The 414,581-nt window shown below is 36.9% G+C and carries 387 protein-coding genes, 1 pseudogene and 2 other annotated features (1 of these 390 cut by a window edge); of the genes and pseudogenes, 312 read left to right on the top strand and 76 right to left on the bottom strand.

Annotation, left to right across the window (positions count from 1 at the left end):
* Positions 1 to 327: 327 nt before the first annotated feature.
* Positions 328 to 1,095 (top strand): HAD hydrolase family protein, encoded by a 768-nt coding sequence (locus ACKVQX_RS03590; RefSeq protein ID WP_068456049.1) that lies wholly within the window; start codon positions 328 to 330, stop codon positions 1,093 to 1,095.
* A gap of 41 nt (positions 1,096 to 1,136) precedes the next feature.
* Here ACKVQX_RS03590 and hemQ read toward each other — a convergent pair whose 3' ends face one another.
* A complete protein-coding gene (gene hemQ, locus ACKVQX_RS03585; RefSeq protein ID WP_068456045.1) occupies positions 1,137 to 1,907 on the bottom strand; it encodes a hydrogen peroxide-dependent heme synthase in 771 nt (256 codons plus the stop codon).
* A 202-nt stretch (positions 1,908 to 2,109) separates the two neighbouring features.
* Here hemQ and ACKVQX_RS03580 point away from each other — a divergent pair, with 202 nt between their 5' ends.
* The 5 genes from ACKVQX_RS03580 to abc-f all read left to right on the top strand — a co-directional run bounded on the left by ACKVQX_RS03580 (position 2,110) and on the right by abc-f (position 7,093).
* A complete protein-coding gene (locus ACKVQX_RS03580) occupies positions 2,110 to 2,949 on the top strand; it encodes a lipoate--protein ligase family protein (RefSeq protein WP_068456042.1) in 840 nt (279 codons plus the stop codon).
* 68 nt (positions 2,950 to 3,017) lie between these two features.
* The gene (locus tag ACKVQX_RS03575) at positions 3,018 to 3,293 is read left to right on the top strand and encodes a DUF1450 domain-containing protein (RefSeq protein WP_068456039.1); all 276 of its coding nucleotides are present in this window, start codon (positions 3,018 to 3,020) and stop codon (positions 3,291 to 3,293) included.
* Positions 3,294 to 3,426: 133 nt separating this feature from the next.
* Complete coding sequence (locus ACKVQX_RS03570; protein WP_368634271.1) at positions 3,427 to 4,716, top strand: HD domain-containing protein; 1,290 nt, start codon at positions 3,427 to 3,429, stop codon at positions 4,714 to 4,716.
* A 14-nt stretch (positions 4,717 to 4,730) separates the two neighbouring features.
* Entirely contained in the window at positions 4,731 to 5,225 is a 495-nt protein-coding gene (locus ACKVQX_RS03565; RefSeq protein ID WP_121178327.1) for a YwgA family protein, read from the top strand.
* 272 nt (positions 5,226 to 5,497) lie between these two features.
* Positions 5,498 to 7,093, top strand: coding sequence for a ribosomal protection-like ABC-F family protein (gene abc-f, locus ACKVQX_RS03560; RefSeq protein WP_368634270.1), 1,596 nt, complete (start codon positions 5,498 to 5,500; stop codon positions 7,091 to 7,093).
* A gap of 51 nt (positions 7,094 to 7,144) precedes the next feature.
* On the opposite strand, the gene ACKVQX_RS03555 is transcribed toward abc-f, so the two are convergent.
* Positions 7,145 to 7,330: a 2-hydroxymuconate tautomerase gene (locus ACKVQX_RS03555; RefSeq protein ID WP_068456025.1), complete on the bottom strand. Its 186-nt coding sequence runs from the start codon at positions 7,328 to 7,330 to the stop codon at positions 7,145 to 7,147.
* A gap of 67 nt (positions 7,331 to 7,397) precedes the next feature.
* Between ACKVQX_RS03555 and ACKVQX_RS03550 the strand changes: the two genes are divergently transcribed.
* On the top strand, positions 7,398 to 7,919 hold the full coding sequence (locus ACKVQX_RS03550) for a YwhD family protein (protein WP_342302716.1): 522 nt from the start codon (positions 7,398 to 7,400) through the stop codon (positions 7,917 to 7,919).
* A 268-nt stretch (positions 7,920 to 8,187) separates the two neighbouring features.
* Entirely contained in the window at positions 8,188 to 8,376 is a 189-nt protein-coding gene (locus tag ACKVQX_RS03545) for a hypothetical protein (RefSeq protein WP_068456022.1), read from the top strand.
* A gap of 42 nt (positions 8,377 to 8,418) precedes the next feature.
* Here ACKVQX_RS03545 and ACKVQX_RS03540 read toward each other — a convergent pair whose 3' ends face one another.
* Entirely contained in the window at positions 8,419 to 9,534 is a 1,116-nt protein-coding gene (locus ACKVQX_RS03540; protein ID WP_342302715.1) for a diguanylate cyclase, read from the bottom strand.
* 190 nt (positions 9,535 to 9,724) lie between these two features.
* Between ACKVQX_RS03540 and ACKVQX_RS03535 the strand changes: the two genes are divergently transcribed.
* The 25 genes from ACKVQX_RS03535 to ACKVQX_RS03415 all read left to right on the top strand — a co-directional run bounded on the left by ACKVQX_RS03535 (position 9,725) and on the right by ACKVQX_RS03415 (position 36,890).
* Positions 9,725 to 10,168, top strand: coding sequence for a DUF1934 domain-containing protein (locus tag ACKVQX_RS03535; protein ID WP_121178315.1), 444 nt, complete (start codon positions 9,725 to 9,727; stop codon positions 10,166 to 10,168).
* Positions 10,165 to 11,832, top strand: coding sequence for an arginine--tRNA ligase (gene argS / locus ACKVQX_RS03530; protein ID WP_068456016.1), 1,668 nt, complete (start codon positions 10,165 to 10,167; stop codon positions 11,830 to 11,832). The genes ACKVQX_RS03535 and argS overlap by 4 nt, the downstream gene beginning before the upstream one ends.
* A gap of 627 nt (positions 11,833 to 12,459) precedes the next feature.
* Positions 12,460 to 13,137, top strand: coding sequence for an adenosylcobinamide amidohydrolase (locus ACKVQX_RS03525; protein ID WP_068456014.1), 678 nt, complete (start codon positions 12,460 to 12,462; stop codon positions 13,135 to 13,137).
* Positions 13,138 to 13,139: 2 nt separating this feature from the next.
* Positions 13,140 to 14,108, top strand: coding sequence for an adenosylcobinamide-phosphate synthase CbiB (cbiB, locus tag ACKVQX_RS03520; RefSeq protein WP_325943520.1), 969 nt, complete (start codon positions 13,140 to 13,142; stop codon positions 14,106 to 14,108).
* Positions 14,086 to 15,171 carry a pyridoxal phosphate-dependent aminotransferase gene (locus ACKVQX_RS03515; RefSeq protein ID WP_409136025.1) on the top strand — a complete coding sequence of 362 codons (1,086 nt, stop codon included), beginning with the start codon at positions 14,086 to 14,088 and terminating at the stop codon, positions 15,169 to 15,171. The genes cbiB and ACKVQX_RS03515 overlap by 23 nt, the downstream gene beginning before the upstream one ends.
* Entirely contained in the window at positions 15,144 to 15,722 is a 579-nt protein-coding gene (locus ACKVQX_RS03510; RefSeq protein WP_285215800.1) for a bifunctional adenosylcobinamide kinase/adenosylcobinamide-phosphate guanylyltransferase, read from the top strand. Before ACKVQX_RS03515 ends, ACKVQX_RS03510 begins: the two co-directional genes overlap by 28 nt.
* Positions 15,723 to 16,487 carry an adenosylcobinamide-GDP ribazoletransferase gene (gene cobS, locus ACKVQX_RS03505; protein ID WP_285215801.1) on the top strand — a complete coding sequence of 255 codons (765 nt, stop codon included), beginning with the start codon at positions 15,723 to 15,725 and terminating at the stop codon, positions 16,485 to 16,487.
* Complete coding sequence (locus tag ACKVQX_RS03500) at positions 16,460 to 17,053, top strand: histidine phosphatase family protein (RefSeq protein WP_285215802.1); 594 nt, start codon at positions 16,460 to 16,462, stop codon at positions 17,051 to 17,053. Before cobS ends, ACKVQX_RS03500 begins: the two co-directional genes overlap by 28 nt.
* Positions 17,005 to 17,406, top strand: a complete 402-nt coding sequence (locus ACKVQX_RS03495) for a bifunctional adenosylcobinamide kinase/adenosylcobinamide-phosphate guanylyltransferase (RefSeq protein WP_285215803.1) — start codon at positions 17,005 to 17,007, stop codon at positions 17,404 to 17,406. The genes ACKVQX_RS03500 and ACKVQX_RS03495 overlap by 49 nt, the downstream gene beginning before the upstream one ends.
* Before the next feature lie 16 nt (positions 17,407 to 17,422).
* Positions 17,423 to 18,034 (top strand): cob(I)yrinic acid a,c-diamide adenosyltransferase, encoded by a 612-nt coding sequence (locus ACKVQX_RS03490; protein WP_325943421.1) that lies wholly within the window; start codon positions 17,423 to 17,425, stop codon positions 18,032 to 18,034.
* Positions 18,021 to 18,512 carry an ECF transporter S component gene (locus tag ACKVQX_RS03485; protein WP_368634268.1) on the top strand — a complete coding sequence of 164 codons (492 nt, stop codon included), beginning with the start codon at positions 18,021 to 18,023 and terminating at the stop codon, positions 18,510 to 18,512. Before ACKVQX_RS03490 ends, ACKVQX_RS03485 begins: the two co-directional genes overlap by 14 nt.
* Positions 18,509 to 19,186 (top strand): hypothetical protein, encoded by a 678-nt coding sequence (locus ACKVQX_RS03480; RefSeq protein WP_087682486.1) that lies wholly within the window; start codon positions 18,509 to 18,511, stop codon positions 19,184 to 19,186. Before ACKVQX_RS03485 ends, ACKVQX_RS03480 begins: the two co-directional genes overlap by 4 nt.
* 234 nt (positions 19,187 to 19,420) lie before the next feature.
* A complete protein-coding gene (locus tag ACKVQX_RS03475; RefSeq protein WP_087682487.1) occupies positions 19,421 to 21,574 on the top strand; it encodes a heterodisulfide reductase-related iron-sulfur binding cluster in 2,154 nt (717 codons plus the stop codon).
* A 160-nt stretch (positions 21,575 to 21,734) separates the two neighbouring features.
* Complete coding sequence (locus ACKVQX_RS03470; RefSeq protein WP_087682488.1) at positions 21,735 to 22,919, top strand: acetyl-CoA C-acetyltransferase; 1,185 nt, start codon at positions 21,735 to 21,737, stop codon at positions 22,917 to 22,919.
* A 14-nt stretch (positions 22,920 to 22,933) separates the two neighbouring features.
* Positions 22,934 to 23,785, top strand: coding sequence for a 3-hydroxybutyryl-CoA dehydrogenase (locus ACKVQX_RS03465; RefSeq protein WP_087682489.1), 852 nt, complete (start codon positions 22,934 to 22,936; stop codon positions 23,783 to 23,785).
* Between the two features lie 88 nt (positions 23,786 to 23,873).
* Positions 23,874 to 25,004 carry an acyl-CoA dehydrogenase family protein gene (locus ACKVQX_RS03460; RefSeq protein ID WP_068455978.1) on the top strand — a complete coding sequence of 377 codons (1,131 nt, stop codon included), beginning with the start codon at positions 23,874 to 23,876 and terminating at the stop codon, positions 25,002 to 25,004.
* Between the two features lie 18 nt (positions 25,005 to 25,022).
* Positions 25,023 to 26,159 carry an acyl-CoA dehydrogenase gene (locus tag ACKVQX_RS03455; protein ID WP_068455975.1) on the top strand — a complete coding sequence of 379 codons (1,137 nt, stop codon included), beginning with the start codon at positions 25,023 to 25,025 and terminating at the stop codon, positions 26,157 to 26,159.
* Between the two features lie 101 nt (positions 26,160 to 26,260).
* Complete coding sequence (gene icmF, locus ACKVQX_RS03450) at positions 26,261 to 29,491, top strand: fused isobutyryl-CoA mutase/GTPase IcmF (RefSeq protein ID WP_409136024.1); 3,231 nt, start codon at positions 26,261 to 26,263, stop codon at positions 29,489 to 29,491.
* Positions 29,492 to 29,615: 124 nt separating this feature from the next.
* Complete coding sequence (locus ACKVQX_RS03445) at positions 29,616 to 29,774, top strand: hypothetical protein (protein ID WP_165442706.1); 159 nt, start codon at positions 29,616 to 29,618, stop codon at positions 29,772 to 29,774.
* A gap of 67 nt (positions 29,775 to 29,841) precedes the next feature.
* A complete protein-coding gene (gene rpoE / locus ACKVQX_RS03440) occupies positions 29,842 to 30,414 on the top strand; it encodes a DNA-directed RNA polymerase subunit delta (protein WP_336663010.1) in 573 nt (190 codons plus the stop codon).
* Between the two features lie 348 nt (positions 30,415 to 30,762).
* Positions 30,763 to 32,355 (top strand): CTP synthase, encoded by a 1,593-nt coding sequence (locus ACKVQX_RS03435; protein WP_325943412.1) that lies wholly within the window; start codon positions 30,763 to 30,765, stop codon positions 32,353 to 32,355.
* A gap of 361 nt (positions 32,356 to 32,716) precedes the next feature.
* A complete protein-coding gene (locus tag ACKVQX_RS03430) occupies positions 32,717 to 34,186 on the top strand; it encodes a hypothetical protein (protein WP_409136023.1) in 1,470 nt (489 codons plus the stop codon).
* Between the two features lie 18 nt (positions 34,187 to 34,204).
* Positions 34,205 to 35,344 carry an ABC transporter permease gene (locus ACKVQX_RS03425; RefSeq protein ID WP_409136022.1) on the top strand — a complete coding sequence of 380 codons (1,140 nt, stop codon included), beginning with the start codon at positions 34,205 to 34,207 and terminating at the stop codon, positions 35,342 to 35,344.
* A complete protein-coding gene (locus ACKVQX_RS03420; RefSeq protein WP_068455956.1) occupies positions 35,341 to 36,225 on the top strand; it encodes an ABC transporter permease in 885 nt (294 codons plus the stop codon). Before ACKVQX_RS03425 ends, ACKVQX_RS03420 begins: the two co-directional genes overlap by 4 nt.
* Complete coding sequence (locus tag ACKVQX_RS03415; protein ID WP_068455953.1) at positions 36,222 to 36,890, top strand: ABC transporter ATP-binding protein; 669 nt, start codon at positions 36,222 to 36,224, stop codon at positions 36,888 to 36,890. The genes ACKVQX_RS03420 and ACKVQX_RS03415 overlap by 4 nt, the downstream gene beginning before the upstream one ends.
* A 50-nt stretch (positions 36,891 to 36,940) precedes the next feature.
* On the opposite strand, the gene ACKVQX_RS03410 is transcribed toward ACKVQX_RS03415, so the two are convergent.
* Complete coding sequence (locus ACKVQX_RS03410; protein ID WP_068455950.1) at positions 36,941 to 37,459, bottom strand: DUF2529 family protein; 519 nt, start codon at positions 37,457 to 37,459, stop codon at positions 36,941 to 36,943.
* 110 nt (positions 37,460 to 37,569) lie between these two features.
* On the opposite strand from ACKVQX_RS03410, the gene ACKVQX_RS03405 reads away from it, so the two are divergent.
* From ACKVQX_RS03405 to fabZ, 36 genes are all read left to right on the top strand, one after another.
* Positions 37,570 to 37,929, top strand: a complete 360-nt coding sequence (locus ACKVQX_RS03405; protein ID WP_068455947.1) for a response regulator — start codon at positions 37,570 to 37,572, stop codon at positions 37,927 to 37,929.
* A 94-nt stretch (positions 37,930 to 38,023) separates the two neighbouring features.
* On the top strand, positions 38,024 to 38,878 hold the full coding sequence (locus ACKVQX_RS03400) for a class II fructose-bisphosphate aldolase (protein ID WP_087682496.1): 855 nt from the start codon (positions 38,024 to 38,026) through the stop codon (positions 38,876 to 38,878).
* 96 nt (positions 38,879 to 38,974) lie between these two features.
* A complete protein-coding gene (gene fsa / locus ACKVQX_RS03395) occupies positions 38,975 to 39,622 on the top strand; it encodes a fructose-6-phosphate aldolase (protein WP_068455941.1) in 648 nt (215 codons plus the stop codon).
* Between the two features lie 16 nt (positions 39,623 to 39,638).
* Positions 39,639 to 40,919, top strand: a complete 1,281-nt coding sequence (locus tag ACKVQX_RS03390) for a UDP-N-acetylglucosamine 1-carboxyvinyltransferase (RefSeq protein WP_068455938.1) — start codon at positions 39,639 to 39,641, stop codon at positions 40,917 to 40,919.
* Between the two features lie 110 nt (positions 40,920 to 41,029).
* Positions 41,030 to 41,998 carry a class II fructose-bisphosphatase gene (glpX, locus tag ACKVQX_RS03385; protein ID WP_068455935.1) on the top strand — a complete coding sequence of 323 codons (969 nt, stop codon included), beginning with the start codon at positions 41,030 to 41,032 and terminating at the stop codon, positions 41,996 to 41,998.
* Positions 41,999 to 42,139: 141 nt separating this feature from the next.
* Positions 42,140 to 43,423 (top strand): transcription termination factor Rho, encoded by a 1,284-nt coding sequence (gene rho / locus ACKVQX_RS03380; protein WP_068455932.1) that lies wholly within the window; start codon positions 42,140 to 42,142, stop codon positions 43,421 to 43,423.
* 205 nt (positions 43,424 to 43,628) lie between these two features.
* Positions 43,629 to 43,829 carry a 50S ribosomal protein L31 gene (gene rpmE, locus ACKVQX_RS03375; protein WP_068455929.1) on the top strand — a complete coding sequence of 67 codons (201 nt, stop codon included), beginning with the start codon at positions 43,629 to 43,631 and terminating at the stop codon, positions 43,827 to 43,829.
* Between the two features lie 616 nt (positions 43,830 to 44,445).
* Positions 44,446 to 45,045, top strand: a complete 600-nt coding sequence (locus tag ACKVQX_RS03370; RefSeq protein ID WP_068455919.1) for a thymidine kinase — start codon at positions 44,446 to 44,448, stop codon at positions 45,043 to 45,045.
* Positions 45,046 to 45,193: 148 nt separating this feature from the next.
* Positions 45,194 to 46,273 (top strand): peptide chain release factor 1, encoded by a 1,080-nt coding sequence (gene prfA, locus ACKVQX_RS03365; RefSeq protein WP_409136021.1) that lies wholly within the window; start codon positions 45,194 to 45,196, stop codon positions 46,271 to 46,273.
* The gene (prmC, locus tag ACKVQX_RS03360; RefSeq protein ID WP_087682497.1) at positions 46,257 to 47,117 is read left to right on the top strand and encodes a peptide chain release factor N(5)-glutamine methyltransferase; all 861 of its coding nucleotides are present in this window, start codon (positions 46,257 to 46,259) and stop codon (positions 47,115 to 47,117) included. The genes prfA and prmC overlap by 17 nt, the downstream gene beginning before the upstream one ends.
* A 228-nt stretch (positions 47,118 to 47,345) precedes the next feature.
* Positions 47,346 to 48,371, top strand: a complete 1,026-nt coding sequence (locus tag ACKVQX_RS03355) for an L-threonylcarbamoyladenylate synthase (protein ID WP_087682498.1) — start codon at positions 47,346 to 47,348, stop codon at positions 48,369 to 48,371.
* A gap of 205 nt (positions 48,372 to 48,576) precedes the next feature.
* Positions 48,577 to 49,014, top strand: a complete 438-nt coding sequence (locus tag ACKVQX_RS03350; protein WP_342302705.1) for a low molecular weight protein arginine phosphatase — start codon at positions 48,577 to 48,579, stop codon at positions 49,012 to 49,014.
* A gap of 3 nt (positions 49,015 to 49,017) precedes the next feature.
* Positions 49,018 to 50,304 (top strand): HAMP domain-containing methyl-accepting chemotaxis protein, encoded by a 1,287-nt coding sequence (locus ACKVQX_RS03345; protein WP_342302704.1) that lies wholly within the window; start codon positions 49,018 to 49,020, stop codon positions 50,302 to 50,304.
* Positions 50,305 to 50,629: 325 nt separating this feature from the next.
* Complete coding sequence (locus ACKVQX_RS03340) at positions 50,630 to 51,799, top strand: YhgE/Pip domain-containing protein (RefSeq protein ID WP_285215818.1); 1,170 nt, start codon at positions 50,630 to 50,632, stop codon at positions 51,797 to 51,799.
* Positions 51,800 to 51,825: 26 nt separating this feature from the next.
* The gene (locus ACKVQX_RS03335) at positions 51,826 to 52,368 is read left to right on the top strand and encodes a PadR family transcriptional regulator (RefSeq protein ID WP_338838557.1); all 543 of its coding nucleotides are present in this window, start codon (positions 51,826 to 51,828) and stop codon (positions 52,366 to 52,368) included.
* Between the two features lie 362 nt (positions 52,369 to 52,730).
* A complete protein-coding gene (gene rpiB, locus ACKVQX_RS03330) occupies positions 52,731 to 53,174 on the top strand; it encodes a ribose 5-phosphate isomerase B (RefSeq protein ID WP_068455885.1) in 444 nt (147 codons plus the stop codon).
* Between the two features lie 25 nt (positions 53,175 to 53,199).
* The gene (locus ACKVQX_RS03325; protein ID WP_087682503.1) at positions 53,200 to 53,745 is read left to right on the top strand and encodes a TIGR01440 family protein; all 546 of its coding nucleotides are present in this window, start codon (positions 53,200 to 53,202) and stop codon (positions 53,743 to 53,745) included.
* A gap of 25 nt (positions 53,746 to 53,770) precedes the next feature.
* Positions 53,771 to 55,009 carry a serine hydroxymethyltransferase gene (gene glyA / locus ACKVQX_RS03320; RefSeq protein WP_068455879.1) on the top strand — a complete coding sequence of 413 codons (1,239 nt, stop codon included), beginning with the start codon at positions 53,771 to 53,773 and terminating at the stop codon, positions 55,007 to 55,009.
* A 978-nt stretch (positions 55,010 to 55,987) separates the two neighbouring features.
* The gene (gene upp, locus ACKVQX_RS03315; RefSeq protein WP_068455876.1) at positions 55,988 to 56,617 is read left to right on the top strand and encodes a uracil phosphoribosyltransferase; all 630 of its coding nucleotides are present in this window, start codon (positions 55,988 to 55,990) and stop codon (positions 56,615 to 56,617) included.
* A 28-nt stretch (positions 56,618 to 56,645) separates the two neighbouring features.
* Complete coding sequence (wecB, locus tag ACKVQX_RS03310; protein ID WP_087682504.1) at positions 56,646 to 57,758, top strand: non-hydrolyzing UDP-N-acetylglucosamine 2-epimerase; 1,113 nt, start codon at positions 56,646 to 56,648, stop codon at positions 57,756 to 57,758.
* 516 nt (positions 57,759 to 58,274) lie between these two features.
* The gene (locus tag ACKVQX_RS03305) at positions 58,275 to 58,643 is read left to right on the top strand and encodes an ATP synthase subunit I (protein ID WP_068455870.1); all 369 of its coding nucleotides are present in this window, start codon (positions 58,275 to 58,277) and stop codon (positions 58,641 to 58,643) included.
* Positions 58,644 to 58,681: 38 nt separating this feature from the next.
* On the top strand, positions 58,682 to 59,395 hold the full coding sequence (gene atpB, locus ACKVQX_RS03300) for a F0F1 ATP synthase subunit A (RefSeq protein ID WP_068455867.1): 714 nt from the start codon (positions 58,682 to 58,684) through the stop codon (positions 59,393 to 59,395).
* Positions 59,396 to 59,480: 85 nt separating this feature from the next.
* Positions 59,481 to 59,699, top strand: coding sequence for a F0F1 ATP synthase subunit C (atpE, locus tag ACKVQX_RS03295; protein WP_068455864.1), 219 nt, complete (start codon positions 59,481 to 59,483; stop codon positions 59,697 to 59,699).
* 170 nt (positions 59,700 to 59,869) lie between these two features.
* Positions 59,870 to 60,391 (top strand): F0F1 ATP synthase subunit B, encoded by a 522-nt coding sequence (gene atpF, locus ACKVQX_RS03290; protein WP_068455861.1) that lies wholly within the window; start codon positions 59,870 to 59,872, stop codon positions 60,389 to 60,391.
* On the top strand, positions 60,388 to 60,924 hold the full coding sequence (locus tag ACKVQX_RS03285; protein ID WP_068455859.1) for a F0F1 ATP synthase subunit delta: 537 nt from the start codon (positions 60,388 to 60,390) through the stop codon (positions 60,922 to 60,924). Before atpF ends, ACKVQX_RS03285 begins: the two co-directional genes overlap by 4 nt.
* A 34-nt stretch (positions 60,925 to 60,958) precedes the next feature.
* On the top strand, positions 60,959 to 62,482 hold the full coding sequence (gene atpA, locus ACKVQX_RS03280) for a F0F1 ATP synthase subunit alpha (protein WP_087682508.1): 1,524 nt from the start codon (positions 60,959 to 60,961) through the stop codon (positions 62,480 to 62,482).
* Positions 62,483 to 62,530: 48 nt separating this feature from the next.
* The gene (atpG, locus tag ACKVQX_RS03275) at positions 62,531 to 63,388 is read left to right on the top strand and encodes an ATP synthase F1 subunit gamma (RefSeq protein ID WP_087682509.1); all 858 of its coding nucleotides are present in this window, start codon (positions 62,531 to 62,533) and stop codon (positions 63,386 to 63,388) included.
* 49 nt (positions 63,389 to 63,437) lie between these two features.
* Positions 63,438 to 64,862 (top strand): F0F1 ATP synthase subunit beta, encoded by a 1,425-nt coding sequence (gene atpD / locus ACKVQX_RS03270; RefSeq protein ID WP_068455847.1) that lies wholly within the window; start codon positions 63,438 to 63,440, stop codon positions 64,860 to 64,862.
* A gap of 24 nt (positions 64,863 to 64,886) precedes the next feature.
* The gene (locus ACKVQX_RS03265) at positions 64,887 to 65,294 is read left to right on the top strand and encodes a F0F1 ATP synthase subunit epsilon (protein ID WP_087682510.1); all 408 of its coding nucleotides are present in this window, start codon (positions 64,887 to 64,889) and stop codon (positions 65,292 to 65,294) included.
* A gap of 312 nt (positions 65,295 to 65,606) precedes the next feature.
* Positions 65,607 to 65,849, top strand: a complete 243-nt coding sequence (locus tag ACKVQX_RS03260; protein ID WP_082701482.1) for a DUF1146 family protein — start codon at positions 65,607 to 65,609, stop codon at positions 65,847 to 65,849.
* Positions 65,850 to 66,244: 395 nt separating this feature from the next.
* Complete coding sequence (gene murA, locus ACKVQX_RS03255) at positions 66,245 to 67,546, top strand: UDP-N-acetylglucosamine 1-carboxyvinyltransferase (RefSeq protein WP_068455841.1); 1,302 nt, start codon at positions 66,245 to 66,247, stop codon at positions 67,544 to 67,546.
* Between the two features lie 183 nt (positions 67,547 to 67,729).
* Complete coding sequence (locus tag ACKVQX_RS03250) at positions 67,730 to 68,722, top strand: rod shape-determining protein (protein ID WP_068455840.1); 993 nt, start codon at positions 67,730 to 67,732, stop codon at positions 68,720 to 68,722.
* Positions 68,723 to 68,773: 51 nt separating this feature from the next.
* The gene (locus ACKVQX_RS03245) at positions 68,774 to 69,613 is read left to right on the top strand and encodes a flagellar hook-basal body protein (protein ID WP_068457562.1); all 840 of its coding nucleotides are present in this window, start codon (positions 68,774 to 68,776) and stop codon (positions 69,611 to 69,613) included.
* A 12-nt stretch (positions 69,614 to 69,625) separates the two neighbouring features.
* Positions 69,626 to 70,456 (top strand): flagellar hook-basal body protein, encoded by an 831-nt coding sequence (locus ACKVQX_RS03240; protein ID WP_068455837.1) that lies wholly within the window; start codon positions 69,626 to 69,628, stop codon positions 70,454 to 70,456.
* A gap of 24 nt (positions 70,457 to 70,480) precedes the next feature.
* The gene (locus ACKVQX_RS03235; protein ID WP_068455834.1) at positions 70,481 to 70,765 is read left to right on the top strand and encodes a DNA-directed RNA polymerase subunit beta; all 285 of its coding nucleotides are present in this window, start codon (positions 70,481 to 70,483) and stop codon (positions 70,763 to 70,765) included.
* 10 nt (positions 70,766 to 70,775) lie between these two features.
* A complete protein-coding gene (gene fabZ / locus ACKVQX_RS03230) occupies positions 70,776 to 71,210 on the top strand; it encodes a 3-hydroxyacyl-ACP dehydratase FabZ (protein WP_068455831.1) in 435 nt (144 codons plus the stop codon).
* A 439-nt stretch (positions 71,211 to 71,649) separates the two neighbouring features.
* Here the strand turns inward: fabZ and ACKVQX_RS03225 are convergent, their stop codons facing one another.
* A complete protein-coding gene (locus tag ACKVQX_RS03225; protein ID WP_325921864.1) occupies positions 71,650 to 72,081 on the bottom strand; it encodes a YwpF family protein in 432 nt (143 codons plus the stop codon).
* A 191-nt stretch (positions 72,082 to 72,272) separates the two neighbouring features.
* Here ACKVQX_RS03225 and ACKVQX_RS03220 point away from each other — a divergent pair, with 191 nt between their 5' ends.
* On the top strand, positions 72,273 to 72,662 hold the full coding sequence (locus ACKVQX_RS03220; RefSeq protein WP_082701481.1) for a single-stranded DNA-binding protein: 390 nt from the start codon (positions 72,273 to 72,275) through the stop codon (positions 72,660 to 72,662).
* Positions 72,663 to 72,775: 113 nt separating this feature from the next.
* On the opposite strand, the gene ACKVQX_RS03215 is transcribed toward ACKVQX_RS03220, so the two are convergent.
* Entirely contained in the window at positions 72,776 to 75,535 is a 2,760-nt protein-coding gene (locus ACKVQX_RS03215; RefSeq protein ID WP_285215822.1) for a DEAD/DEAH box helicase, read from the bottom strand.
* Positions 75,532 to 77,112: a hypothetical protein gene (locus ACKVQX_RS03210; RefSeq protein WP_068455820.1), complete on the bottom strand. Its 1,581-nt coding sequence runs from the start codon at positions 77,110 to 77,112 to the stop codon at positions 75,532 to 75,534. Before ACKVQX_RS03210 ends, ACKVQX_RS03215 begins: the two co-directional genes overlap by 4 nt.
* Before the next feature lie 226 nt (positions 77,113 to 77,338).
* On the opposite strand from ACKVQX_RS03210, the gene ACKVQX_RS03205 reads away from it, so the two are divergent.
* The 11 genes from ACKVQX_RS03205 to ACKVQX_RS03155 all read left to right on the top strand — a co-directional run bounded on the left by ACKVQX_RS03205 (position 77,339) and on the right by ACKVQX_RS03155 (position 89,569).
* Positions 77,339 to 77,794, top strand: coding sequence for a transcriptional regulator (locus ACKVQX_RS03205; protein ID WP_068455817.1), 456 nt, complete (start codon positions 77,339 to 77,341; stop codon positions 77,792 to 77,794).
* Positions 77,795 to 78,294: 500 nt separating this feature from the next.
* Positions 78,295 to 79,137 (top strand): flagellin, encoded by an 843-nt coding sequence (locus ACKVQX_RS03200; protein ID WP_409136030.1) that lies wholly within the window; start codon positions 78,295 to 78,297, stop codon positions 79,135 to 79,137.
* 156 nt (positions 79,138 to 79,293) lie between these two features.
* Positions 79,294 to 80,127 carry a transporter substrate-binding domain-containing protein gene (locus ACKVQX_RS03195; protein ID WP_068455814.1) on the top strand — a complete coding sequence of 278 codons (834 nt, stop codon included), beginning with the start codon at positions 79,294 to 79,296 and terminating at the stop codon, positions 80,125 to 80,127.
* Positions 80,128 to 80,207: 80 nt separating this feature from the next.
* Positions 80,208 to 80,876, top strand: a complete 669-nt coding sequence (locus tag ACKVQX_RS03190; protein ID WP_068455811.1) for an amino acid ABC transporter permease — start codon at positions 80,208 to 80,210, stop codon at positions 80,874 to 80,876.
* Between the two features lie 16 nt (positions 80,877 to 80,892).
* The gene (locus ACKVQX_RS03185) at positions 80,893 to 81,621 is read left to right on the top strand and encodes an amino acid ABC transporter ATP-binding protein (RefSeq protein WP_068455808.1); all 729 of its coding nucleotides are present in this window, start codon (positions 80,893 to 80,895) and stop codon (positions 81,619 to 81,621) included.
* 1,138 nt (positions 81,622 to 82,759) lie between these two features.
* Positions 82,760 to 83,917: an aminotransferase class I/II-fold pyridoxal phosphate-dependent enzyme gene (locus ACKVQX_RS03180; protein ID WP_121178363.1), complete on the top strand. Its 1,158-nt coding sequence runs from the start codon at positions 82,760 to 82,762 to the stop codon at positions 83,915 to 83,917.
* Between the two features lie 65 nt (positions 83,918 to 83,982).
* A complete protein-coding gene (locus ACKVQX_RS03175) occupies positions 83,983 to 84,696 on the top strand; it encodes a 2-C-methyl-D-erythritol 4-phosphate cytidylyltransferase (RefSeq protein WP_068455802.1) in 714 nt (237 codons plus the stop codon).
* A complete protein-coding gene (locus ACKVQX_RS03170; protein ID WP_068455799.1) occupies positions 84,696 to 85,721 on the top strand; it encodes a ribitol-5-phosphate dehydrogenase in 1,026 nt (341 codons plus the stop codon). Before ACKVQX_RS03175 ends, ACKVQX_RS03170 begins: the two co-directional genes overlap by 1 nt.
* 1 nt (position 85,722) lies before the next feature.
* The gene (locus ACKVQX_RS03165; RefSeq protein ID WP_409136020.1) at positions 85,723 to 86,847 is read left to right on the top strand and encodes a CDP-glycerol glycerophosphotransferase family protein; all 1,125 of its coding nucleotides are present in this window, start codon (positions 85,723 to 85,725) and stop codon (positions 86,845 to 86,847) included.
* A 10-nt stretch (positions 86,848 to 86,857) separates the two neighbouring features.
* Positions 86,858 to 88,021: a CDP-glycerol glycerophosphotransferase family protein gene (locus ACKVQX_RS03160; RefSeq protein WP_409136019.1), complete on the top strand. Its 1,164-nt coding sequence runs from the start codon at positions 86,858 to 86,860 to the stop codon at positions 88,019 to 88,021.
* Positions 88,022 to 88,036: 15 nt separating this feature from the next.
* Entirely contained in the window at positions 88,037 to 89,569 is a 1,533-nt protein-coding gene (locus ACKVQX_RS03155; RefSeq protein WP_409136018.1) for a glycosyltransferase, read from the top strand.
* Between the two features lie 1,736 nt (positions 89,570 to 91,305).
* Here the strand turns inward: ACKVQX_RS03155 and tagD are convergent.
* Entirely contained in the window at positions 91,306 to 91,701 is a 396-nt protein-coding gene (gene tagD / locus ACKVQX_RS03150; protein WP_068455786.1) for a glycerol-3-phosphate cytidylyltransferase, read from the bottom strand.
* Between the two features lie 64 nt (positions 91,702 to 91,765).
* Entirely contained in the window at positions 91,766 to 92,917 is a 1,152-nt protein-coding gene (locus tag ACKVQX_RS03145) for a CDP-glycerol glycerophosphotransferase family protein (protein WP_068455784.1), read from the bottom strand.
* Positions 92,918 to 93,127: 210 nt separating this feature from the next.
* Between ACKVQX_RS03145 and ACKVQX_RS03140 the strand changes: the two genes are divergently transcribed.
* The 6 genes from ACKVQX_RS03140 (at position 93,128) to ACKVQX_RS03115 (ending at position 101,338) form a co-directional block, all read left to right on the top strand.
* A complete protein-coding gene (locus ACKVQX_RS03140) occupies positions 93,128 to 94,324 on the top strand; it encodes a CDP-glycerol glycerophosphotransferase family protein (protein ID WP_082701479.1) in 1,197 nt (398 codons plus the stop codon).
* Positions 94,325 to 94,511: 187 nt separating this feature from the next.
* Positions 94,512 to 95,321, top strand: a complete 810-nt coding sequence (locus ACKVQX_RS03135) for an ABC transporter permease (RefSeq protein ID WP_068455780.1) — start codon at positions 94,512 to 94,514, stop codon at positions 95,319 to 95,321.
* A gap of 20 nt (positions 95,322 to 95,341) precedes the next feature.
* Positions 95,342 to 96,133 (top strand): teichoic acids export ABC transporter ATP-binding subunit TagH, encoded by a 792-nt coding sequence (tagH, locus tag ACKVQX_RS03130; RefSeq protein WP_068455778.1) that lies wholly within the window; start codon positions 95,342 to 95,344, stop codon positions 96,131 to 96,133.
* 18 nt (positions 96,134 to 96,151) lie between these two features.
* Positions 96,152 to 97,699: a glycosyltransferase gene (locus ACKVQX_RS03125; protein WP_409136017.1), complete on the top strand. Its 1,548-nt coding sequence runs from the start codon at positions 96,152 to 96,154 to the stop codon at positions 97,697 to 97,699.
* A 1,017-nt stretch (positions 97,700 to 98,716) separates the two neighbouring features.
* Complete coding sequence (locus ACKVQX_RS03120) at positions 98,717 to 99,610, top strand: NERD domain-containing protein (RefSeq protein WP_409136016.1); 894 nt, start codon at positions 98,717 to 98,719, stop codon at positions 99,608 to 99,610.
* 177 nt (positions 99,611 to 99,787) lie between these two features.
* On the top strand, positions 99,788 to 101,338 hold the full coding sequence (locus tag ACKVQX_RS03115; RefSeq protein ID WP_409136015.1) for a glucosaminidase domain-containing protein: 1,551 nt from the start codon (positions 99,788 to 99,790) through the stop codon (positions 101,336 to 101,338).
* A 970-nt stretch (positions 101,339 to 102,308) separates the two neighbouring features.
* On the opposite strand, the gene ACKVQX_RS03110 is transcribed toward ACKVQX_RS03115, so the two are convergent.
* The gene (locus ACKVQX_RS03110; RefSeq protein ID WP_068455764.1) at positions 102,309 to 102,779 is read right to left on the bottom strand and encodes a GNAT family N-acetyltransferase; all 471 of its coding nucleotides are present in this window, start codon (positions 102,777 to 102,779) and stop codon (positions 102,309 to 102,311) included.
* Positions 102,780 to 102,925: 146 nt separating this feature from the next.
* Here ACKVQX_RS03110 and ACKVQX_RS03105 point away from each other — a divergent pair, with 146 nt between their 5' ends.
* From ACKVQX_RS03105 to ACKVQX_RS03090, 4 genes are all read left to right on the top strand, one after another.
* On the top strand, positions 102,926 to 105,472 hold the full coding sequence (locus ACKVQX_RS03105) for a glucosaminidase domain-containing protein (RefSeq protein ID WP_409136014.1): 2,547 nt from the start codon (positions 102,926 to 102,928) through the stop codon (positions 105,470 to 105,472).
* Positions 105,473 to 105,940: 468 nt separating this feature from the next.
* Complete coding sequence (locus ACKVQX_RS03100; protein WP_409136013.1) at positions 105,941 to 108,727, top strand: hypothetical protein; 2,787 nt, start codon at positions 105,941 to 105,943, stop codon at positions 108,725 to 108,727.
* Between the two features lie 566 nt (positions 108,728 to 109,293).
* Positions 109,294 to 109,623 carry a hypothetical protein gene (locus tag ACKVQX_RS03095; protein ID WP_409136012.1) on the top strand — a complete coding sequence of 110 codons (330 nt, stop codon included), beginning with the start codon at positions 109,294 to 109,296 and terminating at the stop codon, positions 109,621 to 109,623.
* The gene (locus tag ACKVQX_RS03090) at positions 109,610 to 109,864 is read left to right on the top strand and encodes a hypothetical protein (RefSeq protein ID WP_409136011.1); all 255 of its coding nucleotides are present in this window, start codon (positions 109,610 to 109,612) and stop codon (positions 109,862 to 109,864) included. Before ACKVQX_RS03095 ends, ACKVQX_RS03090 begins: the two co-directional genes overlap by 14 nt.
* A 486-nt stretch (positions 109,865 to 110,350) precedes the next feature.
* On the opposite strand, the gene ACKVQX_RS03085 is transcribed toward ACKVQX_RS03090, so the two are convergent.
* Positions 110,351 to 111,466, bottom strand: coding sequence for a hypothetical protein (locus tag ACKVQX_RS03085; protein ID WP_409136010.1), 1,116 nt, complete (start codon positions 111,464 to 111,466; stop codon positions 110,351 to 110,353).
* Positions 111,467 to 111,544: 78 nt separating this feature from the next.
* The gene (locus tag ACKVQX_RS03080; RefSeq protein WP_325943382.1) at positions 111,545 to 112,072 is read right to left on the bottom strand and encodes a hypothetical protein; all 528 of its coding nucleotides are present in this window, start codon (positions 112,070 to 112,072) and stop codon (positions 111,545 to 111,547) included.
* Between the two features lie 897 nt (positions 112,073 to 112,969).
* Here ACKVQX_RS03080 and ACKVQX_RS03075 point away from each other — a divergent pair.
* From ACKVQX_RS03075 to ACKVQX_RS03065, 3 genes are all read left to right on the top strand, one after another.
* Entirely contained in the window at positions 112,970 to 113,449 is a 480-nt protein-coding gene (locus ACKVQX_RS03075) for a sigma-70 family RNA polymerase sigma factor (protein WP_409136009.1), read from the top strand.
* Between the two features lie 133 nt (positions 113,450 to 113,582).
* On the top strand, positions 113,583 to 114,911 hold the full coding sequence (locus ACKVQX_RS03070) for a hypothetical protein (RefSeq protein WP_368634540.1): 1,329 nt from the start codon (positions 113,583 to 113,585) through the stop codon (positions 114,909 to 114,911).
* A 913-nt stretch (positions 114,912 to 115,824) separates the two neighbouring features.
* The gene (locus ACKVQX_RS03065) at positions 115,825 to 117,189 is read left to right on the top strand and encodes an Ig-like domain-containing protein (RefSeq protein ID WP_409136008.1); all 1,365 of its coding nucleotides are present in this window, start codon (positions 115,825 to 115,827) and stop codon (positions 117,187 to 117,189) included.
* Between the two features lie 595 nt (positions 117,190 to 117,784).
* Here the strand turns inward: ACKVQX_RS03065 and ACKVQX_RS03060 are convergent.
* Positions 117,785 to 118,384 carry a hypothetical protein gene (locus ACKVQX_RS03060; RefSeq protein WP_409136007.1) on the bottom strand — a complete coding sequence of 200 codons (600 nt, stop codon included), beginning with the start codon at positions 118,382 to 118,384 and terminating at the stop codon, positions 117,785 to 117,787.
* A 128-nt stretch (positions 118,385 to 118,512) separates the two neighbouring features.
* Between ACKVQX_RS03060 and ACKVQX_RS03055 the strand changes: the two genes are divergently transcribed.
* Complete coding sequence (locus ACKVQX_RS03055; RefSeq protein WP_409136006.1) at positions 118,513 to 119,658, top strand: hypothetical protein; 1,146 nt, start codon at positions 118,513 to 118,515, stop codon at positions 119,656 to 119,658.
* 16 nt (positions 119,659 to 119,674) lie between these two features.
* Here ACKVQX_RS03055 and ACKVQX_RS03050 read toward each other — a convergent pair whose 3' ends face one another.
* The gene (locus ACKVQX_RS03050; protein ID WP_141275112.1) at positions 119,675 to 119,866 is read right to left on the bottom strand and encodes a DUF4017 family protein; all 192 of its coding nucleotides are present in this window, start codon (positions 119,864 to 119,866) and stop codon (positions 119,675 to 119,677) included.
* A gap of 279 nt (positions 119,867 to 120,145) precedes the next feature.
* Positions 120,146 to 121,477, bottom strand: a complete 1,332-nt coding sequence (gene guaD, locus ACKVQX_RS03045; RefSeq protein WP_068455711.1) for a guanine deaminase — start codon at positions 121,475 to 121,477, stop codon at positions 120,146 to 120,148.
* A 536-nt stretch (positions 121,478 to 122,013) separates the two neighbouring features.
* On the opposite strand from guaD, the gene ACKVQX_RS03040 reads away from it, so the two are divergent.
* Both ACKVQX_RS03040 and ACKVQX_RS03035 read left to right on the top strand, forming a co-directional pair.
* Positions 122,014 to 123,261 carry an MFS transporter gene (locus ACKVQX_RS03040; RefSeq protein WP_409136005.1) on the top strand — a complete coding sequence of 416 codons (1,248 nt, stop codon included), beginning with the start codon at positions 122,014 to 122,016 and terminating at the stop codon, positions 123,259 to 123,261.
* Positions 123,262 to 123,734: 473 nt separating this feature from the next.
* A complete protein-coding gene (locus ACKVQX_RS03035) occupies positions 123,735 to 124,316 on the top strand; it encodes a DUF1643 domain-containing protein (protein WP_368634545.1) in 582 nt (193 codons plus the stop codon).
* A 9-nt stretch (positions 124,317 to 124,325) separates the two neighbouring features.
* Here ACKVQX_RS03035 and ACKVQX_RS03030 read toward each other — a convergent pair whose 3' ends face one another.
* Positions 124,326 to 124,805: a GreA/GreB family elongation factor gene (locus ACKVQX_RS03030; RefSeq protein ID WP_068455702.1), complete on the bottom strand. Its 480-nt coding sequence runs from the start codon at positions 124,803 to 124,805 to the stop codon at positions 124,326 to 124,328.
* An 86-nt stretch (positions 124,806 to 124,891) separates the two neighbouring features.
* Here ACKVQX_RS03030 and ACKVQX_RS03025 point away from each other — a divergent pair, with 86 nt between their 5' ends.
* Complete coding sequence (locus ACKVQX_RS03025; RefSeq protein WP_409136004.1) at positions 124,892 to 125,920, top strand: helix-turn-helix transcriptional regulator; 1,029 nt, start codon at positions 124,892 to 124,894, stop codon at positions 125,918 to 125,920.
* A gap of 50 nt (positions 125,921 to 125,970) precedes the next feature.
* Positions 125,971 to 126,180 carry a DUF3955 domain-containing protein gene (locus ACKVQX_RS03020; protein WP_409136003.1) on the top strand — a complete coding sequence of 70 codons (210 nt, stop codon included), beginning with the start codon at positions 125,971 to 125,973 and terminating at the stop codon, positions 126,178 to 126,180.
* 630 nt (positions 126,181 to 126,810) lie between these two features.
* Here the strand turns inward: ACKVQX_RS03020 and ACKVQX_RS03015 are convergent.
* Positions 126,811 to 127,743, bottom strand: coding sequence for a LysR substrate-binding domain-containing protein (locus tag ACKVQX_RS03015; protein ID WP_409136002.1), 933 nt, complete (start codon positions 127,741 to 127,743; stop codon positions 126,811 to 126,813).
* Positions 127,744 to 127,872: 129 nt separating this feature from the next.
* Between ACKVQX_RS03015 and ACKVQX_RS03010 the strand changes: the two genes are divergently transcribed.
* From ACKVQX_RS03010 to ACKVQX_RS02985, 6 genes are all read left to right on the top strand, one after another.
* Complete coding sequence (locus ACKVQX_RS03010) at positions 127,873 to 128,130, top strand: YhdT family protein (protein WP_068455689.1); 258 nt, start codon at positions 127,873 to 127,875, stop codon at positions 128,128 to 128,130.
* Positions 128,130 to 129,575 carry a sodium/pantothenate symporter gene (gene panF, locus ACKVQX_RS03005; protein WP_285215860.1) on the top strand — a complete coding sequence of 482 codons (1,446 nt, stop codon included), beginning with the start codon at positions 128,130 to 128,132 and terminating at the stop codon, positions 129,573 to 129,575. Before ACKVQX_RS03010 ends, panF begins: the two co-directional genes overlap by 1 nt.
* A 587-nt stretch (positions 129,576 to 130,162) precedes the next feature.
* On the top strand, positions 130,163 to 130,780 hold the full coding sequence (locus ACKVQX_RS03000) for a LysE family translocator (protein ID WP_087682296.1): 618 nt from the start codon (positions 130,163 to 130,165) through the stop codon (positions 130,778 to 130,780).
* A 119-nt stretch (positions 130,781 to 130,899) separates the two neighbouring features.
* Positions 130,900 to 131,511, top strand: coding sequence for a DUF1643 domain-containing protein (locus ACKVQX_RS02995; RefSeq protein WP_409136001.1), 612 nt, complete (start codon positions 130,900 to 130,902; stop codon positions 131,509 to 131,511).
* A gap of 68 nt (positions 131,512 to 131,579) precedes the next feature.
* Positions 131,580 to 132,011, top strand: a complete 432-nt coding sequence (locus ACKVQX_RS02990) for a universal stress protein (RefSeq protein WP_068457549.1) — start codon at positions 131,580 to 131,582, stop codon at positions 132,009 to 132,011.
* A 128-nt stretch (positions 132,012 to 132,139) separates the two neighbouring features.
* Positions 132,140 to 132,763, top strand: coding sequence for a hypothetical protein (locus tag ACKVQX_RS02985; protein ID WP_368634558.1), 624 nt, complete (start codon positions 132,140 to 132,142; stop codon positions 132,761 to 132,763).
* A gap of 69 nt (positions 132,764 to 132,832) precedes the next feature.
* On the opposite strand, the gene ACKVQX_RS02980 is transcribed toward ACKVQX_RS02985, so the two are convergent.
* Positions 132,833 to 133,162 (bottom strand): hypothetical protein, encoded by a 330-nt coding sequence (locus ACKVQX_RS02980; protein WP_068455671.1) that lies wholly within the window; start codon positions 133,160 to 133,162, stop codon positions 132,833 to 132,835.
* 108 nt (positions 133,163 to 133,270) lie between these two features.
* Here ACKVQX_RS02980 and ACKVQX_RS02975 point away from each other — a divergent pair, with 108 nt between their 5' ends.
* On the top strand, positions 133,271 to 134,656 hold the full coding sequence (locus ACKVQX_RS02975; RefSeq protein ID WP_409136000.1) for a S41 family peptidase: 1,386 nt from the start codon (positions 133,271 to 133,273) through the stop codon (positions 134,654 to 134,656).
* Here ACKVQX_RS02975 and ACKVQX_RS02970 read toward each other — a convergent pair.
* Both ACKVQX_RS02970 and ACKVQX_RS02965 read right to left on the bottom strand, forming a co-directional pair.
* Positions 134,653 to 135,060 carry a PaaI family thioesterase gene (locus ACKVQX_RS02970; RefSeq protein ID WP_409135999.1) on the bottom strand — a complete coding sequence of 136 codons (408 nt, stop codon included), beginning with the start codon at positions 135,058 to 135,060 and terminating at the stop codon, positions 134,653 to 134,655. The two genes, ACKVQX_RS02975 and ACKVQX_RS02970, sit on opposite strands and share 4 nt — an antisense overlap.
* A 78-nt stretch (positions 135,061 to 135,138) precedes the next feature.
* Positions 135,139 to 135,540 (bottom strand): PaaI family thioesterase, encoded by a 402-nt coding sequence (locus ACKVQX_RS02965; protein WP_141274932.1) that lies wholly within the window; start codon positions 135,538 to 135,540, stop codon positions 135,139 to 135,141.
* Between the two features lie 213 nt (positions 135,541 to 135,753).
* Here ACKVQX_RS02965 and ACKVQX_RS02960 point away from each other — a divergent pair, with 213 nt between their 5' ends.
* Positions 135,754 to 136,206, top strand: coding sequence for a hypothetical protein (locus ACKVQX_RS02960; protein ID WP_068455661.1), 453 nt, complete (start codon positions 135,754 to 135,756; stop codon positions 136,204 to 136,206).
* Complete coding sequence (locus ACKVQX_RS02955; protein ID WP_068455658.1) at positions 136,194 to 136,484, top strand: DUF2653 family protein; 291 nt, start codon at positions 136,194 to 136,196, stop codon at positions 136,482 to 136,484. Before ACKVQX_RS02960 ends, ACKVQX_RS02955 begins: the two co-directional genes overlap by 13 nt.
* Before the next feature lie 40 nt (positions 136,485 to 136,524).
* Here the strand turns inward: ACKVQX_RS02955 and ACKVQX_RS02950 are convergent, their stop codons facing one another.
* A complete protein-coding gene (locus ACKVQX_RS02950; protein WP_409135998.1) occupies positions 136,525 to 138,126 on the bottom strand; it encodes a tetratricopeptide repeat protein in 1,602 nt (533 codons plus the stop codon).
* A 719-nt stretch (positions 138,127 to 138,845) separates the two neighbouring features.
* On the opposite strand from ACKVQX_RS02950, the gene ACKVQX_RS02945 reads away from it, so the two are divergent.
* Positions 138,846 to 141,557 (top strand): Ig-like domain-containing protein, encoded by a 2,712-nt coding sequence (locus tag ACKVQX_RS02945; protein ID WP_409135997.1) that lies wholly within the window; start codon positions 138,846 to 138,848, stop codon positions 141,555 to 141,557.
* Between the two features lie 714 nt (positions 141,558 to 142,271).
* On the opposite strand, the gene ACKVQX_RS02940 is transcribed toward ACKVQX_RS02945, so the two are convergent.
* Positions 142,272 to 143,000: a WecB/TagA/CpsF family glycosyltransferase gene (locus ACKVQX_RS02940; RefSeq protein ID WP_409135996.1), complete on the bottom strand. Its 729-nt coding sequence runs from the start codon at positions 142,998 to 143,000 to the stop codon at positions 142,272 to 142,274.
* Positions 143,001 to 143,290: 290 nt separating this feature from the next.
* On the opposite strand from ACKVQX_RS02940, the gene ACKVQX_RS02935 reads away from it, so the two are divergent.
* Positions 143,291 to 144,763 carry a S1C family serine protease gene (locus tag ACKVQX_RS02935; protein ID WP_409135995.1) on the top strand — a complete coding sequence of 491 codons (1,473 nt, stop codon included), beginning with the start codon at positions 143,291 to 143,293 and terminating at the stop codon, positions 144,761 to 144,763.
* Positions 144,764 to 144,980: 217 nt separating this feature from the next.
* On the opposite strand, the gene ACKVQX_RS02930 is transcribed toward ACKVQX_RS02935, so the two are convergent.
* From ACKVQX_RS02930 to brnQ, 4 genes are all read right to left on the bottom strand, one after another.
* Positions 144,981 to 145,673, bottom strand: a complete 693-nt coding sequence (locus ACKVQX_RS02930; protein ID WP_068455643.1) for a C40 family peptidase — start codon at positions 145,671 to 145,673, stop codon at positions 144,981 to 144,983.
* A 352-nt stretch (positions 145,674 to 146,025) separates the two neighbouring features.
* Positions 146,026 to 147,111 carry a LysM peptidoglycan-binding domain-containing protein gene (locus ACKVQX_RS02925; RefSeq protein ID WP_068455640.1) on the bottom strand — a complete coding sequence of 362 codons (1,086 nt, stop codon included), beginning with the start codon at positions 147,109 to 147,111 and terminating at the stop codon, positions 146,026 to 146,028.
* Positions 147,112 to 147,936: 825 nt separating this feature from the next.
* Positions 147,937 to 149,535: an FMN-binding glutamate synthase family protein gene (locus ACKVQX_RS02920; protein WP_409135994.1), complete on the bottom strand. Its 1,599-nt coding sequence runs from the start codon at positions 149,533 to 149,535 to the stop codon at positions 147,937 to 147,939.
* Positions 149,536 to 149,734: 199 nt separating this feature from the next.
* Complete coding sequence (gene brnQ, locus ACKVQX_RS02915) at positions 149,735 to 151,057, bottom strand: branched-chain amino acid transport system II carrier protein (protein WP_087682305.1); 1,323 nt, start codon at positions 151,055 to 151,057, stop codon at positions 149,735 to 149,737.
* A 310-nt stretch (positions 151,058 to 151,367) separates the two neighbouring features.
* Between brnQ and ACKVQX_RS02910 the strand changes: the two genes are divergently transcribed.
* Together ACKVQX_RS02910 and ACKVQX_RS02905 are read left to right on the top strand one after the other, a co-directional pair.
* A complete protein-coding gene (locus ACKVQX_RS02910; RefSeq protein WP_409135993.1) occupies positions 151,368 to 153,044 on the top strand; it encodes a methyl-accepting chemotaxis protein in 1,677 nt (558 codons plus the stop codon).
* Between the two features lie 285 nt (positions 153,045 to 153,329).
* Positions 153,330 to 154,367: a glycosyltransferase family 4 protein gene (locus ACKVQX_RS02905; RefSeq protein WP_409135992.1), complete on the top strand. Its 1,038-nt coding sequence runs from the start codon at positions 153,330 to 153,332 to the stop codon at positions 154,365 to 154,367.
* Positions 154,368 to 154,609: 242 nt separating this feature from the next.
* On the opposite strand, the gene ACKVQX_RS02900 is transcribed toward ACKVQX_RS02905, so the two are convergent.
* A complete protein-coding gene (locus tag ACKVQX_RS02900; RefSeq protein ID WP_082701474.1) occupies positions 154,610 to 155,812 on the bottom strand; it encodes an LCP family protein in 1,203 nt (400 codons plus the stop codon).
* A gap of 133 nt (positions 155,813 to 155,945) precedes the next feature.
* Positions 155,946 to 156,572, bottom strand: coding sequence for a YigZ family protein (locus ACKVQX_RS02895; RefSeq protein ID WP_068455624.1), 627 nt, complete (start codon positions 156,570 to 156,572; stop codon positions 155,946 to 155,948).
* A 191-nt stretch (positions 156,573 to 156,763) separates the two neighbouring features.
* Here ACKVQX_RS02895 and ACKVQX_RS02890 point away from each other — a divergent pair, with 191 nt between their 5' ends.
* The 27 genes from ACKVQX_RS02890 (at position 156,764) to ACKVQX_RS02760 (ending at position 179,612) form a co-directional block, all read left to right on the top strand.
* The gene (locus tag ACKVQX_RS02890; protein ID WP_068455621.1) at positions 156,764 to 157,912 is read left to right on the top strand and encodes a sensor histidine kinase; all 1,149 of its coding nucleotides are present in this window, start codon (positions 156,764 to 156,766) and stop codon (positions 157,910 to 157,912) included.
* A 41-nt stretch (positions 157,913 to 157,953) separates the two neighbouring features.
* Positions 157,954 to 158,628: a response regulator transcription factor gene (locus ACKVQX_RS02885; protein ID WP_068455618.1), complete on the top strand. Its 675-nt coding sequence runs from the start codon at positions 157,954 to 157,956 to the stop codon at positions 158,626 to 158,628.
* 168 nt (positions 158,629 to 158,796) lie between these two features.
* A complete protein-coding gene (locus ACKVQX_RS02880; RefSeq protein ID WP_068455615.1) occupies positions 158,797 to 159,564 on the top strand; it encodes a nuclear transport factor 2 family protein in 768 nt (255 codons plus the stop codon).
* A gap of 101 nt (positions 159,565 to 159,665) precedes the next feature.
* Positions 159,666 to 160,508 (top strand): DegV family protein, encoded by an 843-nt coding sequence (locus ACKVQX_RS02875; RefSeq protein WP_068455612.1) that lies wholly within the window; start codon positions 159,666 to 159,668, stop codon positions 160,506 to 160,508.
* A gap of 203 nt (positions 160,509 to 160,711) precedes the next feature.
* Positions 160,712 to 162,091 carry a DEAD/DEAH box helicase gene (locus ACKVQX_RS02870; RefSeq protein WP_068455606.1) on the top strand — a complete coding sequence of 460 codons (1,380 nt, stop codon included), beginning with the start codon at positions 160,712 to 160,714 and terminating at the stop codon, positions 162,089 to 162,091.
* On the top strand, positions 162,091 to 162,675 hold the full coding sequence (locus ACKVQX_RS02865; protein ID WP_068455604.1) for a ComF family protein: 585 nt from the start codon (positions 162,091 to 162,093) through the stop codon (positions 162,673 to 162,675). The genes ACKVQX_RS02870 and ACKVQX_RS02865 overlap by 1 nt, the downstream gene beginning before the upstream one ends.
* A 68-nt stretch (positions 162,676 to 162,743) precedes the next feature.
* Positions 162,744 to 163,154, top strand: coding sequence for a TIGR03826 family flagellar region protein (locus ACKVQX_RS02860; protein WP_068455601.1), 411 nt, complete (start codon positions 162,744 to 162,746; stop codon positions 163,152 to 163,154).
* 179 nt (positions 163,155 to 163,333) lie between these two features.
* On the top strand, positions 163,334 to 163,597 hold the full coding sequence (gene flgM, locus ACKVQX_RS02855) for a flagellar biosynthesis anti-sigma factor FlgM (protein WP_068455598.1): 264 nt from the start codon (positions 163,334 to 163,336) through the stop codon (positions 163,595 to 163,597).
* Between the two features lie 17 nt (positions 163,598 to 163,614).
* Positions 163,615 to 164,103 carry a flagellar protein FlgN gene (locus ACKVQX_RS02850; protein WP_068455595.1) on the top strand — a complete coding sequence of 163 codons (489 nt, stop codon included), beginning with the start codon at positions 163,615 to 163,617 and terminating at the stop codon, positions 164,101 to 164,103.
* Between the two features lie 158 nt (positions 164,104 to 164,261).
* Entirely contained in the window at positions 164,262 to 165,869 is a 1,608-nt protein-coding gene (gene flgK, locus ACKVQX_RS02845) for a flagellar hook-associated protein FlgK (protein WP_068455592.1), read from the top strand.
* Positions 165,870 to 165,886: 17 nt separating this feature from the next.
* On the top strand, positions 165,887 to 166,777 hold the full coding sequence (flgL, locus tag ACKVQX_RS02840; RefSeq protein WP_068455589.1) for a flagellar hook-associated protein FlgL: 891 nt from the start codon (positions 165,887 to 165,889) through the stop codon (positions 166,775 to 166,777).
* A gap of 61 nt (positions 166,778 to 166,838) precedes the next feature.
* Entirely contained in the window at positions 166,839 to 167,405 is a 567-nt protein-coding gene (locus tag ACKVQX_RS02835) for a DUF6470 family protein (protein ID WP_068455586.1), read from the top strand.
* Positions 167,406 to 167,408: 3 nt separating this feature from the next.
* Positions 167,409 to 167,852, top strand: a complete 444-nt coding sequence (gene fliW / locus ACKVQX_RS02830; protein ID WP_068455583.1) for a flagellar assembly protein FliW — start codon at positions 167,409 to 167,411, stop codon at positions 167,850 to 167,852.
* The gene (csrA, locus tag ACKVQX_RS02825) at positions 167,852 to 168,070 is read left to right on the top strand and encodes a carbon storage regulator CsrA (protein WP_068455580.1); all 219 of its coding nucleotides are present in this window, start codon (positions 167,852 to 167,854) and stop codon (positions 168,068 to 168,070) included. The genes fliW and csrA overlap by 1 nt, the downstream gene beginning before the upstream one ends.
* Positions 168,071 to 168,183: 113 nt before the next feature.
* Positions 168,184 to 169,014, top strand: a complete 831-nt coding sequence (locus tag ACKVQX_RS02820) for a flagellin (RefSeq protein ID WP_068455577.1) — start codon at positions 168,184 to 168,186, stop codon at positions 169,012 to 169,014.
* 169 nt (positions 169,015 to 169,183) lie between these two features.
* Positions 169,184 to 170,830 carry a motility associated factor glycosyltransferase family protein gene (locus ACKVQX_RS02815; RefSeq protein WP_068455574.1) on the top strand — a complete coding sequence of 549 codons (1,647 nt, stop codon included), beginning with the start codon at positions 169,184 to 169,186 and terminating at the stop codon, positions 170,828 to 170,830.
* A gap of 1 nt (position 170,831) precedes the next feature.
* Positions 170,832 to 171,185 (top strand): hypothetical protein, encoded by a 354-nt coding sequence (locus ACKVQX_RS02810; protein WP_068455571.1) that lies wholly within the window; start codon positions 170,832 to 170,834, stop codon positions 171,183 to 171,185.
* Positions 171,182 to 172,153, top strand: a complete 972-nt coding sequence (gene pseB / locus ACKVQX_RS02805) for a UDP-N-acetylglucosamine 4,6-dehydratase (inverting) (RefSeq protein ID WP_068455568.1) — start codon at positions 171,182 to 171,184, stop codon at positions 172,151 to 172,153. The genes ACKVQX_RS02810 and pseB overlap by 4 nt, the downstream gene beginning before the upstream one ends.
* Positions 172,154 to 172,261: 108 nt before the next feature.
* Positions 172,262 to 172,984, top strand: coding sequence for a cytidylyltransferase domain-containing protein (locus ACKVQX_RS02800; protein WP_068455565.1), 723 nt, complete (start codon positions 172,262 to 172,264; stop codon positions 172,982 to 172,984).
* Entirely contained in the window at positions 172,984 to 174,057 is a 1,074-nt protein-coding gene (pseG, locus tag ACKVQX_RS02795; protein ID WP_068455564.1) for a UDP-2,4-diacetamido-2,4,6-trideoxy-beta-L-altropyranose hydrolase, read from the top strand. Before ACKVQX_RS02800 ends, pseG begins: the two co-directional genes overlap by 1 nt.
* Positions 174,044 to 174,577, top strand: coding sequence for a UDP-4-amino-4,6-dideoxy-N-acetyl-beta-L-altrosamine N-acetyltransferase (gene pseH, locus ACKVQX_RS02790; protein WP_068455561.1), 534 nt, complete (start codon positions 174,044 to 174,046; stop codon positions 174,575 to 174,577). Before pseG ends, pseH begins: the two co-directional genes overlap by 14 nt.
* An 11-nt stretch (positions 174,578 to 174,588) precedes the next feature.
* A complete protein-coding gene (pseI, locus tag ACKVQX_RS02785) occupies positions 174,589 to 175,638 on the top strand; it encodes a pseudaminic acid synthase (protein WP_068455558.1) in 1,050 nt (349 codons plus the stop codon).
* 13 nt (positions 175,639 to 175,651) lie between these two features.
* Entirely contained in the window at positions 175,652 to 176,785 is a 1,134-nt protein-coding gene (pseC, locus tag ACKVQX_RS02780; protein WP_068455555.1) for a UDP-4-amino-4,6-dideoxy-N-acetyl-beta-L-altrosamine transaminase, read from the top strand.
* 123 nt (positions 176,786 to 176,908) lie between these two features.
* Positions 176,909 to 177,274: a flagellar protein FlaG gene (locus tag ACKVQX_RS02775; RefSeq protein WP_068455551.1), complete on the top strand. Its 366-nt coding sequence runs from the start codon at positions 176,909 to 176,911 to the stop codon at positions 177,272 to 177,274.
* Between the two features lie 17 nt (positions 177,275 to 177,291).
* Complete coding sequence (gene fliD, locus ACKVQX_RS02770) at positions 177,292 to 178,806, top strand: flagellar filament capping protein FliD (RefSeq protein WP_068455549.1); 1,515 nt, start codon at positions 177,292 to 177,294, stop codon at positions 178,804 to 178,806.
* Positions 178,807 to 178,845: 39 nt separating this feature from the next.
* A complete protein-coding gene (fliS, locus tag ACKVQX_RS02765) occupies positions 178,846 to 179,247 on the top strand; it encodes a flagellar export chaperone FliS (RefSeq protein WP_068455544.1) in 402 nt (133 codons plus the stop codon).
* Positions 179,247 to 179,612 (top strand): flagellar protein, encoded by a 366-nt coding sequence (locus tag ACKVQX_RS02760; protein WP_068455541.1) that lies wholly within the window; start codon positions 179,247 to 179,249, stop codon positions 179,610 to 179,612. The genes fliS and ACKVQX_RS02760 overlap by 1 nt, the downstream gene beginning before the upstream one ends.
* A 103-nt stretch (positions 179,613 to 179,715) precedes the next feature.
* On the opposite strand, the gene fliB is transcribed toward ACKVQX_RS02760, so the two are convergent.
* On the bottom strand, positions 179,716 to 180,900 hold the full coding sequence (gene fliB, locus ACKVQX_RS02755) for a flagellin lysine-N-methylase (protein WP_068455538.1): 1,185 nt from the start codon (positions 180,898 to 180,900) through the stop codon (positions 179,716 to 179,718).
* Between the two features lie 192 nt (positions 180,901 to 181,092).
* Here fliB and ACKVQX_RS02750 point away from each other — a divergent pair, with 192 nt between their 5' ends.
* The 5 genes from ACKVQX_RS02750 (at position 181,093) to prfB (ending at position 191,071) form a co-directional block, all read left to right on the top strand.
* Positions 181,093 to 185,844 carry a hypothetical protein gene (locus tag ACKVQX_RS02750; protein ID WP_068455535.1) on the top strand — a complete coding sequence of 1,584 codons (4,752 nt, stop codon included), beginning with the start codon at positions 181,093 to 181,095 and terminating at the stop codon, positions 185,842 to 185,844.
* Between the two features lie 219 nt (positions 185,845 to 186,063).
* Positions 186,064 to 186,441, top strand: coding sequence for a PilZ domain-containing protein (locus ACKVQX_RS02745; RefSeq protein WP_068455532.1), 378 nt, complete (start codon positions 186,064 to 186,066; stop codon positions 186,439 to 186,441).
* A gap of 100 nt (positions 186,442 to 186,541) precedes the next feature.
* Positions 186,542 to 187,102 (top strand): ribosome hibernation-promoting factor, HPF/YfiA family, encoded by a 561-nt coding sequence (gene hpf / locus ACKVQX_RS02740; RefSeq protein WP_068455529.1) that lies wholly within the window; start codon positions 186,542 to 186,544, stop codon positions 187,100 to 187,102.
* A gap of 273 nt (positions 187,103 to 187,375) precedes the next feature.
* A complete protein-coding gene (secA, locus tag ACKVQX_RS02735; RefSeq protein WP_068455526.1) occupies positions 187,376 to 189,889 on the top strand; it encodes a preprotein translocase subunit SecA in 2,514 nt (837 codons plus the stop codon).
* Positions 189,890 to 189,972: 83 nt separating this feature from the next.
* A protein-coding gene (gene prfB, locus ACKVQX_RS02730; RefSeq protein ID WP_141274250.1) for a peptide chain release factor 2 occupies positions 189,973 to 191,071 on the top strand; the annotation gives its coding sequence in 2 pieces (ribosomal slippage) (positions 189,973 to 190,035 and positions 190,037 to 191,071; 1,098 coding nt in all).
* A 48-nt stretch (positions 191,072 to 191,119) separates the two neighbouring features.
* Here prfB and ACKVQX_RS02725 read toward each other — a convergent pair.
* Complete coding sequence (locus ACKVQX_RS02725; protein ID WP_068455523.1) at positions 191,120 to 191,689, bottom strand: competence protein ComK; 570 nt, start codon at positions 191,687 to 191,689, stop codon at positions 191,120 to 191,122.
* Between the two features lie 229 nt (positions 191,690 to 191,918).
* On the opposite strand from ACKVQX_RS02725, the gene ACKVQX_RS02720 reads away from it, so the two are divergent.
* The 19 genes and pseudogenes from ACKVQX_RS02720 (at position 191,919) to ACKVQX_RS02630 (ending at position 219,488) form a co-directional block, all read left to right on the top strand.
* Positions 191,919 to 192,167 carry an IDEAL domain-containing protein gene (locus tag ACKVQX_RS02720; protein ID WP_068455520.1) on the top strand — a complete coding sequence of 83 codons (249 nt, stop codon included), beginning with the start codon at positions 191,919 to 191,921 and terminating at the stop codon, positions 192,165 to 192,167.
* A 132-nt stretch (positions 192,168 to 192,299) separates the two neighbouring features.
* Positions 192,300 to 194,282, top strand: a complete 1,983-nt coding sequence (gene uvrB, locus ACKVQX_RS02715; RefSeq protein ID WP_068455517.1) for an excinuclease ABC subunit UvrB — start codon at positions 192,300 to 192,302, stop codon at positions 194,280 to 194,282.
* Between the two features lie 7 nt (positions 194,283 to 194,289).
* Entirely contained in the window at positions 194,290 to 197,157 is a 2,868-nt protein-coding gene (gene uvrA, locus ACKVQX_RS02710; RefSeq protein WP_409135991.1) for an excinuclease ABC subunit UvrA, read from the top strand.
* Positions 197,158 to 197,215: 58 nt separating this feature from the next.
* Positions 197,216 to 198,379, top strand: coding sequence for a DUF4097 family beta strand repeat-containing protein (locus ACKVQX_RS02705; protein WP_409135990.1), 1,164 nt, complete (start codon positions 197,216 to 197,218; stop codon positions 198,377 to 198,379).
* Positions 198,380 to 198,864: 485 nt separating this feature from the next.
* A complete protein-coding gene (ftsE, locus tag ACKVQX_RS02700; RefSeq protein ID WP_409135989.1) occupies positions 198,865 to 199,551 on the top strand; it encodes a cell division ATP-binding protein FtsE in 687 nt (228 codons plus the stop codon).
* A complete protein-coding gene (gene ftsX / locus ACKVQX_RS02695; RefSeq protein ID WP_409135988.1) occupies positions 199,541 to 200,425 on the top strand; it encodes a permease-like cell division protein FtsX in 885 nt (294 codons plus the stop codon). Before ftsE ends, ftsX begins: the two co-directional genes overlap by 11 nt.
* 12 nt (positions 200,426 to 200,437) lie before the next feature.
* The gene (locus tag ACKVQX_RS02690; RefSeq protein WP_409135987.1) at positions 200,438 to 201,757 is read left to right on the top strand and encodes a murein hydrolase activator EnvC family protein; all 1,320 of its coding nucleotides are present in this window, start codon (positions 200,438 to 200,440) and stop codon (positions 201,755 to 201,757) included.
* Positions 201,758 to 201,884: 127 nt separating this feature from the next.
* On the top strand, positions 201,885 to 202,514 hold the full coding sequence (locus ACKVQX_RS02685; RefSeq protein ID WP_325922702.1) for a hypothetical protein: 630 nt from the start codon (positions 201,885 to 201,887) through the stop codon (positions 202,512 to 202,514).
* Positions 202,511 to 203,080: a peroxiredoxin family protein gene (locus tag ACKVQX_RS02680; RefSeq protein ID WP_409135986.1), complete on the top strand. Its 570-nt coding sequence runs from the start codon at positions 202,511 to 202,513 to the stop codon at positions 203,078 to 203,080. Before ACKVQX_RS02685 ends, ACKVQX_RS02680 begins: the two co-directional genes overlap by 4 nt.
* Positions 203,081 to 203,286: 206 nt before the next feature.
* A complete protein-coding gene (locus ACKVQX_RS02675) occupies positions 203,287 to 204,456 on the top strand; it encodes a PDZ domain-containing protein (protein WP_368634239.1) in 1,170 nt (389 codons plus the stop codon).
* Between the two features lie 128 nt (positions 204,457 to 204,584).
* Positions 204,585 to 205,211 (top strand): TVP38/TMEM64 family protein, encoded by a 627-nt coding sequence (locus ACKVQX_RS02670; protein WP_068455492.1) that lies wholly within the window; start codon positions 204,585 to 204,587, stop codon positions 205,209 to 205,211.
* 124 nt (positions 205,212 to 205,335) lie between these two features.
* The gene (addB, locus tag ACKVQX_RS02665) at positions 205,336 to 208,851 is read left to right on the top strand and encodes a helicase-exonuclease AddAB subunit AddB (RefSeq protein ID WP_409135985.1); all 3,516 of its coding nucleotides are present in this window, start codon (positions 205,336 to 205,338) and stop codon (positions 208,849 to 208,851) included.
* Positions 208,838 to 210,175, top strand: coding sequence for a UvrD-helicase domain-containing protein (locus ACKVQX_RS02660; protein ID WP_068455486.1), 1,338 nt, complete (start codon positions 208,838 to 208,840; stop codon positions 210,173 to 210,175). Before addB ends, ACKVQX_RS02660 begins: the two co-directional genes overlap by 14 nt.
* Positions 210,176 to 210,763: 588 nt before the next feature.
* On the top strand, positions 210,764 to 212,581 hold the full coding sequence (ltrA, locus tag ACKVQX_RS02655) for a group II intron reverse transcriptase/maturase (RefSeq protein WP_068455483.1): 1,818 nt from the start codon (positions 210,764 to 210,766) through the stop codon (positions 212,579 to 212,581).
* 112 nt (positions 212,582 to 212,693) lie between these two features.
* A pseudogene (addA, locus tag ACKVQX_RS02650) lies at positions 212,694 to 215,039 on the top strand (helicase-exonuclease AddAB subunit AddA); the annotation flags it as partial.
* Between the two features lie 16 nt (positions 215,040 to 215,055).
* Positions 215,056 to 216,216: a DUF418 domain-containing protein gene (locus tag ACKVQX_RS02645; RefSeq protein ID WP_068455478.1), complete on the top strand. Its 1,161-nt coding sequence runs from the start codon at positions 215,056 to 215,058 to the stop codon at positions 216,214 to 216,216.
* Between the two features lie 57 nt (positions 216,217 to 216,273).
* The gene (locus tag ACKVQX_RS02640; RefSeq protein ID WP_068455475.1) at positions 216,274 to 217,176 is read left to right on the top strand and encodes a fumarylacetoacetate hydrolase family protein; all 903 of its coding nucleotides are present in this window, start codon (positions 216,274 to 216,276) and stop codon (positions 217,174 to 217,176) included.
* A 379-nt stretch (positions 217,177 to 217,555) separates the two neighbouring features.
* Positions 217,556 to 217,933, top strand: a complete 378-nt coding sequence (locus tag ACKVQX_RS02635) for a YisL family protein (RefSeq protein ID WP_068455470.1) — start codon at positions 217,556 to 217,558, stop codon at positions 217,931 to 217,933.
* 112 nt (positions 217,934 to 218,045) lie between these two features.
* Positions 218,046 to 219,488 (top strand): alpha-amylase family glycosyl hydrolase, encoded by a 1,443-nt coding sequence (locus ACKVQX_RS02630; protein ID WP_068455467.1) that lies wholly within the window; start codon positions 218,046 to 218,048, stop codon positions 219,486 to 219,488.
* 67 nt (positions 219,489 to 219,555) lie between these two features.
* On the opposite strand, the gene ACKVQX_RS02625 is transcribed toward ACKVQX_RS02630, so the two are convergent.
* The 3 genes from ACKVQX_RS02625 to ACKVQX_RS02615 form a co-directional block, all read right to left on the bottom strand.
* On the bottom strand, positions 219,556 to 220,419 hold the full coding sequence (locus ACKVQX_RS02625) for a DegV family protein (RefSeq protein WP_068455464.1): 864 nt from the start codon (positions 220,417 to 220,419) through the stop codon (positions 219,556 to 219,558).
* 24 nt (positions 220,420 to 220,443) lie between these two features.
* Positions 220,444 to 221,250, bottom strand: a complete 807-nt coding sequence (locus tag ACKVQX_RS02620) for a Cof-type HAD-IIB family hydrolase (protein WP_068455461.1) — start codon at positions 221,248 to 221,250, stop codon at positions 220,444 to 220,446.
* 138 nt (positions 221,251 to 221,388) lie between these two features.
* Positions 221,389 to 221,622 carry a hypothetical protein gene (locus ACKVQX_RS02615; RefSeq protein WP_068455459.1) on the bottom strand — a complete coding sequence of 78 codons (234 nt, stop codon included), beginning with the start codon at positions 221,620 to 221,622 and terminating at the stop codon, positions 221,389 to 221,391.
* A gap of 126 nt (positions 221,623 to 221,748) precedes the next feature.
* Between ACKVQX_RS02615 and ACKVQX_RS02610 the strand changes: the two genes are divergently transcribed.
* From ACKVQX_RS02610 to ACKVQX_RS02600, 3 genes are all read left to right on the top strand, one after another.
* Positions 221,749 to 222,516 (top strand): prolyl oligopeptidase family serine peptidase, encoded by a 768-nt coding sequence (locus tag ACKVQX_RS02610; RefSeq protein ID WP_068455457.1) that lies wholly within the window; start codon positions 221,749 to 221,751, stop codon positions 222,514 to 222,516.
* 60 nt (positions 222,517 to 222,576) lie between these two features.
* Entirely contained in the window at positions 222,577 to 222,885 is a 309-nt protein-coding gene (locus ACKVQX_RS02605) for a metal-sulfur cluster assembly factor (RefSeq protein ID WP_068457542.1), read from the top strand.
* Positions 222,886 to 222,987: 102 nt separating this feature from the next.
* Positions 222,988 to 224,955: an acyltransferase family protein gene (locus tag ACKVQX_RS02600; protein ID WP_335339052.1), complete on the top strand. Its 1,968-nt coding sequence runs from the start codon at positions 222,988 to 222,990 to the stop codon at positions 224,953 to 224,955.
* A 219-nt stretch (positions 224,956 to 225,174) separates the two neighbouring features.
* Here ACKVQX_RS02600 and ACKVQX_RS02595 read toward each other — a convergent pair whose 3' ends face one another.
* Positions 225,175 to 225,804, bottom strand: coding sequence for a hypothetical protein (locus ACKVQX_RS02595; RefSeq protein WP_231726955.1), 630 nt, complete (start codon positions 225,802 to 225,804; stop codon positions 225,175 to 225,177).
* A 65-nt stretch (positions 225,805 to 225,869) separates the two neighbouring features.
* Between ACKVQX_RS02595 and ACKVQX_RS02590 the strand changes: the two genes are divergently transcribed.
* Positions 225,870 to 227,375 (top strand): ABC transporter permease, encoded by a 1,506-nt coding sequence (locus ACKVQX_RS02590; protein WP_068455453.1) that lies wholly within the window; start codon positions 225,870 to 225,872, stop codon positions 227,373 to 227,375.
* Between the two features lie 13 nt (positions 227,376 to 227,388).
* Positions 227,389 to 228,054: an ABC transporter ATP-binding protein gene (locus ACKVQX_RS02585; RefSeq protein ID WP_068455451.1), complete on the top strand. Its 666-nt coding sequence runs from the start codon at positions 227,389 to 227,391 to the stop codon at positions 228,052 to 228,054.
* A gap of 90 nt (positions 228,055 to 228,144) precedes the next feature.
* Here ACKVQX_RS02585 and ACKVQX_RS02580 read toward each other — a convergent pair whose 3' ends face one another.
* On the bottom strand, positions 228,145 to 228,834 hold the full coding sequence (locus tag ACKVQX_RS02580) for a Crp/Fnr family transcriptional regulator (RefSeq protein WP_068455448.1): 690 nt from the start codon (positions 228,832 to 228,834) through the stop codon (positions 228,145 to 228,147).
* A gap of 175 nt (positions 228,835 to 229,009) precedes the next feature.
* Here ACKVQX_RS02580 and ACKVQX_RS02575 point away from each other — a divergent pair, with 175 nt between their 5' ends.
* From ACKVQX_RS02575 to ACKVQX_RS02535, 9 genes are all read left to right on the top strand, one after another.
* Positions 229,010 to 231,130, top strand: coding sequence for an ATP-dependent Clp protease ATP-binding subunit (locus ACKVQX_RS02575; protein ID WP_409136029.1), 2,121 nt, complete (start codon positions 229,010 to 229,012; stop codon positions 231,128 to 231,130).
* A 324-nt stretch (positions 231,131 to 231,454) separates the two neighbouring features.
* Positions 231,455 to 231,865: a hypothetical protein gene (locus tag ACKVQX_RS02570; protein WP_068455446.1), complete on the top strand. Its 411-nt coding sequence runs from the start codon at positions 231,455 to 231,457 to the stop codon at positions 231,863 to 231,865.
* 90 nt (positions 231,866 to 231,955) lie between these two features.
* The gene (locus ACKVQX_RS02565) at positions 231,956 to 232,381 is read left to right on the top strand and encodes a hypothetical protein (RefSeq protein ID WP_068455444.1); all 426 of its coding nucleotides are present in this window, start codon (positions 231,956 to 231,958) and stop codon (positions 232,379 to 232,381) included.
* A 219-nt stretch (positions 232,382 to 232,600) separates the two neighbouring features.
* The gene (locus ACKVQX_RS02560; protein WP_068455442.1) at positions 232,601 to 233,002 is read left to right on the top strand and encodes a hypothetical protein; all 402 of its coding nucleotides are present in this window, start codon (positions 232,601 to 232,603) and stop codon (positions 233,000 to 233,002) included.
* 446 nt (positions 233,003 to 233,448) lie between these two features.
* A complete protein-coding gene (locus ACKVQX_RS02555; RefSeq protein WP_121175834.1) occupies positions 233,449 to 233,718 on the top strand; it encodes a hypothetical protein in 270 nt (89 codons plus the stop codon).
* Between the two features lie 47 nt (positions 233,719 to 233,765).
* Positions 233,766 to 234,230, top strand: a complete 465-nt coding sequence (locus tag ACKVQX_RS02550; RefSeq protein WP_409135984.1) for a hypothetical protein — start codon at positions 233,766 to 233,768, stop codon at positions 234,228 to 234,230.
* Between the two features lie 314 nt (positions 234,231 to 234,544).
* On the top strand, positions 234,545 to 234,970 hold the full coding sequence (locus tag ACKVQX_RS02545; RefSeq protein WP_336663068.1) for a hypothetical protein: 426 nt from the start codon (positions 234,545 to 234,547) through the stop codon (positions 234,968 to 234,970).
* A 257-nt stretch (positions 234,971 to 235,227) separates the two neighbouring features.
* The gene (locus ACKVQX_RS02540; protein ID WP_325942978.1) at positions 235,228 to 235,827 is read left to right on the top strand and encodes a hypothetical protein; all 600 of its coding nucleotides are present in this window, start codon (positions 235,228 to 235,230) and stop codon (positions 235,825 to 235,827) included.
* Positions 235,828 to 236,432: 605 nt separating this feature from the next.
* On the top strand, positions 236,433 to 236,789 hold the full coding sequence (locus ACKVQX_RS02535) for a cyclic-phosphate processing receiver domain-containing protein (protein ID WP_087682352.1): 357 nt from the start codon (positions 236,433 to 236,435) through the stop codon (positions 236,787 to 236,789).
* 41 nt (positions 236,790 to 236,830) lie between these two features.
* Here ACKVQX_RS02535 and ACKVQX_RS02530 read toward each other — a convergent pair whose 3' ends face one another.
* Positions 236,831 to 237,037 (bottom strand): DUF2929 family protein, encoded by a 207-nt coding sequence (locus tag ACKVQX_RS02530; RefSeq protein ID WP_087682353.1) that lies wholly within the window; start codon positions 237,035 to 237,037, stop codon positions 236,831 to 236,833.
* A 190-nt stretch (positions 237,038 to 237,227) separates the two neighbouring features.
* Between ACKVQX_RS02530 and ACKVQX_RS02525 the strand changes: the two genes are divergently transcribed.
* The 4 genes from ACKVQX_RS02525 to ACKVQX_RS02510 all read left to right on the top strand — a co-directional run bounded on the left by ACKVQX_RS02525 (position 237,228) and on the right by ACKVQX_RS02510 (position 240,122).
* Positions 237,228 to 238,166, top strand: a complete 939-nt coding sequence (locus ACKVQX_RS02525; RefSeq protein WP_068455422.1) for a beta-ketoacyl-ACP synthase III — start codon at positions 237,228 to 237,230, stop codon at positions 238,164 to 238,166.
* 33 nt (positions 238,167 to 238,199) lie between these two features.
* Positions 238,200 to 239,441 carry a beta-ketoacyl-ACP synthase II gene (gene fabF / locus ACKVQX_RS02520; RefSeq protein ID WP_068455419.1) on the top strand — a complete coding sequence of 414 codons (1,242 nt, stop codon included), beginning with the start codon at positions 238,200 to 238,202 and terminating at the stop codon, positions 239,439 to 239,441.
* A 106-nt stretch (positions 239,442 to 239,547) separates the two neighbouring features.
* On the top strand, positions 239,548 to 239,751 hold the full coding sequence (locus ACKVQX_RS02515; RefSeq protein WP_068455417.1) for a helix-turn-helix transcriptional regulator: 204 nt from the start codon (positions 239,548 to 239,550) through the stop codon (positions 239,749 to 239,751).
* The gene (locus ACKVQX_RS02510) at positions 239,748 to 240,122 is read left to right on the top strand and encodes a hypothetical protein (RefSeq protein ID WP_068455414.1); all 375 of its coding nucleotides are present in this window, start codon (positions 239,748 to 239,750) and stop codon (positions 240,120 to 240,122) included. The genes ACKVQX_RS02515 and ACKVQX_RS02510 overlap by 4 nt, the downstream gene beginning before the upstream one ends.
* Positions 240,123 to 240,317: 195 nt before the next feature.
* On the opposite strand, the gene trpS is transcribed toward ACKVQX_RS02510, so the two are convergent.
* Positions 240,318 to 241,322 (bottom strand): tryptophan--tRNA ligase, encoded by a 1,005-nt coding sequence (gene trpS, locus ACKVQX_RS02505; protein ID WP_068455411.1) that lies wholly within the window; start codon positions 241,320 to 241,322, stop codon positions 240,318 to 240,320.
* A gap of 44 nt (positions 241,323 to 241,366) precedes the next feature.
* Positions 241,367 to 241,590, bottom strand: a binding site (T-box leader).
* A 347-nt stretch (positions 241,591 to 241,937) separates the two neighbouring features.
* On the opposite strand from trpS, the gene spxA reads away from it, so the two are divergent.
* The 4 genes from spxA (at position 241,938) to pepF (ending at position 246,345) form a co-directional block, all read left to right on the top strand.
* Positions 241,938 to 242,333 (top strand): transcriptional regulator SpxA, encoded by a 396-nt coding sequence (gene spxA, locus ACKVQX_RS02500; protein ID WP_068457536.1) that lies wholly within the window; start codon positions 241,938 to 241,940, stop codon positions 242,331 to 242,333.
* A gap of 262 nt (positions 242,334 to 242,595) precedes the next feature.
* Entirely contained in the window at positions 242,596 to 243,243 is a 648-nt protein-coding gene (locus ACKVQX_RS02495) for an adaptor protein MecA (protein ID WP_068455409.1), read from the top strand.
* Positions 243,244 to 243,403: 160 nt separating this feature from the next.
* Positions 243,404 to 244,480, top strand: a complete 1,077-nt coding sequence (locus tag ACKVQX_RS02490) for a competence protein CoiA (RefSeq protein ID WP_068455406.1) — start codon at positions 243,404 to 243,406, stop codon at positions 244,478 to 244,480.
* Positions 244,481 to 244,530: 50 nt separating this feature from the next.
* Positions 244,531 to 246,345 carry an oligoendopeptidase F gene (gene pepF / locus ACKVQX_RS02485; RefSeq protein ID WP_068455404.1) on the top strand — a complete coding sequence of 605 codons (1,815 nt, stop codon included), beginning with the start codon at positions 244,531 to 244,533 and terminating at the stop codon, positions 246,343 to 246,345.
* A 916-nt stretch (positions 246,346 to 247,261) separates the two neighbouring features.
* Here pepF and ACKVQX_RS02480 read toward each other — a convergent pair.
* The 4 genes from ACKVQX_RS02480 to ACKVQX_RS02465 all read right to left on the bottom strand — a co-directional run bounded on the left by ACKVQX_RS02480 (position 247,262) and on the right by ACKVQX_RS02465 (position 250,270).
* Positions 247,262 to 248,083: a DsbA family protein gene (locus ACKVQX_RS02480; protein ID WP_068455401.1), complete on the bottom strand. Its 822-nt coding sequence runs from the start codon at positions 248,081 to 248,083 to the stop codon at positions 247,262 to 247,264.
* A complete protein-coding gene (locus ACKVQX_RS02475; protein ID WP_068455398.1) occupies positions 248,080 to 248,484 on the bottom strand; it encodes a globin in 405 nt (134 codons plus the stop codon). Before ACKVQX_RS02475 ends, ACKVQX_RS02480 begins: the two co-directional genes overlap by 4 nt.
* A 394-nt stretch (positions 248,485 to 248,878) precedes the next feature.
* Positions 248,879 to 249,673 (bottom strand): lytic transglycosylase domain-containing protein, encoded by a 795-nt coding sequence (locus ACKVQX_RS02470; RefSeq protein ID WP_068455395.1) that lies wholly within the window; start codon positions 249,671 to 249,673, stop codon positions 248,879 to 248,881.
* 6 nt (positions 249,674 to 249,679) lie between these two features.
* Positions 249,680 to 250,270: a CYTH domain-containing protein gene (locus ACKVQX_RS02465; protein ID WP_068455392.1), complete on the bottom strand. Its 591-nt coding sequence runs from the start codon at positions 250,268 to 250,270 to the stop codon at positions 249,680 to 249,682.
* Positions 250,271 to 250,374: 104 nt separating this feature from the next.
* On the opposite strand from ACKVQX_RS02465, the gene ACKVQX_RS02460 reads away from it, so the two are divergent.
* From ACKVQX_RS02460 to ACKVQX_RS02440, 5 genes are read left to right on the top strand one after another with little or no spacing between them, the layout of a single operon-like run.
* Complete coding sequence (locus ACKVQX_RS02460) at positions 250,375 to 250,764, top strand: hypothetical protein (protein WP_068455389.1); 390 nt, start codon at positions 250,375 to 250,377, stop codon at positions 250,762 to 250,764.
* Positions 250,765 to 250,784: 20 nt separating this feature from the next.
* Entirely contained in the window at positions 250,785 to 251,462 is a 678-nt protein-coding gene (locus tag ACKVQX_RS02455) for a GTP pyrophosphokinase family protein (protein ID WP_068455387.1), read from the top strand.
* The gene (locus ACKVQX_RS02450; protein WP_068457533.1) at positions 251,462 to 252,268 is read left to right on the top strand and encodes an NAD kinase; all 807 of its coding nucleotides are present in this window, start codon (positions 251,462 to 251,464) and stop codon (positions 252,266 to 252,268) included. Before ACKVQX_RS02455 ends, ACKVQX_RS02450 begins: the two co-directional genes overlap by 1 nt.
* A 1-nt stretch (position 252,269) precedes the next feature.
* A complete protein-coding gene (locus ACKVQX_RS02445) occupies positions 252,270 to 253,169 on the top strand; it encodes an RluA family pseudouridine synthase (RefSeq protein ID WP_068455385.1) in 900 nt (299 codons plus the stop codon).
* 3 nt (positions 253,170 to 253,172) lie between these two features.
* A complete protein-coding gene (locus ACKVQX_RS02440) occupies positions 253,173 to 253,322 on the top strand; it encodes a hypothetical protein (RefSeq protein WP_156422372.1) in 150 nt (49 codons plus the stop codon).
* Positions 253,323 to 253,361: 39 nt separating this feature from the next.
* Here ACKVQX_RS02440 and ACKVQX_RS02435 read toward each other — a convergent pair whose 3' ends face one another.
* Positions 253,362 to 253,886, bottom strand: a complete 525-nt coding sequence (locus ACKVQX_RS02435; RefSeq protein ID WP_068455383.1) for an NUDIX domain-containing protein — start codon at positions 253,884 to 253,886, stop codon at positions 253,362 to 253,364.
* 117 nt (positions 253,887 to 254,003) lie between these two features.
* Here ACKVQX_RS02435 and ACKVQX_RS02430 point away from each other — a divergent pair, with 117 nt between their 5' ends.
* The 3 genes from ACKVQX_RS02430 to ACKVQX_RS02420 all read left to right on the top strand — a co-directional run bounded on the left by ACKVQX_RS02430 (position 254,004) and on the right by ACKVQX_RS02420 (position 256,788).
* A complete protein-coding gene (locus ACKVQX_RS02430; RefSeq protein ID WP_068455381.1) occupies positions 254,004 to 254,696 on the top strand; it encodes a class I SAM-dependent methyltransferase in 693 nt (230 codons plus the stop codon).
* Between the two features lie 275 nt (positions 254,697 to 254,971).
* Positions 254,972 to 256,348: a magnesium transporter gene (gene mgtE, locus ACKVQX_RS02425; RefSeq protein WP_068455379.1), complete on the top strand. Its 1,377-nt coding sequence runs from the start codon at positions 254,972 to 254,974 to the stop codon at positions 256,346 to 256,348.
* 137 nt (positions 256,349 to 256,485) lie between these two features.
* The gene (locus ACKVQX_RS02420) at positions 256,486 to 256,788 is read left to right on the top strand and encodes a hypothetical protein (protein ID WP_068455376.1); all 303 of its coding nucleotides are present in this window, start codon (positions 256,486 to 256,488) and stop codon (positions 256,786 to 256,788) included.
* Between the two features lie 70 nt (positions 256,789 to 256,858).
* Here the strand turns inward: ACKVQX_RS02420 and ACKVQX_RS02415 are convergent, their stop codons facing one another.
* The 3 genes from ACKVQX_RS02415 to ACKVQX_RS02405 all read right to left on the bottom strand — a co-directional run bounded on the left by ACKVQX_RS02415 (position 256,859) and on the right by ACKVQX_RS02405 (position 258,616).
* Positions 256,859 to 257,308, bottom strand: a complete 450-nt coding sequence (locus ACKVQX_RS02415) for a GNAT family N-acetyltransferase (RefSeq protein WP_068455373.1) — start codon at positions 257,306 to 257,308, stop codon at positions 256,859 to 256,861.
* A 3-nt stretch (positions 257,309 to 257,311) separates the two neighbouring features.
* The gene (locus ACKVQX_RS02410) at positions 257,312 to 257,824 is read right to left on the bottom strand and encodes a 2'-5' RNA ligase family protein (protein WP_068455371.1); all 513 of its coding nucleotides are present in this window, start codon (positions 257,822 to 257,824) and stop codon (positions 257,312 to 257,314) included.
* Positions 257,825 to 257,899: 75 nt separating this feature from the next.
* On the bottom strand, positions 257,900 to 258,616 hold the full coding sequence (locus ACKVQX_RS02405; RefSeq protein ID WP_068455368.1) for an esterase family protein: 717 nt from the start codon (positions 258,614 to 258,616) through the stop codon (positions 257,900 to 257,902).
* Between the two features lie 99 nt (positions 258,617 to 258,715).
* Between ACKVQX_RS02405 and ACKVQX_RS02400 the strand changes: the two genes are divergently transcribed.
* The 6 genes from ACKVQX_RS02400 to ACKVQX_RS02375 all read left to right on the top strand — a co-directional run bounded on the left by ACKVQX_RS02400 (position 258,716) and on the right by ACKVQX_RS02375 (position 263,112).
* The gene (locus ACKVQX_RS02400; protein ID WP_068455365.1) at positions 258,716 to 259,246 is read left to right on the top strand and encodes a phosphatidylglycerophosphatase A; all 531 of its coding nucleotides are present in this window, start codon (positions 258,716 to 258,718) and stop codon (positions 259,244 to 259,246) included.
* A gap of 5 nt (positions 259,247 to 259,251) precedes the next feature.
* A complete protein-coding gene (locus ACKVQX_RS02395; RefSeq protein WP_068455362.1) occupies positions 259,252 to 260,007 on the top strand; it encodes a thermonuclease family protein in 756 nt (251 codons plus the stop codon).
* Positions 260,008 to 260,035: 28 nt separating this feature from the next.
* Positions 260,036 to 260,617: a histidine phosphatase family protein gene (locus ACKVQX_RS02390; protein WP_068455359.1), complete on the top strand. Its 582-nt coding sequence runs from the start codon at positions 260,036 to 260,038 to the stop codon at positions 260,615 to 260,617.
* A gap of 299 nt (positions 260,618 to 260,916) precedes the next feature.
* Positions 260,917 to 261,537, top strand: a complete 621-nt coding sequence (locus ACKVQX_RS02385; RefSeq protein ID WP_141274429.1) for a DUF47 domain-containing protein — start codon at positions 260,917 to 260,919, stop codon at positions 261,535 to 261,537.
* A 15-nt stretch (positions 261,538 to 261,552) separates the two neighbouring features.
* Positions 261,553 to 262,551, top strand: coding sequence for an inorganic phosphate transporter (locus ACKVQX_RS02380; RefSeq protein WP_068455354.1), 999 nt, complete (start codon positions 261,553 to 261,555; stop codon positions 262,549 to 262,551).
* A 129-nt stretch (positions 262,552 to 262,680) separates the two neighbouring features.
* Positions 262,681 to 263,112 carry a hypothetical protein gene (locus ACKVQX_RS02375; RefSeq protein WP_068455351.1) on the top strand — a complete coding sequence of 144 codons (432 nt, stop codon included), beginning with the start codon at positions 262,681 to 262,683 and terminating at the stop codon, positions 263,110 to 263,112.
* A 252-nt stretch (positions 263,113 to 263,364) separates the two neighbouring features.
* On the opposite strand, the gene ACKVQX_RS02370 is transcribed toward ACKVQX_RS02375, so the two are convergent.
* The gene (locus ACKVQX_RS02370) at positions 263,365 to 265,533 is read right to left on the bottom strand and encodes a YhgE/Pip family protein (protein WP_409135983.1); all 2,169 of its coding nucleotides are present in this window, start codon (positions 265,531 to 265,533) and stop codon (positions 263,365 to 263,367) included.
* Between the two features lie 110 nt (positions 265,534 to 265,643).
* Here ACKVQX_RS02370 and ACKVQX_RS02365 point away from each other — a divergent pair, with 110 nt between their 5' ends.
* A complete protein-coding gene (locus tag ACKVQX_RS02365) occupies positions 265,644 to 267,035 on the top strand; it encodes an aldehyde dehydrogenase (protein WP_068455345.1) in 1,392 nt (463 codons plus the stop codon).
* A gap of 319 nt (positions 267,036 to 267,354) precedes the next feature.
* On the opposite strand, the gene ACKVQX_RS02360 is transcribed toward ACKVQX_RS02365, so the two are convergent.
* Complete coding sequence (locus ACKVQX_RS02360; protein WP_082701466.1) at positions 267,355 to 268,947, bottom strand: nitrogen regulation protein NR(II); 1,593 nt, start codon at positions 268,945 to 268,947, stop codon at positions 267,355 to 267,357.
* Between the two features lie 110 nt (positions 268,948 to 269,057).
* Here ACKVQX_RS02360 and ACKVQX_RS02355 point away from each other — a divergent pair, with 110 nt between their 5' ends.
* From ACKVQX_RS02355 to ACKVQX_RS02330, 6 genes are all read left to right on the top strand, one after another.
* The gene (locus ACKVQX_RS02355; RefSeq protein WP_068455342.1) at positions 269,058 to 270,122 is read left to right on the top strand and encodes a M42 family metallopeptidase; all 1,065 of its coding nucleotides are present in this window, start codon (positions 269,058 to 269,060) and stop codon (positions 270,120 to 270,122) included.
* Between the two features lies 1 nt (position 270,123).
* Entirely contained in the window at positions 270,124 to 271,596 is a 1,473-nt protein-coding gene (locus ACKVQX_RS02350; protein WP_068455339.1) for a UDP-N-acetylmuramoyl-L-alanyl-D-glutamate--2,6-diaminopimelate ligase, read from the top strand.
* A 230-nt stretch (positions 271,597 to 271,826) separates the two neighbouring features.
* Complete coding sequence (locus tag ACKVQX_RS02345) at positions 271,827 to 273,401, top strand: peptide chain release factor 3 (RefSeq protein WP_068455336.1); 1,575 nt, start codon at positions 271,827 to 271,829, stop codon at positions 273,399 to 273,401.
* Positions 273,402 to 273,617: 216 nt separating this feature from the next.
* The gene (locus ACKVQX_RS02340; RefSeq protein ID WP_068455333.1) at positions 273,618 to 273,914 is read left to right on the top strand and encodes a helix-turn-helix transcriptional regulator; all 297 of its coding nucleotides are present in this window, start codon (positions 273,618 to 273,620) and stop codon (positions 273,912 to 273,914) included.
* Between the two features lie 13 nt (positions 273,915 to 273,927).
* Positions 273,928 to 275,223 (top strand): arsenic transporter, encoded by a 1,296-nt coding sequence (locus tag ACKVQX_RS02335; RefSeq protein ID WP_325942968.1) that lies wholly within the window; start codon positions 273,928 to 273,930, stop codon positions 275,221 to 275,223.
* A 218-nt stretch (positions 275,224 to 275,441) separates the two neighbouring features.
* On the top strand, positions 275,442 to 277,247 hold the full coding sequence (locus ACKVQX_RS02330; protein WP_409135982.1) for a diguanylate cyclase domain-containing protein: 1,806 nt from the start codon (positions 275,442 to 275,444) through the stop codon (positions 277,245 to 277,247).
* Between the two features lie 61 nt (positions 277,248 to 277,308).
* Here ACKVQX_RS02330 and ACKVQX_RS02325 read toward each other — a convergent pair whose 3' ends face one another.
* The 4 genes from ACKVQX_RS02325 to ACKVQX_RS02310 are packed head-to-tail and all read right to left on the bottom strand — an operon-like array spanning position 277,309 to position 281,112.
* Positions 277,309 to 278,379 (bottom strand): sulfate/molybdate ABC transporter ATP-binding protein, encoded by a 1,071-nt coding sequence (locus tag ACKVQX_RS02325; RefSeq protein ID WP_343174632.1) that lies wholly within the window; start codon positions 278,377 to 278,379, stop codon positions 277,309 to 277,311.
* A complete protein-coding gene (cysW, locus tag ACKVQX_RS02320) occupies positions 278,376 to 279,248 on the bottom strand; it encodes a sulfate ABC transporter permease subunit CysW (RefSeq protein WP_285215928.1) in 873 nt (290 codons plus the stop codon). Before cysW ends, ACKVQX_RS02325 begins: the two co-directional genes overlap by 4 nt.
* A gap of 1 nt (position 279,249) precedes the next feature.
* A complete protein-coding gene (gene cysT / locus ACKVQX_RS02315; protein WP_121175787.1) occupies positions 279,250 to 280,095 on the bottom strand; it encodes a sulfate ABC transporter permease subunit CysT in 846 nt (281 codons plus the stop codon).
* A gap of 15 nt (positions 280,096 to 280,110) precedes the next feature.
* Positions 280,111 to 281,112, bottom strand: a complete 1,002-nt coding sequence (locus tag ACKVQX_RS02310) for a sulfate ABC transporter substrate-binding protein (protein WP_068455317.1) — start codon at positions 281,110 to 281,112, stop codon at positions 280,111 to 280,113.
* 276 nt (positions 281,113 to 281,388) lie between these two features.
* Here ACKVQX_RS02310 and ACKVQX_RS02305 point away from each other — a divergent pair, with 276 nt between their 5' ends.
* The 5 genes from ACKVQX_RS02305 (at position 281,389) to ACKVQX_RS02285 (ending at position 286,363) form a co-directional block, all read left to right on the top strand.
* Positions 281,389 to 282,081, top strand: coding sequence for a phosphoadenylyl-sulfate reductase (locus ACKVQX_RS02305; protein WP_409135981.1), 693 nt, complete (start codon positions 281,389 to 281,391; stop codon positions 282,079 to 282,081).
* A 12-nt stretch (positions 282,082 to 282,093) separates the two neighbouring features.
* Positions 282,094 to 283,212 carry a sulfate adenylyltransferase gene (gene sat, locus ACKVQX_RS02300; protein ID WP_409135980.1) on the top strand — a complete coding sequence of 373 codons (1,119 nt, stop codon included), beginning with the start codon at positions 282,094 to 282,096 and terminating at the stop codon, positions 283,210 to 283,212.
* Positions 283,209 to 283,793 (top strand): adenylyl-sulfate kinase, encoded by a 585-nt coding sequence (cysC, locus tag ACKVQX_RS02295; RefSeq protein ID WP_068455309.1) that lies wholly within the window; start codon positions 283,209 to 283,211, stop codon positions 283,791 to 283,793. Before sat ends, cysC begins: the two co-directional genes overlap by 4 nt.
* Before the next feature lie 239 nt (positions 283,794 to 284,032).
* On the top strand, positions 284,033 to 284,800 hold the full coding sequence (locus ACKVQX_RS02290) for a TerC family protein (protein ID WP_068455306.1): 768 nt from the start codon (positions 284,033 to 284,035) through the stop codon (positions 284,798 to 284,800).
* 210 nt (positions 284,801 to 285,010) lie between these two features.
* Positions 285,011 to 286,363: a TrkH family potassium uptake protein gene (locus tag ACKVQX_RS02285; RefSeq protein WP_068455303.1), complete on the top strand. Its 1,353-nt coding sequence runs from the start codon at positions 285,011 to 285,013 to the stop codon at positions 286,361 to 286,363.
* A 56-nt stretch (positions 286,364 to 286,419) separates the two neighbouring features.
* Here the strand turns inward: ACKVQX_RS02285 and ACKVQX_RS02280 are convergent, their stop codons facing one another.
* Positions 286,420 to 288,177, bottom strand: a complete 1,758-nt coding sequence (locus ACKVQX_RS02280; RefSeq protein WP_068455300.1) for a B12-binding domain-containing radical SAM protein — start codon at positions 288,175 to 288,177, stop codon at positions 286,420 to 286,422.
* A 166-nt stretch (positions 288,178 to 288,343) separates the two neighbouring features.
* Here ACKVQX_RS02280 and ACKVQX_RS02275 point away from each other — a divergent pair, with 166 nt between their 5' ends.
* Positions 288,344 to 288,790 (top strand): MarR family winged helix-turn-helix transcriptional regulator, encoded by a 447-nt coding sequence (locus ACKVQX_RS02275; RefSeq protein ID WP_068455297.1) that lies wholly within the window; start codon positions 288,344 to 288,346, stop codon positions 288,788 to 288,790.
* A gap of 67 nt (positions 288,791 to 288,857) precedes the next feature.
* Here the strand turns inward: ACKVQX_RS02275 and ACKVQX_RS02270 are convergent, their stop codons facing one another.
* The gene (locus ACKVQX_RS02270; RefSeq protein WP_068455294.1) at positions 288,858 to 289,469 is read right to left on the bottom strand and encodes a CPBP family intramembrane glutamic endopeptidase; all 612 of its coding nucleotides are present in this window, start codon (positions 289,467 to 289,469) and stop codon (positions 288,858 to 288,860) included.
* A 70-nt stretch (positions 289,470 to 289,539) separates the two neighbouring features.
* Positions 289,540 to 289,731 (bottom strand): DUF2187 family protein, encoded by a 192-nt coding sequence (locus tag ACKVQX_RS02265; RefSeq protein WP_068455291.1) that lies wholly within the window; start codon positions 289,729 to 289,731, stop codon positions 289,540 to 289,542.
* Positions 289,732 to 289,841: 110 nt separating this feature from the next.
* On the opposite strand from ACKVQX_RS02265, the gene ACKVQX_RS02260 reads away from it, so the two are divergent.
* From ACKVQX_RS02260 to ACKVQX_RS02235, 6 genes are all read left to right on the top strand, one after another.
* Complete coding sequence (locus tag ACKVQX_RS02260) at positions 289,842 to 290,030, top strand: hypothetical protein (protein WP_068455288.1); 189 nt, start codon at positions 289,842 to 289,844, stop codon at positions 290,028 to 290,030.
* A 90-nt stretch (positions 290,031 to 290,120) separates the two neighbouring features.
* Positions 290,121 to 290,318, top strand: a complete 198-nt coding sequence (locus ACKVQX_RS02255; RefSeq protein ID WP_068455285.1) for an aspartyl-phosphate phosphatase Spo0E family protein — start codon at positions 290,121 to 290,123, stop codon at positions 290,316 to 290,318.
* A gap of 170 nt (positions 290,319 to 290,488) precedes the next feature.
* Positions 290,489 to 291,358 (top strand): NAD(P)-dependent oxidoreductase, encoded by an 870-nt coding sequence (locus ACKVQX_RS02250; protein WP_068455282.1) that lies wholly within the window; start codon positions 290,489 to 290,491, stop codon positions 291,356 to 291,358.
* Between the two features lie 19 nt (positions 291,359 to 291,377).
* Positions 291,378 to 291,599, top strand: coding sequence for a hypothetical protein (locus tag ACKVQX_RS02245; protein WP_131004892.1), 222 nt, complete (start codon positions 291,378 to 291,380; stop codon positions 291,597 to 291,599).
* Between the two features lie 133 nt (positions 291,600 to 291,732).
* Positions 291,733 to 293,055, top strand: a complete 1,323-nt coding sequence (locus ACKVQX_RS02240; RefSeq protein WP_068455279.1) for an MFS transporter — start codon at positions 291,733 to 291,735, stop codon at positions 293,053 to 293,055.
* Positions 293,056 to 293,128: 73 nt separating this feature from the next.
* Positions 293,129 to 294,028 carry a chemotaxis protein gene (locus ACKVQX_RS02235; RefSeq protein ID WP_068455276.1) on the top strand — a complete coding sequence of 300 codons (900 nt, stop codon included), beginning with the start codon at positions 293,129 to 293,131 and terminating at the stop codon, positions 294,026 to 294,028.
* Between the two features lie 73 nt (positions 294,029 to 294,101).
* Here the strand turns inward: ACKVQX_RS02235 and ACKVQX_RS02230 are convergent, their stop codons facing one another.
* Positions 294,102 to 294,548 (bottom strand): YkyB family protein, encoded by a 447-nt coding sequence (locus tag ACKVQX_RS02230; protein ID WP_068455273.1) that lies wholly within the window; start codon positions 294,546 to 294,548, stop codon positions 294,102 to 294,104.
* Between the two features lie 150 nt (positions 294,549 to 294,698).
* Between ACKVQX_RS02230 and ACKVQX_RS02225 the strand changes: the two genes are divergently transcribed.
* From ACKVQX_RS02225 to ACKVQX_RS02190, 8 genes are all read left to right on the top strand, one after another.
* Positions 294,699 to 296,234 (top strand): Ppx/GppA phosphatase family protein, encoded by a 1,536-nt coding sequence (locus ACKVQX_RS02225; protein ID WP_068455270.1) that lies wholly within the window; start codon positions 294,699 to 294,701, stop codon positions 296,232 to 296,234.
* A gap of 12 nt (positions 296,235 to 296,246) precedes the next feature.
* Positions 296,247 to 298,352, top strand: a complete 2,106-nt coding sequence (locus ACKVQX_RS02220; RefSeq protein WP_068455267.1) for an RNA degradosome polyphosphate kinase — start codon at positions 296,247 to 296,249, stop codon at positions 298,350 to 298,352.
* A gap of 129 nt (positions 298,353 to 298,481) precedes the next feature.
* Positions 298,482 to 299,252: a 2,4-dienoyl-CoA reductase gene (gene fadH, locus ACKVQX_RS02215; protein WP_068455264.1), complete on the top strand. Its 771-nt coding sequence runs from the start codon at positions 298,482 to 298,484 to the stop codon at positions 299,250 to 299,252.
* Between the two features lie 132 nt (positions 299,253 to 299,384).
* Positions 299,385 to 299,828, top strand: coding sequence for a cyclic-di-AMP-binding protein CbpB (cbpB, locus tag ACKVQX_RS02210; RefSeq protein ID WP_068455261.1), 444 nt, complete (start codon positions 299,385 to 299,387; stop codon positions 299,826 to 299,828).
* 106 nt (positions 299,829 to 299,934) lie between these two features.
* A complete protein-coding gene (locus ACKVQX_RS02205) occupies positions 299,935 to 300,831 on the top strand; it encodes a LysR family transcriptional regulator (RefSeq protein WP_068455258.1) in 897 nt (298 codons plus the stop codon).
* A gap of 60 nt (positions 300,832 to 300,891) precedes the next feature.
* Positions 300,892 to 301,605 (top strand): 2,3,4,5-tetrahydropyridine-2,6-dicarboxylate N-acetyltransferase, encoded by a 714-nt coding sequence (gene dapD, locus ACKVQX_RS02200; RefSeq protein WP_068455255.1) that lies wholly within the window; start codon positions 300,892 to 300,894, stop codon positions 301,603 to 301,605.
* A gap of 12 nt (positions 301,606 to 301,617) precedes the next feature.
* Positions 301,618 to 302,745, top strand: coding sequence for an N-acetyldiaminopimelate deacetylase (locus tag ACKVQX_RS02195; RefSeq protein WP_368634221.1), 1,128 nt, complete (start codon positions 301,618 to 301,620; stop codon positions 302,743 to 302,745).
* Positions 302,746 to 302,815: 70 nt separating this feature from the next.
* Entirely contained in the window at positions 302,816 to 303,334 is a 519-nt protein-coding gene (locus ACKVQX_RS02190; protein ID WP_068455249.1) for a restriction endonuclease, read from the top strand.
* A 64-nt stretch (positions 303,335 to 303,398) separates the two neighbouring features.
* Here the strand turns inward: ACKVQX_RS02190 and ACKVQX_RS02185 are convergent, their stop codons facing one another.
* The 7 genes from ACKVQX_RS02185 to ACKVQX_RS02155 all read right to left on the bottom strand — a co-directional run bounded on the left by ACKVQX_RS02185 (position 303,399) and on the right by ACKVQX_RS02155 (position 310,059).
* The gene (locus ACKVQX_RS02185) at positions 303,399 to 304,619 is read right to left on the bottom strand and encodes an MFS transporter (protein ID WP_068455247.1); all 1,221 of its coding nucleotides are present in this window, start codon (positions 304,617 to 304,619) and stop codon (positions 303,399 to 303,401) included.
* Between the two features lie 186 nt (positions 304,620 to 304,805).
* Entirely contained in the window at positions 304,806 to 305,885 is a 1,080-nt protein-coding gene (locus ACKVQX_RS02180) for a PotD/PotF family extracellular solute-binding protein (protein ID WP_068455244.1), read from the bottom strand.
* Positions 305,885 to 306,676, bottom strand: coding sequence for an ABC transporter permease (locus ACKVQX_RS02175; protein WP_068455242.1), 792 nt, complete (start codon positions 306,674 to 306,676; stop codon positions 305,885 to 305,887). Before ACKVQX_RS02175 ends, ACKVQX_RS02180 begins: the two co-directional genes overlap by 1 nt.
* Positions 306,660 to 307,481, bottom strand: coding sequence for an ABC transporter permease (locus ACKVQX_RS02170; RefSeq protein WP_068455239.1), 822 nt, complete (start codon positions 307,479 to 307,481; stop codon positions 306,660 to 306,662). Before ACKVQX_RS02170 ends, ACKVQX_RS02175 begins: the two co-directional genes overlap by 17 nt.
* Positions 307,471 to 308,577, bottom strand: a complete 1,107-nt coding sequence (locus ACKVQX_RS02165) for an ABC transporter ATP-binding protein (protein ID WP_068455237.1) — start codon at positions 308,575 to 308,577, stop codon at positions 307,471 to 307,473. The genes ACKVQX_RS02170 and ACKVQX_RS02165 overlap by 11 nt, the downstream gene beginning before the upstream one ends.
* A 20-nt stretch (positions 308,578 to 308,597) precedes the next feature.
* Positions 308,598 to 309,140, bottom strand: coding sequence for a helix-turn-helix domain-containing protein (locus tag ACKVQX_RS02160; protein ID WP_068455234.1), 543 nt, complete (start codon positions 309,138 to 309,140; stop codon positions 308,598 to 308,600).
* Positions 309,141 to 309,393: 253 nt separating this feature from the next.
* Positions 309,394 to 310,059, bottom strand: a complete 666-nt coding sequence (locus ACKVQX_RS02155) for a LytTR family DNA-binding domain-containing protein (protein ID WP_068455231.1) — start codon at positions 310,057 to 310,059, stop codon at positions 309,394 to 309,396.
* Positions 310,060 to 310,289: 230 nt separating this feature from the next.
* On the opposite strand from ACKVQX_RS02155, the gene aceA reads away from it, so the two are divergent.
* The 4 genes from aceA to ACKVQX_RS02135 all read left to right on the top strand — a co-directional run bounded on the left by aceA (position 310,290) and on the right by ACKVQX_RS02135 (position 314,931).
* Complete coding sequence (aceA, locus tag ACKVQX_RS02150) at positions 310,290 to 311,570, top strand: isocitrate lyase (protein ID WP_068455230.1); 1,281 nt, start codon at positions 310,290 to 310,292, stop codon at positions 311,568 to 311,570.
* 98 nt (positions 311,571 to 311,668) lie between these two features.
* Positions 311,669 to 313,264, top strand: coding sequence for a malate synthase A (aceB, locus tag ACKVQX_RS02145; RefSeq protein WP_068455229.1), 1,596 nt, complete (start codon positions 311,669 to 311,671; stop codon positions 313,262 to 313,264).
* Positions 313,265 to 313,572: 308 nt separating this feature from the next.
* Positions 313,573 to 314,232, top strand: coding sequence for a TrkA family potassium uptake protein (locus ACKVQX_RS02140; protein ID WP_068455227.1), 660 nt, complete (start codon positions 313,573 to 313,575; stop codon positions 314,230 to 314,232).
* 510 nt (positions 314,233 to 314,742) lie between these two features.
* Positions 314,743 to 314,931: a transposase gene (locus ACKVQX_RS02135; RefSeq protein WP_409136028.1), complete on the top strand. Its 189-nt coding sequence runs from the start codon at positions 314,743 to 314,745 to the stop codon at positions 314,929 to 314,931.
* Positions 314,932 to 315,035: 104 nt separating this feature from the next.
* Here ACKVQX_RS02135 and rnjA read toward each other — a convergent pair whose 3' ends face one another.
* The gene (rnjA, locus tag ACKVQX_RS02130) at positions 315,036 to 316,703 is read right to left on the bottom strand and encodes a ribonuclease J1 (protein WP_068455221.1); all 1,668 of its coding nucleotides are present in this window, start codon (positions 316,701 to 316,703) and stop codon (positions 315,036 to 315,038) included.
* Positions 316,704 to 316,707: 4 nt separating this feature from the next.
* Positions 316,708 to 316,917, bottom strand: coding sequence for a DNA-dependent RNA polymerase subunit epsilon (locus tag ACKVQX_RS02125; protein ID WP_068455218.1), 210 nt, complete (start codon positions 316,915 to 316,917; stop codon positions 316,708 to 316,710).
* A gap of 404 nt (positions 316,918 to 317,321) precedes the next feature.
* On the opposite strand from ACKVQX_RS02125, the gene ACKVQX_RS02120 reads away from it, so the two are divergent.
* Positions 317,322 to 318,107 (top strand): Cof-type HAD-IIB family hydrolase, encoded by a 786-nt coding sequence (locus ACKVQX_RS02120; RefSeq protein ID WP_068455215.1) that lies wholly within the window; start codon positions 317,322 to 317,324, stop codon positions 318,105 to 318,107.
* A 53-nt stretch (positions 318,108 to 318,160) separates the two neighbouring features.
* On the opposite strand, the gene def (ACKVQX_RS02115) is transcribed toward ACKVQX_RS02120, so the two are convergent.
* Positions 318,161 to 318,718: a peptide deformylase gene (gene def, locus ACKVQX_RS02115; protein WP_068455212.1), complete on the bottom strand. Its 558-nt coding sequence runs from the start codon at positions 318,716 to 318,718 to the stop codon at positions 318,161 to 318,163.
* A 353-nt stretch (positions 318,719 to 319,071) separates the two neighbouring features.
* Here def (ACKVQX_RS02115) and pdhA point away from each other — a divergent pair, with 353 nt between their 5' ends.
* From pdhA to ACKVQX_RS02085, 6 genes are all read left to right on the top strand, one after another.
* Entirely contained in the window at positions 319,072 to 320,184 is a 1,113-nt protein-coding gene (gene pdhA / locus ACKVQX_RS02110) for a pyruvate dehydrogenase (acetyl-transferring) E1 component subunit alpha (RefSeq protein WP_068455209.1), read from the top strand.
* Positions 320,185 to 320,187: 3 nt separating this feature from the next.
* Positions 320,188 to 321,165: an alpha-ketoacid dehydrogenase subunit beta gene (locus ACKVQX_RS02105; RefSeq protein ID WP_068455206.1), complete on the top strand. Its 978-nt coding sequence runs from the start codon at positions 320,188 to 320,190 to the stop codon at positions 321,163 to 321,165.
* Positions 321,166 to 321,191: 26 nt separating this feature from the next.
* A complete protein-coding gene (locus tag ACKVQX_RS02100; protein ID WP_325942948.1) occupies positions 321,192 to 322,493 on the top strand; it encodes a dihydrolipoamide acetyltransferase family protein in 1,302 nt (433 codons plus the stop codon).
* A gap of 4 nt (positions 322,494 to 322,497) precedes the next feature.
* A complete protein-coding gene (gene lpdA / locus ACKVQX_RS02095; RefSeq protein WP_068455198.1) occupies positions 322,498 to 323,913 on the top strand; it encodes a dihydrolipoyl dehydrogenase in 1,416 nt (471 codons plus the stop codon).
* A 170-nt stretch (positions 323,914 to 324,083) separates the two neighbouring features.
* The gene (locus ACKVQX_RS02090) at positions 324,084 to 324,866 is read left to right on the top strand and encodes an SDR family NAD(P)-dependent oxidoreductase (RefSeq protein WP_409135979.1); all 783 of its coding nucleotides are present in this window, start codon (positions 324,084 to 324,086) and stop codon (positions 324,864 to 324,866) included.
* Between the two features lie 138 nt (positions 324,867 to 325,004).
* Positions 325,005 to 325,208, top strand: a complete 204-nt coding sequence (locus ACKVQX_RS02085; protein WP_087682403.1) for a hypothetical protein — start codon at positions 325,005 to 325,007, stop codon at positions 325,206 to 325,208.
* A gap of 74 nt (positions 325,209 to 325,282) precedes the next feature.
* Here ACKVQX_RS02085 and ACKVQX_RS02080 read toward each other — a convergent pair whose 3' ends face one another.
* Positions 325,283 to 326,131, bottom strand: a complete 849-nt coding sequence (locus ACKVQX_RS02080) for a TetR/AcrR family transcriptional regulator (protein WP_409135978.1) — start codon at positions 326,129 to 326,131, stop codon at positions 325,283 to 325,285.
* Between the two features lie 148 nt (positions 326,132 to 326,279).
* Between ACKVQX_RS02080 and ACKVQX_RS02075 the strand changes: the two genes are divergently transcribed.
* The 4 genes from ACKVQX_RS02075 to ACKVQX_RS02060 all read left to right on the top strand — a co-directional run bounded on the left by ACKVQX_RS02075 (position 326,280) and on the right by ACKVQX_RS02060 (position 330,962).
* Positions 326,280 to 329,405 carry an efflux RND transporter permease subunit gene (locus ACKVQX_RS02075; protein ID WP_409135977.1) on the top strand — a complete coding sequence of 1,042 codons (3,126 nt, stop codon included), beginning with the start codon at positions 326,280 to 326,282 and terminating at the stop codon, positions 329,403 to 329,405.
* A gap of 127 nt (positions 329,406 to 329,532) precedes the next feature.
* Entirely contained in the window at positions 329,533 to 329,937 is a 405-nt protein-coding gene (locus tag ACKVQX_RS02070; protein WP_231726954.1) for a CidA/LrgA family protein, read from the top strand.
* Positions 329,921 to 330,601 (top strand): LrgB family protein, encoded by a 681-nt coding sequence (locus ACKVQX_RS02065; protein ID WP_121175742.1) that lies wholly within the window; start codon positions 329,921 to 329,923, stop codon positions 330,599 to 330,601. The genes ACKVQX_RS02070 and ACKVQX_RS02065 overlap by 17 nt, the downstream gene beginning before the upstream one ends.
* A gap of 67 nt (positions 330,602 to 330,668) precedes the next feature.
* Positions 330,669 to 330,962, top strand: coding sequence for a UPF0223 family protein (locus ACKVQX_RS02060; RefSeq protein ID WP_068455181.1), 294 nt, complete (start codon positions 330,669 to 330,671; stop codon positions 330,960 to 330,962).
* Between the two features lie 136 nt (positions 330,963 to 331,098).
* Here ACKVQX_RS02060 and ACKVQX_RS02055 read toward each other — a convergent pair whose 3' ends face one another.
* Positions 331,099 to 331,722, bottom strand: a complete 624-nt coding sequence (locus tag ACKVQX_RS02055; protein ID WP_087682406.1) for a YktB family protein — start codon at positions 331,720 to 331,722, stop codon at positions 331,099 to 331,101.
* 143 nt (positions 331,723 to 331,865) lie between these two features.
* On the opposite strand from ACKVQX_RS02055, the gene ACKVQX_RS02050 reads away from it, so the two are divergent.
* Together ACKVQX_RS02050 and ACKVQX_RS02045 are read left to right on the top strand one after the other, a co-directional pair.
* Entirely contained in the window at positions 331,866 to 332,063 is a 198-nt protein-coding gene (locus ACKVQX_RS02050; protein WP_068455177.1) for a hypothetical protein, read from the top strand.
* Positions 332,064 to 332,180: 117 nt separating this feature from the next.
* Complete coding sequence (locus ACKVQX_RS02045; RefSeq protein WP_409135976.1) at positions 332,181 to 332,975, top strand: inositol monophosphatase family protein; 795 nt, start codon at positions 332,181 to 332,183, stop codon at positions 332,973 to 332,975.
* Positions 332,976 to 333,195: 220 nt separating this feature from the next.
* On the opposite strand, the gene ACKVQX_RS02040 is transcribed toward ACKVQX_RS02045, so the two are convergent.
* Positions 333,196 to 333,381 (bottom strand): DUF5325 family protein, encoded by a 186-nt coding sequence (locus ACKVQX_RS02040; protein ID WP_068457524.1) that lies wholly within the window; start codon positions 333,379 to 333,381, stop codon positions 333,196 to 333,198.
* Between the two features lie 187 nt (positions 333,382 to 333,568).
* On the opposite strand from ACKVQX_RS02040, the gene typA reads away from it, so the two are divergent.
* Positions 333,569 to 335,413, top strand: coding sequence for a translational GTPase TypA (gene typA / locus ACKVQX_RS02035; RefSeq protein ID WP_068455171.1), 1,845 nt, complete (start codon positions 333,569 to 333,571; stop codon positions 335,411 to 335,413).
* 109 nt (positions 335,414 to 335,522) lie between these two features.
* Here typA and ACKVQX_RS02030 read toward each other — a convergent pair whose 3' ends face one another.
* Both ACKVQX_RS02030 and ACKVQX_RS02025 read right to left on the bottom strand, forming a co-directional pair.
* Complete coding sequence (locus tag ACKVQX_RS02030) at positions 335,523 to 335,726, bottom strand: YlaI family protein (RefSeq protein WP_087682407.1); 204 nt, start codon at positions 335,724 to 335,726, stop codon at positions 335,523 to 335,525.
* A 12-nt stretch (positions 335,727 to 335,738) separates the two neighbouring features.
* A complete protein-coding gene (locus ACKVQX_RS02025) occupies positions 335,739 to 336,239 on the bottom strand; it encodes a peptidyl-prolyl cis-trans isomerase (protein ID WP_174795783.1) in 501 nt (166 codons plus the stop codon).
* A 180-nt stretch (positions 336,240 to 336,419) separates the two neighbouring features.
* Between ACKVQX_RS02025 and ACKVQX_RS02020 the strand changes: the two genes are divergently transcribed.
* The 8 genes from ACKVQX_RS02020 to ACKVQX_RS01985 all read left to right on the top strand — a co-directional run bounded on the left by ACKVQX_RS02020 (position 336,420) and on the right by ACKVQX_RS01985 (position 345,445).
* Positions 336,420 to 336,701, top strand: coding sequence for a YlaN family protein (locus ACKVQX_RS02020; protein WP_068455160.1), 282 nt, complete (start codon positions 336,420 to 336,422; stop codon positions 336,699 to 336,701).
* A 27-nt stretch (positions 336,702 to 336,728) separates the two neighbouring features.
* On the top strand, positions 336,729 to 337,931 hold the full coding sequence (locus tag ACKVQX_RS02015; RefSeq protein WP_325942941.1) for an FtsW/RodA/SpoVE family cell cycle protein: 1,203 nt from the start codon (positions 336,729 to 336,731) through the stop codon (positions 337,929 to 337,931).
* Positions 337,932 to 337,957: 26 nt separating this feature from the next.
* The gene (gene pyc / locus ACKVQX_RS02010) at positions 337,958 to 341,392 is read left to right on the top strand and encodes a pyruvate carboxylase (protein WP_068455154.1); all 3,435 of its coding nucleotides are present in this window, start codon (positions 337,958 to 337,960) and stop codon (positions 341,390 to 341,392) included.
* Positions 341,393 to 341,541: 149 nt separating this feature from the next.
* Entirely contained in the window at positions 341,542 to 342,390 is an 849-nt protein-coding gene (locus ACKVQX_RS02005) for a cytochrome c oxidase assembly protein (protein ID WP_068455149.1), read from the top strand.
* Positions 342,391 to 342,415: 25 nt separating this feature from the next.
* Positions 342,416 to 342,874 carry a DUF420 domain-containing protein gene (locus ACKVQX_RS02000; protein WP_141272684.1) on the top strand — a complete coding sequence of 153 codons (459 nt, stop codon included), beginning with the start codon at positions 342,416 to 342,418 and terminating at the stop codon, positions 342,872 to 342,874.
* A 218-nt stretch (positions 342,875 to 343,092) separates the two neighbouring features.
* On the top strand, positions 343,093 to 344,148 hold the full coding sequence (locus ACKVQX_RS01995) for a CAP-associated domain-containing protein (RefSeq protein WP_087682442.1): 1,056 nt from the start codon (positions 343,093 to 343,095) through the stop codon (positions 344,146 to 344,148).
* Between the two features lie 51 nt (positions 344,149 to 344,199).
* The gene (locus tag ACKVQX_RS01990) at positions 344,200 to 344,646 is read left to right on the top strand and encodes a YlbF family regulator (RefSeq protein ID WP_409135975.1); all 447 of its coding nucleotides are present in this window, start codon (positions 344,200 to 344,202) and stop codon (positions 344,644 to 344,646) included.
* Between the two features lie 61 nt (positions 344,647 to 344,707).
* The gene (locus tag ACKVQX_RS01985) at positions 344,708 to 345,445 is read left to right on the top strand and encodes an alpha/beta fold hydrolase (RefSeq protein WP_368634211.1); all 738 of its coding nucleotides are present in this window, start codon (positions 344,708 to 344,710) and stop codon (positions 345,443 to 345,445) included.
* On the opposite strand, the gene ACKVQX_RS01980 is transcribed toward ACKVQX_RS01985, so the two are convergent.
* Both ACKVQX_RS01980 and ACKVQX_RS01975 read right to left on the bottom strand, forming a co-directional pair.
* Complete coding sequence (locus ACKVQX_RS01980; protein ID WP_068455136.1) at positions 345,429 to 345,680, bottom strand: hypothetical protein; 252 nt, start codon at positions 345,678 to 345,680, stop codon at positions 345,429 to 345,431. The genes ACKVQX_RS01985 and ACKVQX_RS01980 overlap by 17 nt on opposite strands.
* Positions 345,681 to 345,818: 138 nt before the next feature.
* Positions 345,819 to 346,727, bottom strand: coding sequence for a glycerophosphodiester phosphodiesterase (locus ACKVQX_RS01975; RefSeq protein WP_068455133.1), 909 nt, complete (start codon positions 346,725 to 346,727; stop codon positions 345,819 to 345,821).
* 135 nt (positions 346,728 to 346,862) lie between these two features.
* Here ACKVQX_RS01975 and ACKVQX_RS01970 point away from each other — a divergent pair, with 135 nt between their 5' ends.
* On the top strand, positions 346,863 to 347,135 hold the full coding sequence (locus ACKVQX_RS01970; RefSeq protein WP_068455130.1) for a YlbG family protein: 273 nt from the start codon (positions 346,863 to 346,865) through the stop codon (positions 347,133 to 347,135).
* Positions 347,136 to 347,207: 72 nt separating this feature from the next.
* Here the strand turns inward: ACKVQX_RS01970 and ACKVQX_RS01965 are convergent, their stop codons facing one another.
* Positions 347,208 to 347,597: a methylthioribose kinase gene (locus ACKVQX_RS01965; protein ID WP_068455126.1), complete on the bottom strand. Its 390-nt coding sequence runs from the start codon at positions 347,595 to 347,597 to the stop codon at positions 347,208 to 347,210.
* Positions 347,598 to 347,652: 55 nt separating this feature from the next.
* Between ACKVQX_RS01965 and ACKVQX_RS01960 the strand changes: the two genes are divergently transcribed.
* The 4 genes from ACKVQX_RS01960 to ACKVQX_RS01945 all read left to right on the top strand — a co-directional run bounded on the left by ACKVQX_RS01960 (position 347,653) and on the right by ACKVQX_RS01945 (position 351,445).
* Positions 347,653 to 349,089 carry a hypothetical protein gene (locus ACKVQX_RS01960; protein ID WP_343174666.1) on the top strand — a complete coding sequence of 479 codons (1,437 nt, stop codon included), beginning with the start codon at positions 347,653 to 347,655 and terminating at the stop codon, positions 349,087 to 349,089.
* 64 nt (positions 349,090 to 349,153) lie between these two features.
* Entirely contained in the window at positions 349,154 to 349,729 is a 576-nt protein-coding gene (rsmD, locus tag ACKVQX_RS01955; protein ID WP_285215948.1) for a 16S rRNA (guanine(966)-N(2))-methyltransferase RsmD, read from the top strand.
* The gene (gene coaD, locus ACKVQX_RS01950) at positions 349,722 to 350,204 is read left to right on the top strand and encodes a pantetheine-phosphate adenylyltransferase (RefSeq protein ID WP_068455117.1); all 483 of its coding nucleotides are present in this window, start codon (positions 349,722 to 349,724) and stop codon (positions 350,202 to 350,204) included. Before rsmD ends, coaD begins: the two co-directional genes overlap by 8 nt.
* Before the next feature lie 188 nt (positions 350,205 to 350,392).
* Positions 350,393 to 351,445, top strand: a complete 1,053-nt coding sequence (locus ACKVQX_RS01945) for a SepM family pheromone-processing serine protease (RefSeq protein ID WP_068455114.1) — start codon at positions 350,393 to 350,395, stop codon at positions 351,443 to 351,445.
* 45 nt (positions 351,446 to 351,490) lie between these two features.
* On the opposite strand, the gene ACKVQX_RS01940 is transcribed toward ACKVQX_RS01945, so the two are convergent.
* Positions 351,491 to 352,678, bottom strand: a complete 1,188-nt coding sequence (locus tag ACKVQX_RS01940; RefSeq protein WP_409135974.1) for a nucleotidyltransferase — start codon at positions 352,676 to 352,678, stop codon at positions 351,491 to 351,493.
* A 126-nt stretch (positions 352,679 to 352,804) separates the two neighbouring features.
* On the opposite strand from ACKVQX_RS01940, the gene ACKVQX_RS01935 reads away from it, so the two are divergent.
* The 35 genes from ACKVQX_RS01935 (at position 352,805) to ACKVQX_RS01765 (ending at position 389,538) form a co-directional block, all read left to right on the top strand.
* The gene (locus ACKVQX_RS01935) at positions 352,805 to 353,335 is read left to right on the top strand and encodes a DUF177 domain-containing protein (RefSeq protein WP_068455110.1); all 531 of its coding nucleotides are present in this window, start codon (positions 352,805 to 352,807) and stop codon (positions 353,333 to 353,335) included.
* 26 nt (positions 353,336 to 353,361) lie between these two features.
* Positions 353,362 to 353,535 (top strand): 50S ribosomal protein L32, encoded by a 174-nt coding sequence (rpmF, locus tag ACKVQX_RS01930; protein ID WP_068455109.1) that lies wholly within the window; start codon positions 353,362 to 353,364, stop codon positions 353,533 to 353,535.
* Positions 353,536 to 353,811: 276 nt separating this feature from the next.
* Positions 353,812 to 354,054: an NINE protein gene (locus ACKVQX_RS01925; RefSeq protein WP_409136027.1), complete on the top strand. Its 243-nt coding sequence runs from the start codon at positions 353,812 to 353,814 to the stop codon at positions 354,052 to 354,054.
* Between the two features lie 137 nt (positions 354,055 to 354,191).
* Positions 354,192 to 354,953: an enoyl-CoA hydratase/isomerase family protein gene (locus ACKVQX_RS01920; RefSeq protein WP_409135973.1), complete on the top strand. Its 762-nt coding sequence runs from the start codon at positions 354,192 to 354,194 to the stop codon at positions 354,951 to 354,953.
* A gap of 59 nt (positions 354,954 to 355,012) precedes the next feature.
* Positions 355,013 to 355,408, top strand: coding sequence for a DUF3397 domain-containing protein (locus ACKVQX_RS01915; protein ID WP_285215951.1), 396 nt, complete (start codon positions 355,013 to 355,015; stop codon positions 355,406 to 355,408).
* An 82-nt stretch (positions 355,409 to 355,490) separates the two neighbouring features.
* A complete protein-coding gene (gene bshC / locus ACKVQX_RS01910; RefSeq protein ID WP_068455100.1) occupies positions 355,491 to 357,104 on the top strand; it encodes a bacillithiol biosynthesis cysteine-adding enzyme BshC in 1,614 nt (537 codons plus the stop codon).
* A gap of 426 nt (positions 357,105 to 357,530) precedes the next feature.
* On the top strand, positions 357,531 to 358,469 hold the full coding sequence (gene rsmH, locus ACKVQX_RS01905) for a 16S rRNA (cytosine(1402)-N(4))-methyltransferase RsmH (protein ID WP_068455098.1): 939 nt from the start codon (positions 357,531 to 357,533) through the stop codon (positions 358,467 to 358,469).
* 18 nt (positions 358,470 to 358,487) lie between these two features.
* Positions 358,488 to 358,883: a cell division protein FtsL gene (locus ACKVQX_RS01900; protein ID WP_068455094.1), complete on the top strand. Its 396-nt coding sequence runs from the start codon at positions 358,488 to 358,490 to the stop codon at positions 358,881 to 358,883.
* 38 nt (positions 358,884 to 358,921) lie between these two features.
* Positions 358,922 to 361,066, top strand: coding sequence for a penicillin-binding protein (locus ACKVQX_RS01895; protein WP_121175728.1), 2,145 nt, complete (start codon positions 358,922 to 358,924; stop codon positions 361,064 to 361,066).
* A 149-nt stretch (positions 361,067 to 361,215) separates the two neighbouring features.
* Positions 361,216 to 362,187: a phospho-N-acetylmuramoyl-pentapeptide-transferase gene (mraY, locus tag ACKVQX_RS01890; protein WP_068455084.1), complete on the top strand. Its 972-nt coding sequence runs from the start codon at positions 361,216 to 361,218 to the stop codon at positions 362,185 to 362,187.
* A 1-nt stretch (position 362,188) separates the two neighbouring features.
* On the top strand, positions 362,189 to 363,547 hold the full coding sequence (murD, locus tag ACKVQX_RS01885; protein ID WP_343174673.1) for a UDP-N-acetylmuramoyl-L-alanine--D-glutamate ligase: 1,359 nt from the start codon (positions 362,189 to 362,191) through the stop codon (positions 363,545 to 363,547).
* Positions 363,548 to 363,559: 12 nt separating this feature from the next.
* Positions 363,560 to 364,309, top strand: a complete 750-nt coding sequence (locus ACKVQX_RS01880) for a cell division protein FtsQ/DivIB (protein ID WP_068455081.1) — start codon at positions 363,560 to 363,562, stop codon at positions 364,307 to 364,309.
* Positions 364,310 to 364,622: 313 nt separating this feature from the next.
* A complete protein-coding gene (gene ftsA / locus ACKVQX_RS01875; protein WP_068455077.1) occupies positions 364,623 to 365,912 on the top strand; it encodes a cell division protein FtsA in 1,290 nt (429 codons plus the stop codon).
* Between the two features lie 57 nt (positions 365,913 to 365,969).
* A complete protein-coding gene (gene ftsZ, locus ACKVQX_RS01870) occupies positions 365,970 to 367,118 on the top strand; it encodes a cell division protein FtsZ (protein WP_068455074.1) in 1,149 nt (382 codons plus the stop codon).
* Between the two features lie 169 nt (positions 367,119 to 367,287).
* Positions 367,288 to 367,980, top strand: a complete 693-nt coding sequence (locus tag ACKVQX_RS01865; protein WP_068455073.1) for a YggS family pyridoxal phosphate-dependent enzyme — start codon at positions 367,288 to 367,290, stop codon at positions 367,978 to 367,980.
* Between the two features lie 2 nt (positions 367,981 to 367,982).
* Positions 367,983 to 368,498 (top strand): cell division protein SepF, encoded by a 516-nt coding sequence (locus tag ACKVQX_RS01860; protein WP_325921845.1) that lies wholly within the window; start codon positions 367,983 to 367,985, stop codon positions 368,496 to 368,498.
* A gap of 12 nt (positions 368,499 to 368,510) precedes the next feature.
* Complete coding sequence (locus ACKVQX_RS01855; RefSeq protein WP_068455063.1) at positions 368,511 to 368,771, top strand: YggT family protein; 261 nt, start codon at positions 368,511 to 368,513, stop codon at positions 368,769 to 368,771.
* An 83-nt stretch (positions 368,772 to 368,854) separates the two neighbouring features.
* Entirely contained in the window at positions 368,855 to 369,643 is a 789-nt protein-coding gene (locus ACKVQX_RS01850; RefSeq protein WP_409135972.1) for an RNA-binding protein, read from the top strand.
* A 93-nt stretch (positions 369,644 to 369,736) separates the two neighbouring features.
* On the top strand, positions 369,737 to 370,246 hold the full coding sequence (locus ACKVQX_RS01845; protein ID WP_068455061.1) for a DivIVA domain-containing protein: 510 nt from the start codon (positions 369,737 to 369,739) through the stop codon (positions 370,244 to 370,246).
* Positions 370,247 to 370,298: 52 nt separating this feature from the next.
* Positions 370,299 to 370,527, top strand: a binding site (T-box leader).
* 74 nt (positions 370,528 to 370,601) lie between these two features.
* On the top strand, positions 370,602 to 373,373 hold the full coding sequence (ileS, locus tag ACKVQX_RS01840; RefSeq protein WP_068455060.1) for an isoleucine--tRNA ligase: 2,772 nt from the start codon (positions 370,602 to 370,604) through the stop codon (positions 373,371 to 373,373).
* A 172-nt stretch (positions 373,374 to 373,545) separates the two neighbouring features.
* Entirely contained in the window at positions 373,546 to 374,022 is a 477-nt protein-coding gene (gene lspA / locus ACKVQX_RS01835) for a signal peptidase II (protein WP_068455058.1), read from the top strand.
* Positions 374,022 to 374,942, top strand: coding sequence for an RluA family pseudouridine synthase (locus tag ACKVQX_RS01830; RefSeq protein ID WP_068455057.1), 921 nt, complete (start codon positions 374,022 to 374,024; stop codon positions 374,940 to 374,942). Before lspA ends, ACKVQX_RS01830 begins: the two co-directional genes overlap by 1 nt.
* Before the next feature lie 191 nt (positions 374,943 to 375,133).
* Positions 375,134 to 375,700 carry a bifunctional pyr operon transcriptional regulator/uracil phosphoribosyltransferase PyrR gene (gene pyrR, locus ACKVQX_RS01825; RefSeq protein WP_325921679.1) on the top strand — a complete coding sequence of 189 codons (567 nt, stop codon included), beginning with the start codon at positions 375,134 to 375,136 and terminating at the stop codon, positions 375,698 to 375,700.
* 29 nt (positions 375,701 to 375,729) lie between these two features.
* Complete coding sequence (locus ACKVQX_RS01820; RefSeq protein ID WP_325942932.1) at positions 375,730 to 377,088, top strand: solute carrier family 23 protein; 1,359 nt, start codon at positions 375,730 to 375,732, stop codon at positions 377,086 to 377,088.
* 166 nt (positions 377,089 to 377,254) lie between these two features.
* Positions 377,255 to 378,133, top strand: coding sequence for an aspartate carbamoyltransferase catalytic subunit (locus ACKVQX_RS01815; RefSeq protein WP_141272728.1), 879 nt, complete (start codon positions 377,255 to 377,257; stop codon positions 378,131 to 378,133).
* A gap of 1 nt (position 378,134) precedes the next feature.
* On the top strand, positions 378,135 to 379,412 hold the full coding sequence (locus tag ACKVQX_RS01810; protein ID WP_087682418.1) for a dihydroorotase: 1,278 nt from the start codon (positions 378,135 to 378,137) through the stop codon (positions 379,410 to 379,412).
* Complete coding sequence (locus tag ACKVQX_RS01805; protein WP_343174680.1) at positions 379,409 to 380,512, top strand: carbamoyl phosphate synthase small subunit; 1,104 nt, start codon at positions 379,409 to 379,411, stop codon at positions 380,510 to 380,512. Before ACKVQX_RS01810 ends, ACKVQX_RS01805 begins: the two co-directional genes overlap by 4 nt.
* Positions 380,505 to 383,681: a carbamoyl-phosphate synthase large subunit gene (gene carB / locus ACKVQX_RS01800; RefSeq protein WP_336663113.1), complete on the top strand. Its 3,177-nt coding sequence runs from the start codon at positions 380,505 to 380,507 to the stop codon at positions 383,679 to 383,681. The genes ACKVQX_RS01805 and carB overlap by 8 nt, the downstream gene beginning before the upstream one ends.
* Positions 383,682 to 383,704: 23 nt before the next feature.
* Entirely contained in the window at positions 383,705 to 384,472 is a 768-nt protein-coding gene (locus ACKVQX_RS01795; RefSeq protein ID WP_087682421.1) for a dihydroorotate dehydrogenase electron transfer subunit, read from the top strand.
* A complete protein-coding gene (locus ACKVQX_RS01790) occupies positions 384,469 to 385,383 on the top strand; it encodes a dihydroorotate dehydrogenase (RefSeq protein WP_285215962.1) in 915 nt (304 codons plus the stop codon). The genes ACKVQX_RS01795 and ACKVQX_RS01790 overlap by 4 nt, the downstream gene beginning before the upstream one ends.
* On the top strand, positions 385,383 to 386,093 hold the full coding sequence (pyrF, locus tag ACKVQX_RS01785) for an orotidine-5'-phosphate decarboxylase (protein WP_409135971.1): 711 nt from the start codon (positions 385,383 to 385,385) through the stop codon (positions 386,091 to 386,093). Before ACKVQX_RS01790 ends, pyrF begins: the two co-directional genes overlap by 1 nt.
* A complete protein-coding gene (gene pyrE, locus ACKVQX_RS01780) occupies positions 386,093 to 386,725 on the top strand; it encodes an orotate phosphoribosyltransferase (RefSeq protein WP_087682424.1) in 633 nt (210 codons plus the stop codon). The genes pyrF and pyrE overlap by 1 nt, the downstream gene beginning before the upstream one ends.
* Before the next feature lie 163 nt (positions 386,726 to 386,888).
* Positions 386,889 to 387,176 (top strand): NINE protein, encoded by a 288-nt coding sequence (locus tag ACKVQX_RS01775; protein WP_068455031.1) that lies wholly within the window; start codon positions 386,889 to 386,891, stop codon positions 387,174 to 387,176.
* A gap of 123 nt (positions 387,177 to 387,299) precedes the next feature.
* Positions 387,300 to 388,211 carry a VOC family protein gene (locus ACKVQX_RS01770; RefSeq protein ID WP_068455028.1) on the top strand — a complete coding sequence of 304 codons (912 nt, stop codon included), beginning with the start codon at positions 387,300 to 387,302 and terminating at the stop codon, positions 388,209 to 388,211.
* A 487-nt stretch (positions 388,212 to 388,698) separates the two neighbouring features.
* Positions 388,699 to 389,538 carry an aminoglycoside 6-adenylyltransferase gene (locus ACKVQX_RS01765; RefSeq protein ID WP_368634209.1) on the top strand — a complete coding sequence of 280 codons (840 nt, stop codon included), beginning with the start codon at positions 388,699 to 388,701 and terminating at the stop codon, positions 389,536 to 389,538.
* A 46-nt stretch (positions 389,539 to 389,584) separates the two neighbouring features.
* Here the strand turns inward: ACKVQX_RS01765 and ACKVQX_RS01760 are convergent, their stop codons facing one another.
* Positions 389,585 to 391,282, bottom strand: a complete 1,698-nt coding sequence (locus ACKVQX_RS01760) for an NFACT family protein (protein ID WP_068455022.1) — start codon at positions 391,280 to 391,282, stop codon at positions 389,585 to 389,587.
* Positions 391,283 to 391,470: 188 nt separating this feature from the next.
* Between ACKVQX_RS01760 and ACKVQX_RS01755 the strand changes: the two genes are divergently transcribed.
* The 15 genes from ACKVQX_RS01755 (at position 391,471) to ACKVQX_RS01685 (ending at position 408,245) form a co-directional block, all read left to right on the top strand.
* Positions 391,471 to 393,609, top strand: a complete 2,139-nt coding sequence (locus ACKVQX_RS01755) for a M28 family peptidase (RefSeq protein WP_068455020.1) — start codon at positions 391,471 to 391,473, stop codon at positions 393,607 to 393,609.
* A 176-nt stretch (positions 393,610 to 393,785) separates the two neighbouring features.
* On the top strand, positions 393,786 to 394,649 hold the full coding sequence (locus ACKVQX_RS01750; protein ID WP_325942923.1) for a YicC/YloC family endoribonuclease: 864 nt from the start codon (positions 393,786 to 393,788) through the stop codon (positions 394,647 to 394,649).
* A gap of 50 nt (positions 394,650 to 394,699) precedes the next feature.
* Positions 394,700 to 395,317: a guanylate kinase gene (gene gmk, locus ACKVQX_RS01745; RefSeq protein ID WP_068455018.1), complete on the top strand. Its 618-nt coding sequence runs from the start codon at positions 394,700 to 394,702 to the stop codon at positions 395,315 to 395,317.
* Positions 395,318 to 395,322: 5 nt separating this feature from the next.
* Positions 395,323 to 395,547 carry a DNA-directed RNA polymerase subunit omega gene (rpoZ, locus tag ACKVQX_RS01740; protein WP_068455013.1) on the top strand — a complete coding sequence of 75 codons (225 nt, stop codon included), beginning with the start codon at positions 395,323 to 395,325 and terminating at the stop codon, positions 395,545 to 395,547.
* An 84-nt stretch (positions 395,548 to 395,631) separates the two neighbouring features.
* Positions 395,632 to 396,837 (top strand): bifunctional phosphopantothenoylcysteine decarboxylase/phosphopantothenate--cysteine ligase CoaBC, encoded by a 1,206-nt coding sequence (gene coaBC / locus ACKVQX_RS01735; protein ID WP_409135970.1) that lies wholly within the window; start codon positions 395,632 to 395,634, stop codon positions 396,835 to 396,837.
* On the top strand, positions 396,834 to 399,242 hold the full coding sequence (gene priA / locus ACKVQX_RS01730) for a primosomal protein N' (RefSeq protein WP_409135969.1): 2,409 nt from the start codon (positions 396,834 to 396,836) through the stop codon (positions 399,240 to 399,242). Before coaBC ends, priA begins: the two co-directional genes overlap by 4 nt.
* A 19-nt stretch (positions 399,243 to 399,261) precedes the next feature.
* Positions 399,262 to 399,759 (top strand): peptide deformylase, encoded by a 498-nt coding sequence (def, locus tag ACKVQX_RS01725; protein WP_068455006.1) that lies wholly within the window; start codon positions 399,262 to 399,264, stop codon positions 399,757 to 399,759.
* A gap of 2 nt (positions 399,760 to 399,761) precedes the next feature.
* Positions 399,762 to 400,703, top strand: a complete 942-nt coding sequence (gene fmt / locus ACKVQX_RS01720) for a methionyl-tRNA formyltransferase (protein WP_409135968.1) — start codon at positions 399,762 to 399,764, stop codon at positions 400,701 to 400,703.
* A complete protein-coding gene (gene rsmB / locus ACKVQX_RS01715) occupies positions 400,700 to 402,121 on the top strand; it encodes a 16S rRNA (cytosine(967)-C(5))-methyltransferase RsmB (protein WP_409135967.1) in 1,422 nt (473 codons plus the stop codon). The genes fmt and rsmB overlap by 4 nt, the downstream gene beginning before the upstream one ends.
* Before the next feature lie 57 nt (positions 402,122 to 402,178).
* Positions 402,179 to 403,291, top strand: coding sequence for a 23S rRNA (adenine(2503)-C(2))-methyltransferase RlmN (gene rlmN, locus ACKVQX_RS01710; RefSeq protein ID WP_068455000.1), 1,113 nt, complete (start codon positions 402,179 to 402,181; stop codon positions 403,289 to 403,291).
* A gap of 14 nt (positions 403,292 to 403,305) precedes the next feature.
* A complete protein-coding gene (locus ACKVQX_RS01705) occupies positions 403,306 to 404,076 on the top strand; it encodes a Stp1/IreP family PP2C-type Ser/Thr phosphatase (protein WP_068454997.1) in 771 nt (256 codons plus the stop codon).
* A complete protein-coding gene (pknB, locus tag ACKVQX_RS01700; protein ID WP_409135966.1) occupies positions 404,054 to 406,024 on the top strand; it encodes a Stk1 family PASTA domain-containing Ser/Thr kinase in 1,971 nt (656 codons plus the stop codon). The genes ACKVQX_RS01705 and pknB overlap by 23 nt, the downstream gene beginning before the upstream one ends.
* Before the next feature lie 18 nt (positions 406,025 to 406,042).
* Entirely contained in the window at positions 406,043 to 406,924 is an 882-nt protein-coding gene (gene rsgA, locus ACKVQX_RS01695; protein WP_336663118.1) for a ribosome small subunit-dependent GTPase A, read from the top strand.
* Between the two features lie 2 nt (positions 406,925 to 406,926).
* Positions 406,927 to 407,592 (top strand): ribulose-phosphate 3-epimerase, encoded by a 666-nt coding sequence (gene rpe / locus ACKVQX_RS01690; protein WP_068454988.1) that lies wholly within the window; start codon positions 406,927 to 406,929, stop codon positions 407,590 to 407,592.
* Positions 407,589 to 408,245, top strand: a complete 657-nt coding sequence (locus ACKVQX_RS01685; RefSeq protein ID WP_068454986.1) for a thiamine diphosphokinase — start codon at positions 407,589 to 407,591, stop codon at positions 408,243 to 408,245. Before rpe ends, ACKVQX_RS01685 begins: the two co-directional genes overlap by 4 nt.
* A 55-nt stretch (positions 408,246 to 408,300) precedes the next feature.
* Here the strand turns inward: ACKVQX_RS01685 and rpmB are convergent, their stop codons facing one another.
* On the bottom strand, positions 408,301 to 408,489 hold the full coding sequence (gene rpmB / locus ACKVQX_RS01680) for a 50S ribosomal protein L28 (protein ID WP_068454984.1): 189 nt from the start codon (positions 408,487 to 408,489) through the stop codon (positions 408,301 to 408,303).
* A gap of 363 nt (positions 408,490 to 408,852) precedes the next feature.
* Here rpmB and ACKVQX_RS01675 point away from each other — a divergent pair, with 363 nt between their 5' ends.
* The 5 genes from ACKVQX_RS01675 to recG all read left to right on the top strand — a co-directional run.
* Positions 408,853 to 409,215 carry an Asp23/Gls24 family envelope stress response protein gene (locus ACKVQX_RS01675; RefSeq protein ID WP_068454983.1) on the top strand — a complete coding sequence of 121 codons (363 nt, stop codon included), beginning with the start codon at positions 408,853 to 408,855 and terminating at the stop codon, positions 409,213 to 409,215.
* Between the two features lie 18 nt (positions 409,216 to 409,233).
* Positions 409,234 to 410,868, top strand: coding sequence for a DAK2 domain-containing protein (locus ACKVQX_RS01670; protein WP_409135965.1), 1,635 nt, complete (start codon positions 409,234 to 409,236; stop codon positions 410,866 to 410,868).
* Between the two features lie 255 nt (positions 410,869 to 411,123).
* Entirely contained in the window at positions 411,124 to 411,786 is a 663-nt protein-coding gene (gene sdaAB / locus ACKVQX_RS01665) for an L-serine ammonia-lyase, iron-sulfur-dependent subunit beta (protein WP_068454981.1), read from the top strand.
* A gap of 12 nt (positions 411,787 to 411,798) precedes the next feature.
* Positions 411,799 to 412,695, top strand: coding sequence for an L-serine ammonia-lyase, iron-sulfur-dependent, subunit alpha (sdaAA, locus tag ACKVQX_RS01660; protein WP_087682436.1), 897 nt, complete (start codon positions 411,799 to 411,801; stop codon positions 412,693 to 412,695).
* Positions 412,688 to 414,581: the 5' portion of an ATP-dependent DNA helicase RecG gene (recG, locus tag ACKVQX_RS01655; RefSeq protein WP_409135964.1), read on the top strand. 155 nt of this gene lie beyond the right edge of the window; only the first 1,894 of its 2,049 coding nucleotides appear in the window; it begins with the start codon at positions 412,688 to 412,690; its stop codon lies off the right edge, out of view. The genes sdaAA and recG overlap by 8 nt, the downstream gene beginning before the upstream one ends.

The raw sequence follows: 414,581 nt of genomic DNA, 5'->3' as shown, positions 1-414,581 counted from the left end.
TCCGCGCGCGAAAGGGAATCGCTGCATTTGAAAGGGACAAATGGTCGGTCGAAAGGGAATCGCTGCATTTGAAAGGGACAAATGGTCGGTCGAAAGGGAATCGCTGCGATTGAAAGGGACAAACTCGCGCGCGAAAGGGAATCGCTGCCGTTGAAAGGGACAAATGAGTGGTCGAAAGGAAATCGCTGCGTTTGAAAGGAAATTATAAACTCTAAAATAAATCCACTATTTTACTTGAAAATGACCTTAGATAGAGTGTTAGGAGTGGAAATTTAAGGGTATAATGAACAAAAGAAACTCGTTGAGAGTGAAGAAAGAAGTGATTTTGTGCGATTTGTTTTTGATTTGGAGGGAACCATTTCTTTTCATGATGAAAAAGTGAGTGATTATTTAACGGATATGTTAGCTTTTTTATGTGAAAGAGGGCATGAGCCGATTTTTGTTTCATCTAAATCGATTCGCCATATGCTGACCTTACTCGACAAACAATTTCACAATAGTAAAATGGTGGGTGGCAATGGAGCTGTCATATGCTATCGTGGAAACATTGAGCAAATTGTTGCATTCTCAACATCCATGTTCTCCAAATTAAAAGAGTTAATTCAATTATTTGATGCGACTTATCTGGTTGAGAGTGATTGGGACTATGCATATACAGGTGGCGTATATCATCGCGTTGTGAACGATGTAGACCCTTATAAATTAGCGGAAAATCATCATTTGGAAGATTTATCAACCATATGGAAAATTACGATTCTCAGTGCATCAAATCGAAAAGAGATAATTGAAAAACTGCGCAAATTAAATGTGGCAGTACATTTGATTGATGATGGGGAAATGATTGAAATTACACCCCTTGGATTGAGCAAATGGAATGCACTCCGCACATTAGGAATTCAAAAGCGAAATTACATTGCTTTTGGAAAAGATGAAGAAGATGTGAACGTCTTTGATTTTGCGCAATATACAATTTTAATCGGAAATAATCCTGCTCTTGTAGCTTTTGCAGATGAGCAATTAATTGTAGACGATCGAATTGAAATGAAAATTGTCGAATCGTGCAAGCGATTGAGTGAACGATTTAAATTAACGTAAACAAAAAATCGCGCTGTGGCGCGATTTTTTTATGTTACGAACTAAACTGCTAACATTTTGCGTAATTTATCTGCATCTAAAATATTACCAACGAAGAATGAGCCGAAGTCAGCGTAACGTGCTGATACTTCATCAAAACGCATTTCGTAAATTAATTTTTTGAATTGTAGTACGTCATCCGCAAATAGTGTAACGCCCCATTCATGATCATCGAAACCGATTGAACCTGAGATGATTTGTTTTACTTTTCCAGCATAGCTACGTCCGATTAAACCATGAGAACGCATCATTTCTTGACGTTCATTCATTTCAAGCATGTACCAGTTTGCGCCTTTTTGACGACGTTTATCCATTGGATAGAAACAAACATGATCCATACGAGGTAGCTCAGGGTATAGACGAGCACGTACATGTGGATTTTGGTATGGATCTTCAGCAGGAGCATCGCTATCTGCATTCTTTTTACCAGCTAGGTAATTTGATAATTCCACAACCGATACATATGAATATGTAGGAACTGTAAAATCAGCAATCGCTAATTTATTGAAATCTGTTTCAATTTCATTTAGTTCTTCCATTGTTTCACGTAATGTCATAATCATGAAGTCGGCTTTTTGACCAACAATCGAGTAGAAAGCATGTGCGCCTGTTTTTGCGACATCTGCTTCATTTAATTTTTCTAAATACGCGATGAATTCTTCAACTGCTTCTGTGCGTTCTTTCTCAGAAACTAATTTCCAAGAAGCCCAGTCCATTGAACGGAATTCGTGTAATACGTACCAACCATCAAGCGTTTGTGCTGCTTCAATCATGTTAAAACACTCCTTCTAAGGCTTATTCAAACGTATTATACCATTTTTAAACTGAATATTCGTCCTACTTTACTTGCGTTCACCAATTCGCCACGCAGAAAAATGAAAAACTAGATTTTTGCGAAAACCACTTTTCACTCCTTTTTCGTCGTTTTTCAATCTATGTTAAACTGTAAGAAAAAAAGATGTAGGAGTTACGTATATGAAAGATTATTTAACGCAACCTGTTTGGCGTTTATGGGATCAATCAACAAGTGGCTTAACACAATCACCACTTGAATCATTTGCGGCGGATGATACGCTCTGTCACCTAGTTGGGCAAGGAATGAGTGCTCCGACGATTCGTACATGGGTACATGATGCTTCCGTTGTTCTCGGTATTCAAGATCATCGACTTCCGTTTGTACAAGCTGGAATGGATTTGTTAGAGGAAAAAGGATATAAACCGATTGTGCGAAATTCTGGTGGACTGGCAGTTGTACTTGATCCAGGTGTTCTTAATATTTCGATTGTGCTATCAGAAGAAAACGAAAAAATCGATATTAATACAGCTTACGAAGTGATGGTGTCGCTTATTCGGGCGTTATTCCCACAAGCAGCCGAACGTATCGAAGCATATGAAATTGTCGGTTCATATTGTCCGGGTACATATGATTTGAGTATTGACGGTAAAAAGTTTGCAGGTATTTCACAACGTCGTTTACGTCAAGGAATTGCGGTGCAAATTTATTTATCAATTGAAGGAAGTGGCTCAGAGCGCGCAAAACTTATTCGTTCCTTTTACGAAGTCGCTTTACAACATGAACCAACAAAATTTCAATATCCAGAAGTGAAACCAGAAGTCATGGCTTCCTTATCTGAATTATTAGAGGAAGAATTAACAGTTTCACAAACTGTTCAAAATCTACAGCAACTACTTTATGAAAAGTCGGAACAACTATTAATGGGTGGCTTACAAGCCGAAGAATTAGAACATTATCAATTCTATTTACAGCGCGTATTTGAGCGTAATCAGAAGATGTTGGCAAGAAATGACGGTTGATTCTTTTGTGAAAAGTCGATACACTTAGCGATAGTGAAATTTTGAAATAAGAAGGGACTGTCGGCACTATGGCAAACGAATTTCGAGTTTGTGACGAATGTCAAGCAGTGAATCTCAAGACATTAATTCCGAAGTTGAAAGCAATCGATCCTGATGCAGAAATCGATATCAAATGCCATTCTTATTGTGGTCCTGGTTTACGAAAAACTTTTACCTTTGTTAATAATCGTCCATGCGCTGCACATACGGAAGATGAGTTAATTCCAAAGGTAATCAAAAAGTTAAAATCACAAAAAAGATTACCAGAAGGTTTTGTAGAACCAGAAGACATGAAAGAATCATAAATTGCGTGTTTAATGCACGAAGGATAGAAAAAGGAGAAATCGCGCTTCATGTGATTTCTCCTTTTCTCTCGAAATAGTTGGTGTTCGTTTTCAAATTCGATACAATAAAGGAAAGAAATGTTGGAGGTGTAAAATGGCATACGCAACACAAAAGTTAGCAGAAGAAAAAGTATTTAAAGACCCTGTTCATCGCTACATACATGTGCAAGACCAAGTGATTTGGGATTTAATCGCAACGAAAGAATTTCAACGCTTACGCCGTATTCGACAACTCGGTACGACGTATTTAGTATTCCACGGGGCAGAACATAGTCGCTTTAGCCATTCGCTCGGTGTTTACGAAATCATTCGTCGCATGGTCGATGATGTTTTTGCTAATCGTCCTGAGTGGAATAAACGGGAACGTCTTGTAGCTCTTTGTGCAGGTTTACTACACGATTTAGGCCATGGTCCTTTTTCGCATGCTTTTGAACATGTTTTCGATTTAGATCATGAATATTTTACACGTGCCATCATTTTAGGGAATACAGAAGTTAATGAAGTGCTTCGTCGCGTCTCAAAAGACTTTCCAAAGAAAGTATCTGAAGTGATTGAAAAAACCTATCACAATAAACAAGTGGTAAGTCTTATTTCAAGTCAAATTGATGCTGATCGAATGGATTACTTACAGCGCGATGCGTACTTTACAGGTGTGAGTTACGGTCATTTTGATATGGAACGCATTTTACGTGTCATGCGACCTCAACCCGATCAAATTGTGATCAAATCAACAGGTATGCATGCAATTGAAGACTATATTATGAGTCGTTATCAGATGTATTGGCAAGTGTACTTCCATCCAGTATCACGCAGTGCAGAAGTCATTTTGAGAAAGACATTGGAACGTGCAAAAGAGTTATGTCATGCAGGCTATACATTTAAGCATGACATCGCGCACTTCCATAGCTTTTTTGAAAATGATGTCCAATTAGATGCCTATATTGCGATGGATGAAAGTATTATTTTAGCTTACTTCCAGTTTTGGATGAGTGAAGAAGATGCAATTTTAAGCGACTTAAGTCAACGCTTTTTAAATCGAAAATTATTTAAATTCGTAGAAGTCGATCCATCAAAAGATTGGGAAAAGCTCATTCGCTTGGAAAAGCTATTTGACCAAGCAGGAATTGATCCAAACTATTATTTAGTGATGGACTCGTCATCTGACTTACCTTACGACTTCTATCGTCCGGGTGAAGAAGGAGAACGACTACCGATTTATCTTCAAATGCCAAACAAAGAATTAAGTGAATTATCACGTTCATCGGATATTGTCGATGCAATCTCAGGTAAACGTCGAACAGATCATAAATTATATTATCCAAAAGATTTACTACACGAAGAACATCCATTACATGAACAAATTATTGAAATCATGCACGCTTAGAAAGGAGACTCCTATTGCTACAAGATCACGCGAAAATCGTACAGTTTGTGTCGCTTGCTGGAGAAGTTACGGGGAGAAAGAAGTTACAAAAGATGATTTTTATTGCGAAGAAGATGGATTTCGCATTTCAAGAAAAGTATAACTTCCATATTTATGGACCGTATTCAGAAGAATTAACGGTGCGTATGGAGGAATTATGTAACTTAGGTTTTATGACGGAGAAAAAAGAAGATAAGGGGTCTTATGTGCAGTATTGTTATGCACCGACAGAAAAAGGTCGTGAGTTTGCAACGATTGTAGAAACACAAGATACACGTCTAGCCGAAATCGTTCAGCAAATGAATGGTAAAAGTTCGCGCTTTTTAGAGTTGGTTGCGACACTACTTTATTTTGATGATTTACAACCAGAAGAACAAATTGAAAAGGTGAATGTGGTCAAAGCAAAGTTGCATTTTACAACAGAAGAATTTGAGGCTGCCTTCCAGTTTATTCAACAACTGCAATCATAAATAATTGATTTTAATAAATTGAATATGCTATATTTTAGATAGATTCTTGAACGAAAGGAATGAGGATGGCCGATGAAGTAATCTTATTTTTTACACGCGAAGTGAAAGAAACTTTGTATAAAAAATAGGATTAGTCTGTCCACATTCCATTTATTTTATAAAAATAACCCGTTTTTTCGGTATGTTTTTTAGACTAATCCTTCCAAAAATTTTTGGAGGGATTTTTTAATAGAAGAATATAAAAGGTCCCTCTGTAGTAGGAGGAATTTAGCATGACTGAATTATGTAAATGTCACAATCTTTCATATGAAGAAATTTTGACGGATATGAATGTATCTGTAAAAGTAGGCGCTCGTATAGGAATTACAGGAATTAATGGAGCAGGAAAGTCTACATTGTTAAAGTTATTAGCCAACCAAATTCAGCCAACAACTGGACACATTGAGTGGTTTCGAAAAGCGTCTACTTTTTTGGTAGAGCAAGAAAAGGAAGATTTCAATCGAGAGATTCCAAGAGGGCTAACATCTATATGGCAAGTCCCAGAACGTCCCTACGCATTATTAAGTGGTGGTGAAAAATTAAAAATCCGTTTAGCAGAAGCCTTTGCTGAAAAACCGCAATTATTATTACTAGATGAACCGACAAATCATTTAGATCAAGAAGCACTCCAATTTTTAAAGAAACAATTAAAAAAATATCGAGGAACAGTTATTTTTGTATCACATAACCGTACTTTCCTAAATGAAGTAGCTACAGAAATTTGGCATATTGAAGACAAAAAAGTAACAGCTTATAAGGGGAATTACGAGGCTTATCGTACACAATATGAAGCGAATCGACTACATCAACAAAGAGAATACGAAAAACAGCAACAAGAAATCGTACGCATCGAACAACAGATGTCGAAGATTACATCATGGAGTGAACAGGCACATGCTGATTCGACGAAACACGAATTCGCTAAAGAATTTTACCGAGTAAAAGCGAAAAGAATGGATGCGCAAGTAAAGTCCAAACAAAAAAGATTAGAAAAAGAATTACGTAAACATCAATTAGACCAACCTAAAAAAGAACATCAAGTTCATTTCGAATTTCAAAGTACACATTCAATAGGTAAACATTTAATCGAATTAAAACATGTTTCAAAAGTATTTGGTGAGAAGGTTATTTTAGAAGATGTGAACTTAACGATTAATTACGGAGAACGTATTGCGTTGAGTGGTAAAAATGGTGCTGGAAAAACAACATTTTTACAAATGTTACTTGGAAAAGAGCATTATGAAGGTGAAATCTGGCTTTCACCTGCTGCCAAGATAGGCTATCTCACACAACAAGTATTCGATCTTCCTGAGGAAAGTACACCAAGTGAACTATTTGAGCAAACGACATTTGAACAACGTGGTTTAGTTCAAACATTAATGATTCATCTTGGATTTACAAATGAACAATGGAATGAACCAATTGCGTTGATGAGCATGGGTGAACGAGTGAAATGCAAATTAATGCAACTCGTTTTAGATGAAAACAATGTACTCATCTTGGATGAACCGACGAACCATCTTGATTTAGAATCGCGTGAACAACTGGAAAAAGTACTAGAGGAGTACGATGGAACGTTAATCGTTGTTTCGCATGATTCGTATTTTGTTGAAAAAATAACAACACGCAAGTTAATCATCGAAAATCAACGGATGGTGACACCAACAGTTGTCATAGAAACACCTGTAGAAAAAGAACGTATGCAGCTGGAGACACGACTACAAGAAGTGCTTGGTAAGTTAAGCTTTCTAACACCAAAAGATGCACAATATGAGGTGCTAGATGAAGAATTTAATGAAATAACAAAACGATTGCAACAATTGACGTAAATAAAAAGAGGCTCTAGTAAGAATACTAAAGCCTCTTTTTGACTATTCACACTATTTATCAGATGCGCGTACGCCGCCTGTTGCATAATGTTCTTTCTTCATTTCTTCGATGATGATTGATACGTTCTCTTTTGGTGCGTTTACTGTTTCTGAAACAGCTGTTGTTACTTGTTCTACTAGGTTACGTTTTTGCTCGTCTGTGCGACCTTCAATCATTTTAATTGTTACGATAGGCATAAATCATTCTCCTTCGGTATAATATAGTGTATATTCGTAATGATAACAGAACGGAGGCAGATAGCGAATGGAAAATGAAAAAAAAGAAACGAAAAAAATGGAATTTACGATTATTAAAAATAATCCAACGGACGGCCATAAAGGATTTGGCATTGGTTCGCTTTCATTAGAGAATGTATCACCACTATTTATTGATGTACAAGAGAAGACAGCAGAAGTGGATATCGGTGGTATGCATGCACGAAGCGCAGTAGAGCGTGGCGTGAAATTTACAACGAATCGTGAAGATTCAGAGGGCGGTAAACCATACTGGCTTGTATGGGTAACAATCGATCAAAAACCAGAAGGTGGCTACTATGCAGGTGTAACAGCTTGTGAAATGGTCGTAAACAAAGAAAAACGTCGCGGTTATAAAATTTTAGCCGACCACGTAAATAAAATGGATAAGTCGATGAAACGTCATATTATTGTCGATCATATGGATGAAGAATCAAAACGTGTTTTACATGATTATTTAAAAGGTTTTGATGAAGGTATGTGGAATCGTTCAGAGCCTGCATTACATGAAGCATTATCATTTGAAAACTAATTAAATGAACAATATGTGAATAATCACATATGGCAAAATAACATGGTTGTATATCCATTCGAAAGGAAGTACACTTGATGTAAGGCTTGTTTTTGCAAGCTAAGACATTGAATGAGATTGCAGTGAGCAGGATGAGGCAGATGAACCCAAAACCCAAGCCATTTGCTTCATCATACTTAAGCGATTTCAAATGAATAGGGCTTTCGTGATTATGGAACTAACGGACTCCGTATGAACGAAGCCCTTTTCTTTTATTGAGGAGGATTTTATGGCAGCACCTAAAAAAGGGAAAATTCCGAATCCGATTACAGGAGCCATCTTTTTTATTGTGGTTCTCGTTGTTTTATTTAAAACGCAAGGTGAACTTGAATTATGGCAGGGAATCTTGTTGATCATTGGTTTAACGGTTGTATATGTACTATTAACGATGTTATTTCCGAAAAAAGAACAAAAGTAAAACAACCCGTATGATGAGTTAAACGTCATACGGGTTGTTTCGTTAAAGATTTTGTTTCTTTAGAGTACTTTGTTTTTTATGACAAACTTGGTTCAAGTGCACAACATGCGAGCGGCCGAGTACACTTGCTGCATTCATCGCCTCATCTACTGCATTTGTTAATTCTTTCACTGTTTCACCATTATCGGGGTAAGAAGCTACACCAATAGATACGGACAGTTGAACACTTTCACCATTTGATATCATAAAAGGCTCATCTCGAATCATAAGCATAAGTTCTGTAGCGTAATGAACACCAACAGCAGGAGCAGCATCGTAACACAGAAGTGAAAATTCTTCTCCACTAATACGTGCAGGAAAGGCAAGGTGTGTTTTTGAAAAACTTTTAAGTCGTTCTGCTAGTTCACGTAATAATTCATCCCCTGCTTCATGACCGTAGCGTAAGTTCAGCATTTTAAATTGATCGATATCAATGAGTAATAGTGAAAAAGGTTGTTGAGTTTTAATTGCGCGCTCAAGCATACTATCAAACTTACGATTATTAGGTAAATCTGTTGTGTAATCTGTTTCGGATAATTTTTCAATGACACGAATTCGTTCAAATTGGCGTTTGAATAATTTTAAAACAAAGTAAATTAAATAAAAGCCTGTTACATTCATAATTACAAAAATAATTGAAACGAATAATGGATTTTTATAACCTTCTAAGAAAAACAATAAAATCGCTGTCACAATCGTTTGAATCGCTAAATAAAAATGGCTATTTTTATAATTAATTGGTTTTTTAAATGATAAAAAGAAGAAAATAAAACCAAGTACAATCGTTGTTCCACCAGCCATAAAGCTTGTTGGATTGACTTCAAAAAAGAACATACGAAAGAAGCCAACGAGTATAGAAGATAGCAGAATAGCAGCAGGCCCACCTAATAATCCAGAAATTAAAATACTAATATTACGTGTATCAACAAAAATATTTTTTTCAAAATTAAGAGCTGTTTGCATTAATACTAATGAAATACCTGTTGCGACAACGCCGATAATGAAAGGGCGTAAATCTGAAAAGTCTGGTCGTTTCTCTTGATAATATTCCAAGACAAAATACGAGAAAATGATGAAGGTAAACATTACGGAAAGATTGATAATTATATCTAAAATCATTGTCGTACCCCTATTACATAATAATTAGTATCCATTATAGCATTACTTCGAACCAAAAAATAAAATCGATTTGATAAATATTTGGAAATTCGTATATTCATAATGAAATCAATGATTCATACCTTGAAATCTAGTGAGAAAATAACCTATAATAAAAAGGTTATAGAATAAAAAGCGGAGGTGTGGATGTATGGCACAACCACCAACTGCACCAGTCAAGCTGAAACTGATTACAACGATCACGCATAAAGGTCAAAAACCCGAAAAGATTGAACTGTGGTCAACCGGTACAATCATGCGAAAGCGTGACCAGGTGTATTTACAATACGAAGAAATTCTTGAAGACAAGAAGATGAAAACGACATTACGTTTTGGCGAAAACGATGCCATTATTATGCGCAATGGCGATATAAAGATGCGTTTACCATTTACGTTACACGCATTTCAACGAGGTCACTATGAAGCAGCATTTGGAACAATGCCTATCATGACTTTAACCAAGAAAATGGCATTCGACGAAGCGGAAGATGGCTCAAATAGTGGACGATTTTTTGTGCATTATGAGCTATTGGCAGGCGATGAATCTGTCGGTGATTATGTATTAGAACTTACGTATACGGAGGGAACAGAATGAACGCAGTAGAACAAGCACAACAAGCGGTCAAAGAGGCTTTTTTAAACGCTATTAAAAAAGCAGAATTAGTAGAAGAACCAGAGGCATTAAATATTCACTTAGAAACACCTAAAAATAAAGAAAACGGTGACTACGCAACAAACATTGCGATGCAATTAACAAAAATCGCACGTAAAGCACCACGCGCAATTGCTGAAGCTATCGTAGAAAACTTAGATCAAGCATCAGCAAACATTGAAAAAGTTGAAATCGCAGGTCCTGGTTTCATCAACATCACATTAGCAAAAGACTACTTAACAAAAGTCGTACCAACTGTTTTAGAGCAAGGAGATGCATACGGTCGCTCAAACGCTGGTAATGCACAGAAAGTACAAGTAGAGTTCGTATCAGCAAACCCAACAGGTGACTTACACTTAGGTCACGCACGCGGTGCATCAGTTGGTGACGCATTATGTAACGTATTTGATTTTGCAGGTTATGATGTATCACGTGAATACTACATCAACGATGCAGGTAATCAAATTACAAAATTAGCGTCATCTCTTGAAGCACGTTACCGCCAAGCATTAGGTCTTGAAGCAGAGATGCCTGCAGATGGTTATCACGGTAAAGACATCATTATCATTGCAGAAGAATTATCAAAAGAATTCGGCCCAGAGATTTTAGAAAAATCGCCAGAAGAACGCTATGAATTCTTCCGTACACATGGTTTAAAGCATGAGTTTGGTAAACTACAAAAAGACTTAAAAGATTTCCGCGTTGATTTCGACGTATGGTTCTCTGAAACGTCACTTTATCAAGATGGCAAAGTAGAAGTAGCAATCGATAAATTAAAAGAAAATGGTCACGTATTTGAAGAAGACGGTGCAACTTGGTTCCGTTCAACAACATTCGGTGATGATAAAGACCGCGTTCTTGTAAAATCAGACGGTTCTTACACATATTTAACACCAGATATCGCATACCATGAAGATAAATTACAACGTGGTTTCGATCAGTTAATCAATATTTGGGGCGCTGACCACCACGGTTACATTCCACGTATGAAAGCTGCAATCGAAGCGCTTGGATATGACCGCGATAAATTAGAAGTAGAAGTCATCCAAATGGTCAACTTACTACGTAACGGTGAAAAAGTAAAAATGTCAAAACGTACAGGTAACGCTGTGACATTACGTGAATTAGTAGAAGAAGTAGGCTTAGATGCTGTACGTTACAACTTTGCGATGCGTGCTGGCGATACACACTTAGACTTCGATTTAGATTTAGCAATTAAACAATCGAATGAAAACCCTGTGTACTATGCACAATATGCACACGCACGTATTTGCTCAATCTTACGTCAAGCTGAAGAAAAAGGCTTTAAACCTTCTACAGATGGTTTAGATACTTTATCAACTGAAAAAGATATCGAAGTACTGAAAAAAGTGGGCGATTTCCCACAAGTAGTAGCAGATGCAGCAAAAGCACGCGCGCCACACCGTATTACAAACTACATTCAAGAGTTAGCAGCAACATTCCACAGCTTCTACAATGCTGAAAAGGTATTAGATGCTGACCAACCAGAACGCTCAGCAGCACGTCTTGCATTAATTACAGCTGTTGCACAAACACTGAAAAACGCATTAAAATTAGTAGGCGTAGCAGCACCAGAAAAAATGTAATCTTTGATATGAAGCTAAAAAGAACCGCGATGATGCGGTTCTTTTTTTGTATTTGAAAGGGACAAACTCGCGCGCGAAAGGGAATCGCCGCCATCGAAAGGGACAAATCCACGCGCGAAAGGGAAACGCCGCCATCGGAAGGGACAAAAGCACGCGCGAAAGGGAAACACTGCAATTCAAAGGGACAAATCCGCGCGCGAAAGGGAATCGCCGGCGTTGAAAGGGAAAAAACCGCGCGCGAAAGGGAATCTTGGTATTTGAAAGGGACAAACTCGCGCGCGAAAGGGAAACGCCGCCATCGAAAGGGACAAATCCACGCGCGAAAGGGAATCTTGGCATTTGAAAGGGAAACGCCGCCATCGGAAGGGACAAATCCGCGCGCGAAAGGGAATCATCGCCATCGAAAGGGACAAATCCGCGCGCGAAAGGGAAACGCCGCCATCGAAAGGGACAAATCCGCGCGCGAAAGGGAAACATCATCATTCGAAAATCCGAATATAAAACTTCTTTTTATATAAAAGTGAAAAAGGTCTTTTGTTTTGCACACTTTTTTAGCATATAATTTAAAAGAGATTTAAAATTATTTGATTTTTCAAGCAATATATTGAGAGAGGAACGACTTATTTTATGACCATTTCAAAAGAACAGATTCAGATTCGCCCCTCTTATGTTGTGTTCGAATCGAATCAACCGTTGAAAATTCTCTCATCTGCTTTACATAATGCAGGTTTTGGATGGTATAACACATGTATGAATCGTGCAGTAGATGCTAATTATATGTGTGAAGATGCACATACAGAAATGAAGGAATACATTGAAAAACAGGGGTTTCAACCAGATCAAACAGTAGCGATGATGACAGCAGTAGCAGCTAGATATGCCATCATTCGAGAATTTGAAGCAGATGCTATTCATGTGGTCATTATGGTGACAGCTGGTGTCGGTAATGCAGTAGATGTGTCAAAATCCTATTTAAGAAAACCTTTTTACGAAGTAGGGACGATTAATATTTGGGCGTTCATTGATGCGACATTAACAGAAGAAGCTTTTGTACAAGCGATGATGACTGCTACAGAAGCAAAGGTAAAAGCACTCGCAGATGAAAAAATTACAGACCGTATATCGAACACCATTGCGACAGGTACATCAACAGATAGCATTCTAATTGGGGCAACACAACAAGGAACAACTCAAAACTATGCAGGGACCGTTACGCCAGTTGGTCGTATTTTAGGAAGAGGCGTATATGAAACGGTTGTAGATGCTTTACACGATTACAAGCGTGCAAAGGGGATGATGGAATGATAATCGTTTTACATATAATTTCGTGTACACTAGCATTCTGGTTGGATCGTCTAATTGGCGACCCACCTAAACTTCCCCATCCGATCATCTGGATTGGGAATTGGATTTCCTTTGCGACGAAAAAGTGGAATCATGGTAAACAGCGCATCGCAAAAGGCTTCATGCTAACACTCTCCACACTTTTATTAACCGGAAGTATTGTATTTGCTCTTAGCTATGTAGCGTATCAAATTCATTGGGGTGTCTATCTAATCGTTCAAACCGTATTCATGACAATTGCATTAGCGCAAAAGTCATTAAAACAAGCAGCACTCGATGTTTATACGCCACTTGTTTCAGGTGATTTACAAGAAGCACGTAAAAAGTTATCGTGGATTGTTGGTCGTGATACAGAACATTTAGATGAAGCGAATATTACGCGTGGTGTGATTGAAACGGTATCTGAAAATACGAGTGACGGGATTACAGCCCCGCTGTTTTATGGATTTTTATTTGGAGCGACAGGAATGTGGGTGTATAAAGCGATTAATACACTCGACTCAATGGTAGGCTATCGAAATGAACGATTTGCGCAGTTTGGCTATTGTTCTGCGAAGTTAGATGACATTGTCAATTGGCTACCAAGCCGTATCACAGGATTTCTCATCATCACTTGTACAAATAATGAAACGAGTTATACATATCGCGAGCGACTACAAGCATGGCTACAAGATGCGAAAAAGCACCCAAGTCCGAATAGTGGTTATTTAGAGGCGGCAACTGCATATCAATTTGGTATTCAACTAGGTGGCCTAAACTACTATGAAGGTGTTGCTTCACATCGTGCAGAGATGGGATACTCTACGAAACCATTACAAGCGCAAGATATTCAAAAAACGATTCGACAAATGCAGCAAGCGAGTATCTACTTTTGGCTACTTTATTCGATTTTAGGAGGTGTCATCTACTATGCTACCCAGTCATGGAGCTAATCCACATAAACTATTTCAACAACTTGGGATCCCACAACCTGAACACATGATTGATTTAAGTGAAAATGTGAATGTAGCGGGGATCCCACAATCTATCCGAAATTCATGGACGGAATATGTCCAAGTAATAGAGAAGTATCCTGATCCACAAGGAGAACCTTTTTTAAGTGCGATAGCGAACAAGCATCACATATCAAAAGAATGTGTACTTGTAGGTAATGGTGCAGCTGAGCTATTTACTTTTTTAGCAATGTTTTTAGCGAAACAACGTGTCATTCTTGTTCATCCAACTTTTTCAGAGTATGAAGCAACTTTATCCGTTCATGAAGCACAATTGATTCATGTAGAGGTTGAAAATGTATGTACATGGTCTTTACCAATGGAACAAATTCAACAAGAGATGAAGCAGGCGAAGGCAATCTATCTCTGTACACCGAATAATCCAACAGGTGTATTACCACCACAAGAACAGCTTCAGACGATTATGGAATGGGGAGAACAATTCAACTGCTACGTCATTTTAGACGAAGCATTTATGGATTGGTTAGAACCAGAGCCAACGATGATTCCATGCAGCGAGCAATTTTTGCATACAATCATTGTGCGTTCGATGACGAAAATGTACGGATTAGCAGGTATTCGATTGGGCTATCTGATTGCGCAGCCACAATTGATTCAAAAATTAGCTTCTTATGCAGCACATTGGCATGTGAATAGCTTAGCCGCAACGATTGGAACACAGTGTTTGCAAGAGGAAGAATATCGTAAGCAGACAATCGACACTACAATTGAACAGCGTGAAAATTGGCGTCAATACTTAAGAAATCAAGGTTGTGTCGTTGCTAATAGTCAGACGAACTATCTCTGTTTTCAATTACCAAATCCACAGCACACCAAGCAGTTTTATCGCTACTTTTTAGAAAAGGGCATCGTATTCCGTCATACTGAAAATTATCGCGTACTACAAGGTGAGTGGCTTCGCATGGGTTTGAAAACAGCTGAGGAAATGAAAATCGTAGAACAGGAGATGACGTGGTGGTTTCAACAAACAGCCATTTTATAACAGGTGGCGTTCGAAGTGGTAAAAGTGCATTTGCAGAACAACTTGTTCGACAAACTGCACAACAGACGAATCGCAAGATGTATTATATTGCTTCGGGTGTTGCATTCGATGATGAGATGAAGCAGCGCATTGCATGGCATCAAGCAGACCGAACATCACTAAAGTGGACGACCATTGAACAGCCGACGCATTTTGCGACACTCGTAAATCGAATTCCAAAAGATGCAGTTGTGCTATGGGATTGTGTCACGACATGGCTGACGAATGAGATGTATGTACAGTTGGACGACAAATCTATGCAGTGGCAACATGCAGAGCGTTTTCAACAGCGAGTAGAAGAAGCGAAAGCATGGTGTCGTCATTTGAACGAACAGCACATTCCATTTTTCATTGTATCGAATGAAGTGCTTGATGAGAGTAAATATGAGAGTGAAGAAGTGGAATTTTATCGAAAGCAAATCGGTCTGTTTCATCAATGGCTTGTCTCTTTTTGTGCCGTAGCAATCGAGATGGATTATGGTATTCCTCACTACTGGAAAGGAGGAAAGTAAATGACAGGTTTTTTACTCGCAGTTCAGTTCTTTTCGGTCATTCCCGTCAATAAGGAACTTCCGATGACAAAACGTCATGTGACAATGATGTTTAGTATGCTTCCTTTTGTCGGCGCATGTATGGGTGCAATCATGTACGGTGTCTATCAACTGCTGATGCATTATACGAATTGGTCGTCTCTATTAATCGCGTTTTTAGTCATTTTAACGGGTTTGATTTTAACAGGGGGACTACATTTAGATGGTTTTGTGGATATGAGTGATGCGTATTTTTCATATCGTGACCGAGAAAAACGTCATGCGATTTTAGACGATCCACGTATCGGTGCTTTTGGTGCGATGTCACTCGTGATTTTCTTAGCAGCTAAAGTTTTATTTTTTGCACAACTCGTTGCGACAGATGCCATCTCTATCTATTGGTTTTTATTTATTCCCTTTTTAGCACGCTTAGGAATGGCATACTACCTCGTTCAAACACCGACAAATAAAGAAACAGGACTGGGCGCCTTTTTTAAGTCACATATTTTAATGAAGCCGTTTATTTATACGATTTTTGGTAGTTTATTAGTCGTAGCAATTCTTGTCGGAATATTTACACAGGCATGGTTAATTATCGCTGTGTTTGTCCTTTTTGTATTAGGCATGTCACGTCTCTATCGTAGTTGGACAATCAAACATTTTGGCGGTAGTTCAGGTGACTTATACGGTGCTTTCATCGAAGGAATGGAGTTGATGTTATGGATTCTACTTTTACTCTTACATTAGTGCGCCATGCGAAAACACAGGGGAATGTAGAGAGAAAATATGTGGGATGGACGGATGAAGGGATTATAGAGAGTGAGCTTCCAATCATTGATTCAACTGTACAAATCGTCTACGGTAGTGATTTAAAGCGCTGTGAACAAACAGCCAAGCAGTATTATCCACATGCCACTTTTCATAGAATTCCTGCTTTTCGCGAAACGAATTTCGGTGATTTTGAAATGAAAACGTATGAAGATTTAAAAGAAGATGAAGTATATCGTGCATGGATTGATGATCCGCTTCAAGTCGCACCGCCTAATGGAGAGAGCTTTCAGCAATTTCAACAGCGTGTAGAAATGGGCATCTCTGAAATAACTGAAGCAGAGAAATGTGCGATGGTGTTACATGGTGGCACGATTCGTATTCTCCTTATGAAATATGCGCCGACACCGACCGTATTTTGGGATTGGTCGATTTCACATGATGAAATGTACGAACTCACTTTTACGTCATTTCAAGATTTTAAGGAGGGAAAGCGATGCATATCATTATCGGTGGCGCATATAACGGAAAAAGAAAATATGTAACGGAACAATTAAAAACGCAAACAGTTGAATGGTGTAATGATTTACAACACAGTAATATAGAAAATGAACATGCTGAAATACTTGTTATTACTGACTTAGAGAAGCAAATTGAACCTTTTCTAAATGAACCTGAAAAAGAAGTAGCGGAAACTTTTTTTAACAAAATTGTAAAAAATGGTTTTAAATACAAATCAATCTATGTCATTATAGAAGACATTGGTAGAGGTATCGTTCCAATTGTTTCTGAAAAAAGAAAATTACGCGATGTTTTAGGTAGATTGTATCAACTTTTATTTGCAGAAAGTCAAACAATTACACGGATTTGGTATGGAATTCCACAAAAGATTAAATAGAAAGAAGGATGGCACAATGAATTTATATACACGTACAGGTGATAAAGGTAAAACAAGCTTAATTGGAGGACGCGTTGATAAAGATGATGCGCGCGTAGAAGTTTATGGAACGATTGATGAATTAAATTCATTTATTGGTAAGGCTGTATCAGAATTAGATCCAGCATTATTTGAAGATGTATTACAAGATTTAGAAAATATTCAAAATGAATTATTTGATTGCGGTGGTGATTTAGCAAACGTAATGAAAGAACGTCATTACAAAATGACAGATGAACCAATCGAAGTAATGGAACAGCGAATTGATATTTTAATGGACGAACCTCCATTATTAGAGAAATTCATCTTACCAGGGGGCGCACCAGCAGCAGCGACTTTACACATCGCACGTACGATTACACGACGTGCAGAACGTCAAATGGTGACATTATTAAAACAATCAGAAGAAGGAGATGTACCTCTTGTTGTACAGCGTTATTTAAATCGTTTATCAGATTACTTATTCGCTGTAGCGCGCGTTGTCAATTCACGTCTAAATGTACCAGATGTTGAATACGCAAGAAGTGCGAAAGTATTTAAGGACGGAGGTCGCGCCAAGAAGGGAGGTGACAAACGTGAAAAAGACTAGACTTTTAGTTTTAACTGCAATGTTTGTCGCACTTTCCGTAATTGGTTCTTTTATTAAAATTCCTGTACCGCCGGGGACGCCGGCATTGGATTCAGTTCCAGCGTTCATTAGTATTGCATTTATTCCAGCACCACTTGCAGCAGCAGCGGGAGCACTTGGACATATGGCTACAGCTTTATCTTCAGGTTTCCCGTTAACATTACCATTTCATATCTTCATTGCGCTTGAGATGGCAGTTGTTGTGGGTGTAGCAGCCATTATTTATCGTAAAGGAATGAAGAAGTTAGCATGGGCATGGATTATTTTATCAAATGGTGTACTCTCACCACTCCCATTCTACTTCTTATTATCACCAGCGATGTATTTTGCAGTAGCACCAGGCATTTTAGTCGCGACATTAATTAATGTTGTAGTTGGTTTAATACTCTTGCCACTACTTAAAAAAGCATTCGTTCGAACAGGTGTGGAAGTTTCATGAGAAATGCAAGACAGATTGGGAATTTAGTAATTACAAGTGATAATTCTGGCGCAATCGGCGAAAAAGAATTAGATGTCGTTCATGTGCCAGATGATGTTACGAGTTACTACTCTACACGCGTTACATTACTTGAACAATTAGCGAATCAGGCTATTCCAAAAGAAATCATCTTGTTAAACTTTACGAGTGAAGAAGCATGGGGCAAGTATATTACGGGAATCAATCGCGTTTTTGAAGAAGTGCAAATACCTGTTCCAGCGATTAGTGGAAGTACCGAAACGAACATGCCAACTCTACAGTCTGGATTTGGCATTACGATGCTTGGTGAAAAGCAGCGACCACTTCCCAATCTATCTAAACTCCATTGGTTTACATATGGTCGACCGCTTGTTGGCGAACAGCTATTACAAAACGTTCATCAAATTGCCAATCTACAAATCATTGTAGAAGCATTAAAAAATCAGCATATTACACAAGTGATTCCCCTTGGTTCGAAAGGCTTACAAAAAGAGCTAGAGCAATTGGAGTTAATCGATGTGGTAGATGTAGAAAATGTACCCTACGACTCCACTGCTTCAGCAGGACCTTCAACGATGGTTTTGATTGGCGTAACAGCCGAACAAGTAGCAAATATTTCAAAAATTTTACAACATGACTTACATAGACTGAAATAATATAAGTATAGAAAAGGCATTAGAAGTGAGAATTCTAATGTCTTTTCTTATTTTTATTTTTAAATAAAATCAGCATTTACGAGCATATTTGCGATTAAAAACAGCATAATGCATGAAATTTGTTGACTGAATATCCATTCATAACCTACAATAGAAGTATATATATCGTTTCAAATATATGAAAAAGGTGGTAACAAAGGGGAAATAATAGGTTATCACAGGGGGGGAAGTACAATGAATGGTCTACTCGTTTTAAACTGGGTACTCTTTTTAGTAGTTGTTCTTTATGCAGTGTACCTATTTAGCTATCTTTTAAAAACAAGATACGATTTCATTAAGCTCGGTAAGAAAACAGAATTTGATCAGAACGTAAAAGCTCGATTACATAAAATCTGGGTGATGGTTTTTGGTCAAAAAAAGTTATTGAAGGATAAGAAAAGCGGTATTATGCACGTCATGTTCTTCTATGGCTTCATCTTAGTACAACTTGGCGCAATCGACTTCATTTGGAAGGGATTAAAACCAGGCTCACATTTGCCGCTTGGACCACTCTATCCATATTTCACATTCTTCCAAGAAATTGTAGCGCTTTTAATTTTAGTTGCAGTCGTTTGGGCATTCTATCGTCGTTATGTTGAGAAGCTTGTCCGTTTAAAACGTAACTTCAAATCAGGCTTAGTATTAATCTTCATCGGTGGCCTAATGGTTTCTGTATTAGTGGGTAATGGTATGGGGTTAATTTGGAACGGAGAAGACACAACATGGTCAGAGCCAGTCGCATCTGGAGTCGCTACAATCTTTAGTTTCTTCTCACCTGTTGCAGCAGCAGCCGGTTTCTATGCGATGTGGTGGGTTCACTTACTATTCTTACTCATTTTCTTAGTGTATATTCCACAATCAAAACATGCGCATCTAATTGTTGGTCCAGTCAACGTATATCTCAACCGTCTAGGTCCTGTTGGTAAATTAACACCAATTGACTTCAATATGGATGAGGAATCAGAAGATGAAGAAGAGATGCCTACATTCGGTGTAGGAAAAATTGAAGATTTTACACAACTACAATTAGTTGATTTATATGCTTGTGTAGAATGTGGTCGTTGTACAAATATGTGTCCTGCAAGTGGTACAGGAAAAATGCTGTCACCAATGGACTTAATGTTGAAACTACGTGACCACTTAACGAATAAAGGTGCTGTTCAAACATCTCAAAGACCGTGGGTTCCAAGCTTCCTATTCAACCAGTCAAAAGGAAATCAATTGGCGATGGCAGGTGGAGTAGAAGGAGCAGTAGTAGAAGATATTTATAACCCATCATTAATTGGGGATGTCATCACAGAAGAAGAAATTTGGGCATGTACAACATGTCGTAACTGTGAAGATCAATGCCCTGTAATGAATGAACACGTAGAAAAAATTATCGACCTTCGTCGTTATTTAACGATGACAGAAGGTAAGGTCAACCCAGATGCACAACGCGCGATGTCAAATATCGAACGTCAAGGAAATCCATGGGGACTAAATCGTAAAGAAAAAGAAAACTGGCGCGACCAACGCCCAGAATTACACATTCCAACCGTAAAAGAAGCACAAAAAGCAGGCGAAGAATTCGAATACTTATTATGGGTTGGTTCAATGGGTTCATTCGATAGTCGCTCACAAAAAATTGCACTTTCTTTTGCTCACTTATTAAATGAAGCAAGCATTCCATTTGCGATTCTTGGTAATAAAGAGAAAAACTCAGGTGACACACCGCGTCGTCTAGGAAATGAATTCTTATTCCAAGAATTAGCAGAAGCAAATATTAAAGAATTTGAAAAAGCAGGCGTTACAAAAATCATTACGATTGATCCGCATGCTTATAATATCTTCAAAAATGAATACAGTGATTTCGGTTGGTCAGGTGAAGTGTATCACCATACAGAGCTACTAGCGAAATTAGTGAAAGAGAAGAAAATTGTTCCACAATATGAAGTGAATGAAAAAATCACCTTCCATGATTCATGTTATTTAGGGCGTTACAACGAAGTGTACGATGCACCACGTGACATTTTAAAAGCCATTCCAGGTGTGACATTACTGGAGATGGAACGTAATCGTGAAAACGCGATGTGCTGTGGCGCAGGTGGCGGTCTCATGTGGATGGAAGAACATGTAGGAAATCGCATCAATGTTGCGAGAACAGAACAAGCATTGGCAGTTGGACCTTCGATGATTTCAGCAGGCTGTCCATATTGCTTAACGATGTTATCGGATGGTACGAAAGCGAAAGAAGTGGAAGAATCAGTTGGCACATATGATGTAGCAGAAATTCTTGAGCGTTCTGTTTTCGGTGAACATACACCACCTCCGACAGAAAAAGAGGATGAAATAGAAGAAACTGTGTAAATCGCACAAAAACACTTTCCTTAAAAATACATTTATTATATAATAAGGAAAAACAAACCTATTTTATTCTTAGGTTTTACAAGAGAGTGCGGAAATTCCCACTCTCTTTCTTTTGACAAGAACTTGAAAGCGCATACTTACAAAGAGAGAGGTTATGAACATGAATCAATCAGTTATTGTTAGCGGTGCTCGAACAGCTTTTGGCAAGTTTGGAGGCTCTTTAAGTTCATTATCCGCAAGTGATTTAGGCGGCATTGCGATTAAAGGTGCTTTAGAGGAAATTCACTTAGCTCCTGAAGAAATCGATCAAGTCATTATGGGAAATGTATTACAAGCAGGGCAAGGACAAATTCCATCAAGACAAGCAGCAGCAAAAGCAGGTATTCCTTGGTCGGTAAAAACAGAAACAATTAATAAAGTATGTGCCTCTGGTTTACGCAGTATTACATTGGCAGACCAGCTCATTCGTTTAGGTGATGAGAACATCATCGTAGCAGGTGGTATGGAATCTATGTCGAATGCACCGTACTATGTACCGAATGCACGCTTTGGCTTACGTATGAATAATGCAACATTAGTAGATGGTATGGTTTATGACGGTCTATCTTGCGCATTTGACCCAGCGCATGTTCACATGGGTACTTACGGAAATAAGACAGCGAAGGAATTAAACATCTCAAGAGAAGAACAAGATCGCTTTGCGGCACGCAGTCAAGAACGTGCAGTGGCTTCAATTGAAAATGGTGTATTTGAACAAGAAATTGTCGACGTCGTTGTACCGCAACGAAAAGGTGAAGACCTTGTCATTCGTGTGGACGAAGCGCCGCGTAAAGGAACTACAGTAGAAGTATTAGCGAACTTAAAGCCAGCATTCGGTAAAGACGGAACGGTGACAGCAGGGAATGCACCAGGTATTAATGACGGTGCATGTGCAGTCGTTGTGATGAATGAAGAAGAAGCAAACAAGCGTTGTTTAACACCACTTGCGAAAATTATTGGTCACGCTGAAGTTGGCGTAGAACCAGCAGATTTTCCACAAACACCAGGGTTAGTTATTGAAAAATTACTCGAAAAAACAGGGAAATCCGTAGATGAAATTGATTTATTCGAAATCAATGAAGCTTTTGCAGTTGTAGCTTTAGCGAGTAAGCAAATTGCAGGTTTAGATGAAGAAAAAATTAATGTAAATGGTGGAGCAGTAGCTCTTGGACATCCAATCGGTGCATCAGGTGCTCGAATTGTTCTTACATTAGCACATGAGCTAAAACGTCGTGGCGGTGGCATTGGAATTGCGGCAATTTGTTCAGGTGGCGGTCAAGGCGACGCGATTATGATTGAAGTATAAGGGGGAAGCGAGAGATGGAAATCAACAAAATTATGGTCATTGGTGCAGGGCAAATGGGTGCAGGGATTGCTGAAGTTTGTGCAACAGCAGGGTATGAAGTTCTTCTTTGTGATACATCAGAACAATCGTTACAAGCAGGTATTGCACGCATTACAAAAAACTTAGAAAAGAACGTATTAAAAGAGCGCATTACTATTGAAGAAAAAGATGCAATCTTAGCTCGTTTTTCACTTGAAACAACAATGGAACGCGCAAAGGAAATTGATTTAGCCATTGAAGCTGCAACAGAAAATATGGCGATTAAGCAATTAATTTTCAAAGACTTAGATGCGTTAGCACCAGAACATGCGATTCTCGCAACAAATACGTCGTCATTACCAATTACAGAGCTTGCAGCTGTAACTAAGCGACCAGAGCAAGTTATTGGCATGCACTTTATGAACCCAGTTCCAGTGATGAAGTTAGTTGAAATCATTCGTGGACTTGCTACAAAAGATGAAGTGTATGAAGCGATTGAAACATTAACGCATGCACTAAAAAAGACACCTGTAGAAGTAAATGACTATCCTGGTTTCGTTGCCAATCGTATCTTAATGCCGATGATTAACGAAGCGATTTACACACTGTATGAAGGAGTTGCTAGTGTAGAGGCCATTGATGATGTGATGAAGATGGGGATGAATCACCCAATGGGGCCATTAACACTTGCTGATTTCATCGGTTTAGATACATGTCTTTATATTATGGAAACATTGTATGAAGGGTTTGGAGATAGTAAATACCGTCCATGTCCGCTACTGCGTAAATATGTAGCAGCAGGTTGGTATGGTAAGAAGAGCGGTCGCGGCTTCTATGTGTACGAATAAGAAACCATCATCATCTAGAGATGTTTGGGGAACCAGATTCAAGCCATGAACAGCACGACTTGAAAAATTATGGAGGGAGAGTTCCATTATGGCGATCCAATTAACAGAAGAACAAGCAATGCTACAAAAAATGGTCCGCAATTTTGCACAAACGGAGGTTGCGGCATTCGTACCGAATATGGAAAAAGATGAATTTCCAACAGCCGTTTTAACGAAGATGGGCGAATTAGGACTAATGGGGATGACGACACCTGAAAAATACGGTGGTTCGGATATGGACTTTATCTCTTATATTTTGGCAATTCATGAATTATCTAAAGTAAGTGGAACAGTAGGCGTTATTTTATCAGTGCATACATCGGTTGCAACGAATCCTATTTTAAAATTTGGTACAGAGGCACAGATTGAAAAGTATGTTCCAAAATTAGCGAGTGGTGAATATTTAGGTTCGTTTTGTTTAACAGAGCCAGCAGCAGGTTCAGATGCGGCTTCTATTAAAACTTCTGCAAAAAAAGTAGAAGGTGGCTACGAACTAAACGGTTCAAAAGTATTCATTACAAATGGTGGTTATGCAGATGTCTATATCGTATTTGCAGTAACAGATTCAACTCAAAAGACAAAAGGAATTACAGCCTTTATTGTGGAGCGCACGATGGAAGGACTTGTAATTGGTAAAAATGAGGAGAAGATGGGGCTGCATGGTTCAAGTACGGTACAACTGACATTCGAAAACTTATTTGTTCCAGAAGAAAATATACTAGGTCAACTAGGCGAAGGCTTTACAATCGCGATGGCAAACTTAAATGTTGGACGAATTGGGATTGCAGCACAGGCTTTAGGGATTGCAGAAGCAGCACTTGAAGCGGCGATTGGTTATGCGAAAGAGCGACAACAATTTAATCAGCCGATTATTAAACATCAAGGAATTGCATTCAAATTAGCTGATATGGCGACATCTGTAGAAGCTGCGAAACAACTAGTTTATAGTGCAGCAGCATTATACGAACGTGGTGAAGACTGTAAAAAAGAAGCTTCAATGGCGAAATTATTTGCTTCGAAAATTGCAGTTGAAGTAGCAACTGAAGCTATCCAAGTTTACGGAGGCTATGGTTATTCAAAAGAATATCCTGTGGAACGCTATTTCCGCGACGCCAAAGTAACAGAGATTTATGAAGGTACGAGTGAAATTCAACGTTTAGTTATTTCAAAAGAACTTTAAAATCGGGAGGAAATGAATATGCAATTTAAATTATCAGAAGAACATGAGATGTTAAAGAAAATGGTTCGTGATTTTGCAGAGGAAGTAATCGCACCTTCAGCAGCAGAGCGTGATGAAGAAGCACGATTTGATCGTACGCATTTCGAACAAATGGCTGAACTTGGTTTAACAGGTGTTCCGTGGCCAGAAGAATACGGCGGCGCAGGAATGGATTATTTAGCGTACTGTATCGTTGTAGAAGAATTATCGCGTGTAGATGCTTCAGTGGGTGTCACAATTTCCGCTCATACGTCTTTAGCAGGTTGGCCGCTTTATAAATTCGGTACAGAAGAACAAAAGCAAAAATACTTACGCCCGATGGCAGAAGGTAAGAAGATTGGTGCTTATGGTTTAACAGAACCTGCTTCTGGTTCGGATGCAGGGGGTATGAAAACTGTTGCGAAAGAAGACGGTGACCATTACATCATTAATGGCTCGAAAATTTTCATTACAAATGGTGGTTTAGCTGATATTTATGTTGTATTTGCATTAACGGACCCGAATGACCGTCGTAGTACGACAGCATTCATCGTAGAATCTGACTTTGAAGGATTCTCTGTTGGGAAGAAAGAAGATAAGATGGGGATTCGTTCTTCACCAACAACGGAGATTATTTTTGAAAATTGCCGCGTTCCAAAAGAGAATATCTTAGGTGAAGTTGGTGATGGTTTTAAAATCGCGATGAAGACATTAGATGGTGGTCGTAACGGAATTGCAGCACAGGCAGTTGGTATTGCACAAGGCGCACTAGATGCGGCAGTTGCATATGCAAGTGAGCGTGTTCAATTCGGTAAGCCAATCATTGAAAATCAAGGTGTCGGTTTTACACTAGCAGATATGGCGACAGCAACAGAAGCATCACGTCTTTTAACATATCAAGCAGCGTGGTTAGAAGGAGAAGGTCTACCATATGGTAAAGCATCTGCAATGGCGAAACTCATGGCTGGTGATACGGCGATGAAAGTAACAACAGATGCTGTACAAGTATTTGGTGGTTATGGTTATACGAAAGACTATCCAGTAGAACGCTTCATGCGCGATGCGAAAATCACACAAATTTATGAAGGTACACAAGAAATTCAGCGTATGGTTATTTCACGTATGCTACAAAAATAATGAAGCAAACTGTATGATGTTGGGGCATTTATAGTGGGTGGTAGAAATTGAACAAGCATCAATCTCTACTGCCCTTCTTTTATATAAGGGGAGGTCATAGAATGGGAAAAGTGAAAAGTAAAAGTCCAGTTCGTTTTGTAACGGCATCAAGTTTATTTGATGGACATGATGTGTCCGTTAATATTATGCGTCGTATTTTACAAGCACAGGGTGCAGAGGTTATTCATCTTGGGCATAACCGTTCTGTAGAAGAAGTCGTCAATGCAGCGATTCAAGAAGATGCACATGGTGTAGCAGTATCTTCTTATCAAGGTGGACATGTCGAGTACTTTAAATACATGTACGATTTACTCAAAGAGAAGGGCGCACCACATATTAAAATTTGGGGCGGCGGTGGAGGTGTTATTCTCCCAGCCGAATTAAAAGATTTACATGCATATGGTGTTGCAGGATTATTCTCGCCAGAAGATGGCCGCCGTCTTGGACTAGATGGCATGGTGGCAAAGATGATTAATGATTCTGACAAGCCATTACCAGAAGATGATGTCATCGATTTAATACCAGAAGTTACAACTGAGAATGTACCGACACTTGCGAAGTTAATCACGTATGCAGAAAATGGCGCAAATGAAGCCTTTTTAGAGCAGGCGAGAAAGGCTTCAAAACATACACCTGTTTTAGGGATTACAGGAACAGGTGGTGCAGGGAAAAGTTCATTAACAGATGAATTAATTCGTCGTTTCCTTTCTGAATTCCCAGATAAAAAAATTGCGATTTTGTCAATTGACCCAACGAAGCAAAAAACGGGCGGTGCGCTACTTGGTGACCGTATTCGTATGAATGCGATTTTCGACCAGCGCATCTATATGCGTTCGCTTGCGACACGTGATTCACGTACAGAACTATCGCATGCTATTCGTGATGTACTTGATGTTGTGAAAGTCGCTGGGTTCGATTTAATCATCATTGAAACATCTGGTATTGGACAGGGTGATAATGAAATTACGACGATTTCAGATGTCGCAATGTACGTCATGACAAGTGAGTTTGGTGCGCCAACACAACTTGAAAAGATTGATATGATTGACTATGCCGACTTAATCGTTATTAATAAATTTGAACGTAAAGGTTCAGAAGATGCACTACGTCAAGTGCAAAAGCAGTATCAGCGTAGTCATATGCGTTTTGATGAGCCAATTGATCACATGCCTGTTTACGGTACAATTGCGAGTCAATTTAACGATAAAGGTACAAACGCATTATTTGCGGCACTTATTCGTACATTTAATGAGAAGATGGATTTAGATTGGCAAACAAGCTATGAAGAATTCGTTAAGACACAAAAACAAAATGTCATTATTCCAAATGACCGTCGTTATTATTTACGAGAGATTTCAGATACGGTGCGTAACTACCATAAAACAGCAGCAGAACAAGTAGATATCGCACGTCGACTATTTACATTACATGGCTCAATTGAAGCAGTGAAAGCAAATGGTGGAGATGAGGCGACAATCCAAGTTTTAGAGCAATTAGCTTTCCAAACAGAAGAACAACTAACAGCTGAATCACGTACGATTTTACGAAACTGGGAGCAGTTAAAAACGGATTATTCAGGGGATGAATATGTAACAAAAGTACGTGATAAAGAGATTCGCACAATTCTACGCACAGAAAGTTTATCAGGTACAAAAATTCCGAAAGTAGCCTTACCAAAGTATAAAGACTACGGTGAGATTTTAAACTTTGTCTATCGTGAAAATGTTCCAGGACAGTTCCCATTCACAGCAGGCGTATTCCCGTTCAAACGTGAAGGTGAAGATCCAAAGCGTCAATTTGCTGGAGAAGGAACACCAGAACGTACGAATCGTCGTTTCCACTATGTATCAAAAGATGATGATGCCAAACGTTTATCAACAGCTTTTGACTCCGTAACATTATACGGTGAAGATCCAGCAGAACGTCCTGATATTTATGGTAAGGTTGGGGAATCTGGCGTGAGTATTTGTACATTAGATGATATGAAAAAACTCTATGATGGATTCGATTTATGCGCACCATCTACATCGGTGTCGATGACGATTAACGGACCAGCACCGATTATTTTAGCGATGTTTATGAATGCAGCAATCGACCAACAAGTGCAAAAACGTGAAGAAGAGTTAGGCAGAACACTGACCGTCGAAGAATTTATGGAGACGAAAGAACATACGTTGAATGTTGTGCGTGGGACGGTTCAAGCAGATATTCTAAAAGAAGATCAAGGGCAAAATACATGTATCTTCTCTACGGAATTTGCGCTACGTATGATGGGTGACATTCAGCAGTACTTCATCGACCATAAAGTTCGCAACTACTATTCTGTATCGATTTCTGGCTATCATATTGCAGAAGCGGGCGCAAATCCAATTTCACAATTAGCATTCACGCTGGCAAATGGTTTCACATATGTTGAGTACTATTTAAGTCGAGGTATGCATATTGATGATTTTGCACCGAACCTATCGTTCTTCTTTTCGAATGGTTTAGACCCAGAATATACGGTGATTGGTCGTGTTGCACGTCGTATTTGGGCGACAGCAATGCGTAATAAGTACGGTGCAAATGAGCGTAGTCAAAAGTTGAAATATCATGTTCAAACGTCTGGACGAAGCTTACATGCGCAAGAGATTAACTTTAACGATATTCGTACAACACTACAAGCATTAATGGCGCTACAAGATAACTGTAACTCGCTGCATACAAATGCATATGACGAAGCGATTACAACACCAACAGAAGGTTCTGTACGTCGTGCGATGGCGATTCAGATGATTATTACAAAAGAGTATGGCTTAGCGAAGAATGAAAATCCATTACAAGGTTCATTCATCATTGAAGAATTAACGGATTTAGTCGAACAAGCTGTATTAGAAGAATTCGATCGTATTAACGACCGTGGCGGTGTACTTGGTGCGATGGAAACACAGTATCAACGTGGTAAAATTCAAGAAGAATCCATGTTATATGAACATCTAAAACATTCAGGTGAATTACCGATTATCGGTGTGAATACGTACTTGAACCCAAATGAAGAGTCAGACGAATCGATTGATTCAATGGAAGTAGCACGTGCAACGAAAGAAGAAAAAGAGTTACAATTAAAAAATCTACGCACTTTCCAAGAAAAACATCGTGATGAAGCAGAAGAGCAACTTAAAAAATTAAAGCATGTTGCGAAAACAAATGGCAATATTTTCGAACAGTTAATGGAAACAGTTCGTTATGCGAGTCTAGGGCAGATTACAAATGCATTATATGAAGTGGGCGGACAATACCGTCGTAATATGTAGTAGAATGACACAACACCTCTTGCGTATTTCGATACAAAAGAGGTGCTTTCTTTTGTATAAGGACAAAATCATTATTTTTTTGTATAATGACAGGTAAAGAGTTTTTTTAAGGAGCGTTAAATTGATGAAGAAATTCGTTCCAGGTATCATTTTAATAGGACTATTGATTGCGACTTATTTCATGTATAATAAGCAACTGGGCGCAATTCCAATCTTATTGCTCTCATTTTATTTATTCTATATTGTTTACACGCGCATAAAAGTCAACAAAACAACTAAATGATTGTGGTACAATGTAGTACACTGCGTTTATAATAGTAACATCATACTTTATGTATTTAGGAAAGGACGTGCACGAATTGAACCTTCGTGAATTAACTGAAGAAGAATTATTAGAAGAATCGCTAGTCAACCTAGCTTATGGCTTATTAACTGAACAAAAGCAACCACTTGCTTTCACAGAAATCATTGCAGAACTTGAAAAATTAAATGCACGTACACCAGAACAAATGGATGCGTATTTAAACCAATTCTACACAGACATGAACATCGATGGACGCTTCATGGTATTAGCTGAAAATCGTTGGGGCTTAAGAGAATGGTATGCAATTGATCAAGTAGAAGAAGAGATTGCACCAACTGTTAAAACACATAAGAAAAAAGTAAAAGCGGCATTATTAAATGACGATTTATTATTAGATGATGAAGAAATCGAAATCGACTTAGACTTAGTTGAAGAATTCGACGCATATGATGATGACGATGACGACGAAGATGATGACGATTTAGCAGTTCTAGATGTCATTGATGAAGATAAAGATTTAGATGAAGACGAAGAAGAATTAGAAATCGACATCGAAATTGATTTAGATGAAGATGAAGATGATTTAGAAGAAGACGAGGAAGAAGAAGGTTTTAAATAATCTCGTTTTAAAAAAGTGCGAATTTCTTATAAGGAATTCGTACTTTTTTTCTATATGAATTGATAAAAAAAGCAACTTTCCGACAAAAATAATTATCATCTTTAAAAATTTTTTCTGTCAGCGAAATACGGTACAAAAGGAATGAAAGCCCTTCCTAAAATAGCACTTTTACGTCATAACAACAAAATTCTTGACTTACAACTGCAAAAGTAATACTCTTTTATTTGGGCTCCCTTAAAAAGGAGATTGACCGTGTAAATACGACGCTCCCCCTGCAAAATTGCAGGATGGGGGCGTTTTTTCATTTTACAAAATGATTGGAATCACATTACTAAGGAGGTAGTCAATTTGACTAAATATATTTTCGTAACAGGTGGCGTCGTATCATCTTTGGGTAAAGGGATCACAGCAGCATCACTCGGTCGTTTATTAAAAAATCGAGGTTTAGAAGTAACTACACAAAAATTTGATCCTTACATCAACATCGACCCAGGCACAATGAGTCCGTATCAACATGGTGAGGTATTCGTAACGGATGATGGTGCAGAAACAGATTTAGACTTAGGTCACTATGAACGTTTTATTGATATTAACCTTGGTAAACATTCGACTGTTACGTCAGGTCGTGTCTATGCAACTGTGTTGAAAAAAGAGCGTCGCGGTGATTATGAAGGTGGAACAGTGCAAGTTATTCCACATATCACAAATGAAATTAAAGACCGCATTCAACGTGCAGGGCGCGAAACGAATGCAGATATTGTCATTACAGAGATTGGCGGCACAGTAGGTGATATCGAATCATTACCGTTCCTAGAAGCGATTCGTCAGTTAAAACGTGATTTAGGTAGTGAAAATGTATTGTATTTACACTGTACATTAGTACCGTATATCGCAGCTTCAGGAGAATTAAAAACAAAACCAACACAGCACTCTGTAAAAGAGTTACGTTCATTAGGTATTCAACCAAATATTTTAGTTGTACGTTCAGATCGTTCTGTTCCACAAAGTATGAAAGAAAAAATTGCGCTATTCTGTGATGTACATGCACATGAAGTAGTAGAGTGTGTAGATGCAGAAAGCTTATATGATATTCCACTAGCACTATTAGAACAAAATTTAGATGGCATTGTATTAGACCATTTTGGTATGGAAGCGCCAGCAGCAGATATGATGGAGTGGACAGCTTTAGTTGATCGTGTGAAAAATCTATCTAAAACAACAACAGTGGCATTAGTCGGTAAGTATGTCGAATTACAAGATGCTTATATCTCAGTAGCAGAGGCATTAAAACATGCTGGTTATGCACATGATGCTGACATTAACATTCAGTGGATTAATGCAGAAGATGTGAATGCTGAAAATGTAGCATCTTTATTATCAAAAGTTGATGGTATTCTTGTACCGGGTGGTTTTGGAGATCGCGGCGTAGAAGGTAAGATTGAAGCGATTAAATATGCACGTGAGAACGATGTACCATTCTTAGGTATTTGTTTGGGTATGCAAATGGCAGCTGTTGAATTTGCACGTAATGTTTTAGGATTAGATGATGCGCATTCTGCTGAATTAGATGCAGATACAGCACATCCAATTATTGACTTATTACCAGACCAAGAAGATGTAGAAGATTTAGGCGGTACATTACGTCTTGGTTTATATCCATGTAAATTAAAAGAAGGTTCACGAGCAGAAGCAATCTACGGAGAGTCGTTAGTATATGAACGTCATCGTCACCGCTATGAATTTAACAATGCGTATCGTGAGGCGATGGAAGCAGCAGGTCTTGTATTCTCAGGTTTATCACCAGATGGTCGACTAGTAGAAATTTTAGAATTACCTGAGAAGAAATTCTTTGTGGCAGCACAATTCCACCCAGAATTTATCTCACGTCCACAACGTCCACAACCTTTATTCCGCGACTTTATTGGCGCAACAATGAAATAATAATGAAGAAATAGTTGCTGGAACATCGGTGTATAAACATCATCTTCTATAGGTATCAGAAAAAAACGGAATCGTGCTGTGGCGCGGTTCTGTTTTTTCGTTGCGAACTCTAAAAAGAAACATGAATATTTTGTTCCGAACACTATTTTAGCGGGAGAAATATCTCAGTCAAAAAAATATTAAAATTAAAACATTTGAATTCGAAATAAGGGTATAGAGAAAATAAGATTGTGCATTAGAAGGTATTTTAAGTATATAAATGCTCGTTTAAGTAATAAAATTCTATATTTATGATAAAATCTATTTCTAAAAAAAGGGATATTAGGTATGATGAGTATATTAAAAATGTGAGGTGGAAATTTTGACAAAAAAAGCAATCGCCATCGTCGTTGCGTTAGTCGTACTAGTTGCAGCTGGTGGTTTTGGCGTATATTACTATTTTACAAATACGCCAAAGAATAAATATTTATTAAGTGAAAAGAAAAGTTATGAAGATGTAAGCAATTATCTTTCTGAACGATACAAAGATGAAATGGCGTTATCAAATAAAATGCCAAATGAGTCTTACAAATCGAGTATTACATTAGGTGCTGAATTACCTGAAACACTTACAAGTGGTCTTGGTATTCCGGCAGATTTAATTAAATCATCAAAAATTGAATTAAGTGCAGCACATGATCCGAAAAATAGTGCATCTCAATTGGCAATTAATCCGACAATTGGAGATAGCAAGATGGATGCATTCATTTGGAGTGCAGACGCTAAATATCAATATTTACAAGGTCCAATTCTAAAGAACCCGCTACAATTCAATAATGATCAATTTATTGAAGGACTTGAAAAATTAACAGGGGAAAAAATGAGTACTGAAGATGGTTTAACGAATGATACATTAAACCTAAACAGCATCATGAGTACACCGATTTCACAAGATGAGCTAAATGACTTAGTAAATCGTTATATGAAATTCACAATCGACCAATTAAATGATGACTTATTCAAAAAAGGTAGCGAAGAAGTCGACGTATTCGGTAAAAAGCAAAAGCTTGATACAATTACATTAGACATGAAAAATACAGATGTGAAGAATTTAACAATTGCAGTTGTGGAAGAAGCATCGAATGATAAAGATTTACAAAAGCTATTAAAGCAATCAGATGCAACAATTAATGTGAAAAAAGAGTTAGAGACAGTTTTAAAAAGTTTAAAAGAAACAAAAGCAGCCGATTTCCCAGCGATTAAGTCAACAATTTATGTCGATGGTAAAACAATTTTAAAACGTGATATCGTAATTGGTATTGATGAAGAAAAATTACACATTGTCGCTGATACAAAAGTAGACAAAGAAGTACAATTAAAAGTTGTTGGAACAGACAAAGAACAAACAGGGGCATTCACAATTGAAGGTTCATCAACAGGTTCAAAAGACTTTAAAGATGACTACACAATTAAATTATCAGACCAAGATACACCGATGTTTGAAATTCAACTGACAAATGATGAAAAAGTTGATGGTAAGAAGCGTACGAATGCGATGGCTCTGAACTTTACAGCTCCAGATGAAGATCCATTCAAAATTACGTACAATCAAGAGATGACAACAGATGTGAAGAATAATAGCCAAGACTCAAAAGGAACAGTTGCTTTTGATGTACAAGGTGAAAATATTAAACTATTTGTAGATACAAAAACAAAATTAAAAGAACCACTTAAACTAGACGTTCCAAACGCGAAAAATGTGAACGACATGACGGAAGATGAAGTAATCAAATTACGTGAAGAAGTAACAAACGTATTTGCTTCGTTATTTATGGGTTTAGGCGGATTATAAAATAGGAGGAGTGTGTAAATGTCAATCATGAACTTAATGGGCATTTACCACTCTTTTTTATTGAAAAAGTGGTATGTGCTTCTCTATGTTTTAGCGCTTATTGGACTCATTTTAGCTGCGCTTTTATGGTTCAACGCCCATCAACAAAAGGAGACAATCCTACAACTTGGTATTGTTGACCAAGATCAAACTACCGAAACGAATATGATTTTACAAGCAGTCGGTAAGGGGGAGGAGTTCTCAAATCAATTTAAGCTCAAACCCTTTACGAATGAACAAGCAACAAAAGCTTTAGAAAATCATAAGATTGACGGTTATATTGTTTTAAAAGAAGGAATGACGAAAGCTTTTTATAAGAATGGAGAACTACCAATTCACGTCTATACATATGACGAAACATCTGTTCAAAGTATTGTGATTCAGCAATTGGCAGATTCCGTATATAGTCGCTTGATGTTAGCAGAGAGTGGGATTCTAACTTTCGCAGAATTCCAGAAAAAAGCGACAGATGAAGAATTCGTTTCGATGATGATTCGCTTACTCGTGACGGGATTAGACCGTCAAGGTGCATTTGAAGTGGAAGAAGTGAAGACGTATCAACTATCGACTTATGTACTCGTAAGTGCGTACTTCTTATCAATTCTGATTATCTATTGGACGGTTTCGACATTACTGCATATGAATACATCGCAAGCATTACAACAGCGTCTACGCCTCTACCCATTCGTTCAAGAACGTTTGATTTTATCAAGAGGGTTATTTGCGACAACCGTGACAGTTCTTTTTTCAATCATTATGACAATCTGCATTGTTCCATTTACGGCATTCGAAGCCTATAATAGCTTGTATTTAATAACGACATTACTTAGTTATATTTTATCAATTTTCTTCTTATTTACGCTATGTGAATGGGTTCGCTTTTCGATTGGAAAATGGCTTATCTTACTCTACCTACTCGTGTTCTCAGGTGCAGTTATTCCAACACTTTATACACAGCAGTGGCATATGAAAGAAAATCTATTTGCCCAAGTATTTCAACGCATATTAGATTTACTACATGAAAATTACATTACCGACTTTACATTTGTTTTTTATATACAGATTAGCAGTATTGTTCTCATATGGTGTGTTGTGTTAGTTTGGAGGAAATACCGATGAAAAAACAATGGATTTTATATGGATTAACTTGTATCGCAGTCGTTTGCCTTATTGTCTTATTTGAAAAAAGCCAACAGCAAGTATTTAAAATTCCGATACTCATACAAGACGAAGACAAGTCTAAACAGTCAAAAGAGTGGGTCAAGTCAATTCAACAATCGGATTACATCGCTGTTCAATCCTTATCAAACGCGGAAGAAGCGACTGAAAAAATTCGTTTGAATGAAGCGAGCGTGGCACTCATCATTCCAAAAGGCTTTTCGACAAATTTAGCTTCGCAAAGTACGAAAGGAACAGTTCGCCTTGTGCAAGCAGATGGTTTAGTCGCGTCCATTGCAACAGAATTAATCAGTCAGGCACTCTATAAACAGCAAATTCCATATATGATTAAAGATGAACTGAAGAACAAAGAACCGATTGAGAAAATTGAACAAGCCTATGAAAAGAACGAACCAAAGAATCAACTGCAAAAAGCGACATCTACTACACGAACGACAACAGGAAGCTTATTCAATACATTCTTTATGTGCGGGCTCATTTTCTTGTTGAGTTTACAAGTGATCTTTTTACGAAGTATGCGACAATTTAATGTATTCAATCGACTGAAATTATATCGTTTCGCTTGGTTGAAATTAATTAGTAGATATAGCGTATATTCACTCCTCTTTGTGTACATACTCGGAAGTGTGAGTGTATGGATTCTACAAGTACAATCGCCACTCATCGTAAATCTACTCTGGTTAATACCGAGCCAAATCGTACTCGCATGGCTTTTCTTTTTTGTTAGAACGAACAGTCATATGCTTTGGATGACGACGCTCTGGACGATTGTGTATAGTGTCATTTATATCGGAACACAGTTGATGGGAGGGATTATATGATTGCAATTGAACAGGCTACAAAAGCATTTGGTAAAAAGACATTGTTTCACGACCTTAACTTAATGTTTGAGGAGCAAAAAGTAACCGTTCTGCTCGGAGAAAATGGTGCAGGAAAGTCAACATTACTGCATATTCTTGCGGGACTTGAACACTTGAATACAGGGCGTATTTTATATCAAAATAGTCCGATCACTTCGAAACAAATACATGAAATCATCGGTTTTGTACCACAAGAAATTGCGCTTTGGGACCATCTGACAGTACAGCAAAACATTCAATTTTTCAAAAAGCAAAAAAAAGGCGCCATCTCTGACGAACAAATTAAGCGTTATTGTGAGCAATTACATCTCGTTGATTTACATCAGCCTATTTCAAAACTCTCGGGCGGTACGAAGCGTAAAGCTAATCTTTTAATCGGCTTATTACACCAACCGAAGTTTCTCATTTTAGATGAACCAACTGTAGGGATTGATTTAAAATCACGTTATGAAATTCAAGCACTCATTCGACAATTAAAGTCGACTTGTACAATTGTCATGACGACACATCATTTAGACGAAGTAGAAGCAGTAGCTGATTACATTATCACGATAGGAAAAGATCCTTTTTATAAACAAGTCTTGCAAGAAAAAGGTTTGCCATTCATAGAAGCAAATGAAGTATAGTAAATAAAAAAGGGGCTGGATTTACATCCAAGCCTCTTTCTTCATTTAAATTATTCCCCGTCAACCATTTCATCATAGGCAATTTTTATCGCTTCATAAATGAATGAGGCAGCGAGTGTATGCGGTACGACAATACGCTCACCCAAGTCATTCGGTAGTAAACCTTTTCGAATGCCCATTGAGATATACGTATAGGCATAATCCGCCATTGCACCAGCGTCTTCTGCTTTTTCGGATGTCACGACACCGAAAGGAATGAATTGTTCATACAGTTTTTTTGCAAAAGCAAGTGCTTCAGGGTGATCTGCATGACGTGTAAAGATACATACACGATCTTGCTCGGTAAGTGTAATGGAATCATTCCATGCATGTAAATTCGTAAACTTCTCCTCTGCATGTAGTGCATTCATCTCAATCGCATGTAATTCATCATAACAAACAAAGAATACGCGACCATGTCCAAACGTCGCTTGCGCAAGAAGGCGTGCTGTCTCTTCAATTGCTTCTTCTTCCGAGCCACTAATTCTTTGGAATAAACCATTTAACTGCGTTGTTAACATTTTTAACATTCTTTTTTCACCTCATAAGTTATATTATAATATGGTTGAAATAGAATGTAAAAATAGGACTGAATCATAGATTTTGGGGAATATATAAGTAGAGCTGTTAGGAGAAAAAAATGAAGAAAATATTAATTGTAGATGACCAAGCAGGAATTCGCCTTTTATTAAACGAAGTATTTAAAAAAGCCGGCTATGAAACCTATTTAGCCGCAAACGGTTTGGAAGCGATTCGTTTTTTAGAAAATATCATCATGGATTGTATGTTGTTAGATATGCGTATTCCCGGAGCCAATGGTATTCAAATCTTGAAACATTTGCAAAAGTTAGGTCAAAAGATGCCCATTATTATGATGACAGCTTATGGTGAGCAGGATTTATTAGATCAAGCAAAAGAACTTGGTGCTACACATTACTTTACAAAGCCATTTGATATTAAAGAATTGCAAAATACCGTCAATAATTTGTTGGAAGATTAGGGTGACGAGGTAGAATTAGGGATTTTTTTTTGATAAAATAATAATACAATGTGCTGACTGATATGGCACGCATCCTGAAGGAGGATTTTATATTATGGCTTTAGTATCGATGACAGAAATGTTAAACAAGGCAAAAGAAGAAAAGTATGCAGTAGGACAATTTAACATCAACAACTTAGAGTGGACACAAGCAATTCTTCAAGCAGCAGAAGAAGAAAAATCACCTGTAATTTTAGGCGTATCTGAAGGCGCTGGTAAATACATGGGCGGTTTTGTAGCAGTTGTGCACATGGTTAAAGGGTTAATGGAATCTTACGGTACAACTGTGCCTGTAGCCATTCATTTAGACCACGGCTCAAGCTTCGAAAAATGTAAAGAAGCTGTAGATGCAGGTTTCACGTCTGTAATGATCGATGCATCGCACCACCCATTTGAAGAAAATATTGAAATTACACATAAAGTAGTGGAATATGCACATTCAAAAGGTGTTTCTGTAGAAGCAGAATTAGGCACTGTTGGCGGTGACGAAGATGGCGTAATCGGTGGTATCATGTACGCTGATCCTGAAGAATGCCGTAAGATGGTAGAAGCAACAGACATCGACTGTCTTGCACCAGCACTTGGTTCAGTACACGGACCATACAAAGGTGAGCCAAACTTAGGTTTCAAAGAAATGGAAGAAATCTCGAAATTAACGCATTTACCACTAGTATTACATGGTGGTACTGGAATTCCAACTAAGGATATCCAACGTTCAATTTCATTAGGAACAGCTAAAATTAACGTGAATACAGAAAACCAAATTGCTGCTACAAAAGCAGTACGTGAAATTTTAGAAAACGATAAAGTTGTCTACGATCCACGTAAATTCTTAGGTCCAGCACGCGAAGCAATCAAAACAACAGTGATTGGTAAAATGCGTGAATTTGGTAGTTCACAAAAAGCATAATTCCTATTCAATTTAATATGAAGTATAATGTAGGAGAAGTGTGGATTTTTAAAATTCATGCTTCTCCATTTGTCATATTTTCAGGGGGAAAACATAATGAAATTTTTTATTGATACAGCAAACTTTGATGAGATTAAAGAAGCACATTCATGGGGGATTATTTCAGGTGTAACAACAAACCCATCACTTGTAGCAAAAGAAAAAAACATCTCATTCCACGATCGTTTAAAAGAGATCGCAGAATTAGTTGATGGTTCAGTATCTGGTGAAGTAATCTCACTTGATGCAGAAGGTATGATTAAAGAAGGTCTAGAACTTTCAAAAATTCACCCGAACATCACAGTAAAATTACCGATGACACCAGCTGGTTTAACAGCTTGTTCAACTTTAACAAAAGAAGGCATTAAAACAAATGTAACGCTTATTTTCTCTGCAAACCAAGCTCTATTAGCTGCACGCGCAGGCGCAACATATGTATCACCATTCATTGGACGTTTAGATGATATTGGTCAAGACGGTGTAGAATTAATTCGTGAAATCGCAGAAATCTTTGCCATCCACGAAATTCCTTCTCAAATCATCGCAGCATCAATCCGTCACCCACAACACGTAACACAAGCTGCATTAGCAGGCGCGCATATCGCTACAACACCATATAATGTGTTAGCGCAATTATTTAATCACCCGTTAACAAACAAAGGTATTGAAGGATTCATGAAAGATTGGGCAAATAAAGATCAATAAGCAAGGAGATTTCTAAATGGACGTTTATAAAATTCAAGGTCAAAAACGTCTGCAAGGAACCATTAAAGTGAGCGGCGCTAAAAATAGCGCTGTCGCTTTAATCCCTGCATCGATTTTGGCTAGTTCTCCAGTAACAATTGAAGGATTACCAGAAATTTTAGATGTGTGGACGTTGAAATCTTTACTCGAAGAAATCGGTGGACAAGTCACATTTGAAGATGGCGTGATGTCAATTAATCCTGAGACCATGATTGATATGCCGCTACCAAACGGTAATGTGAAAAAGCTACGCGCTTCATATTACTTGATGGGTGCGATGTTAGGTCGCTTTAAACAAGCAGTCATTGGACTTCCAGGTGGTTGTTACTTAGGACCACGTCCAATTGACCAACATATTAAAGGATTTGAAGCACTTGGCGCAAAAGTGACCAATGAGCATGGCGCTATTTATCTACGTGCAGATGAATTAAAAGGTGCAAAAATTTATCTAGATGTAAGCAGTGTAGGTGCAACAATTAATATTATGTTGGCAGCTGTGCTTGCAAAAGGACAAACAATTATTGAAAATGCTGCAAAAGAACCAGAGATTATTGATGTGGCTACGCTTTTAACGAGCATGGGCGCAAAAATTAAAGGTGCTGGCACGAATGTGATTCGTATTGACGGTGTTGAAAGTTTAAGTGGTACAAAACATACGATTATTCCAGACCGTATTGAGGCAGGTACATATATGATTATGGCCGCAGCAATTGGTGATGGAATTACAATCGATAATGTTATCCCGCTTCACTTAGAACCCATCACAGCAAAATTACGTGAAATGGGCGTAGAGGTACAAGAATATGAAGAAAAAATTCATATTCCAAAAGTAGAGAAGTTAAAATCAGTAGACATTAAAACACTTGTTTACCCAGGCTTCCCAACAGACTTACAACAACCATTCTCCGTTTTACAAACACAAGCACATGGTACATCTGTTGTAACAGATACGGTGTACTCTGCGCGCTTTAAACACATTGCAGAATTGAAGCGTATGGGAGCTACAGGTCAAGTAGAGGGTCGTTCATCTATTATTAAAGGAGCAACACCTTTGACTGCGGCATCTGTAACAGCGACAGATTTACGAGCAGGCGCAGCGCTTGTTATTGCAGGTTTACTGGCTTCAGGTGAAACAGAAATTCACGACATTTATCATATTGAGAGAGGCTATAGTGGCCTCATTGAAAAATTGCGTGGTTTAGGTGCTGTTATTGACAAAGTTACATTAACAAGTGCCGCTGTAACAGAAGAAAAATAGTGAACAATTTGTTGAAAACAGCACTATAATTTTCTCACTGTGCTACAATAGATTTGGTTTAAACCATTCCACTATTAAGAAAAAGTGGCAAACGGGAGGAACAGTAAAAGATGAAACGCAGTTTATCAATGGAAGTAGTACGTGTAACAGAAGCAGCGGCAATCGCATCAGCAAGATGGATGGGCCGAGGATTAAAAATCGAAGCAGATGATGCAGCAACAACAGCGATGCGTCAAGTATTCGACTCAATTCCAATGGACGCAGTAGTAGTAATCGGTGAAGGTGAAATGGACGAAGCGCCAATGCTATACATCGGTGAAAAATTAGGTTCAGATCCAAATGGACCACAAGTAGATATCGCAGTAGACCCACTTGAAGGTACGAATATCGTAGCAGCTGGTAGCGGTAATGCGTTAACAGTACTTGCAATTGCAGATAGAGGAAATCTACTTCATGCACCAGATATGTATATGGACAAAATTGCGGTTGGACCAGAAGCAGCTGGAAAAATCGACATTAATGCATCTGTAACAGATAACTTAAAAGCTGTAGCAGAAGCAAAAGGCAAGCATATCGAGGATGTTGTAGCAACGTTGTTAAAACGTGATCGACACCAAGCAATCGTAGACGAAATCCGTGCAGCGGGAGCTCGTATTAAATTCATTAATGACGGCGACGTAGCAGCAGCTATTAATACAGCATTTGATGAAACAGGTGTAGATATTTTATTCGGTACAGGCGGTGCACCAGAAGGCGTAATCGCAGCAGTAGCTTTAAAATGTCTAGGCGGAGAATTCCAAGGTCGTTTAGTTGCATCGAACGATGAAGAAATCGCTCGTTGTGAAAAAATGGGAATTGAAGTAAACACAGTTTTATACATGGATGATTTAGTAAAAGGTGATGACGCAATCTTTGCAGCGACAGGTGTAACAGATGGCGAATTACTAAAAGGTGTTCAGTTCAAAGGTGGACACTGTACAACAGAATCAGTTGTAATGCGTGCAAAATCTGGTACTGTCCGTTTTGTAGAAGGTCGCCATAGTTTAACGAAAAAACCAAACTTATACATGGAAGACTAAACAAAACTTTCTCATTCTACTTATATAATTGCTCGGCAGCGCAAGCTGTCGAGCCCTTTCTTTCTATACATCTCTTTTAAATTCCCATGCATTGCATATAAAATAAATAAAAAAATAATATAAGAGTGGTGTTGAATAAATATGCCGGCATTAACAATTTCACAACTTGAGGATATGAAACTCAAGGATCTTTATGCGCTCGCAAAAGAGTATAAAGTATCTTATTATAGTAAATTAACGAAAAAAGAATTAATCTTTGCTATTTTAAAATCAAGAGCTGAACAGGAAGGATACTTCTTCATGGAAGGGATTTTAGAAATCGTCTCACAAGAAGGTTTCGGATTCTTACGTCCAATTAACTATTCGCCAAGTTCTGAAGATATTTATATCTCTGCATCTCAAATTCGTCGTTTTAGCTTACGTAATGGAGATAAAGTAACGGGTAAAGTACGTCCACCAAAAGAAAACGAACGTTATTATGGTTTACTACACGTAGAAGCAGTAAATGGTGAGAATCCTGAGACTGCAAAAGAACGTGTTCATTTTCCGGCTTTAACACCACTATATCCAGATCGACAAATCAAACTAGAAACAACACCGACGAAATTATCAACACGAATTATGGATTTAGTTGCACCGGTTGGTTTTGGACAACGTGGGTTGATTGTAGCGCCACCAAAAGCAGGTAAAACGCTATTATTAAAAGAAATAGCGAATGCCATTACAGAAAAGTATCCTGAAGCTGAATTAATTGTTTTATTAATCGATGAACGTCCTGAGGAAGTAACAGATATTGAGCGTTCTGTTCAAGCGGATGTTGTCAGCTCGACATTCGATGAATTACCTGAAAATCATGTAAAGGTAGCAGAATTAGTATTAGAGCGTGCGATGCGCCTTGTGGAACATAAACGTGATGTCATTATTTTAATGGACTCGATTACACGTTTAGCACGTGCTTATAACTTGGTTATTCCACCAAGTGGACGTACACTTTCAGGTGGTATTGACCCAGCTGCCTTCCATCGTCCAAAACGATTCTTCGGTGCTGCACGTAATATCGAAGAGGGCGGAAGTCTAACAATTTTAGCAACTGCTCTAGTTGATACGGGTTCACGCATGGATGAAGTGATTTATGAAGAGTTCAAAGGTACAGGGAACTTAGAATTGCACTTAGATCGAAATTTAGCAGAGCGTCGTATTTTCCCAGCGATTGATATTCGTCGTTCAGGAACACGAAAAGAAGAATTACTCATTCCAAAAGAACAATTGAATAAGTTGTGGGGAATTCGTAAAACATTTGCGGATGCACCTGACTTTACAGAGAAGTTCTTGAAAAAACTACGTACATGTAAAACGAATGAAGAATTTTTTGAAAAGCTTGATTCAAGTATGAAAAAAGCAACGAATGGTAAAGGGCTTATTTAATCTTACATAATAGAGGCTCAAAACATTTTATTTATGTCATATCGAGAAAAATAAATTGCATTCAAATAAGGTCTTTGTTATAATTTGATTCATGATGCAATCATTACGTGTTGCATATGCGACAGATGATTCTGGGTCGTGTAAGGCAACAGTTTGATATTAACTACTCTGTTCCAGATGGTTCAGGGCGAGAGGAGAAACAAACATGAAACAAGGTATTCACCCAGATTACAAAGAAGCAACAGTAACTTGCTCTTGTGGTAACACTTTCAAAACTGGTTCAGTAAAAGAAAACATCGTTGTCGAATTCTGCAACGAATGTCACCCATTCTACACTGGCCGTCAAAAATTCGCGTCTGCTGATGGACGTGTTGATCGTTTCAACAAAAAATACGGTCTTAAATAATTCAACTCGAATTATTAAAATACCTGCTAGGCGCTTCGTCGCTTAGCAGGTATTTTTCGTTTTATATAGGTGTGGATTCCCATTCGCGCGTGGAATAGTCCCTTTCGTCGGGGGAGATTCCCTTTGGCGCGCGGATTTGTCCCTTTCGATGGTGGTGTTTCCCTTTCGCGCGTGGAATAGTCCCTTTCGCAGGCGGCGTTTCCCTTTGGCGCGTGGATTTGTCCCTTTTAACGGCGAAGATTCCCTTTGGCGCGTGGATTTGTCCCTTTCGTCGGAGAAGATTTCCTTTCGTGCGTGGATTTGTCCCTTTCAAAGGCGAAGATTCCCATTCGCGCGTGGATTTGTCCCTTTCGTCGAAGGAGATTCCCATTCGCGCGCAGATTTGTCCCTTTCAAAAGCGAAGATTCCCTTTCGTAAGCGAATCAGTCCCTTTCAACGCCAAACTCCTTTTAAAAAAAGTGCGAAAATGACCATGTATTTAACCTTGATAAAAAGGGTAGATTCCTGTAGTATAAAGCACGTTGTTTAAAATAAAATCATCGTTTTACATCATATAAAATTTTGAATTTACATATAAATAATGCCATAATTATAGAATGAAGAAAGGGGTATTCCAATGTATGTAACGCAGCAAAATGGCTGGATTGAAGTAATTTGCGGTAGTATGTTCTCTGGGAAGTCGGAGGAGTTAATTCGTCGTGTACGTCGTGCACAATTTGCGAAACAACGCATTGCAGTATTCAAGCCACAAATTGATAATCGTTATAGTGAAGAAGCCGTTGTATCACATAATGGCACAACCGTTATTGCTTATCCGATTCAAGAACCATCAGAAATGTGGGATTATATCTCAGACGAGTACGATGTTATAGCAATTGATGAAGCCCAATTCTTTGGTCACGATATTATCGAAACGGTACAAAAATTAGCAGATCATGGCTATCGCGTGATTTTAGCTGGACTTGACCAAGATTTTAAAGGCGTTCCATTTGGACCGATGCCATTTTTAATGGCGATTGCGGAACAAGTCACGAAATTACAAGCTGTATGTAGCGAATGTGGCTCACCAGCTAGTCGCACACAGCGTTTAATTAACGGAGAACCTGCAAAAGCGGACGATCCTGTTATTTTAGTAGGTGCATCTGAAGCATACGAGCCAAGATGTCGTCATCATCACTTTGTACCAGAAGGTAAGACATCTGTTGTAGAAAAGTGATGAAAAAAGTCGTTTTTTAGGGTAAAATATATAGGATGATTTTTAAAAGAGTAGCAAGAGTTACTCTTTTTCTTTATACTATTATAGGGACAATAAATAGATAAAACATGATATAGATTAGGAATAAGAAAGGAAAAGGTGAAAATATATGTTTGATCGCCTTCAAGCAGTTGAGGACCGTTATGAACGTTTAAATGAGTTATTAAGTGACCCGGACGTTGTATCGGATAATAAAAAATTAGCACAATATTCAAAAGAACAATCAGATATTCAAGAAACAGTTGAAGTGTATCGTGAGTATAAATCAATTAAAGAGCAAATCACTGACGCAAAAGAGATGTTAGACGAAAAGCTTGATCCAGATATGAAAGAAATGGTTAAAGAAGAATTAAAAGAACTAGAAGTACAAGTACCAGGCTTAGAAGAGCGCCTAAAAGTACTTTTAATTCCAAAAGACCCGAATGACAGTAAAAACGTAATCATGGAGATTCGTGGAGCAGCAGGTGGAGACGAAGCAGCCTTATTCGCAAACTCTCTATTCCGTATGTACAGTAAATATGCGGAAACACAAGGCTGGAAAATCGAAGTTATGAACGCGAATCCAACAGAACTTGGTGGGTATAAAGAGATTGTCTTCATGATTAATGGACAAGGCGCTTACTCAAAATTCAAGTATGAAAGTGGCGCACACCGTGTACAACGTGTTCCAGAAACAGAATCACAAGGTCGTGTACACACATCTACATCAACAGTAGTGGTTATGCCAGAAGCAGAAGAAGTAGAATTAGACTTACAAGAAAAAGATATTCGTGTCGACATCTATCACGCATCAGGCGCAGGTGGTCAGCACGTTAATAAAACCGCATCAGCTGTACGTATGACGCATATTCCAACAGGCGTTGTTGTAGCGATGCAAGATGAACGTTCACAATTAAAAAATCGCGAAAAAGCGATGAAAATTTTACGTGCGCGTGTATATGATAAATTACAACAAGAAGCGCAAAGTGAATACGATGCAGAACGTAAATCAGCTGTTGGTACAGGTGACCGTTCGGAGCGTATTCGCACATACAACTATCCACAAAACCGTGTAACGGATCACCGTATTGGCTTAACAATTCAAAAATTAGACCAAATCATCGAAGGTAAGCTCGATGAAGTATTCGATGCACTAATTATGGAAGAACAAGCGAAAAAATTGGACCAACTAAATGAACCAAGAATGTAAGCAAGTTTTCGAGGCCCTTCAATGGGCTTCTTCTTTTTTAGAGGAAAAAAATCGTGAGGCGAATGCAGCCCGCTTACTACTTCAGCATGTTTTAGCTGTTGATTATACAGGTCTCATGTTGAACATGCGCGAGCCTTTAACGGAAGAACAGCAACAACAATTTGAGGAGCTAATCCACGCTCATATCGCTGGTAAACCAGTTCAATATTTAATTGGAACAGAACAATTTTACGGTCGTACATTCCAAGTGAATGAAGCTGTATTAATTCCAAGACCAGAAACGGAAGAATTAGTAGAGCAAGCACTAGAGCGGATGACAGCAAAGTTCGGTGATGCATCATTATCACTTGTGGATATTGGAACAGGCAGTGGTGCAATTGCAGTTACGCTAAAAAAAGAGCGCCCGAGTCTGCAAGTAACAGCTACTGACCTAAGTGAAGATGCACTTCAAACTGCAAAACAAAATGCACAACTGTTAGAAGCAGATGTCACTTTTTTGCAGGGTGATTTAACAGCACCTGTTCAACATCAAAAGTTCGATGTTGTACTATCAAACCCACCGTACATTGCGTTCGACGAAGTGAATGTGATGAATGAAGTAGTATTAGAACATGAACCGCATACAGCTCTATTCGCTGAAGAAAATGGTCTTCAGTTGTATCGTCGACTTTGTGAGGAGTTACCGCATATTGTGCATAACCAAGCAATTATTGGCTTAGAAATAGGTTATCAACAAGGTGAAGCTGTGTATAACTTATTGAAAAAAAGTTTTCCACAGGGAAAAGTAGAAGTTTTAAAAGATTTATTTGGACAAGATCGTATGGTTTTTTGTGAAATCGGATAGTTATCCACAGCTGTAAAGTATAAAACCTTTACATTTATAAAATAATTAAAAAATGGTGCGAAATGCGTAGTATCAATACTTATAAGAAGTCTAAAGCACCTATTTTCAAATAAATTCGTATATTTCTGAAAAATTTATGCACAGAATTTCACGAAATATCCACAATTTCAATCGAAAAATCAAAAATGTGCATAACTTTCTGAAAAATTGTGTGGGAGGAAGAACAAAATGGAGACAAAACGAGTAGTCGTCAATCCAGATGGTACATTTACTTCTGCCTATGATGAAGCAGTTCAATTATTAAAAGCAGGTGAGGTTGTCGCATTTCCTACCGAAACAGTTTATGGACTAGGTGGCGTTGCAACAAGTGATGCGGCAGTTGCTAAGATTTATGAAGCAAAAGGTCGACCATCTGACAATCCATTAATCGTTCACATTGGAACAATTGAAGAAATTGATCGCTATGTAATCGATGTAAATGATAAGGCAAAAAAATGTATGGATGCATTTTGGCCAGGCCCTCTAACTGTTATTTGTAAAGTGAAGCCGAATATACTATCTGAAAAAGTAACAGCTGGTTTGGATACAGTTGGTTTACGTATGCCAAGCCATCCCGTATCACTACAATTGTTACGACATCTAGGTGAACCAGTTGCTGCGCCAAGTGCGAACCGAAGTGGTAAGCCAAGTCCAACAGAAGGTATTCACGTAGAAGAAGACTTAGCAGCTAGAATTCCGATGATTGTAGATGGTGGCGCAACAGGAATCGGTGTGGAATCAACAGTAATTGATTGCACATTGGATATACCCACCATTCTACGTCCGGGTGGTGTCACAAAAGAAATGTTGGAAGCTGTCATTGGAGAAGTTCATCAACCAACACACTTAGAACAAAAAGAAGGTGCCCCAAAAGCGCCCGGTATGAAATATACACATTATGCACCGAATGCGCCTGTTTATATGATTGAAAAAGATGAAGAGAAAATCCAGTCTGCAATTCAAGCGCTGCATAAAGAAAATAAAAAAGTAGCTTTACTCGCGCCAGAAAATTATGCGTGTGAGCAAGCGGATTATTTCTTCTCATTTGGACAAGATACACAAGAAGAGATGGCGTTACATCTGTATCATGCATTACGTGCTTGTGACGCAACGGATGCAGACATTGTACTCGCAACTGCGACAACGACAGATGGTGTGGGTTCAGCTATTATGAACCGACTTGAAAAATCAGCAGGCGGTAATTGGTATAAATAAAAGTTTTCAAAGAGAATCACGCAATCAAGTGATTCTCTTTTTTCTTTTCTCTAGATAGTATGTGTTAAGATGAATATAATAAAAATAGATGGAAATAAATAATGTACGAAGTCATAGTTGATACTTTAGGCATAATATTTTTTTGGTAAAATGTATCATTTTTCCTTCTATTTAAGGTATAATTTAACTATAAGAGAGGTGCGCCATGCAAATTTATTTTATTTGTACAGGTAATACATGTCGAAGCCCAATGGCAGAAGCAATTTTGAAACATAAGAAATTAGAAAATGTGGATGTATATTCAGCAGGTGTTTATGCACAATCAGGTGTTCCAATGTCTACAAATGCACAAATTGTATTACAAGAACATGGAATTGAAGCGCAACATCAGTCTTCACCAGTAGATGTAAATCGATTAAATCAGTCAGATTTAATTTTGACGATGACAGGATCGCATTTACATGCACTATTGCAAGTATACCCACACATTGCGGATAAAGCATTTACATTACATGAATACGTATATAATATGCAAAAAGATGTATCGGATCCATACGGTGGAAGTGTAGATGTCTATCGTCGTACATTTGAAGAACTACAACGTTTGATTGACGCACTTCAATCGAAAATAGTGGAGGATTAATACATGGAAAAAGAAAATAAGCACGCATTTAGTTTACGTAAAAAGTTAGTCTTATTTGTAGTAGCATTAGCAGTCATTACATACGGGACGAGCTTAGTATTTATACAATATATTCAGCCTACGTTCTTTCCCGATTCCAATGTATTAGTATTTGAGATTGTAACGTTTAGTTTAGGGGTTATGTGGTCTGGTATTTTAGCAGCAATTTTAGCGTTCTTTATTATTAAGCCGTTACAACAACTTGAAAAAGTAGCGCTAGAAGCAGCAAAAGGGAATATTCATCAAGAAATTGAGGTTCGTAAATCAAAAGATGAAATCGAATCTTTAGCGAATGCTTTTCAAACGATGCTTGTCAACTTGCGTCAAATGGTCAGTAGTATTGAAGATAATTTTCAACAAACGAATCAAACGGTTCGCGCTTTATCAGTAGAATCAAAAGAAGCTTTAGAACAGTCGGATGCCATTGCCCAAACAATCGCACAGATTTCAGAAGGCGCTGTAGATTCAGCCATCTCGATTCAAAATACAGCTGAAGCGATGGAAGATGTACGTTCACTAGCAGATGAAGTGAATAATCACGCAGTAACTTCTTCAGAGTATTCTCGAAAAATGATTGGTGAACTGAATCGCACAACAACAGCCATTGAACAACTTGTGAAGGGGATTCAAGATATGGCTGAGGGGAATCGTCTTGCGTTACAAGATATCCACCAATTAGAACGCAATGCTAATGAAGTTGAGAAGATTATTTTATTAGTCGGTTCAATTGCAGAGCAAACGAATTTACTGGCATTGAATGCGTCAATTGAAGCAGCGCGCGCTGGTGAGCATGGTAAAGGATTTGCAGTTGTAGCAGAAGAAGTACGTAAACTTGCGGATGGTAGCGCGGAAGCAGCAAAAGGTGTTGCGAAATTAATTCAAGTGATGCAAGCAGACGTTGTACAAGTTGTAGGTAAGATGACGTCACAAGTTGAAATTGCAGAACATGAAATGGCACGTGTCAACGAAACAACAGACGCTGTTTCAAGTATGAATCAGATTGTGAATAAGATGGCATCTTCAGTAGATGAAATCTCAACATTTGTTGGAAAACAGTTACACAATATTGAACAAACAGCACAACAGTCACAAGAAGTAGCAGCGATTGCTGAGGAGACAAGTGCAGGAGCGCAGGAAGTTCGTAGTGCGACAGAAGAACAAGCTCGTTCGATTTCGCAAATGGATGACCTATCACGCAACTTACAAGTACAATCAGAAGAACTGCATAAAACCATTCAGCAATTTAAGTAATATAATAGTAGAAAAGAGAAATCACTTGGGGAAAGTGGTTTCTTTTTTTATTTCAGAGATGGATTTAATCCATAGAACATTTAAAAAAGAGTGTTCTCTTCACCTTCAATTTTGAAGTTTATAGAAAAGGTGAATTATTTGGTCAAGACTTTTAAAACATACTTGTCACGCTTTCGTCATATTTTGATATTTTTTTAAAATCGACTTCATTTTCTCATTGCGCGAATGGATGTTTTTATTATATAGTATTCAATACTTCAATTGAAATACTCTAATTAAAGTATTTTAATTCAAAATGAAAACAAAAAGGGGAACATCATAGAATATGAAATTCAAAGATTTTATTAAAGGTAAAAGTATTGGTTCAGCTATGTTCATGGCGATTTTTTATGTCGTAGTTATGCTTGGTATTTTTTTAGCTGGTTACTCGGCACTTCCGGGAAACATCGACCGCTTACATGTAGCCATCGTAAACGAAGACGAAGGTGCATATGGTAAACAAATCGCAAAAAGTCTTGAAAAAGAATTACCATTTAAACATATTGAAAAAGATTTAACGAATAAAGAAGCAATGAAAGAATTGAACGACAACGAAGTAGCGATGGTTGTTCGTATTCCAAAAACATTCTCAAAAGATTTACAAGATGGTAAAACAAGTTCATCAATTGACTTTAGTGTGAACGAAGCATCTGCCACAGCAGTATCTTCAACAATGACACAAGTAGCAAGTCAAATTAATGCACAACTAAGTAAGCAATTCTCAACGCAAACAGCTGAAGGAATTTTAGCGCAGTTACAAGTTCCAAAAGAACAAGCAAAAGAGATGGCTGAAGCAATTCAAACAAGCTATCAAGGTAACATTAAAATTATCAACGATGTACCGGCAGGCATGCAAAATAACATGCTACCAATGTTCTTAACGATGTCACTATATATTGGTGCCATGATTGGTTCAATGATGTTAGTAGGTGCATTCAAATTAAATCGTGGTAAAGCGACAAAAACACGTCTCTTCACGTATATGCAATTAGCATCAATCATCATTGGTGTGATTGCAGGTATTGCTTCAACAATTATTTCATTCTTATTAATCGACCATTTAGAAGGATCGAAAGCATTCTTCGAAATGTGGGGACAACAAGCATTAAACTACTGGGTATGCTTCAACTTCACAGCTATGTTCATCTTCTTATTAGGCGATGCAGGTATGATTGTGAATATTCCAGTACTGCTTTACCAAACAATTTCAAATGGTGCAACAATCTCTTACGATATGATGTACGCACCATTCCAATGGGGTAGCCACATTACGCCAATGTTCTATTCGGTTCAAGCGTACTTTGCAAACATCTTTGGTAATACATCTGCCGCACCATTTATTTGGGGACTAGTAGCAGTAGGCGTAGTCGCAATGTTAATTAACATCATCATTGCTTGGTTATTACACCGTCCACTACCACTCGACAAACCAGAGGCAGAAGCAACAGCTAAATAATGTAGCAACATATAGGAGCTGAAGAAGTGAGTATTCAAATATTTATTTTAAGTAACTTAATGGAACAGAGCGCCTATCCATATCAACTCAAGAAAAAATTAGCTGACTTTAAAATTCTCGATTTGAATAACTCACTATCAGAAAGTCGGCTATACTATAATTTTGAATCGCTAAAAAAACAAGGTTTGATTGCAGTAGAAGAAGTACTGCATGAAGAACATCGTCCAGATAAGCAGATGTTCACGATTACAGAAAAAGGTCGTGAACAGCTCGCTGGAAAAATCTATAAAGTGTTCGAACAAGCGATTGGCATTGATGATATGATGGTTGGTTTGGGCAATCTTGAATATGTCGATTGTTATCGCGTACGTGCGATACTTGAGAAAAAGCTCGACAAGTATAAAAAGAATTGGGCGATGATTACGACATTTGATAGCGAAAAATATGTAACGACACGCTATGCGGATCTACGTACGATGATGGATGCCTATACGACGGAACGATATGAACAATTAATTCGTTATATGGAACAAATCATTGAATATGTAGAACAATACGAAAAAAAATGAGAGATGGGCGATTCAGTCCATCTCTTTTTGTTGAAAGAAATTCAGGTTTGAAATAGGTTTTGATTCACTAAAGAAGTAAAAATGGAAAAAAGATAACATTTTTTGTCCATATAGTAAGAATTATCAGAAAAATTAACGTATTGTATAAATCTGCAAAGTTCGGTATTATGGATTTAAAGAGATGTTTTATTTATTTGAAAGCTCTGATTACTATCTATAACTTAACTATATAATCTTTTTAAGTTTTAAATGTTCGTCTTATGGGCGTGGAAGGACCTTAAATTTTGAAAATATATGTCTTTCTCAATGTAAAAATGGTAATATTGTAGTGAACCTTAAACATAATGAAAAGAGGGATTAAATTGAAAATCGCAATTTCATCTGACCATGGCGGAAACAATTTACGTAAGGAGATTATGGCCTTACTAGATGAGCTAGGATTCAGTTATGAAGATTTTGGACCTCAAGACGACAGCTCTGTAGATTACCCTGATTATGCAAAACCAGTATCAGAAGGTGTTGCTTCAGGTAATTTCGATAAAGGTATTTTAATTTGTGGTACAGGCATTGGTATGTCAATCGCTGCAAATAAAGTAAAAGGAATTCGTTGTGCATTAGTACATGACGTATTCTCAGCAAAAGCTACACGTTGCCATAATGATTCAAACATTATCGCAATGGGTGAACGTGTAATCGGCCCTGGCCTTGCGCGTGAAATTGTCGCAACTTGGTTACAAACAGATTTTGAAGGTGGTCGTCATGAACGCCGCATCGAAAAAATCACTGCACTTGAAGAACAAAAATAAGCGCAATTCGTAAGGAGACATGATCATGTTAGACACAATCTCGCAAGATCTAACCATCTTATTAAATGAATTAGCAGAACAAGCCACTTTTAAAAAGGGGCAGTTATTTGTTGTCGGATGTTCCACATCTGAAGTCAAAGGTGCAAAAATCGGTACAGCAGGTGGGTTGGAAATTGCAGAAGCACTGTATCAACCACTTGAACAATTTGCAAAACAGCATGGACTCTATTTAGTATTCCAAGGCTGTGAACATATTAATCGTGCTTTAACAATGGAGAGAGAAGCAGCAGAACGCTATCAATTAGAAGAGGTTGCTGTTATTCCAGTCGTCAAAGCAGGAGGATCAATGTCAGCATATGCTTATCGTCATTTACAAGATCCCGTCGTTGTAGAGACTGTACAAGCTCATGCAGGAATTGATATCGGCCAAACATTAATCGGTATGCATTTAAAGAGGGTGGCAGTTCCTGTTAGAACATCTGTCCAACGTATTGGTGAAGCTGTTGTAACAGTTGCAAAAACTCGTTTAAAACTAGTCGGTGGAGAACGAGCAGTATATACATTAGATTAATTAATTATTTAGGGGGCAAAGAGAAATGGAAAAACTTGCAGCAAAAGATAAGGCGGTATTTAACGCAATTGAATTAGAATTTGCACGCCAACAAGAAAACATCGAGTTAATCGCTTCAGAAAATATCGTAACAAAAGCAGTAATGGAAGCACAGGGTTCTGTATTAACAAACAAATATGCAGAAGGTTATCCTGGGAAACGCTACTACGGTGGTTGTGAATTCGTAGATATCGTAGAAGATATCGCGCGTGATCGTGCAAAAGAATTATTCGGTGCAGAATACGTTAACGTACAGCCTCACTCGGGTGCACAAGCAAACATGGCAGTTTATTTCACAATTCTTGAGCAGGGCGATACAGTGCTGGGTATGAACTTAGCACATGGTGGTCACTTAACACATGGTAGCCCAGTAAACTTCTCTGGCGTTCAATATAATTTCGTAGAATACGGTGTTACAGAAGATACAAATGTAATCGACTATAACGATGTTCGCGAAAAAGCATTAGCGCACAAACCAAAATTAATCGTAGCAGGTGCTTCAGCTTACCCACGTGAAATCGACTTCGCTAAATTCCGCGAAATCGCAGACGAAGTAGGCGCATTATTCATGGTGGATATGGCACATATCGCTGGTCTTGTAGCGGCTGGTCTTCACCAAAACCCAGTACCATATGCTGATTTTGTAACAACAACAACACACAAAACATTACGTGGCCCACGTGGCGGTATGATTCTTTGTAAAGAAGAATGGGGTAAAAAGATTGACAAATCAATCTTCCCAGGAATTCAAGGTGGTCCATTAATGCACGTAATCGCAGCAAAAGCAGTAGCATTCGGTGAAGCATTACAACCAGAATTCAAAGCATACGCACAACAAGTCATCACAAACGCAAAAGTATTAGGTGAAGCACTAGAAGCTGAAGGCATCAAAACAGTTTCAGGCGGTACAGATAACCACCTATTACTATTAGATGTACGCTCACTAAACCTAACTGGTAAAGAAGCAGAAGCTTTATTAGATGAAGTACACATCACAGCGAACAAAAACGCAATTCCATTCGACCCAGAAAAACCATTCGTAACTTCAGGCGTACGTATCGGTACACCAGCGATTACATCTCGTGGTTTCAAGGAAGAAGATATGAAAGAAGTTGCTTCAATCATAGCACTTGTATTGAAAAATCCAAACGATGCAGCAATCAAGGCAGAAGCAATTACACGCGTAAAATCATTAACAGATGCACACCCAATCTACGCAGACTAATTTATAAAATGGAGAAATCGCCTGAGGGCGGTTTCTTTTTTTGTTAGGATTTTGAATTAGATTCCCTTTCGCGCGTAGAATAGTCCCTTTCAAAGAGTCGAATTCCCATTGGCGCGTAGAATAGTCCCTTTCAAAGAGTCGAATTCCCATTGGTGCGTAGAATAGTCCCTTTCAAAGAGTCGAATTCCCTTTGGCACGTAGAATAGTCCCTTTCAAAGAGTCGAATTCCCTTTCGCATGCAAAAAAGTCCCTTTCGGAAGAATAGATTCCCTTTGGTGCGCAGAATAGTCCCTTTCGGAGAGCGAGATTCCCTTTGGCGCGAGATTTAGTCCCTTTCAAAGAGCGAGATTCCCTTTGGCGCGAGATTTAGTCCCTTTCAAAGAGCGAGATTCCCTTTGGCGCGAGATTTAGTCCCTTTCAAAGAGTCGAATTCCCTTTCGCGCGTAGAATAGTCCCTTTCAAAGAGTCAAATTCCCTTTCGCGCGTAGAATAGTCCCTTTCAGATGAGAAGATTCCCTTTGGTGCGCAGAATAGTCCCTTTCAGATGAGAAGATTCCCTTTGGTGCGCAGAATAGTCCCTTTCGAAGAGTCGAATTCCCTTTGGTGCGCAGAATAGTCCCTTTCGGAAGAATAATTCTCTTTGGCACGCGAACCAGTCCCTTTTAAAAAATCTTCGTTATTCAATAGTAAGCTTCTAAAAGATATAAATTTTCGCTTTAGATTCACTCCTATTAAATAAAAGCAAATAGAATGGGGAATAGAATCATGTAGGAAGTCACGCTTTTTTGACTAAAATTCACTTTTTTATTGGAGTTTCTTCTATTATATAGATGAATTTTCAGAAATCTTATTTCGCTCTAATCCGTCACATGAAAACTTAAAATGTGTCAAAATGAGAAATGAAAATATTGACATTTGTATGCCGTTTTATTTCTGTTATAATAGTCAAGATAAACAAAAGTAGGGAGAGAACTAAAAATGGGAAAAGTATATGTATTCGACCATCCATTAATTCAACACAAATTATCATACATCCGTGATATCAATACAGGAACAAAGGAGTTTCGTGAACTAGTTGACGAAGTAGCTACATTAATGGCATTCGAAATCACACGTGATTTACAAACAGAAGAAATCGAAATTCAAACACCTGTTACAAAAACAAAAACAAAAGTATTATCAGGTAAGAAGATGGCAATCGTGCCAATCCTACGTGCTGGTTTAGGCATGGTAGATGGTATGTTAAAACTAATTCCAGCTGCAAAAGTAGCACACATTGGTTTATACCGCGATCCAGAAACTTTACAACCGGTAGAATACTACGCAAAATTCCCAGCTGATATTGAAGAACGTGAATTCATCATCGTTGATCCAATGTTAGCTACAGGTGGTTCTGCAATTGAAGCAATGAACTCACTGAAAAAACGCGGCGCGAAAAATATTCGCTTCATGTGCTTAATTGCGGCTCCAGAAGGCGTAAAAGCAATTCAAGAAGCACACCCAGAAATCGATATTTACATTGCGGCATTAGATGAAAAACTAAATGACCATGGCTATATCGTACCTGGACTAGGTGATGCAGGCGACCGTTTATTTGGTACAAAATAATACGTTGTACAGGGATGGTGCAAAAAACATGAAAAAGTGGAAAGTAATGACTGTGTTTGGTACAAGGCCGGAAGCCATTAAGATGGCGCCTCTTGTAAAAGCGTTGCAGCAAAATACAGAGCAGATTGATACAGTTGTGACGGTAACGGCGCAACACCGCGAAATGCTTGATCAAGTATTAGAAACTTTTAAGATTGTTCCAGACTATGATTTGAATATTATGAAAGAACGCCAAACACTTCTTGATGTTGCGACACGTGGACTAGAGGGTCTCGATCAAATTATGAAAGAGGCAAAACCTGATGTTGTGCTTGTGCATGGAGATACAGCGACTACATTTGTGGCGAGTTTAGCTGCTTTTTACAATCAAGTAGCGATTGGTCATGTAGAAGCTGGACTTCGTACATGGAATAAATATTCACCATATCCAGAAGAGATGAATCGTCAACTAACAGGTGTGTTAGCGGACATTCATTTTGCACCAACTGAACAAGCAAAAGAAAATCTTCTAAAAGAAAATAAAGAGCCGAACTCAATTATTGTGACAGGAAATACAGCGATTGATGCATTAGCGACAACTGTTGCAGATGACTATACACATCCTGTACTTGAAGCAATTGGTGACAATCGAATGGTTCTATTAACTGCACACCGACGTGAAAACTTGGGTGAACCGATGGAAAATATGTTCCGCGCGATTCATCGCATTTTAGATGAACATGAAGACGTGCAAGTGGTTTATCCGATGCACTTAAATCCTGCGGTTCGTGACACAGCGCGTGCAATTTTAGGATCGCATGAACGCGTTCATCTAATTGAACCGCTTGAAGTATTTGACTTCCATAATTTCGCATCGCACTCATATATGATTCTAACGGATTCAGGTGGGATTCAAGAAGAAGCACCGTCACTGGGTAAACCAGTTCTCGTGCTACGAGATACGACGGAGCGACCAGAAGGAATTGAAGCAGGAACACTCAAGCTTGCTGGAGTGGAAGAAGAGACCATTTATGATTTAACAAAAGAATTATTGACGGATAGTGCATTATACAATCAAATGGCGCAAGCATCGAATCCGTATGGTGACGGGCATGCATCAGAGCGTATTGTAGAGGCATTAATCTCTTTTCTAGAAAAATAAAAAACAAAAACTACTCGAACAGCTAGAATACGAATATTCTTAGTCGAGTAGTCTTTGTTTTTAAAGTTAAATCGAGAAATAAAGAACATTTCCAAGTTTTTTCTTAAATTTGTCGACTATTTGACAAAAGTGTACAGGTTGTGAAGTTTTTATGCAGAACCAATTGACATGAAATATTCACTATTGTATGCTAACAAAGGGTAAGAATGATAAGGGTTTCTATGTCTGAATATCAAGCCGTACCTCTTTTTTTTATGGAGTTTGGTTATTGACGTATAAGGCAAATCCCTAGCTTTTGACTCTTTTAACGTTTTCGGACGTGTAAAGGTTCTTATATGGAGCGATGGTACTTCATTAAATGTTAGCTAATAATACATAATAAGTTTCCGATTAAGTTAAGCAATGCTTACTTTGGTAACGGTTACCCTTAATATGTTCCACAATTAGCTACGTTCCATCCGGTGGTCAGCTTTATATCCATCATTCGAAAAAAAGATTCAGGAGACTAAAGACCAAATGGTAGAAATGCATCGGATTTTTAAAAAGCAGGTAATAGGTTTTATTATTTTGCTAATCGTTTGTGCAATCGGCTGGGGCTTTACATCGTACCACGCGTTATTCGCAGGTCTCGCATTAGGTGCCCTTTGTGGTCTATTTAATTTTTGGAACCTGGTCCGAAGAATGGAAAGCTTTGATCGTAAGACACGTCAGGGACAAAAGGTTAAGTCCTTAGGTACCCTTATTCGCTACGGATCAGCTTTACTTGCAGCAGCAGTTGCAATAACTTGGTCTGAGTATTTTAACGTAGCTAGTACTGTCGTTGGATTAATGATTCCGTACATTCTACTTTTTGTAGATAGGATCATAGTTCAGTTGAAAAACTAAATAAGCAAAGCGCATGTGAAAGAGAGGTGAACGAACAAGTGGAACATAAAAATCCTTATTTTGAAATAGCTGGTTTAGGCTTCAATACAGCAGACGTCATGATGTTATTAATCACAGCAGTGATTGTATTCATTATTGCGGTTGTATCAACACGAAAACTTCAGTTAAAGCCAACTGGTATGCAAAACTTCATGGAGTGGGTTATGGACTTCGTGAAAGGCATCATCTCAAACAACATGGACTGGAAGACAGGTGGTCAATTCCACATCTTAGGTATTACATTAATCATGTTTATCTTTGTAGCGAACATGCTAGGTCTACCATTCTCAATTTCTGTAGATGGTTACTTATGGTGGAAATCACCAACAGCAGATCCGGTTGTTACACTAACATTAGCTGTTATGATTCTTGTCTTAACAAACTACTATGGTGTAAAAGCACAAGGTATGAAAGGATACTTGAAGACATTCGTGTCTCCAATGAGTTTCTTACTACCAATTAAGATTATTGAAGAACTTGCAAATACATTAACTCTTGGTCTACGACTTTACGGTAACATTTTTGCCGGGGAGGTATTATTAGGATTATTGGCAGGTCTGGCTACAGCGTGGTCAGGTGCTGGTTTCTTAGCAGCTTTCATTCCAATGATGGCATGGCAAGCATTCTCAGTATTTATTGGAGCAATCCAATCATTCATCTTCGTTATGTTAACAATGGTTTACATGTCTCACAAAGTGAGCAAAGACCATTAATTAATTATAAACCAGTTAATTCGTATTCATTAGGGATTAGCTAAACAACAAAAAAATATCATATTTCCAAGGAGGAAAATTTACAATGGGTTTAGGTTTAATCGCAGCAGCAATCGCAGTTGGTCTAGGTGCACTAGGTGCAGGTATTGGTAACGGTCTTATCGTAGGTCGTACAGTTGAAGGGATCGCTCGTCAACCAGAATTACGTGGAGTATTACAAACAACAATGTTCATCGGTGTCGCTTTAGTAGAGGCATTACCAATCATCGCAGTAGTTATCGCGTTCATCGTAATGAACAAATAATTTGTCTTCAATGTTTCTTGGCGAAGTCTTAATTAGTTGAGTCACTTCGCCTTTCATTTATATCGGTTTCATTACTGATATAAATTCCTTTAGACTACAAATCTTAAACAAGATTCAATTATAAAAAAAATTTCAATTGACTCTAAGCTCTTGAAGGGAGTGAAACAATCGTGTTATTAGATTATTTAGTGCTAGGTTCCGCAGCGGGCCAAAACCAATACGGTACAATTTTAGCAACGTTAGTAGTATTCGTAGTATTAATGCTTCTTCTTAAAAAATTCGCATGGGGTCCACTTATGGGAATTATGCAACAACGTGAAGAATTAGTTGCATACGAAATCGAATCAGCTGAAAAAAGTCGTAAAGAAGCACATGAATTATTAGAAGAACAACGTAGCCTTCTTAAAGAAGCTCGTACAGAAGCGCAAGCGATTGTGGAGAACGCTAAACAACAAGCAATTCTTCAAAAAGAAGAAATTGTTTCATCAGCTAAAGCTGAAGCAGTTCGTTTACAAGAATCAGCGAAACGTGATATTGAGAGCGAAAAAGAAAAAGCTATCGCAGCTGTTCGTGAAGAAGTGGTTTCACTATCTGTACTGGCAGCAACTAAAGTTCTTAACAAAGAAGTTTCTACAGAAGATAATCGTACGCTTATCGAAGAAACGATTGCGAAGGCAGGGGAAGCTCGATGAGTCAATCCATTGCAGCGAATCGCTATGCTAAAGCCTTATATGAATTGGCAAAGGAAAAAAACGTAGTTGCTGAAACAGTAGCTGACTTACGTGAAGTAAGAATCGTTTTTACAGAGTCTAAGGATTTATTCAATCTTTTAGTAGCTCCTAACCTAACAACAGAGAAAAAATTTGAACTAATTGATTCAATTTTTTCATCTGTACAACCAATTATTGTCGATGCACTAAAAGTTATCTTAGTTAATAACCGAATCGACGAAACTGTAAGTGTGATTGATTCGTTTATCCGCATTGCGAATGATGAGTCAGGTGTAGAAGATGCAATTGTGTATTCTACAGAAGCGCTTACTGAAGATCAACTTGAACGAATCTCAACAACTTTTGCTAAGCAAGTTGGTAAAGATTCATTAAATATTACAAACGAAATTGATTCATCATTAATTGGTGGAATCAAATTAATCATTGGAAACCGAATTTACGATAATACAATCGTAAGCAAAGTGAACGGTTTACGTCGTGCATTACTAGGTTAATCCAAAATTATTGTGAGAGGTAGAGGTGACAAACGTGGGCATCAAAGCTGAAGAAATCAGTGTTCTTATTAAACAGCAGATGGAAAATTTCCAATCTGAGATGCAAGTTAGCGAAGTTGGTACAGTCATCAGTGTCGGTGATGGTATCGCTCGTGCTCATGGTCTTGACAATGCCATGTCTGGGGAATTATTAGAATTCTCTAATGGTGTTCTTGGGTTGGCTCAAAACCTAGAAGAAAATAATGTAGGTATCGTTATTTTAGGTCCAACACAAGGCATTACAGAAGGCGACGAAGTTCGTCGTACAGGTCGTATTATGGAAGTACCAGTTGGTGAAGAACTAATTGGTCGTGTAGTAAATACATTAGGTTTACCAGTTGATGGATTAGGTCCAATCAACACTACTAAAACTCGTCCAATCGAAAGCCCAGCTTTCGGTGTAATGGCTCGTAAATCAGTAGACCAACCTTTACAAACAGGAATCAAAGCGATTGACGCACTTGTTCCAATCGGTCGTGGTCAACGTGAGTTAATCATCGGTGACCGTCAAGTTGGTAAAACTTCAATCGCAATCGATACAATTTTAAACCAAGCAGACCAAGATATGATTTGTATCTACGTTGCAATTGGTCAAAAAGAATCTACTGTACGTAACGTTGTAGAAACTCTACGCGCACACGGTGCATTAGATTACACTATCGTACTTACTGCGTCAGCATCTTCTCCATCTCCAATGTTATACCTAGCTCCTTATGCTGGTGTATCAATGGCTGAAGAATTAATGCTACAAGGTAAAGACGTATTAATCGTATATGATGATCTTTCTAAGCAAGCAGCAGCTTACCGTGAGCTTTCATTATTATTACGTCGTCCTCCAGGTCGTGAAGCTTACCCTGGTGATGTATTCTACCTACACAGTCGTTTATTAGAACGTGCAGCTCGTCTTAACGAAAGATACGGTGGTGGTTCAATCACTGCATTACCATTCGTTGAAACTCAAGCTGGTGATATCGGTGCGTACATCCCAACAAACGTAATCTCAATTACGGATGGACAAATCTTCTTACAAGCTAACTTATTCAACTCTGGTGTACGTCCTGCGATCAACCCAGGTTTATCAGTATCTCGTGTTGGTGGTTCTGCACAAATTAAAGCAATGAAAAAAGTTGCCGGTACGCTACGTCTTGACTTAGCTACATTCCGTGAACTTGAGTCATTCGCTCAATTCGGTTCAGACTTAGATGCAGCTACAACTGCTAAACTTGAGCGTGGTAAACGTACAGTAGAAGTTCTAAAACAAGATCTAAACAAACCATTAAAAGTTGAGCGTCAAGTTGCAATCATCTACGCTTTAACAAAAGGTTTCTTAGATGATATCCCTGTACATGACATCGTTCGTTTCGAAAACGAATTTAACTTATGGTTAGATGCTAACGATGCAAACCACAAAAACGTTTTAGGTACAATTCGTGAAACTAAAGGCCTTCCAGCTGATGAAGATATGAAATCAACTATTGAAGCATTCAAGAAAACTTTCGCAATCTCAGAAGAAGCTTAATTTAGTGAAAACGAACTTTTAAAAAAACGGTAAGGTGGTGAAATACCAGTGGCAACATTACGTGAGGTAAAACAACGTATTAACTCTACAAAATCTACAAGTAAAATCACATCAGCGATGCACTTAGTATCATCTTCTAAGATGTCACGTGCAGAGCGAAATGCGAAAAAGTACGTACCTTATATGGCTAAAATTCAAGAAGTAGTAGCTGCAATCGCTCAAGGAACATCGAGTGCTTCTCACCCGATGCTAATTGAACGCCCAGTTAAGAAAAGCGCATATTTAATTATCGCTTCTGACCGTGGTTTAGCAGGTGCTTACAACACGAATGTAATCCGTACTGCATTAAACGGTATGGAAAAACGTGGCCAAAAGAAAGAAGACGTAGTCATCTTTGCAATAGGTCGTACAGTAGCTGATTTCTTTAAGAAAACAGGCTACACAGTTGTGGACGCAGAAATTGGTCTTCCAGATCAACCTGCATTTGCAGATATTAAAGCGATTGCTCGTAAAGCTGTTGGTATGTTCACAGATGGCACATATGATGAAATCTACATGTGTTATAGCCATTTTGTAAGTGCTATTTCTAGCGAATTAGTTGAGAAAAAGTTACTTCCAATCACTGATATCGCGCCAGCTACTTCTACTGCATCTTATGAATTCGAACCATCAGGTGACGAAATTCTAGAAGTATTGCTTCCACAATACGCAGAAAGTTTAGTATATGGTGCGTTACTAGATGCTAAAGCTAGTGAACATGCTGCACGTATGACAGCAATGAAAAACGCTACAGATAACGCTAAAGAATTAATTGATGACTTAACAGTCTTGTATAACCGTGCACGTCAAGCGGCTATTACACAGGAAATTACAGAAATCGTAGGTGGAGCTGCAGCCTTAGAATAGGCTAAGCTTCATCTCAAACTGTAATAGTTTGATAGGAGGGAAAAAGTATATGAACACAGGACACGTTCTTCAAGTAATGGGTGCTGTTGTCGACGTTAAGTTCGAAAACAACGCATTACCTGAAATTTATAACGCTTTAACTGTAGAAATTAAAAAGCCTAATCAAGAGCCTCAAGTTCTTACACTTGAAGTTGCACTTCATTTAGGCGACAATACTGTTCGTACAATCGCTATGTCATCTACTGATGGCTTACAACGTGGAGCAGTAGTAACTGACAAAGGTATGGCAATCTCAGTACCAGTCGGTGAAAACACTTTAGGTCGTGTATTCAACGTACTTGGTGAACCAATCGACTTAGAAATCGGTAAACCAGAAATTCCAGCTTCTGATCGTCGTGATCCAATTCACCGTGAAGCTCCAACATTCGATGAGCTTTCAACTTCAGTTGAAGTTCTTGAAACAGGAATTAAAGTAGTAGACTTATTAGCACCTTACATCAAAGGTGGTAAAGTTGGTTTATTCGGTGGTGCCGGTGTAGGTAAAACGGTATTAATCCAAGAATTAATCAACAACATCGCAAAAGGCCACGGCGGTATCTCAGTATTCGCTGGTGTTGGTGAGCGTACTCGTGAAGGTAATGACCTTTACTACGAAATGACTGACGCAGGCGTTATCACTAAAACTGCGATGGTATTCGGTCAAATGAACGAGCCACCAGGCGCACGTATGCGTGTAGCACTTTCTGGTCTTACAATGGCAGAATACTTCCGTGATGAAATGGGACAAGACGTTCTATTATTCATCGATAACATCTTCCGTTTCACTCAAGCAGGTTCTGAGGTTTCTGCATTATTAGGTCGTATGCCTTCTGCTGTAGGTTACCAACCAACTCTTGCTACTGAAATGGGTAAATTACAAGAACGTATCACTTCTACTAAAAAAGGTTCTGTTACTTCTATCCAAGCGGTATATGTACCAGCCGATGACTATACTGACCCGGCTCCAGCTACAACATTCGCTCACTTAGACTCAACAACTAACCTTGAACGTAAATTATCTGAGATGGGTATCTACCCAGCGGTTGATCCACTTGCTTCAACTTCTCGTGCATTAGCACCTGAAATCGTTGGACAAGAGCACTACGATATCGCTCGTCGTGTACAATCAACTTTACAACGTAACAACGAATTACAAGATATCATCGCTATCTTAGGTATGGATGAATTATCTGATGAAGATAAATTAACTGTAAACCGCGCTCGTCGTATTCAGTTCTTCTTATCTCAAAACTTCCACGTTGCGGAACAGTTCACTGGTCAACCAGGATCATTCGTACACGTAAAAGATACAATCAAAGGTTTCTCTGAAATCCTTGAAGGTAAATACGATAAATTCCCTGAAGAAGCATTCCACTTAGTGGGCGGCATCGATGATGTTATTGCTAAAGCAAAAAGTTTAGGCGTAACACTTTAATATTAGGGACGAGGAGGAAAAAATATGAAGACCACTGTAGTCAACATTGTCACTCCCGACGGCCCAGTATACGATTCTGAAGTCTCAATGGTAAGTGTGCGTACAACAGGCGGGGAAATGGGGATCTTACCAGGTCACATTCCAACTGTTGCGCCACTTGAAGTTGGGGTTGTTCGTCTGAAAAAAGATAAAACAACTGATTTAGTAGCAGTAAGCGGCGGTTTCGTTGAAATCCGTGGCGATAAAGTTTCGATTTTATCTCCTTCTGCTGAACCAGCTGATTCAATTGATCTTGCTCGTGCGAAAGAAGCACTTCAACGTGCAGAAAAGCACTTAGCAGCAAAACAAGACAAAAACACAGATTTCAAGCGTGCTGAAGCAGCGCTAAAACGCGCAATGAATCGTATCAACGTTAAAGAGGGTAACATCTAATTTAATGAAAGACTGTCTTAATGACCAACTCTTGTTGGCTTGTTAAGACAGTTTTTTTGTTTATACATAAAAAATACCCATTTCAAATCATGAAAAACCTTTATTTTCCTTTTAAATAAATCATCTGTATGTTTTAATAGAGAGTGGGTTGCATAAAAAATGTATTCAATCGCTTTTCTTTTGGAAATATGATAAAAATTTGACTGGTAAATGGGACGATTTTTAACCTATACTTCATTTTTTTGTAGCAATATGCTTCATTTATTGAGATAATAAACCTATGTGTATTTTTACTGAAAGGGGAAATGGAATTTGGATTCGATTAATGCAACAATTGGAACGAGTGCACTTTTAGGATTGATCTCGCATATCTTTTTTATTGGTATCGCATTTTACTCATTGCAGAGTTTGATGTATGAGCAGATCTTCAAAAAAGGGAGAGTATTTCAAATCCAACTTCTATTGATCTTAGTGAGTATTGCACTAGGAACAGCTGTGTCGAATTTCTTTTTACAGTTTTTAAACTGGTCGCGTCAATTACAATATTTGTTTTAATTGTTAAAGGCGTAATTTTAAAGGGTTTGCACATAAAGCATCCAATATTATATTGCTATTGAAATGAGAGAGAGAAATAATTGCCTGGGAAATAGTCAGGTAATACATAGATGTTTTGCGTTTTATGTCCTGATTTCGAGGGTACTGTTCTTACAGTGGTTCATTTACCTATAAAGAGATGAAAGTCTGTGTTCTAGCGTCTTCTCAGTATCTATAGTAATACAAAATACATTTTGAAAATAGTTTAAAGGGTGCTTGAAATACATCTGGAAAAAAGGTAATATTGTACTTGTTTTGTTACTAATAAATGACATCATACATTTAGAATTTTATGAACGAATAATAGATAAAATAAATACTGAGATGACAGAATATGAGTTCGGAGGGACAGATTAATGGATAAAATTATCGTCAAAGGCGGTCGTGTATTAAAAGGAAATGTACGTGTAGAGGGTGCCAAAAATGCCGTTTTACCTGTATTAGCCGCTACGCTTTTAGCATCAGAAGGAAAGAATACAATTAAAAACGTTCCGAACTTAGCAGATGTATATACAATTGATGAAGTATTAAAAAGTTTAAATGTTGACGTATCTTTTTCACCTGAAACAAATACAGTTGAAATTGATGCTTCTAAAACACTTTCATCAGAAGCGCAGTTTGAATACGTTCGTAAAATGCGCGCCTCAATTCTTGTTATGGGGCCATTATTAGCACGTAACGGTTATGCACGAGTTGCAATGCCAGGTGGATGTGCAATCGGTTCACGTCCAATTGACCAACATCTAAAAGGTTTTGAATTAATGGGTGCAACAATCTCAAATGGACATGGTTATGTTGAAGCAAGAACAGAAGGTCGTTTAAAAGGTGCAACAATCTATTTAGATTTCCCAAGTGTGGGCGCAACAGAAAATATTTTAACTGCTGCAGCACTTGCAGAAGGTACAACAATTATCGAAAATGCAGCAAAAGAACCTGAAATCGTAGACTTAGCAAACTTTATTAACGAAATGGGTGGCCGTGTTGTCGGTGCAGGTACAGATAAAATTCGTATCGAAGGTGTGGAACGACTAACAGGAACAACACATCATATTATTCCAGACCGTATTGAAGCAGGTACATTTATGGTAGCTGCAGCGATTACTGGTGGCGATGTTGTCATTGAAAACGCCGAAGCAGAGCATATGACAGCGTTGATTTCGAAAATGGTTGAAATGGGCGTAGAAATCACTGAAGAGGCTTCAGGACTTCGTGTACGCGCTACACAGCCATTGAAAGCAGTAGATGTGAAAACGATTCCTCACCCTGGCTTCCCAACAGATATGCAATCGCAAATGATGGCGTTAATGTTAGTGACACAAGGTACGAGTGTCATTACGGAGACTGTATTCGAAAATCGCTTTATGCACGTTGAAGAATTCCGTCGTATGAATGCGACAGCAAAAATTGATGGTCGTTCAGTAATTATCGAAGGTCCTTCATCTTTACAAGGTGCAGAAGTAGCAGCAACAGATTTACGTGCAGCAGCAGCACTTATTTTAGCAGGTCTTGTAGCAGACGGTATTACACGTGTTTCTGAATTAAAACACTTAGATCGTGGTTATGTTGATTTCCACAAAAAACTAGCTTCTCTTGGTGCTGACATCGAGCGTGTATCAAACACAGAAGAAGTTGTCGAAAGAGAATTCCAAGTAAATTAATTTCAAAACGAAGAAGTCCATTTTTCTAGACATGAATTGTCTGTGAAAAATGGACTTTTTATATTTAAATAAAAAGATCGCCTTAATTAATTTATAAGAGCCTTAATGTAATTAATAGACAGCTATGATAAAATAGTACCTAATAATAGGAAAAAATAAGATAAACTGAGAGGGGCACTCATGATGTTTTCAAAAGACGTAGGCATTGATTTAGGTACGGCGAACGTCCTCATATATTTAAAAGGAAAAGGGGTTATTTTAAACGAACCTTCTGTTGTAGCGATTGATCGAAATACGAAAAAGGTACTAGCTGTTGGGGAAGAAGCGCGTCAAATGATTGGACGTACTCCAGAAAATATTGTTGCGATTCGACCATTAAAAGACGGTGTCATTCATGATTTCGATATTACGGAAGCCATGTTAAAATACTTCATTCAAAAATTAAAATTAAGAGGATTTATGTCGAAGCCACGTGTGCTTGTGTGTTGTCCTTCCAATATTACACCAGTAGAGCAAAAAGCGATTCGTGATGCGGTAGTTCGTGCAGGTGGTGGTGAAGTCTATTTAGAAGAAGAACCAAAAGTAGCTGCGATTGGAGCAGGCATGGATATCTTCCAACCTTCAGGTAATATGGTCATCGACATCGGTGGCGGTACGACGGATGTAGCAGTTCTATCCATGGGTGAAGTTGTCACAGCACAGTCACTACGTGTAGCAGGTGATCAATTTGATCAAGATATTGCGGCTTACATAAAAAAGAAGTATAAATTATTAGTAGGAGAACGTACAGCAGAGTCCTTAAAAATGTCAATTGGGTCCATGATATTAGCAGATAAAAATGATACAATGGACATTCGAGGACGCGATATGGTGACAGGTTTACCAAAAGTGATTTCTTTTACTTCTGAGGAGCTGTTAGAAGCAATCTCAGATTCTATTGAGATGATTATTAAAGCTGCAAAGAATGTGCTTGAAAAAACACCACCAGAGCTTTCAGCGGATATTATTGATCGTGGAATTATGCTGACGGGTGGGGGCGCATTAATTAGTGGTTTAGACCGTCGTTTAACAGAAGAATTATTGGTGCCAGTATATGTAGCTGAAAACCCAATGGATTGTGTCGTTCTTGGAACAGGTATGATTTTAGATAACCTAAATAACATTTCAAAAAAGTAACTTTTAGCCGATAAATAGATTAGTGAATTTTTTAAGAAGGGATGAATGCTTGTGTTTAGAGGATTTTATACAGCAGCTACAGGTATGATTGCGCAGCAACGTCGTACAGAGATGCTTTCAAATAACATTGCCAATGCGAATACACCAGGATATAAAGCGGACCAATCGACGATTCGATCATTTCCAAATATGCTGATGTCTAGTATTCAAAAAACGGGGGCAGCCTCGCTTCAGAACGGCTTTAATCCTAGTAATATGCAGCAAATCGGTGATTTAGGAACAGGCGTTTATATGCAAGAAACATTGCCGAACTTTTTGCAGGGTTCGATTGTGGAAACAGAGAGTAATACGGATGTGGCACTATTAGATGGAGATTTACCAGTGAATCCACAGACGGGTAAACAAGGAGCAGTATTCTTTAAAGTGCAAACAGCCGATAATCGTCAAGCTTATACACGTAACGGTAACTTTACAATTGATGGGCAGGGCTTTTTAACAACTGCACGCGGTGAATATGTACTTGATGAAAACAACAACCGTATTGCGTTACAAAATAACGAATTTACGTTGAAGTCAACTGGTGAGATTACTGTAGATGGACAGCAAGTAGGGCGTTTAGGTGTTGCATATTCTAATCAACCAGATGCACTTGAAAAACAAGAGAACGGTTTATACTTTACTGCAAACAATCAAGATTTACCGAATGCATATAATGCAAATGGTGTTACATTTACGATGCAGCAAGGATTTACAGAGAGTTCAAATGTCGACTCAGCACAGACGATGACAACGATGATGGAAGCGTACCGTGTCTTTGAAGCGAATCAAAAAGTTTTGCAAGCTTATGACCGTAGTATGGATAAAGCAGTAAATGAAATCGGTAAGGTATAGGAGGATTTTTAAATGTTACGCACAATGCTAACAGCAACAAATACAATGTCGCAACTACAACAAAAACTCGATACTGTATCAAGTAATATTGCGAATAGCAATACGGTAGGTTATAAAGCACGTAATGCGACATTTGGTGAAATGTTGTATCAACAATTTAATAATGACACAGGAGACCGCGCACCACGTCAATCACCAGCTGGTATTCGAATCGGTGTAGGTGCTCAAATTGCGCAAACAAAATTAAATACGAAAGTCGGAAATGTTACACAGACGAATCGTAAATTAGACTTTGCTCTAACGAAAGAGAATCAATATTTCACTTTTTTATCCCCTTCTTCTGATCGACTTGTATTATCGCGTCAAGGGAATTTTTACTTATCGCCGAATGCGAATGGCAGTACGAGTTTAGTGAATTCGGATGGTTATGACGTAGCAGATTCAAATGGACGTTCAATTCGATTCGATAAAGATGTATCAGACATTACTGTAACACCAGATGGTACAATGAACGTAACATTTGCAGATGGTAGTCGAGAAAATGTAGAGCTTGGGATTGCACAAGTAAGTAAACCCAACTTGTTAAAACAAGATGAAGATAAATACTTACGTTATTCAGATGATATCGCAGCGCAATATCCAAATGAAGGTGATATTGCAAACTTGATTGTTGGTAATGATCGTGCGCAAATTTCAGTTGAAGGTGGCGCATTGGAATCTTCTAATGTAGACTTATCTAAAGAAATGTCTGAGTTAATTAATACACAGCGTTCTTATCAAATGAATGCACGTACTATTACAATGGCTGACCAAATGTTAGGTCTTATTAATGGTATGCGTTAATAAACACTAGAAGGAGAACAATCGATGGAAGATAGACGAGCTGAAAAGAAGGTAACGCCTACGGTATCAAGACAGGCGCGTAAAGAGCAACAAGAGATAGTAGAGGAACTTTCGAGTAAAAGTTACGCGAAAAAATCTATTAAATTTATGCTATTACGCTTATTAGTAATCATCGTACTCCTATTCATCGCAACCTTCGTTGGGTTAATGATTGGTTATGGCGTAATTGGCGATGGTGATATGTTAGATGTATTTAAACCATCGACATGGACGCATGTATTCGATATTATGGATGGTACAGAGAAATAGGAGGATTTATATGTTAACAGCGAATCAAATTCAAGAAATTTTACCACACCGTTATCCATTTTTATTAGTGGATCGCATTACAGAATTAGAAGTAGGAAAGCGCGCGAAAGGCTTCAAAAACGTAACAGTGAATGAAGAATTCTTCCAAGGGCATTTCCCTGGCTATTCCGTTATGCCAGGTGTATTAATCATTGAAGCAATGGCACAAGTAGGTGGCGTAGCACTATTAAGTTCAGATGATTTTAAAGGTCGTATCGTATTCTTAACAGGTGTCGATAACGCACGCTTTAAACGCCAAGTAATCCCAGGAGACGTACTAACAATGGAAGTAGAATTTGTGAAGTTACGTGGCACAATGGGTAAAGGTCATGGTCGAGTGACTGTTGGCGATGAGTTAGTATGTGAAGCAGACATCCTATTTGCAATTGGACCAAAAGCTGAATAAATGATGTATGTAAGAACCGCTGAGATGCGGTTCTTTTTTTGTGCGTGAGAGTATTCCACTTTCGATTGTCGAAATTCCCTTTCGTGTGTGAAAAAGTCCCTTTCAAAAGTCGAGAATCCCTTTCGCGTGTGAAAAAGTCCCATTCAAAAGTCGAGATTCCCTTTCGCGTGTGAAAAAGTCCCATTCGACAGTCGAGATTCTCTTTCGCGTGTGAAAAAGTCCCATTCGACAGTCGAGATTCCCTTTCGCGTGTGAAAAAGTCCCATTCGACAGTCGAGATTCCCTTTCGTGTGTGAAAAAGTCCCTTTCAAAAGTCGAAATTCCCTTTCGCGTATGAAAAAGTCCCATTCGACAGTCGAAATTCCCTTTCATAAAATTAGTAGTCCATTTTATAAAAAAACACCCCTATCTCATTTAGAGTAGGAGTGTTCTTACTATATTAAGGTTGAAGGCGTGGACGTGTCATCATGTCGGAACGGAATCGTGCTAACAGTTCGTCACCTGTTAAACCTTCTTCGACTAATTTATCGAGTAGTTGCTCGGCATATTGGCGACGATGTGTTTTGAGTGTTCCTTTCATGAGGATGGATACTTCATTTTCAAAGTACTTAATACCTTGAACGAGTACACGAAATCCTGCAGGTTCATTATCAGGATATGAAATAACCGCACGTACCTCAATCACTTCATCTGTATCTATAAGTGGTAGAAAATCTTCTGCATATTTGTGATCAACGTACATCTCGAGAATCCAAGTATGATGGCTATTTTCTTGGTTGATGATAATACCATCAATGAGTGGATAGGAAATAAATGTGTCTTCTTTAAAGCGTTCAATTGACAGCATTTTGAATGTTTTCAGATGAACCACCTACCTTTTTTTAATGTTATAAGTATAACATATGAAAACATGCCGTATTCATAACTTGCATGTAATAATTGCTCGATTCGTGTCTATTTTTTGAAAATATTATGTTGAACCATATAGGAAATACGAAAACGCCGTTTTGCGTAAAATCTCGGCATCCTTTAGTATAGCGGTAATAGAAGGGGGGTGAAACATTGAATAACGTTTCAATTGTTGGGAGATTAACGAAAGCACCAGAAGTAAGGACAGTAGCAGACGGTAAAAGTGTCGGGCGTTTTACACTTGCGGTCAATCGGAATTTTAAAAATCAGCAAGGAGAGAACGACGTCGATTTTATTCTTTGTACAGCATGGGGGAAGTTAGCTGAACACATGGTGAAATATTGTGGCAAAGGATCACAAGTCGGGGTAATCGGACGATTGCAGTCGCGTAACTACACGAATGATGAAGGAAAGAGAATTTATATTACAGATGTGCTAGCTTTAGAAGTGCGATTTTTACAATTGAAAAATCCAGAACCAACTGTAAAAGTAGAGGATTTTCAATTACCAGCTGCTTTTACAGCGCAACAACCAATGCAATAGTGAGGGCTCTATGAGGGAGTATGTAGGCGAAAGAGAGAGCTGGGGGGCTCTTTCTTTCCATTTATACATAAGAAAAGAAGGAACCACATCTTCATGCGATTCCTTCTCTCTATTTAAAATGAAAAACTAAGTAAATCTTTAATTTGCGTATCATCAAGTTCTGTAATCCATTGACTTGATTGGATGAGTTCTTCCGATAAAGCTTGTTTTTCTGTTAATAAGGCATCAATTTTTTCTTCAATCGTACCTGTTGTAATAAATTTATGCACATGGACAAATTGTGTTTGTCCAATACGATATGCGCGGTCTGTTGCTTGATTTTCGACTGCTGGATTCCACCAACGGTCTGCATGTAATACATGATTCGCTGCAGTTAAGTTTAACCCTGTACCGCCAGCTTTTAATGACAGAATGAAAATCGGGAATTCACCTTTTTGGAATGATTCAACGAAATAATCGCGCTGTTGTTTTGGCATACTTCCTGTTAAGAATGGTACATCCACGTCGTATAATTCCGAGAAGCAATGCTGCAGTAAATGGCCCATACCAATATACTGTGTGAAAATCAGACATTGTTCACCGTTATCAATAATTTCAGCACCTTTTGACACGATATGTTTCAACTTTTCAGAGCGTTTTATCATCGTAGGTGCTTCATCGAATGCCTCTTTTAAATATAATGCAGGATGGTTACATAACTGCTTTAATTTATTCAGCATTTTCAAAATTAACCCTTTACGTTCAAAACCACTCAATGTCTCAATTTTATGCAATGTCTCTTGAATAAAGCTCTCGTATAATACTGCCTGTTCTTCCGTCAAAGCACAGTATTCACGCTGCTCTAGCTTCTCAGGTAAATTTAGCTGAAGTGCAGGGTCTTGTTTTGTACGACGCAGTAGGAATGGTTGAATCTTTTTGCGAAGCCTCTCTTTGACATCATTTGAGTCATCACGCTCAATCGGCGCAATAAACGACTCTTGGAATCGAGAGAAGCTGCCCAAGTAACCGCGGTAAATGAAATCAAAAATCGCCCATAGTTCAGATAGACGATTCTCAACAGGTGTACCTGTTAAGGCGATATGATGTGAACCATTCAAACGACGAATCGCTTTCGATTGCTTCGTATTCATATTTTTAATATTTTGCGCCTCATCCAGCGTAATATTCGTAAAATGAAGCAGTGATAGTTCCTCAATATCCTGTGTTACCGTACCATACGTTGTTAAGATGATTTGGATTCCATTGTCTTGTAAGTAATCTGTAAATTGCTCACCTTTTAAACGTTTCGCACCGTAGTGTAAATACGTCGTCAGTGAAGGCGCAAATCGCTCAATCTCTTTTTGCCAGTTTCCAAGTACGGAAGTCGGACAAATAATAATCGTCGGCTCTGTCGGTTGTTCTTCTTCATAGACGCGCAGTAGATAAGAGATTAACTGAATCGTTTTACCAAGTCCCATGTCATCTGCAAGTACAGCCCCAAATCCTTGTTCACGCATGAATGATAACCAGTTGTAACCTTCTTGCTGATAAGGGCGCAATGTTGCTTGTAGAGAAGGGGATACCGGTAAATCAGGAAGTCCTTGTTTCTCCATCATTTTCTGCACGTAGTCCTTTAAAGATGCTTGAAGTTCGAGCTGCAACATCGGATCATCGCGGTCGTCATCATCATCTAGTTCTAGCGGGATGTCGAGTGAACTGGATAACTCTTGGAATAATAAATCTTTCACCGTCCAGTTCTCTGTTTCAGTTTGACTCATCAAGCGCTGAATTTCTTGCATCCATGCTGCATCTACACGCACCCATTCTGTACCTGCACGAATAAATTCACGCTGGTCTTCTACCATACGTTTGAATTCGTCCATCGGAATATCGTGACCATTCAATGAGACCTTCCAATCGAATGTTAGAATCTCTTGCAGACCAGCAGCAGATTTGAAGTTCGATGAAGTACTTGCATTGGCACGTACTTTGAACTTAGACTCTTTTAATTCTTTCAACCAAGCAGGTAAGACAATTTCAAACCCAAGTGCTTGTAAACGAACGAAGTCACCACGTAAAAATTGGCGCACATCCGTATCCGTTAAATTCACACATAGGAATGGCTCATCTGGAATTCCTACCATATAAGGTTGGTCACCTAAAAGATGCATCATTTGCTGTTGTAGTTGATGAATCGAAGCAGCATAATCCGCCCACTTTGCTGGTAAGACATGTTCAATCTTTAAGTGTCTTTTACGTACAGGTGGTGTCCAATAAGTTGTTTTTGTTGTCGGACGAAGAACCGTTTCAAGTTGCCACAGTTGTTCGCCTTCCTCTGGTTCACGTAATCGAAGTCCAATCATGACTTCATCATCAATTTGTTTTTCGCGAATTGGCCAACCGCCATTACGGAAAAATGGTACAAGTGCAGGTAAATCGTCTTCTGTTAAAGCAGCTTCTGTGAGTGTCATCTGAAGTGCTTGCAGAAGTAAATCTTTTGCATCTTGTGAGATGGGAAGGTGGAATGATACTTGCTCGTCTATTTCAACATGTTGCCATAAGTCTTTTTTAAACCAGTAATCAGCGGCTTCTTGTACTGTTTTGAGAAATTGCTCGTCCTGTTCATTTAGTCCCTTATACTGAACAAATGGATGACGATAATAAGACGAAAATAATTCAATTAATTCGAGTGTCGTTAAAAAGACTTGTTCATTTTTAGTTGTAATTGCTAATCCGAAAAAGCTTTTTTCGTGTTTATAGTAAAGTTGTGTCACCCATTCTTCTAAACGAAGCGGGCGACCAACATTTGCATCATATCCTGTAAGATGAAACTGTCCATTCGGTAATGTATCAATAGAAAGGCCGATTGTTTTTGTAAAAGCTGTTGTTGTCATAGCATCAGATTTCCTTTCTCAATTTCTTCTTGCAATGCACGCATACGCTTATAGTTTTGGCGAACGGTTGTGACATATTGATTCCAAAATTCATGTTTTCCACTTTTCTTCGCGACTGCCTTCATTTTTTTCATAAGGCGAACAGCAGACTTATAGTGTTGACGTGATTTTTGATTAATCTCTTCCATAATTAATGAGTGGTAGAGTGATAAAAGAACCGATGGACGTTCTTCTACAACCGTCTTCAAACCACAAATCTCTAAAAAAGCGAGAGAAGTTGGGTAGAGTTGGTGTAGCGCAGACCAATCATCGAAGCGCTTCTTTCGAATTAAAAACTGAGAATAAGGCTGCAAACCATATTTTCCATACGCTGCAAACAATGTTTCTTCTAATTCTTCCGATAGCTCTACACCCTGTCTTTCTTCATCAAAGCGTTTAACAAAAGACATGCGATGAGGTGGCGCAAGATATTCCTGAATAAATGTACCCATAAATGGAATGATTGTTTCGATAATTTTTTTGCGAACAGCTTCTTGTTGATTCAAACCAGCTGTTCTAGCCAATTCAATCCATGATAGTAAATCTTTTGCTTCAATTTCATCTAAATAGGGTTGAAGTGCTTCTGTTTGGTCGAGCATTACTAAAAATATGGATTTCATATATGGAATAGATAGGTCATCTTCATATTGACGAGCAGTTGATAACTTTTCAAGTTCAACTTCACGATCTCTTTTATTCGTAAAAATATGATTCCATATTAATAGGTAGATTTCGATACGATTTTCGACATACCCGCCTTGATTTAATAGGAAGTAATGACTCATCTCTTTTAGTGAATTATAGAAAGGATCAAATGCAAACAGACGTGACTTTTTCGACATTGCCAGCACATTCACTTCAAGACGTTCAATTTCATCTTGAATAAAGCGACGATAAAAACTTTGTGCTGCTTCCGTATTAGCAAGTGATAGATGTTTCCACGTATGCGATAGTAATGCAACATGTGTAAATACATCAAAAAGTGGCTGCCATTCACGTTCTAAAGGACGCTGTTTACGAATTTGTTCCATCATGTCATTAAAAATACCATCGAGCAGATAGGGATTCATCTGTTGTTGATGATATAAGTTTCTTTTATAAACATTTTGTACAAAACGCAACCAATTTTCAGGCGTTCGTTCTTCTTTAAATAAGGTCATTTGTTCTTGTTGTGCACGAGAACGGAATTGCTCCAACCAATTTGATAAAGAGTCAATGTATTGGTAGAGGGCAAAAAGCGCCGCAACACGATGGCGGCATAGGCTTTCTTTCATAGCGCATGAGCAGTTAAGTGAATGGTCTTTCAAATTTAATGTTACCGTAGCGAGACTTGCATCTTGGACTACAAAAAGGGCTTTATGCAATTTGTAATCATAATCAATGATTTTGACGTAGTTATGACGTACAAGAAAAGCTGCACGGCGCACTAATTCTTCCGACTCTTGTTTTGTAGGGGGCAACATTTTTGAAATTTGCCCCATATACTTTCGAATTATATCTTCTTCTGCTTTTGCAATTTCTGCAATATTCATGTTCATTCATCATCCGCTCCCGAAAAAAATCGTTCTTTCTATTATATCGCTTTTAAGGACGAACGTGAATGAATAAAGAAAAAAACTTTATGTATTTAAAAGTGTTGTTGTAACAACTGTCACAGTTGATTCCCATAATAAGGTTGGTTTGTTTCAAAAAGAATGGTGGTAAAGTTCTACGCAAAGACATTAATATTCAGACATCTTAAGCTTTATTACAGGAGGGGTGAACATGTTAAAAATCAGAAGAATTGAACCTTTCTACACCAAGAGAGATGGCGACCATTTAAAACTCGTATTTGCGTATCAATACTTTTCGATTTTAAAAGATGATGAGCTATTCCATTTCATACCTGTTGAAGGAAAAGAAATCATCATCAATCTACAAACATTGCAAATCGAAAATTTATCCGATGTCTTTGTATTCCAAAAAAGCAGTCGTTTTATTCGTTTACCGCTATATCAACTACTACTTGTATCAAACATTCATGATCATCTGCAAAAGATTCTAGAAGACTTAGAACTAAGCACGGAAACTAAAAGAGCTCAAAATAATATCAATGAAGAAACAGCTCAACTTGTAAGTGAAATGGAAGATATGAATAGATTACGGATGATTGATTATGCTTTAGATCATAAGGATCAACAAATGTTTGAACAGTTAATGGATGATGGCAATGGAACCTAATACAATCGAGATGAAACGACAATTTAGAAGACAAGGGAGTGACTCACTTACATGAGAACACTCCTTTTTTTATGCTTGAAAAGGAGGGAGATGGGCCACTCGTTGTTTGATTCGGGTCATTCGCCCGCAAAAACGGGCCATTCACTCCGCCAAATGGGTCACTCGAACGTCCAAACGGGTCACTCGCCACCGAAGTTAGGCACTCATCCCAAAACTATTCAAAATTCTATGTAGTGCTTGCTGTACGCCGCGCAAGCACTCAATTGGCGAGCCACCATTTCATAAAAAATAGAAAAATTGCGACACATAGAACGACAAGACTAAAAATTAAGGTCACGCGATCATATACATCCGATTTCCGTTTTTTACGCTCGGTCATACGATGAATTCACTCCCATCCCGTACTATTTAGTATTTATCCCATATAAATCTGCGTTAAACTTTACAAAAACTGTTTATTTTCCGATAATTGCTATAAGAGTGAGAAGGAGGTGTTTCAAATAATCGGCAAATGGTATGCGCAAGGACTATCGATTTGGCGTTCGATGAATACGCAATTCAATGCGGCGAACAAGGCGCTTGAGAGAATTGCGACGGGGTATCGAATCAATCGAGCAGCAGATGATCCAGCAGGACTTGCAATTTCAGAGAAGATGCGCGCGCAAATTAGTGGTTTGAATCAAGCAGGGAAAAATATTCAAAATGGTATGTCTATGCTTCAAACAGCAGAAGGTGCTTTAAACGAAACACACGCCATTCTTCAACGGATGCGAGATTTAGCTGTTCAGTCTGCGAGTGATACGCTGACAGATGACGACCGCGCATTAATTCAAACGGAATATGAGGAACTCAAAAAAGAGATTCAACGTATTTCAAAAGATACACAGTTTAACCAAAAGAATTTGATTAATGGAGATTACAAAGATCAGCCTTTTAAAATTCAGGCTGGTGCAAATGCAGGACAGACGATTGATTTGTATTTAGGGGATGCAAGTCTATCTGGGATGGGACTGCCAGACACGTCGTCCATTGGCACAAGGGAAGATGCGGAAAAAGCGATTTCAGAAGTAGATGATGCGATTAATCAAGTGTCGAAACAGCGCTCTAAGTTGGGTGCATATATGAATCGCCTAGAACATGCTTATAATGTCACGATGAATACGCATGAAAACTTAGTTTCAGCAGAGTCACGTATTCGAGATGCGGATATTGCAAAAGAGATGATGAATTTCACAAAGGCATCGATTTTACAACAAGCTGCACAGTATGCGATGGCGATGCACATGCAACAAGGACAATCTATTCTACAATTATTAAAATCAGTACCTATAATGAATAAATAATGAAGTCATATGCATAAAATATTCATTATAAATGTATAATTGGCTATTTTAATGAATTTATATGAATAAATATTAATTTTACATCTAGACAGTTGCATAAAAATGAAATATAATTCATATATAAACAAAATAAATCAAACCAAAGGGGTTTTGAATATGAAAAAATGGTTAATCGCAATGGTGGCAATCGTCATGGTTGTACTTGCAGGATGTGGAGCAAAGGATGATTCATCAAAAGATGGTGGTAGTAACGATGATTCAACAATTTCAAAAGTAGAAAAAGATAAAAAGTTAATCATTGGTACGAATGCAGGTTACTACCCATTCGAAATGATTGATAAAGACGGCAAAATGGTTGGTTACGATATTGATGTAGCAACAGCACTAGCAAAATCAATGGGTGCAACAGTTGAAGTGAAGCAATTCGGCTTTGACGCACTGATCCCAGCTTTACAAACAGGTAAAATTGATATGATTTTTGCAGGTATGACCATTACAAAAGAACGTGAAAATGCTGTAAGCTTTGCGGATGCATATTATGAAACAGGTCAAGGCGTTATGGTAAAAAGCGATAGCAAAATTAAAGATTTAAAAGAAGTAGATGAAAAAGGTAAAACAGTCGTTGTTCAAATCGGTACAACAGGTTCAATCGTAGCGAAAAAAGAACTGAAGAATGCGGAAATTAAAGAATACGAAGATTTCCCATCAGCAGCGCTTGCAGTACAACAAGGTCAAGCAGATGCACTTGTATATGATGAGCCAGCGATTAAAGTATATGCACTACAAAACGAAGGTAAAGTAAAAGCTTTAGACGGCTTACTTGCAACAGATAAATTAGGAATCGCGATTAAAAAAGGCGATGAGAAAACAGTAAAATACGTGAATGACTTCTTAAAAGAATATTTAGGTTCTAAAGAGGAAGAAGAAACGAAGAAAAAATGGTTTGAAGATAGCAACTGGTTAAACCAAGTAGAAAGCCCAAAACAATAATAGAATCGTTCTGATTTTATTAGACAGAGAGAGGGAAACCTCTTTTTTGTCATTTCAAGCGGTATTTAGGAGGAGTATATATGTTTAATAACTACGAGTTCGATTGGAGCGTCATCCCTGATAATATCGACGTCTTCCTCGAAGGGGCTTTACTAACACTAGAAATTTCAGCAATCTCCCTGTTGCTTAGCTTACCAATTGGTATCATCTTCGGTTTTGGTCGTATTTCACGTAATATCGGTGTTCGTTTGATTGCAAGCACGTATGTTGAAATCATGCGTGGCGTGCCATTACTTGTACTATTAATGTTCGTGTACTTCGGTCTAGGTGCGATTTTCGGTCTTAGCTCATATTGGAGTGCGATTGTCAGTTTAGCGGTATTTGAAGGGGCATTCTTAGCAGAAATTTTCCGTTCAGGTATTCAATCTGTACCAAAAGGACAGATGGAAGCAGCACGTTCATCGGGTATGTCGAATTTTCAAGCGATGCGTTATATTATTTTACCGCAAGCCATTCGTCGTACATTACCACCAGCAGCGTCTCAATTTATTATGTTAATTAAAGATTCGTCGTTAGTGTCGGTTATTGCAGGTGTTGACTTAACATTAAAAGCGAAAAACCTTGTATCGAGTTCGTTTCGTGCACTAGAGATATGGGCATTCGTTGCGGTGATTTACTTCATCATGACATTCTCATTATCGTTACTCATTCGCTATTTTGAAAAACGCATGTTAAAGAACGAGCAGTAAGAGGGGGCTAACGCAGATGATTTCAATTAAAAATGTTAATAAAAGTTTCGGTACACATCATGTATTAACGGACATCTCATTAGAAGTACCAAAATCCAATGTCATCGCATTGATTGGTCCTTCTGGTGCGGGGAAGTCTACACTCATTCGTACAATTAATGCACTTGAGCCGATTGATTCAGGTGAGATTATTGTAAATGGTATTTCGATTCACGATAAAAAGACGAATATTAATAAAGCACGTACGAATATCGGTTTCGTATTCCAAAGCTTTAATCTATATCCGTTCTTAAGTGTTTTAGATAATGTAACGATTTCGCCAATCAAAGTGAAAAAACAGTCAAAAGAACAAGCTGAAAAGCGAGCAGTCGAATTATTAACGTCACTTGGGCTAGGAGATAAAGTACATGCCTTCCCTGGACGTTTATCAGGTGGGCAACAGCAGCGTGTTGCCATTGCGCGTGCGCTTGCGATGGATCCAGAAGTCATGCTATTTGACGAACCAACATCAGCACTCGACCCAGAGATGGTAAAAGAGGTACTCGATGCGATTCGTAAACTTGCACATGAGGGTATGACGATGGTCGTTGTAACACATGAAATGGGCTTCGCAAAAGAAATTTGTGACGAGATTGTTTTCATGGCAGAAGGAAAAATCGTCGAAGTTGCACCACCGAGCGAATTCTTCTCGAACCCGAAAACAGAACGCGCACAAAACTTCTTAAAAGCAGTATTAAATCATTAATATTTGTAGAGCACGACGTAGATGCGTCGTGCTTTTTTTGTGGAGAACGAATCTGAAGCGAGTGGCCCATTTTCGCCTTCGAATGTCCCGTTTGACGGGTGAATGGCCCGAAACGAGGTGTGAGTGACCCAATTTCTTCAGCGAGTGACCCAAAATACGGGTCGAATGCTCGAATTCACACTAACATAAACAATTCAAGTCCCTTTGAATTACTCAAAAGCCTTGAAGAAAGTGCGAAGAGGGAGCAACTTAGGTCTTTGGAGCGAGTGGCCCATTTTCGCGCGTGGATCAGTCCCTTTCAGAGAGTGAGATTCCCTTTCGCGCGCGAGGATTCCCTTTCGCGCGCGGATTAGTCCCTTTCGGAGGCGTGGATTCCCTTTCGCGCGTGGATCAGTCCCTTTCAGAGAGTGAGATTCCCTTTCACGCGTGGATCAGCCCCTTTCGGCGAGCAGGATTCCCTTTCGCGCGTGGATCAGTCCCTTTCGGAGGCGTGGATTCCCTTTCGCGCGCGGATGATTCCCTTTCGGAGGCGAGGATTCCCTTTCGGAGGCGAGGATTCCCTTTCGCGCGCGAGTTTGTCCCTTTCGGAGGCGAGGATTCCCTTTCGCGCGCGAGTTTGTCCCTTTCGGAGGCGAGGATTCTCTTTCGCGCGCGGATTAGTCCCTTTCGGAGGCGAGGATTCCCTTTCGCGCGTGGATCAGTCCCTTTCGGAGGCGAGGATTCCCTTTCGCGCGCGAGTTTGTCCCTTTCGGAGGCGAGGATTCCCTTTCGCGCGTGGATCAGTCCCTTTCAGAGAGTGAGATTCCCTTTCACGCGTGGATCAGTCCCTTTCGGCGAGCAGGATTCCCTTTCGCGCGCGGATCAGTCCCTTTCAGCGAGCAGGATTCCCTTTCGCGCGCGTGTTAGTCCCTTTCGGAGGCGAGGATTCCCTTTCGCGCGCGAGTTTGTCCCTTTCGCGCGTGGATCAGTCCCTTTCAACAAAATTCGACACTCATTCATCCACGCCCCTAATATTAAATCTATGTAAAAACCACCTAAAAAATAACAAAAAAGCATGATGTTAACGTATGATATTTATAGAGAAAAGGCGTATAATATGGCTACTAATAAATGTATATTTGAAAGAAGGATTTTACCCATGGCGTTAGATATGAATTCACGCATTACCAACTTAGAAATTTCAGGCATTCGTCGTTTTGCCAATCAATTAGCAAATTATCCAGAAGCACTCAATTTGACGATTGGTCAACCCGATTTTCATGCTCCAGAGGCAGTAAAAGAAGCAGCAGCACAGGCGATTTTGCAAGATCGTACGGGCTATTCAAGCAATGCAGGATTACTAGAGCTTCGTGAAGTAGTAGCAGCATTTTTCAAAGAGAAGTATCAGTGTTCATATAATCCAAAAACGGAAGTAATGGTGACGAATGGAGCAAGTCAAGCGCTCGATGCCGTATTACGTACGATTTTATTACCTGGTGATGAATTGATTGTGCCAGCACCGATGTATGCAGGTTACGTTCCTGTGATTGAGAGTGTAGGAGCAAAAGTAGTCTATTTAGATACGACAGATACGCATTTTCAGCCATCACTCGAGCGTTTAAAAGCATGTGTGACACCAAAAACAAAAGCGATTTTATTTAACTATCCGACAAATCCGACAGGTGCCACATTAAGTCATGATGTGATGGATGAGATTGTTGACTATTTAAAAGATCAACAGCTTTATATTATTTCAGATGAAATTTATAGTGAAAATACATTTGACCATGCACATCGCTCATTTGGTTCATATCCAGAAATAAAAGATCGTCTTTTCTTAATTCATGGGTTATCAAAATCACATGCGATGACAGGATATCGAATTGGTTTCATCATGGGGCATGAACATCTCATTCAACAGACATTAAAAGTGTCAGCCTTCAACATCTTATGTGCAGCTGTTCCAAGTCAGTATGGAGCTATTGCGGCACTAACAATAGCTAAAGATGCACCAGAAGTGATGAATGTATCCTATCGTCAACGTCGCGATTATGTGTATGAACGATTGATCAAAATGGGAATTGAAGTACAAAAGCCAGAAGGTGCATTTTATATCTTCCCATCGATTCAGCAGTTCGGTATGACATCTGAAGAATTTGCGACACGCTTAATGATTGAAGGTGGCGTGGGCGTTGTGCCGGGTTCAGCGTTTTCAAAATTGGGAGAAGGGTATGTAAGGATTACGTATGCTTATGCGATGGAAACGCTTGTTGAAGCGATGAATCGCATGGAACAATTCATTCAAACACTCAAGTAGCCTTGTGCTACATACATAATTGGATGTTCCGAGCATATGAAAACAATGAATAAGGGGTTGTTATAGTGATTTATGCAGGAATTTTAGCAGGCGGTAAAGGGACACGAATGGGGAATGTTCCGATGCCTAAACAGTTTTTGTCGTTACAAAATAAACCGATTATTATTCATACAGTTGAAAAATTTGTTCTAAATCCACGAATCCAAAAGATTTTTATCGCCGTGCCACGTGATTGGGTACAACATACGCGAGATTTACTAAAAAAGTATGGACTTTCAATCCCACGAATTGAAGTAGTAAGTGGTGGACGTGATCGAAATGATACAATTATGAAAGTTATTGATGCCATTGAAAAAAATGCAGGAGTTCAAACAGATGATATTTTAATTACTCATGATGCGGTGCGTCCATTTTTGACGCATCGTATTATTGAGCAAAATATTGAAAAAGGGTTAGAAGTAGGAGCAGTTGATACTGTGATTAATGCGATTGATACGATTGTTGCATCAGAGGATGGTGAATTTATTTCGGATATTCCGAGACGCGATTTTATGTATCAAGGTCAAACGCCACAAACATTTAATATAGCCGAGTTACGTGAGCTATATCAAGCACTAAGCGATGATGAAAAAGAAATTTTAACCGACGCAGCCAAAATTTTCGTTATGAAAGGTAAGAAAGTGGGAATCGTTAAAGGAGAGACGTTTAATATCAAAGTAACGACACCTTACGATTTAAACGTAGCAAACTCAATTTTGAAAGGGAGTTTGGATAAATAATGATTAATCAAATTTATCGACTCGTATCTGCTAGACAATTTGAGTTAAGTTACAAAGACCGTTCCTTACAAGGCGAGGAAATCATTGTGCGTCCGACACATCTATCCATTTGTGCAGCCGACCAGCGTTATTACACAGGTCGACGTGGCGCAAAAGCGATGCGTCAAAAGTTACCAATGGCGCTAATACATGAAGGAATTGGTGAAGTAGCATATGACCCAAAACACGAAATTCCAGTAGGTACGCGTGTTGTGATGGTGCCAAATACACCAACAGAAGATGATCCTTATGTCGCTGAAAACTATTTACGTTCAAGCCGCTTCCGTTCAAGTGGGTATGATGGCTTTATGCAAGATTATGTCTTTTTAAAGCGTGACCGCATTGTTCCGTTACCTGAACATGTTTGCCCAAACGTCGCATCTTTTACAGAATTAGTTACGATTACAACACATGCCCTCAGTCGTTTCGAACAGAAGGCGATTAAGCGTCGTGGACATTTTGGTGTTTGGGGGGATGGTAATTTAGGTTATATTACTTGTTTGATTTTAAAGTACATGTATCCAGATTGCCATGTAACGATTTTCGGGAAAACGCAATATAAACTAGATCATTTTACATTTGTGGATGAGGCTATTTTTATTAATGAAATTCCAGAGAATTACGAAATCGATCATGCGATTGAATGTGCAGGTGGTAAAGGAAGCCAGTATGCGATTGATCAAATGATTGATATTATTAAGCCAGAAGGTGCAATTTGCTTACTTGGTGTGAGTGAATTTCCTGTAGAAATTAATACACGTATGGTACTTGAAAAGGGCTTAACATTGATTGGTAGCAGTCGAAGTGGCTCACTCGATTTTCAACGTACTGTAAATCTGTATAAAAAGTATCCTGAAATTCCTGAATATTTATCAACACTTGTAGGTAATGTCACAAGAGTGGAGTCTGTGCAAGATATTACACGCGCTTTTGAAGAAGATTTATCACGATCTTGGGGCAAAAGTGTGATGGAATGGAAGATCTAATATGTCGATAAAATATACTATTTTAAAATGGTATAAACAAATAGTGAATAGTTATTATCAACTCATCACGCTCTTTTCGCCTATTCGAAAAGAGAAAGTGGTGTTCTTTCTCTATAGAGGTTCAAAATTAGAAGGTAATCTACAAATGGTTTTTGAAGAATTAAAAAAACAATTTCCATCAAAAGAAATCTATATTCAAACATCTGCTAAAAAAGTAGGTCTCACTATTTTAAAAGATTTATGGTTAATACGCGATGCAGAAACCATATTGATTGATGATTATTTTTTAGCCGGATATCTTGTTACGCCGAGAAAAGGTACACGCATTATTCAACTTTGGCATGCTACAGGCGCGTTTAAAAAATTTGGACTTAGCACACGTAATACACAGTTTGGACCTTCGGAAAAGTATCTTGAAATATTACCAATTCACCAACATTATACCGCTGCATATGTCTCAACTGATATTTCCGCCAAATATTTTTCCGAAGCTTTTGGTATGTCGCATACACAAATTTTTGCGATGGGTTCGCCGCGTGCAGAACAGTTAATGTGCCATGTTGCGCCACCGCCTGTTAAATTTTCGCATCAAAAGAAAAATATGACGAAAATTTTAATTGCACCTACGTATCGAGCAGGTAAAGTTCACCAAGAATCATTACTTAGATGGACAGATGAAGTCCAAGAAATAGTGAAGCAATTACCGAAAAATACACTACTTATTATCGTATTACACCCATATGAAAATACACGGGATTGGACACCTTTAATGAATCACCCACAAATATATGTGGATCTACAATCGAGTGCAAATGCTTGGATGCCACATGTAGATGCTTTTATTACAGATTATTCTTCTGCTATTTTTGAATTTGCTTTATTTGAAAAACCGTTAGCGCACTATATTCCAGACTTAGAGGAATATACAAAAAATAGAGGTTTCTATCGTCCAATCAAAGAAATCACAGATGGTGACTTGTTGCATAGTCGCAAGCAATTAATCGAATGGATTAATCAACGCTACCAGCATGAGTACTTAAATACAGAGCGTATGGTACGCGAAAATATTGGTGATGTATCGGGAGTTACGGAAAAAATTGTTCAACACATCTTTGAACCGAAGTGAGGGAAGTTACATGGCGAAAAAATTGACGTTCAAGCAAAAAGTTGATCGGCGATTTAAAAAAGAAGTCTTTCAGATGCTTTATAAAATGTTTTCATTACTACCAATTAACAAAAATCGCATTTCGATTTTATCAGACAGCCGCAAAACAATGAGTGATAACTTCCAATTCGTTTACGATGAGTTGCAAAGAAAGAAAAATTATAGTTACTACTTTTTATTAAAGCCATCCGTTAAAACACGCAAACGCTATATTGAAATTATTCAATTAGCGTATAATTTGGCGCGCTCAAAAGTTATTTTACTCGATGATTTTTATCCGATGATTTATCCATTGAAAATTCGAAAAGGTGCCGATTTAATTCAAATCTGGCATGCGGTAGGTGCTTTTAAAACATTTGGCTTTAGTCGAATTGGTAAACCAGGTGGTCCAAAACCAGATTCGAATGCACATCGCAATTATACAAAGGCGATTGTTAGCTCGAAATACGTAGCTCCTTTCTATGCAGAGGGCTTTGGCATCGATGAATCCTGTGTTGTTGCAACAGGAGTACCAAGAACCGACGTCTTTTTTGACGAATTTTATAAACAGCAAAAAATAAAAGAAGTCTATGAAAAATACCCACAGTTTATTGGGAAGCGCGTAGCTTTATATGCACCGACCTTCAGAGGAAATGGTCAATCAAGTGCTAAGTTTCCAAAAGAACAACTTGATTTAGACCAGATTTATGAAGGACTGGGTGAAGAAGATGTCTTTATTATTAAAATGCATCCATTTGTTAAAAAGAAAATCTCAATTCCAGAAGCATATCGGGATAAAATTTTTGATTTAACAAAATACCCAAGTGTTAATAATCTATTATTTGTTACAGATGTACTCATTACAGATTATTCATCTGTTTGTTTTGAATATGCTTTATTAAATAAACCGATGATTTTTTATTGTTTTGATTTAGAAGAATATATTTCAGCACGTGATTTTTATGTCCCATATGAAGAGTTTACACCTGGAGAAATCGTTCGAGATACCGAGCAAATGGTGCGTGTACTACAAAATCAATTTAATCATCCACATGTTGACTACAAAGATTTCACAGATAAATTTTTTGATGATTTAGATGGAAAATCAACAGAACGTGTCGCTGATTTAGTTATATCTTGTATGGAACGAAAATAGGAGGGAACAAAATTAATGAAAAGAAAAATTTTTATGGCTGTGAATGATGTCAACATCAATAAAGGCGGTATTAATAGCGTGATGTTTTCACGTACGCATTTATTCGATAATGATAAATATAGTACAGCACTTGTCACATTGGATGACAAAACAAACTATCCTGAAATTGAAAAACAGCTGAAATATGAAGGACGCATTGCAGAAACATCAGAAGTTATTAATATTTTTGAATACTATCGTAATAAATTTACCCGTGGTGAAGTGAATGAAGAAATACGTGCACAGTATGAGCGTAATTTACAACGAGAAGAAGAAGGTTACCATTACCAACTAGATGGTAAAGTAGCACGCTATTTCGATAATGGTCGCTATGTAAAATATAAGCGATGGGATGACGAAGGACGTTTACGCGTTGTCGATTATTTCTCAGAAATACGTGTACGCATTGAACGCGAAATTTATCATATTGACGGTTATTTACTACAAAAAGAAACATATCACCCATCTAACAATAAAGTAACGCAAATTCATTATTATACAAAAGAAGGTTTTTGCTACTTATCACGCTGGTTTAATCATAATACAGGTAAGCCGCAGCGAATTGTATTATTTAGCCCAGATCGTCAAGAAGCAAAAGTATTCCCTTCTAACTTAGAATTTCATGCGAGTTTTTTAGAGGAATTATGTGATTTAGAAGAAGTAAAACCAATCATTATTTGTGATGGACCGGGCACAAGTCCAAAAGTACAACAAATTCCAGCTGAGAAAGCGATTCGTATCTATACAATCCATACGAACCATTTATTAGAACCATATACAATCGGTAGTGAAGTAAAACCGGATATCAAACATGTATTGAATAATAAAGATGAAGATGCACCAATCGTTGTTTTAACGAATCGTCAAAAAATTGATATCGAGACACAATTCTCAGATCGAAAATGGAATATCCATGTTATTTCGAATGTAGCGGAAAGCGAACTACAAGTGACGAAAAAACATCTAAATCGCGTTGTCACAATCAGTCGTTATAACTCAGAGAAGCGTCTTGATTTATTAATCCAAGCATTCAAAAAAACAGTAGAAGTAGTACCAGATGCTGAGTTACATATTTACGGTGATGGTCCACAAAAAGATGCTTTGAAAAAATTAATTGCTGACTTAAAATTACGTAAATCAGTAAAACTACTACCTTATACAAACGATGTTTTCACAAAATTAAGCGAAGGCTTATTCACAGTCATTACATCAATTTACGAAGGACAAAGTTTAGTTATTTTAGAAGCGATGACACAAAAAGTACCAGCAATCAGCTTCAAAGTGAACTACCTTGTACGTGAATTAACAGATGGCACAACAGGAAAAGTTGTACCAAACGGTGACATCGATGCATTGGCAGAAGCGATGACAGACTGGTTATACACACCAGAAAAAGCTCTAGAAGTAGGCGAACATGCATACCAAGTCGTCAATGAAAAATATACACGCGAACGCCAATACCAAGAATGGGATGAACTATTCGAACAAGAAATCGCTAAACAAAACTAATATGTGAAAAAGCGCTCATGGATGTGAGTGCTTTTTGTTTGGGGTGAATTTTTGATTATGAAAGGGACAAACTCGCGCGCGAAAGGGAATCGATGTCGTTGAAAGGGACAAAACCGCGCGCGAAAGGGAATCGATGTCGTTGAAAGGGACAAAACCGCGCGCGAAAGGGAATCTTGGCATTTGAAAGGGACAAACTCGCGCGCGAAAGGGAATCTTGGCATTTGAAAGGGACTGATCCGCGCGCGAAAGGGAATCTTGGCATTTGAAAGGGACAAAACCGCGCGCGAAAGGGAATCGGCGCCACTGAAAGGGACAAATCCGCGCGCGAAAGGGAATCTTGGCATTTGAAAGGGACAAATGGTCGCGCGAAAGGGAATTCTGCTCGCCGAAAGGGACTGATCCACGCGCGAAAGGGAATCTTGGTATTTGAAAGGGACAAATGGTCGCGCGAAAGGGAATCCCCGCCACTGAAAGGGACAAACCCGCGCGCGAAAGGGAATCGGCGCCGTTGAAAGGGACAAAACCGCGCGCGAAAGGGAATCCTGCTCGCCGAAAGGGACAAATCTGCGCGCGAAAGGGAATCCCCGCCGTTGAAAGGGACTGATCCGCGCGCGAAAGGGAATCGCCGTCGTTGAAAGGGACTGATCCGCGCGCGAAAGGGAATCCCCGCCGTTGAAAGGGACAAAACCGCGCGCGAAAGGGAATCCCCGCCACTGAAAGGGACAAAACCGCGCGCGAAAGGGAATCCCCGCCACTGAAAGGGACAAAACCGCGCGCGAAAGGGAATCGGCGCCACTGAAAGGGACAAATGGTCGCGCGAAAGGGAAACGGTGCCGTTGAAAGGGACAGATTCGCGCGCGAAAGGGAAACGATGCGATTGAAAGGGACAGATTCGCGCGCGAAAGGGAAACGGTGCCGTTGAAAGGGACAAACCCGCGCGCGAAAGGGAATCCCCGCCGTTGAAAGGGAATCGGCGCCACTGAAAGGGACAAAACCGCGCGCGAAAGGGAATCCTGCTCGCCGAAAGGGACAAATCCGCGCGCGAAAGGGAATCCTGCTCGCCGAAAGGGACTGATCCACGCGCGAAAGGGAATCTTGGCATTTGAAAGGGACAAATGGTCGCGCGAAAGGGAATCGCCGTCATTGAAAGGGACAAAACCGCGCGCGAAAGGGAATCCCCGCCGTTGAAAGGGACAAAACCGCGCGCGAAAGGGAATCCCCGCCGTTGAAAGGGACAGATTCACGCGCGAAAGGGAATCTTGGCATTTGAAAGGGACAAATGGTCGCGCGAAAGGGAATCGCCGCCACTGAAAGGGACAAATCCGCGCGCGAAAGGGAATCTTGGCATTTGAAAGGGACAAATGGTCGCGCGAAAGGGAAACGATGTCGTTGAAAGGGACAGATTCGCGCGCGAAAGGGAATCCCCGCCGTTGAAAGGGACAAATGGTCGCGCGAAAGGGAAACGATGTCGTTGAAAGGGACATATTCGCGCGCGAAAGGGAATCGCCGCCATTGAAAGGGACAAACTCGCGCGCGAAAGGGAATCGCCGCCATTGAAAGGGACAAACTCGCGCGCGAAAGGGAATCTTGGCATTTGAAAGGGACAAACTCGCGCGCGAAAGGGAATCGGCGCCACTGAAAGGGACTGATCCACGCGCGAAAGGGAATCCCTACCACTCAAAAACCAAAAACCGAAAACGCTCTGCAATCTCAGAGAGTTTTCGGTTTCAATCGTTTCAGCGTTGGACTTGTTTTAAGTCTTCTTTAATTTTTGTTGTTGAGATGCCTTCTGTACGTGGTAAGTAGCATACTTCGCAGTAGTCAGATAGGAAGTCGAATTTGCCTTCCCAATCGTGTCCCATTACGAATAAGTCTACATTGTATTTTTGTACATCTTCAATTTTTTGTTCCCAGTTATCTTCAGGAATGACTTTGTCTACATATTTAATCGCTTCCAAAATCATTTTGCGATCTTCGAAACTATAGTAAGCTTTTTTGCCTTTTAGTGCATTGAATTCATCCGACGAAATGGCAACGATTAGGTAGTCGCCCATTTCTTTAGCACGGCGAAGAATGTTGATGTGGCCAGCGTGTAGTAAATCAAACGTGCCATACGTAATAACGGTTTTCATAATTTGCCTCCAAAATCATACTTTTGGTTATTATAGTACACCCATTTAAAAAAAGAAAGATGTGTTATAAGTGAGTTAGTAAGTATTCTGCTAAGTTTTTAGAAGATTGACCTGTAGAATACGTATTCCAATGGCTCGAGTAGTCTTGTATAACAGTTGCATCAAAATCGAGATGAAGAATTGCGTGTACTAATTCTTCGTCGCTATCCACAACAGGTCCGGGAACCATTGTTGGATAGTCACTCCAAAATCCACGACTCATACGGTATTGATCTAAATCATATGGATAGAAGATTTGTGGCTTTTTAAAGAACGCATACTCAAACGGAATTGACGAATAATCACTGATTAAACAGTCAGTTACCGTTAGTACTTCATGAATTGGCACTTGATTGTCGAGTACGATAATTTGAGGGTTTACTAAATTTTCCACTGTATGTTGAACAGCAGGATGTAATTTAATAATCAATACATATTCATCGCCGACATCTTGCATCAATTTTGTAAAGTGAATCGGAATTTGCTGTGTAGTTAATTCTAAATCACGAAAAGTTGGTGCGTATAATAGAACTTTCTTTTCACGCAAGATTGGATATTTTTCAAATAAGCGTGTGCGTACCTCAGTAACACGCGACTCGTCAAAATAAAAATCTGTGCGCGGAATCCCTGTACGTAAAAACGCATCCGGATCCTTATGAAATGCTAGACGGAAAATCTTCGCCATTTGTTCCGAACCGACAACCACTTTATCCATACGTTTATAAACTTTTCGAAAGCGACGAACTGCTGCTGGTGTACGATATGCGATACTCGGATCAGAAAGTGCGAATTTTTTAATTGCACCTGCTGCATGCCAAAGTTGAATACATTCGATATGTTTCGGCAGCACATTTAAAAGCGGTACATAATTGTCGATTAATAGCGTTTTACAAGTAGAGATATGGTACAAACCACCTATATATTGACGTAAGTCTTTCATCTCAAATAAAATAATCTTTTTTACGTTAAGATTTGAAAAATTTTCGTTGCAACGAGACGTTTTTAGTACGATAATATCTGAGTAGCCTTGTTCGTTTAGTGCTTGTATTGTATAAGCGGCGTTATCGCCAAAATCGCATAAGAAAACCATCTTTTTACGTGTCGGAAAGATGGAAAAAAGTGCGAAGAAAAATTTATTTATAAGTAAAAACAGTTGAATTAACAATTCTTTTGTCATAGATTCACCCAAGTTAGTTTAATTTTTTACTACTTTTTTTATTATAGCATATTCTCTTGAAGGCGAAATATTGAAAGTTTAAAAAAATAGAAAGATTCATCATAGGAATATGGTATGATGTATGTTGAAAAATTATTAAAATTGAAAGAGTGAACAACTTTGTCTATTAAAAATATATTAACAAAAGTCTTGAAGAAGGCTTATCGTTATATGGCAAAAAAGCCACGCATCGAGAATTTAGTTGTCTTCGAAAGTTTTCATGGTAAACGTTATAGTGATAATCCACGTGCGATTTATGAATATATGAAAGAAAATTGTCCAGAATTTGATTTGATTTGGTCTGTAAATAAAGAGAGTATCCCGATGTTTAAAGAAATGAATGTTCCTTATATGAAGCGTTTTTCTTTAAAATGGTTGCTGACATTCCCGAGAGCACAGTATTGGGTGAATAATGTGCGTCTTGCGAAATGGATGAAAAAACCTAAAGGTACAACTTATTTGCAAACATGGCACGGTACACCGCTGAAGCGATTAGGGACAGATATTGAGGAAGTACATATGCCAGGCACAGTCACTTCGAAATATCGTAAAAATATTATCTCAGAATCGAAAAACTGGAGCTATTTAGTAGGTCCAAACGCATACTCAACAGAGATTTTATCACGTGCATTCCATTTTAAAGGGCCTGTAATTGAGTCAGGCTATCCGAGAAATGATGTCTTACATAACCCATCTGAGGCACGTATGCAGCAAATTCGTCAGTCATTGAATATCGATCCGAAGAAAAAAGTGGTATTATACGCACCGACGTGGCGTGATGATCAATTTTTCGAAAAAGGTAAATATCGTTTTGAGTTCCAATTTGATATTAATCGTATGAAAGAAAAATATGGCGATGATTTTGTCTTATTAGCGCGCATGCACTATCTTGTATCAGAGAGCTTCGATTTTACGCCATATAAAGATTTCATTATTGATGTATCAGATTATTATGATATTGCCGATTTATATTTAATTAGTGACTTATTGATTACGGATTATTCATCTGTGTTCTTCGATTACGCGACATTAGATCGCCCGATTATTTTCTATATGTATGACTTAGAAGATTATCGTGATCGCCTACGTGGTTTTTATATTGATATTGAAGCGGATGCGCCAGGTAAGATTGTCAAAACAGAAGATGAGCTCATCGCTGAAATTGATCGTGCGTTAACAGAAGGTCATGCAGATCCTGCTCGTTACGAACGTTTCAAAAATCGCTTCTGTGAATGGGAAGATGGACGTTCTTCGGAGCGTGTTGTGAAGCGCGTATTCTATAAACAAACACTCGCACCGGCCTACATTCCACCAGTAGAAGATGAAACAACTGTTGAAACAGAACCATGTGAAACCGTATTAAATTAATAAAAGTAATCCGAAAAGAGGAGTCGTCCGCAAGGCGATTTCTCTTTTTCAATCGCATGGACATTGTGTCTTAAATTGGGTGCGAATATGCTATAATAAGCAATGAATATTCGGAGCGTTTTGGAACTAATTTTCGCAGCATTTCGTTCTAATTATTTGAAATACAGGGAATAGAGGAAAATACAATATGAAAGCAATGATTAATATCATTAAAGAACAGGTGAATTCATTTTATCTGGTTCAGCGTTTAGCGAAATTCCAACTGCGCATTGATAATCAGGGGAACTATCTTGGATTCATATGGGAAATTTTAAATCCTGCCATCCAAATGGCGATGTATTGGTTCATCTTCGGCTATGTGATGCGTCGAAACGCAGAAGTCGACGGTATTCCGTATGTATACTGGATGTTAGCGGGGATTTCTTTCTGGTTCTTTATTAATAAAGCTATTTTACAAGGTTCAAAATCAATCTATCAAAAATACTCCATGGTCGCAAAGATGAATTTTCCACTTTCGAGCATACCGAGTTATATTATTATGGGAAAATATTATGGTCACTTGGCGCTACTCGCTGTCATTATGGTCATCTTCTGGATTGGCGGATACTATCCGACATGGCACTATTTCGAACTCATCATTTTCGTATTATGGTCATATGTGTTAGCCTTTTCAATCACATTACTTACATCAACACTGACAGTCGTTGTACGTGATTTACAAATGGTCATTCAATCGGTTCTACAAGGGATGTTCTTCATCTCTCCAATTCTGTGGGATCGCTCAAAAGACATGCCCGAATTATTACAAAATATTTTAATGTTGAATCCATTCTATTTCTTAGCGCAAGGTTACCGTGCTGGGTTACTAACACATGAATGGTATATCATCAATCATTGGGAACTCGCATTATACAACTTAGCACTTATACTGATCTTCTTGTACTTCGGTGCAAAAGCACATTATAAATTCCGTGCGCGCTTCTCAGACTTTGTCTAAACTTTATGGAGGATGCTCAAATGGCAGAATCAGTTATTTTAAAAAATATTACAAAAAAATATCGTATGTATGAAACGAAGGGCCAGCAAATTGCTGACCTGATCTTTCCAGGTAAAAAAGGTTCATCTTTTAATGCGATTGAAAATATCACTTTTTCAGTAGAAGAAGGCGATGTCGTCGGACTTGTTGGTATTAATGGTTCGGGGAAGTCGACTTTATCCAATATCATTGGCGGACTCGTTCCACCAACATCTGGAGAATTAATCGTCAATGGTGAAGTGAATGTCATTGCGATTCAGTCAGGTCTGAACAATGCCTTAACAGGTGCTGAAAATATCGAATTCAAATGTCTACTTATGGGCTATTCAAAAGAAAAGATTAAAGAAGTCATGCCAGAAATCATTGAGTTTTCAGAGCTTGGAGACTTCATTTATCAACCTGTTAAACAATATTCAAGTGGTATGAAGTCGAAACTTGGCTTTGCGATTAGTGTAACAGCGAATCCTGATATCCTCGTAATCGACGAAGCATTATCTGTTGGAGACCAGACGTTTACAGATAAGTCACTCGCAAAAATGCTCGAATATAAAAAACAAGGAAAGACGATTTTCTTCGTCAGCCATAACCTTTCTCAAGTACGTAATTTCTGTACAAAAATTGCATGGATTGAGGGTGGGCGTTTACGTGAATTCGGCCCAACAAATGTGGTCATGCGTAACTACATGGCGTTCCTAAAAGACTATAATAAGCTGACACCAGCCAAGCAAAAAGAATTCCGCGACCAATTGGCGAAGCAGCGTAAGCATAAATAAGAATAGGAGTGACAAGCGGTGAGAAAAACATTATTTCTGGTAAGCAATGACCTCAATACGGAACAAAGAGGCTTGCATAAAGCAGTATTAAAACAAGCACGTCTGCTCAATCAGCCAGATTACCAACCTGTTCTTGTAACATTAGACTACAAACCAAACTATGCGGAAATCGAACGTGAACTTCATGTCACAGGTCATCTTCCACATGATGTGCATATTGTGAATTTGTACGACTACTATCGTGATCGCTTTGCAGTGGTGGAAGTATCGGCTGTTTCAAAAGCACATTACGAAAAGAACCGTCATAAATTCGAAGACGAATTCTTTGTAGAAGATGCTGGCAATCACGCACGTTATTTTGAAAATGGTCGCTATGCAAAATATAAGCGCTGGGACGAAGATGGTCGTTTGCAATTCGTCGACTACTTCAATGACAATCGCGTACGTATTTCGCGTGAGGAGTTCCATCCAGCAGGATATAAAGCACGCGAAATTTTATATCATCCAGCAAACAACAAGAAGAATCAAGAGAGTTACTTTACACCAGATGGCTTCTGTTACTTAACAATCTGGTTCAACTATTTAACAGGCGGACAACAACGTGTCTTCCTATTTGATCCGAAAATTCAAAAAGCCTTCGATTTTAAAAATCGTTTAGAGTTTCAAACTTTCTGGGTGAATGAATTATGTCGTTTAGAATCGGTTCGTCCGATTATTGTAGCTGAAACTGAACGTGTAGCAGATCGCGTACTCGGTGTGGAAGATCAGTATGCGGATAAAATTTTCGTTGTCGAACATAACCATTTAGAAGAACCTTATACAGTTGGTAGTTCGATGCCAAAGTTTATGAAGTCAGTCGTTAATGCGATTCCAAAAGGCTATGCAACGGTTGTATCAACAGAAAAACAGCAACTTGATTTACACAGTGATGTCGGCAATCGTGGCAATATTCATGTCATTCCACCAACAGTTGAAGCGATGCCAAGTGAAGCATTACGTGATCCAAATCGCTTCGTCATGGTGACACGCCTTATTGAAGATAAGCAAGTACAACATGCAATAAAAGCGATGAAACAAGTGATTGCAGAAGAACCTGATGCACGCTTAGACATCTATGGTGTCGGAAACGAAGAAGCGAATCTACAAGAATTAATTGCAGAAGAAAAGCTTGAAAAAGTTGTCACATTAAAAGGCTACCATCCGAATGTAGCAGACATCTATCAACAAGCCCTCGCTTCCATCATTACAGCGAAAACAGAAGGACTTAATTATGCGTATGCGGAAGCAGCGATTCAAGGCACACCAACCATCTCTTATGCGATTACATACGGTCCAACGACATACATTACGCATAATGAAAATGGCATACTCGTTGAACCTGACAATATCGAACAACTCGCAACCAGCATGATTGAAGCAATCCAAAACCCAGATCACATGCTAAAACTCGGTGCAGCTGCAAAACAACACGCAACAGAACAATTTGCAGAAGCCACATACAAAGAACGCTGGCAACACGTCTTACACCAAGCCATTCATCACAGCCCAAAAATCAATATGATCTAACTCTTAACTCTCGCTTAGGCGAGAGTTTTTTTGTTGTGAATAGATGGTGTGGAGGTAGAGTGGGGACTTAAGTTGACTAGTTTAAATTGAATTTTATTTGTTGAAAGGGACAAACTTGGGGTCGAAAGGGAATCCTCGTCGTTGAAAGGGACAAATGGTCGCGCGAAAGGGAAACGATGCAATTGAAAGGGAAAAACTCACGCGCGAAAGGGAATCTTGGCATTTGAAAGGGACAAATCCGCGCGCGAAAAGGAATCCCGCTCTCTGAAAGGGACAAAACCGCGCGCGAAAGGGAAACGATGCAATTGAAAGGGACAAATCCACGCGCGAAAGGGAAACGATGCCATTGAAAGGGACAAATGGTCGCGCGAAAGGGAATCTCGGCATTTGAAAGGGAAAAACTCACGTGCGAAAGGGAATCCCGCTCTCTGAAAGGGACAAAACCGCGCGCGAAAGGGAATTCTGGCATTTGAAAGGGACAAAACCGCGCGCGAAAGGGAATCCTGGCATTTGAAAGAGACAAATGGTCGCGCGAAAGGGAATCCCCGCCATTGAAAGGGACAAATCCACACGCGAAAGGGAAACGATGCAATTGAAAGGGACAAATCCACGCGCGAAAGGGAAACGATGCAATTGAAAGGGACAAATGGTCGCGCGAAAGGGAAACGATGCAATTGAAAGGGACAAATCCGCGCGCGAAAGGGAAACGGTGTCGTTGAAAGGGACAAATGGTCGCGCGAAAGGGAATCTCGCTCTCCGAAAGGGACAAATCCGCGCGCGAAAGGGAATCCTGGCATTTGAAAGAGACAAATGGTCGCGCGAAAGGGAATCCCCGCCTCCGAAAGGGAATCCCAACTTCTGAAAAGGAAAACTCGAGTCTTTTTATGATGAACAAGTTTTCTAATCTATAATCCAATAATTGAATAAAAAAACACGCCTTTTTTAAAATAAGAAGTATAAACAAAAAATCTCGAAAATATGCATAGTGTATAGTAAATAAAAAAGGAGAATTTTGAAATGATCCAAAAAGAATTTCGTTCTAGTCCTAAAATGCACATTTTAAAAAGGCTTTATGCACGTTTACATTTGGATGAAATAAAAGTACGTATTCAACAAGATATAGCGAAGATTGAAGCTGGAGACTTTGGAGAAGAAATTGTTGCAAAACGCTTAAATACTTATAAAAACACAATAGATATTCATGTTTTTCACGATATCACGCTCTATCAAAATGGGCTATTTCAAATGGATTTTCTTGTTGCGACATCGAGTTGCATCATCATTTTAGAAGTGAAAAATATTTCGGGACATATTTATTTTACACAGAATCCACAACAACTGATTCGAAAAATAAAAGGACAACCTGATCAGAAATTTAGAAGTCCCGAAACTCAAATTCAAAAATATATTAAACAATTAGAAATATGGAATTATAGTCATCAATATAATATTCCAATATATGGAGCAGTAGTTTTTCCTACACTCTCAAGTATTGTAAATAGTGATAATACCATGACACATATTTTAGATTTAGATGAAATTGAGCAGTTTATTTATAAGCAAAATCAGGAGAATATTGAAAATACGGATGTACAAAAATTTATTAACAGAATAAAAGAAAAAGCGATTGATTATCGGATAAATACTTTAGGAGAATATTATAATTTTAAATTGTATCACTTGAATAGTGACTTTCTCTGTCCAAAATGTCATTCGAAAATGCTGAAAAAAAGTCGGAGGAAATGGAACTGTTCCAATTGCACTTATACAGGTCAGCGAATAATTAAAGAAGAATTAGATGAATATTTGAGTTATTTTCATCAAGATATGCTAAAACAAGACTTACAAAAATTTATGAAAGATGTTTCTAAAAGTACGTTTTATCGAGAATGGAAGAAAATACAAAAATAGAAATATTACACACATCACAATTCTATAACAACTTTGTCATATACGTTTATTTCTATTTCAAAAAGGAAGGAAATAGTATATAAATATTTCAATTATATTAAGAAATCCAATTATTTGTATAAATATAAGGTAATTGGACGAAGGTATAATTAGGACAAAAGAAAGGTGTGTTTAAATTTGAAGTGGAAATGGATGATTGCGGGGGTACTGAGTTTACTATGTGTGTTTGCATTTACGAGTACACAAAGTCAGGCGGCGAGTGAGTATAAGGTAGCTGAAATCAAAACGACGAAAGCGAAATTTTACAAAACACCCTCTAAAAAAGCAAAAGCGACAGCAGTGAAAAGTACGGATTTAAAACGTACATACTATGTTCGCGAATCGAAAAAAGCAGATGGAACAACATATTATCGCCTTGAAAAAGGTGTAACATCGATGGGGTGGATTGATGGAAAAGTATTAAAAATTAACAATCGTACACTCCTTTCAAAAAAGAAACAGACAATGTATTTATTAGGCCGCAATAATGCTTATACAATGCCTGCGACAACATCGAGTAATCGATCATACAATTTAGAAATTCGTCGCGGTTTATCATTTGCAGCAGAGCGTTATGAAAAAGTAGGTACAACTTATTGGTATAAAGGGAAGATTGAAGGGACAACAAAATTACGTTGGATTCGTTCAGATTTATTAACAACGAATGGCTTTGTAGGTGTTGATTTACGCAAACCTTCGAATGTTACAGCGAAAGATTTACAGGCACTTATTTTATCAAAAGGGCGTACTCCGGATAATATTCTATACAAGTTAGCGCCTGAGTTTATTAAAGCTCAAAGTAGTACAGGTGTAAGTGCACAATTTATGTTTGCACATGCGGCACTCGAAACTGGTTGGGGTGGCTCGACGATTTCGCAGTATAAAAACAACCTATTCGGCTACCAAGCATATGATACTTGTCCGATTACATGTTCAAAATATTTCCCTAAAGGTGAAGATGGTCTGAAATTATATGCTTCACGCATTGTGAATAATTATTTAACAGTTAGTGGTCCTTATTATTATGGTAAAAATGTATTAGCGATGAATGTAAAATACGCTACGGATCCATCATGGGGCGAAAAAATAGCAAATATCATGCAACAGATTAAACCGTATAATAGTTCATATTATAAAGGTGCAAAAGCATCGACGAAAAAAGTATCGATTGCACAAGATTTCGGCAGTGAGATTCCATCGACGAAACCACAGCCAAGTGCATTTGTAGCTTTACCTTCAAGTATTTCGGCAACAATTAATTCTTCAGGTGCATCAGTTTATTCAATTCCATATGTATATGCACCACGCGTGGGAAGTTATGCAAAAGGCAAAAAAATTACGTTAAAAGCATATCATATAGACGTAAAAGACTTTAAAAATGCAAAAGGTGCTCAGTCGCGCTGGTACAGAATTAGTTATCAAAATAAACAAGCATGGGTGCGCAGCGATCAGATTACAACAACGAATTTAGCGTTTACAACAGTCGATGCGACACTTCGTTCAAATGCAGGTACAAACTATTCTAAAGTAACAACAGCAAAGAAAAATACAGCGCTAAAACTTGTAACATCTTCAAGCAAACCCATTACAAAAAAAGACTCGAAAAAAGCAACTTGGTACCAAGTCTACCAACCAGGCTCAACGAAAAAAGTTTGGATTCGTTCAGACCTAATGAAAATCTATCGATAAATTAAAGGAGGAATCACGTTATCATAACGTGATTCCTCTTTTTTATCACAAATATTAGGCGATTCCCTTTGGCGCGTGGATTAGTCCCTTTCGGAGAGCGAGATTCCCTTTGGCGTGTGGAATAGTCCCTTTCGGAGAGCGAGATTCCCTTTGGCGCGCGGAATAGTCCCTTTCGGAGAGCGAGATTCCCTTTGGCACGCGGAATAGTCCCTTTCGAGGAACAGGATTCCCTTTGGCGCGTGGATTAGTCCCTTTCGGAGAGCGAGATTCCCTTTGGCGTGTGGAATAGTCCCTTTCGGAGAGCGAGATTCCCTTTCGCGCGCGGAATAGTCCCTTTCGGAGGCGAGGATTCCCTTTCGCGCGCGAGTTTGTCCCTTTCGGAGGCGAGGATTCCCTTTCGCGCGCGGAATAGTCCCTTTCAGTGGCGGGGATTCCCTTTCGCGCGCGAGTTTGTCCCTTTCGGAGGCGAGGATTCCCTTTCGCGCGCGGAATAGTCCCTTTCGGAGGCGAGGATTCCCTTTCGCGCGCGAGTTTGTCCCTTTCGGAGACGGTGATTCCCTTTCGCGCGCAGATTTGTCCCTTTCGCGCGCAGATTTGTCCCTTTCGAGGAACAGGATTCCCTTTCGCGCGCGAGTTTGTCCCTTTCGGAGACGGTGATTCCCTTTCGCGCGCAGATTTGTCCCTTTCGAGGAACAGGATTCCCTTTCGCGCGCGAGTTTGTCCCTTTCGGAGACGGTGATTCCCTTTCGCGCGCGGAATAGTCCCTTTCGGAGAGCGAGATTCCCTTTCGCGCGACCATTAGTCCCTTTCAGCCTCTAATTAGTCCCTTTCAGCCTCTGATCAGTCCCTTTCGACAAATATTATGTCCATAAGAATAGAGTTGTCATAGAAAATTTAAGTCTCTACCGAAAGTCCAGCCTTATCGAAACACTACCCCACAAAAAAACGAGTCACTCCACTGAGTCACTCGTCATAATTCCTTACGCATATGAAAGTTTTGTAGGGCAATCTGGTTGCGTATCGCGATTTCTTCGCTCACGATGTCGTAGCCTTCGTGTTGGAAGAAGGGGACTGCTGTGGTGCTCGCCATTGTGTCGAGATGAATCAAGCCGAGTTGGTAAGCTTCTTCTTCGAGTTCAAATAGTAATTTTTTTGCAATGCCTCGATTTTGGTAGTCTTTGTGAACATAGATGCGGTTGATCTGTCCATCAAGTGTTAAATCAGCAAATCCGACAATTTTATGTTCGCAGCGTGCCACGTAGGAGATGTGTTCACGCAATGTTTTTTGCCAAGATTCGATGATCTCTTGGCGTCGTTCGTAAGGAGCCCATGCATTAAGCTGTGCGAGGCTGTAGTCTTTACGATTAATTTCGTGTACGGTATCTAAGAATAAGTCGACAATCTCCTCTAAATCCGATTCACGATATTTTGAAATCTCCATGCCAACATCCTTTCTAACAACTATCCTCTTTTCAACTTACATGAAAAGGAAAAAAAGTACAATACTAACGTAAATAGCAATTTGAAAAATAGGACGTACCCCATGCTAAAAATATGATATGATAACTTACAAAAGGAGGAGAACAAATGAAAAAACAGTCAATCGTTATAGGACTTTTAGCTTCTACTTTTGTACTATCTTCGGCAACACAACTTCTGGAGCCGCCGACAGTACAAGCCGCGACACAAGCTACCTATAAACAGAGTAACACAAGCCAATTGGGACAACTCAAATCACAAAAATCACGCATTTATACAGCACCTGGCTCGAAAAAGAGTGTAGTGGCATCAACTAAATACACGAATGAAATCTTCTATATTTCAAAAGTCGCAACGAAGACAGGTGACGAAACTTATTACCAAGTAAGTCGCCAAGCTGATCCGAAAAAAGCAGCACTCGGTTGGGTGAAGTCGAAGTCAATCACGCGTAAAAGTTATAAGGTGATGACGAATACGAAAAAGACGCGCTACATTAAAGGAATAGGAACTGGTTACACGCGTCCGGGCGGTTTAGCACGTAATGTTATTTTTCCGTCAATGGCTCCCTATAAACATAAAAACTTCCTCAATGCCGAAACGGTGAAGGTAGGAACGACAACATGGTATCGCGGTACGGTGAATAATCAGACGACATGGCTTCCAGCGACGTCACTGAGCGATCAAAAGCTCACGACTGCGACAGAAAAGCCTGTTGTGACGAAAGTATCACTTATTGCGCAACTAAACGATAAAAATACACTACTACAAACGGACTTAACGAATGACAAAACGAAGCAAACGGCTGGCGCGAAAGCACCTCATACATATGTGGTAAAAGAGCAAGCAAGCTACAAGAAAAAAGTTTACTATAATCTAGGGGCAATCGGTTGGGTGGAAAAAGACGCCGTTAAAACGCATCCTTATGGCGTAGAAAGCACACTCAATCAAAAAGCATACCTAACAGGCGGTGGATACGGTTATGCGATGCCATGGGGCGCAGCAGACGATATTGTGACGAAGACGCTCACGAAGGGCAAACCGTTCACCATTTCAAAACAAGTGAAGATTGGCACAGGTCTGTGGTATTACGGAAAAACAGAAGATAATAAACTGATGTGGGTGCTATCGTCTCGTACAACAATGACGAATCCGACACCTGAACCAACACCACCACCAGTGGAAGCGCCTGTCTATCAAAAGATTTCAAAACAAGGGACAATCAAGTCGACAGCTGTACTCTATACTAACCTTGTGAAGCAGACGACACGCACATGGACGACTGCAGAGAAAACAGAGAAATTTACAATGAATCGTTCAGCAAAATTAGGAAACACGACCTACTATGAGCTATCACGCCTCTCAACAACAGGGAAGGACACTGTAGTAGGCTGGGTGAAGTCGACAGAGCTTACGTCGGCAAATGTTCAAGCGCCGACAGCCTCATCAGAAGTCCTATACCTAACTGGACTGGGGAATGCGACGACCGTAGCAGGAGCGACGAATGCGAGCAACATTCGCTTTAAAGATTTAAAATCGTATCCAGCAACGAAGTTCACCGCAACAAAACAACAAGTGGTTAACGACACAACGTATTATCTTGGCAAAATCGGTTCGAAATTTGCATGGGTGCGCGCCGACTACTTCGGTAACCCGTACCAATACATGAACCTTCGAAAAGTATCGAATATCACGCAAGCAGAGATGGAACAATTCCTTGTAGCATGGAAAGGAACGACAATCAAAAATAATAATCTATACAAAGCTGTTCCTGTATTTTTAGATATGCAAAAACGCTATGGCATTAACGCACAGTTCATGTTGGCGCATGCGATCGTCGAAACAGGTTGGGGTAGCTCGAAAATCTCACAATATAAAAATAACTTTTTCGGTTATCAAGCCTATGACAAATGTGCGATGAGTTGCGCGCTTTACTTCCCAACAGGAAATGACGGCGTGCAGTATTATGCAGATGCCATCTATCGTAAATATTTACGAGCAGGAGCCATCTACAATAATGGACCATCAGCAGCAGGTATGAATGTGAAGTATGCTTCGGATAAATCATGGGCGACGAGTATCGGACGCATCATGGGGAATATGAAACCATATGACGCCACTTATTATGACAAGGCGAAAGTCTCAACACTCGATCCAGCACAACCTGTATTCAATTACACGAATGTTATTCCAGCAGGTAAGCCACTACCACCAACCTATCAATTCTTCGATGCAGGTATCACAGCGACAGTGACGAAATTCACAACGGTTCGCCTACTGCCATCAGAATACGGTAAAGTTCTAATGAATTACAACATCGGTACAAAAGTGACAATCGACGGAACGAATGACGATGTCGCAACTACGTGGATGCGCGTGAAGATTCAAGGGCAGGAAGCATGGGTGCTGAAATCAGATTTACGCTTTATGAATTTAGCACGCACGACAACAGAAGCGAATGTCCGAAACGACGCGAGTACGACAGGTACAAAAGTTATCAAAGTATTAGACGAGGGCAAATTCGTTAAACTTGTACAAGATACTTCAGGCAAAATCGTAACGAAGAAAGATGCAAAAGGTACCGTATGGAATCAAGTTTACGTACCAACAACTAAAACAAAAGGCTGGATTAGCTCAACTATCTTAAAAGTTCAATAAATGACAGAGAAGATCGTTCTAAAAAAAGGACGGTCTTTTCTTTTTGTAACAAATCCATTACAATCGTAAATTCAAAAATATGTAAAAAAAGATAGAATACAATCGCTATATAATAGGAAGAAACATCATGTGAAAAGTGTAAAAAGTGATATGACAATTGTTACATGGTTAAAATGTATTGGAAAATATATCCTAAAAATCAAAAATGAATCAAAAGGTATTAATGAAAGAATAAAGTGGTAATAAACTATTCTTTATAATAATAATATTTCTTTTAATCAAAATATAACTAATAAATAAATGATAAAAATGGCATTATAATGATATAGTCCTTTATAAGTGCAATATTTTGGAATAAAAAAAGGTGGAAAATCTTATCCTATTAGATGATAATTAGGCTAAGCATGGTTAGCTGACGATTTCAAACAGCAAATGCTAATCATATCCAATAAGGGAGGATTTTCATTCATGAGTAATTTCAAATTAGTCAAAACTGCAGCAGCCCTAGCTCTAGGTGCTTCAGTTGTAACATCAGCAGTAGCAACTACGGATGCATCTGCAGCAAGCAAATACAAAATCAAGTCTGGTAAATTAGTTTACGCTAAATCAGGTAAAGTAGTTAAAGGTTATGTAACTTACAAATCAACTGTTTACAAAAACGGTAAAAAACTTACAGGCTTAAAAGGCAAAACTTACTACAAAGCTGGTAAAAAAGCGACTGGTACTTACAAAGGCGCTTACTACGTAAAAGGCGTTAAAAAAGTAACTACTGGTACTTATAACAAAGCTTACTACGTAAAAGGTGTTAAAAAAGTATCTACAGGTCTTTACGCTTCTAAATACTACAAAGATGGTAAATTAGCTACTGGTACTTACAAAGGCGCTTACTACGTAAAAGGACTTAAAAAAGTAACTACTGGTACTTATAACGGTGCTTACTACGTAAAAGGTAAAAAAGTTGTATCTACAGGTCTTTACGCTGATAAATTATATGTAGCTGGTAAATTAAACAAAGGCTACAAATTATACAAAGAAGATCTTTACAAAGATGCAGTATTAAACAAAGGTTTAGTAGTATTCGAAGGTAAATTATACGATGGCGCTAAATTAAACGAAGGTCACAAAATCTTCAAAGACGAACTTTACAACGGTTCTGAACTTAACACAAAATTAGCTCTATTCGAAGGTAAATTATACGATGGTGCTAAATTAAACGAAGGCATCAAAAAATTCGAAGATAAATGGTACAACAACGCTGAACTAGCTGACGGTACTTTCACTATCGACGGTAAAGAAGTTGCGATCGAAAACGGTGTTGAAGTAGGCGCTAAAGTTAAATCTGTTGAGGCGATTAACGCTCAACAAGTTAAAGTAACATTTAACAAATCAGTTGACAAAACAACTGCTGAAAACATTGCAAATTACGATGTAATTGATGCAAGTTTAAATGTTAACACTTCTGTATTAGATAAATCTGGTGATGCTGATGATTCTATCGTAAAACTACAAGATGACAAAAAATCAGTAATCATTGATTTAGATCCAACTAATGCAAATTCTAAAGCTCTAGCAGGTAAAACAAACTACACTGTGAAAGTAAATAAAGAATCTGTAAAAGACCTTGCTGGTAACTATGTAGAAGCTCATTCAACTTCATTTGTATTTGCCGATACTGTAGCTCCGGAAGTTACTAGTGTTAAAGCTTCATCAACTGGTTTTACAGTAACTTTCTCTGAACCAATTGATATTACTAATGCCGATAAAGGTATTGTTAAAGTTAATGGAGTAAACGTAAAAGCAACTGATATTACAGCAGTAGCTGGTGATAAATATTCAGTTAAAATTGCATATACTCTTGTAGCAGGAACAGAATACTCAGTGTATACAGCTGCTTTTGCTGATTTAGTTGGCAATAAATCTGAAGCAACAACTAAAACTGCATCTATTTCTACAGATACAACAGCTCCTACTTTACAATCTGTAACACAAGATGGTGATTTAGTAGTTGCATTCAAATTCTCAGAAGAATTAGCTGCTGGTACTACTGCTAAAATTTATCGTGATGCTACAGTATTCGCTAATAATGTTACATTAGTACAAGATGATGAAGATGAAACACTATATACAGCTACAATTCCAAATGCAACTGTAGCAGGTGTAGATTTATACCCAACAGGACAAACATCAACATCTGTAAAAGTTGAATTATCTAACTTTAAAGATGTTACTGGTAATGTTACTGCTGGTATTACAAAAGATCTTACTTTAACTCGTACAGTTAAAACTCCTGTTATTGAGTCTACTAAATGGGATGGTACTCGAGCTGTAATTAAATTAGATACAGTTCTAGATAGTACTTCAGAAGTAGCTTCTAAACTTCTTGTGACAGATGCTTCAGGTGCTGAGGTATCAGGTTTAACAGCAGAAGTGGCTTCTGATGCAACTGGTACTGATGCGGATGGTAAATATATCGTCATTACAGGATTAAATGCAGACAAAGAATATACACTTAACTTTACTAAAGGTTTTGCAAAGGATAAAGCAGTAGTGCCAAATGAAACTGGAAACTATACTTTATCGTTAAATACAAAATCTTCTGCACTAGATAAAACAGCTCCAGAAATTACAACTCCTGCTACAGATATTTCAGTTACTGGAAATGTAATTACTTTGAAGTTTAATGAAACACTAGCAGCTTCTGCTCGTACATTATCTAACTTCACATTAGATGGCTCAGCTTTACCAGCAGGTACAGTTGTAGTATTAACAACAAGCGTTCCAAATACTTCGCCTGTAAACGATACTATTAAAATTACTTTACCAGAAGGTTATGTAAATGCTGATGCTAACTATTTATTAGGTTATAAAAATATTGCTGATCTAGCAGGTAATGTTGCAGATGCTGGTTCAAAATCTATTACTTTAGCTGATACAGTTAAACCAGTACTAACATCTGCTGTTGTTTCATCAGTTGATGGTAAAATTACTTTAGGATTCAGTGAAAAAATCACAGCTGCTGCCGATGCTGCTGCCGATTTCATTGTTAAAGTTAATGGTGTTACATTAACAAGTGGTTACACTGTCACAACTGACCTAACAAACACTAAACAATTAATCGTTACTGTTACTGGTGTAAATACAATTGGTCAAACAGTTACTGTAACATCAATTAATAACCCAACAATTGTTAAAGATACTGCTGGTACTCCAAATGCTTTAACTGGTGCAACTTTAGTTACTGCAACACAAAAATAATCTAACCGATTATTAAATCCAACATTCCCTTACCTTATTGGGCAAACGGATTCAAAGACTCCTATCTTCTTCGGAAGATGGGAGTTTTTTTGTGGTTCAATCATATACTTTAATGAAATTTTTAGAATTCGATCAGTTGCTCTCTACGCTTGTATTTGCTATTTAAACAGCGATTTTTCATTAGGCTGTTCTTTCATCGTTTCGTTTCTTACATCCTGCATTTTAGGGAAATCTGCTGCTTGTGTGCGTTCCTTCTTTCCTTACCTCCATTTAAGAACCGTATCTACTTCCTTTTTTAAATAGATATTATTTCTTTGATGTTTCAGCTCTTCTTTTTGAACAAGCTATACATCTAATTTGATGAGTTCATTTGGTTGTTTATTTATTCTCATATTGTACGAAACATCTACTTTTAAACGAGTAGGTGTTTTTCTATGGAAGAAATGGCTGTAAACGCGGTATTAGGCAATTATTCAAGGATATTTAAAAAAAGCCTCTACTTTATACCTTCCTTCCAAATGATAAAGGATTAACCACCAATCTGCTCGTTCTAGGGGGATTATAAAATGGTTCGACCAATTATTTATGCATTTGTTTTAAAACGTATTCATCAAAGCTTTTACATGTCCACACCTATTGTAGAAGTAGCGGTAAATACATTACCTATTCATCATCCAGATGTAGCACGCTATCAGTATCTTTTACCATCTATCGATACCTTAGCGAATTGTACACATGCTTATCATTGTCAGTTAAAGAATAAAAGTGGTGAAGTGTGGACGGTCTATTTAGTCGGAACAGATAAGTCCGTCATGTTTGAATTGTGGAAGAAAGAAGATGAGGTCATTGCATATGAATATTATGAAATGGGAGGTTGTTTGTATGAAAACGTGTAAAGCCTACTTAATGAATTATTTACAGAAAGAATGTGCTCTCGAGGTGAATGAGAAAGAGATAGGAATCGAAACAGTGGAACTGGAGAAAGAAGAGTTAGATAAGCGCTATTTTACAGAAGAAGAGTGGTCGTCTTTACCTGCTTCTTGTTTGATTACATCCGTAAATTACGACAATGGAAGAGACATGTACACACTCAATTGTGTTCATCAATACAAAATTCTTTTAAAAAATGATGAGTGAATCGAATAGAACTCACGAGAAAACTAACAAAGAACTCACGAAAAAAGTAGGGTGTATCAGGTGAAATGAATTAAAAGGGAGATACATCAACGAATTGTTAGTGATTTCTGAAAGAAAAACTCACGACATTATTATAAAACTGTCGTGAGTATGTGAAAGTGAAGCGAGCTGAACATGATTAAAAAATTACTCATTGCCGCAACGATTGCGGTTTTAACTACACTGATTACGGAATTGAAAGAAGAGATGTAAGAGATACACATAAGGACAAGGTGGCTACAATATCACTTGTTCTTTTTTTTGTGGAGAAGGAGGACAACATCATGACATGTGAACAGTGGTTAGTGGAAGATAGAAAAATATCTTTGCGCACATATTTAACAAGTCCACTATATCAATAGTGGACTTGTTAATAAAAAGACTATACATTTTTAAGCTAAAATCTAAAAGTATCTGTATTATTCAACAATCTTCTCACAAGTTACACTAATCTTTCTTATCATGGTTAGTGATAAATAAAAAGAGTATTGTCCCCAAAGTAATACTCGAAATAGACTGAATGAAGGATACGTTTCCTTTTTCTTCGGAGCTATTTTTATTATTAGTAGAAGATGTATTTATCTCTTCTTTTTCAGTATCCTTTTTTTGAAAGGGGATAAAAAGATAATAGCTTGCCAATACATAAACTATCATTGTAAGTAACAGATAGTAGTAATCATTTAATGATTGAATATCATAGGGTGAAAAAATTGAAATCTTATTTTTATTAGAAAAGTATATAAAAGAAGAACTCTCATTTGATAAAAGGTAATTTTCAATATTTTGAACCCTTTTAGCTAATTCTGAATGTTCCGTTTTAATATCTATTTTTGAAATTTTAATGTTGTTATTTTTGATATATTCTGCAAAAGATAATTTATTTTGATCTGTGTATTTTTCTTTCTCAATAATATATTCTTCAATTACTAAAATGTGTTCTTCAATCTCTGAATTGTTTTTTGAGAGATTATCGTTGGTGTTTTTTTGAAAAAAATTCGCATCTTTAGATAGTGTCTTTTTATCAGAAGAAAAATAGAGTTCTAGTGTAGATATAGTTTCTGATAAATTTTTTAACTTTGTATTATAAGTAGTTGATAAAGTTGTATTAATTAATAAAAAAATAGTAATAAAAAATGTAAGGAAGTTTGACAAATTTTTCAATTGTTCAAGTAGTTCATTTGTTATGTAATTTTCTTTAATTATTTTTTTATTCATATATTTGGTTATGATTTGAAATACACCTAGAGATATAATAAATACAAACATTAAAGCTATAGTTATACTTAATAAGCTTGTAAACTCACAAGCAGTAAGTATTTTTATTGCCAATAAACTCATTAGCATAACTAGACATGTAACAATATAAAAATGTGTAATTAAAATAAAATAAACTTTTTTCTTAGCATTTGTTTTTCCTAATATAAATAACAGAATTAATGAAATAATAACGGTTATTATCATTACCACTTCAACTGCATTCGGAAAATACATCTTAATTATCATTAAAGATATGATAGATAGTAAGAATACAACAGCTACTATAATCCATTCTTTTTTCTTCATTGTAGGTCCCCTCAATTCATTTCAATTATTTTAATTGAATAAACCTAGTAGTCGGATAACAGACTACTAGGCTCATGGTTATTTTTTAGAAATCTTTGTTACTTCACGCTCGATTTTTCCTTTAGAGTCAATTGAAAGAACAAGACCGTTGTTCGGTGCATAGTATTGTTTTAACTTTTTGTTTTGAACGACTGTACAGTTTTTGAAAGTGCCTGCTTTTGTTTTAACCGTTGCTTTAATACTAGTTACTTTACCGAGATACGATTTTGAAGCCGATCCATATCCATAGACTTTATCGCCCACTTTAGCATTTCTTTTGATTTCATCTTTACCACCGTAGCCGCCGCCCCATGAATAGTAGGTTTTATTTTGTTCTTCCCATAGTTCGCCACCCGTTGTAGCAATCCAACTTTTGTATTGTTTTTTGTAGTGAAATACCGATTTTTCTGTTTTCTTTTTTTTGCCTTCATAATGGTAGTAACTAATTGTATAAACCTTAGATTTATCCATTAAGAAATTTTTTGTTTTTGCTTGAGCTGGTACATTCCAAATGAAGATTGAGCAGATGAATAGCATAGCTGTTATTACTAAAAATCTTTTTTTCATGTGAATTCCTCCTTTATATTTATATTGTATATTTTACTTTTAATTCCATTAATGTAATACTATTTATTTCACTTTTTAAACTTCATTTTTAAAAATGTCTTTTGACCTATCTTTATTAGTAAAATTCTTTTTATATACATTATGTAATAAAAATAATAAAAACATATAAATGAATCACATTATAAATAACGATTTGTAACAGATACTTTTGAAAATCAAATGGAATGATATATAAGAAAATTACTATCTTTTTATTTCTTTATTCCCTCATCCACCCTTGAATCGTCGCTTTCGGTACGTCAAACTGGTTTGCGGCGTGTCCAAGCGAGTGTTCTGTCGCCACGGTTTTCACAAGTTTTCGGTAGTTCGCGGTCGTCTTATGGATTACGTCGAGTCCACCGTCATGTCGCGTTGTTACGTGGCATATCTGGCAGCGCTCGTAGTACATGGTCAATCTGATTGTAATCGTCCCGTACTCATAGGTGTACGAGTGGCGAATGTCCTGCTCCTTTTTATGATGAAGATGTCGTTTTCCACCACATGGACATATTTTGTCTCTTTTTGGTGTCGCATAGAGTATGTCGTCGATGAAGTCCAATTGAATTGTCAGTGGTATATTAAAAAATGTATGCATTAAAAAACTCCCCTTTTTCGAAAACAAGCTCTTTTTTCTTTTTATTTTCCTTCATTTTCAGAAAAAGACATATTCAAAAAAAAGTGTGTACGAAAAGTATGGGGAAATGATGAGGGAATAGAGGTTTTTCAAGGGTTTCCCCACCATATACATACGAAAAAATTCATTCGGAAAACGTCGTTTCGCCAACATTCGCACATTTTAGTAAGCTAGGTGTACCCAAGGGAATACAAGCATGGTCGACTGTGAGAAGCGAGTATGAGATGACGTTTGAAGCGATGTTAGAGAAGTTGGAGCCGATGATTTCCGCGCACATGCGCAAACTGCATATTTATAAGGAGCATGAGCAATTTCGCCAGTCCGCGCGCGTAGCCATCTGGCGTGCGTGGCAACGATTCGATGCGGAGAAGGGTGATTTTGAACCGTATGCATTCCAGACAATTCGCGGTGCATTACTCGACGAATTGAAGATGAGCGCGCGTTACGAGGAACGATTCGTACCAACAGAAGATGATGCCCTGCATGAGCAAATTCAAGGGGAAGGGTGCCAGCGTACACGCGACTTCGTGGAATTCCTAGCACCCCACACAACACCCGAAGAATGTATGATTCTCCACGCCTATTATATCGAGGGGTACGATCACACCGAGATTGCGGCGATGCTTGGCATGAGTCGCGCCGCCCTACAAAAGAAGAAAAGCCGCCTGTTGATACGCCTTCGAAAAGAGATAAGTCGACCATAAGAAAAAGCCGCGATTTGCGGCTTTTTTGTTTGTAGCATAAACCAATCGAACCAGATGGCATTCCAAAATGAGTCGTTTAGCATTTTATTTTCACATAATAATAAATGGTACAATTAGGAAGAGGAGTGAGTATATGAAAAAATATATAGGGCTTACACTATTGATGAGTCTACTTTGTTTTTTAGTGCCGCATTTATCGGCTGAAGCGAAAACCATTACAGCTGGGCAAACAGTCAGTGGAACACTTGGAAAAGATGAGAAACACACCTATCAAATTAAAGTAACGAAGCCAAGTCGCGTGGAATTAAAGGGAACAGCCTATTCTTCTAACTTTGAACTCGTATTAGAAGATGCGAAGGGCGAAACTGTTCATTCACTTTATTATGAGTTTATCGCGGCGAGTGCGACTACACCTGTCTCGAAAAAAACAATAGAATATTTAGAGAAGGGGACATATACAGTTCGTGCAATCCATCACACGCATTTAAATGAGCGTACAAAGTATCAATTTACTGTTTCCGTAAAGGATAGTCGTGTTACAGAAGGATCATCAAACAATCATAAGCAATTAGCCACGAAGATTGCGCCAACACAGAAAACTGTAAAAGGACAAATCAGCTGGAACGATTCAGTCGATTATTATAAGGTGACGTTAAAAGAAGCAGGGCGCCTATCGTTAGATATGACTGCTTATATGCGATTTTTAGATGTAACAATGTTTAATCAAAATCAAGAGAAAATCAAAAATATCTTCTCCCTCTATGAAGGTGGAGAGGGGAATGGTGTCACAGAGAATATGTCCGTCTATTTAGAAAAGGGGACGTATTATATCGAGGTGAAGAAGTATCATACCTTCACAGGAATTTATACATTTAAAACAAAATTCACAGCAGCCAAAAATAATGAAAAAGAGCCAAATAACACACGTTCAAAAGCACAGGTAATCAAACCGAATGTTCAAAAGGTGACGGGGCTACTCAGTTGGAGTGACAGCATCGACTACTATAAAGTGAACGTGACGAAGAATGGGAAACTCCATGTGAATGTTCAATTGAAAAATACGGTCTATCTCACGCTCTATAATCGAAAAGGGCAACGTGTAGGTGAGCGCATGGCATTTGGAAACACGAAAGCAGTATTCAATGTGAAGAGGGGAACATACTACGTGAAAATCTGGAGCGTTGAAAAGCAAGCACCCGGTATTTATAAACTCGCGATGAGCGTACCTGAAATGTTACCAAAATCTCCAAAAGCCAAAGCCACGAAAACAAAAGTGACAGGTACAACCTATGCGAACAGTAAAATCACAGCGAAAATCGGAAGCAAAAAATATACAGGCAAAAGTAACAGCAAAGGTGCATTCAGCATCAAAATCCCAACACAAAAAGTAAAAACAAAAGTCTATGTATCCGTTACGACAGGTGCAGGAACGAGTAAATCAACTAAAGTACAAGTAAAATGAGCCGCGTATGCGGTTCTTTTTTTATGGTAGTGGGCGAGATTCCCTTTCGTGCGTAGATTAGTCCCTTTCAAAGTGAGAAATTCCCTTTCGTGCGTAGATTAGTCCCTTTCAAAGTGAGAAATTCCCTTTCGCGCGCGGAATAGTCCCTTTCAGAAGTAGAAATTCCCTTTCATGCGCGGAATAGTCCCTTTCAAATGCCAAGATTCCCTTTCGAGCGTGGAATAGTCCCTTTCGGAGTGAGAGATTCCCTTTCGAGCGTGGGTTAGTCCCTTTCGGAAGACGAGATTCCCTTTCGCGCGTGGAATAGTCCCTTTCAGAAGTAGAAATTCCCTTTCATGCGTGGAATAGTCCCTTTCAAATGCCAAGATTCCCTTTCGAGCGTGGAATAGTCCCTTTCGATAGCGTAGATTCCCTTTGGCGCGCGGATTAGTCCCTTTCAAAGTGAGAGATTCCCTTTCGTGCGCGGAATAATCCCTTTCGGAGAGCAGAATTCCCTTTCGCGCGCGGGATAGTCCCTTTCAAAGTGAGAGATTCCCTTTCGTGCGCGGAGTAGTCCCTTTCAAAAGTCGAGATTCCCTTTCGTGAGCGGAGTAGTCCCTTTCAGAGTGAGAAATTCCCTTTCGTGAGTGGAATAGTCCCTTTCGGAGTGAGAAATTCCCTTTCGTGCGCGGAGTAGTCCCTTTCAAAAGTCGAGATTCCCTTTCGCGAGTCGAGTAGTCCCTTTCAAATGCCAAGATTCCCTTTCGCGAGTCGAGTAGTCCCTTTCAGAAGCGATGATTCCCTTTCGTGCGCGGAATAGTCCCTTTCAAAAGCCAAGATTCCCTTTCGCACACGAATCAGTCTCTCACCATTGTTTATTTCACCGCTTAGTGAGATAATAATATGGAATAATTAGACATTAAAGGGGATTGACATGAAACGATTATATATAGTAGGAATTCTTTTGTTGGCCGCTATCTTTTTTATACCGCAACAAGCTTCAGCTGCAACAACTCTTACATCGGGAAAGTGGGCAACCGGTGAAATTACCGATACAACAACAAAGCAAACATATCAATTTAAGTTGACGAAACCGAGTAAGGTGACGGTGGAAGTGAAGTCGTATATGAATGAATTGGAGGCATTCGTCTACAATTCGAAAGAGACAAATATGGTGAAGCCAATGCATTTCTTTGCGGCAGATCCAACGAATCCAATTACGCAAAAAGAGACGGTTTATTTGCAGGCTGGGACATACACAATTCATACGAATCGTGTAGCATTCTCTGGTCAGACGGGGAAATATCAAGTGAGAGCGACTTGGAAAACGAATGGTTCGAATGAGGTAGAGCCGAATGATGAGCCGAACCAAGCGCAACCAATAGAAGTAAATAAAACGAAGATTAAAGGGCAACTCGGACTCGACGATTTAGCAGACTATTATATGGTGGAGGTAGACCGAGCGGGGAAATTAACAGTTCAAACAAAATCGTACATGCCTTTTTTACAAGTTGAGCTATACAATTTGGCGCAAGTTCAAATGACGAAAGTGAATGATTTCCAACAAGCAACCAATACAAAAGCTGTAACAAGAAGCGGCTCTATGTACGTGGAAAAAGGACAGTATCTCATTAAAATATCAAATACAGGTGTCCTCGATAGTATGGGATTATACGAGATGCAGGCGAAATTTGTAGGGGCAAGTAATAATGAAAAAGAACCAAATAATAGCCCAGAAAAAGCACAAACACTCAAGCCGAATGTTGCGCCAATTACAGGACTAATTAGTTTTGGTGATCGACTCGATTATTATAAATTGAATGTACCAAAGACAGCGGAAGTAAAGGTGCAAGTAAAGTCGCATATGAAGTGGCTTGAAGTTTCGATTTATAACCAATCATTTAAAAGAATCGACACACATAATTATTTCACAGGCGCGAGCGATCAATTACTCGTATCGAAAACATTAAAAAATAAATTGAAAACAGGCGTCTATTATATCGGTGTGAAAGAACTAGGTTATTTCGGCACATATCAAATTAATACAAGTATTCCAACTATTGTACCAAAAGCACCAACTGTAAAAGCAGTGAAAAAAGGTGCGACACGCGTTACAGGAACAACGTATAAAAAGAGCAAAGTGACTGTGAAAATTGGCAAGAAAGAATACAAAGGAAAAAGTAATTCAAAAGGTGCGTTTAGTATTAAAGTGCCGAAGCAAAAAGCCAAAACGAATATTTATGTATCAGTCACAACAGATAACGGAACAAGCAACTATAAAAAAGTACAAGTAAAATGAGTCGTGTATGCGGCTCTTTTTTTATTTGGAGGTTTGTTTGTGCGAGTGGCCCAATTTCGCCCTCGAATGTTCCGTTTGGATGGGCGAATGACCCGAATCGAGCAGTGAGTGACCCAACTACTTATTCGAATGACCTGTTTTGTCGGTCGAATGTTCGAATTCACCCAAACCTAGTCAATTCAAGTCCCTCTGAATTACTCAAAAGACTTGAAGAAAGTGCTTAAATGGAGCAATTTAGGCTTTTCGGGCGAGTGACCCATTTTCGCCCTCGAATGTCCCGTTTGGATGAGCGAATGACCCAAAACGAGGAGCGAGATTCCCTTTGGGGCGAGGAATAGTCCCTTTCGTGGAGCAGAATTCCCTTTCGCGGGTGGATCAGTCCCTTTCGTGGAGCAGAATTCCCTTTCGCGGGTGGATTAGTCCCTTTCGTGGAGCAGAATTCCCTTTCGCGGGTGGATCAGTCCCTTTCGGGGAGCGAGATTCCCTTTCGAGGGTGGAGTAGTCCCTTTCAAAGTGAAAAATTCCCTTTCGCGAGTAGAATAGTCCCTTTCGAGGAGCAGAATTCCCTCAAACAAAAAACCTCGAATCTTCGAGGTTAGCCTTCGTTTGGTGTTTGTTTTTCAATCGCTCCGCCAAATAATACGATGGCTTTCGTGACGCCGCCGCCGACATTGGCAAATTCATGGATACCGAGTGGGATGCCAACGACTTGGAGTGAGTCGTCTAGTGCGATGTTGCCGAGTGGTTCATATGTGATGTAGAGGTAGGATTGTCCGTCCTCTGCATAGAGATGAATGAAGCGGTAAGGTAGCGCACCTTCTTCTTTTTCATGGAAGGAGACGACATCGCCTTTGAAGGAGACGACGGTTTCAAAGTAGTCTTCGACGTTGTCCGTTAGTTGTTGCGGGGTGATGGTCGAATCGACTTTTTCTTTGATGCCAACGCTTGCAAAGAGTTTTTCTTGTTGGTCGATGTATTCGCGTGAGCGTAATCGTAAATTGAGTGTATTTTCTGTTATTTCTGGCAAATCGACTGCTAATTGATCGCTTAATCCGAGTGTAGCTGCTTCGACTTCGATTTCTTGTGCTTCTGTTTTTCTGTCTTGAATGGTGTTTTCTGGCGCTTTTTCATCGCCACACGCTGCAAGAAATAGTGTCAGACAAAGACCTGTGCTAAGCAGGAACTTTTTCTTCATGTATGCACCCCTCCTTTTCTTCTATTATATAACTTTTTAAGATGAAAATGGATAATTTTATCACATTGTAAATACCATTATTTGGTGAGATAATGTCTGTATAGACCTAGATTGAAAGAAGCGATTACATGAAGCAACTTGGAAAGTATGCATTGGCACTATCACTTGCAGCACCTATCGTATGTTCGATTAATACATCTGCAAAAGCAATCAGCAGTAAGGCGATTGTGAATGTGTCGTGGGCAAGTATATATACAGACTCAACGAAAAAGACGAAATTAGCTGTTGTGAAGCAGAAGACCACCTTTACTTCTTATTCTAAAGGGAAGACGTGGACGAAGGTTACATATAAGGGGAAGACGGGCTATATTTTAACGAAGCAATTAATGTTCAAAGAGTTGACCTATCAAGAGTTTGTTGCGGAAGGAAAGGCACTCACTAAGCAAATGGAACAATTAGCAAAGTTCGAACAAAAGGGCGATGTATCCAATCTAGCAGCACGTTATCAGACGACGAAAACACAATTCGCCTCATACGAAAAAGCACTAAAAGCGAGTCGTCTCAAAACAAGTCAAAAGAATGTTTTGCAAAAAAAATATGTGACGACTTCAAAAGTGAAGATGGAGCGACTAGCTGGCTTTGTACAAGCATGGGAAGATTTAGTGAAGACCGAGTCCTATATGAAACAATATAATATGAAATCAGCAAAAACAACTTGGAAACGAGCTGAAAAAGTAAAGACAGAAGCTGATGCCACACTGCGTAAAAACAAATGGACAGCCTATGCATATAAAGCAAATGATACATTTGAACGCTATATGAAAACATTGGAACGTCGATTTACCTATGTGACATATGACGAATTACAACCACAATTGATGAATCGCTTCGCTCGTAGTCTAGATGAAGAAGATCGTGACGTACGAGGTAGACGACAATATAACGGAGTCCACCAAATCAATCATATTGAAAAAATGCGTGTTCTCATGCGTATTCCTGTAAAAAGCGGGATTCAAAAAATTACGTTCACCGTTGTACCGGATAAAACATGGGTTGATGTAGATGAACTAATTGATAATCCTGATGGTGGTGCTAATATTTTTGTAATGGGCGCATCTGGCGTGCAAAAGTATGAATTGTACTCGAAACAGGATGAACTAAAAGGTGAATTTACACTCGACTCGACAATGGCTACTGAAGATGGCTACTATGAATTGAAAGTCTACGGGGCGATGGGAATGATTGTGTCAAATATGAAGTTTTGGTATAAATAGAGAAAAACCTTCGACCTCAATGGTTGAAGGTTTTTTTACTTCCCAAAAAATAAAGAATTAACCACGCAGCAATGAAGGCAGGAATCGCATAAACTTGTCCAACGAGTAGTTTCCAACTCCAAACATCATAACCAGGTGAAGCAGGTAGCAAAATCGTAATCCCGCAAACAATCACGTAGACAACGAGTGCATAACCAAGTTTTTTCATCATAACGACCTCCTTATTTTTTCCATTATAACATAATGAAAGAATAAGGGGTTTAGATTCACCCTATAAGACTGTTAATAATATTCATTATCACGATGAAGAAAAGTCGTTGATGAGAATATAGAAAAATACCTAGTCTCCTATTATATTTTTATCAATTTGATTACAGTCTATAGTTATTTATAAATGTGAAAAATAGCTTATTAGTCTTTTTATAGGAATAAAAAATATATTTTAGAATATAAAAAACGCCCAATCTGAATCGATTGAGCGTTCAATTTATTTCTTGTGTACACATTCACCTTGAACAAATACTTGTTGAATATGTTCAGGTCGTGTTAAGTAGAGAATCTTTTGGAAGATGTCTTCGAGTGGTTCTGTCGCATCGAAAATTGGCAGTGACGTTGTATCAATCACCTGTGCGTCAAAACAGTAGCCTTCTTCTAGGCGTCCAATCGGCAGGCTTAATGATTCGCCGCCACCAGCTGTCGCGAGGTAGAACGCTTCATTCACTGTAATGCGGCTATCTTGTCGTCCGCGTACATGCGGCGCAAGGTCAGGGTTCACACCGTCCTCTAGCATACGTGAAGCCATAACAGCTTGACGAATATTATCATATAAGCTCGGTGAGAAGCCGCCCGATACGTCTGTTCCAAGACCAATCTCCACATTCTTCTCATGAAGATGTGCAACAGGTAGAACAGAATTCGCAAAGTACGCATTTGAAATCGGACAGTGTGCAATCGCCGTCCCTGTCTCAGCAAATAGGTCTGCATCTGCATCCTCTAAAAAGTTACTATGTGCCATAACCGACTTGTCGCGTAGTAGACCGAAGTCGTGCAGCGCGAACGCATCATTTTTTTGGAAACGATCTTTTACAAAACCATGCGCCCAGTCACTCTCGCTACAGTGCGATTGTACATGCGTATCATATTTTTTCGCGAGTTCGCCAAGTCCTTGAAGTGCCTCATCTGTACAGCTCGGAATAAAGCGTGGTGTCACAACAGGGTAAACGCCTTGTTTGACTGACTTCGCCAATTCTTTCACCGCGATAATGAATTCCTCCGTATCTTGTAGGGCCTCAGCAGTGGAAGCGTCACGATAAAAATCAGGATTTTCCTGTGCATCATCCATAACCACTTTCCCAACCAATCCACGTTGACCACGCTTTGCACAAATCTCAGCTAATTTATAGCTCGCCTCTTTATGAATTGACGCAAAATAGAGAACGGTCGTTGTCCCATTCGCTAAAAGCGTATCGACAAGATGTGTATACACCTTTTCTGCAAAATCAACATCTGAAAACTTCGCTTCAAGCGGGAATGTATATGTATTCAACCAATCATAAAGCGGCAAGTCGAGTGCTGTACCCGACTGTGCCCACTGCGGTGCATGCACATGCAAATCAATAAAGCCAGGAAGTAAAAATTGTCCTTCTGGTAATGTCGTAACAGGTATGCTTGCGTCTACTAAATGCGCTTCTTCAGGACGTAATACCTTCGCAATCATTCCTTGTTCATCAATGCAAAACAGATGATCTTTTAGTACCGCTACCTCCTTCAGTGAACGACTTGTAAATGCAGTCCCACGTACAATATGCGTATAATTCAATGTAAAAATCTCCTTAATGTTCGTAAATTAATAGATTTATTATATATTTTATTAGATAAGATGTCTATAGAATGTGAAAGACGGATGAAAAGAGGAGTGAGGTTGTGGGGGTGGTTTTGGGCCATTCGAGTGGTGATTCGGGCCATTCACTCGTCCAAACGAGCTATTCGAGGGCGGAAACAGTCCACTCGCTACTCGTTTTGGGCCATTCATCCGATCAAACGGGCCATTCGAGGACGGAAACGGTCCACTCGCCCAAAAGCCCTTAATTGCTCGCTTTTCGCACCTTCTTCAAGGCATTAGAGTAATAGAAAGGGACTTGAATTGACTAGGTTTGGGTGAATTCGAACATTCGGTTGGCGAAATGGGTCATTCGAATAAGTAGTTGGGCCATTCATCCGATCAAACGGTCCATTCGAGGACGAAAATGGTCCACTCGCCCCAAAACCTCTATAAATCAGACACTTTTTGACAATTTTTAACGATTTCAATATACTAATAGGGGTATGTAACTTAGAGAAAAAGAAGGTGCTGCTTTGAATAGTCAACAATACATAGAACACCCTGAAAAAGTAGAGAAGTTATATAAACGGACACTTTGGATTGTCGTATGTTCACAAATTTTCGGTGGGGCAGGTCTTGCGGCGGGAATTACAGTCGGTGCATTGCTCGCGCAAGATTTACTACAGACGAACGCTTTTGCTGGTCTACCGTCTGCTTTATTCACACTTGGTTCGGCGCTCGCAGCATTATGGGTGGGGCGTTTTTCAAATCGCTTCGGTCGTCGCATGGGGCTATCAACAGGCTTCATTGTTGGCGGATTAGGGGCAGTCGGAGTTGTCATTGCCGCGATTTTCGCAAATGTTTGGCTCTTATTCGTCTCTTTATTCATTTACGGTGCAGGAACAGCGACGAATTTACAAGCGCGCTATGCAGGAACAGATTTAGCAACACCTAAGCAGCGAGGTACAGCAGTCAGTATCGCGATGGTATCGACAACGCTCGGTGCAGTAGCAGGACCAAACCTTGTTGAAGTGATGGGGGATTTTGCGACATCCATCGGTATTCCACCGCTCGCGGGTCCATTCATCTTATCGGCAGCAGCATTTTTAACAGCGGGGATTATTCTTTTTATTTTTTTACGTCCAGATCCATTTGTTATTGCGCTCCATTTAAATAAGAACAAACAAAAAACACAGACGATGGATGCGACTGAGCGAACAGAGAATAATCGGAAGGGTATTCGAATGGGTGCAGCGATTATGGTCATTAGCCAAATTATCATGGTAGCCATCATGACGATGACGCCGGTTCATATGGGACATCATGGACATAGTTTGCGTGCGATTGGTCTCGTGATTGGTTTTCATGTAGGCTCGATGTATTTACCATCTCTTTTTACAGGAGTACTAGTCGATAAAATCGGGCGTCCAGCAATGGCTGTAGCATCTGGTGTTACGCTATTAGTAGCAGGCATCGTTGCCGCCACGACTTCAGGTGATTCCATCGTCGTCTTAATTATTGCACTATCATTACTCGGTATTGGTTGGAACTTTGGTCTAATCAGTGGTACAGCGCTTATTGTTGATTCAACAGAGCCGATGACGCGAGCGAAAGTACAGGGATCAGTCGATGTTTTAATCGCCTTATCTGGTGCAGCAGGTGGTATGTTGTCTGGAATGGTTGTTGCAGGTACAAGTTATACTGTCCTAGCATTAAGTGGTGGATTATTAGCATTACTACTCATCCCCATCGTTATCTCTACGCGTACTTTAAAAGCATAGATGATTTTAGACTGAACTCATTTTGATGGGTTCGGTTTTTTGAGTTTGAATTGACTAGTCTGGTGTGAATTCGAACATTTGGTTGGCAAAATGGGTCACTCGCTATTCGTTTTGGGCCATTCGCCCGATCAAACGGGACATTCGAGGTCAAAAACGGTCCACTCGCCCAAAAACCTAAATTGCTCGCTTTTCGCACCTTCTTCAAGGCATTTGAGTAATAGAAAGGGACTTGAATTGACTAGGTTTGGGTGAATTCGAACATTCGGTTGGCGAAATGGGTCACTCGGAGAAGGAGTTGGGTCACTCGCTACTCGTTTTGGGTCATTCACCCGATCAAATGGGTCATTCGAGGACGAAAACGGGTCACTCGCCCAAAGGAACAGGTCATCTGTTGAATGAACATTTACAGAAAGTTGTCTACCCATAGGATTCCATATATTTGATATAATAAATAAAAAAGGAGTGTATAGATAATGGCGAGGTATCCCCAAAATACATTTGTAGATTCAATTGAGCGTGATGTCATTCGGATTGATGGAGAGCGGCATCTGCTTCGTTATGTTTTGACATTAGATAATATGGAGAGTGAGTCGGAAAAGACGGTGACTGTTATACACTTACATCCGATGGGAGCGGAGCAGCAATATTCCGATGCGATGACGAATCAGATGGTAAGATTTTTAAGTAAAGAGGACTTTCAAAGTATATCGTTTGTGACGCTTTTTCCCTATCATGTGCCGACTGCTACGCAGCTACGAGAATTAATTGTTGATCCGAGATTGGAAGAAGTAATGGAGAAAAATCGACGCTTTATTCATGAGCGATTGATGAATAGCGATGTATTTGTACTTGCGTGGGGGGATCGTCCATATTACATCCCGAATCGCCAATTTGATGAGGCTTTTCAATATGTGATGCATCTCATTCAAATGTGGCAAAAAGAAAAGAATGTTTATGTTTTTCGCTATAGCCATGCACCTTCATTTACGAAAAACGGACAGCCCGATACACCGCAAAAAAAAGTAATTGAAGGTATATTACCTATTCATACATAAAAAAATCTATTAGTTTAATTGAGGTCTAATATCGAGAATTTTTACGCGATGTTCAAATCCGTTCTGTACAAAAATGAAACGCTCATTTATTTTTCGTTTTAAAATCGCCTGTGCAAGTTCTGTCGTATAGGAAAGATGATTCTTCTGTAAATCACCTTCACCATATCCGACGATTGTATATTGATATAATTCTTCTTCGTTAAATTGAAGTGTGACAATCGTGCCCACGTGGACTTCGTTCGGTAGTCGCTTTTGATAGGCAGGAGAATCTTCGATGATTTTAGCTCGCTGTATGACTTCTTCAATTTGTTGAAGCGTTTTTTGAATTTCTTTATATTTTAAAAACTCCTCTGTTAAATTATCTGAACTATGATCCATTTGAATCGCTTGATTTAACAAATCATATTGCTCTTTTTTAGAAAATTGTAAGGTTTCATATTTTACTTGAAGTTGTTCAAATGTTTTTTTAGAAAACCAATACGTATCCATTTCGCCACATCCTTATTCGCTTTGTTACACTCATCATATAAAATAGCATGTGCATTTTTTTACACACTTGAAAGGAATTTAGAAAAATGTTACCAACTAAAAATAAATTATTTCTGACATACTATGTATTAAAGCAGTATTCTAATAAAGAAAATCCTATGAATGCAACGGAAGTAGCTAAAAAAGTGCAGGAAGTATTCGAACTTGAAAAAGCACCAAATCGACGTACAATTTACGATCATTTCGAGGATTTAGAGTTAATTTCAGAGGTATATGAACAGACTGTCTCGTTTCGTTTAGTACGAACGCCGAATCGAGAAGTGTATATGGAATCAACGATTTCGTCTGGTGAGGCGCATTTACTGAGTGATGCCGTTGCGACTTCACGCTTTATCGATTTAGAGCAGAGTCGAAGTTTAATTCAAAAGCTTGGAGTCGTTGTCGGACAGAATTTGAAGAACTTTTTTGAACCGCGTCTTCATTTTAAAGCAACAGATAAAAAAGAGTATAATGAACAATTATTTCAAAATATCGACGTCTTAACAGAAGCGATTAAAAAAGGAAAAAAAGTGACGTTACAATATTTAAAATATGACGTGAATAAACAGCTTGTACCAAGTCGACCAGACGAAAATAATGGCTATAAAAAAATTCGTCCATACTATTTGATCTGGCAAATCAATAAATACTATCTCATGTATTATTATGATGATAGTACATCGCCGCGTTTCATGCGCGTGGATAAAATGCGTGATGTGACGATGATTGATGAAGCAGTTGGTGAGTTGAAAGATATTCCGAATTTATCAGACTACACGCGAAACCAAGCATATATGTTTGGTGGAATGCCTGAGTATATTCGATTCCGCTGCAAGATGTATAGCATCGGTCAAGTAATCGACTTCTTCGGTGAAGATGTCACAATCAAACCAATTGATGACGAATATTTCCAAGTCGAAGTGTACACGTCATGCGAGAGTATTAAGTTTTGGCTCATGCAATATATTTCTTCAATCGATCAAATCGAACCATTAAAGTTAGCTGTGGAAATCGAAGAAATGTTAGAAGATGGGCTACGCCGTAATCGTGTAAAACAGAAAGAAACTTTTCTATAAAATAGAAGTCTATATAGAGGAATAACAAAATGGATTGGAGCAACCTCTATATGAAAAAATATACATTACCTTTATTACCTATCATTTTAGGTGCATTAAGTTTTTTAACTTTCAATTTAATTGGATCACGAGTAGCAGCTGATGGAACATTACAAGAACCATTCTTTTTAATTCTAATCGGTTTCATGTTTTTATTCATCGGCATTATTTGGACAGCATTGCGCTTCATTATGAGTAAAAATCAAAAAGTAAATATATAAATTTAAAATGAGACTTCGTATCAAAGGCGAGGTCTCATTTTTGATTAGTCTGGTTGAAAGGGACAAAACCGCGCGCGAAAGGGAATCCCCGCCATTGAAAGGGACAAATCGACGCGCGAAAGGGAATCCTCGCCGTTGAAAGGGACAAAACCACGCGCGAAAGGGAATCGCCGCCATTGAAAGGGACAAAACCACGCGCGAAAGGGAATCGCCGTCGCTGAAAGGGACAAACTCACACGCGAAAGGGAATCTCAGCAATTGAAAGGGACAAATCCGCGCGCGAAAGGGAATCCTGGCATTTGAAAGGGACAAATCCGCGCGCGAAAGGGAATCCTGGCATTTGAAAGGGACAAATCCGCGCGCGAAAGGGAATCCTGGCATTTGAAAGGGACAAATCCGCGCGCGAAAGGGAATCCCGGCAATTGAAAGGGACAAATCCACGCGCGAAAGGGAAAACTCGCCGTTGAAAGGGACAAATCCACGCGCGAAAGGGAATCTCTGTTATTGAAAGGGACAAATCCACGCGCGAAAGGGAAACCTGGTCGTTGAATGTCCCGAATCGAGCAGCGAATGTACCAACTTCCAATCTCACCTGCCACCTTGGAAAACTTTTACTTAACCGAAACTTAACTACAATGAAATTTCGATTAAGTTGGGTTGCTGTTCTTGGAAATCTTTCTTCAAGCGATAGGCAAATTCTTTCATCAACTGTGTTTCATGGCGATTGGATTTTGTCACAATCCCGAATGAATGCGTTGTTGGAATCTCTGTTAAAAAGTCGATTTTCACAGAAGACATATCTTGCATGAATCGTTGTGAATGATTAAAGGTTAAGTCGAGTCCGATTGTGTATGCTTTATTCTCTTCCACATATTGCTGAACGATATGCGGATTGTTCACACTAATGACGATATCATTTCGTCCGAAGACGCGCTTCATCTCATTCATCGTCGCAATCACGATTTTATCGTCGAATAGAATGACAGGCTGTTCACCAAGTTCTTCCGTCACAACCTTGCCTCCTTGAATGACAGGGGAATCTTTATGTGCGACAATGAACACCTCACAGTCTTGAATCTTCGTGAAGGCGAGGTCAGGGTATTTTTCTAAGTCTTCATGGTTGTAAACAGCGAGTGCAATATCGACTTTTTCGCTTTTCAATTCTTCCAACATCGTCTGTGAGTTTTGTTCACGAATTTGAATGTTGATGTCAGGATAGATGGATTTCATCTGCTGCGCTGTCGCAAAAAGTTGGAAGAACGGTCCTGGAATGGATGCGACCTTTAATGTGCCCGTCAATTTATTTTGTAACACTTCAGCAGATTCATATAAATCGTCGAGTGCGAATAAGATTTTTTTTGCCTGCGCCACAATAATGCGCCCTTCTTTTGTGATCGTCGAACCTGTGCGATTGCGCTGAAATAATGTAAGTCCAAGTTCCGCTTCAATCTTGTTCAAACCTTGACTGAGTGCAGACAAGGTAATATGTAGATGTTCGGCTGCGTCCTTTAACGTTCCGAATTTTTCTACGGTTACAATGTATTTTAATTGTTCAAATGTCATTGAAAACCACCCCTTAGTTTAAGAATACTGAATTAATGTTAATTATAATGAAATTTACATTAACTAAAAAGTTATTTACACTAAATTGAGAGAAAACGTTTTCCATTTTCAAAAAAGGAGTGTTTCCACATGAAAAATAATCGATATCGCATTGCGAATCGAGAAGCATTAATGGGGATTGGGCTTGTGATCGTCAACTTCGCCATCTGGTACGGTTTTGCGTATGGGCTTGGTAGTGGCGATCCAGAAAAATATACATATGTTCTCGGTTTCCCAGCATGGTTCTTCTATAGTTGTATCGCAGGAACTGTGTTTATGATTATCCTAATTTATTTTGTAATCAAGTTCTTCTTTAAAGAGGTTGATTTTGAGGAGGAAGAAGAATAATGCAGTGGTCGGTCATTCTGCCATTAGCCATTTTTGTTGTCATTATTTTTGGAATTGGTTTTTGGTCAAATAAATTCGTTACAAAATCAGATTCGTTCCTATCTGAATATTTCTTAGGTGGACGTGAAATGGGCGGGTTCCTACTAGCCATGACGATGATGGCGACATATGGAAGTGCTTCATCTTTCATTAGTGGTCCAGGTGTTGCCTATAATACAGGACTTGGTTGGGTGTTGCTTGCACTTGCACAACTGCCAGCAGGTTATTTTGTTTTAATGATTTTAGGGAAAAAATTTGCGATTGTTACACGCAAATTCAAATCAATTACACTCATCGACTTTTTACGTGCACGCTACAACAGTAACGCCGTCGTTATTTTATCAGCAATCAGCATTATTATTTTCTTATTCGCTTCGATGGTCGCACAGTGGGTAGGGGGCGCACGTCTAATTGAGTCGCTAACTGGTATGAAATATACAACAGCGCTATTCATTTTCGCAGTTGTCGTGTTAGTCTATGTGGTCATCGGTGGTTTCCGAGCAGTTGCATTAACGGATGCATTACAAGGAACGATCATGGTCATTGGTACAATCATTCTATTAGTCGGCGTAGTCATCGCAGGCGGCGGGATTGACAATATTATGAGTGATTTAGTAAAAGAAAATGCGGAACTCGTATCGCCATTCGGTGTCGGTCATGCCTACTCACCAGCCTACGTGTCGTCCTTCTGGATACTTGTCGGTGTCGGTGTTATTGGTCTACCGCAAATCGCTGTACGTGCGATGAGTTATAAAAATTCACGCGGTATGCATCGTGCCATCTTAATTGGTACAATTGGAATCGCAACCATCATGTTCGGCATGCACTTAGTTGGGATTTTCGGTCGCGCTGTTTTACCAGGAATCGAGCTAGGCGATAAAGTGATGCCAGCTTTAACGATGAACGTTCTACCACCATTCGTCGCAGGAATTGTACTTGCTGCACCAATGGCAGCGATTATGTCGACGGTCAATGCACTACTCATGATGGTTAGTTCGACAATCGTAAAAGATATTTATCTACATTACATTAAGCCTGATTCAAGTGATGAACATGTGAAAAAGACGAGTTTCATCATTACAGCAGTTGTAGGGATTTTAGTCGTGATTATGTCACTAAATCCACCAGAAATTATTGTGTGGTTAAATCTATTCGCATTCGGTGGACTGGAAGCCGTATTCGTATGGCCAATCGTTCTCGGTCTCTATTGGAAGAAGGCGAATAAGTTTGGTGCGATGGCTTCCATGCTTGTCGGAGTCGTTCTCTATATCGCCATTACCCAATTCTCACCAAATATCTTTGGTGTACACAGTATTACATTCCCAATTGTATGTGGTCTGATTACATTCGTGATTGTTAGCCTACTTACACATCACAAAATCAAAGAAGCACCACAATATATTTAATAGTTGAAGCAGTATGCGATTTTGCATGCTGCTTTTTTGTGCGAGTGCTCCGTTTTCGCCCTCGAATGTTCCGAATCAGGGGGCGAATGTCCCGTTTCCGTCCTCGAATGTCCCGTTTCGCCGGTCGAATGTTCGAATTCACACAAGCCTAGTCAATTCAAGTCCCCTTCTATTACTCAAAAGCCTTGAAGAAAGTGCGGGGAGTGAGCAATTTAGTCTGTTAGGCGAGTGCCCCGTTTCCGCCCTCGAATGTCCTGAATCAGGGAGCGAGTGCCCTAATTTCATCACCGCTGAAAGGTAATCTTGGCAATTGAAAGGGAATCCCCGCCGTTGAAAGGGACAAATCCGCGCGCGAAAGGGAATCCCCGCCATTGAAAGGGACAAACTCGCGCGCGAAAGGGAATCGTCGCAATTGAAAGGGACAAACTCGCGCGCGAAAGGGAATCACCGCTCTCCGAAAGGAGCATATTTCATGTTTTACCATGCTAAAACGTTATCAAACTAACAAGTGAACTACTTTTCTCAAATAGCGTTTTGCTCGAAAAATATATGGTATGATGATGAAAAAAATAGAAGGAGTGTTGGAAATGGCGATCCTTGGGACATTTTTATTGATGTCTTTTTTACTCATAATTTTGCCGGGACCAGACTCTAGTTTGGTCATTCAAAATTCGATTATGTATGGACAAAAAGCAGGTTTTAAGACCGTTATGGGATCAGTTTCGGGTTTACTTATTCATACAAGTGCTGCAGTTCTTGGATTATCGGCTCTACTAATGCAGTCGGCAACATTATTTACTATATTAAAATACATAGGTGCAGCTTATTTAATTTATATCGGTTTTAGTGCATTGCGCACATTAAAAAATCCGCCGACAGAGGAAGAAATCGTCGTAAAAGGGAAAGAAAAATCCTTTTTCTTACAAGGCTTCATTACATGTGCATCTAACCCGAAAGTAGCTGTATTCTTTTTAACGTTCTTGCCACAATTTGTGCAGCCAAATTATAACCATATGTTACAGTTTGCAGTGATGGGAATCATCTATGCGGTGATGACGATTATTTGGTTTTTATTATATGTTTATTTAATTGATGTGTTTTCGAAATGGCTCAAAAGACCAACTGTACAAAAGTCAATTCAAGGCTGTACAGGCATCGTCTTATTACTATTTGGTCTTCGCTTAGCATTAGAAAAAACAAATTAAGTCCTCAAATAACTATTGAGGTCTTTTTTTTATGGGTATAGGAAAGAGATGTAGTAAAAAAGTAAGTAGTGTTTTGGCGAATATTGTATAATTCATTTTATAAAGGGGGAATGCTCTATATGAAGAAAGTGGCGTTGAATGTGGGAGAATATCAAGGGGTTACGTATTATTCAGATAATGAAGAAGAACGATATCTTTTAAAAGCTATTCGTGATCCAGAAGTGGATAAGTCTGTTACAGTTATTATGTTAAATCCAACAACTACAGAAGAAGCATTAGCAGATCCTGTTGTACAAAAAGTTATCCACTATTTTCCTAATAAAGCAGGTAAAGTTAATATTGTTAATTTATTCCCTTTTCGAGAAAATCATATTCATCAACTAGATGAACACATGAAGGGGCAGAATATGCGCGATTTTAGTATTATTAAACAAAATTTGCATATGATTAAATTAGCAATTAAAGACGCCGATGAAATTATTTTAGCCTGGGGGAGCTTACCAGATGGTTTTTCTGAGGCACACTATCATACATGTATTCGTGATATTGTTCATCTAATTCGTGTGTTTCATAAGACAAATCACTGTTATGTTTTTGAGATTGAGGGACAGAAATCTTTACTGACATGGGACAATCATCCGCATCATCCAAGAGAAGGAAAAATTAAAGGTTTACAACATGTGTCTGAACTTTGGATAGAAGATGGTTGCTTAGTACTTCGTTTTCAATAGAATAGCTGTTTTTCGTGGTAAAAAATGTTAAAATGAATACATTAATTTAAGGAGGAGATCGTGTGACTATGTATAAAAATATTATTATCGCAATGGATGGCTCCGAAAATGCAAAGAAAGCACTAGATCGTGCAGTAGTACTTGCCAAAATGAATAAAGCAAAACTGTATATCGTGAATATAATTGATACACGTACATGGGCGAACATTGAAGCGCATAATGCAGAGAAGCTTCAACAAGAGGCAGAGGTATTCTCAAAAAGTTTAATGGATAGTTATAATGAAGCAGAACTAGCAGACATTGAAGATGTAAATATTATTGTGGAAGCAGGTTCTCCAAGAACAATGATTACACATGAGATTTCTCGTCGTGTAAACGCAGATTTAATTATTTGTGGAGCATCTGGACTTAGCAAGACAGCTCGTTTTCTTTTAGGAAGCGTTTCAGAAAATATTGTTCGCACAGCAGAATGTGACGTATTAGTTATACGTCATCAGTGAAGAAAGAGGCCATTAATCAGCCTCTTTTTTTTGAACCTTAACGCTCATTTTATTCCATAAATTAGTTGTTTTAATATGAATTAAGTACTATAATATGGAAAAAAGATCTATTCCGAAGGGGTGTTTAGATGAAGAAAACGTGGTTTATTGGTTTTGAATCGTATGATGTAATATTTCAAAAAGATTTGTATAAAAGAGAACTTGATTTATCGAATATACTATGTAGATTAGGTAATTTATTAGAAGTTTCATACATAAGTGAAAATTATACAGAGGAATATCAATTATATACGTATGAAAAAGAACAAGAATGTTTTCTAAAACTCTATACACAATTTAAACAAGGAATTATTCACATTGAGCAGAAGATTATAGATGAAAAGGAGAGACGAAAAAATTTTTTGATTCAACATCAAGTCCAAGAATGGATTGCAATGTTACCAGATGTATTCGACATGCATAAACAGCTATCTACATTTGAACATGGCGAATGGAAGATGTGGCTAGGTTTTTGTCTAAAGCAACATCAAATTACACCTTTAAAAGCACATACATATCAAAAATTAGTTGAATTAGCCTGTCTTTTTTATGCATGGTATTTTCTTAATCATGTAATAGATTGGGAGCGATTTGATATAGATCCAATTTATCGTGCAAATCAACAATATTATTTAAAAAAACATTATGATGAAGCTACTTTTTATCGCTTAGAACACCTGATGATTTTTCAAAAAATATATCTACTTTTTTAAAAGAAAACAATCTAAATTGGTTCGCTGTAAAGAAAAAGGGAAGAACCTATTTAGATCGTTTTTTATGTTTTATTTCTTTTGTAATGTATAAGACACTTCGTCGCTAATAGTTCCATCCTCTTGAATTCGATAGAGTTCATATGTATTAGCATTTGTTTCAACAATTGTATAAGTCGGTTTGTCATTTAACAGAAGTTGTCCTTCTTTAATGGTGTATTCACTAATCGTTTCATGTTGTCCATCTTTTAATGTAAGAAGATTAGCATCTTCATTGAAGTCCATTTCAATTGAGTGGTCATCAGTTCTTGCTGTATACTTTCCATTTAAAGAAATAGAACCACAAGCAGCAAGTAGGGTTGTTAGGACAAAAATAGCCCCTAAATTTGAAAGTTTTCTCATCGATTCAAACCTTTCATACTAGCATTCTATACTATCATAGCATAGGAATAGCTATTACTAAGTAAATTTTTTGTCAAAATCGTTACATGAAAAGAGCGGAGGGATTGAATGAAAAAGAAATTTTTAACTAGCTTTACAACGGTATTCTTGGGGATTGGGTTCATCATAACACCTACAGCACAGGCGGCTGAGCCACTTACAGAGGTCAAAAATATTGTCAAACAAGTCTACTATCCTGGTGTATCAGACAAAACGCTACAACAAGCAAAAACAATTAAACAATTAATGAGTAAACTCGATCCATACTCAGAATATTTAACATCTGCGCAAATGAAACAATTCATCAATAGTATCGAAATGAATTATGTCGGAGTAGGCGTTACAGTGCTAGCCCATACAAAAGGATTAAAAATTACAGAAGTCGTTGCCAATTCGCCAGCTAAAAAACAGGGGATTCAAAAAGGACATATTATCACAAAGGTAAATAACAAAAATTTAAAAGGAATGAAGTATGAACAAGCTATTGCCTTATTAGCAGGTAAGGTGAACACGAATGTAACGATAACAGTTTTGAACCCAAAAACGAATCACACGAAGTCGTACACAATGAAACGCCAAAAACTAAATGTACCAAATGTTGAAACGAAGCGACTGGCAGGAGGTGTTGGTTACATTCGTCTTAATAGTTTTGCATCGAATAGTGCGCGTGACTTACAAAATCATATGGCGAAATTAAAAGATGTGAATAGCTGGATTCTCGATTTACGTGGTAATCCTGGAGGCGATGTAGAAGCAGCTGAAAAAGTAATTGGTATGTTTAAAAAGGCAAAGTGCGCATACTATATTAAATTCGCAAAGGACAAAACCTATTACTATCAGCCACCTGTTAAACAAAAAAAGCAATTTAATGGTTCTGTAGCGGTTCTTGTAAATCAGCATTCCGCAAGTGCTTCAGAAATGACAGCTGCAGCCGTAAAGGGGCAAAAATTAGGGACAGTTTACGGACAAAAAACCTATGGAAAAGGCGTGCAACAAGGCTTATTCCCACTTAAAAATAATAAGGGCTATTTAAAATTAACAATGGCAGAATTTTTCGGTCCAACAACCGGAACAGGATTTACAAAGATTCATCGCGTAGGTGTTACACCAAATGTTAAAACAGTAGTTGGAGCAGAAGTACAGACGAGTCATAAAGCATTACTTCAAAAGGCTCTCGCGAAAAATAGTGTAAAAACGAATAGCTATGTCATGTCTTACAACAAGCAAACGATGACTGTTAAACCGTCTAAAACACTGTCATGGTCGAAATTGAAAAACGCCAAAGTCTATGTCATGCAAATTGGTGACACGACACAAAAAGTAACCGTAAAAAGAGCCTCTCAACAACTCGTTATTCAACCGAAAACGACATTGAAAAAAGGCTCAACGTATTATGTGAAAATAAAGCCAACAACAGGTAAATCGACGTACACCTATATGCGCGTTGGAAATTAAGATGCTTTAATAAGCATCAGTGATGAAGTAATCGTCGCAATAACACGATTACGCTGATATACTTCTGACTCCACATAGGCAATCGTCTTGCCTAACTTCTTAACGATTGTACGAATTTCTGCTTCACCAACTGTACCAGGGCGATGATAGGTTGATTGAATGGATATACTCGTGAAGCCAATATTAGGTTTTACGACACTGAGTAAAGCGTAAGCCATGCCAATATCGGCGGCTGCAGTAATAAAGCCACCAAGTACCGTACCATTGCCATTTAATTGTTCCGGTGTAATCTGCCAGTGACAAGTAGATTGTCCTTCATTGGCTTCTTTAAATGTGACATGAAGTAAACTTTCAGAAGGTGATGCTTTGATTCCTTGCTCTAATAAAAAGTCGAGTCGATTCATCTGTAAAACCTCCAATTTTTGTATAATTATATAGTAAAAGGAGAAATCTCGCTCAGATTTCTCCTTTTTTCATCGTATTTATTTTTCGATAATGCCTTTGAATGTAGCTGTACAAAGTGCTACCAATTCACCAGCTGGATTGTGAATACGTCCTTCTACAATAACTGTTGAACGTGTTTTTTCGATGACCTGACCTGTGATTTTTTGAATACCTTCATCGCCTTGACGAATAAAGCGCGTTTCCATCTGAATCGTTAGGACATTATCAAAACCAACAGACATCGTTGCCATTCCCATTACATTATCGAGTGCCATCATGATAATACCACCATGTAATGTTCCGCTTGTATTTTCAATTTCTTTTTTAAATGGTAAATGAATCTCAGCGTAACCGTTTTCAGCTTTGACGAATTGAAAACCAACTTTATGCCAAAGATCAAGTGCTTCAAAACGTTGTTGAATTGAAAGTTTCGTTGTCAAAAGAATTCCTCCTGAATAAATAAGCTTACTATTAATCATAGTAAACAATACATTAAATTGCTATATAAAAATGATTTTTCCCATTAAATTGGGATAAAAAGTGTTTTGACAAAATTTCGACAATTATTGAAAACGGAACCATACATATTATTTCGGAAAGTATATATTTCATGATATGATAGTGTTAAACATATTATAGGAGGTTTTTTTCAATTGAAAAAAATAATTGCAGCACTTTTTGTAGCGACATTAACATTCGCTGCGGTAGGACCAGTTCTATCATCAACTCAACCATTAACAGCAGATGCGCGTGGCTATAAATCAGGCAAAAGCGGCTTTAATGTCAGCAAAAGTCCATCAAATAACAACACAAACTCAAACGTACAAAATAAATCAAATACAACAAACAACAAAACAACAAACCAATCAGCAGCGCAAAAAAGTAACAAAGGCGGCCTAATGAAAGGCTTAATGCTTGGTGGTTTAGCAGGTTTACTATTCGGTGGTTTATTATCAGGTATGGGTGCTATGGGTAATATTTTAGGATTATTAGTAAACGTAATCGCGATTTTAGTCGTTATTATGTTAATCGCTAAAATCGTATCAATGTTCCGTAACAACAAACGTGATAAAGAAGAAGAGGATCGTAAAGCATGGAAATCGTAATCCCAGAACAAGACGTAATTAACTCAATTTGTTTATATCATGCACGCGAGAAAAATATCATTCCTGAAGATGTTGAAGTAGAGTTAATGTATGACGACGAATTAGGTTTTGAAGCAGAAGCATTCTCAAATGGCATGTCAACACTGTATAAAGAAGGTAATATGATTTCAGCGCTTCGTGTTTGGGTAGAAGATTACTTAAACATGAATCCATTCTCAACAAGTATTCGACTTGAACTGGATGACGAGCAAGGAATCATTGCATACGCAGCAGAATAGACAGTAAAGAACCTCAGATTTTAAAATCTGAGGTTCTTTTTTATACGGGAATAAGATCTTTTTTTAATTTACTTAACATTTTTTTAACTTTTGCAACTTGTTTACGTGAACTGAATTCTTCTAATACGCTAATGGCAGCCTCGCGATTCCCATTTGCTATATAAGCTTCTGCTAATAGAATCGCAAATTTATATTCTTTAGGGAATTTATCGTAAGCCTCTTTTGAAAATTTAATTGCTTCATTGAATCTTTTAAGAGCTACTAAAGCTTTACTGATTGATACATAAGGACGGTCGAAATCAGGCATCATCTCTTTTGCATGTTGCGCAAAATCAAGTGCCCATTTGGCATGATTTTTTTGTAAGCAATAATCAGAAACGACCCAATAGTACTCAGACGATTTTTTACGCAATGCGCCACGTTCGATTTCTTTTAACGGTTTCTTTTGTAAAAAGTTCATAACAAGTGGCTTTAATTGTTTCGTTTGTGCTAAAAAACGAGGTACGCGATGTCCAGCATACGGAATCTTTAAAATACGTGCTTTTGGATAAGACGGCAAAATTTCATGTTTGATATATGGTTCATCTACTAAATTTTGCGGATCATATACAATCGTAATATTTGGGTTATGTGAAACAGGATGTGGAGAAATATGTTTAAAAGGCTCTTTTACAACGATGGTACGCGCACCATAATCTGGATTAGCAGAGTTTCTAGGAGCCATCGCTAAAATACGAATATCTGATATAAGGGAACCAAAGTATAATGCAGCATAGCCACCTAAACTCGTTCCATAAGCAAACTTATCTTCATATGTAGAGAAAACAGGTGAAGTAGAGTCGATATAATCTTCTCGAGATAAATCTTGGTGAAAGTTACGCACGTGGTCGCGGCGTAAGGCAACTAAGTCCATGTCATTCTTTTTAATTAAGTTAAATGAGAACGGTATATCATGCCATGTTTTATCAATCGTATCAAATGTTGCGACAACACGTTCATTAGGTATTTGGTGTTTGTATAGTTCGATACGTGATTTACCATTATTAAAAATAATATATTTTCGGTAGGAGTCTTTAAATAACTTACTATATTCTTCAGGATTCTCATTTCTTATCGTTTCAACGAGTTGTTTTGATTCTTCCTTTTGTCCAAGTAATTGTAAACAAACGGAATAATCATATAGTGATGTGGTAGTTACTTCTTGATCATGTAACAAGGGGAATAATTGTGAAGCCCATTTCCAATCAAAGATTTGCATAGCTTTTTTCGTAACAAAACGAAGATAAGGGCTATTTTTTTTGTTCTGCTCAATTCCAAGTATGGCAATTTTTTTAGCTAATTCCTTTTCTTCTATATTTAACAAGTAATTGATACAGCTTTCATAGAAAAAACGAGACGCAGCTTTTTTACCAATCATTTTTTTTATCATTTTACGAAGTACAAAAGTCTTTTCATTTTTAGCCTTTAATAAGGAACGAATTTCATGGTTACACGGATAATGTTGTAAACCTTCCTTTAAAAGGCGTGAATAATTTTTTCCTTTTATTTGTTTAGCCAATTCTATGTATTGATGTGCAGATGGTTTTACAGGGTCTTGCTGAATCATGCTACATAATTCTGCTTGTAATGCTTTCGAATCCATGAAGGATTCACTCCTTTCAAAATACAATCAATACAATTAAAACATAATTCCCAGTAACATTTTTACAGAATAGTGAATTGTAATAAATTTTAAGGAACCTGTAACTGATAGGTAATATTAAGTGTTTTTGTTAAAAGAATGTAATATCTTTTTTGATAAATTTCTGAAGTAAGCTATAAAATTGTAATTAAATGGATATATTGCGAAATCATTAAAAAACAATGACTTGATTCATAAGTGAAAAAATACAATTTAAAGTCGAAGTCTGTCGAATAATGACTGGTTCATTAGTCCTTATTTGATTATTTTGTAAATAAAGAGCTTTATTTATCATAAATTTTAATAAAATATACCAATTATTAGATTCGAAAGTACTTGTTATAGGTAATAATTATGTCGAATGTTATTTTTTTGATAAAAAGTAGAAAAGTATCGTAATTTTATGATTAATTTTCAGAAAATAGTAAAATAAATTATAAAAAACAAATAAAATAGTAATTTAATGATAATTATCATCAAATTACTAGGTAAAATAAATTATTATTCTATATTTTAGTAATAAATTTAGAAAAAGGCTAAAAAAATAAGAAATGATGTGATATAGTAGTCAATAAGTGATACATGAAGGACTTATGTAGGATATTGTTTAGGATTATTCTCATGCACTCGAGTGTATTACGAATAAATAACATTTGTGACTAAAAAGGAGATTTTCAATTATGGGTAACTTTAAATTAATTAAAACTGCAGCAGCCCTAGCATTAGGTGCTTCAGTTGTAACATCAGCAGTAGCAACTACGGATGCATCTGCAGCAAGCAAATACAAAATCAAGTCTGGTAAATTAGTTTACGCTAAATCAGGTAAAGTAGTTAAAGGTTATGTAACTTACAAATCAACTGTTTACAAAAACGGTAAAAAACTTACTGGTTTAAAAGGCAAAACTTACTACAAAGCTGGTAAAAAAGCGACTGGTACTTACAAAGGCGTTTACTACGTAAAAGGCGTTAAAAAAGTAACTACTGGTACTTATAACAAAGCTTACTACGTAAAAGGTGTTAAAAAAGTATCTACAGGTCTTTACGCTTCTAAATACTACAAAGATGGTAAAGTAGCTACTGGAACTTACAAAGGCGCTTACTATGTAAACGGCGTGAAAAAAGTAACTACTGGTACTTATAACGGTGCTTACTACGTAAAAGGTAAAAAAGTTGTATCTACAGGTCTTTACGCTGATAAATTATATGTAGCTGGTAAATTAAACAAAGGCTACAAATTATACAACGAAAACCTTTACAAAGATGCAGTATTAAACACTGAATTAGCACTATTCGAAGGTAAATTATACGATGGCGCTAAACAAAACGATAAATTAGTAATCTTTGATGGTAAATTATACGATGGCGTTAAAGTAAACGAAGGCATCAAAGAATTCGACGGTAAATGGTACAACGATGCAGAACTTGCTAACGGTACATTCACTATCGAAGGTAAAGAAGTAGCAATCGAAAAAGGTATCGAAGTAGGCGCTAAAGTTGCTTCAGTTGAAGCAGTAAACGGTACAACATTTGTTGTGAAATTCAACAAAGCAGTAGATAAAAAATCTGCAGAAGCAGCAACAGTAAAAGTTGGTGCAACTAGTTTAACAGCTGGTAAACTATCTGAAGATGGTCGTACATTAACTTTCACAACAGAAGATGCAATCGAAGCTAAAGATGCAACAGTTGAAGTACCTGCAATCGTAACAAAAGCAGACGAGAAAGTATCTACACCTAAATATGTAACAGTATTAAACTACAAAGATACAGTAGCACCAGTAATTGCTTCAGCATCATCAGCAATCGCTACAATCGATGCAACAACTACTAATAAAGTAACTGTTAAATTCTCAGAAACAGTACAAACTGCAGGCATCGCTTACGTAAATGGCGAAGCAGCAACAGTATCACAAGGTACTAACAAAGATGAGTTAATCTTAACTTTCACAAAAGCATTAAAAGCTGGTGAAGCAGTAGAAGTTAAATTAACAAATGTAAAAGATATCGCTGGTAACACAATCGATCCAAACCCAGCTACAGTAACAACTCAAGTTGTAGCAGCAGATGCAGTAGCACCAGTCGTTACAAACGTAACAACTAAAGGTTTAACTGTAACAGTTGCATACGATAAAGAAGTAACAAACCAAGTAATTGATGCAGCTAAAACATATGTATCAGCAAACGGTACAAAAGTAGCTTCATTAACTTACTCTTCAATTTCTGAAGATAAAAAATCTGTAACATACACAGTAGAATTTGGTTCAGATACTGCAGGTGTAGCAGCTAAAGCAGCATACGATAAAGATCACACATTCACAGGTATGTTATATGCACAAGAAGGTTTAGTTTTAGATAACGCTAAAAACAAATCTGCAGCATTCACACAATCAGTGAAATTCGAAGCAGATACAACTGCACCAACACTAGTTTCTTCTGAATTCAAAGAAGGTAAATTAGTACTTTCATACGATGAAGAAGTAGTATTAGGCGCTAGCGCGAAAGTAACTTACTTTGAGAAGAATGCATCGACTGGATACATCGGTTCTACAGAAGAAATTGACTTAAGTAGCAAAGCAGTAATCGATGGTAAAACTGTAACTGTAACAGTACCAGCTTTAGATGCAGAGAAAACATATGAGTTCAATGCAGCAAAAGGTACATTCAAAGATGCAGCAAACAACGAAGTAGCAGCATTCACAAAAACAATTACAACTCCGAAAGAAGAAGTAGTTGAAGCAGAAGATAAAGTAGCACCAGCTATCACAGCAGAGCAAGGCAATGCAGGAGCATATACTTTAACTTACACAGTAACAGATGCATTAAATAATTTAGACTTCGCAAGCATTTTAGATGTAGCGAACTACACATTTGCAGGTAAAGCATTACCATCAGGTACAAAAATTACAACTGATGCAACTGGCGCAGCTAAAACAGCTAACGTAACAGTGACATTACCAAAATCAGCATTTGCTAAAGATGCTAAAGGTGTATTCACAATTACAGGTATCAAAGATATTAAAGGTAACGCTGTAAAAGAAATCGTAACAACTGCAGAAGTAACATTTAAAGATGCAGTAGCTCCTGAATTAACAGCAGCTAAAATCAATGCAGACGGTACAATTACAATGACATTATCTGAAGAATTAGCAACAGCTTTAGTTGATGGTGATGTTAAAGTAACAGCTACTAAAGGCGGTACTCCAACAGTGATCGCAGGAGCAGTAGCTGCAGGTAAAGGTGCAGACGCAGGTAAATATGTATTCACAGCAAATACTCAAGCAGCAGATATCTTAGCAGCAGATTCAGTAGTAGTTGAAACAGTAGAAGTAACTACAGGTGCAGATGCAGCAACTAACAAAGTTGTTGGCGGCACAAAAATTACTGCAACAAAATAATTCAAACGCAAGTTAATAACCCAAACTTTATGTGTTCACACATAACAACAGTAGGAATCGCCACGTGCGATTCCTACTTTTTGGTTTTTGGAAAAAATGGCTTCATAGTGTGAGAAGGGGCGAGTGACCCGTTTTCGCCCTCTAATGACCCGAATTGAACAACGAATGACCCAACAACCAAATCGAATGTCCCGTTTCGCCACACGAATGTTCGAATTCGCACTATCATAGTCAATTTAAGTTCTCTTGAATTACTCAAAAGCCTTGAAGAAAGTACGGAGAGGGAGCAATTAAGGTTGTTCGTGCGAGTGAACCAATTTCGCCCTCGAATGTTCCGTTTGGGCGGGCGAGTGACCCGAATCGAACGGCGAGTGACCCAACAACCTAAGCGAATGACCTGTTTCGCCAGGCGAATGTTCGAATTCGCACTATCATAGTCAACTCAAGTCCCTTCCTATTACTCAAATGCCTTGAAGAAAGTGCTTAAATGGAGCAATTTAGGTTTTTCGGGCGAGTGACCCGTTTTCGCCCTCGAATGTCCCGTTTGGACGAGCGAATGACCCGAATCGAACAACGAATGACCCAACAACCTAAGCGAATGTCCCGTTTCGCCACACGAATGTTCGAATTCGCACAAGTCTAGTCAATTCAAGTCCCTAACACCCGACTCAAATTAAAAAACCAGAACAGTCCGTTCACTGTTCTGGTTCCAATTTATTTTCTTTTTTCACGCTGTACGGCGAGTAAAAATTGTGGGATTTTCAACATACGTTTAGCACGAGTTGGTTGTGTGATCAGGCGATAAAACCACTCTAAATTAAGGCGTATAAAGAGTTCTGGCGCACGATTGACTTGTCCTGATAGAACATCAAAGCTACCGCCTACACCCATCATAATGGCGTGCTGGAAGCGTTGAGCATGCTCTGCAATCCATTCTTCTTGTTTGGGTGCACCAAGCGCAACAAAGATGTGAGTTGGTTTTAATTCAGCAATTTTTTCAGCTACTTGAACGCCGTCGCCATCGCCACCATAGCCGTCAGAAACACCGACAATTTTGGCATTTGGAAAACGTTTTTTTGCTTCTTCAGCTGCTTTTTGAGCAACCCCTGGTTTACCACCGTAAAAATAAAAGCGGTGTTTTTCAACATCTGCTAGCGATAAAAATTCAAGTAATAATTCATAACCGGCAATGCGTTCTTGGAGAGGTGTGCCGAGCATCTTTGCGCCCATAACAACACCAATTCCGTCTGCTATAACATGATCGCTCGCACGTAAATAGCCTTCATATGTAGGATTTTCTTTAGCTAACATGATAATTTCTGGGTTGGCTGTGACAATTTGAATGGGACGTTTTTGTTTTTCTAACAAAATCATCATTTTTTTTGAAAATTGTGCTTTTGTTGTATTCGTAATGGGTATATTTAAAATGTTTACTTTATTCACGAGTTGTTCATTCCTTCGAGTTTAGTCCATTTCATTATATAAGAAAATGTAAAGAAAAGAATGTATAAACCGATAAAATAATTAGGAATAATATGGATTTTAAGGGATGATTATTAAATTCACACTATAGACATAGTTTGTGCCAAAAATTTCATTACATTGACACATTAATTTTCTAAAAAGAATGTGATATGATATGCTTTGTGAAAACAGCCATATATCGATGAAACTTTTTAATATGTTCATCCGTTAATATGGTAGACAATATAATAAGATTGGAAGTGGATGTTATGAGTGAAAACAGACGTTTTAAACCGAAGAAGGCTGCGTTTAAGCGTTTAGTAGTAGCTTTCATCCTCATTGCAGTTGTTGCAGCTGGCATCTATGCTTTAGTAACTAAGACAGATGACCAGGCGAAAGACAACAACATTCGTGTTCAAAATGAAGAAAAAGAAGCGAAAAAAGAGCCAAAAGATGAGGGCGAAAAAGATGCAAAAGGTACGGTAACGAAAGAAACCTCGAATGAAGAAACTTCTTCAAAAAACACAACAAACCAAGATGAAACACCAATCAACATGCCGACCTATAATAAAGATGCGATTATTGCTAATGCAAAAACGCAAATTTATACAGTTTATACTGATCTACAACAAGGTTCTGGCTTCTTAATTAATAATAAAGGTGACATTTTAACAAATGCGCACGTAGCAAAAGACGCAGGGTTTGTTGTGGTGAAAAATGAATTGGGTCAAGAATTCCAAGGGAAAGTCATTGGTATTTCTGATAAAACAGATGTTGCATTAATTCGAGTACCTGATTTAGAAGGAAAAAATCCACTTGTACTTGATACAGCTACTGCAAAAGTGGGGACGAAAGTTGTTGCAATTGGTAGTCCAAAAGATCAATACGGTACTACTACAGAAGGTGTTATCCAAAGTATCGGTGCTGAATTCGTGGACGATTATACATACAAAAACTTGTATGAGATTACGGCACGCTTAAATAAAGGTTCAAGTGGTGGGCCACTAATTAATGCTGAGACAGGTAATGTCATCGGTATTAACTCTATTATTTTAGAAGATCACCCGGAGATTGGTTATGCAATTCCTCTAGCCTCTGTGATGGGACTAGTGAATAAGTGGTCAGCGCAAGATATTAAGATTGATTTCAATGAAGATACAGAGTTTGATAATAACCATGCAGATGAAGCTTACTTTGATGAGAACTTCTTAAAAGAAAGTATGGAAAGTTATTATGTATTATTAATTCAATCCATTAAAAATGGTAAGCACAAATACTATGATACGTTCATCGGAAACCGTCCAGCAATGAAAGAAGCAGACGCGATGGTATCACGTTATACAAAAGATAAGCAGTTTAAATCACTTGATTACAATGTAACAGGTGTCACAATTAACAAAGATTATGCAACAGTAACAATGAATACTGTAGCGAAGTATGTAGATCCAAAAACGAAAAAGACACATACGATTACAGAAAATGTGGCGTATACAATTATTATCAATGATATTGGAGAGTATGAGATTTCAAGTATTATTGTAAACAGTTCTGTAGATACAGGTAAACAAGTAGAAGAAAAACCTGTAGAAAAACCGACAACTCCTGTTGAAAAACCAGAAGTAGATGAGCCAGAAACAGAAGAACCTCCAACTACAGATGGTAAAGATGATACAAAAACAGATACTGAAAAAGAAGATGTGCCAGCAGATACATCTAGCGTAGATAGTACAACAGAAGAATAGTGAAACAGATTGGGGTATAAATGTAAAAACTACTATCCCACATAAGCATAAGAAAAACTGGAATCGCGCTGTGTCGTGGTTCCAGTTTTTCGTTGCAAACACTAAAAAAGAAAGTAGTATGTTTACCTCAGCTTGTTTCTATACAAAAAAAGAGTAGCTTTACATGAGCTACTCTTTTATCACGAATTTAATTAGACAACTTGAATTAATTTAAGAATTAGAAACGGCCGTAACCTACTACATAACGATCCCAATAACCAGAAAGAGATTGGTACTGAACACGGTTACCAGCAGCGTGTAATAATTGACCATTACCAGCATACATTGCTACGTGTGTAATACGGCTGCTACCTACAGAGAAGAATACTAAATCGCCAGCTTGTAATTGGCTGCGAGATACCTTCTTAGAAGCTGCGTATTGAGCGCCACTTGTACGTGGGATAGATTTGCCAGCTTTGTTTTTGTAAACATAGCTAGTGAATCCAGAACAGTCGAAACCGCGTGGTGTTGTACCACCCCATACATATGGAGTACCTAAAAACTGAGAACCATAAGAAATTAATGCTGAACCGTTGTTAGATGCTTTTTTAACTTTTTTAGATGAAAGATACTTTGCATTCATCCAACCAGATTTACCAGTATATGTACCATAAACCCAAGTTGTACCGTTTACAACTTTTTTAGATGATAATTTGACTTTGTTACCGTTTTTAAGTGTTTTTACAACTTTAGAGTTTACTGTAGCACTAGAGCGCATATTTAGTGATCCGTCACCTGAGTAAACATATTTTGTAGCTGAGTATTGAACTGCTTTAGAAGTAGCAGCAGAAGCATCCGTAGTTGCTCCAAATAAAGATGATAGTGCGATTGCGCCCGTGGCGATTGTTGAGATAACTAATTTCTTAAACATGTGAGTCCTCCAATAAATTCGTTTTTTATGTAATCGTTTTGTTTAAATTCGTAAGTAAAAATTAACTACACTAACTTTATAAAAAATCAACACATCAAACAAGGCTAATTCAGTTACAGTTATATTACAGTTATATTACAAAAACTTAGCTTAAAGATATTAATATTCAGATAATATAAGTTTTATAGGGTGGTTTTCATGTTTTTTTGAGAATTTATGCTTTTTTTTATTATATGTATATAGAAATAGAAAAAATACTACTGACGTATATTACACTATGTAATATATGTCGAAGAAAAACAGCCTAATACGAAAAAAGAGAAACCGCTTTTTAGCGATTCCTCAGCTTTTATTATAAGCGACCATAACCTGCAAAATGTTCTTTCCAATAACTTTGATAAATACTAGAAATTTCTACGCCGTTATCACCAGAATGAATGAATTGACCGTTACCCATATAGATGCCTAAATGCGTAATACCTGCTGCGTACGTATTTTTAAAGTACACGATATCTCCAACCTTTGGAGAACTTACTTTAGTGGACATATTATAATATCCTGCTGCACTGGTACGTACAATTTGTTTACCAGATTGGTTGAATGTGTAATAAATAAAACCAGAACAGTCGAAGCCTCTTGGAGTTGTTCCACCCCAAGCATATGGTGTTCCAATAAAACTTTTAGCAATGTTAATGAGGCCATTTTTGTTCGTTGGGTTGCTAACTGGTTTTGTATTACTATTCGAACCAGACCCCGTACTTGGTTTTGTTACAGTTACTTTGCCTTTGACTTTAAGTTTTTGTCCAACATAAATGATGTTAGTTTTCAGATTATTCAGTTGACGAATATTTTCAACTGTTGTGTTATATTGTGCTGCAATCTTCGCAAGATAATCTCCATTTTTCACAATATATACAGATGTATTTGTAGAAGATGAAGGTTTCGAGTTCGATACAGGCTTTTTATTAGGTGTTGTAGTTGATGGTTTTGAAATAGTTGTTACTTTGCCTTTGACTTTAAGTTTTTGTCCAACGTAGATGATATTAGTCTTTAGATTATTCAGTTGACGAATTGAATCGACTGTTGTGTTATATTTCATGGCAATGGCGTATAAGTAATCTCCATTTTTCACAGTATAGACGCTACTAGAAGTACTTGATGTATTCAATTTTTTATTCGTAGTTGAACTTGATTTTTTTGGCGTTGTTACTTTTGATGAAGATGAAACTTTTAATTTTTGATTAACAAAGATTAAGTCAGACTTTAGATTATTTAGCTGTTTTAACTTTGCTACCGTTGTATTATGCTTCATTGCAATGACATATAAACTGTCTCCACTTTTAACTGTATAAGTTTTTGAACTGGCTTCTGCATCAGTGTGACCTGCGACCATAACGGCAGCTCCTACCGCTACAGCTGCATAGAGTGACTTTTTCATTCTAATTTCACGCTCCTTCGAATCAATACCATCTTTAGTCAATTACCTTTTAATAAAATTAACTAAACAAGTTTTTTATGTAATAAAGTATTAAAACATTCAAATGTTTGGTTCAATAGCCTTATATTTGTATTTATTCTAACATAGTCTAAAAGTATTGGGAACGCTATTTTTTTTAGGTAAAATGAATTTTTCAAAAACATTTCAACTCAAAACAAGTTTGATAGTATGCATATTTGATAGTGAAGGTGAAAATTAACAATTATAATAAAAATATATCAAGAATGAGGTCTTTTGAACCTACTTTTGAAATATTTGTCACGTACAGTATTTCACATAAAAGTCACATAAAATGGATGGGGAAATACTAGATGACTGTAGAGTTTCTTCTATATTAAATGTTATTAAGGTTATAAAGAGTAGGGCGAATTCAATGATTGATTTGGACACGCGCTTTGGTGGTTGGACCACTCGAAGTTCGATTCGGGACATTCACCCTTCTAAACGGGACATTCGAGAGCGAAAGTGGGTCACTCGCTCAAACGACTTTAATTGCTCCCTCTTCGTACTTTCTTCAAGGCTTTTGAGTAATCTAAAAGGACTTGAGTTGCCTATATATGTGTGAATTCGACCATTCGGTTGGCAAAACGGGACATTCGCTGAAGTGTTTGGGCCACTCAAAGTTCGATTCGGGACATTCACCCTTCTAAACGGGTCATTCGAGAGCGAAAGTGGGTCACTCGCTCAGATATCCGCTTCATTCACTCAAAATCATCCCACATAAAAATACCCTCTCAGAAATCTTCCGAGAGGGTATTTTCTTATTTATACAAGTGCGTGTTGCGCTACACTTTTCTTTTGTAGTTCATCAATTGAGTACACGCGTCCAAGTTCATCTTTATAAACGATATGTTCTTTTGAGAATTTAGTTGGTGAGTCAATACCTGCAGCAGCAGCAACACGGTATAAACCTTCACGTAAGTTTAGAATGTAGTTCGATACGCGATATTTCTTCTCGTCTACAATTAAACCATTTTGTAGTTTCGGATTTGTTGTTGCTACACCAGCTGGGCACTCATTTGTATGACATTTTTGAGCCATGATACAACCTACTGAAATCATAAAGCCACGTGCGATGTTAATTAAATCAGCACCTAATGCTAGAATAATGGCTGCTTTATCAGCTGTAATGACTTTACCTGATGCGATAATTTTAACGCGATCACGGACGCCATAACGTACAAGTGCATCTTGTAATAATGGTAAAGCTGTATGAAGTGGTAAACCAACGCTATCAGCTAGTTCTTGATATGTTGCACCTGTACCACCTTCACCACCATCAATTGTGATGAAGTCAGGACTTTGACCAGATTCAGCCATATAACGTGCTAACGAATCGGCATCTTCAGGGCTACCTAGAACAATTTTAATACCAACTGGAAGACCACCAGCTTCACGAATATCATCAACAAAGTTGAATAGTGTAGGGAAGTCATCAAATTGACGGAAACGGTTTGGTGAGTTGATTGTTTTACCAACTTCTACACCACGAATTTCAGCAATCTCAGGTGTTACTTTTTCACCTTCAACGTGACCACCACGTGTTTTTGCGCCTTGTGCTAATTTTAATTCAAATGCTTTTACTTGTGGAATTGCAGCTTTTTCTTTTACTTTTTCAATGTTAAATTCGCCTTCAGGAGTACGGAAACCGAATAAACCTGAACCAATTTGAACGATTAAATCTGCGCCACCTTTTAAATGGTGTGGTGATACGCCACCTTCGCCTGTGTTCATCCAAGAACCAGGAACTTGACCGATACCAGTTGATAATGCTGTGATCGCATTTCGACCTAATGCACCGTAACTCATTGCTGATTGGCCGAACATTCCTTTTACATGGAATGGTTCGCGGCAGTTTGGACCTAACACAACTGCGTTTTCATCCGTTAATAACCAAGGTTTCGCATCTACAGGAACAGTATGTTCTTTACGAGAGAATAACTCGTCATGATCGATTACATATTTTTGTGTTTTAACAGGATTACTTTGATCTGCTTGCATCTCTTCAACTTGTTTTGTAAATGTGGCGTTACGAATATAAAAACCTGCTTCTTCAAAGTTACGTTTTGAACCGAAGCCAATTACACTACCTAAGTATTTCCCAGGTAATACGATGTGTAAGAATTCTTCACGAGAAAATGGTTTCCCTTTATTGTCATCATCGAAAAGGTACTGACGAAGCTCAGGTCCGATTTTTTCAGTTAAGTAACGTACACGTCCTAATACAGGGAAGTTACGTAAGATAGAGTGTTGTTTTTGTTTGCGGTCTAATAAATAGAAAGCGATTGCAAAAATGATTGGAATAAAAATTACCAAGCCAATAATAACTAATAATACAGTTGTCAACAGATTTTGCGAATCCATTGTGTCACGTCCTTTTCATGTTTTGATTATGTCTATTTTGTGAATGTATATCAATAATGGATTAAATATATCACAATTCGAGATAGATACAACCCCTTTTTCATAAAAACTATATAAAAAGAAAAGTCAGTTTATTTAAGTCTTTAATGTTTAAAGAAAAAGAGCGGAAAGTAGATTTCACGCTCTTTTCATTTATAGATTATTTTTTCTTCATTATAAGAGAAATAATATAACCGATAATGGCACCAATTAATGCTGGAATGAACCAACCAAGACCATATTCAGCTAGTGGAATTGCATTTACAAAGTCAGTGTATGCTTTAAATGTAATACCAGCAGCGCCTAAACCATCATATATACTGATGAAAGCAGTGAAGATCATCGCTGTAATATAGACAGGGCGTGCATCATTAAACCATTTTGAAGCAAGAACTAATAGCATTAAAACGATTGCTAATGGGTAAATCGCGAATAGAACGGGCAATGAAATTTTGATTAGTGATGCTAATCCAAAGTTTGCAATACCTGTACTGAAAACAGCAAATATAATCACCCATGTATTATAGCTAAATTGTGGGAAGATTTTATAGAAAAACTCAGATGAAGCTGTCATCAAGCCAATTGAAGTTGTTAAACAAGCTAAAATGATAACGATTGTTAATAGTACATTCCCGAATGAACCATATAATTCATAAGCCGACTTTGTAATAATCTCTGTACCTGAACCGATGAAACCGATTGTTTGAACAGAAGAAGAACCGATGAAACCAAGTGATACATATACAAGTGCTAAACCAATTGCCGCAACAAAAGCAGCGAAGATTGTGATTTTTACAACAGCAGGACGATGTGTAATATTCTTACCCTTTAATGCTTGAACAATAACAATACCGAAAATTAAAGCGGCTAAAAAGTCCATTGTTAAGTAACCTTGTTTAAAGCCTTCACCGAAAGGACTTGATACATAACCTTCAACAGCTTTACCAGGACCAGCCATTGGTGTAACGATTGCTTTAATAGCTAATGTCGCAATAACGATTAATAAAGCAGGTGTTAATACACGTCCAACCGAGTCAATTAATTTACTTGGCTTCAATGCAAAGAACATTGTAACAGTAAAGAAAACAATTGTGAAAATTAGTAATGGCCAATAAGCATTTGCTGTTGCTTCTGATAAATATGGTTTTACACCTAATTCGTAAGAAACTGTACCTGTACGCGGCATCGCGAAGAATGGGCCAATTGCTAAATAGACAATCGCTGTAAAGATGATACCGAATTTTGGACTGATACGGCTTGCCATATCTTGCAGCTCACCGCCTGATTTTGCAACCGTGATTACACCAAGTAATGGAAGACCTACACCTGTTACTAGAAAGGCAATCATCGCGATGACAAAGTGGTCACCCGATTTTTGACCTAATTCTGGTGGGAAGATGATATTACCCGCACCTAAGAATAGTGCGAATAACATGAAACCTACTGAGATTTTTCCCCAAAGGGACAATGTTTGATTTTGCATATACAGAACTCCTTTTCCGAAAAAATACTTAAATAATTTATAATTACGAAATATTTGTTTTTATCTGAAAATTCAAATTACAGATGGAAAACTAACTTCAATATAGTAACATGAAAATGACCTAAAAGAAATGAAAAATTTATCTTACAAACATATTTTATGTTTTAAAGAAGTAATTGTGTATGTTAAATAGAAAAAAGAAGTATTTTAAAGGCTTGTAACGTTGATGTAAAAGGTATGTTAAGGTCTTGTAATTCTCCACTTAATTCCAAATACCTATGGTAATGTAGTGAATATGGAGGTGTGCGAGATGCACGTGTGGAAAAAACTACCCATTTATAAAAAATATTTATTTGCAGTAAGTGTAACAATTCTTTTATTCGCGATTATGACGATTCTGTTAGTTGGTCAAATTATCGAAAATCGAAAATGGTCCAATGAGTTAAATGAATTATCAACAGAAGTAAATCATTTAGAAAGTCTCTCAAAAGGATATGCGACGTTGTACATCGCCATCAATCATTATGTGGGTGATCCGTTACCAGGTTTTGAAGAAGATTATCAGAAAGCAAAAGAAAAAGTACAGCAAAAAATCAAAAATGTACAGTCTATAAGACAAGAGGAAATGCAATCGGTGTTACAGACAATGGATGATTTATACGAAAATCGTTTAAAAAAATCCGTTGAGAAAAAAGATAACATTGCAAAAAGAAGACAATTGAATTCAGTATATTATACATATAATCAGTTTGATGAAAAAATTATGAAGGAAACAGAAGCTTTATCGAAAGAACGTGTTTACATTGTAAAGCAAATGCAAACTTCCCAACAAAGTACGCTTGTATTATTAATCGGCTCCTTTCTAGTTGCAATTTGCGTATCATTCCTTCTTTTATTTATAACAAATCGACAAATTAAATTGCAATTGAAAAGTTTGTCAAATTCTGCTAAAAATGTAGCGAAAGGTAATTTACGTATTACAGATGTGCCGGTTGAAACACAAGATGAACTAGGTGACGTAACAGCCGCTATGAATCATATGAAAGAACAATTGAAGGATACACTTCGAATGATTCAATTCGGTGCTGTGGAGATTTCGCAGCATACAAGAGAGTTGAAAGACACAACGCGAGCGTCTTATGATGGTTCTGAGAATATGGAACTTCGTTTAAGTGAAGTGCTTGCAGAATCGCAAGAACAGCAAGCAACTTCAGAGGCAATTATTCATTTTGTTACGCATTTTTCAGAGAGTTTAGAAGATATGATTGGGCGTTTAGATGAATTGACGACAAGTGCTGTTACAACTGTGAAACATGCAAGAGTAAGTAATGAGTCGATGCACCATTCAGTTCAGACGATGTTTAAGTTGCAACATTTAGTCGGTGAAGCAGACGAAGAACGCCGCATATTAGAAGAAAGAATGACGGATATCGTACGCGTATCAAATAGTGTAAAAGAGATTTCACGTCAAACACATTTATTAGCATTGAATGCAGAAATTGAAGCAGCGCGTGCTGGTGAAAGTGGAAAAGGTTTTGCTGTAGTGGCGACTGAGGTACGAAATTTAGCAGAGCAAGTGAATGTAGCAGCACAACATATTCAAAATGTATCTCAAGAAATTCATGCGCAAGGTGCACGCATGGCAGAAACATTCGAGAAAAGTTTAGAGTGTTCGCATGATACATTGGGAGCTGTAGAGAAAACATCTAATAATATGAAGAAAATTATGGAAGGGTTAGAGACATCACAATATCATTTCACTGCAATAGAAGAAAATGTTCAAACAATTGAGAAAGAAAAAGAACAGGCAGTCGAATTAATTGAGCAATTAGGTGATACGTTAAAACGTAGTACGCAGCAAATTGAAGAAACAAATCAGCTCGTACAAGAGAATAAGCAACAACATTCAACCGTTCTATATGAAGTGGGACAAGTTTATGAAAAGGTACAGGAGATGCAAAAATCAACTGAACGTTTTTCAATATAAGGTTTCATTTTTAAAAAAAGTAGGTATTGAAAGGAAATAAGGGAATTTATGAGTGCTTCTAAGTAGTTTTTAGGCTTTATATAAAATGATGCGAAGAAGCACTTCTTTTATTGCAACCTCTTCAAAAATGTAAGCGTCTTATTAAATAGGACATACTATAGTTAGAAATAAATAGTAGACACTATTCTCTTTTTAAAATTTCATGCTATAATACAGTGTATTTAGAATTACATTAAAATGAACTGTTGGTATAGAACAGTTTTTCATTATATAAGGAGGAAGAGTATGAGCTACCTCGCGTTGATTGCAGCTTTTGTTGCATCTGTATTACTAACTCCACTCGTTAAAAAGCTTGCATATCGCGTTGGTGCCGTCGATCGACCAAACTATCGTAAAGTGCATGCTAAAATCATGCCACGATTGGGTGGTCTTGCAATATTCCTCGCGTTTTTAATAGGTATATTAATTTATCGACCTGAAAATGATGCGATGATTCCAATCTTAATTGCAAGTTTCATTATCATTTTAACGGGTGTTTTAGATGATATGCTCGAAATTTCAGCGAAGTCAAAATTCTTAGGTCAGACGATTGCAGCAGCAATTGTCATTTTCTTTGGAGATATTCAACTCGCATCAATTAACTTGCCATTCGGTGGCGAATTAGATTTTGGTTATTTAAGTATTCCGTTAACATTAATTTGGATTGTTGGGATTACGAATGCGATTAACTTAATTGATGGGCTAGATGGTCTAGCAGCTGGTGTGTCAACGATTGCATTATTAACACTCGCTGCCATGGCATTCATTATGAATGATGTATTCGTTCTTATGATGGCGCTAATTTTAGCAGCTAGTTCATTCGGATTCTTATTTTATAATTTCCATCCAGCGAAGATTTTCATGGGGGACACAGGTGCATTATTCCTTGGTTTTATCATTTCTGTATTAGCCTTACTTGGATTTAAAAATGTTACATTCGTTTCTTTAATCATTCCAATTATTATGTTAGGCGTACCGATTTCTGATACATTCTTTGCTATTGTGCGTCGTTTATTAAATAAACAACCACCTTTCCAGCCTGATAAATCACATTTACATCATCGATTATTAAGCATTGGTTTTACACATCGCCAAACGGTCTTAATTATCTATGGAATTGCTGCGATGTTCGGTTTAGCAGCCATTATCTTCTCTATGGCTAAGTTATGGGGAGCAATCTTACTCGGTATTATTTTATTACTTGTAATTGAATTATTTGTAGAAGTAATTGGACTGGCAGGAGCGAAATATCGCCCGCTACTCAATCTCGTTAAAAAAAAATAAAAAAATGAGTAACTAAAGGTTTTCAGCAGAATGCTTCTGTTGGAAGCCTTTTTTGGTGACTTAAATTAACTATTCCAGTGTGAATTCGAACATTGGTGTGGCGAAAATGGGTCACTCGAAGAAGTGGTTGGGACACTCGTCGTTCGATTCGGGACATTGGAGGGCGAAACGGGTCACTCGCCCGACCTTTAAAACCCATAAAAAAGCGTGTGTACAAAATGTACACACGCCAATCATTTCATTTAGTTGTTATCACTATAAGAGTTTGAGCTATAGTCTTGTCCACCATTACTATTCCCACTATAGTTTGAATAACTACCATCTGATGGATTTTCACTCTGTTCTTTCGTTCCGGCTACGCCGTTATCCGTAGTGGTAGATTCATCATCAGTCGCATTCGTTGTTGTTGAATTGCTTGCATTCCCACCTTTATTACTATGAGAATCTAAACTTTGATCAGGTGTTAAACCAAGTTGTTTTTGAAGTTGTTGACGTACATTTAATACGCTTTCGTCATTCAATTTAAAATAGTAAACACCAGTTGACATATCATTTGTTCCTTCTAATTTAAGTGATGTAATTTTAGGCATCCCATCTTTTAAATAAGAGAAGAATGACTTCATCTCATCGAATTTCATATTCGTTGTCATATTGTCACCAATTGCTGTTAGTAAAGCATCATATTTTGTGAAAGATGAAACAGAAGTTGCTTTTTTCGCAATTGCTTCTAAAATCATTTGTTGACGTTCACCACGCTTAAAATCATCGTCATAGTGACGTGTACGTGCTAAAGCAAGTGCTTCACGACCATTTAATGTTTGAACACCTGGTTGTAAATGAACTGTACGTTTATCATTTTCATCTAACTCGTCTAATTTGTAAGGTACATCGACTTCAATACCATCTAGTGCATCAACGATTTGAATAAATGCATCAAAATTCAATTCAAAATAATAATCGACAGGAATATTTAATAAATTCTCGACAGAATCAATCGTTGAAAGGATACCTGTTGAATCTGTATGCGCATGTGTAATTTTATCTTGGTATTTAAACGCAGGAATATACACATAAGAATCACGAGGAATACTCAATAGTTTTACGCTATGATCCTTATTGTTGAGTGTAGCAAGCATCAATGAGTCTGAGCGTGAATGGGTATTTCCTTGTCCACGTTTTTCACTATCATCTACACCTGCAAATAGAATTGAAATATTATCTTCAAGCGGTTTTACTTGTTCTGTTCGTAATTCAGATTTCACGCGACCGTTATTATCATAAGCTTTATCTGCCGCTTTTTTACCTACATAATATAAATAGGCAAGGTAAGAGCCTGCAACGAGTAAGGCAATCAATAAAATAATTAAGGTTACTTTTAAAATCCCGCCACTCTTTTTTTGTTTCTTTTTGACGTGACTTTTGTAAACCTGTCTTTTTCTTGGCATAAAAGTTCTCCTTTAAAAATAGTCTTCATCGTACTCATGTCTTCTAGGTTGTAAGACGCTATTGTTTTTTAAATGGTTGCTTGTCAAATAAAATCAGACAATGATTTTTATTATACTATGTTTTTGCTGAAAATTAAAATTCTAAAAAGCGCTCTTCTATAACGGAGATAGTACATTGTCCACTTGTTAAATTTGTCATCCATTCTCTAAATGTATCTTCTTGAAAACGATCAACGAATACAAAGAAATCGACGCCTTCCATATAGACAATATCATCTAATATATAATCAGATTGTCTAATTTCATTTTCGATTTTACCTAGTAATGTGTAATCAACTGATACCTTCATTTTTTTGTGTAATTTTCGTTCGACAATTTGAGCTGCTTCTAATCCTTGTGAAGTCGCTTTACCATATGCACGAACTAATCCACCCGCACCTAATTTTATACCACCATAGTATCTAGTCACGACAACAACACAATCTTTTAATCCTTGTTTTTTCAAAACATCAAGCATTGGAACACCAGCTGTACCACTCGGCTCACCATCATCGTTTGCTTTTTGAATTTGATCATGTTCACCAATTAAGTAAGCAGAACAGTTGTGTGTAGCACTACTATGCTCTTTTTTTATGTGTTGAATGAACGATAAAGCTTCTTCTTCTGTCTCAACTCTGGTACAATGTGCTATAAATCTTGACTTCGAAATGATAAGTTCTTTAGTCCCTAAAGACTTAAGTGTTCTATAATTTTCTCTCATTTTGTTTTCTCCTTGTTAAAAAAATAGTAAGACCCTTAAAAATGTCACTGATTTGAAAAATATTTTATATATAGTTTTGACACAAAAATGTTATAATTGAATAGACAGTGCGAATTATTATAAATATAATTAACTAATTCAACCTTAAGACTAAGAATTGTAATGTAGCATGATTTATAAGGAGTATGGATATGGCACAAGACAAATTCGATATAAAGTCACTTGATTTAGTATTTAATCGAATGGTAAAAACGATTGATGAATCAAAACACGATATTTTCACAATTAGCGAACAAAGCCGTCGCTCATTTGAAGAAATGAAACTCGAGCTAGATGATATTCGTCATAAAATAAAGAATATCATAGAAGAGAACGATTTATTAGAAGAAAGATCAAAACATGCGCGTCAATATTTAGCAGAAGTATCAAGAAACTTTAATTCCTATACGGAAGAACAAGTACGAGTTGCGTATGAGGAAGCTAACAAGATTCAAATTCGTCATTCAGTGGTACAAGCTGAAGAAAAGACGTTACGAGAACGTCGAGATGACTTGGAACGACGTATGCGTAGTCTTCTTGACACAATTGAAAAAGCAGATCATCTAGTAAATCAAGTGAATGTTGTGTTAAATTACTTAACGTATGATTTAAAACACGTAGGTCCAGCTTTGGAAAATGCTAAGTTGAAAGAAGACTTTTCAATTAAGATTATTGAAGCAACAGAAGAAGAACGTAAGCGAATCTCACGTGAAATTCATGATGGTCCCGCTCAAATGCTTGCAAATGTACTTTTACGAACAGATTTGATCAATCGTACATATGATGAAAAAGGTGTAGAAAAAGCATTAGAAGAGATTCTTTCGTTAAAAGGGATGGTTCGCGATGCATTACACGAAGTAAGACGAATTATTTACGACTTACGCCCAATGGCATTAGATGATTTAGGCATCGTGCCAACACTAAAAAAATATTTGCACTCCGTAGAAGAGTATAATCCCAGCACTAAAGTTCATTTTTCTTCAATTGGTGAGGCGATTCGTTTAAAAACCAATTATGAAGTGGCTGTATTCCGTCTTGTACAAGAATGTGTAAATAATGCAATGAAGCATGGTCAGGCTACAGAAATTTTAGTTACGTTTATTTGGAAAAAAGATCATGTTGTCATGTCAATTAAAGATAACGGCACAGGATTCAATCCAGAAGAAAGTAAAGAAGGTTCATTTGGAATTATCGGTATGCGTGAGCGTGTAGAGCTATTAAGTGGTAAAATGGAATTAAACTCCGCACCACAACAAGGAACCGTTGTATTAGTAACGATTCCGCTTGATAAAAAGAAGTAAATATAAATATATGATTTCGTTTCTATAGGAGGAACAGTAACATGACAAAAATAGTTATTATAGACGATCACCAACTATTCCGTGAGGGAGTAAAAAGAATACTTGATTTCGAAAGTACTTTTGATGTGATTGCAGAAGGTGACGATGGTGTCGATGCACTTCGTTTATACGAAGAATATTCACCAGATGTCATTCTAATGGATATTAACATGCCTCAAATGAACGGTATTGAAGCAACAGAGCAACTAATTGCGAAATATCCAGAAGCAAAAGTAATTATGCTGTCTATTCATGATGATGAATCATACGTATCACACGCATTAAAATCAGGTGCATTGGGTTATATGTTAAAAGAAATGGATGCCGATGAGATTGTTGGTGCGATTAAAATCGTAGCTAAGGGTGGTTCATATCTACATCCAAAAGTAACACGTAACTTAGTAGCAGAATACCGTCGTTTAAGTGAACGTGAAAATAAAGGTAACTTCCATCAAACAGAAATTCGTCGTCCATTCCACTTACTAACAAAACGTGAGTGTGAAGTACTACAATTATTAACAGATGGTCAAAGTAACCGTGCAATCGGAGAATCATTATACATCTCTGAAAAAACAGTTAAAAACCACGTATCAAGTATTTTACAAAAAATGAACGTAAATGACCGTACACAAGCTGTTGTAACAGCAATCAAAAATGGTTGGGTAGAAGTGCGTTAATTATTAGATGAAAACTCGAAGCAGTGATTTGCTGTTTCGAGTTTTTTTATTTGCAGTTTAAAGGGCAACTTTTTTGACAAGAAATCGTTCTATAAAGTACATTAATCGGAGTGAAAAATATAAGATTGTGTGTAAGTTCCATGCTACAATAACCTGGGGGGTTAGGAAATGTCATTTAAGCATATTACATTAGCGATATTTTGTGTCTTATTGCTTTCTGCATGCAGTAGCGAATCTTCAAAGCAGACAGAGTCGTCTTCAACAGCAGTAGATACAACACAAGAAAATCGTAATGAAGATATGACAGTTTCACAAAACGATCAAACGTCTGAAGAACAACAGTCACCTGTTGTTTCACATAAAGAACAAGCTAGTCAAAAACAAGAGCCTGTAAAAGAAAAAACAGAAACACCTGAAAATACATCACCAACACAAGAAGAAGTAAAGCAACCTGTTCAGCAAAAAGAACCTTCTAAAAAAGATGACACTGAAGGGCATGATGAAAATGTTGAAACTGTAGGGTATTCGGTTGTAGAAGGGGATGTAGATGAAGCAGAAGATATTCCGAAGCAAGACCAGATGAATATCTTAGCAGCTTTTAATGAATATATTGATGCATTTAACGATCAAGATTTAAACCGTTATAAACGGGTGTTAGCACGAAATCCTGAAGGCTTTGACCTTCAAGAAGACTTAATGAATACAAACAATATTTTCGAAAACTTTGATATGAAGCGTACAGCATCAAATATTACAATTACCGATTACACTGGGAATCGTGCAAATGTGTATGCAGATATTTTAGTCGAAGTCACACAGAATGATAGTGAAGTAAGAGATGAAGGTAAGCAACTAACACAATTTGTAAAAGAGAGTTCAGGTTGGAAAATCACTTCATTACAAGCAATTGGAAGTGCAGCAAACCAAGGGCAATAATGGACTTTGGGACCATTTATTTCAATGATGGTCTCTTTTTTTTATTTCCATTTACGTCATAAATCTTATAAAATAGATTGAGTAGGAGAGTGAACGGAACTATGACAACAGCAATCGTAACAGATAGCACGGCCTATCTGACGAAGGAAGAACAAGAAGCATACAACATTCATATGGTGCCACTTAGTGTCATCATTGATGATACAAGTTATGAAGAAGAAGTAACGATTACGATGAGCGAGTTTTATGATCGTGTACGTAATGAAAAGAAATTACCAAAAACAACGCAACCACCAATCGGGAAATTTGTTGCTAAATTTGAAGAGCTTGCAAAAGACTATGATGAAGTCGTAACGATTCATCTATCAAGCGGGATTAGTGGTACATATCAAGGCGCGTTACAAGCAGGTGAAATGGTTGAAGGAATCGATGTTTACGGTTTTGATAGCGAAATCGCTTGTGCTGTGCAAGGATTCTTTGTTATTCATGCAGCAAAATTAGCGGCAGAAGGTAAAAATGCGAAAGAAATTATTGCTGAATTAGAGAAAATGCGTGCTTCTATGCAAGCATACTTCATTGTAGATGATTTAGCGCATTTGCAGCGCGGTGGTCGTTTATCAGCAGGAGCTGCTTTAATCGGCGGTTTACTACAAATTAAACCCGTATTACATTTTGAAAATAAAGTCATTGTGCCATTTGAAAAAATTCGTACGCGTAAAAAAGCCGTGAAACGTGCAGAAACGATGCTAGATGAAGCCATTCAAAAACATGGAGTTTTAGATGTAGCGATTATTCACGGGAATTGTGAAGAAGAGGCAACAGCGTGGATGCATGATTTAGCTGCACGTTATCCAGATTCTTCATTTAAGATGAGTTATTTCGGTCCTGTAATTGGGACCCATTTAGGTGAAGGATCGATTGGTATAGGTTGGTTCAAAAAATAATGAATGGGTAAAAAATCACTTCATTTTTCCAAAATAATGGGTAAACGAGGGCATAAATATGGCTTTCCAAATATATTTGTCGAATGATACTATAGTATTCGACAATCATCCATGTTAAGATTAACTTACTAAACAATATTCTACATGAAGCACCTAGACAACTCGTTCTAGGTGTTTTTTTTAGTGCCATAAGGAGGCTAGCCATGCGTAAATTACGTCGCTGCCTACATACAAAAACCCCCCTTAAAATCCCTCTTTACGATTTGAAAATACAACAATTTTTACAAGGAAGAATTTGGATTGAAGAAGAACTACCTTTTTTACAAGATATAATTCGCTACCATAATACACAACGATGGATCATCAAAACCCCTGGAATTCAACAAAAACAGTGTATGCGTTGTCATAGTAAAAGACTACACGAATTTTGGTGTAAACAGTGTAAAGGGCATTGCGCGTATTGTTTAAACTGCTTAAAAATGGGCAGAGTAAGTAATTGTACAAATTTAATAAGATGGTGTGGTCCAACTTATAAAAATTATATAGCTGAACTATGCATGACGTGGACTGGAACGCTAACAGATTCGCAACAGCGAGTTGTGAAAGAATGTACAGTCCATGAAAAAGACCATTTAATTCACGCTGTCACAGGCGCGGGCAAAACAGAGATGCTTTTCCCGATTATAGAAGATGCACTAAAGAAGGGGAAGCGAGTTTGCATCGCGACACCTAGAACGGATGTCGTATTGGAACTTATGCCGCGAATACAACAAGCTTTTTTAACTATTCCTGTACAGGCTTTCTACGGTGGAAGTGGCTTTTCACTCATGTATAGTCCGTTAATCATCGCAACAACACATCAACTTTTACGCTTTCAACAAGCTTTTGATTTAATTTTAGTCGATGAAGCAGATGCGTTCCCTTACACCTATGATGAAGCGTTGCAATTCGCTGTCAAAAAGGCATTAAAGGATACGGGAAGAACGATTTTAGTAACGGCGACACCTACTAAAAATGAACGACAAAAATATGAAAAACAGCAAACCTATTCTTTTTTATCGCGACGTTTTCATGGTTTTGATTTGCCTATACCGCGTTTTGTTGCTTTATTCTCGTATAAAAAGTCTTTTCGTAAGAACCACATTCCAAAACGATTGAGCGATTGGGTGGAGTCGTGCATTACTAAACAGCAACCATTCCTACTATTTTTTCCTACAATCGAATTAATGGAGAGAGCAGCGCCACTCTTTCAACAACTACATGAGAATCTGCATGCTGTTCATGCGAGCGATGATTATCGAAAAGAACGCGTACAAGCTTTAAGAAAAGGAGATGTGCCAGGACTTTTAACGACGACGATTTTAGAAAGAGGTATTACGATTGCAAATTTACAAGTAGCAGTGCTAGGAGCAGATGAGACTATTTTTAATGCAAGTGCGCTCATTCAAATTAGCGGTCGTGCAGGGCGATCGAAAGAGTATCCTACAGGAGACGTCTGTTTTTTTCACGCAGGCATCACACGACAGATGGATTTAGCTCGAAACGAAATCATCCGTTTGAATCGTGAGGAGGTGCGTGTATAATGCATTGTTTATTTTGTGATCAAATCATCCAGCAACCAAGTTCTTTCACGCAATTTTTATTTGGAATACCCTCCGTTTACTGTTGTAAAAAGTGTGAAGAACAAATTGAATATACATCCGATTCTCATGCTATCTATTTCTATAATTCATTTATGCAAGATGTTCTGCACCAATTTAAATTTTTAAAAGATATTCGTGTAGCGGACTTTTTTGCCAAGGCTTTAAAAAAGAAAGTAAGGGGTATGGAATATGACTTAATTATTCCGATTCCGATGCATGTTGAGATGGAAAAAAAGCGAACATTTTCACCAGTAGAAGTCGTTTTACAACAAGCGAAATTACCTTTTCAATCGGTTTTAGAGAAAACGACCATGTCACAACAGAGTAAAAAAACATATGAACAACGTATTAATAGCTCCTCTTTTTTCAAAAGTTTACCTCAAGTAGATGTAACACAGCAAAAAATCCTATTAATTGATGATTTAATCACAACTGGAACGACAATTAAACATGCTAAAACAATTTTACTCGAATTAGGGGCAAAATCCGTTGAAGAAGTCATTTTCATCTCAGGGAAGAAGTGAATTATGATAAACTACATGAAGAAATGGTCGACATTAATAGTAGATTGAAAATGTGGAGGTAATGGAGCATGGGTGAAATCAGAAATTGTCCAAGATGTGGAGAATTCTTTAATTATAATGGTGTACGCGATATTTGTGGGAAGTGTGCAATGGCTGAAGAAGAACAATATGAAATCGTATATCGTTTTTTAAGAAGACGTGAAAATCGCGCAGCAACAGTAGAACGTATTGTGGAAGCAACAGGTGTAGAAGAAGACTTGCTACACAAATGGGTACGTAAAGGACGTTTACAGCCAGCACTGTTCCCGAATTTAGGTTATCCATGTGATCAATGTGGACATTTAACGACGACTGGAAAGTTGTGTAGTTCATGCCAAGATGAATTAAAAGGTGAGTTACGTAAGTTTGAAGCAGGACAAGAATTTAGAGAAGCTGTGAAGAAAGCAGAAAAAGGAACATATTTATCTGATAAAAGATAAAAGAAATCGTAAAAAAATAGTTTAAGAGATATTTAGAAAACGATATATGAGTATATTGAACTAATGAGTTATTTCTTGAATAGTCATAGTTACTCTATTATGCATTTATTACTAAAACAATGATGTTTACTGCCGAAATAAGGAGTACATCAACAATAAATGAAGGAGGTCGAATGAAAATGAAGATAAATAATTACGGCGTGAATCCAATCAATCCATACAAGAATCAGCAGTTGAAAACAGAAGCAACAAAAAACGCAGGTATGAAATTTGCGGATCAAATCGAAATTTCTTCTCAAGCAAAGGACCTTCAGGGGATAAAAGATTATTCAACTGAACGAGCTGATAAAGTTCAACGAATCAAACAGCAAATTGAAGCTGGCACGTATCAAGTAGATGCGAATAGATTAGCGAACGATGTAGCGACATTCTATCGCCTATAAGAAGGAGTTTTAGAACGATGTCAACTGAGCAAATTATTTCGATTATGGATAAATTGAACATGATGCATCGTAGTTTATTAAAATTGGCGTATCATAAGACCGAAATTTTAAAAACATCGAATGTAGAAGAATTAAGCGAAACGATGAAAAATGAGCAGTCACATATCGCAGCAATTAGTCAATTAGAGGAACAACGTCAAAAATTAGTTGTACAATTCTTTCAAGCGAATCAAATTGACTACAAAGAACCGACAATTAACGAGTTATTAAAATATGTAACAGGTGAAGAAGCAGCACAATTAGATACAAAGCGAAAAGAATTGCTTTTAACAATTGATACATTGCAAAAGCAAAATGACTTAAATCAAAAAATGTTGTTTCAGTCACTTCAATTCGTGAATCTTACATTAGACTTACTTCGTCCACAACCAGATCAGATTAATTATCAATCTAAAGCTGGTGGACGTTCTGCTATAAAAACAGGACAATTCGATTCACAAGCATAAAGAAATCATACAATGATGTGTGATTTCTTTTTTATTTTCAAAAATATAAGATTGCTCGAAAAGCATGTATTTTACGTGAAATACTTAAAAAAATTCGATTCATGTCGATGAAAAGAACAGAATGAATATGCGTGATTTTTATTAAAAGGAGCGATTCGATGGGTTCAACATTTATGGGACTTGAGACGAGTAAACGTGGTTTAAGTGCTCAACAGTCCGGTTTATATACAACAGGTCATAATATTTCAAACGCCAACACAATCGGTTATTCACGTCAAACAGTGAATTTAAAGCCAACGAACGGTTTCCCAGGTACCGGGATGAATGCACCACAAATTCCAGGGTATTTAGGTACAGGTTCGACAGCTGGTTCTATTCAACGTGTACGCGATCAATTTATAGATAATCAATTCCGTCAAGAGACGACGAAATTAGGCTATTGGGGTTCTCGTACAGAGGCGATTGGTCAATTAGAAGGCATTTTAAAAGAACCGTCAACATATGGTATTGATACAGCATTTAATGATTTTTTCAAAGCTTTACAGGATTTAAGCGCTTCGCCTGAAAACAGTGCGGCACGTCAAGTAGCGATTGAAAAAGCGAAAACACTTGCAGAAAGTTTTAACTATACGAATAAACAATTAACAGAAGTACAAGAGAATTTAAAAAATCAAATTAATGTTGAAACGAAAAATGTCAATTCGATTTTAAAACAGATTGCACAACTGAATGATCAAATTGCGAATTCAGAGCCAAATGGTTATTTACCAAATGATTTATATGATGAGCGCGATATTTTAGTTGACCAATTATCACAATATTTACCGATTACGATTAAAAAAGAAGGTAATGGTGGTAATTCAAAAGAAGCTGCTGAAGGAACATATAATATTTTCTTGAAATTAGCAGATGGTTCAGAAGTTCAACTAGTAAATAAACGAGAAGCGGCAACATTAACACCACAAACGACAACAGTTGATGTAGGTGGAAATCTTGTCGATTCAAATTTTGATGAATCGAAAACATTTACTCCCTTCTCACAATTTAATATTGTAATGGGTTCAGGTGGCGGTACGGGTGCTACTGTGAATATGAGCCAATTAAATAAAGGTTCTGGTATTTTACAAGGAATCGTAGAAAGTTATGGTTACGTAAATAAAAATACAGCGGGAACAGCGATTTCTGCAGTAGATGGTGTCTTTTCAGACAAATTAGCGGAATTAGATCAATTAGCAGATGAGTTTGCGAAAGAATTCAATAAAATTCATAAAACAGGATATACTCTAGAGAAAAAAGATGCGAATGGCGTCGTAATTGATGCATCTGTACAGGGTGGAGATTTCTTTGTAGGAAATGGCGCAGGTGGTATCAAAGTATCGGATGGTATTTTAAAAGATTTTAATAAATTCGCTGTATCAAGTGCTGCTAATGAAGTTGGTAATGGTAAAATTGCGATTGAATTATCTAATTTAAAAACAAAAGCCCTAGCTGGTTTAAATAACGCATCAGCTCAAACTTTCTTCCAAAGTATGATTGGAGATGTGGGTGTAATGGGTGAGCAAGCAACGCGCATGTTTAAAAATTCATCTTCTCTGCAATTAAGTATTTCGAATAACCGTGCATCTGTTAGTTCGGTATCTTTAGACGAAGAAATGACAAATATGATTATGTACCAACAAGCATATAATGCGTCAGCACGTATGTTAACAGTTATGGATGAAACATTAGAAAAGATTATTAATGGTATGGGGCGCGTAGGTCTATAAATAAGGAGGACGTATAAATGCGTATTACACAAACAATGCTTTCAAATAATATGTTACGTAATTTAAATAGCAGTTATTTGAAAATGGGTAAACTACAAGAACAACTATCGTCTGGTTCTAAATTAACAAAACCTTCGGATGATCCAGTCGCGTCTGTAAAAGGTATGGGATATCGTACAACATTAGCGAAAAACGAACAGTACACTCGTAATATGAATGAAGTGAATAGCTGGTTGGATACAACCGATTCAACACTTTCAGAAGTAAATAAAGCACTTCAACGTGTAAAAGATCTTGTAACACAAGCAGCGAATGATACAAATAAACCTGAAGACCGAGAAGCGATGCAAAAAGAAGTAGATCAATTACGCATGCAAATTCGTGATTTAGCCAATACACAGCAAGGTGGAAAATATTTATTTGCGGGTACGGCAACAGATCAGCCATTATTTGCGGACTCATCTGTGAATGCGGGTGCAAATGATCCATTACCAACTTTAGGAGGTAATGATAATTCAGTCGACATCGAAATCTATGAGGGAATTACGTTCCAAATTAATGAAAATGCACGTGGTTTATTTGAAGGTATCGACAAAATGATGCAACAAGTTCAACAAGGTCTGAAAGGGACAGGTGCGGATTTAAGTAATCTCGTTGGAACTGTTTCAGCTCAAACAGATAAAGTACTTGAAATGCAGGCGGGGGTCGGTGCAAAACAAAACCGTATTGATGTTATGACAGACCGTTTAAGTTCTCAAAAAATCAACGTAACAAAACAAATCTCAAACAACGAAGATGTTGAATATGAAGATGCGATTACACAGTTGATTACAGAGGAATCGATTCATCGCGCAGCTTTATCAGTTGGGGCAAAAATCATTCAACCAACATTAGTTGATTTCTTATAGTCATAAAAAGCGTTCAGCGAATTGCATCGCTTGAGCGCTTTTTTCATAGGGAGGCGTTTTTATGAAACTTGATCAAATTCAATTAAATATACAAGATGCTAAAGTAGATTTAAATATCCTACAGCCGAAGCAATATATTGAACAACCACAAGCACAGCAACATATTGAGCAACCTGCAGCAACACTTCAAATTCAACATACAGACGCAAAATTACTTGTCGATTCCTCACAGGCCTATCGTGATTTAGGTTTAATTTCAAATGGAGAGTCGATTCAAAAATTTGCGTCGAAAGGTCAGTCAGCTGTCATGGAAGGAATAGCGAGACGTGCTTCAGAAGGAAAGCAAATGATGGAAATAAGAAAAGATAATGGGCGATTGACATTATCGAATATTGCGAAACAACATGACACATTTGAACAACAGCGACTTGGGATTACATGGAAGCCATCTGTTGGTTCAGTAAAGATTAAATACCAAGAAGGTAGTTTGGATATTCGCATTAAAGCCCAAAAACCACAAATTGATGTACAATTAGGAAAAGTCGTTCATGATTATACACCTGGTGATGTAACAGGGACACTTGTTCAACGTGAAAAAGTTGAAACAACTGTAATTAAAGGAGAATAGTCTGTGAAAATTCAAACAAAATTTTTAGGTGAAGTTCAAATCGATCCCGCTTCAATTATTCAATTTCCACAAGGTATTCCAGCTTTTGAAGAAGAAAAAGAGTTTGTCGTTATTCCATTAGGTGCACAATCACCTTTTGTGACGTTACAGTCGGTCCAAACACCATCTGTTGGTTTTATGGCAGCCTATCCATACCATTTTAAACCAAATTATGCTTTTGATTTAGAGCAAGAAGATTTACAGCAACTTCAAATTGAGAAATCAGAAGATGTATTGGTATATGCTATCTTGACGTTAAAAGATACGTTAGAAAACTCAACAATGAATTTATTAGCTCCAGTTGCTATTAATGTAAAGAAACAAATTGGTAAACAAGTTGTTCTACACGAAAATGCCGAACACCCACTTCGTTATCCTTTAAAACCACTGGAAGGAAGTGTGCGCTAATGCTGGTACTTTCACGTAAAATTGGTGAATCGATTATGATTGGAGATGGCATTGAGGTAAAAATCATTAGCATTGATGGTGATCAAGTGAAGCTAGGAATTGAAGCACCCCGTCATATTAAAGTACATCGTCATGAAATATTTAAAGCGATTCAAGATGAAAATAAGGCTGCTCTTGATGTAACAGAGCAGTTAATCAATCAATTAAAAAATTTTTAAAAGAAATACTAAACATTTTAAAACCCACTTCGATATATATAGTGTAAGGTAGAAATACCGAACAACTCCACAGGGACGTGGACATTAAAACAAATTCAAGGAGGAATCTCAAAATGAGAATTCAACACAATATCGCAGCTTTAAACACACACCGTAACTTAGCAGCAAACAATGCAGCAGCTTCTAAAAACTTAGAAAAATTATCATCAGGTTTCAAAATTAACCGTGCTGGTGATGACGCAGCAGGTCTTGCAATTTCAGAAAAAATGCGCGGACAAATCTCTGGTCTAAACATGGCTTCTAAAAACTCAAGTGACGCTATTTCATTAATTCAAACTGCTGAGGGTGGATTAAATGAAACACACGCAATTTTACAACGTATGCGTGAATTAGCAGTTCAATCTCGTAACGATACGAACGATGAAGCTACAAATGACCGTTCAAATCTTAACGATGAGTTAAAACAATTACAAGAAGAAATCACTCGTATTTCTAGCCAAATGGAATTCAACAACAAAAAATTATTAGATGGTTCTCAATCAACTAATGGTTTAACTTTCCAAATCGGTGCGAATGCTGGTCAAACAATCACAATGAAAATTTCAACAATGTCAGCTACTAAATTAGGCGTTGACGCTGCAAAAGCAAGTATTTCAAAAGGTACTGCAGCATCTAAAGCAATTAAATCAATTGATGATGCAATCAATACAGTATCAAAAACACGTTCAGCTCTAGGTGCTGTTCAAAACCGTCTAGAACACACAATCAATAACTTAGGTACATCTGCAGAGAACTTAACTGCAGCAGAATCACGTATTCGTGATACTGATATGGCTGCTGAAATGATGGCATTCACTAAGAATAATATCTTAACTCAAGCTGCTCAATCAATGTTAGCTCAAGCTAACCAACAACCACAAGGCGTTCTTCAATTATTACAATAATATTGAAGTAAGCAAATTATTACTTTTATGTACACCTTTAATAGCAGTTTATTCTGCTATTAAAGGTGTACTATTTTTTTATTAAAATGCTTTGATTTTTCTACATATGCAATAATAAAGTCTTGATAATAAAATAATTTAACCGATATAGAGGATGAGGTGAGTATGTATGAATCAGATAAATTTAATAGAAGATACTTCAAAGATAGGTTTACCTGTATATCGATATAAAAATATATATCTACATAGTAAATATGATCCATTAAAAGAAGCACAACGATTTGTAGAAAAAAAATATGAGGCTGCTTCTTTACAAATTTTAATTGGGTATGGTAATGGATATATATATGAGGAACTTAAAAATAAAATAAAAAAAGATGAAAAAATAATTGTAATTGATTCATTCATATCTCCGAATATTGCAGATTCTTCATTAAATGAATTCACTCATCAAGCTATTCAAGATTTTCTAAACCAACATATAAAAGTGACTGATAGCATTAATTTGTTAATTTCAATAAATTATGAAAAGATAATTGAAGATAGTCCGGAATTACAGTTATTTGTCAAATCTTTAAATGATCGCATTCGCTCTAACCAAATTACAGAAAATACAATTACGTATTTTATTAGTCAGTGGAACGAAAATTATTTGAAAAATTTAAAATATGCTTATAATGACCATTCTATTCGAGAGTTGTTTAGTGAAAAAAACCTTCCAGTAGTAGTGGCTTCTGGAGGACCATCTCTGACAAAACAATTGGATTTAGTAAAACAATACAGAGAGTCGATTATTTTAATCGCTGCTGGAACAACAATTAACTCTTTATTATCTCAAGGGATAAAACCAGATTTAGTCGTTTCAGTTGATGGTGGGGAAGTTAATTATCAACATTTTAAAGATTTAAAGATTACAGATTTCCCTCTTATTTATTGTCCTACAGTCCATTATGGAATAAGAGAAAACTTTAAACATGCATATTATTGTTTTTTAACAATGGAAGAGCAGTTAATTCCACATTATGAAAAATATGCGAATGATTCAGTTGAAACATTGATTGGTGGAAGTTCTGTAGCAAATGTTGCTTATAATTTAGCTCTCTTTTTAACTAATGGACCAGTTGCTTTAATAGGGCAAGATCTTGCATTTACAGATGGCTTTACTCATGCAAAAGGAAATTTGAATCGTATAGAAAATAAAAATACAGAAATGTTATTACGTGAAGGGTATTACGGTGATTTAGTTAAAACAAATGGTGTGTTTTTACAAATGAAAGAAGCTTTTGAGTTTATACAGTCCAAATTATTAGCACATAATCGTTCATATAATTGTACGGAAGGTGGATTGAATATAGAGAGTTTTCAAAATATATCTTTCTGCGAGTTTTTAAAAACTTATGCACAGAAACCAGTTGAAATTCAATATAGTTATCCAATAGTAGAAGAGAATTTGACAAGTTATAGACGACAGCTACTAAAAGATATACAACAATATGAAGGAATCATTATTTTATTTGAGAGGGCATTAAAAGTATTAAAAAGTAATGTCAGTAAAGTTAGCTATGAAGAGCAAGTTTTGAAAAAATTAGAAAAGATTGATTCGAAAATAAAAAAAGAAATTCAAGATACAAATTTATCTTATGCATTCAGCACCATTAATTTACATGTATTACGATATTTTAGAAGTTCCAAAAATGCTTCGCGTGAAGAAGAGTTTGCACTCTCTTTTAAGCAAAGTGAATATATGTATGAAGAAATGCTCAAAGTTACTCGACAAACAGTAGATATACTAAATACATTAAAAGAAGAGGTGTAAAATGGAACAAATCGTTTTTGAAACAATGGTAAACTACAATGAATATATTGAAAGAATTAAATTAAATATAAATCCTTTGATTGAAAGTTTAAGAGAGGAGAAGCCAGAAGAACAATTAAATGAAGTAGCTAATCTAATAGAAGGATTAGAGTGGTTAGTAACTGTAAACCAAAAATTAAGTGAGCTTAATTATGAAAATAAAATAGATGTATTTTCTTTAAATCAACAACTACAAGAAGTCGTGGTTGCGATAGAAAATCAAGATTATAATCTATGTGCAGATATTTTAGAATATGATATTTTAGAAACGATTCAAACATATCAACCATATAATTTAGAAGGTGAAATAAAGTGAATAACTTAGAAAATAAAACAGTACTTGTAACAGGCGGTACGGGTTCTTTTGGCAAAAAGTTTATTACAAAAGCTTTAACAATGGGTGTGAAGAAAATTATTGTATTTTCACGCGATGAGTTGAAGCAATATGAAATGAAGCAGCAATTTACAGATGAGCGTATTCGCTTCTTTATTGGGGATGTTCGCGATAAAGAGCGCTTATATCGTGCGTTTGATGGAGTAGATATTGTGATTCACGCAGCTGCTATGAAACATGTAGAGGCTTGCGAATATAATCCTTTTGAAGCAGTTAAAACAAATATTCATGGTGCACAAAATATTATCGATGCAGCGATTGATCAAGGCGTAGAAAAAGTAATCGCATTATCAACAGATAAAGCATGTAGTCCAATTAATTTATATGGTGCGACAAAATTAGCTTCAGATAAATTATTTATTGCGGCGAATGCTTATGTAGGTGATAAACATACAAAATTTGCAGTAGTTCGTTACGGAAATGTTGTAGGTAGCCGTGGAAGCGTAGTGCCTTTCTTCCAAAAGATGCGCGAAACAGGTACATTACCAGTTACAGATGAGCGTATGACACGCTTTTGGATTACATTAGAACATGGTGTTCAGTTTGTAATTGATAGTTTGGGACGCATGCATGGTGGTGAACTATTCGTTCCGAAAATTCCAAGTATGAATGTTATCGATTTGGCAAAAGCAATTGGTCCAGAATGTAAAATTGAAATTGTAGGAATTCGTCCTGGTGAAAAACTACATGAGGCGATGATTACAGAAGATGATGCCCGTCATACAATTGAATTTGATGATTACTATGTCATTCAACCTGAATTTAATTGGTGGTCAGCTGACTATGCAAAAGGCGGAAAGACGTTACCAGATGATTTCAATTATATTAGTAATCATAATGAAGATTGGTTAACAGTTGAAGAATTAAGAGAATTAGTGGAAAAAATGTAGTCAATTTGACTGCATTTTTTTATTTGAGATAAATAGATAATTTTTATTGAAAATAACCGATATTAATGTAGTAGAAAGAAAACATATATAAATAAGGGAGGAAACATAATGAAAGTTGTAGTAGTTATACAAGCGCGAATGGGTTCTTCTCGTTTACCTGGAAAAATACTTATGCCACTGGGAGAACAAACAACTTTACACTATGTGACAGAAAGATGTAAACAGATTAAAGGAGTAGCAAATGTAATTGTTGCAACGTCTACTTTAGAAAAAGATAACCAAGTAGAGCAATGGTGTTTAGAAAATCAAATACAATGTTTTAGAGGCTCAGAAACAAATGTTTTACAACGCTATATGGATGCAGTTCAAGATATAAAGCCAGATTATATATTGCGTGTAACAGCAGATTGTCCATTTGTAGATTATGAACTTGCTTCCGAATTAGTAGAAAAGCTAAATGATACAAGTATAGACATTATAGATTTACAAGGCGAGTTACCACGTGGTTTAGCAGTAGAAGCTATTTCTTATCGTGCTTTACAATATATCGCAGAACATGCATATGCAGAACGACATTATGAGCACGTAACATACTATGCCTATGAATATAAACAAGAATTTAAAAGAGCGATGTATGAAGTATCTAAAGATCATCAACAACCACAATTGCGAATCACATTGGATACAAAAGAAGATTACGAAGTACTATTAAAAATTGCTAGTCATTTTAAGAACCCACTTGTATCGAGTTCAGATATCATCGACTTTTTATTAAAAAACCCACACATTGCACAAATTAATCGTGATATTGTGCAAAAGCCTGTAGTGTAATGTGGAAAGTTATTATTCGAGTTGATGCCTCACAAGATATTGGGTCAGGTCATGTTATGCGCTGTTTAACATTAGCTCACCAATTACAAAACTGTGGTCATCAGGTCAAGTTTATTTGTCGAGAAGCAGATGGAGACTTAGAAAATTATATTCGAGAACAAGGTTTTGAGGTAAGGTTACTCCCATATATTAAATCTAATATATGGGAATGGATGAAAGAGAACTACAAACAAGATGTAAATGAAACAACCCAACTATTAAAAAATGAAATGATTGATTTACTTATAGTTGATCATTATTCAATTGACGAAAAGTGGGAAAAAGTATTATCTAAATATGTGAAAAAAATAATGGTAATTGATGATTTAGCTAATAGACGCCATCACTGTGATTTATTACTTGATCAGAACTATTATAAAAATAAAGAAATACGCTATCAAAAATATATCTCAAATGAAACAATTCAATGTTTAGGGCCTAATTTCATGTTAGTTAGAGAAGAATTTTACGCGTCTTATTCAACTAATCAACAACCAACGATTTTTATATTTTTTGGATCAGTAGATCAAACAAATGAAACGTTAAAAGTCTTAAAAGCGTTAGGTAAATTACAGAAAAAACGTTTTTTTCATATAATTACAGTTGTAGGTTCAATAAACCCTAAACGCTATGAAATAGAGGCTTACTGTCAATCGCTATCTTCTTGTGAATTTCATTGTCAAGTGGATAATATGGCAGAATTAATGGCAAAAGCTCATTTTTCAATTACATCAGGTGGGACAATTACGTGGGAACGTGCAATGATGGGTTTGATGGGAATTGTGATTACTGTGGCAGATAATCAGATAGAATTAACAGAAAACCTTAATGAACAACAGGCTATTTGTTATTTAGGTGAGTCTATACAAGTATCTGAAGAAATGATTTATAATCAAGTTTTAGAAATTTTTCAAAAACCTAATCTCTTAAAGACTTGGCAATTGAATATGAATAAAATATTTAATAAAGAGTATGTTATGAAAAAGCCTTTACTAGAAAAAATAAATGAGGTTATGGCAGATGTTAGATATTAATAAAAGTCGACTTGAAGACTTATCAGAATCTACAAAAACAACTGTATTGAAATGGAGAAATCAACATCATATTCGAAGTATGATGTTTAATCAAAATAAAATTACTGTGAGAGAACATGAACAGTGGTTTGAGAATTTAAAAAACAATCAAAATCAAATTGTAAAAGTCTTTTATTATGATGAGATGCCAATGGGTGTTGTTACATTTACGAAAATTAAAAATACACTTTTATACGAGTGGGGATTTTATATTGGCAATATTGAAGCACCAAAAGGACTAGGTACGCTACTAGGGGTATGCGCGTTAGATTATTATTTTACTTCGATGAACAAACATAAGTTAGTAGGAGAAGTCTTAGCATATAATCAAAAAAGTATTGCATTTCATAAAAAGCTAGGTTTTCAGCAAGAAGGCATTTTAAGACAGCATTATAGCGTTAATGAAAAATTACATGATGTACATCTATTCGGTATTTTAAAAGAAGAGTGGTTTGAAATAAGACCGTATTTTAATAAATGAGGGAGATTAGTATGACAATTAAAGTAGAACAATATGAAATTGGCTTTGACCAAAGACCGTTTATTATTGCAGAAATGTCAGGCAATCATAATCAGTCTTTAGAAAGAGCTTTAGAAATTGTAGAAGCGGCTGCAAAGTCAGGTGCACATGCGTTGAAAATCCAAACATATACAGCTGATACATTGACATTAAATGTAGAAAGAGATGATTTTCTAATAAAAGATGAAGAAAGTCTTTGGAAAAGTAGAAAATTACATGATTTATATAATGAAGCCTATACACCGTGGGAGTGGCATGAACCGATTTTTAATCGTGCAAAAGAATTAGGTATGTTAGCGTTTAGTACTCCTTTTGATGATTCAGCTGTCGATTTTTTAGAAACTTTGGACGTGCCACTTTATAAAATTGCATCATTTGAAAACACTGATTTACCTTTAATTAAAAAAGTTGCAGCTACAGGAAAGCCAATGATTGTTTCAACGGGTATGGCAAACGCAGCAGAATTAGATGAGTTAGTTAGAACAGCAAAAGAGAATGGTTGTAAGGATTTAATTCTATTAAAATGTACAAGCACGTATCCTGCTACTCCAGAAAATACAAATATTGCAACAATTCCACACATGCGTGAATTATTCGATGTACAAGTGGGATTATCTGACCATACGATGGGAACTGGCGTGGCTGTTGCTGCAGTTGCATTAGGTGCAACAGTTATTGAAAAGCATTTTACGTTAAGTCGTGCGGATGGTGGTGTGGATGCCGCATTTTCAATGGAACCTGCTGAAATGAAAGCACTAGTAGAAGAAACGGAACGTGCATGGCAAGCAATTGGTAAAGTAACGTATGGTCCAACAGAGAAAGAGAAGGCGTCATTAAAATTTAGACGTTCTATTTATGTTGCGAAGGATATTCAAGCAGGTGAATCTTTCACAGAAGAAAATATTCGAATTGTACGTCCTGGATATGGATTAGAGCCAAAATATTATCCTAATCTTATCGGAAAAGTAGCTAAAAAAAGTTATACAATGGGAACACCTATTACATTTGACGACTTAATTTAACGGAGTGATTTGAATGAAAAAAAGAACTGATTTTTTACCTTACAGTACACAACAGATTTCAGATGAAGACATCAAAACTGTAATCGAAACACTCAAGTCACCCTATTTAACAACGGGACCAAAAGTTAGTGAATTTGAAAAAGTAGTGGCAGATTATGTAGGTGCGACTTATGCTGTTGCTTTTTCAAATGGCACAGCGGCGCTTCATGCAGCTTGTTATGCAGCGGGTATTACACAAGGTGATGAGGTGATTACAACGCCTATTACGTTTGCTGCGAGTGCTAATTGTGTGCGCTATATGGGGGGCGAAGTTATATTTGCGGATATTGATGAAGAGACTTACAATTTAGATCCAAAAGAAGTAGAAAAAAAGATTACTTCAAAGACAAAAGCCATTATTCCAGTTGACTTTACAGGACAACCAGTTGATATCGATGCTTTTATGGAAATCGGTAAGAAACATAATATAGTTATTATTGAAGATGGCGCTCATTCTCTTGGTGCTAGTTATAAAAAACGTAAAGTCGGTGCCACTGCAGATATGACGATGTTTAGTTTTCACCCTGTCAAACCAATTACCACAGGTGAAGGCGGTATGATTGTTACAAATAATCGTACCTATTATGAAAAACTCCGTTTATTTAGAGGGCATGGTATTACACAAACAGCCTATGCAAAAGAGCAAGGTGATTGGTATTATGAAATGACGGATTTGGGATATAATTATCGCATGACTGATATTCAAGCAGCTTTAGGTATTTCACAGATGAATCGTCTAGATGAGTTTATTGAAAAAAGACAAGAACTAGCGAATTTATATACCGAAAAAATTAATCAGTTACCGACATTAAAAGCACCAAACCAGTTAGCAGATACAAAATCAGGTTGGCATCTATACTCCGTTCAACTGGATGAAGTAGCTTTAGGTAAAACACGTAAAGAAGTATTTGAAGATTTAAGAAATGCTAATATAGGCGTTCATGTACATTACATTCCAGTATATTGGCACCCATATTATCAAGAGTTGGGCTATAAAAAAGGGATATGTCCAAAGGCAGAACAATGGTATGAACGTGCATTAACATTACCATTACACCCACAGATGAATGAAGCAGATGTAGATTTTGTTTTGTCATATTTTAAATAATAAAGAAAAAAGGGGATGTAATATAGACATCTCCTTTTAAGTAGATTTTTATGAGTTACTGAATGTTTTTTTGAAACGACCGATAATAAGGGTAATAACGTTTTGTAAAAAGGAGAGTTAATTATGAAAATCTCAACTGATACAACATTAGAAAGTACTGTATATGCTCAAAAAAATAAAGAGAAAATGATTACTAATCCTATTCCTAATAATACAGTGCGTACATCAAATATTTCAGAAATGACCGATGAGTCTGGCCATCCCACAAAAGAAGCATTTCAAGTCGCTGTGAATAAATTAAATGAATTCATGGAATATACAAATAAAAGTTCGAAATTTATTTTTCATGAGGGTTTAGGTAAATATTACGTTGAAGTTGTCGATGCTAAGACAGAAGAAGTAATTAAAGAGATACCTCCAAAGGAATTACTAGACGCATATTACGAAATGCAAAAAATGATAGGCAATATTGTTGATCAAACGATTTAAAAGGGAGCTGAATGTTAATGGTGAATAATGTTAATAACTCAAATACAGCAACGTCATCTTACTCTTATTTACAATACAAAAATAAAGTAACAGGTCTTGCGTCAGGTATGGATATCGACTCTATTATGGAGAAGTTAATGAAAGCTGAAAGTGCCCAAATGGAAAAGCTACAGCAACAAAAGCAAAAATATGAGTGGAAACGTGACGCTTATAGAGAAGTAAACACAACGTTATCTGCATTTGAAAAAGGAATATTTGATAATTACGGTTTGTCAAAAAACTGGAATGCTAAAACGGCAACAAGTACATCGTCTTCAGTTTCCGTAACGGCAAACAGTACAGCTTCAGGTAATTTAACAATTACAGAAGCAACAGCAGCAACAGCAGGACAAAAAGTAGGAGATTTAGTTGGAGTTACTAGTCAATCTACATTATCAGAATTAGGTATGACAACAGATGGGAAAATTAAAATTAAAGCAATTAACGATTCTGGTACGTATACTGAGAAAGAAATTTCTTATAAAACGACAGATACGATTTCTGATTTAATGTCTAAAATTAATAACTCGGGTGTAGGTATCACAGCTTTAGCTTCTGAAAATAAAATTTCTTTGCAAGCTAATTCAACTGGAACTGGAGTAGATGGTTCTATTAATGTAACCGAAGATGATGGCGGTGTATTTAAAGCGCTAGGTTTATTGGCAACTGGTACAGGTAAAGTAGCAGAAGGCACGAATGGTTCAATGGTTGTAAACGGTGTAAAGATGGAAAGCACATCGAATAAATATAATGTGTCGGGCTATACAGTAAAGGTAACGAATAATATCGTTGCAGGTACAGATGCGCCAGCAAAAATATCTTCTACAACAGAAACAAAATCCATTGTAGACAAAGTAAAAGAATTTGTTGCCACATATAATGGATTAATTGAAGATTTAAATAAGCGAGTTTCAGAGAAAAAGAATCTATCATACCAACCTTTAACAGATGCACAAAAAGCAGAATTAAAAGATGATGAAATTAAAAAGTGGGAAGATAAGGCTAAAGCTGGTCTTTTAAAAAGTGATGCGAATATCAATAAAGTACTTTCAGACATGAGAAGTACTATTTCGAACTATGGTGCAGGTTCAGATGACATGTTAGCTAAGATTGGAATCAGCACTTCGAAAACTTGGTCTGATAATGGGAAATTAGAAATCGATGAAAATAAACTTACAAAAGCTTTAGAAGAAGATCCAAATGTTGTCATGCGTATTTTTACAGGCGACCCTGAAAAAGGTACAAAAGGAATTGTTTCAGAGTTAAAAACTACAGCTCAAAATGCAGTGAAGAATATTGAAAAAACAGCAGGTAGAGAATCTGCTTCAGATAGTTCATATGCTTTAGGGAAAAATTTACAAGATATCAATATGAAAATTGATGATTGGAAAGATCGTTTAAAAGGAATTGAGGAACGATACTGGAAGCAATTTGCAGCGATGGAATCGGCCATTCAAAAAGCAAATTCACAGTCAGCTATTTTTGCACAATAATTTTAGTAATGAGTTTTAAATAAAAAGGAGTTGTTCGATTTGTCAGTACAAAATGCTTATAATGCGTATAAACAAAATAGTGTTACGACCGCGTCCCCTGGTGAACTGACATTAATGCTTTACAATGGCTGTCTTAAATTTTTAACACAAAGTAAAAAAGCAATTGAAGAAAAACAATACGAATTAAAAAATACGTACATTCAAAAAGCGCAAGCAATTATATCGGAATTAATGGCTACATTAAATATGGATATAGAAGTTTCTAAAAATATGTTGTCTTTATACGAATATATGTATCATCAATTAACATTGGCAAATGCAAAGTTAGATGTCTCAATAATTGAAGAAGTAGAAGTTTTAATTACAGATTTTCGTGATACATGGAAACAAGTAATTCAAATCAACCGTAAGCAACAATTTGTATCTGGAGATTCTGTATAATGGACTTAGTTCAACAGCTTCTTCTTTTATCTGAAAAGTTGTATCAAACACTCGAATATGTTGAAGAAGATAAAGACGAAAAACGTGATGAACAAATTGATTTAATTAATAAATTACTTGATGCACGTGGACAAACAATTTCGAAGCTAGAAGAATTGGGTGAACGCCCACTTCATGGACATGAAAAAGAAGCATATTTACGTGATTTAAATCATGGTATTATTGAACGTCTTCATACCTATAAAGGACGTATTAAAGAAGATATGCAAAAACTACAAGTATCCATGAAGTCAGAGACACGTTATGTTAACCCATACAGTCATCTTCAAAATTTAGATGGAACATATTTTGATAAAAGAGAATAAATCAGAATCTAATAAGTGATACATCAATGAATAAAATAGAATACTAAGAAACGCGGAAATGTAATTTATATTACCTTTTCGCGTTTTTCTATAGGGTAGATATTTAAATTTTTAATAAATGTATAGCTTGGCTAGCAATAGAGAATTCTTTTTCAGATAGAATGTTAACAGCTTCATCAAAGTAAATAGAGCTATGAGAGCAAGCTTTAGTAAATTTTTGAACGATTTTAACTAAACTTTGACTATTCATATCTATATGGTTTATATTCCCGATTATTAATAAGCGTAAAAGAGAAAAATGAATTACAAGATATGAAAAGAAATGAATATTTGTTTTTGCTTCACTTTCGAAATATTTAGTGAAAACTAAATTTACAAGATAATTTTCAAGTATGATTTGAATATCACTATTATTTTGGTAATCTTTTTTATACGTATTGATAAATTCACTAAAAGCAATAATGTCTTCAAGTAAGTCTATACTATTGAAAGCAGAAGTAGCTATTTCTTTAAAGTAAGCAGAGTCTGTATTAAATTCTTTTAAAAAATAATGAGCTAATTTAGTTTGTATTAAAGGGTATGTTTGGAATGTTGCTAACAATTCATCTTCTTCAAGTTGATTTAGTAAGTCCAGATAGTGAGTACTAAGATATGATGATTGTTTCATACGTTCTTTAATCGATAAATTTTCAATTTTCTTAATATAAAGTCCAATCACCAACAGTCGTGTTTCAATAGAATGCTTTCTATGTTGTAGAGCACTAATAAAGAAAATACGGTTATCCCAAAAGTATTGATATTCTATCTCTGTCTTTTCGACATGTTCTATATAAGATGTATGTTGTATAGCTTCATCTTCAATAAAGTCAATGCCTTCTTTGTTTAATAGGATAAGTCTAGCTGCTTCTGGACAAGAAGTGTCTAAACTTTTCTCAAACGTCTGGTTAATTTGGATGTTTTGTCTTGGATATACAGTACACGTATGACAAAGCGCTTTTTCACCTAACGTTTTTTGAATTGTACATAAGTTTTCTTCATCAAGCATCGTACATTTTTCATCGGTATCTAATTTGAATTTTCCATATTGTAAATCAGTTTGTCCTTGGCGATTTCGTTGAATATTCTTTTTTAACACATCTTTAATTGCGAGATTTTTTTCATTTTTATATTTTTGATACGATTTTTTATCAATATCTATTCTCCAACCAGCACAACATGTATCTTCGCATGCTCCACCAATACATGAAAATTGATCGTAGTAGCTAGGTTTTAATTCAGTCTTTTGCATAGTTAAAACGCCTCCTTATTCTCTCATAATATCGGTAAGACTTTTAAAATGTTGCTTTTATTACAAAAGTTACAAAAATCTTTTTTCCTCAATAATGTATTCCTACGGACGATATAAAAATTATAGATTGATTCAATAATTATATAGTATGAACAACTTAGTTTAACAAAATTATTATAGGGAGGGTCCTTCATGAAAAAGCAATTAATCGCATTTGGTTTAGCTTCCATGCTGACAGTACCGACATGGCTTGCAGCAGCGCAACCAATGGATGTAAGTGCCAAGAAAAAAGTGACCGTATCGAAAAAAACAAAAGCTGTCATCTCAAAAATTAAAGCACTCAACTCCAAAAAATCCAATTATGTTAAGAATACATTAGCTGCTCAAACAGCATATAAAAAATTATCAAAAGCTGATAAAAAACAAGTTTCTAACTATAAAACACTTCAAAAGCATATGAAAGCTGTTCAACCAATGGTGAATCAAGTGAATTCGCTAAAAAAAGAAGCAGCTAAACTATCTTCTAAAAACTATAAAACACAAGCCGCAAAAGTTTCGATTCAATACGGAAAGTTAAAAAAATCCGCAAAAGAATATGTTCCAAAATCAACCGTTAATAAGATTACATATTACGATAATCTGAACTCTGCAAATGTAAATATGCGTAAGTTGACGAAGTTAGCTACTACAACAGACATTTTTTCATTAGGAGCTGAAAAAAGTGGCGATATTTTGAGTTTCATTGTAGCTTATGAAAAGTTAAGTGATAACCAAAAGCGTATTTTAGGTGGGTCTCAAGAAGAAATCGACTACTTATTACAATTAAAGCCGATTGTTCAATTAGCTATTAATTACGATACGCAGTATGAAAAATTAGCCCCAACAAATAGTAGCTATTTAAAACAAGCATACGATTTGCATGGGAAGTATAAAACAGATCGTGAACAAAAAGTTGAAACATCAAAAGGTCCTCGTCAAGTAAATCAGTTTACGAAGAATGATAATACTTTGACAAAGTTACTGGACACAATTCAAGTTGAAATAACATTGAAAAATAATTTTGAAGCAGCAGTTAATGCACTTCCAGGTCAATCAGATCGCTATACTCTTGTTCAAAATGCTGTGAATCTTTATAAAAATATAACGGCAACAACGTATAACGGTAAACGACTAAAAGGAAAGCCAATTGACATAGTTGATAAAAAAACACTTGCTGAGTATAAAAAGTATGAAACAATTCCTTCTGTTGTAAAAGATTTGAGAGAGGCAGAATCTTATAATTCAACAAATAGTTTTGCGATTACGAATCAAGCACGCTTAATTACAGCAGGTTTTGATCAAGAAACAATTGATAAAATCCGTAATCAAGGCCGTATTCCTTATGAAAAAAACATTACAACATTAGATATTGCTATTAAAAATTATGAGAAGTTAGGCGCAGATCAAAAATCGATTGTAGATGAGGTAGTAACTACACAAAAAAATTATGCGAATGATAGCGCCGCGTTTAAAAAGGGTCAGGCGATGACAAAAGCTTTTAATGATGGTATTGCGAAAAATGATTTAGCTGCTATTATGAAACAATTCGATTTGTATAAAAAAATAGCACAAGAAAATGACCGTAGTATCCGTTATGTTTCTGCTTCGGATTTATTAAGTGTTACACCGCTTACGTATAAGACACAGTTGGATCATGTGAAAAATTTTGAAACAGCTGCTGGACAATATGCGACAAAAGCAGATATTCAAAATTTAGTAAAGTTATATCAAACAGTTGAAAAAGATAAACCTTCAGCTCTCAAAATGATTGATACAAAAGTAGCCAAAGATTATACGTTGGCAAAATCAATCTTAGAAATTGATACATTGATGGCAAAATCAAAGCCGAGCTACACAACAGCGAAATTAAATAATATTTTAGCTGCTACAAAATTGTATAGTAAATTGGATGCGCCGAAAAAGTCAATTGTGGATAGTTTAGGACATAATGTAGATAGTTTTGTAGAAGATGAAGCTGCAATCAAACAAGCAATGACTATCGATAAAAAGTATTTAGCATTAAAGCCATCTCAAAAGTCTTATACAAAGGATGCAAAATCAGTCTTTAACAGTTATTTAGATGCAAATGATACGGTAAAAAAGTATATTTTAAATAGCACAAAGATTTCAAACTTAGCTTCTACTTTAAAAGAACCACAAGATAAAGTTGATTTATTTGAAAGAACAATTAATAACGTGTATGAGGAAGTCTATTCTAATGATTTAGTGAATAAGACAACAATTGCAAATATTAAAGCGGTTATTAATACGTATGAAAATACGATTAAACCTTATGCAAAATATAATAATTTGGTTGATAGCGATGTAATGAAGAAATATAAAAAATTAACACCAATTGTCGATGTATATAATCAAATTTTTAATTTAAAAGCAACACCTACAACAGAATTACAACGTGAAAATATTTTAACAGCTAAAAAAGCTTTTAATAAGTTGGACACTTTCGGTAAGGCAGTTATTCAAATTGAAGATAAGGTACAGCCGAAATTACGTTTATTGGATGATGAAAAACAAATTATCGAAGCGAAAAAAATTGATGGGATGTATAAATTATTAAATGTGAATGACACAAAATACGAAAGTAAGTTATACAATGTGTACAAAGAATATGTAAAAGCAACAGATGATGTAAAAAATTATGTCATTAATAAAGGTATTCTTACTGCAGTTCCTGCGAAATACGATAAAGCCATCAAAGCAGCCATTGTATTTGAAGAAAGTGTAAAATCAATTAATCGTACAAGTAAAATTATTAATGTACACCAGTTAAAGGCAATTTATGATCAGAATAAAAAAGTAGCACCTGAATTTGTTCAATTTGTTGATCCAGCAATTATGAAAAAATATGATGAATATATTCAATTATTATTCATTCAAGATGTTGCTCAAAATTTATATGAATATCAGCGCATTAATGGTAACTGGGTAAAATATGATGCATGGTTCTATGCATTCAGTCAATCGACAGATAATTTAAAAGACGTTTTAAATATGCGAAAAGCTTTACTTTATTTTAAAGAATTCAATCCAATTCAAATGTCAATTTTAAATAACTCACCGAACTATACAAGTTATGAAGGATTAAAAGAAGATTCTAATGGTAATAATATTCCAATTTATGATGTGAATACAGGAGAAATTATTGGTTATAAACCAGAACTTGACTATAAAGATAAGTTTGCACCAGATGAAGTAATTTATAATCCGATTGATTGGTTGAACTATACGCAAGTTCAAAATTTATTAGATGCGATGAAATATGAAGAACGCTATAAGACATTAAATAATAGTGGTAAAAATAACGCGCGTGATGCGATAAAATTAGTACGTGATTTTGAAAAAGAATCTTTAGGCGTACGCGGGTATTTCTTATATAGACCTGAATTAAAACAATTAGAAAATACGTTTGCAATTCCTGTAGCAAACGCAGATGCATTCGAAGAAGCAGTAAAAGTATATGATCCAAATACAGGCAATGTAACGGGTTTAGAACCGATGCGCTTAGCATATAATAAACTAGATTCAACTGCTTTAAGTATCGTGAGTGCATCATTATTAAAACAATACAAAGATTACATGTTGTCGAAAGACTTATATAGTCAGTATCAGCAAATTAATCCAACAGCTAAAACAATGAGTAATATTGAAAATATGGACTTGTTTTTAACAGCCTATACAAAATTACCAGCAGGTTCTAAAAAAATTGTACGCAATTCGATTGCAGACCCGACTTTCTTCAATCGTCTATTGACGGATGAAAAAGATATACGTGCTGCACATGCAGTTGATAAAAAATATGAAAAATTAGATACACAAGGTGATTCATATGAAGTAGAAGCTCTAAAATTATATAAAGAGTATGCGAAGTTAACAACGAATGCTCAAAATAATTACTCTGTATATGGCAAAATATTAGCTGATTTACATGCAAAGTATGGTGATTCTTTAGGCTTTGGAAATAAAGAAGATAATGCAAAAGCGACAGCAGATGAATTCACACGTTTAGTAACAGCTTTAAATGCAGATTCGACATATGCAGATGTAGTTAAAGCAGCTGAATTTTATGATTTTTTATCTGTACCACAGCAATATACAGGCAGCAGTAAAAAAGTTATTGGACTGACATTTGTTGATAAACCGATTGTGACCAAATATAAACTGTATGAGGGACTTATCACAATTAAAAAACAACTCGATAAAGTAACTTATCCAAAAGCAGCTCCAGCAAAATATACAGTAACTGAAAAAGAAGCAATTAAAACAGCGATTGCAGCTTATAAAAAGCTGTCAAAAAATCCGAAAAATATTTTAGAGCAAGATGATTCAGCATTTGGACCAGCAGCACAACCAGAAAATGAAAAACGTTATCTATTATTAATTGAAGAAGATATTAAAGTAGCTGAGGCGGCAGATGCGAACTTCTTAAAAGTGAAGAAAGGCGACAAAACATTTGTTAAAAATATTATTGTAGCGATGAAATCGTATAATGTATTGACAGATTTACAGAAGCAATTCTTTACACAAACGAAATTGTATACAACATATAAAAAATACGATATGGCAACATCAATTGTTGGTAAAGTCGATACAATTCCAGAAGCAATTAAAATTATTGTAGATTTTGAAAAAGCGATTCAAGAAACACAAGAACTACATGATGACATTAATCAAACACCAGGTACTATAGATCCGAAAAAGTACACAGAGATTCGAGATAAAATGGTTGAAGCGAATAAGGCTTATAACTTCATTAACCGAGATTTTAATATTGAAGGACAGGTCATTCGCCCACTTTCATTAGCAGATAAAGTGGCTGTACAACGCTATAAATACTTTATGGCTGTTTATAAAGTACAGGAATATTTGGATAATCTAAAAAAATAAGTGTAACTTTTAAAGCACCTCATATGTTGAAGTATGGGGTGTTTTTTTATAGGCTACAAAAGTGTTTCATCTATTAAAAAACCAGGAATTGTTCAAAAAGTCGACAAAATATCGTTTATTCTATAACAATGGTTGTGTTATATATAATTTATTTAGTATAAAAGTAATTGATATTTGGTATAATTAAAATAATATTATAAAGATAGGAAGGTAGTAAAAATGGAATACAAACGTTCTGAATCTTTCAGGCATATTTTAATTAAGCCTGTCGATGTTCAATATAGTTGTAATGTGGACCAGCAAGTAGCCTTAACACGTACGGGTAAAATGTTAGATATTAGTCCGAGTGGTATGAGCTTGTTAGTGACAAAACAGCTAACAGATGAAGAGAAAGAATATCCACTCTTGCTATCTTTTTGTTTATATAAACAAACGATTGAATCTCAAGGGGCGATTAGGTGGGAGAGGTTTCATCCAGAAGGTTATCAATATGGCATTGAGATGGTGGAAAGTACACAGTTAGAGAATATAATTGTTTCTGAGCTAAAACAACGTCGTCGACAAGAAGTATTAGATGCTAAAAAAGGCACTTTCTAAAATTTCTTTTATATTTCTATAATTTTTTCGTCGTTTAAAGAAGGAGTTACAGGGTAAATGTAGAATATAGTAGATATAGGTTCATGAAGGAGGAGTTAATATGCTAACATTTAACATTCGTGGTGAAAACATTGAAGTTACTCCAGCAATTCGAGAGTATGCTGAAAATAAGGTCCGAAAACTTGAAAAATACTTCAATGAGGAAATTGATGCTACAGCTCACATCAACCTAAAAGTTTATCAAGATCGTAGCTCTAAAGTGGAAGTTACAATTCCAATGAAGAAATTAATGCTTCGTGCTGAAGATCGAAATGATGATATGTATGTAGCGATTGACCAAGTAGTTGCAAAACTAGAGCGTCAAATTCGTAAGCATAAAACAAAAGTGAATCGTAAATTCCGTGAGCGTGAAGGCGTAGGCACTTATTTTGCACAAATTCAGCTTGAGCCAGAGAGAGTAGCGGATGATGCAGAAGAAAGTTTAGAAATCGTACGTACAAAACAATTCGATTTAAAACCAATGGATGATGAGGAAGCCATTCTTCAAATGAATTTGTTAGGTCATGACTTCTATATCTTCACAGATGCAGAAACAAACGAAACAAACATTGTTTATAAACGTAAAGACGGCAAGTACGGTTTAATTGAAACAAACCAATAATTTATTTTAGAATAGAAGGAGAACTAGTTCAGCTAGTTCTCCTTTTTGGTGTAAAAAATATGAAGAATGCTATCATATCGCACCTTTTTAATGATATAATCAAAAAGCCGTGTGAAAGTAAAAATTTAGGCTATTTCTAAGTCGAATGAAATAATCGATTCAAAAAAATAAACCAAGTAACTCGTATGAGAGAAATAAATATATCGTTCGTTTGCACTAAGAACTTTAAAAATGATAAAATGAAATATAAGACTATATAGGATGTGAAATGAAATGCTTGGCATATTTAATAAAGTTTTTGATCCGAATAAACGTGAACTGAAAAAAATCGAGAAGATTGCAGACGCGGTTGATTCGTATTCAAAAGAGATGGAAGCATTAACGGATGAACAATTACAACAAAAGACAACGGAATTTCGTGAGCGCTTAAATAATGGTGAAACACTTGATCAAATTCAACCAGAAGCTTTTGCGGTTGTACGTGAAGCTGCGAAGCGTGTACTTGGAATGTTCCCTTACCGCGTACAGGTAATGGGTGGTGCTGCATTACATGGTGGTAACATTGCAGAAATGAAAACAGGTGAAGGTAAAACATTAACAGGTACATTACCTGTTTATTTGAATGCCCTAACTGGTAAAGGTGTACACGTCGTAACAGTCAACGAATATTTATCAAGTCGTGATGCTGAGATTAACCGTCCTCTTTATGAATTTTTAGGTTTAACGGTAGGTTTAAACTTAAACAGCTTATCAAAAGAAGAAAAACGTGCTGCTTATGCATGTGACATCACATATAGTACAAATAACGAACTTGGGTTTGACTACTTACGTGATAATATGGTGCTTTATAAAGAAGAACGCGTACAACGTCCATTACACTTTGCTGTAATTGATGAGGTCGATTCCATCTTAATTGATGAAGCGAGAACACCATTAATTATCTCAGGTCAAGCAAACCAATCAGCTGCACTATACAAACAATCAAATGCGTTTGTACGTATGCTGAAAAAAGATGAAGATTATAACTATGATATTGAATCAAAAGGTGTAACGCTAACAGAACAAGGGATTGAAAAAGCTGAGCGTGCTTTCAATATTGAAAACCTATTTGATTTAACACATGTTGGCTTAAACCATGCGATTAACCAATCGTTACGTGCGCACGTTGCGATGCACTTAGACGTTGATTACGTTGTACAAGACGGCGAAGTGATGATCGTTGATGGCTTTACAGGTCGTATTATGAATGGTCGTCGTTATTCAGAAGGGCTTCATCAAGCAATTGAAGCAAAAGAGGGCGTTGAGATTCAAAATGAATCGATGACGATGGCGACAATTACATTCCAAAACTACTTCCGTATGTATCAAAAGTTATCAGGTATGACAGGTACAGCAAAAACTGAGGAAGAGGAATTCCGTAACATTTATAACATGGATGTTATTGTGATTCCAACGAACCGTCCAATTGTACGTGAAGACCATGCAGATTTAATCTATGCAACAATGCAAGGGAAATTTAACGCAGTTGCACAAGATATCGCAGAACGTCATAAAAATGGTCAACCTGTATTGATTGGTACAGTAGCAATTGAGACGTCTGAATTATTATCACAACTTTTAACAAAATTAAAAATCCCACATAAGATTTTAAATGCGAAAAACCATGAATTTGAAGCAGAGATTATTGCAGAAGCAGGTCATAAGGGTTCTGTAACAATCGCGACAAACATGGCTGGTCGTGGTACGGATATTAAATTAGGTGAGGGCGTTCTTGAATTAGGCGGTCTTGCTGTAATCGGTACAGAACGTCATGAATCACGTCGTATTGATAACCAGTTACGTGGTCGTGCGGGTCGTCAAGGTGACCCGGGTGCGACACAATTCTATCTATCATTAGAAGATGAATTGATGAAGCGTTTTGGTTCAGACAGTATGAAAGCGATGATGACACGTTTAGGTATGGATGATACGCAACCAATCCAATCGAAAATGGTATCGAGAGCTGTAGAATCAGCGCAAAAACGTGTAGAAGGTAATAACTTTGATGCACGTAAACGTCTTCTACAATATGATGATGTATTACGTAAACAACGTGAAATCATCTACAAAGAGCGTTATGAAGTTCTAGAAACAGATAATATGCGTGAATTAGTTGAGTCAATGATTGATGAAGAATTAACAACTGCTGTAGCAACATATACACAAGGTGATACACCTTCTGAATGGAATTTACAAGGTTTAGAAGCGTATGTTGGTAGCACACTATTACCAGAAGGTGAAGTGCGTGTTGCAGACTTTGAGCATAAAGAGCCTGAAGCAATCATTGAGATGTTACGCGAAAAAATTAAAGCTGCATACGATGAAAAAGAAGCTGAGCTATCTGAAGAACGTATGCGTGAGTTCGAAAAAGTTATCTTACTTCGTGCAATCGATTCAAAATGGATTGACCATATTGATGCAATGGATCAATTACGTCAAGGGATTCATCTGCGTGCCTATGCACAAATCGATCCATTACGTGAGTACGAGCAAGAAGGTTTCCGTATGTTTGAAGAAATGGTTGCAGCAATTCGTTCTGAAGTTGCCCGTTTCGCAATGAAAGCGGAAATTCGTTCGAACTTAGAGCGTGAAGAAGTAGCAAAAGGACAAGCGGTGAACCCGAAAGAAGAAGGTTCAAAACCGAAGAAAAAACGTCCAATCCGTAAAGAAAAAGAAATCGGTCGTAATGACTTATGTCCTTGCGGCAGCGGTAAAAAATATAAAAACTGCCACGGTGCGACTGAATAAATCAGAAAAAGAGAGGTTGGCCTATTCTGTGGCTAACCTCTTTTCTGTTATAAATATCAAAATTACTTGGAGGAATATGTATGATTGAATTATCAGAAGTACGAAATGCACTAGATGACACAGCGAAGAAAATAAATGATTTTAGGGGGTCTCTTTGACTTAGAGAACAAAGAGGCACGTATTCAAGAGACAGATGAAATGATGCTTGACCCGAATTTTTGGAATGACCAAAATGCAGCGCAAGAAATCATTGCGGAATCTAAGGGGTTAAAAGAAATCGTCAATGAATTTCATCGTCTTGTAGAGGAACAAGAAAATCTTGAAATGACGTTAGAGCTTTTAAAAGAAGAGCCAGACGATGATTTGCATGAAGGTTTGGAAGAAGAACTCGCAACATTTAAAAAGAGCGTAGCCGATTATGAACTGCAATTATTATTAAGTGGTCCATATGATGCGAATAATGCCATTTTAGAATTACATCCAGGTGCTGGCGGTACGGAATCACAAGATTGGGGCGAAATGCTGCTACGTATGTATACACGTTGGGCAGAAAAACACGGCTTCAAAGTGAAAACACTTGATTATCTACCGGGTGATGAAGCGGGAATTAAATCCGTTACATTATCGATTCAAGGACATAATGCATATGGGTATTTAAAAGCTGAAAAGGGTGTACATCGTTTAGTGCGTATTTCACCATTCGATTCAGCTGGTCGTCGCCATACATCGTTCGTTTCATGTGACGTGATTCCAGAATTCAATAATGAAATTGCAGTTGAAGTACGTCAAGAAGACTTAAAAGTGGACACGTACCGCGCAACAGGTGCTGGTGGTCAGCATATTAATACGACAGACTCAGCGATTCGTATTACGCATTTACCGACTGGAATTGTCGTAACATGTCAGGCTGAACGTTCACAGATTAAAAACCGAGAAAAAGCGATGAACATGCTTCAAGCAAAATTGTATCAATTAAAAGTTGAAGAACAACAGGCAGAAGTAGATGAAATTCGTGGTGAGCAAAAGGAAATTGGTTGGAGTAGCCAAATTCGTTCATATGTATTCCACCCGTATTCAATGGTAAAAGATCACCGTACAAATGCTGAGACAGGCAATGTACAAGCAGTAATGGACGGCGATTTAGATTTATTCATCAATGCATATTTACGTTCGTTAATTTAATAAATGAGAGATAAAGAATCCTGATGTCTATCGGCGATTCTTTATTTTTTAGTCTAATCGTTTTAAGTTATTGGAATCGATGAATACCACATGATTTTCAGAAATCGGTTCAGGCATTAAATCTTTTAATAAACGATAATTTCTTTTTAAAAACATCGCACGTGTAAGTTGTGTTTGTAATGTAGCGGTTGAGACATTTGTTTTAAAGAATGGACGGATTTGATTATCTAAATGAACAACGCAGTCCACTTTAGAATTTACATCGCAATTTAAAATAGCATGATGTGCGAGCCACATGGTGTAGGGACGATCAGGAGAAAGGGTAGGAATTAAAATATAAGGTTGTTCAGTTGTTCCAAGTACGATAGGAAGTTTATTTGTAGCTTTAGTAATCGTGCGAGAAAAACGCAATGCTTCGTCTAATGATGTTCCAAAAAGAAAACAACATTTTCGAATGACGCGTTTAATAGAAGATTGAATGAGATATTCACGTTGTTTTTCAAGTACATATGTAAATCGTTGTTGATTGTTTTTAGAAATGACTGGTTCAAGAACTTGGATTGCATCATTAAATCGAAAATCTTCTAAAAGAATAACAGGTAGACGATCTTTTATCATATTTGACACTCCTTTTTCTTTTGTTTAACAAAAACCAATTAATGGAATTTATTAAAATGATTATATGTGATTTTGTAGCCATAAGCAATGGTATTTAGACAAAAGTGGCGTTTTTAGAAAACGGGCTATTTCTATAAAGTCAGATAATTTTGAAATAAATAGTTTCTTTTAGTTGCTTTCTTGAATCTTTTTCGCATATAATAGCAAAAAGGTATTCGAGGTGATGAAGATGGAATATCGTTACTCACAGCAGAACTCTCCAAACAATGAACAGCCACTTAGTCAAGGGTTACAAGGTCAAGACTTATTGAACGATTTGTACATGGATATGTTTTTACAACATCTTCTAGCAGACCAACAAATTCGCTTACTTCGTGAAGCAATTGATGTCGCGTTAGACGAAAGAGATAAAGAAGCCTTTAAACGATTTACAAAAGAATTAATTCAATTACAAGACACTTTGATTGATGAAGAATAAATGATGACATAGGATTTCTATTAGGGGTAACTTAATAGAAATCTTATTTTTGTTCCAATTAAGAAACGTATGTTCGTAAAAGGGTTTGAGATATGTTAAAATAGAAGAATGAGAAAATGAGGAGGCAGCCGCATGTCACATGATTTTGATTTACAAGCGCCCTATCAACCAGGTGGTGACCAGCCACAAGCGATTGCAGAATTAGTGGAGGGTGTTAAAGCAGGGAAAAAACATCAAACATTACTTGGTGCAACAGGTACAGGTAAAACGTTTACGATTTCAAATGTGATTCAAGAAGTGAAAAAACCAACACTTGTTATTGCACATAATAAAACATTAGCAGGACAATTATATAGTGAATTTAAAGAGTTTTTCCCAAATAACGCGGTTGAATACTTCGTTAGTTACTACGACTATTATCAACCAGAAGCCTATGTACCACAGACGGATACATTCATTGAAAAAGATGCGAGTATTAATGATGAAATTGATAAATTACGTCACTCTGCTACTTCGGCTCTTTTTGAAAGACAAGATGTAATTATCATCGCTTCTGTATCATGTATTTATGGTTTAGGTAATCCGGAAGAATACGAAGAGATGGTCGTATCGCTTCGTACAGGCATGGAGATTGAGCGCAATCAATTACTGCGTAAATTAGTAGATATTCAATATGATCGCAATGATTTAAACTTCATTCGCGGTACTTTTCGTGTGCGCGGCGATGTAGTCGAAATTTTCCCAGCATCGCGTGATGAGCATTGTCTTCGTGTTGAATTTTTCGGTGACGAAATTGACCGTATTCGAGAGGTGGATGCATTAACAGGTGAAGTATTAGGTGACCGTGAACATGTTGCGATCTTCCCAGCATCCCACTTCGTTACACGAGAAGAAAAAATGAAAGTAGCGATTGAAAATATCGAAGCAGAATTAAAAGAACGCTTAGAAGTGCTTCGTGAAGAAGGAAAGTTACTTGAAGCGCAGCGCTTAGAACAGCGTACTAATTATGATTTAGAGATGATGCGTGAGATGGGCTTTACATCAGGAATCGAAAACTATTCACGCCATTTAACGCTTCGTGAAGCAGGTGCAACACCTTATACGCTGCTCGACTATTTACCAGAAGATTTCTTACTTGTAGTAGATGAAAGTCACGTAACATTGCCGCAAATTCGCGGGATGTATAATGGTGACCAAGCACGTAAAGGTGTGTTAGTAGATCACGGTTTCCGTTTACCCTCAGCGCTTGATAACCGTCCATTAACATTTGAGGAGTTTGAAAAACATATTCATAATGCAATTTTCGTTTCAGCAACACCAGGACCATATGAATTAGAACATACACCTGAAATGGTAGAACAAATTATTCGCCCAACAGGATTGGTTGACCCAGTCATCGAAGTGCGTCCAATTGAAGGACAAATTGATGATTTAATTGATGAAATTCAAATGCGGATTGCGAAAAATGAGCGTGTATTAATTACGACACTTACGAAGAAAATGTCCGAAGATTTAACAGATTATTTAAAAGAGATGGGCATTAAAGTAAACTATCTACACTCTGAAATTAAAACGTTGGAGCGAATCGAGATTATTCGTGAATTGCGTATGGGTGTATTTGATGTTCTTGTCGGAATTAACTTATTACGAGAAGGTTTAGATATCCCAGAAGTCTCGCTTGTTGCGATTTTAGATGCTGATAAAGAAGGATTCTTACGTTCAGAACGTTCACTTGTTCAAACAATTGGACGTGCGGCACGTAATGCGAACGGGCATGTCATCATGTACGCAGACCGTATGACCGATTCGATGCAAAAAGCCATCGATGAAACGGAACGTCGTCGTACCATTCAGCTTGCCTATAACGAAAAACATGGCATTGTACCACAAACGATTCGTAAAGAAATTCGCGATGTGATTCGTGCAACAACAGCGGCGGAAGAGCCAGAAGCGTATATTTCAAAGGTGACAGAAGGTAAGAAATTAACGAAGAACGAACGTATATCACTCATTGAATTACTAGAAGTCGAAATGAAAGAAGCGGCGAAAGCACTCGACTTTGAACGTGCAGCAGAACTACGTGATACGATTTTAGAACTGAAAGCAGAAGGGTGAGACCATTTTGAAGAATACTGAAATTATTGTACAGGGCGCACGCGCAAATAATTTAAAAAATATCGATGTGGCAATTCCGCGCGACCAACTCGTTGTCATGACAGGGTTATCGGGTTCAGGTAAATCTTCACTCGCATTCGATACAATCTATGCAGAAGGACAACGACGTTATGTCGAGTCTCTTTCTGCTTATGCACGTCAATTTTTAGGACAAATGGATAAACCTGATGTAGATTTAATCGAAGGTTTATCACCAGCGATTTCCATCGACCAAAAAACAACAAGTAAAAATCCACGTTCAACAGTAGCGACGGTGACAGAGATTTACGACTACATGCGTCTTTTATATGCACGTGTTGGTAAGCCAATCTGTCCAAATCATGGCATTGAGATTGCATCGCAAACTATTGAGCAAATGGTCGATCGTTTAAAGCAATATCCTGAACGTACAAAGATGCAAATTCTATCTCCAATCGTTTCTGGACGAAAAGGTACACATGTCAAATTACTAGAAGACTTGAAAAAACAAGGTTATGTGCGTGTGCGTATTGACGGTGAAATTCGTGATTTAGATGATGATTTAACATTAGAAAAGAACAAAAAACATTCAATCGAGGCAGTGATTGACCGCGTCGTATTAAAAGAAGGTGTGGAAGCACGTCTAAGTGATTCTCTCGAAACAGCATTACGCCTTGCTGAAGGTCGTGCAATGGTCGATGTAATGGAACATGAAGAACTTTTATTCAGTGAACATTTTGCATGTCCAATCTGTGGCTTCTCAGTCGACGAATTAGAACCACGTATGTTCTCGTTTAATAACCCGTTCGGTGCTTGTCCAACATGTGATGGTTTAGGAACAAAGTTAGAAGTCGATGTAGATGCGGTTATTCCAAATCGCGATTTAACATTGAATGAAGGCGCAATTGAGCCGTGGATTCCAACGAGTTCACAGTACTATCCAACGCTGTTAAAAACCGTTTGTGATCATTTCAATATTGATATGGATACACCAATGAAAGACTTATCAAAAGAGCAATTAGATATCATTTTAAAAGGTTCAGGGGATGAAAAAATCTTCTTCAGTTACACAAATGAGTTTGGAAAAACGCGTGAACAAGAGATTGAATTTGAAGGTGTATTACGCAATGTAGAACGCCGTTTTAAAGATACTTCGTCAGACTATGTACGCGATCAAATGGAAAAATATATGGCGCAGTCGAACTGTCCGTCATGTAAAGGCTATCGTTTAAAACCAGAATCACTTGCAGTAAAAGTTGACCATAAACATATTGGTGAAATCACTACTTTTTCAATTAAAGAAGCACTTGCCTTCTTCCAAGAACTACAATTGAGTGAAAAAGATATGAAAATTGCGAAGCTCGTTCTTCGAGAAATTTCAGAACGTCTCTCTTTCTTAGATAATGTAGGGTTGGATTACTTAACGCTAAATCGTGCTTCTGGTTCACTTTCAGGCGGTGAAGCACAGCGTATTCGTCTAGCAACACAAATCGGTTCACGCTTAACAGGTGTCCTTTATATTCTAGATGAGCCATCTATTGGTTTACATCAACGCGATAATGATCGCTTAATTGAAACATTACAAAGTATGCGTGATTTAGGAAATACATTAATCGTTGTAGAGCATGATGAAGATACAATGCTTGCGGCAGATTATTTAATTGATGTTGGTCCGGGAGCAGGTGTTCATGGTGGCGAAATTATCGCTGCTGGTACGCCAAAAGAAGTCATGGCAAATGAAAAATCATTAACGGGTCAATATTTAAGCGGCAAAAAATATATCCCTGTACCTGTAGAACGACGTCAAAACGATGGACGCATGATTACGATTCAAAAAGCTTCAGAAAATAATTTAAAAAATGTTTCAGTTGATATTCCACTTGGCGTCTTCACAGCGGTTACAGGTGTATCGGGTTCGGGTAAGAGTACATTGATTAATGAAATTTTGTATAAAGCATTAGCACAAAAAATTAATCGAGCAAAAGCAAAGCCAGGTGCAGTGAAAGCAGTTGAAGGAATGGAACAAATCGAGAAAATTATCGACATTGACCAATCACCAATTGGACGAACACCTCGTTCAAACCCAGCAACGTATACGGGCGTATTTGATGATATTCGTGATGTTTATGCAGCGACGAACGAAGCGAAAGTACGTGGTTATAAAAAAGGGCGCTTCAGTTTTAACGTAAAAGGCGGACGCTGTGAAGCTTGTCGTGGTGATGGGATTATTAAAATCGAGATGCACTTCTTACCAGACGTATATGTACCATGCGAAGTATGTCATGGTAAACGTTATAACCGTGAAACGTTAGAAGTGAAGTATAAAGACCGCTCGATTTCAGACGTGTTGGAGATGACAGTTGAAGATGGTCTGGAATTCTTCCAAAACATTCCGAAAATCGCACGTAAACTTCAAACACTTGTCGATGTAGGTCTAGGCTATGTGAAGATGGGGCAACCTGCAACAACTCTTTCTGGCGGTGAAGCGCAGCGTGTGAAGTTGGCTTCAGAGCTACACAAGCGCTCAACAGGTAAATCAATTTATATTTTAGATGAACCAACAACTGGACTGCATGTCGATGATATCGCACGCCTTTTAAAAGTTTTACAGCGTTTAGTAGACGGTGGTAATACCGTACTTGTTATTGAACATAATTTAGATGTTATCAAGACGGTGGATCATATTATTGATTTAGGTCCAGAAGGTGGAGATCGTGGTGGACAAATCATTGCGACAGGTACACCAGAAGAAGTAGCGAAGGTGAAGGGTTCCTATACAGGGAAGTACCTACTACCAATCTTAGAGCGTGACCGTAAACGCTTGGAAAAAGATTTACAAGAAGCAACAGGAAAATGAAACCTTCAGTCTGATTCAAACGTATTAGTAAGTATTAAAGCATAAGGAGGCCACAACAATGCAAGATGAACGTAAGCGAATTTTACAGTTAGTTGAGAACGGCACCATTAGCGCACAAGAGGCAATTACATTACTAGAGAAGTTGGATCAAAAAGGTGCGAAGTCTGAAGAAGCGCCAAAAAAAGAAGAAGTTAAACAATCAACACATGAACAAGAGCAACCAAAAGAAGAACAAGCATACAAGCGTACACAGGAAGATGAAAAATCGAAAAAAGAAGATGAGTTTATTAATGATATAAAGCGTGATTTTAATGAATTCGGTACAAAATTCATGGACTTTATTGGTGCAGCAGTCAATAAAGTACGCGATATTGACTTCTCTTCGATGACATCAGGAAACAATAAATTTAGTTGGATTGAACCGATTGAAAATACATTATTTGATAACATCAGTGTGGATATGCCAAACGGTCAATTAACCATTCGTGATTCTGTAGATGGTTCGGCTTATTTAGAAGTATCAGCTACACCATTATTCCGAGTGGGCGCTCAAAAAGATTTATCAAATGAAGAAATTAAAAAGCAGTTTAACTGTGGAAACGATGCAGGAACATTACGCATTCATAACACAGCGAAAATGCTGAAAACAGATGTCATCATGTACGTACCGAAAGGCGATTATCGTCGTATTCGTGCTAATCTATTCAATGGTGGTTTTACATTACACAGCATTAATGCGGATCAAGTCAATGTAGAAACGAAAAATGGTTCGATTCATATTTCGGATATCACATTCGATTCAGTTGATGTTGAATCAGCGAACGGAAGCATTGATATTCGCGATGTTGCAGGACGTGAAGTTGAAGCAGAGACGATGAATGGACGTGTATATATTGATGGTTCATTACGTTCGATTGAAGCGAAATCACTAAACGGACACGTTGTGGTTACATCGAAATCACAACAAACAGAACGCATTAAAGCCAATACAGCAGCAGGAACAATCGAGCTATATGTTCCTGAAAGCGTATCTTTAATCGGTGAATTATCTTCTACATTTGGTAAGATGGATGTTGTTTTGGGAGATGTTGAATTCTTACGTGAAGATAATCAAATGTTCAATAAGTCTGTTCGTTTCCGTAAAGTTGTACCTGACGCACAACAATTAACGATTGATGGCGAAACACAAACAGGCTCTGTCATTGTTCGTTATACTGTATAAATAGATGATGCTGAAACAAAGTGTTGTTTCGGATATACGAAAATAACTGTAAAACACTTTCTCATATGAGCATAAAAACTGGAATCGCGCTGTAGTGCGGTTCCAGTTTTTCGTTGTGAATGCTAAAAAAGGAGATGACATGTTTTCTATGAATAAATTTGTGATAAAAAAACAAAAAATGTCTGTTCTTTGAAAAAAAGAGTACAAAAAACGTATAAAATTTATTTTTTTGTCACTTATTCCCTATTATTTTAGTAAAATAGATACTAGTAGTTGTGTGAAAAAAAGCCTGTTTTTCTGTAGAATGGATGAAATTCGACGAAGTATTACAAACGAGGAGTAAATTGAAATGGAACTGTAATAGAGAAATGATTTTTAGATGATATACTATTGAAGTGCAGTTGAGTTCTTAGATACCTATGTGCTCAAATTCAGTAGTCACAAAGAGAAACGAACTACAATTTATAATAATAGGTGGTACGAACATGATCGAAATGAAAAATGTTGTAAAGAAGTACCCGAATAGTGTAGTAGCTGTTAAGGGACTGAACATACAAATTAAGCAAGGTGAGTTTGTTTATATTGTTGGACCGAGTGGTGCTGGTAAGTCGACATTCATCAAAATGATGTATCGAGAAGAAAAAGCAACTTCAGGTGAAATCAAAGTAAACGGAACAGACCTTACAACTTTAAAAGATAGAGAAATTCCGTTTTTGCGTCGTAATATGGGTGTTGTTTTCCAAGATTTTAAATTATTACCTCGTAAAAATGTATATGAAAATATTGCATTTGCTTTAGAAGTAATTGAAAAAGATCCACAAGAAATAAAAAAACGTGTAATGGATGTTTTAAAATTAGTTGGTTTAACGAAAAAAGTAAAAATGTTCCCGGATGAACTATCAGGTGGGGAACAACAACGTGTGGCAATTGCACGTTCTATCGTTAACTCACCTAAAGTCGTGATTGCAGATGAGCCTACAGGTAACTTAGATCCTGAAACATCATGGGAAATTATGCGTTTATTTGATGAGATTAATGCTAGAGGAACAACGATTATTATGGCTACACATAACAAAGATATTGTAAATACAATGCGTAAACGAGTAATCGCCATTGAAAACGGACAAATTGTTCGAGATGAACGTGGGGGTGACTACGGTTATGAATTTTAATACAATAAAGCGTCATTTTAAAGAGAGTTTCATCTCGATGGCACGAAATCGTTGGATGAGTTTTGCATCGATTAGTGCTGTAACAGTAACACTACTATTAGTTGGTGTATTTTTAACAATCATGATGAACTTGAATAAGATGTCTACAGATATTAAGAATGATGTTGAAATTAAAGTATTAATTGATTTAAGTGCAAACGAAACATCAGAAGCAGAATTACAGCAACAGGTAGAAAAAATGCCAGGTGTAGAATCTGTAAAGTATTCGTCGAAGAAACAAGAGCTTGATAAATTAGTCAAAGATTTTGGTAATGATGTTTCACTATTTAAACAAGAAAATCCACTTCATAATGTACTGTATGTGAAGGCAGATGATCCTGAACAAACAGAAAAAGTTGCAAAAGAGATTGAGAAAAATCCAGCTGTCGACACAGTGAAGTATGGTAAAGATAAAATTGAAAAATTATTTAATGTATTAAATATTAGTCAAAAAGTAGGCATTGTATTAATTATTGCGTTGTTATTAACAGCGACATTCTTAATTTCTAATACAATTAAAATTACGATTACAGCACGTCGTCGCGAAATCGAAATTATGAAATTGGTTGGAGCAACGAATTCATTTGTTCGTGTGCCATTTATTTTAGAAGGTATGTGGTTAGGAGCAATCGGTTCAATTCTGCCAATTATCGGTGTCACAACGCTTTATAGCATTGTGCATAGTTCGCTTGCGCCAAAACTTGAAAGCAGTGTTGTTCAAATTTTAGATGTCATGCCGTTCATTTTGGAAGTTGATATCATTCTATTTGTCATGGGTGTATTAATTGGTGTAGTCGGCAGTTTTATGTCTGTTCGAAAGTTTTTAAAAGTATAGGAGGATTTTGTTGTGTTACAAAAAAATAAAGTAATCGCAGCAGCACTTGCAACGACGCTCTTAGTACCTACTATGAGCGCGAGTGCTGAATCTGTTAGTGATTTGAAAAAAGAGAAAAATGCGTTGGATCAAAAGAAAAGTAAAATCAGCAAAGAACTTCAAGCTAAAAAAGAAAAAATTGCAAAAGCCCAAGCTGAAATTGAGAAGTCTGCAAAAGAAGTTTCGAAAATCACAGTGAAAATTCAAGAGACAGATAACAAAATCGAAGGTGTAGAGCAAAAGATTGCACAGACAAAGTACGAGATTGAAAAATTACAAAAATCAATTGAAGCACTTCAAAAGAAAATTGATGAGCGTAATGAAATCTTAAAAGAACGTGCACGCGCAATGCAAGAAACAGGTGGACAAGTTGGCTATATCGATGTTCTTTTAGGTTCTAATAGCTTTTCTGATTTTATCGACCGCGTCTCAGCAGTAAATGAAATTGTCAATGCGGATGAACGTATTGTAGAAGAACAAAAAGCTGACCAGGCAAAAGTAGAAGAACAACAAAATCAAGTAAAAGAAAAACTTGCTGAACAAGAAGATCGTAAAAAAGAATTAGAAGACTTAAAAGCAAACTTGAAAAAACAACAAGATAAGAAAAAATCAGCTTTAGCACAAATGGAACGTAAACAAGCAAAACTGAATAAAGAGCGTAAAGGATTAGAAAATCATTATTCAGAAGTTGCAAGTGTCAGCTCGAAAGTACAAAAGAAAATCGAAGCAGAGCAGCGTAAAGCAGCTGAAAAAGCACGTAAAATGGCTGAGGCAGCAGCAGCGAAAAAAGCTAGTGCAGCGATTTCAACAACATCCAATTCAAGTTCAAGTTCAAGTAGCTCTTCATCAAGTGCAAGCGTAGGATCTGTGCCAACATCTTCATCGGGTACTTGGATGAAACCAGCACAAGGTCGATTCACTTCAGGTTTTGCAGGACGTGACATTGGTGCAGGAGCAGAATATCACTATGGTATTGATATTGCGAATAGTGAAGGAACACCAATCGTAGCAGCAGCAGACGGTGTTGTATTCCGAGCAAGTCCCTTATCTACATATGGTAATGTCGTGATGATTACACATAATATTAATGGTCAAACATACACATCACTTTATGCACATATGAGTCGTTTTGGTACATCAGTTGGTAAAACAGTTAAAAAAGGTGAAGTCATTGGTTACATTGGTTCAACAGGACGTTCAACAGGACCTCATGTTCACTTTGAAATTCATATTGGTTCTTGGGTGAATCAAGCAACGGGTGCTGTAAACCCACTGCAATATATTTCACTATAATTCAATTCAAGAGGAGAGAATTGAATTGAAGCCGAGTTTGAAGAGAGAGAAAATCACTTCAAACTCGGCTTTTTTAGTTGTATTTCATATAAGAATATTATACCGTAATGGGTATAGGAGGATGTCCATGCAAAATAATATGTGGTACACCATATTCAATCTATCATTACCTGCAACATCGCTCGCAGTTTTAGGCGCAATGAGTATAACGATTCTTTTTCTCTTTATTTTAAAACGTAGAAAATGGATTGATTCATTTTTAAATTATTTTGTTCTTTTTATATTAGTTTGGAAATTTAGTTATGTTTTAACGAATTGGCAAGAAGTTATGAATTACCCACTTTCGATTATTTATTTTGATGGTGGAACATTTGGTATTGCGTTGGCAGCTATCATTTTGTTCATCTATAGTGTCTTACGGGTGAAAAGCGAAAAAGATACGATTCAACAACAGAGTTTCTATTGGCTTAGTATGTATAGTAGCTCTCAATTTTTGTATGCACTTTTAAATGATGGTGTACTGTGGTTAACCATTTTGATGGCTTTCTTTAACTTGGTTATTCTTATTTTAATCTTGTGGCAACGTTCTTTTGAAAAAATAGATCGTTTTGCGTTACGTATGACACTTATTTATTTATTGTTTACACTATTAGTTGAACCACTCGGTTTTCAACAACCTAAACTATGGATGATCCTAACATTTATTGTCTATGCAGCATGGTATCAGTTTAAAATGAAAAGGAGCGAACTTTCGTGAAGTGGCAAAGAATTGCAAGTTTTGTTTTAGTAATTGTGCTAATTGGCATTGCGGTTACAACAATTATTCAAAAAAATACAGAACCAAAAGAACAAAAAACAACAGTCGTTAATGGAAAAAAACCAGAAGATATTCCTGGTATTGCAATCGGGCAAAAAGCACCTGATTTTACGCTTCGAACATTAGAAGGTGAAGAAGTTTCGTTATCGGATTTTAAAGGTAAGAAAGTTATGATTAATTTCTGGGCGACATGGTGTCCACCTTGTAAAGCTGAAACGCCGCACATGGTTACATACTATAATGAGCATGCGAAAGATGAGAATTTTGTCATTTTATCTGTCAATGCGATGAGTACTGAACGTAAGAGTACGGATGTTGAGAAGTTTATTGACAAATATAATATGACGTATCCTGTTGTGATTGACCCACGCGGTGAAATTATTAAAAAATACGATGTATTAAACTTCCCTACATCATTCTTTGTGAATACAAAGGGAGTTATTCAACAAAAATTAAATTTAGTGAATGAACAGCAGCTTGCTGATGTTGTAAAGTCATTAGATTAATTCAATACCTTTTAAGGCTTTAGCAAACTGTTGCTGAAGTCTTATTTTATGTTAGCTCTTGTTTTACTTTGTATGAAAAGGGTAAAAATAGTCGATATGTAATAGAATATGCTACTCATTAAAACAGCCTTTTGGTACAATTATGATAAGCTACCATTTCTTAATATAATGGGGTATAAATAAATCTTTTAGAGGTGGGAACAACTGTGTTTTGGGACATTATTGTCGAATTATTAAAAGGCGTTTTACGTCTATTTATGAACCCCTTACTTTATATAACCATCATCTTCACCGTTTTATTAGGTTATCGTCGTGTCATTCGTGAACGTCAATCTTTTAAAATTCGTATTCATTGGGGACTATCTGAAACGATTCGTTTATTACGTGAAGGCTGGCTTGCGGCTTTCTGTGTATCCCTATTTAGTTTATTAGTTGGGATTGTCTTACCGATGGAATATATCATGCTAGTAACCGTGTTATCGATTCTTTTCGTCGTGAGCTTTTATTATCAACTAGCATCTGTCGTATATCCATTCGGAATTGCATTCTTAGTTCTATGGGTAACATTTACACAAAACTGGGGCTTCACATTATTTGGTTTTACAATTAATGCAAGTGATTTTAAGTTAAGTATGCTCTCAAGTATCCCTTTATTAATAGGGATTCTACTAATTGCTGAAGGTATGCTTGTGCAAAAGTACGGGGCAGACTTGGCTTCACCACGATTACAACGAACTGCTCGCGGCTTAAAGGCCGTTACATTCCTTTCAAAAAGATTGTGGATTCTTCCAGTTTTCCTTGTCATTCCAGGAGATACAATCACAAGCTTTGTGTCCTACTGGCCTGTCTTTTCATTAGGCGGTGAAAATTATGGGTTTATTCTATTTCCTATCGTCATTGGTTTTCAACAGCGTGCACGTAAGATGTTACCGATGTACTTCTATCCACAAATGGGTCGTACCATTGTTTTACTAGGAGCTTTAGTGTTCGTTGAAGGGATTGTCTCTTATTTCTATCCAATTTTAGGATTAGCAAGTGTTCTTGTAGCAATCATTGGGCGTATCCTCATTTCATTTATTTACGGATTAAGTGAACGAAAAGGCAAGTTTGCAGTGACACCACAGAATGAAGGGGTTGTCATTGCTGCCATTTTACCGAATTCACCTGCTGAGGCGATGGGGTTACAAATTGGTGAAACGATTCGTAAAGTGAACGGGGAATCTGTGCATTCAGAAGAAGAGTTATATCGTGCACTTCAACAAAACGCAGCGCAATGTAAAATTGAAGTATTAGATACAGACGGAGAAGTTCGACTACGTCAACATATCGTGTTCCATCACGATCATTTCCGTATTGGTTTACTACTCGTACAGTAAACGTATGAGGTGAAGCGCTAATTTATGCGTTTCACCTTATTTTATTAACAATAGCTTGTCAGAAACTTTCTACTTAGTTACATCGTATACTAAGTAATGAGTTGTATGTTTTAGAGGGGGTAACAACTGTGCCAGATTGGTTGAGCATTGATCAATTTCAGCAATTAGCTGAACAACATCGCGTTATTGGAACATTCGGTGCAATTTTATTACCATTTATAGAAGCATTTTTACCATTTTTGCCACTAGCTGCATTCGTTGTTGCAAATGCTACTGCTTATGGTTTGTGGTTAGGCTTTTTATTTTCATGGGGAGGAGCCGTACTGGGTTCTTACTGCGTCTTTTTATTAATTCGTAAATTTGGTCACAGTCAATATTTTCGTTTTGTTACGGACCGAACAGGTGTAAAAAAATTAATTCAGTGGGTAGAAATTCAAGGGTTCATGCCATTATTCATTTTACTTTGTTTTCCATTTACACCTTCTGCCATCGTCAATGTGGTAGCAGGACTTTCGAATTTAAAGAAAAAAAGTTATCTTATTACGATTATGTGTGCAAAATTCATTATGATTTTAGTTATTAGTTGGATTGGAGCTGACTTACAATCCCTAATTACAAAACCTTGGAAATCAGTCGTCGTTGTTCTCATCATTGTCCTAATGTGGGTTGGTGGAAAGTATGTGGAGAAACGAAATAATCGTAAAATGGAAGAGCATTTACGTTCACTTCAAAAAGATGATCATGAAAAATTATAAACATTATGAGGGCGAAATGATGAAATTCGTCCTCTTTTTTATTTCAAAATAAAAAAAAGGCGAATCTATGTTTTCATTGTGGATTTTTTGTACAATAAAGGAAGAAGAAAAGGAGGGAAATGAAATGGCTTTAACGATTGTACATGGTCGTGCAGGAAGTGGGAAAACCACGTATCTACAACAAGAGATTATTCGACAGTTGAAAGAAAATCCGACAGGTAATCCACTCTTTTTACTTGTGCCTGACCAAATGTCTTTCTCATCTGAACATCAATTAACAACAGCAGGTGGAATCAAAGGAATGATTCGTGCGCAAGCTACAACATTTAAACGACTTGCATGGCGCGTATTATCAGAAGTGGGTGGAATTAGCCGACAAGAAGTGAATGGCTTTGGTTATCGTATGTTGGTACGAAATGTATTGCAAACACTGCAACCAGATTTAAAACTATTTAAAAAATCTGCGAGTAAACGAGGATTCACTGAAGAAATTGAAGCAGTTTTAAAAGAATTTAGTCATTATCATATAGATCATGCGACTTTACTAGGATTGCAGCAGCAACTAGCTAACCAAGTAAATGCGCCTGTAAGCTTACAAGATAAAATGCATGATTTACAACTTATTATGCAGGCAATTGATGAGCAATTAGGTGAGGCGTATATTGATTCAGAAGGTTATGTTCCACTATTAATTGAAGCGGTCGATCAAAGTCAGCTCATTCAGCAATCGCATATTTATATTGATGGTTTTGAAACATTTACAAAGAGTGAATATGAACTTGTATTAAAGTTAATAGTTCATGCTAAAGATGTAACGATTGCCTTACCTTATGACTCAGAGTGGGATACACAAGATCCTCAAGCTTTATTCCACCGCCCAGCGTTGCTCGCTCAAAAATTACGTGATGATGCATCTTCATTAGGTGTTGTCATAAATCCAGCCATCTATTTACAAGAAGCGAAACGATTTCAATCGAATGTGCTTCGTTATATTGAGAAAAACCTACATCACTATCCATTAGAACAGATGACTGAACAGGCAGATCGTGGACTTGAATTATATGCGGCGACGACTAGAAAGGCTGAAATTCATGCTGTGGCACGTCATATTCGTGATTTTATTCAACAAGATGAAACACATCGTTATCGTGATGTAGCCATCTTATATCGACAAGCAGATGTATATGATCCGTTAATCGAAACAATTTTTAAAGAGTATGATTTACCGGTATTCCTCAGCCAAAAGAAACCGATGCTTCATCATCCATTAATCGAGTTAAGTCGCTCTGTTTTAGAAGTAATTGAAAAAGGGTGGATGTATGAACCTGTCTTTCGTGCAGTGAAAACGGATTTATTCTTCCCAGTTGGTGCAAATAAATCAATTTGGCGCGAGCGCGCAGATCGTATGGAGAACTATGTCATCGCAAATGGCATCTACCGTGAACGTTGGTTTGACGATGCGCGTTGGATTTATAAAAAATATCGTGGCCTTGAATTTTATCAAAAAACACAAACAGATGAAGAACGAGCGATGCAAGCAGAAATTGAAGCGGTACGTCAATTGTTATTAGAACCGATGAAACGTTTAAGTGATGCACTTGAAAAAGCGATAGTAGGACAAGACTATGCAGCAGCATTATTCAATTTCATGGAAGAGTTGCATGTATATACGAAGTTACAGACGCTTCAAACAGATGAATTAGAACATGGTAAATTATTTGAAGCAGCTGAGCATGAACAAGCTTGGAATGGCTTCATTCAATTACTCGACCAGTTTGTAACAATGTTTGGAGATCAAGAGATGACACTTGAAGAAGTCATTCCGCTATTAGATGAAGGCTTTGATACGTTAGAGTTTGCGCGTATTCCGCCTTCTGTTGATCAAGTAACTGTTGTTAATACAGATTTAGCACGTCTTTCGAATATTAAAGTAGCCTATGTTGTCGGTATGAATGACGGTGTCTATCCAACACGTATTGATTTCGAAGGAATGATTGCAGATTCTGAGCGTGAATGGTTTACAAGACTGGGCGCTGAGATTGCACCTACTTCTAAAGAGCGTTTATTAGAAGAAGATTTAATCATTTATCGTACACTAACTGCTGCTTCTGAAAAGCTTGTGGTGAGTTATGCGATGAGTGATGAAGAAGGAAAATCATTACTTCCTTCTTTATATATAAAACGTCTGCAAGATTTAACAGGTGTCTCAGAAGAAATCATCTTTATGACACCAGATGAAGCACTGACATCTGAAGATGACTGGGCGTATATCTCACATCCAAGAACTGCACTTGCTTATTTAATGGCGCAGATTCGTCGAAGTGAGCATGATGGTGTTCCATTATCACCTGAATGGCAAGCATTACAGAGTTATTATGAACAAGATCCAACATGGCAAACGATTTATGAACGTCTTATGTATGCGACACATACACATAATAAAACGGAACCGTTGGAACAGCAGATTACAGAGGAGCTATATGGTCGTACGATTACATCTAGTGTATCGCGCGTTGAGAAATATTTTAAATGTCCCTTCTCTCATTTCGCCACATACGGTCTCCGTTTAGAAGAACGTGCGGAATATCGTTTAGAACCACCAACAATCGGTGACTTATTCCACGCAGCACTCAAATGGATTTCAGACGAAACAGCGAAAGAACATATTCAATGGCGTGAACTCTCCATCGAGCAGTGTAAACAACTCGCACGTGACGCGGTTCAAGTCGTCGTGCCACTACTCTACCATCAAATCTTACTAAGTACAGCACGCTATCAATACATCTTACGTAAACTCACAATGATTGTAGAACGCACGATGATTTCGATGCGTCACCATGCAAAAAATGCAGGATTCAAACCAATCGCTGTAGAGGCTGCTTTTGGACCGGGAGAAGCAATCCCACCAATGGTTATCGAATTAACAAATCAGCATGAAATGAAACTGCGAGGACGAATCGACCGCATTGACGCCACAAAAGTAGGGGACGAATCTTACTTACGTATTATTGATTATAAGTCTTCATCTCAGCGTCTCGACTTGAATGATGTCTATCATGGTTTATCGCTTCAAATGTTGACGTATTTAGATGTTGCAGTCGAAAATTCTACGCATTGGTTAGATGAAAAAGCAGAGCCAGGTGGCGTATTATACGTGCATATGCACAATCCGATGCTCAAGCAAGAGGCCGTGCTAAATGAAGTTGAAACAGAAGCTGAAATGCTGAAGAAGTTTAAAATGAGTGGTTTACTACTGGAATCAGAAGATGTCATTTTAGAAATGGACGAAACATTAGAAGATGTCGGCGGACGCTCACAAATCGTTCCTGCCTATTTGAAAAAAGATGGTTCTGTTTCAAAAGGAATGTCTTCTGTTATTCAGCGTGAAGAATTAGAGGATTTACGCACATTCGTCCGTAAGAAACACCAAGAAGCAGGCGAAGGAATTTTAGCAGGCGACACAAAAATTAGCCCTTATCGCTTAAAACAAAAAACAGCATGTGACTACTGCCCGCAAAAAGCAGTTTGTCAGTTTGATACAACAGATACACAACAACAATATCGCACATTACGCGCTGAATCAGACGATACCGTGATTGAAAAAATTCGAAAGGAGTCGACAACTTATGATTCCAACTAAACCAGAGAGTGTTACGTGGACAGATGCTCAGTGGAAAGCCATTTGGGCAAAAGGTCAAGATACGCTTGTATCCGCAGCAGCAGGTTCAGGAAAAACAGCTGTCTTAATTAATCGTATGATTGAAAAAGTATTGGACACGACGAACCCAATCGACGTCGATCAATTACTCGTTGTAACCTTTACGAATGCTTCTGCCGCTGAAATGCGTCAGCGTATGTCGAAAGCTTTGGAAGAGGCGATTGATGAAGACCCATCATCTCAGCATTTACGCCGCCAACTTTCTTTAATGAATAAGGCACAAATTTCGACACTTCACTCGTTCTGTTTAAATATTATTCGCCAATATAACTATCTACTCGATATCGATCCAGGTTTCCGTATTGCGAATGATACAGAAGCTGCCTTATTACGAGATGATACCATGGCAGAAGTATTAGAAGAAGCCTATGCAAAAGAAGATAAGCAAGAGGTATATCGTCTCGTCGATGCTTTTACATCTGACCGCGATGATCAGGCGATGGAATTATTAATTGCGCAGTTATACGAGATGTCTCGCGTTAATCCGCAACCGTTTAACTGGCTCGACCGTTTACCAGAACAATATGATGTGACAGGAATTCAACACATTGATGACTTACCGATTGCTGCAATTATTAAACAATCACTGTTATTACAAGTGGAAGCGGCGATTCAATTAGTGCAAGAAGTACGTCAATTAGCGATTCAGCCGAATGGTCCGGATGCTTTTGGTAGTACGGCTGAAAAAGATTTAGAACAATTAATGATAGCACGCGCGCTTGTAACAGAAGGTACATGGTCAGAGATGCAAGCTTACTTCTCGCAGTTCAAGTGGGGACGACTTGCTTCACAAAAGAAAGATACATGCGATGAAGGTATGAAAGAGCGTGCAAAAGCGAAACGTGAACAAGCTAAAAAAATCATCAACGATTCTGTAATGGTTTACTTCACACGCCCACCTGAAAAGCTACTAGAAGAAATGAGTGCGATGAAGCCACTCATTGAGACATTAGTTGATTTAACGAAACAATTTAGTACGCGCTATGCGGCTGTTAAAGCAGATAAGGGTTTGATTGACTTCTCGGATTTAGAGCATTTTGCTTTAGCAATTTTAACAGATGATGATTTACAACCTTCTGAAGTTGCGTTAGATTATCGTGCTCGTTTTGAAGAAGTCTTAGTCGATGAATATCAAGATACAAACCGACTGCAAGAGACCATCTTACAATTAGTAAAGCGCGGTGATGCAGCAGACGGTAATCTGTTCATGGTTGGGGACGTAAAGCAGTCAATTGTGCGCCCATAAGGGTATTGTATATTTCACCATTTGGCGGTGAATAAACTACAGAAACGGTTTATATATCAGCCGACTTATCTTGGCGGGAAACCAAAAAGGGAGTGTAGCATGTCGGTACAAGTCATAAGTTAGCCTAAACGGAAAGGCTACGACTGAATGGCGAGATATAAAAGATTCATATAAGGAAGAAGGCTAAACTGCTTGAAGAATAGTCCGAGTGGGGTCATGTCTAACCGTCTAGGAAACCGTTTGAAACCTAGAATCTATTCTGTTCAGTGTACTAAATGGATGCAACTGAACATGGACGAACGCTATAAATTGAGGCTGAAATCTAGTTTCTGATTGATGAAAGAATAGACACACTTCAAGATTGAAGAAAAGGATGAACGTTCCTTCCGACAATGAATCGAGCCTGTATACAATATACTAAATGGGGATTACCTAAGTTGGAATGCCATTAGGCTATGTACAAAGGTACTGAATATCCAATATGGTAACGGAGCTCCCGTAGTAGTCCGAGATAGGGAAAACCTATTACACGGCGAAGGGGAGCAGCTTATAACGTATAAAACAATAAAGAAAGGAGCGAAATGCTCTATGCAAAGTTCAGAAATTGTCTTATACAATCTATCGAAACAAGCAATGAAGGACGGTTTTGAATTTGACCGTCTATACAGACATTTATACAACGAAGATTTTTATATAAAAGCCTATACAAAGATATACAAAAACAAAGGTAGTGCAACAAAAGGTATCGACGAAGAAACGGCAGATGGATTTGGTGAAGAAAAAATTCATGGGATTATAGAATCTTTAAAAGATGAAAGTTATCAACCCAAACCTGTACGTCGTATTCATATCCCAAAGAAAAATGGTGATACAAGACCACTTGGTATCCCTACATTTACAGACCGTTTAGTACAAGAAGTATGTCGTATGATTATAGAAGCAATTTATGAGCCGAAATTTTCAAATCATTCTCATGGTTTTAGACCGAAAAGAAGTTGTCATACAGCGTTAGTCGAAATAAAGAAAACCTTTACGGGCGTCAATTGGTTCATTGAAGGAGATATTAAAGGATTTTTCGATAACATCAATCATCAAGTACTAATCAATATTTTGCGAAAACATATTAAGGACGAGAAATTTATTCGTCTCATGTGGAAATTCTTAAAAGCAGGATTCGTGGAAGATTGGCGATTCCAAAAGACTTATAGCGGGACACCACAGGGCGGTATCATTAGTCCATTACTCGCAAATATTTATTTAAATGAATTTGATGAATATGTTGAAAATAAATTAAAACCTTCATTTGATTTAGGTGAGCCAAAGATAGGACGTAAACGAAATACGGAATATCGAAAATATGATATGCGTAATCAGCGTTTGCATAAAAAAATTAATACGACAGAAGACGAAAATTTACGACAACAGATGATTGAAGAATATAAGGCGAATAAGAAAATATTGCTTAATTTACCGTACTATGAACCAAATACCGATACGTATAAAGCAATGGAATACGTGCGTTATGCAGATGATTTTATAGTCGGTGTAAATGGTAGTAAAGAGGATTGTGAACGTTTAAAACAAGCAATGAAAGAGTTTTTGAAAGACCGTTTGCAATTAGAACTATCGGAAGAAAAAACACTCATTACACATAGTACAAAATTTGCAAGATTTTTAAGCTACGATATCTCAATTAGCCATGATTTAAGTGTGGCAAAGGATAAAAACGGTGTGAAAAAACGTAAATATAGAGGATATGTACAACTACGTATTCCAAAAGGGACGATTGAAAAAGTAATTGTCAAAAATAAAATGGTTAAAGATATTGATGCCAAGCAATGGGATATGTTGCATCGGCCAAGACTTGTCGGTTTATCTGATTTAGAAATCATCGAAACATATAATGCGGAATTACGAGGGATTTATAATTATTATGCTTTAGCTGAAAATGTAAATCGAAAAATGTGGCAACTGCGTTATGTAATGGAATATAGCTGTCTGAAAACACTTGCGAATAAATATAAATCCACAGTATCAAAAATGAAGGTTAAGTTTAAACAAGGTAAGTACTGGGGCGTAAAGTATGAAACAAAGCAAGGTGAGAGAATAGCTTACTTTTATAAAGATGGTTTTGAAAAAAAGAAAGAAATCTTTCAATCAGAAATGGACCAACTACCAAATTTGTATGTATATCAAGGCAGAAATGATTTAGAAAAACGACTAAGTGCAAAACAATGCGAATTATGTGGAGATAACCACCCAGATACGAAGTTCGAAATTCATCATGTGAATAAAATTAAGAACTTAAAAGGTAAAGAATACTGGGAATGGACAATGCTCGCCAAGCAACGTAAAACACTAGTTGTATGTATAAAATGTCATAAAGAAATTCATAAACAACGATAGGTTTGTTATAAGTGGAGAGCCGTATACTCTGAGAGGAGTACGTACGGTTCGGGGAGGGGTTCTCTGGAAACCTACTACGGCAATGTAGCAAGGCGCTGGGTTCCTACTCTACTACCGTTTCCGACTCGCTGAACCAACGCTATTTTTAAATAAGTATCTACAATATCAAGACGAACCGACGGATACAGGTATGAAAATTGATTTGAATGCGAACTTCCGAAGCCGGCATGAAGTGTTAGATGGTACGAACTATATCTTCAAGCAAATCATGGGTGAAAAAGTTGGCGAGATTGACTATGACGAAGCAGCGAGTTTAAAACCAGCTGCGCCTTATCCAGCACAAGATACGCCGATTACGGTCGCTGTACTGCATGCGACAGAAGAGGAAGAAGTGGATGAAGAGATTGAGGAATTACGTACTTCACAACGAGAAGCACGCTATATCATCTCGCAAATTCAACAATTAATGAATCGTGAACAGTTGATTTATGATGCCTTCAAAAAAGACGAGCATGGTAATCCTATCAGTCGCCCAATTGAATATCGCGATATTGTCATTTTAATGCGTTCGATGACATGGTCTGCCGATTTTGTAGAGGAATTTAAGTTAGCAGGAATACCGTTATACGCAGAACTATCACGCGGTTATTTCGATGCTATCGAAGTGATGGTCATGATGAATACTTTAAAAGTAATTGACAATCCATACCAAGATATTCCGTTAGCTTCTGTATTACGTGCACCTTTTATCGGTCTAACTGAAAATGAACTAGCTGAAATCCGTCTAGCAGACCGTAAAGCGTCGTTTTATGATGCACTGAAGTCTTTTGTTGGGCAAGGGCAAGCGATGCGTACAGAGGCAGCAGAGAAGCTACAGCGCTTCTTACTATTACTTGAAGATTGGCGGAATTTAGCACGTAGAGGTTCGTTAGCGGACTTAATTTGGAAAGTATATCTTGATACGAATTATTATGAGATGGTTGGTGCGATGGCGAATGGTAAACAACGTCAAGCGAATCTTCGTGCCTTACATGACCGAGCAATTGCTTATGAAAAAACGGCATTTCGTGGGTTATTTCGTTTCCTTCGTTTTATCGACCGTATGCGCTTGAGAGGCGATGATTTAGGAACAGCGAAAGCGATTGGACAATCCGAAAATGTCGTACGTATTATGACCATTCACTCGTCAAAAGGTTTAGAGTTCCCATATGTATTCGCTGCAGGAATGGGGCGACCATTCAACCGTATGGACTTTAATCAATCCTATCTATTTGACCCTGTGTTTGGATTAGCAGTTAAAATGATTGACCCTGAAAAACGAATTGAATATACATCACTACCTTATTTAGCGATGAAAGAGAAAAAAATGCTTGAGATGAAGGCGGAGGAAATGCGTGTTTTATATGTTGCAATGACGCGTGCAAAAGAAAAACTCTATTTAGTTGGTTCAGTAAAAGAGTGGGCGAGTGCGCAAGAGAAGTGGCAAGATGCGCAACTACTCGCACTGGGCGACCCGCTTCCAGAACATCAGCGTGCAAAAGCGAGTAATTATTTTGATTGGATTGGTCCAGCTATTGCAAGACATCCTGATTATTTAGCCGATGTCGAAGAAATGGAACGTACAGCATCACCCGACCATTCACGATTTAAAATAGAGATTGTCGATTGTCAGGATATGACGGTTGCAGTAGAAGAATATGAGGTATTGCCAAAATCTGTAACGGAAGAAAATCAATTTTTCTCTACGCTTATTCATCAACGTCTGGACTATCGCTATCCATTTGAAACATCGACGCGTAAAAAATCGAAAACGTCTATTTCAGAAATGAAGCGATTGAAGTTGTTAGAAGATCAGGCAGAACCAGAGATGATTTTTGAACCTGTGAAAGAGAAGGTGGAAGTGACGCAAGGTCCACGACCAAAATTCATGCAAGAACAGACGAATATGAGTGGAACTGAAAAAGGAACTGCTGTCCATGCAGTGATGGAGCATGTGCCACAACAAGGTTTTGAAACAGTAGAAGAAATTGAAGTCTTTTTGCAGACACTTGTAAAACGCCAGCTCTTAACAAAGGAAGAAGCACAAGTTGTTGAACCACAAGACCTACTGACGTTCTTTGCGAGTCCAACTGGACAGGAGTTTAAGTCAGCGCCTATTTTAAAAAGAGAATTACCATTCACACGTGCGATTGTTGATGAAGACGGAGATGCACAGATTGTACAAGGGATTATTGATTGTTTATATCAAACGACTTCTGGTGAATGGGTACTGCTCGATTACAAGACGGACCGTCTCACAGCTACAATGCAAACAACAGAAGGATTAGAAGCTGAATTACGTCGACGCTATTCGATTCAGTTACACACATATAAGCAAGCTGTTGAAGAAATTTTAGATATTCAAATTACGCGTACGATGATTTATGCATTCGCTGCACATCATGGGTTTGACGTATAGGAGGAGATAGAAGTTGATGCAACTTGCACCAACGAAACAACGTATTGGCACATTAGATTTATTAAGAGGACTTAGCTTATTTGGGATTTTACTCGTCAATTTATTGGCGTTTAATTTCCCTGTAAACTATGTGTCATTACGTGAGTTTTTAGAACATCCAACTGATTTACAGATGGAAAAATACTTAACGATTTTTGTACAAGGAAGTTTTTACCCTTTATTTGCAGGTTTATTCGGGTATGGTTTACAGATGCAAATGAACAAATCAAAGGAACTTGGTGAATCATTCATTGGTTATGGTTCTAAGCGGCTAAGCTTCCTATTATTGATTGGTTTATTACACGCTTTTTTCATCTGGTATGGTGATATTTTGACAACCTATGCTGTACTTGGTTTTGGTTTATTATTTTTATTAAAGTTAAGACCGATTTTCCAACTACTTATTGCGACTATTTTATTCGGTATTTGCAGTTTGACAGTAACCGTTTTATTTTATATTTCAAGTCAATTTATTTCCGATTCGTCTGAATACACAGATGTAGCAGGTGTGGCACAGTCGATTGAGGCTTATCGTTATGGTGGAGTCATTGAAATCTTTTTCCAACGTCTAAATGATTTATCTTTACAATATTCAATTATGATGTGGATTTCAGCATTCTTTACAATCCTCCCATTCATGCTTGTTGGTGCTGCCGCAAGCCAGTGGCGTTTAATTGAACGAGCAGGAGAACTTAAGAAGCTTTGGTTCGTCTTATGTATTATAGGGTTGTCACTCGGGCTCTATTTAAAAAATCTCATTTATCATGAACCTACTTCGATTTTTTATGAAGGTATTGGTCAAGTGATCGGGGCGCCGATTTTAACGGTAGGCTATGTATCATTAATTGTACTTCTTGGACTCATTCCGTGGGTGCAAATCATTACAAAACCGATTCAAGCAGCAGGTCGTATGTCATTAACAACTTACTTAATGCAATCTGTTATCCAAAGTATTTTATTTTATGGCTTTGGTTTTGGTTTGTATGGCAAGTTAAGTCTGTTACACTTATTCTATATTGCACTCGCAATTTATGCGATTCAGCTCGTTTTTTCAATGATTTGGTTCAAGTACTTTAAACAAGGTCCTGTAGAAGCGCTTTGGAAAAGTGTCACGTATGGAAAGAGATTTGAAAAATAGAGGAAATTTAATAGAAAATAAGGTATTATTGTAAAAAAAGAAGGAGTGCCACTATTCATGAAAATTTTATCATTTCGTTACAACAATGAAATCGGATTTGGTCCGAAAGTAAAAAGAGAAGAAGCAGTTTGGGATGTACTAGCAATTCAAAAATCGTTAAATGTCTTACCTTCGTTTTCTGAAACAATTGTTGAAGGTATGACTTATGGTTTTGAATTTGTAGAGCAAATGCGAAAATTAGTAGAGGCGGCTGAACAATCTCCAAATCCAGCTATTTTCAAACATGCATTTACAAACATCGAATGGCTTGCACCAATTCCACGTACGACAAAGAATATTATTTGCGTAGGGAAAAACTATGATGAGCATGCAAAAGAGATGGGCGCTGATCATGCACCAGAAGATTTAGTTGTATTCACAAAAGCACCAACAGCTATTGCTGCCGATGAGCAAACAATTTCTGTTCATGCAGATGTAACAGATTCACTTGATTACGAAGGTGAATTAGCAGTTGTAATCGGAAAAAAAGGGAAGAACATTCCAGCAGTTTTAGCATTTGACTACGTATTTGGTTATACGATTGCAAATGATATTACAGCACGTGATTTACAAGAACGTCATAAACAATTCTTCTTAGCAAAAAGTCTAGATGAGTCTTGCCCAATGGGACCTTATTTAGTAACGAAAGATGAAATTCCAAATCCACAAAATCTAACAGTAGTTACAAAAGTCAACGATGAAGTACGTCAAAATGGTACAACACGTGACATGATGCATACTGTTGAAGATTTGATTGTAAAAATCTCAAGCATGGTAACATTGGAACCAGGTGATGTGATTTTAACAGGTACGCCAGCAGGAGTTGGTAAAGGTATGACTCCACCAACGTATTTAAAAGCAGGCGATACAGTAAAAGTATCAATCGAAGGAATCGGTACATTAGTAAACCGTTTCGAATAAGATATTATTCAATCTCGACATGCCTCGGCTGTCGAGATTTTTTTGTTATTTGGTCGGGTGACCCATTTTCGCCCTCGAGTGACCCGATTGGACGAGCGAATGTCCCGAATCGAGGAACGAGTGGCCCGAACACTTCCACCAATGGCCCGTTTCGCTGCCCGAATGTCCTAACCTAAGCAATAAGAATTCCTTTTTTACTCAGTTAACTTTTAGCTGAATAAGGGAACAGTAGAAGTAGCATTTGTGCATCTATGCTATTTAGAACGATGTTTTTGTATCTTCTTCCTATATTCGTTTTCTGTGGGTATTTTTGTTTGTATAGTCTGCATCTCTTTGGTAACATGAAAAAGAAATATGACAATTATACGAGGTGAAAAACATGCTTGAATTTTTAGGTTCACAAACTCATTTGCATATTACGACATGGGTTGTAGCACTAATTTTATTCTTTGTTGCAGTTAGTATGCAAAAAGGTTCAAAAGGGCGCAAAATTACACATATGATTTTACGTCTATTCTATATTTTGATTATCGCAACAGGTGTTGCTTTATTCATTACAGCGCTTGATTACGGTCAGGGTATGTTGTACGGATTTAAACTATTATTCGGTTTAGGTGTAATCGCCTTTATGGAATTAGTATTAGTTCGCAGCAATAAAGGTAAATCGACTGGTGGTATGTGGGCAGGTTTTATTATCTGCTTAATCGTTGTACTTGTACTAGGCTTCAAATTGCCAATGGGCTTCCAGTTCTTCTAAAAAACCATCTATAAAAAGTAGTACAGACCGAATTTATGGTTTGTACTACTTTTTTTCGTTAAAGGGGGTAAAGGATAAGAGTGAATAGACTATGAAAGGTGGCAAAGGATAGATGAAAAAAATAAGTTCTTTCATCTTGTCGTTATGTTTACTCTTTTTAATTTCGCCTACCTTTTTTGTAAAAGCTAAGCAGGACATGCACGATGAGAGTATTTATGACATTATTGTTGATCGTTTTGTGGATGGAAATCCAGCAAATAATGGACCGACAAACTTAAAAGAGCCTTTTATGGGTGGCGATTTTGAAGGAGTTCGAACGAAGGCAAGTTATTTTAAAAAATTGCGTTTTTCATATATTTCACTCGGAAGCCTAGCAAAAGCAGAAGACTATCGCGGAAAAAAAGTAGTGGATTATGGTCAACTACAACCTTACTTTGGGACAGAAGCAGATTATCAAAAGATGCGTGAAGCCTTAAATAAAGAGCAAATCAAAGTGATTGCTGATTTTCCGATTAATGGTGTGAGTGAAAAGAATGTATTGATTCCAAAGGGTGAGGAAGCGAGTTGGACGAAGCCTGCGACTGAAAAGGGAACGGTTAATTGGAATTTAGAAAATAAACAAGTGAAAAAAGCTTTGATGAAAGCTGCAGCAGATTATGCTTATCATAATCAAGTGGATGGTATTCGACTTACAGGGATACAAGGTGTAGATCCAACTTTTTTAAATGATTTAATGCTGATTTTAAAAGCAAGTAATCCTGACTTAGTCGTCCTATCTGATGATGACTCAGATGCGAATTTTGATGTGGATTATGATGTAGGAAAGATGAAGGCTTTTCAGGAAGTCTTTAAAAAACCGAATGCAACTGCTACATCGGTTGTGAAAAATATTCGAGAAGATCGTGAAGTTAATCCACGTCTACTCATGATTGATGATGTGAATAATACACGTTTTTCAGAACATACCAAAATATCGAAAGGTGAATCGAGTCCACAGTTGAAATTGGCGCTAACGACCTTATTTACTTTACCAGGGACGCCCATTATGATGTATGGTACTGAAAATGAAATGAGTGGAAAAAATCCACCTGATACACTTGGTATGATGGAATTTAAAGAAAATAATGAGCTAACAGATTACATCAGAAAGCTTCAAAAAATTCGTTCAGATAATCCAGCCTTGCGAAATGGTTCATTCAAGTTATTAAATCATCAAGATGGTTTTGTCGCTTACGAACGATATGATGATAAAAAGAAATGGCTCGTAGTTGTTAATAATACAGATCAGACACAGCAAATGAACCTTTCTGAAAAGGCGATTGGGAAGAATCGAGAATTGGTAAGTTTATTAGATGGAGAAAGAGTCTATGCGAGTCCTAATCAAAAGTATCGTGTCGCATTAGATCGTGAACAGGCAGAAATTTTTGAAATCCAGCCAAGAAAAAGTGTGGATTTTCCGTATCTATCACTGGCGGTTGTAGGGACACTATTTGTATTGCTTATGATTACGATTGTGATTGGTGTTGTGCGAAAAAAGAAGGGGGAAGGAATATAGTGTACCTCTTTAAAAAAGGTTGAGATCTAATGTGTTTATAACACATAGGTCTCAACCGATTTTTGATTTATAGAGCTTCAGGATATAATTCGTTTAAGAAAAAGACAGCGATTGTTCCAGGGCCTGCATGACATGCGATAGTCGAACCAATCACATGTAACTCAACAGCGACAGGGTGGAAGCGTTCGATAATCATTTCCTTCATTTCCTGTGCAGCTGCTAGGTCGTCACCATGACTAATTGCAATGACTTGTTTAGATAGTGTTTCACCACGTTCTTCCATTACGTCTAAAATACGCTTAAACACTTTTTTACGACCACGCATTTTCTCGATTGGAATTAGTTTTCCATCTTCTACGTGAAGGAGTGGTTTAATGCTTAATAATCCACCGATGAAAGCACTTGTTTTAGAAACACGTCCGCCTTTAGCAAGAAAATCTAAGTCTTCTACAGTAAATAAGTGTTCCATATGTTCTGCTTGGAATCGTGTACGTGCTACAACATCTTCAAATGAGTATGCTTGATCGCGTACACGAACCGCTTCTTTTACGACCATACCATAACCAAGTGATGCACATTTTGAATCAATAATTTCGAGTTTTAAATCAGGATAGTTTTCAAGCACCTGTTCACGCATCATGCGAGCAGTGTTGTATGTACCTGAAAGTTCAGAAGAGAATGCGATATATAAACCTTCCTCGCCTGATTTTGCAAGTTCTTCAAAAGCATACAAAAATACTTCAGGTGATACTTGAGAGGTTTTTGGCGATTTGCCATTTCGAATTTCGTCATATACTTTTTGTACATCAATGCCAATGACATCGTCGAATTCTTTGCCATCTAGCTCAACACGTAGTGGAAATAGATGTACATTATTATCTACATAAAAAGATTGTGGTAAATCACATGCGCTATCTGCAAATAGTTTCATGTGCTTACACCTCCTATAATTCATTTAGAGTTTTAGACGTTCACGTAAAATACGCGCGATTCCGTCTTCGTTGTTACTGTCCGTAATCTCATTTGCAATATTTTTTACATCGCCAATCGCATTGCCCATTGCCACGCCAAGACCGGCATATTCAAGCATCTCTAAATCATTATCCTCATCACCAAATGCAATAATATGTTCTTTTGGAATTTGTAAATGCTTTGAAACGATCCCTAAACCAATTGCTTTATGAATACCGCTGCGCACGATTTCGATTACATGGTACGGGTCACCCCAACGACGATGATCAATTACTTCTGCTTTCGTATGTTCTAAAAATTCACGAATGATTGCAACTTCTTGGTCACTCGCATGAAGTAATAAACTTGTTGGATCATCTTTTAGATGCTCTTTAATTTTGCCATATGTCATACGTGGATTACCCATTCCTAAAATCGCAAGAAGTGGATCGTCTTGCTGTTCAACATAAACATCATCCATCACTTCCGCAATGACATTGGCAAGACGGTATTCGTGAAGAGATTCCACAATGTCCGTTGCAGTATGTAATTGAATCGGATTATGTTGTGTTTTAAACTGCGTGTGATGAGGTTGATGAATGTATGCACCGTTGAAATTAACGATTGGTGTATGTAGTCCTAGTTCTTCATAAATATGTTTGCTGGCGCGAAAAGGCCGCCCAGTTGCAATCATTACTTGATGTCCTACTGACTTTGCTTGCAAGATTGTTTCTTTTGTCGTAGGTGATATCACTTTTTCATCCGTTAATAATGTGCCGTCTAAATCAAGCACAATTAAATGAGGCTTCATGAATCGCAAAACTCCTCTCTATCCCGTAATTTTACCCTTATACACCGTATTCCGTCAAAACTTCCTTTCGAAAAGAGTGAATAAGTCATAATAAAAAAGAAAATTGGAAATTGCCAATTTTCTTTTCATATCATCCTACTAATTTGCTTTTTTAGGATTTACAGCGGATACAATTGCACTGAATACGATAATGACACCAAAGAACAACCAAGAATTAATTGAATTATAAAAGAACGCATAAACTATAAGCACTGCACCATATACAAAACTTAAAACAATTAATCTTACAGATTTACCTTTCACTAAAGCGAAAATTCCGAGCACCAAAAAGAAAATACCAACGGCTAAAGCAAAAATCGCTTGGAACCCCATACAATACCTCCTTAAATTGTCTAATGCTTTATAAAATGACCTTTTCCCGATTTTGTTCATTTTTATTCGTCACATAAAATAATTTCTGTTACGATAAGGGTAGAAATGTAAAGGAGTGGACAGGAAATGGAGATTAAAAAAGAACAATGGGGCAATATCCCACTACTACACATCTATGATGAAACGATGGATGCATCAACACCAACCATTCTATTTTTACATGGTTTTGAAAGTGCAAAAGAGCATAATCTACACTATGCCTATAACTATGTGAATAAAGGAATGCGTGTCATCATGCCAGACGCCATGTTACATGGTGATCGTGATGAACATCTCGATCCTGTTCAATTAAGCTTACGATTTTGGGAGATTGTCTTAACGAATATTGAAGAAGTTGAGACGATTTATCATGCACTACAAGACAAAGGAATTATTCAAGAAGGTACAAAAATTGGTCTAAGTGGAACATCGATGGGAGCGATTACGACATTAGGGTGTCTAACTGTCTATCCATGGATTGATGTAGCAGCAGTGATGATGGGTACACCAAACTATGTTGATTTAGCAAAAGCACAAATCGAACAAGTGGAAGCGATGGGATTACCATTACCGCTTTCTGAAGAAGAATTGGCACATTTATACCGCACGCTAGCCTACTTCGAAATTAGTAGCCATCCTGAAAAATTAGCAGGACGACCTGTATTCTTCTGGCATGGTAAAAAAGATCAAATGGTTCCATATGCACCAGCACACGCTTTTTATGAAGCAATGAAAGAACAGTATGCAGATGCTCCTGAGAAGTGGCAACATATGACATCAAAAAGTTCAGGTCATAAAGTAAATCGTAAAGGTATGCTTGCAAACGTGGATTGGTTTGCAGAGTATTTGGCATAAGCCTTAAATTTTGTTATGATTGATTAAACACTATGTAGAAAGGGGTAAACTTTCATGGCAATCGATCAAGATATGAAAGACAGTATCCTAGGCGCACTAGAAAACGTTATTGACCCAGAATTAGGAATTGATATCGTCAATTTAGGTCTTGTTTATGACGTAGATATGAATGATGAAGGTGTCGCAATGGTTACAATGACACTAACATCAATGGGCTGCCCAATGGGACCAATGATTATCGACCAAATTCGTACAGCATTATTTGAATTACCAGAAGTAAAAGATGTAGACGTAAATATTGTTTGGAATCCACCATGGTCAAAAGACAATATGACGCGCTATGCAAAAATGGCTTTAGGCGTACGTTAAGAATAGAATGACCTTTCACATTCGATACTTGAATCGTAAAGGTCATTTTTTTATGATTAAATAAAGATAGGAGAATTAAATTTTTTTTAAATGGATAAACAATTGATTCAAATTGAACGTAAATTCCGACCCGAAATTGAGGGTTTACGTGTTGTTGCAGCACTTCTGGTCGCCACATACCATATTTGGTTTAATCGCGTTTCAGGTGGTGTAGATGTATTCTTCGTAGTCTCTGGATTTTTAATTACAACCTCTATTATTTCAACCATTAATCGTACAGGGACGTTTAAGTTCCTACCCTATATCTCTAAGCTATTAAAACGTTTATTGCCATCCGTATTTTTTATATTGGCAGTCGTTCTTTTACTTAGCTTCTTTTTATTACCGCAAACAATCCTAGATAAGACGATTAAAGAAATTATTGCTTCCATGTTCTATTTTGAAAACTGGCAATTAGCATTTTCAAATACGGATTATCTCGATTCCCAACAAATGAAAACTCCTGTAGAACACTTTTGGGCGATGTCCATTCAAGGTCAATTTTACATAATTTGGTTTATGCTATTTGCATTTATTTTATGGGCGATTAAAAAATATCAAATCACGAATACTCGAAAATTAATTAATTTTATTTTAGGTAGTGTATTCATCGTATCACTTATTTATTCAATTTATTTAACTTCAGTGAACCAACCATTTGCTTATTTCATTACATTTACACGTGTATGGGAATTCTCGTTAGGTGGATTACTCTGTGTAAATCTAGCATACATTCGCATCAATAAAGTAGTCGCCATGATATTAGGATGGCTAGGCTTAATTGGCCTTGTCTTAACAGGTATGTTATTTGATGTATCACAAATGTTCCCAGGATATATTGCACTATGGCCAATGGCTTGTGCGGTCTTTATTATTGTATCTGGAACAGTAACAACTCGTTTTGGTGTGCGTCGTATTTTAGCCTCACCTGTCATGATTAAATTAGGTGGTTTGTCATTCGGTGTTTATCTATGGCACTGGGTTATTCTTTCGTTCTACCACTATAATATTAGCCGAGAGAATCCGAACTTTTTAGAAGGTATGACGATTATTATTGCTTCATTCATCTTATCTTACTTAATGACGCGCTTCATTGAAAAACCGATTCGCGAATCTTCTACGACGCGTCGTGCATTCCGTAGAATCTCATGGATTGGAACGGTGAACCTTATTTTAATTGCTGTTTTAGTGAGTACAAATCTTTTTGCGCAAAATCAACAAGCTAAAAATAAAACTGTTGAAAATTATCCTGGAGCAGTAGCAGCTCTTGGAAAAGTTGAAGTACCAGATGTACCTGCATATCCAACTTTAGCCAATGTATTTAATGATTTACCACAATCGCATATAGATGGTAGTAATCAAACTCAAAAAGAAGCGGATGTAAAAGTTGGTGTCTATGGTAAAAAAGAAGGGTACACAGCTACCATCGCAGTTGTCGGAAGTTCACATTCCGAACAATGGCTAGGTGGCGTATTAAAAGCAGTTGAAGGAACGGATTATCGTGTGCTCAATATTACACGTTCCGCTACTCGTTTTTCAACAGGCTATGATGAAGATGATATTAAGTCTAAGTGGGTTGAAAATACATTAGCCTATATTAAAGAACAGGATATCGATTTAGTAGTAGGGCATGCGACAGCTTCAAATACAGATAAAGAACGTATTCAAGAACATCTTTTAAATCCACTGCGTGAATTAAAGGAAGCGGGTGTCCAAGTTTTAGCATTACGTGATAATCCACGCTATAAATTCAATGTTGTAGAGTCTCTTGATCAAGATGGTGAACAAAAAACGATTGAGAAAATGAATCGTGAACAAAATCAATTAGACGGAGCAGCTTGGACTAAACTTGAAAAGAGCCAAGAGTTTCATACTTTAGATTTAACACAGTATTTCAAAATAGGTGATGAATTCAGGCCGATTATTGGTAATGTGGTTGTCTATCGTGATTATGATCATATTACAAATACGTATGCCGAATCTTTTGCACCGATTTTTGAAAAACAATTTAATGACATCTTAAAGAAATAAAATAGTTAGAAGAGGCTGGGGCAAAATCCCAGTTAAAAGCAAGAGAGCTTCGGCACATGAAAATGCTGAAGCTCTTTTTGGTCTATTTGCGAATTTTCATTTTGGGCGATGCTGTTTCTGCATAAGTCACATCCACACGCCCATACAAAACAAAAACAGCCTTTCTTGTTAAAATTTAAGTATTCTACTACAAAAATTATAAATTAGAGTGATATTTTCTTAGTCTTGAGATAAATACATCCATTTATGATCATCTATTTCGCTTAATACAATATCCGAATCTATATACGTCAACAAGTTATTGAAAAATGGAACTTCATCTAAATCGGGATCATCATATAAATCTTTTTTTACAAACTCATCCATAATAAAAGTAGTGACATCCGTATTATTGACTAATTCTGAGAAAAAAGTCCTTAAAAAATAAGAATCTTCTTCTTCTAGTTTCTCATCACTTATAAATGAAATTTTGAAAACATTTAAAATTTCATTTATATCTTCCTCATCCATATAACATAATGGATCACGTTTTATTTCTTCTTTTGAAAGAGGTCGTCTAGAATCTTCTAGCAAAATGTAACATACCGTATTGCTTTCTTTGAAAAACTTAAAAATTTCTAGATTTTTAAGTTTTAATATTCTCTTAAATAATTTCATAAAATTCTCCTCTTCGAAATTTAATTTTGAATGTAGTAACAACTTTCCACCAGTTAGCCCCATTAATCTTACCTTTTTGAATAGGAACATACCAATCACCATCAACATATGGTTTTTCAACATGATATCGAAAGCTTCAAAACTAATTAATAAAACACCTAAAAAATTTTCTTTGACACATTCTTGATACATTCGAGCGGCATACTCTTATTTGTAAGACAGACAAGCTTGTCACATTCAAATAGGAGGAGTACAACATGAATTTTTTAAAACGAGCCTTTCATAGTATGAAAGTTAAAAAAGGAAGAACAGGGTTATTAACGATTGTCTTTTCAGCAATCTTAATCTTTATTTTAGCAGGCTTAACGATACAGAGTGCCTCACTAAAGGCAACAGAGAATGCGAAGAAAAGTATGGGAGCAACGGTTACGGTGTCAGCGAATATGCAAAAAGCGATGGAGGAAATGCGTTCATCAGAAAAAGAAGGAGAGAAACCAGACCCAAGTGGATTTAAATTAACGCCTATTGATGAAAAAACGATGAACAAGTTGAATGCATTAGATGGTATTGCAACGTCCAATGTGACAAGTTCAACTTCTGCTAACGCAAAATCCTTTGAAGCGATTACGTCAGACGATACGTCAACGGATGAAACTGATACGCAAACAGAAGGTCGAGGTGGCCCAGGCGGTGGTATGGGTGGCATGGCATCTGCAGGGGATTTAAGTATTGCAGGTACGAATACGACAGATACAGTTTCTTCATTTACAAGTGGTACATCGAAAATTGTAGAAGGTGTCGGTATTACAGAAGCAGATGAAAATACAAACCACGCAGTCATTGAGAAGAATCTTGCAGAAGCGAATGATTTAAAAGTCGGTGACAAAATTAAAGTAGAAGATACAGATGAAAAATCACATACATTAGAAGTTGTCGGGATTTATGAATCAACAGAAACAGCAGATGCACGTGCATTGCAAATCGCATCACTTAATCCGTATAACAAAATTTATACATCTTACACATTTGCGAACACATTAAAAGGTTCTGATTATAAAAATACAGCCGATTCAATCGTCTATACATTAGAAAATCCAGAACAGGTGGATGCATTTGTAAAAGCAGCTAAAAAAGCTGGTGTTGATACAGATACGTACACATTACAGACGAACGATCAAGTGTACCAACAAATGATTGAACCGCTTAAAAATGTAGAGAGTTTCGCACAGAAAATTGTGTTATTAGTATCGATTGCAGGAACGATTATTTTAGCGTTAATTGTTATTTTAACGATTCGTGAACGTAAATATGAAATTGGTGTTCTGTTATCGCTTGGTGAGAGTCGTGTGAAAATCATTGCGCAGTTCTTTTCAGAGATGTTAATTGTCTTAATTATGGCGATGGTGATTGCTGGTGTGAGCGGACAGTTCGTTGGCAACATGGTTGGGCAACAACTGTTAGATCAACAAACAACGACACAAACTGCAACAACACAAGATGCAGGACAACAACGAGGCCCTGGTGGTCAAGGTGGTCCAGAACAAGGAGATGCTAATGGTGGTCCACGCGGTGGCGGTGGATTTGGTGGATTCGGCGCAAACAGTGTGGCAGAAGCTGAACAAATTAAAGAACTAGATATCACATTGTCGCTACAAGAACTTGTAGAACTTGGTGGATTCGGTCTTGCGATTAGTTTCTTATCTGTCATTCTCGCATCTATTGGCATTATGCGCATGCAACCGAAAAAAATCTTAATTTCATAAGGAGGAATAGTAGATGTTACAAGTAGAAAATTTAAATTATTGGTATCAATCGAAGTCAGAACCACTTTATGAAGACTTAAATCTGACATTTGATGAAGGAAAATTATACGGTATTTTAGGATCGAGTGGCTCGGGTAAAACGACATTTTTATCGCTAATTGCAGGACTGGATACACCAAAATCAGGTGATATTTATTACGAAGGGAAGTCATTAAAAAAGATTGGTTTAACACGTTATCGTAATGAATGTGTATCGATTGTCTTTCAGTCGTATAATCTACTACCTTATTTATCGGCACTTGATAATATAACAGCAGCACTTGAAATTACGCATTCAAAAAAAGCGAATCGTAAAGAATATGCACTCGAGATGTTGCAAAAAGTAGGAATTGACACTGAAATGGCGAAGAAGAATGTCCAACATTTATCAGGTGGACAGCAACAGCGTGTTGCGATTGTGCGCGCCATGTGTTGTGATGCGCGACTTGTTGTAGCAGACGAGCCGACAGGTAATTTAGACAAACAAAATTCACTCGAAATTATTCGTCTGTTTAAACAACTAGCACATGAACAAAATAAATGTGTCATTGTCATTACACATGAAAAAGAGATTGCAGAACAATGTGATACGGTTCTAGAGTTAAAATCTAAGAAAATGCATGTGATTAAAAGTAGTTAATTTATGAAACATATAATTAGAATATAGCTAATCGAAATATAGTAAATAAAGAAGACCATGCAAAAAAAAGCAGTGGTCTTCTTTTCATGTCTAATTAATACGACATAAAAATTCGACACACTGCTCACATTCACAAAACTGCTGTAAATAATCTAAACGATGGATTGTAAGGTAGCCATTTTCTTCTGATATGACTTTTTCTTTTTTGAATTCTTGTAATAAGCGGTTTACAACTTCACGACTTGTTGCACAAAGACTTGCTAGTTCACTATGTGTAAATTTTTCACTAATTTGAATCGATTTGTCTGTTTTCTTTTCGCCATATGAATTCGCTAAACGAATGAGTGTAGAGGAGAGTGCGCCTTTTTTTCCATATAGCAGTAAGTCGCGTAATTTAGTTTGTTCACGCATTCTTTGGATTTGAATCCATGTGAGACATTCTCGTAGTGCTGCAAGGTTTTCGGATAATTCATGTTCTAATTGTTCTTTCGAAATTGCAAAAACGGTACAACAATCTAAAACTTTTGCTGAAAGTGGGTATGTAATAAGTGGGATGAATAAAATACTTTCACCAATACAATCATTTTTCGTCGCAATGCAAAGTGTTAATTCTTTACCACCAACGCTCTCTTTTGTAATAGCAATACGACCTTTTTCCACAAAATAAAGATGTGTTGCCGCTTCACCTGTAGTACAAATATGTTGATGACGAACGAAATGATGTTTTGTACCATGTGCTTTAAAAATCTGCTGGACGATTTGGGGGACTGCATCAAACAAGATTAAAACACCTCCATAATTAACTGGTTTTTATTTTAACATAAATAGTAAATGGTACAAAAAATATGAAAGTCAAAAAAGGTCAAACATATTACTTGAGTTTTTGAAATGAAGTCGATATAATAAAATTAATCAATAGTCAAAGATGGTCAAACAGGAGGGGAAAATAATGCAAATGAATCAAATGAACCAAGAAGAAGAAAATCCGCTAGAGAAGTACGGACGTAATCTAGTAGAGGCTGTTAAAGAAGGTAAGATGGACCCTGTTATTGGACGTGACCAAGAAATTCGTGATGTCATTCGTATTTTATCTCGAAAAACAAAAAATAATCCCGTTCTAATCGGTGAACCAGGTGTAGGTAAAACAGCGATTGTTGAAGGTCTAGCACAACGTATTGTAAAAAAAGACGTACCTGAAGGTTTAAAAGATAAACAAATATATGAACTTGATATGAGCGCATTAATTGCAGGCGCAAGTTATCGCGGACAGTTTGAAGAACGTCTACAAGGGGTTTTAAAACAAGTACGTGAAGCAGAAGGAAATATTATCTTATTCATCGACGAAATTCATACCATTGTCGGTGCAGGTAAAACAGAAGGTTCGATGGATGCAGGGAATATGTTAAAACCAATGTTAGCACGTGGTGAACTACATTGTATTGGTGCAACAACATTAGATGAATATCGTACAAATATCGAAAAAGACCCTGCACTTGAACGACGCTTCCAACAAGTGCTTGTACGCGAACCATCTGTAGAGGATACAATTTCCATTCTACGTGGTTTACGTGAACGTTTTGAATTACATCATGGTGTACGCATTCATGACCGTGCGATTGTGGCCGCGGCAGAATTATCAAATCGCTATATTACAGATCGTTTCCTACCAGATAAAGCGATTGATTTAGTCGATGAGGCGTGTGCGATGATTCGTACAGAAATCGACTCGATGCCATCTGAATTAGATGAGGTTACACGTCGACAAATGCAGTTGGAAATTGAAGAACAAGCATTGATGAAAGAAGACGACAATGCGAGTAAAAAACGTTTAGAGGCACTACGTGAAGAATTACAAGAATTAAAAGATTCATCACAATCGATGCGTGAACAATGGGAACGTGAAAAAAATGCGCTTCAAATTGTGCAAGAAAAACGTGAAAAACTCGACCAATATCGCCATGAATTAGAAGAAGCAGAGAATCAATATGACTTGAATAAAGCAGCGATTCTACGACATGGTAAAATTCCAGAGCTTGAAAAAGAGTTAGCGAATTTAGAAGAGGAAGTAGAAAGTACAGATAAGTTATTACGTGAAGATGTAACAGCAGAAGAAATTGCGAGTATTGTATCTCGCTGGACAGGTATTCCTGTAACGAAAATGTTAGAGGGAGAACGTGAAAAATTACTTCGTTTAAAAGATACACTACATGAGCGTGTAGTAGGTCAAGATGATGCAGTTCGTCTTGTTTCAGAAGCTGTATGGCGCGCACGTGCAGGTATCCAAGACCCGAATAAACCAATCGGTTCGTTCCTATTCTTAGGACCAACTGGTGTAGGTAAAACAGAACTTGCGAAAGCACTCGCAGCACAACTATTCGACTCAGAAGACCATTTTGTACGTATTGATATGTCGGAATACATGGAAAAACATAGTGTATCTCGACTTGTGGGTGCACCTCCAGGTTATATCGGTTATGAAGAAGGCGGTCAATTAACAGAGGCAGTTCGTCGTAATCCGTATTCGGTCATTCTATTAGATGAAATTGAAAAAGCACATCCAGATGTCGCAAACATTCTCCTTCAAATTTTAGATGATGGTCGTATTACAGATAGTCAAGGACGTATGGTGAACTTTACGAATACAGTTGTCATTATGACATCGAATATCGGTTCACACTATTTACTTGATTTACACAATACAGAAGGACATGCGGTGGAAGATTTAGTGATGGCAGAGTTGAAAAAACACTTTAAACCAGAACTATTAAACCGTCTAGATGATATCATCATGTTCCACGCATTAACAGATGAGCACTTCTACGAAATTACACGTAAGTACGTGAACCATCTCGTACAACGTGTAGCAGAACAAGAGATTAAATTAGTAGTTGGCGATGATGTTATTCATTGGATTGCGAAAGAAGGAGCAGATCCTGCATTCGGCGCAAGACCACTTCGTCGCTTCATCCAACGCCATGTAGAAACACCAGTCGCAAAAGAATTATTAAAAGGTGAAAAAGTACCTGGCGACACACTAACAGTTTATGTAGAAGACAATGAGATTAAAGTGAAATAAGATTTATTTTAGGAAGAGGAATCACATTTGATGTGGTTCCTTTTTATTTGCCCTATTTTTGATGAATGTAAGTAAAAAATAAAATTTTACTAATAAAATAAGTATTTCTTTAAATAACCCTTTTATCTATTTGTATTTTATGTTAATCTTTTACATGTTACATTTTTATCAAAAATATATTATTTATATTAAAATTATTGCGTACAAGTAAATGAGCGTTTTACATATACGATTAAATTTAAGAGGAAAAGTTCATAATATTCGAAAACCAATTGCTAAGTTATTTGGTAACTCTAAATATAAATACTAAAAGGAGGTATATGGATGAAATATATTAGACTGACCTTAATTAATATTGTGGCGATTGGCATATTACATCTAGGTGGTTTTTTGTTCAGTATTTTAACTGATGGTGTATATGAAGGTATAGCTTACTTATTAGTACTCATTACACCAATCACTTTGTTTATTGGAAACTATTTATTAAAAGAAAAGTTACAGCCAGAGTCACAAAGCAATTTGATTTTTATTTTAATTGGAAGTATAGGAAGCCTGTTTTTACATTTTCTTTTTAGTAATGTCCAGTTTGAAAATGGCTTACCTTATGATTCATCAAGAGATAATATGTCAACGGCGCTTGTATTATTTTTATATAAGGCGGTATTTGTTCAATATTTCATAGGAGCTGTCCTTTATGAGTGGCGACTTTATAAAAAGAAAAACAGTAATACATAGAATGAATGATACGAATTTACTTGGTTCATTGACATACACAACAAAAGCGCAACAAACATTTAACGAAAGATAGAAATGTGAGGGAAGAGAATGAATAAAAAAATCGCTGTTTTTCTTATAATAGAATTATTTTTAATTGCTTGTTTAGTATTATCAATATTTACTGAGATGTATTTTTTAATATTGCTGATTTTTATATTATCACCAGCTACTTTAATAATAATGCTACTTGTTTCAGATCATAAAAGAGGGAATAAAGGCTCAAGAATTACTTTTTTCATTATTGTATTTTCCTTTTATCTTCAAATGAATTTATTAGCAATAATTGATGATAGTTATACTTGGAGAGGTCCATTCAGGTTACCTGAATATGAAGAGCTTGATGAAGTTTTATTTCCGTTAATTATTTTAGTAGGAGTGAGTCTATTAGTGGCATTTATCGCTATCTATGAGCTAATTGCTATGTACGAGAGAAATAATAAAAAACGAAGTGTTAATGAGATGGATGAAAAATAAATAGGTTCAAATAGAAATAATTAAAAGAGAATCAATTATGTAAATAACTCTGCACCCTATGCTCATGATTTTTATTATGTATAAGTGTTTTAATTGATGCATTATCGTCATCTGAGTTAAAGGAAAATAGAAAAAATGAGATTTAATAAAAGGGTGAGTTATTTGAAAGATGTTTTTGATTCTCCAAAATATAAAAGATAAAAATATGAGGGTAATTAAATGAAGATGAAAAAATATTTGTTTGTATTAATAGAAATTATTTTATTAATCTGTTTAGCTTTATTCACGACAAGAAAAATGTACGATGCAGCATTTATCATTTTGATATTTTCACCAATAATTTTAATGAGTATTTTAATTTTAGGGGAATTGTTAAAAAGTAAGGGAAAGCCACAATATCTGATATTTAGTATCATAATACATACTTACATTGGACTAAATTTGTTTAGTATTTTTGATTCACAACTTGATTGGAGAGGGCCTTTTAGATTCCCCAAAGCTATAACTAATGATCAAGGTGTCTTTGAATTGATTGTTATTTTAACTGGAGTTAGTTTACTAATTTCTGTTTTAATAAGTGGAGCGATTTTATATAGTCAAAAGAAAAAATCTAATAAATAGGTTAGAGACTTCTTTTTTGAAACATACATTAATGAGATGGATGAAAAATAAATAAGTCCAAATTTGAAAAGAGCTCATTTCAGATGTAAATGTGGTCTTTTCAATTCATTACGAACCACCGTGGTGACGTATTAATTAAGGAACATCGACTAAGTTCCGCAAAAAAATTTCAAGGAACATCGACTAAGTTCCGCAAAAAAATTTCAAGGAACATCGACTAAATGCTGCACGTCCTGTGCAAACGTCGATGGAACCGACATTGTGTCGGTCTGTGCGAACGTCGATGGATCTTACATCCTGTGAGGCCTACATCTAGGTGATGACGATGATCCATTACCTCAGACTGGTTATACGTATGGGGATAATAATCCAGTCGTTAAAATAGATACTGATGATAATGACGCAATGATTATCATTGTAAAAAAAGCTGCTAGGTGGCAAGGGATATGTCACTTTTATTAAAAGTTAAAGGGAATTTCGATAGAGCATATAGCTATGCGAAAAGTATAAAGAAAAATAAACCAAAATATAATGTAACCACATACAATTGTGCAGATGTGTTGATTGATGTCTTGTTAGCTTCTATGAAATATCGTCATAAAGGACTTGATAACTCTAAAACGTATGCATTAAAGAAAACTAGAAAAATAATTAGACCAAATGGGATGGTAGGGTCTTTAAAAGGTATTTTTGGTTCTTCGAAATATAAAAGATAATAAAATAGTAAAGTGAATTTAAATTTTAAAAATTAGGAGTAGATATGGTGAATAAAAGGTTATATTTTTTTCTCATTGCAGAATTTTTAATATTAATAGCATTAATTTTAGCCGTTGTTTTAAAATATAAAACGCTTGTTATGCTAATTTTATTAGGATCACCGTTATTGTTGATAGGAGGAGCCGTTATAGCCTACTTATTTTCCGATGCAAAGACCTCGCAAAAAATTATTATAAGTATAATAGTTTATGTAATTGTGGCACTAAATGTATTTAGTATTATTGATCCAGACGTCGTTTGGAGAGGAATACTTACACCATCTATAGGTAAGGCTCCAATACTATTCAATGAACAAGGTGAACAAATCGTTGGTACGGGTGACGAAGGTGTTACAAATGCTGTGTACATATATACTTTACTTTTAACAGGAGCATTAGTTGTGATTTATGAATTATTTTTATTCGTGAAAAAAATACTAAAAAGTAAAATTACTAAAAATTATCATAAGTAAATAATTCTGTAGTATATAGATATAATTATACAATATCATTTTATATTGCAGATAACTTTGATAAAGCTTGCAGTTATGCAAAAGGTATAAAGAAAAAATCCTCATTATAGTGTTTTAAGAAATAACTGTTCAGATGTATCTATTGACGTGCTATTGGTATCAATGCAATATAGTCAGAATGCTTTAACGGCCTCTAAAGTATATAGTTTAAAAAAATTGCAAAAACGTTCAATGAGACCAAATGGAATGGTAGGCCCTTTAAAAAATATTTTTGGTTCTCCGAAATATAAAAGGTAGAAATGTGAGGGAAGAGAATGAATAGAAGAATATTTGTTTTTTTAATAATAGAAGTTCTATTAATTGTTTGTTTAGGATTAGCCGCATTTACAGAAGTATATTACTTAACATTTCTGATTTTATTATTAACGCCCGCAGCTCTAATGATAATGCTACTTAATTCAAATCATAAAAAAGGAAGTAAGGGTTCAAGAGTCATTTTTTTCAGTATTATTTTTTATTATTATATTCAATTAAATGTATCGGTAATAATCGATGATGATTATATTTGGAAGGGCCCATTTAGATTTCCAGATATGATTGAATCGGATGGCGGTGTTTTCGCATTAATGGTAATAGTATCAGTGAGTATATTAGTCGCATTTATCGCTATCTATGAGCTAATTGCCATGTACGAGAGAAATAATAAAAAACGAATTATTAATGAGATGGATGAAAAATAAATAAACCTAAATTTGAAAAGACCTCATTTCATCTGTAAATGTGGTCTTTTCAATTCATTGTATCGATGTATTAATTGAGGGATATGGACTAAATTCCGCAAAAATTTTTCAAGGAACATCGACTAAATGCTGCACGTCCTGTGCAAACGTCGATGGATCTCACATCCTGTGAGGCCTACATCTAGGTGATAATGATGAACTGTTATCATAGAATGGTTATACGTACGGTAATTAAAGCAGAATAAAGAGGTGAGAAAATGGATTTAATCGTACCGGAAAGTGATTACTTCGAAAATAAAAAAGAGTGGATGCGTACTTTTGAGGTGTTACAACAGCTCGTTAAGGAATATTCAAATGAACCGAAATATCTTTGTAAATTAGCATTTCTTTGTTGGTATCATACTTCTGAATCGGACGGGGATCGAGAAAATTTGAATGAGAGTTTATTAGACAGTACTTTACTGGCGTGTTTTGTAGAAGGAAAAAAGAAATTTAGTGAAGATGTTAATTTCCTCGTTGTATTTGGACAAATGATGCACCTTACCCCGTATCTTTTTGAACATGAGAATTTTGATTATTTCGCTATTGAAAAGCTGGCGTTGGATTATATTGAGAAAGCATTTATGATGGCTCCTAATAGCCTTTTTATAAAAAAATTATTTATAGAGACTCGATATATCCCAGAAAATATTTCATCTAATAGACTTTTAAATCGTTTTAAAAAATTATTGAATATAGAGACAGAGACAGAATATAATAAGTTAAAAGAAGAAGTAGCGCATGACATCTCGAATTTTGGTTTTTCAGGGCTGATGTTAGAGTTTTTCAAGGATATGAATCCCCCAAATAGTTTGTGAATGATTAATTATAGAAAAAGATATTTAGCCCATCACTGAATAAAATTTTAGACTTTGCCGTATCAGTGGCATTTCTTTAAAAAGAATACTCATGATAATGCTTTTTCTGTAGTTAATTAAATAATTTATTTGGTTCACTGACGTACACAACAAAAGTACAACTTCTTGCTATAAAGAAAGAGGCATAGTCATTAATGAATTTTAAACAAATATTTTATTTTTTTGTCGGAATGTTAATTCTATTATTAGCAGGTGATATAACTTATAATATGGAGCATATTATTCCGATTTTCATAGTAATGGTATCAGTTTTTTATTTACTATATACGGAGATTTTTAAGAATAAATTTTCAATAAAGAGCATGTTAATAGGTATAATGATTGCATGGTTCATATATCATTTTGTAAATATTTAGTTTTTACAAAGTGCATCTTTAAAATAATACAGGATGTCGCACCTCAAAAGTAAAACTGAATTTTGAGGTGTTTTTTTATACCAAAATATACGGCGAAGTTTATATTATATATACCAAATAATGACTTATGATATATAATAGGGTGAGAACAAAAGTTCGTAATTTTATTATAGAGAGAAGTGAGGATAAATGAATGTATATGTAGATGATTTACGAGATTGTCCTAAAGGATTCACAATTGCTAGAACCTTTGAAGAAGCGGTGACTTTATTACAACAGCATGAGGTGGATATTTTGTCATTGGATCACGATTTAGGGGAAGATGCAGAGGGGAATCTACTGCCGACAGGGTATGATTTGGTCAAGTACTTTTGTGAACATGGTTTACGAGCAAATAAAATTTATTTGCATACAGATAATCCAGTAGGACGAGAAAATATGTATGAAACGTTGAAGGGTGCAAAGCGTAGAGGTTTTATTGATAAAGATATTGAAATTTATCATTATTCCATCACACCCAACCGTTATAGTGGTCCAACTGAATAAATAAAAAAAGACATGTACGCAGGTACGTGTCTCTTTTTGGTTTATTGTCTGTGTGAATCGATATCTTGTGCTTCACCTTTTGGAAGGATTGCGCCCACGATTACGACGAATACTGCAAATACAACTGAGAAGATTAAACCTTGCTTCACTTGATCCATGTTGAATGGTGTGTTACCGATAGCAGAAGTTACATAATTTAAAAGTGTAAATAATACAGCACTCCAGAATAATAAAACGATGTATTTCATTGATTTTCACCTCTGATTTTACATTTGTACTCTATTAATAATAGCATAATGAAGAAGTAAATTGAAATACTCTTTTCATTCGCACAGTAGATTTTGTCAAAGTTTTGTCAATAGTGTTGAAAACTGAAAACGGTTCGATTATAATTAGTACCAGGTATTAATAATTGGTATTTGAAAAGGGGCGCTATAGATGGCAGCTGGTTTAATTGGTATTGGACGTTATGTACCAGAAAATATCGTGACAAATGCAGATTTAGAGAAAATTATGGATACATCAGATGAATGGATTCGCACACGTACGGGGATTGAAGAACGTCGTATTGCGGGAGACGATGAAAATACATCTGATTTAGCTTTTAAAGCAGCGGAAGCAGCAATTAAAGACGCAGGAATTACAGCGGATCAAATCGGTTTAATTCTTGTGAATACAGTAACACCTGATCAACCATTCCCAACAGTCGCATGTATGATTCAAGAACGTTTAGGTGCAACGAAGGCAGCGGCGATGGATCAATCGGCAGCTTGTGCAGGTTATATGTATGGATTAGTAACAGCGAAGCACTTCGTTGAAGCAGGTACATATGATTATGTATTAGTTGTAGGTGCAGAAAAGCTATCAAAAATTACAGACTGGACAGATCGTAACACAGCCGTATTATTCGGTGATGGTGCTTGTGCAGCTGTAGTTGGCAAGGTATCAGAAGGTCGTGGTATATTAGCTTATGAACTAGGAGCAGATGGTTCTGGTGGTAAATTCTTATATCAAGATGAACATGACCACATCGCAATGAATGGTCGCGAAGTATTCAAATTTGCGGTACGTCAAATGGGCGAATCTGCGATGAATGTAATCGAAAAAGCAGGTTACCAAAAAGAAGACGTTGATTTCTTAATTCCACACCAAGCAAATATTCGTATCATTGATGCAGCACGTAAACGTTTAGACTTACCAGAGGATAAAGTAGCAGCAGTGATTAGTAAATACGGTAATACTTCTGCCGCTTCAATCGGTAATGCGATGGTTGAATGTGTAGAAAATGGTAAAATCAAAGATGACGATTTAATCGTATTAGTTGGTTTCGGTGGCGGTCTAACATGGGGCGCAATCGCATTACGATACGGTAAATAAAATTTAACGAGCTAGAAAGAAGGGGTTTTAGACATGACGAAAAAAAGAGTAGTAGTGACAGGTATTGGTGCAGTTACACCTTTAGCAAATGATGCACATGCAACATGGGAAGCCATCAAAAAGGGTCAATCAGGTATTGGGCCACTTACACGTATTGATGCAGAAAAATTTCCTGTAAGTGTAGCAGCAGAAGTAAAAGATTTCGATATCGAAGAATACGTAGTGAAAAAAGAAGCGCGTAAGATGGATCGCTTCACACACTATGCACTTGCGGCAGCAACAATGGCTGTAAAAGATGCAGACTTAACAATCGACGATTCAAACGCACCGCGCGTGGGTGTATGGTTAGGTTCAGGTATTGGCGGTATGGAAACATTTGAACAACAATACACAAACTTAATTACAAAAGGTCCACGTCGTGTGAGCCCGTTCTTCGTACCAATGATGATTCCAGATATGGCAGCAGGTCAAGTTTCGATTCACTTAGGTGCAAAAGGTATTAACACATGTACGGTAACAGCTTGTGCTACAGGTACAAACTCAATCGGTGATGCGTTCAAAGTAATCGAACGTGGCGATGCAGATGTGATGATTACAGGTGGAACAGAAGCACCAATCACTGAGTTATCAGTAGCTGGTTTCTGTGCAAATACGGCACTATCATTAAATCCAGATCCAAAAACAGCTTCACGTCCATTCGATAAAGAGCGTGACGGTTTCGTTATGGGTGAAGGTGCAGGGATTGTCGTATTAGAAAGTTTAGAACATGCTTTAGCACGCGGCGCGAAAATCTACGGTGAAGTTGTAGGTTACGGTGCTTCAGGTGATGCATATCATATTACAGCTCCAGCTCCAGGCGGAGAAGGTGCAGCACGTGCGATGACACAAGCGATTGAAGATGCAGGAATTGACCCATCTCAAATTGATTACATTAATGCACATGGTACATCAACTTACTACAATGATATGCTTGAAACAGAAGCAATCAAAAAAGTATTAGGCGACCATGCACAAAAAGTAGCAATCAGCTCAACAAAATCAATGACTGGTCATATGTTAGGTGCAGCTGGTGGCGTAGAAGCTATCTTCTCAGTATTAGCACTGAAAGAAGGAATTGTTCCACCAACAATGAATCTTCAAAACCAAGCTGAAGAGTGTGATCTAAACTACACACCAAATGCAGCGGTAGAGAAAACAATGGAGTACGCATTAAGTAACTCATTCGGCTTTGGTGGACATAACGCAACACTTGTATTCAAAAAATACGAAGCATAATAATACAAAGGCATTACATCTTTTTGATGTAGTGTCTTTTTTTATTCCATTTATTGTTATTTGAAGTTATAATGTAAAGTAAGCTTTACAATCATCGGAGGAAAATATGAAAAATCATGTAAGAGATTTGCGAATGCAGTATGATTTATCGCAAGATGCATTAGCAGAAAAAGTAGGGGTATCACGACAGACGATTATTTCACTTGAAAAAGGAAAATATAATCCATCCATCATATTAGCTTTTAAATTAGCACGTGTGTTTCGATGTCAGATTGAGGATCTTTTTATTTATGAGGAGGAGAATAGTTGAAGAATAAACAGCTGGTATTTTATATATTAGGTACTATTTTATTCATTTATGCACTTGTACTGAACCTACCGTTGATTTTAGACTTTGAATTTCCGAATGCAATTATGGCATTTGGTCTAGCCATTATGGCGTTTTGTCTTGCCTATTTAACGCCGCATTTTTCAGAGAAAGATGAACGTGCGCAGAAGATTCGAGAACGCGCAATATATATGAGTTATTTCTGGGGTATGGGCTTCTTATTGGTTCTTTTAATCGTATTCAATCCATTATCTACGTTCGAGTTAGCAGCTTTTCAATTATTATCATTATTCATCGCACTCTATTTATCCATCGTCTTTTTAAATATGGTTTACTACGCAAGAAAATATTAAAACAGGCTACATAAAACATAGCGTTCGCAACAAAAAGAAGTACACCTCCTTTCCTTTTTTTGTTGGTGTTCGCAACAAAAAGAAGCACAACCCCTTCCTTCTTTTATTGATGTTCGCAACAAAAAACTGGAACCGCGTCACAGCGCGATTCCAGTTTTTCTTATGCTCATATGAGATGATGGCTTTTATAGCGTATTATTTTTTCTTCTTTACTTTACGACCTAAGCCCATCGCTGCTTCCATACGGTCAATTGTTGCTGAAGCAATCGCATTCGCTTTATCGCGACCTTCATCTAAGATGTGGTCTAATTCAGGTGAATCGATTAATTCTTTGTAGCGCGTTTGAATTGGTGCTAAATGATTGATTACAGCCTCTGCAACACCTGCTTTAAAGTCACCATATCCTTTACCTTCATACTTCGCTACAACTTCATCAACTGTTTTACCTGTAAGTGATGATTCAATAATGAGTAAGTTTGATACGCCTGGTTTGTTTTCAACATCAAAGCGTACAACACCCTCTGAATCCGTCACAGCCGATTTGATTTTCTTCTCGATTTGTTTTGGCTCATCTAAAATACGAATGGTTGCTTTTGCATTCGCATCTGATTTACTCATCTTCTTCGTAGGGTCTTGTAGTGATTTAATGCGCGCACCGTTCTTCGGTAATTGAATATCTGGTACAACGAATGTTTTACCAAAACGTTTATTGAAGCGCTCTGCTAAATCGCGTGTTAATTCGATATGTTGTTTTTGGTCATCACCTACAGGAACAAGGTGTGTATTATATAGAAGAATGTCACCAGCCATTAGCGGTGGATATGTTAAAAGACCAGCTGATACAGATACATTTTCTTTTGATGATTTATCTTTGAATTGTGTCATGCGCTCTAATTCACCAATTGAAGCGATACATTGTAACATCCATCCAGCTTGTGCATGTGCTGGTACTTCAGATTGAATGAATAGAGTTGATTTGTTTGGGTCAATCCCAGCTGCTAAGTAAGTGGCTGCGAGTTTACGGATATTTTCATGTAACTCTTTTGGATCTTGTGGCATTGTAATCGCATGTTGATCAACAATACAGAAGATGCTATCATATTCGTCTTGTACCTCTACGAATTGACGAAATGCACCGATATAGTTTCCGAGTGTGATGACGCCTGTTGGCTGAACGCCTGAAAAAATTCTTTTTTTCATTTTTTCTTCCTCCTTCAAATAAAAAAACATCATGCCTCCCTAAAAATAGGGACGAATGATGTTTTGAATCCGCGGTACCACCCAAGCTTGTCATAAAAATATGACCACTCTACCTCGTAACGTGAGGTAATGCGAGCTAAGTTACTTTTTGTCTGTTCACAAAGCTGGCTCCGAAGTCCATTCGACCAAGTGTATCATCTGTTCTCACCAACCACAGATTCTCTGAATATACAAAACTTGATGTACTACTCTTCATCTTCGCCTACTATTTCATTGTTTTGATTATATGATAAACATTCTGCAAATGCAAGCGTGTCAAGGGGTGAACGTATTTTCGGTTTTTATTTTCAGTCGTTGTATGCTAAATGAGAAAAAATATTTTGAAAACTAGGTTTATGTTTATGAGAATAAGGGAATAAATATATGTAGCGAAACTAGATATAGATGAAAAAGTGTTAGTAGATACAATATGTACACATTGTAAAACTTTTAAAAAACTATATTCAAACGAATGATTGTATTGTATAATAAGTTTATAATTCTTTATTAGATTTATTCTAATTTAAAAATAACAATCGTTTAGCTCTATACATTTGAAAGGATGTGCTAGATATGATGGTAACATTATTTACATCTCCGAGCTGTACTTCTTGTCGTAAGGCAAAGGCTTGGTTAGAGGAACATGATATTGCATATAAAGAACGTAATATTTTTGCGGAACCACTAACAATCTCTGAAATCAAAGAAATTTTACGTATGACAGAAGATGGGACAGATGAAATCATCTCGACACGTTCTAAAACTTTCCAAAAATTAAAAGTGGATGTAGAAACACTACCTCTACAAAAGTTATATGAATTAATTCAAGATAACCCAGGTTTATTACGTCGTCCGATTATTTTAGATGAAAAGCGTTTGCAAGTAGGTTATAACGAAGATGAAATTCGTCGTTTCTTACCACGTAAAGTACGTGCTTATCAACTTCAAGAAGCACAGCGTATGGTAAATTAGCAAACTAGCGTACAGTGAATACATTGTGCGCTAGTTTTTTTATGTTAAAGTGCGTCGTTTTTAAAAGACGTACTAAAATATAAAAATCAAGTCAAAACGATTGCATTTCATGTGAGACTTTTCTACAATTCATATACAATAGCTAATAGAATCTTTTTCTTTTCTTTTTTTCTGTTGAACACTTACAATAGAAGTAGTAGAGTTAGTTATTCACGTAAGCAATTTGCAGTAAGTCATAACTAACTGAAGGGAGTTGTTTAGTATGGATATAGAACGCATTAATGACAATACTCTAAAACTTGTGATTTCATATAAAGATATAGAAGAACGTGGCTTTACAAAAGATGAAATTTGGTTTAATCGAGATAAAGGCGAAGAACTATTCTGGGTCATGATGGATGAAATTGACGATGATCAATTTGAAGTGAACGGTCCACTCTGGATTCAAGTAGTTGCGAAAGAAGTCGGTCTTGAATTAACAGTGACAGTTGTAAATGCACCACATGAATTATTTAATGAAGGTATGTTAGATGTACAAAACAAGGGAAGTCAGTTTGCAAATATGTTTGAATCCGATCCATTCACAACCAATGCACAAGATTTTGAAACAGATACCTTCCAGTTGTTAGAGGACGCTGTTTTTGAATTAGAGAGCTTTGATGATTTGATTCCGCTAGCAAAATCAATGCCAAGTGGTTTTGATGAAGTGAATGAGTTATATGTATATGAAGGTCGATATTACTTGTACATTGACTTCACACGAGTGGTAGATGTTGAATTACAACAAGATTTCCTAAGTCCGATTTTAGAGTATGCAAAACTTTCAAGTCAGACAATTCATGTACTACGTGAATACGGAAAAGCGATTATGGAAGGCGATTGTTTCGCCATCACACGCGAACATTTTTAAAAACAAGTAAAATTAGAGAACTTCATCATTTTATATGGTGAAGTTCTCTTTTTGCGTTAGATTTAGTCTGTTGTTTTTTAAAAAAGCACCCTTTTTTAACAGTTGAGTAAGAGGAATATTTCTTTTATAGTGAGTAAAATCACGATAAGGGGGTCATGTATTGCTGAGTGCATTAACTGAAAAACAAGAGATGGTTTATTTAACGCATGAATTATCCAAAGAGCGCTTGCTTGAAATACGTCAAACACAACATTTTTATTGTCCAGCATGTCATGAACAATTGGTTTTAAAAATTGGACAAGTCATGATTCCGCATTTTGCGCATCGAAAAAATGAACATTGTCAGGTTTTTTCAGAAGGAGAATCAGCACTTCATTTACAAGGGAAGTACGCATTATATCGCTGGTTACAATTTCAACATATTCCGGTATTAGTGGAACCTTATCTAAAAGCGATTCAGCAACGCCCTGATTTATTAATTCAACAACAGGATAAATACATAGCGGTTGAGTTTCAATGTAGTGCTTTAACGCCGCAACGACTTACAAAGAGAAACAGAGGATATCAGAAACTAGGAATTGAACCACTCTGGATTGTCAAAGCGAAGCCGTCTTTTTATGAAGGGATTCAGTGTGTTCAATTAGCTCCTTTTTATCAACAGTTCATATTAAACCGACAACTTCTTACATTTGATGTAGAAAGAGAGCAGCTTCAAATGTATGACCATCTGATTCATATTGCAGGTCGTCGCTATCTCACCACAGCGAAAAGAACACCCATTCATCATCAACCTTTTCCGCTGGAGTTAGTGATTCCGTTTGAACAAGAAAAAATAGCAGAACAGTGGTTGCAAGAACGTGAGCGCTATTTAGTAAATCGCTTACGCTTTAACCGTCGTGGTATTCAAGATTCCTTTTTTAAGTTGTGTTACGAGCATAAAATTATGTTGCAAGCACTACCGAATTGGATTGGTATCCCAAGTAGTGTCCAGTTATCTGTTCATCCTGTTGAATGGCAATTAGCACTGACTTGCTTCATCCGCTCAGGAGTGACACAAGATTTATCATCGCAATTGTATCATCATAATCGTACATGGCGTATTCCTGAACGAGCAATTAGGACGTATATTGACTTCGTTCAACGTGAAAATCCTACCTTATCATGGCAAGATTTAGAAATTAGTTCGATTTCCGAAGAAATTTATCGCCAATATGTTGCATTAAAGTTTGATAATTGAGAAAATGGAAAAGAACAAATAAACCAAGTATAAAGTAGGGGGTTACGCAGATGACAGAAGTGAAAAAAATGCCATTACGTCATGAAGTACCAGAAGAATTAACATGGCGTTTAGAGGATATTTTTGCGACAGTAGAAGATTGGAATACGGAATATGCAGAGGTAGAAAACTTATTAACACAAGCACCTGCATTTCAAGGTACATTAAAAGACGGTGCTGAAGCAATGTTAGCTGTTCTTCAATATCGTGATGAAGTATATACACGTTTAGGTAAGTTAAATGCGTACTCGCATATGCGCGCAGATCAAGATACAACAAATAGTGAATTCCAAGCGCTAGATAGTCGCTGTAGCTCATTAGTAGCGAAAGCAGTAACAGCACTTTCATTCTTAACACCAGAAATTCTTTCATTATCAGAAGAACAAATCGCAGACTACTTAGCAAATAATGAAGCATTACGCTTATATAAACAAGAGTTAGATGAAATTAATGAACAGCGTGCTCATGTCTTACCAGCAGAGCAAGAAGCGATTTTAGCGCAAATGGGTGAAGTGACACAATCATCTTCTAATACATTCGGTATGTTGAATAATGCTGATTTAGAGTTCCCAGTCATTAAAGACGAGAACGGGCATGATGTGCAGTTAACACATGGTAACTATGTACACTTTTTAGAGAGTGCAGATCGTTCTGTACGTGAAGCAGGATTTAAGGCGATGTACGAGACATTCGGTAAATTCAAAAATACATTCGCTTCAACACTTGCAGGGAATGTTAAAGCACATACGGTATCTGCTCGTATTCGTAAATATGATTCAGCTCGCCAAGCAGCTATGTCGAATAATCATATTCCAGAAAAAGTGTATGATCAATTAATCGAGACAGTACACAAAAATATTCATTTAATGCACCGTTATTTAAAATTACGTAAAGAAGTACTTGGCCTCGATGAACTGCACATGTGGGATGTTTATACACCACTTGTAAAAGAGACAAAGATGGACATGCCATACGAAAAAGCAACAGAGCATATGTTAAACAGCTTTGAAGCGATGGGCGATGAATATGTAGGTATTGTTAAAGAGGCACTTGAGAATCGCTGGGTAGACGTTGTAGAGAACAAAGGGAAGCGTAGTGGAGCTTATTCTTCAGGTTCATATGGAACGAATCCGTATATTTTAATGAACTGGCAAAATAATTTAGATAATCTATATACATTGGTGCATGAATTTGGTCACTCTGTTCATAGTTACTATACACGTAACAACCAACCGGCTGTCTATGGGGATTATTCAATTTTCGTAGCAGAAGTTGCTTCAACGTGTAATGAAGAGTTACTAACAGATTATTTACTGAAAAATGTAGAAGATGAGAAATTAAAAATCTATATTTTAAATCACTGGCTAGATTCGTTCCGCGGTACAATTATTCGTCAAACAATGTTTGCGGAGTTTGAACATTTGATTCATGAAATGGACCGTAATGGTGAACCATTAACAGCAGATGCGCTATCTGAAAAATATCATGAACTGAATAAATTCTACTTCGGTGAGGATATGATTAGTGATGAAGAAATTGCATTAGAGTGGGCACGTATTCCTCACTTCTACTATAATTACTATGTATATCAATATGCGACTGGTAAATCGGCTGCGATTGCATTAAGCACACAAATTCTAAATGAAGGTCAACCAGCAGTTGAGCGTTATACAAACAACTTCTTAAAAGCAGGTTGCTCGGATACACCGATTAATGTATTACGCGCAGCAGGTGTTGATATGGAGTCTGCTGAACCAATTCAATTAGCTTTCAATCAATTTGAACGTAACTTAGAAAAATTAGAAGCATTACTTTTAGAAAAATAATGTACAATCAGTTGGTTTCACGATGAAGTGGAACCAACTTTTTTTGATATGTATTCAAAAAACAAAGAAGTTTGAATAATACAGTCTTAAAATCACATAAACACAGAAGAAGAAAGTAGAATGAAATATACTCTAAATAGATCATGCTAAATTTTTATCTAAAAGGAAACGAAGATATGATAAATTTCATAGAAAATAAAAATACTTATTTTGGTATTTATGAAATAAAAAAGAAGTTTATTTTGTCGGATTTTATCGGTTTTTACAAGTGTTATTTTGGTATCGCTTTCAATGTGTCTAAAATGTGAAAATAAAATAAAACCATTGCTATATAGGGATATAAGTGATAAAGTAACTAGTGTGAAATAAATCACAAACAAACATACACCCCTTTGTTTGAACGTGAACATTTCTCCCATCCCCTTTGTGAAAATGAGCGCTCTCGTAGAGTCGCTCATTTTATTTTTTTTGTAATTTTTATAGATGTCAAAAATTCCCTGATGAAAATTTCATTTATTTATTAATAACAAATACAGATAATAAAACATTTAATCAATCACTTAATTAGATGTTTTGTTATCTGTATTATTTTTTTAAGAAAAGTAAAATAGTACAGATATGAGTAGAGTAATACAGTTTTATATATATGCGAACGATAAGTATAGATATGAAAAGAAAAAACGTCCAAATCTTAACGGTAATTATTTGAAAACGTTTTATAAATAAGTATATTCGCTTTTTTATGATGAAAACTGTTATGAAACACATTAGGTAGAAAGAATATTTATTTAAATCCTATAAAAATAATAGCAAAAATAAAAATTGTTCATATGAGAGTTCCTTTTTATCAACAGAAGTATTTTTGATAAATGAAAAAGAACTTTGACGTTTTGATACGTCAAAGTTCTTTTTATAATTAGTATGCAGTTTTTAAGCGGAATAGCGAATGATGTTTACAATGAATGCGTTCAATCTTTTGTTGGAGTAAACGTTTTTTTAATTCACGATCAGCTGCTTTTTCTGAAATGTTATAAAAACTAGCCACTTCTTCAGCTGATAATACATGGAATTTTTTAAATAACTCTTCTAATGGTGGTGGTGGTGCTTGTACTAATTCTTTTTCGAGTAATTCTGATAAAATTTGCTCGTAAATTTCATAAGAATAGGTTCCAGAAACTTTTAGTCCTTCATCTTCAATATTGCCATTGAAGAATACAAAGCTCGGTACTTCTTGTACATCCATCTCATGTGTAATACATAAATCACTTTGGAATGAACGCGCTGCTTCTAGCGAGCGGAAGTCTGCTTCAAATTCTTCAACATCTAATGAAACAGCTTTAGCAATTTCCGTTAAGGTATTGCATGAACGAATATTTTTTTCTTCCGTAATCTGATATTCAAAGAGTTTCATTAAAAAACGGTGCCCTACTTTTTTACCTTGCAATTCAGCTGCTTTCACAGCAATTGAAGGCAATACAGGATGTGATAAATCAACAAGTTCTTCATGGCTTGCACAGTTGTTAATACGATGACAAGCAACATTTAATGAAGACAGCTCAGTACTTAAAATAAAACGAATTGAAAAGTAATGGCCGTAGTTTACTTGTAATTTACGAATAATCGCATGTAAGTCTCTACTTTTCGGCTGAAGTAAATCAATAAATACATATAATTCAATTGGTTTGCTATAGGATGCCGGTGGCGAGACAGGGTCCGTCACTAATTGTAAATGAGTCACTCCTCCATTACCTCCTCATCTTCATCAGGTGCGTTAATCATATGGTGGGCTGTTAAAACAAGGCGTTTATAATAGACTTCTCTAAATTTACCCTCTAACCCTACTTCATCCATAGCCTCAGACATACACTCTAACCAGGCTTGAGCGCGCGTAGGTGTAATTTTGAATGGCATATGGCGTGCTTTTAACATGGGATGTCCATGTTCTTCTGTATATATATTTGGACCACCTAAATACTGTGTTTGAAATTGTATTTGTTTACGAGTAGTCTCAGTAAAATCATCTGGAAAAATTGGTTTTAATATTGGATTTTGCGCTACTTTAGCATAAAAAATATGTAACATCTTATCTAAAGTCTCTGCTCCAATTTCCTCGTAAGGAATAATCGGTCTTTGAGTCATGAATCATACTCCTTTACTTGAACTATATATCTATCATATCAACTGACTTCGGATTTCTCAAACAAATGGTTTCTGAAATACGAAAAAAGGGAAAAGATTTCATTAGAACTATGTGAAAAAAGAACGAAAAAGATATACTTTTTAACTGTTAGCGCTCTTTTAATGAAATATAAAATAGTTATTTATAACCATTCGTGTAAGATGAATTTGATATTTGTCCCGATAATAAGACAAAGTATGTAAAAAGAAAGAGTGTATCTTAAAAAACAACACTTACATAGTATAAAACAAATAGAGAATAAGTAAATAAAGGATTTTGTAGAGATAAAAGGTCATTCATATTAAAAGAGACAGGCCATTTTTGGCATGCCTCTTAATTTGTTTCAATGCAATATTATGCTTGGTAATTATTCATCACTTTTTTTACATAATTTTGTGTTTCGTTAAATGGTGGGATGCCATTATACTTCATGACATTTCCAGGTCCTGCGTTATATGCAGCAAGCATCATTTTATAATCGCCACCGAATTTATCGAGCATCATACGTAAATATTTTGTACCACCCATGATATTTTGCTCAGGGTTATAAACATCCGTTACACCTACATGAGCTGCAGTTGCAGGCATTAACTGCATTAAACCAGCTGCACCAGCGTAGCTTTTAATAGTCGGATTAAAGTCTGATTCTTGTTTAATAACTGCTTTAATCATCTTTTCAGGAATGCCATAAGTTTCAGAAGCTTTCTTGATGATGTCATCATACTTCGTCTTAGGGGAGTTACTTGATGTTGGTGCGATTGTATCGGTTTTCGCTGCATTCGTTTGATAAGTATTTACATATTGTTGATACATATTAGCAGGATTCGTTCCTACATTATTTGATACGCCTGATGTACCACCAAGTAAATTAGACGCAAGTGAAGCGCTCAGTGAACTAATTAACATCGCTGCCATAGCTGATGTGTTATTTTGACTTAATGAATTCAATCCATTTGTTAAACCAAGTGATTGCGTTAAGTTAGGTGTCGCTGAACTATTCTGTGTTTGACCGCCTAAAGCTTGACTAAATAATGCTTGGAAAGAAGCATCCCCTGTAGCAGGTGATGAACTTGCATTTGCTTGAGTACCAGATGTCATTTGAGAAAGTGCTTGTAATTGAACCATTTGCTGTAAAGCAGATACATCCATGTGACCTTACTCCTTTTTGTTTTGAATGGCTTGCATAAATCGTGCAAGCTTCTTTTTTGCTGGGCGAATTGGAATGTGAAGTGATTGTAATAGTTCTTGGAATATGAATCGACCACTTACTTCGTCTTGTACTTCATATTCTAACTCGTAGTCCTCTTGGTCGGCATATTGTGAATGATCAAACACCAATAAACCGCCTTTATACTTTATTTCGGCACGATTTGTTGAAAGTGTACCGATTTTTTGTAATTCTTTGCTGTCAATGTGTAGAGATTGTAGTCTATTTTTTACGTCACCTTCAGGGAAATCTTGAGTTCCTTGTAAAATAGCCTCTGCTTCATCTAATGTGAGAGAATCAGTCGTTTCTGTTAGTGCAATACCATTCGTTGGTTCTTTTAATGTTACTTCGTTTTTCGTCGGTGTTTGACGAATGCGAAGTCCGGATTTTAAGTGGCGAAGTGCTTGTTCTTTTGTATCAAAATAATGATTGTGTTGTAAGTGAAAAGCTTCTGGTTTTACATGGAAATGTGCGATTAATTGTTCAAATTCAGATGGTGTAAGTAAATTTTTAAATTCAATTTCTAATTCTTGCGACATAATGGAATCATCCTTTCAAATCAGTTGTCTACGAAAAATGGAATGTTACTGTAATAATACTACTGTCTTATGATAAAATATACGAGAGATAATCGGAAGGGAAGATGACAGTGAGAAAAACGTATTTAATTCATGAAGGCTCAAATAATGAAGGAGCTATTCAGTTCACATTAACAACTGCACCAGAAGGACAGTGGCAGCCAGCGAATCGCGTCATTACAGATTCAGATGAGATGGCTTTTATTTATGTCATTGATGAAAATGATGCATTTAGTTATTTCGTATTTCAACAATCTTCGTGGGATGCATTAGTCCAAATGATTCAACAAGAACAAGATCCAGCTGTTGTCATTGGAGAAGAAGCAATCACATTAACAGGAATGTTTGAAGAATTGCAAGCATTGTTATTTAATATAGAAGGAAATTCAAATTATGGAGAAGCTTTTGTCACAGCTGTTGAAGAAGCATTCTCAGCAATTTTAGCAGAAGCCTAAGACGTTAAGGGGGTCTTGTCATGGGACAATGGGATCGATTTTTGCAGCCCTATAAACAAGCCGTAGACGAATTAAAAATTAAACTAAAAGGCATTCGTACACAATTTCAAAAGACGAATCAAACGTCACCAATCGAGTTTGTGACAGGACGTGTGAAGCCGCTCGCAAGTATTTACGATAAAACGTTAGAAAAAGGACTTGTTTTTGAGCCATCTACAAAATTAGCACATGAACTACAAGATATCGCAGGTGTTCGCATCATGTGCCAATTTGTCGATGATATTCATACGGTCATTGAGCTACTTCGTCAGCGAAATGATTTAAAGATTATAGAAGAAAAAGATTACATTACTAATGTAAAAGCAAGTGGATATCGTTCTTATCATGTAATTATTGAATATCCTGTTGCAACGATTAAAGGCGAAATGAAAATTTTAGCTGAAATTCAAATTCGTACATTGGCGATGAACTTTTGGGCATCAATTGAGCATTCATTAAATTATAAATATAAAGGTGAGTTTCCTGAAGAAATTATGAAGCGCTTGCAGTTTGCAGCAGAAGCCGCATTTCGTTTAGATGAAGAAATGTCGCTTATTCGAAATGAAATTCATGAAGCACAGCAATATTTTACAGAGTATAAAGAGTTAACGAAGCCGAACGTAGAATCTGATGAGGAGAAAGGGGATCAATCGTCATGATGAGATTCGCTATTCAATCTAGAAACGACCAAACATCAAACGAACTAGCAGAGCGAGCGATTACGCATTTAACTGATTTTGGTTTAGAATTAAATGAAGAAAAGCCGGATATTGTGTTATCAATTGGTGGAGATGGGACATTACTTCATGCATTCCATCGTTACACACATATGTTATCTGAAGTTGCTTTTGTAGGCATTCATACAGGACATTTAGGTTTTTATGCAGATTGGCAACCAGAAGAATTAGAAAAGCTAGTCATTGCGATTTCGAAAAAGGAGTTTCGTGCGATTGAATATCCGCTTCTTGAAGTGACGATTAACTATCAAAATTCAGACGAGAATTTTACATACCTTGCGCTGAATGAATCGACGGTTAAATCACCTGAAGTCACACTTGTGATGGACGTCGAATTAAATGGACGACGTTTCGAACGTTTCCGCGGAGATGGTCTTTGTGTATCAACACCGTCGGGTAGTACAGCGTATAACAAGGCGCTAGGCGGTGCGATTTTGCACCCATCATTAGAAGGTTTCCAAATTACAGAGATGGCTTCGATTAACAATCGTGTATTCCGTACAGTTGGTTCATCGCTTATTTTGCCGGCACATCATACATGTGTTTTAAAGCCCGTTCAGGCGGAAGACTTTATGGTAACGGTAGACCATGTACAATTACTACACAAAAATGTAAAATCAATACAATATCGTGTCGCAGAAGAAAAAGTACGTTTTGCTCGATTTAAAGCATTCCCATTCTGGCAACGTGTACATGATTCATTCATCGATAGCGATTTAAAGGATTAATATGACAGAACAACGATATTCGATTCAATTTCAAGCAACAAAAGAAGAGCTTCTACGCGAGGCTCTTTCTTCTTTTGGAATTTCTAAAAAAGGATTAACAGCGATTAAACATCGCGGTGGACAATTACTTGTCAATAACGAAGAAAAGACAGTGCGACATATGCTATCGGTAGGCGACCTCGTGACGATTTATTTTCCTTTAGAACAGCCGAGTGAACATATTCAACCGAGTTCAAAGTCACTCGATATTGTGTATGAAGATGCAGAAATTATCGTCTTAAATAAGCCAGAGGGACTTGCGACCATCCCTTCTTATTTACATCAGGAGGATAGTGTCGCAAGTCGTTTAGTGCATTATTTTCAGAAGAAGAACATTGCGTCAACGGTACATATTGTAAACCGTTTAGACCGTGATACTTCAGGATTAATGTGTGTTGCAAAGCACAGCTACATTCATTACATTCTATCTGAACGTCAAAAAAAGCATGAGATTCATCGTGAATATGAAGCAATTGTGGAAGGACATGTCGAGCAAGATCAGGCAGAAATTATTGCACCAATTGCTCGAAAAGAGGCGAGCATGGTGGAACGTACAGTTTCAGAGCATGGTCAATACGCACATACGGCTTATACTGTTCTAAAACGATTTACAAAAGAGGGACAGCCGATGACGCACGTTCGATTAAAGCTTTATACAGGACGTACACATCAAATTCGTGTCCATATGGCATCGATCGGTCATCCACTTGTTGGGGATGAATTATATGGTGGAAGCACAGTCTTTTTATCGCGGCAGGCGTTGCATTGTGTCTATGTATCACTTGCGCATCCGATTACGAACGAGCCGATTATATTTGAAGCTGTATTACCAGCTGAAATCGCTCAACTAAAAGGAGAGTAAATGATGAAAAAGAAAATAAGTTTACTAATTGTTAGTTTATGTCTTGTTGGAGTTGCTTTCTTCATCGCACAAAACAAGACAGCTGCTGAACCTGAAAAGAATGGCTATGAACCAGAATCCCAAGGTGACTTGATCTTTTCGATTTTGAAGTAACCAAAGAGAAGCAGAGGAATTTCCTCCGCATCTCTTTTTTTATTGATTTTTAACAGAACCGTAAGCTGTTTTGGCTTCGAATAATAAGTGAATAAAGCTTTCAAAATAAGGTACAAATTGTTCTGTTCGTAGCAATTGTAATACTTCCTCTTTTGTCGCAAAATGTGCTTCTTGCACTTCATCTTCTTGTAGTTGTAATGTGTGAACATCTACAAATGATTCAATAATATAGTAATCATCAAAACCACGTGTGAAGTTCATCGTTAATTGAGGACGCATCTCTGAAAAATCATACATAATACCAAGCTCCTCATACAATTCACGCTCCGCTGCTTGTTGGCTTGTTTCGCCTACAAGTGCTGCGCCACCGCAACTTACATCATACAGATTAGCCCAACTATTTTTAGTTTTGTGTCGTTGTTGAATAAGTAATTCACCACGTTCGTTAAAAATACAGACATGAATGACCATGTGTAAATCTTCCGGTGGAAGTGGGTCACCGCGCCTTACTTGTCGGTGTTGCTTTATACGATCTCGATTATAAATATCAAAAAATTCTTCCATGATGTTCCACCTCTCGTATTCGCACTTCTATTTTGAAATGATTACAATAATGAAAAGGGTATAACATGTAGTATAGAGGTTTCACGGTGATTTTCATAAGAAAAGGAGTTGGCACACATGGAGAATCCATTCCAGTGGGAGCATGACAAAGCCATGCAGTACAACGAAACAATTCGAAAACGTATTTTAAACTATGCATCGATTTTTGAAGTGATGCAAGATATTGTTGTAACCGATTGTCGAGAAGTTCATTCCGTCGCCATTGTTGGTGCTGGTGGAGGACAGGAACTGAGTACACTCATTGATGTTTTACCGAAAGCATGTTATTTCGCAATTGATCCATCAGAAAAAATGCTTGAACTTGCGAAATATCGTCTAATACAAGAAGGGAAAGAAGCAGATATTCAGTACATTGCAAAACCTTTCCATGAAGTAGAGGTGGATGCAGTCGATCTTATCACCTGTCATCTCGTTCTCCACTTTTTACAGACAGACGACGAAAAACGTCAATTGATTCAAGCGATTTCCGCGCGTTTAAAAGTAGGGGGTACACTATTCTTATCGAGTATAAATGGGAAGATTGGTCGTGCAGATTTTGAACAACAACTCGATGTTTGGCGTGTAGGCATGTTACGAAAAGGCGCAGCGGAGAAAGAGTGGGAGAAGTTTCGTGCGTCAATTGGCGAGCAGTTAGTGCCTATTACAGATGAAGAAGTTGTAGCATTACTCCAGCAGTACGGCTTATCACTTCTTTATCATTATGAAAAAACACATGTTATCACTGCTTCTTACTATGTGAAAATTCGATAACCATTTGAGCAAAAAATCTTATTTTATTGTGAACATAAAGTAAAGGTTCTTTTTTTATTGGCTTAATGGTTGAGAAGTAGTAGAGAGCAGTGATAGTATAGATAGTTGTGGATGTTTGAAAAAAAGGTTCACATTTTCTATTTAAAGCACTATTATTAGTAAGTGCTTTAAAAAAGGCACATTTATGAAGATTGGTTCTGATACATTTAGACTTCCTCGAAATCTAAATGAATCTTCATAAACAAATAACAAGAGCCCGAGAGGAGGGGACATGCATGATGGACGAAAAAATGGAAAAAGATGAAGTGCAATACGATGAAGAACATTTACGTGACTTGTTGCAAACAGGTGAGACAGATGCTTTTCGTGAGGAGTATTTAGCGCTGCATCCATATGATCAGGCACAGTTTTATGAGAAGGTGGGCCCAGATATACGACAGATTATCTATCAATACTTGTCCCCGAAAGAGATGTCAACGGTGTTCGAGGCTTTAGAGTTAGATGATGAAAACTACTTACCTTTCATTGATGAGATGGAAAGTACGTATGCAGCTCAGATGATTTCAGAGATGTATACGGATGACGCGGTAGACGTATTAAATGAATTAGGACAAGATCGTGTTAGCCATTTCTTAAAAATAATGGACCAAAAATCAGCGGAAGACATTCGCGATTTATTATACTACGAAGAACATACAGCAGGTTCGATTATGACGACGGAATATGTAAGTATTCCAGCGAATTCAACCGTTCGCTCTGCGATGAATATTTTGCGTAATGCAGCACCAGATGCCGAAACCATCTACTATATTTTCGTTGTGGATGATGCTAATCATTTAGTAGGCGTTATTTCTTTACGAGATTTAATTATTGCAACAGAAGATACACTCATTCACGATATTATGAATGAGCGTGTCGTAAGTGTGAATGTAACGGATGACCAAGAAGATGTTGCACAAGTAATGAAAGACTATAACTTCTTAGCAGTTCCCGTTATTAATTCACAAGGTGAAATGCTTGGAATTATTACAGTCGATGATATTATCGACGTTATCGATGAAGAGGCGAGTGAAGACTACTCAAAACTGGCCGGTGTTTCGGATATGGATACATTCGATACGAATCCATTCCAAGCGGCTAAAAAGCGTTTACCATGGCTTGTAATTTTACTATTATTAGGTATGTTAACAGCGAATTTAATTGATTTATTCACCGTTACATTAGAAAAAGTAGCTTTACTGGCTGCTTTCATTCCACTAATTGGCGGTACTTCAGGTAATAGTGGTACACAAGCATTAGCGGTAGCTGTACGCGGTATTGCGACAGGTGATGTAGAAGAAGAAAGTAAGATGAAGTTATTAGTGCGTGAAGGTTTAACAGGTGTCATTATGGGAATTGTTTGTGGGATTGTAGCCTTTTTAATCGTCTATTTATGGCAAAGTGAAGCGCTACTTGGTTTATTAGTTGCAACAGCGATTGCTTGTTCAATCTTTGTCGCAACAGTAGCAGGTTCGATTATTCCATTATTAATGCATCGTTTAAAAATTGACCCAGCAGTAGCTTCTGGTCCATTCATTACAACATTAAATGATATTACATCCATCTTAATTTATTTAGGTATTGCGACTGTATTTATCGATAGATTAATGTAATCAAAAAAGTGGAGAGTCGCAATAGCTTGCGATTCTTCACTTTTTTATATTAAAGGTTGAAAACACAGAAAATTTAATTCTTCATGTGTTAAAAATATAATAATCGGGTATTAGTTTGTAAGAAGGAGGAGATAGGTATGGGCTATATTCTACCAATTACACCGTATCAGTCTATACAATATGCGAACATTCAAAGGGCTAGTTTGTCAGAACCTTATGGACAAATTATGGCTGTAGAGATAGTTCGAAAGCAAACACGTTCTGAAAAAAGTCGTGAGCGAACTATGGATCGTATTTTTGAAGAGACGGAAAGAGAGACGGAACGTGAACAGGATGTATTACCGTTTCCGCCTATGAAACCTGTGCTTATTAAAAAACCTGAAGAAAAAACAATTGCTGAAATTACAGGGAAGGGATACATTGTGAGTACCTATGCTTAATATAAATGAATATGCGAAAAAATAAGCATGCCGTGGACACTGAAAAGTGTACATGACATGCTTATTTGTTTTATAAACGTTTTTCCATTGCGCGATATGGAATACCACCATCAATAAATTCAGGTGATGTCACATGATAGTCCATTTTCTCATAAAAAGGAACTGCATGTGTCTGTGCGAAGATTTTAATCGTTTGGATATGGACTGACTCTGGAAGTTGTGTGACGTAACCTTCTAATTTTTGCATCATACGTACACCCACTTGTTGTCTTCTGAAAGCAGGTAATACGCAAATGCGGTCGACTTTTGCGATTGATGAATCAATCAGACGGACGCGACCAGCAGCAATCGGTTGTCCTTCGTGGTAGGCAACAATGTGCTGAGATTCATCATCATATTCATCGCGTTCTAAAGGAAGAGGAATTCCCTGTTCCTTTACAAATACTTCTTGTCGAACAAAGAACGCATCTTCCAATTCTTTATCTGTATGAACCAGTGTAACGGTAATGTTTGTTACCATGAATTAGTCCTTTTGTAGACGGAATGTTTCGTACACAGTCCAAGAGCCATTTTCAAGTTGATAAAGTAAGTGAATGCGATCAATTTCTTCAGAGAAATTGATTTGTGTCATACGTAATTGTCCATAAATATCTTCTAATTCATCTGCTGTAATACCTTGTGCTAACGTAATATGAGGTACATATTGATACTGTGCAGGTCCACCGAAGTCTTCAACATGTAGTGCTTTGTTTAAATCATAAAGTGCTTCATCTGCATCTACTTTTAAATAGATGACATTATTAATCGGTTTAAACGTACCCACTTTTGGAACGGATATATGAAATGCCTTTGCATCTTTTGTTACATCAAATAAACGATTCGCTACTTCTTTTAGTCCTGCTTCATCCGTCTCTACTTCCCCGCGAAGCGTAATGTGAGGTGGAATTTGAGCGTAGTGTGAATCGTAACGCATGCGATAACCATTTGCAAAATCTTGAACTTCCTTAGAAGGAAAAGCAACAATACCATATTTCATAATAACTACCTCCATTAACATATTTATATAGTTAGTATAGCAAATGATGAAGGAAAATAGCTGAAATGCGACACACTATTTATGAAAAATTCGCATAATCGCATTTGGAAGGTCTGGTTTCCACGTTTTCCAGGTATGATTTCCTTCTAATTCGACATAATTATAATCAATTTTTCGTTGATGAAGTGCATTTTTTAATGTACGGTTTGGAGTTAAAAAGTCTTTAATCTGTCCATCTTTTGTATGTACTTCATATTCTCCTGTACCAATTGCATGATAAATATGATAATCAATACCTTCTGGAATATTTTGAACATAATGAAGCACTTCATCTGTAATCTGAGGTGAATGTAAAATGGCTTGTTGGAAAACTTCTGGGTAACGAATTAAACCAAGTAATGATACAGTTGCAGCTTGAGAGTCACCCATTAAAATATGTTCATCTGCTACATCGGATACAGCGTAATGTTCTTGTAAATAAGGTATCAATTCATGTGCTAAAAAAGTAAGGTAAGCTTCATGTTTTTTACCGCTTGGCATATATTTTTCACGTCTGTCTTCTACACTTTTATAAGGAATACCCACAACGACATGTTCATCAATATCACCATCTTCAATTTTTTCGTCTAAAATACGCGAAAGACTACCTAGTTGAAAATAATCATTGCCATCTGAAGCAATAGCTACAGGATATGACAACATTGGTGTGAAATCAGCTGGTGTATAAATTAATAACTTTAATTCCTCTTGTAAAGCGTCACTAAAAAATAATTCGGTCGTAATAGAACCCATATCCTAAAAAGCACTCCTTTAATAATTTGTAGGGAAATTGTATCATAGAAGAAGATGACTTTCATCAAGTTCAGATTAACAAGAGAGAAGGTAATAGAAATGAACCGAAAACAACCTGTTTTATCGGCAGACGTATCCATCGCTGCACGTGCAGCACTAGAACGTCGTGGTGTTACACTAATGGATATCGCAGAAATTGTATATGAGATGCAATATACATATAATGAAGGATTAACATTAGAACGCTGTGTAGAGGCAGTAGATAAAGTACTTCGAAAACGTGAAATTCAATATGCATTATTAGTAGGTATTGAATTAGATGAACTAGCTGAGAAAAAGCAATTATCACAACCACTACAACAAATTATTGAAACAGACGAAGGGTTGTTTGGTGTAGATGAAACTATCGCACTTGGCGCTGTTTTAACATATGGTAGTATTGGTGTAACAACGTATGGACATTTGGATAAACATAAAATTGGTGTTATTAAAAAATTAGATACAAAAGCAGGAGAAGGCGTGCATACATTTTTAGATGATTTAGTTGGTGCCATTGCAGCAGCTGCTTCATCTCGTTTAGCGCATCGTATTCGCGATGAAGAAGAAGCCGCTCTTCTTATTATGGAGTAACGTTCGTGTTGTTCATTGTGATTAGTATTATTATTCTACTCATGATTGTTGTGGTGTATATGCGTAAGCTAGCACCACAGCAAGAACAATACATCATTGGTGAAAAAGTAGAAGTCGTTAGCGTGATGGATGGCGATACAATGAAAGTGCGTTATAACGGACAAATAAAAAAAGTGCGTTTTTTATTAATTGATACACCAGAAATGTACCACAAGCGTATTGGAGAGCAGCCTTTTGCAAGAGAAGCACAACAGTTAAGTCGTATACTCATACAAAATGCACAAGTTGTCTCTATTATGTTTGATCGGAATGAAGAGAGAGAAGATCGCTATGGTCGTTTACTTGCATATGTCTATGCGGATGGACAGTCCATACAAGAATTATTACTTCGTTCAGGTTATGCTAGAGTGGGGTATGTTTATACCAAACAAGCACAATATGTCGATGAATTTTATGCCTTTCAAGAAGAAGCAAAACAGGCGAAAAGGGGAATTTGGCGATATGCAGGTTATGTAACAAAGAAGGGATTTCATGCAGAGGCGATTCCGCATTGGCAACCTGGGAAACAGGTAGAATCCGTTCAATTAGTAACAGAACCTAATTTATTAGCACATCAGATTAAAGGAAATATTAATCCGAAGGGCGAAAAGAGATATTATAAGCCAGGCGATCCAAATTATGATCAGGTGAACCCTGAACAATTATTTATGTCTGAAGAAGAGGCGAAGGCGGCAGGGTTTATTCGCGTTTTTCGTCCTTAATCAAGGGAATGGACAAAGGGGTGAAAGAATGACGAAAATTTATATTGCAAGACATGGTGAGACAGATTGGAATCGAGCTGGAAAATTACAAGGTGCAACCGATGTACCTTTAAATGAAGAGGGGCGTAAACAAGCAGTAGCATGCGGTAAGTTTTTTGAAGACATTGCCATTCAAGCAATTTTTACAAGCCCACTACAACGTGCAAGTGAAACAGCGAAAATCATTAATGAACAATTACATCTTCCATTAATCCAAATTGATGCTTTTCGTGAGCGAACATTTGGAGCGGCAGAAGGGATGACTTATGAAGAACGCTCTAAAGTGTACCCGCGAAAAAATTATCCGAATCAAGAAAGTTTTAAAGCGTTTCGAAAAAGATTAGTACGTGGATTACAAGAAATTTATGAAGCTTATCCAGATGAAGATGTCGCATTAATTGCACATGGTGCAGTCATTCATACATTATTTCAAATTGTTCAAAATGCGGATTTCTTTCCACAACATGCGCGTTTATCGAATGGTGGCGTAAGTACGATTTATTCAAAAGGTGGCGAATGGTGGTTAGAAGCTTATAATGATACACATCATTTACCTGAAAATACTATATAGTTATAAAGAGTTCAAATGTTCTTGAAATATAATATTTGAACTCTTTTTTAACGATATAAAGCCAATCTTTAATGTAAATTATGAATATTTTGTAAATTTTAAAATTGATAAAATCATGTACTTAAAAAGAAAAAATGCTATTTTAATAGAAAAAAATCATTTTTGTGAACGCTTTTGTTACAGTAATGTAAATATTCCATTAAGTAATGTAAATTTCAGCGTTTTTTATCTAAAAAATTGTTAATATGATGGAGAAATACAAGCAAGACTAAACACATATATGTTTTCAGGAGGAATTTATGTTTAATCGTAAAAAAGATGATCCGTTTTTCAATATTTTGTTAAAGATTGCTGAGAATGTGCAAGTAGCCATGCACTATGCAAATGATTTCCGAATCAACTCGTTAGAAGATTTAGCTGAAATCAGCGTACAAATGAAAAAATATGAAACAGACGGAGATAAATTAATTCACGAATTAATCGTTATGTTAAATAAATCGTTCATGACACCTATTGAACGTGAAGATATTTTAGCTCTAGCTAATAGTATGGATGATGTGTTAGATGGAATGGAAGAATGTATCGCACACTTTGATATGTTCTCGTTAGTAGACATTGACGATTCAATGAATACATTCATGAGTTATATTATGTTATCATCTGATGAAATCGTAAAAGCAATGCAAAAACTACAAATGAAAAAATTAGTAGATATGCGTGAAAATGCGATTCTAATTAAAGATTACGAAAGCAAATGTGATGATGTACTACGTGTATCAATCAAACAACTATTCTTACACGAACAAGATCCAATTCGAATTATTATGTTCAAAGATATTTACGAACAATTAGAAGATATCGCGGATGATTGCCAAAACGTTGCAAACACGATGGAAACAATCATTATGCGAAATGCATAGGTAGGACGGTAAACTATGGATACAATTGTTATTTTAACCATACTCGTTGTCATCTTTGCATTAGCATTTGATTTTATTAATGGTTTCCATGATACAGCGAATGCGATTGCGACATCTGTCTCGACGCGTGCTTTAAAACCAAAAACAGCTGTATTAATGGCTGCAATTATGAACTTTGTTGGTGCGATTACTTTCGTAGGGGTAGCCAAAGCGATTACCAAAGATATTGTCGATCCATTTACTTTAGGGAATGGTACACTTGTTATTTTAGCAGCGCTTATCTCAGCGATTGCTTGGAACTTAATTACATGGTACTTCGGTATCCCATCAAGTTCTTCACATGCAATTATCGGTTCGATTGCAGGGGCAGCAGTTGCAGCTGGTGGTTGGGCAATTTTAAACTATGAAGGATTTATTAAAATCCTTCAAGCATTAATTCTATCCCCATTCATTGCAATTACAGTCGGTTTCCTTGTGATGAGTCTATTTAAAATTTTGTTTAAAAACTTTAATCTATATAAAACAAATAAAGGCTTCCGTTCTGTTCAAATTGGTACAGCGGCTTTACAAGCATTCACACATGGTACGAATGATGCGCAAAAAGCAATGGGTATTATCACAATGGCTTTAATTGCAGCTGGTTGGCAAACAACAGATGAAGTACAAGGTTGGGTTCGTTTTGCCTGTGCTTTAGCAATGGGTCTAGGTACATCAATTGGTGGTTATAAAATTATTAAAACAGTTGGTGGTAAGATCATGAAAATTCGTCCAGTAAATGGTGTAGCAGCTGACTTATCTTCTGCTTCAATCATCTTTGGTGCGACATTAATTCACTTACCAGTATCAACAACACATGTTATTTCTTCTGCAATCATGGGTGTTGGTGCAGCGCAACGTGTAAAAGGTGTTAAATGGGGTGTAGCACGTAAAATTGTTTTAACGTGGATTATTACGTTACCAATTTCAGCACTATTTGCAGGCGTAGTTTATTTTATATTAGACATGTTCTTCTAAATTTATATGATATGAGGCTAGGAATTTTCCTAAGCCTCTTTTTTTATTTTAGACATCTGATTGACACATTCACGTTATAAAGTATGAATTGTACAGGTCATGTACAATGTATAAAGAAAGGGGTTCGTTATGTCCATTTTACTTGATTCGATTCAATCGAATGCATTTTTAAGTCAGTTGTTACAAACGTCATCTACGTCAACTGCTGATTCAACATCGTTTTCTGTTTCAACAGAAGGAACTACAGACTTTGCTGAGTTGTTATTAAAGCAATTAAGTAGCGTGACAACTTCTAATGATTCAAGTGCCCTCCAACAACAACTTGTCCAATTAGAAGAACAACTTGGTCAAACAACACAAACACAAAGTACAACAACAAATGCAACAAAAGAATTGATTCAGTTAATGACAGCTACAGCACAACTTGCGATGATACAGACGCTTGCATCGCAAACAGATTCATCTTCTTCGTCCAAAGAAGATGAGGCAGTTGAAAATACTGCACAGTCTAATCCAGTAGCCACTCAGTCGGCTGCTCTAAACCAAACATCGCTTTTTTAATTCATTTTAGATTTCTCCCAATCTAAATAAAAAAACGAATTGTACATTCAATTGTACAGTTCGTTTTTTCATGTAGACAAAATAAAAAGAGCGGGGGCTCATCAAACTTTCCCCGCTCATCTTGAAGTCTTTTTCCAGCAATCCGTGCTGTTATGAAAAAGACTTTTGTTATTCTACAAGAGAATAACGATAGGTTTGGCACCTAGTAATTCATTATACGTGTTTTTAATAAATTGTCTAGCATTCATTTTGCTAATGGAATAAACCAGATTCTTTTGACTTTTTGAGTAGATGTGCAGTTCCACGATTAACAGGATTTTTGAACAGAGCACCAATGATTAAGAATGCAACTGCAATCCCAATAAGAACAGTCATATCTAATGCGACCTTTGACCAAATAATACCTGCCACAGCTTCACGTACCATTTCAATTGCATAGGTGAAAGGAAGGAAAGGATTAATGATTTGGAAGAATTTTGGTAGTAATACAACTGGATATGTTCCGCCAGCACCTGCTAATTGTAGAACGAGTAATACAATGGAAAGTGCCTTTCCGACATTATTAAATAGTGATACAAGTGTATAAACAATTGTCATGAATACCATACTAATGAATACACAGAACAAGATAAAGAATAATGGTGAAACAGGTTGAACACCGATAATTAAAATTGTACCGCTCGACATAACGAGCGCTTGACAAATACCAATCACCCAGAAAATTAATAATTTACCGAAGTAAATCTCGCTATATTTATAGTTTTCTGGTTTTTTTACATTGACACTTAGGAGGGACATGAGTAAGAGTCCACCTACCCAAAGTGAAAGAACACCGTAGAATGGCGTCATACCAGTTCCATAATTCTTAACAGGGAATACAGCATTTTCTTTTAATTGAATTGGTTCTTCAAAGAAAGATTTTTCTTTATTTGGATTGTTTAATAGTAGTTTAATTAATTTATTTATATCCACTTTGTCATCGAACTGACGAAGCTTCCCTGCGAGTTCATCCACTTTCGATTTTAAAAATGGATATTTTCCAAGTGCATCGTTTAAAGCAGTCTGTCCAGTATTAACATAACCACTTGTTTCATCTAAAACAGATTGTGCTTTTGGTAATGATACTTGTAATTCTGTCAACATACTTTGTGCTTGTGTTAATGTTTGCTTTGCATTTGCAAGTTCTTTTTTGATATCCGGAGAAATCGTATTTTGATAAGAACGAATAAATTGATTCATTTCGGAAGTAATACGTTGTGCTAAAGCATCTAATTCTTTTTGAGCAGTTTGAATGTTATTTTTAGCTGTGCTTACATCTGCATCAAGTGTACGAATATTACGTTGTGTACTTTGTAAACTTGCTTTTGTCGCGCGAATGTCCTTAATAGCAGGTGTTAAAGTAGCATTTGCTTCGTTTAACTTGTTCGCTTGGTTGAATCGTTTGATGGTCAAAAGTGCGCTCTCGATTGAAGTTAACCGATTAATGGATTGTGTTGTTTGTTCCATAATTGCATTTTGCTTTTGGACAAGTCCAGATGTATCAATAGACCTTTGTTCAATCGTCTTTCGAATATTACGTATTTCTTGCATGGCGCTTTGTAATGTTTTTAAATCCTGTTCAATACGAGGCTCTAAAGTATCCATCGCTTTTTGTGCAGTTGTTACATATGTCATGGCCGTAGTAACTGTATTTAAGCCCTCAGTTGTTGTTTGTGCAGCCTCAGGTATTTTCGCTTTGGCTTCTTTTAACATTTGATCAGCAGTATTGGCAGTCTTTTTAGCACCTAATAATTCTTTATGAATACCTGGTAAGTCTTTTTCAAGTTGAAAAATGAATTTTTCAAAGTTTTGAATATCAGGTAAGTTTTTTTGAATGTCAATTCCTAATTTGTTATAAAGTTCGAAAATAGTCCCATTAACTGTTCCAACGAATTTGCTACTCATGGTCGTAACAAGCATAGAAGCTCCACGATCTGTAATTTTAGGTGCGATGGAATTAATTTTTTCATTCACATAGTACTCCATTTGAGCTTTTTGAGGAGAGTCATTTGTGATGGTACTTAACTTTTTCGAAAAGTCTTTAGGAACGACGATAACAGCAAATAAATCCCCATTTCTTAATTCGTCCATAGCCTTATCTTTATTTAAAAATTGCCAATCCATTTCTTTATTTTTCTTTAGGTTGGCTACAAGGTCATCCCCTGCTCTGACAGATTGATTCTCAATCTTGCCTCCTTCATCCTCATTGACAATACCTACAGGGATATTCTTAGTATTGCCATAAGGGTCCCAGGATGCAGCAATGTTTAACCATGCATATAGCGATGGAAGAACGATTAAACCGACAATAATAGCGGCTGAAACCCAATTAGTTAGTAAGTGGTGCATATCATTTTTAAAGATTCCCCAAATTTTTTTCATACGAATCCCCCTTTGTAAAAATTTACCCAAATTCGTGAACATTGAAGCAGTAACTTATACAATGATATACTAAAACCACATATTTTAGGAAATTAAAGGAGGAAATGAGAATGACCAATGTAACAGCAGAAGAAATCCATCAAATCATTCAAAAGCAAAATACTTATTATAGTTCAGGAGAAACTAGAACGCTGGCTTTTCGAAAACAGCAATTAAAGGCATTAAAAGCGAGTATTTCAAAATACGAAAAAGAAATCAAACAAGCGTTGTATAAGGATTTACGTAAGAGTGAATTTGAAGCTTTTACAACAGAGATTGGCATTATTTATTCGAGTATTAGTCATGCTTTGAAGTATTTAGAAGAATGGATGCATCCAGTTAGTGTTCCAACACCTGTTCAATTTCAGCCAGGTAAAAGTATGATTGTTCATGATCCATATGGTGTTACATTAATTATTGGTCCATTCAACTATCCGTTCCAACTTGTAATGGAACCACTAATTGGTGCAATCATTGGTGGGAATACAGCTGTTGTGAAGCCATCGGAATCAGCAGTAGAGACATGTAAGATTATTCGCACGATTTTAGAAGAAACATTTAGACCAGAATATATCGCGGTTGTAGAAGGGGAAAAAGAGGAGACGAATGCACTGATTCATGCACCGTTTGATTTTATCTTCTTTACAGGAAGTGTAGCTGTTGGGAAAATTGTAGCGAAGGCAGCTGCGAATCGTTTAACACCACATGTTCTTGAACTTGGCGGTAAGAGCCCTGTAATTGTTGATCAAACAGCAAATTTAGAAGTGGCAGCAAAACGTGTCGTATGGGGTAAATTCGTCAATGCAGGTCAGACATGTATCGCACCAGATTATGTTTTTGTTCATGAGTCCGTAAAAGCGCCTTTCATTCGTCAAATTAAAAAAGTATTAAGTAAATTTTATGGTTCAAATCCACAACAAAGTAAAGATTTTGGTCGTATTATTAATACACGTCAGTTTGACCGATTAAATGGTTTATTACAACAACATCGTAGTGACATTTTATTCGGCGGTGAAACAGATCGCGAAGATTTATATATGGCACCAACAATTTTACAAGATATCACATGGGATTCTCCAATTATGCAAGACGAAATTTTCGGCCCGATTTTGCCAATTCTTGTTTATACAGATTTAACACATCTCATACATCAAATTAATCGTCGACCTAAACCATTAGCTGCTTATTTCTTCTCTGAAACTGAAAAAGCGATTCAATATTTCTTAGATGAATTAGCATTTGGTGGTGGCTGTATTAATGAAACCATTATGCACGTTGCATCGTGGCACCTTCCGTTCGGTGGTGTTGGCGAATCAGGTGTTGGGAATTATCATGGTAAGGCTAGTTTTGAAGCATTTACCCATCAAAAATCAGTACTAAAACGTTCATCTAAATTAGCAAATAACTTGTTGTATCCACCATATAAACAAAAAGCAACACTCGTAAAAACTATTTTAAGATAAAAAATCGAGCCTGGGACAGAACAAAATAATATGTTTCAAATACGAATAATCAAATCAATTGAACGCGTAGAAAACGACTCCTGCGAGAATAGCGTGAGCTAAAAACCCCACAGGAATGAAGTGACGAGGAGTTTGAAGCCGTGCCCGAACGCTACGTAATGTAGTGGGGCAGGGTTTGCAACAGGACGTTGCGTTCTTTTCTTACCTACCTCTATTCATTTTTCGAAGCGAAAATTGATCTGAATGAACAAATCCCGTATGATTTTTCGAATCATACGGGATTTGTTATGTTGAAAATACTTTTGTCTCAGGCTCTTTTTTATACTTCGTTTTGTTGTGCGAGCGGTAATGTAATCGTAATGGTCGTTCCGAAATCTGGTTCACTGGTTACATGAATCTTTCCCTTATGTTCTTGAATAATATCATAAGTTACCATCATGCCAATACCATTCCCTTGATCTTTTGTTGTAAAGAAGGGTTCGAACATTTTTTCAACGGTTTCTTTGGACATACCACAACCGCTATCAGAGATGACAAGTTGTACAGATTGTTCTTCAATGATGCTGCTTGAAACGATTATATTCCCATTTGTACCAATAGCCTCTAAAGCATTTTTAAAAATATTAATAAATACTTGACGCAATTTATTTGGATAGCCATGGATAACAGCAGGTTGATCGTTCAAGTGAGATTCTAAATCAATTTCATTAGCATGCATATTTGGTTTAAAGAATAATAGCATAGCTCTTAAAATTTCTTGTACGTCAAAAACTTCTTTTTCAGTATCTGTTTTTTCACGAGCTAAAATTAAGAATTCATTAATGATTAAATCAATTCGCTTAATTTCTTCGTCAATTAAGCCATAAAAGTAGGCATGTGGAGAATCTTTATCTTGTTGCATCATCTGCGTAAAGCCTGAAATAACCGTTAATGGATTTCTGATTTCATGTGCTACAGTTGCAGCCATGCCTTGAGCAAAATCGAGCTTTTCAGATTGTACGAGCAATCTCTCAGCTTCTTTACGATAAGAAATATCACGCGTAATAACAGATGTAGCGATAATTTCACCATCATGGTTGAAAATCGGAGATAATGTCACTTCCGCATCAAATAATGTACCATCTCGACGCATATCAACAGTTTCGAGTAAATCAAAACTTTCACCATTCAGCATGCGTGCCATTCGATCGCGTGATTCTTCAAATTGTCCTGTTGGTACCATTGGCAGTTGTTTACCAATACACTCATTCATATCCCAACCGTATAACTTTTCAAAAGCAGGATTAACTGCAATAACGTCATTATTCAAATCAAATACAGCCATACTATCTTTTGCATTTTCAAAAAATAGTTTTAAATACCCTTCTTTTGATAAGAATTCCTGTTCTATTTGATCGTTTTTTGTTTCGATATTTCGGTAAGAAATACTAAAATAGTACCCTTGAATAAGGCTTGTCGCACATAAAAATGCGAGTATAATCAATAATACAACTAAATTCGTTTGTCCGAATGTTTCCATTAGTGTTGGATATTGTGCATATATCAACCAACCTATTTCAGCTGCAAAGACGACCATAATCGCCGCATTCAAGTAGGCTGATTGATAAATTGAGACAATAAAAAGTCCTAAAACTGGTAGAATACATGAGTAAATATTTTGAGATTCATAAATTGTATGTACGAGTAGAACATTAATTGTCATAACAATAAAGCCGCAAACGACTAAATCGTTCACGCGAAGTTGATAAAGTAAATACGCTGTGGCGCAAAGCATGAGAGAGAGCCAGGGAAAGCTATGAAGCCCCTTAGCAAATCCAGTTGCCATTAGAACCGTATATAGAAAAATACTTGTCATAATAATAAATAACACAATTTTATTCCGTTTACGTAAACTAGAAGTAGTGTGCTTCATATGAAAAAACACCTCGAATCGATTAATACATCTATCATACAGTATTTGACGGTGTCGGAAAATGTCATATTCTGATATTATGGAATAAATATAAGAGGGGGCTTTCTAAATTGAGTATTTTTAATGAGACTGAAACAATTGCTTTACTAGAAAAACTAACGAACACACCGAGCCCTACTGGGTACACGAAAAAAATCATGCAAGTGATGGCGACAATTTTCGACGAAATCGGTGTTCCTTATACACGAACGAATAAAGGCGCATTAATTGTGACACTGAAAGGTGAGAACGATGAACGTCATCGTTTATTAACAGCACATACAGATACACTAGGTGCTATGGTAAAAGAAGTGAAGTCTTCAGGTCGCTTATCTTTATCGATGATTGGCGGATTTAATTGGAATGCAGTAGAAGGTGAGTATTGTACAATTCATACAGCGTCTGGCGAAGAAATTCGTGGAACGATTTTAATGCACGAAACATCTGTACACGTATATCGCGGTGCAAGTAGTTTACCACGCGATGAAAAACATATCGAAGTACGTGTAGATGCTAGAGTGAAAAATGCAGACGATACGCGCGCACTTGGAATTGAAGTAGGTGACTTTGTCTCATTCGACAATCGTTTTGAACAAACAGATACAGGCTTCATTAAAACACGTCATTTAGATGATAAAGCGAGTACGACATTATTAATTGAACTGGTAAAGTATGTACATCAAAAACAAATCACATTACCTTATACAACACATATTTATATTTCAAATAATGAAGAAATTGGTTATGGTGGTAATTCAAATATTCCAGAAAAAACAGTCGAGTACATTGCAGTTGATATGGGGGCAATTGGTGACGGGCAACAAACAGATGAATACACAGTATCCATCTGCGCAAAAGACTCGAGTGGCCCTTATCACTATGAATTAACACAACAACTTGTGCGACTTGCAAAAGCAAATCAAATTGATTATAAGCTAGACATTTACCCTTATTATGGATCAGATGCCTCGGCTGCGATTAAAGCAGGGGCAGATGTTCGTCATGCTTTATTCGGTGCAGGTATTGAATCTTCTCATGCCTATGAGCGAACGCATATGGATTCTTTACGTCATACAGCAGATTTACTTTATGCATATGTGATGTCGCCAATGGTAGATGAAGAGGAGGAAGCATAATATGCAAGCAACACAATTATTACAATGTTTACCGATTAAAAAAATTATCGGAACATTACCAGAAAATATTAAAGATATTGCCATCGATTCACGCAATGTACAAGATAAAACCATTTTTATCTGTATTAAAGGTTATACAGTCGATGCACATGATTTTGCACAACAAGCAGTGGATCAAGGTGCAACAATTGTTGTAGTCGATCATGTACTTGATTTAACAGGGGATGTCGCACAAGTCGTTGTAGAAGACACAAGTCGCGCACTTGGTTTACTCGCAGCAAAATTCTTCGATTATCCTTCAAAAGATTTAACGATGTTTGGTGTAACAGGTACAAATGGTAAAACGTCTGTTGCGACAATGATTCAAAATGTTTTACAAGGACTAGGTGTACGTTCAGCACTATCTGGCACAATCGGTTTTAACTTGAATGGTGTTATGTACGATTCAGCGAATACAACAAGTGATGCATTGACAACACAACAAATGATTTTCCGTGCTAAAGCAGAAGGTTGTCGTGGCATGATTATGGAAGTATCTTCACATGGACTTGTATTAGGTCGTTTAGCAGGCGTTGAATTCGACGTTGCAATCTTTACAAATTTAACGCATGATCATTTAGATTTCCACGGTACAATGGAAAACTACGGTAACGCCAAAGGAATGTTATTCTCTCAACTTGGACAAGACCTTGAAAAAGATAAACATGCCGTATTAAATTCAGATGATCCATGGTCTAAAACATATGCTGGGTTAACACCTTATCCAATCTGGACATATGCGATTCATGATGACAACGCTGTATTCCAAGGATTAAATATTAAATACCATGATGAACATACAGAGTTCGATATGAAAACACCAGAAGGTACAAAACACGTCGAATTAAAGTTACTTGGTGAATTCAATGTTTACAATATGTTAGCCGCAACAGCAGCTCTTTATTGTAAAGGTTACGCATTAGATGATATTATTCAACAATTTGAACATATGATGCCGATTAAAGGACGCATGCAAAAAATTGAGACAGGCAAACTACCAATTTCAATTTTTGTCGATTATGCACATACGCCAGATGCAATTGAAAAAGCGATTACAGCAGCTATGCCATACAAAGAGAAAAAATTAATTTTTGTCATCGGTACAGGCGGTAATCGTGATAAATCAAAACGTCCAGACATGGCACGCATGGCTTCAATGGCTGATTACGTTATTTTAACAACGGATGATCCACGCTATGAAGCATATGATTCAATTGTAGGTGATTTAGAAAAAGGTATGACACATGATAACTATGCATGTATTGGTGACCGCGCAGAAGCAGTTCGCCATGCAGTAGAAATTGCGGAACCAGGTGATTTAATTTTATTCGCTGGTAAAGGTCATGAAGATTATCAAATTATTGAAGATACAAAGTATCCACATAGCGATGCAGAAATTGCGCTGATTGCAGCAAAAGAAAAATTCGGTATGTAAGATTCAAAAGAAGTTGTGGTTGAAATAAGCCACAACTTCTTTTTTAATTCGATGTGCTTTTACTTTAGGGGTTTTTCTCATATGATAATTTTGATATAATCGTAAGGTTAGAAACGTAAATAATGAACGAATCATATACAAACTCATAGGTAAGGAACGGTGATACCCGATGTAGACAAACCTTCAACCAACCATTTATGAAAATATATGATAGTAGAAGGAGCAAAATAATGAGCACAACATTAGAACAAGAAATTTTATCACGTCGTACCTTTGCGATTATCTCTCACCCCGATGCTGGTAAAACAACAATTACAGAAAAACTTTTATACTTTGGTGGCGCGATTCGTGATGCTGGTACTGTAAAAGGTAAAAAATCAGGTAAATTCGCAACATCTGACTGGATGGAAATCGAAAAACAACGTGGTATTTCGGTTACATCATCTGTTATGCAATTTGATTATGCAGATTGCCGTATCAACATCTTAGATACACCTGGACACCAAGATTTCTCAGAAGATACGTATCGTACATTAATGGCTGTAGATAGTGCGGTCATGGTTGTCGATGCAGCAAAAGGGATTGAGGAACAAACGAAGAAGTTATTCCAAGTATGTCGTATGCGTGGTATTCCAATCTTCACATTCATTAATAAATTAGACCGTCAAGGTAAAGAACCACTAGAATTAATGGAAGAATTAGAAGAAGTATTAGGCATTCAAACATATGCGATGAATTGGCCAATCGGTATGGGGAAAGAATTCTTAGGGATTTATGACCGCTACAATAATCGTATTGAACAATTCCGTACGGAAGAAGAAGATCGCTTCATTCCTTTAAATGCAGAAGGTGGAATAGATGTTGAGAACGATATGACAAAAACATCTTACTACACACAAGCTTTAGACGATATTCTATTATTAGATGAAGCTGGTAATGACTTCTCTGAAGAAGCGATTGCAAAAGGTCAATTAACACCTGTATTCTTCGGTTCAGCTTTAACAAACTTCGGAGTGCAAACATTCCTTGAAACGTACTTAAAGTTTGCGCCAGGTCCACAACCACGTTTGACAGAACAAGAAACAATTGTAGAACCAACAGATGAAGAATTCTCAGGATTCGTATTCAAAATCCAAGCCAATATGAACCCAGCTCACCGCGACCGTATTGCATTCGTTCGTATCGTATCAGGTAAATTTACGCGTGGTATGAACGTAATGATGACACGTACAGCAAAATCATTCAAAGTGACACAGGCGACAACGTTCTTAGCAGACGACCGTGAAACAGCGGATGAAGCTGTAGCGGGTGATATTATCGGTTTATATGATACAGGTAACTACCAAATTGGGGATACAATTGTCGGCGGCAAAAAGAAATTCCAGTTTGAAAAACTACCACAATTCACACCTGAATTATTCGTACGTGTAACAGCGAAAAACGTTATGAAGCAAAAGCACTTCCATAAAGGTATTGAGCAATTAGTACAAGAAGGTGCGATTCAATACTACAAAACATTACACACAGAAGATACAATTCTTGGTGCAGTTGGTCAATTACAATTTGAAGTATTTGAAAATCGTATGAAGAATGAGTATAACGTAGATGTGGTTATGCAACCAATCGGTTCGAAAATTGCCCGTTGGATTGAAAATGAAGAAGACGTAAAAGACTCAATGACAGGTCCACGTAGTATGCTTGTAAATGATCGTTTTGGTAATAAGGTATTCTTATTCGAAAATGAATTTGCAATGCGTTGGTTCAATGATAAATATCCAGAAATTCGTTTATATAGCTTACTATAAGATGAAACAGGCTGGGACAAAACAAGTCACCTCCCTTTTTTAGCGTTCGCAACGAAAAACTGGAATCGCGCTATAGCGCGGTTCCAGTTTTTCTTATGCTCATGTGGGATGTGTTTTTTTGCACTTATGTCCCAACCTGTTTTTTGATTGAATCTCTTTTAAAAAGTAGATTTTTCATATAATATATAAGTTGATGCTTATATAAGGAGGGGTTAGATGAATCAAGACCAACTCATTCAACAGCTAAAGGCAGTAAGCGATGCCAATCGTTTAAAATTACTCGCCGCTTTAAAAAATGGAGAATGTTGTGTTTGTGATTTTGTACCATTACTACAAATTTCACAACCTGCTGTCAGTCAGCAATTGAAAAAACTAAAAGACGCATCTATTATTCAAGAGCGAAAAGAAGGAGCATGGCGCTACTATCGTTTAGTAGATTCATTATCACCTGTCATACAAGCTGTACTAGATGAATTAGAACCTATTACGATTCCATCATCGTGTTCAAAATAGGTAGGAGGAAATTATGTTTGATTTTTGGATTGCTTTACTATTATTTATCGTGACATTATTTTTTGTCATTGTTCAACCACGTAATATAGGGATTGGCTGGTCAGCTTGTGCCGGTGCAGCAATTGCTTTTTTATTAGGCATTGTGAATATGGAGGACTTTAAGTCGGTTGTCGGTATTACGTGGAATGCAACACTTGCATTTATCGGTATTATTATGATTTCAATCATTCTTGACGAAATCGGTGTTTTTGAATGGTCAGCGCGTCATATGGCAAAGCTGGCTCGTGGTCATGGTATTCGCATGTATATCTACATTTGTTTACTTGGTGCAGTTGTTGCCGCATTTTTTGCGAATGACGGAGCAGCTCTTATTTTGACACCAATCGTTTTAGCGATGGTGCGTAATTTGAATTTTAAAGAAAAAATGATTTTCCCGTTTATTATCGCAAGTGGTTTTATTGCAGATATGACGTCATTACCCTTTGTTATTAGTAACTTAGTAAACATTGTTGCCGCAGATTATTTTTCAATTGGTTTTGCAGAATATGCACTTCATATGATTATTCCGAACCTTTTTTCACTACTTGCAACAATCATCATTTTACTATGGTATTTTAAAAAGGCGATTCCGCGTACATATGATGCAACGCAAATTTCAGAACCAAAAGATGCGATTCGTCATCAATCCCTTTTTAAACAATCATGGTGGATGTCACTATTATTATTAATTGGTTACTTCTCGAGTGAATGGACAGGTATTCCTGTGTCATTTATTGTTTTAGCAGTTGCATTCATTATGTTGGTTCAAATGAAGATGTATCGATTCTCAAGTCCAACAAAAGTAATTAAAATGGCTCCTTGGAATATTGTATTCTTTTCGATTGGAATGTATTTAGTCGTGTATGGACTAGGGAGCGCAGGAATGACACATGGCGTTGCAATATGGATTCAGTGGTTAGCAGATCAAGGATTATTCGTCGCAACAATTGGTATGGGATTCTTATCGGCTATTTTATCAGCAATTATGAATAATTTACCAACTGTTATGATTCAGTCATTAGCAATTCAAGAAGTGAATACGACAACTGTTATTCGAGATACACTCATTTATGCGAATGTAATTGGCTCAGACTTAGGCCCAAAAATGACACCAATCGGTTCACTTGCAACATTGGTTTGGCTTCATGTTTTGTCACTTAAAGGGATTCAAATCTCTTGGATTCGTTACATAAAGATTGGGTTTATTTGTACAATCCCAATTCTACTTGTAACATTACTGGGACTGTATATTACAATGAAATTATTTTAAAAATCATCCTTTTCAAGGGTGGTTTTTTTGTTTTATTTTTAATACATAAAAAGGAAAAGTATTACCGTATAATTGAAGAAAATAGTGATAAAATACTTAATAAACGAAAAAAAATTTCAAAATGAACTGAAAAAATACACTTTTCAACCGATGTATGTTTCGTAGGGGATTATTAACATATTAATAAAAATAAATAGATATGAACTGGAGGGTACTGCATGAATTACAGATGGCTATATGCTATTTTTTTAATCTGTTTCATATTCTTAATCAATCCTTCATCTGCCAGTAGTTCTGAAAAAGAAGTACACGATTTAAATTTGAATACATATTTGGCACAACAAAATAAGGCATCTTTGGAAGGTGATTGGAGGTATATAGAAGGTATTCGTACGCCAAATGAGATGGAACAGGCGTATATGGTATTGCCAACTACAAAAATTCCAATTGAATTCAGTCGATTATTTAATCGAGACGATGCTTCTGCAACATTTTCTACATATATCAAGATTCCAAGCCGTTTTGTAGGACAATTAATGGCAATCGACATTCCTTATGAATATAGTGCATATCGTTTATTCATCGGAAATCAAGAAATCGCTAAAAAAGGTAAAGTAGCGACAGATTTACGTTATCACGAAAGTCAAATTGTACCAGCAATCGGTTATTTCACACCGCAGAGTACAACTATTTTTGTGACAATGCAAGTTTCAAATGATGGTTTAATAAGAGGCGGATTTGTTGAAAATCTTTCGCTAGGAACAGCTAAAGCAATTTCGACAGGTATTACAACAAAAGTATTCATCCATACATTATTAATTGGTTGTATTCTAATTGTTGGGATTTTTATGATTTTCATCGGAGCATATCGTGTTTATACACGTAGTTTATACATATTTGGGGTGTTTTGCATATCCATCGCATTACGTGCATTATTTGGCGTACCATTCATCTATGCTATTTTATGGCCGAATTTTGATTGGTTATGGGCGATTAAAGCAGAGTATGCATTGACCTGTTTATCTACTTTCTTCTTTGTATGGTTAGTTTATAATATTTCTAATAAATTATTTAATCCGCTTATTTTTTATATGACACAATCCATTGTTGTAATCGTCTTAATATGTGTATTGTTTTTATCTCCTGTTATTTTCCAAAAAACTTTTTTCTATGCTTTTTTAATTACCATTCCACTTTTCGCATATATGGGATGGATTTTGATTCAATCTACACGTATGAAAAATGATTTAGCGATGAATAACTTAATCGGTATTGTCCTTTTGTGTCTTGCTGTATTAATTGATTTTTTCAATGGATTAGGTGTTTTGCATCTTCCGCCGCTCAGTTTTGCTGCAACAGCTTTTTATGTCATCATTCAAATGTTCTTTTTAAGTAAACAATTTTCGGTTGAAGTCACAGGTCGTTTGCAACTAAACGAGCAACTTCAGCAGTTGAATCATTTGTTAGACGAAAAGATTTATGAACGTACAAAAGAGTTAGAAGAAGCAAATGAACGTTTACGTGAACTAGCAAATCGTGATGGGCTAACGCAAGTGTATAATCGACATTATTTTAATGAATATATGAAAAAAACATTTGCGGAAGTAATTAAAGAACATGCTTCGCTCTCCATGTTAATTTTGGATGTGGATGATTTTAAAAAGTACAATGATTTTTACGGACACATTGAAGGCGATCAATTATTGCAATATCTTGCAAGTGAAATGTCTAAAGTCGTACCCAAAGAAGGCGTCCTAGCACGCTATGGAGGAGAAGAATTCGCCATCGTGCTACCGAACTATTCAAACGAACAAGCTACAGCGATTGCAGAAAAGTTAAAATCTCGTATTGAGCATCAGCATTTACAACATGCTGCGAGTGACTATGGATTTATTACAGTGAGTATTGGGGTCGCAACACATGAATGTAAAACACAATATGCAACTGTGAACGAATTAATTAACGCAGCCGATCAAAATTTATATATCGGTAAAAATACAGGTAAAAATAAAGTAGTCTATTAAAAAAATCCAAATGGATGATGTGTCGGTATTTTACCGATTACTCAAACATTTGGATTTTTTATTAGATTGAAAAGTCTTCAGGCACAAATACTTTTAATTGTTTTGGATGGATGTAGACTGTATCACCTTTTTCAATGGCAAGTTGATTGAAGAATTCTTTTGTAATTTCTGCTTCTAAATAGTCATTCGTATCAGGTCGATGTAATTCAATATGAATTGTCGCACCAATTGGATGAATATGTAGGACAGTTGCTTTTACTGTATTCGGTCTTACTTCTTTTTCAATTGCGACATCATGTGGACGAACATAACCAACTGTTTCTTGTTCGGAATCAAGGTTAGACCCTGGAACTTTGAATGAGAAGTCGCCATTAATGAGTTCGCCTTTTCGTAATCTTCCTTTAAAGAGGTTCACATTTCCCAGGAAATCATAAACGAACGGTGAAGCAGGATTTTCATATACTTCAACAGGGGAACCGATTTGTTCAATACGACCTTCATTCATAATAACAATCCGATCGGCTACATCAAGTGCTTCCTCTTGGTCATGTGTTACAAAAATAGAGGTAATATGATAGTCATTGTGCAGTTTTCGTAGCCATCTACGCAAATCTTTTCTTACTTTCGCATCGAGTGCGCCAAATGGTTCATCGAGTAGTAACACTTTTGGTTCGACTGCAAGTGCGCGTGCAAGAGCGACACGTTGGCGCTGACCTCCTGACAATTGTGAGGGGTAGCGTTTAGCAAAATGTTCTAATTTAACAAGCGAGAGTAACTCGATTACCTTATCCTCGATTTCTTTTTTAGATGGACGTAGTTTTTTCGGTCTTACTTTTAAACCATATGCGACATTATCAAAAACAGTCATATGGTTAAATAAAGCATAATGTTGGAATACAAAACCGATATTTCGTTCTTTCGCGCTAAGATGTACAACTTCTTTTTGGTCGAATAGAATCGTTCCTTCATCTAACGTTTCAAGCCCAGCGATAATTCGAAGAAGGCTTGTTTTCCCAGAACCAGATGGACCTAATAAAGCGACTAATTCACCAGGTTGAATCGATAGTGAAATTTTTTGTAGTGCATGGTACTGTCCGAAATGTTTATCAATTTCTCTTAACTCAATACTCATTTAGAAACCTCCTTCGTACGCCATTCGATGATATTTTTTGCGATGATTGTTGCGAGTGCGAGTAGCGACATGAGTGATGCCACCGCAAATGCTGCTGTAAATTGGTATTCGTTATATAAAACTTCGATGTGTAGGGGCATCGTATTCGTTAAGCCGCGAATGTGACCAGATACAACGGATACTGCACCAAATTCACCAATGACACGCGCGTTACATAGAATCACACCATATAATAAGCCCCACTTAATTTTCGGAAGTGTAATACGCATAAAGGTTTGAAAACCATTTGCACCAAGTGAATGTGAAGCTTCTTCTTCTGACTGCCCTTGTGCCTGCATAAGTGGAATGAGTTCACGCGCAACAAAAGGAACCGTCACGAACAATGTCGCTAAAATAATGCCAGGTAGTGCGAAAATAATAAAGATATCTCGCTCAAGCAACCATTCACCGAATAATCCTTGTGCGCCGAATAATAAGACGAAAATTAAACCGGCGATCACAGGTGACACAGCAAAGGGTAAATCGATGAGCGTTAAAAGCATATTTTTACCTTTAAAATGATATTTTGAAATAAGCCATGCACTCAGTACACCGAATAATGTATTCAATGGTACAACAATTAATACGACAAGGAATGTCAGTCGAATAGCAGAAAGCGCCTCGCTATTCGTAATGGATGCTAAATAGACATCTACACCTTTTTGAAAAGCTGTCATAAAAATCGTGACAAGCGGTAATAATAAGAAAAGAGATAAAAAAAGTACACTAATCGTAATTAATGAGCGGCGAATCCACTTCGGTTCACTCGTAGGTGAATCTATCTTCACTTTTGGTAAAGTATGTGGTTGTTCGAGTACGTTCTCTGTCATATTATGCACCTACTCTCTTTGTATATTTACGTTGAATGAGCCATTGAATGATATTCATCGTGAGTAAAAAGAAGAATGAACCAATTAGCATAACCGAAGCAATGGCAGTCGCTCCTACATAATCATATTGTTCTAATTTTGTCATGATGAATAATGGTGTAATCTCTGTCTTCATCGGCATATTACCAGCGATAAAAACAACCGAACCATATTCACCTAATGCACGCGCAAAAGCCAAAGTAAAGCCTGTCATAATTGCTGGAATAAGTGTAGGGAAGATGACGTGACGAATCGTCTGCATACGATTTGCACCAAGACTAGCTGAAGCTTCTTCTTCCTCAATACGAAAGCTTTCAAGTACAGGCTGAACTGTACGAACAACAAAAGGCAGTCCAATAAACGTAAGAGCAATCATAATACCAAGTGGTGTGAAAGCAATTTTGAAATCGAAAAATTGACCAATCCATCCATTGGGTGCATAAAGAGCTGTTAGCGCAATCCCCGCAACAGCTGTTGGTAATGCGAAAGGTAAATCAACAAGCCCGTCCATTAAAGACTTAAGCGGAAATGTATAGCGAACAAGAACCCATGCAATAATCGTACCGAAAACGACATTGATAAGCGCTGCCACAAGTGATGCACCAATCGTTAACTTATAGGAGGCGACGGCACGCGGATCTGAAATAATCGTCCAAAATTCTCCCCATGTCAATTGAAGCGAATGCAGAAGAATCATCGATAACGGTAATAAAATTAATAAACTAACATAAAAGATTGTGAAGCCGAATGAGAGTTTAAAACCCGGAAGTCGAAAAGCTTTTTGTTTTTTTGCTGTAAGTGAAGCCATTTAATCACCACTTTCTTATTGATAAATTTTGTCGAATAAACCACCGTCTTGGAAATGTGTTTTTTGTGCTTTTTGCCAACCACCAAAGTCTTCAATCGTAACAAGTTGAAGTGGTGGGAATTGTTTTTCATATTGCTTTAAAATTTCTGGGTCACGAGGTCGATAGAAATTTTTTGCTGCAATTTCTTGACCTTCTTTTGTATACAAGAATTTTAAATAAGCAGTTGCGACTTTTTCCGTACCACGCTTTTTCGCATTTTTTGTGACAACTGTAACAGGTGGTTCCGCCAAAATACTAAGAGAAGGAGTAATGATTTCGAATTCATCTGCACCTAACTCTTTTAATGACAAGTAGGCTTCATTTTCCCACGTGATGAGTACATCACCGATGCCACGCTCTACAAAAGTCGTAGTGGACCCGCGTGCTCCTGAATCAAGTACGTCGACATTCCCATACAGTTTTTGCATGAACTCAAATGGTGTTAATTTTGTTTCTTGCTCATGTTTTTCTGCGTATGCATAAGCTGCTAAGTAATTCCAACGCGCCCCACCCGATGTTTTAGGGTTCGGTGTGACAACGGAAACGTCTGGACGAATTAAATCAGACCAGTCTTGAATTTTTTTTGGATTATCTTTTCGGACTAAGAAGACAATCGTCGATGTGTAAGGAGCCGAATGGTCAGGGAGCGCACTTTGCCAATTTGGTGAAATGAGTTCGCGATGTTTTGTCAGTTCATCAATATCATAAGCAAGTGCAAGCGTGACAACATCTGCTCGAATCCCGTCGATAACTGCCCGTCCTTGTTTACCAGAACCTCCATGCGATTGCTGAATAGTTACAGTTTGTCCTGTTTTTTCTTTCCATTCTTTCGCAAATGCTGTATTGATTCCTTGATATAGTTCGCGTGTTGGATCGTAGGAAACGTTTAACAATTGAATTTCTTTTTCCGAAGCTTTTGAAGAACAACCTGCTAATAAGAGGATTGTAAGAATCAAAAGCAAACTCTTTCTTTTCATGTATAAATCCCTCCTTCAAAAAAAAACTGAAAACTGCACACGAATACCACCGTGTACAGCCTTCAGTTTGTCTGATCAGCTAACTTTGTTAGTTATACGATAAACACATATTCCCTATAAGTCAACTAAGAATTTACAAAAAACCTATTTTATTTATCGGAATTACATGATATACTCCAATTAAGAAAAGCTAACCAGAAAACTGGAGGCGATTCAACCTAACTAGCACTTAGTAGGTTGAATCGCCTTTTTGTTTACTAGAAAGGAGTGTTCTACATGACACAAGCCGAGATAACACCGTCCCTATTTTCAAAAGATACAGATACAAAAGGGGCATTGGAAGTTTTAGAGTGGGCATACGAAACATATGGTGACAAATTAGTTTATGCATGTAGTTTTGGTATTGAAGGGATTGTCCTCATTCATTTAATTGCACAAGTAAAACCAGATGCAAAAATTGTTTTCCTTGATACAGACCTTCATTTCAAAGAAACATATGAAACGATTGAACGTACAAAAGAACGTTATCCAACACTACAAATTGAATTGAAAAAACCAACATTGACATTAGAAGAACAAGCGAATGAGTATGGGGATGAATTATGGAAAACTGCACCAAATCAATGCTGCAATATCCGTAAAATTGAACCATTACAAGAAGTATTACAAGCTTCTGATGCATGGATTTCAGGTTTGCGCCGCGAACAATCTGAAACGCGTGCTAAAACAGAGTTTGTAAATGATGATCCTCGTTTTAAATCAACCAAAATTTGCCCGCTTATTCATTGGACATGGAAAGATGTTTGGCGCTATGTATCCAAATATGATTTACCATACAACATACTGCATGACCAAGGTTATCCATCAATTGGTTGTGAAAAGTGTACAGTTCCAGCCTTTACAATGGATGATTTACGTTCAGGAAGATGGCAGGGTAAAGGAAAAACAGAGTGTGGATTACACGGATAGGGGAGAAAAAATATGACATTAGTTAATCGTTACAATGAAAAATATCAAACAGCACATATTCAACATACGATTGAATTAGATGCCATCGCGTTAAGTGATTTAGAATTAATCGGCATTGGTGGCTATAGCCCAATTGAAGGTTTTTTAAATGAAGAAGACTACCAATCGGTTGTGAAGAATATTCGTTTAGCAGATGGTACAGTATGGAGTATTCCTATCACATTGCCAATCTCAGATGAGCAAGCGAAAACATTACAAGTTGGTGATGAGGCGAAACTGGTATATCAAGGTGAAACATATGGCGCGATTGAGATTGCTTCGATTTATGTACCGAATAAAGAAGAAGAAGCGCGTCATGTATATGGAACAGATGATCAAAACCACCCTGGTGTTCGTAAGTTATTTGAACGTCCAGCTGTATATGTAGGAGGACCTGTCGTTTTAACGAAGCGTCAGCAACCTGCTTTTGCAGCTTATACGTTTACACCAGCTGAGACACGTGCAATTTTTGCAGAGAAAGGCTGGAAGACAGTCGTTGGATTCCAAACGCGTAATCCTGTCCACCGTGCGCATGAATATATTCAAAAAGCAGCACTTGAAACAATCGACGGTCTGTTTTTAAATCCACTTGTCGGTGAAACAAAATCAGATGATGTTTCCGCTACGATTCGTATGGAGAGTTATGAAGTATTGTTAGAGAAATACTATCCAGCAAATCGTGTACAATTAGGTATTTTCCCAGCTGCGATGCGTTATGCTGGACCACGTGAAGCAATTTTCCATGCGCTTGTACGTAAAAATTATGGTTGTACACATTTCATTGTAGGACGCGATCATGCGGGTGTAGGTGATTATTATGGCACGTATGATGCACAAATTATCTTTGAACAATTTACAAATGATGAATTAGGTATTACACCGCTGAAATTTGAACATAGCTTCTACTGCTCGGCATGTGAAGGAATGGCAACAACAAAAACATGTCCTCATGATGCAAAAGACCATATTATTTTATCAGGAACAAAAGTACGTGAGATGTTGCGCAATAGCATTACACCACCACCGACATTTAGTCGTAAAGAAGTTGTCGAAGTGTTAATTCGTGGTATGAAGCAGGAGGTAGCCGAATGAGCACAAATTTAACATGGCATGAAGCAGCCATTCAAAAAGAAGAACGTCAACAGAAGAACGGATACGAAGGGAAAATTGTATGGTTTACAGGCTTATCAGCTTCAGGTAAATCAACGATTGCCAATGCTTTTTCTCGTCGTTTATTTGATTTGAATCGCCAAGTGTATGTACTTGATGGTGATAATATTCGCCAAGGTTTAAATAGTGATTTAGGTTTTGGTGATGAAGCGCGAAAAGAGAATATTCGTCGTATTGGAGAAGTGGCAAAATTATTTATTGATAGCGGTCAATATGTATTAACTGCATTCATCTCCCCATTTCGAGAAGATCGCCAAACTGTTCGCGACTTAGTAGGTGAAGGCGAGTTTATCGAAGTATATGTCAAGTGTTCAATTGAAGCGTGTGAAGAACGTGACCCGAAAGGACTATATAAGAAGGCACGTAAAAAAGAGATTCCATCATTTACAGGCATCTCATCTCCATACGAAGAACCATTGAATCCTGAGATTGTTCTTAATTCTGAGAAGTATAGTGTAGAGGAATGTGTGGAACAATTGTTAAAAGAGTTAAACATTCGTTAGAAGAAAAATAAGTTTACAGCAAACTTGAAATCCGTTATACTATTCCTATAAACAAACGAATAAGACTTTGACAGTTGTCAAAGGGGAGTAGCTATAGAACGATTTTTGTTCTACACTTGTAGTCGTCAATACATGGTCAAAAGCCATCGGTTACAAGGGCATCTAAATTTGCTAAGTGAGACCTTTGCCTATTTTTTAGGCATGGGTCTTTTTTGTTTGTAGCAAAAGGAGGAACCTATATGGAAATATTATTAGAGTACGGTTGGGTATTACTTGTACTTGTCGGTTTAGAAGGTTTACTTGCGGCTGATAACGCGGTTGTTATGGCAGTTATGGTAAAACACTTACCGCTAGCTCAGAGAAAGAAAGCTTTATTCTACGGATTACTTGGAGCATTCGTATTCCGTTTCTTAGCATTATTCATGATTACATTAATTGTCGACTGGTGGTTCGTACAAGCAGCAGGTGCAGCTTACTTACTATTTATCTCAATTAAGCACATTTATGACTCGAAGAAGAAAAAAGATCCAGAAGATGAAGCGGCTAAGAAGCCGAAAAAACAATCTGGTTTCTGGATGACCGTTGTAAAAGTTGAAGCAGCAGATATCGCGTTCGCAATTGATTCGATGTTAGCAGCAGTTGCTTTAGCTGTTACATTACCAGCTTTAGGTGATTTCACAATTGGTGGAATCAACGGTGGTCAGTTCATCGTCATGTTCCTTGGTGGTGTAATCGGTCTTGTCATCATGCGATTTGCAGCACAATGGTTCGTTAAAATTCTTGAAAAATATCCACAACTTGAAACAGCAGCGTTTGTTATCGTTGGTTGGGTTGGTGTAAAATTAACAGTTATGACACTTGCACATCCAAACGTACAAATTTTAGATGAGCACTTCCCACACTCTACTGCTTGGAAATTAATTTTCTGGACAGTATTAGTCGGAATCGCAGTTGTTGGTTACATTACAGGTGTACGTGGTGCGAAAAAGCAAGACCACACATCGTAATACAGAAATATTGGATAAGAGGTTGGGTGCATTCCTAGCCTCTTTTCTTTTTGATAGGATATAAACGATATATAAAAGGGTATAAGATGTTAAAATACGGAAAAATAGGATAAATAAAAAAGTTTTCTAACCAAATAAAGTGCGTTACAATAGGTAGTTGTAAAATTGATTTAAAATATAGAGGATTATGAATAGAGAGGATCGATGAAAATGGGCACTGCGAAAGACATTAGTAAACGCTCAACACCGTTCCAAGCAATCGTGTCATATTATTTTATTGCTATTGCAATATCATTCGTATTACTTATTTTGCCTGGCGTACATAAAGAAGGCGTACATGTTTCCTTATTAGATAGCTTATTTACAGCGGTGAGTGCTGTAAGTGTAACAGGTCTGACAGTATTCAATATTAGTGAGACTTACACAACGTTTGGAATCGTCATGCTACTCGTCGTACTACAATTAGGCGCAATCGGTATTATGTCGCTTGGTACATTCGTTTGGTTAATTGTCGGTAAGAAAATTGGTCTGCGCGAACGTCAATTAATTATGGTTGACCACAACCAATATAATTTATCAGGCGTTGTTAATTTAATTAAAGAGATTATTAAAAACTTATTTGTCATCGAATTAGTAGGAGCACTTATTTTAACACTGTATTTTTTACAGTATTATGATACTTTTTTAAAAGCGTTATTACACGGGGTCTTTGCTGCTGTATCAGCTACAACAAATGGTGGATTTGATATTACGGGAGAGTCACTAGCACCGTATGCAGATGACTATTTTGTACAAACGATTAATATGATTTTAATTACACTTGGTGCGATTGGTTTCCCTGTACTAATCGAAGTGAAATATTTCTTAATGAATAAAGACCCGAAAAAATTCCGTTTTTCTTTATTCACAAAAATTACAACAACAACGTATGCTATTTTATTTTTAGTCGGTACATTTGTCATTTTAATTGTCGAGGCATTTAATGCATTTAAAGATATGTCATGGCATAAAATGCTATTCTCAAGTATGTTCCATTCCGTATCCACGCGTTCAGCTGGTTTAACAACGCTCGATGTTGCGCAGTTTACGGATACAACGAATATCTTTTTAAGTTTTATGATGTTCATTGGTGCGTCCCCAAGCTCTGTTGGTGGGGGGATTCGAACAACGACTTTTGCTATCGCTGTACTATTCCTCATTAACTTTGCACGTGGAAAAGACGACATTCAAGTATTTGGGCGTGAGATTTATACAATTGATGTATTTCGCTCCTATGTTGTTATTATTTTAGCGACAACGATGGTGCTTGTATCTACGATGATTTTATTATTAACAGAGAAAAATGCGACATTACTGCAAATCATTTTTGAAATTACATCTGCGTTCGGTACGTGTGGTATGTCTCTAGGCATTACGAGCGACCTCTCTTCACCAGGTAAAGTCATTATTATGATTCTCATGTTCGTTGGACGTGTCGGCTTAATTTCATTCCTATACTCATTAGGTGGTAAGAGTGAAAAACCGAAATATCACTATCCAAAAGAACGCGTTATTATCGGTTAATGAAAAAAGCATAAAAAAGACAATCTACACATTAAACTGTGGATTGTCTTTTTTTGTTACATTGAATGGATAGCATCTTTCACAACTTTAGAAAATAGTGGTGTACCATCTTTTTGAAATGTTGTTACTAAGTAGCCTTTTTCTTTTGTTACATGTGCTTGTTCAAGCGAATCGATTGAAATATTAAATGGCAAAATGAAGGTATGTTTAAACAATTCCTTTTCATTTAAACCGAGTGCAACAAAGGCATCTCCTGCAATTTCAGGTCGTTCTTTTAGTTGCGCATAAATCATTTTTAATTCATCTTTTTCAATCGCTTGTTCCCACCAAGGTTTACGAGGTTGGAATTTTTGTGTTGATAAATAATCATATTGCATAATTTGCTTCACAATCGGTAGTTTCGGCTCATTACGTGATTCTAAGAACTGTAATAAACGTTTAAATAAATCTTCTAACTGATGACCGATTTTCGACCAGCCCTGTTCATCCCAATACGTACCGAATTGTTGGAAGAAGTCGAATGGTGTTTCGAATACATGTGTGACTAAATATTCGAGTGTACGATCCATACGATGATCATTCCAATACTTCTCTAAAATATCCTCGGTCTGTTTGATTCGTAAAATATCATCGAAGTCGAGTACATTATTCGCGAAGATTTCGTATGGAGCCATATCGACATATTCGTAGCCGTATTGTTCAGCCTGTAAACGAAGACCAGTCCCACGAAGTAACTTTAAGAAGCCAAGTTGTAATTCTTCAGGACGCATCGCAAATACATCATTGAATGTTTTACGGAAACTATTGTAATCTTCTTCAGGTAAGCCAGCGATTAAATCTAAATGTTGGTCGATTTTTCCGCCTTCTTTTACCATTGTGACAGTACGCGCTAACTTTTCAAAGTTTTGGCGACGTTTTACTAAATCATTCGTTTCATCATTCGTCGATTGTACACCAATCTCAAAACGGAATAATCCAGCTGGTGCATTTTCGTTTAAGAATTGAATGACTTCAGGGCGCATAATGTCCGCTGTAATCTCAAACTGGAATACAACACCTGGTTGATGTTCATCAATTAAGAACTGGAAAATATCCATTGCATAACTACGACTAATGTTAAATGTACGGTCAACGAATTTAATCGTACGAACGCCTTGGTCCATTAAATAGCGAATATCGTCTTTGATTTTTTCGCGATTAAAATAACGAACGCCTACTTCAATAGAAGAAAGACAAAATTGACAGCTAAAAGGACAGCCACGAGATGTCTCAACATAAGCAATTCGTTTTGGAATTTCTGCGCGGTCTTCTTCAAAGCGGAAAATACTTGGTAGCTCACGTAAATCAATCTTTGGAGGCTGTGCGTGGATTTTCATTTTGCCATCTTGTAAATAACAAATACCCGGTACATCTTCTAATGGAATGTCACCGTTTAGATAATGTAGTAACTGTTTAAAGGAATGTTCACCTTCGCCCATAATAATGAAGTCCACAAGTCCATCTAAGCGATGTAACCAGTCATGAACATCATAGGATACTTCAGGTCCACCTAAAATAATTTTTGTATGTGGACTCACTTTACGCAACATACGGATGACACGAATTGTTTCTTCAATGTTCCAAATGTAACAACTGAAGCCGACAACGTCAGGTTTTTTTTGAAAAATATCAGATACGATATTGAACGATGGATCTTTAATTGTAAATTCAGCAAGAGCAGGATCAAACTCAGGCTGTGCATACGCTTTTAAATAGCGGATTGCGGTGTTAGTATGAATGTACTTTGCATTCAATGTTGCTAATAGAATATTCAATTAGAACTCCCCTTCTAAAAAGAATATGTTAATTGTAACAGTGAAAAGGTCATACAACAAATGAATCTTTTAAGAAATAAATTGTGTGAAAATATCGTATTTTGACAATCAAATCGCTAAACAGATATAATGAATGAAATGAAATGTAAGAAAAGGATGAGAGACGATGGCTTCTGAGGAAATAAAGCAGTCTTTAAAGTTATATATTGTGCTATCGCGCGCACATAAGGCAATTAACGAAGTAACGAATCAATTTTTTCAAGAGAATAAATTAAATCCGACAGAATTCGCAGTGTTAGAGCTGTTATATCATAAAGGACGTCAACCACTCCAAGTGATTGGACAGAAAATTTTACTTGCAAGTGGCTCAATTACATATGTTGTCGACAAGTTAGAGAAGCGTGGCTACATTACACGAACTGCTTGTCCATCCGATCGTCGCATTACATATGCAGACATTACAAGTGAGGGCGAAGTATTCATGGCAGAATTATTCCCACGCCATGAACAGCAGCTACATGAGTTGACGAATGGCTTATCAAGCGAGGAAAAAGAACAAGCGATTCAACTATTGAAAAAATTAGGATTGTCGATTAAAGATTTATCTTATTAATCATAAAAAGCTGATGAGTCATAAGAATAGACTCTCAGCTTTTTATTTTAAATAATGTTTAAAGAAATTAAGTGAGTGGGAATAAAAGGAAAAGGAAGATTACCATTGTTATATGTGCAATGAAAACTATCGGTAAACTTTTCAGCCATTCATATAATCCTCCGAAAATAATACCCGATAAGAATGCCGCAATGGCTCCTATATAAAAACCACAAATGAGTAAAGGTAATCCAAAATGAATTGCTGATATCAGAACAGCCCATTTTTTTGAGACCATCTTTTTTAATTCTTGCTGTAAATATACACGCCAAATCATTTCTTCCCCTAAAACAATGACAATAAGTAATGCAGCATATTGCCAGATGGCAGTAGGAGAATAGATTTCAAGTAGCTCCTTCACATTTTGAAAAGCAACTGGTGAAATGTATGAGAGTATGTTATAAATACTTATTGCAGTAAAATAGCCAATTACACCAATCGGAATCCCAATGAATAGTGAGCGAAGTAAAGATTGTTTGTTCATCAGATTGCCAAAGAAAAAAGCAAAAATAATTCCAATTCCAAGCAAATTAGTATAACTAAACCAAAAAATGGGTGTATACTGAAAAGAAATAATCATAATGATTAATACAATAAGGGCAAAAAGCGAAAGTGTCGTTTTGTCTGCACGTTGTATCATCTAATCACCTCCAAATAAAAAAACCATTCTTCATGTTAAAAAGAACGGCTTTAGTGTATCATGTAGTTCATTAAAGCGGAACACCTGAGTTTACAATTTTGTAGCGTTTATGATTAATTACTGTTTTTTCTTCTAAATCAAGGTGGCGAAAGTTTTCCATAATCGTTAAATCTACTATAACAGAGTTCTCGTTTACTTTTTCAACTCGTCCTCTTAAACCGTCGTGGAATTCGATGATATTGCCGATATCTGCGATTTTCATTATGCAACATTCCCTTCAATTTCTAATTACTTACATTTTGCATGAAAAGGCTCGAAATGTAAAATAATTTACTAAGAAATAAAAAAAATTTAAAAAAGGAAGTTTTTACAATGGAAAATATGCCAGAAATGATAAATAAATTAGTTAATGGTGAAATAAAGAAAATAGAAGTCAGTAAAAATGATTTTTATGAATTTAGAGAATTAATCGTAGAAAGAGAAGATTTTAAGCGTTTTCGAGGGATAGCGCAACAAGGTGGAAAAGTCGTCTATGAATATTTAGAAAAAGAAAGAAGTTAAAATGTCGAATGGTGTCGAAAATTTCATTTCCGAAAAGTTGGGAATACTAGTATAATAATGAACGTGGTTACGAGAGGTGGAGTGAAGATAATGTCGGAAGTAGTATTAAAAAAGTTAGAACAAACACGCGAAAAAATGATTCAATGTGGACTGGAAAAAGGTTTTTTGAATGCAGAAACAATTCGTTTAAGTCGAAAACTAGATGATCTACTTAATCTTTATCAGCTCCAACAAGTAGGCACAGAGTACGAAATGAAAATTAAATCAATTGATTATGATATCCATTAATGAAGAAATTTTAAAAATGTGGGTTTAAAATATTCAAAAGGGTGGAACTATATTTAAGAACACAGCAACAATCTCATTTCCCCCTTTCTTTAGCAGATAACTCTATCTGCTATTTTTTTTTGCTTAGATTCGGTATACTAAAGAAATCAAAGGTGAAAGGATGTTCAAATATGACAAAGAAAAATGTAGCTTTTATTGGTACGGGTGTAATGGGCGCAAGTATCGTACATCACTTATTACAAGCAGGTTATGCAGTCCACATCTTTACAAGAACAGCTTCAAAAGCACAAACTTTAATCGAAGAAGGTGCTGTTTGGCATAAAACAGCTGCAGATGCTACAAAAAATGCAGAAGTTGTATTCACGATGGTTGGCGATCCGATTGATGTAGAAGAAGTTTACTTCGGTGATGCAGGAATTTTTAAAACAGCAAAAGAAGGGACACTCGTGATTGACTTAACTACTTCTCAACCAACACTTGCTAAAAAGATTGCAACATTTGCAGCAGAACGTCATATTGACGCACTTGATGCGCCCGTATCTGGTGGAGACGTCGGTGCGAAGAACGGTACATTATCTATTATGGTTGGTGGAAAAAAAGAAGCATTTGAACGTGCGCTCTCAATTTTCGAAGTATTCGGTCAAAATGTCGTCTATCAAGGTTTAGCAGGAGCAGGACAACATACGAAGATGTGTAATCAAATTGCCATTGCGACAAATATGATTGGTGTAGCAGAATCGCTTGTATATGGTAAACGTGCAGGATTAGATTTAGATACAGTGCTTCAATCTATTTCAGCAGGAGCAGCAGGTTCATGGTCTCTAAGTAACTTGGCACCGCGCATGATTAAAGGCGATCTAGAGCCAGGTTTTTATATTAAGCACTTTTTAAAAGATATGCGTATTGCTTTAGAAGAAGCCGAGCAAATGGATTTACAACTACCAGGTTTACAACTAGCGAAGAAAATGTATGATGAATTGGCAGAGCAAGGACTTCAAGAAAAAGGAACACAGGCTATTATCAAATACTACAAATCGTAGAAAAACTTCGGAGAAGAAAATGAAAAAAAGTAACTCAACACCATCTCTTATGGGATTTGCAGTGTTATTTATTGTAATCCCTCTCCTATATGTAGGAAGTTTCATCATCTACACGCAATTTAATGAGCAATGGGTTCATGTAGAAACAGCGATGCTCTCCATGTTTTGTTACTATATAGCCTGTTCTGTATGGTGGTTCGTCTATTCATGGCGAAAGAGAAAAAAACTGATGAATAATTAAAGAATACTATATAGGAAGAAAATCAAAAAAATGAACTCCATTTGTTAGGTGTTCATTTTTTTGTAAATAAAATGTGAATATATTGTAAATAATAGACATAAATAAACAAAAATATGAAACATTATGAAATAATATGAAAGAGGAGGCGGAGAGTATCGAAGCAAAACAACGTAAAAGAAGCTCTTCATGGGCGATTTATGCTTCATTACCCATTATTTCATGGGCTCTGTATGACTTTGCAAATACCATTTTTTCATCGAATATTAACACTGTATTTTTCCCTTTTTATATGGATGAAGTGTTAGGAACGAATGAAGAAAAACAGCAACTAGCAAGTACTTTTATCTCATATGCAAACGCAGTAGCGAGTTTATTACTCGTTATTTTTTCACCACTGTTTGGCGTATGGATTGACCAAACGGGCTATAAGAAAAAAGTCATTGTCTGGTTCGCCTCTACATCCATCTTCTTTACATTTATGATGGGGATTTTTGGTGAAATGAATTTACAATCGACGATTGGTGGCGTTCCGCTAAGCCTATTTATTGTCGTCATCTGTTTTGTCATTGCAAAATTCTTTTATAATTCGAGTCTTGTTTTTTATGATGCAATGATGCCCGACTTAGGAAAATCGGAAGATATGCCGCTTATCTCTGGTTTTGGTGTTGCAGTCGGTTATCTTGGCACCATCTTCGGTCTACTCGTGTACTTACTTGTGAATGATGGCAACTATGCACGTGCCTTTATTCCAACAGCTATTTTATACTTATTATTTTCATTACCGCTATTCTTTATTAATCGTGATCAACCGATACCAAAGGAAAATAGAAAAAAAGTTCGTTTTTTAACAGGATATAAAGAAATCATTCAAACATTTAAAGAAATGCGCCAACATCGTACAATCTTTAAATTTATGATTGCATACTTTTTCATTAATGATGCACTTGCTACAACGATTGCAATGATGGCAGTATATGCTGCAGCAGTTTTAGCATTCACATCAGGGCAGTTTATTCTACTTTATTTAGTTTCCACAGTCGCAGCAATTATCGGTTCATTTGCCTTTGGATATATTACAAAAAAATCAGGTGCTAATCGAGCAGTGACGTATGTTGCTCTCTTAATGGTTATTGCATTAGTCATCGCAGCCGCCGCAACAGAACAATGGATGTTTTGGATTGCAGGTAGTCTTTTTGGTATCTCTCTCGGTGCGATTTGGGTGACGTCACGAACGTATATTATTGAACTATCACCAAAAGAAAAACAAGGTCAATTTTTCGGCTTATTTGCATTCTCAGGAAAAGTTTCTTCTATTATTGGACCAGCCATCTATGGTTCCATTACCTTTATGCTACGTTCTCAAGGTGCTGTTGCCAGTAGGATTGCTTTATTATCATTAGTGGTTATGACGCTTATTGGTCTAATTATCCATATGAAAAAACTTAAAACTGTCTAATTCAAGTCTATTTGACTATCGTTCGATATGGTACAATGGTTTTAATATTAACGCATATGGAGGACGAAAAAGCATGAACTCAAAAGGAATTTTATTAGAAAGTGGTACAAATGAACTGGAAATTGTTGAGTTTGAGGTCGGTTCAAATAAATTTGGAATCAATGTAATTAAAGTAAAAGAGATTATTCAGCCAATACCTGTCACATTCATTCCACATGCACATGAATATGTAGAAGGAATTATTCAATTGCGTGGGGAAGTGCTACCAGTTGTTGATATGAAGCGTGTACTGGGTCTAACGCACTCTGAGCGCAGCAATCAGCATAAATATATCGTCGCTGAATTTAATAAACAGCGTGTAGTATTCCATGTCGACAATGTTTCAATGATTCACCGTATTTCATGGGAACATATCGAGAAGCCATCAGATATGTATCAAAATGGTACCTCACAAGTCATTGGTGTGATCAAACGTGATGATGCAATGCTATTACTACTCGACTTTGAACGAATCATTTTAGAAATTAATCCTGAAACAGGTATTAATGTGAATTCGGTTAAAAAGTTAGGTGAGCGCAATCGCTCAGAAAAACGCATTCTAATTGCTGAAGATTCACCATTACTTCGTAAACTATTAAATGATACGATGCATGAAGCTGGATACGTAAATTTAGAATTCTTTGAAAATGGTAAAGATGCCTATGCATTTTTAGAAGCAACATCTGAAGCAGGAAATATTGAAGATACAATTCAGCTCGTTGTAACAGATATTGAAATGCCTCAAATGGATGGTCATCATTTAACGAAGAAAATCAAAGAAAATGCTAAATTAGCGCATGTACCTGTTATTATTTTCTCAAGTTTAATTACAGACGACTTGAAGCATAAAGGGGAACGAGTAGGTGCGAATGCACAAATTAGTAAACCTGAAATTGCAGAACTAATTCAATTTGTTGATCAATTTGTACTCTAATTAAAGAAAAGCGGACAATTCTTACGAAACATACATCTTAGTAGATGAATAAACGTAGGAACAGTCTGCTTTTTTAATGACCATAAAAGTAACTTGTACGATGCACATGTAAATTATTTTTCTTTTTAGCTGGTATGGTCGGCTTTGGATTTTCTATTTTCATATCCGTAAAAAGAATCAATATACTTTTTGCCTGCTTTAAACTCATACGGCAAGGTGGATTTCGGTATGTACGATCTAAATGTCCTAAATGAGGAAGTTCTTTAAAGTCATCTTTTTCGGGTAAAGTATGGAAGTAGTAATCCCCACATGCAATTAATACAGAAGATTGTTGTTGGCTATTGCGTGGACGTTCCACAAAGTGAAGTCCAATCTTCTTTGCTTGTTTTTGTTCGATTAGTTTTTGAATTGCTTGTTTTTTTAGCATATATAAAAAACGATTATCGGGTGCTGTTTTAGCATGTTTATTAATGGTGAAAATGGCTTGAGCAATTTGCATTGTATTATATTTTTCAACCATATATTGTCACCTTTCTTTCAAATAAAATGAATTCATCATGATATTGGTGGAATATTCTGACCATTAAAATTTATAATAAATATAAGTTATCATACCAACTATTAATCTATAAGTATAGAGGAAACGAAAAAATAAAAGGATGTGCTTCATATGACAAAACGAAAAAGAGCTGTAATTGATATTGGATCGAACACCATTCGCCTTGTTATTTATCAATATTCCAAAATAAGTGGTTTAAAAGAATTAATGAACATCAAATCTGTAGCGCGATTACGAAATGACATTACAGAAGAAGGTTATTTGAATGAACAAGGAATTCAAAAGTTACTGAATTTACTACATTCTTTTAAAGAAATGCTTATAGATTACGGAATTGAACATTATCGCGCGGTTGCTACTGCTTCTTTGCGTCAGTCTAAAAATAATCAAGAAATTATAAAAAAGATGTACGAGGAAACAGGGATACAAATCGAGTTACTATCTGAACAAGATGAAGCGTATTATGGCTATTTTGCAGTTGCCAATACGATTTCTACACCTTCAGCAGTCACGATTGATATAGGTGGGGGTAGTACAGAAATTACGTACTATGAACAAAAAGAATTAAAACATGCGATTAGTTTACCATTCGGTTCGGTTTCGTTAAAAAGACAGTTTATGCAAAGCGATACAATGACGAAAAGAGAACATGATGAAGTGTATCATTTTGCAAAACAACAATTCAAAGAAGTGACATGGTTGAACGATTTAAAAGTACCTGTTGTCGGCATTAGTGGAAGTGCGAGAAGTATGGCGAAAATGGATCAAAGTCGTAAGAACTATCCCCTAACAGGTGTTCACCAATATCGTATGTCGTTAGCTGATTTTAATGAGATTAATGATGAGATTTCATCGTTAACATATAACGAGTTAAAAAAGATGGATGAATTATCGGCAGATCGAGCTGATATTATTGGACCAGTAGCAGAAGTATTCCGTGCGCTTATGCATGTTGTCGATAGTCAAAAATTCCAACTAAGTCGAAAAGGTTTACGAGAAGGAATTGTTATTTCAGACATTTTAAAAGAATATCCTTTAGCATTTGACCGTACAGATGTCTTTCGTTCGAATGCTCGATACTTAGCATCAGAGTTTGGAAAGTCAGAAAATCAAATTTTACATCATGCGCGTATTGCTGAACTTATGTATCGAGAATTATGTCGTCATGAATTATGGGATTATTCTGAAGAAGAAATTTATATCTTAAATCAAGGTGCGAAAGTTTATATGATTGGTGAATATTTAGAACAAGATGCAGCAAGTCAGCATACCTTCTATTTATTATCAAACCGCTCAATTAATGGACTTAATCATAAAGAACGAGTTCGTTTAGCATTGCTTGCGTCGTATAAAAATAAAGACTCTTTTTATACGTATTTAAAACCGTTTGAAGACTGGTTTACAAAAGAAGAAGTGCAAATGCTCATTCGTTTAGGCGCTTTATTAAAGCTAATTTATGCACTCGATGCCTCTAAAAGAAGCATTGTTACAGATATTGTTATTGAAATTAATGAAGAAACACCTGAGGTATTAGATTTAGAAATTCAAACTAGAGGTTATCCATTAGCAGAAAAATATCAAGGAAATAAGCAAAAAAAGCATTTTGAACGTATCGTCAAAAAAGATGTTGTTTTACATTTTGTGTAGGAGGGATTTTAGATGACAGAAGAACAGTATAAAAAAATTGCTTCACCAGAATATTATAACAATCGTGAATTGAGCTGGCTTGCGTTTAACGAGCGGGTACTACAAGAGGCGGAAGACGAACGTAATCCGTTACTTGAACGTTTACGTTTTATCGCTATTTTTAGTTCAAATCTCGATGAATTCTATATGGTGCGTGTAGCGGGATTACAAGATCAAGTACGCGCAGGTTTTAATAAACCAGAAAACAAAGCTGGATTGACACCGAAAGAACAGTTAGCAGCAATTGAACAAAAAACAAAAGAGTTAGTCGATCGTCAAATGGAAGTCTATCATCAACTAACAAAAGAACTATTACCAAAAGAGAAAGTTTTTATTCATGAGATGAAAGATTTAGACGAAGAACAGTTGAGCTATGTAAAAGAATACTTTGAAGAAATTATTTTCCCAGTATTAACACCCATTGCAGTAGATGCATATCGACCATTCCCAACTTTACTAAGCAAAACACATAATTTACTTGTTATGTTAGAAGATCAACATGGCGGAAAAGAACAGCAGAAAAAAGTAGCAATTGTTCAGGTGCCTGCAGTGCTGGATCGTTTTATCTGTTTACCAAAACGCAATGGTAAAATGGAGGTTATCTTAATTGAAGAAGTGATTATGCACAATATTGATATTTTATTTAAAGGGTTTAAAGTACAATCTGTGCAATCATTCCGGCTAACACGTAATGCTGATTTGACGATTCACGAAGAAGGTGCACGCGACCTATTGACGGAAATCGAAAAAGAATTAAAAAAGCGTAAGTGGGGAAGTGTTTCTCGTGTTGAAGTGCGCAAAGGAGAAATGCAAGAGAATGTATTACAATTCTTAATACGCGAATTGGATGACTGGGATGCACAAGTTTTTAATATTAAGGGACCTTTAGATTTAACGTATCTATTTTCGTTTTGTAAAGTAGTGGGTGATTTACGAGAAGATTTACAATATGAAAGTTTTATCCCACAACCACCACAGGATGTAAGTTCAGACGATAATATTTTTGAAAAAGCATTAAAGCAAGATTTATTTTTCCATCATCCATACGAATCGTTTTCACCAATCGTTGATTTCGTAACAGAGGCAGCAAAAGACCCAAATGTGTTAGCTATTAAACAAACATTGTATCGTGTAAGTGGCAATTCACCTGTCATCCAAGCATTAAAGTTAGCCGCTGAGAATGGTAAGCAAGTGACTGTATTAGTTGAGTTAAAAGCGCGCTTTGATGAAGAAAATAACGTACTTTGGGCGAAACAATTAGAACAAGCAGGATGTTTAGTTATTTATGGTATGCATAATTTAAAAACACATTCGAAAATAACACTCGTTGTTCGAAAACGTCAAGGACGAATTGAACGTTTTATTCATTTAGGTACAGGTAATTACAATGATGCAACAGCTAAAATCTACACGGATATGGGAATTATTACGACGAAGAAAAAACTTGGTATTGATGCGACAAACTTCTTTAACTATTTAAGTGGTTATACAGAAAAACCACATTATCATCATTTGGTCGTATCACCATTCGATATTCGAGAAGAATTCATTCGTTTGATTGATTTAGAAATTGAATATCATAAAAAACATGGAAATGGACGCATCTACGCAAAGATGAATTCATTAACCGATAAAGATTTAATTATGAAAATGTATGAAGCGTCAATTGCAGGTGTTCAAGTACATCTCATCATTCGTGGTATTTGCTGCTTACAACCAGGAATTAAAGGTGTAAGTGAAAATATTACAGTGATTAGTATTGTAGGACGTTTCTTAGAACATTCTCGTATTTATTGGTTCCATCATAATGGTGAAAATAAAATCTATTTATCTTCAGCAGATATGATGACACGTAATATGATTAAGCGTGTTGAAATTCTGTTCCCAATATTTGATACAGGGATTAAAAAGCGGATTATGCACGTGGTAAAACTCCAATTGCAAGATAATAGTAAGGCACGTGTATTAGAAGCTGATGGACAATATCGTTACAAAAAGATAGATGAAAAAACGGAGATTATTGACAGTCAGTTAATTCAAGAGCGAGATGCTAATAAAGTATTAAGTGATGAAGAATAGAAAAAAAGCGTATGAAAGAAGGAGATTCCTCTTATCATACGCTTTTTCTTTGTGTGAAAAGTATATGATATGTTAAAATAAGTAAAAATGAATGGTTATTCACTTTTAAATCAGAAGGGGGAAAATAATATGTTAGCAGGTCAGGTAATTATTGTTACAGGCGGATCAAATGGGATGGGGAAATACATGGCGAAGAATTTTGCCGAGCAAGGTGCACATGTAGTGATTACAGGACGTGATCAAGAAAGATTATATGCTGCACAGCGCGAACTACAGCAAACAGCAATGGGAGAAATTGCAGTATTTCAAATGGACGTTCGTGTAGTAGAGCATGTAGATGCAATGGTGAAATATGTTCATGATAAATTTGGTACCATCACACGACTTGTAAATAATGCAGCTGGAAATTTTATTGTACGTGCAGAAGACTTATCTCCAAATGGTTGGAAATCTGTCATTGATATTGTTTTAAATGGAACTTTTTATTGTTCTCAAGCTGTAGGGAAGTATTGGATTGAACATCAAATTAAAGGAGCCATTTTAAATATGGTGGCAACTTACGCTTGGCAAGCAGGAGCTGGTGTTGTCCATTCAGCAGCTGCAAAAGCAGGGGTACTGTCTTTAACACGCACATTAGCAGTTGAATGGGGAAGTGCTTATGGTATTCGTGTGAATGCTATTGCACCTGGTCCGATCGACCGAACAGGAGGAGCAGAGAAATTATGGGAATCGGAAGAAGCAGCTAAACGTACATTACAGTCTGTACCACTTCATCGCTTAGGGCAACCAGAAGAAATTGCAGATTTAGCGGCATTTATTTTATCGGACAAAGCCGCGTATATGAATGGTGAATGTGTGACACTAGATGGTGGACAGTGGTTAAACTCACATCCATTTTAAAAGGTTGATACCGCTTACATCCTTGTCATGTTGAGTATTTTCGAGTTATGCATAGTATTCTCAATTCATTTTATGTTATGATAAAAAGAGGTGAAGTACTCTATTTTTTAAATAGAAAAGGAGTAGAATTCTATGATTTCCACGAACAGCAAAGAATTGCTCGAAATGCCAATTCATGATTTTATTATACCAGCTGAGAAAGTAGCGCACGTTCAAATTGGTAATAATGCAGAGCATGCTTTATTAGTATTAACAAAAACAGGATATTCTTCGATTCCTGTACTCGACTCAAGCTATCGTTTTCATGGTCTAATTAGTATTCGTATGATCATGGATTCAGTCTTAGGCTTAGAACGAATTGAATATGAAAATTTAGAAGTGTCGAATGTCACAGAGATTATGGATCGAGACATTGCTACATTGAATATTAATGATAATTTTAAGCGAGCTTTAGATTTAGTAATTAATCATGCCTTCTTGTGTGTAATTGATGATGAAGGTACATTTGTTGGGATTATGACACGTCGTGTAATTTTAAAACAGTTAAAAAAATATGTATATCAACCAAAATCATAATCATTTTGGCTGAATTAAAAGGAACTGTCTTAAGAGAACGGATGAGACAGGTCCTTTTATTATTTTGAACTACATACATTTTGAATACGTATATGGAGGTGTTCGCATGACAACATCTGAAGCACAAATTTTAAAGATTTTAGCTGAAGAAGGAAATATGAGAAAAGCAGCAGAACGCCTATTTTTATCGCAACCAGCACTTTCACAACGCTTACAATCAATTGAAAAAGATTGGGGAACGCAGCTTTTTTTACGTTCACAAAAAGGTTTAACACCTACCCCGTCTGGTGAACTTGTTATTCAATATGCGAATGAGATGGCTACTAGACGAGAAGAAGTGTATGAACAACTACAGTCGTTAACACAAAAAGTACATGGAACATTGAAAATTGCATGTGCTTCAATTGTTGGTCACACATGGTTGCCACAAGTATTAAAAGAGTTCGTACAAAAATATCCAGATGCGAAAATTTCGCTCATGACAGGCTGGTCATCTGAAATTGTCAAAGCGCTATATGATGGTGAAGCACATATTGGGATTGTACGTGGGCATTCTGATTGGAAAGGCCGAAAAACACATTTATTTAGAGATACAATGTACTTAGTAGATAAAGAAATTAAATCACTGGATGAGGTATTTGAGACTGAACGACCTTTTATTCAATTCAAAAGTGATTCGAATTATTATCAAGAAATTCAACAATGGTGGCAACGACAATTTTCTTCAAGTCCAAAGCATCAAATCACAGTTGACCAAATCGAAACGTGTAAGCAGATGGCATTGAATGGTATTGGCTATGCGATTTTACCATCTATTACATTGACAGGCGAAGAAGATGTCAATCGAATCAACCTCGTCAGTGATGATGAAAAATTTGCACTAACACGTGATACATGGTTGATTGGATATGATTCGAGTTTTGAGCTCCGTCAAGTAGCAGCTTTTGTTGAAATTGTGCAACAACATGCAGAATGTTTGTATGATTATTCAAAAAATAAGTGAAATTTTTTGAATAATCGGTTACAATTAGTGCATCTTTTTTTCAATAGGAGGAAATGCACAATGAAAAAGTTAAACGCACAAGAAATTATCGCTTACTTAGCAAATGCCAAAAAAACAACACCAGTTAAAGTTTATGTAAAAGGTACAAATGTGTCTTCATTAGACTTTGGTACAGATAGTAAAGTATTTGGTGAAGGTAATTCCGTAGTTGTATTTGGTGACTGGTCACAAATTGAACAAGCAATCAACGCACATGAGGCACAGATTGAAGATTACGTAATCGAGCAAGACCGACGTAACTCAGCTGTGCCTTTATTAGATACAAAAGCGATTAATGCACGTATCGAACCAGGCGCACTTATTCGAGATCAAGTTACAATTGGTGATAACGCAGTAATCATGATGGGTAGTGTTATTAATATTGGTGCGGAAATTGGCGCACGTACGATGATTGATATGAATGTTGTATTGGGTGGTCGTGCAACAGTGGGAGAAGATTGCCATATTGGAGCAGGTGCCGTTTTAGCAGGTGTGATTGAACCCCCAAGTGCTGACCCTGTAGTAGTTGAAAATAATGTAATGATTGGTGCAAATGCAGTTCTTCTAGAAGGAGTACGAGTAGGAGAAGGTGCAGTAATTGCAGCAGGTGCTGTCGTAACAAAAGATGTTGAACCTTATACAGTAGTTGCAGGTATTCCAGCACGTGAAATTAAAAAAATTGATGAAAAAACAAAATCAAAAACAGAAATTATGCAAGATTTAAGAAAAATATAAGAGGTGAATGGTGTGAAGTCTTTTATTGAAGTTCGAAGGGATTTACATAGAATTCCGGAGATTGGTTTTCAAGAGTTTAAGACGCAACAATATTTACTCGATACAATTACATCGTTTATAAAGCCCTATATGCGTATCATAAAATGGCGAACGGGTTTTATTTTAGTTATTGAAGGTATTAATCCTCGTTTGCAATTAGGATGGAGAACAGATTTAGATGGTTTGCCTGTTCAAGAACAAACTAATTTATCATACGCTTCTGAACATGAGGGTTTCATGCATGCATGTGGACATGACTTCCATATGACGATTGCGCTAGGGCTTGCGAAACGATTTGCGGATGTTCAACCAGAACATACGATATTATTATACTTCCAACCTGCTGAAGAAGGCCCTGGAGGCGCAGAGCCTATGTTAGAGTGGGTGAAGGCAGAACATCCAGAGCTACTTCCGGATTATATGTTTGCATGTCACATCGCACCAGAGTATCCTGTTGGAACTGTTGCAACACGACCTGGTATGTTATTTGCAAATACATCTGAACTTTTTATTGATTTAAAAGGACTAGGTGGACACGCAGCATTTCCGCACCATACAAAAGATATGACTGTTGCAGCTGCATCGCTTATTATGCAACTACAGACGATTGTCAGTCGTAATATCAATCCATTAGAAGGTTCTGTTATTACAGTTGGTAAAATGACTTCTGGCACCGTACAAAACGTTATTTCAGATGCTGCACGTTTGGAAGGAACAATCCGTACAGTAACAGCTAAGAGTATGGCGCAAATAAAAAAACGTATTCAAACATTGTGTGAGGCTACTGCCCTTGCATTTGAATGTGATGTGACGATTGACTATGGTTCAATGTATTATCAAGTGTACAATGATGCACACTGTGCGACATCGCTTCTTCAATATGCAGATTCTGTAGAAGGTATGACAGCGTACGAATGCCCACCAGCGATGACTGGGGAGGACTTTGGTTTCTTTTTAAAAGAGATTCCGGGCGCGATGTTTTGGGCTGGGGCGAATACCCCTTATGGACTACACCATGCGAAAATATCACCCGATGAAAATCTCATCGAACAAAATATTTTATTTGTAGAAGGATTTCTTCGACAATTCCACTTGAAATAAATAAAACACTTGTTCTCTTTTGCTACTTTCTGTATGATAAAACAGATTACGTAAATAAAGGAGTACACAGATGAACCAATTAATTGAATATATCGTATGGGGTGCCATCGCGGTTGGGATTCTTTTATTCCTTTCGATATTGATTCGCTTTATTCAAGAAAGAAAAAGAAGAAAATCCTATGAACGATTAATGCAGACGACACAAATTCGTGATGTCGATGAAATGGACGGATATGTTTTTGAGGACTTTTTAGCACATGTATTTGAAGACTTAGGTTACAAAGCAGTTGCAACGCAGCGCTCTAATGATTTTGGGGCAGATGTCATGTTACAACATGATGAAGGGAAAATTGTGATTCAAGCAAAGCGTTATCAAGATAAAGTTGGTTTAAAAGCAGTACAAGAAATTTATGCAGCACAGGCTTTTTATGAAGCAAATGAAGCATGGGTGATTACGAATAATTATTACACACAGGCCGCAAAGCAATTAGCTACTGCTTGTCATGTGACACTCATGAATCGAGAAGATCTCATTGATTTATTAAAAGAACGTAAAAAAGTTATGAAGTCTTCAAGGCGTGCATCTTGATTTACACAACACAATATAAGTACGAAAAAAGAATCGCGTGATAAGTTACGCGATTCTTTTTTGTTTATGCTTTTGTATCCAAGTCGATATTCGGTTGTTGATGTACAGGTCTTTGAATGGGATTTCGCTTTTGCCATACATAGGTGATCACGAAGCAAATCATGAGAACGGCACCACCTACGATGAATGGAATCGACATATTAATATCGAATAATGTACCTGCAATTGCGGGTCCAATCATATTCCCAAGAGACATATAGGAGTTGTTCATACCAGAAGCAAAACCTTGTTCTTTCCCAGCAGCATAGGAAATGAGTGTATTGACTGCTGGACGAATAAGAATAGCCGCTGTTTGGAAAATTGTTGCAACAACTAGGATAAGGAAGAATCCACTAATGTAAATCATACAAACTGTAAAGATTGATGCGATAACGAGACTGAACAGAATAATGCGCATCTCACCAAAACGTTTGAACAGCTTGTCTAATAATAGTCCCTGAACAATAACACCGATGAAGCCACCAACAGTTAAGACAATGGCAATTTGATTCGGTGTGAAGTCAAATTTATACGTTAAAAATAGTGACATAGAAGATTGGAAGTTTGCGATACCAAATGTGAAGATGAAAACAACTAATAGTAGAACAAAATAAGGTGTAGTGAAAGAAGTTTTCATGTCTTTTAAAATATTACCACTACCTGTACTTTTCGCACCTTTTGCTACGACTGGTTTTGTTGCAGGAAGCAAGAACATCGTTAAAATACCTGCTAAAATAGCTGCAGCACCAGCGAAATAGAATGGGAAGTGTAAATTAATATTGGACAATAAACCACCTAGACCGGGTCCAATTGTAAAACCAAGCGAAATAGCTGCGCCAATTAGTCCCATCGCTTTCCCACGTTGTTTCCCAGTTGTAATGTCTGCTACATATGCCATGATGGGTGGTGTGATGAAGGCAGAACCCACACCTGTTAAAAAGCGGAAGATATAGAGTTCGTAAAGATGGCTCGCGACACCGAATAAAGTCATGAACGTACCATTAATCAGTAGCCCGATTACGATGAGTTTTTTTCGACCAAAACGGTCAGAGAGAGATCCAGCGAGTGGAGAGAAGATGAATTGTGCAAGTGCGATACTGGCGATTAAAAAACCAAGTACAGCGCCTTGTCCTCCAAAGCCTTGTAAATAATGTGGCATGATGGGAATAATTAATCCGATACCACTCATGGAAATAAACATGTTGAACATTAAGAGTGCGAGTGCTAATTTTACTTTCTTTTCCATAAAAGGCTCCTTTGTTGAGTATTTCGTATAGCTAAATAATAACGGCTATAGTATAGAATCGCAATGAAAAAAATCTACTTCTTTTGACTGAAACAACCTTACTTGTAGTATTCCTTTTTATAAGGAGAACAACCATGTTGAAACATCAAAAAAACTGTAGATGAAACGAATTCATCTACAGTCCATTTATTCATTAATTGCCATTTTAAATTTCAGGAATAATTCATTGTATTCCCCGATTTTTTCAAGGCCAAGGTTTTTATAAACATGTAAGTTTTCGCGTGTTTCTTTCGAAGGGTAGTAACGTTCGTCGTTTACTACTTCTTCATCAAGCAGAGAAAGAGCCGCTTTATTTGGTGTTGAGTAACCGACATAATCTGCATTTTGGGCTGCATTTTCAGGTTCTAACATGAAGTTAATGAATTTATGTGCGCCCTCTACGTTTTTAGACGTTTTTGGAATGACCATATTATCAAACCATAAGTTTGAACCTTCGCTTGGCACTGTGTATGTTAAATCTTCGTTCTCATACATCATATCTGCTGCTTGTCCAGACCATGTTAGCGCGACCATCGCATCTTCATTAATCATCAGCTGTGTTACTTCATCACCGATAATTGCTTTGACGTTCGGTCCCATCTTAATTAGCTTGTCTGTTGCAGCATTTAACTCTTTTGAATCTGTTGAGTTCAGTGACTTACCCATACTGTTCAATCCCATACCAAGCACTTCACGCGCACTATCTACTAAGACTACTTTACCTTTTAAAGAAGGATCCCATAAATCATCCCAACGTTCGAATTTATATTTGTCGCCTAATAATTTAGGGTTATAAACAATCCCAACTGTTCCCCAGAAATAAGGAATTGAATATTGGTTTTTTGGATCGAATGGTAAATCTAAAAAGTCTTTATCAATATTTTTTAAATTCGGAATGTCTTTATGATTAACAGGTAATAATAGATTTTTTTCTTTCATTTGTTCGATTGTGTATTCAGATGGAACGGCGATATCGTAGTTTGTTCCGCCTTGTTCAATCTTTGTCATCATCGCTTCATTTGAATCGAATGTTTCATAAACGACGTGAATACCTGTCTCTTTTTCAAACTTTTTAAGTAGGGCAGGGTCGATATATTCGCCCCAGTTATAAACTGTTAAAACTTTTTTGCCTGATACACCAGATGATTGGCTCAGCGAATGTACCGCATAGAATAAGATACCGCAAACAGCGAGTAGGGCAATACTAATGCGTATAAGTGATTTCATTAATTACGCACCCCCGTTTTTTTACGTGTCGTAATAAAGTGATAGCCAAGTACAAGAATAATTGTGACAAAGAATACTAAACCTGAAATCGCATTAACTGTTAGTGATACACCAGCACGTGCCATTGAATAAATCTCAACAGATAATGTACTGAAACCATTACCCGTAACGAAGAACGTAACAGCGAAATCATCTAATGAGTAAGTTAAAGCCATGAAGAAACCAGCAAAAATACCTGGTTTAATAAATGGAATGATGACACGCGTTAAAATATCACGTTGTGAAGCACCTAAATCACGTGCAGCATCAATTAATGAACTGCTCATCTCTTGTAGTTTTGGTAATACCATAATAACAACGATTGGAATACTAAAGGCAATATGACTTAATACTACCGACATAAAGCCGAGTTTCACACCCACAATTGTAAAGAGAATTAAGAATGAAGCACCGATAATAACGTCAGGGCTTACGATTAATACATTATTCATTGATAAGACTGTATTACGTAATTTACGATTACGCATGGATGAAATACCGATTGCACCAAGTGTTCCGATGAATGTCGAAATGAGTGCTGAGAGTAAAGCTACAATGATTGTATTCATTAAAATAATGAGTAGACGATCATCTTCAAAAACCGCTTTATAATGTTCCAATGTGAATGATTTGAAGTTTACCATCGAACCACCACTGTTGAAAGAGTAGAAGATTAGGAAAAAGATGGGTGCGTATAAAACGACCATGACAAGTGCTAAATAGACTTTAGAACCTTTACTTAGTCTTTCCATTTTGTGTCTCTCCCTTCTCTTTAGAACCTGTTAGGAACATGATGATAAACATAACGATGATTAGGAATACAGCAATGGTTGAACCCATTCCCCAGTTTTGCGCAACTAAGAATTGTTGTTCAATCGCTGTACCAAGTGTAATGACTTTGTTACCTGCGATTAAGCGAGTAATCATGAATAGTGATAGCGCTGGGATAAATACAGCTTGCACACCTGCTTTAATACCATTCATTGTTAATGGAATAATGACGCGACGGAATGTTGTAATGCGTGAAGCACCTAAGTCACGTGCAGCATCAATTAGTGCAGGATTTAATTTATCCAGTGCATTAAAAATAGGTAAAATCATAAATGGAATAAAGATATAAACAGATACAAAGATGAAACTGAAATTCGTGAATAGAATTTGCTGTTCACCAATACCAATTGCAGCTAAGAAAGCATTAATCGGACCTTTGTTACCAAAAATACCAATGAATGCATATGTTTTTAATAATAAGTTCACCCATGAAGGGATAATAATTAAGATTAACCATAACTGTTTATGTTTTAATTTTGTAATTAAATAAGCAGCAGGGTATGAAACGAGTAATGAGAATAAAGTAATTAAGAACGCATACCAGAACGAACTTAATGTCATCTCAAAATAGACACTCGTAAAGAAGTTTTTATAGTTTTCAAGTGTAAAATGACCATCTAAATCGAGCATTGAGTAGTACAGTACGAGTAAGATTGGTGCGACAACGAATAGTACAACCCATGCATAGTAAGGGATAAGAGAGAAAACTCCGCCCTTATTTTTCATCGTGGTCATCTCCGTATGATTCTAAACGTTTATCGAAATCTTCTTCAGATTCATTTAAACGCATGATGTGAATTGATTCTGGATCGAAATCTAAACCGATTTTTGCACCAACATCGGCTTTTTTCAGTGAATGAACAAGCCATTCATTACCAGCTTCATCAAATGTAGAAAGTTCATAGTGTACGCCGCGGAATAATTGCGAATCGACTGTTACAACAAGTTTTCCTTGTTCGACAGTTGTTAATTCTAAATCTTCCGGACGAATAACCACATCTACTTTTTCATTTGGGTTTAAACCTTGGTCAACACATTCAAATTCTTGACCGTTCATATTAACAACAAAATCGCGTACCATGATGCCAGAAATAATATTTGATTCGCCGATAAAGTCAGCTACAAAGCGATTAATTGGTTCATCATAAATATCAACTGGTGTCCCGCTTTGTTGAATATTTCCTTCATTTAAAACAAAGATTTCATCACTCATCGCAAGTGCTTCCTCTTGGTCATGTGTTACAAAGATGAATGTCTTGCCTAAACGTTGTTGTAATTCGCGTAATTCGTATTGCATCTCAGTACGAAGCTTTAAATCAAGAGCAGATAGTGGTTCATCTAATAAGATAATTTCAGGATCATTAACAATCGCGCGTGCAATCGCAACACGTTGACGTTGACCCCCTGACATCTCTTGAATTTCGCGTTTACCGTACCCTGCAAGGTTGACGAATTTTAATGCTTCTTCAACGCGGCGTGTAATTTCAGCGTTATTTACCTTTTGAATACGTAAACCAAAAGCAACATTCTCAAAAACATTTAAATGTGGAAATAGTGCATAGTCTTGAAAGACCGTATTTACTTGGCGTTCATTAGCAGGCACTTTATTAATGTTCTTTCCATTAAATAAAATTTCACCTTGTGATGGTTCCATAAAACCAGCGATTAAACGTAAAATCGTCGTTTTACCACAACCTGATGGTCCAAGTAAAGTGTAGAATTTTCCTCTTTCAAGTTCAAAGTTGACGCCCTTTAACACCTGTGTACCGTCGCTGTACGACTTTGACACGTTGTTAAACGAGATAATAATATTTTCTGACATGATGTACTAGGCCTCCTAAGCTACAAATAAGATTCTGTTGCGACTAACAGTAGTTGAGTTCTCCCTGCAAATGCATTTAAGATTTGATGTGAGTCAATTGCTTCATAATAAACAGAATCACCTGCAGTAGCAATAAATTCCTCTGTTCCTAATACGATACGGACACGTCCCTCTAATACATAGATAAAGGTTTCAGACGGGGAAGGTTCAAATTGTTTGAACTCCCCTTTTTCCTCGAAGGTTAGGATGACAGGTTCAATTTCTTTTTCATTTGATGTGGGGATTAACCACTGAAGTTTGTATTTTTTTTCTTCGTCTGTATAGACGGTTTGGTCTTCAGTTGTATAAACAACTTTTTGATCATCGGTTTCATCGTCGAAAAATTCTTTTGGTGTAGAACCAAGAACTTCTAATAAATTGAATAAAGTTTCAATGGAAGGGGAGTTGAGGTCACGCTCTAATTGTGAAATATAGCCTTTTGTTAAATCGGTACGTTCACCTAGTTCCTCTTGTGTGAGTTCCTTCCTTAAACGTAATCGTTTAATTTTTTTGCCGATTTGCATAAATATTCTCCTCGATCAAGTTTACTTTTGGTAAACTTACAGATTTGAAAGTATTGTTAAAGTAAACTTCAAGTTTACTCAAACGATATCCATTATTACAAAAATACGTTGATATTTCAAGTCATTTTTATAAAAAAGTATCTTCTTTCTATATAAATTAGAAAAGCTAGTCACAACGCTATTTCAAATACAATTAGCGTTATGGCTAGCTCTTTTTATTCAAGTTCATTTAAATAACTTCCTATTAATATATTTAAAATTCTAAAGCCTTTCTTAAATCCGTTACATAAGACTGTGAGACAGGTAATTGTTTTCCATCTTTCATAACAATTAATAAGTTCGAGGCAAAGTCACGTGTGATTTTTGAGATATTTCGAATATTGATAATGTACGATCGATGAATACGAATAAAATATTCAGGTAGGCGATTCGCTAAATCTTTCATCGTTAATGAAATTTGAAATAGTTCATTTTGCTGGTAACACCAATTTTTCTTATTTAAGCTTTCAAAGAATGAAACGTCTTCGATTGGAATTGGCTGCCATTCGTCTTCATTTCGACCTGTAATAAAGTAAAGTGGTTTTTCTTTCTTTCGACTTGGTAGAACGATGAGAAGCACGCCCTTTTTCTCGCGCACGGTAATAGGATAACCAATGCCATGATAGCTCCCACTTCCATAAGGATTATCAATCGTTTGTTCCACTTTGCGACCGCTTTCATAAACGAGCTGTGCAATACTCGTTGGTGCAATGGATTGTCCGATTGAAATTTGAATATCGACTTGTTGAGGTGCATAATAAACGTAGTTATTTTCTACAGCAATGGCAATTGTTGCCTCTTGCGGGGTCCAATCTTGTAATAAGGATGTGTACTGTACTATAACATCCTCTGCTAAATCCCTGTAAATTGACTCAATCATTCAAATCATCCTCCTAGTTTAACCTTGCTTTATCCAGCTATATCTTGTTCTATCCTAGAAAAACCATCTTTCGTCTGAAAATCAATACAAGTAAATCATGTTGTTATATAGTAGTCTATAACAACGGTAGCTGTTATGCAACAAATAAATTGGAAAAAACAGGGGTGTATTTTCTGATAGCGTCAAATGTTATCGTTTTACTACTACTTAAATAAAGGGAGATGGATGAAATGACACAACAAGAACAAATTAAAGCTTTAGAAGAAAAATGGGCACAAGATGGCCGCTGGTTAGGAATCGAACGTCCTTATTCAGCAGAAGAAGTTTTAAAGTTACGTGGATCAATTGAAATCGAACATACACTTGCTAAACGCGGTGCTGCTCGCCTTTGGAAATCTTTACACGAAGAAGATTTCATTAACGCACTAGGTGCATTAACAGGTAACCAAGCAATGCAACAAGTGAAAGCAGGTTTAAAAGCAATCTATTTAAGTGGTTGGCAAGTAGCGGCAGACGCAAATATCGCTGGACAAATGTACCCAGACCAATCTTTATACCCAGCAAACTCTGTACCGCAAGTAGTAAAACGCATTAATCAAGCACTACAACGTGCTGACCAAATCGACCATGCAGAAGGTCGTAACGACGGTTTCGACTGGTTCGCACCAATCGTAGCTGACGCTGAAGCAGGTTTCGGTGGTCCGTTAAACGTATTCGAATTAATCAAAGGTATGATTGAAGCGGGTGCTGCAGGCGTTCACTTAGAAGACCAATTAGCTTCTGAGAAAAAATGTGGTCACTTAGGTGGTAAAGTATTACTTCCAACTCAAAATGCAATCCGTAACTTAATCGCAGCTCGTTTAGCAGCAGACGTACAAGGTGTTGATACAATCATCATCGCTCGTACAGATGCAGACGCAGCAGATATGGTAACAAGCGATATCGACCCACGTGATGCAGACTTCATCACTGGCGAACGTACACCAGAAGGTTTCTTCCGTACAAAACCAGGTATCGATCAAGCAATCGCTCGTGGTTTAGCTTACGCACCGTATGCTGATCTTGTATGGTGTGAAACATCTAAACCAGACCTAGAGGAAGCGCGTAAATTCGCAGGTGCAATTCACGCAAAATTCCCTGGTAAAATGCTTGCTTATAACTGTTCACCATCATTCAACTGGGAAGCGAACCTTGATGAAGAAACAATTGCTCAATACCAAGTTGAATTAGGTAAAATGGGTTACAAATTCCAATTCGTAACATTAGCTGGTTTCCATGCATTAAACCACAGCATGTTCAAATTAGCGCATGACTACCGCGATAACGGTATGGCTGCATACTCTAAATTACAACAAGCTGAGTTCGCTGATGAAACTTTAGGCTACACAGCTACAAAACACCAACGTGAAGTAGGTACAGGTTACTTCGATGAAGTATCACAAGTAATCTCTGGTGGTACATCTTCTACAACAGCTATGAAGGGCTCAACTGAAACAGCTCAATTCATTTAATAAACAACTCAAAAGAGCTATGGGATTTATGACAATAGTAAATCGCTTACAACCATAGCTCTTTTCTAAAATTAATGAAAAACTGGGAGGAAGAGAATATGCAACAGACATCCGCAAACATTCGTGTTTTAGGGCCACAAGACGAAGTAACAAAAGAAATCTTAACACCTGAAGCACTGCAATTTATTGCATCACTTCAAGTGAAATTCAATGACCGTCGTTTAGCCCTATTAGAAGCACGTCAAGAACGTCAACGTGAGTTAGATAACGGTGGCACATTAGATTTCTTAGAAGAAACAAAAGAAATTCGTGAATCGGATTGGACAATTGCACCTTTACCAGCTGATTTACAAGACCGTCGTGTTGAAATTACAGGCCCTGTTGATCGTAAAATGGTTATCAATGCTTTGAATTCAGGCGCAAAAATGTTCATGGCTTGTTTTGAAGATGCTACTTCACCAACATGGGAGAACATGATTCATGGACAAAAGAATATGAAAGATGCTATCGCTAAAACAATCTCATTTGAGAATCCAGCGAATGGTAAAAAATATGCTTTAAAAGAAGAAACAGCTACATTACTTGTACGTCCACGTGGTTTACACATGAACGAAAAGCATGTAGAAGTGGATGGTTCACCAATGTCTGCTAGCTTCTTTGACTTCGGTCTATATTTCTTCCACAATGCAAAAGCTGCATTAGAGCGTGGAACAGGTCCATATTTCTACTTACCAAAGTTAGAAAGTTACTTAGAAGCACGATTATGGAATGATGTATTCAACTATGCAGAAGAAACATTTGATTTACCGCATGGCACAATCAAAGCAACTGTATTAATTGAAACAATTACAGCAGCATTCCAAATGGATGAAATTCTTTATGAACTACGTGACCACTCTGCTGGTTTAAACTGTGGACGTTGGGATTACATCTTTAGTTATATCAAGCGTCTACGCAATAAAGGTGAAGTGATTTTACCAGACCGCGGTCAGGTAACGATGACATCACCATTTATGAGAGCGTATTCAACGCTATGTATTAAAACATGTCATAAGCGTAATGCACCTGCAATGGGTGGTATGGCTGCACAAATTCCAATTAAAAATGATCCAGAAGCTAACGAAGCTGCATTCCAAAAAGTGCGTGAAGATAAGCGTCGTGAAGCAACAGATGGTCATGATGGTACATGGGTAGCGCATCCTGATTTAGTTGCTGTTGCGATGGAACAATTTGATGAGCATATGCCAACACCGAACCAAATCGACCGTAAACGTGACGATGTTCATGTAACAGCGGCTGATTTATTAGAAGTGCCAATTGGAACGATTACAGAAGAAGGTCTGCGCATGAACTGTAGCGTAGGTGTTCAGTACATCGCCTCTTGGTTACGTGGAAACGGTGCTGCACCAATCAACCACCTGATGGAAGATGCAGCAACAGCAGAAATTTCACGTACACAAATTTGGCAATGGATTCGCCATGCAGACGGTAAGCTTGTAACTGGCGAAGATATTACAGCTGAATTATTCAAACAGATCTTAGCTGAGGAACTAGATGTTTTAAAAGAGCAATTTGGCGAAGAACAATATAATGCTGGTAAATTTAATGAAGCAGCAGAAATTTTTACAGACTTAATCTTACAAGATGAGTTTGAAGAGTTCCTAACAACTTCAAGTTATAAAAAAATAGCTTAATTCATACATTAATCTAACACTAAAAAACAGCTGACCCTGAAATGATTCTTATATAGCGTGTTCTTTTAGATTAATGTCACCCTAACAACACGCTATATGTATATAATGATTGCGATGAAAAAACTACGAATTTTTTGAGCTACGCCTCACCAACGTGGCCCATTAACAAACAAACTCCTATAAAGATAAAGAGAGAGACTGCTACAGACATGGCAGTCTCTTTTCGTATGGGCTATTGTATTGTGGTTTTAAAGATTTTTGATAGAATAAGATGAGATAGGTAGTTTCGAGAAATCGGAGGAATAAACATGAAAAAAGAGTTCGTAGTCATTGGACTAGGACGTTTTGGTGGTAGTATCGTAAATGAACTAGTGAACCAGGGCGCAGATGTGATGGCGATTGATAAGTTTGCAGAGCGTGTAAATGAATTCTCAAAAATTGCGACGCAAGCTGTCATGGCAGATACAACAGATGAAACGGTACTAAAACAACTCGGTATTCGAAATTTCGAGCATGTGATTGTGGCAATTGGTGATGACATTCAATCGAGTATTTTAACGACTTTAATGTTAAAAGAAATCGGTGTGCAGAAAATTACGGTAAAAGCACAAAATGACTATCATGAAAAAGTGTTACGAAAAATTGGCGCAGATCATGTTGTGCATCCAGAACGCGATATGGGTATTCGAATCGCCAATAATATGATGTCAAATAACGTTTTAGACTATCTAGAACTATCAGACGAACACTCAATTATGGAGATTAAGGCCAATCGTTTACTCGCTGGACATACGATTATTGGATTAGATATTCGTGTACGCTATGGCATTAACATTGTAGCGATTAAGCGCGACCAAGATATTATTGTGTCACCTGCAGCAGATGAAAAAATCATTGAAGGCGATATTTTAATCGTTATTGGTGCAGATGCGGATATTAGTCGTTTTGAGAAAAAGATGTTGAACTAAAGGAGAAGCTAGGACAAAGCCCTAGTTAAAAGCAAGACAGGCTGGGACATAAGGGCAAAAAACACATCTTATATGAGCATAAAAAAACTGGAATCGCGCTGTAGCACGGTTCCGGTTTTTCGTTGCGAACGCTAAAAAAGGAAAATGACATGTTTTGTCCCAGCCTGTTTTTGGTCTGTCTGCGGATATTCTGCTCGTGCTGTTCCCACAGAAGTAACACACGCCCAGCCAAAACAAAAACAGGATACAAAAAAAGAGCTTTTCCTGTTAAAATTTAAATTACAGATGGTATGTATCGCAAAGGACAGTAACGAAAATATCTTAAAGATTCTTTTAAAACAAGCAATTGGACATATAACGCAACGACAGATTGTTATACTTGCCTTAATGGACAATTAGTAACGTACCAATACGATTCAACACGTACGGATAAGACAGGATTTACACGCCATTTTAAAATATATACATGTGAATACGCATTGGGAAGAACAGAAGAAAATAATTCAAGCGATGCTTTCAGAGGTAAAGATAGGCGCCATTTATCGAAAACGAAAAATCGATGTGGAACCAGTTTTTGGATTTTTGAAGGCGAATTTAGGTTTCACTCGATTTTCACTTCGTGGAAAATCGAAGGTCCGAAATGAAATTGGACGTACCTTAATGGCGACCAATCTAAGAAAGTATGCGATGAGAGGGTAAAACACTACATCACGTATGAAAAAAATCACACAAAAAAGGAGATTGTGTAGGCAATCTCCTTTTTGTGTGACTGAAAGCGATTTATGTCCCAGCCTCTTTTCTATTTAGACTTCCATAATGATTGGTAAAACCATTGGACGACGTTTTGTTTTTTCGTATAGGTAAGGTGTTAACACATCAGTAATCTCATTTTTCAAATCTGACCACTGTGTTGTTTTTTCCTTAACTGATTCTTGTAGATGACGATTTAGCATTTGTTGTGCTTCATTAATCATCATACCTGACTCACGCATGTAAACGAAGCCACGTGAAATGATATCTGGACCTGATACGATACGTTGGTTTTCCATATCAACACTTACAACAACAATCACAAGACCTTCTTCTGAAAGAATACGACGATCGCGTAAAACGATATTACCAATATCACCGATTCCGTTACCATCGATGTACACATCACCAGAAGGAATGCGACCAGCAACATGTGCCTCATCAGAACTTAATGCAAGAACATCACCGTTCTCCATAATGAAGATATTCTCTTCAGGTACGTCACAATCAACAGCAAGGCTTGCATGCATACGAAGCATACGGTACTCACCGTGGATTGGCATGAAGAATTTAGGCTTCATTAAACGTAACATTAATTTTTGTTCTTGTTGAGAACCGTGACCAGATGTATGAATGTTATTCAATGAACCGTGAATAACATCTGCACCTGCGCGATAAAGTAAGTTGATAATCTTATTCACGCTTGTAGTATTACCTGGAATTGGTGAAGAAGAGAAAATCACTGTATCATCAGGTTGAATTTGAATTTGACGGTGTGTACCATTTGCAATACGAGATAGTGCTGCCATTGGTTCACCTTGAGAACCCGTACATAAAATCATCACTTCATTCGCTGGAAGGCGATTTAAAGTTTGTGCGTCAACAAATGTTTCTTTTGGAGCTGTAATGTAGCCAAGTTCACGACCAATCGTGATGGCATTATCCATACTACGTCCGAATACAGCTACTTTACGACCGAATTTAGCCGCAGCATCTGTTACTTGTTGTAAACGATGAATATTTGATGCAAATGTTGCAAAAATAATACGACCATCTACTTTACGCATGATTTCATCAATGCTTTCGCCGACTTTACGTTCAGACATTGTAAAGTTAGGAACCTCAGCATTTGTACTATCAGATAGTAGGCATAGTACGCCTTCTTTACCGATTTCAGCCATTTTCGTTAGGTTGGCTGGTTCTCCAACAGGTGTGAAATCAAATTTGAAGTCACCTGTATGCACGATATTACCAGGAGGTGTTTTAACGACTACACCTAAAGCATCTGGAATACTGTGAGTTGTTCTAAAGAAACTAACAGATGTTTTTCTGAATTTGATAACATCTTCTTCTTTAATTTCGATTAATTTTGTTGTGCGTAGTAAACCATGTTCGTCTAATTTATTACGTAATAAACCAAGTGCTAGTTTACCACCATAGACAGGAACATTAAGTTGGCGTAATAAGTAAGGAATACCGCCAATATGATCTTCATGACCATGCGTAATAAAGAGACCTTTAATTTTATCAACATTTCTAACAAGATAAGTGTAATCAGGGATTACATAGTCGATGCCTAGTAGGTCATCTTCTGGAAACTTAATTCCTGCGTCAATCAGAATGATTTCATCCTGAAATTGAACCGCATACGTATTTTTGCCGATTTCGCCCAGTCCGCCAAGTGCGAAAACAGCTGTTTGGTCATTTTTGACGAATTTCATCTACTTAGAATTGCTCCAAGTGGAAGTTTTCGCTTGCTTGTTCATACTCTAGGTAATTACCCTCAAGCAATTGAATTAATTCGATGTTGTAGCCACGATCAGCTAGCAGTGCACGTACTTCACGTGGATCTGCTGCTTCAAGATATAGGCTTTTAGTATTTTCGCGAACTGGAACTTGAAGCTGGCTTTCTTGATAATAAACTTTGTAAATCATTTTATTTGCTCTCCTTTAACACGTTCAAAATATGTTGCATTTCTTATATATTATCATGACACCAATATAAAATAAAGAAAACCCCGATAAAAATTGCATTTCAGGTTTGGATGTCAAAAGGAAGAGAGATCAGACTCGAAGTACATCAAGTCCCATCTCTCTTCATCACTAAGCTACCGTTTTCTTTTCGAGTAAGCCACGAAGCCTTTTCAACAGTCGTTTTTTAAGACGTTTAAACATGGCGTATCACTCCCTAGTTATAGTATAAGTGATAACGACATGAGAGTAAAGTTATTTAACTTGACATATAATAAGGAAGAAAGAGTGAGAACAACAAAAAAGCTTAGAGTGTGTTAGAATTAAGAACATATAAAAGTATGAGTAGTTAGGGAGGAGTTTAGGAATTGAAGAAAAAGTTATTATTTTTTGATATAGACGGTACACTCTATAACACATCAAAAAAAATTCCTGAAGCAACAAAGAAAGCAATTGAAGAGGCAAGAGCAAATGGGCATGAAGTAGCCATCGCAACAGGGCGCTCTCCGTTCTTTTTAAAAGAAGTAAGTGAAGAGCTAGACATTGACAGCTACGTTAGTTTTAATGGTCAATTTGTCGTTTATCAGGGGAAAACAATTTCTAAACGTCCAATCCCAGCAGATGTACTTGAACGACTTGCAACAGAAGCAGAAAAAGATGGGTATCCAGTTGTTTATTTAGATGAGCAACGTATGACATCGACAACAGAATATGATGATCACGTAAAAGCAAGTATGGATTCATTATTCTACCCAATGCCTGAATACGATTTGAATCACTGGAAAGAAGCGGATATTTATCAAGCGCTTCTGTATGTTCCAGAAGAAGAAAAACCACGTTATTTAAAGGCTTTTCCAGAGTTAGCATTTATTCGTTGGCATAAGTATTCAGATGATGTAATCAATCATGATGTGTCTAAAGCATATGGCATTGAACAATTTATTCAACATACTGATTTTACGTTAGCAGATACAATGGTCTTTGGTGATGGGTTAAATGATATTGAAATGCTTGAACTTGTTGCAAAAGAAGGTACGAGTGTTGCAATGGGGAATAGCCCTGAGCGTGTAAAAGAAGCAGCGAGCATTATAACAGAACATGTAGATGAAGATGGCTTATCAAAAGCAATGCGTCGTCTAGGTCTTTGCAAATAATGAAGAAAAGAGGAATCGCACGATTGAAACGAGCGATTCCTCTTCTTTTATAATTATGCTTCCTCTAAAGGATGTGAGTTAGGTGCCTCATAAAAAGGATTTTCCTTATTGATTCGATCATAGAACATAACACCATTTAGGTGGTCTAGCTCATGTTGGAAAGCAATTGCAGGAAGATTTTTCAAACGTACTTTTTTCTCTACGCCATCTAAGTCTTTATATTTTACGGTAATGCGTTGTGGGCGTGGAACGTATCCAGGTACATCACGATCAACTGATAGACAACCTTCGCCGCCAGGAAGATATGTTTCTTCTACAGAATGACTGACGATTTTCGGATTGACGATGATTTCGCTTAACATCTCACCATTGTCTTTTGGTACATGTAGAGCAAACATGCGAATTGAACGATTTACTTGTGGTGCTGCAATGCCGATTCCTGAACGCAGCTCATACTTTTCAGCCATTTCAGGATCTTGGCTATTGATTAAGAATTCAAGTAATTCTTCACCGAATTCACGTAATTCGTCTGTCAGAGGAAATGGTACTTCCTCTGCTTTCATGCGAAGTGTTTCATGCCCTTCGCGAATAATATCTTTCATTAAAATCATGGTAATCTCCCTTTCCAAACAATATCTATTCATAAGTATATAACAATACGCCAAATCAGCAATAAAAAAAGCCCGACAATCCAATATTCTCCATTGTTTCACTCGTATGTGGGGTGGGAATAATCAAACGTATAGGCTCGTATCTGTGCTACATTAAAACCAGAAAAAACCATCTGTATTATAATACAGGTGCATTGAAATATATAATACAGTACCTAAAAGAAAATAATATGACAAAACAGTGAATTAAGTGATTGACGTATGAAAACGAATTCAGTATACTGAGAACAGATATAGTTGTACTAATGATTTTGGAATTTTAAATAATACAGTTACAAAGGAGATGTAAGAGGATGACTTCAAACAATAACCTTTTTGATCCAGTAAAAAACTTACAAGAAATTGAAGAGAAGTTTGAAATGGTTCAAATTTTAAATGAAAATGGCGAAATCGTAAATGACGCTTTAGATCCTAAATTATCAGATGAAGAGTTAGTTGAATTAATGTCACGTATGGTATTTACACGTATTTTAGACCAACGTTCAATCTCTTTAAATAGACAAGGACGCTTAGGTTTCTATGCACCTACAGCTGGACAAGAGGCATCACAAATTGCATCACACTTTGCACTTGAAAAAGAAGATTATATTCTTCCTGGTTACCGTGATGTGCCACAAATTGTATTACATGGTTTACCTTTATGGAAAGCGTTCCTATGGTCACGCGGCCATTTCGTAGGTGGTCAAATTCCTGAGGACGTAAATGTATTACCACCACAAATTATTATCGGTGCACAATACATTCAAACTGCTGGTGTAGCACTTGGTATGCAAAAACGCGGTAAAAAATCAGTTGCTGTCACATACACTGGTGATGGTGGTTCATCACAAGGTGATTTCTACGAAGGCATTAACTTTGCTGGTGCATTCAAATCACCTGCAATTTTCATCGTACAAAATAACCAATTCGCGATTTCAACACCACGTGCTTTACAAACATCTGCAACAACAATTGCACAAAAAGGTGTAGCAGCTGGTATACCAAGTATTCAAGTAGATGGTATGGACCCATTAGCAGTATATGTAGCAACACGTGATGCGCGTGAACGTGCAGTAGCTGGAGAAGGCCCATCATTCATCGAAACTGTATGTTACCGTTACGGCCCACATACAATGGCTGGTGATGATCCAACACGTTACCGTTCATCAGAAACAGATAGCGAGTGGGAGAAAAAAGATCCTGTTGTTCGTTTCCGTAAATACCTTGAAGCAAAAGGCATTTGGAGCGAAGAAAAAGAAACTGAAGTAATCGAAAAAGCAAAAGAAGAAATCAAAGCAGCGATTAAACAAGCAGATGGCGTACAAAAACAAAAAGTAACAGATTTAATTTCAATCATGCATAAAGATGAACTTCCATATAACTTAAAAGAGCAATATGAAATCTACAAAGAGAAGGAGTCGAAATAACCGATGGCACAAATGACAATGGTTCAAGCAATTACAGACGCTTTAAGATGTGAGTTAAAAGACAATGAAAACGTGCTCGTTTTTGGTGAGGACGTTGGTGTAAACGGTGGGGTATTCCGTGCCACTGAAGGTCTTCAAAAAGAATTCGGTGTCGATCGCGTATTCGATACACCACTTGCAGAATCAGGAATTGGTGGTTTAGCAATCGGTTTAGCACTTCAAGGTTTCCGACCAGTGCCAGAGATTCAATTCTTCGGCTTTGTATATGAAGTAATGGATTCAATTTCAGGTCAATTAGCACGTATGAGCTACCGTTCAGGCGGCGCATTAAATGCACCTGTAACAATTCGTTCACCATTCGGCGGTGGTGTACACACACCTGAAATGCACTCAGATAGTTTAGAAGGTTTAATGGCTTCACAACCAGGTTTAAAAGTAGTTATTCCTTCAACACCATACGATGCAAAAGGATTATTAATCTCATCTATTCGTGATAATGACCCTGTTATTTTCTTAGAGCATTTAAAATTATACCGCTCATTCCGTGAAGAAGTTCCAGAAGAGTCATACACAATTCCACTTGGAAAAGCGGATGTAAAACGTGAAGGTACAGATTTATCAATTTTTGCATACGGTGCAATGGTTCAAGAATCATTAAAAGCAGCTGAAGCATTAGAAAAAGATGGTTACTCAGTAGAAGTAGTAGACTTACGTACAGTTCAACCACTTGATATTGAAACAATTATTGCGTCTGTTGAGAAAACAAATCGTGCAATCGTTGTACAAGAAGCACAAAAACAAGCAGGTATTGCAGCGAACGTTGTAACTGAAATTACAGAACGTGCAATTCTAAGTTTAGAAGCACCTGTATTACGTGTAACAGCACCAGATACAATTTATTCTTATCCGCAAGCAGAAGCAGCTTGGTTACCAAATTATAAAGATGTTATGGCAACAGCGAAAAAAGTTTTAACATTCTAATCATAAAAAAGGAAGGGTGAAGCAACATGGCATTTGAATTCCGATTACCAGATATTGGAGAGGGAATCCACGAAGGTGAAATCGTTCAGTGGTTTGTCAAACCAGGTCAAGAAGTAAAAGAAGACGATATTTTAGCAGAGGTTCAAAACGATAAAGCGGTTGTTGAAATTCCATCTCCTGTGGACGGTACGATTTTAGAAGTTTTAGTAGAAGAAGGTACATTAACAACTGTAGGTACAGTTCTACTGAAAATTGATGCACCTGGATATGAAGATCTTCAATTAAAAGGTCATCATGATGAAGAAGAGGAAGAAGAAGAAACACCAGCAAAAGAAGAGGCTCCAGTAAAAGAAGAAACTGTAGAAACTTCAAAAGCACCAGAGATTGTTGAACCTTCAAATACTTCAAAACGTGTCATTGCTTTACCATCTGTTCGTAAGTTTGCACGTGAACAAGGTGTAGATATCTCTGTAGTAGAGGGAACAGGTAAGAACGGACGCGTAACAAAAGAAGATATTCTAAATCATGGTAAACAACCAGCAGAAACAACTGTCGCTTCTGAAAATACAGAAGAAACTACTCAAGCACCTGAAGTAGCTTCAACTCCTGTAAACTTAGAAGGTGAATTCCCAGAAACACGTGAAAAAATGTCTGGAATTCGTCGTGCGATTGCAAAAGCAATGGTAAATTCAAAACATACTGCGCCACATGTAACATTGATGGATGAAGTAGATGTTACGAATCTTGTTGCACATCGTAAAAAGTTCAAAAATATTGCAGCTGAAGAGGGTATTAAGCTAACATATTTACCATACGTGGTAAAAGCTCTAGTAAGTACCCTACGCAAATTCAAAGAATTCAATCGTTCGTTGGATGACGCAACAAACGAAATCATTCAAAAACATTATTACAACATTGGAATTGCAGCAGATACAGAACGCGGATTGCTAGTTCCTGTAATTAAACATGCTGATCGTAAATCAGTGTTTGCGATTTCGGATGAAATAAATACACTTGCAGAAAAAGCGAGAGATGGTAAACTAGCACCTAATGAGATGCAAGGTGCTTCATGTTCAATCTCAAATATTGGTTCAGCTGGTGGTCAATGGTTTACACCTGTTATCAATCATCCAGAGGTTGCAATTTTAGGTATTGGACGTATTGCAGAAAAACCTGTAATAAAAAATGGTGAAATTGTAGCCGCACCTGTGTTAGCATTATCATTGAGCTTTGATCATCGTATGATCGATGGTGCCACTGCGCAAAACGCTATGAATCATTTAAAACGTTTGTTAAGTGAGCCAGAATTATTATTAATGGAGGCGTAATATCATGGTAGTAGGAGATTTCCCAATCGAGACAGATACAATAGTAATTGGAGCAGGCCCTGGTGGATACGTTGCAGCAATTCGTGCAGCACAATTAGGACAAAAAGTAACAGTAATCGAAAAAGAATACGTAGGTGGCGTTTGTCTAAACGTTGGTTGTATTCCATCAAAAGCTATGATCTCTGTAGGTCATCGTTTTGTTCAAGCAAAAGAATCTGATGACATGGGTGTAATCGCTTCAGAAGTTAAATTAGACTTCGCTAAAGCGCAAGCATTCAAAGAAAGCGTTGTTAAAAAATTAACTGGCGGTGTTTCTGGTTTATTAAAAGGTAACGGTATTGAAGTGGTTATGGGTGAAGCATACCTAAACGACACAAATTCTTTAACTGTTGCAACTGAATCAGGTTCTCAACACTACAACTTCAAAAACTTAATTATCGCTACTGGTTCACGTCCAGTTGAGATTCCAAGCTTCAAATTTACAAAGCGTGTAATCAACTCAACAGGTGCTCTAAACCTAACTGAATTACCTAAGAAATTAGTTGTAATCGGCGGTGGATACATCGGTACTGAATTAGGTTCTGCTTACGCAAACTTAGGTTCTGAAGTAACAATTCTTGAAGGCGGTAAAGATATTCTTGCTGGTTTCGAAAAACAAATGACACAAATCGTTAAAAAAGGTCTTAAGAAAAAAGGCGTTACTGTAGAAGTTGAAGCTTTAGCACAAGGTGTTGAAGAATCAGAAGATGGCGTTAAAGTTACTTATGAAGTAAAAGGCGAAACAAAAACAGTTGAAGCTGATTACGTATTAGTAACAGTAGGTCGTCGTCCAAATACAGACGAAATGGGTCTTGAATCTGTAGGTATCGAATTTGCAGAACGTGGTCTAATCAAAGTTGATAAACAATGCCGTACAAGCGTATCAAACATCTATGCAATTGGTGACGTTGTACCAGGTTTACAATTAGCACACAAAGCTTCTTACGAAGGTAAAGTAGCGGCTGAAGCAATCGCAGGTGAAACGTCAATCGTTGATTACCTTGCAATTCCAGCAGTATGCTTCACAGATCCAGAAATGGCTTCTGTAGGTCTTAACGAAGAACAAGCAAAAGCTGAGGGCTATGAAGTATCAGTAGGTAAATTTGCATTTGGTGCAAATGGTCGTGCATTAGCTCTTAACGAAACAGACGGTTTTGCTAAAATTGTTGCTCGTAAAGAAGACGGTTTAATCCTTGGTGGTCAAATCGTAGGTGTTGGTGCTTCTGATACAATCGCTGAACTTGCATTAGCAATCGAAGGCGGTATGACATTAGAAGACGTAGCAATGACAATTCATGCTCACCCAACATTAGGTGAAATTATCATGGAAGCTGCAGAAGTTGCTTTAGGAACTCCTATTCACATGGTAGCTAAAAAATAAATAGAACATCTTATTTCTAAAAAAATATGTATGTCAAAACACTCACTTTTATTTAGGTAAAGGTGAGTGTTTTTTTTCGTTATTTTAATAAACTGTTGTCTATTTAAAGTAATTATGTAAAATAATGAGTAAAGAGTTTGTTGCGTTTTAGAATTGGGAGGTTCATACGTATGAATTTAGGATTACTTGGAAAGACGGCAATTGTAACTGGAGGGTCGAGAGGAATTGGTTTTGCAACAGCTAAGCAACTTGTAATCGAAGGTGCAAATGTTGTTATTTGTGGTCGTCAAGAAGATACATTAATGGAAGCTGCAAATAAGATTGAAAAAGAAACGGGTCAGCGTGTCCTCGCGATTGTGGCTGATGTTACAAGAAAGTCTGACTGTGAAAAATTAATAATGAGTGCTGTAACTAAATTTAAGCGCATTGATTTATTAGTAAATAACGCAGGCATTTCATCTACGAATGCCTTTATGGATATTTCTGCAGAGCAGTGGGAGCAAGACTTAAATTTAAAACTATTTGGTGCCATCAATTGTTCTCAAGCAGCAGTTCCACATATGAAAGAAAGAGGTGTAGGAGCAATTGTCAATGTGACAGCTATTTCTGGAAAAGCAGGTTGGAAACATTCAATGCCTACATCTGTTAGTCGAGCTGCAGGACTTGCTTTAACAAATACAATGAGTAAAGATTTGGGTGAATATGGTATTCGTGTAAATGCGGTCTGCATTGGATTAATACGTAGTGCGCAAGTAGAACGAAAATGGAAGAAAGAAGCGCCGAATTTAACATGGGAAGAATATAGTAATGAAATGGGACATGACATCCCACTTGGTCGAATTGGAGAAGCTGAAGAAGCTGCAAAAGCGATTCTATTTTTATTATCTGACGCGGCATCGTATATAACGGGAACATCTTTGAATATTGATGGAGGTAGCTCGCCAGTTCTATAATATTACCATTATATACCTGTTAAAATAATTATTTAATAGTAATAATATCCATACAAATAAAACCAATTTCCTGTTTTTAGGTTATGATGTTTATTCTTATGTGAGTAGGATAAACATTGGATACAGGGAGGAATTAATATGATGAAATTATTATGGATACCTATTGCTCTATATGTAATCGCAGTTGGGCTGTTTGCTATGGGATTGATTAATCGCCACTCAGATGAGGGTGTTATAGCAAGAGCCTTAGCAGGACAAGGGGTAGCGATTCCAATCTTTTTCTTCGCTCTTCTATTTACTTGGTTCTTTAGTAAAAAAAAGAAGCGTAACGAAGATATGTAAATACATTTAAATTAGTTTAAATATCAAACGAGAAATCAAATGATTTCTCGTTTTTTGGTTCTATTTTTTGAAAATCAAGTAGTGGGTTTTGGGTATAACCTTCTTACTAAAGTAGCTAGCCAGCGTAACTCTTTTTCAGACATAAGGTTTGTAGCAAGTGCATTTAAAATAACAAGCTGTGGATTATCTTTAATCATTTCTTTTTCTATGGCATGAATAGTCTGTCCATAAAAATGATCCGCACTATATAATTTTTTACAACGCTTAATCTCATCTGAAATAATTTGTTGAACTGCTTGAGGTTCTGGTGCACATGAAAACTGTGAGGCGAAAACAGACGCGTCTAATGTTGGTTCGAACTGTTGTTCAACAAGTGCATCCATATACTGCATAATCATATGCGAAATTTTTTTGAATTCTAAGTCGTTTTTATGATGAATAATAAAGTCAATATAACTTTGCACAATGCCTTTAAAACACAATTGTAAGTCATATTTATTTTTTTCAATTTTTGCACCATACGTATTTTCGAGTAAGAAAAGGGTAATATCATTAAGACTACGATTAAAAATTTGAATACGTTCAAGCAATTCCGTTTTTAAGCTTTTACTACTCTCTGTGATAAGCATCTCAAGTAAAGGAAAACGTTCATTAAAAACGCGTAAAGTAGAATCACAAAACTTTTCTAATTTTTGTCTCGGTGGACGTGGGTCATTCATTAAGAGTTCAAAAGAAATTGTTAGTTCTTTAATAAATTGATCGATAATTTCAATCAACAAGTCATCTTTAGAACGAAAAGATAAATAAAACGCACCTTTTGAAATTCCACAAGCATCTGTAATGTCTTGAATGGAAGTATTGGCGATTGAATTTTTTGAGAAGAGTTCGATAGCTTTTTCAATAATTATTTCTTTTTTAGTCAATGTAAATCGCCTCCTTTTATTTGACATGTGACCAAATAGTCACTTAATATTAACATTAATGACTGTTTAGTCAAAACTTGCTAAAAGAATGTCCATCAGTCAGTATTATAAGTAAAGATTAAAGAAAAAGTCAAAAGGCGGTGCAAGTGTGAAAAAGTTTATTCAATTTGTTCTGAAAAACAAATTAGCAGTTTGGCTCATGACCTTAATATTAGCTGCTGCTGGTGTATATTCAGGATTAAAAATGAAGATGGAGACAATCCCTGATATTTCTGTACCAATTATTACAATGAATACAGCATATCCAGGAGCGAGTCCACAACAAGTCGAAGAAAAAGTATCCACCCCGTTTGAAAAAGCAGTTCAAAATTTAAAAAATGTTGAAAATGTTTATTCAAATTCATATGAAAATGCCTCAAGTATTCAAATCGAGTTTAAATATGGCACAGATATGAAAGAAGCACGTGCAGATATTAAAGAAGCAATTGAAAAGGTAAAATTACCTGACGCTGCGACAACACCTGTTATCGATCGCGTAAGTATCAATGCTTTCCCTGTTTTAGCACTTAGTGTAAGTGACAAAGACCAAACAATTGATCAATTAACAAAAACAGTCGAAGATTACTTTGTTCCAAAGGTTGAAGGTGTAGATGGTGTTTCTTCTGTATCTGTATCGGGTCAACAAGTTAAGAAAGTACTCGTTACATACAACAACGATAAGCTAAAAGAATATGGCTTAACAGAAGATTCTATTAAACAATTCGTTCAAGATATGGATGTCGAATCGCCACTAGGTATTTTCCAATTTAAAGATTCGGAACAAGTTGTATTAGTAGATGGTAAATTAACATCATTAAAACAATTAGAAAATTTAGAGATTCCTGTTCAAAATCAGGCATCAGCACAGCAACAAGCTGCATTAGCAGCAAATCCAGCTGCAGCAGCTGCGGCACAACAGCAACAAACAAAGTCAGTTGTTAAATTGAAAGAGTTAGCAAAAATTCAATTAAAAGGTGAAGTGGAATCCATTTCACGTACAAATGGTAAAGATGCAATCGCTGTTCAAGTTGTGAAATCACAAGAAGCAAATACAGTGGATGTGGTTAATGACGTAAAGAAAACAGCAGATCAGTTTGAAAAAGATAATAAAGGTATGGCAATTGATGTCACACTTGACCAAGGGAAACCGATTGAAGATTCAGTAAGCACGATGTTAGATAAAGCATTATTCGGTGCTATTTTTGCTGTTATTATCATCATGTTATTCTTACGTGATATTCGTTCTACAATCATTTCAATCATTTCGATTCCAATGTCATTATTAATTGCAGTCATTGTCTTACGATACTTAGATATCTCACTGAATGTTATGACACTTGGTGCGATGACAGTTGCGATTGGACGTGTAATTGATGACTCCATTGTCGTCGTCGAAAATATTTATCGCCGAATTCATTTAGAAAATGAAAAGTTACGCGGACGTGCTTTAATTAGTTCAGCAACACTTGAAATGTTCCGACCAATTCTATCTTCTACAGTCGTAACAATTGCCGTATTCTTACCTGTAGGATTAGTTGGAGGACTTGTAGGTGAGCTATTCTTACCATTCGGTATTACAATGGCTGTCGCATTAATTGCGTCACTTGTCATTGCGATTACAATTGTTCCAGCACTTGCCCATACACTCTTTAAAAAGAAAATTTATGGAGATAAGATTGTTAAAAAAGACCATCATGGTAAAGTAGCTACAGGCTATAAAAAGCTATTAAATTGGGTGTTAAACCATAAGCTTGTAACATTTGGTGGCTCAATTGTTGTGCTTGTAGCTAGTCTATTCTTAGCACCTGTCGTAGGGTTCAGTTTCTTACCAGATGACGAACAAAAACTAGTGTATTTAACGTACACACCAAAAGCTGGTCAAACACGTGATCAAGTAGTTGAAAACGTAGATGAAATCGAGCAAATCGTTTCAAAAAATAAAGAAGTTGAAACCATCCAGACATCAATCGGTGGGCAAAATCCTTTAAACCCTGGTTCATCAAATAGTGCTTTAATGTTTATTATTTATGACCCAGATACAAAAGACTTCGCAACGAAGAGCGAAAAGCTTGTAAAAGACGTGCGCGCAATTAAACAACCAGGTGAATGGAAACAACAAAACTTCGCTGGTGGTGCTTCAAATAATGAATTATCATATTCAGTCTATGGTAATACAATCGAAGATATCCGCCCTGTTGTAGCAAAAGTCGAAAAAATCTTACAAGATAACAAAAATGTAAAAGATGCAAAATCTTCATTACAAGAAGCTTTCGATGAGAAAAACTTAGTTGTAAAAGAAGATGAGTTAAATAAATATGGTTTAACAACGAACCAAGTAGCTTTAATGATCAATCCAAACATTCCAGCAACAGTTTTAACAACGGTTATGGATGAAGGAAAAGAAATCAACGTAGAAGTGTATTCTTCTGTAAAAGAACCAGATACATTTGATCGTGTATTAGAGCAAAAAATTAAAACACCTACAGGACAAGAAGTGAAACTGAAAAATCTTGTTACTGTAAAAGAAGATCGTGCACAGACACAAATTAGCCGTAGTGAAGGTAAGTACTATGCAACAGTTACAGCAACTGTAACAAGTAAAGACGTCACAAAAGCTTCATCTGTAGCACAAGAAAAAATTGATAAATTAGATCTTCCAAATAACGTAGAAATTAAAACAGGCGGTGTAACAGAAGATATTCGTGATTCATTCACGAAATTAGCACTTGCCATTATTGCAGCAATTGCGATTGTATACTTCACACTTGTTGTTACATTTGGAGAAGGTCTTGCACCATTCTCAATTTTATTCTCACTACCATTCACAGTTATTGGTGCACTTGTTGCACTATGGATTGGTGGCGAAACAATTTCTGTATCTTCTCTCATTGGGGTACTGATGCTCGTCGGTATTGTTGTCACGAATGCGATTGTATTGGTTGACCGAATCATTCATATGGAACATGATGGGTTACCAATGCGTGAAGCAATTTTAGAAGCAGGTGCAACACGTTTACGCCCAATTCTAATGACAGCCATCGCAACAATTGGTGCACTAATTCCACTTGCCATTGGCGCTGAAGGTGGCGGTCTAATTTCGAAAGGTTTAGGGATTACCGTAATTGGTGGTTTAATCAGTTCAACTGCTTTAACGCTCGTTGTCGTACCACTTGTTTATGAATTCTTATCAAAAGTATTGAAAAAAGATCGTGCACATGAAGATCGCGAATCTTAATTAATAGGAAGGACATGCTCGTACTATATGAGCATGTCCTTTTCATATGGAAAAAATTGTTTTCTTTAAATAGACAGAATTATCTAAAAAGCGTTACAATGTAAAAAACAACAAGGGGGAAACGGGGATGCGAAAACTAGTGAAGCTATTAAACATAACACTTCAAATTGCTTTTCTTTATGTATTGTCCTTACTTGGTGGCATCATTGTCGAATTTTTACATGTACCACTTCCGGGCAGTATCATAGGTTTAATTATTTTATTACTATTACTTCATATGAAGATTGTAAAGAAAGAATATGTAGCAGACGGAGCTGGCTTTTTACTGCCGATTTTAACGCTACTCTTTATTCCAGCTACTGTAGGTGTTGTGAATTATCCGGAATTATTATCATGGTTAGGGGTATCACTTTTAATCATTACAATTATCAGTACGATTTTTTCTTTAGGGGTGACTGCAAAATTCGCACAAAAGCTAGAGCAAACAGAACGACAGAAAGAGGAGGTAGAAGTCTATGCTCCAAACGATTAGTTACATGCTTTTAACAATTGTCATTTTCTTCTTTATGACGTGGCTATACAAGAGAACAGGAATCTCTTTTTTATTTCCAATCCTAACATCAACAATCGTTCTCTTACTTATTTTAATCTTTGCTAAAATTCCATATGATACATATATGCAAGGTGGACGTGTGATTAATTTCTTCTTAGGACCAGCTGTTGTAGGTATGGCGTATCCTTTATATACGCAGTGGGATGTTATTATGCGTTTTAAAAAGACCATTCTATCCAGTGTCGTCGTCGCGATGTTTGCGGGTATGGTCAGTGTTATCGTTTTAGGATTACTCTTTCAGTTAGATGAGCAAATGTTACGTTCATTTTTACCAAAGTCGATTACATCACCGGTTGCCATCCAAATTAGTGACGCGATTGGTGGAATTCCTCAGATGACCGTACTATTCGTTATTATCGCAGGTATTACAGGTGCAATTGGAGGGCCAGGAATTTATCGATTATTAAAAATTGATACACCTGTTAGCAAGGGTGTAGCGATGGGAAGTGCCGCACATGGTATTGGTGTGAGTAAGTTAACTGAATACGGTGAGCTAACTCTGTCTATCGGTTCAGTAGCGATGACATTGAGTGCGATTTTAGGGTCATTCCTTTGCCCAGTTGTCATTTATTTATTTTTCTAGAATGTTTGCAACGATATCAATCATTCATTAGAATAAGAGCAGCAACTAATAAAGGCAGGTTATAAAAATGGATTATTCATACCCGTTCTCACCCGATTGGTCAACAACTGAAATTGTCGATGTCATTGCATTTTTTCAAATGATTGAAAAAGCTTATGAAACAGGCGTGAAGCGAGAAGATGTACTGACAACGTATCGTCGCTTTAATGAGATTGTTCCAGCGAAATCAGAAGAAAAGACATACTTTAAAGAGTTTGAAGAAGTAAGTGGTTATGCAAGCTTCCCTGTTATTCGTGATGCGAAGAAAGCAGCGAATGGTGAGGTCATTAAAGCAAGTAAAAATGAACGAAGAAAAAAATAAACAGAAGCTGGGACATAAGTGCAAAAAACATATCTCACATGAGCATAAGAAAAACTGGAATCGCGCTGTGGCACGGTTCCAGTTTTTCGTTTAGAGCCCTAAAAAAGGGAGATAACGTGTTTTGTCCCAGTCTTGTTTATTTTGGTACACTAACCATTGCACGATAAATGGGAAGTAATGTTTCAAATGTTTGTTCAATTAATGCTAACAATTCTTTTTCAGACAATTGAATCGCATCATCACGCAATACTTTGACGCCGATTAATACTTCACCTTTTTTCACATCACGAAAGCGCGTTAAAATTTTTTCAGCTGATTCAACTGAAATTTCATCTGTTTTCGGTGACATATGATCACCAGAAATATAGAAAGAAGCAGGTAATGCAGTAATTAAATCTTCATGCTCTAATAAATGATTAGCAATCGCAACCTTATTCGGTGCTTCATAAATAACTGCTAAGTTAATAAATAAATGTGATTCGAATAAGCCGATTTGAAAATGTGGCATCGCTTTATAGCCGCGTTTATAAGGAGCAAAAGCAACCCAACTATCATTTGGCGGGTTTGTTTTTCGACGTGCATGTTTAGCAACATGTGGGAAGAATTCTTCACCTAATTGTGTTGTAAAATAATTTGAGAAAATCGCACCAAGTTCTTCGAATTTAGGACGGATTTGTTCTTTTAAAGCGTCCATACGTGGTTCTAATCCATCAATTGTAAAAACATCAAAATCTTGATTGGCCCATGTTAAGTTGGTCATAATTTACATCCTCCAAATAGTGATTATTAGGTTTATTCATTTCGATATAAGGGAAAAAATCTTTTAACATAGATGAAATGATAAGCTAATCATAACATAGCAAAGTTCATTCATCTAAATACCTTTTAGAGGAGTTGATTGGAATGAAACAGGTTGTCCATATCCTTCAAAAAGTTGAATTTGAGAAGCAATACATTAAAGGATTGCAGCTAGAATTAGACTACGAATTAGCGACATTATATGATGCTTTAAATACAAATGACGAGCAACAAATTGAAGCTAGTAAACGCAGACTAAAAGAAATCCATATGGAACTGGAGGCATTCCATGTATTCTCATAAGGATTTAAAAAAACTTTGAAGAAACACTTGCTAATCCATACGAGCAGCAAGTGTTTTTTTGTGATATTTGTTATACTAGTACAAATAAGTAGATAATGGGGAATGGGGGAATAAAATGTGGATGTAATTTCAATACATGAATACACGATGGAGATGATACAAGAAGCAGCTACGCGTATTCGTCAATCTTTTACAGAGAAGATGGAAATTGAAACGAAAGCGAACGCTAATGATCTTGTAACGAATATAGATAAAGAAACAGAACAATTTATTGTAGAAAAAATTCAAGCATACGACGCGTCACATCGAATTTTTGGTGAAGAAGGTATGAGTGAAGAACAGTTTGCTGATTTAAAAGGTGTCGTATGGATTGTAGATCCAATAGATGGGACGATGAATTTTATTCGCCAGCAACGCAACTTTACAATTTCAATTGCGATTTATGAAGATGGCATAGGAAAGTTAGGCTACATTTATGATGTAGTGCGTGATGAACTATATTATGCAATTGCTGGGCAGGGTGCTTATGTAAATGAAAAACGCATTCAACCACTTGAACCAATTGAATTAGATAAAGCAATTATCGGAATTAATGCTTCGTGGGTAGCGAAAAATAATCGTTTAAATACCGAAAAAATTGCAAAATTGATTCATACAGTTCGCGGTACACGCTCATATGGTTCTGCGACAATTGAAATGATGTATGTCGCAACAGGTCGCTTAGAGTCGTATATGTCGATGCGCCTATCTCCATGGGACATTGCAGCTGGAGCTGTTATTGCATACGAAGTTGGAGCGAAATGTACAACGCTAAAAGGAGAACCGATGAATTTATTAGCGCAAGATACATTTATTATTGCCAATCCTTCGATTCATGAACAATTAATTAGCGAATACATTGAATTAATCTAAGATTAGGAGAGGAATTTACACAATTGTGAATTCTTCTTTTTTCTTTTTGAGACAAATTCTTCGATTATTTGCAAATAAAAATATTGTGTTTCAAAGACAATCAGTGATACTATGAATTTTGTGCAAGAGATGATGAATAAAGTGAAAAAAGTGTTTTTAGTGGATTTTACGATAAAAAAATTACCCATTCCGAAGAATGAGCAATCTTTTTATCGAAGGATTAGAGAAGTCCTCGCTCGCGGAATTTACGCTTCATTGTGAACGCGTATCCAAAAACGGCGATGACTAATACAATTCCACCTAAAATCCCTAAAACATTACCAACTGCAATTGCATAGCCAATTGAGCACATTGCTAAAATGCCAGCTAAAGCCATGATTGCCATAACAACTTTTGCTATATTCATAATCAATCGAAACCTCCATTAGTGGTTTTACATCCTCTATTGTCATGCGAAACGCATTTTTTCGCAAGGGTTTTTACTTGCCAATTTTTGAAAAAGAACATCGAGTACGAAAAAAATATCTTTTTGAAGAAAATTGTGCTATAATAACACAGTTATGGACTCGAAATAAGAAAAGTGGAGTGGAACAATGACGAACTTACGTGAAGATTTAAGAAACATTGCAATTATTGCCCACGTTGACCATGGTAAAACAACATTGGTTGACCAATTATTAAAACAATCAGGTACATTCCGTTCAAACGAACAAGTTGAAGAACGCGCAATGGACTCTAACGATATTGAACGCGAACGTGGTATCACGATTTTAGCGAAAAATACAGCAGTAAATTACGAAGGTACACGCATCAACATTTTAGATACACCTGGACACGCCGATTTTGGTGGAGAAGTAGAACGTATTTTAAAAATGGTTGACGGTGTATTATTAGTTGTCGATGCATACGAAGGTTGTATGCCACAAACTCGTTTCGTACTGAAAAAAGCTTTAGAACAAGGTTTAACACCAATCGTAGTCGTGAACAAAGTCGACAAAGATTCAGCACGTCCTGAAGAAGTTGTAGATGAAGTATTAGACTTATTAATCGAACTTGGTGCAGATGAAGAACAACTTGATTTCCCTGTTGTATATGCTTCAGGTGTAAACGGTACAGCTTCATTAGATCCAGACCCATCAAAACAAGAAGAAAACATGAAATGTTTATTCGAAAAAATTATCGAACATATTCCAGCACCAGCAGATACACGCGATGAGCCATTACAATTCCAAGTAGCATTACTTGACTATAATGACTTCTTAGGTCGTATCGGTATTGGACGTGTATTCCGCGGTAAAATCCACGTAGGCCAATCAGTAGCACTTTCTAAATTAGATGGTACTGTGAAAAACTTCCGTGTAACAAAAATCTTCGGTTTCTTCGGTTTAAAACGTGAAGAAATTCAAGAAGCATACTCAGGCGACTTAATCGCTGTTTCTGGTATGGAAGAAATCAATGTTGGTGAGACAGTTTGTCCACAAGATAACATCGATCCACTACCACCAATGCGTATCGATGAACCAACATTACAAATGACATTCTTAGTAAACAACTCACCATTCGCAGGTCGCGAAGGTAAATGGGTAACTTCTCGTAAAATTGAAGAACGTTTACTTGCACAATTACAAACTGACGTATCATTACGTGTAGATCCAACAGATTCTCCAGATGCATGGACTGTATCTGGTCGTGGTGAGCTTCACTTATCAATCTTAGTTGAAAACATGCGTCGTGAAGGTTATGAATTACAAGTATCAAAACCAAAAGTAATCATCCGCGAAATCGATGGTGTTAAATGTGAGCCAGTAGAGCGTGTTCAAATCGACGTTCCTGAAGAATCTTTAGGTTCAATCATCGAATCATTAAATGAACGTAAAGGTGAAATGGTTGATATGATCAATGATGGTACTGGTCAAATTCGTTTAATTTTCATGGTTCCAGCACGTGGCTTAATCGGTTACACTACTGAATTCATGTCATTAACAAAAGGTTTCGGTATTATCAACCACACATTCGATTCTTACAAACCAGCAGTATCTGGTCGTGTAGGTGGTCGTCGTAACGGTGCTTTAGTTTCTATGGAAACAGGTAAAGCAACTACTTACGGTATGATGCAAATTGAAGACCGTGGTGTTCTATTCTTAGAACCAGGTGTTGAAATTTACGAAGGTATGGTTGTTGGTCAAAACAACCGTGATGCAGACATTACTGTAAACATCACAAAAATGAAAGCTAAAACAAACGTACGTTCAGCAAACAAAGACCAAACAAACGTAATCAAAGCACCTAAAATTTTAACGCTTGAAGAAGCATTAGAATTCTTAGATGAAGATGAGTACTTGGAAGTAACACCTGAGTCAATCCGTTTACGTAAACAAATCTTAAACAAAAACGAACGTGAAAAAGCAGCAAAAAAATCACGTAGCGCTGAACAATAATAGATAAAGTTTAAAAAAGAAGTCACATGTAAATGTGGCTTCTTTTTTTGTATACAAAAAGGAGAATGGAAAAACCCATTCTCCTTTTACAATAAATAAAAGCGTCGTATTAAAATTCTTCATCTTCTGTTGTATGACCTTTGAAAAAACGAAACTCACCTGTTGCTAAGCGCGCATATGTTTTCGTTGCGATTCGCTCATCACATGGTTCACACATATATGTATGAATCGGACGGTTTCGAAGACGTTTAGCTAATGGTGAAAAGTCTGGAATATCATTGACTGTTTCACAAATTACGCATTTTACTTTCATGAGGAGGTCCTCCTAGCTAATTTTAATACCTACAATATTTTTAATTGGATTTTTGTAATTTGAACCATCTGCATGTAATAAATACACAGGACCACCATCAGTTAACATTTTACCTTCAACACTGAATTGGAATAAAAGTGTTTTTGCTTCTTCCATTGAGTACGTATATTCGTTATTCTCACGATCGATAAATGTTACTTGTGTTGCTTCTGGTGCTGGAGATGCGTTGTTGATGAAAGGTTCTAAAACCATACCAAATGTACCAGTCTGCATCTTTTGGCGATCAAATTTCTTTTCTGTTTCTAAAGTTGGTGGGTAAGCAGCACCCTCCATGATTTCACGAGACCAGAATTTTCCTGCATCTTCTAGATACACTTCATCTTGATCGACTGCCACTTTGTCTGACGTAAAGTATGTATCTAAGTCTACTTTACGGTCATCAAAGATCCAGATTGTTGGATCGAGTGTGATGTTAAAGTTAACAGCACCTTTAATTTGAATAATAGAATCCATCATTCATTCCTCCTAGATATAGATGTTTCACTCCTATAGTATAACGTCTTTTAAGACATTTGAGAAAACAAAATGACTTAAGTTAGAAGAATGACGTATAGATACTTGCATTTTTCTATATGAAAAGCTAAAATTTAGAATGATAGAACTCAAGAAATATCAGGTAATGGGGGCGTCCTCATGGATACTACATCTCAAAATTCGTATCAGGAAAAGGCATTGGAACTCCTATTTGCTGATGCTGACAAAATTGCTCAATTAATTAGAGTACAAATGGAAAACTTAACAATGCCACAATGTCCATTGTATGAAGAAGTTTTAGATACACAAATGTTTGGTCTTTCACGTGAAATCGATTTTGCTGTTAAGCTAGGCCTATTAAATCGCGATAAAGGTCGTGAAATTTTAGATTCCCTTGAGAAAGAATTATCAGCATTGCACGATGCATTCACGAAAAAATGATAAAAAAACTCAAACACCTACCGATGTTTGAGTTTTTTTGTAGTTAGGAGTAATAAATTGAAGAAATTTTTAAAAGAGTTCGACTACTTGCTATTTGTTACATATTTTTTACTCTGCGTATTCGGGGTTGTGATGGTATATAGCGCAAGTGCTATGGTATCAGTTAATCGTTATAACGCACCAGCAGACAATTTTTATAAGAAACAACTACTTGCTGTTATCGTTGGTTTTGGCGCTTTCGTTCTTGGAATGTTGATTCCATACAAACGTTATCGTGAAAAATGGATGTTGAAATTAATAGCAGTTGTAAATATCGCTTTATTAACATTGGTATTAGTAGCAGGTTATAGCCCACCAGGGTCAGGTGCACAGTCTTGGTTACGTATTGGAGGATTTAATTTTCAACCGTCTGAATTGTTGAAAATTTCATTGATAATTTATGTCTCAGCGGTACTTGCCAAGAAGTATTCTAATGGTACAATAGATTCGATAAAGGAATCTTTAATACCTATAAGTATAATTATAATTATACCCTTAATCTTTTTGTATAAAGAACCAGATAATGGCGCAATTGCTTTAATTACAGCGATTATGTCAACAATTATCTTAGCTAGTGGCATGTCTTTTAAACGTATATTCAAAAAAACAAATAAGGTATTCTGGATTGGAATTGTACTTTTATTATCAATTGTGTATATATATAGAGATAAGCTACTTAGTAAAATATTAACTGAAAAGATGGCGAATCGTATTCAAGCGACATGGGATCCTTATGCTTTTGTGAAAGAAGAAGGACTGCAAATAATCAATGGTTATTATGCGATTGCGCTTGGAGGAGTTTCAGGTTCAGGGTTGGGTGAGTCTGTTCAAAAGTTAGGGTATATACCCGAACCACACACAGATTTCATTCTAGCAATTATTATTGAAGAGTTGGGGACTCTTGGTTTACTTATAGTAGTTGGGGGATTGGGCTTTATCGTTATGCGAGCATTTGTCACAGCTTTAAGAGCGAAAGATCCAATGATCCGTATGATGGCGGTAGGGATTGGTTCTTGGATTGGCTTCCAAACATTTTTGAATATAGGTGGTTTATCGGGCATTATCCCGTTAACAGGTGTCACACTTCCATTCATTAGTTATGGAGGTACCTCTCTCGTGATCCTTTCTTTCGCACTCGGTATTTTAATGAACATTACGATGTACGTTAAAAGAGACCAAAACAAAAGATAGAAGACTTTATAGGGGGTAGTGTTTTAATGGCAATTCAAAAAATTCTTGTAGCGAATCGTGGCGAAATCGCGATTCGTGTGTTCCGCGCATGTACAGAAATGAAAATTCGTACAGTCGCAATTTATTCTCGAGAGGATAGCGGTTCATATCATCGTTATAAAGCAGATGAAGCTTATCTTGTTGGGGACGGCAAAAAGCCAATTGATGCTTATTTAGATATCGAAGGAATTTTAGACATTGCAAAAGAGTCTGGTGTAGATGCGATTCACCCAGGCTACGGTTTTTTATCTGAAAACTTAGAATTTGCAAAACGTTGTGAAGAAGAAGGTATCATTTTCATTGGCCCAACTTCAAAACATCTTGATATGTTTGGGGACAAAGTAAAAGCACGTGAACAAGCTGTTTTAGCTGATATTCCAGTTATTCCAGGTTCAGGTGGTCCTGTGGATTCAATTAATGATGTTCTTGCTTTTGGTGAAAAGCATGAATATCCGATTATGATTAAAGCGGCACTTGGCGGTGGCGGTCGTGGTATGCGTGTTGTACATAGTGCAGATGAAGCGCAAGAAGCATATGACCGTGCTAAGTCAGAAGCAAAAGCAGCATTCGGTTCTGATGAAGTATATGTTGAGAAGTACGTTGACCGTCCAAAACACATTGAAGTTCAAATTCTAGGTGATAAAAACGGAAATATCGTACATTTATATGAGCGTGATTGTTCAATTCAACGTCGTCATCAAAAAGTAGTTGAAATTGCGCCTTCAAACTCATTATCAGATGAATTACGTCAGGATATTTGTAACGCAGCTGTGAAGTTAATGAAAAATGTCGATTACTTAAATGCAGGAACAGTAGAATTTTTAGTATCGGGCGACAAGTTTTACTTCATCGAAGTAAATCCACGTGTGCAAGTAGAGCATACGATTACGGAGATGGTAACAGGAATTGATATTGTCCATGCGCAAATTTTAATTGCAGATGGTCACGATTTACATGACGATGTATTACAAATTCCAGCGCAAAAAGATATTCCTTTATTTGGTTATGCAATTCAATCACGTATTACAACGGAAGATCCACAAAATAACTTTATGCCAGATACAGGAAAATTAACTGTATATCGTTCAAGTGGCGGTTTTGGTGTTCGTTTAGATGCAGGTAATGGTTTCCAAGGTGCAGTCATCTCACCACATTATGATTCATTACTTGTAAAATTATCAACGTGGGGTAATACATTTAAAGAAGCAGCAGAGAAAATGGATCGTAACTTACAAGAGTTCCGTATTCGTGGTGTAAAAACGAATATTCCATTCCTTGAAAATGTAGTACGTCATGAAAACTTTATCAATGGAGATTTCAATACGAGCTTTATTGATACAACACCAGAATTATTAAACTATAAGTCAGCGCGTGACCGTGGTAATAAGTTATTGAGTTACATTGGCAATGTTACTGTAAACGGTTTCCCAGGGATTGCAGATGGTCAAAAACCAATTCTACCACAACCGCATAAGCCAAAAATTCAACTATTAAATGAGATTCCAACAGGTACAAAGCAAATTCTAGACGAAAAAGGTCCAGAAGGTTTAGTTCAGTGGATTAAAGAACAAAATGATGTGTTATTAACAGATACAACGATGCGTGATGCACACCAATCATTACTTGCAACACGTGTACGTTCAAAAGACTTATATGAGATTGCAGATTATACAGCGCAAATTATGCATAATTTCTTCTCACTAGAAATGTGGGGCGGTGCGACATTTGATGTAGCTTATCGTTTCCTAAAAGAAAATCCATGGGAAAGATTACGTGTATTAAGAGAAAAAATGCCAAACGTATTATTCCAAATGTTACTTCGTGGTGCGAATGCAGTTGGCTATAAAAACTATCCAGATAACGTCATTCGTGAATTCATTAAAGAATCAGCTAAAGAAGGAATCGATGTATTCCGCGTATTCGATAGCTTAAACTGGTTACCAGGTATGCAAACAGCAATCGATGCAGTACGTGATAGCGGTAAAGTGGCAGAAGCAACAATGTGTTATACAGGCGATATCTTAGATGATACACGTACAAAATACACAGTAAATTACTACAAACAATTAGCGAAAGATTTAGAATCAGCAGGTGCACATATCATCGCAATTAAAGATATGGCAGGTTTATTAAAACCAGAAGCAGCATACCAATTGATTACAGAGCTAAAAGAATCAACAGATTTACCAATTCACTTACACACGCATGATACAAGTGGTAACGGTATTTACTTATATGCGAAAGCGATTGAAGCAGGTGTAGATATTATCGATACAGCAATCGGTTCGATGGCAGGCTTAACATCTCAACCAAGTGCGAACTCGTTATATTATGCAATGAAGGGTAGTAAACGCCAAGTACGTGCTGATATTGAAGGAATCGAAAAATTATCGTACTACTGGGAAGATATCCGTAAATACTATAAAGATTTCGAAAGTGGCATGAATAGCCCGCATTCAGAAATTTATGTACACGAAATGCCAGGTGGACAATATTCAAACTTACAACAACAAGCAAAAGGTGTAGGTCTTGGCGATCGTTGGGATGAAGTGAAGAAGATGTACTCAGATGTGAACTTACTATTTGGTGATGTTGTAAAAGTAACACCATCTTCAAAAGTAGTAGGCGACATGGCATTATTCATGGTACAAAATGATTTAACAGATGAAAATGTAATTGAAAAAGGACAAACAATTGACTTCCCAGATTCAGTTATTGAATTCTTCCAAGGATACTTAGGTCAACCAGTAGGTGGATTCCCTGAAGAATTACAAGAGGTTATTTTAAAAGAGCGTGAAGCAATTACAGTACGTCCTGGTGAATTACTAGAAGCAGTCGATTTTGATGCAGTTAAAAAAGAATTAGACGAAAAATATAATCGCGATATGACACATCAAGATGTACTTGCATATGTACTATATCCAAAAGTATTTGAACAATACATGACAACATATGACCAATTTGGCAATGTGTCTGTATTAGATACACCAACATTCTTACATGGTCTACGTTTAGGTGAAGAAATTGAAGTAACAATCGAAAAAGGTAAAACGCTGATTATTAAATTAGTATCGATTGGTGAACCACAACATGATGGAACACGCGTTATTTACTTCGAACTAAACGGACAACCACGTGAAATCGTTGTTCAAGATTTAAATGTTGAAGTTTCTGGTGAGAAAAAACCAAAAGCAGATCCATCAAATCCAAACCAAATCGGCGCAACAATGCCAGGTACAACATTAAAAGTAGTTGTATCACCAGGTAGTCGCGTACGTCGTGGTGAACATTTATTAATCACAGAAGCAATGAAGATGGAAACAACTGTACAAGCACCGCGTGACGGTATTGTAAAAGAAATCTTCGTTAAAGAAGGCGAAGCAATTTCGACAGGTGACTTATTAATCGAATTGGAAGACTAATTGCACCTTAAAACGCTGTTATTGAACAGTAATTTATGTTAAATTACAGTTCACACTTTAGACACAAAATAAAAAGGCGCTTATGACATAAGATGTTATAAGTGCCTTTTTGTGTATAATAACATGTAGAAAGAAATAGGAGGTGTAAGATGTTTTTATCGCTATTTGGTTTTCGCGAATTGTGGAGTCCGGGAATGATGATTGTTTGTCTTTTTGTCCTCAGTATTTATCTACTGATAACAATCAAGTGGCGAAAAGATTTTAAAAACAGTACGCCTTTAAGTATTTCAGAAGCTTTCTCTTTCATTCTGGCACTACTATTTTTATATGCTGTAAAAGGCGCACCTATTCAAATAATGACCTATCTTATTTATACAGCCTATACTATTCAGACAGTGATTTTATTTGTTCTCGTTCCTTTTTTAGTGGTGAGAGGAATACCGAACTATTTACTCGCCTATATTCGTTCTACACCCTTTGTATCAACTTTATTATGTTCGCCCATTTATTTGAGTGTGGTGTGGAGTATTCTATTTGTGTGTAGACAAATTCCGATTGTGTTTGATTACTTACGCCTACATGAAACAGCAGAGAGTATCTATACGATTCTATTGTTTACATGTTCGTTTATTTTCATGTGGTCAATGAAAGGGAAACGATTCAACTTAGTTTGGAAGCCGCTCCTACTCATATATATTGTGATGACATTAGTTGCGTCCATCGTCTTTTTTAGTCCGGTAGATTTGTATAAGACATATACAGATGGTGCAATGTGGATGCAAGCAATGGCCTTATGCGTTCCAGCTGATACGCTGAATCAATTAAGCGCTTTTTCAGGACCATCATTGTTCACAAATATGACACCAAAACAAGATCAACAATTAGGCAGTAAGCTAATCCAAGTTATACAAACCATTATTTTTGGTATAATACTAATTGCAATGCGATGGAATCAAAAAAGTCGCACATTCAGCACATCACAACACTGTGATGACTAAAATTTGATATAAGGAGCAAAAACGTATGTTACCTATTTTACCAACGATTAGTACATTCTTTATTGTATTAAGTGCAGTGCTTATCGCAATCGGCTGGATTCAAGTAAAGAATAGAAAAATTGAAGCGCATAAAAAGACAATGACAGCAGCAGCAATTTCTGCATTAACATTCTTTATCATTTATGCTTCTCGTACGATATTTATTGGAAACACAGCATTTGGCGGACCTGAAGATTTAAAAGTATATTACACAACATTCCTTGTATTCCATATTATTTTAGCAACAACAGGAGCGGTATTTGGAATCGTGACATTAATTGCAGGTTACACGAACAATCTTGTACGTCACCGTAAAATTGCACCAATCACATCCGTTATATGGTTTTTTGTAGCAATTACAGGTGTAGCAGTATACTTATTACTTTATGTATTTTATAAAGGTGGAGAAACAACGTCTGTAATCAAAGCGATTATTAATCCTTAAGTATGTTGGTTTACATATTGAAATAATTGAACAACATATAAAATGAATGTAAGTGAGAAAAAATCGTGCGGTAGCGCGGTTTTTTCTTTGTGTTTTAAAATAAGAGGTTAAACTGTATTCGAGTAGATGGATTATAAAAGATCTTTTACTATTTTATAAGATGTATGAAAGAGTGTTATAATAATAAATAAGAATTTTAAAAAGAAGGAGACAGAATGTTGAAGGCACTATTACGATTTTTAGTACTATTTGTCATTTTATTAATCGGATTTTTCTACTTCGATCAACCTGTAAAAGAAAACGAGCCTCTTAAAGGTCCCACAAAAACAGTGCCGAATACAACTGCGCCTCAGCTATCAGGAGATGTACAGCAACGCCCTAAAACAGGCTGGTCTACATATGTTGGAAAAGATATTTCTACATTTGAAAAGAAAATGGGGCAACCAATTCGCAAAGGCCCTTCAGCTTATGGGTTTACATGGTGGGTATATGGCGACGAAAATCAATATATGCTTGTAGGGGTAGAAAAGGATAAAATTAACCAGGTCTATGTTACAGGTACGAGAGTCGACTTTGCGCCATTTAAAATGGGACAAACACTCGATGAATTATATCGTACAACGATTACAGATATGGAAGTTAATATTAAAATTCAGCAAAATATCTATACGATGGTATTGAGCGAAGAAGATTTACAATCACGTTTATTGATTATGTATAATGGTGTTTTAGCTCAATTGTATTTTGATTCTGCAACGAAAAAACTAATGGCAGTTCGATATATTGATGGTGAGACACTTGTTAAACAGAAGCCATATGACATGACCTATGTGGGCGAAGTCATCGAAACGAAAAAGCCTTCTTCTTTTGAACAAGAAAAAATCAATCAAGAAAATGCGCAACAGTTATTTGAATTATCTAATGTATATCGTGAAATAAATGATTTACCTGCTCTTGAAAAAGATGGGAAATTAAGTGAAGTGACAAGTACACAACTAAAAGGACTTGTAATGGAACGATTAGCGAAATCAGACGCACCTGATACGGATTTGCAATCTTTATTAAAAGAAAATGATGTAGACTTTGAAGAGACTGCTGAAAATATTGCGGAAGATTATGCTGATGCAGCAGATGCAATTAGTGGTATTTTAAATTCTGAAAAACATCGCCAAGATTTACTCAATGTAACATATAACCACTTGGGAACGGCTTCTTTTGAAAATAATTTTGCGCAAATTTTTATTGAACAAAAACCAGAAAGTGACTCAAAATAACATACAACTGCCCCTGTTTTTGATATGATAGTAAAGAAACGGGGGCTTTTTATGAAAATGACATCAGAATGGGTCATGATTTTGGATGAAGTCGATCAATTAAATGATTTAATCCTTAATTCAGACGTACATCGTCAACTAGTTGACGCGACAGAAGCTGTGTACTCAAACCCGTCACTAGTTCAAAAAATTACGGAATTTAACAAAACAAAAGATTTATATGAAGATGTACAGCGTTTTGGTAAATATCATCCGGATTATACAAAAATTATGAAATTAATTCGTACACAAAAGCGCGAATTAGATATGGACGAAACAATTTCAGCTTTAAAGGTTGCTGAAAATGAGTTTCAAGATTTACTTGATGAAATAGGTATCATTATAGGAAAGACCATTTCAGAAGCTGTAAAAGTGCCAGTAAGCAATCCATTTTTCCAAACGGATACGGGATGCGGTGGAAGTTGTGGAACAGGTGGCGGCTGTTCATGCTCAGCATAAAATAAACATGTTGTACGTGTAAAAGCGTACAGCATTTTTTTATAGAAGGAGAAGGGGATTAATGGAATCAATTATAGCATTGCATGGTTTGGGCGGAACAAAAGAAGTGTATTTAGAAGTGCAAAATGAGTTAGCGTCTTTTAACATAACAGCCATTGACTTACCTGGTCATGGAAAACAGCCAACTCTAGAATATTTTACAAAGGAAAGCTTAATTGAATGGCTTACGAAATATGTGAAAGAGCCGACTATTTTTATTGGCTATTCTATTAGTTGTCACATTCTAATTGATTTTGCCTATACATATCCACATCTTGTTGAAAAATTAATATTCATCGATGGTGGTTATTTTTCACCAAAGGATTTTGGACAATCTATTGAAGAAGTCATTGAACAAACAAAAATATTCGTCGACCAATCTCGAGTAAGTTCTGTTGAACAAGTTGTTTTAGATGAACAAAAAGAACTCAGACGCTTTACTGAGGAAATTGCTGAATCGATTCGCGCGCGGTATAAAATCGAGAAAGATGGGAGCGGGTCATTACGAATCCAGCCAGAAGTAGCAGCTGCTTATAGTGAAATTTTTTATGAGGATGATGAAAAAATCCTCTGTGTGCCTATTTTTTTAATCACTGTAACGCAACCAAAAGAATTAACAAATATTCGAATTGCAGCAATCGAAAAGTTAAAACAAAAAACCCCTCAACTTCAACAGATTGAAGTTGAGGGATCCCATGAAATAATTGCTGAAAAACCAAAAGAAATTGCGCGAATCATTCAAACTATCTTGTGTTCATAATAATTATTGGTAATACACCGATTAATAATAAAACAAGTAAATTACCGATAATACTAATTGTTTTTAATCGACCTTTTGATAAAAATGCAAGAATTAATCCGATAATTGATACGATAATCATCGTATTAATCATTAACGTGCTAGGTATCATTTCTTTAGTAATGAATGTAAAAACAAAATAAAAAATAGCGGCTGCGAAGAAGATGACTGCGGAAACAATATCGAGTTTTTTCATCTATTTCAACTCCTTTAGGTGAAAAATTTGTATAAAAACTCTATACTTCTTTACCTTATTTGATAAAAAAAGAAACAAAGCCATAAAAATACAAAAAGAGCTTTAGCATTTTGGAAATGCCAAAGCTCTTTTTTATTTTTACTCTACAATATCAAGTAAAGCTTGCATAGCAAGGTCTGGACGGTCTGTCACAATACCTTTTGCGCCACTTTCAATTAGACGTTTCATCTCATTTACATCGTTAATTGTCCAATAATGAACAGGTACATTCAAGTTATTTAAAAATTGAATGAATCCAGGTGTATCTAATGGTAATACGCCATATTTTGTAGGGATTTGGAATACATCTACTTTTGGACTATAAAGATGACCGAATTGACTTGTAAATGCAGTATAAGCTTTACGAACTTCACCAACACCAGCACCTAAAGCTACTCGGTTTTGAGCGTATAAATTAAAGCGATCAATTTGTTCGTCATGGAAACTTGTAATGACAACTTGATCTTCAGCACCTAATTCTTCGATTAAACGCCATAGTTTAGAAGGCATTAAGCCTCCCTCGTATGTGTTTGGTGCATCCTTCATATCAATATTAATTAACTTATTTGGATAGCGTTCTAATAGTTCACGTAATGTAATAATACGTGCAGGGTCTTCGCGGTATTTTAAATAACCGTCTAAATCTGCAAAATGATAACCAAAATTTAATTCTTTTAATTCTGCTAATGTCATATCTGCAATACGTCCGCTACCTTCACTCACACGATCGACGTATTCATCGTGGAATACGACAATTTCTTCATCTTTTGTTAGTCGGATATCAATTTCAAAGCCATGTACACCTAGGCCCGCAGCTATTTCGAATGCTTCCATTGTACATTCTGGAGCTAGCAACGAACCACCACGGTGAGCAAGTATAATTGGATGCTCATATGTGAGTGCCGTTTTGTTTTCACGTTTTTGTGGATTAGAAAGTGCTTTTGAACCAGCCCATGCTGCTGCACTAGCCGCAGCGATTGCAATGGCTACTTTTGTTTTCTTTCCCATATTCGTCCTCCTCTAATTGCAGACTTCTCTTTCATATTATAACGGAAAGGAGACCCATCTGTCATTTAAACGCTGGTTGATTCTAAATTCTTCGCTATGGTATTCTTGAAACATAGAAATGGGGGTAGCCTACTAATGAAAGAGCGCCAAGGATTAATTGTCTATGTACACCACTTGAAGCAAGCGAAATCTTTACGTCGTTATGGTCATGTACACTATATATCACGTAAGATGAAGTATGTTGTCATTTACTGTGACTATGATGAGATTGAAGCTACAATGAATAAGGTATCTCGTTTACCCTATGTTAAATCGGTTGTGCCATCCTATCGTCGATTTGTAAATACAGAATTTGAAAATGCAAAACCAGATAAAGCAAAAGAGTACGATTATAAAACTGGACTCTAAAACTTTTACTTCTACGGACGATACAAATAGAAAATAGTCATATTTGGCTATGTTTACGTAAGGTCGTGTAGCCTAATGAAGATAAGGAATATAGTGATAAAGTCGAAGAACACCAATTAGGTATTGATAATAAAGCGTTGGATCTACATAAATAGATGAATGCTTTACTTCTAACGTAATCAGTAATTGATCGCGCTCTTTTACAGCGTTTTCGAAAATCTCAAAACGTTTAGATTGTTTTTCAGGATTATATGGAATCCCTTCGCGACAAATATAAATTGGCATGAATTTGCTTTCGCCAACAGGCTTTAGTGCAACTGCAACTGAAGCAACTTTATTACCGTCTTTTTCTGAGACGAAGACGAAGGTATGATGAATTCGATTGTGATTTGTTTTCATTAGCTCACAAAGCTCGAATAAATCACCATAGCCTTGTCCTAGCTCGATAAATCTTTGAATCATTTTTATAACACTTCCTTTCCTAAAACATAGTATCATGATGCAGGAGGATTCGCACATGAAATTTGCAGCCATCTTATTTTCAATCTTGTTATTCATCAATGGTATTCTTCTGTCATTTCAGTACCATGTCTTTTCGACAAATCCAGCTGATACAGAAAAAGCCTTTTCTTATACACAAGATATCGAAATCAAGCATAAAGGAAATGCTTTTTACGTAAAGCATACATTTAAAAATTTACCTGAACAAGAAATGACAATTCTATGGCCGGAAGCTGCAAAGCAAAAGGCTTGTCCAAAAGATGCAGAAGGTAAAGAAGATAAAAAGAACTGTTCACGTTTTAAAAGTAATGTGAATGGTTTTAAAGAAGGAACCGAGACCACACAGTCTATCTCATATCGTATCCCACTTCCTAAAGGTGGTCTTGAATCAGGGAAGTTATATGACGAGATGTTCCTTACGTTGAAACAAGGGATTGTTTTGAACACGAAGTTGCAAATTATTGATGAAAACCGTAAAGGTGGTCAATGGTTTACGGGACTTCCGAAAATCGGAGAACAGTCACTTAATTTAGTAGACTATGCTTACTTCACAGGTAACGGTGGGGTGTATGAACTGTATTGGTCGAAAAATAAATTGAAGAAAGCGTTCGAGAGTGATGAATTAACCGTTTATTCAACGCGAACGCAGCCTGCTAATTTAACAAAAGCTTTATCAAAATTAGAGTTATTGAATAGTAACCATATGGATATTATCGAAACACCTTCTAATCAAAAAAGCGGTAGCCGTATTTTATTTACGAATACGCTTGAAAAATCAGCACTGCAAGAACGTGTAGCAGTAACGCAAGTAAAGAGGAAATACCAAATTAATCAACAAGATCAAGTGCTATCGAGTGTATTAGCATCATTTGAAACGAATACACTGATTGGAAATTCAAAAGCCCAAACAATGGTTAAAACATTAAATGATTATTTTAGTTCGAATCAACGAACACAATGGAAAGATGGTTTACAAGAATTAGAAGGTAAGAAAGTGACATCTTCTGTATTGGACAAACTGCTGAGCGATATTTTACAGTTAAAAACATCTTATTTCCAAATGAATGAAGCGAATGCGAAAGCAGTTGTGCCACTCATGTTTGAAGAAAAACGTCCGATTTATGTGAATGGACAAAAAGTGGATAATGTCAAAATTATATTAAAAGATGATATGATACTCTATACAGCAAACCCATTATTAAAACAATTAGGATATGATGCACGAATTGGAGAGAATGGATATTATGTGAAGAATGCTTCACGCTCGTTCCGATTCCCAGGAGAGCCATATGATTTTTATGTTTATAATGATTTGCGACAGGACGTTCCAGGTGTTCAGCCGCTTATTAAAATAGCAGGAACCTATTATGTGGAAGAAGGTTGGTTAATCAAGCTATTCCGTACAATACCTGAGAAAAAAGAAGATCGTATTGAACTAAACGAACAAAAATAATGTACAATAATAGTCAGTGGGGCCGTCCTCACTGATTATTATTTTATAAAGGCTTGGTGACAAAATGAGAGTAATTTCTGGCGAACGAAAAGGAATGCCACTGAAAGCAGTAAATGGTGTAACGACAAGACCTACGACAGATAAAGTGAAAGAATCACTATTTAATATATTAGGTCCTTTTTTTCATGGAGGAACTGTGTTAGATTTATTTGCAGGTAGTGGTGGACTTGGTATTGAAGCGCTAAGTAGAGGGATGGAAAAAGGCGTATTCATTGAAAAAGATAGTCGTGCATTTCAAAATTTAAAAGAAAATATCCAGAAATGTCGCTATGAAGATCGTGCAGAAATCTATCGTAATGATGCAACAAGAGCTTTGAAGCACCTCATTAAAAGAGAATTTCAAGCGGATTTAATCTTTTTAGATCCACCATATAAAAAGCATGTTTATTATGATTTAGTAAAAGAATTAATTACACATAACATCATTCATCCAGATGGCGTGATTGTTTGTGAACATGATTTTGAATTACAGCTACCTGAGCAAGTCGAAAACTTTACAAAATATCGTGAAGAAAAGTATGGTAGTACGATTATATCGTTCTATCGACTGATGGAGGAAGAGGGGGATGAACGTGGATAAGATTGCAGTCGTTCCAGGCAGCTTTGACCCGATTACAAATGGTCATTTAGACATCATTCAACGTGCAGCAGATATTTTTGATGTGGTCTATGTAGCCGTTATGAACAATTCAGCAAAAAAACCATTGTTTAATGTAGAAGAGAGAATCGATTTAATCCAACAAGTAACAAAAGATATGCCGAATGTAAAAGTAGAGTCGTCTTCAGGTTTATTAATTCATTATGCGAAAGAAAAAAATGCGCATGTCATTGTTCGTGGATTACGTGCTGTTTCGGATTTTGAATACGAAATGCAAATTACATCAATGAACCGTTATTTAGATCATCATATTGAGACGTTTTTCATTATGACGAAGAATCAACATTCATTTTTAAGCTCAAGTATTGTAAAAGAAGTATCACAGTACGGTGGCGATATCGAGAGCCTTGTGCCTGCGATTGTGAATAAAGCTTTAAAAGAGAAGTTTAAAGCGTAATATAAGGGTAAAAGAACAGTCATAACAACTTATCTAAGTTGGTGGCTGTTTTTTTGAAAAACCATGAGAACAAATGTTTCTTTTCTGGGTAGAAAACTATCTACAAGACAGAAAAAAATGATAGAATAAAAAAGAAGTGGAATCAAAATATTCATCAAAACGTCCATTTATATCGAAAGAGGAGGTGCATGAGGGTGTCGAAAAAGAAGTTTGCCTTATTTTTAGTCATTTTAGCTATGATTGTGACGTTTTTTGTCTATCCTTTAAACTATTACATTATGTCTCCAGGAGCGGCATATGATTTAACGAAGTATGTGAAGGTAGAGGATGCGAAAACGCCGACAGATGGATCACTCAGTATGATGACTGTAGCTGTAAGTGGGGCAACGCCTTTTACATATGTATTGGCGAAGTTCTCAGATGAAAAAGATATTTTAAAAGAAGAAGAAGTACGTGCACCAGAAGAGTCCGATACAGAGTATAATTTACGACAATTGAAGCTCATGACCGACTCGCAGTTTAATGCGAAATATATGGCCTTTAAAACGCTAGGAAGACCATATAAAGTAGACTACAAAGGTGTTTATGTGATTTATGTGTTAGAAAATGCGGCTGCCTCAAATGTTTTAAAAGCAGGAGATGAAGTAACAGCAATTGATGGTGAGAAAATTAAAACACACCAACAATTAGTTGATTACTTAGCAGACAAAAAAGATGGCGAGCGTGTAAGCTTAACATTTAAACGTGATGACAAAGTTTATACAAAAGATGTCACGTTAAAACCAATACCAGGTGCAAAAGGTAAGATTGGTCTAGGTATTACGTTCTCAGACAGTAAATCCATTTCCACAACACCAGAAGTGAAGATTGATTCAGATGAAATTGGTGGACCTTCAGCTGGTTTGATGTTCACGCTTGAAATTATCGATCAATTAACAACAGGTAATTTAGCAAAAGGTTATAAAATTGCTGGAACAGGTGAGATGTTGGAGAATGGTAAAGTCGGACGAATTGGTGGTATTGATAAAAAAGTCATTGCCGCAAACAACCAAGGCATCGAAATCTTCTTTGCGCCAGATGATGAAATTACACCTGAAATGAAAAAAGCAGTTCCAGATATTCAATCAAACTATGAACTTGCAAAAGAAACAGCTGAAAAAATTGATAGTAAGATGAAAATCGTTCCTGTGAAAACATTAGATGATGCGATGGCTTATCTAAATGAATTAAAACAAAAATAAAAAATAACCTCCTATGCTACATGTTTGTAGCGTTGGAGGTTATTTTTATAAGCGTATTGGAGGTGTTTGGAAGTCGAGGCGTGTGGTATTGGCACCTGTTCCAATCATGTATAAGTCAGTTGCACGCAAATCTAGTGCTAACATGTCATCATGTTTTTTAGGAATGCGACTGATTAAAGGTAATGTTAATCTTTTCTTTTCTTGTGATAAATATTGTTGGCCTTTTTCTGTCATGCCAAGTACACGAATATACGATGGTGTTTGAAATATTGCGCGCTGTTCTTTTGTATAGCCGACAAGTATATGCGTCATCATACGTTGCAGACGCGTCCATGTATATCGTTTTGATTTTACATGTTTCATAAAGCCCTCAAATGTCGCATGCTCTTTTGCAGCTTCTAAAAATAAGAATTCAATTCCTTCTGACACATCGACATATTGACGTAAAGTCTCAGGGTTCATGCGCAATACTGTGAAACGAAAGAATGGATAAAATTGTGCCCAACTTGCGTAGTTTTGCGCTCCTTTTAATACGTCATATGCTGTAGCAGGCATAAATTTTTCAAGTGTCTCTAATTGCTTGGTTTCAAAAAGAGCCTTTCGAATTCCTGTGGCACTTGCGATCGTTTTACGGTCATCTACATCGTCATGATAGCCTGCACCTTTTCTCTTTACAGTGGTTGCTTGTAGACGATATTGATGTTTTTGTATTTGTTCATAATAATGATACCCAAGTATATTATTAGGCTGTGCTAAATCAAGTAATTTATGTTCAGCTTGTGACTGAATCTGTTCATGTGCAGTTTGAAGCGCTTGAGGATAGCTTAAACCTTTTTTAACTGCTTCTTGAATGATTTGTTGAGTTTGCTCATGATGTTGCTCAAAAGCGTCATATGTGCTTTTAAATAGCTCAATCTGCCCACTCTCGCTACCAAAAGAGATTGACTGACAATTTAATGCTTCTAATAACGTAACGCCACCATATGCAAAGTCCGTTGCATGCCCAGTTGCAAAAGCATAGGGAAGCTCAATGACAAGGTCTACACCATTTTGAAGCGCCATTTTTGCTCGTTGCCATTTGTTTAATAAAGCAGGTTCACCGCGCTGTAAAAAATGCCCACTCATCACAGCAACTAAGACATCAGCTTGCGTCTCTTTTCGTGCCGTCTCAACTTGATAATGATGCCCATTGTGAAAGGGATTATATTCCACAATAACTCCTGTTGCAATCATTGGCGTTCCTCCTTTATAATAGTAATTATGATTATAAACAGAGTTATATAGTAGTGACAAGAAAATATCTTGACATCTATTATTTCACATTATATAATCAATTCTGTTGTCTTGAGGTGATAAAATATGAAATGGGCAATCCCACAATTATCTAAATATCGCCAAAACGGGATGCCGGTTGATCAAATTGTTCAACTGGATGGTGTAATGTCTCGTAATAAAGATATTCGCCATATTACACCTGTTCATGTAAAAGGCTTTTGTACCTTTGGTGCAGAGCAAATGAACTGTCATTTTCATGTAACTGGTGAATTAACGCTTCCTTGTTCTCGTACATGGGAAGATGTCGTGTTCCCGCTTGATTTCGAATCAGATGAAATTTTCAGATGGGGCGAAATTGCTGGTGAAGACGAACAAGATAATGTTCATCCTGTAGAGGGAGATGTTATCGATGTCACACCTGTATTAGAAGAACTAATCCTATTAGAGATTCCGATGCAAGTGTACAAGGAAGACGCGCAAATCATTCAACCGAAAAATGACGCTTGGTCATATACTACGGACGAAGAACTTGCTCAACAGTCTGAAAAAGACGAAAAAAAAGTGGATCCAAGACTGGCTGATTTAGCTAAGTATTTTGATCAAACAGATGAATAAATATCTGTAAGGAGGTGCCATCATCAATGGCTGTACCATTTAGAAGAACTTCTAAAACTGCGAAACGTCAACGTCGTACGCATTTCAAACTTGCTGTACCAGGTATGGTAGCTTGCTCTAACTGTGGCGAACTAAAATTAGCTCACCACGTATGTAAAGCATGTGGACAATACAAAGGTAAAGAAGTAGTAAGCAAATAATTACAGTATTTGCACTTACAAAGACCGTTAAAGAGACCATGGCTCTTTAACGGTCTTTTTCTATACTTTATGTGATAATATGTTTATTTATGGTAAAATATACTTATTAAATATGAGTAGGTGAAGAAGATGGCTAAAATTATAAAAGTAGATGCAGGAGAAGTAACGATTGTTCAAAATGATGGATCAATCATTTCAGTGATGGATTACACACTTGATTTTACACCGCATGCAAATGAAGAAGTAGAAGTGTATCAAAAAGATGATGAATGGATTATTGTAAAAGCTTCTCCAAAAGTCGTACATTCAGGGAAAAAACCAGTAAATAAAATTGCTTATGGTTTATTAGGTATTTTATTAGGTGGATTAGGTGTTCATAAATTTTATGCTGGTAAAATTGGTTTAGGCATTGTTTATATTTTATTTAGTTGGACAGGTATTCCGTCAATCATTGGTTTGATTGAAGGGATTATTGGTTTAACGAAAGAAGAAGTAGAACCAGGTATGATTTTAGTTTAAATAGAGACATATAAGGTGAATGATCACTTTATATGTTTTTTTTATGTAAAAATTAAAAATATTGCGCTCATTTCAAAAAAACGCTACGCTATTACTAGGTAATAATGAACCATTATTCATAAAAAAGGGGTGTTTGTATGAGTTATACAATCGAAGAAAAAGAAGGCGTACTATTATTTACATTAAATCGACCAGAACGCCGCAATGCGATTAATGATGAGTTGATGGAAGGGTTTAAAGAAGTGATTCATTACGTACATACACATGATACGGTGCGTTTTTTAGTGATTACAGGGAGTGGTGAAAAAGCTTTTTGTTCAGGGGGAGATTTAGCAGAGTTCCATTCGCTTGTGACAGAAGAACAGGCTTTTTCAATGCTCAGTAAGATGGCAGAAATCTTATATGAATGGGCAACGCTACCTATTCCGACAATTGCATTAATTAATGGTGCAGCAGTTGGTGGTGGTTGTGAAATTGCCGCTGCTTGCGACTTCCGTATCATTGCACGTGAAGCGAAGTGCGGTTTTATCCAAGGTACATTAGCAATCACTTCTGGTTGGGGCGGTGCAACATATTTATTTGAACGTGGACTCCGTCATGACCGCGCATTAAAAATGTTAGTCGATGCACAAGTTTATGATAGTGCACAATTAGAAGAAGTGGGCTTTGCGACAAAGATTTATGATGGGGATAAATTTGTAGCATTAGATCAATTTATTGAGTACATGCGTAAAATTAACCCTGGTGTACATCGTGCTTATAAAGAGATTGAAATACGCAAGTGGGCGGAGAAAAATTTAAAACAACGTGTAATGGAAGAAGTAGCGCAATGTGCGAAATTATGGGAAGCAGATGCGCATTTAGAAGCAGTGGAACGATTTTTAGCAAAATCGAAATAAGGATAACATTGAAATCTAGAAATGCACTTATTATACTGATGTAAGAATAAACAGAACGGATGTGTAATCAAGTGAGTGTATTATTTAACGTCCTTCATCTCATCGTACTCTATCCTTTTCTATTGTTCTTTTTTCTTTTTTTCTTATTGAAAAGATTCAAACGTACAAAAGGAAATGCGATGCATCGAGCGATGGATGTCACAACATGTATATTACTATTTTCAATTCAAGCACTTTGTCAAACATTGTATGGCTATGATTTAGGTGTTCTCATTCAGATTCTTGTTACGCTTACTTTTATGGTGATTGTACTTCGCAAATGGTACAAGAATCCAGAAGTACAAGTAGCGAAAATCTTTAAAAAATTTTGGCGGATTCTTTTTTTAGTATTATCAAGTATCTATTTAATTATGTTACTCGTCTATGCTATTTTAAAATCTGTTGAATTATTTTAAAGACAGTGAGCAGTTTTTTTCTACAACGACCTAGATAGTGCTATACTTTTTATATTCACTGTTTGAAGAGGAGAACGTAATAATGAAATTGGAACAAGTACAAGTGGAAAATACAAACCAATTACTTCAAGATTATCAAAATCAGCAAGAAGCAATTTGTCGTTTTTTTCATTTCAAAAATGAACAATCCGCTTTTGAAGCGCGTTTACAAGAATTAAAGCAACACCCGATTCGTCGAAAAGAATTAGTCGGTGTGATGCGTCAATATATGCAAAAATTTGCAACATCTGAAAAAATCGAGCAACATTTAACAGAATTAGAACAAGATGCAGTAGCAGTTGTTGGTGGCCAACAAGCAGGTCTTTTAACAGGGCCACTTTATTCGGTTAATAAAGCAATCTCTGTATTGTTGTTAGCGAAAGAACAACGCGAACAATTAGGTGTACCTGTTGTGCCGATTTTTTGGGTGGCAGGAGAAGATCATGATTTAGATGAGATTAACCATACATTCTATGCAGCAGGTAATCGTTTATTAAAACACACATATGTAGAAGAAGGTCGTGTTAAAACGATGGCTTCTGCAACGAAGCTTCGTTTAGATGAGGTAGAGGAATGGATTGAGCAGCTATTTAAGCAATTCGGTGAAACAGCTTATACAAAAGAATTATTAGCATATGTTTTAGAAGTTGCTCAAACAAGTCATACATATACCGATTTCTTCGTGAAATTAATGAATGACTTATTTAAAGAGCAAGGGTTACTATATTTAGATGCTGCAGACCCAGCAATTCGTCAATATGAAGCGCCTTATTTTAAACGTTTAATTGAGCATGCGGCAGAGATTGCTACAGTTGTGACGAAGCGTGAGAGAGACTTAGAAGAAGCAGGATACGGTTCGCCGATTGGTGCGACAGAAAATGCAGCGAATCTATTCTATGTACGTGACGGAGAGCGTTATTTATTAACACGACATGATGGGTACTTTATGAATCAATCTGCTAATGTTCGCTTTACGAAAGAACAATTAATGCAGTTAGTAGATGAAGAAGCCTGTTTAAGTAATAATGTTGTGACGCGTCCAATGATGCAAGAAATGGTATTACCTGTTTTATCATTCGTAGGCGGTGCAGGTGAGCTTGCATACTGGGCTACTTTGAAAGACGGTTTTGAAGTACTAGGCTTACGTGTGCCAATCTTCACGCCACGTATGAACTTTACTTATGTAACGAGAGAGACAGCTTCTAATTTAGAATTAATCGGTCTCACTGCGAAAGAAGCAATTGCAGGTGGCATTTCTTCGGAAAAAGAAGCATTTGATGCTAAAGTATACGATCGTGAAGCGAAAGAAGCGATTGAACGTGCGAAGCAATTGCTAGCTGAACAATACGAAGTAATTCAACGTCATATTGAAGAACATGATTTACATGTAGAGCGTGTTGTGAAAAAGAATCTTGCTTTTCATAAAGAACAGTTTGACTTCTTAATGAAACAAATTGAAAAAGATGTCCGTTTAAAACATGATGTTGCTTATCGTCGTTTTGAACAAGTGGAACAGGAATTACTTCCTATGGGTGGATTCCAAGAACGTGTTTACACGCCGTTCCCTTACTTAAATCAATATGGAGAACTATTTATTCGTGATTTATTCACATTATCTCTAAAAACATCTAAGTTGCATCAAATTATTTATTTATAAGCGTAAAGTAGGTTTTAGCACAAAAAAATGCTAAAACCTATTTTTTTATGTTTGTTATGTAAAAAAATGGGTAAATAATGAGTGTGTAACTTTTAGATGGAATAATGTTGAGTCTAAAGGACTAAAAATACTTTTAAGCGTATAGTTGTACTTTTAGGAAAAAGAGTATAGTATATTCCTAGAAATTAATAGAAAAATGTAAAAACAACTGAATAACACTGGATTTACCCATGCTAAATTTACATGTTGATGTGAAATTTAGTTAAACTACCGTATATGGTGGTGGAAAAGCAAGGAATGTGGTACATTAATTTCATACATAGGACTTTATTTACTTGTGTATGATAAAATTATTTGAATAAAAACCGATATAATTAAAGGGTTTACGAATAAATAAAAGATTTAAGAAATATGGAGGATTTGAACATGTTCAATCACACAACAGTATTATTAAAGGAAACAGTCGATGAATTGAACGTTCGTCCGGATGGAATTTATGTAGATTGTACACTTGGTGGAGCAGGTCATAGTGAATACCTTGTACAACAACTTTCTGAACAAGGACGCTTGATTTGTTTTGATCAAGATACAACAGCAATTGAAAATGCAAAAATAAAATTAGCGCCATACATAGACCGTGTAACATTTGTTCATTCTAATTTTCGTTATTTACAACAAGAGCTTGCGAATTTAGGAATTTCAAAAGTAGATGGTGTTTTGTATGATTTGGGTGTATCTTCCCCACAATTAGATAATGCAGAGCGTGGATTTAGTTATCATCAAGATGCAGCACTTGATATGCGGATGGATCAAACAGCTCCGCTAACAGCCTTTGAAGTAGTGAATGAATGGTCATATGCGGAACTTGTTCGTATCTTTTATCGTTATGGAGAAGAGAAGTTCTCAAAACAAGTAGCACGTAAAATCGAAGAAGCACGTGAAAAATCACCGATTGAAACAACAGGACAACTTGTTGAATTAATTAAAGCAGGTATTCCAGCAGCAGCACGACGTAAAGGTGGACACCCTGCGAAACGAATTTTCCAAGCAATTCGAATTGCTGTAAATGATGAATTAGGTGCAGCGGAAGAATCACTTCAACAAGCACTGGATGTCATTGATGTAGGTGGACGTGTAAGTGTTATTACATTCCATTCTTTAGAAGATCGTTTAACAAAAACAATTTTTAAAGAGGTATCATCTGTTCCAGAATTACCACCAGGTCTACCGATTATTCCAGACCACTTGCAACCTAAATACAAGCTAGTAAACCGTAAGCCAATTCTTCCAACTGAAGAAGAACTTGCTGTAAATAATCGTTCGAGATCAGCAAAGTTACGTGTAATTGAAAAAATCAAATCATAAAAGATGAGGAGTGAGACGATGGCAGCACCACAGTTTAGACCACAAAGAGATTATACACAGACAGCACCTGTTCAACCGAGAGTTCAACCACAACAACCGCAAAAACAGGCGCCGAAGCCGAGCCATCGACCACGACGACGAAAATGGACGAAGGGTGAAAAAATATTAACAGTGATGATGATTATCGTTGTTGTTGCGACATCATTAGTTAGTTTGAATTTGCAATCTTCAATTAGCCAAACAACGATTAAAAATGTTGAAGTTGACCGAGAAATTAAAACATTGCAAAAAGAAAATGAAGTACTTGAAAATAAAATCGCTAAAAAGTCTACATATGAACATTTCTTACAAAAAGCGAAGGAATTAGGTTTAACACCAAACTCTGACAATGTTAAGGCAGTGACAAAAGAATGAATAATAATAGACGATTTGGACGAAAAGGAGCCTTTTTAATGCTAGTCATTTTTGGCTTCTTATTTTTGCTTATGTTTTTGAGAGTATTTTATATTCAAGTAGTTGGAAAAGTTGATGGACATGATTTAGTTTCAGAAGCTAAAAATCGTCATGACATTGAAACGGTACAAAAAGCAAAACGAGGCGAGATTTTAGACCGTAATGGTTCGGTAATTGCGACAAATGTAGTAAGTTATAATGTTACTGCTGTACTTACTCCTAAAGCATCTAAAGGTATGCCGGACGGACAATACCGTCATGTACATGATAAAGAAAAAACAGCAAAAGTTTTAGCGCGTTATTTAGACTTAAAAGAAACTGAAATATTGAATATTTTAATGCGTAAAACAGCAAAAGGTGAAACACCTTACCAAGTTGAATTTAAATCTGCAGGACGTGATTTACCTTACGATATTAAACAGCAGATTGAAAAAGAAAAGTTACCTGGCATTGAGTTTGAAGAAACAATGAAACGCTATTATCCAAAAGGAGTTTTTGCATCTAATATTATTGGTTTTACACAAAAAGTATGGGATGAGAAAAAACTTAAGTACATAGAAGTGGGACAAGCAGGTCTTGAAAAAACGTACAATCAGGAGTTAGCCGGAAAAGATGGTACTGCTAACTTTGAAATTGATCGATGGGGGTATTTACTTCCTGGAACTGATAAATTAGTGACACCAGCAAAAGATGGGGATGAAATTTATTTAACGATTGATCAAACGATTCAAAGTATTTTAGACAATGAAGTATCACGTGTAGATGCAGAGTACAAACCTGAATCAATTGTAGCAGTGGTTGCAAACCCTAAAACGGGTGAGATTTTAGCGTCTACTCAACGTCCAACATATAATCCGCAAACAGGTGAAGGAATTAACTCAAGTTGGTTAAATCAATTAACGCAAATTACAATTGAACCTGGTTCTACAATGAAAACATTTACGTTAGCAACTGCAATTGAAAAGGGCGTATGGAACGAGAATGCAACTTTCATGTCAGGGCAGTATCGTGTAGGAGATCGTGTTATTCGTGATGCAAATCAAGTTGGTTGGGGGCGTATTAGTTATCTTGAGGGGATTCAACGATCTTCGAATGTAGGGATGGCTAATTTATTGAATTTAATTGGTGAAGACTATTTCCTTAAATCAATTCATAAATTTGGTTTTGGCGAAAAAACAGGAATTGATTTACCGAAAGAGGCAACTGGTCAAATTTTAGATCAATACAAAATTAATAAAGTAACGACCACGTATGGTCAAGGCTCGACTGTTACACCAATTCAACTAATCCAAGCAGTATCTGCGATTGCAAATGACGGTAAAATGATGCAACCATATGTTATTCAAAAAATTGTAGATCCAAATACAAAAAAAGTTGTGAAAGAAAACAAGCCTAAAGTAAAAAGCTCACCTGTATCTGCAGATACAGCGAAAGAAGTGAGACGTATCTTAGCGACGACTATAACTTCAGAAAAAGGAACAGCGCAGAAGTTTGCAAGTACTGATTATGAAGTTTCTGGTAAGACAGGGACGGCACAAGTAGCTAACTCCTCTGGAGGCTATTCATGGGGGAAAAATCAATTTTTATATTCTTTCTTAGGTATGGCACCTGCGAAAGACCCGAAATTGGTCATGTATGTAGCAGTGAAGAAGCCAAAATTGAAGGTAACAGAAGTGGGGTCAGAGCCAACTTCTAAAATTTTCAATGCAGTTATGGAAAGTAGCTTAAAATATTTAAATGTTGGTACGACGAAACAGAAAAAAATTGATTCTGTAAAAATAGCAGATTATGTACAACAAGAAACAAATACAGCAACATCAGCTATTACAAAAGAAGGGTTTGTCCCGGTTGTTATTGGAGATGGTTTAGCTGTAGCAGAACAATATCCACAAAAAAACACGCCACTTTTAAAAGGTAACAAAATATTCTTGAAAACATATGGAGATGTAACGCTACCAGACTTTAAAGGGTGGTCACTTCGAGATCTTCTCACATTCAAAGAACTAAGTGGTCTTAACATCGAAATTAGTGGAAGTGGTTATGTACAGAAACAAAGCGTGCCTGCAGGAACTGTAGTAAAACCAAAACAAAAAATTAAAGTTCAGTTAAAGACACCTCAAGAGCAATATAAGAAAACAAAATAATGTAGAAGCTAAAAGGAATCACTTTTTGTCAAATGAATTCTGCAAAACACATGAAAAAAAACAAGGTTTTAAGCCATTTGACCTTTAAATTTCAATGTGAAACTACTATGATAGAACATGTACTTAAACGTAATTAAAGGAGAATTAGAATGACAATTTCAATCATGCTAATTACTTTATTTGCAGGATTTTTATTCTCTGCAATTATTGGACCATTAGCAATCCCGTTTTTAAGACGTATGAAGTTCGGACAAAGTATTCGTGAAGAAGGTCCGCAATCTCATATGAAGAAGCAAGGAACACCAACCATGGGAGGCGTTATCTTCCTATTTTCAATTGTAATCTCAACATTTGGTGTAAGTATTTATTATGGTGAATTTACCGTACAATCTGTTGTGCTATTAATCGTACTACTTGGTTTTGGTATCGTTGGATTTTTAGATGATGGTTTGAAAATTATTTTCAAAAGAAACTTAGGTTTAACATCACTTCAAAAGTTAATCGCTCAAATCGTTATTTCAGTATTAGCCTATTTCTTATTAAAAGGAACTGGCTTTGCAAATGAATTATCAGTACCTTATACAGAAATCGTATTAAACTTTGGTACGTTCTATATTTTATTTATGGTATTTTGGTTAGTTGGATTCTCAAATGCTGTGAATTTAACAGACGGATTAGATGGTTTGGTAGCAGGTACAGGTGCAATAGCCTTTGCAGCTTTTGGTGTAATTGCTTATGTACAAGACCAAACAGACTTATCGATTTTCTCTTTTGCAGTGGCAGGAGCATTGTTAGGATTCCTAATATTTAATAAAAACCCTGCCAAAGTATTTATGGGGGATACAGGTTCACTGGCACTTGGTGGTGCACTTGGAATTGTATCGATTTTAACTCATCAAGAGTTATTACTTTTATTAATTGGGTTAGTATTTGTAGTCGAAACAGCCTCTGTTATGTTACAAGTTGGAAGTTTTAAAATTCGTAAAAAACGTATTTTCAAAATGGCTCCAATTCATCATCACTTTGAATTATCAGGTTGGTCAGAACAACGTGTTGTTGTGACATTCTGGATTGTCGGAATCATTTGTGCGTTAATTGCAGTGCTGCCGGAGGTTTTATAGCATGAAAATGATTGAATCGATGAAAGATAAAAAAGTACTTGTACTTGGCCTTGCTAAAAGTGGGGTAGCCGCTGCGAAACTTCTTCACAAGTTAGGCGCTTTTGTAACAGTAAATGACGCAAAGCCTTTTGAAGAAAATCAAGATGCGCAATTATTATTACAACATGGTATTACAGTTATTTGTGGACATCATCCAAAGGACTTACTTGATGATGGTTTTGAATTAGTTGTTAAAAATCCAGGTATCCCATATACAAACCCAATCATTGAAGATGCATTAATGCGCAAATTACCTGTTTGGACAGAGGTTGAGCTCGCTTATCGTATAAGTGAGGCGCCTATGATTGGTATTACGGGCTCAAATGGCAAAACAACAACCACTTCTTTATTATTTGAAGTATTAAAAGAAGGCAATTTACATCCATTAATTGCTGGGAATATTGGTACAGTTGCTTGTGGCGTTACAGCAGAAGCGACAAAAGATGAAGTGGTTGTAACAGAATTATCTTCTTTCCAATTAATGGGTACAGAGCAATTTAAGCCGAAAATCGCTATTTGGACAAATTTATTTGAAGCACATATTGATTACCACGGTACGATGGAAGACTATGCAAAAGCAAAATTTAATGTAACGCGTAATCAAGACGAAAGTGACTACCTGATTTATAATGCAGATCAAGAGATTGTTGTAAATGAAGTAGTTGCTTCTAAAGCTACAAAAATCCCATTTTCATCTACCCGTATTTTAAAAGATGGTATTAGTGCAGATGATGAAATGATTTATTGGATGGGTGAACCTTATTTAGAACGCTCTGTAATTGCATTACCAGGTAAACATAATTTAGAGAACGTACTTTGTGTAGTAGCGACAGCTATTTTAATGGCGTGTCCAAAAGAAGCATTAACACACGTGCTGCAAACTTTTGCAGGTGTAGAGCATCGCACACAATTTGTTGGTATGTATAATGGACGGAAATTTTATAATGATTCCAAAGCAACGAATACATTAGCAACAAAAAGTGCCCTTTCAGCTTTCCATACACCAATCATTCTTCTAGCAGGCGGACTAGATCGAGGACATTCATTCGAAGCCCTACGACCATATATGAATAATGTAAAGGCTGTAGTTGTATCTGGTGAAACAAAAGAGCGATTTGCTGAATTTGCAAACTCTTGTGGTGTATCGGTAATTGAAACAGCTGAAATTATGGAAGATGCTGTGCCAAAAGCATACGCGTTATCTGAAGAAGGAGATACCATTTTATTATCTCCCTCATGTGCGAGTTGGGATCAGTATCCAAGTTTTGAAAATCGCGGCGAACGTTTTGTTGAAGCGGTAAAAAAATTAAAAGTAAATTAAGGAAGTGAGACAATGCAAAAAATAATTGAATTAAAAGAGCATCAAAGTGCGATTATTGAGCGAAGAAAAAAACAGAAAAAACGTAATATAATCACACTATTCATTATTCTCGGCATTGTCTTACTTATTTTAGTGTATGTGCAATCACCATTAAGTCATATTTCAAAAGTAACTATAAAAGGGAATCATTTTGAAACAAATCAATATTACATAGAAAAAAGTGGATTAACTGTTGGAGATTCATTGTGGGGATTTAAAAAAGATCAAGTAGTACAAAATTTAGAAAAGCTAGATTTTGTAAAACAAGTAACAGTCGAAAGAAAATGGTTAAATAGCGTAGCGATTAAAATAAAAGAGAATCGACGAGTAGCTATTCTAAGAACGAGTAATGCACAATATTATGTACTTGAAAACGGTGAACTCTTACCCGGTAGAATTAAACCGAAAAGTTATGAGTTGCCTATTCTATTAAATTTACATGATGAAAAGCAACGTAAAGAACTAGTGAAACAATTAATGCAATTGTCGCCAGATTTATTGCAAATGATTTCTCAAATCGAACCAGCACCTACAAAATCAAATCCAGAATTATTAAAGATGTATATGAATGATGGATTTGAAGTGCGAATTGATATTCCAAAGATTGCATCAAAAATGAAGTACTATCCTTCAATTATTGCGCAATTAAATCAAAATAAAAAAGGTGTTATTCATTTGGAGATTGGTGGCTATTATAATTCTTTTAAATTAGAATATAAATAGACTACCTATCCAGAATATCTTTTTTTAAAAATCTATGGAATAATATGAGTAACCTAAAAATTATTTTTCTATAAGTGTGTATAAAAGAGTTTTTTAGGGTATAGAGTAGTGGTGCTTTGTCTTAATGTATGTGTTAGATATAAAGTACAATCTTCAGCATAAGTTAGTGCTAGGGTTTAAGTCATATTTGTTTTTGTTTGTTCAATCGACAAAAATCCTAATAATGTGGTAAAAAATCCTAAAGTTATTTAGACAAATATAACAATATACAATAAAATATAAACTAAAGAGAAATAATAGGAGGTGCTATTCATTGAGTCAGTCAGAATTGTTTGTTTCATTAGACATTGGTTCAAGTTCTGTGAAATGTATCATTGGTGAAGTTGTAGACCATACAACTATCCATATGATTGGTGTAGGTAAAGAGAAATCTTCTGGAATTAAAAAAGGAAGTATCGTCGATATTGATGCAGCAGGTCAATCGATTCGAAAAGCCATTAACCAAGCCGAACGCATGCTAGGTATTAGCGTTAAAAAAGTTGTAGTAGGTATTCCAGCAAATCAAGTAGCACTTCAGAAAGTAAAAGGTGTCGTTGCGATTAGTAACGATAATCGTGAAATTACAGATGAAGATTTAGATCGAGTAATGGAATCTGCAGAGTCAATGGTAGGAGCACATGGTCATACAAGAGTGGAGCTTATTCCAGAGCAGTTTATTGTTGATAATTTGCCAGAGATTAGCGACCCACGTGGTATGTTAGGAATTCGTTTAGAGATGGATGCTACAGTTGCAACATCTCCAGATACGTATTTACATAATATCGTACGATGTGTAGAAAGAACTGGAGTTGAAATCCAACAAATTTATTTACAGCCACATGTATCAGGTTATTATGCATTGACAGAAGATGAAAAATCACGTGGCACATTATTTATTGATATGGGTGCAGATACAACAACAATCGGTGTTTATAAAGACAGTCGCTTTACGAATGTTGCGATGATTCCAATTGGTGGCGAAAATATTACAAAAGATTTGTCAATTATTTTAAAAACATCAATGGAACAAGCAGAGAAAATCAAAAAAGATTATGGTCATGCGTTTTACGATACAGCTTCTGACCATGAAATGTTTACAGTGCCAATCATTGGAACAGATTCTAAAGAGCAGTATAGCCAACGATTTATTTCAGAGATTATTGGAGCTCGTGTAGAAGAAATTTTTGATTTAATTTTAGACGAACTATATGCACAGCAAGTAGAAGATTTACCAGGTGGTGTCGTTATTACTGGTGGTGTGGCAAAGTTAGAAGGCTTACAAGAATTAGCAACAGAGAAATTACAATCAAGCGTTCGATTATATACACCAACTCAAATTGGTGCGCGCGACCCTGAGCTATCGGGAGCAGTTAGTTTGATTCGTTATGCTTATAAAGATAGTGAATTTTATAATGATTACTCTGAAGAAATGTCAATCGAGGTTCCAGAACAAGAAGAACCACGTAAAGAACGCAAAGCTAAAGAGTATGATGACGAAGAAGCACCACCTAAAGAAGGTATTGTTGGTAAATTGAAGCGACTTGTAAATAATCTAATCGAGTAAAGATAGAGAAACGAACTGAATATTTCTACAAAGATAAGCAAAAGAGGAGGAAATGGCATGTTAGAATTTGATACAAATGATGATGCACTAGCCGTAATTAAAGTAATTGGTGTTGGCGGTGGTGGTAATAATGCTGTAAATCGTATGATTGAGCATGGTGTTCAAGGTGTAGAATTTATTGCTGTTAATACAGATGCACAAGCATTAAAGCTATCAAGTGCTGAAATAAAATTACAAATCGGTGCGAAATCAACACGTGGATTAGGTGCAGGAGCTAACCCAGAAGTTGGTAAAAAAGCAGCGGAAGAAAGTAAAGAACAATTAGAAGAAGCATTAGCTGGAGCAGATATGGTATTTGTTACTGCTGGAATGGGCGGTGGTACAGGTACTGGTGCGGCACCTGTTATTGCACAAATCGCTCGCGATTTAGGCGCTTTAACAGTAGGTGTTGTTACACGTCCATTTACATTCGAAGGTCGTAAACGCCAATCACAAGCATTAGCTGGTACACAAGCAATGAAAGAAGCGGTAGATACATTAATCGTTATTCCAAATGATCGCTTATTAGAAATTGTTGATAAGAGTACACCAATGCTTGAAGCATTCCGTGAAGCTGATAATGTACTTCGTCAAGGGGTTCAAGGTATTTCGGATTTAATCGCTGTACCAGGTTTAATTAACTTAGACTTTGCAGACGTAAAAACGATTATGTCTAATAAGGGCTCAGCATTAATGGGTATCGGTGTAGCCTCGGGTGAAACACGCGCTGTAGAAGCGGCGAAAAAAGCTATCTCAAGTCCGTTACTTGAAACATCAATTACAGGTGCAAAAGGTGTTCTAATGAATATTACGGGTGGAGCAAGTTTAAGTCTGTTTGAAGTACAGGAAGCGGCAGCAATCGTTGCGTCTGCATCAGACGAAGATGTTAATATTATCTTCGGTTCTGTTATTAATGATGACTTAAAAGATGAGATTGTTGTGACAGTTATTGCAACAGATTTTAATGAAGCAGCTGTTGTGCCAGATCCACGCCAAATGATGCGTCCGGGTCTGAATCAGACTGCGCGCCCACAACAAGTACAACAGTCACCTCAACCAGTACAACAACCGGTTCAAGAAGAGACAGCAACAACTTCAAATAATACGATGTCTGAAGATACGTATGAAATCCCGGCATTCTTAAGAAATCGTAAAAATCGCCGATAAAATAATATAGGTGAGTATCATTTTGAGCCAACAAGTGTTGCACACTAACATTTGTTGGCTTTTATTACAAGCACATAACAGTGTAGACATGTAGGGTGCTATTCATTGAAATCTCTTTATATGCTTGATACAATGAGACTATAAGTAACTTTGAAAAGTTGGGAAGAATATGAAAACAATTACAGAGAATCTAAAAAATATTCAACAACATATAATAGACGCAGCTGAAAAAGCACAGCGTAATACCGAGGATGTTCAAATTATTGCAGTTACAAAACAAGTATCAATTGAACGCGCGCAAGAAGCAATTAGCAATGGTTTGCGACATTTAGGTGAAAATCGCCCTGAAGGATTGATTGCTAAAGAAGAAGTAATTGGTAAACAAGCAATCTGGCATTATATTGGTTCTTTACAAACTAGAAAAGTGCGTAAAGTAATTAATCAAATTGATTATTTACATTCATTAGATCGTCTTAGCTTAGCAGAAGAAATTGAAAAAAGAGCAAATCAAGTAGTAAAGTGTTTCGTACAGGTCAATGTTTCAGAAGAAGAAGCTAAGCATGGTTTAAGTGTAGAAGAAACGATTCCATTTATTAAAGATTTAGCAGCGTATTCTAAAATTCAAATTGTAGGCTTAATGACGATGGCACCAAATACAGAGGACGAAGAAATTATTCGCTACACATTTAAGGGTTTAAAAAAATTACAACAACAAGTCGTAGATTTACAAATCCCGTATGCGCCATGTTCAGAACTTTCGATGGGTATGTCGAATGATTATGCAATTGCAATTGAAGAAGGTGCAACCTTTGTGAGAATTGGTACGGCTTTAGTTGGAAGTGAAGGAAGTGTTTCGGAGTGAAAATGAAAAATGTCGTTAAAAACTTTTTTAGACTAGATGATGAAGAGTTCTATGAAGAAGAGGAAACAACATCGACACAAGTAAAATCAAAACAACAACCAGAAGCACAACCACCTGTTCAAGAAGTATCAAAGAATGCAATGGCGATTCCAAATCGACCACGTCCGAATAAGTCAAAAAAGCCGACAGCAGTACCAACTGTTATTGAAAATGAGCAAGTAGGCTCGATTCATAACGTGGTAAGTTTTACACAAAAAACATCAAAAGTGATTTTATTCGAACCATTTTCTTATACAGAAGTAGAAAATATCGGGGATTGTTTAAAAAATAAACGAGCAGCAGTTGTAAATTTACAGCGTATTGATAAAGTACAAGGAAGTCGTATGATTGATTTTCTAAGTGGTGTCATTTTCGCTTTAAATGGCGATATTAAACAAGTCGGTTCAAATATATTTTTATGCACACCTGATAATGTTGAAGTAGATGGGGCTATTTCAAATTATCATTTTGATGATTAGAGGAGATATTACATGTTAATAAACGTAATTAATATCGCGTTTGAAATTTATTTTTATGTCATTATTGCTTATGTATTGATGTCATGGTTACCGGCATTACAAGGGTCTACTTTTGGTCAAGTGATTGGCAAGATTGTTGAACCTTATTTGGAAATTTTCAGAAAGATTATTCCACCGATTGGTATGATTGATATTTCACCAATTGTTGCAATCATCGCACTGAATTTTATTCAACTTGGTGTAATCAAAGTATTGTTTTATCTAATGTATTAAATAGAATGTTGAAGGGTGACCTTTTCACAGTATCGTTCGTAAGTCACTATACTGAGAGAAGGTCACTTTTTTGAGGTGAAAACATGGAAGAAATTTTACAACACTTTCGAGAAGATGAGCAGCCTTTTGTTATTCAAGCGAAAGAATGGATTGCAGATGTGGCACTACGATATACACCAAAACTAACCGCTTTTTTAGATCCACGCCAAATTGCTATTATTACATCTTTAGTAGGTCACAATGGTGATGTAAAGATTCAAACATCTGGTGGTTTTATAGAAGCAGAAAGACAGCGTGTGCTGCTATACCCAGATTACTTTGAGCCAGAAAAGAATGATTTCGAGTTAGTGGTATATGAATTACGTTACCCCGCAAAATTCTTACAATTAAAACACGGTGATGTTTTAGGTGCATTAATGGCGACAGGTTTAGATCGTGGTAAGTTTGGGGATATTAGAATAGATGGAGAAAAAATCCAATTTGTTATACAAAAAGCATTTGCATCCTTTATTATGGTTAATTTAGAGTCCATTCATAAAGCGAAGGTTCATTTAATGGAAGTGACAGAAAAAGCTCATTATCTTTTGCCACAAGATCAATGGACGGAACAATATGATACGGTATCTTCGTTACGTTTAGATACAGTAATTGCATCTGTTTATAAAATATCACGTCAAAAGGCATCGCAATTGATTCAAGCTGGAAAAGTAAAAGTGAACCATCAGCAACAAGAGCAAGGAACGATGGAGTTAGAAGAACAAGATTTAATCTCAATTCGAGGGTTTGGTCGCTCTATGATTCGTTCAATCGAAGGACGTACAAAAAAAGATAAAATTCGTATTGTATTTGGGAAATTAGAAAGAAAAAGATAAAAATTATAAAAAAATGATAATAGTAGATGAAGTTATACCTAATGAGGGGTATAATAAACCTATCTATATTGACAGAAAAAAGGGGAGAAAAATATGCCAATATCACCAATCGATATACATAATAAGGAATTCAACCGCGCGTTTCGTGGATATAATGAAGATGAGGTTAATGAGTTTTTAGAACAAGTTATGGAAGATTTGAAAGTCATTTTAGACGAAAAAAAGGAATTGGAAAACCGTCTGGTATCGATGAATGAGCAAATTGGTCATTATAACTCTTTAGAAGATACACTTCAAAAGTCAATTATTGTGGCACAAGAAGCGGCTGAAGAAGTGCGTCGTAATTCACAAAAAGAAGCGAAGTTAATTGTGAAAGAAGCAGAGAAAAATGCCGATCGTATTGTGAACGAAGCACTTTCAAAAGCGCGTCGTATTGCGATGGAAATTGAAGAACTGAAAAAACAATCAAAAGTATTCCGCAATCGCTTTAAAATGATTGTAGAAGCACAATTGGACTTAATCGAGAATGATGATTGGGATCATTTAATGGAATATGAAGCAGATACATCAGAACTAGAACATTTAAATTTACCACAAGAATAGTTGAGTACTACTTGACGAATGCGAAACGTTTTTTTATAATCGCATTATATGTATAAAAGTATTGATAGAGACAGTATTTTATGAGAGCAGTAAAGCGATTCGAGGATAGTGTAAGCTCGGACAACGTAATCATAAGAGAAAATCACTCTTGAACTAGATTGCTGAACAGATTTAGTAAGCAATCTCGGGCGCACACCGTTACTGTGTTCTAAGAGGCAAATTAAGTAGAATTAGTTTGCAACTAGGGTGGTACCGCGAGAATACTCCTCCTCGTCCCTTTGGGATGGGGAGTTTTTTTATTTCATGGGAAATTTCCTAGGAAAAATATGAGATGAATTAGAGGAGGAACTTCAATATGGATTATAAAAATACACTATTGATGCCAAAAACAGATTTCCCGATGCGTGGAAATTTACCAAACAACGAACCAAAAATCCAAGATAAATGGAACGAGATGGATATTAATAAACTTGTTCTTGAACGTACAAAAGATCGTACACCATTTATCTTACATGATGGACCTCCGTATGCGAACGGCGATTTACACATGGGTCACGCTTTAAACAAAGTATTAAAAGATATGATTAACCGTCACCGCTCAATGACAGGTTATTTTGTACCGTACGTTCCTGGTTGGGATACGCATGGTTTACCAATTGAGCAAGCATTAACTAAAAAAGGACATGACCGTAAAAAAATGTCGGTAGCAGAATTCCGTGAGTTATGTATGCAATATGCATATGAACAAGTAAATAACCAACGTGAACAATTCCGTCGTATTGGTGTTCGTGGTGATTGGGAAAATCCATATATCACATTAAAACCAGAGTTTGAAGCTCGTCAAATTGGTGTATTTGGTCGTATGGCTGAAAAAGGTTATATCTATAAAGGATTAAAACCTGTTTACTGGTCACCTTCAAGTGAGTCAGCATTAGCAGAAGCTGAAATCGAATATGCTAATGTAACATCACCATCAATTTATGTAGCATTTGCTGTAGAAGATGGAAAAGGCGTTGTGAACCAAGATGAAAAGTTCATCATCTGGACAACAACACCATGGACAATCCCGGCAAACTTAGGTATTTCTGTAAATCCTGAATTCACATATGTTGTAGTGAAAGCAAACAATCAAAAATATATCGTAGCAAAAGATTTATTAGAGGACGTTGCACAAAAACTAGGTTTTGAAAATGTGGAGATTGATCGTGAAATCTCAGGTGCAGATTTAGAAAACGTAACAGCGAAACATCCTTTATTTGACCGCACATCATTAGTAATGTTAGGTGACCACGTAACAGCAGAAGCTGGTACAGGTTGTGTTCATACAGCGACAGGTCATGGTGAAGATGACTATCAAGTTGGTAAACGTTATGGACTTGAAACATTATCAATCGTTGATAACAAAGGTATGATGACAGAAGATGCAGGCGAATTTGCTGGTTTATTCTATGAAAAAGCAAATGGACCAATCTGTGATAAGTTAGAAGAAGTAGGTGCTTTATTAAGCAAAACATTCTTCGAGCACTCGTACCCACATGACTGGCGTACAAAAAAACCAGTTATTTTCCGTGCAACACCACAATGGTTTGCATCAATTGAAAGCTTCCGCGGCGAATTATTACAGGCGATTCGTGATACAAACTTCACACCTGTATGGGGTGAAACACGCCTGTACAATATGATTCGTGATCGTGGTGACTGGTGTATTTCTCGTCAGCGTACATGGGGTGTTCCAATTCCTGTATTCTATGCTGAGAACGGTGAAGAAATCATCACAAAAGAAACAATTGAACACGTACAAAACTTATTCCGTGAACACGGTTCAAATATTTGGTTCCAAAAAACAGCAAAAGAATTATTACCAGAAGGCTTCACACATCCGGGTTCACCAAATGGTGAGTTTACAAAAGAAAATGACATCATGGATGTATGGTTTGACTCAGGTTCAACACACCAAGGTGTATTAGATGAGCGTCCAGAATTACGCTACCCAGCTGATTTATATTTAGAGGGTTCTGACCAATATCGTGGTTGGTTCAACTCATCATTAATCACATCTGTTGCAATCAATGGTCACGCACCTTATAAAGGTTTATTATCACATGGTTTCGTACTAGATGGTGATGGTCGTAAGATGTCTAAATCACTTGGTAACATTATCGCACCATCTAAAGTAATGAACCAATACGGTGCAGATATCCTACGTCTATGGGTTGCTTCTGTTGACTATACAGCAGACGTTCGTATCTCAATGGATATGTTAAAACAAGTTTCAGAAGTATATCGTAAAGTACGTAATACGCTTAAATTCTTACATGGTAACTTACATGACTTCAATCGTGAAACAGACTATGTAGCATATGAAGATTTACGTGAAGTAGATCAATACATGTACATGAAGTTACAACAGTTCATCAAAACAGTACGTGAAGCATATGATGCATATGAATTTGCAACAGTGTATAAAGCGATGAACAACTTCATCTCATCTGATTTAAGTTCATTCTACTTAGATCTTGCGAAAGATGTTGTCTATATTGAAGGTTACGATCAACCAGCTCGTCGTGCGATGCAATCTGTTATTGCAGATACATTAGATGCATTACTAAAGCTATTATCACCAATCATTCCACACACAGCGGATGAAATGTGGTCATATTTAGAAGATACAGATGTACCTTCTGTTCAATTAACAGACATGCCAGATGCAGTTTCAAAAGACAACTTCGAAACATTAGATGAAAAATGGTCACGTATTATGGAAATTCGTAGTGTTGTGTTAAAAGCACTTGAACAAGCGCGTAACCATAAAGTTATCGGTAAATCACTTGAAGCGAAAGTAACTGTGTATTGTGATGAGCAAACAACAGCATTGCTACAAGACCCTACAATTAACTTTGCACAATTAAGCATCGTTTCTCAATTTGTAGTAGGTGGCTTAACAAGCGAAGCACCTGATAGCGCTGTAGAGCAAGATGGTATTGCGGTAACAGTAGAAAAAGCTGAAGGTGAAAAATGTGAGCGTTGCTGGACAATTTCAGAAACAGTTGGCTCTAATGAACAACACCCAACACTTTGCGCACATTGTGCAGAAGTAGTAGAAGCTTATTACGTAGAAGCTGAATAATAAGAATTTAAACATCTTCCTATAATCGTTCATTCGGTTTGGGAAGATGTTTTTCTTTGTGTGCAATTCGTGAAAGAAGTAGAACATGAATAAAAAAATCTTTCGGTTATTTCTCAAAAAGTGAATGGGTATGGTAAAATGAGTAACATATTGTATAGACGGAGGAAACAAGGTGTTTAAATATTATCTTATTGCATTATTTGTTATTGTGTTAGACCAAGTAACGAAGTGGTTTGTAGTAGACAATATGGAACTTGGACAAGAAGTGTCGGTATTTGACCCATATTTATCTATTTATTCGCATCGAAATCGCGGCGCTGCGTGGGGAATTCTACAAGATCAATTCTGGTTATTCGCCATCATTACAGTAGTCGTGGTCGTAGGGATTATCTATTTTTACCATAAAGAAGCAAAAAGAAAACCGTTATTACAGGCGAGTTTAATGATGCTTTTAGGTGGTGCAATTGGTAACTTTATCGACCGAGTATTTCGTGGAGAAGTTGTCGATTTTGTCAGTGTATTAATCCCAGGAATCAATTATCAATTCCCGATTTTTAATATTGCAGATGCAGCGTTAACGCTCGGCGTTATTATGTTAATTATATATATTCTTTTCGAAGATCGAAAAGTAAAGAAAAAGGTGAAGTAATGTCAGAAACATTTTTAATTACAGCAGAACAAAAAGGTCAACGTCTTGATAAAGTCTTAGGAGCTTTACAAGAAGAATGGTCGCGTGGTCAAATTCAAACATTTATTGATGAAGGTCATTTATTAGTAAATGGAGAAAAAGTGAAAAAAACATATAAACTAAAAGAGAACGATGAAATTGTCGTGAATCCTCCAGAGCCAGAGCCACTTGAAATTTTAGCAGAAGATTTAAACTTAGAAATCGTTTATGAAGATGCAGATGTATTAGTTGTGAATAAGCCAAAAGGTATGGTTGTTCATCCAGCGCCTGGTCATACAACCGGTACATTAGTGAATGGTTTAATGCATCAAGTAACAGATTTATCAGGTATTAATGGTGTGATGCGTCCAGGAATTGTTCACCGTATTGATAAAGATACATCAGGTTTATTAATGGTTGCTAAAAATGATTTAGCACATGAATCACTTGTACAACAACTAGTTGATAAGTCGGTTACTCGCCGCTACATTGCATTAGTACATGGTCATATTCCACATGATAAAGGTACAATTGATGCACCAATCGGACGTGACAAAAAAGATCGTCAAAAAATGGGCGTTGTAGATGAAGGAAAACACGCTGTAACACATTTCCAAGTAATTGGTCGATTTGGTGTAGACTATACATTAGTACAATGTCGTCTTGAAACAGGTCGTACACACCAAATTCGTGTGCATATGAACTACATCGGCTATCCATTAGTAGGCGATCCGAAATATGGACCGAAAAAGACAATGGATATCGGTGGTCAGGCATTACACGCAGGTGTACTTGGTTTTGTTCATCCACGTACGAATGAATATTTAGAGTTTGAAGCGCCAATGCCACAAGAGTTTGACGCATTATTGAACGAACTAAAATCTTCATACGATAAAAAATAAAAAAGCAATTGACACTTTAAGTCATAGAGCATATACTGATAACAGTGAAAAACTAATATTCACCTTTAAAGACAGTCCAGAGAGGCTGAAAAGGATGCGAAGAATGTGGGATTACTGTATGCGTACAGTGTATTTGACATATCTATAAGTATACCTATAACCTCTCGGGCATAACGCTCGGGAGTTTTTTTATGCCACGAAATAGGGAGGTAATAACCGTGACAAAAAAAGCAGAAATTCTTGATCAAGCAGGTATGAATCGTGCTTTAACACGAATTGCACACGAAATCATCGAACGCAATGAGGGTATTGATGAAGTGATTTTAGTTGGAATCAAAACACGCGGTGCATACTTAGCGAAACGTTTAGCACAAAAAATCAATACGATTGAGAAAAAAGAAATTCGTTCAGGAGAATTAGACATCTCACTTTATCGTGATGACTTATCGACAAAGACGAATAACGGAGAAGCACTCGTACAACAAGTAGATATTACAGATGATGTAACGAATCAAAAAGTTGTACTCGTAGATGATGTATTGTACACAGGACGTACGGTACGTGCAGCAATGGACGCTGTAATGGATGTCGGTAGACCTTCACAAATTCAACTAGCCGTTCTAGTTGACAGAGGACATCGTGAACTACCAATTCGTGCAGACTTCGTAGGGAAAAACATTCCAACAGCAAGTCATGAACGCATTGTTGTAAGCATGGTGGAAGTAGACGATATAGACCAAGTAGCCATTTACGAATAAGCAAGATAGAATGTGAGGACATTATAGATATGACAAATGCAGTATTAGATATTAACGACAAGCCGAAAACGAGCCAACTTTTAACACTTAGTTTACAACATATGTTTGCGATGTTTGGTTCGACAATCCTTGTTCCAACATTAACAGGTTTATCACCAGCAATCGCACTTTTAACAAGTGGTGTTGCGACATTATTCTTCTTATTAATTACACGCTTTCAAGTACCAGCGTATTTAGGATCATCATTTGCATTTATCGCACCAATGATGGTTGCAACAAAGACATTTGGTGGACCAGGTGGTGCCATGTTAGGTGCCATGCTAGTTGGTGTGACATACGGTATAGTCGCACTAGTGATTTGGAAAACAGGTTATAAATGGTTAATGCGTTTATTACCGCCAATCGTCGTAGCACCTGTTATTATGGTTATTGGTTTAGGTTTAGCAGCAACCGCTGTAGATATGTCAATGAATGAAACATTACAAAACGGTACAAAAGTGTATCATGTTTCTTATTTCATCATTGCGCTGATTACATTAGCAGCAGCCATCTTAGTGAATAACTTCATTAAAGGTGTAGTAAGTACAATGCCAATCTTACTTGGCTTAATTGTAGGTTATGTAGCCGCATTAATTTCAGACAAAATTGCAGGCACAAACTTTATCGACTTTTCAAAAGTAGTTGATGCGGCATGGATTGAAGTACCAAATTTCTTAATACCAGGTGTCGATTACACAATTAACTTTACACCGGCGATTGCGCTTGCGATGGTACCGATTGTTATCGTAACGATTTCAGAACATATTGGTCACCAATTAGTATTGGGTAAAATTGTAAAACGTAACTATATTAAAAACCCTGGTCTAAATCGTTCATTACTAGGTGATGGGTTAGGTACATTCCTTTCAGCATTAGTAGGTGGACCACCTAAAACAACTTACGGTGAAAACATTGGTGTATTAGTGTTAACACGTGTATTCAGTGTATGGGTAATCGGTGGTGCGGCAGTATTCGCTATGCTACTTGCATTCTCAGGTAAGTTAATGGCACTTGTAAGCACAATCCCTGCACCAGTACTGGGTGGTGTATCGATTCTACTATTCGGTATTATCGCTTCATCTGGTCTACGTATGTTAGTTGAAAACAAAATCGACTTCGATCATAAACGTAACTTAGTTATCGCTTCGGTAATCTTAATCTTAGGAATCGGTGGCGGTAAGATTTTATGGCAAAATGCATTCGGTATTGAGGGCAATGATTTTACAATCGAAGGTATGGCTTTAGCAGCAATCGTCGGTGTAATTTTAAATGTCATCTTACCAGGTAAAGCACAGCCAGATATTGAGTTACAAGCAGAAGAAGAACGTGAAAAACAACTTGAAAAATAAATAATAAATAACCTTTTAAAGATTGCCCAGAGAGGCAAAGAAGGGTGCTGTGATTTGTACGGAAGTAGTCTATACACTACCTCTCTACCTTGTCATACCCATCTTAAGCCTCCTTAACCAAATTTAGGGAGGCTTTTCTTATGAAAAATGAGGAGGATCTGCAGAAATGAAAAACTTACTGTCAATGGATGAAGTATCAACAGAAGAAATTATGACGATTTTAAACAGAGCGGCTGAATTCGAGGCGGGCGCACAACCACAACTAGAGAAAGAATACTTTGTTGCAAATCTCTTTTTTGAGCCAAGTACACGTACGAAAACATCATTTGAAGTGGCAGAGCGTCGTGTAGGAGCGACAGTCATTCCATTTGATACAGGCTTTTCAAGTGTATTAAAGGGAGAAACTTTATACGACACAGTAAAAACAATTCAGCAGAGCGGAATTGACGCAGTTGTTATTCGACATAAACAAGATGCGTATTATGAAGAGTTACTAGAAGGGTTAGACGTAGCGATTGTCAATGCAGGAGACGGAGCAGGACAACATCCATCACAATCACTACTTGATTTATATACGATTTATAAAGAGTTTGGACGATTTGAAGGCGTACAAGTAACGATTGCAGGTGATATTTCACATAGTCGTGTAGCGAAGTCAGATGCGATTGCACTTGAAAAGTTGGGCGCAGATGTGCACTTTGTATGCCCACCAGAATGGCAAGGTGAGTTTAACGCACAACATGAGTGGGATCAACAAATCGAAACGAGCGACGTGATTATGTTACTGCGCGTACAACATGAACGTGATGCAGCATATGAAGGGTTCACAACAGAGAGTTATCATGCACAATACGGTTTAACGGTTGAACGTGAAAAGCAAATGAAGGATGGTGCAATCATCATGCACCCTGCACCAATTAATCGCGGTGTAGAAATCGATTCATCATTAGTAGAATGTGAGCGCTCAAGAATTTTCGCACAAATGAAAAATGGTTTATACATTCGTATGGCGATCATGGAGCAAATTTTAAAGGGGAGAGATTAACATGACAAAACTATTAAAAAATGTACAAATGTTAAACGAGCAAGGCGAATTACAGCAAGTGGATATCTTAATGGAAGATGGAAAAGTAGCAGACATCCAATCGACGATTACGGTAGAAGGTGCAGAAGTAATTGATGGTAAAGGGCTTGTCGTCTCTCCAGGGTTTGTCGATGTACATACACATCTACGCGAACCAGGTTATGAGCATAAAGAAACAATCGCAACGGGTTCTGCATCGGCAGCAAAGGGTGGTTTCACAACAATTTGCGCGATGCCAAATACAAACCCAGTACCTGATTCAGTAGAGCATTTAGACATGATTAATCAATTAATCGAAGAACGCGCAGTGATTCGCGTGCTACCATACGGTTCATTAACAGTGGCACAGTCAGGTGATGAGCGTACCGATCTAGCAGCATTAAAAGCACATGGTGCAGTCGCATTTTCAGATGACGGCGTTGGCGTACAAGAAGCAGCAACAATGTATGAACAAATGAAAGATGCAGCTGCAATCGGTATGACAGTTGTCGCACATTGTGAAGATAACTCATTAATCTATGACGGTGTTATGCATGAAGGAACACGTAATAAAGAATTAGGTTTACCAGGTATTCCTTCAATCTGTGAATCTGTACAAATTGCACGCGACGTACTTCTTGCGGAAGCAGCAGGCGCTCACTATCACGTATGTCACGTATCAACAAAAGAATCAGTACGTGCTGTACGCGATGCAAAAGCAGCAGGCATTCATGTAACAGCAGAAGTTTGTCCACATCACTTACTATTAGAAGAGATGGATATTCCATCAGATGATGCAAACTGGAAGATGAACCCTCCTTTACGTGCAATTGAAGATAAGGATTCATTACATGCAGCATTACTTGACGGTACAATCGATTGTATCGCAACAGACCACGCGCCACATACAGTAGAAGAAAAATGCTGTGGTATGGTTGGTGCACCATTCGGTATCGTTGGTTTTGAAACAGCCTTCCCATTACTGTACACACACTTTGTAAAAACAGGTAAGTGGACACTACAACAATTAATTGAGTGGATGGCAACAAAACCAGCAGAAATCTTCAAATTGCCATACGGTAAAATTGAAGTTGGCGCTTCAGCAGATTTAGTCTTAATTGACTTAGAAAAAGAGCAACAAATTGATGCAGAAGGCTTTGTATCAATGGGTCGCAACACACCGTTCAACGGCTGGACAGCACAAGGTTGGCCAGTGATGACAATTTATAACGGACAAATCGTTTGGGAGGATGCACAATGACAACGAGAAAATTAATTTTAGAAAATGGCGAAGTATTTGAAGGAACAGCATTTGGTAGCGAGAATGGATCAGACGGTGAAGTAGTATTCACAACAGGGATGACAGGTTACCAAGAAACAATGACAGACCCATCATTCTGCGGTCAAATTGTAACCATGACATACCCACTAATCGGGAACTACGGCATGAACCGTGATGACTTTGAAACAATTGCTCCAGCAATTAAAGGTTTCGTTGTACAAGAACTAGCAAAAACACCATCAAACTTCCGTTCAGAGCGTACAGTTGATGAATTCTGTAAACAAAAAAAGATCCCTGGAATTGAAGGAATTGATACGCGTAAATTAACACGTATGATTCGTACAGAAGGTTCTGTAAAGGGTTATATTACAGCTGTTGGCGAAGAAGTAAATGTAGAAGAAGTAGTAACACGCCTACAAAATACAACATTCCCAACAAACCAAGTTGAGCAAGTATCGACAAAATCAGCTTATCCATCACCAGGTCGCGGTAAAAAAGTAGTCTTAATGGACTTTGGTATGAAACATGGTATTTTACGCGAATTAAACAAACGTGATTGTGATGTAGTCGTTGTGCCTTACAATACAACAGCAGAAGAAATTTTATCATATAATCCAGACGGTATTATGTTATCGAATGGACCTGGGGATCCAAAAGATGTACCAGAAGCAGTGGAAACAATCAAAGCACTAATCGGACAATTGCCAATCTTCGGTATTTGCTTAGGTCACCAACTATTTGCTCTAGCAAGTGGCGCAGACTCATTCAAACTAAAATTCGGTCATCGCGGTGCAAATCATCCAGTTAAAGACTTAAAAACAGGTCGTACAGAATTAACGTCTCAAAACCATGGTTACGCAGTTGACCCAGATTCATTAGAAGGAACAGATTTAGAAATTACACATGTTGCACTAAATGACGGTACAGTTGAAGGAATACGCCATAAAGTACATCCTGTATTCACAGTGCAATATCACCCAGAAGCATCACCGGGACCAGAAGATTCAAATCACTTATTTGACGAGTTTATCGAATTAATGAATACACATGCTGGGAAGGAGCAATCACAACATGCCTAAACGCCAAGACATTCAATCCATTTTAGTAATCGGTTCAGGTCCAATTGTTATTGGACAAGCCGCAGAATTTGACTACGCAGGTACACAAGCTTGTTTATCTCTTAAAGAAGAAGGTTACCGCGTTATTCTAATCAACTCAAATCCAGCAACAATTATGACAGATACAGAAATTGCTGATAAAGTTTACATCGAGCCAATCAGTTTAGAGTTCGTATCACGTATTCTTCGTAAAGAACGTCCAGATGCAATCCTACCAACATTAGGTGGTCAAACAGGTCTGAATATGGCAATTGAGCTACATAATTCAGGAATTCTTGATGAACTGAACATTGAAATCTTAGGAACAAAATTAGATGCGATCCACCAAGCAGAAGACCGTGATTTATTCCGTAACTTAATGTATGAACTAGATGTACCAACACCAGAATCAGAAATCATTCACACAGTGGAAGAAGCACAAGCTTTCGTAGACCAAGTTGGTTACCCTGTAATCGTTCGTCCAGCATTTACACTTGGTGGAACAGGCGGCGGTATTTGTGAAAACGAACAAGAGCTTCACGAAATCGTTGCTTCTGGTTTAAAATACTCACCTGTAACACAATGTCTACTTGAAAAGTCAATTGCAGGTTATAAAGAGATTGAGTATGAAGTAATGCGTGATTCAAAAGATAATGCAATCGTTGTATGTAACATGGAGAACGTTGACCCTGTAGGGATTCACACAGGTGATTCAATCGTAGTTGCACCGTCTCAAACATTATCAGACCGCGAATACCAAATGTTACGTAATGTATCATTAAAAATCATTCGTGCATTAGGAATTGAAGGTGGATGTAACGTACAGTTAGCACTTGATCCACATAGCTTCAACTACTACATTATCGAAGTAAACCCACGTGTATCACGTTCATCAGCACTTGCTTCAAAAGCAACGGGTTACCCAATTGCTAAATTAGCAGCGAAAATTGCAGTAGGTTTAACATTAGATGAGATGATTAACCCAGTAACAGGTAAAACATACGCTTGTTTCGAACCAGCACTTGACTACATTGTAGCGAAAATTCCACGCTGGCCATTCGATAAGTTCGAAGGTGCAAAACGTAATCTTGGAACACAGATGAAAGCAACAGGTGAGGTTATGGCGATTGGTCGTAACTTTGAAGAAGCGATGTTAAAAGCAGTTCGTTCACTTGAAACAGGACACAAACATCTTGAAATGAAGCATGCAGAAGAATTAACAGATGAGTGGATTCAAAAGCGTATTACAAAAGCAGGCGATGAGCGCTTATTCTTCTTAGGAGAAGCATTACGCCGCGGTGTTACAATCGAGCAAATTCATGAATGGTCACAAATTGATTTATTCTTCTTAAATAAATTTAAAAACATTGTAGATTATGAAGAAGTACTTCGTAACAATGTAAAAGACGTCGAAACATTACGTCATGCGAAGAAAATAGGTTTTGCAGACGAAACAATCGCAAAATTATGGGGCATGAAAGAAGAAGAAGTATATGACTTCCGTAAAGAACATGGCATTATCCCAGTTTATAAAATGGTTGATACATGTGCAGCTGAATTCGAATCAGAAACACCATACTTCTACGGAACATATGGCGACGAAAACGAATCAATCAAAACAGATCGTGAATCTGTAATCGTACTTGGTTCAGGTCCAATTCGTATCGGACAAGGTGTAGAATTTGACTATGCAACAGTACACTCTGTATGGGCGATTCAAGAAGCAGGATATGAGGCAATCATCATTAACTCAAACCCTGAAACTGTATCTACAGACTTCTCAATCTCAGATAAACTATACTTTGAACCATTAACAATTGAAGATGTTATGCACATCGTTGATTTAGAACAACCAAAAGGTGTTGTTGTTCAATTCGGTGGTCAAACAGCAATCAACTTAGCAGATAAACTAGAAGCACGCGGCGTTAAAATCTTAGGTACATCATTAGATGATATCGACCGTGCAGAATCACGTGACCGTTTTGAAGCAGCATTACACGAAATTGGTATTCCACAACCACTTGGTAAAACAGCTACAAACACACCAGACGCTGTAGCAATTGCTGAGGAAATCGGTTACCCTGTACTTGTTCGTCCTTCATATGTATTAGGTGGACGTGCGATGGAGATTGTTTATAACACGCCAGAACTTGAGCATTACATGGCGACAGCAGTAGAAGCTTCACCAGAACATCCAGTATTAATCGACCGTTACTTAACAGGTAAAGAGATTGAAGTCGATGCAATCTGTGACGGCGAAAATGTATGTATCCCTGGTATCATGGAACACATTGAGCGCGCAGGTGTTCACTCAGGTGACTCAATCGCTGTGTATCCAACACAAGATTTATCACAAAAACATATCGACACATTAGTAGACTACACAACACGTTTAGCAAAAGGTTTAAACATTAAAGGATTAATGAACATCCAATATGTTATCTCAGATGACGTTGTTTACGTAATCGAAGTAAACCCACGTGCTTCACGTACAGTGCCATTCTTAAGTAAGATTACAAACATTCCAATGGCAAATGTTGCGACAAAAGCAATCTTAGGTCAATCAATTGTAGAACAGGGATATCCAGTAGGTTTAGCGCCTATTAAAGACGGCGTATTTGTAAAAGTTCCAGTATTCAGCTTTGCAAAACTTCGTCGTGTTGATACAACATTAGGACCTGAAATGAAATCAACAGGTGAAGTTATGGGTAAAGACTCAACACTTGAAAAAGCATTATACAAAGGTTTCGTTGCAGCAGGTATGAAGATTGAAGATCATGGTTCAGTATTAATGACTGTATCAGATAAAGACAAAGAAGAAGCAACAGAACTAGCAAAACGTTTTGTTAATATCGGTTATAGCATTTTAGCAACACCAGGTACTGCGGCAGCACTTGAAGAAGCAGGTGTACAAGTACAAGTAGTTGATAAAATCGGCTCAAACGGCCCAACATTATTAGATGTGATTCAAAAAGGTAACGCACAGCTTGTTATCAACACATTAACAAAAGGGAAGCAACCAGCACGTGACGGATTCCGAATTCGTCGTGAATCAGTAGAAAACGGTGTAGCTTGCTTAACTTCACTTGATACAGCAGAAGCAATCTTACGAGTAATTGAATCAATGACATTCACAGCAGAACAAATGTAAAAAAAGCGGAGGTGCACGAAACCATGATCCAACAAGAACGTATGAAAGTAGTTCGTCAAAAGCAGATAGCAGATGATATTTTTGAGCTGACTTTAATTGGTCAACTCACACTTGAAATGAAAGAGCCTGGACAATTTGTTCATATCCGTGTAGAAGACCACTACGAGCCTTCTTTAAGAAGACCTATCAGTATCGCGGAAATTGATCACGATGCAATGCAATTTAAAATGATTTACCGTGCAGGCGGAAAAGGAACGAAAATATTGTCTACGAAAAAAGCCGGAGATGAAGTGGATGTTCTTGGACCGTTAGGAAATGGTTTTCCAATCGAAGAAGCTGCACCTGGTGAAACAGCTCTATTAGTAGGTGGGGGTATTGGTGTACCTCCTCTCTATGAGCTATCAAAGAGATTAAATGAACGTGGCGTTAAAACCATCCATGTACTTGGTTTCCAATCAGCAGCGAATGTATTCTATGAACAACAGTTCAAAGCGCTAGGCGATACATATATCGTGACAGCTGACGGTACACAAGGCACAAAAGGTTTTGTAACGGATTTATTAGCAGAGGTAAAACCAGAGTTCGATGTATTTTATAGCTGTGGACCATTACCAATGTTAAGTGCTTTAGAAAAATTCTATCCAGAGAAAAAAGGTTTCCTATCATTTGAAGAACGTATGGGCTGTGGTATCGGTGCTTGCTACGCTTGTATTTGCGACACAACAGACGGTGATTACAAAAAAGTATGTTCAGATGGACCTGTATTCCCGAAAGGAGTTGTCGCACTGTGAGCAATCGTTTAAATATCGAATTACCAGGGTTGTCGCTTAAAAACCCAATTATGCCAGCTTCAGGTTGCTTCGGCTTCGGTCAAGAGTATGCGCAGTTATACGATCTATCAAAGCTAGGTGCCATTATGATTAAGGCAACAACACTTGAAACACGTCGTGGGAATCCAACACCACGTGTAGCCGAAACTTCAGCAGGTATGTTGAATGCCATCGGTTTACAAAACCCAGGTTTAGAACATGTATTAGAACATGAGTTACCATGGTTAGAAAAATATGATGTGCCAATTATTGCAAATGTAGCTGGTACAGAAACAGAAGATTATGTAGAGGTGGCAAAGCGCATTTCTAAAGCGCCAAACGTACATGCACTGGAATTGAACATCTCTTGTCCGAACGTTAAATGTGGCGGGATTCAATTCGGTACAGACCCTCAAACAGCAAAAGAATTAACAGCAGCAGTCAAAGCAGTGTCAAGTGTACCTGTCTATGTGAAATTATCACCAAATGTAACGAGTGTTGTAGATATTGCGAAAGCAGTAGAAGCAGGCGGTGCAGATGGTATTACGATGATTAATACATTAGTGGGTATGCGTCTACACGAAAAAACAGGGAAACCTGTTATTGCAAATGGTACAGGTGGTTTATCAGGACCAGCAGTCAAACCAGTAGCGATTCGTATGGTATATGAAGTAAGCCAAGCAGTAAATATTCCGATTATCGGTATGGGCGGCGTTGCCGATGCACAAGATGTCATTGACTTCTTATCAGCAGGTGCAAGCGCAGTCGCAGTAGGGACAGCAAACTTTGTTGATCATTTTGTTTGTCCAAACATCATTGAGCAATTACCAGCTAAGCTAGACGAGCTAGGTTATGCACACATTTCAGAAGTAATCGGAAGGAGTCACCGTTAATGAATACAAATCCAATTATCGCACTTGATTTATCAAGTAAAGTGGAAGTAATCGAATTTCTAGAACAATTTAATGAAAAACTTTTTGTCAAAGTAGGCATGGAGTTATATTATCAAGAAGGTCCAGCTATTATCCAAACAATTAAAGAGATGGGACATGACATCTTCCTTGATTTAAAACTACATGATATTCCAAATACAGTGAAATCAGCAATGAAAGGTCTAGCAAAGCTAGGTGTAAATCTTGTAAATGTTCATGCAGCAGGTGGTTCACAGATGATGCAAGCAGCAATGGAAGGTCTGATTGAAGGCACGCCAGCTGGTCAAGAACGTCCTGCACTTATTGCGGTAACACAGTTAACTTCTACAACAGAAGAACAAATGCAAAAAGAACAAAATATTTTAACAAGCTTAGATGCGTCGGTGATTAACTATGCCGTATTAGCAAAAGAAGCAGGATTAGATGGTGTCGTATGTTCTGTATTAGAAGCAAAAGGAATCGAAGAAGCTTGTGGCAAAACATTCTTTAAAGTAACACCAGGAATTCGTTTAGCGGGCGGCGAATCACACGATCAAAAACGTGTAGCGACACCAGATTTCGCAAAATCAGAAGGTTCTACACAAATCGTTGTAGGTCGTGCAATTACAAAGGCTGAAAATCCAGTCGAAGCATATCATACAGTACAGCAACTATGGGGAGGCAACGCATAATGGCAATTCAACACGAAGTAGCAAAAGGCATGTTAGAGGCAGGAGCAGTAGAATTACGTCCACATGATTTATTCACATGGGCATCAGGTATTAAATCACCAATCTACTGTGATACACGTCTAACAATTTCATATCCAACAGTGCGTAAAACAATCGCACAAGGATTAGCAGCATTAATTCAAGAAAAATTCCCAACATGTGAAGTAGTGGCAGGTACAGCAACAGCAGGTATTCCACACGCTGCATGGGTGGCGGACATTTTAGAACAACCAATGGTATATGTTCGTTCAAAACCAAAAGGTCATGGTCGCGGAAAGCAAACAGAAGGCAAGTTCCAAGAAGGTGCAAAAGTTGTTGTAATCGAAGACATCGTATCAACAGGCGGTTCTTCAATTAATGCAGTTGAAGCATTAAATCGTGAAGGTGCAGAAGTACTAGGTGTTGTATCAGTGTACTCTTATTTATTACCAGCAGCGATTGAGAACTTCGAAAAAGCAGGCGTACCATACTATAGCTTATCTGATTTTGAAGCACTTGTAGAAGCAGCAGAAGAAACAGGCGCAATTCAAAAAGAAGATATCCCGGGCTTACTTACTTGGTATAAAGATTTAAAAGCAGGTAACTTAAAATAATTGAATAGTAGAGGGTGAGTGCTTATAAAGTACTTCACCCTTTTTTCGAAAAAGAACGTGACAAAATTCGTAATTCTTGTGAACGACGAGTAGAATCCATATCTTTTTTTATAAAAAAGGATTAAGATGAAAGGGACTATGTATGTTCAAAGGAGGTTACATAATGACAGATACAGCTCCAGCTTTAAAAAGTAAAAAAGTTGCTTGGGTTTTATGGTTATTTTTAGGTTTATTTTTCGGTGCGCATCGCATTTATTTAAATCGTATGGGTAGTGGTTTAGCAATTATGTCACTTGGCTTCTTTACATTTATTTTGTCATTCTTAGCAGTTGGTTTATACGTATTCATAATTCTAGGAATTGTTTGGATTATCGAAGGTATTCGTTTAAATAAATTAGTTGATCTTGAGAATGCATTTATTTTAAATGGTGGCTATGATCAAGAGGATTAGTCAAAAATCATTTTTCTTTTGCGTATAAGACGTAATGGAAAAATGATTTTTTATTTGACAAAAGAAAGAGATTCGATAGAAGATAAAGTCAACGAATAAAGTCGGCTTAAAGGGTGAGGTAGTATGGAAACATTCAAACTAAATGAACAGACAATCATTGAACGTGTTGTATTAAAAGTAAAAGACTTAACGCGTCAAATTGCATTTTATGAACGAGTAGTAGGATTAAAATGTATTAAGCGCACACAAGAAGAAGCGTTTTTAGGAATTGACAATCATATTTTAATCGAGATGCGAAAAGTAGCTGAAAAAGAACAACCATCAAAAGGAACAGGGCTCTTTCACTTTGCTTTACTTTTACCAAGTAGAGAAGCTTTCGCCACTAAATTCTTTCATATACTACAAAATAAAGAACCGATTGATAGTCCCGAGGAACAAGTGAAAGTTTTGCCGCATTTTGACAAAATAATACCAATCTCACGTTTAGATAGTGCCAGTGATCATGGTTATAATGAATCGTTTTATATCCATGATTTAGAAGGGAATGGAATTGAAATTTATGCAGATCGTCCGCAAATACAGTGGGGCAATCATGAAAGAGGCGTGAATCACCCTTTAAATTTTAAAGAGCTTGCACCATTAGCAGATTTTACAACAGATGGTGGATTACCTTTAGGCACAGTAATTGGGCATGTCCACTTGCGATTAGATCGTATGGAAGAATGTGTTGATTTTTACACAGATATTTTAGGTTTTGAGTTGAAGGAATTAGAGGAACATGTCTTTTTCGTATCATCAAGTGATTACCATCATCAATTAGCAGGGAATATTTGGTCGGGTTCAGATATTACACACCCAGTAGCTATGCATACAGGACTTCATCATATTGTGTTGGCATTACCAACAGAAGATGCACTTCAAAAGGCAAAAGACCACATAAAACAATTTATTTTAATGCAAGAAGCAACAAATGGATTTTTTGTAAAAGATCCAAGTGGGAACGTTATTTTGTTAAAAGTGAAAGAAATTATGTAGTAGATTTACTTTTTATATTCATAACTAAAGGACTAGAATTTCCATAAGCATAGAATAAAGGTGATTTCAATACTTTTTTATGGGATGAAAGGATAAAAAGTTATTAATTAGGATTTATGGGGTAACGTATGTAGGAAGGTAAAATGAGGGGGAGGTGAAATAGCCACTAGGCGAGAAAAATAATCGCTTGTACCGTTTAAATTTTTTACAGTGATAAATCATTTGAAAATGGCAGTGCATATTTTTCATAGTTGATCTATTTAGGTTGATAGATCGCCATCGCTATAAAGTGGAATAGGTTAATAATGGTTTAATGATGTTACCATATTTATAAAATGATTTTTTGTATTGGATACATGAATTTCTTTCCGTTATAGATAGTGGAAAAAGAAGCGTATGTAAACAATCGACATGTAATTCTACATCTAATTATACTCATTCATGGGCGAACATGAATGAGTATTTTTTTAAGGAGCGTGAAGGATTCATGAAAGAAGATGTATTACAACAATTTATTTATAGTCATCCAGATATTCGTGCAGTAGGTATTGAAGGGTCCATCGCAACAGGTCGACAGGATCTCTATTCAGATTTAGATGTTACGCTGTTTACAACACATCTACCTAACTATCTGGAACAATCATCGTGGTTAGATTCTTTTGGACCACGTATTATTATGCAAACACCTGAACCAATTCAGTTAGAAAGTGATTTTGTGTTATATCCTTTTTTAATGTTATTTGAAGATGGGAGCCGTATCGATTTAAAGATGGCATCCGTATATGCATTTGAAGCGTACTTGAATTGGGAGTCTACTGTTCAAATTGTCATGGATTTAGATCATCGTCTACAAGTTCAACCCATTCCGAATGAACAGAGTTTTATTATCCAAAAACCATCAGAGCAAGATTTTTTTGAATGTACGAATGAATTTTTCTGGGTAGCTACATATGTAGCAAAGGGAATATTGCGTCATCAATTTATTTATGCAGCGAAACACCTTGAAATTATACGAGAAGAACTTTTACGTATGATAGCTTGGTCGATTAGTGAACTACATTTAGAGCGTGTCAATTTAGGCAATGCTTATAAATATTTACATGAATATATGGATGAACAGGATTTTGAAGAATTACGAACGACGTATGCAATAGGCAGTAGTACAGCACAAAAAGATGCTCTCCAAACGATGATTACCTTATTTGAACGCTATGCAAAACCATTAGCAGAATCTTATAATTATAACTACTCAGAAGAATGTGAAGCCACGAAGCAATACATCTTAAATATTCTTGAACAAAGAGGTATTGGTATGAAATCAAAATAATGAAGCAAAAAGCCTGAGACGATTTTGTCTCAGGCTTTTTTCAGATTTAAGTATTTGCTTGTAATTGCATCACAAGTGCTTCATCTGGCGTTACAAATACTGTTTTTTGTTCAAAATAAATAACAAAACCAGGTTTTGCACCACTTGGCTTTTTCACTTGTTTTACCTCTGTATAGTCAACCGGTACAGACGAAGATTCACGTGCTTTACTGAAGTATGCAGCGAGTGTTGCTGCTTCTAAAATTGTTTGTTCGTCTGGATCATCTGAGTGAATGACTACATGCGAACCAGGAATATCTTTCGTGTGTAACCATGTTTCCCATTTACGTGCAATTTTAAAGGTTAAATAATCATTTTGTTTATTATTTTTCCCAATCGAAATCGGCACACCTGTAGAAGATACATATTTTTCTGGTGTTGGTTTCACCGGTTTTTTACGACGTTTCGATTTTTTCAGGCGCATATACCCTTGTTCTGCTAACTCTTCACGAATTTCTTCAATGTCAGCAGGAGACGCTTGCTGAACTTGTTGTGCAAGTAATTCGAAGTATTCAATGTCTGCTGTCGCAATTTGAATTTGTTCTTCCACTTTGACAAGTGCATGCTTAAACTTATTGTATTTTGCATAATAGCTCTGTGCATTTTCAATCGGTGTTTTGCGTTCACTCAGTGGAATCGTAATCTTGTCACCTGTTTCGCTATAGTAATTTTCAACCGTAACAGACTTCGCACCTTTTTCGAATTGATAAAGATTTGCCATTAATAATTCACCAAATAATTGATACTGATCTAAGTTTTGAGCGCGTTTTAAATCTTGATCTAATTTTTTTAGTTTTAGCTTCAATTTATTAATCTCAGCTTGCAACCAGTTTTCTAAATCGCCTGCTTGTTGTTTTACACGATCACGTTCTGCACGTGCAAAGAATACACGATCGAGTAATTCACTCAATGTATTGTAGTAGGTTTTTGGTTCTTCAAAGCTATGCAAATCAATTGGTGAGAAAATCACTTTTCTTCCTTGTTCTAAATACGTTGGTTTTGTTCCACCAACTACAAATTCATTCACGAAATCGCGGAAGATGGAAACCGTTGGCACTTGTTGTTCTTGTGCGCGAAATAATAATTCATTCGCGTGAAGGGGAGAAAATCCGACGAATTGTTGCATGATTTCTTTTGCATCACGAATTTCAGTGAAGAATTCTGCCAGTTGGTCATCCGTTACTGTAACAGGATTCCACTTATCTTGTTTCGGCGGTGCAATATAGATAGAACCAGGGAGAACCGTACGATAACTATTCATAGCAGGTGGTAAGTGTTTCAAACTATCCACAATTTTTTCAGTCTCTGCATCGACCATAATTAAGTTACTATGACGTCCCATAATCTCAGCATAAATATAACGTGTAATCGGATCACCAATCTCATTCTTACTCGAAATCGTCAATTTTAAAATACGGTCTGCATCGAGTTGTTCGATTGTCTCGATGAAACCACCTTCCACATGTTTACGCAATAAAGAGCAAAACATCGGTGGTTCAGGTGGATTTTCGATTGTTTGTTCCGTCATGTGTACACGCGCATATGTTGGATGAATCGAGAATAATAACTTTTTATTTGCTCCATTTGCACGAATCGTAAAGATGACTTCTTGTGCGTTTGGTTGATGCACTTTAGCGATTCTACCTGTAACGAGTTGTTGTAATTCTTTTGTCATTGCGATTGTAAATAAACCATCATAAGCCATAGTCAAATCCTCTTTCGTTCTAGAGTTTGTCAGTACTCCATATAGTTAAATCTAGTGTACCACGTATTGCAAACAAATGTTTTTTTAAGAATTTAAAAAATTAATTTTCAAAAAAGATTGACGATTCTTGACATATACTGTTTAATTATCTTGTTTTGAAAATTTTGAATAGAAAAGGAATGTGATTGATGAAAAGGTTTTTTGGAGTTTTAGCGCTGGGAATGCTTGTTACGTCGTCGTTGGTAGCATGTACAGCAGCCGATAAAAAAGACGAGACTGAACACGACAAGAAAAAAAGTACAGAGGTTGTAACAGAACAACAATTCATGAGTAAAGTGGATGAAAATTACGCCTATGACTTTGCGAAAGGTCTCGAACAATTTAAAACGAATGAAAAGTTAGGTTACAGAACTGCAGGCTCAGAAGCAGAGTTACAAACAGGTGAGCATATTGAGAAAGAGATGAAATCACTTGGTTTACAAGAAGTAACAAAAGACGAGATTACTGTAGATTCTTGGACATTTGAAAAAGCAGATTTATCTTTTAAAACAACATCTGGAAAAGAACAGTTAGCTGTTTTAGGTGGCTATCAAACAAACTTTAATACAAATGGTAAAAAGTCGTATGAAGTCGTGTATGCAAATCGCGGAACAGCAGATGATTTAGAGAAGTTGGATGTAAAAGGTAAACTGGTGTTAATAGATATTAATCAACGTGAAGAATGGTGGATTAACTACCCAACATATCAAGCGCATTTAAAAGGTGCAGCGGCGGTTATTGCTGTACAAAATGGTGGATATGGTGAAGTAGATGAATCAGCACTGAATGCACAAGATATTTGTGGTCCAGAAGATGCGCCAGCATTTTCAATGTCACAAAAAGATGCAAAAGAATTAAAAAAAGCATTGAAGAAGAACAACAATAAACTAACTGTTGATTTTGATGCGAAATCAACAGTGAAAATGAATCAAAAAACATATAACTACTACGGGAAAATCGAAGGAAAGCATAAAGATGAATACATCCTATTATCAGGACACTATGATTCATACTTTGATGGTTTCCAAGATGATAACTCGGCAATTGGTTTAATGTTAGGAATTGCGAAAGCGATGAAAGACAGTGGATATCAACCAGATAAGACGATCATCTTCAATGCATTAGCAGCAGAAGAATGGGGCGTATCGAATTCACGTTATGACTGGTCTACAGGTGCATACAATCAAATTTTCAAAGTGCATCCAGAATGGGCAAAACAAACATTTGCGAACATTAACTTTGAATTACCTGCATTTGAACATATGGATACGAATGAAATTCGCTCGGTATATGAATTTAAAGATTTCTTAACAGATTTCATTCCAACAGTTCCAGCAATTGATGGAATTTATAAAGATGGTATTCGCATCGTAACACCATTACAAACTTGGTCAGATGACTTCTCATTCTCGATTGCCGGTATTCCAGCAATCCGTAATGACTTCCAAGATAGTCAGTTCATGCATACGCATTATCATTCACAATATGATAATAATGACACGTACAATAAAAAAGTAATGAAATATCATATGAATATGTACGGTACATTAGCGATGGCGTATGACAAACAAGCTGTGACTCCGCTTCACTTTACAACACGTCTAGATGAAATGGAAAAAAGCGTGAAAGAAAAAATCTATACGATGAGCGATGTCGACGCTAAAACATTATTAAATGAATTAGCAGAAACGAAAAAAGTGGCGAAAGAACTGAATGCCAAAGTAGATGAAGTGAATGCTTCATATGAAAAAGCTCATGCAGCAGGTGACACGAAAGAAGCCGATCGTATTTATAAAGAGAATGAACAATTAAATGACGCATTGCTTGCAGCATTTAAATCAGCACAAGATGATTTTGTACGTCTTACTTGGGAAGATGAAGTGATTTTCCCACATGAACATGCACAAAATAATATCGAAGCACTTCAACAAGCTAAACAAGCATTAGAAAAAGGGAAGGCTTCAAAAGCATTAGATGAATCATTGTATAAAGTAGATAATAACTGGTATGCATATGATTATGATCGTGAAGTATATGACTATTTTACAAACTATGTAACAGACCAACCAGCAGACCGTTTAAAATGGGGTGCAGGACGCGTGATGGGACATGAAGATTTATATGATGTCATTGCATCATTACAAGCTAAAAAAGATGGTGCCAACTTCACAAAAGAGATTAAAGCAATTGATGCGGCAATTCAAACGCAACAACAATTGTTAAAGAAAACAAATGAACAAGAAGTAAAAGCAGTACAAGCACTGCGTAAACAATTAGAAGCGATGTAATATCCACCCTGAATTTCTGTCATGTTAAATAACGGAAATTCAGGGTTTCTTTTTTTAGATGCTGCGTTGTTTAAGAATTTTACGTTCCTTCATAAAACTACAAGCAAAATAAAACAGACCTATGCTATAATTAATCTATTATGCAAAGAAGGGTGTGACTGACCTTGGTGCGAAGTATGACTGGATTTGGCAGGGGTGTCACAACGACGGAACATTTTAGATTAACCGTCGAAATTCGCTCGGTGAATCATCGTTTTTTAGAAGTATCGACGAAGTTCCCGAAAGAATGGATGGAAGCAGAAATTCATACAAAAAAGCTCCTATCAACTTTACTATCACGAGGTAAGCTAGATGTTTTAGTGAATTTGAAAAAAGAAGAGCAGCAAGCACCGAAAATTAATGTCAACATTCCCGTTCTTCTAGCTTATAAAGAAGCGAGAGAACAGGTAAGTCAAGTATTGCCTGTGGAAGAGGAATGGTCGATGCAAGAAATTTTAGGGTTGCAAGATGCTTTTTTAGTAGAATCAGATGAAATACCCCATGAAACACTTTTACAAGCAGTAAGTGAAGCGGTAACTGAAGCTGCAACAGCGCTTATTCAAATGAGAGAGCGAGAGGGTCAGGAATTATATGAAGCATTACAAGGCTTCAAACAAGAACTGATGCAAGAGATTGAACAGATTCGCAGCGTATCTTCTCAAGCAGTTGAAAAATATCGCGAAAAACTCCTGCAAAGACTACAAGATATCACTTCCTCCGAAGAAGTGGAGAGCCGTATTTTAACGGAAGTTGCAGTGTTTGCAGAAAGAGTCGATATTGCGGAAGAACTCGATCGATTGTCGAGCCATTTTGAACAACTCGATGAAACACTACGAGACAATCAACCAATTGGGCGTAAATTAGAGTTTCTCTTACAAGAAATACATCGTGAAATTAATACGATTGGTTCTAAAAATCAATCGTCTGTCGCATCAATTGCAGTAGTTCAAGCAAAATCGGTACTTGAAAAAATGAGAGAACAGGTTCAAAATATTGAATAATTGTTTTTTTAGTAGTATCATTAATTATTTGTAACGATGAAGGAGACAAAATGAGAAAAGAACGTGGATTATTGATTGTTTTATCAGGTCCTTCGGGTGTCGGAAAAGGCACTGTACGAAAGGAACTATTTTCGCAGCCAGATACGAATTATGAGTATTCAATTTCGATGACAACACGTAAACCGCGCGAAGGCGAAGTGGACGGTGTTGATTACTTCTTTAAAGAAAAAGAAGATTTCGAAGCATTAATTGAGCAAGGTAAGTTACTTGAGTATGCTCAATATGTAGGGAATTATTATGGAACACCGATTGACTATGTCAACCAAACACTTGATGCAGGACGCGATGTATTTTTAGAAATTGAAGTACAGGGTGCTACACAAATTCGTGAAAAAGTTCCAGATGGTCTATTTATTTTCTTAGCGCCTCCAAGTTTATCTGAACTGCAAAACCGTTTAGTCGGTCGTGGAACAGAGACGGAGGAAGTTATTGCAAACCGTATTGAAGCGGCAAATAAAGAGCTTGAAATGATGAACTTATACGATTATGTCGTTGAAAACGATGAAGTTACATTAGCGTGTGACCGTATTAATTCAATTGTCGTTGCGGAGCATTGTCGCCGCGAACGCGTAGAAAAACAATATTTAGCAATGTTGAAGGGAGAATAATCTACATGTTATATCCATCAGTAGATGTATTAAAAACAAAAATCGATTCAAAATATTCTTTAGTAAGTTTAGCTGCAAAGCGTGCACGCGCAATGCAAGAAGGTAAAGAAGAGCGTCTATCTTCTTATAAATCAGTGAAAAACGTAGGGAAAGCTCTTGAAGAAGTAGCTGCTGGCGTTTTAACGAAAGAAAAACAAGACGAGTCAGCTATTTACGAAGACGAAGTATAATTTTCTTCCCAAAGCTTCCAGAGAGATTTATTCTTTGGGAGCTTCTTTTTTAGGATAGATTGTGCATAGAGGAGAGATAAGCATATGTTAACAAATAAAAAGATTTTGCTCTGTGTAACAGGTGGTATTGCTGTTTATAAGGCAGTCGCACTTGTTAGTAAACTGACGCAAGCTGGAGCAGAAGTGAAAGTCATCATGTCAGAATCCGCAATGGAATTTGTACAACCACTTAGTTTTCAAGTCATGAGTAAAAATGATGTTTTTTATGATACATTTGACGAAAAAGACTCATCTGTCATTGCACATATTGATTTAGCAGATTGGCCTGATCTCGTATTAGTTGCACCAGCGACAGCGAATATGATTGGCAAGTTAGCAAATGGTATTGCGGACCAAATGATTACGACGACATTACTAGCAACAACTGCACCTGTATGGATTGCACCAGCGATGAATGTTCACATGTATGACCATCCAGCTGTACTACGTAATATCGACCGTTTAGCACAAGATGGCTATTCATTTATTGAGCCATCTGAGGGGTATCTTGCATGTGGTTATGTTGGAAAAGGGCGCTTAGAAGAACCTGAAAAAATTACAGCACTTGTGTCAAAGTTTTTTGAACCAAAAGAACAGCCTTTAAAAGGAAAAAAAGTTGTCGTAACAGCAGGACCAACACGTGAACGAATTGACCCTGTACGTTATTTAACGAATTTTTCATCTGGTAAGATGGGCTATGCGATGGCGACAGCAGCGCGTGATTTAGGAGCTGATGTAACACTTGTTTCAGGGCCTGTAGATTTACCTGAACCAACAGGAATGACCGTTGTTCAAGCGGAGAGTGCAGAAGATATGCTACAAGCGGTATTATCTGTCTATGAACAAAGTGATTTAGCGATTAAAACAGCCGCAGTGGCAGACTATCGTCCGAAAAATGCAATGAATCAAAAAATGAAGAAGCAAGAAGGCGACTCGGTTATTGAACTTGAGCGAACAACCGATATTTTAAAAACATTAGGCGAGAAAAAGACGCATCAATTATTGATTGGTTTTGCGGCTGAAACGAATGATGTCCTTCATTATGCACAAGGTAAACTACAAAAGAAAAATGCAGACTATATCGTAGCGAATGATGTATCACAAACTGACCGCGGTTTTGGAACAGATGAAAATACGGTGACACTCGTTGGACATGGTGATTATGTGAAAAGCTTCCCGTCTCTTCAAAAAGAAGCATTAGCAAAACAACTCCTCTTGCATATTTTAGAACGAGAAGGCCAGATGAAATGATTGCACAAGTCATTGTCGATGTTGCGGCGTATCCAGTCGACCGACCATTTGATTATGAAGTGCCCAAACAGATGGAATCATTAATTGAGCCAGGTAGTCGTGTGAAAGTACCTTTTGGGCATCGCGATGTACTTGGCTTTGTCATTTCTGTAACAGAGGAGACAGATATTGCATCGAATAAGATGAAGTCGATTTCCACATTACTTGATTTAGAACCTGTTTTAACAGAGGAAATGTTAGAGATGGCGAAGTGGATGACAAAGCAGACACTTTGCTATGAAATTGACGCACTACAAGCAATGCTACCATCTGCACTGAGAGCAAAATATGAAAAACAAGTGGAATGTTTAGTAGAAGTATCCATGTTACCACCGTCTTTACAAGCTCATTTTACGAAGAAGATGCGTGTTCCGTATAAGTTATTTGAAACAGAAGCACTCTTACTTGAATTGAAAAAAGCAGTGAAGTCTAAACAAGTACAAATTGTGACGGTTGTGAAGCAACAAGGGCGTATTAAATCAATTCGTAAGTTTGAAGTACATGCAGACCTTACTTTTTTACAGCAAAAACATGAGGAACTTTCTAATCGCGCACGCAAGCAAAAGCAAGCGATTGAATGGTGTATGGAACATGTGGGTGAGCGTTTTTTACCACAATACCTAGCAGATGAAATTTTTATATCCGCTTCTGTTCAAAAAGCACTTGTGGAATTAGGTGTTGGGAATTTTGTTGAAGAAGAGCTATACCGAGACCCTTTTACGCAGGAGATTACGCCTTCTTATGCTTTGCAACTTACGGATGAGCAACAAGTGGCGCTCGATGCGATTACAGAGAAAATGAATGAACAGCAACCAGAGACCTTCTTACTACATGGCATTACAGGTAGTGGGAAGACAGAAGTCTACTTGCGTGCGATTCAACATGCACTCGATCAAGGAAAAGAAGCGGTTGTACTCGTACCTGAAATTTCACTTACACCGATGATGACAGAACGATTTCGCGCGCGTTTTGGTGAACTTGTGGCAGTCATGCACAGTGGTTTATCACAAGGCGAAAAATACGATGAATGGCGAAAAATGCAACGTGGTGAAGTGAAAGTAGTAGTAGGAGCTCGTTCGGCAATTTTTGCACCGTTTACGAATATCGGTTTACTCATACTCGATGAAGAACATGAAACAACATATAAACAAGAAGATACGCCGAGATATCATGCACGCGATGTAGCCATTTGGCGTGGTATGCACTATCAATGTCCTGTTATTTTAGGAAGTGCAACACCTGCATTAGAGAGTTTTGCACGCGCGCAAAAAGGTGTGTATCATCTATTAACATTGAAACAACGTGCAAAAACACAAGCATTACCGACTGTCCAAGTCGTAGATATGCGTGAAGAATTGCATACAGGGAATCGCTCGATGTTCTCAAGAGCATTAGCAGATGCTATAAGAGAACGGTTAGAGAAAAAAGAACAAATTGTTTTGTTCTTAAATCGACGCGGATTTTCTTCATTCGTCTTATGTCGTGATTGTGGTACAGTTGTTCAATGTGACAACTGCGATATCTCCATGACATATCACCGAAGTAGTGAAAAGTTAAAATGTCATTATTGTGGTGATGAAAAGCCTGTTCCGACCGAATGTCCAGAATGTCAAAGTGAACATATTCGCTTCTTTGGAACGGGTACACAGAAAATTGAGAGTGAGATTTATAAAGTGTTCCCAGAAGCACGCGTTATTCGAATGGATGTGGATACGACACGTCAAAAAGGTGCGCATGAACGTTTGCTGAATGATTTTGGTGAAGGGAAGGCAGATATCTTACTCGGGACACAGATGATTGCAAAAGGTTTGGATTTTCCGCGTATTACATTAGTCGGTGTTATGAGTGCAGATACATCACTTCGTTTACCAGATTTCAGAGCAGCAGAAAAAACGTATCAATTACTCACACAAGTAAGTGGACGTGCAGGTCGACATGAATTACAAGGTGAGGTGATCATTCAGTCGTATGAACCAGAACACTACGCGATTGAACTAGCAAAAGAGCAAATTTTTGAACCTTTTTATGAACAAGAGATGCGCATTCGACGTCGTTTTTCATATCCACCGTATTATTATGTCGTCTTAATTCAGGTGAGCCATGAAGATGTTATGCTTGCAGCAGAGTATGCGTCTTTAGTACATGAATATATTGGGCAGCATCTATCGAACCAAGTACAAATTATTGGTCCAACTGCTGCTTCCATTAGCAGAATACAAAATAGATATCGTTATCAATGTTTGATAAAATATAAAAGAGAACCACAACTACATGATGTATTAAAACAATTAATTAAGATATACCGTACAGATTGGATGAAGAAAGGTGTTCTAATGACCGTCGATTTAGACCCGACATCCATCTAGCAGTAGAAAAGAGGAAACAATGGCTATTTTACCAATTATTAAAAATCCAGCAGATGTTTTAACAACACCTGCAAAAGAAGTAACACAATTTGATGAAAAATTAGCGACGCTTTTAGATAATATGTATGAGACAATGGTTGATTCAGATGGTGTAGGAATTGCCGCGCCACAAGTGAATGAAGGCATTAAAGCAGCTGTACTTGAAATTGGGGAAGAACGTGAGATTTTAGAAATCGTCAACCCTGAAATTGTCGAGTACTCAGTTGATACAAATGTTGATGTAGAAGGATGCCTAAGCTTCCCAGGATTATTTGGCGAAGTAGAACGCTCTAATGGAATTCGTGTAGAAGCGCAAGATCGCAATGGTAATCTATTTGAAATCGAAGCATATGACTATGATGCACGTGTTTTACAACATGAGATTGACCATTTAAACGGTGTACTATTCGATTCGAAAATTACACGTATCTTAACGGAAGAAGAACTTGAAGCACTTTATGCAGAGGAGGAAGAATAAATATGACATCGATTGTATTTATGGGAACACCTCAATTTTCTGTGCCAATTTTACAGATGCTCCATGCAGAAGATTATGACATTAAAGCAGTTGTCACACAACCAGATCGTCCTGTTGGTCGTAAACGGGTGTTAACACCACCGCCTGTAAAAGCAGCGGCAGTTGAGCTTGATTTACCGGTTATTCAACCAGAAAAATTACGTGGTTCAGAAGAATTACAACAGATTATTGACTTAGGTGCAGACTTAGTTGTAACAGCTGCATTCGGCCAAATTTTACCGAAAGCATTACTTGATGCACCGAAGCTTGGTTGTATTAATGTCCATGCCTCATTATTACCGAAATATCGTGGTGGCGCACCTATTCACCAAGCTGTATTGGATGGTGAACAAGAAACAGGCGTAACGATTATGTATATGGCTGAAAAGTTAGATGCAGGTGATATCATTTCACAAAAAGCAATTCCAATTCACGATACGCATACAACGGAGCAATTGTTCGATGAATTAAGTATCGTTGGGCGCGATTTATTAAAGGAAACATTACCAACGATTATCGCAGGTACGAATGAACGTATTGTGCAAGATGAGTCACAAGTGACGTTTGCTTCAAATATCTCACGTGAACAAGAGCGCATCGACTGGACAAAATCAGCGCGTACAATTTTCAACCAAGTACGTGGATTAAACTCATGGCCGGTTGCTTATACAACATTAAACGGTGAGAATGTGAAAATTTGGGCAACAAAGCCTTCAGAGCAAACAACGGATGAAAAACCAGGTACGGTCATTTCAAAATCGAAAAAATTCTTTACGGTGGCAACAGGTGAAGGACAAGCGATTGATATTTTAGAATTACAACCAGCAGGAAAAAAAGCGATGCCAGCAGTCAATTATTTAAATGGTGTAGGGTCGAAATTGGAGATTGGGGATCACTTTGAATGAGTAAAGCAAAAACAGAAAAAAAGCGTGCACGTCAAGCAGCCAACGGAAATAAAGGCGCACAAGCAAAAAAAGGTAAACCAGCTATTTGGGATGGCAATGTACGTGATGCAGCGTTAACAATCTTACTCGCTGTTGATCAAAATCAAGCCTATAGTAACCTTTTGTTACACCAAACAATTGAAAAATATAAAATTGATGCAAAAGATCGCGGTCTTTTAACCGAGCTAACTTACGGTACATTACAATATAAAATGACACTTGATTACTATCTTGAACCGTATGTTCGTGGTAAACTAGATGACTGGGTTCGTTGGTTATTACGTCTTTCTTTATACCAAATTGTGTATTTAGACAAAATTCCAGACCATGCGGCTGTAAATGAAGCGGTTGAGATTGCTAAACATCGTGCGAGACATCGCGGTGTCAGTGCAACAGTGAATGGTATTTTACGCTCTATTTTACGTGAAGGTGTACAAGATACGACAAAAATTGAAGATGTGGCAACACGTATTTCAATCGAAACAAGCCACCCAGAATGGTTAGTTCGTCGTTATATCGATGCATTCGGTGTAGAAAAGACCGAAGACTTATTAATCGAGAATAACTTCCCGCCATTACAAACTGTACGTGTCAATGCAACGAAAGCAGACACGACAAAAGGTCTTGAAACATTATGGGAAGAAAAATATGCAGTACGCCGTAGTCAAACTATTCCAGAATGTTTACACATTGTAGAGGGACAACCGGCAAAATCACAAGCATTCAAAGATGGTGTCATTACGATTCAAGATGAGAGTTCGATGATTCCAGCATATGCACTAGATGTCGAACCAGGCATGCGTGTATATGATATGTGTTCAGCTCCTGGTGGGAAAACAACGCATATTGCAGAGAAGATGAATAACGAAGGTGAACTCATTGCGACGGATTTACATCAGCATAAGATGAAGTTAATTCAGCAAAATGCAGATCGTCTTGGTTTATCAATCATTCAAACACAAGTAATGGATGGACGAAAAGCGACCGAAGCTTTTGAAAAAGAGTCGTTTGATCGTATTTTAGTCGATGCGCCATGTAGTGGTTTAGGCGTTATTCGTCGCAAACCAGATATTAAATATACAAAAAGTGAAGCAGATTTTGCTTCATTACATGCGATTCAACTTGATTTATTAGAATCAGCATATGAACTATTAAAAGTGGGCGGTAAGATGGTCTATAGTACATGTACAATAGACAAACTAGAGAACAATGGAACGGTAGAAGCTTTCTTAGAGAAGCATCCAGACCTTGTACTTGCGCCGGTAGTAAATGCACCAAAAGCCTTAACGGAATTACGTGAAACAGGCATGATGCAAGTATTCCCACAAGATTTTAATAGCGATGGATTTTTTGTAGCAGCCTTTGAGAAAAAAGCATAAATGAAGTGCTGAACAGGTTATAATACCTCTAAGCCAAAACGTTAGGAGATTCCAACAGTGGAACAAGAAAATTTAAAACCAGTAACAGAAACAAAACGTGTAAAAAAAGAAAAACCAGTCTTACGTGAATCGATCTATTCTCTTTTACCAGAGCAATTAGAAGATTGGTTAAAAGCCAATGGTGAAAAAGCATTCCGCGCGAAACAAATCTATGATTGGCTATATGTAAAGCGTGTCGGTACGTTTGAAGAGATGTCGAATTTATCAAAAGGTCTACGTGATAAATTAGCTGCAAACTTTGAATTAAGTACATTAACAACATTAGTAAAACAAGAATCAACAGACGGTACGATTAAATTCCTATTCCAATTACAAGATGGTTATTCAATCGAAACGGTATTAATGCGCCATAATTACGGAAATTCAATCTGTGTAACTACACAAGTAGGTTGCCGTATCGGTTGTACATTCTGTGCCTCAACACTAGGTGGGCTAAAACGTCATCTATTAGCAGGCGAGATTATCGAACAAGTTGTTAAAGTACAACGTCAATTAGACGAAGTAGATGAACGCGTATCAAGTATTGTTATTATGGGGATTGGTGAACCATTTGATAACTACGACAATATGATGCAGTTCTTACGTGTTATTAACCATAAACAATCATTAAATATTGGTGCACGTCACATCACTGTATCAACTTCAGGAATCGTACCAAAAATTTATGAATTTGCAGATGAAGAATTACAAATTAATTTTGCAGTTTCATTGCACGCACCAAACCAAGAAGCACGTCAAAAATTAATGCCAATCGCAAAAGCTTATAAATTAGATGAACTGATTAAAGCTGTAAAATATTACACGCAAAAAACAGGTCGTCGTGTAAGTTTTGAGTATGGTTTAATGTCTGAACAAAACGACTCAGTTGAAATTGCGAACGAATTAGCTGACTTAATCCAAGATGTAAAATGTCATGTGAATTTAATTCCGATTAACTATGTACCAGAACGTGATTATATCCGTACATCACGTAACCGTATTTTTGCTTTTGAAAAAGCCTTAAAAGATCGTGGAATTAATGTAACAATTCGTCGTGAACAAGGTTCAGACATTGCCGCTGCTTGTGGTCAATTACGTGCACAAGAACGTACAGAAGAAACTGCACACTAAATGAGGTGAAAGTTGTGAGGTATACCGTTGAAAGTGATATCGGGCAAAGAAGGTCAGTCAATGAAGATCGCGCAACTGTCATTTCCCGCAGCAATAATCAAATCCACCTAGCCATCGTAGCAGATGGCATGGGTGGACATAATGCTGGGGATGTTGCCAGTACATTAACTGTAGAAGGTTTTAAAGAAAGATTTGAACAAGTCAATGACGACGAATTTTCAACCGCAGCAAATCGTAAAGATTGGCTCTTTGAAACAGTTGTTGATTTGAACCGTCACGTATATCAATATGCGATGACACACGAAAATTGTACAGGTATGGGAACGACGCTAATTGCTGCTGTAATTGTAGGAAATGAAGCGTCTATTTGTCATGTTGGCGATAGTCGTGCCTATCATATTGATGACGAAACGATTGAAATGATTACACGAGATCACTCGTATGTGAATGTTTTAGTCGATAGTGGTGAAATTAGTGAAGAAGAAGCTGAAACGCATCCGAAAAAGAACTATATTATTAAATCATTAGGCACAGAAGATGTAATTGAACCTGATTTTTATGAATATACATTTAAGCCGAACGAATATTTACTCATTTGTTCAGATGGCTTAACGAATAAAGTAAATCAGCAAGCATTACATAAAGTCATTACCTCTTGGCAATCAATCGACGAAAAAGGAAAAGAATTAGTGCAGCTGGCAAACGATCATGGTGGTGAAGATAATATTACTGTTATCCTTGCACAGCCTCTAGGAGATGGAGGTGCCGAAGTTGCTGATAGGTAAGAGAATTAATGGTCGCTATAAACTTTTAGAAGTAATTGGTGGCGGCGGTATGTCGAATGTGTATTTAGCACACGATATGATTTTAAATCGAGATGTAGCAATTAAGATTCTACATAATAACTTTAGTAATGAAGAAGAAGCACATCGACGTTTTCAACGTGAAGCATTATCTGCTACAAGCTTAAATCATCCAAATATTGTTAGTATTTATGATGTAGGAGAAGAAGAGGGGCTTCAATATATTGTGATGGAGTATGTTAAAGGAATGACATTGAAGCAATACATCACGCAATATGCACCGTTAGAGCCAGCACGCAGCGTTGAAATTATGAAGCAATTGACGTCAGCAATTGCGATGGCGCATCAAAATCAAATCATTCATCGCGATATTAAACCGCAAAATATTTTAATGGATGAAGAAGGTAATGTGAAGATTACGGACTTTGGTATTGCGATGGCATTGACTGCTACATCCTTTACAAAGACAAATTCAGTTTTAGGAACTGTACATTACTTATCACCCGAACAAGCGCGTGGTGGTATTGCGACAAAGAAGTCTGATATTTATTCACTCGGTATTGTATTGTATGAATTATTAACAGGTGAATTACCGTTCTCTGGTGAGTCAGCTGTATCAATTGCACTCAAACATCTACAGTCTGAAACACCGTCTGTACGAGCGATTGTACCGACGATTCCACAGAGTTTAGAGAATGTCGTTTTAAAAGCAACAGCTAAAGATGCACAACATCGATATTTTACTGTGGAAAAGATGCACGAAGATTTAGAAACAGTTTTATCGCCTGAGCGTATACACGAACCAAAATTCATGATTCCAGAAGATCATGATGCAACACGAGCGATGCCTGCGATTAAAGAACGTCCTATTCCACAAGATGAAGATTTAGAAAAAACAATCGCTGTATCACCTGAACCGACAAAAGAAGTAACACCGAAAAAGAAGAAAAAGAAAAAAGGTTTGTATGTTACATTAACTATTTTGGCTCTTATTATTGCAATTGGACTCGTTTTATTCATGAATCCGAGTATTATAACAGGTAAAAATGTTGAAGTACCTGATGTTCAAAATGCAACATTAGACGAAGCGATTGATTCACTACAAACTGCTGGTTTTACAATTGGCACACAAACAGCGCAAACCTCTGATACTGTCAAAGAGGGGGACATTGTCGGAACAGATCCAGAAGCAGGTTCAAAGCTTAAAAAGGGCACAGAGGTTAATTTAATCGTAAGTTCGGGCAAAGAAAAAGTAGCGATGCAAGATTATACAGGTAAAAATGTAGATCAAGTGAAAACATTACTAGAGAAAAAAGGCTTTAAACAAGTAACGGTTAAAAAAGCATATTCAACAGAGGAGTATGATGACGTTATTAAACATACACCTGCAGCAGGTAAAAAAATTGTGCCAAGTGCAACAAATGTTGTTTTAACAATTAGTCAAGGTGAAAAACAAAATGTCGTATCGAATCTCATTGGATTTGATGAAGCGGCACTTAAAACCTATGCAGATTCATCAGGCTTTAATATTAAAATCACTGGTGAAGATTATTCAGAAAATCTAGAAGCTGGAAAAGTGATGTCGCAAAATATTGAAGCGGGTACGACGTTAAAAGTAGGTTCAACAATCAATGTAGTACTTTCGAAAGGTCAAAAAGAAAAACCAGTAAAACTTTACATGAAGAAACTTGATCTTGATTTTGACCCTGAAGAAGATGAGAACGGACAGGAAGCGAGTTATCAAGTCGTTCAAATCTATTTACAAGATCGTACACATAACGGAGATAAGGTAGCGCAAGAATTCCGTATTAAAGATGATATGGAAAAACGCATTACACTTGAAATTGAAGAAGGTAAAAATGCATCGTATAAAGTATTAATTGACGGTGAAGTTGAATATGAAGAAACAATTGAATATGATGATGTATAACAAATAGGGAGGTGCTGTATGGCAACAGGCCAAATTCGAAAAGCACTTAGTGGTTTTTATTATGTGTATGATGATGGACAAGTCATTCAAACAAGAGGACGTGGTGTATTTCGTAAGCGTGGAATTACTCCTCTTGTTGGAGACTTCGTCACATACGAAGTAGAAGGTAACAATGACGGGACAATTATGGAAATTGAAGAACGGAAAAATGAACTTGTACGACCGCCCATTTCAAATGTCGATCAAGCAATTCTAGTTTTTTCTGTTAAAGAACCTAATTTTAATACAATTTTATTAGATCGTTTTTTAGTTGTACTTGAGTCTTTCCACGTGCAACCCGTTATTCTTTTAACAAAGATGGATTTATTAGAAGAAGATGAAGTAGCTGCAATTCAAAGTTATCAAAAACAATATGAGACCATTGGTTATGATGTGATGACGACATTTAAAGATGATTCTTCATTATTGGATAAGATTACGCCTTTACTAGCAAATCGTACAACGGTTTTAGCAGGTCAATCGGGGGTAGGAAAATCTACGTTATTAAATACACTTATGCCAGAGCTGGATTTAAAGACAGGGATTATCTCAGAACACTTAGGACGTGGTAAGCATACAACGCGTCATGTTGAGTTAATTGAAGTAGCTGGTGGGTTAGTAGCAGATACACCTGGATTTAGTTCATTCGATTTTGATACAATTGAGAAGGAAGAGTTAACAGGATGCTTCCCTGAGATTCAACGTACATCAGAAGCATGTAAATTTAGAGGTTGTTTACACGTAAAAGAACCAAAATGTGCTGTAAAAGACGCAGTAGAATCTGGAGAAATTGAAGCAAGCCGTTATGAGCATTACCTTCAATTTTTACAAGAAATTATCGATAGAAAGCCGAGGTATTAAGGATGATTAAAATCGCCCCATCACTTTTAGCAGCAGACTTTGCGAAGTTAGGTGAAGAAGTAAGAGAAGTAGAAGCAGCAGGAGCAACATTATTACACATTGATGTAATGGACGGACATTTCGTACCGAATATTTCATTTGGTTCGCTTGTTATGGATGCAATCAAACCTTATACAAACTTACCATTAGATGTACATTTAATGATTGAGAACCCAGACCAATATATTGAGCAGTTCGCAAAAGCAGGAGCAGAATATATTACAGTACACGTAGAAGCTTGTCGTCATTTACACCGTACGATTCAATTAATTCGTTCATACGGCGTAAAGCCAGGCGTTGTTTTAAACCCACATACACCAATTGAGACAATTAAACATGTGTTAGAAGATATTGACCTTGTTTTATTGATGACTGTAAACCCAGGTTTTGGTGGTCAAAAGTTCATCGATTCAGTTGTTCCGAAAATTGCTGAATTATCATATATGATTAAACAACGTAATTTAGATGTAGAAATTGAAATTGATGGTGGAATCACTGCAGAAACAATTGTACCATGTGCAGAAGCGGGAGCAACAATCTTTGTAGCAGGTTCGGCTATTTTCGGTAAAGAAGACCGTCAAACAGCGTTACAATCAATTTTAAAAGCAGGAGAAGACGCAATCAAATGACCATTGCCTATGTTGTAGCAGGTGGTCCAACAGAGGAAATCGTTTTAGACGATTTCCTTTTTGCGCATGAAGATATATTATACATCGGTGCAGACCATGGGGCCATCACTTTATTAGAAGCAGGAATTACGCCATACGCAGCGGTAGGGGATTTTGATTCGATGACGAAAGAAGAGTGGCTTACTGTAAAAGAGAGTGTTCAGGAGATAGAGGGTTTTCAAGCTGAAAAGAATGAAACAGATACTGAACTAGCCATCTTAAAAGCGTTAGAATTTTCACCAACATGTATTTACGTAACAGGCGTGACAGGTGGACGTTTAGATCATTATGAATCGAATCTACACACAGTATATCGTATGCAAAAACAATTTCCGCAAACGCCGATTTATATTATGAATAAAACGAATCGTTTACAGTTTTTATTTGCAGGTACACATCAAATTACAAAAGATGCATCATATGATTATTTATCTTTCTATCCATTTGGAGAAGCAGTTGAAAAAATGACTTTACGTGGTGTAAAGTATGAAACGACAGATTTAGATATCCCGATTGGTTCAAGTCGTTTTACAAGTAACGAAATTTTAGCAGACTTTGCGACAGCAACGTTCACAAAAGGGACTTGTTTGATGATTCAAAGTAAAGATGCTTAAAAAGACCACAAAAAAGGAAGTCGCTCAGCAGAGTGACTTCCTTTTTTAAATAGAATTAAACGCGTTCTACTTTACCAGATTTTAAAGCACGAGCAGAAACCCATACTTTTTTCGGTTTACCATCAACTAAGATACGAACTTTTTGTAGGTTAGCACCCCAAGTACGTTTGCTAGAGTTCATAGCGTGAGAACGGTTGTTACCAGTACGCGCTTTACGTCCAGTAATTACACATTGTTTTGGCATATTATTTCCCTCCTATTATAAGAAGTTGAAAGTTCATGTTTCACTTCGATATTTCACATACTTTAATAATTTAACATACACGATATTACATTGCAACTGATTTTCGCAGCCTTTCAAGAAAAAAACCTTTACACCTAAAAAAAATTCAAAACTTCTTCCCTTTTCCAAGCAATATCCATTTTCTGTAGCATAAATTGTGACGAACGTCTTGTTTTTTTAGAAATTACTTTACGTTCTGTATGAATAAGCTTAATATATAGTATTTAGTGATGTATAATAGTCACTGTATGTCTAGAAGTTGTTGAATGATTGAAAAAAAGGGTACAATGACATTAGTTAATTTTTAATTCAGGGGGCAAAATCATGTCAGTAGAATTACAAAATGAATTCGGTAACATCGAGATTTCAAATGACGTTGTGGCACAAATTGCAGGCGGCGCAGCAATCGAGTGTTATGGAATTGTAGGAATGGCTAGTAAACATCAAATACGCGATGGCTTAACAGATATCTTGCGTAAAGAGAATTTTGCTAGAGGTGTAGTTGTGCGTCAATCAGGAGAAGAACTACACGTAGATATGTATGTCATTGTTAGTTATGGAACAAAAATCTCTGAGGTCGCATATCAAGTGCAATCAAAAGTAAAATATACGCTCGATCAAACAATTGGTATGTCAGTAAGCTCAGTTAATATTTATGTGCAAGGTGTTCGTGTAGCGAACGTGTAAGAGGAGGAACTTATTCAAATGAAGTCATTAGACGGAATAAAATTTGCGGAAATGGTACAAATGGGTGCGCATCACTTATCTCAAAATGCAGACTATGTAGATGCACTAAACGTATTCCCAGTACCAGATGGTGATACAGGTACAAATATGAACCTATCGATGACATCTGGTGCAAAAGAAACAGCCGCAAAAGTAAATGCAAGTATTGGAAAAACTGCACAAGCATTATCAAAAGGCTTATTAATGGGCGCTCGTGGTAACTCTGGTGTTATTTTATCTCAGCTTTTCCGTGGATTCGGTAAAGCAGTAGAACAAGAGGATGTTTTAGATGCAAAGCAATTTGCACAAGCATTCCAACATGGTGTAGATACAGCATATAAAGCTGTTATGAAGCCTGTAGAAGGTACAATTTTAACGGTAGCACGCTTAGCAGCAGAGCAAGCAGTCAAATCTGCTGAACAAACAGATGATTTAATTCAGTTAATGGAAGAAATCGTTGTAGCTGCACAAGATGCTTTAAATCAAACACCAGAATTACTACCTGTTTTAAAAGAAGTAGGCGTAGTTGATAGTGGCGGTCAAGGTCTTCTATTCGTTTATGAAGGTTTTTTAGCAAGCTTAAAAGGTGAAGCGCTACCAGCTAAAACAGAAATGAAGTCAATGGACGACCTAATTAATGCAGAACACCATACAGTACAAGATTTCATGGATACATCTGAAATCGTTTATGGCTATTGCACTGAATTCATGGTTCGTTTTGAAGATGATAAAAAACCATTTGATGAAGCAAAATTCCGAGAAGATATGAGTCACTTCGGAGACTCTTTACTTGTGATTGCAGATGATGAAGTTGTGAAAATTCACATTCACTCTGAAACACCTGGTGAAGTCATTTCATATGGTCACCAATACGGTAGCCTTGTAAAAATTAAAGTAGATAACATGCGTTTACAACATACAGCGATTGTAGGCGAAGAACATAAAGCCGTTAAAAAAGTGCCTTATGCTGTTGTAACAGTAGCGATGGGTAAGGGAATTAAAGCTTTATTCGAAAGCATGGGTGCTTCTTATGTAATTGAAGGCGGACAAACGATGAATCCTTCAACAGAAGATATTGTAAAAGCAGTTCAAGAGATTGGTGCTGAAAAAGTATTAATCTTACCGAACAATAAAAATATTGTCATGGCAGCAGAACAAGCGGCAGAGCTATTAGAGATTGAAGCTGCTGTTGTGCCAACAAAAACAATTCCACAAGGATTAACAGCGTTACTATCATTTAATCCAGAAGCTTCTGTTGCAGATAACCAACAAACAATGTCTCAAGCAATGAAAGAAGTAAAAACAGGTCAAATCACATTTGCTGTACGTGATACATCAATTGACGGTGTGGAAATTCATAAAGATGACTTTATGGCTATGGAAGAAGGTAAGATTGTCAAAGCAACACCTTCTTTACAAGAGGCAGCACAACATATCATTGATACAATGGTAGATGAAGATGCTGAAATCGTTACAGTTATTCATGGTGAAGATGTAGATGAAGAACAACTAGAAGCAGTTGTTTCATACATTGAAGAAAATTATGAAGATGTTGAAGTGGAAGTACATGATGGAAAACAACCACTTTATCCATTTATTTTCTCAGTAGAATAAAATGAACGAAATCAGAGGGGGAATCGTGCAATTGTGCGATTCCTCCTTTGTATTCTTCATTCTTCGCAAAAATAAGTGATATTTAAAAATTAAAAAACATAACTGAATAGTCTGAAAAAGTAAAAAAACTGCACATAATAGCGAAAAGTATAGAAAAAACCAGATTTTTAAGACTGGATTTGTCTAAATTGTTTGGGTTTTAAGTGCATATGTTGTAATATGAGTAAGAGAATAGACATGTAAGGAGGAAAAATTATGAAGTTCACATCGGTTTTTGACGTAATCGGACCCGTTATGATTGGACCGTCCTCATCACACACAGCAGGAGCAGCTCGCATAGGACGTGTAGCAAGAGATTTATTTGGCAAACAGCCAACATGGGCAAAAATCCATCTTTATGGATCATTTGCTGAAACATACAAAGGACATGGAACAGATGTTGCAATTATTGGTGGTTTGCTTGACTACGATACATATGATGAGCGCATTAAAACATCATTTGAAGAAGCTGAGCGCTTAGGTTTAACATTTGAATTTATTCCTGAAACAGGCAGTGTGGAACATCCCAATACAGCACGCATCGAAATTGGTGATGGTGAAAAAGAAATGAGTATGGTCGGTGTATCTATTGGTGGCGGTTCGATTGAGATTGCTGAACTGAATGGTTTCCCATTACGCATGTCAGGCGGGATGGCTGCAATTTTAGTTGTACATGAAGACCGAGCAGGTACAGTAGCAAATGTTGCAGTATGTTTAGCAAAATATGCGATTAATATTGGACATATGGAAGTATCTCGTAAAGAGCGTGGCAATATGGCTTTAATGGTCATTGAAGTAGACCAAAATGTATCACCAGAAATATTAGCTGAAATTGAACTATTACCAAACATCACAAAAGTGACGAGAATTAAAAATTAGGAGGCGTTCATAATGGAAGTACTATTTCGTAATGTGCGTGATTTAGTTGAGCGCGCAGAAAAAGAAAATAAATTGATTTCTGAAATTATGATCGAGCAAGAAATAATTGTCTCAGAACGTACACGTGAAGAAATCATGGAACAAATGAGCCGTAATTTAGAAGTTATGGAAGCTGCAGTTGAACGGGGACTAAAAGGTGTTCAATCTGTAACAGGCTTAACAGGAAATGATGCGGTCTTAATTCAAAATTACATGAAGACAGGTAAAGCACTTTCGGGTGATTTTTTATTAGATGCAGTGAGTAAAGCGGTTGCAACAAATGAAGTGAACGCAGCAATGGGGACAATTTGTGCAACACCAACAGCAGGATCAGCTGGTGTTGTACCAGGTACACTTTTTGCGGTAAAAAATAAATTAAACCCAACGCGTGAAGAAATGATTCGCTTCTTATTTACTGCAGGAGCATTCGGTCAAGTGGTTGCAAATAACGCGATGATCTCAGGTGCAGCAGGTGGTTGTCAGGCTGAAGTAGGTTCAGCGGCAGCGATGGCAGCAGCAGCAATTACGGAAATGGCTGGCGGTACACCACAACAAAGTGCACACGCATTTTCAATTTCTTTAAAAAATATGCTTGGTCTTGTTTGCGACCCAGTAGCAGGTTTAGTTGAAGTACCATGTGTTAAACGTAATGCGATGGGTGCAGCGAATGCGATGGTCGCAGCCGATATGGCTTTAGCAGGTGTTGAAAGTCGTATTCCAACAGATGAAGTGATTGATGCGATGTATAAAATCGGTCAAACGATGCCTGTCGCTTTACGTGAAACAGCACAGGGCGGATTAGCAGCGACACCAACAGGTAAATGGTTAGAAAAACGTATTTTCGGAGCAGCAACAGCGAGTCGTGGCTAACGAATTAACACAATCAGTTACTGAATTGAATGGTGTCGGAAAGGCAGTAGCTGAACAACTAGAACAAATGAATGTCCATACGATTGAAGATTTAATTTGGACATTCCCTTATCGTCATGAAGATTTTCGATTAAAAGACCTAGCAGAAACACCGCATAATGAACGTGTGACAGTGGAGGGGCGTATTGAAAGCGTCCCAACTGTCTTATTTTTAGGTCATAAAAAATCGCGGCTACAAGTACAAATGTTAGCAGGTCGACATTTAATTAAGGTCGTATTTTTTAATCAAGGTTATTTGAAAAACAAATTAGAGCCAGGTATGACGGTCACTGTAACGGGAAAATGGGACCGAGGTCGCCAAGTGATTAATGGCACGAAGATTACATTCGGTACAAAAGATGAACAAGCTGATTTTGAACCTGTTTATAGTGTGAAGGGCAAATTATCGCAGACGAAATTTAGACATTTCATGCGACAGGCGCTCGACCAATATGGCTGTTATATAGAAGAAACACTACCTACTGAATTACTAGAACAGTATCGTTTACAAACAATTCAACAAGCACTCGAAGGTATTCACTTTCCAAAACAACTCCAAGATACAAAACAAGCGAGACGACGTTTTGTTTACGAGGAATTACTTCATTTTCAATTGAAAATTCAAGCACTTCGTAAAACGCGTAAAGAAGACGAAAAAGGTATTGCTATTGCGTATGATGTAGAAAAATTACGTGAATTTTTTGATTCACTACCATATGAATTAACAGGTGCGCAAAAACGCGTTGTTAATGAGATTTGTACCGATTTACGTACACCTCACCGAATGAATCGTCTACTTCAAGGTGATGTTGGTTCGGGTAAAACAGTCGTAGCAGCAGCCATGCTCTATGCCGCTGTTACAGCAGGTTTCCAGGGTGCATTAATGGCTCCAACTGAAATTTTGGCAGAACAGCATGCAGAAAATTTAGCGATGTGGCTTGAACCTTTCGGTGTAAGACTAGCATTATTGACAGGTTCCACAAAAGCGAAAGCGCGTCGTGAGATTTTAAGTCGCTTAGAAAGTGGAGAAATTGACATTCTCATGGGAACGCATGCGTTAATTCAACCAACTGTTATTTTTAATCGTCTCGGCTTAGTCATTACAGATGAGCAGCATCGTTTTGGTGTGGAACAGCGTCGCATTTTAAAAGAGAAGGGTGATAATCCCGATGTTCTCTTTATGACAGCAACACCTATTCCACGTACATTATCGATTACTGCTTTTGGCGAGATGGATGTATCGATTATTGATGAATTGCCAGCAGGTCGAAAACAAATTGAGACCAATTGGGTGAAGCATGAACAATTTAATCAAGTCCTACAAAAGATGGCACATGAATTACAAGCGGGAAGACAAGCATATGTCATCTGTCCTTTAATTGAAGAATCAGATAAGCTTGATGTGCAAAATGCGGTGGATGTCTATCAACAACTTGCAACGGTATTCCATGGACAATACGAAGTAGGGCTCATGCATGGGCGTTTGAAATCAGAAGAAAAAGATGCTGTGATGCGTGAGTTTAGTGAAGGAAAACTTAATGTATTAGTTTCTACAACCGTTGTCGAAGTTGGTGTGAATGTTCCAAACGCAACATTTATGGTCATTTACGATGCTGAACGATTTGGTTTAGCGCAACTCCATCAGTTGCGAGGACGTGTAGGGCGTGGAGAACATCAATCTTATTGTATTTTACTGGCTGATCCAAAAAGCGAAGAGGGTAAAGAACGTATGATTTCCATGGTTGAAGTGACAGATGGTTTTAGATTAGCTGAGAAAGATTTAGAGTTACGTGGACCAGGGGATTTCTTCGGACGTAAACAAAGTGGTTTACCAGAATTCAAAGTAG

Source organism: Kurthia sp. ISK08, from assembly GCF_046159805.1.
In the GTDB taxonomy this organism is placed as follows: domain Bacteria; phylum Bacillota; class Bacilli; order Bacillales_A; family Planococcaceae; genus Kurthia; species Kurthia gibsonii.
Note: the sequence above shows the minus strand (reverse complement) of the source record. Positions and strands in the feature narration are given on the sequence as shown.

Bases quoted from the DNA above. Each gene is read 5' to 3' on its own strand.
- hemQ (WP_068456045.1), bottom strand. From the start codon at position 1,907: ATGATTGAAGCAGCACAAACGCTTGATGGTTGGTACGTATTACACGAA.
- ACKVQX_RS03580 (WP_068456042.1), top strand. From the start codon at position 2,110: ATGAAAGATTATTTAACGCAACCTGTTTGGCGTTTATGGGATCAATCA.
- ACKVQX_RS03575 (WP_068456039.1), top strand. From the start codon at position 3,018: ATGGCAAACGAATTTCGAGTTTGTGACGAATGTCAAGCAGTGAATCTC.
- ACKVQX_RS03570 (WP_368634271.1), top strand. From the start codon at position 3,427: ATGGCATACGCAACACAAAAGTTAGCAGAAGAAAAAGTATTTAAAGAC.
- abc-f (WP_368634270.1), top strand. From the start codon at position 5,498: ATGACTGAATTATGTAAATGTCACAATCTTTCATATGAAGAAATTTTG.
- ACKVQX_RS03555 (WP_068456025.1), bottom strand. From the start codon at position 7,330: ATGCCTATCGTAACAATTAAAATGATTGAAGGTCGCACAGACGAGCAA.
- ACKVQX_RS03550 (WP_342302716.1), top strand. From the start codon at position 7,398: ATGGAAAATGAAAAAAAAGAAACGAAAAAAATGGAATTTACGATTATT.
- ACKVQX_RS03545 (WP_068456022.1), top strand. From the start codon at position 8,188: ATGGCAGCACCTAAAAAAGGGAAAATTCCGAATCCGATTACAGGAGCC.
- ACKVQX_RS03540 (WP_342302715.1), bottom strand. From the start codon at position 9,534: ATGATTTTAGATATAATTATCAATCTTTCCGTAATGTTTACCTTCATC.
- ACKVQX_RS03535 (WP_121178315.1), top strand. From the start codon at position 9,725: ATGGCACAACCACCAACTGCACCAGTCAAGCTGAAACTGATTACAACG.
- argS (WP_068456016.1), top strand. From the start codon at position 10,165: ATGAACGCAGTAGAACAAGCACAACAAGCGGTCAAAGAGGCTTTTTTA.
- ACKVQX_RS03525 (WP_068456014.1), top strand. From the start codon at position 12,460: ATGACCATTTCAAAAGAACAGATTCAGATTCGCCCCTCTTATGTTGTG.
- ACKVQX_RS03515 (WP_409136025.1), top strand. From the start codon at position 14,086: ATGCTACCCAGTCATGGAGCTAATCCACATAAACTATTTCAACAACTT.
- cobS (WP_285215801.1), top strand. From the start codon at position 15,723: ATGACAGGTTTTTTACTCGCAGTTCAGTTCTTTTCGGTCATTCCCGTC.
- ACKVQX_RS03500 (WP_285215802.1), top strand. From the start codon at position 16,460: ATGGATTCTACTTTTACTCTTACATTAGTGCGCCATGCGAAAACACAG.
- ACKVQX_RS03495 (WP_285215803.1), top strand. From the start codon at position 17,005: ATGCATATCATTATCGGTGGCGCATATAACGGAAAAAGAAAATATGTA.
- ACKVQX_RS03490 (WP_325943421.1), top strand. From the start codon at position 17,423: ATGAATTTATATACACGTACAGGTGATAAAGGTAAAACAAGCTTAATT.
- ACKVQX_RS03480 (WP_087682486.1), top strand. From the start codon at position 18,509: ATGAGAAATGCAAGACAGATTGGGAATTTAGTAATTACAAGTGATAAT.
- ACKVQX_RS03475 (WP_087682487.1), top strand. From the start codon at position 19,421: ATGAATGGTCTACTCGTTTTAAACTGGGTACTCTTTTTAGTAGTTGTT.
- ACKVQX_RS03470 (WP_087682488.1), top strand. From the start codon at position 21,735: ATGAATCAATCAGTTATTGTTAGCGGTGCTCGAACAGCTTTTGGCAAG.
- ACKVQX_RS03465 (WP_087682489.1), top strand. From the start codon at position 22,934: ATGGAAATCAACAAAATTATGGTCATTGGTGCAGGGCAAATGGGTGCA.
- ACKVQX_RS03460 (WP_068455978.1), top strand. From the start codon at position 23,874: ATGGCGATCCAATTAACAGAAGAACAAGCAATGCTACAAAAAATGGTC.
- ACKVQX_RS03455 (WP_068455975.1), top strand. From the start codon at position 25,023: ATGCAATTTAAATTATCAGAAGAACATGAGATGTTAAAGAAAATGGTT.
- icmF (WP_409136024.1), top strand. From the start codon at position 26,261: ATGGGAAAAGTGAAAAGTAAAAGTCCAGTTCGTTTTGTAACGGCATCA.
- ACKVQX_RS03445 (WP_165442706.1), top strand. From the start codon at position 29,616: ATGAAGAAATTCGTTCCAGGTATCATTTTAATAGGACTATTGATTGCG.
- ACKVQX_RS03425 (WP_409136022.1), top strand. From the start codon at position 34,205: ATGTCAATCATGAACTTAATGGGCATTTACCACTCTTTTTTATTGAAA.
- ACKVQX_RS03420 (WP_068455956.1), top strand. From the start codon at position 35,341: ATGAAAAAACAATGGATTTTATATGGATTAACTTGTATCGCAGTCGTT.
- ACKVQX_RS03415 (WP_068455953.1), top strand. From the start codon at position 36,222: ATGATTGCAATTGAACAGGCTACAAAAGCATTTGGTAAAAAGACATTG.
- ACKVQX_RS03410 (WP_068455950.1), bottom strand. From the start codon at position 37,459: ATGTTAAAAATGTTAACAACGCAGTTAAATGGTTTATTCCAAAGAATT.
- ACKVQX_RS03405 (WP_068455947.1), top strand. From the start codon at position 37,570: ATGAAGAAAATATTAATTGTAGATGACCAAGCAGGAATTCGCCTTTTA.
- ACKVQX_RS03400 (WP_087682496.1), top strand. From the start codon at position 38,024: ATGGCTTTAGTATCGATGACAGAAATGTTAAACAAGGCAAAAGAAGAA.
- fsa (WP_068455941.1), top strand. From the start codon at position 38,975: ATGAAATTTTTTATTGATACAGCAAACTTTGATGAGATTAAAGAAGCA.
- ACKVQX_RS03390 (WP_068455938.1), top strand. From the start codon at position 39,639: ATGGACGTTTATAAAATTCAAGGTCAAAAACGTCTGCAAGGAACCATT.
- glpX (WP_068455935.1), top strand. From the start codon at position 41,030: ATGAAACGCAGTTTATCAATGGAAGTAGTACGTGTAACAGAAGCAGCG.
- rho (WP_068455932.1), top strand. From the start codon at position 42,140: ATGCCGGCATTAACAATTTCACAACTTGAGGATATGAAACTCAAGGAT.
- rpmE (WP_068455929.1), top strand. From the start codon at position 43,629: ATGAAACAAGGTATTCACCCAGATTACAAAGAAGCAACAGTAACTTGC.
- ACKVQX_RS03370 (WP_068455919.1), top strand. From the start codon at position 44,446: ATGTATGTAACGCAGCAAAATGGCTGGATTGAAGTAATTTGCGGTAGT.
- prfA (WP_409136021.1), top strand. From the start codon at position 45,194: ATGTTTGATCGCCTTCAAGCAGTTGAGGACCGTTATGAACGTTTAAAT.
- prmC (WP_087682497.1), top strand. From the start codon at position 46,257: ATGAACCAAGAATGTAAGCAAGTTTTCGAGGCCCTTCAATGGGCTTCT.
- ACKVQX_RS03355 (WP_087682498.1), top strand. From the start codon at position 47,346: ATGGAGACAAAACGAGTAGTCGTCAATCCAGATGGTACATTTACTTCT.
- ACKVQX_RS03350 (WP_342302705.1), top strand. From the start codon at position 48,577: ATGCAAATTTATTTTATTTGTACAGGTAATACATGTCGAAGCCCAATG.
- ACKVQX_RS03345 (WP_342302704.1), top strand. From the start codon at position 49,018: ATGGAAAAAGAAAATAAGCACGCATTTAGTTTACGTAAAAAGTTAGTC.
- ACKVQX_RS03340 (WP_285215818.1), top strand. From the start codon at position 50,630: ATGAAATTCAAAGATTTTATTAAAGGTAAAAGTATTGGTTCAGCTATG.
- ACKVQX_RS03325 (WP_087682503.1), top strand. From the start codon at position 53,200: ATGTTAGACACAATCTCGCAAGATCTAACCATCTTATTAAATGAATTA.
- glyA (WP_068455879.1), top strand. From the start codon at position 53,771: ATGGAAAAACTTGCAGCAAAAGATAAGGCGGTATTTAACGCAATTGAA.
- upp (WP_068455876.1), top strand. From the start codon at position 55,988: ATGGGAAAAGTATATGTATTCGACCATCCATTAATTCAACACAAATTA.
- wecB (WP_087682504.1), top strand. From the start codon at position 56,646: ATGAAAAAGTGGAAAGTAATGACTGTGTTTGGTACAAGGCCGGAAGCC.
- ACKVQX_RS03305 (WP_068455870.1), top strand. From the start codon at position 58,275: ATGGTAGAAATGCATCGGATTTTTAAAAAGCAGGTAATAGGTTTTATT.
- atpE (WP_068455864.1), top strand. From the start codon at position 59,481: ATGGGTTTAGGTTTAATCGCAGCAGCAATCGCAGTTGGTCTAGGTGCA.
- ACKVQX_RS03285 (WP_068455859.1), top strand. From the start codon at position 60,388: ATGAGTCAATCCATTGCAGCGAATCGCTATGCTAAAGCCTTATATGAA.
- atpD (WP_068455847.1), top strand. From the start codon at position 63,438: ATGAACACAGGACACGTTCTTCAAGTAATGGGTGCTGTTGTCGACGTT.
- ACKVQX_RS03265 (WP_087682510.1), top strand. From the start codon at position 64,887: ATGAAGACCACTGTAGTCAACATTGTCACTCCCGACGGCCCAGTATAC.
- murA (WP_068455841.1), top strand. From the start codon at position 66,245: ATGGATAAAATTATCGTCAAAGGCGGTCGTGTATTAAAAGGAAATGTA.
- ACKVQX_RS03250 (WP_068455840.1), top strand. From the start codon at position 67,730: ATGTTTTCAAAAGACGTAGGCATTGATTTAGGTACGGCGAACGTCCTC.
- ACKVQX_RS03240 (WP_068455837.1), top strand. From the start codon at position 69,626: ATGTTACGCACAATGCTAACAGCAACAAATACAATGTCGCAACTACAA.
- ACKVQX_RS03235 (WP_068455834.1), top strand. From the start codon at position 70,481: ATGGAAGATAGACGAGCTGAAAAGAAGGTAACGCCTACGGTATCAAGA.
- fabZ (WP_068455831.1), top strand. From the start codon at position 70,776: ATGTTAACAGCGAATCAAATTCAAGAAATTTTACCACACCGTTATCCA.
- ACKVQX_RS03215 (WP_285215822.1), bottom strand. From the start codon at position 75,535: ATGACAACAACAGCTTTTACAAAAACAATCGGCCTTTCTATTGATACA.
- ACKVQX_RS03210 (WP_068455820.1), bottom strand. From the start codon at position 77,112: ATGAACATGAATATTGCAGAAATTGCAAAAGCAGAAGAAGATATAATT.
- ACKVQX_RS03205 (WP_068455817.1), top strand. From the start codon at position 77,339: ATGTTAAAAATCAGAAGAATTGAACCTTTCTACACCAAGAGAGATGGC.
- ACKVQX_RS03195 (WP_068455814.1), top strand. From the start codon at position 79,294: ATGAAAAAATGGTTAATCGCAATGGTGGCAATCGTCATGGTTGTACTT.
- ACKVQX_RS03190 (WP_068455811.1), top strand. From the start codon at position 80,208: ATGTTTAATAACTACGAGTTCGATTGGAGCGTCATCCCTGATAATATC.
- ACKVQX_RS03185 (WP_068455808.1), top strand. From the start codon at position 80,893: ATGATTTCAATTAAAAATGTTAATAAAAGTTTCGGTACACATCATGTA.
- ACKVQX_RS03180 (WP_121178363.1), top strand. From the start codon at position 82,760: ATGGCGTTAGATATGAATTCACGCATTACCAACTTAGAAATTTCAGGC.
- ACKVQX_RS03170 (WP_068455799.1), top strand. From the start codon at position 84,696: ATGATTAATCAAATTTATCGACTCGTATCTGCTAGACAATTTGAGTTA.
- ACKVQX_RS03165 (WP_409136020.1), top strand. From the start codon at position 85,723: ATGTCGATAAAATATACTATTTTAAAATGGTATAAACAAATAGTGAAT.
- ACKVQX_RS03160 (WP_409136019.1), top strand. From the start codon at position 86,858: ATGGCGAAAAAATTGACGTTCAAGCAAAAAGTTGATCGGCGATTTAAA.
- ACKVQX_RS03155 (WP_409136018.1), top strand. From the start codon at position 88,037: ATGAAAAGAAAAATTTTTATGGCTGTGAATGATGTCAACATCAATAAA.
- tagD (WP_068455786.1), bottom strand. From the start codon at position 91,701: ATGAAAACCGTTATTACGTATGGCACGTTTGATTTACTACACGCTGGC.
- ACKVQX_RS03145 (WP_068455784.1), bottom strand. From the start codon at position 92,917: ATGACAAAAGAATTGTTAATTCAACTGTTTTTACTTATAAATAAATTT.
- ACKVQX_RS03140 (WP_082701479.1), top strand. From the start codon at position 93,128: ATGGCAAAAAAGCCACGCATCGAGAATTTAGTTGTCTTCGAAAGTTTT.
- ACKVQX_RS03135 (WP_068455780.1), top strand. From the start codon at position 94,512: ATGAAAGCAATGATTAATATCATTAAAGAACAGGTGAATTCATTTTAT.
- tagH (WP_068455778.1), top strand. From the start codon at position 95,342: ATGGCAGAATCAGTTATTTTAAAAAATATTACAAAAAAATATCGTATG.
- ACKVQX_RS03120 (WP_409136016.1), top strand. From the start codon at position 98,717: ATGATCCAAAAAGAATTTCGTTCTAGTCCTAAAATGCACATTTTAAAA.
- ACKVQX_RS03110 (WP_068455764.1), bottom strand. From the start codon at position 102,779: ATGGAGATTTCAAAATATCGTGAATCGGATTTAGAGGAGATTGTCGAC.
- ACKVQX_RS03105 (WP_409136014.1), top strand. From the start codon at position 102,926: ATGAAAAAACAGTCAATCGTTATAGGACTTTTAGCTTCTACTTTTGTA.
- ACKVQX_RS03100 (WP_409136013.1), top strand. From the start codon at position 105,941: ATGAGTAATTTCAAATTAGTCAAAACTGCAGCAGCCCTAGCTCTAGGT.
- ACKVQX_RS03095 (WP_409136012.1), top strand. From the start codon at position 109,294: ATGGTTCGACCAATTATTTATGCATTTGTTTTAAAACGTATTCATCAA.
- ACKVQX_RS03090 (WP_409136011.1), top strand. From the start codon at position 109,610: ATGAAAACGTGTAAAGCCTACTTAATGAATTATTTACAGAAAGAATGT.
- ACKVQX_RS03085 (WP_409136010.1), bottom strand. From the start codon at position 111,466: ATGAAGAAAAAAGAATGGATTATAGTAGCTGTTGTATTCTTACTATCT.
- ACKVQX_RS03080 (WP_325943382.1), bottom strand. From the start codon at position 112,072: ATGAAAAAAAGATTTTTAGTAATAACAGCTATGCTATTCATCTGCTCA.
- ACKVQX_RS03075 (WP_409136009.1), top strand. From the start codon at position 112,970: ATGACGTTTGAAGCGATGTTAGAGAAGTTGGAGCCGATGATTTCCGCG.
- ACKVQX_RS03070 (WP_368634540.1), top strand. From the start codon at position 113,583: ATGAAAAAATATATAGGGCTTACACTATTGATGAGTCTACTTTGTTTT.
- ACKVQX_RS03065 (WP_409136008.1), top strand. From the start codon at position 115,825: ATGAAACGATTATATATAGTAGGAATTCTTTTGTTGGCCGCTATCTTT.
- ACKVQX_RS03060 (WP_409136007.1), bottom strand. From the start codon at position 118,384: ATGAAGAAAAAGTTCCTGCTTAGCACAGGTCTTTGTCTGACACTATTT.
- ACKVQX_RS03055 (WP_409136006.1), top strand. From the start codon at position 118,513: ATGAAGCAACTTGGAAAGTATGCATTGGCACTATCACTTGCAGCACCT.
- ACKVQX_RS03050 (WP_141275112.1), bottom strand. From the start codon at position 119,866: ATGAAAAAACTTGGTTATGCACTCGTTGTCTACGTGATTGTTTGCGGG.
- ACKVQX_RS03035 (WP_368634545.1), top strand. From the start codon at position 123,735: ATGGCGAGGTATCCCCAAAATACATTTGTAGATTCAATTGAGCGTGAT.
- ACKVQX_RS03030 (WP_068455702.1), bottom strand. From the start codon at position 124,805: ATGGATACGTATTGGTTTTCTAAAAAAACATTTGAACAACTTCAAGTA.
- ACKVQX_RS03025 (WP_409136004.1), top strand. From the start codon at position 124,892: ATGTTACCAACTAAAAATAAATTATTTCTGACATACTATGTATTAAAG.
- ACKVQX_RS03020 (WP_409136003.1), top strand. From the start codon at position 125,971: ATGAAAAAATATACATTACCTTTATTACCTATCATTTTAGGTGCATTA.
- ACKVQX_RS03015 (WP_409136002.1), bottom strand. From the start codon at position 127,743: ATGACATTTGAACAATTAAAATACATTGTAACCGTAGAAAAATTCGGA.
- ACKVQX_RS03010 (WP_068455689.1), top strand. From the start codon at position 127,873: ATGAAAAATAATCGATATCGCATTGCGAATCGAGAAGCATTAATGGGG.
- panF (WP_285215860.1), top strand. From the start codon at position 128,130: ATGCAGTGGTCGGTCATTCTGCCATTAGCCATTTTTGTTGTCATTATT.
- ACKVQX_RS03000 (WP_087682296.1), top strand. From the start codon at position 130,163: ATGGCGATCCTTGGGACATTTTTATTGATGTCTTTTTTACTCATAATT.
- ACKVQX_RS02995 (WP_409136001.1), top strand. From the start codon at position 130,900: ATGAAGAAAGTGGCGTTGAATGTGGGAGAATATCAAGGGGTTACGTAT.
- ACKVQX_RS02990 (WP_068457549.1), top strand. From the start codon at position 131,580: ATGTATAAAAATATTATTATCGCAATGGATGGCTCCGAAAATGCAAAG.
- ACKVQX_RS02985 (WP_368634558.1), top strand. From the start codon at position 132,140: ATGAAGAAAACGTGGTTTATTGGTTTTGAATCGTATGATGTAATATTT.
- ACKVQX_RS02980 (WP_068455671.1), bottom strand. From the start codon at position 133,162: ATGAGAAAACTTTCAAATTTAGGGGCTATTTTTGTCCTAACAACCCTA.
- ACKVQX_RS02975 (WP_409136000.1), top strand. From the start codon at position 133,271: ATGAAAAAGAAATTTTTAACTAGCTTTACAACGGTATTCTTGGGGATT.
- ACKVQX_RS02970 (WP_409135999.1), bottom strand. From the start codon at position 135,060: ATGAATCGACTCGACTTTTTATTAGAGCAAGGAATCAAAGCATCACCT.
- ACKVQX_RS02955 (WP_068455658.1), top strand. From the start codon at position 136,194: ATGGAAATCGTAATCCCAGAACAAGACGTAATTAACTCAATTTGTTTA.
- ACKVQX_RS02950 (WP_409135998.1), bottom strand. From the start codon at position 138,126: ATGGATTCGAAAGCATTACAAGCAGAATTATGTAGCATGATTCAGCAA.
- ACKVQX_RS02945 (WP_409135997.1), top strand. From the start codon at position 138,846: ATGGGTAACTTTAAATTAATTAAAACTGCAGCAGCCCTAGCATTAGGT.
- ACKVQX_RS02935 (WP_409135995.1), top strand. From the start codon at position 143,291: ATGAGTGAAAACAGACGTTTTAAACCGAAGAAGGCTGCGTTTAAGCGT.
- ACKVQX_RS02930 (WP_068455643.1), bottom strand. From the start codon at position 145,673: ATGTTTAAGAAATTAGTTATCTCAACAATCGCCACGGGCGCAATCGCA.
- ACKVQX_RS02925 (WP_068455640.1), bottom strand. From the start codon at position 147,111: ATGAAAAAGTCACTCTATGCAGCTGTAGCGGTAGGAGCTGCCGTTATG.
- ACKVQX_RS02920 (WP_409135994.1), bottom strand. From the start codon at position 149,535: ATGGATTCGCAAAATCTGTTGACAACTGTATTATTAGTTATTATTGGC.
- brnQ (WP_087682305.1), bottom strand. From the start codon at position 151,057: ATGCAAAATCAAACATTGTCCCTTTGGGGAAAAATCTCAGTAGGTTTC.
- ACKVQX_RS02910 (WP_409135993.1), top strand. From the start codon at position 151,368: ATGCACGTGTGGAAAAAACTACCCATTTATAAAAAATATTTATTTGCA.
- ACKVQX_RS02905 (WP_409135992.1), top strand. From the start codon at position 153,330: ATGAGCTACCTCGCGTTGATTGCAGCTTTTGTTGCATCTGTATTACTA.
- ACKVQX_RS02900 (WP_082701474.1), bottom strand. From the start codon at position 155,812: ATGCCAAGAAAAAGACAGGTTTACAAAAGTCACGTCAAAAAGAAACAA.
- ACKVQX_RS02895 (WP_068455624.1), bottom strand. From the start codon at position 156,572: ATGAGAGAAAATTATAGAACACTTAAGTCTTTAGGGACTAAAGAACTT.
- ACKVQX_RS02890 (WP_068455621.1), top strand. From the start codon at position 156,764: ATGGCACAAGACAAATTCGATATAAAGTCACTTGATTTAGTATTTAAT.
- ACKVQX_RS02885 (WP_068455618.1), top strand. From the start codon at position 157,954: ATGACAAAAATAGTTATTATAGACGATCACCAACTATTCCGTGAGGGA.
- ACKVQX_RS02880 (WP_068455615.1), top strand. From the start codon at position 158,797: ATGTCATTTAAGCATATTACATTAGCGATATTTTGTGTCTTATTGCTT.
- ACKVQX_RS02875 (WP_068455612.1), top strand. From the start codon at position 159,666: ATGACAACAGCAATCGTAACAGATAGCACGGCCTATCTGACGAAGGAA.
- ACKVQX_RS02870 (WP_068455606.1), top strand. From the start codon at position 160,712: ATGCGTAAATTACGTCGCTGCCTACATACAAAAACCCCCCTTAAAATC.
- ACKVQX_RS02865 (WP_068455604.1), top strand. From the start codon at position 162,091: ATGCATTGTTTATTTTGTGATCAAATCATCCAGCAACCAAGTTCTTTC.
- ACKVQX_RS02860 (WP_068455601.1), top strand. From the start codon at position 162,744: ATGGGTGAAATCAGAAATTGTCCAAGATGTGGAGAATTCTTTAATTAT.
- flgM (WP_068455598.1), top strand. From the start codon at position 163,334: ATGAAGATAAATAATTACGGCGTGAATCCAATCAATCCATACAAGAAT.
- ACKVQX_RS02850 (WP_068455595.1), top strand. From the start codon at position 163,615: ATGTCAACTGAGCAAATTATTTCGATTATGGATAAATTGAACATGATG.
- flgK (WP_068455592.1), top strand. From the start codon at position 164,262: ATGGGTTCAACATTTATGGGACTTGAGACGAGTAAACGTGGTTTAAGT.
- flgL (WP_068455589.1), top strand. From the start codon at position 165,887: ATGCGTATTACACAAACAATGCTTTCAAATAATATGTTACGTAATTTA.
- ACKVQX_RS02835 (WP_068455586.1), top strand. From the start codon at position 166,839: ATGAAACTTGATCAAATTCAATTAAATATACAAGATGCTAAAGTAGAT.
- csrA (WP_068455580.1), top strand. From the start codon at position 167,852: ATGCTGGTACTTTCACGTAAAATTGGTGAATCGATTATGATTGGAGAT.
- ACKVQX_RS02820 (WP_068455577.1), top strand. From the start codon at position 168,184: ATGAGAATTCAACACAATATCGCAGCTTTAAACACACACCGTAACTTA.
- ACKVQX_RS02815 (WP_068455574.1), top strand. From the start codon at position 169,184: ATGAATCAGATAAATTTAATAGAAGATACTTCAAAGATAGGTTTACCT.
- ACKVQX_RS02810 (WP_068455571.1), top strand. From the start codon at position 170,832: ATGGAACAAATCGTTTTTGAAACAATGGTAAACTACAATGAATATATT.
- ACKVQX_RS02800 (WP_068455565.1), top strand. From the start codon at position 172,262: ATGAAAGTTGTAGTAGTTATACAAGCGCGAATGGGTTCTTCTCGTTTA.
- pseG (WP_068455564.1), top strand. From the start codon at position 172,984: ATGTGGAAAGTTATTATTCGAGTTGATGCCTCACAAGATATTGGGTCA.
- pseH (WP_068455561.1), top strand. From the start codon at position 174,044: ATGTTAGATATTAATAAAAGTCGACTTGAAGACTTATCAGAATCTACA.
- pseI (WP_068455558.1), top strand. From the start codon at position 174,589: ATGACAATTAAAGTAGAACAATATGAAATTGGCTTTGACCAAAGACCG.
- pseC (WP_068455555.1), top strand. From the start codon at position 175,652: ATGAAAAAAAGAACTGATTTTTTACCTTACAGTACACAACAGATTTCA.
- ACKVQX_RS02775 (WP_068455551.1), top strand. From the start codon at position 176,909: ATGAAAATCTCAACTGATACAACATTAGAAAGTACTGTATATGCTCAA.
- fliD (WP_068455549.1), top strand. From the start codon at position 177,292: ATGGTGAATAATGTTAATAACTCAAATACAGCAACGTCATCTTACTCT.
- ACKVQX_RS02760 (WP_068455541.1), top strand. From the start codon at position 179,247: ATGGACTTAGTTCAACAGCTTCTTCTTTTATCTGAAAAGTTGTATCAA.
- fliB (WP_068455538.1), bottom strand. From the start codon at position 180,900: ATGCAAAAGACTGAATTAAAACCTAGCTACTACGATCAATTTTCATGT.
- ACKVQX_RS02750 (WP_068455535.1), top strand. From the start codon at position 181,093: ATGAAAAAGCAATTAATCGCATTTGGTTTAGCTTCCATGCTGACAGTA.
- ACKVQX_RS02745 (WP_068455532.1), top strand. From the start codon at position 186,064: ATGGAATACAAACGTTCTGAATCTTTCAGGCATATTTTAATTAAGCCT.
- hpf (WP_068455529.1), top strand. From the start codon at position 186,542: ATGCTAACATTTAACATTCGTGGTGAAAACATTGAAGTTACTCCAGCA.
- secA (WP_068455526.1), top strand. From the start codon at position 187,376: ATGCTTGGCATATTTAATAAAGTTTTTGATCCGAATAAACGTGAACTG.
- ACKVQX_RS02725 (WP_068455523.1), bottom strand. From the start codon at position 191,689: ATGATAAAAGATCGTCTACCTGTTATTCTTTTAGAAGATTTTCGATTT.
- ACKVQX_RS02720 (WP_068455520.1), top strand. From the start codon at position 191,919: ATGGAATATCGTTACTCACAGCAGAACTCTCCAAACAATGAACAGCCA.
- uvrB (WP_068455517.1), top strand. From the start codon at position 192,300: ATGTCACATGATTTTGATTTACAAGCGCCCTATCAACCAGGTGGTGAC.
- ACKVQX_RS02705 (WP_409135990.1), top strand. From the start codon at position 197,216: ATGCAAGATGAACGTAAGCGAATTTTACAGTTAGTTGAGAACGGCACC.
- ftsE (WP_409135989.1), top strand. From the start codon at position 198,865: ATGATCGAAATGAAAAATGTTGTAAAGAAGTACCCGAATAGTGTAGTA.
- ftsX (WP_409135988.1), top strand. From the start codon at position 199,541: ATGAATTTTAATACAATAAAGCGTCATTTTAAAGAGAGTTTCATCTCG.
- ACKVQX_RS02685 (WP_325922702.1), top strand. From the start codon at position 201,885: ATGCAAAATAATATGTGGTACACCATATTCAATCTATCATTACCTGCA.
- addB (WP_409135985.1), top strand. From the start codon at position 205,336: ATGGCTTTAACGATTGTACATGGTCGTGCAGGAAGTGGGAAAACCACG.
- ACKVQX_RS02660 (WP_068455486.1), top strand. From the start codon at position 208,838: ATGATTCCAACTAAACCAGAGAGTGTTACGTGGACAGATGCTCAGTGG.
- ltrA (WP_068455483.1), top strand. From the start codon at position 210,764: ATGCAAAGTTCAGAAATTGTCTTATACAATCTATCGAAACAAGCAATG.
- ACKVQX_RS02645 (WP_068455478.1), top strand. From the start codon at position 215,056: ATGCAACTTGCACCAACGAAACAACGTATTGGCACATTAGATTTATTA.
- ACKVQX_RS02640 (WP_068455475.1), top strand. From the start codon at position 216,274: ATGAAAATTTTATCATTTCGTTACAACAATGAAATCGGATTTGGTCCG.
- ACKVQX_RS02635 (WP_068455470.1), top strand. From the start codon at position 217,556: ATGCTTGAATTTTTAGGTTCACAAACTCATTTGCATATTACGACATGG.
- ACKVQX_RS02630 (WP_068455467.1), top strand. From the start codon at position 218,046: ATGAAAAAAATAAGTTCTTTCATCTTGTCGTTATGTTTACTCTTTTTA.
- ACKVQX_RS02625 (WP_068455464.1), bottom strand. From the start codon at position 220,419: ATGAAACTATTTGCAGATAGCGCATGTGATTTACCACAATCTTTTTAT.
- ACKVQX_RS02620 (WP_068455461.1), bottom strand. From the start codon at position 221,250: ATGAAGCCTCATTTAATTGTGCTTGATTTAGACGGCACATTATTAACG.
- ACKVQX_RS02615 (WP_068455459.1), bottom strand. From the start codon at position 221,622: ATGGGGTTCCAAGCGATTTTTGCTTTAGCCGTTGGTATTTTCTTTTTG.
- ACKVQX_RS02610 (WP_068455457.1), top strand. From the start codon at position 221,749: ATGGAGATTAAAAAAGAACAATGGGGCAATATCCCACTACTACACATC.
- ACKVQX_RS02595 (WP_231726955.1), bottom strand. From the start codon at position 225,804: ATGTATCAAGAATGTGTCAAAGAAAATTTTTTAGGTGTTTTATTAATT.
- ACKVQX_RS02590 (WP_068455453.1), top strand. From the start codon at position 225,870: ATGAATTTTTTAAAACGAGCCTTTCATAGTATGAAAGTTAAAAAAGGA.
- ACKVQX_RS02585 (WP_068455451.1), top strand. From the start codon at position 227,389: ATGTTACAAGTAGAAAATTTAAATTATTGGTATCAATCGAAGTCAGAA.
- ACKVQX_RS02575 (WP_409136029.1), top strand. From the start codon at position 229,010: ATGAATCAAATGAACCAAGAAGAAGAAAATCCGCTAGAGAAGTACGGA.
- ACKVQX_RS02570 (WP_068455446.1), top strand. From the start codon at position 231,455: ATGAAATATATTAGACTGACCTTAATTAATATTGTGGCGATTGGCATA.
- ACKVQX_RS02565 (WP_068455444.1), top strand. From the start codon at position 231,956: ATGAATAAAAAAATCGCTGTTTTTCTTATAATAGAATTATTTTTAATT.
- ACKVQX_RS02560 (WP_068455442.1), top strand. From the start codon at position 232,601: ATGAAGATGAAAAAATATTTGTTTGTATTAATAGAAATTATTTTATTA.
- ACKVQX_RS02555 (WP_121175834.1), top strand. From the start codon at position 233,449: ATGTCACTTTTATTAAAAGTTAAAGGGAATTTCGATAGAGCATATAGC.
- ACKVQX_RS02545 (WP_336663068.1), top strand. From the start codon at position 234,545: ATGAATAGAAGAATATTTGTTTTTTTAATAATAGAAGTTCTATTAATT.
- ACKVQX_RS02540 (WP_325942978.1), top strand. From the start codon at position 235,228: ATGGATTTAATCGTACCGGAAAGTGATTACTTCGAAAATAAAAAAGAG.
- ACKVQX_RS02535 (WP_087682352.1), top strand. From the start codon at position 236,433: ATGAATGTATATGTAGATGATTTACGAGATTGTCCTAAAGGATTCACA.
- ACKVQX_RS02530 (WP_087682353.1), bottom strand. From the start codon at position 237,037: ATGAAATACATCGTTTTATTATTCTGGAGTGCTGTATTATTTACACTT.
- ACKVQX_RS02525 (WP_068455422.1), top strand. From the start codon at position 237,228: ATGGCAGCTGGTTTAATTGGTATTGGACGTTATGTACCAGAAAATATC.
- fabF (WP_068455419.1), top strand. From the start codon at position 238,200: ATGACGAAAAAAAGAGTAGTAGTGACAGGTATTGGTGCAGTTACACCT.
- ACKVQX_RS02515 (WP_068455417.1), top strand. From the start codon at position 239,548: ATGAAAAATCATGTAAGAGATTTGCGAATGCAGTATGATTTATCGCAA.
- trpS (WP_068455411.1), bottom strand. From the start codon at position 241,322: ATGAAAAAAAGAATTTTTTCAGGCGTTCAGCCAACAGGCGTCATCACA.
- spxA (WP_068457536.1), top strand. From the start codon at position 241,938: ATGGTAACATTATTTACATCTCCGAGCTGTACTTCTTGTCGTAAGGCA.
- ACKVQX_RS02495 (WP_068455409.1), top strand. From the start codon at position 242,596: ATGGATATAGAACGCATTAATGACAATACTCTAAAACTTGTGATTTCA.
- pepF (WP_068455404.1), top strand. From the start codon at position 244,531: ATGACAGAAGTGAAAAAAATGCCATTACGTCATGAAGTACCAGAAGAA.
- ACKVQX_RS02475 (WP_068455398.1), bottom strand. From the start codon at position 248,484: ATGACTCAAAGACCGATTATTCCTTACGAGGAAATTGGAGCAGAGACT.
- ACKVQX_RS02470 (WP_068455395.1), bottom strand. From the start codon at position 249,673: ATGGATGTATCTGCTTTACAGCAAATGGTTCAATTACAAGCACTTTCT.
- ACKVQX_RS02465 (WP_068455392.1), bottom strand. From the start codon at position 250,270: ATGTCGCAAGAATTAGAAATTGAATTTAAAAATTTACTTACACCATCT.
- ACKVQX_RS02460 (WP_068455389.1), top strand. From the start codon at position 250,375: ATGACAGTGAGAAAAACGTATTTAATTCATGAAGGCTCAAATAATGAA.
- ACKVQX_RS02455 (WP_068455387.1), top strand. From the start codon at position 250,785: ATGGGACAATGGGATCGATTTTTGCAGCCCTATAAACAAGCCGTAGAC.
- ACKVQX_RS02450 (WP_068457533.1), top strand. From the start codon at position 251,462: ATGAGATTCGCTATTCAATCTAGAAACGACCAAACATCAAACGAACTA.
- ACKVQX_RS02445 (WP_068455385.1), top strand. From the start codon at position 252,270: ATGACAGAACAACGATATTCGATTCAATTTCAAGCAACAAAAGAAGAG.
- ACKVQX_RS02440 (WP_156422372.1), top strand. From the start codon at position 253,173: ATGAAAAAGAAAATAAGTTTACTAATTGTTAGTTTATGTCTTGTTGGA.
- ACKVQX_RS02435 (WP_068455383.1), bottom strand. From the start codon at position 253,886: ATGGAAGAATTTTTTGATATTTATAATCGAGATCGTATAAAGCAACAC.
- ACKVQX_RS02430 (WP_068455381.1), top strand. From the start codon at position 254,004: ATGGAGAATCCATTCCAGTGGGAGCATGACAAAGCCATGCAGTACAAC.
- mgtE (WP_068455379.1), top strand. From the start codon at position 254,972: ATGATGGACGAAAAAATGGAAAAAGATGAAGTGCAATACGATGAAGAA.
- ACKVQX_RS02420 (WP_068455376.1), top strand. From the start codon at position 256,486: ATGGGCTATATTCTACCAATTACACCGTATCAGTCTATACAATATGCG.
- ACKVQX_RS02415 (WP_068455373.1), bottom strand. From the start codon at position 257,308: ATGGTAACAAACATTACCGTTACACTGGTTCATACAGATAAAGAATTG.
- ACKVQX_RS02410 (WP_068455371.1), bottom strand. From the start codon at position 257,824: ATGAAATATGGTATTGTTGCTTTTCCTTCTAAGGAAGTTCAAGATTTT.
- ACKVQX_RS02405 (WP_068455368.1), bottom strand. From the start codon at position 258,616: ATGGGTTCTATTACGACCGAATTATTTTTTAGTGACGCTTTACAAGAG.
- ACKVQX_RS02400 (WP_068455365.1), top strand. From the start codon at position 258,716: ATGAACCGAAAACAACCTGTTTTATCGGCAGACGTATCCATCGCTGCA.
- ACKVQX_RS02390 (WP_068455359.1), top strand. From the start codon at position 260,036: ATGACGAAAATTTATATTGCAAGACATGGTGAGACAGATTGGAATCGA.
- ACKVQX_RS02385 (WP_141274429.1), top strand. From the start codon at position 260,917: ATGTTTAATCGTAAAAAAGATGATCCGTTTTTCAATATTTTGTTAAAG.
- ACKVQX_RS02380 (WP_068455354.1), top strand. From the start codon at position 261,553: ATGGATACAATTGTTATTTTAACCATACTCGTTGTCATCTTTGCATTA.
- ACKVQX_RS02375 (WP_068455351.1), top strand. From the start codon at position 262,681: ATGTCCATTTTACTTGATTCGATTCAATCGAATGCATTTTTAAGTCAG.
- ACKVQX_RS02370 (WP_409135983.1), bottom strand. From the start codon at position 265,533: ATGAAAAAAATTTGGGGAATCTTTAAAAATGATATGCACCACTTACTA.
- ACKVQX_RS02365 (WP_068455345.1), top strand. From the start codon at position 265,644: ATGACCAATGTAACAGCAGAAGAAATCCATCAAATCATTCAAAAGCAA.
- ACKVQX_RS02360 (WP_082701466.1), bottom strand. From the start codon at position 268,947: ATGAAGCACACTACTTCTAGTTTACGTAAACGGAATAAAATTGTGTTA.
- ACKVQX_RS02350 (WP_068455339.1), top strand. From the start codon at position 270,124: ATGCAAGCAACACAATTATTACAATGTTTACCGATTAAAAAAATTATC.
- ACKVQX_RS02345 (WP_068455336.1), top strand. From the start codon at position 271,827: ATGAGCACAACATTAGAACAAGAAATTTTATCACGTCGTACCTTTGCG.
- ACKVQX_RS02340 (WP_068455333.1), top strand. From the start codon at position 273,618: ATGAATCAAGACCAACTCATTCAACAGCTAAAGGCAGTAAGCGATGCC.
- ACKVQX_RS02335 (WP_325942968.1), top strand. From the start codon at position 273,928: ATGTTTGATTTTTGGATTGCTTTACTATTATTTATCGTGACATTATTT.
- ACKVQX_RS02330 (WP_409135982.1), top strand. From the start codon at position 275,442: ATGAATTACAGATGGCTATATGCTATTTTTTTAATCTGTTTCATATTC.
- ACKVQX_RS02325 (WP_343174632.1), bottom strand. From the start codon at position 278,379: ATGAGTATTGAGTTAAGAGAAATTGATAAACATTTCGGACAGTACCAT.
- cysW (WP_285215928.1), bottom strand. From the start codon at position 279,248: ATGACAGAGAACGTACTCGAACAACCACATACTTTACCAAAAGTGAAG.
- cysT (WP_121175787.1), bottom strand. From the start codon at position 280,095: ATGGCTTCACTTACAGCAAAAAAACAAAAAGCTTTTCGACTTCCGGGT.
- ACKVQX_RS02310 (WP_068455317.1), bottom strand. From the start codon at position 281,112: ATGAAAAGAAAGAGTTTGCTTTTGATTCTTACAATCCTCTTATTAGCA.
- ACKVQX_RS02305 (WP_409135981.1), top strand. From the start codon at position 281,389: ATGACACAAGCCGAGATAACACCGTCCCTATTTTCAAAAGATACAGAT.
- sat (WP_409135980.1), top strand. From the start codon at position 282,094: ATGACATTAGTTAATCGTTACAATGAAAAATATCAAACAGCACATATT.
- cysC (WP_068455309.1), top strand. From the start codon at position 283,209: ATGAGCACAAATTTAACATGGCATGAAGCAGCCATTCAAAAAGAAGAA.
- ACKVQX_RS02290 (WP_068455306.1), top strand. From the start codon at position 284,033: ATGGAAATATTATTAGAGTACGGTTGGGTATTACTTGTACTTGTCGGT.
- ACKVQX_RS02285 (WP_068455303.1), top strand. From the start codon at position 285,011: ATGGGCACTGCGAAAGACATTAGTAAACGCTCAACACCGTTCCAAGCA.
- ACKVQX_RS02275 (WP_068455297.1), top strand. From the start codon at position 288,344: ATGGCTTCTGAGGAAATAAAGCAGTCTTTAAAGTTATATATTGTGCTA.
- ACKVQX_RS02270 (WP_068455294.1), bottom strand. From the start codon at position 289,469: ATGATACAACGTGCAGACAAAACGACACTTTCGCTTTTTGCCCTTATT.
- ACKVQX_RS02265 (WP_068455291.1), bottom strand. From the start codon at position 289,731: ATGAAAATCGCAGATATCGGCAATATCATCGAATTCCACGACGGTTTA.
- ACKVQX_RS02260 (WP_068455288.1), top strand. From the start codon at position 289,842: ATGGAAAATATGCCAGAAATGATAAATAAATTAGTTAATGGTGAAATA.
- ACKVQX_RS02255 (WP_068455285.1), top strand. From the start codon at position 290,121: ATGTCGGAAGTAGTATTAAAAAAGTTAGAACAAACACGCGAAAAAATG.
- ACKVQX_RS02250 (WP_068455282.1), top strand. From the start codon at position 290,489: ATGACAAAGAAAAATGTAGCTTTTATTGGTACGGGTGTAATGGGCGCA.
- ACKVQX_RS02245 (WP_131004892.1), top strand. From the start codon at position 291,378: ATGAAAAAAAGTAACTCAACACCATCTCTTATGGGATTTGCAGTGTTA.
- ACKVQX_RS02240 (WP_068455279.1), top strand. From the start codon at position 291,733: ATGAAAGAGGAGGCGGAGAGTATCGAAGCAAAACAACGTAAAAGAAGC.
- ACKVQX_RS02235 (WP_068455276.1), top strand. From the start codon at position 293,129: ATGAACTCAAAAGGAATTTTATTAGAAAGTGGTACAAATGAACTGGAA.
- ACKVQX_RS02230 (WP_068455273.1), bottom strand. From the start codon at position 294,548: ATGGTTGAAAAATATAATACAATGCAAATTGCTCAAGCCATTTTCACC.
- ACKVQX_RS02225 (WP_068455270.1), top strand. From the start codon at position 294,699: ATGACAAAACGAAAAAGAGCTGTAATTGATATTGGATCGAACACCATT.
- ACKVQX_RS02220 (WP_068455267.1), top strand. From the start codon at position 296,247: ATGACAGAAGAACAGTATAAAAAAATTGCTTCACCAGAATATTATAAC.
- fadH (WP_068455264.1), top strand. From the start codon at position 298,482: ATGTTAGCAGGTCAGGTAATTATTGTTACAGGCGGATCAAATGGGATG.
- cbpB (WP_068455261.1), top strand. From the start codon at position 299,385: ATGATTTCCACGAACAGCAAAGAATTGCTCGAAATGCCAATTCATGAT.
- ACKVQX_RS02205 (WP_068455258.1), top strand. From the start codon at position 299,935: ATGACAACATCTGAAGCACAAATTTTAAAGATTTTAGCTGAAGAAGGA.
- dapD (WP_068455255.1), top strand. From the start codon at position 300,892: ATGAAAAAGTTAAACGCACAAGAAATTATCGCTTACTTAGCAAATGCC.
- ACKVQX_RS02190 (WP_068455249.1), top strand. From the start codon at position 302,816: ATGAACCAATTAATTGAATATATCGTATGGGGTGCCATCGCGGTTGGG.
- ACKVQX_RS02185 (WP_068455247.1), bottom strand. From the start codon at position 304,619: ATGGAAAAGAAAGTAAAATTAGCACTCGCACTCTTAATGTTCAACATG.
- ACKVQX_RS02180 (WP_068455244.1), bottom strand. From the start codon at position 305,885: ATGAAATCACTTATACGCATTAGTATTGCCCTACTCGCTGTTTGCGGT.
- ACKVQX_RS02175 (WP_068455242.1), bottom strand. From the start codon at position 306,676: ATGGAAAGACTAAGTAAAGGTTCTAAAGTCTATTTAGCACTTGTCATG.
- ACKVQX_RS02170 (WP_068455239.1), bottom strand. From the start codon at position 307,481: ATGAAAAATAAGGGCGGAGTTTTCTCTCTTATCCCTTACTATGCATGG.
- ACKVQX_RS02165 (WP_068455237.1), bottom strand. From the start codon at position 308,577: ATGTCAGAAAATATTATTATCTCGTTTAACAACGTGTCAAAGTCGTAC.
- ACKVQX_RS02160 (WP_068455234.1), bottom strand. From the start codon at position 309,140: ATGCAAATCGGCAAAAAAATTAAACGATTACGTTTAAGGAAGGAACTC.
- ACKVQX_RS02155 (WP_068455231.1), bottom strand. From the start codon at position 310,059: ATGATTGAGTCAATTTACAGGGATTTAGCAGAGGATGTTATAGTACAG.
- aceA (WP_068455230.1), top strand. From the start codon at position 310,290: ATGACACAACAAGAACAAATTAAAGCTTTAGAAGAAAAATGGGCACAA.
- aceB (WP_068455229.1), top strand. From the start codon at position 311,669: ATGCAACAGACATCCGCAAACATTCGTGTTTTAGGGCCACAAGACGAA.
- ACKVQX_RS02140 (WP_068455227.1), top strand. From the start codon at position 313,573: ATGAAAAAAGAGTTCGTAGTCATTGGACTAGGACGTTTTGGTGGTAGT.
- ACKVQX_RS02135 (WP_409136028.1), top strand. From the start codon at position 314,743: ATGCTTTCAGAGGTAAAGATAGGCGCCATTTATCGAAAACGAAAAATC.
- rnjA (WP_068455221.1), bottom strand. From the start codon at position 316,703: ATGAAATTCGTCAAAAATGACCAAACAGCTGTTTTCGCACTTGGCGGA.
- ACKVQX_RS02125 (WP_068455218.1), bottom strand. From the start codon at position 316,917: ATGATTTACAAAGTTTATTATCAAGAAAGCCAGCTTCAAGTTCCAGTT.
- def (WP_068455212.1), bottom strand. From the start codon at position 318,718: ATGATTTTAATGAAAGATATTATTCGCGAAGGGCATGAAACACTTCGC.
- pdhA (WP_068455209.1), top strand. From the start codon at position 319,072: ATGACTTCAAACAATAACCTTTTTGATCCAGTAAAAAACTTACAAGAA.
- ACKVQX_RS02105 (WP_068455206.1), top strand. From the start codon at position 320,188: ATGGCACAAATGACAATGGTTCAAGCAATTACAGACGCTTTAAGATGT.
- ACKVQX_RS02100 (WP_325942948.1), top strand. From the start codon at position 321,192: ATGGCATTTGAATTCCGATTACCAGATATTGGAGAGGGAATCCACGAA.
- lpdA (WP_068455198.1), top strand. From the start codon at position 322,498: ATGGTAGTAGGAGATTTCCCAATCGAGACAGATACAATAGTAATTGGA.
- ACKVQX_RS02090 (WP_409135979.1), top strand. From the start codon at position 324,084: ATGAATTTAGGATTACTTGGAAAGACGGCAATTGTAACTGGAGGGTCG.
- ACKVQX_RS02085 (WP_087682403.1), top strand. From the start codon at position 325,005: ATGATGAAATTATTATGGATACCTATTGCTCTATATGTAATCGCAGTT.
- ACKVQX_RS02070 (WP_231726954.1), top strand. From the start codon at position 329,533: ATGCGAAAACTAGTGAAGCTATTAAACATAACACTTCAAATTGCTTTT.
- ACKVQX_RS02065 (WP_121175742.1), top strand. From the start codon at position 329,921: ATGCTCCAAACGATTAGTTACATGCTTTTAACAATTGTCATTTTCTTC.
- ACKVQX_RS02060 (WP_068455181.1), top strand. From the start codon at position 330,669: ATGGATTATTCATACCCGTTCTCACCCGATTGGTCAACAACTGAAATT.
- ACKVQX_RS02055 (WP_087682406.1), bottom strand. From the start codon at position 331,722: ATGACCAACTTAACATGGGCCAATCAAGATTTTGATGTTTTTACAATT.
- ACKVQX_RS02050 (WP_068455177.1), top strand. From the start codon at position 331,866: ATGAAACAGGTTGTCCATATCCTTCAAAAAGTTGAATTTGAGAAGCAA.
- ACKVQX_RS02040 (WP_068457524.1), bottom strand. From the start codon at position 333,381: ATGAATATAGCAAAAGTTGTTATGGCAATCATGGCTTTAGCTGGCATT.
- typA (WP_068455171.1), top strand. From the start codon at position 333,569: ATGACGAACTTACGTGAAGATTTAAGAAACATTGCAATTATTGCCCAC.
- ACKVQX_RS02030 (WP_087682407.1), bottom strand. From the start codon at position 335,726: ATGAAAGTAAAATGCGTAATTTGTGAAACAGTCAATGATATTCCAGAC.
- ACKVQX_RS02025 (WP_174795783.1), bottom strand. From the start codon at position 336,239: ATGGATTCTATTATTCAAATTAAAGGTGCTGTTAACTTTAACATCACA.
- ACKVQX_RS02020 (WP_068455160.1), top strand. From the start codon at position 336,420: ATGGATACTACATCTCAAAATTCGTATCAGGAAAAGGCATTGGAACTC.
- pyc (WP_068455154.1), top strand. From the start codon at position 337,958: ATGGCAATTCAAAAAATTCTTGTAGCGAATCGTGGCGAAATCGCGATT.
- ACKVQX_RS02005 (WP_068455149.1), top strand. From the start codon at position 341,542: ATGTTTTTATCGCTATTTGGTTTTCGCGAATTGTGGAGTCCGGGAATG.
- ACKVQX_RS02000 (WP_141272684.1), top strand. From the start codon at position 342,416: ATGTTACCTATTTTACCAACGATTAGTACATTCTTTATTGTATTAAGT.
- ACKVQX_RS01990 (WP_409135975.1), top strand. From the start codon at position 344,200: ATGAAAATGACATCAGAATGGGTCATGATTTTGGATGAAGTCGATCAA.
- ACKVQX_RS01985 (WP_368634211.1), top strand. From the start codon at position 344,708: ATGGAATCAATTATAGCATTGCATGGTTTGGGCGGAACAAAAGAAGTG.
- ACKVQX_RS01980 (WP_068455136.1), bottom strand. From the start codon at position 345,680: ATGAAAAAACTCGATATTGTTTCCGCAGTCATCTTCTTCGCAGCCGCT.
- ACKVQX_RS01975 (WP_068455133.1), bottom strand. From the start codon at position 346,727: ATGGGAAAGAAAACAAAAGTAGCCATTGCAATCGCTGCGGCTAGTGCA.
- ACKVQX_RS01970 (WP_068455130.1), top strand. From the start codon at position 346,863: ATGAAAGAGCGCCAAGGATTAATTGTCTATGTACACCACTTGAAGCAA.
- ACKVQX_RS01965 (WP_068455126.1), bottom strand. From the start codon at position 347,597: ATGATTCAAAGATTTATCGAGCTAGGACAAGGCTATGGTGATTTATTC.
- ACKVQX_RS01960 (WP_343174666.1), top strand. From the start codon at position 347,653: ATGAAATTTGCAGCCATCTTATTTTCAATCTTGTTATTCATCAATGGT.
- rsmD (WP_285215948.1), top strand. From the start codon at position 349,154: ATGAGAGTAATTTCTGGCGAACGAAAAGGAATGCCACTGAAAGCAGTA.
- ACKVQX_RS01945 (WP_068455114.1), top strand. From the start codon at position 350,393: ATGAGGGTGTCGAAAAAGAAGTTTGCCTTATTTTTAGTCATTTTAGCT.
- ACKVQX_RS01940 (WP_409135974.1), bottom strand. From the start codon at position 352,678: ATGATTGCAACAGGAGTTATTGTGGAATATAATCCCTTTCACAATGGG.
- ACKVQX_RS01935 (WP_068455110.1), top strand. From the start codon at position 352,805: ATGAAATGGGCAATCCCACAATTATCTAAATATCGCCAAAACGGGATG.
- rpmF (WP_068455109.1), top strand. From the start codon at position 353,362: ATGGCTGTACCATTTAGAAGAACTTCTAAAACTGCGAAACGTCAACGT.
- ACKVQX_RS01920 (WP_409135973.1), top strand. From the start codon at position 354,192: ATGAGTTATACAATCGAAGAAAAAGAAGGCGTACTATTATTTACATTA.
- ACKVQX_RS01915 (WP_285215951.1), top strand. From the start codon at position 355,013: ATGTGTAATCAAGTGAGTGTATTATTTAACGTCCTTCATCTCATCGTA.
- bshC (WP_068455100.1), top strand. From the start codon at position 355,491: ATGAAATTGGAACAAGTACAAGTGGAAAATACAAACCAATTACTTCAA.
- rsmH (WP_068455098.1), top strand. From the start codon at position 357,531: ATGTTCAATCACACAACAGTATTATTAAAGGAAACAGTCGATGAATTG.
- ACKVQX_RS01900 (WP_068455094.1), top strand. From the start codon at position 358,488: ATGGCAGCACCACAGTTTAGACCACAAAGAGATTATACACAGACAGCA.
- ACKVQX_RS01895 (WP_121175728.1), top strand. From the start codon at position 358,922: ATGCTAGTCATTTTTGGCTTCTTATTTTTGCTTATGTTTTTGAGAGTA.
- mraY (WP_068455084.1), top strand. From the start codon at position 361,216: ATGACAATTTCAATCATGCTAATTACTTTATTTGCAGGATTTTTATTC.
- murD (WP_343174673.1), top strand. From the start codon at position 362,189: ATGAAAATGATTGAATCGATGAAAGATAAAAAAGTACTTGTACTTGGC.
- ACKVQX_RS01880 (WP_068455081.1), top strand. From the start codon at position 363,560: ATGCAAAAAATAATTGAATTAAAAGAGCATCAAAGTGCGATTATTGAG.
- ftsZ (WP_068455074.1), top strand. From the start codon at position 365,970: ATGTTAGAATTTGATACAAATGATGATGCACTAGCCGTAATTAAAGTA.
- ACKVQX_RS01865 (WP_068455073.1), top strand. From the start codon at position 367,288: ATGAAAACAATTACAGAGAATCTAAAAAATATTCAACAACATATAATA.
- ACKVQX_RS01860 (WP_325921845.1), top strand. From the start codon at position 367,983: ATGAAAAATGTCGTTAAAAACTTTTTTAGACTAGATGATGAAGAGTTC.
- ACKVQX_RS01855 (WP_068455063.1), top strand. From the start codon at position 368,511: ATGTTAATAAACGTAATTAATATCGCGTTTGAAATTTATTTTTATGTC.
- ACKVQX_RS01850 (WP_409135972.1), top strand. From the start codon at position 368,855: ATGGAAGAAATTTTACAACACTTTCGAGAAGATGAGCAGCCTTTTGTT.
- ACKVQX_RS01845 (WP_068455061.1), top strand. From the start codon at position 369,737: ATGCCAATATCACCAATCGATATACATAATAAGGAATTCAACCGCGCG.
- ileS (WP_068455060.1), top strand. From the start codon at position 370,602: ATGGATTATAAAAATACACTATTGATGCCAAAAACAGATTTCCCGATG.
- ACKVQX_RS01830 (WP_068455057.1), top strand. From the start codon at position 374,022: ATGTCAGAAACATTTTTAATTACAGCAGAACAAAAAGGTCAACGTCTT.
- pyrR (WP_325921679.1), top strand. From the start codon at position 375,134: ATGCCACGAAATAGGGAGGTAATAACCGTGACAAAAAAAGCAGAAATT.
- ACKVQX_RS01820 (WP_325942932.1), top strand. From the start codon at position 375,730: ATGACAAATGCAGTATTAGATATTAACGACAAGCCGAAAACGAGCCAA.
- ACKVQX_RS01815 (WP_141272728.1), top strand. From the start codon at position 377,255: ATGAAAAACTTACTGTCAATGGATGAAGTATCAACAGAAGAAATTATG.
- ACKVQX_RS01810 (WP_087682418.1), top strand. From the start codon at position 378,135: ATGACAAAACTATTAAAAAATGTACAAATGTTAAACGAGCAAGGCGAA.
- ACKVQX_RS01805 (WP_343174680.1), top strand. From the start codon at position 379,409: ATGACAACGAGAAAATTAATTTTAGAAAATGGCGAAGTATTTGAAGGA.
- carB (WP_336663113.1), top strand. From the start codon at position 380,505: ATGCCTAAACGCCAAGACATTCAATCCATTTTAGTAATCGGTTCAGGT.
- ACKVQX_RS01795 (WP_087682421.1), top strand. From the start codon at position 383,705: ATGATCCAACAAGAACGTATGAAAGTAGTTCGTCAAAAGCAGATAGCA.
- pyrF (WP_409135971.1), top strand. From the start codon at position 385,383: ATGAATACAAATCCAATTATCGCACTTGATTTATCAAGTAAAGTGGAA.
- pyrE (WP_087682424.1), top strand. From the start codon at position 386,093: ATGGCAATTCAACACGAAGTAGCAAAAGGCATGTTAGAGGCAGGAGCA.
- ACKVQX_RS01775 (WP_068455031.1), top strand. From the start codon at position 386,889: ATGACAGATACAGCTCCAGCTTTAAAAAGTAAAAAAGTTGCTTGGGTT.
- ACKVQX_RS01770 (WP_068455028.1), top strand. From the start codon at position 387,300: ATGGAAACATTCAAACTAAATGAACAGACAATCATTGAACGTGTTGTA.
- ACKVQX_RS01765 (WP_368634209.1), top strand. From the start codon at position 388,699: ATGAAAGAAGATGTATTACAACAATTTATTTATAGTCATCCAGATATT.
- ACKVQX_RS01760 (WP_068455022.1), bottom strand. From the start codon at position 391,282: ATGGCTTATGATGGTTTATTTACAATCGCAATGACAAAAGAATTACAA.
- ACKVQX_RS01755 (WP_068455020.1), top strand. From the start codon at position 391,471: ATGAAAAGGTTTTTTGGAGTTTTAGCGCTGGGAATGCTTGTTACGTCG.
- ACKVQX_RS01750 (WP_325942923.1), top strand. From the start codon at position 393,786: ATGACTGGATTTGGCAGGGGTGTCACAACGACGGAACATTTTAGATTA.
- gmk (WP_068455018.1), top strand. From the start codon at position 394,700: ATGAGAAAAGAACGTGGATTATTGATTGTTTTATCAGGTCCTTCGGGT.
- rpoZ (WP_068455013.1), top strand. From the start codon at position 395,323: ATGTTATATCCATCAGTAGATGTATTAAAAACAAAAATCGATTCAAAA.
- coaBC (WP_409135970.1), top strand. From the start codon at position 395,632: ATGTTAACAAATAAAAAGATTTTGCTCTGTGTAACAGGTGGTATTGCT.
- priA (WP_409135969.1), top strand. From the start codon at position 396,834: ATGATTGCACAAGTCATTGTCGATGTTGCGGCGTATCCAGTCGACCGA.
- def (WP_068455006.1), top strand. From the start codon at position 399,262: ATGGCTATTTTACCAATTATTAAAAATCCAGCAGATGTTTTAACAACA.
- fmt (WP_409135968.1), top strand. From the start codon at position 399,762: ATGACATCGATTGTATTTATGGGAACACCTCAATTTTCTGTGCCAATT.
- rsmB (WP_409135967.1), top strand. From the start codon at position 400,700: ATGAGTAAAGCAAAAACAGAAAAAAAGCGTGCACGTCAAGCAGCCAAC.
- rsgA (WP_336663118.1), top strand. From the start codon at position 406,043: ATGGCAACAGGCCAAATTCGAAAAGCACTTAGTGGTTTTTATTATGTG.
- rpe (WP_068454988.1), top strand. From the start codon at position 406,927: ATGATTAAAATCGCCCCATCACTTTTAGCAGCAGACTTTGCGAAGTTA.
- ACKVQX_RS01685 (WP_068454986.1), top strand. From the start codon at position 407,589: ATGACCATTGCCTATGTTGTAGCAGGTGGTCCAACAGAGGAAATCGTT.
- rpmB (WP_068454984.1), bottom strand. From the start codon at position 408,489: ATGCCAAAACAATGTGTAATTACTGGACGTAAAGCGCGTACTGGTAAC.
- ACKVQX_RS01675 (WP_068454983.1), top strand. From the start codon at position 408,853: ATGTCAGTAGAATTACAAAATGAATTCGGTAACATCGAGATTTCAAAT.
- ACKVQX_RS01670 (WP_409135965.1), top strand. From the start codon at position 409,234: ATGAAGTCATTAGACGGAATAAAATTTGCGGAAATGGTACAAATGGGT.
- sdaAB (WP_068454981.1), top strand. From the start codon at position 411,124: ATGAAGTTCACATCGGTTTTTGACGTAATCGGACCCGTTATGATTGGA.
- sdaAA (WP_087682436.1), top strand. From the start codon at position 411,799: ATGGAAGTACTATTTCGTAATGTGCGTGATTTAGTTGAGCGCGCAGAA.